Here is a 461373-nt window from a genome sequence, read left to right as displayed (position 1 = left end):
GGAATGCGCAATGAAACAGTTAAGCCTTGGACTGGACATTGGCGGTACCAATACCGTCATCGGCTTATTTAATGAGAGCGATGAGTTAATATCCAAATCAGCGATGAGAACAGAGCATCAGCAGGGTATATCGGATTATGTGAAGCGGCTGAATCAGGAGATTTGGAGCCTGCTGGAGCAGCAGAAGCCGTATACACTTGCCGGCATCGGTGCAGGGGTCCCGGGGCATCTGCACGCGGAGACAGGAACCGTGCTGCGGGCGCCAAATCTGGGATGGTATGATGTCAAGCTGGGATCGCTCCTGGAAGAGCACTGGAGAGTGCCGGTGGCCATCGACAATGATGTGCGGATGTACGCCTGGGGAGAATACGCTGCGGGTGCAGCGCGCGGCTGTCAGAACTTCATCTGCGTAACGCTCGGCACGGGCCTGGCCGCAGGAGTAGTGATGAACGGAGGACTGATTCGGGGCGCACACGGCTATGCCGGAGAGATCGGACATGACCCGGTGGAAGGAAACGATCTGCCGTGCAAATGCGGGAAGACCGGCTGCCTGGAGACGATGGCATCGGCAACCGGGATTGCGCGTCTTGCTGAAGCGGCCATGAAACGTGGGCAGAGAAGCATACTGCAGGATCAGGCAGCTGCCATCTCGGCCAAGGACGTATGTATTGCCGCTGAGCAGGGGGATGCTCTCGCTCTGGAGGTGTTTGAGAACATCGGGTCGGTGCTGGGAAGAAAGCTGGCCACGATGACCTATCTGCTGGACCCGGAGCTCATCGTGGTCGGCGGTGGTGCCGCCAACGCCGGTGAGATGCTGCTGGCTCCGATACGCCGCACGCTGCATAGTCTTTATCCTAAAGCCCATCAGCCGGACGTGGTTCAAGGACAGCTGGGCGATTCGGCCGGGCTGTACGGAGCGGCACTGAGCCTGGCAAGCGTGCGGGGGGAGGGAAACCAGGCATGAAGACGCTATGGAAAAATGCAGATATCATACGGCCTGGCCAAAGACTGTCCGGGGGACAGCTGCTTATTGACAGCAATGGGGTCATTGAGGCCATCGGAGCCCGGATAGAATGTCCATCGGAGCCGCTGCAAGTCCGGGACGGAGAAGGCTTAACGCTTGTGCCCGGCTTTATTGATGTGCATGTTCACGGCGGCGACGGCTGCAATGTGATGGATGCGCAGGAGGTGAGCCTGGAGAGAATGAGCGTCTTTCATGCGGCTCACGGTACGACAGGCTTTCTGGCCACGACGAATACCTCCAGCCAGGAGCACATCGTGTCGGCTCTGTCCTGCGCCGCAGGTGTTATCCAAAAGGGCACGGGCGGTGCTGACATTCTTGGAATTCATCTGGAAGGGCCCTTCATCAGCCTGAAGCGCAAGGGAGCCCAACTGGCTGACGATGTGCGCAATCCTTCACCGGAGCAGATTGAAGAGCTGCTTCAGGCAGCCGAGAATCGGATCAAGCTTGTCACGCTGGCGCCAGAGCTGGAGGGAGGCATGGACGCCGTGGAGCAGTTCCTGGCTGCAGGAGTTACGGTCTCCGCCGGCCATTCCGACGCTACCTTCAAGCAGATGGAGGCAGCCGTCGCGCTGGGCGTCAATCACACGACGCATCACTTTAACGGGATGAGCCCGCTGCATCACCGCGAACCGGGACTCGCCGGAGCAGGACTGCTGCTGCCGCAGCTTACCGTCGAGCTCATTGCGGACGGGTATCATGTTCATCCGGCAGTCGTGAAGATGATGTATGATCTCAAGTCCTCTGACGGCATCTGTGCCATCACAGACGCGGTAACCAGCTGCGGCCTCCCGGACGGGGATTACGGGCATAAGGTGATGAAAGATGGACTAGTCTATTTAAAAGGGACGGATACGTTGGCCGGAAGCTCGCTCACCATGATCCAGGCCGTGCGAAATGTGCTGGCGTTTACCGGTCTTGCACTAGAGGACATCATCTCTTCCTTTACTTCGGTGCCGGCAAGGCAGATCGGCGTCGATGGCTTCAAGGGCTCGCTAGCGCCCGGAAAGGATGCCGATTTCGTGGTGCTGGATGCCGGGCTGAATGTGGTCTCCACCTGGGTCCGGGGAAAAGCGGTGTATGAGGCGGGAATGTAATTTTTTCCATTGTCATTCGTGACGGGGTTGACTATAATCAACTTGATTAGTTTAATTCCTATCCGGAAAGTTGGTTTATAGATGAAAGAGATTCCCGTTCCATATGTAAGAAGCAATCAGGCAGGAATTGTGCTTATGGTTTCCATCTTTCTCGTTACGCAGTCTGCGACGGTGATTGCCGCTTTGCTGGCGATTCAGGCGGCAGGTCTGATCTTTGGTGTCCGGGGTAATCTGTTTGTCCGGCTGACCCGCACGTTTCTGTCCGGGCGGGTTCGCCGCTCCGGAACAGAGGCTGCCGAGCTCCAGCGCTTTAACAATACGATTGCGGTCAGCCTGCTGGGGCTATCCTTACTGAGCCTTCTGCTAGGCTGGACCTGGGCAGGGAACGTGCTGGCCGGCATGACAGGAGCGGCAGCGCTGGCTGCGCTGCTGGGATATTGCATCGGCTGCACCGTCTATTTCCAGTACAAGCAGTTTCGGGCACGCCGGCTTCAGCGGGGATAAGGTTCTGCTGGGCTTATAAGGCAGACGGCTCGCTCACCTGCAGCAAAGCTCAAAAGGCTGTCCCGCCGGATCACAGATCCAGCAGGACAGCCCTTTTTTACATGCTCTCATGCTCCGGGACACCTCGATAATCTCCGGGGGAGGAAATTACTTCGTGGATGCCGCGGCGTTTCTCAGCTGCTCATTCAGCTTCATTGCATCGACAATGCGGCCAAAGCCGCTGCCTTTTGTTACATCTTTCATACCATAAATTGGTGGAACCATTCTGCTCACCTCCCTTCCTGTACGGATATGGTGTCACCTCAGTAAACCCTTAAATCATGCAGCAGCCCCTGTAGATCTGCAGCATATACATTTTCTGTGCGTCCACGGCGCTGTGTCACATCAACCAGCCTGGCAAATTTGCGGTATAGTCGGTTTACATATAAATTGTCCGCAGCTGCGAAGAAATACATAGACTTAACTTCCTTGTTATTCTCTAGGATGTACTTGATCAAATCCTGAAGTCCGTAATAGAACACGCTGGTACTGCGATACTTCTCTTCCAAAATGGCCGCATCCACAAACACGGTCCCTTTCTCTTCCTCCGTACGGTACTGTACAAAGCCGATCAGATGCTCCTGAGCATTGTGATAGGTTATAAACTGAAAATCATTCAGCGTCGTTAAGATGTGGAATAGCCCGTCCTGGAGAGAATAGCTTCTGTCAAAATCCCGGGTATGGTTGATATAAAACCGCGTTAAACCCGCATAATCCCGGTCCGTAGAGCAATGTCTTACTACAGCTCTCATCCTTGCCTTGCGCCTCCTTTTCTCTCTTGAAGCCGAAAATTCACTAGACGGTAAAGCCTTGCTGCCTGTCCCGGAGGATCGCCGTACCCAGTAGATAGTCAAAAAGTTCTTCGACCGTAACCCGGTACCCTTCCATATCACCGCTTGGTGCTCCTTCGACCTTCAATGGGACCGCAAACTTGGAGAACAGTCTCTGGCTTCTGGCATCTCCGGGCGCCCAGAATTGAATGTCTGTTACCTCTTCCTCCTGATCATGCAGATGCTCCGCCAGAAACCGGAGGCCCTCCACAAACCAGCGGCTGACACGATAGGCTTTATCCAAATAGGCGGCTTGAATCTGGATCATATGACGGTCCTGATAATCGTGCTCCCCGGTTCCGTGAATATAACTGAATGCTCCGCATATCTGATCCTCCTCGTCATAGCACAGCATGGCTGTACCTGCCATCAGAAGGGGACTGGCGAGGTAGCCCAGGGCTGCGGAGAAGCTATATTTTAAATTCAGATCCTCATAGCGGCTTAGCAGAAAGTCGATATAATGGTGCTGGGATCTTTCGGTACAGCAGACCGTGAAATAACCATTCATGATGGAACCCCCTACTATTTTCCTAGCTTTTCGTTCTTTATGCCCGGTTGTAGCTTTCCTGTAATCCATAGTACCTATAGATGTTTAAGTTTTGTTTAAGTAATGGCAAAAAATGATGCTTTCTGTCAGCATCGATGAGAGTCCCCTGATATAATATAACTAATTTAGTTTCTGTAACCGGAGGTTACCTGCTATGAGGCTTGTCCAGTTCGAGCGAAAGGACAGACGGCGGCTTGTCATGTACGGCCTCGCTGCTGTAATGTTGGGCGCTATTATCATTCTTGCCGCACAATTAAATCCAAAGTTCAAAGACATGGAAAGCCCGGACACTTCAACGATCATCGTGGCACCAAAGCAGGGCTATGCCGACTTGTCGGCATGGAACCCCGGCAGTCAAGGGACTCTTTTGCTGGATGGGGAATGGGAATTTTATTGGGATCAGCTGCTGGAGCCGGCGGACTTTGCTTCGAATGAGCCTTCCAATCTGGATCCGCTATGGGTTCAGGTGCCAATGCCGTGGACGGAATACATCATGAATGGACAACCTCTGCCTCACGAAGGCTATGCTACATACCGACTGCAAGTGCTGCTGCCTAAAGCCTGGACCGCCCCCCGCCAGACGCTCGGCATTTACCCGAAGAGCATTGCTTCGGCATATGAGATCTGGATTAATGGCTCGCTGAGGGGCGGCAACGGAACGGTGGGAACCGAGCGGGAGGACACCCATCCCAAAAGCTATCCCGATACGATTTATTTCGAACCTGTAACGGGCTGGAATGATATTGTGATTCAGGTTGCGAACTTTCATCAGCGCAACAGCGGAATCTGGCAGGGAATGGAGCTCGGTACCTCGGAGTCGATCTCCAGGCTGCGGACGTCCCGGGTGGCGGCCCAAATTTTTGTGATCGGGATTTTTTTCATGATGTCAATGTATTATTTCTTTGTGTATTTCAACCGGAGAAAAGAGGTTTCTGTGCTCCTGTTTGGCGGTCTCTGTCTATCCGTGGGTATCCGGACCATCGTATTGGGTGAATCCACAGCACTCTACTTTCTGCCGGGACTGTCTTGGGAGTGGGCGGTCAAGGCGGAGTACATCTCGATATCAATGGTTGCGCTCACGCTTATTTTCTTCGTGAACCGGGAGTATCCGCAGGAGTCAGTGTCCTGGGCGCCTCGTACAGCGGGGATTGTGCTTGCCGGCTTTATCCTGTTCTTTCTGCTGACCCCTGCCCGGATCTACACCCACTATTTGTCGCTGTTTATTTGGGGTCTGCTGTTTCCGGTTCTGATGTACACGCTGTTTGTTTATATCCTCTCTGCCGTGAGGCGCAGAAGAGGCTCACTCACGACGGCGCTCGGATTTCTGTTCTTCACGCTATTTGCACTCAATGACATGCTGTTTTACACCGGCCTGCTGGCAACCGATGATCTGCTGTCCATCGGTCTGCTAGGCTTTCTGATCACGCAGGCGTTGAATTTATCCGCGCGCTTCTCCCGGGCGATTGCGGAGAAGGAGCAGCTGGCCGAGCAGCTTTGGCAAAGTAACCGTTCCCTGGAGCGGACGGTGGCAGAGAGGACGTATTCTCTGCAGCAGAGTAATGCCAGTCTTCAAGAGGCCAATCACAAGATGGCAGATTTGGAGAAATTCCGCGTCCGGCTGCTGTCCAACATCTCGCATGAGCTTGGCACACCGATTACGTCGATCAAGGGCTTTGCCAAGGCGCTGCGGGATGGAATCATAACGGCTGATGCGCCTAAATATGCCAACCGGATCTATGAGCGCTCTATTCTAATGGAGCGGATGATCCATGATCTCATCGAGCTGAGCAAGCTGGAGACAAATCAGATCACGTTCCAGATGGAGGAGCTTGCCCCCGTTGTTTTTTTCAAGGAGCTGTTTCAGAAGTATGAGTGGGAGATCGAAGACAAAGGCATTCAATGCGTTATCCTCGTTCCGGCAGAGCCTGCGCTGCCCTGGGTTCTTTCGGGTGATCCGCTCCGCCTGGAGCAGGTGCTGTCTAATCTGATTTCCAATGCACTCAGGTTTACCGAGCCGGGGGGCTGTATTACACTGCGTCTTGTGCTGGGTGGCATCGAAGGAAACAGACCTGCGGCGCTGGTGACTGTAGAGGATACCGGGATCGGAATTGAGCCCGAGCTTCATCAGCACATTTTTGAACGGTTCGCCCAGGCGAGACAGCCTTCATCCAAAGCTCAAGGCTCCGGATTGGGGCTGGCGATCTGCAAAGAGATTGTTCATTACCATCATGGAGAGATCAAGGTCAGGAGCGATCCGGGAAAAGGCAGTGCTTTTTGCTTGGAGCTGCCATTGAAGCTTGCACAACAAGGGGAGGTGCACAGTAAATAATGAGCTATGAGGAGCAGAAGCAGATCCTCATTGTGGAGGATGACGCGGACATATCCGACCTGGTGTCTATTTACTTACGCAATCAGCAATTCAGCACCAGGATCGCATCCACAGTTACCGAAGCATCCATTTGGCTGCAATCTTCAAGCTTTCATCTCATCATTTGCGATATTATGCTGCCAGATGGCAATGGGACGGAATGGGTCAGGGAGTGGAAGAGCAGCCGAGACATTCCAGTAATATTTCTAAGCAGCCGTAACGAGACCGAGGATATTGTTGAAGGGCTGGAGCTGAGTGAGGACTATATTACTAAACCGTTTGATCCGGATGTTATGGTAGCGAGAGTGAGGGCACGATTAAGAAGGCCCGGCATTCCGCAAGGGAATACAGAGCCAACTGAAAAAGTATGGAGTGATGGACGCCTGCAGATTTTCTTCGAACGCTGGGAGGTACGGCTGCAGGGGGAGGTATTGAATCTGCCGAGTAAAGAGCTGCAGCTTCTGCTGCAGCTGGCGGCTCATCCCGGAAGGGTGTTCAGTGTCGAGCAGCTGTTCGATTCCATCTGGGGGCTTGAAAGCGGCAGCGATCACCGAACCGTGATGGTGCATATCCATCATCTTCGCCGCAGAATTGAAGAGAGCGAAGTCCGATACATTGAAACGGTAAGGGGGATCGGCTACCGATTTCTGAAGCGCTGAGCCGCCTGGGCTTACGTTGCGATGATCTCGTCCGCCGTGTGCGATTTTAGCTCCTCGTAGGCAGCAAGCAGCTGCTTGTGCACAGGGTGATCCGGATGGATGCCCATATGCTCATGGATCACCTTCGAGACGCCATGCTCTGCAATCCGCTGCTGCAGCGCTACCGCTTCCTTATCGGCAGGGTCATGGAACATCAGGGCTGCTGCAATCGCAGCTTGAAGTCCCGGCGTTTCAATACCGGCATCATAGGCCTGCAGAAGAGGTCGAACGAGACGATCGTTCGGTGAGAGCTTGCGCAGCGGTGAACGTCCGACGCGAGTCACCTTATCACTGAGATGCGGATTGGCGAAACGCGCCAGAATGGCATCTATATATTGCTGATGCTGCTTCGCGTTGAAGCCGTGCTTGGTCGTAATCAGCTGTCCGGTTTCGTTCATCACCTGGCGGACCTGTGACACAAGCTGGGGATCTTTCATGGCCTGGCGGATCGTGGTGAAGCCCTGAAGAGAGCCCAGATACGCGGCGCAGCAATGCCCGGTGTTCACGGTAAACATTTTTCGCTCGATGTAGGGCTCCAGCGAGTCCACATAATGCACGCCCTTGATCTCCCGGAAGCCCTCCAGCAGGGCCGGACGGTGAATTACCCATTCAAAGAAGGGCTCAACCGTAACCTGCAGCGGGTCCTGATGCTTCTGCAGCGGGACAATCCGGTCAACAGCAGCGTTAGGAAAAGAGATGCATGTATCGGCTTGCTGGCGTTCTGCTTCACTTAATAGCGGATACACATGCTTCTTCAGCCGGGTACTTCCGGCGATCGCATTCTCACAGGCGATAATGTGCAGAGGCTGAGACACTTTCTGCTGCAGCCGCAGCGAGATGCCTTGCGCTATGGAACGGGCGATATCCTTCAGGGCATTGACGCCCACAGCGGTTGTAATGATTGCGGCCGAAGCGATCTCGGCAGCGACATGCTCTTCTTCATGAATGCTAATCGCGGTAACATTGCTGACCAGTGTAGTATCCTGCTCGTCGTTGGCCAGCGTGATCGGGTACTCCTGCCGCTTCTGCAGCAGGGCAATCTGTTTCTGATTTCTGGCGACAAAACAAACCTCATAATCCGAGGCGGACAACATATGGCCGATAAACCCGCGGCCGATATTGCCCGCACCAAAGTGTACGGCTTTCATCTATGAATTCCCCCTTGAATGATCAGATCTGTTGGATGTCAGTTTCATTTATACGGTGTTAGCGAGCGGCTTGGTTAGCAAATCGTTGAATTCCAGCTCAGTCAGGCAAGAGAGGCGCTGGTGCGGCATATCAAACTCCAGTGTACCGGTAATCGTGTTCGGGATGACGACACAATGTATGCCGGCCGCTGCCGCCGCCCGGGCTCCATTAGGTGAATCCTCAATAGCCACAGCTTCATCAGCAGTCACACCCAAGCCTTCAAGAGCTTGCGTATACAGCTCAGGATCCGGCTTTACATTTGCGACATCGTCCGCCGTGCGGATCACCTCGAAATAGTCAAGCAGGCCCAGCTGCTCCAGATGCTGCTCTACCCAAGAGCGGGTCGAGCTTGTCGCGAGTCCGATTTTCAGTCCCTGCTCCTTGGCCTGCTCTAAATAATGAAGAATGCCGGGACGTACCTGCTCCTGATTCATCAGGGCGGCATGCTTCAGCTGAATGGCTTCGCGGAAAGCCTCCTTATCGAGCGGCAGGTTCAGCTCCGTCATTAAATATTCGTAAGGATTAAAGGTCTTAAGGCTGGTGCCGATGCATTGGGAATACATTTCCAATGTCAGCTCCACACCATGCTTCTGGTAGGCATCGCGAAATGCGCTGTACCACGCTGTCTCCGTATCAATAATCGTTCCGTCAAAGTCAAAAATCATCGCTTTAATCATCCGATAACCCTCCTGTTCAAATTTCGTATCTGTTTGTTCCCTCGTACTCATTTGTCTCTGTTAGATTAGGTGACGTATTCGATGTGAAAAATCATGTAAAAGTGATGAAAACGCTCCGTGCAACTACTAAAACCGTAACATAGGACAAAGAAAAGGGTCAACCGTGTGACAAATCATAACACAAGAAAACAAGCTATATAAAGCGCTTACAATATAAATGGATGAAAACCGCAGACTCCCTAGTACTTCTAAGGATGTAAGCGGTTATATTCTTCCAAATGGAAGTCCTTCTCAAAAAAAATGAAAAAAATTACGCTCTCCCTTGCTTGCCGGCATGAATCGTGCCGGGATGAGGGGATTCGACATGGAGAAGACAGGGAGAATCATCCTCATTCAATTGGGCCCATTGAAGCGTTGCTACTTCGGCCGCGATGGTGGTACACTGAGTGCCAAAAGCATGAGCTAAAGACAGGGTGTGGTCATCATCTGGAAGCTTCGCCGTTTTTATTCTAATCATTTAAAGAGGAAGATGTTTAACAAAATCGTCGTGCTGTACTCTACTGTAATGATCGTGCTGTTCGGGGTGGCGGCAGTGCTGGTGTATCAGTATCAGACCCAGCGTATTTTACAGGAGCATACGGAGGCCAACCTGAAATCGGCACAAGTGCTCAGCGTGTATCTGACCCGTCAGTACGAAGGCGTCCTTGGTATGTTTCAGCAGATTTACGGAGATGCGACGCTAAGTGATGAATTGATCTATTTCCTGAACAACGAATACGAGAATTATTTAAATTACCGGCTCGATCTCTATTACAAGAACGGCGAGCAGCGGCTCCGTTCCTTTACAACTTTGCTCAAAAATTACCTGGAGCAGGATCATGGTATCCGCGAGGTGTCCATATCCAGCAGCGTGAACCACTTCGTCATGAACTTCAGCCGCAAAAATCAGGAGCTCATGAATGAAAACGCTTCCGGTGAATCTCGGACCAGTCATCAGCAGCGTAATCCGCAGGGCTGGAGCTTTAACCGGGAAGAGGATGTCTATGTGTACTCACGGGAGCTTCGGGATCCATGGACATTGAAGCAGGCAGGGGGCATCAGCGTGAAGTTTGACCACCGGCATATTGAGGCATGGCTCGATAGCCAGGCCTCGGTAAAAGGCAGGCTGCTGGTAATGACCTCGCAGGGTGGCGTTTTGTATGATTCGAAAGGCGTGTATGGTGGTCAGGTGTATCCGTACGGGCTGAGCCGAAGCCCCGGGGACGAATGGGTGATGCTGGATGAGCCGTCGAAGGCGAGAGTGCTACAGCTTGGCAGCTCGGGGCTGTCCGTGGTGGGGCTCGTTTCGAGATCCTCCATTGAGTCGGGCACGAAGAATCTGAGAGACGGCTTGCTGATCATCACACTGGCTTTTATCATGGCGAGCTTTGCCATTACGTTCACGATCATTTCTAAATATTCGAAAAAGGTCCAGCGGATCATCCGGTCCATGAACCGGATCGGGGAGGGAGATTTATCCACCCGTATTCAGATGCCGGGGGAGGATGAGCTGCAGCAGATTTCAACCCGGTTTAATGACATGGGCGATCGGCTGGAGCAATATATTGACAAGATCTATACCACAGAGCTCAAGCAGAAGCAGGCGGAGCTGGTGGCGCTGCAAGCACAGATTAACCCGCATTTTTTATACAATACGCTGGAGTCGATTCGCATGAAGGCTTACGTTCAGGGAGCGCGGGAGGTGGGGGATATGATTTACAGTCTTTCTGTCATGTTCAAGAGCATGGCTAAGAAAAGCACTGTGGTTACCCTCTCCGAAGAGCTGGAGCTCTGTAAGGTGTATCTGAATTTGTTCGAAAAGCGTTATGAAGGTCAGCTGCGCCACACACTGGAGGCCGACCCGCAGCTGCTTGGCTGCTCCATCATCAAACTGCTGCTCCAGCCGATCGTGGAGAATTACTTCGTCCATGGCTTCCGCCCGGCGGAAGACGAGAACTGGATCGGAATCAGCGTGGAGCAAGACGGGAGCTATATTCTTCTTACGGTAGAGGATAACGGCACCGGCATCCCTATGGAGCGTCTGGAGGAGATTACTCATTCGCTGGAAGGTCCTGTTGCTCCTATGGACAAGGACTATGCCTCTATCGGGCTGAAAAATGTTCATGACCGGATTCAGATCAACTATGGCTCGGCATGCGGGGTCAGCATTCACAGCACAGAAGGTCAGGGCACCAGGGTCATATTAAAAATACCGATGATGGCAAGAGGGGAGACAGCATGAGAAAGGTATATTTTGCAGATGATGAGCCGCTCATTGTTCAAGGCCTGAAGGCAATTCTGGATTGGGGGAAATACGGGCTGGAGGTCGCGGGAACAGCGCGAAATGGCGAAGAAGCTCTGACGGAGCTGCTGGAGCAGCCGGTGGATCTGCTGATCACAGACATTATGATGCCAAGGTTGAACGGCCTGGAACTGATCCGGCGTGTCAAGGAGCGGCACCCCGGCACCAAATGTATTGTGTTAAGCGGCTACGAGGAGTTTGAGTACGTAAAGACCGGTATTACGCTTGGCATTCATAATTATATCCTGAAGCCGATCAATCTGGAGGAGCTGGAATCTACGGTAAGCCATATCGTGCAGGAGTGGGAGCGCGAGGGTGAGCGCCGTTTCCAGCTGGAGGAAGACTGGAAGGTGCTGCAAAGCCATGTGCTGCAGCGCTGGGTGCACGGCAGTATAGATCTGGCCGAGCTGCGTCAGCGAGCCGAGCTGCTCGCCCTGCCGCTCGAAGGCAGCTGCTATCAGGTCCAGGTCATCCGGACGTGGGTCGAAGAGGGGGAGGCCTGTCCGATCTCCCGGCTTGCGGATGAACTTCAGGCCATGCTGCTGGAGCGGGCGGACGAAGGCAGGCAGGCGATTGCTTTTTCCGACCATGAAGACCTCGTCGTGATTCATATCTGGCAGCAATGCCGACACGAGGAGAGCAGGTGCCAGTCGCTGCTGCCGGAGCTTCACGTGCTGCAGCAGCAGCACGGGCTGAGACTGTGGTGCACGCTGGGCAGGAGGGTCTGCAGGGAAGGATTGTCCGAGGTGGCTGCAAGCTATGAAGAGGGTAAGCGTCAGCTGGAGCAGGCACTGCTTGCGGCAGAGGCACCGTCACAGTGCACTGGGCTTCAGGAACTGCCGCCTGCGCCGGAAGGAGGGCTGGAGCTTTTTAAGAAGGTCATTATTGAGGGCGACCTGGAGGTCATTCAAGATCATATTCGGGAGGCGCTGCGGGTGGAGGCAGGTGTGTCCTTGGTATCCCGGGAGAGCTACTGGAATGCCGCAGTCCAGCTGATGCTTGCTGTCAAGGAACTGGAGAAGAACCCGGATTACAGTGAGGTGTTCATTCCGCTGCAGGACATTCACACCTTGAAGCAGCTTCAGGAGCATGTGCGGTGCATTGTGGAGAGCACCCTTTTGAAGCAGCAGGAGCAGGAAGAGGGGTACAGTCCTCACGTTTCCTTCCTGACGGCCCAGGTGCAGCATCACTATGGAGAGGAGCTTTCACTCAAGACCTTGAGCCATAGGATGGGGCTGCATCCCAATTATTTGGGCCATCTGTTTCAGCAGGAGGTGGGCGTCACCTTCTCGGATTATCTTAATCAGTTTCGGATTGAAAAAGCGACACAGCTGCTGCTGTACACGGATCAGAAGACCTCGGACATCGCGCTTCGTGTAGGCTATCTCGACAGCTCCTATTTCTATCGGCAGTTCAAAAAATACACCGGCGTTTCTCCGACGGAAATGCGAACGCGCTTCGCCCGGGTGTAACATCGTGCATGGAGCCGCGGCAGCGAACCGCGGCTTTTTCGTGCCCTGCAAGGCTCTCTTTGGTGAGCCGGCAGGTACATCTTTGCATTTTACGAAAGCGTTTTCGGAATAATCTTTAATTTGTACAGCTGATTCTTGGTTTTTTCAACTTGAGCGAGATAGCGCTTTCTTGACACAATAAGAGTACAAAAAGCACGTGCTGCAAGGCTATGGACCATCGGGACAGCCTCCTGCTTGCCAATAGGTCTTGAGGCAGCCTGATTAACATTCGTGCGCTCAGTAAGGGGGACTGCCTATGTCGGCATTCATCAAGAAGATAATCCGCAACCGGTTTATGCTGCTGATGATTTTGCCAGGAACCATCTGGTTTTTGATTTTTGCGTACCTGCCGATGTTTGGCACCGTGTTGGCTTTTAAGGATTTCAGAATTAGTCCTGACGGATTTTTTGCCAGCGTTTTCAACAGCGAATGGGTCAGCTTCAAGAACTTTGAGTATCTGTTTACGACGAATGATGCGTACATCATTACGCGAAATACCATCCTGTACAATATGGCTTTTATCATTCTCGGTCTGGTGGTTGCGGTAGGGTTCGCGATGCTGCTGAATGAGCTGCTGAACAAGCGGCTGGCCAAGATCTATCAGACCGGCATGTTTCTTCCGCATTTTCTCTCCTGGATTATTATCAGCTACTTCGCATTCACCTTTTTGAGTGTGGATAAGGGGACGCTGAACCAGATCATTACCTTTTTCGGAGGGGATCCGGTCAGCTGGTATTCCGAAGGAAAGTATTGGCCGTACATCCTCGTTTTCGTCGGGATCTGGAAGGGCGTCGGGTATAACAGTGTGATCTATCTGGCGGCGATCACGGGAATTGATAAATCCTATTATGAGGCCGCTGTCATTGACGGGGCGAGCAAATGGAAGCAGGCGCGCTACATTACCCTGCCGCTGCTGAAGCCGTTGATGATTATCCTGACCATCCTGGCTATTGGCGGAATTTTCCGCTCGGACTTTGGTCTGTTCTATCAGCTGCCGAAGGATTCCGGTGCATTGTACCCGGTTACGAACGTTATTGACACCTTTGTATACAGAGGCCTGGTCAATATGGGAGACATCGGGATGAGCACCGCTGCAGGGCTGTATCAGTCGATGGTTGGTCTGGTCCTGATCCTGCTGTCCAATTACATTGTCCGGAAAATTGAAAAAGACCACGCTCTTTTCTAAGCATGGAGGTGAACAAGATGCCGCAGTACCCAACAGCCGGACATGATCCGGCGCCGCAAGCCCGGAGTAAAAGAGACTATAATGCGATCTCGCCATTTTGGAATGTGATCTTCAATATTATTATTGGGGTGTTCGCCTTCTCTTGTATTTTCCCGTTCTTGTTTGTTATTATGATCTCTTTGACAGATGAGCAGACACTGGCCATGGAGGGCTTCAGCCTGTGGCCCAGCCAGTTCAGCACCGCGGCGTACTCGTATATTTTTCAAACCGGGGGAGAATTGCTGTCCTCCTTCAGTCTGACGCTGCTCATTACGGTGCTGGGCACGCTGATTAACCTGACGCTGGTCACAACCTACGCTTATGCGTTGTCGCGCCGCAGCTTTGAATTCCGGGGATTTTTCAGCTTCGTTGCGTTCTTCACCATGCTGTTCTCAGGTGGAATGGTTCCCGGCTACATCGTCATGACCCAGTTCCTGCACCTGCAAAATACGATCTGGTCTCTGATTCTTCCGCTCTCACTCAGCGCTTTCTCAATCATTGTGATGCGGACATTTTTCCAGACGACGGTGCCGGATGAAATTATCGAATCTGCCCGTATTGACGGAGCCGGCGAATTTACGACCTTTGTGCGGATTGTGCTTCCGGTCTCGCTGCCGGGCATTGCAACAATTGGCTTGTTCAGCTCGCTAGGCTACTGGAATGACTGGTTTAATGCGCTGCTGTACTACAACGATCCGCAAAAAACACCGCCGCTGCAATATCTGCTGATGCAGATTGAGAAAAACATGGATTTTCTGACGCAGAATGCCCAGAATCTCGGCTCATTCGATGCGGCAGCCGGAATCCCGACGGAAACGGTTCGTATGGCGATGGTGGTGCTGGCTACACTGCCGATTATTATGGCGTATCCGTTCTTCCAGCGGTATTTTGTCCAGGGCCTAACCGTAGGCTCCGTGAAAGGATAACAGACAAGGTAAGATTGACCCCGTGAACAAAATACGTTCTTAGATGAAGAGGCAGGTGCTCCTGCTTCTTTCGGGAACGGGTTGTAAGCGGTATCAATAGATAGCAAGCTCATTAAATACCTTAAGGGGGCAAACACATGTTTAAGAAAAAGCTTTCACTATTATCGCTATCCCTCATCATGGTGCTGTCGGTGTTCCTGGCCGCATGCGGCAGCAAGGACAGCGGTACCGGAGCGGCTGGCACTTCATCCGAGGGCGCAGCTGTACAGAGCGATGGCACGGTAGATTCATCCAAGCTGGAGCCCGTTAAGCTGAAAATGTTCATGATCGGACCGAACCAAAAGGACTTACCGCTGGTGCAGGAAGAGATCAATAAATATTTGACGGAGAAGATCAATGCGACGCTGGAGCTGAGCATGATTGACTGGGGCGATTACAGCCAAAGAATGCAGGTAATCACCAGCTCCGGTGAAAACTACGATATTGCATTCACCAGCTCCTGGGCATTTGATTACTTGCCGAATGCAGCAAAGGGGGCCTTCAAGCCGCTGAATGAGCTGCTGGAGCAGTACGGTCAAGGTATCATTGACGTGCTGGATCCTCGCTTCCTGGAAGGAACGAAGGTCAACGGCGTGAACTACGGAATCCCTGCGAACAAAGAACTGGCACAGCAATTTGTATGGCGTTTTAACAAGAAATATTTGGACAAATACAATCTGGACATTTCCAACGTGACCACACTTGAAGATCTGGAGCCGCTGCTGAAGACGATTAAAGAGAACGAGCCGGCAGATGTTACGCCATTAGCGGTGGCGAAGGGCTTCAAGCCATACATGCCATTTGATTTCGTGCTGGGTGATGAAATTCCAATCGGGATGTACATCGACACCAAGGATTTCAAATTCGTTAACATCCTGGAGTCCCCGGAGCTGAAGAGCGCTCTGGATACGATGCGCAAATACTACAAGGCAGGATATGTTCGGGAGGATATTGCTACCCTGGACGGCATTGACAATATGAAGACAGGCAAATGGCTCGTAGACCGTGAAATTACACAGCCTTATGCGGAGCTCGGCTGGTCCCGCAGTGCTGGCTACGACATTGTCACGCGTCCAATGCAGGATCCGATCATTTACACAGGCTCTGCAGCAGGCTCTATGATGGCGATCTCCTCGTACTCCAAAAATCCGGAGCGGGCCATGATGTTCCTGAACCTGCTGAACACCGATGAAAAGCTTCGCAACATGATCCAATACGGCATTGAAGACACGCATTACACGAAGCTGGATGCGCCATATATCGAGGATCTGCCAGCGATGAAGGACAACTACTCCATGCCTGGATTTGCCTTGGGTAACATGTACCTGACTTATCTGCATGAAGGTGAGCCGGCAGACAAGTGGGAAGCGTTCGATGAGTTTAACAGCTCGGCTACTACCGCACCCACCTTCGGCTTTAACTTTGATACGTCTCCTGTAAAAACCGAGGTAGCTGCCATTTCCAACGTGTCAAAAGAATTTATTTCGGCTCTGTACACGGGCTCTGTGGACGCAGCGGTATACTTGCCAAAGGCACAGCAGAAATTCAAAGACGCTGGCATGGACAGAGTCATTGCTGAAGCCCAGAAGCAATTCGATGAGTGGAAAGCTAACAATCAGTAAGGCGGATGAAACATGAGGGAGTACAGCGATTCTGCTGTACTCCCTTTGTTTAGTGGCGTGGATGCACGCCGCACGAACGTGAAGAACTGGACTCGATGCGGACGTATGCTGTTTTGGCGCAGAACGAATGCGAAAAACCAAACTCGATGCAGCCGCAAGTCGCCTTGGCGCCAAACGAGTGCGAAAAGCCGAGCTCGTTGCGTCCGCAAGCCGCCCCCACGCCAAACGAGTGCGAAAAACCGAACTCGTTGCGCTCGCAAGCTGTCTTGGCGCCAAACGAACACCATAAATCGAACACGATGCGTCCGCAAGCCGCCCTCGCGCCAAACGAGTGCGAAAAACCGAACTCGATGCGCTCGCAAGCCGCCTTGGCGCCAAACGAGTGCGAAAAACCGAACTCGTTGCGCTCGCAAGTCGCCCCCGCGCCAAACGAGTGCGAAAAACCGAACTCGATGCGCTCGCAAGCCGCCCCCGCGCCAAATGAACACCATAAATCGAACTCGTTGCGCCCGCAAGCCGCCCCCGTGCCAAACGAGTGCGAAAAACCGAACTCGATGCGCTCGAATGCTGCCCCCGCGCCAAACGAGTGCAAAAAACCGAACACGATGCGCTCGCAATTCGCCTTGGCGCCAAATGAACACCAAAAACCGAACACGATGCGCTCGCAAGCCGCCCTCGCGCCTAACGAACACCAAAAACCGAACTCGATGCGCTCGCAAGTCGCCCTCGCGCCAAACGAGTGCGAAAAACCGAACACGATGCGCTCGCAAGTCGCCCTCGCGCCAAACGAGTGCGAAAAACCGAACACGATGCGCTCGCAAGCCGCCCCCGCGCCAAACGAGTGCGAAAAACCGAACTCGTTGCGCTCGCAAGCCGCCCCCGCGCCCAACGAACGCGAAAAACCGAACTCGATGCGCCCGCCAGCCGCCCCCGCGCCAAACGAACATTAAAAACCGAACACGATGCGTCCGCAAGTCGCCCTCGCGCCAAATGAACACCATAAATCGAACTCGTTGCGCTCGCAAGTCGCCCCCGCGCCTAACGAACACCAAAAACCGAACTCGTTGCGCCCGCACGCTGCCCCGCGCCAAACGAGTGCGGAAAACCGATCTCGTTGCGCTCGCAAGTCGCCCTCGCGCCAAACGAGTGCGAAAAACCGAACTCGATGCGCTCGCAAGCCGCCCCCGCGCCAAACGAGTGCGAAAAACCGAACTCGTTGCGCTCGCAAGCCGCCCTCGCGCCTAACGAACACCAAAAACCGAACTCGATGCGCTCGCAAGCCGCCTTTGCGCCAAACGAGTGCGAAAAACCGAACTCGATGCGCTCGCAAGCCGCCCCCGCGCCTAACGAACATCAAAAACCGAACTCGATGCGCTCGCATGCTGCCCCCGCGCCAAATGAACACCAAAAACCGAACTCGTTGCGCCGATTTGGCGATTCATGATCAACATAATAAATCACATAGTAATAACGCTATATGTCATATTTAGTTATCTTAAACTCTCTATAGAGTTACTAAATCCGCTCTAAAATCTACTAAACTCCTACTAATCCTCTCGATATCACCTATATCTGATATTTATATGTTATAAAATATAACATCAATTTAGTAAATTACTTGACGTATGCAAATTATTGGTGATAGAATCACTTCAAAACCGCTAGAAGGAGTTGGAGGACCATGTTTAACATCCAGAATACGTCAGTGTCCGAGAAGAAACAGTCCGCTAAAGATCCGTTAGACCCCAGAAGGAGGAAGAGAAGCAAGAGCAAGAAGTCAGCTTTTGCCGCAACTCTAGCACTCAGTATGGTTTTTGCAGGAGTTGTACCGTTCAACAGCGTCAATGCGTTAACTAAGGTTACATCAACAAGCGGTACAGAGTGGGAGGTTCACGATTCCTACGCACCTAACCTTGACACAGGCAGCATTCGCAGAGCGGTCAATACGCCGATTCAGGGCTTCGGCAATATTTTTGTTCAGGTTTCGACTTCACCGGAGCCTCGGATGAATGGTCAAATGATGAGAGGCTTTGGGCTGGTATATGACGGTGAGGATGAATTTGCAACAACTCAAGCGGTAAATCTGGGGGATGTACATATTACACGTGATATTTACTTCAACAGTGCAAACAACCGTGTGCGTTATTTTGATACTTTTACGAATACAACAAGCTCTCCGGTAACCGTTGATGTCTCGTTCGGGGGCTCGCTGGGTTATGGAACGGGCAACTACCAAGGCGTGGTGAAAATGACTTCCAGTGGAGATGCGTCCATCGAATCCGATGATGCATGGGCTTTAATTGCAAATTCCAGGTCATCTGATCGACCGATTGGCGTAGTCCTGGGATCCGCCGCTCCGTTTGCAGGAGCACTGCAGGGGACGGGGAATCAGCAGCAGGATCCGTTTACGGTTCCTTTGGCCACATACGGCAATGATTCCAACTTCTACGGCTTCATCCACAGCTTGACGATCGAGCCCGGCGAGACTCAGTCGCTTGCACGATTTGTCGTGGCAGGGGAGACGGGAACAGACGGGTTAACTCAAGCTGCGGATTCACTGAATCAACTGGTGATGAATCCGGATCTGACTGAGTTGACCGCTGAAGAGGTATGTACCATCAGTAACTGGGACCTGTCGAGCTTGGACCAGTTTGATGCTTCAGCCTGTGCAGCGCCTACACGACTAAACATTCCTGCCGCGCCGGCCTCAGCACCGCTGGTGACAACCTCCAACTACGATGTGTTCAACAAAAGCATTGTTCAAATGCAGCGAGACATGGAACTTGGCGTCACCACCTCGGAGGCTATAACTCGTGCATATCTAGACCGCATTGCGGCCTATGACATGGGTCAGCTCGGCTTCCATTCCTTCCTCCATGTGTCGGAAACGGCAATTCAGCAGGCCATTGAAGCAGATCAGGCTCGCCGTGGGGGTCAGCGGGGAGGACTGCTAGGCATACCGATTGCGATCAAGGACATTTATGACACGAAGGATATGCCGACTACCGGCGGGTCCAGAGCACTGGAAGGCTGGCAGCCAAGCTCTGATGCCTATCAGGTTCAAAAGCTGAGAGAAGCGGGAGCTGTAATCATTGGTAAGACGAATACATCCGAATTTGCAAATAGTGGCAGCTTTAGTGAAAGCGGCTGGATGCAAACCTGGAATGCACTTTATCCTTCCAAAACCTCATTCGGTTCTAGCGGTGGTTCTGCAGTAGCTGTCGGAGCAGGTTTTGCAGCCGCTGCAATGGGCACACAAACTGGCGTTTCCTTGTACGCGCCTACGGTTGGAGCAAGCTTGACCACATTCCGCGGGACAGATGGAATGGCAAGCGTGAGTGGCGTGATGCCGCTGACTTGGGGACAGGATTATGCAGGTCCGATGGCCCGTACAGTTACAGATCTTGCTTATTTGCTTAATGCCACAACAGGCACGGATCCCTCAGATATACTGACTGTAGAAGCAGATGCCAAAAGACCGGCAGACTGGACTGCAGCCCTGAATACCAATGCCCTTCAAGGGAAACGAATTGGCTATATTCCATCATCGTTTAACTCTTCTTTTGCAGATGATGGCACAGGTCAGGCAATCATAGATCAATTCAAGCATTTGGAAGATGCAGGAGCTATTATGGTTGAGATGGCCACCCCACCTGGAGGAGGGGAAAAAACTGAGGGCAATCCAGGTGCAGAAGGCTGGGCAAGGTACCTAGAGCCTCATGCCAACTTCCCTTATGCTTCAGCGAATGAACTGCTCGCTTCCGAGAAAGTACTGCTGTATAACCAAAGAGCCAACCAAAATAGAACTCGAATGTCAGAGGAAGAAGTACAGAAATATATTGATTACAGAACGAACTACAAAAATATTATCGCAGGCTGGATGGACGAATATGAAGTAGACAGTGTGGTTTACGCCGGTTTTATTAGCGATATGTACAACAATGATGCTCAAGCGGCGCAGTTGAGTTCTGACCGAGGAACCGGAGTGTTGACCTCTAGCGTCGGTTTGCCGACGGTAGTAGTTCCTGTAGGCACAAGTCCTAATGGATACTCCATCTCCATGCAGCTGGTTGGTAAAGCATGGGATGATGCGAATGTGCTCGCTATGGGATATGCGCTGGAGCAGCAAAGCATGGCTCAAAGTGTAACCACGTTTGCCCCTGCTTTGAGCTACGTGCCGCCAACGACAACACCAGGAAATGGCGGAGATGAGACGCCAACCACGCCACCAGGAAACGGTAGTGGCGGTGACGCACCAACTACACCGGCACCGACTACACCACCTGTAAATGGAGGTGGTACGGAGACTCCGACAACTCCGGAATTACCAGGAGGAGAACCAGAAGTGCCGGTTACGCCGACACCGGAGCTGAAAACTTTTGCAGACACACAAGGACACTGGGCAAACAGCAGCATTCAGTTCCTGATCCAAAGAGGGCTGATCTCCGGCTATCCGGATGAAACTTTCCGGCCAAACCTCAGCATTACCCGTGCCGAAGCATTAAAAGTGTTGGTTATGGAGCTGGGACTGAATCAGCAAGGGGGCAGCTTTAAGGACGTGCCGAGCACTCACTGGGCCGCCGGTTATATCGGTGCAGCTCAGCAAGCTGGCCTGATGACGGGGTATACAGACGGCAAATTCCGTCCGAATGATCAATTGAACCGTGCAGAAATGGCGGCGTTGGTAGTTAGAGCCTTCCAGCTTGGCGGTAATAGTTCGACGTCCTTCCCGGACGTACAAGCCGACTCCTGGTCAGCTGGTTACATTCATGCACTTTCTGCCAACAACATTGTAACAGGCTACACAGACGGCACCTTCCGCCCTACAAAAGCAATTACTAGAGCCGAATTTGCCACCATGGTCACTAGAGTCTTACAGCGCTAACCTATGTAACCGGTACTTGGAGCTTTCCAGGTGCCGGTTTTTGGTGTGTTGTAATCGACGCTGTGGGCGGATGCGGAGCAAACGAACGCGAAAAACTGAGCTCGTTGCAGCCACAGGCTGCGCACGCGCCCAACGAACGCGAAAAACCGAACTGGATGCGCCCGCAGGCCGCCCCCGCGCCAAACGAACGCGAAAAACCGAACTGGATGCGCCCGCAGGCCGCCCCTGCGCCGAACGAACGCGAAAAACCGAACTGGATGCGCCCGTAGGCCGCCCCTGCGCCGAACGAACGCGAAAAACCGAACTGGATGCGCCCGCAAGCCGCCCCCGCGCCAAACGAGTACGAAAAACTGAACACGATGCGTCCGCAAGCCGCCCCCGCGCCCAACGAACGCGAAAAACCGAGCTCGTTGCAGCCACAGACACCACGTCGTGGATTCAAAAAAATAATACCCATTTACAAGTTGGCTCAGTTGTATTAAGCTCTAAATACGCTAATGTTAATTCATGTGTGATGGATGCTGCGAGCATAGATACAACGAGGCAAAGCATGCCCCGTCTTTTTTCTCGAGAGAGAGAAAGGGCGGGGCTTTTTACATGTTTATGGGCATAACCAATAAAGCGAGGGATGAAGTGTGGGATATGAGGCGGAGCATGATGAGTGGTTGAACGATCATCTCAAACGTAGAAAGGGGGAGCGGCTAGACGCCCTAAAAAGAGGGCATGGCTACGGGAATCGTCTGTTTGTCGAACGGGTTTGGTGGCCGCTTGCGGGGCATTTTGACGGACTTCATCCCGAGTATGAGGTTCGGGACTGGCGCGGCAGGTCCTATTATGTAGATCTGTTATGGGAAATTGGCGGCTCGCGAATTGCTATAGAGATCATGGACTACGGATCACACGGCACGGATTGTACAAAATATAGAATGGATTTAAATCGTGGACTGTTTCTTCAATCTCAAGACTGCACGGTGCTTTATGTCTCGCTGGATCAGTTAAAGGAAGATGCATCGTTTTTGCAGACAACCCTTCGAGCGATTTTGTTTCCCTACCTGTTTGCTTGGCAGCCCGCCAAAGCATTGCCAGAGCAACGGATGTATTCCAAAATAGAGCGCGATCTCATGCGAGCAGCCATTCGTCACGACCGGGTGCTTCGTCCGTACGTTGCCGCGAGAGAACTGGAGCTGCACACCACCACCGTGATCAAATATTGCAAATTGCTGGTGGATAAAGGTAGATTGAGATCATTAGGCAAAGGGATATCCGGGAGGGTAACCTCCTATGAATATATCGGTGTGATTCAGCATCCGGATCTCGTTTAAGCCTCAACCCACACAGCAAAATCATTAAAAAACCCCCTCAACGGCAATTTCTTGCAGAAGAGAGGGAGGGGGATTAGTTGACGCTTCCCTTATACATGTTGCCGGAAGGGCTGCGGGTATTGTTTGAAGCTGTTGCGGTAGCGCCGGTGTCAGTATTGACCACGTAAGGTGTAGCATTATCCAGATACAAGGTGTTCCCGGTGAAGCTCGCATTTTGTCCCCATCCGCTGACGCGCTCGTGCACCTGGAAGGCGTCTACAATCTTGCTGTTGCCGTTTCGGTAGCCGACGTTATTTTTGATAACATCATTATTGCCCTTTACATCAATAAAGCTGTCTGCATAATTGGCACCGGCGATGCCTGTCCCGTTAAAAGTACAGTTCTCAACCGTAGTTCCAGAAGATCCTTCCTTGATATCAACATGCTCAGCCCGGACATTAGGCCCGAAAGTAACGGATGAAATCCGGTTGTTTTTCGTTTCTTTAATGTAGCTGCCCCACTTGCCAACGTCCGAACCGACATAAACGCCTTCACCATACTCAGGGTTCAGCTTTCCGGTATCGGATACAGTCGAATTCTTAATGGTATTATTAGAGCTGCCGTCCCGGTAATGCACGCCTTCCTCGCCAATGCTGTACACATCCACATATTCCATCCAGGTGTAGTTGGCATGATCGAGCATGATGCCTTTTTTGGCATTGGTCACCTTCACATTGCGGATATCGTAATGATCTCCGGTAATATACAGCGCATAACCGCTGGAGGTCGTGCCGCCGTTAAGGATGGGTTTGTTGGTGGAGCTGGCGCCTTTAATGGTGATTTTGGCAGAGGCTGTGCCGTTCTTCGCGGCGACGAAGTTACCTGTAAACGTGACTCCTGCAGCAAGAGTGATCACATCGCCAGGCTGTGCATTCGCAAGGGCTGAGGTGAGGCATGATGCCGTACTGCATGTGACCGATGCGGCCTGAGAGACCGTTGGAGCGGTAAACAAGGTGAGCGAGAGCATCACTGCATAGAGTACAGACTTTCGTAATGGGGGTAAAGCGCGTTGAAGATTAAACATGACATCACTTCCCTTTCTGAGTAAAATAATGTGGTGCGGTTACCCAATCCGTGAATGCAACCCTCCTAATCCTCTTGAATTAAAGCGCTTACAATTATGAATTATAAGGAATACGTTCGTTACTTCTTGTATAAATTTTATGTCTTCTTGTTCATTTTCTATATGGGGGACCCAATTTCCCATCTCCTTATTGCACGTATAAACAGAGGTCGTTATAATAAAACTAAAGAAGGAGCCGTGCGCGAACACGACTCCTTGGCACGATAGACCGCTTCAAAGGCGGTCGGCTTCGGTGAAACGATCAGTAATAGACCGCTACCTTGCAGGGGGGCGGTCTATTTCTTTTGGTTCAATGCAGTGACAATGGCGACGACCAGCGTAAGCAGCGCTACAATGAGCGCACCAAAACTAATCATCAATGTCAGTGCATCCTTAACCTCCATGAGCATCCCTCCCTTCTATAGAGAGGTAGCCGACCACCCTTGCAAGTCGTTCCACATGCCTAGTTAATTATAGCATAATATGTAAGAGTAGGAACGTGTATTTGTATCTAAATCTTTGACAAATGTAGAAGCTAACATTAGCTCAAGCTATTATGGAAGATCGGTAGCTGGTCATACTGAATGAGTGGAATCACGGGGCTGGCCCCATCATGGTTCCGGTAACAAGCACAAAGAAGTACAACGCCACATGAGCGATGTACTTCGAAATCAATGCTACATTCCAGCTTACGCTTCAAACTATTCCTCTCCCGTAGCCACCGCATTCCCCTCATAGCTAATCCAGTCGCTCCAGCTGTCGATTCTGCCCTGAAATTGTTTAAGGCAGAATGCCTTGCTGCTACAAGAATCATTAAAAAACGGTTAAGCTTTTGCTCAACCGCTTCACGTTTCCGTATTATTTATTCATCATCGTCTTCCACTCCAGCGGCAAGTTCGTTGAGAGTGTCGTTCAACTTGGATAGCTGCTCGAGCAGGAAGTATCGCTCCAGCCCATCCCGGTTTTTTTCCATCTCCCGAATGAAATCTTCAACCTTATCCATTGGCAAATCCAGCCGCTTACTCATATAATTCTCCACAATTTCAAAAGAGGAATTATGTCTGTAGAAGGAATTTAAGATGAACCGGATAACGGCATACGCCCGCTTACATTCTTCCGGTTGGTCCGTCGTGTACTCCTGAATCAACCTCTTGGGGGTGATATACTTTCGGTCTACATATACGTCCGTAATGACGGTTCGGATGAACCTTCGGTATTCAGACACCTCCAGACTACGCAGATAGCTTGCATCCTTGTAGGGCTTCAAAAGGATACCAGTCATTTCTAACAACTTGTTGAGAAACAGTCGTTCCTGAAAACCCTCTTTCTCCAATTCCTCTGCTAACTCCAAGGAATTTTTATGTTTAGAGCGAGACTCCAGATCTGACAAAACCGTCCGGAGTGGCTCCAGAATATCTGGAAACTTACTCTCTACATAGTTCAAAATCGATTCTTTGCCAGAACCGATCTTCGCAATCACTAGCTCTTGAAGCGGCATTTCCAATGATCTGAACCATTGGTTTACCTTTTCCATGCATTCTTGGTTTGACATAATTCCTTCCCTCCCCTCCCCATGTATTCATTAACACGACTGAGTCTTGATAAGTTCCTTGCTCCCTGAAATACGACTTTTCCTCTTCATACAACATCATCTGCTCTGGTCGGATTACCTCGTGCGCATTGTCATCTTCGGCTATTATCTCCACTTTTTTTCGCTGTTGACGCTGCTGTTCTTCATCCAACTTACGGGCTACATTCTCACCGATCGGCGTCAAGGAGTACCATCGTTCTTTGCCGGAGGGTCTGACGAATACAAAATCTAGCTTGCGTAACTTGGCCAATACATTGCTAGTATGATTAGGCTCCATATAGAATAGTTTGGATAATTCGGAATTGGTCATTTCCTTGTGTTGGTGAAGACTGCTGATAAAAGCTTGCTCCTTCGGCGCCAACACGGAAGCATCGCTCATAAGTCGATGATCCGCTGTAATCCCCCAGATTACCTCAGTCAACGCGGAGATTCTCCCCAGACGGAAGTTCAGTAGATCCTTATGATTCAATTCTTGAACAAGCTCTAGCAAGCTCTCCCGAATCTCCACCAACCGATCATAATCGCGGGCGTTCACATAATGGCAAATATAATCTTGTACTGTCGTTAACCTTCTATCCAATAGGGGATTATCCGCTGATAAATCCGTATTCAAATCACGCAGTGCATGCTCCAGTAACTTCACTTTCCAACACCCCCACTTCACTATTATTACATGTTACCCTTTATTCATTACACCGATACTTCACTTCTCCTTTATTCTATGCAATAAATTACGTTTTATCAACCGTTTCTGTACATTTCACCGACATCGATGATAAAATCCCGTCTCTCATCAGTATAGACCTTATTTGGTAACGGGAAGTACACTACAACAGTATGACTTTTGCCGGTAAGCTGAAGCCCCAGTGGGTTATTACATACAACAGTCACCGCTTGGTTGCACTTGCCCAACCGCTTCATTTTCTCCTCAAAGTGGCTTCCTCCAGGGTTACCAGTCATGGCCATTACGAACACCAATGCAACATGGTAATCCTTTAAAATTTGCTCCACCTGATCCACGATGGCATCCACACAGATAAGTACCGCCACAAGCCCCATAGGTGTCTCTATCAATTGAAGGGTCCTGTGCGTATAATCAATTTGTTCCACACCTTTGCTTTTTAAGTATGGCTTCAGGGATTCGCAGCAAGGCTCTTTAGCGGTGAATTCAAACCGATTCATCTTGTAGACGCCTACCAACTTACGCCCATTTTTAGACCATACCTGCGAGTAATTGTAGACCCTTCCAGGTTCATGTCCATCTCCTAGTTCTTCTCCGGAGACATGGAAACTTCCAGGCATCACTAACCCGTCCGCTTTGCCGGAAGAGAATAGTTGTCCTATTTGGTCTTGTAACCCAAAGGGCGTCGTTAGTTCTGGCAGCATTATAAAATGGGGCATCCGCTCCGCAAGAGCTTGAACTGCCTGCAGTACAGATTCCCGGTAGGACTCCCGCTGAACCTCTTTAAAATGAAACAGAGTCTCTCCGTGGCCGCGGTCTTCCGAATGCCAATCATACTCATCGAAGCTCTCCAGTAGCCCAGGAAAAAAACCGAACCGGACATGGTCCCAATCCTTAGTTAAATTGACCATCTGGATGTGCTGGGCGTCACTCACGGAAACCGGCTTGACCTTGTAGCTATCTGACGTTCGGGGAATGAGAAACACCGAGCTAATATCATTCCGCAAGTCCAAGTAGTTGGGATCGGTTAATGATTTATGCGTCTGTTCCTGCACATGAAGACCTAAGGTGTTTCGATATTTTTTTATTAACCGGCCCCGACTGACCTCATAAGGAAAAAGTCCTTGCGTGGCTGTAGAGCGGTAATCCATGTAACCCAAAAATAAATCCAGACGCCTCACCCATACATAAAGCAGCAGTAAAAGCTGCTCCCGCGTTGAAGCATCCTGGAAATCCCCCTGGATCAAGCTTAATGACTCTGGATGGAAATCTTCGACTGAAATATAGGCGTATTCTGTCAGATGCCTTATCCACTTGCGCTCCACGCTTGACTCACACTCAACCCGACGCTTTCGCAAGTCCTCCTGAAAGTTCAATGCAGTTCCAAGAATGTGCAGATTGGCCTCCATTATGCTATAGAAGTGGGCATATAGCTCCAACAACGAATCGAATGTCTCCTGAGTATCCGATTTACAAATTTCTTCATCTTTATGCAATCCTCGGATTCTACAGGAAAGATCTTCGAAGTTCATCACTTCAAGATTTCTATGGAATAAACACTTCTTGAATTGGTCTAACGTTACCTTCATCACTATCGCTCCGCTCCCAAACCATTCCTTACTGCTTCCAGCAGCACTTCTAAATTTTATCTTCGACAATGATCATCAAAATCCTCTAAATCTACCAAATGGAATCAACAAGAAAAATTCTATATTGGGATATTAATTCTAGTCATCTTTTAAAGAAACCTGCTAAATACCTAAGCTTTAACTTATACTACTTTTAAGTATTAAGTTGAACCGTAACTGACAAATAAAATTAGGCTCTTCGCTGGATTGAGTGGCTAACACCGAATTCTGTAGATTCATAGGATCGCTTAGATCTGAGAGTTTCTTTAAAATCTGGTATAAAGGGAAAGAGGGAACTGACGAGTTCAGCTCCTTCGTGCAGCGAGGGCTGGAAGTCGTGTTTTGTTAGCAGTCATGTAAACCATAGCAATCAAATTATTCACGTTTCGGTATCCGCGAGCTTTGCGTTTAGAAGCTTGAACAAGTCCATTAATACCCTCAAGCAATCCGTTTGTCATCTTACTATGAAACCATCGAAGTATGCCTTCTTCATGCGTTTTAATGGTTTTAGCAAGTTTCATCATGGGCTCCAGTTGAGATCGTCTCGCCCAGCCGACCCATTCACGAAGATACACATCAGCAAGTAGATGAGGCGTCGTCCATAAGTCCTGCATCGCGAGCTTTAAGCGATATGCTCTGCCCGTCTTCAAGTTGCTGTCTTTGAGACTTTGCAGTTCTTCCTTCTGCTCCGTCTTTAGATTGGCTTCATTCTTTAACCAGAGATACTTTGTTTTCTTGAGTTGCGGAGCTTCTTTTTGTTCCGATTTACGCACATCGTCAACGGCTTCATTGACCAACTTCATCACATGAAATTTATCGAAAGTCAATGCTGCTGTGGGAAACTGCTCTTCAATCCCGCTTATAAAAGAGACCGACATGTCGCTGCAAAACTCCTGTATCTGCGCGGGTTCTACGCCTTGATCCAGCAAATGGTTGTGAAAGCGTACAAGGGTAACTTTCCCTTTGCCTTCCGTCGCGTACAGCACTAACTTGGTATCGACATCTACAAACAACGTAATATAACGATGGCCACGGCGTGCAGAAGTCTCATCCACGGCAACTCGCTTCACTTTCGACAAATCCAATGCTGTCATCGCTGTATTCACGTAGTAACGAAAGATCCGCCACATGCGGGTATCATGCTCTCGAAGCTCACGGGCGGCAGCATTCACAGGCATTTCTGCCATGAGACGCATGGCCCAGGCTTCAAAATACAGCGTAAAGTGTGACTTCGGACGTGACCATGCAACAGGGAGAAGCAATATTTTACCGCAATTCGCGCACTCTGTTCTTGGTACTCTGGCATGGATATAGGTTTTCCAATTCCAGAAATCAAGATGCCGCCAATGTTTCTGGGCAGTATCATGAACCTTGCTTGATGCCCCGCAGTTGGGACAAGCGAACTCAGCGCCTTTCTCGAAATCGACAAACAAATGCCAGGCTTCATCCTGATCATCATATTCAATGTGCGTGAGTTCCCATGGTTTCTCAAGCGCCATTGCAACTCGAAACATTTCGTATCTCGAAAATCAATGGATCATGCCAGGCGATTTCTTTCTCCCTTTCGGAGGGAAACTGAACGAAGAAAATCGCTGGGTTCAGTTGGCGCGGTTGGTGCCTTGGGTGGAAGCCGAGAAAAAGTACGGACAGTTTTTCAAAGACACGCTCCGCGGTCAACAAACGATCCGTTTGCGGATGGGGCTTGGTGCATTAATCATTCAAGAGCGTATGCAGTTGACGGACAGAGAAACCCTGGAATCGATTCGTGAAAATCCCTATATGCAATACTTCATCGGTCTGCCCGGATTCGCGATGAAGCAGCCGTTCCATCATTCCATGATGACGCATTTCCGAAAGCGCTTGACGGAAGTGCTGGCTGAACTGAACGAGCTCGTCGCCTCCACGGGCGCGAAGGAAACAAAAGACGATGAAGACAGCAATGACGCAAGCGGCGGTGCTCAAGGAAAAGTAAAGCGCTCGAAGAAGGAAGTCCTTGCCGTTCAAGCCGAACAGCAGACGATGTTTGTGGAGGCGGCGGATGAATCGTCAAAAGCAGGACCACCCCAGACGGCCGCAATGCCAGAGAGTCCTGAAGCGACAACGTTTGTTTCTGAAGCGCATCTGGTATCGACAGCATCAGAAGCGACAGCTTTGCAAAATCAAGGGACCATGCTGGTAGATGCCACTTGCGCGCCAGCGGATGTATCATATCCCACAGATCTGAACCTGCTGAATGAAGCGCGGGAGAAGCTCGAAGCGATCATCGATACGTTGCATGAACCGTTCATCGGACAAACGGCGAAACCACGTACGTACCGGGAAAAGGCGCGCAAACCATTTCTTGCCGTCTCCAAGCAACGAAGGCCGGGACCAAAAGTGATTCGCAAAGCCATCAGACTTCAACTCGGTTACGTTGGACGGAACCTTGCCATCATCGCCGAACAAGCCGAGGTGCAGGAGCTCACGCTGCTTAGCCGCAAAGCCTACCGAGACTTGCTGGTCATTCATGAACTTTACCGTCAGCAGTTACACATGTACAATGCACGTTCTCACCAGATGGAAGATCGGATCGTCAGCATTCATCAGCCGCATATCCGGCCGATTGTACGAGGGAAAGCCAAGGCACGCGTCGAGTTCGGAGCCAAGATCGCAGTAAGCATGACCAAAGGCTATGCGTTCCTGGATCGGTTGTCCTGGGATAACTTCAACGAGAGCACGACGCTTATTGACGTGATCGAGAAGTACCGCAAGCGTATGGGATTCTATCCGGCTGTCGTCCAAGCCGATCAAATCTATCGCACGCGCGAAAACCGGAGCTTCTGCAAGCAACATGGAATCCGACTCCGTGGACCAGCATTGGGGCGCAAGCCGAAAAATGGACCGACAAGCGAAGAAAAGCAAGTTCTCAAACAGGACACCGGCGAACGAAACGCGATTGAAGGCAAGTTTGGAGAAGGCAAGCGCAAGTATGGACTTGGCTGTATTCGCGCACGCCTTGCAAAGACAAGTGAATCGGTGATTACGCTACAGCTTCTGGTGATGAACTTGGAACGTAGGCTCCGCGTTCTTTTTTTCCTCATTTTCACGATGCAGTCTCGTGGACGCCTAGCTCTGAAGGCTGGATAAAGAATCGTTCAGCAAGCCCTATTTAGACTTGGACAGTACACCCCTTACATAGATACAATGAAATCAAGTGGAGGGGAACGAGAGATGAAAAAGAAACAATACGACTTAAACTTCAAGAAAATGGTGGTAGCCAAGGGAAAAGAGATTGGTAATATGACGGCGGTAGCTCGTCAACATGAGCTCGATCCTAAGATGGTTCTCAGATGGGCCAGAGAGCTAACCGTAAGGATCTGGGGATCTGGATCAGTTAGACGGGAACAGTGTTAAGCAAGCGAAATTCATTCCTACTGCTGAAGATTATGCACAGTTGGAATAAGAAAATGAAAAACTGAAGAAGCTCTTTGCGGAGCAAGCCTTAGAGAGGGATATTCTCAAAGACCTACTAAAAAAAACGAACCCGCACTTGCGGATAAAATAGAGATTGCCCAGAAATACATTGGACAAGGGCATAACATCAACTTTGTACTGCGTGTATTAGAGGTCGAACGTTCTACGTATTATGCACATGTGAATAGAATCCAGCAAGAAGCCAAATCGATCCACAGGGTCGGTCGCCCCGCACCTGGTTACTCATACACACAAGACGGCAAGCACGTTAGCGATGAACAGATCAGTGAATGGATTACGGAGTTCTTGGCAGGAGAAGGCGCAGCGTATGGTTATCGTAAGCTTACGGTGCTTCTTCGAAGACGCTACAAGCTGAGGATTAACAAAAAGAAAGTATACCGCCTTTGCAAGCTCATGGATGTACTTCGCCCACAGCGCAAAATCATCCTCAAATACCCCAAGCGACTTGCGAACAATCGCGTAATAACCGCCTCAAATCAGTTGTGGGAAGTCGATATTAAATATGGATGGATTCATGGAGAGCAGCGATTTTTCTTTCTACTTATGAGTATCATAGATGTGTTTGATCGTGCCATTGTCACCTATCATATCGGACTGACCTGTGAGGCCAAGCATCTCGTTCAAATCACGCAAGAAGCGCTTATGAAGCGCCAGCTCTTTGATCAAGCAGATAAACCTGTCATACGTTCCGATAAGGGTCCGCAGTTTATCAGCAACCGGTTTGCAGAGGTCTGTACGGAGTTTGGTATGGTCCACGAGCGTATTCCACCTAAAACGCCGAACAAAAATGCTCACATCGAGTCCTATCATGCCATCATCGAACTAGAATGCTATCGTCGCAATGAATTCGATACCTATCCGCAGGCTTATGAAATGGTTATTCAGTTTATTCAAGATTACAACCAAATTCGTCTACATGGCAGCATCTACGACTTCTCTCCATATGAATATATGAAGGCGGTCAAGGATGGGACAGTAAAACCAAAGCAAGTTAAAGTCTAACGCGGCTCAAAGTGCGCATTTATGAGTAAATGGAAGAGTTTTAAAGCAATACTTTGGTCTAGATCGAATAAGAGGTGCAGTGTCCATAATAAGGGTGTTTAACCGCAATCACTGTCTTACAATCATACACACGGGGGAGTAAGGGCATATTATTCAAGAGCCTAATACGAAAGCCATCATCCGGACAATAAAACTGACTTGGATCACAATCAATGCACTTAGCGAGAAAAATCCTCATTGCGCAGGACAAACTCGCTGCTGGTGCCAGGTCAGTTACACCGATCATGTTTTGGTTATATTAGCCAAACTCGGTTGCCCTGTAAGCACCTACTACTTTGAAACACTTTGGCTAGACTTGCTTCGCAAGTCAGAGCTTCCTACAATTCGGTTTCATGATCTCCGCCATACACATGCCAGTTTGCTGCTCCAACAGAAGCGTACATCCAAAGGTTGAATCGGAGTGATTGGGACATTCAAGTGTTGTTATCACTTTGGATCGCTACAGCCATACGTACGGGATAGACTAATAGACTACAAAGTCGGTGAAGAAACAGATCCTTGTAGAAGTACCATGATTATACTAATTCGCTATTTGCGAACTATTGACTTTAATCGTGAACAATAGTATTCTACTAATACAGCGAGTCGTTGACTATTTTTAATAGAGTCAACAGGTCATTTCCCACCAACTGGAGTGTTTACACTCGAGGAATACTTTTAAAGTATTCTACCAAAATAGGGCAGGCGTGTGGTGACACCCGTTCTTCCCCACCGCGCGCTGGGAGCTGCGCGCGGTGCAGAATGAATTAGGTAGGCGTCCTGTGTGCACCATCTTCTTTTTAGGGAGAGAACTAAGCCAAAAATCTTCTTAGTTCTTAAAAGGAGAATGCACATGTGCAAAAAATCGTTGTTCACGCAGGACATCCCGAAGGTACTTAAAGTTTTTAAAAGAGTTCTCTCAAAGATACGTGCTTTTATGCGCCGTAAAACATTCCGCTTTGTTATGAAGGCGTTGGAACTCATTCTTGTTTTACTCAAGATTGCGCACATTATCCTTGAATTCTTTAAGAAATGATAAGTACTGGCGTGCGGGAAGCCTACCTAATTTACTTTAGTTTCACCCGAAAGGATGTAATAAAAATGATTGGAGAAGTGCTCAAACGGACGCGAACAATATATGGATACAACGCAACTGAGATGAGTCTAAAATTGGGTATTTCCAAAAGTTATTTATCTGAAATTGAAAATAATAAAAAACAACCTTCTCTTGAAATACTTCAAAAATATTCAGATATTTATGGAATAAAACTTTCTTCTCTCATACTCTTAAGTGAAGATTATAATGATGCATCAAAAACCAGTAATTCTCAAGAATTTGTCAAAAAACTTATGATGCGTTTTATTAACTTTATGTCTAAAGAGAGGGATGACGATGACACAAATAAGGAAGAAACATGAACTTGACCAATGTGCTTTATACAAATGTAAAAGTAAACGAAAGTTAGCATATTATTTAAAGATTGATTATGAAAAACTGAAAACCATCTCTAACATCACCCTATATCATTCATTCTCTCTACAAAAAAACGATGGTGATCCAAGATTAATAACAGCACCAAAAGCGGAACTTAAAAAGCTTCAAAAAAGAATTCTTAGGCTCCTAGAAAAAGTAAAGCGTCCTGACTATCTCATCTCTGGAGAAAAAGGAAAAAGTTATTTAAATAACGCCTTGACCCACCAACACTCCGATTACTTTCTAACAATCGATATTCGAAAGTTTTATGATAACTGCAAAAGAGAGTATGTATACAATTTTTTCATAAAAATGCTACAGACCTCAAAAGATGTTGCTTGTATACTAACTGATATTATCACTTTCGATAACAAAATCCCCACTGGTTGCCCCACTAGCCAAATGCTTGCCTATTACGCCTATTTTGATATGTTTACGGAACTCAAAGAAATTTCCCAACGATTTAACTCTATATTTACTTTGTATGTAGATGATATGACTTTTTCCAGCAAAACATCCTTTAATCCAAAAGCATTAGCTAATGAAGTCGATATTGTGTTAAGAAAATATGGTCACAGACCAAAATATAAAAAAGTTAAATATTTTTCCAAAGAAGACTTCAAGTTAGTTACAGGTGTAGTCATAACAAAAGAACACGCATTAACTGTTCCTAACAGGCTTCGAGAAAAAATATATACAGGATCTATGGCTGAGAAAGAAAGATTATATACATACAATCCGCGTGAAATAAGTAAGAGGATAAAAAAGCTTCGATCTATAAAAGGACAAGTTCAAGCAGCCAAAAACATTCAGAAAACCATATTCCCTGAAATTGATCGATTGATTGACGATAAATTGCTAGATATATCTTCTCATACACGTTGATGGGCATTTGTTGATTTCATGTTAGATTAATATCTTAACCGTTTGAAATGCTGACTTTTCAAGTTTGACTCTGCGCAAAATTAAGGGCCGGCCACAGCACTCTCAAGAGGAAGGCTGATCGGCCTTCTTTGTGTGCGTACAGCGTCAAGGATCTTGGTGCACGTTGGGGTTGTACGATGTATCGAGCAAAGCCGAGCAGAAGGTTGGTCCGCGCCGGGTCCGAAGACAGCGCGCAAACGTTTACAGAGCGCGAGAGTTGACTCCGTGTTGGCTCAAGAGCCTCTGAGCCCAGCACAAAGAAGTACATCGTCACATGAGCGATGTACTTCGAAATCAATGCTACATTCCAGCTTACGCTTCAAACTATTCCTCTCCCGTAGCCACCGTATTCCCCGCATAGCTAATCCAGTCGCTCCAGCTTCCCGGATACAGCTTCACGTGGGTGAAGCCGGATTCCAGGAGGGCCAGGACGTTGGGGCAGGCGGATACGCCGGAGCCGCAGTAGATGATAAGCTCCTGGTCCTTCGGGAGCTCCTGGAAGTGGTTGGACCACTCCTCCGGGCTCTTCCAGGAGCCCTGCTGCGTGAGCAGGTCTTTCCAGAAGTAGTTGACGGCTCCTGGAATGTGGCCGGCTGCTGCATCAATGGGCTCTTCCAGGCCGAGATAGCGGCTCGGCTCGCGGGAATCGATCAGGGTGGCGCTGCCGGTGAGGGAGGCCTTACGGACCTGCTCCACGTCAGCCACCATCTCACCCTGAAGCTCCACGTCATAGGTCGCCGGTATGACGACCGGCAGATCGGCCGTGACCGGGTACCCAGCCTGACTCCAGGCGGTAAAGCCTTCCTCCAGCACATAGGTCTGTTGATGACCTGTGAATCGCAGCATCCACCAAAGGCGGCTTGCGACCATGCCGTTCTGGTCATCGTAAATGACGACGCGGCTGTCACGACTTATTCCGGCCTGGCCGAATACCTTCGCCATGTGCTCCGCATCTGGCAGAGGGTGTCTGCCGCCGTGGTCTGTCACCGGAGCAGACAAATTCCTTTCCAGATCCAAATAAACGGCCCGTGGAATATGGGACTCCTCGTAAGCATGCCGGCCAGCATCGGCCTTCCCCAATGCAAATCGACAATCCACAATGACAAGATCCGGCTCATACAGCCGGGCAAGGAGCCATTGCTTCTTCACTCTGAAGCTCATTAGGAGCACCACCCTTCACTTTGATATGGAAGCATGTATGTTAACCCGCTTGTCCAAGCTGTCCCATGAATTGCTGCAGCTGAGTCGAGCATTTGGCAAGCGTTGTGGCCGCTACATCATGCTTGGCTGCGAGCTCATTCTGCGTTGCCGGGATATCGAGCGCCTTCGTGCACAGCTGGTCCAGCGCGGCCTTGAAGCCGCCCGCTTTGCGGAACTTCGGAGCTTCCTTGCGGCAAAAGCCGTTCCAGATGATCAGCGCGTTATAAAGATAGAACAGCTTCTCCGGCTCATTATATTCGTAATCGTGGAACAGCTGAGGGAACAATTCTTCAGCCAGCTCCCGATAGGAATTCTGGTCCCACTTCATCTGGCCGATCCGGGCTGTTAGCTCATCCAGGCTGGAAGGAGCGTTGAGCATGGCCAGCTTCTCTTCCTGTGAAGGTTCGACATGACGCCGGGGTCCACCTGAACGGCGATCTTTCTCCATACAGCATTTTTTATATTTTTTGCCGCTGCCGCAGTGACAGGCATCATTTCTACCTATCTTTTCCAAAAACATTCACTCCTCGGATTGGGGTTAAGAGTTAGTTAGTAAATCTATATGTCTATCATAAAAGATTATGCGAGGTTTGACCACATGTTTAAGGGAGCTGGCAGTAAAATATACCTACTTACGGGCTGAATCCTGTCACCCTTTTTCGCATAAATACCTGATTCCTCAAGGATTTTTTTGATAGAGGAGGGGAGAGAGGCGGAGGAATGCCAGGCCTAGGAAACTATGATAAAATGGTAGACATTGGTCGTTTGAGCATTCGCCACTGGTGAATTGAATACAATTGGATTGGAGCGGTGAAGATGGATTTCGAGATGAACAGCATACAAAAGAGCCTGCAGCAGATGCAAGCCCCGGATGCGGAGCAGCTGGAGCAAAGAGCGAAAGAGCTCGAAAGCAACCGGAGTGTGCCGATTGAGCAAATTCTGAATCCGGCCTTCATGGGCCGGCATACACGGTTTGCTTCTATTGAAGCCTTTTTCGAAGATGGAGGGTTTGTCGTCGAGAAGGATGAGGACTTTGAGGCTCTGCCGCAAACAGCGCTGGATCAGCATGCAAGGATGGTGACGCCGTTCGATTCCTTTCAGGAGATGGTGGACAAGGCCGTAGGAGAATACATCATGCGCAGCCTGGGCTTTTGAGCAGCGGGCTTTGCCGCTTGGCATAAAGCTTGTGATTTTTATAGATATTCGTGAAGATATTCATACCTCCCCTTCCTGGACACGCCTTATATTCAAGACATTATCCTCTTCAACGGCATCTCATTTCACCAGTGAAGCTAAGTGTTTAGCGCCTGACTGAAGCACTTGGCTTCTCTGGAAAAAGGTGCTCTTTTCCGTTTCTACTTCAGCCTTTACAATGGACATTATAAAGTGCTTCGCAACGGGCACCATGGGACAGATCGACAGGAAGGGGGCAGGGATGTGCGAGGCTTCATGTCTTCGGTGAGCCGTTATATCGGCAAATCGCTTTATCGCAAAATTTTACTGTCTTACCTGCTTATTGTCCTGTGTATCGTATTCGTACTCGTATTTGATTTCTACTTCCGGACCGCAGAGGACTTGAGGACCCAGGCCGTGGATCATCAGGTTCGCATGACACAGCAGGCCGCTTCGACGCTGAATGCCAATCTGACGAACGTCAAAAGCTTTGCCTGGAACTATTTCGGGGATTTTGACTTTCATCAGTTTGTGATGGGTATGGGGACCGATCCGGAAGGGCAAAGCTCGTATCGCGGCAAAATCTCCAACTTTGTGTACAATCATCCCATTGTGACCAATGTCGTGATCCTGCAGCAGGATGGCTTCTCTCTCCGGGTGGGTGGACTGGTATCGACGACCATTGCCCAGAATGAGATGCAGCGTCTGACTGACGCCGCGATAGAGGCGGAAGGCAAAGGGCTGTGGCTGCCTACCGATATGTACAATCCGAATACAGCAGGGGAGCCGCCGGGCTATACGCTGTCCTATGTGCAAGCGATCCGCAACATTTCCTTAACTTCCCCGGGCCGGGTCATCGGGGTGATGGTGTTCACGCTATCTCCGGAAGCGCTTGCGCAGTGGCTCAGTGAGAGTGAGTCGTCCGTAGGCAGCCGCACATATCTCGTGGATAAGCAGCAGGGGACTATTGTCTATTCGCGGGAGATGGAGGAGCGCGGCGCAGTGATTGTGCCGGCGGAGGAAATCGCGCTGCAGCAAGGCCAGCTGAAGGGACACTATTTCAGAGAGCAGAACTCCGGCGGCCAGCTGATTGTCTTTGAGAATCTGGGCCAGACGGGCTGGGCGGTCGTCTCGGAAATTCCGTCCCGGCAGCTGACGCTGTCCATTGATGATTTTACGACGAGGACGATCTGGATCGGGGCCTTTACGCTGCTCATCTCTATGCTGCTGGCGGGATTCATATCCTCTCGCACGATTAATCCGCTCAAGCTGCTCAGCAAGGGAATGAAATCCATCGAGAAGGGAAATTACTCCGTGGAGCTTCCGGTTCGTACCGAGGACGAGGTTGGATATTTAAGCGCTTCCTTTAACCGGATGACCCGGGAAATTAATCGCTTGATCAGCAAGGTGTACGAGGCTGAAATTGTGAAAAAGAATGCGGAGATCAAATCGCTGCAATCTCAGATCAACCCTCATTTTTTGTACAACACCTTGGGTGTCATTGACAGCATTGCCTCCATGCAGGGAGATGACCGGGTTTCCTTTATTAGCAGGTCGCTCGCCAAGATGTTTCGCTATAACATCAGCGGGGATGATATTTCAAGCCTGGATGCCGAATTCGAGCAGATTCGACTGTACCTGGCCATTCAGAAGATCCGCTTTGACCACCGCCTGGATTATTCCATCTATCTGGAGCCCGGTCTGGAGCAGGTGCCGATCCCGAAGCTGCTGTTTCAGCCGCTGGTGGAAAACAGTGTGAATCATGGCATCAGCCGCAGCCTGGAAGGGGGCATCGTCCGTCTGGAAGCTATTTCCGGCGAAGAGGACGAGGTGCAGGTAAAAATATGGAACAATGGTCTTCCCATTGACGCCGAGCGGCAGGAGTGGCTGAGCGGTCTTTTGCAGGACGCCAGCCAGGAGGATGGCGGGGCACCAAGAGGTGCCTCCTCCTCCATAGGTTTAAGCAATGTGCAGTCCCGCATTCAGATGCTGTACGGTCGTCAATGCGGCATTACGTTTAGCAGTGATGCGGAATACGGGACAACGTTTACCTTGAGGATCAAGACCTGTTTGCCGGATCAGGAGGGATGAGAGCATGAACATCATGGTATTGGATGACGAGCCGATCATACGCCAGGGCATTATTCACAAGATTACCCAGACCGGTCTGCCGGTCACGGTGATTGCGGAAGCGGGAGACGGTGTACAGGGGCTTCAGCTGATGAAAAGTGTCAAGCCGGACCTGATCCTGACAGATATTCACATGCCGGGCATCGACGGACTGGAATTTATTCGGCAGGCCCGGCTGCTCGACAGCGAGGTCCAGGTCGTCATTATTACGGGCTTCGATAACTTTGACTATGCGAAGCAGGCGATCAAGTACGGGGTAGCCAATTACATGGTGAAGCCGCTGGAGGAAGAGGAGCTGTACGCCACGCTGTCGAGTCTGCTGGAGCGCAAGGAAGCGGAACACCAGACGGTGCAGATGATCCAGGAGCTTCGAAGCGTAGCGGAGACCAGCCAGGAGGCGTTCCGGCAACAGGCGCTGACGCAGTTTCTGCAGGAGGAGGATTTCGTGACAGCCACCGCGGAGCTGGAGGAGCTTGCGAGGCATGGAGCCTATTTTACAGCCGTTGTCATTCAGCTGGAGTCGTTCAAGGTGCCGCATCAGTCCTTCGGGTCCCAGGAGGAGAGTCTGCTCTGGTTTGCAATCAAGAATATTGTCACAGAGCGGTTTCTTTCCAACAGCATCCAGGGCATTCTGGTGCATCACTCGCTGCGGCGCTTTGAGCTGGTTTACGTTCTGGGTCTGCGAAAAGGACAGGATAAGGCGGGCGTAACCTCTGCGCTGGAATCCATCTCTTTCGGCATTCGCAAGTATTTGCGCCTTGAAGCGACCATTGGTGTAGGGCCTTATCAGGAGCAGATTACGCGCGTGCAGGAAAGCTACCGGGAGGCGAAGCAGATCGCTCGTAATTCGATTTTGCACGGAAGCAGCCGAATCTATCAGACCCCGACGATCACCTCTACCGGGAAGGAGGCTCAGCGCAAATCCTTTATCAGTCAAGAGGATATCAGGCTGCTGGAGGACTGGCTGGGCAAATGGGAAAGAGACAAAATCCATAAATGGATTGAACGCCGCCTGGGCGCCATTGTGCAGGAGCCGTCCTCCAGCTATGTCATGGTCGAGTGGTTCTGTGTTGATCTGTACCTGTTCCTGAACAAATACTGGCTGGTCCATGCCGACAACTCCAAGTGGGCGATTGGGGAGCTGACGGATCTGCAGCGCGAGCTGGAGCAGACGACGGCGTGGCAGGACATTGTAGATATGATGAACAAGCTCGTTACGAATATGATCGGGCTGCTCTCCCACACCAGCAATTTGGATGGCAAGGAGATTATGGAGGCAGTGCGTGTGTATTTGGAGCAGCATTATGCCGAGCCGATTCAGCTTTCGGTCATTGCAGAGCGTTTTTTCATCCATCCGAATTATTTCTCCAAGCGGTTTAAGGAGAAGTACGGTGAATCCTTTGTCGATTACTTGAATGGATTGCGGATGAAGGAGGCCGCCCGGCTGCTGGTGGAAACAGACCTCAAAATCCGGGAAATCAGCGAGCGGGTGGGATTTGAGGATGCTGCCTACTTCGGCAGTGTGTTCCGCAAGCGGTTCAAGATGACACCGGGACAATACCGGGAGCAGAGCTCCGATCAGACCTAAGGGGGGAACGGCATGAAGAAGGGCTCCGTTTTGAAAAAAATGCTGCTCCTAACGCTCGCTCTTCCTCTGCTTGCCTCCTGTACAGGCAGCAAGCCCTTGAAGCTGGAGGGCGGCGTGACAGAGCAAGTGGTCGAGATTGTCGTCTGGGATAAGCCATTTGCAGGCTCGGCGGACAAGCCGTACTATGATTTGATGTTTCATGAGTTCGAGAGGCTGTATCCCCATATTCGGGTCATTCACATGGAAGCTGCCTACCAAAAGGAACGTGAGCAGTTTATGACGGCAGTGGCCGGCGGTGAGCAGCCGGATTTGTATAATGCTGCCTTTCCGGATATGGAAACGTATATCGACCAGGGCATTCCAGCAGATATCACAGAGCTGTGGGAGGCGTATCCGGACCGTATTCATTACTCGCCGATTGCTATGGATACGGCATCCCAGCGGGGCAGGGTGTACGGCATTCCGAACCTGATGTATGTGACTGCTCTTGCCTATAACAAGCGGATCTTTCAGGAGCAGCAGCTTCAGCCGGAGGAGGTGCTGCAGGACTGGGATACCTTCGCCAAGGCGGCCCGGGACCTGAAGGATGCTTCAAAGGATCGTTACGGCTATGCCATTCTGGGCACAGAGTGGGCCGACTGGTTCTATGAGTATTATGTGTGGCAGGCCGGAGGCGATCTGACCCGGCGGCATGCGGACGGAAGTGTGGAGCTAACGTTTAATTCCGAGGCGGCGGTCAGAGCACTGGAATACTACCAGGATCTGAGATTTCAATATGATGCGATACAGCCCGATGTGCTTCAGAGCTTGGATGACAGCAAAAAGGATTTCTACTTCGGTCGTGCTGCGACAATGATTGTGGCCTCGAACTGGTTTGGAGAGATGCGGGAGTCGGGGGTACATCTGGAGGATATCGGAATTGCTATGTTTCCTGCGGGGCCTGCCGGCGTATCGCTGTCCCAGGTTGGCGGGGGCATCTGGATCTTTAATCCGAAGGCTTCCAGTGAGAAGCAGCAGGCCGCCTTCACGTATGCGACCTTCATGACCTCCAAGTATGCCCACGAGGAAATGCTGCGCTTTCAGCAGGAGCAGGGGAAGCTGCCTAATCTGCTGTCCTACCGGGATGATGTGAACCCGGCGATCTATGCTGAGGGTATGCCGGGGGAGTTGGTCCGAAGCATTCAGCAGGCGGCTGAGCAGAGCAGGCTGGAGTATTTTTTGAAATCAAGATTGAGCCCATATGTCTCAAAGGCCGTGCAGGAAGCATTGCTGCACGAGGAGGCAGACCCTTACGAGCTGCTCACAAGAGCGCAGGAACAGGCGGAGAAGGAAGTGGTTCAGCAGTATAATGAAGACATCCGGTGAGCGTGAGCGCCGCCCGAACAGGAGAAGGAGCCTGTTTCGGGCGGCGCTTTTTGGATTTCACTATTTCAAAGGAAGGAATGATTAAGATTTTCGTAGCCGCTGCTTAATATATTCGTACGTGCCTCCTTAAGGTGTTCTTTACAATTGAAAGAGTAAAGACATCTCATGAATGGGGGATTCAACGATGAAGAGAAAGATCAGATCTAAAGCGCTTCTTACCCTGACGCTGCTGACATCCATGTTCGTATCGGCATGCTCCGGCAATGGCACGGGCACTACTGGAAGCGATTCCAGCAGCGGGGCGGATGGTCAAGAGGCAACGCCGCAGGCATCGGGCGAGGTTGTAGAGATTGTAGCATGGGATATGCCGCAGGACGGTGATCCTGCCAAGCCATACTGGGAGCAGGTATTCAAGGATTTTGCCGAGAAGCATCCGAACATTAAGGTAGAGCATGTTATGCAGACGCTGACCAAGGAAAGAGAGCAGTTCATGACAGCCGTGGTTGGCGGGAAGCAGCCGGATTTGTACGCGAACGCGTTCCCGGATATGGAGTCCTATATTGATCAAGGCATTGCTGCAGATATTACAGAACTGTGGAATAACTACGCAGAGAAGGACCAAATTTTGCCTTCAGCTATGCAGGCCGCAACCCGCGATGGCAAAATTTACGGCATTCCGAACCTCATGTACGTGACCGGTCTTGCCTATAACAAGCAGATGTTTGCGGATGCAGGCCTGGATCCGAAGGAAGCATTAAAGGATTGGGAATCGTTTGGTGAAGCGGCTCAGAAGCTGTCTGATCCTTCCAAGAATCAATATGGATATGCACTGCTTGGAATGGACTGGGCGGACTGGTTCTTTGAATACTATGTCTGGCAGGCCGGCGGAGATTTGACAGAGCGGCAGGAGGATGGAAGTGTCAAGCTGACCTTTACCTCCGAGCCGGCGGTGCAGGCACTGCAGTATTATCAGGATCTAAAATTCAAGTATAATGCAACTCAGAAAAATGTCGTGCAAAGCCTGGACGAAAACTCCGATGATTTCTATCAGAATCGTGCGGCTTCCATGATTGCGGCATCCAACTGGTTCGGCGGTATGGTATCTGCCGGTATGGATATCGAGAACATTGGCTTCTCTGCGCTTCCGCCGGGACCTGGAGGTTCTTCCCCTGCACAGGTTGGCGGTGCAGTCATGATCTTTAACCCGAAAGCGACTCCGGAGAAGCAGCAAGCGGCGTTCACGTACGCGACTTACATCGTATCGAAGGAAGTTCAGGACGGTTTGCTGCAGTATCAGATGGATAACGGTATTTTCCCGAACCTGCTGAATGTACGCAGTGATGTGGACGCTTCCCAGTTCGTTGAAGGGATGCCGGAAGAGCTGATCCAGAATGTCCAGAATGCTGCTCAGGAAGGGCGTCTGGAGTACTTCCTGAAGGCTCGCTTGAGCCCTTATGTGGTCAAGGCTGTACAGCAAGTGCTGATGGATGAGAGTGCTGACCCGATGAAGGTTATGCAGGAGGCTCAGGATTTGGCTCAACGCGAAGTCGTCGACAAGTACAACAAAGAAATCAAAAAATAATAGCGCCAGGGATTCCCCCTTTCGGGGGAATCCTGAACGCCGTTTTGGGGATGAGGGAGACTTATGCTGCGTAAATTAAACATTCGCTGGGTGCCTGTACTGTTCTTGCTGCCTTCCATCATATGCTATGTGCTGTTTAAATATTATCCGCTGGTAAACATGGCGTACTTGAGCTTGTTTGACTATAACATCGTAAACCCGCCGGGCAAATTTGTGGGGCTCGCTAACTATGCCGAGTTCTTGAAATCCACGACCTTCTGGCAGGCGATGTCGAACACCTTCGTGTTCTTCGTGCTGTACCTGGGGCTTACGTTCTGGATTCCGATTGTTCAGGCTTTGTTTCTGATGGATATTCGCAAAGGGAATGCGTTCTTCCGGTTTATGTATCAGCTGCCGGTTATTATGCCGCTTGTCGGCGGAGTGCTGGTCTGGAAATGGATGTACAATCCGGATTTCGGATTGCTGAATTACTGGCTTGAATTCTTCGGACTGGGTCCTTATCTATGGCTGAATGATGCCAGCATGACCAAGCTTGCTATTGTACTGCCTGCGGTGTTTGCGGGCAACGGGATTTCACTGCTGCTGTATTACTCGGCCTTGAAATCGGTTCCTACGGAAATTCTGGAAGCGGCCAAAATGGACGGCGCCGGGCCCTGGAGAAGAATGTGGACGATGCTGCTGCCAAGCATCCGGTTCATTATTATCATCCAGTTCATTGCGTTCATGTCCAGTGTACTGCTTGCTTACGATAATATTTATATTATGACACAGGGCGGGCCGGCCGGAAGCACAACGGTCGTATCCATGCTCGTCGTCAATTCCGCCTTTCAGCAGTCCCGGTTTGGCATCTCCGGTGCCATTTCCGTATTTATGTTCTTCGTGATTGCGCTGCTGACCATTGTACAGAATAAAATTTCTGCAGAAAAGGATTGATCTTATGGAACCGACCACAATCAAGGAAAAAGGAGGGCGGTCGCTGAAAATTACGGCGTATGTCGTCACGATCACCTTCGTCATCTTCGCACTGATTCCGACGCTGTGGATGTTTGCCTCCTCTCTGAAAACGGAGAAGGATATTAACTCCTATCCACCCAAATGGCTGCCGAGTATTCCTCAGTCAATCGACGTCACCATTGACTATACCGGCACGACTGAAAGTGATCCGGAGTTCTATGAGAAGGATGCCATGCGGGCCATGTGGTATCCGTGGATGAAGAACATCCGCGAGAGCATCGGGGATGTTCAGGTCACGGGCATTAAGGACGGCAAGGTTATCTATACTGCTGAGACGGTATCCTCCATGTTTCTTGTCGGTCAGCCGAAGGTTGTGCCGACCACGATTTTTAATGAGACGATGATGGACCGGAAGCTGCCTGTGATTCGCGAGCAGAAGCTGTCAGAGTTTCAATGGAAGGGGGAAGAGGGGGGAGCGGTGAAAGCTACGGCGGCCATCGCGGAAACCGATCTGGCGAGCCGCTTCTCAACCTTTTATCAGTCCAATGAGCTGGTGAAGGGACAAGTGGTGTCGATTCAAGAGGACGACAGCTGGATTTCCGTATTCAGCAGCTATCTGGCCTTGAACAAAGTCGCACAGGATACAGCAGGGCCTCTCGGATTTGCACAGTATTTCCTGAACAGCACGATTATTACGGTGTCCAGCGTGCTTGTCCAGCTTGTGCTCGGTGGATTGGCCGGATATGCACTGGCTCACCTGATCGAGAGCAAGCGGTGGAAGTTCTTCTGGGTGATGTTCTTTCTCGCGACAATTATGATTCCGGATATCTCACTCCTGCTGCCGCTGTACCTGCTTATGAAGGATTTGGGCCTGGTTAACTCCCTGCTTGCCGTCATTTTGCCGCATACAGCCTGGGGGATTGTCATTTTCCTGTTCAAAGGATTTTTCGAGCAGATCTCGAAGGAGCTGCTGCAGGCTGCCAGAGTCGATGGAGCCACAGAGTGGAGAACCTTTATTCAGATTGTAACGCCGCTTTCAATTCCAATCTTCACTACGGTGGCGGTGATGACCTTCATTCCTGTGTGGAACGAATTTCTGTGGCCGCTCGTCGTGAATAGCTCTCCGAAATACTGGACGTTTACCGTTGCGCTGAATGATCTTCAGAACCAGCCTAGCGTGCTGCAGAACATGCTGATGGCGAGCGCTCTGGTGTCCATGATTCCGCTGCTGCTGATCTTTCTGTTCGCGCAGAAATACATTGAGAAGGGAGTTTCCTTCTCGGGGGTGAAAGGCTGATCGCCTAAGCATAAAGGACGTTTCTCAAGGTCGAAGGATCGTTTGGGGAACGTCCTTTTGTTGGTTGAATAGGAGCATCCGGTGAACCGGGATCACATGTCACGGAGCCAGACGCTGTACGAAAGCCTTCGGGGAATGAAAGAACTCCTCCTCCGCTGTAGGCATGGCTATAGCAGGCGGCAGAATTTACGATACTCTCCAGGAGGCATGCCCTCCCATTTATGAAAAATACGTACGAAATAATGAACATCCTTATAGCCCACGGCATAGCCGACGGCTTCAATCGTGTCGCTGGTTTCCCGCAGCAGGCGCTTGGCTTCAGCGTGGCGGATTTGCTGGACGAATTTATTGGGGCTAAGTCCCGTGCACTTCTTAAATAACCGTCCCATATAATCCACATTAATATTCAGCAGGTCGGCCATCTTCTCGTTACACCAGTGTTCGGCGACATTCTGTTCGATGGCTGCGGCCAGACGCGTGATCGCCAGCTGCATGCCGGCGCTGGCTCCTGTCCGATGATGCTGGTGAATAGCTCTCGACATCTGAGCGAACAGCTGCAGCAGCAGGCCCTGGCAGCACATCATATAGCCGGCTGGTCGCTGGGTGAATTCATGGATAATCGTGCTCAGCAGGCTATACATCTCAGGAGTCGCATGCAGGCTGCCGGGGGAGAGCCACTCCTGAAACTCAGGGCTCTGCGGCATGCTGCAGTAGTGAACCGGTTCATCGGGATCTCCGTACACGATAATGTCTTCATCCTTGGCGATCAGCAGCTCATTGTAGAAATCAAAATGGACTCCAAGAAACAGGGCGTCAGGCTGGGAGAGAACCTGTACCCGGTGCTTGAGCTCTGCGGGCAGCAGGAAGAATTGACCGGATTGAACGAGAAAGGGCTCTCTTCCTTGTATTTCAACCTCCACCTCTCCGTGCTCCAGCAGCAATATTTCAAAATCGCGGATTCGCCGCTGTATGACTCGTTCCTTGGCTTGACGATGCTGCTGTGCCCAGTGCACAACAGGATTCAACGGGGGTAACATGGGCGCTTGCAAATGAGATCGCCTCCTAAGATGTATAAGTCGGTAATGTCCAATATCTAGCCTCGATTGTTCAAATACAGTGGTTTAAAACCATGATAACATAAGGATTATCAAGAGTTAAATCATTTATGAAGGAGATGAGAAGGATGTCGGATTTGAGTAATCTTCCAGAGCTGTCCAGCGAATATTCCCTGAGTCAAGAACAAATTAAGCAATTTCAAGAGAAGGGACATCTGAAGCTGACGGGTGTGGCAAGCCAAGAGGAAGTCGCTGTATATAGAGAGTTGATTGGTGAAAAAGTGAAGGAGCTGAACTACCACGACAAGCCCGTGGAAGAGCGGGATACGTACGGCAAAGCCTTCATTCAGATTTCGAATATTTGGGAGAAATCAGCGGAGATTCAGCGCTTTGTGTTTGCCCGCCGGTTTGCGAAGATCGCAGCCGACCTGCTCGGTGTGGATGGCGTACGGATATATCATGACCAGGCCCTGTTCAAGGAGCCGGGCGGGGGCATTACACCTTGGCATCAGGACCAGATATACTGGCCGGTGGATACCGATAATTTTGTGACCATGTGGATGCCGCTTGTACCGGTATCTCAGGATGTAGGCTCCATGAATTTTGCCAGCGGCTCTCATAAGTATGGATATATTAGCAAGCTTGCTATTTCTGATGAGTCCCAGAAGACACTGGGTCAGTACATTGAGGCAAAAGGGCTGGAGGTCGAGAACTACGGCGCACTGGAAGCAGGAGATGCGACCTGGCATTATGGCTGGACACTGCACAGCGCACCGGGTAATCCGACAAGCACGATGAGAGAAGTGATGACGATCATTTACTATGCCGATGATGCCAAGGTACTGGAGCCGGATTCCAATGCCCGTAAGTCTGATCTGAAGCGCTGGCTGCCAGAGCTGTCGCCAGGGGATCTGGCGGCAAGCAAGCTGAACCCGATTGTATATAAGAAAGGCATGTAATGAACAAATGAAACCGCTCTTGATTAGATGGTGGCTTAGTGACTTCCGTTCTAAGGAAGAGCGGTTTTTTATGTGGCTTGTTTCTTGGGGATGGAATAGATCGCGATTGACGGCGAAGGGCTCTCAGAGTATAATTTACTTAACTATAAAAACGAAACTAATTCCAATAAAATTGATTTTAATAAATTTTATTGGTAAAACGTTTCGTTAATAAGCAGAGGAGCCAGAAATCATGAAAAAAGAAAGCGCTGCAACGATTAGAGCCCGGCAATATACCAAAAATGCGGACTGGTTTTGTGATTTTGCGTATGAGCCTATCACCGGTCTGGAATACGAGGAAGGAGTTCACCGGAGAGACCCCAGCAGTGTAATCAAGGTTCAGGATCAGTACTATGTCTGGTATACCAGATCCGTAGGCGAAGCGGTCGGCTTCGGGACCGGAGATCCGGAGGCGAAGGTGTTTCCATGGGATCAGTCTGAGGTCTGGTATGCTGTCTCCCCGGACGGAACCCATTGGAAGGAACAGGGACTGGCCGTTGGACGCGGACCGAAGGGCTCCTTTGATGACCGCAGCGTGTTTACGCCGGAAATTTTGCATCACGGGGACAAATTCTATCTCGTGTATCAAGTAATCGAGGGTCAGTATTTGCTCCGCAAATACGAGAATATCGCAATGGCGGTGGCAGAGTCGCCGGAAGGACCATGGCGGAAGCTGGATGCGCCGATCCTGCGCCCGGCCATGAACGGTGAATGGTTCGGAGATGACGACAATCGTCTGACGGTGAAGCATAAGGGCGATTTCGACAGTTTGAAGGTGCATGACCCGGTGCTGTTCCATTACAACCATCAGTTCTGGCTGTACTACAAGGGGGAGCAGAAGGGGGAAGAAATGACCTTCGGCGGACGCACGACCAAGTGGGGTGTCGCGATTGCAGACCATCCGGAGGGGCCTTATGTGAAATCAGAGTACAACCCGGTAACGAACAGCGGCCATGAAACCCTGCTCTGGCATTACCGGGGAGGTATGGCTGGCCTGCTCTCTACAGATGGACCGGAGAAGAACACGATTCAATATGCGCATGACGGCATTAACTTCGAGATTGAGGCCGTAATCAAGAATCCGCCGGAGGCAGCAGGACCTTACCGCACAGACGAAACGGACCGGGGGCCGCTGGAGGGAATCCGTTGGGGCTTGTGTCATAACGTGCATTCCAAGTGGAATTATATTTTGAAATTCCGTACGGTGGAGGATTATAAGCATCACTATGCCAACAAGGTAAACCCTGAAGTGCTGTGGTTAGGCAAAAAAGCAAAGCATCAGGACTAAGACAAGCAAGGCCGGGCGCTCACGCAAGCTCGGCCTTTGCTTTTGTCCTAAGATCACGATCCGCCCGGCATGAAAAAACCGGCGCCCATAAGGACGCCGGTATGCATGCAGGCTTCAGGAGAGGTATACGGAGCGCATAGCCGGGACGAAGCCGAGCCGTTTGGAAATGAGCGAGGACTTCTCCTTGACGAGCGCCTCGAGCTGCTCCTGCTTGTCAAAAATTCTGGCCGTTGGGCCTGCAACGCTGATTGCCGCGATGACCTTGCCGGTATAGTTGAACACCGGGCCAGCAATGGAGCTAAGGCCATCATCATATTCCTCCCGGTTCACCGAGATGCCGCTCTGACGAATTCGGCTGAGTTCCTCCAGGAATTGCTGACGATCGGTAATCGTCGTTGGTGTGTATTGACGCAGTCCTTTGTCACTGACGATGTTATCGACCGTCTCCAGCGAGAAGTAAGCCATAATGGCTTTCCCCAGACCCGTGCAGTGCACCGGATTTCTGGAGCCGAGAATGGCATTCATAATGACGGATGCGCTGCCATCCACCTTATAAATGTAGATGACTTCACCCTCGTTATATACAGCCAGGAAGGCGGTTTGGCCGGTCTGGGTTGCAAGATCCTGCAAATGGGGAATTGCGGCCTCCACCAGGTCAATATTATGCAGTCCGGCCATTCCAATTTCAATCGACTTCAACCCGACAAAATACTTCTCCGTGGACGGCTCCTGCATAACGAAGCCTGCTTTCATTAACGTCTCCAATATACGATGGGTAGTGCTCTTAGGAAGCTGTGTCGCCTCGGCCAGCTCACCAATTCCAGCGCCGCCCTTGTTCAGGGCAAGCTGCTCCAGAAGAAATAATGCGCGTTCTAATGTGGAGTTCGTTTTATTCCCGTCCATCATCAATAGTGCACCTGCTTTCGAAGTTCTCTTATTCCATTATTTTAAATAACGTTTCGAAAGTAGTCAATCTCATAATTAAATTGATATAGTGTTCCGTTTTAGTATTGACCATCTCAAATATTTGTAATAGTATTTGATTAATTGGAACGAGTGATTTGGAATATGAGCGTTTCGATGAATGATCATAGAGGGTGAAGATATGGCTAATGGAAAACAGATTACTGATATTCAAACACAATATTTTCATGTTCCCTTATCGGAACAGCTCGGCGATGCCAGACACGGCATTCATTCACATTTTGAACTGGTAACGGTCACGATTGTTCAGCAGAACGGTCAGCAGGGGGTTGGCTACACGTACACGGGCGGGATTGGCGGCCGGGCAATCTGTCATATGATTGAGCATGATCTGAAGCCTTGTCTGCTGGGAAAGGAAGCCAGCTGTATCGAGAAGCTGTGGGAGGATATGGTCTGGAAGATTCATTATGTGGGCCGGGGTGGAATCGCTTCCTTTGCAATTTCGGCGATTGACATTGCCCTTTGGGATCTGCGGGGCCGGAGCTTTGATGAGCCGCTGTGGAAGCTGCTCGGCGGAAATGCCTCCTCGACCAAGGCTTACGCTGGGGGAATTGACTTAAATTTCTCGGAAGAGAAGCTGCTCAGAAACGTCCAGGGCTATTTGGACAAAGGATTTCATGCGGTCAAGATCAAGCTTGGTCAAGAGCGGCTTGCCGAGGACATTGAACGCGTAGCGGCAGTCCGGGAGCTGATCGGACCTGAATGCGTATTCATGGTGGATGCGAACATGAAATGGACCGTTGAGACGGCCGTCAAGGCTGCAAGGCTAATGCAACCCTATAACATCTATTGGCTGGAGGAGCCGACCATTCCGGATGACTATGACGGCTTTCGCCGAATTGGCAGCGAAGGCGGGCTCCCGCTTGCGGCGGGGGAAAATTTTCACACGGTCTATGAATTCGTCAATATGATTACCCGCGGACAGATTGATTTCCCGCAGCCGGACGCCTCCAATATCGGCGGAATTACCGGGTGGCTGAAGGTGGCTAACCTCGCCTATGCCTATAACCTGCCAGTGTGTACCCATGGCATGCAGGAGCTTCATGTCAGTCTGATGGCTGCGATGCCAAATGCCTCGTATCTGGAGGTTCACAGCTTTCCGATTGATCAATATACGAAGCGGCCGCTGGTCATTCGTGACGGGCGGGCGATCGCGCCGGATAAGCCTGGTACGGGCGTCGAATTTGACTGGGAATTGCTAAAGCCTTATCAGGAGACATTCTAAGTTCGAAATTTAATATTCATGAGAGGAGTCAATGAAGATGGATATTCAAGCAGCATTTTATAAAGGGAACAAGAGCATCACTGTAGGCACCATTGCACGCCGGGAGCCGGGACCACAGGAGGTTGAGATTCGGGTCGGTTATGCTGGCATCTGCGGTACTGACCTTCATATATACCATGGGCACATGGATCATCGCGTCACCATGCCGCAGGTGATTGGACATGAAATGTCGGGCGTCGTCGAGCGGATCGGGGCTCAGGTTACGGCATTCAAGCCGGGTGACAAGGTGACGGTGATGCCGCTTGACTCCTGCGGAGAATGCCCTGCTTGCCAAGACGGCTGCAGCCATATATGTCACAATTTGAAGTTTATGGGGATTGAGACAGATGGCGCTTTTCAATCGTTCTGGACCGTTCCCGCCAAGACGCTGCATCGCCTCCCGGAGGAGCTGAGCTTGAAGTACGGCGCACTAATTGAGCCGCTCGCGGTAGCATGCCATGATGTCAGGCTGGGCAATGTGACCGCGGGGGATCAGGTTGTCGTAATCGGCGGGGGACCGATCGGGACCTTAATCGCCATGGTTGCGAAAGCCGCCGGCGCTATTGTCACCGTCGCTGAAATTAATCCTTACCGCCTGACGCTGCTGCAGCAGCTGGGCCTTAATACATGCAACTCCAAGGAAGTGGATCTGGCCGAATACGTTCAGAAAGTGACAGGCGGTCGTGGCGCCGATGTGGTGTTTGAAGTGACCTCCTCTCTTGCAGGAGCAGAGGTAATGACCAAGCTGCCCAAGGCTCGCGGTACGATTGTGATCGTTGGCATATTCAGCAAGCCGGTACCGGTAGATCTGCACCGCTTCTTCTGGAGAGAGCTGAAGCTGGTAGGCGCGCGTGTGTACGAGCATGAGGATTTTGAGAAAGCGATCGCACTGGTGGCGGGCGGAGAGCTGGCTCTGGACCAGATTATTAGTGAGGTCTATCCGCTGAATGAAATTCAAGCGGGCTTTGAACAAATGGAATCCGGCAGCGGAGCGATGAAGGTGCTGATCCGCTGCAATGAAGGGATGCAGTAATATGAGTATTCAGCAATGGTTCGGACTGGAAGGGAAGAAGGCACTTGTGACAGGCTGCAAGCGCGGGATTGGCAAATCTATGGCGCTCGCACTGGCACAGGCCGGGGCCGATGTGATCGGAGTCAGTGCGACACTGGAGGAATCGGGAAGCGAGATTGAGCAGGAGGTTCTTCGCACCGGTCGTTCTTTTTCCGGCTATGCCTGTGATTTCAGTGACCGTGCAGCTTTGGTTGCCTTTGCAGCCAGGGTGAAGGAAGAGCATGGGCAGGTGGACATTCTGGTAAACAATGCTGGAACCATCATGCGCAAGCCCGCTGCAGAGCATCCGGATGACTATTGGGATCATGTGATCGAGGTCAATTTGAACTCACAGTTTATACTGGCCAGAGAAATCGGGCAGGGCATGCTGGAGCAAGGCAGCGGCAAAATTATCTTTACGGCCTCATTGCTCACATTCCAGGGGGGCATTAGCGTTCCGGGCTATGCCGCCAGTAAAGGCGGAATCGGGCAGCTGACGAAGGCATTGGCGAATGAATGGTCTTCCCGGGGTGTTCAGGTCAATGCGATTGCACCGGGGTATATCGAAACAGACAATACCGAGCAGCTTCGCAATGACAAGGACCGGTATGAAGCAATTCTGAGCCGAATTCCTGCCGGCCGCTGGGGCAGACCGGAGGACCTCAACGGAGCCGTGATCTATCTGGCCTCGCCAGCCTCAAATTATGTAACCGGCACCATTGTAACGGTAGACGGCGGCTGGATGGGTCGATAATAGAAGCTGAAGATGTGCCGAGGAGAGCACTCGAATTCCACAGGGAACGAGTGCTCTTCTTGTCAAAGAATAAGGAGTGAAGGTGAATGTTGAATCTGGAAAAGTATTGGGAAAAACCTGGGATTGTTGAAGTGAACCGGGAGTTACCGAGGGCCTATTACATCCCCTACTCAAGCAGGGAAGAGGCCGCTTCGTTAAAAAGAGGCCGTTCTCCGTACTATCAGACCCTGAACGGGGAATGGAAATTTCAATATCATCACAGCGTAGAGCAGGTTGAAGAGCGATTCTATGAAGCAGAGTATCCGGCAGAGGGCTGGGATTCGCTGCTGGTGCCTTCCTGCTGGCAAACCCATGGCTACGACCAGATGCATTACTCTAATGTCAATTACACGATTCCCTGTGACCCGCCTTTTGTTCCGGATGACAATCCGGCAGGCTTGTATATCCGGGATTTTCAGGTTTCGAAGGCGTGGCAGGATAAGGAAGGCTATGTTGTTTTTGAAGGCGTGAACGCCTGCTTCTACGTATGGGTGAATGGCCAGCTGGTCGGCTACAGTCAGGGCAGCCGGGTACCGGCTGAATTCTGCCTGACGCCATATCTGGTTCCGGGTAGAAATCGGATGGCTGTGATGGTGCTGAAATATTGCGATGGTACCTATTTAGAGGATCAGGATTTGTGGAGATATTCCGGCATTTTTCGGGATGTCTATTTGCTTGCTCGAGACCGCAATCATGTGAGGGATGTGTTTGTGCAGACTACCCTACAGGCAGATGATCAAGAAGCGCTGCTTGACATCAGGCTGGAAACCACGGGTGCCGTAAAGGTTTCAGCGGTGCTGTCATCCCCTGATGGACTGGAGCTTGCTGTGGTGCAAGACTTCATAGACTCTAGCGGCGTCCTCGCCATGAAGGTAGAGAATCCCATGCTGTGGAGTGCGGAGTCACCGGTGCTGTATGAGCTGCTGCTCTATTGCGGGGATGAGGTTCTACGGTTTACAGTCGGCTTCCGGCGGGTGGAAATCTCTGAGGGCGTCTTCCAGATTAACGGCGTGCCGGTAAAGCTGAAGGGTGTGAACCGCCATGATTCTCATCCCAAGCTCGGGCAGACCATTCCGCTGCAGCATATGATTGAAGACTTGAAGCTGATGAAACAACATAATGTGAATACGATTCGTGCCTCTCACTACCCGAATGACCCCCGGTTTCTGGAGCTGTGCAGCCAATATGGCTTCTATGTGATTGACGAAGCAGATCTGGAGTGCCATGGCCTGGCGATTGCAGATAACTGGAGAAACATGGAGAAGGGCGAAGGAATGCAGTCCTATGACGACTTCCACCAGCTGTCCAATGATACCGCTTGGGAGCATGCTTTTATAGACCGGGCGAAGCGGATGGTGGAACGTGACAAGAATCAGCCTTGCGTCGTCATTTGGTCGATGGGGAATGAGTCCGGCTATGGGGTGAATCATATCGCCATGGCGCAATGGACCCGTCAGCGTGATCCTTCCCGTCCCGTGCATTATGAAGGCGCTGCCCCGCAGTACAGGGGGAATGCCGACACCGAAGCGCTGGATATGGAAAGCCGGATGTACGCATCCGTATCTCAGATTGAAGCCTATGCCAAGGATGCAGGCAGCAAGAAGCCGCTGTTTCTGTGCGAATACAGCCATGCCATGGGCAATGGGCCGGGTGACCTGATGGACTACTGGAACGTCATTTATGCCTATCCGAAGCTGATGGGCGGCTGTGTATGGGAGTGGTGCGATCACGGGATAGAGAGGAGAACAGAGCAGGGCGAGCGCTACTATGCCTATGGCGGCGATTTTGGCGACAAGCCGAATGATGGAAACTTCTGCATTGACGGTCTGGTTTCCCCGGATCGAAAGCCGCACAAGGGATTGCTGGAGCTGAAGCAGATCATTGCGCCGGTACGGATCGAGGCGGTAAAGCTGCAAGAGGGCCGGCTGAGAATTCATAATCTGTATGATTTCAATGACTTGTCTCACCTGATCTTTTATTGGAAGCTGGAGTGCGAAGGAGAGGTCATTCAGCAGGGTGAATTCCAGCATGTGCCTGCACCCCCTCATGCTCATGCAGAGGTGAAGCTTGAAGTGGATTTTAATGCTGCGATCCCGGGGGAGCTGGTGCTAACGATTACCTGCTGCCTGAAGGAACAAAGCGGCTGGGCTGAACGCGGACATGAAATCATGTTTAGCCAGTTCATCGTGAAACCGGAAAGTGCAAGAAGTCTTCAGCCTGCAGCGGACAGCCCTTGGAGGATGCTGACGGCGACAGAGCAGCGGGGCATGCTGAGCCTTGAGGGCCTGGATTTCCGGCATGTGTTTGATCTAAAGAAGGGCATGCCCGTGGAGTTATCGAAACATGGGGTGCCGCTGATTCAAGAGCCGCCTTCATTTAATATGTGGCGCGCACCGATTGATAATGATATGAATTTGACCCGGCGCTGGGCTTACGAAGGGCTGGAGCATGCCGGCATGAAGGTATACGCCTGTGAATGGAGTCAATCTCCGGAGCAGGAGGTTCGGGTGAAGGTGAAATTCTCGCTCGGCGTATATACCAGAAAGCCGATTGTACGAGGTGAAGCCGAGTGGTGCTTCACGCCTGGCGGGGGCGTCTGGGTTAAGGTCACGGCACAGGTGAAGGAAGAGATTGATTTCCTGCCCCGTTTCGGACTGCAGCTTGTGCTGCCGGAAGGATTGGACCAAGTGGAATATTACGGTTACGGTCCGCATGAAAGCTACATTGATAAACGCTATAGTGTCCGCAAGGGCAAATACAGGCATACGGCAGACGAAATGGCCGAGACATACATTATGCCGCAGGAGACAGGCTCCCGGTGGGGTACGGAATGGGCCAGGGTCACTAATGAGCTGGGGATGGGTCTTCGCTGTGAAGCCGGTCAGCCTTTTTCGTTTAACGTCTCGCATTTCCTACCTGGTGACCTGACAAAAGCAAAGCATGCCCATGAGCTTCAGAAACGCAAGGAAACCATTCTTCAGCTGGATTACAAGATGAGTGGTGTAGGCTCTCATGCGTGCGGACCGATGCTGGCGGAAGAGTATCAAATGAATGAGAAGCAGTTTACGTTTGAGTTTCATCTGCTCCCGGTTTTCGCGGAGGATGAATAACTGACTGTACTTCGGCCCCGGTTTACTTTGTAAAATAAGGTTGCCACTCACATTCATCAACTGTATAATCATTTATAAATTGGAACTATATATCGAAAATATAAATCATTATTTTATTAATGGTATTTGTTCTGTTATTTTAAACTTACTGATTGACGCATATTGAACGCCAAAGGAGATGTGTAGGAAATGATGAAAGCAGAACATAATGGTCAAGAATACTACCGCTTGTACATTGACGGTCAGTGGGTAGACTCCTCATCCGCCAAGCTGATCGAGGTGCAGAATCCCGCTAATGAGGAAGTTATCGGGCGGGTCAGCGACGCTGCGGCATCAGATGTACAGAAGGCGCTGGAATCCTCGGAGAAAGCACAGCTGCAGTGGCAGCGGCTTCCAGCTGTCAAACGTGCTGCCTATCTCGTCAAGCTGGTAGAGAAGGTGAAGGAGAAGCGGGATTTTCTCGCCAGGCTGCTGGTGCTGGAGCAGGGCAAGACCTATGGCGAGGCGCTGGGCGAGGTGGACGACACCATGGCCTACATGATGTATGCTGCCGAGTCTGCGAACAAGATCAAAGGCGACATTCTGCCTTCGAACCGGGAAGGAGAGATCCTCCAAATCCGCAAGGTTCCTTACGGCGTGACGATTGGCTTGTGTGCCTGGAACTATCCGCTTGCCTTGCTTGGCAGAAAGCTTGGACCAGCGCTCGTCACTGGCAATACGATGATCATTAAGCCGCACGAATTGACGCCGATTGCCTCAGCTGAATTTTTCAATTTAATTCACGAAGCAGGGTTTCCGCCTGGCGTTGCCAATTTCGTGACCGGCACCGGCGCCGAGGTGGGACAGCTGCTGGTCAGCAGCCCGATCACCAAGCTGGTTACGGTTACCGGCAGCGTCCGTGCAGGGCAGCAGATTTATAAGGCCGCTTCCGACAATATTACCGCATTATCTCTGGAGCTGGGAGGCAAGGCTCCGTTCATCGTGCTGGAGGATGCAGATATTGATAAAGCAGCGGAAGCGGCGGTATCTGCACGATTCGCGAACTGCGGTCAGGTTTGCGTGTGCAGTGAGATGGTGCTGGTCCATGAGAAGGTGGCCGATGAATTTACCGCGAAGCTGCTGGAGCATATGAAATCCATCAAGGTCGGGGATCCGTTTGATCCGTCGGTCACGATGGGACCGAAAGCGAACGGCAATGACCTGATCAAGATTGACGACATTGTGCAGGAAACGGTAGCCCAGGGCGCTTCCATCGCGTGGGGCGGCAAACGCCCGAGCGGCGGTATTTTTGACAAAGGTTACTGGTATGAGCCGACCATTCTGGTGGATGTGAAGCCGGATATGGCTGCAGCGCAAAAAGAAATCTTTGGACCGGTGCTTCCGATCGTTCGGATCTCCAGCTTCGAAGAGGCAATTGACATCGTCAATGCCAGCGAGCTGGGCTTGTCGGCTTACCTGTTCACGAATGATATGAAGAAAATGATGCACGGTACGGATGTGCTTCAGGTCGGAACCGTATTCCTGAATCAGGGCATGTCCGGCTGCATGCAGGGCTACCATAGCGGTCACAAGCTGAGCGGACTCGGTGGAGAAGACGGCGAGTATGGTCTTGAAGGGTACCTGCAGAAGCGGACCATTTACATGAATTATTTATAGTACACCTTCATCGGCCTGTGATTATTTCATCACAGGCCGATGATTTACCTGAAGTAGGGTCTAAACAGTGAGTATTCAGGCTGCAATCAAAGAAAGGAGATCAATGAATGAGAGGCATACCTTGGAATGAGGATTGGCGTTTTACACTGGAGGAGCCCGAGGCTCCGCATCTTTTACATACTGATGATTCTACCTGGCGTACGGTGCAGCTGCCGCATGACTGGAGCGTGGAATTTCCGTTTGATCCGGAACTTGAGGCGTCTACAGGTTATCTTCCGGGCGGTACCGGCTGGTATAGAAAGCGCTTTATAACTTCGCCGGAGATGACGGGACAGAAGGTGTTTCTTAACTTTGATGGCATCTATAACCGGGCAAGCATCTATTGCAATGGCAGCCTTGTTCGCTTTCATCCCTTCGGCTACTCCCCATGCCTGATTGAAATTACCGATCAGTTGAACGGAGCCGGCGAGGAGAATGTTATTGCCGTCAAGGTAGACCGGACCCGGTATGCCGACAGCCGCTGGTACACAGGCTCGGGCATTTACCGGAAAGTGGCGCTTCACCTTCTGCCACAGCTTCATATTCCGGTATGGGGCACCTATCATACGACGCCCCGGCTGGATGACGAAAAAGGCACGCTGCTAAGCCGGATTCAGCTAAACAATGATTCCGATGATCAGAAGATACCGGAGATCAGAATAACCGTTTACCGTCCTGATGGACAGCAAGCAGCTTTTCAAACCAGAGTGATAGCCATCCCTTCAGGGGAAGGGGTGAAGCTTGAATTTGAGCTGGAAATTTCCCAGCCGCAGCGGTGGGAGATTGAAGATGCCAGACTGTATAAAGTTGTAACCGTAATCATAGATAACGGGAAGGTTCTTCAAGAGGTAGAAGAACGTATCGGTTTCCGGGATTTTCGTTTTGATTCAGACAAGGGCTTCTTCTTTAATGGAAGAAGCATGAAGATCAAGGGGGTCAATCTTCATCATGATGGAGGGATGGTCGGCGCTGCGGTACCTCTGGATGTTTGGCGGCGGAGACTTCAGAAGCTGAAGGCGTGCGGCTGCAACGCCATCCGGACTGCACACAATCCGGCCTCCGAAGATTTTTTGGATCTGTGCGATGAGATGGGATTTCTCGTGCAGGAAGAGTTTTTTGACGAGTGGGATTATCCGAAGGATAAACGCTATAACGGAAATGAGCAGAGCGTGGATGACATCACGCAGGGTCATGCAGAGTTTTTCCGAGAGTATGCACAAGCTGATTTGCAGGATACGATGCGCAGAGATCGCAATCACCCGTGTATTTTTCAATGGAGCATCGGCAATGAAATTGAATGGACCTATCCGAAATATAACGCGGCGACCGGATATTTCGGCATGAGTGCCTCGGGCAATTATTTCTGGACATTGCCTCCGAACAGTAAGGAGACGATATCCGAGCTAATCTCTCGTATGCCCCGTGACCGGTATGACATTGATACCACAGCAGGCATGCTGGTGCGCTGGACGAAGGAGCTTGATACCACAAGGCCCGTCACCGCCAATTGTATTCTGCCCAGCGCCAGCTATGAATCCGGCTATATTGATCAGCTTGATCTGGCTGGCTACAGCTACAGAAGGGTCATCTATGACTACGGGAAGCGGTATTACCCGGACAAGCCGATTATGGGCACGGAGAATGTAGCCCAGTGGCATGAATGGAAGGCGGTTTTGGAGCGGGAGCATGTTGCCGGAATCTTTTTGTGGACGGGGATTGATCATATGGGGGAAGCGAGACGAAAGCCGTTTCCACTTAAGGGCTCTGAGGCAGGGCTGCTGGACCTGGCCGGGTTCGACAAGCCCTCTTATCACATGTTCAAAAGTCTGTGGAGTGAGGAGCCTCATCTGTACATTGCTACCCAAACACTGGAGAAATCATTATATCAAATGAGCGCATCTGGAGAGCTGGTAGAGCGCATTGAAGGCGGGTGGCAGGAGCGCGTATGGTTCTGGCATGATGTGTTTGCCCATTGGAATTACTGTGATGAGGAACAGGTTGTCGTCGAAATGTATTCCAACTGTGAAGAAATTTGTCTGTATCACAATGACAGGCTTATTTCCGTACAGCGTCTTAGAGACTTTGAGGACCATATTTACAAGTGGGTGCTGCCGTTTGCTGCCGGAGAACTGAAGGCGGTCGGCCGGTGCGGAGACCAGGAAATTGTTGAAAGGCTTCGCACGGTCGGCCCGGTACACCGTATTCAAATTGAAGTGGATCAGGAGCAGGTGAAGGTGGACGCTGATTCAGTCGTTCATGTGACAGCGAACCTGCTGGATGCGAACGGAACAATCATCCGAAATCAAAATCTCTGTCTTCACTTTCAGGTGGAGGGAGAGGCCCGGATTCTGGGTGTGGATAACGGCAGTGCAGACAATGTCCAGCCCTTTCAGAGCACACGCCTGGTAACCGACCAGGGGCGGGGGCTGATGATTGTTCAGGGCTTGAGGCCGGGCACGCTGATGGTCCGCGCAAGCTGCGCCGATCATCACCTGGTGTCTAATACCTGCATCGTGAAAGTCAACGCTTAACAGGATGGGGGAATCCGAATGAGACCGAATTTTGTCGTATTTGTCGTAGATCAGATGCAAGCCCGCAGCCTGTCTCTGCATGGCCATCCCGATGTAAAGACGCCGAATCTGGATCAACTGGGCCGGGAAGGGATTTCTTTTGCCAGAGCCTACTGCAACAATCCGGTATGTATGCCCTCGCGGGCGACGCTGCTGACAGGGCTCACTCCTCGGCAGCACGGGTGCCTCACCAATGGAAATAAAGTGCCGGAATGGCTTCCTACCCTGCCTGCCATACTCAAACAGCACGGGTATGTGACCCATGCGGTCGGTAAGCTGCATCATCAGCCGGTTGGCTCGGTAAGTAAGGGCGGAGAGATGGAATTCTCTTGGGAGAGCCGGGAACGGTGGGAGCGTGGAGAGATTACGTCTCTTCCTCAAGGATACTATGGCTATGAAGCAACTGAGCTTGTCGGCGGCCATGTGGACTGCTATGGCGATTATTTAAGTTGGCTGGAGCAGGAGCTGCCGGGAGGCGGCCGGGCGCTGCTGAGAGAGGGATCGTACGCCAAGAATGAACAGTATGACCAGAATTGGAAAATAGACCTGCCGGAGCGGCTTCACTACAACCGGTGGATCGCACGCCGCTCCTCGGCATTCCTGGAGAGCCTTCGCTCCGATCAGCCATTCTACCTTTGGTGCTCCTTCCCGGACCCGCATCATCCGTTCGCAGCCTGCCGACCATATAGTGAAATGTACCCTCCGGAAGAGTTGACGCTGCCGGAGCACTGGGACACAGAGGCGGACTCGATCGATTTTCTAAAAGGGCTGAGAGACGTGCATCCCGGACACTCTGATTTTGATGAGCCGGTGCTGAGAGAGATTTTGTCTCAAACCTATGGCATGATTTCGCATGTGGACAGCTGCATTGGGGAGGTGCTGGGGAAGCTGAAGCAGCTTGGGCTGTATGAGAATACGGTGATTACCTTCATGGCAGATCATGGAGAATATTTGGGGTCGCACCGATTGCTGACGAAAGCAGAATGGCCGTGGGAGGAGCTGTTCAATGTTCCTTTCCTGTGGAAATCTCCGGGGAGCACCGCCCAGGGCGTGCAGCCAGAAGCAGTCGTCAGCCTGCTTGACTTTGTGCCGACCGTTCTGGATTTTGCGGGAATAGCTCCCTCTTGTCTCGATACTCGCGGGGTATATAGCGCCAAGCCTTGGGGACTTCCCGGGCGAAGCCTGCGTGCTGCCGTGGAATCCGGCGCAGCACTGGAGCCTCGGCCGGCGCTGATTGAATATGATGAGGATTGGTATGCCCCGGAGACGACCCGTCTGCGTTCCCTCGTGATGGAGCAGTATAAGCTGACGCTGTTTACAAACACAGAGGAGGGGCTGCTGTTTGATTTGGCCGCAGATCCTTATGAGCAACGGAATGTATGGTCAGAGCCGCAGTATCAGCAGCTGCGCTTGGAGATGACCGAGCGGCTATTGCGAGAGCTGATCCGCACCGATCGCCTGGATACCTATCGCATAACGGGGGCGTAGGCAAGGAGACGCTGAACGGAGTAAAGGTGGAATTTGGCGTTTAGCTGCTTGATACCCATGTGTCTAAAAAGCTGTTAAGAGCAGTTAGCACTTCGCTGACTGTTATTAACAGCTTTTCTTATATTCCTTTTAATTGGGGATTGACGTAAAATGATAGCGGTTTTATAATAAAAACGAAACAAGTTTCGATTAATTAAATATTACGTGTAATTATGGTTATTTGTTTCAAAAACTATCAAATAGTTGAAATCGCTTTCAAGAAGAGAGAGGTGAGCTTTCGGATCCAGATTATTTCAGAAGGAGTGCTAGAGATGCAAAAAGTGAATGAAGTCCAGAAGCTTCCTGCTCCGCTGCACAGGCAGACAACCCCGCTAAAGCAGAAAGCCGGACGCCTGCTAAAAAGCTATCAGCTATACCTGTTCGTACTTCCGGCTTTGCTGTATTACGTCGTTTTTCATTATGTCCCGATGTACGGTGTTCAGATCGCGTTCAAGAATTTCATGGCCTTTAAGGGCATTTCGGAAAGTCCCTGGGTCGGTTTTGAGCATTTTGAGCGCTTTTTTAATTCCTTTGAGTTTACCAAGATCATCCTGAATACGATTCAGCTCAGTCTAATGCAGCTGATCCTCGGCTTCCCGGCACCGATCATACTGGCACTGATGCTGAACCAGCTGATGCACAAGCGATTCAAGAAATTCGTTCAGACGATCATCTATGCGCCGCATTTTATTTCCACAGTCGTTATTGCGGGCATGCTCTTCCTGTTCTTGTCCCCCCAAACCGGCTTCATAAACAAGCTGATTGAAGGGCTCGGCGGAGAAGCGGTATTCTTCATGGGCGATCCGGGCTGGTTCCGAAGTGTCTATGTCTTGTCCGAGATCTGGCAGAACACCGGATGGGGCACCATTATCTATCTGGCTGCACTGACGTCCATCAGTCCCGAGCTTCATGAATCGGCCGTGGTGGACGGAGCGAATAAATTTCAGCGTATTGTGCATATCGACATCCCGGGCATTATGCCTACCGCAGTAATTCTGCTTATCCTGAGCACCGGGAACATCATGAGCCTCGGCTTTGAAAAGGTGTACCTGATGCAAACACCGCTCAACCTGCCCACCTCAGAGATCATTTCTACATACGTGTACAAAACTGGCCTGGTAGGAGCGCAATATAGCTTCTCAACAGCAGTAGGGCTGTTCAACTCCATCATCAATTTCGTAATTCTGCTCAGTGTCAATCAAATCGCCAAGAAAACATCGAACACGTCGTTATGGTAAGGACGAAGGAGGGATGACATTGTTCAAGCGCAGTCAGGCGGACATCTGGTTCGACCGAATCAATTTACTTGTCATTTTTACCGGGCTTATCATCATTATTTATCCGCTGTACTTTGTGGTGATAGCTTCCGTTACGGATCCCGGTGCGGTTCAGACAACACTGCTCTGGCCGGAAAAGTTCAGTCTGGATGGCTACAAGAAAATTCTGGAGAGCGAGAATCTCTGGATCGGCTACAAGAACTCATTTATCTACGCCATTCTGGGGACGGTCATTAATCTTGGCCTGACGCTGCCCGCAGCATACGCACTGTCCCGCAAGGATATGCCAGGCCGCAACACGATCATGCTGATCATTACATTCACCATGTTCTTCAGCGGGGGGCTCATTCCAACCTATCTGACCGTGAAGGAGCTTGGCATGCTGGATTCTGTATGGGCGATGGTTATTCCTAACGCTGTAGGCGCATGGAATCTGATTATCGCACGGACGTTCTTTCAATCCACCATTCCGGATGAGCTTCTGGAGGCGGCCAAAATGGATGGCTGCTCGGATGCCATGTTCTTCTGGCGGATGGTGCTTCCACTGTCTCAGGCCTTGATCGCGATCATGATTCTGTTCTATGGCGTAGCCCACTGGAACTCCTACTTTAATGCCTTAATCTACTTGCGAGACCAGGAATTGTATCCGTTGCAGCTCGTGCTTCGCTCGATCCTGATCGAGAACCAGATCCAGAATGACATGATGACAGATTTATCCTCCATGGGCGATCAGCTGAGAGCAGCAGAGCTGATTAAATACGGCATGATCATCATTGCGGCACTGCCGCTGCTGATTCTGTATCCGTTCCTGCAAAATTATTTCGTTAAGGGAGTCATGATCGGCAGCATCAAAGGCTAATGACATGTCGCTTCTAAAGCTGGTTAGGAGGTGAGTGCCCGGCGTCAACGACTCCTCTCTGTAAGCGCATAGAAACACCATTTTAGGAGGTCATGAATTTGAGAAATTGGAAACAATGGTTCATTTTGTTTATGGTCATGGTGATGAGTCTTTCCCTGTTAGCCGGCTGCTCGGGAGACGGCAGCGGATCCGATTCGAAGACATCCGAGAGCACCAGCAACACAGACACTTCCAAAGACCCGGAGGCACCGAATGGAGACAATGAGGGCGTATTTCCACTTAGCGAGAAAGTCACGCTGAAGATGGCAACCTGTAAGCATCCGAATAACGGGCCATTCGAGGAAATGGATTTCTTCAAGCAATATGAAGAGAAAACGAATGTGCAGATTGAATGGACAGATCTGGAGTTTGCGCAATGCGAGGAGCAGCGGAATCTTATTCTGGCCAGCGGAGATTTGCCGGATGCGTTCTATGGCACACTGGCCTTGTCTGGCAATGATGTGATCAATTACGGCGGCCAAGGCATGCTGGTACCGCTGGAGGAGTATATCAACAAGGAAACCATGCCGAATCTGACGGCTCTGATTGAAGCAAATCCGGAATTCAAGAGCATTATGACGGCACCGGATGGCCACATATACTCGCTTCCAAGCATCCGGGAGCTGATGCTGTGGCTCTCTCCGGATATGATGTACTTGAACAAGGAATGGCTGGATCAGCTCGGATTGGAAGTGCCGAAGACTACGGATGAGCTGAAGACGGTGCTGGAAGCATTCAAGACACAGGATCCGAACGGCAATGGCAAGAACGATGAGGTTCCGTTCTCTTTCCTATGGGATTTTGCCAACTATAATGTGAATGGAATCGGTTCCCTGTTCGGCGCCTTTGGACGCGCGGATTCTGCGAACCATATGTTTGTCGAAGATGGTAAAGTTGTTTTCTCGGCGATGGAAGAGGAATATAAAGAAGGCATCGCTTACTTCCATACGTATTTCAAGGACGGTCTGTTTGACAAGGAAAGTCTGGCTCAGGACCGCAATCAGCTCGTGGGCAAGGGCAGTGGTACCGAGCAGCGTCTGGGCGGCTTCTTTTCTTGGAACGCCTTCTCCATCGTAGGTGCGGAAAATGATCCTAAATATGTCGTAGTACCGGCCTTAAAGGGCCCGAACGGCGACCAGGTATGGAGAAAGTCACTGGGCAATAACCAGGGTGTCAATCCATTTGCCTTCTCGATGACAGCGGTGAACGAGCATCCGGAATTGACCATGCAGTGGATGGACCTCGCTTACGCTACAGATACGTCTATTGAAGCAGGCTGGGGGCCGATCGGCGTAACGCTGGAGGATAAAGACGGTCAGCTGACACTGAAAGAAGCGCCGGCCGGAATGACAACAGATCAGTATGTTTTCAAGACGGCACCGGTTGAAGCGCCTTATGCCATTCTTGAAGAAACGTATGGCACCCGCCTGGCTCTGGCAGAGAAGGATAAAATTAAGATTGACGGCATCAAAGAACATTATCTTCCTTACATGACTTCGGAAACGTTCCCGGGTGTGATGTTCACGGCGGAGGAATCCCAGAAGATTAAGACGCTGGATACCGATCTGAACAGCTATATTAGCCAGACCAGTGCAAAATGGCTGCTTGAAGGCGGTGTAGAGAAGGAATGGGACAGCTATATGGCCAACCTGAAAAAAATGAAGGTGGATGAGCTGGTTGCCATTTACCAAACGGCGTACGACCGCTTTATGAGCGCACAATAATCAAGTTACCCCGGGAACAGAGCAAGCTGCGCTGTTTCCGGGAGTTCTTCTAATAGAAGGGAGCCACTGATTTTGAACAGAAAAAAATGGAAGGGAATCCTTTCAGGGCTGCTCTGCTCGGCACTGCTCATTACTTCATTCTTTGCTTCAACTGCCCCGGCGGGCTATGCCGCGCCGAATATGGATGAGCTGCCGGAGAATATTCGTACAGACAAAGCAGACTTTGATACGATTCCGGAAGTCGCGGAGTTCTATAAGGCTAAGTTCGGGGAGGATGCAGTAGCGTATTTTAACAGCATCAATGGCGAAAGCCGGATTCAGCGGATGAATTTCCTGCAATATCCGGAGGGTCAATATTTAGAAATTAATGGAGAAGAGGTCATCGACATTCCAGACCAGGATGCCAGAATATGGCGTCTGTTCAGTGACGTCCGGTTCGAGGGCTCGGCAGCTCAGACGATGGAGCTGTACATTATCGATCCGAATGGTGTGGAAACCGAGTGGACAGTATTCAAGAACGGAGGCTGGAAAGACAAGCTCACGGGACTGTATACCAACTATACCAAAATGGGCTTTCAGGAATCGAACCCTTCCGAAGCGATTACCCATCCTTGGCTGATCAAGGACAACGGTGAGAATGTGTATGAAGGCTATAAGATGAAGATTAAAGGCAATGGTACGCTTCGCAGTGTGTATCACTGGGAAGAAGAAGGGGTACCCCTGGAGTTCGACATTTCCGCGTGGACCGTCCTTGGTGAAGATAAGGACATTCTTGACGTTTCCGTCGAAGTGGATGCGCTTACAAATCTGAGCATGAACGGTGTGAACAAGCTGCCGGAGGACGTGTTCAAGCGTTATCACATCAACAGCGGTCCGATCGGCATCGAGCAGGCGGGCGGAGAATTCACGGTACTGGATGAAGCCTATCACAAGACCACCAAAGATTGGGGCTTTATCCCGGGACGCGGGGCTTTCCATTATAAGCTGCTGACGGACTGGGCCGGGCTGAAGGAAGATCCGGCGCGTCCAGGCTATGCAGATTTCACAGAGGTCAACAAGATCTATACCAAAAGCCAGCCGGCCATTCATAAATTCGAAAGTCTTTATCCTTCGATCGGGAAAGATTACGTGCTTACGATGGATGGGTGGCCGAAATGGATGTGGGAAAATCCGGAATCCGGACAATCCGAGCATTTTGGTACCCCGGGATACGAGCATTTTGATGCTGCTGCTGAGGCTTCGGCCCAGCTGATCAAGAGCATTGATACTCGATTGGATGGCCTGGGGCCGAAATATGTTGAAGTGAAGAATGAATCCACAATTCCGCAGGAGTGGTGGTTCCTTCAATCCGAGCCGGACAAGGCATGGGGCTATTTGTCTGAGTTCCACAACAAGGTAGCAGCAGCGGTTAAAGCAAAGAATCCTGATGTTCTCGTAGGCGGACCGAGCAGTGCCTTTATGTACCTGGAGAAAAATGACTTCGATGAGGCTCGCGCTCAGTTGAAGTTTATGGATGAAACCAAGGATTCACTGGATTGGTACTCCCACCATTTCTACGAGAATGCCAACCTGTTCATTCATGACCGGGAAAACAACTCGGACGGCTTCCTGAGCGGACGGCTGGAAGCGGTACTGGATCTGCTGAACGCGCATATGGTGAACACCGATAACGTGAAGCCGATTTACATTACCGAGGAAGGCACGTACAACACCGCTGGAAGCGATGCAGACTATTTTCAAAAGCTGGTTGCCTTTAATGGTTACATGCTTCGCTTCATGAACTATTCCGATTCGATCGGCATGCTGGTGCCTTACCTGTATCCGATTATTAACTGGAAACCGGACTCTACCGGCACGTTCTACAAATATAACGAGAACAAGAATGGCCTGCTGGAAGAGATGACGCCGATGGAAGCATATCTGGATATGTGGAAGGACTACCGGGGCGCCTATCTGCCTTCGCAGTCCGATCATGAACGCGTCCACACGAATGCGGTGCGGTATAACGACAAGCTGTATGTCGCCGTGCATAATCTGAATGCCCAGCGGGTCCATCTTGACCTGGATGTGCTGGCAGGGAATGCCAACATTGATAGCGTAACAAGAAAGCATTTCTTCCTCGAAAAAGGAGAACTGACCTATGAGGAGGACACGGTTACAGACCTGGAGGACGTGTATATGCGCGTCCAGGAAATGAGTATTTTTGAAATTACGCTGGACTCCAATCCTGACTTTACCGGAACATGGAACCGGGAATTTGCTTATGCCTCCGAGGAACTGATTCCGCTGAGTGATCAAGCGCCTGCTGTGGTGACGATCCAGCAAGATGCAGCACAGCTTGCCAAATCCACACTGCGGATCGGCTTTGGCAAAACAGGCAGCGGCTTCGCCGGGGATATGACGGTTGTGGTCAATCCGGGTGAGCCCGAAGAGCAAACCTTCATTAAGGATCTAAACTACACGAATAAGCCTGGAAACCTGTTGACGTATGCGGAGTTTGAGCTGGAGCCTTCAAAGGTGCTGGCCCAGAACACAATTGAGATTAGGGTGCCGGATCGCGGCGGCTATGTGACGAGTGTCCAGCTCATTCAGTATGATGAGCAAGCTGCTCCTTCGGGTGTGGACACGGAGGCACTTCGCCAGCCGATCGCCGAAGCGAAATCGACGCTGTCTGAAACCGTAATCTCCGCTACCGGTAATGAAGTGCAGCCGGGAGCAGTCTGGATTAAGCAGCATATTCACGATACACTTTCGATCGAAGTAACCAAGGCTGAGATTGTAGCAGAGGATGTCCTGGCAACGGCGGAAGAGGTAGAATCTGCGGTGATGAACCTGAATAAGGCTATGGCGATTTTTGAGCAGTACGCCACCGTTAAATCAGAGCCGACCGGAAGCCGCGGAGCACGGTTTTCTTTTGAAGACGGCGAATCTGCAGCCTACACATACGATGCAGATTCTGTAACGGCCACCGTCGTGTCGCAGAACGCAACGGAGGGTTCCCAAGCGCTGAAGGTTGATTTTGACAAGCTCACTTCTTATGCATGGGATTCTACCGGTAAATATTCCGGCCGTCTGACGTTTACTGCGCCGGAGGAAGGGTGGAGCCTGGGCGGCAAGCCATTCACCTTCGATGTGGCCAATCTGAACAATCAGGCTGCACAGCTGCGCGTCGAGATTACAGACCAATCAGATCACAAGGGAATCTATTATTATGCTCTGGCGGCAGGAGCGTCACGTAAAATTAGTATTTCTGAATTTCAAAAAGCATCAGGAACCTGGTTAGCAGATGGCAATTTCCCGAGAACGGCGGATATTGACACTGAGAATGTGAAGTCCATTCAATGGTATGTTTTCAGTCCAACGCAGGCACCGATTGATCGGTCATCCCTGGTCTTTGATCATGTGGTGATCGGAGTTGCAGCGACAGCACCGGAGCCTGAGCCGGAGCCTGGGGAACCGCCGGTAGATCCGGAGGAACCGCCGGTCACGCCAGGAGTGCCGCCGGTAGATCCAGAGGAACCGCCGGTCACGCCAGGAGTGCCGCCGGTAGATCCGGAGGAACCGCCGGTCACGCCAGGAGTGCCGCCAGTAACGCCTGCACCACCTGCCGCTCCTGCTCCGCCTGTTGTCCCTCCGGGCTCCGGCAGCACCGTCAAGGAATCGGAGATTACGATTCTGATCAACGGCAAGCCATCCCGTAGTCTGGCTAGCCAGGTTGTGGAGAACAGGGACAGCAGATCCGTTACGACAGTAACCTTGAATGCTTCCTCGTTGAAGGAAAGTCTGTCGCAGGCTGCGAACGGCTCAACACTCCGTATTCCGGTCAGCGGAAGCTCTCACGAGGTTGCCGGTGTGTTCAGCGGCGAGGTACTGGAAGAGCTGGGAAATAAAGAGGTGACGATCGAGCTGGTGTCGGAGCAATTCGCTTATATGCTGCCCGTGCAGCTTCTTCAGACCGAGCGGGAAGCGGCCGCAGCGAAAGAGAAGCTTCCTTTAAAAGAGATCGGAATGGACATCCGGATGAGTCAGCTGGAGGAAGCTGACATGGCGCCAGTGAAGCGGTCGGCTTCGGCAAAAGGCTACACCTTGGCAGCTCCGGCCTTCCATTTTGAGATCAGCCTTAGCTATAACGAGAAGACGACAGCCGTGAACGCGTTGAACGGGTTCGTGGAAAGAGCGATTGCTCTGCCAGACGGTATTGCCCGGGATGATGTTTCCACTGGGGTAAGGTACATGGATCATGGAGCGTTCACGCATGTGCCAACAGCCTTCAGCACGATTAACGGCCGGGATTATGCCGTGATGAACAGCATGTCCAACAGCATCTATACGCTGCTCTATCATACTGCCGGCTTCACAGATGTACAGAATCACTGGGCCGAGGCAATCATTCAGAACCTGGGCTCGCGACTGATTGTGGAGGGCGTAGGAGCAGGCGATTTTGAGCCCAATCGAAGTGTAACACGGGCTGAATTTGCAGCCATGGTTGTCAAAGCGCTGGGACTGCATACCCTCGAGGGAGGCACTGTATTCCCTGATGTGGAGGCAGGCAGCTGGTACAGTCCTTATGTAAATGCGGCAGCACAGCTGCAGCTGATTGCCGGCTATGATCATGGCCAGTTCAAGCCGCTGGACAGCATCACGCGGGAACAGGCTATGACGATTCTCCAGCGAGGCATGCATGTAGCGGGTATGGAGGCAGAAGTGGAGGCTTTGGAAGCCGAAGCGCTGCTTCGCAGCTTTACGGACGCAGGCACAGCATCTTCTTATGCCAAGAGCAGCCTGGCTGCAGGCATCAAGTCCGGCCTGCTTCTTGGACGCGATGGCAGCAAGCTGGCACCGAAGGCCTATGTGACCCGCGCCGAAACCGCCGCCATGCTGGAACGGATGCTGAAGAAGGCGGGCTTAATTTAAAAAGACCTGTAATCGTAAAAAGACTTTTCTCTACTGCTGAGAAAAGTCTTTTTGTTGATAAACAATAATTAACATATATGTATTTTAATAGAATAAAGTTAAGATTTTCATATTCTTTTGAAGTGAGGATTAAGTAATCTGATGAAGCAGGAATTATATTCCTGGACACAGTCCATGGAAGGGAGGAGACCGATTATTCGTTGTTATTGAGGCAATAAAACCCATATGAGGAGGCAAGGTTAATGAAAAAAATGCTTGCAGGCGTGATGGCTCTGATTCTGACAGGGTCTTTACTGAGCAGTCCCGGTACTGTAGAAGCAGCGGTCCCGTTCCCCACCTTGAATTTCGATAATGGCGCGGTCCCTGCGTACGTGACCGGCAGTAATGCCACACTCCAGGTGGTCACGAATACGACGGGCTCCAAGGCGCTGCGGATTAATTATGCGGCAGGGGATTTCCCGTCGGTTCAGTTCTCCCCGTCTACGCCGTGGAATGTAGGCTCCGGCAATGCCATTGCGTTTGAGCTGACGAATCCAACAGATAAGGATATTACATTCTATTTACGTGTGGACGACAGTGCACAGGCGGATGGCGTGAAGGACTCGATCGTCACGCAAGCGGTGGCGAAGGCCAAGAGTACTAAAAATTATTTCCTGAGCCTTAGCCCGAACGTGCTGGATCTGGGGATGCGGTTCCTTCCACCGAATCCGGCGGGCGCCCAAATGGGATACGCCTGGGGCGATAAGACGATAAACAGCAGCAATATCGTTTCCATGCAATTCTTTCAATTATACCCTTCTGCCAGCTCGGCGCTCGTGCTGGACAATTTGAAGGTCATTAAGGATCCCAATACCGACCCCAGCTATTTGAACGGCATCGCAGATAAGTACGGACAGTATACAGCCGTGAACTGGGGCGACAAAGTGACCAAGGATCAGGACCTTTTGGATGACAAGGCACAAGAGGCAGCAGCTCTCAACGGAGCTCCGCCTGCCGTTCTCAGTCAGTACGGTGGCTGGAAGAATGGTCCCAAGCTGCAGGCTACCGGCCATTTCAGAGTGACACAGCATGCCGGGAAGTGGACGCTTGTGGATCCGGAAGGCTATTTATTCTTCTCTACCGGCCTTGATGTAGTCCGTCTCGATGATATGCACACCTGGATCTCTGGAAGAGACAGCATGTTCAAGGATCTTCCGGCGAAGAACAGCTCGCTCGGGAAGCATTTCCGCTATACGACCTCCGTGGGCAGTCCGCCTTTGGGACAAACCGAGGGCTGGCTCTTTAACCATTACTCTGCCAACCTGGAGCGCAAGTATGGAAATGATTATGTGAACCAGTGGAAGAATATCTCTGTAGCCCGCTTTAAGAACTGGGGCTTCAATTCTCTGGGCAACTGGTCGGAGCCGTCACTGTATTTTGGCAAAGGCTCACAGCATAAAATGGCGTATGTCGCTAATGGCTGGACCAATGTGGGCACACATGCCACGATTCCGAGCGGCGAATGGGGAACGGTTGCGGACCCGTACGATCCGCAGTTTACGACCAGCGTCAAAAATATGGTTCAGAACCAGATTCTCGCCTATGGCGTGGCCCAGGACCCTTGGGTCATCGGCGTGTATATCGACAATGAAATTCCTTGGGGCAGCCCGGCGACGACGGATAGTAAATATTTGCTGATCAGCAACATTCTCGCCATGAATGCATCTGATGCCAAAAGCCATGCCAAACGCGCTATGATTGCACATCTGCAAACGAAATACAACAATAATATCGGCGCCTTGAATACGAAATGGGGAACCTCCTTTGCCTCCTTCACGGCAATGAATGCACCGTTCAAGCCGGCACAGATTTCAAATGGGATGGTACCGGATTATTCCGCAATGCTGAAGCTGCTTGCCCGCAAATACTTCTCAATTGTCGATGCTGAATTAACCCAGAAGCTGCCGAACAAGCTGTACCTGGGAGCGAGATTTGCCGAGTGGGGCATCAGTAAGGAGGTTCAGGAAGCAGCAGCGGAGTATGTCGATGTCGTGAGCTACAACGTGTATAAAGAATCGGTTAACGGCCATAGCTGGATGGACATCAGCAGCTTGAACAAGCCGGCCATCGTCGGTGAATTTGCATTCGGAGCCAATGACCGCGGCATATTCGGAACCGGCCCGAATTCGGAATCGGCCGCATCCAGCCAGCAGAACCGGGCCGAGAAGTTTACCAACTACGTCAATGCAGCGCTGAAGAATCCATATTTTGTTGGAACACACTGGTTCCAGTATGTGGATGAGCCATTGCTGGGCCGCCATTGGGACGGCGAGAATTACAACCTAGGCTTTGTGGACGTCGCTGACGTGCCGTATGCAGCGATGGTGAACGCTGCCAAGAACGTACACGCTAAGGCGTATGCGACCAGATTTGGCGGGTCTTTATAGATTTAAAGACCTATGGAACATCTTGTCAGCCCTTTTTCCAGCTACTATACTACAATAGATGAATTTAGCAGTGGCTGGGGAAGGGTGAAGGACAGCAGATGCTGTTCCTTACGGTTCAGCCCTTGGAGAGGAAGATGTGGTGTGGATCGTTATGAGATTGTATTTGCTGAGCAGGACGGCTGCTCTGTCGTGGAGCTTCGAGACTCTCAGCTAGGAGACCGGGCCCGGCTTGTTCCGGAGCTCGGCGGTAACCTGATTTCGTTAAACCTTAACGGGCGCGAGATCCTGGCGGCACCGGATTCCGTAGCGCAGCTAAAAGAGGGTCAGACCATGTACGGAACTCCGATTCTTTTTCCACCTAATCGTGTACAGGACGGCAGATTCACATTCAAGGGCCGAACTTATCAGCTGCCGATTAATGAGGAGCCCGACCGACATCTCCATGGTGAGCTGTCGCGCCGGGAGTGGAAGGTCGTGGAGCGGGGGAGCTCTGATGATAAAGGAGCCTATATTGTGCTTTCCTTTCGCTATGCCGATCATGAGGATATGCTGACCTATTTCCCGCATCCGTTAAGCTTCAGGATGACCTTCTCACTGCGGGAGGGGCAGCTGCACATGGGCGGTACGATTCATAATGAGGGAAAGGATGAGGCTGCATTTGCCTTCGGGCTTCACCCTTACTTCTATACTCCAAGGCTGGAGCAAGGAGACGGGGTGCTGCAAGCTCCGGCAGCGAGAGAGTGGCCGATCACCCGCTTTACTTTTGTGACCGGACCTCCAGAGGATACAGCACTTGCAGCGCAGCTGCGTCAGGGGATGCCGCTGCATCAGATAACCCCGCTCGGCTCCGCAATGCTGGAGCTTCAGCAGCTTCCAGAGCGGGTATGCCGCCTTCAGCTTAAGGAGCAGGGGTACACCATCGCTTACCAGTTCGGAGAGACCTTTCCGTATCTGCTGATCTTCCGTCCTAACTGGTCGGAGTCGATCTGCCTGGAGCCTTACTCCTGCCTTACCGATGCGTTTAACCTTCCCTATCCTGCGGACATGACAGGAGCTCGGGGCATTGGACCAGGCGAGCAGCTTGCGTTTGAAACTTCAATGTGGGTAGAGGATATTTAGCGGTCAATGTGGACGTGTTACCGGAAAGATGGAAAGATGGGAGTGCAGAATACAAAGACGCAGGGTGCTTATGCAGCCCTGCGTTTTTGTGTTGGAGCAATAAATTTACCTTTGGAAATTCATATGTGTTATTAGGTTAGGTAGCCTCAATAAGTTTATGTAAGGCGGTAAGGATATCCATCGGGACGATGGAAATGAGTGATGTCTGAATGTTGAGACCGTGTTGTTCGTGGGGGACAAAGCCCAACGTTTGTGCGGTCGTTACTGGTTACTCAAAGGTAGCGGATAGCGTTCATCTAACATCTCAGCAAGCTTCTTTTTGACCTCTGTCATCCCGAATCCAGGTGTGACGCGTTCTGCATACGTATCGTTGTACTCAATGCATTGTAAGTAGACGACTTTCTCGGCCGCATCCATATTCGTTAAACTGTTCATTGGCTTGAGCCGCTTACGAAACTCCTTGTTCATACGCTCGATGGGGTTCGACGTATAGATGGCCTTCTTCAGTACTTCGGGGTACTTGTAGAACGTCAACAGCGTCGACAGTTGGCTCTCCCATGACTGCCAGATCTGAATGTCTTCAAGCACAGTTGCCGTAATATTGCTTACCTTCGTCGGAGAATAGTGGCTGCCGAACATGCTCTCGATGAAGCGAACGACGTCACGGGTGCCCATGCCGCTTTTGTACATTTGGATGACGGCTTCCTCCAACCAACCGTCACGACGTGATACGGTTCGAACACTTGCGTCTGGAACTCGCCGTTACGATCTCGCGGAACCGACAGGTCCTTGATGTTGCCGTATTTCGTGTGAAGGGAGCGCTTGTAGTAGCCATTGCGGCTATTGTGTCTGCAGGACTCGTCCGATTCCATAAAGGCTGTAATTTCAGCGCGCATTATGCGCTCGAGGTTATCCTGTACAAATTGCATGACAAGATTTTCAAATAGATTATTCATCGTGTTTTCGGTTATATTAGTCATCGATAGGGTCCTTTCTCTGGTGGCATCGCAACCCCGAGAATACCCTGCTTTTTTTGTGTTTGGCTAGACCACAAATTCTGGTACACAACTTATTTTACGCCAACTTGGGTTACCTTAAGCACGTATACTTAGATCTCTGTTATAGCCGAATTCTGAAACATTATATATTTAGCATGAAAGCATTCGAATGCATTCTCTGGAATACGGAGTAGATCCTTCGTTTCTGCCATATGTTTGCGAAGAGTCTCTAGCATTTGTTCAAGAATAACTCTATATTGAGGATTAAATGCTAAGTTACACTGCTCTTGTTCATCCTCTGCTGCATACAGCTCTATAAACAGCTCATCTTTGAAGAGATCAACGATCAATTTGAATTCTTTGGTTACTATACATCTTTGATAATTCCCTCGAGAACCGTTTCCGTCATATTGAATAACTACTTCTTCTCTAATGTCTGCCTGATGACCTTCAATAATGGACATTAATGAATGTCCTGACAAGTCGTCAGGGGTATTCAAACCTAGAAACTCACATAGTGTTGGCAGAACGTCAACCGAGCTAACCAGCGCATCCGAGGATTTAATTCCAGGCTGATAGGATGTAGGGAATTTTATGAACAACGGAGTGCGAACGGATTCCTCATACATGCACATTTTTTGCCATAATCCATGGGAGCCCAACATTTCTCCATGATCGCTAGTAAATAAAATTAAAGTGTTATCGTATAAATTTTGTCTTTTTAATTCTGCAATAATCGTCCCCACACAATCATCTAATAGTGAAACCAGACCTGTGTACACGGGCCAGATTTCACTCCAGTCTTCTCTTGTATAGCGAGAACCTAGCACCCCGGTTAAATTGTACATCTGCAGAGGGGATTGGTTCGCAGACCAGCGCCCCACGTTATATGGAAGCTCTACATTTTGAAATTTGGAGTACCATGGGTCCGGGATCTCTAGTGGTGGATGTGGAGCCAAAAACATAGCGTTTAACAAAAAAGGCCTTGTGCGATCTCTATTTTGTAACGCTTCCAAACTGCACTTTGTAATAAAACCATCATAGAAATAATCAAAACCTTCTTCATAACAGCCTACCGTGGGTATAGAGTATCGTCTTAATTTGGTTGTTGTTCCTCCCACCATCTCTGGGATAAGGGCCGTAAACTTTTTTCCACCAGGTTTTCTCTTGCCATGCTCTTTTAGGTATTGATCATAACGTCGCTCTAGAGACTCCCATTTGGTTTGAGATTCAGGTTTGAGGTCAAATTGGTCCTTCGTATGAAGATGCTGCTTACCTGTATGCCAGCTGTCCCAGACCTCTTCCATTAATGTATATAAATTTTCTATGCCTTCCTGAACTTGACCATGTTGCCTTTCAAGCGGCTCCCACCCGTTGATTAAACAGCCTGTTTCGTTTGGATACTTCCCTGTAAAAAACGCACCCCGGGCCGGGACACAAATAGGTGAAGCACAATAGGCTCTGTTAAAAACAACACTTTCCGAAGCTATTTGATTGATGTTTGGTGTGTGTTCTCCGAGTAAATCATAACGAAGCTGGTCAGCCATTATTATAACAACATTGGGTTTAATCAAGTGAATTCCTCCAACTATAAATGAATGTTTTTTCGCGTTTACTCACTCATCCCTTGTGGTCGGTCATACCAATACCCCTTATGCCCATTATCAAGGCGCATTAAGGCTTCGAGGTAATAATAGTCCCCCCAAATCACGAAATCGTCTGGTGAATTCCCTGACCTGACGCTGTAAGAACCGCGTTTTATTAAGCCTTGTGCGTCTGGTTCACTTATTGTGGAATAGCTTTTAACTAAGCCATGCATGGATTTTTCCATACCTTCTTGTAGAAATGCTTTTTCCGGGTGATTCTCAGGCAGGTATTTTAGTAATTCGTGCAGTCCACATACGGTAATTGCAGATGCTGAACTGTCTCGCTTTGTGTCCGGTGTGACTGGCGCATCAAAGTCCCAATACACCACGTGATCCTTTGGCAGTCTTTCAATAAAGTATTTAGCCATTCTAACAGAGGTTTCTAAGTACAATGGGTTCTTGGTATAGTAATAGGATAGAACAAAACCGTAAATTCCCCAAGCCTGACCGCGTGTCCAAGTAGAACCATCCTCGTAGCCTTGATGTGTTCCTCCTCGAATTGCCTCTCCTGTCGTTTGATTAAAATAAAATGTATGATAAGACGAGTCATCGCCTCTTACAATAAAACGTCTAGTTTTATCCGCTTGCGATATTGCTGCTTCCAAATACTGCTGGTTACCTGTTACCTCATAGGCCCAGTAAAGCAAAGGAAGATTCAGTAAACAATCAATAATAATACGTCCTCCATTTTGCTCATTACCTTCGGGACCCCATGCTTGAAGAATTTCCATCTCTGGTCTCCAGCGCTTCATAAACACATCAGCAGCTGCGAGGGTAAGCTCTTTAGCCTTTGGATCCCTCTCAATCATCCATTGTGCTTTTGAGGATAAGGAGTAGAGAAACCCAATGTCATGATGATCAAGATTAATATGGTGATCTAGTCTATTTCTGAAGCTATCCACTGTTTTTCTTGCTGCATTTCTGAATATCTCATCACCGCTATACTCATAACACAGCCATAAAATACCGGACCAGAAGCCATTCGTCCAATCTGTGTTGGGATTTAAAAGATACTTATCCTCTTTACTCACATGAGGAAACTGATCTCCAAATCGTTCTATGTTCCTTCTCGTCTTGGCTATAGCGTTTTCAAGTGCTTTTTGCCACATTATTTTACACTCCCTTGCATCGGTTTCATTTAATACTATCAAAGGAAATGAAAAATCTGTTAAGGCTGATTGTGATAATATATAGATATATTGCGATTCTGAAGGGGACATTATAATGAACGGTCATCATGTCATGAATTTTTTAGACAGACCCTTCCATGGGAACTTTAAAGTCCAGGCTGACCATACTTATACAGGTTTTTTTCACTACCACCCAGGCTTGGAATTTCTTTATGTTCACCAAGGAGATGGTACTGTTGTATTAGAGCAACAGGTATATAAAATCGAACAAGGCGCTTTATTCATATTCCAGCCTTTTCAATTGCATCATGTCAAAGCACAATTGAGTAAGGAAACCCCATATATACGCTCCACTATTCATTTCGATCCGGAAGTATTTAATCGCTACTTTCAATCGTTTTATGAGATAGACCGCTTTTTTCAATATATTTGGAAAGGTTCATTAACTAAACAAGTGTTTCCTTCATTTTCTGAGCAATTGCCGATCGAGCCGCTCATTAGCTACTACAAAGAAAAGATTACCGAATCGGTCGGTAATCTTAAGCTTGAATATCAAGCCTTACTGTTACAGCAGCTAATGGTGTTTCTTTATGATGGGCTGAACCAATCAGAATCACTTAATTCTTATTCCTTGAGAACGACTACACATACTGAGGACATTCTTCAATGGGTCGAACAACATTTCTCAGAACCGTTCAAACTTGAAGCAATTGCTGAAGAATTACATTTATCTAAATATCATATTTCACATTTATTCAAACGAGATACCGGCAGTACGATTACCAATTACATCCTGGCTCGCCGGATTAAAGAAGCCTGCATGTTACTATCCACTACTCAGCTTTCGATATCTGAAATTGGTTTATCAGTAGGTTGGCCTATCCCTTCCCATTTTGTCCATCAATTCAAAATGATTACAGGAATGACTCCGCTGCAATTCCGAAAAGATAGGGCCTCTAACGCCAGAATGTAATGTGCAGGCAGCCGACCTCTACAACTGTCTGCGAAGCTCGTGAAAAATTGTAGTTTTGAGTTTGAGAACTTAAAAGTAAGGGTTGCTATATATTTTTCTGAAATGAATAGGTGAAACCCCTGTTTTTTTCTTAAATAAGAAACCGAAGTAGGCACTGCTACCAAATCCACATCGCATGGCAATATCCAATATACTTGCATCTGTAGTAAGAAGCATTTTTTTTGCTTTCTCCAACCTCAACTCATTGATGTATTGATTAGGGGTTTGCTGCATCACTTTAGTAAAAACGGAATGAAAATAAGAAGTACTCATTCCTGAAATCTGAGCTAGTTTAGCCAAATTCCAAGACTCTTCCAAGTTAGCTTGGATACAAGTTACTGTATTCTTAATCATTTTTGAATGCGCTGAGGAGGGAACATCCTTACTTGATTGGTGGACAATATGATCCTCATGCAATTGATGAATGATTTGAAGAATAATAGACTTTATCAACAAGTGTGAGCCGGCATTTTGTTTGATAAATTCATTAAAAATCCGTTGAAACCAATATTCATACTTTTCCGCAAATGGAGGGCTGAGTATAGTTGGGATCGCATTCAGTATGGGATTCATATAATAGGGCTGAGATACTTCTTGAATTGTTCCAACAGTATACTCACAGTCCTCTTTACCTGTATTGTTCAGCATGTCAAAAACAACCAAGTGGCAAGAATAAGGCATGATAGATTGGTTGAGATCGCCTGGCCTTCTGAATACCACGTCATTTTTTTTGACAGGGTAAAGAGTGCCATTTAAATCAATTGCTCCTTCGCTTTCAGTATAAAACTCTAACTCATAATCGTAGACTAGGCGATTCTTCAGACGAGAAGCTTTTTCACGCTGAGTTCCATTGAAATAAACGGATGTGAGTATTCGAGGATTTACTTGTTCATTCGTAACGTGCAGAGTTTCAAGACTGATAGACATTTTTTTCCTCCCATATTAAAGAGTTCATGCATATGACAACATAATTATAATAATATTTCTATAATTATCACAGAATATCAAATGAAAAGTTCGCATATATAAGCTAAATTTTAAACAGATATCCAAATAAGATTTATATTATGGGAGGATAAACACTTGGAAGCGTATAAAAATCAAGCATTATCTGTTGAGGAGCGGGTTCAGGATTTGTTGTCTAGAATGACCCTGAAAGAAAAAGTGGCACAAACGCTTTCTCTTGGAAAGCTGCCAGATTTATTTGAAGAAAATCTGATGAATTATAATGACGAGGTAGAACTGCAATTTGAAGACGATATTTTCAAACATGGAGCGGGTGCTATTCAAATGGCATTCAAAACAGATTCTATCGAAACAAGAATTAAAAAGTTAACCGCAATGCAAAACTATTTTTTAAATAAAACTCGTTTAGGAATTCCAGTGATGGCTCAAGAAGAATGTCTCCATGGGCATTTGGCCAAGGGTGCTACATGTTTTCCTGTACCGATTGCGTTGGCTAGCACATGGGATCAAGAGCTTGTAGAACGAGTGTTTACGGCGATTGGTAAAGAAACTAGTGCAAGAGGAGGACATGAAGCTCATACACCTGTACTTGATCTTGCGAGAGATCCACGCTGGGGAAGAACAGAAGAGACGTACGGAGAGGATACGTATTTAGTAACTCGCATGGGCGTAGCAGCTGTAAAAGGACTGCAGGAACATGTGATTGCAGCACCTAAACATTTTGCTGGATACGCTCAATCCGATGGGGGGCGGAATTTTGCGCCTAGTAACATCCCCCCTAGGGTGTTGAAGGATCAAATCCTACCTCCATTTAAAGCCGTGGTTGAAGAGGCTGGCGCCTTAGGCATGATGCCATCTCATAATGAAATTGATGGAGTACCCTGCCACAGCAGTAAGTATTTATTAACCGAGCTGTTGAGGGAAGAATGGGGATTTGAGGGCATTGTTGTCTCAGATTATTCTGATAGTTCCAGACTTGATGTATTATTTCATGTTGTAAATAATCAAAAAGAGGCTGCAATAAAGGCCTTGAAGGCGGGATTAGATATGGACCTGCCGAGCGGATACTGTTATATCCACCTCATTGAAGCCGTAACAGAACAACCCGAATTAGAAGCGGTGTTGGATATTGCTGTGGCTAGAATTTTGCGGCTGAAATTTCATTTAGGTTTATTTGAACGTCCTTATGTGGACCCCGAGCATGCCAAACAGATTATTAATTGTCCTGACCATGTAAAAATTGCAAAGGAAGCAGCAGACAAGGCGATTACATTGCTTAAAAATGAAGGCAATTTATTGCCTTTAAACACTCAAAATATTCAGACATTAGCAGTTATAGGGCCGAACGCTGATCCGATCTGTACAGGCACGTATAGCACAATTCCGAATAAGGGAATCAGTATACTGGAAAGTATCAAGCAAAAATATGAAGGTGAAATCGATATAAGATTTGCTCAAGGCTGCAAAATCACTTTTGAAACCGATATCAGCGGAGAATCTGAGCTTGATAAGCGAGTACATAACCCTAAATTATGTACAATGGCGGAAAATAAAGAATTAATCGAGGAAGCGGTTCGAATTGCCAAGGAATCTGATATAGCCGTTTTATGTGTAGGAGGGAATACTTTAACGAGTAGAGAGGCTATTTTTATTGGAGACGATCGCGGAGACCGGACTGATTTGAATCTGGCTGGAGACCAAAACGAACTGGTAAGAAGGATTGTCGAGACAGGTACGCCTATAGTCGTCATTCTGACAAATGGCACACCGTTGTCCATTAATTACATTGCTGAGCATGTACCTGCTATCCTGGAAGGATGGTATCTCGGGGAAGAAACGGGCAACGCAATTGCTGATGTTTTATTTGGCAAGGTGAATCCTAGTGGGAAGTTGCCGATTACGTTTCCGCGTTCGGTTGGACAACTACCTGTTTATTATTCTCAAAAGCCTACAGGTTTATTTAAAAAATATCTGTTTGATCAAAAAGATGGTCCGCTATTTGCATTTGGAACGGGCTTGAGTTACACCACGTTTCAGTATGATAACTTGACAATTTCAGAAAAAAATATTTCTATATCAAGTTCTACCTCTGTGACTGTAGATGTGACAAATATTGGTGAGTTATCGGGAGACGAAATTGTTCAATTATATGTATCGGATGTCGTTAGTTCCGTGACTAGACCCATAAAAGAATTGAAAGGGTTCAAACGAGTTACTCTTCATCCTGGAGAAACTAAATCGGTTTCATTTACGGTTGAGCCTTCCATGCTTAGTTTTACAAACGAAGATTTTGAAACGGTAGTAGAACCAGGAGAATTCAAAATTATGGTGGGTTCAAGCTCGGTAGAATACCAATCTGTGGTTTTGCAGGTGGTAGAGAGCTAAGTATACGCAAAGTGCTTTTGTGGGAAAAAGTCAAGAATGGTCACCAGAAAAAAATAAACATTGGCCGTAGCGATGGTTAAGCACAAATAAAGGAGAGTTAATGATGAAGCAACCCAATGTAATTGTATTTTTCACCGACCAACAACGCTTTGATACGACGGGCGTGCATGGAAACCCTCTAGGGCTAACTCCGAATTTTGATCGGATTGCAAGAGCAGGTACACATTTATATAACATGTTTACTTGTCAGCCGGTGTGTGGTCCTGCGAGGTCTTGTCTCCAAACGGGTCAGTATGCTACCACTACAGGATGCTATCGGAACGGTATACCATTGCCGCTTGAATCCAGAACTATGGCTCATTACTTCAAGGATGCTGGCTACAATACAAGCTACATTGGCAAATGGCATCTGGGGAGCGAGGATCCGGTGCCGGTTCATGAACGCGGAGGCTATGAGGAGTGGCTGGGAGCAAATTTGCTGGAATTTGTGTCTGACGCCTATGATGCTGTTTTGTTTAATAACGACAATAATCGTGTCAAGTTTCCAGGCTACCGGGTAGATGCCCAGACCGATGCGGCCGTTCGTTATATCCAGAAGCAGCAAGAGATGGAGAATCCTTTTTTTCTGTTTCTCTCATACCTAGAGCCTCACCATCAGAATTACTCGGATAATTATCCCGCTCCCGACGGTATGGAGGAGATGTACGCGTCGCGCTGGACGCCGCCAGATCTTGCTGCGCTCGGAGGCACTGCACATCAGCATTTGGGTGGTTACTATGGGATGGTAAAACGTTTGGATGAAGCCCTAGGGCGCTTGCTTGATGCACTTAAAAGCCTGAATATGCTGGAAAACACCATCATTTTATTTACATCAGATCATGGTAACCACTTCAAAACACGGAATGGGGAATACAAGAGATCCTGCCACGAAAGCTCCATACGAGTGCCAACTGCTATTTATGGCCCTGGCTTTATGGGGGGAGGCCAAATACGTGATCTCGTCAGTCTGGTCGACCTGCCGCCAACACTGCTAGATGCGGTGGGTATTAAAGTGCCCTCAGATATGCAAGGGATGTCTATAGTTCCTCTTGTGTATCGAAGAATTGCAGATTGGCCGAAAGAGGTGCTTGTGCAGATCAGCGAGTCTATGATCGGAAGAGCTATACGAACGGATCGATGGAAGTATTGTGTCGTTGATCCTAATACGAATGGAAGTGAAAGAGCTGGTTCGGATTGTTATGAGGAAGCTTTCCTATACGATTTGCAGGCAGATCCTTACGAACTAAACAATCTGATTGGCCTGGAAACCTTCAATTCAGTAACAGCTGAGTTGAGAGCACGTCTTCAAGCTCGTATGGTAGAGATTGGAGAAACGTTACCGAAGATTGTACCTGCGCAATCCAGAGCTCCTGGACAGAGAAGCGTAACCATAACTGAAATGAAGCACCATGACTGGCCTAAGCACGGCGCAGCTACAGATAAAATTTAACGTCTTAATGACCTTAAATGATACTTGTAAGAGAGTAAATAAAAAAATTGAAGATAAGGAGCTATGCGATCTGTTCTCGCTTAGCTCCTTACTGCTTGAATGCACAAAGTTTTCCAGGCTCTCCATTCTTTATGTCGCCGGGCTCTCCCGCTTATGGAAGAACGTCTTTAGCGCCTTATAAACCTCATCTTTTTCTTTAATAATTGAAAAAATAAATTTTTTGTCCTGAATGTGCTTATAGGCGGACATCAACGTACTGCTGCGGTTATATTGATTGACCTCGCCATAGCCAAACATATTGCTCACCTTCAGCAGCTCGCTAATGAGCTTGACGCAGCGCTCGTTGTCAGAGGTGAGATTGTCTCCATCCGAGAAGTGAAAGGGGTATATATTGTACTTAGACGGCGGGTAATTCCTCTGAATTAAATCCAGTGCTTTGATATAAGCAGAAGAGCAGATCGTTCCGCCGCTTTCACCGCGGGTAAAGAACTCCTCCTCCGTCACAATCTTAGCCTCTGTATGATGCGCGATAAATACGAGCTCTACATGCTCATATTGCCGCCGCAGAAAGCGGGTCATCCAGAAGAAGAAGCTTCGTGCGCAATATTTCTCAAACGTTCCCATGGAGCCGGAGGTATCCATCATTGCGATAATGACCGCATTGGATTCCGGGATGACGATATCCTCCCAGGTCTTGTAGCGAAGATCGTCCGGACTGATATGATGAATACCGGGCCGGCCGCTGGAGGCGTTGCGCCGCAGATTTTCCAGAATGGTACGCTTTTTGTCGATGTTGGACATGATCCCTTTTTTGCGGATGTCATTAAAAATGATAGATGGCGCTTCGATCTGCTCCTTGTCTTTCGGCTGCAGATGGGGCAGCTCCAGCTCCTCGAACAGCATGTTCTCCAGCTCCTCGAGATCGACCTCGGTTTCTACGACGTCCTGACCGGGCTTGTCACCAGCCTTCTCTCCCTGTCCCGGCTGCTGCTGTGCGGGATCCCTTCCCAGCACATCGCCGGTTTGGCTGCTGCCATCTCCTTGACCCACATGCTTTTGCTTCTGATGATTATAAATAAAACGATATTCATCCAGGCTTCGAATCGGCACTTTAATGATCTGCTTGCCGTCAGACATAATAATATTTTCCTCAGTAATCAGATCCGGCAGGTTCTGCTTGATGACTTCCTTGATCTTGCGCTGATGGCGAACCTGGTCCTTATAACCTTTACGGTGAAGAGACCAGTCTTCTCTGGATACGATAAAAGAGCCCTCCGTCATATGTCCACCTCCTGCTTGAGCTAGACCCCAAAAAACGTGTCTTGTAGGTAGTGTATGCGTCCCGAAAAAGAGGTATGAATAAGCGGCCGCCTCATATCCCAGCAGCTGAAATAGTCGAGATCTGAACATTAAAGGTCGATCAGAACGCTTTTAGGTGCACGGGGAAAAAGCTATGATAATACAGAAGTAAGCATCAACAACTTATGAATGCGCTACCATTTCAGGAGATGAGACTAAAGGAGAAGGGAGAGCTTGGCTTGTTCAGACAGCAGTTAAGTATGAATAAAGGTTGGAAGTTCTATGATGGTGAGCTGGCAGATTTCAGCTATGATGCTATACACCGGGAGCATTATGCACAGCCGCAATGGATTAAATCGGGAAACCACGGGGTTTCTAAATGGGGATACGACGACTCCGACTGGCAGGAGGTTCAAATTCCGCATGATTTCGTATCGAGCCGGGGACAATTCGCTGAACATTCACCGGCTTCGCTGGGCTCGCTCGTTAAGGGAAGAGGATGGTATCGGAAAGCGTTTCAGCTCACGAAAGAGGATGACGGTTTGTGCCTAAGCCTCGAATTTGATGGGGTGTACCGGAACTGCTCGGTGTGGTTGAACGGACATTTTATCGGCAGACATCTTAGCGGGTATGCCAGCTTTTCCTTCGATATTACGGATGTTGCATGCTATGAAGGGCCCAATGTGGTGGCTGTATATGTAGATGCCTCTGAGAACGAGGGCTGGTGGTATGAAGGCGGAGGGATTTATCGGGACGTGAGGTTAGTGAAAACAGCTTCCCTGCATATCCCGCAATGGGGCACCTTTGTCCAAACGGAGCTCCATACTGATTACAGCAGTGCTCTGATTACCATTCAGACCGAAATCCAATATAGTGATGAAGATGCGGTGTCTTTGGAGCTGTGCTCTGCCATTTATGATCCCAATCAACAGCAAGTGGGAGCAGTGAGCAGCTCTGCGGTTATAGAGGGAGAAGGCCTCATTACACTCACCCAGTCCATCACGTTGGAGAATCCTTTATTATGGTCGATAACTACGCCGCAGCTGTACACTTTACATAGCCGTCTCAGCACAGGTGGACAGGTCGTGGATATTTATAAAACGATATTCGGAATCCGGGAGGTCAGGTTCGATAATGATCAAGGCTTCTTATTAAATGGCGATGCTGTGAAGCTTAAAGGGGTATGCTGTCACGAGGATCATGCCGGTGTAGGGGTAGCCGTGCCGAAAGCGGTGAATGAATATCGAATGCTGCGGCTAAAAGAAATGGGCTGTAACGCTTATCGGAGCTCTCACAATCCGCCGAATCCGGCTATTGTCGAGGCCTGTGATCGCCTGGGCATCGTAATGATTGATGAAATCAGACATACTGACACCTCAGAAGAGGCCCTGAATCAGATGAGTCGTTTAATACGGAGAGATCGGAATCATCCGTCTATCATTCTATGGTCGCTAGGTAACGAGGAGATGAATATTCAGGGCAGGCCTAGAGGTGTCCGCATCCTGAACAGGCTGCAGCGACTGGCCCATAAGCTCGACCCGACGCGAAAATGCACGTACGGGATGAATGCTCAATGGCTGACAATGACTGATTTTCATGAGCTGAATGGCTTCCATATTGATGTGCACGGATTCAATTACATGATGCTTCGCAATAAACATGCGTATAAGGATTTCCGGGCGAAATATCCGGGCCAAGGCTTGCTGGGCACCGAGAACGCCTCTACCTTATCGACCCGGGGCTTGTATACGGAAGAGCAGAGCTCGGTTCCACTACACGTCGCTGAGCATGCCTTGCCTAGGATTATCTGGTCGAATCCGGATCGGGAAGGAATCGTTAGTGCCTACGGAGAAACCTATCCGGTGTGGGGAGCCCGCCCAGAAGAGGCGTGGCAGGCTGCAGCGGAAGAAGACTATGTAGCCGGCCTGTTTGTCTGGACGGGATTTGATTATCGGGGCGAGACCATTCCTTATGAATGGCCGAGCGTCGTGTCCCGCTTTGGCATAATGGATTTATGTGGATTTGCCAAAGACATCTATTACTATTATCAAGCACGGTGGACAGATGAGCCTGTGCTGCATCTATTTCCGCACTGGACATGGCAGGGCAGAGAAGGCGACATCATCGACGTCTGGAGTTACTCTAACCTAGAAGACGTTGAACTGTTTCTGAACGGACGCAGTCTGGGCAAGCAACCAGTACCGGTCTATGGCCCTGTGAAGTGGCAAGTTCCGTATGAAGCCGGACGTCTGACAGCCTGTGGCTGGCAGCAGGGAAAGCTGGTGAAGGAAACCGTTGTGAGGACAGCTTCAGAGCCTCTCCGACTTGACTTGTCCACATCCCGTGCTGAGCTGTCTGCCAATGATGAGGATGTATGTATCGTACAGGTTGCGGTGAAAGACCAGGCTGGGGTGTTCGTTCCTGATGCTGACCAGGAAGTGAGCTTTACTTTGGAGGGGCCGGGAATCATACTGGGCACGGGCAATGGGAATCCGCTGAGCCATGAACAGGATAAAACACCGCAGCGCCGGTTGTATCATGGCCTATGCCAAGTACTGGTACAGGTCAAAGGAGCGGCGGGGATAATCAAGCTGAAAGCCCAGTCTCCGGGGCTGGAGGCTGCGCAGCTAGTCATTCAGATTCATCAAGCTGATCCATTGCTGCCTTTCGTAGCCGTCATCGACAAAGAGCAGGCAACACGGAATAGTTCGATGCAGCGGGATGCTGCAGACGGAGGGCTGTAAGGAATAACCTCTGCTAATCTCAGTGAATAAAGGAGTGTTCTTCAAAAAATGAGAATTGATGCTCATCAGCATTATTGGTGCATTACCCGCGGAGATTACGACTGGATTACGTCAGCGATTCCAGAGCTATACCGAGATTTCGTGCCTTCTGATCTAATCCCCTCTCTAGACCGCCATCATATCGATGGGAGTATTGTGATTCAGGCGGCGCCTACCGTGGAGGAGACCGAGTATCTGTTGTCCTTTGCCGGAGAAGAAGAGAGCATTCTTGGAGTAGTGGGATGGCTGGACATTGGGGCTGAAAATTGGAGCAAGCATTATCATCAGTATAGGCAGCATTATAAATTTAAAGGACTGCGGATTGCACTGCAGGAAATGGAGCATCCGGAGGATGTCTTGGAAGGCCAGTCACTTCGTACATTGCAGATGCTTGCAGAAGATCGATTGCCGCTCGATCTGTTATTACTGCCGCATCAGCTGCACGTCGCGATCAAGCTGATCCAGGCTGTGCCAGGTCTGCACGCTGTTATTGACCACCTGGCCAAGCCAAACATTGCAGCCGGCAGTTGGGAGCCGTGGCGCAGTGAGATCAGCCACATCTCCCAATATCCCAACATCTATTGCAAATTATCCGGGATGGTGACAGAGGCACAGCATCAGGCATGGACTGTGGATGAATTCGAGCCTTACATCACACATGTTCTTCAATGCTTCGGTCCGGATCGTGTCATGTTCGGCAGTGATTGGCCGGTCTGCCTGCGCTCTGCCAGCTATGATGAGGTCGTGAATGTGCTTCAGCACGGAATCCCGCCCCATTGGGGGGATGAAGAGCGGAGCAAGCTGTTTGGCAGGAACGCCGCTTTATTTTATCGGTTAGAGACAACCCATTCTAGAGAAGGAGGCAGGTAGGCTATGAAATATCGCCAGCTGGGAGGGACCGGACTAGACGTTTCGATCCTGAGCTATGGAGCTTCCTCACTCGGCTCTGTATTTCGGGATACGGAGGAGAAGGAGAGTATTCAAACGGTTCATGAAGCTATAAACTGCGGGATCAATTTGATCGATGTCTCTCCTTATTATGGACACACCAAGGCAGAGACGGTGCTCGGGAAAGCACTCCGGACCGTTCCCCGTGACCAATATATTCTATCCACCAAGGCCGGACGGTATGGAGAAGATACCTTTGACTTCAGCCGTGACCGAATCCATTCTAGCCTAGAGGAGAGTCTGAAGCGGCTGCATACAGATTATATGGATATTTTATTGCTTCATGATGTGGAATTTGAATCCTCAAGGGTCATTCTGGAGGAAGCGGTTCCTGCCTTGAAAGAACTGAAGAAGCAGGGAAAAATACGATTTTACGGCATTTGCGGTCTGCCGCTGCCGATGTTTGAGAAGCTGCTTCCGCAGATGGATGCGGATGTTATCATTTCGTATTGCCATTATTCCTTGAATGATACGACGCTGCTTTCCTTGCTTCCGCTGCTGGAGAGCCGTCAGGTTGGACTGATCAACGCCTCTCCTCTGTCGATGGGATTGCTGGGAACCCGGGGTGCTCCGGATTGGCATCCGGCAAGCAACGAGGTAAAAGAGGCTTGCCGGAGGGCGGCAGAATATTGTAAGACGCAGGGAATGGACATTGCGAAGCTGGCCCTCCAGTTCTCCACCTCAAATGAGGACATCCCGACGACGCTTGTCAGTACAGCGAATCCTGGCAATATCCGGCGTAATGCTGTCTGGACGGAAGAGAAGCTGGATTTACAGCTGCTGCAAGAGGTGCTGGAGCGATTAAAGCCGATCACCAATCAAACCTGGCTCAGCGGAAGACCGGAATACAATACGCATTTGGAATGGAAGCAGGGGGATTGAGTATGAAGGGAATTGTCTGTTTAAGTCCGGAGCGATTGGAGCTGCGGGAAATGGAAGAGCCGGAGCTGCAAGAAGGACGGGCGATTGTTTCGATACGTAGAATTGGTGTCTGCGGCACGGATTTACATGCCTATATGGGCCGGCAGCCGTATTTTTCATATCCGCGAATTCTAGGCCATGAGCTGGCAGGTGTCCTAGAGTCTGTACCTGCCGGTGTCACGGAGTGGAAAGCCGGGGACCAGGTGAGCGTTATTCCTTATATGCATTGTGGAGATTGCGGAGCCTGCAGGAGCGGCAAGACGAATTGCTGCTCCCACATGCAGGTGCTCGGCGTTCATGCGGATGGAGGAATGACAGAGCGCATTTCAGTTCCAATGGAGCACTTGATTAGCGCAGATACACTGTCACTGGATGAAGCTGCATTGCTGGAGCCGCTCAGCATTGGTGCCCATGCAGTGAGAAGATCGGGAATCATGCCTGGACAGCGGGCGTTGGTTATTGGTGCAGGTCCGATCGGATTAGGGGTAATGGCCTTTGCCCGGCTTGCAGGTGCCGAGGTCATTGCCATGGACGTGCAGCCGGAACGGCTAAAGTTTTGTAAATCATGGGCCGGTGTGGAGCATACCGTGTTGGCGGGAGAAGATGTTCTAACGAAACTAACTTGTATACTGGATCAGAATTTACCTGATGTGGTGTTCGATGCTACAGGCAATGCTCAATCCATGATGTCCGCTTTTGACTATACAGCTCATGGCGGAACCCTTGTGTATGTCGGGCTGGTGAAAGGAGAGATCACCTTTCAGGATCCGGAGTTTCATAGACGGGAATTAACCTTGATGGGCAGCCGTAATGCGACCCGGGAGGATTTCGAGCGGGTGATACAGGCGATTCAATCGAAAAAGCTGGATGTGAGCCGGCTCATCACACACCGAACCCGGTTTGAGCAGATAACAACTGAATTTGAACAATGGCTGCAGCCCGGGGTTATTAAAGCGATGATTGAACGAAATGAATCGGGAGAGGAAAAGTAAAGTGAAGATTACAAGCTTAGCGCTTTTTCATGTTCGGCCACGTTGGTTGTTCCTGAAAATTGAAACCGATGAGGGCATTAGTGGCTGGGGCGAGCCTATTGTTGAAGGAAGAGCAAGAACCGTTGAAGCAGCCGTAAAGGAAATGGAGTCTTACCTGATTGGGGCAGATCCGTTCAAGATTGAGCATCATTGGCAGGTGCTGCATAAAGGGAATTTCTATCGTGGAGGCGCGGTATTAACCAGCGCATTGAGCGGGATCGAACAAGCACTTTGGGATATCAAGGGGAAATATTACAATATGCCTGTGTATGAGATGCTCGGCGGCTCCGTTCGCGATAAGGTTCGGATGTATAGTCACTGTCACGGCTATGGAAATGATCAGGGTTTAGGCCAGGAATCTGTGGAAAAAGCGGTCTCGACTGCCCTCAGAAAAAAACAATCGGGCTTCAATGCGCTCAAGCTGTCCATCGAATGTCCTTCACGCCATGTGGATACCTTGGCCTTCGTGGAACGGCAAATTGCAAAGCTGGCAGCCATTCGTGAAGCGGTAGGCAGCGAAATGGATATTGCCATTGATTTTCACGGAAGAATCAGTCCTGCCATGTCTATACGCCTGGCGCAAGCCATGGAGCCGTATTATCCGATGTTTATAGAAGAGCCATGTTTACCGGAAAACGTCGATGCACTGGTGCGGGTAGCAAACTCTACCTCCATTCCGATTGCAGCAGGGGAACGCCTGTTCACCAGATGGGGCTTCAGAGAGCCTTTGGAGAAGCAGGCGATCGCTATCGTACAGCCGGATCTTTGTCATGCGGGCGGGATTTTTGAGAGTAAGAAAATAGCCGCGATGGCAGAAACCTATTATGCATCCATTGCCCCTCATAATCCGCTGGGTCCAATCTCGCTGGCATCCTGTTTACAGCTTGCAGCCTGTACGCCGAACTTCCTCATTCAAGAGCATCCCTCCATGGACTCCAAATGGGATTTGGGAGAGGGCTATTTGAGACATCCGTTCCAGATTGAGAACGGCTACATTGCCGTGCCGAAAGGACCGGGACTGGGGATAGATATGAATGAAGAAATTATTAGAGAACGTTCTTTTGACGGCTCTTGCGAACACCTCATGTTTTTCATGAGGACGGAAGCTTTGCAGAATGGTAGATAACGTCCTGCTTTGGTGAATCCCCCTTTCGGACCGGAAAAGCTAGACAGATCAACATATACAGATACAGCTGAAGCCACCCTAATGAGCCCGGGGTGGCTTCAGCTGTTTCGATATTCTGTAGGCGATAGGCCGGTATGCTTCTTAAACACCTGAGTGAAGTAATCCGGAGATTCGAAGCCGGCCTGATCTGCAATAGATTTAATGGAGACCTTGGTAGAGCTCAGCAAAGCCTTAGCCATATTCACTCGCTGCAGGTTTACATATTGGATAGGTGAGAAGCCGAACTGTGCTTTGAACAGACGCACTAGATAATGGGGATGTACATTGACTACGCGGGCCAGTTCCCCCAAGGTAATCCGCTCCCTGAGATGACCGTTGATGTGGTCCAGTAACATGCTCATATCATTGGTCGTTTCAGGCATCTGAATACAGAGCTGAGAAGGCTCAACCGATTGAAAATAGAAGTACAGCAGCTCCAGTAATGATGCCTGAACTGCAAGAGGCGACCAAGGATCATCCGTCGCCTCGTACGCTTCGATTAATCGCTGAAACAGTCCTTCCAGCTGTACGGACTGCGAATCTGATACAGTAAGGATTTGGGGGAAGCTCAGCAGTGACGAAAGCGGCTGGGAAGCCACGTTCGCCGTGAAATGGCACCAGTATTTTGTATAGGGCTCAGCATCCAGCAACGAATAGGAATGCTCACATCCCTCTGGAACGAAAACCAAATCTCCACGCTTGGGATAATACGAAGCGCCATCCACTGTAATGTGGCCTGTGCCGTTTTGAATATAGTACAGCTTGTTAAACGTTAGCCGGGACACAGGCCCCCCCCAGGTCAGCGGGGTGGTAGCATATCTTGCGATAATCAAAGTGATTCGCAACTGAGTTAGATACGAGCTGGGTAAACGTGGTTGGTTCTGCACAAAGCTCCCCGCTTTCTGTGATTTTATTATGGTGTAAAGGAAACTACAGCAGCGGAGGTTAGCTCTTCTTGAAGGCTGCAGTTCAAGTCACGGAGTCAACGTCAAGCAGCTCAAGCAGCTCTGGGTACTGAAGGTCATCATCGTGATAAAACGCCTTCAGCTGACCTAGCTTCTCCTTCAGGCTCTGGATCACATCTGCATACCGGGTATCCTCATACAGATTGCATAGCTCATAAGGGTCTGCCACCATATCATACAGCTCCCAGCCAGTGGGAGTTGGTGTCTGCAGAGCCCCGGAAGCATCAAGCGGCAGCCCGTAATAATAGATCAGCTTATACTCCTTGGTTCGAATCCCGTAATGTGCCGGGTTGTCATGCTTGTGCGCCAGGTGCATCCAATAGCGGAAATATATACTGGATCGCACTTCAGTTTCGGTTTCTCCCCGGATTACATCTCGCTGCGATACTCCCTGCATCACTTCCGGCACCGGGATTCCGGCATAGTCAAGAAGGGTAGGCGCCATATCGAGATTAGCCATCAGGTCGGTACAGACCCGGCCAGCGGGGATCTCTTGCGGATATCGGATCAGCAGCGGTGCGCGCAGAGACTCTTCATAGCTCCAGCGTTTATCCTGGTAATCATGCTCGCCGAGAAACATGCCCTGGTCCGAGGTATACAGGATGATTGTCTGCTCCAGCTCACCGGCGGCTTCAAGCTGGGCGAGAATACGACCTACTGAATCATCAATCCCCGCAACAGTACGCAAATAATCCTTCAAATATTTCTGATAAGCTGCAAATCCTTTTTCCTCAAACGTTAAATGCTCCGTTCCGCGTAAGGGTCCGGTCACATAATCCTCTTCACAGAAATCAGCATATAAGCTCCTTGCAGCGTTTCTCGGAGTCACAGAGCTGCCGTAATTTCGGGAAGCCGAACTGCGATGGCACTTGTCCTCGAACAAGCTTTCCGGAACCGGAACCTGAATACCATCCAGCAGGTGCTCATGCCGGGCTGCGTACTCCCAGAAGTCGTGAGAGGCTTTATGATGGCACATCAAAAAGAACGGCTTTCCTGTTTTTCGCCGGGATCTTTTCTGCAGCCAGTCAACAGTCATGTCCGTGATGATGTCAGTAACATAACCGGTGTGCTGCCTGCTCTGTCCGTCGGTGCTGATAAACTCCGGATTCTGGTAGGTGCCCTGCCCGCCCTGGCCGGTTAAAACACTGTATTCATAAAAGCCGGAGGGCTCACAGTGAAGATGCCATTTTCCGAAAATAGCGGTTTCATATCCATGCTGCATAAACAGCTCCGCCATATTAGGACCCTTCGCCGGGTCCCAGGCGTCAGAGAGGGTACGTACACCGTTGATATGGCCATATTGTCCGGTCATAATGGTAGCTCTAGCCGGGGTACAGATTGCATTCGTGCTGTAGTAGTGGTCCATGCGGACGCCCTCCCGCGCAATGCGGTCCAGATTCGGTGTCTTAAAGACGGAGCTGAGCCTGGAGCCATAACAGCTAATGGCATTACTGGCATGGTCGTCTGACATGATATAAACAATATTTGGCCGTTGCGTCAACGAAAATCCCTCCTACAAAGTTACATGATCTCTTCATTGTAAGGAGAAACCACAGCTTAAAACATATAAAAAATTAACTTCTTCCTGTAAAAAATTCACTCTTGTTACAGATTTAAAAGATTTGGTCTTTAAGTCAGCCTACTATTAGGCCCCTTACAGATGCTTATGCTGGACTGCAGCCCTATATTTGCCCGGGGTCAGCCCGACCTTTTGCCGGAACATTCGGATGAAATAAGTGCTGCGGTGAAACCCGACATCGAGGGCAATCTCTTCCACGCTGGCCATCGTTTCCGCCAGCAGCATCTTTGCGCGTTCAATGCGAATATGCTGCAAATATTGCAGTGGCGTCAGGCTCAGATGCTTCTTCATGCATCGGGTTAAATAATCAAAGTTATAATGAAACCTCGCCTCTAGTTTCTCAGAGTGAAAAGGCTCCTGCATATGCGCCTCCAGGTAACCGGCAAGCTCGGTGCACAGCTTCATCGAGCGGGACAACGGCCGCTTACTTTGCATGCCATTCTGTAATTCCAGCAGAACTTGGGCGGCCAGGCTGTGCAGCTCCAGGGCATTCTGCTTAAAGATCCGGTTCTGAATACTCATCATCTGCTCCAGCAGCGGGATGAGGGCGGAGAGCTTGACTGCCGAGAATTTGGGCAAATACATGTTATGGCTCCGAGGATTGGGATCATAGTCGGAGAGCGCAAGAAATTCCTCCATCCACTGAAATCCATCACTGTCCCGTTCCTTTCCAGGCAGTGAATGGCTGAAGTGCATGAAATATGTCTCCGTTTCCTCCTCGCAGGGCTGATGCCCCCAGTGAATGCGGCCGGGCTCAAGCAGCAGCATGCAGCCGGGCAGGATCTCGTAAGGCTGATCGTCCTCAGTAATATACAATGTCCCCTGGGTCACGATGATCAGATCATAAATATTCCAGTTGCGCTTGAAATGAGCTCGTCCTTTTTTCCACCAGGAGTGCCCGACAGTTACAAATTGCGGCAGCGGCGGAATCTGCAGCTCGATCATTTTCATATTACGTGACACCTCCTGAGGAATGGGCGCCGTTCCGGCGATAGAGTCCAGGAGGTAAGCCTTTGACCTCTTTAAACAAGCGAGTGAAGTGATGAATCGAGCTGAATCCGGTAATCTCAGCGACTTCCTGGACGGTTAGTAAAGAGGTCTTCAGTAAATGAGATGCGATACGAATTCTCTCCTCTCGGATGTATTGGGAGGGGGACCTATTCAGTTCGCTTGTGAACAAACGAATCAAATGCCGCTGTGATATATGCAAGTAAGCAGCGAGCTCCTTCGAGCGGATGCTCAGGGATATATTGTCCCGTATGTATAGCTTCGCCTGATGCAGCAGAAGAGAAGTTTCTTGCACAGCTGCAGAGACCGGAAGCTGCTTCCCCTGGTGATAAGGTGCGGCGCAGTGCTCCAGGAGGGCTGCCAGCAGCGAGTAGGACAGTGACGGAAGAATCTCCTCTGGCAGTGAGGTTTGAGGGGTGGCCATAGATGAGAGCAAGGACCACAATTTCCCCATCGCGATCTCGCGGGCATCTTTAAAGTAAACGTTGTCTGGGCTCATCAAGTATTGATTCAGCTGAGCAACATGCTCGGAGGCAGCAGGAGCTTCAAGCTCAAAGGCAACATAAATGAGCCCGATTCCGTGTTCTGAGTCCCCCTGGATTCTATGCCACATTCCGGGACGGGACAGAAACATAGAGCCTTCAGTCAGTGCAAAGCAGGTACCGTCATCATGATAGGTGCCTGAGCCGCTCGTAACGTAGCACAGTTCAAAATAGGCATGTTTATGTACAGGGTGGTCATCATGCAGCATGCTTCCCCAGTAATGGATGTTAAAGGAAACGGAGTTTCCGGTCAGTTGCTGCGAGTATGAGTTCAAATATCTTGAAAATTCCGGATCAACCATAGAATCAGACCTCCTTCTGCTGAAAAAAAGCAAGAATACGTCATTTGGGTTCAAAGATTTTCGCTAGTACCCATACTATACTGATCTTGTATTTGGAGTTCCACCATAAATTTCAGAAGGAGTGAGAAGCATGAACGTCACCGAATCCATCAAATCCCAGTATGAACAGGAGGGCTACGTCAGACTGCCAAAGGTTCTGGATGATGAATTGATTCAAGAAGCGAAAGGCCATGTGGATTGGCTGATGAAAAAAAACCCCGGACTTCGGCCGGAGCAGCTGCATACGGACTTGATGAGAAATGACCCCTTCTGGATCCGTTTGGTGAGTGATGATCGATTGCTGAATATTGCAGAGCAGTTTATCGGGCCGGATATTGCGCTCTTTGCTTCACATTATATTTGTAAGCCGCCATTCGACGGGAAGGCCGTGCTCTGGCATCAGGATGGGGCATTCTGGCCGCTAGAGCCCATGAATGTCGTTACGCTTTGGTTGGCGATCGACGATTCGACACCTGAGAATGGGTGCTTAAGAGTAATCCCGGGCACGCATAAGCAGGATTTGAAGCAAATGAACAAACGGGATGATATTGCGAATGTGTTGGAATATGAGGTTGATCCGGCGTTTGTGGATGAATCCCAAGCTAAAGATATCGTTCTTCAAGCTGGAGGCGTATCCATCCACCATCCCAACATCATTCACGGATCAGAGCCGAACCATTCGCCTCACCGCCGGTGTGGATTGACGATTCGGTATATTCCTGCCACTACCCGCATTACGGCAGAGCCTTGGCCAAGCGCTTTTCTATTGAGAGGAGAAGCGACTGCAGGCATTAACGAGTATTCATCCAAACCGAAATTCATACCTGGAGAGCACATGCCTTTTCAGGGATCGGAGAAGTGGATGTAATCTCGAGAGCATCAAGGATTACAAGCTAAGACTTACTTAACCGCCATTCTCTTGGCGTCACGCCTTTGTATTTTTTGAAGGCTGTTGCAAAATGCTGGCTGGTTTCGTAGCCGAGCTCCATGGCAATAGAGGTGACCGGTGTATCGGTATTCTCTAATCTTCGGCAAGCATGCTCCATTTTGGTTCGAATCACGAAGCTGGCTGGGGACTGCCCGTGAACAGAGCGAAACAATCGATAAAAATGAGATTCACTAACACCCACAGCGCGCGCTAACTGTGCATTGGTCCACCGCAGCCCCGGCTCTTTGTCAATATGATCAATCAGCGCGTGAATCGCCTGGACCATATCTTCAGATATAGAGGAGCTGACGGGCGGGTTCAACAGCAATAACAAAATATCTATCATATAATGCCGAGTCATTAAGGCGCCCATGGAAGTGGGAGACTCCAGAATTTTTATGTATTCCGGATTTGGGGATCCGATTCAATCGTTCGGGGTAATACAGCGAGCTGCTGAGAGATATGCGATATATCCTCGGGAGCTAATCCCAGCCAAGGGACATGAGGCTCCGGGTTACTGAAGATCATCCACCAAATGGTGCAGGGCTCTATGAAATTCATCATTCCTCGATGAAGCTCATTGGGACGTGTATGGAATAGCTGGCCGGCGTGAGTCGTATAGGCTTCTCCATTCACTTCCCAAGCCGCCTTGCCGCTTTCGACGTAAACGATTTCATAGCAATTGCCATGCTGATGGTCTCCCAAGCCATTTGCTTCCTGAAAGCGGTCGTATCCAAGCAGCAGAAGCTCAGGTACACCTGGATGGGTGTGAGCATTTTCATAAGTCCATCTTACGTTTTTTTTAGACATCCAATGAGCCCTCCTTTGTTCACATTTCCATGCTTGGCAGTCCTGCCTTTTCTTGTTTCTGATCCTATTTGATAAGATTTCAGAAGTCAATGGCTGTCTCTGTATGTTTACATGAACAGGTAGGCGAAATTAGATACAGAGGTGAATCAGATTATGCGGATCGGAACAGAAACCAGAGAATATGAAGTCATATCTTCATGGGCTTGCCTGCCGGAGGGAATGTCTTTCGGCTATACGCATGGCATTGAAGTGGATTCCAATCAGAGGATTTATGTTTTCCATACCGGCAGTCCCTCCGTTGCGGTCTTCCACGAAAACGGAGAGTATATGACCTCTTGGGGAGAAGAATTTCAGGGAGGAGCACATGGCTTTTACTTGCACCACGATGAAGAAGGAGAGCATTTCTACATTACGGATACCGAGCGGAATCTGGTAGCCAAGACAACGCTTGAAGGAGAAGTGCTGCTGCGGATCGGGACCCCCGACTTGCCGGAAATCTATGACGAGCAGCGGACGTTTATTCCGACAGACGTTGCCGTAGGACCAAACGGAGATATCTATATTGCTGATGGTTATGGACAAAGCTATGTTCATCACTATGACAAGGATGGCAAATACATACGATCTTGGGGAGGAACGGGATCTGAGATGGGGCAGCTTACATGCCCTCACGGTATTTCGGTAAATCTTCGCGGCGAAGAGCCAGAGCTATATGTAGCCGATCGCGGCAACAATCGGATTCAGGTGTTTACCATGGCTGGGGAACCTAAGCGCTTGATTACGGCGGAGATGAAGATGCCTTGCAGCTTTTATTTCTTTGAAGATGAGATCATCTTTCCAGACCTGTTGAGCCGCATTACGATATTGGACCGCAACGATGAGCTGATTGCTCACCTTGGTGATGATCCGGAAGCAAGCAAACAGCAGGGATGGCCGAATTTGCCCAAATCCTACTATCGTCCAGACCGATTCAGTTCACCTCATGGGGTATGCGCCGACCGGGAAGGAAATCTATATGTTGCAGAATGGATTGAATTTGGAAGAGTGACAAAGCTGGTAAGAAAGTCATAAGCAGAAGCTACGTAAGCGGCAAGTGAACGGAACGAAAGACTCAGGGCAGAGTCTGCGGTTCCGGCTTGCTGTGGTGGTGCAGCGATTAGGCTCTATATTAAGAAATGTAAGCGTTTTAAATATAGGAAGGAGGAAGAGGGTTTGAAAAAAGATGGATCATGGACGTCAAACCTGCCAACGCCTAACAACAGCTTCTCAGGTGTCAAAAAGAAACTGAAAAAAAATATTGGGCTCTACTGTATTATATTTCCCGCAGTCCTCTACTTTTTAATTTGGGCGTACTGGCCCATGTATGGTGTAATTATCGCCTTCAAGGATTTTTTACCCGGCATTGGGATCCTGGATAGTCCATGGGTGGGCTTTGCTCATTTCGAACGCTTCTTTAACTCGTTTTACTTTGAACGACTCCTGCGCAACACCGTTGCCATCAGTTTGTACACCATTATTATCGGTATTCCGCTGCCGATCATTCTGGCACTAATGTTCAACGAGATCCGAAGTAAAAGGCTCAGAACCTTTACCCAGACCATTTCATATGCGCCTCATTTTATTTCCGTAGTGGTTGTAGTGGGTATGATCCTGTTCTTTCTCTCCCCTTCGAACGGGTTGATAAATAATTTAATTGAAATGTTCGGCGGTGAGAAAAAGAATTTCTTGGCAGACCCTGCGAGCTTCTGGCACATCTTTGTCTGGTCCGGCGTTTGGCAGAGCATCGGGTGGTCGTCTCTGATTTACACGGCAGCTATGGCTGGCATCTCGCCCGAACAATATGAAGCCGCTTACATTGATGGAGCGGGCAAGCTGCAGCGTATTTGGCATGTGACCTTACCGGGAATCATTCCGACGATTATTATCCTTTCCATCCTGAGCGTGGGCGGCATCATGAGCGTTGGGCATGAAAAAATATTGCTCCTTCAAAATGGATTAAATCAAGAGACTTCTGAAGTGATATCCACCTATGTTTATAAATCCGGGATTTTAAATGCACAATACAGCTTCTCGGCTGCCATCGGGCTGTTCAACAACGTGATTAACTTTTCCATCCTGCTGGTCGTCAACTCCATTGCCAGAAAGGTGAGTGAAACAAGCCTTTGGTAAGCGGCACGACTCTACACCTCATGGAAAGGTCTGAATCATACGAAGGACGGGAGGAAGAGGGATGATTACGAACATTAAAAGAACAACGACAGAAAAGATAATAGATGCAGCAAACGTCACGCTCGTGCTCATGTTTACGGCCATCATTTTATATCCGCTAATTTTCGTGCTGTTCGCCTCTATGAGCGATCCGCGGCAATTGTTCCAAGCACAGCTGCTGCTGTATCCCAAGGGCTTCAACATTGAAAGCTATCTGAAAGTGTTTGAGAACAAGGATATATGGAACGCCTATGGGAACACCCTGCTATACACCTTTCTCGGCACTTTTATCAATATTGTAATGACGACGCTAGGTGCCTATCCATTATCCCGAAAATCCTTTTACGGAAAAGGCTTTTTTACCTTTATCTTCACCTTTACGATGTTTTTCAGCGGCGGATTGATCCCTAGTTACCTGGTTAACAAGCAGCTGGGCATTGTCAATACCATTTGGGTGCTTGTTCTGCCGGGAGCCATCAGCGTATTTAATTTGATCATTATGAGAACGTATTTTCAGATGAGAATTCCGCCGGAGCTGGAGGACAGCGCCCATGTCGATGGCTGCAACGATTTCCGTTTGCTGTATAAAATCGTGCTGCCCCTGTCCACACCGATTATTGCGGTCATGGTTTTGTTCTATGGTGTAGGGCACTGGAACTCCTATTTCGAAGCCATGATCTATCTATCCGATCGTGACTTGTTCCCGCTGCAGCTTATCTTAAGAGAAATTCTGATTCAGAACGAGATGAATGAAATGCTTGCCGTTGTTGTGGATGAGCAGTATGCCCAGCGATTGATGGCCAAGGAAGGGTTGAAATACGCGGTAGTCGTGGTCTCTACTTTTCCACTGCTCATCATTTATCCGCTTCTTTCAAAGTTTTTCGAAAAAGGAATCTTGGTAGGAGCGATCAAGGGGTGATCTTGCTAAAAGATGAATGCTGTAATTCTCATCTTTTATGGAGATAAAAATATGTTAGCAAAGGGGAGATTTGTAATGAGAAAGCCAAAAACCTTTATGATGGCAGTAACCTTGGTAGTGTCGGTATTCCTTTCCGGCTGCAGTGAATCGAAACCGAAGGATGAAAGCGGCAGCAAAGATGCTTCTGCAGATGGAATCTCCTTTCAATTTGCGAGAATGGGCTATAACGATGTCAGACCGGCCTCCAAGGATCTGTGGATGTGGAAAAAATACGAGGAGATGACGGGCGTCCATATCGACTGGGAGGAAATTCCGGGAGCCAGTTTAGGAGAACGAAAAAACATCATCATGGCTTCCAATGATCTGCCGGATGCTTTTTACCAAATTGGCTTCTCCCATGGGGAGATTTCAAAGTACGGAAAGCAGGGCCTGTTCTTGCCGCTGGATGAGCTGATCGAGGAGCATGCCCCTAATCTGAGCAATCTATTCAAGACCGATCCTAGTATCAAGCAGGCGTTAACGATGCCGGATGGACGTATTTATTCATTGCCGTATGTGGATGAATCTATTCCGTATTCGTCGCTGCGGCTATACATCAACGAGAAATGGCTGGATCAATTGGGGCTGTCCGTGCCCAAGACTACAGAGGAGCTCTATACCACGCTGAAGGCATTTAAAGAACAGGATGCTAACGGGAATGGAGATCCGAACGATGAGCACGGCTGGTATATGCCTGCCGGAAGCGTCGGATGGACACTGGAAAGACAGCTTTACGGAAGCTTTGGCATGGGGAACGGCGGTTTGAAAGCATCCGAGAATTGGATCTACAAGGACTCAGACGGTCAATTAAAGCTCATATTCAATGATGAGAAATTCCGTGACGTCTGGAAATATCTGAACCGCCTGTACGCTGAAGAGCTGCTTCATCCTGAAACATTTACAGGGGTTGAGTATGCCCAATGGGTGGCAGATGGCGCGAAAGATCTGGTAGGCGGCTTCTCGTGGGTTGTTCCCGACTATATTGGCGACAAGGTGCGAGATCATTACTCCGGTATTAACGCATTGGAAGGTCCAGGCGGCGATAAAGTGATGAACTGGCTTGATCATCCGGTCCGCGGAATGTCCTCCTTTATCATTACAAATGTGAATAAGCATCCGGAAGAGACGATCAAATGGGTCGATTACTTCTATGGGGAAGAGGGCTCCACATTCGGTACGCTCGGCCTGGAGGGAGAAACCTACACGATGGTGGATGGCAAGCCGCAGTATATTGACGAGATTCGTAACTATGAAGGAGGTATGCAGCTGGGAGCATTTCAGTATGTGGACAACGTCTACGGTGGCTTTTATCCATATCTTGAACCGCCGGTAGAATTGCGAACCGCTGTAAAAGGAACGACCGTGGATCAGGAAATCAATGCGGATCTTGCGGAGCTCGAGAAGTTCAAGCCTGAAGAGATCTGGCCGAACTTCGCGCCAACCGATGCCGAAACCTCGGAGATTGATCCGATTATGACCGACATTAATAGTTATATTGAAGAGATGCGCGTCAAGTTCATTACAGGCACCTTGAGTCTGGATGCAGATTGGGACAACTATGTGAAAACACTGGACCAAATGGGTGCGCAGCGTTACCTGGAAATAAAGCGAGCTCAGTATGAGCGATACCAGGCGACGAATTAACCTCAAGTAATACGAAACCCTGATCCTCCTTCTACCTAGGATCAGGGTCTGTATTGTTCAGTCCTACATTAAAAAAGTGCCGATCACAATAGACACACCGATAATAATAGAGCGCAGGAGGGTTGCGAGAGCGGTATTGCCCTTCTCGATTTCTTCACACACTTTGAAACTCGGCGTAATCCAGTCAAAGATCAGATAGACCAGGCAGAGCACAGCAATACCGACAACTGACCAGATGATCATCTGCAGCCAGTCATGTGAGCTGTAGGACACCATCGCGACGATGATGCACAGACCCAGCAGCTTGCCGCCCATATAGATGCCGGCTGCCTGATTCCCTGCTGCAATCTGCTTGCGGTCGTCAAAGCGTGTCAGGGTGCTGAATACGAAATAGCCCGCTGCAAGCACGATCAGGATAATGCACAGCCCGATGAGCACGTTCAAGCCATCTAGTAAAAAATGATCCAAGTGATAACCTCCTCTTCCATAAAATCATTGTATGTGTTAAGTCGGGTGAATCGCAGCAGGACAGTAATAAGCACCGTCTCCAGTAATCTTGTCACCGATGCGGGATAATAATCCTCCGAAGGTGCCGGAGATGATGAACACACCCGTTAACAAATAACCAGTGTAGCTTCCCGACTCTGTTTCTACAGAGGCAGCAGGCATACTCCAGTACTGCTGATAGATCTTGGGCTGATTCTCGTAATAAGCCAGCACTTCAGAAGCTTCTGATTCCTCGGTTTCCTCTTCCTCCAGCGCCGTCTTGACATTTCTGCCGGCGTAAGTGAGAGGCTGCTGTCGGTCCTCGTAAGACATAATCGCGGTGCCTTTGCCTTCCCGTCCCCAATAGCTCTTGGCGACATAATCGGTCCCGGATTGCAAGAAGGGCTGGGGCGTGAAGTAGCAGGGGAGACAATAGGCTTCAATCGCGGCAAGCTCCTGATCGGTGAAAAGCGTAAATCCGCAATATTCCGCGGTCTGTGAATTTCGTTCATACAGGGACCACACCGTAGCCAGAAAGCCCTTGCTCTGCAGGACAAGATGAGGTGCGGCATTCAGCATACAGAGCTTGTTCTGCTGCACCAGGCGGAGCAAAGCTTCTCCAACAGGAACCCCGTTATCTTCATCGCGGTCATGCACAAGATATTCTAATGGATACAGGCGATACCACATTTCAATGCGCTGTCCCTTATGAAACAAGCCGTGATCCGGGATAATTTCCAGCTCCTCAAGAGGGGCATAAAGCACGGGAATGCCGGCCCCTTCCAGCAAGCTCATCAAATACAGCGTATTGTGCCGGTCCTCCTCATGCCAGTCATAGCAGCTAAACGCTACAGGACCTTGAAAGCCAGCATGAATACCATGTGTCGCAAAGGCACACAGCTCTTCCTTCAGCAGCTGCGCAAGGTGCTCAGAGGGACCCTTGAAATCGGTAAAATGGTGCAGTACATGTCTCTCCAGGAAAGCTGATTCCGGAATCCCGGTAGGCGTATCTGCATTCATCTCAATCAGCTTCGGTCCTGCTTCTCCCAGGATCCAGTCCTGCCGAGTAATTCCGTTTGTTGGCGCAGGCTGTCTGGCCAATGGCAGGACAGCAGGCGGGATGCCCAATTGTTCGATGAAATAGTGATCCGGTAAATATTGCTGGGCAAACGAAAGTGCTTTGCGAAAGATCTGGTCCATGATCTGAGAGGCCGCGTTAAGAACCTCTATTTCTTCAGGGCTATATATAGCGACAGAAGGAAGGCAGTAGGCTTTACCGTACATCCGGTGATAAGGGACCGTGTCAGAGGAAGCGTAGCCATAGACCTCTTGCTGGGATGCAGGCAGTGGAAAGATGTGGCGCCCCGTATTCATCAATGGAGCTACCCTCCTGAACGGACGCCGCTGGAGCCTCCGCTGCCAAAGCCTTTGGAGCTGCCAGAGGAGCGAATAGCCTCGCTCTGCGTACGCGTCAGCGGTTTGCCTGAGCCGTAATAGACTCCGGAGCCGCCATTATAATAGTAATAGCCGCCAGAGGAGTCATATTCGCAGTATTCCAGATTGGGATTACAGTCATCGTAGGAAGTGGACTGTCCGCAGCCGCTTAAAGAGGCCGGGACGGTCAGCATCAACGCAAACGCAGCCAGCCGTGCCTTGGATCCGGGAGTCGTCTGACGGATCTGAGATTCAGCCGAAGGCTGTGGCAGATCGGAGCGATGCTTCTTATTGTTCATAGCTTTCTGCCTCCTTCATGAACAGCAGCACCACGTCCTTACGCGGAACATAGATGCTGTACAGTATTTCATACGTCAAGCCGCCGAATACCAGATCATGATTTAACAGACTTGCGGCGGCATCCTTATGAAATGTCGGCGTGGGAAATCGAGCCTGGGGTTCCTGAAAGGCCTCTTTGTCCCAGATGAAGTAGAATAGGCGCCCTGAAGAGAAGTGGGTCCCCCGATGAAGAAAGAGGGTCAGGCTGTCTTCAATGGAAGAGCCGTACTCTTCCGGTGCGGCTTCGCTGTATGGCACTACATAGATAAGCTCACCCTTCCGGTCGTCCTGTTCATGGGATAAATGCACGAAGAGCTTGTCCTCCAGCATGGTGCTGTCCACCAGCTTCCGAATAAACAGCTCATCCTGTGATATAGAGCCTGTATGAAGTGCTTCCCGTGCCTCTGCCGACTTCTCCTCATTCCAATGTATATACTTGATTACATAATAAATAACAGCTACCTTCCTTTCTTCGGCGGACTGAGAAGCTCATAAGTAGGGGGATCACAGATGACAAAGAGCTTCGGATCGGGACCGATAGGTTCATCTAGCTTGCGGTTAATGCTTAAATCCCCGCCGTCTGCAACTAGCGTCGCACCCTGAGCAAGCAGCGCGTTAAACGCATCTCTGTACGTGGTCCATTCCGGTCGGCACGCTACCGGGAACAGGTCATCTCCGAAGCTGCGGCTGAGCAGCTGTGTATAGATTTCGGTGCTGCCTTCATGTAGTGCGGAGCGCACGGCAAGGCGGGATACCGCATCATGCGAAAGGACGAAATCGTTCACGTTGGCATGCCTGAAGCTATGGATATGCTTCTCCAGCATAATCTCCACCGTGGTATGCACTGCAGGAGCGAGCCGTTCTATGCTTGCCGCAATGAGCAGGGATTTGCCGTCAGTCAGGGCCGCATCATCAATTCGGACATCGCCGAACACAATGGCTGAGCGGGCCGAGGTAATGCCTGCCTGGTTGAGCGTTTGCTCCGACGAAGGATCTCCACTTACAAAATGGATCCGGGGATGCTCCAGCGGCGTTCTCGCAATGTCATCAATGAGAACAATATCGCTTCCGTCCGGGTAGCTGAGCAGCTCGTCAACCGCGGCCTGCGCTTTTTTGTTCCAATGAATAATAATGATGTGCTTCTGTCCAGGGTAGTCCACTTTACCGGTCATTCTCCTTTCCTTGGCGACGATAAATAAATCAATAATTTTGCCGATGACAAGCGTGATCAAGCCAATGCCGAATAAGTACAGAAACATGGCAAATATTTTGCCCGGTACGGTGGCAGGGTAATAATCGCCGTAACCGACCGTGGTCAGCGTCGTCATAACATACCAGAGGGCATTGAAATAATGTTCAAACGTTGTCGGCTCCAGCAGCAGCATAATCCAGGAGCAGATTCCGATAAAGAAGCTGGCAAAAATCATAATAAAAGAGGTCGGCAGCCGAAACAGCTGGTGCGAAAGCCGCCTCAGGAGCAGGATCAATGGAGATCACCATCCTTTTGCAGATGCTTATTCTTCATGCTTCAAGGGCGAGGAGCCCATCTCTGTCAGGAATGCAGCTAGGTCGTTCAGAGGCACCGGCTTGCTGAAGAAATATCCCTGCACAAACACGCATGTCTTCTCCCGTACGATTTGGAACTGCTCTGCGGTTTCTACACCTTCCGCGCAGCATTCCAGCTTGAGGCCCCGGGCGAGACTGAGTATAGTTTCAAAAATAGCCAGGTTCGCCGGGCTTAACGTCATATCCTGCACAAACGCCCGGTCAATCTTGATCATGTGCAGAGGCAGGGACTTAACCAGAGACAGAGAAGAATTTCCCGTCCCGAAATCGTCCAGGGCAATCTGCACGCCAAGCCGGATCAGTGCGTTAAGCTGGCGGATGCTCAGCTCCAAATTGCGGATCGCTACACTCTCTGTAATTTCCAAGCAGAGGAGCTGCGGCGGAAGCCCTGTCTCATTCAGAATGCGTTCCACCTGGCTCACAAAATGCATGTTCGTAAACTGGTCAGCGCTAATATTGACCGAGACAATCATCGGCTCGTAGCCTTCATCCAGGAGCAGCTTGTTATCTAGACAAGCCTTTGTAAGCACCCATTCACTGATCGGCAGAATGAGTCCTGTTTCCTCAGCGAGCGGAATGAATTTCATCGGAGAAATCATGCCAAGCTGCGGAGAGAACCAGCGGATCAGCGCCTCCATACCGACGATTTTGTCACTTTCCGTATCGTATTGGGGCTGATAATAAAGCTGGAATTCGCCATTGTCCAGCGCACTCCGCAGATGGTTCTCCAAGGTCAGCCGCTCCAGCGAGACGGTGCTCATCCGGGGATGGTAGGTTTGCAGCTGGTTTTTGCCATTCTCCTTGGCGTGATACATCGCAAGATCCGCATTCTTGATCAGCGTTTCCTGATCTCGGCCGTGCTCCGGGTAGAGGCTGATACCGATGGAGGGCGTAACAAATACGAAATGTCCGTCAATCTGGTATTGGGCATTCATAGAGCGGACAATTCCGTCCGCCAGCTCCACGGCCTGCTCCTCATACTCCAGCTGTCCAGTCAGAATAATAAACTCATCCCCGCCTAGCCGGGCCACCACATCGCCGGGATGAATATTGTCCTGCAGCTGCTTGGCTACCTGCTGCAATAGCTTATCTCCGACGGAGTGGCCCAGGCTGTCATTAATATTCTTGAAGCGGTCGAGGTCCAGCAGCATAACAGCAAAGCGTCCCCCGGCCAGAGCATGCTCTGTAATCTGCTCCGAGATATGCCTGCGATTTGGCAGATCCGTAAGCGCATCATGATAGGCTAGGTAGCGGATTCGCTCCTCGGAGCGTTTGCGCTCCGTAATATCAACAATGGAGCCAATCATTCCAACGGCGGAGCCGAACGGATCACGTACGGCTTCTCCGGCTGCTGAGACCCAGGCGTATTTGCCATCTGCTTTACGAAGCCGCAGGTCAATCTGAAAAGGCACATGCTGCCGCAGATGCAGCCGCACAGCTTTGAACAGTGCCTGCTGATCATCCTGATGAACACGCTCGAAAAACTCCCGGCGATGCATGCGAATACCGGTATCCCCCAAAATCCGGAGGATTTTCTTGTTCCAGCTTAACATATTACTCTTCAGGTCCCACTCAAAAATGCCATCATTCGTGATCGAGGTTACGATCTCGATGCGCTTCTCCCGCTCCTTCGCTTCCTCGTACATCGCTTCACGTTCCAGTGTATAAGCGACCAGATCCAGACTGTGAGTCATTGTATCTGCCTTGTAATTGCTCGTCCGGTTTTTGTCATCAATGCGGCCGATCAGCAGCATATATCCCCATTCCCTGCCCTCTGTGCGGATTGAATGAACCGACAGCGCTTCCCCTTTTTCAATGAATGCATGTATTTCGGCAGGAGGGAAGAGGCCTTCATCAAAGACATCTCCGGTCTTCAAGGTACAGCCGTTCTTCTTCTTGGAGTAAATACTGTCAATCATGAGCGTGCGGGTGCCATTCCACAGAGCGAGACAGGCCCAAGTGTAGTCAGTAAATGTGAGCCAGGACAAGTCCCGGATTTTACTGCCGTCCGTTTTGACCATTTCATGGGCAATGTGGTGGTTGCGCTGGATAACCTTGGACAAATAATCAATGGTCACCTGAGCGTTCTTGGGAGGGCTTTCTACACTTGGCACATCAGCCTGCACAGGAGTGCAGCCGCAGGATTGCCGAATGACGAGCGTTGTGGCCTCGCGGTAGAGCTGGGTTACCTGCGGTTTCCCTTCCTGGATTTCGCGAAGCAGCAGCTCGGCCATATGCAATCCCCGCCCAAACAGCGGCTGCTCTACGGTCGTTAGTGCATGCTGCCGTGCAATATCCATATTGTCGAAGCCGATGACGGCAATTTGCTCCGGGACAGACAGGCCCCATTCCTCAAAAGAGTCCAGCAGACCGATGGCGAGTGTATCTGTAAAAGCTGCTACAGCAGTGAAGGGAAAGCCAAGCTCCATCATACGCTGTGCGGCCGCTGCACCGTCCGCTTCCCATACGTCATTCATATCAAAAACAAGGTCTCTGTCTATAGGGATGTGATGGTCGTGCAGCGCTTTCAAATATCCCTCATATCGCAGCAGGCATTCCGGGTTACGGCTCGTGTACACACAGGCAATCCGTCGATGTCCATGCTGCAGAAGATGAAGCGTGGCATCATAGCCCCCTTGTTCATTATCAATGGAGAAAATGCCGGCTTGTCGAAAGCCGCCTTGATAAGGGCTGCACAGAATAGGCTTGCCGGAATCCTCAAGCCGCTGGATATATTGCGGATCACTTACGGCATTTAACAGCACAAGCCAGCCGTCAATCTCGTCCATGCCTAGAAACCGCTGATAGGTGACTCTCGACATTTGAGCATCCATGGTTTGAAAGAGAATCAGGCGCGCTCCGTGCGCTTCAGCAGCATGATGAATCCCCTGTATAATTCCATTGAAGTAAAAGCCGTCGAGCAGGGGGGTCAATACCCCGAGGGTTTGTTGTTTCATATCATTGCACCAGCCTAGTAGTTATATATGTGATAGCCGTTTTATACTATTCGATTTACCATATCCTGCTTCCTGCCTAGGACTACACAATTTCCATGACCATAACTCAAAAAAAGAACCCGCACCCCCCGCTTGGCGGCACAAGTTCTTCGGATTTAAAAGCGTAAGGTAAACCATTTATCCATTCAGTACGAAAACAAACATACTGAGAATGGTGAACAATACAACGCCATTAATAATGGAGCCGACTACGGCAATAGCTCGTTTGCTGTTCTTGTTCATGCTGCCGATGATGCCAAGAATCAAGCCAGCAAGATTTAGCACCAGAATAACAATAAATACGGCGGCGAGGACAGACATCTTCTCCAAGGCTTCCTGCGGAGGGACAATCGTGCCATCCGGCGTCAAATAAGGCTCAATCATGGATGTGCCCAGCGAGGCAAGAATGATATAGCCCAGCATGGTTATCACAGCAATTGATAATGAGAATATACCTGATTTCGAGGTTTTACGATCCTCAGGTGGAATAAAAATATGCGGTTTGGCCTTGGTAGAGGCTTCCGCTTGCTTCGGCTTGGATGGGTTGGACATGATACCAGCTTCTCTCCTTTATGGACCATTCTCTATCTAAGATTTCATATTTTGTGGTTGAAATCAAGTGCTGGCTTGTCTAGATACATGAAATCGTGGCTCCTTGGCTTTGAAAACATGTTCGTGATCCGTTAAACTAAGAATTTAGAAGGATTACGATGAACAGAGGAGTGGATCGGGTTGCAGTGGGCTGGAAAATGGGTTGCCTGGGGCGCGGTAATCATGGCGCTTTCCGTTGGAATTGGCGCATTCGGAGCGCATATGCTGGAGGATGTGATCAGCAGCGATGCGCTAACGGTGTATGAGACCGGAGTGCAATATCATATGATTCATGGGCTGGCTGTCATTCTCGCCGGCATTTGCGGAGGCTGGCTTGGGGAATCCAAGAAATTACGTTTAGCTGGCTTGTTGTTTATAGCGGGGGTTATTATTTTCTCCGGAAGCTTGTATGTATTGGCGTTAAGCGGCGAGAAATGGCTCGGCGCCATTACTCCGATCGGTGGAGTATCCTTTATCGCTGGCTGGCTCTTGCTTGCCGCAGGAGCGCTGGAAGGAGCTAGAAAAGGCTCGCGTTACTGAAACTATAAAGCGGCTGTCCTCTTAGAGGGACAGCCGCTTTATAGTTTCAGGACGGAATTACCCGGCCTGGAACTCATCAATTTCATTGACGTTGAATGTGTACACCTGTTTCTCATCTACATGATAAACCGTGACCAGCTGCTTGCTCTCATCAAAGTTCAAGATACGGCAGGGCAGGCTGAATTGCTTCCCCTGGCGGTTCGTTGTCATTCTGACCAGGCGGTTGTCCTTTGCATAATCGGTAATCCACTTATAGGGATTGGAATCCACAGCGGCTGATGCTCCCTTGGGATCCCCTTTAGGAGGCTGAACGGGCTTAGACAAGGGCGCGGCTTCCGACTGAACGACAGCCGGAGCGGGTGAGACCGGACGCTCGACAGCCTCGGATGGCTTAAAGACCACTGCTGCTTTAAGCTCCGAGCCGGATACAGCGGCTTCAGCAGCCTTGCCATGGGCTTTAGAGATGAAGGCCTTCTTCTTGCTCTGGAGGAGCTGGTCAATAATTTCACCGAGCTCGATGCCTGATTTGATACGGAAATCGATAATTTGCTCATCCTGGTTCAGGGTCTGCAGCAGCTGCTGCAGAGCAAAAGCGTTGGAGGGGCTTTTGACCAGAATATCGACATTGAATAAGAACCCTGTGTCATCGTGTGGGGGAGGCTTCTTCATAAGTTTATCATTCACCAGCTTTCAAGATGATCCTGCATAACATGTACTTTACGAAAAGATATATACCCGCTGGCTGCAAGATACAAACTGCATTCAAAAGCCGTGCCGAGGCAAATCTAACATTTCGTTTCTATAGAATACTATAACATAACTGACTTAATTTCATAGTCTTATTGTCATAAATCGTCAGGTAAAAATACATAAACGCTCTATCCCACACAATGACGTTTGCACCACTTGATATGAGTCTGAATACACATGTAATAGACGTTTTTGGGAGGTGAGAAGGATGGTGACGTTACTTCCTGTACAGATCGAAGGGCATATTGTAATGGCAGTAGAGGTGAAGCTGCCGAAGACGAATCTGGTCGCTTTATATACGGACCGGGGCTACATTATGTGTGGTGCTCTCGATGTCGGCCTGCTGAACGAGAAGCTTGCCGAGCGTGAAATTTTGGCAGGCAGAGCTGTAGGGGTAAGATCTGTCAGTGACCTGCTGGAAGCGCCGCTGGAGTCCGTGACGATCGAAGCGGAGAAGCAAGGCATTTACGCCGGAATGAAGGGCAGAGATGCGCTCCTGCGTATGATTTAAGGAAGCTGCAGAGACATTTGGCCAAACAAAAACAGGTGCTCTCTTTAGAAGAACCAAGCTTCCAGGAGCACCTGTCTGTATAAGTAGCCTAATCGTTATCGGCAAACAAATCCTTGAGGCTCTCGTCGTAAGGAGCCTGAACGATTCCCTTCTCGGTAATGATTGCCGTTACATATTCATTCGGCGTTACATCAAAAGCCGGGTTGAATACCTTTACACCCTGAGGTGCGGTGCGCTTGCCAAAGCCTTCCGTAATTTCTTCGGCTGCACGTTCCTCGATCGGAATATCCTGGCCTGTTGGCGTGCTGAGGTCAATCGTGGACAACGGTGAGGCTACGTAAAATGGAATGCCGTGAGCCTTGGCCAGAACAGCCACACCATAGGTTCCAATCTTGTTCGCAACGTCTCCGTTGGCCGCAATGCGGTCAGTACCCACGATGACGGCCTGAACCCATCCCTTGGACATGACCATGGCTGCCATGTTGTCCGCAAGAAGGGTTACATCGATCCCGGCTTGCTGCAGCTCGAATGCGGTCAGGCGTGCTCCCTGCAGCACAGGACGGGTTTCATCGGCAAATACCTTGAAAGAAATCCCGTTCTCATGAGCCAGGTACATCGGCGCGAGAGCCGTGCCGTATTTGGCGGTTGCAAGTCCGCCGGCATTACAGTGAGTCAGAATTCCCATACCGTCCTGAATGAGCGGCAATGCATGTTCCCCGATCCGGCGGCATACCTCTTCATCCTCCGCACGAATGGCATCGGCCTCTGCCAGCAGCTGCTCGTTCAGCGCTGCAATGGAGGAGGCGGTGTTGGCCAGCTGCCCGGCCTTCTCCTTCATCCGGTCCAAAGCCCAAAATAAATTGACGGCGGTAGGGCGGGAGGTTGCAAGGTAAGCACATGCCTTGCGGGTGACCTCCAGCCACTCTACCGGCAATGCCCCTGGATAAGCACGGGCGGCAAGCACAACACCATACGCGGCCGCGATGCCAATCGCCGGAGCGCCGCGTACCTTCATGGAGTGAATGCCTTCCCAGACCTCCTCCGCTGTATATAATTTCAGAAATACAATTTCCTCAGGCAAAAGGCGCTGGTCCAGCATCAGCAGGTGATCGCCGCCCCATGACAGGGAGCTTAGCGGTGATGATGCATTGAAGTCTTGATCTGTGCCTGTACTCATATGGACACCTCAATCTCGTTAATGGCTTGGGTAATGACTTCCATAAAATGCTCTATGCTTGATACGCTGCGGTTGTGGCGGACCAAAGCCTTGCCTATAGCCAGGGCCTTACGCTGTGCAGCTTCGCGCAATGCATCATCTGGGATACCGTCAATGTCGGCAACATGAGACAAGCCAACAATGCGGCGAATCATCTTGCAGCCCGCAAAGCCGGCCGTGTCTTTAAGAATTTGTGAAATATAATGATCCTGATAGCCCGGCGTACGTGCCATCTCATCCTGCAGGTCTCTGTTCCACAATGCCCGGAATCGGGATTCGAACTCGTTCCAGACGGCAGGGACCATGTCCAAGAGACGCTGCTCACGCTGGGCCAGCTCCTCCGTCTTGCTCCAGCCCGGCTGGGCAGCATAATTGAGCAGCAGGTTGGCCAGCACAGCACCGATATCAAACCCCATAGGTCCGTAGTAAGCGAATTCCGGATCAATGACCATCGTAGATTCAGGGGTTACGAAAATACTTCCCGTATGCAAATCGCCATGCAGCAGCGCTTGTGAACGGGTCAGGAACTTGTCCCGCAGCAGCGCAACCTCAAAATGAAGCGGAAGGTCGCTGCGAAGCGCAGCGGCTTCATCAGCGATAGCCTCAGCATAATTGTTGTTTGGAGAATCCCGGTACGGGTCCTCGAAGATCAGGTCCTCGGTAATTTTGCACAGATCCGGGTTCACAAATTGGCCGGCAAGCACCTTCTTCTCCTGCTGATTCATTCCAAGATCGGAGGTGTAGAACAGTGTGTTCGCAATAAATTCTCCGATGTGTTCCGCGAAGTTGGGATAGACCCCGCCTTCAATCAGGCCTTTTCTCATAATCGTGTAGCTGCTTAGATCCTCCATGACGGTATAGGCCATTTCGTCACAGTAAGCATATACCTCCGGAACGAGGCTTGGGCAATATTGATGCTGAATCTGCAGTGCCTGACGCTCAATGCGGGCACGGTCGAGAGACAGCGGCCATGATTCCCCGACAACCTTTGCATAAGGAACCGCTTGTTTGATAATGATACTTTTGTCAGATGAAGTATCTGTAACGTGGAACACAAGATTTAAATTTCCGTCTCCGATTTCACGGCAGGACAGGTCGGCACCTTCTGAGAAATGCCCCGGGATGGTTCGGGCCAGCTCGATGGCCTCTTGGACAGAAAGCGGATGATATGTGGACATGATGCCACCTCCATATATATTGAAAGGATTAAACCAACCATCTTAGTAGGTAAAGCAAGTATACCTTTAAATGATCACTTTTTGTACCCTTTTTTGTCACCGGGCAAAAAGGTCTGCAGTCGTGATTCGCACAGCGGCACGTAGGGTAAACTAGGACTAGACCCCGGAAGCGGGGGAGCCGTGAGGTAAAGTTATGTCAGGCCCGAGTGCAGCCAGGCTTGAGCCATAACTGCTGCATTAAGGTATGCAATCATGCGAGATACTATATTTTTGTAAAGGAAGGGATTAACCATGGGTAAAGCACAATCCAGTAAATCAACTCCAAAAACACAAAATAAAGGCGTAGAGCAAATGCTCAACCAGCAGGTAGCAAACCTGAATGTTCTGTATGTGAAGATTCACAACTATCACTGGTATGTGACAGGGGAGCAATTCTTCTCTCTCCACGTAAAATTTGAGGAGCTATATAATGAAGTAACCTTAAAAATGGACGAGATTGCGGAGCGCCTGCTCGCGATCAAGGGCCGTCCGTTGGCGACCATGAGAGAATATCTGGATGCCGCCACCGTGCAGGAAGCATCCGGTAATGAGGATACACGCGGTATGGTACAGCAGCTGGTTGAAGATATGGCTACGCTGTGTGAAGAATTCCAGGAAGGAATTGAAATGGCCGAAGAGGCAGAGGATGCGCCGACCGCAGATATGCTGACCGGATTCAAGGCCGACTTCGAGAAGCATATGTGGATGCTCCGCTCTTTCTTGGGCTAAGTCCACTCAGGCTGAAAGGATCTGATAGGAAATGCCGTTCTGTACCGCTTTCGGTGAAGCCGACGATGCAGGATGCTGCAGCAGAACCAACAGCCAATAAATGCAAATTTATGATCAACAGGCTTGGCCGGAAATCTACGGCCAAGCCTGTTTTGCTAAAGCCTGAGAGGGCGGGATCGGTCTTCTTTCCCAGGAGGCTTGGTTGAAAAGAGTGACGATTTATTATAAAATGGCTTGAGAATCAGTGAGAATCAGTTTAGAATAATTATAAACAAGTAAAGATTCTTAGTTTTCCGATGGTATCAGGAGAATGCTCCTGTGATCATAGGTTTCACTATAACATATAGTCGGAGGGAATATCTTATGTCCACGAAGTTCGTCATCGAAGGCTTGAAAGCTACAATTGAAGGTAAGGAAATTCTGAAAGGAATTAATCTTGAAATGAACGGCGGCGAGGTACACGCCATTATGGGTCCGAACGGAACAGGTAAAAGTACACTGGCATCCGCATTGATGGGTCACCCGAAATATGAAGTAACCGACGGAAGCGTAACTCTCAATGGTGAGGATCTGCTGGATATGGAAGTGGATGAGCGCGCTTTGGCAGGCTTGTTCCTGGCTATGCAGTACCCGAGTGAGATTGCGGGCGTTACGAATTCGGACTTTCTGCGCAGTGCCATTAATGCACGCCGCGGTGAAGGCAACGAGATTTCATTGATCAAGTTCATTCGTCAAATGGAAGGCAAGATGAAGGAGCTTGAAATGAATCCTGAATTCGCCCACCGTTACCTGAACGAAGGCTTCTCCGGCGGTGAGAAGAAGCGGAACGAAATTTTGCAAATGATGCTGCTGGATCCGAAGATTGTTGTTCTGGACGAAATTGACTCCGGTCTTGACATTGACGCTCTGCGGATCGTAGCGAACGGTGTGAACGCGATGAAATCAGAAGAGCGCGGCTTCCTTATTATTACCCACTATCAGCGCCTGTTGAATTACATCACTCCGGATTATGTGCACGTGATGATGCAGGGCCGTATTGTGAAGTCCGGCGGACCTGAGCTTGCACAGCGTCTGGAAGCAGAAGGCTATGACTGGATCAAGGAAGAGCTGGGTATTACCGATGAAACTGTAGGTCAAGAAGCGTAATTGACGAGAGGAGAGAAGATCATATGACTACACAAACAACTCTTCCGGTCAACGCTGAGGCCTTAAAGGCTGTGTCTCAAAGCAAGCAGGAGCCGGCGTGGGTAACAGAAGGCCGCCTGTCCGCGCTGGAGCTGGCCGGCAGCCTGCCGCTGCCAAAGCTGGAGAAGCAGCGCATTGACCGTTGGAATATTCAAGCGTATGGAGAGTATAAAGCTGCTCAGGAGCTGACATCCTTGGATGAGCTTCCGGAGCATGCTGCCAAGCTGGTGGAGGGCTCCCGGGAGGGAGGACTTATTATCCAGCGCAACAGCGGCACCGTGTACACCAAGCTGTCGGATGAGCTGAGGTCGCAAGGCGTAATTTTTACGGATTTGGAAACCGCGTGCTCCCAGCATGAGGAACTGGTGAAGCCTTACCTGCACCAGGCCATCAAGGCTGATGAGCATGCGATGGCTGCACTTCATGCGGCAACCTGGAACGGCGGAGTGTTCCTTTACGTTCCGAAGAATGTAGAGGTTGAGCTTCCATTGCAGGCCGTACTGCTGACCGATGACGCGGGTGCCCTGTTTGCTCCTCACATTCTGATTGTTGCTGAAGCCAACAGCCGGGTGACTTACGTCGATAACTATGTAGACAGCGGACTTGAAGGCCATGTGACGCACAATGGCGCTGTAGAAATCTTCGTTAAGAACGGCGCTAAGGTTCGTTTTGCATCCGTGCATCAGCTGTCGACAGACATCACAGACGTTACTTATCGCCGTGCAGTGGTAGATAATGACGCATCTATGGAGTGGATTGTCGGCGAAATGAATGACGGCGATACCGCCAGCGACACGATGAGCATTCTGAAGGGCTCGGGATCACTGTCTGATGCGAAGGTCATCGCGGTGGGCTCCGGCTCGCAGAAGATCAACTACACCACACAAGCCCGTCACTTTGGCAAAAGCTCGGCGAGCCAGATGATTACCCGTGCTGTGATGCGTGAAGAAGCACAGGCCATTATCAACGGCATTACCAAGATCGAGAAGGGTGCGACGAAGGCGGACGGCCAGCAGACAGAGCGCGTACTGATGCTGAGCCCGAAATCCCGCGGGGATGCGAACCCGATTCTGCTGATCGATGAGGACGATGTAACTGCAGGCCATGCGGCTTCCGTAGGACAGGTGAATGCAGAGCAGATTTACTACCTGATGTCCCGCGGTATTTCCAGAACCATGGCGGAGTCCCTTATCATCTACGGGTTCCTGGCACCGGTAGTCAGCGAGATTCCTCTGGAAGGTCTGCGTGATCAGCTTCAGAGTCTCGTTGAAAGGAAGCTGGGACAATGAACGCGTCCATCCGCGAGCAGTTCCCCATTTTGAATCAGGAGATCAACGGACATCCGCTGGTTTATCTGGACAGTGCGGCGACTTCGCAGAAGCCCCGCGCTGTGATTGATGCGGTCAAGCATTACTATGAATGGGAAAACGCCAACGTGCACCGCGGCGTACACACGCTCGGAAGCCGGGCTACGGACGCCTATGAAGGCGCCCGGGAGAAGCTCGCCCGTTTCATTAATGCGAAGAGCACCGAGGAGATTATTTTTACAAGAGGGACGACGACAGCGATCAATCTGGTTGCTTCATCATATGCCCGCTCGGTGTGCGGTCCGGGGGACGAAATTGTTCTGACGGAAATGGAACATCACAGTAATCTGATTCCGTGGCAGCAGGCAGCGATTGCTGTGGGTGCCACGCTGAAATATATCCCGCTGCAGCCGGATGGCACCATTACACTGGAAGATGTGGAGAAGACGGTGACCCCTAACACAAAGGTAGTCGCTATCGGCTACGTCTCCAATGTGATGGGTGTGGTGCATCCGGTGAAGGAAATTGCAGAAATTGCTCACCGCAACGGAGCTGTGATCTCGGTTGACGGAGCGCAGAGCACCCCTCATATGAAGATTGACGTTCAGGATCTGGACTGTGACTTCTATGCCCTGTCAGGCCACAAGATGTGTGCGCCTACAGGCATTGGTGCCCTGTATGGCAAGAAGGCGCTGCTGGAGCAAATGGAGCCGATTGAGTTCGGCGGGGAAATGATCAACGATGTCGGTCTGTATGAGTCCAACTGGAAGGACCTCCCTTGGAAATTTGAAGGGGGAACCCCGATCATTGCCGGCGCTGTCGGTCTAGGGGCCGCCATTGATTTTCTGCAGGACGTTGGCATGGATGAGATTGAACGCCATGAGAGCAGGCTTGCGGCTTATGCGATGAACCGGCTGGCAGAGCTTGACGGCTTTAAGCTGTACGGCCCTGCCGTCCGCGAGGTGGGACTCATCACCTTCAATCTGGGGGATGTCCATCCGCATGATGTGGCTACGGTGCTGGACGCTCAGGGCGTTGCAATCCGCGCAGGCCATCATTGCTGTCAGCCGCTGATGCGCTGGCTTAAGGTATCTTCTACTGCACGAGCGAGCTTTTATCTGTATAATACAGAAGAGGACGTCGACCGGTTGATCAGCGCCTTAATCCAGACAAAGGAGTATTTTGGCGATGCAACTTGATGATTTGTATAGACGTGTCATAATGGACCACTATAAGAATCCCCGTAACCAAGGAATGTTTGAAGACGGCCATGTTACGATTAATCTGAACAATCCGACCTGCGGCGACCGAATCTCTCTTCAGCTGAAGGTGGAGGACGGTGTAGTCCAGGATGCGAAGTACACGGGAGAGGGCTGCTCCATCAGCATCTCCTCGGCATCCATGATGACTGAAGCTGTCAAGGGAAAGAGTGTTCAGGAGGCTGAGGAGCTGGCTGGCAGATTTTCGTCCCTCATGAAGGGGGAAACGGTGGAATTCGACGAGTATGAGGATATCGAGGCCCTATCCGGTGTCAATAAGTTCCCTGCCCGCATCAAATGTGCAACCCTGGCCTGGAACGCACTTCGTAAAGGTATTGAAGGCAAGGAAGAAAAGTCCTAAACATGATAGGGAGGTAACACAAATGGCAAAAAAAGCTCCTGAAATGGAAGAATATAAATATGGTTTCCGCGACGAGCATAAAGCTATTTTTCAAACCGGTAAAGGCTTGACGCGTGAAATTGTTACTGAAATTTCCAAGATCAAGAATGAACCTCAGTGGATGCTGGATTTCCGCTTGAAATCTCTGGAGCAGTTCGAGAAGATGGACACTCCGAAATGGGGCGGAGATCTAGAGGATCTGGATTTCAATGATATTCAGTACTATGTAAGACCTTCAGAGAAGCAAGGCAAGACCTGGGAAGAGGTTCCTGCTGAAATCAAGGAAACCTTTGATAAGCTTGGAATTCCGGAAGCAGAGCAGAAGTTCCTTGCGGGCGTATCTGCACAGTATGAATCCGAGGTTGTGTATCATAACATGCAGAAGGACCTGGAAGACCAAGGCGTTATCTTCACAGATACCGACACGGCGCTGAGAGAGCATCCTGAAATTTTCAAGGAATACTTCTCTACAGTGGTTCCTCCTTCGGACAACAAGTTTGCGGCACTGAACAGTGCTGTATGGTCCGGCGGAAGCTTCATCTACGTTCCTAAAGGCGTGAAGTGTGAAATTCCGCTGCAGGCATATTTCCGCATTAACTCCGAGAACATGGGGCAGTTCGAACGGACGCTCATCATTGCAGATGAAGACAGCTTCGTGCACTATGTCGAGGGCTGTACGGCTCCAATCTACAGCACGAATTCCCTGCACAGCGCAGTCGTTGAAATTATTTGTAAAAAGAACGCTCGCGTTCGCTACACTACCATCCAGAACTGGGCACCGAACATTTATAATCTGGTGACCAAGCGCGCGGTGGCAGAAGAAAATGCAACGATGGAATGGGTGGATGGCAACATCGGCTCCAAGCTGACGATGAAATACCCTGCCGTTGTTCTGAAGGGCCGCGGCGCTAAAGGGATGGTTCTGTCCATCGCTGTAGCGGGTAAAGGCCAGCACCAGGATGCCGGCGCGAAGATGATCCATCTGGCTCCGGATACGACGTCCACAATTGTATCCAAGTCCATCAGTAAGCATGGCGGTAAAGTAACCTACCGCGGTCTCGCTTCCTTCGGACGTAATGCTGAAGGCGCCAAGGCGAACATCAAATGTGATACTCTGATTCTGGATAACGAATCCACATCGGATACAATTCCTTATAATGAGATCAAGAACGATAACGTGACGCTGGAGCATGAAGCGACCGTTTCCAAGGTATCTGAGGATCAGCTGTTTTATCTGATGAGCCGCGGCTTGAGTGAAGCGGAAGCGACACAGATGATCGTTATGGGCTTCATCGAGCCGTTCACGAAAGAGCTGCCGATGGAGTATGCGGTGGAGATGAACCGACTGATCAAGTTCGAAATGGAAGGTTCCATCGGTTAAAGCTTATTCACATGTTAATACGTGTCTGATGCGACTGATCATGCTTGCGTGTCCCAGTTGCATCAGACACGTTTTTTTATCTCATACCACACAGACATCGCTATATTCATACATCCCATTGATTTTAGCCTCTCCTAATCTGTCTTTAAGGGTTCTTTAAGATTTCGGCGTTATAATAAAGCTACCTCTAACATATAAGGAACCCCCTTTGATCCAGGATCAAAGGGGGTTCGTGCGTATAGGGGAGGCTTCGCCCCTACACGAGTCATAGTTTAATATCTTTAATGGCATCCTCGGAGCTCTTGGACAGATCGATAAATCCAGCCGAGGTTTGGACCAGTGGTCGGAAATAATCAGACGGATTGGTCATGATAATCGTGCCCGATTGGCCTGATGCCAAGGTGACCTTCTTGCCGATGAAATTCGGCAGCATATGCTTGATGAATGCGTGAACCGGCTTGCCGTTCAGCTGTCCAAAGCTCATCCGATACAGCTCCTGCAGCACGTGCAGCAGCTGGCGCTTGGATTGATACACACGGGTACTGGACATGGCGCTGTATACGTCTGCTACAGCCGCAATGTGAGAATACGGATGGATCTGATGAGACTGGAGCGCCTGCGGATAGCCCCGGCCATCATCTCGTTCATGATGCTGCAGGGCAACCAGGGCTGTCAGCTCATCATCCATGGATTCACGGATAATTTCGTAGCCGTATGTAGTATGACGTTTGACCTCATCGAATTCCTCAGCAGTGAGCTTTCCAGGCTTGTTCAGAATCTCTTTAGGAATGCGGCACTTCCCGACATCGTGCAGGTAACCGGCTTTGCCAATCTCGTACGCTTCGTCTTTGGAATAGCCCATCCAGGTTGATAAATAGTAGGAGAGCACGCCCACCTGCATCGAATGCCGGGTCGTATAATCATCCTCTTGATTCAGCATGAGTAGCAGAGATACCACGTCCTTCTGCTTCATCAAGGAATCAACCACCGGCTGAAATGCATCATCGACGACATCTTCATCGAATTTACCGTGCTTCAAGGCATTCATAAAAATAGAAGAAATGGCTTCGATTGCTTGATCGAATTGAGGCTTAATCCGGTATAGGCTATCCGGCATCTCTTCCGGAGTGCTGGCGTGCAAATGAAGCTCCCGAGCTTGAATTTCAATGTAATCAATACTATGCTGCAGCAGTTTGGAAATTTCCTCAAGCTGAAGGACCGTACCCTTTTGCATAACATGAACGCCATGTGGATTGAACGCATCCTTTGTTATTGTATCACCGGGCTGCAGGTCGGTAACATGTATTCTCAAAGCGCCGCACCTTCTTACTGTTAAGATATGGATATGTAAGACCTAAGTTATATCTTAGCAAGAAAATATTGGATTATCAATGCCGAAACGCTAGTTTTTGTCGAATGTTGGAGCCCATGGACCGGTTTGAACGCCTTTCCACTCCGAGCCGTCTTCCCAGATCTCTTTTTTCCAGATGGGAACGGTCCGTTTCAGCTCTTCAATGGCATAGCGGCTGGCATCGTAGCAAGAGTCCCGGTGGGGGGCTGAGACGGCGATGACCACACTGATCTCCCCGACATCAACCGTGCCAATACGGTGGGAGATGGCGCAGCGGGCTCCCGGCCACTGTTCTTGAATCTGGTGGACAATCTTCTGCATTTCGGCAAGTGCCATCGGCACATAGGCTTCATACTCCAGCGTCACGGTCTTCATCTCTCCGGTCATTTCGCGGGTGGTCCCGACAAAAGACAGGGAGGCACCATGATTCCGGTGCTGTACTTTAGCCAAGGTCTCATCAGGCTGAAGAGTCTGGCCGCTGATCATGCAAAGTCCATCTGCAGACACTGCCGGTGTAGCTTGAGCCTCAGAATCGCCGCCCAGCCCGTCACCTCCGGAAACCGGAGGAATAAGTGCAACCTCATCGCCCGGCAGAATCAGGTGCTCATCGCCTGCATACTCCTGGTTTACCGCGGCCAGGGAAACGGAGATCAAGGAAGCCGCTTCGGGATAGCTTTTCATAAGCTGTTCTTTCAGTGCCTTGGTGGCGAGAGGCAGCTGGTCTTGCGGGAAGTGGACCGAGGATTGGCCAATGGATTCGGCCAGCCCGGCAAATAGCAATATTTGAATGGTATCCATAGAATTTCACCTCGAATTGTTATGGGCTTCAATATACCATAATCCCGCCTAAAATGTTATGCTTAAAAGACCGGAAAGTGTAACGAAACAGACAAGGGAGGGCCGCGGATTGGGTGAGATGTCAGCTGAGAAATTGATCATATTGCATACGAATGATATTCACAGCCATTTTGAGAGAATGAGCGGGAACGCGGCCGTTATTTCCCGGGAAAGAAAAGCTGCCGGATCCCAGTCAGCGGTACTGGTGCTTGATATCGGTGATCATATGGACCGGGCTGCCATAGAGACGGAAGGCACGATGGGCCAGGCCAATGTAGATGTTCTGAATCTGACCGGCTATGATGCCATTACGATCGGGAACAACGAAGGCCTGACGGTCCCCCTCGAAGCGCTGGAGGCGGCCTATGCAGGACTGCATTGTCCGGTCGTATGCTGCAACATTAAGGAGGCTGTCACCGGCCGGCCGCCAGCGTGGATGAGGGAGCAGGTTATATTGGAACGTGCCGGAATCTCCATCGGGATTACAGCGGCAACAGCGGCTTATGACAGCTTCTACAAGCTGCTGGGCTGGATTGCGGAGGATCCGGAGGAAGCGTTGAAGCATCAGGTACAGCTGCTGCGCAGCCAGGTGGATGTGGTGATCGTCATGTCGCATTTAGGCATTACAGCCGATTCCTTGCTGGCCGAGAAAATTTCTGGCATTGATCTCATCCTGGGAGGACATACCCATCATTTGCTGGAGCAGCCGCTTGTCATTGCGGATACCGTCGTTTGCGGCGCAGGAAAGTTCGGAGATTATGTCGGCAAGGTTGTATTCAGCCGAGGTCCGGACAGTTGCCTTCAATTTGACCATGGAGAAGTCATTGCCGTTCCGGACCGGGAGCTGCATGCGGAGGTCGAGGGCGCCATCCTGCAGCATCGGGACTCCGCCGCCGTGAAATTGAGCGAGGCTGCGGCAGTTACCGATCAAGCTCTTCCATTGGATTATGGGGCGGAGTCTCCCTTTGCCAATCTCCTGGCTCAGGCTGTAGCTCATTACACCAACACGGAGCTGGCTATTGTAAATGCCGGGCAGCTGCTGGGCCCTCTGCCTGAGGGAGAAATTACGACCGGGATGCTTCATGCCCTTTGTCCTTCGCCGATCAACCCATGCGTGGTCACGTTGAAGGGACAGCATATTCTGGAGGCGCTGGAGCAGAGTCTGCTGCCAGAGTTTCAGGAGCGGGGGATTAAGGGCTACGGCTTCCGAGGCAATGTACTCGGCGTGCTTGCACTGTCAGGCATGGTGGTCACCTGTGATATGAGGCGTCCGGCCGGATCGCGTATTATGGAGGCTTCTGTACAAGGAGAGCCGTTGGAGCGGGAGAAGGAGTACCGGGTAGGCACGCTTGATATGTTTACCTTCAAGGTGGGCTATGAGTCGTTATCTCACGGTGAACAGGTTGAATACCTGTTGCCCGAATTTCTAAGAGACCTGCTGCGCCTGGAGCTATCCCGTCCCGGTGCCCTGGAAGAAAGCTTCTATTCCCGCTGGATCACATGACATTCGACTAACCTGCTTGGGCCAAGCATACATATGTATGGACAACGCCACTAAGCAGGAGGGATAATCATGGATATACTGGCAGCAATCATTCTGGGCATTGTGGAAGGACTCACGGAGTTCATCCCGGTGTCGTCTACAGGACATATGATTTTAACCGCGAAAATGATGGGCTACGATGACCAGACCCCGCTCATGAAAACGTTCGAGGTCGTGATTCAGCTGGGAGCGATCCTGGCCATGGCAATCGTATATTGGCAGCGAATACTGAGCCTGCTCGGATTTATCGACAGCAAGCCGTTGGGCAAGCAGGATACAAAGGCCTCACGGCTGACGCTTATGCATGTGCTGCTCGGAATCGCCCCGGCACTGCTGGTCGCTTATGTGGCCAAGGATCATATCAAGAGCCTGTTCAGCGCAGATATTGTACTGTTCTCCTTGGTAGCCGGGGGCATATTCATGATCCTCGCGGAGCGGTTTAACCGCAGCAAGGCGGTGATCACGGCCCAGGAGCTGGACGAAATTACGCTGAAGCAGGCCTTTCTGATCGGTCTGTATCAGGTGATTTCCGTGCTATGGCCCGGCTTCTCAAGATCCGGAGCCACCATTTCAGGAGGGATGCTTAGCGGAGTCAGCTACAAGGCGTCAGCGGATTTCTCCTTTCTGATCGCCATCCCGATCATGTGCGCGGCAGCCGGCTATGAGCTGCTGGATTCCTACCGCTATTTTACGGCAGATGTGATGGGCGTATTTGCGGCTGGCTTCATCGTATCTTTTGTCGTGGCCTATTTGGTCATCCTGGCATTTATGAAATATATTCAACGAGTCAGACTTACTCATTTCGCCATCTATCGGTTCATTCTGGCCGCACTGTTCTGGATGTTTATCATGCAGTGAGAGGCCGCATTATTGACATTCAACATACATAGCAGAGGAAGTGGCCTGTTGCGTCTGGTACCTGTACATTTGCTGCAGCCGGGCATGGTGCTTGGCAAAAAAATATATAACGCAGACGGCTTGATTCTGCTCTCGGATGGCGTGAAGCTGACCAGCAGCCTGATTAACCGGCTGACGGATCTGAAGCTTGGCTATGTCTATATTGAAGACGCTGCAACAGAGGATATTGTCATTCCCCAGCTGATTAGCGAGGAATCACGCCTTTCGGCGGTCCGCTCGATCCAGGCCAGCTTCAAGAATTTGGAGAACCAAAGCTCTTTGAAAGGAAGCTTCCTGCATCTGGGCAAAACCTTTTCAGGCGTCGTTGATTCTGTCCTGGACGAGGTGTCCTCCATGGAGGTGTCCATGGTGCTGCTGACAGATATCAATGCATCGGATTACAACCTGTATCAGCATTCCCTGAACGTCTGTCTGTACACGATGGTGCTGGGCTTATCCTATGGATATAGCCGGAATCAGCTGTACATGCTGAGCCTGGGCGCGCTGCTCCATGATATCGGGAAAACAAGGGTGCCAGCATCCATTGTTCAGAAGCCGGGCCGACTGACCGATGCTGAATTTGCCGAGATGCGAAAGCATACCGAGATCGGTTACGACATTTTGAAAAATGAGCCTAACATTCCGCTGCTATCCGCACACTGCGCTTTTCAGCATCATGAACGCCTGGATGGATCGGGATATCCGCGAGGTATTCAGGGCCAGGATATTCACGAATTTGCAAAATGGATTGCCATTACCGATTCCTATGATGCCATGACCACCCAGCGGGTGTATCAGCCGGCCAAGCTCCCGCACGAGGCCGTAGAGCTGATGTATACCGGAAGTGGAACGCTGTATGAGCAGAGCTTTCTCGCGATTTTCCGCGACCGGGTCGCAATCTATCCGCCAGGCATCACCGTTATGCTGTCTACCGGAGAGAGCGGCGTTGTATCCAGGATTCATGCGCGGATTCCGCATCGTCCGGTCGTGAGGGTGCTGAACAATCCCAAGGGAGAGCCGCTGCGCACCCCCTATGAGATGGATCTGTCACAGTGTCTGTCTGTAATGATCTGCGGCATTGGAGAGGCAGTGTACGCTTAATATTCCAACAAGATGAGGAGGAACTGTAGTGGAACGGAATGGCCCGCAGTCACGAATGCACAGGTGGGGGCGGGGGATGTACCGCTTTCGCCGGGCCGTTGCCGCTGCCTGGTTCATATTGTTTCTTTTGATGCTTCCCTTTGCGTTTCGGCTGCCTTCCCTGCTGCAGCAGAACGGCTTTACCCCGCATAACAGCCCGGCTCTGCAAAGTGCGGAGATCCTGGAGAAAAAGCTGGGCATCTCTTCAACCACCCTGGACATCGTCATTGCCGGCAAACCGGGAGATAATTTAACGACCGCTGCGGCAAAAAACGCCATGATGTCAGCGCTGGACCCCATGCTCTCCAAGCCATATGTACAAGCTGTCTCTTTTCAGCTGGCTGCGCGCAAGCCGGGACAGGAGCATATCCAGTCTGTCACGGTCCAGCTGAGGGACAAGCCTGAGGATGTGCTGCGGTACTTTGATGAAATCCGCGAGGCTCTGCCGGCGATACCTGGATATGAGCTGTATATTTCGGGCAATACCGCTGTGCTGGCTGATATGAATGAAGCTGTCAAAAAGGACATCGTGACAGCCGAGCTAATCGGTATTCCGCTGGCGCTGCTTATTCTGAGGCTCGCTTTCGGCTCGTTCGCTGCAGCGGCGCTTCCGGTCATTGTCGGAGTCTGTAGTGTCGCTGTGACGATGGGCCTGTTGTACGGTGCAGCATTATGGAATCACAGCCTCAGCAACTTCCTGCCCAATGCCGTCACGATGCTGGGCCTAGCGGTCGGCATGGATTACGCGCTGTTTCTCGTAAGCCGGTTCCGGGAGGAGCTGGATCGGGGTGATCCCGAAGCAGCCGTAGCCGCAGCTTGCCATTCATCAGGGAGAGCGGTGATCTATTCCGGGGCGGCGGTGTGCATCGGCTTTGTGGCTATGGCCTTCATCGACCTGCCAATCTTCACTTCGTTCAGCCTGGGCGGAATTGCAGTCGTCATCATCTCGGTGGCGGCGGCCAATACGCTGCTGCCTTCCCTGCTCGGCATGACGGGCACCCGGCTTCGCCGTCGCCCGGCTATTTCGCCTGCTCCGCAGCAGACGGTATGGCACCGTCTGTCTGACTTTGTCATGTCCAGGCCCGGTACGGTTGCCGTCCTTGCGACATTGCTGCTCCTGCTCGCCATGCTGCCGCTGTCGCGCGTGCAGGCAGGGATACCTTCGGCTGAGGTGCTGCCGCCCAGCTACGAATCCAGGACCGGCGATGACCTGCTGAAGCAGGCTTATGATGAGCGGGAGCTGTATCCGATCGTTGCAGCCGTGAAGCTTCCGGCATCGTATCAGGAGATAGAGAGCATTGAAGCCTTGAAATCCTATAGTGATGAAATTCGGGCCCTGCCTGATGTGCAGCGGGTGGAAAGCTATCTCAGCCTTGCACCCCGGGGCGATGCGGAAGAGATCGCTGTTTTTTTGCAGAGTGAAGAATTCAATCAAGAGCTTCAGGGCTACCGGGTAGCGTCCGGGCAATGGGCTGCCGTAGCGATCGTGCCCCGGTATGGAGATATACAGGAGCAGACGGTGGAGCTGATCGAAAGGCTCCGGAGCTTGACGCCGGAGGCATTAACCGTGTATATTACCGGGATTCCTCCGTATAAGCTGGATATTATGCAGGCCATTCAAGATGGAATTCCCTATGTCCTGCTCTTTGTGTTTGCTGCCACGTATGCCGTGCTGATGATTGCCTTTCGATCCCTGCTGCTGCCGCTGAAGGCGGTCCTGATGAACGTGCTCAGCCTGGGCGCCGGTCTTGGCATCGTGGTCCAGGTTGTTCAGGAAGGCACGGGGGCGAGCCTGCTCGGGATCAGCTCCACGGGCTCGGTGTTTATCCTGCTGCCGATCCTCATTTTCTGTGTCGTGTTCGGCATTTCGATGGATTACGAAGTCATTCTGCTGTCCAGAATCAAGGAAAGATACGAGGCAACAGGAGACAATGAGAGGAGCACGATGGAAGGACTATCCTCAACCGGAGGCCTGATTACGAGTGCGGCGCTCATTCTGGCAGCAGTGGCAGGTGCTTTTGTGTTTACGGATAATGAGATGATGAAGGCGATCGGTCTTGGCTTGACCGTGTGCATTCTGCTAGACGCAAGCATTATCCGGATGCTGCTCGTCCCAGCTTTTATGAAGCTCATGGGCCGGGCGAACTGGTGGGCACCCCGGTGGCTGCTCCCCAAGGCTTCGCGGAAATCCCGCCAGAACCTCTGATTGAGGGAAGCTTGTGTTATAATGGAGCGTCTGATTAGAAATAAAAGATATAAAGGTGGAAAATCATGAATAACCGTTTGATAGAAGGGCCGTCCGTACGGACACCGCTATCCCCGGATTTTGATCCCTGGGACCCGATTGTTTCTTTGCGGAAACACGGACGGCACGTCCTCACCAGTGTGGAAATGACCGTAACCCATTTATGTAATATGCGCTGCGAGCATTGTGCAGTAGGTGATATGCTCGTGATGAAGGAAGCCCCGATGCTTCCCTTGGATATAATGCTGAAGCGCCTGGATGAGGTGGAGTATTTGGAGACGATCAGCCTGACGGGCGGTGAGCCTGCTTTTTCCGGAAAAACGGTGGATGATGTTCTCCTCCCCTTGCTTCGTTATGCGCACGAGCGCGGCATTCGTACTCAGATCAACTCGAACCTGACTCTCGATATTAGCCGATATGAGAAAATGCTCCCATACCTTGATGTTATGCATATCTCCTTCAATTATTTGAATGGTGATGATTTCTATGAGGTGGGATTTGCGAACAGTGCCCGTCCGGTACCGCGGGAAGCGGCCTACCGGATGTATGAAACGATGATTTCCAATGCACAGGAGCTTAGTAAGGCCGGGATGATGATCTCGGCAGAGTCCATGATCAACTACCGGACTCATCAGAAGCTGGATCAGATCCACCGTCAGATTGCGGAGATGGGATGTGTCCGCCATGAGGTGCATCCGATGTACGCCTCCAATTTCGCAGTTTCACTGCCCGTATTGTCGCTCGACGATATGAAATCAGCCATTCACCGGCTGCTGGATGCAAGAGATCACAACATCTGGATGCTCTTTGGTACGCTGCCGTTCTTCTCTTGCAGTCAGGACGAGAGTGACTGGAAGCTGATCCGACGCCTGGCGGCCGAGGACAATGTCACGGTGCGTAACGATCCTGACGGGCGCAACCGGGTCAATGTGAACCTGTTTACCGGCGATGTGTATGTGACGGATTTTTCAGACATCCCGGCCTTCGGAAATATGAAGCAGGATCGACTGGACGATATATTCACAGCCTGGAGCACCGGGCATCCGCTGAACCAGAGTGTTAACTGCCATTGTGATGCAGTCAGCTGCTGCGGTCCAAACCTGCTGGTGGCGGATATGTATTACAAGGGTGTAGACTTTAAATCCCGTAAAGCGGTAACGCTCTAGTCTGGCTTAGCCGGCAATACATCGATCATTTGTACCCAGTGCCTCGCTGCTGCATGGATGTGCCATGCTGCGGCGGGGTTATTTTATTTAGTTTTAGTTTACGGGTCTTCCTCATATGTTAAGTATCAATGATGACTCCCCTTAACATTAGCTCAAGGAGGAATGAGCCGTGCACAAGAATCGAGAAGAGCGGCAATATATCACCTACCGCAGCCCGTTTGATCCTTGCCCTCCGCTGCCGTGCCGCACTTATGTCGTACCGGTTAATCAGTACGTGGTGTTTCAGCCCGCAGATCTGCCTCAGTTTAGTCCGGCCGAAGCGCTGAAGCATGGCACACTATGGCCCGCGTTATACAGTCCCTACGAATCCCGCTAGCGGAAAGGAGAATAGGACATGACGGACGCAAGCTCGCGCGGGGATGTTCCCCTAAAGCAAGCCCAGACACAAGCAGGGCCCCAGACGCAGCCGGGTGACGCCTGTTATTACGAGATGCTGGAGCAGCTTCAGGCAGTCGATTTCGTGCTGCTGGAGCTCAATCTGTATCTGGATACCCACCCTGGAGATCTAAAAAGCATTGAGCAGTACAACAAAATGGCGCAGGAGCGCATGATTTTGGCTCGAAGGTTTGAGGAGCTGTACGGTCCGCTCACCCATTACGGGCACTCTTTTTCCAGATATCCGTTTCAATGGCCACAAGCGCCCTGGCCCTGGCAGGTTTAGGCGGTACCGCTGCGTGTGAACCAGGTCCCTCATGACAAGGAGGTATTCATTCCATGTGGATTTATGAGAAGAAGCTTCAGTATCCGGTCAGAGTCAGCAAGTGTGACCCCATGATGGCCAAATTTCTGATTGAACAGTATGGAGGGGCAGATGGGGAACTGGCGGCAGCCCTGCGCTATTTGAATCAAAGGTATACGATTCCTGATCGCGTCATAGGTGTGCTCAATGATATTGGTACGGAGGAGTTTGCTCATCTTGAGATGATCGCCACTATGGTTTATAAGCTGACCAAGGACGCCACGGTGGAGCAGATGAAGGCTGCCGGACTCGGGGCACATTATGCGGGCCACGACAAGGCGCTTTATTATGAAAATGCAGCAGGTGTACCCTGGACGGCAAGCTATATCAATGCAAAAGGAGATCCCATCGCGGATTTGTATGAGGATATTGCAGCCGAGGAGAAGGCTCGCGCCACTTACCAATGGCTCATTGACATGACCGACGATGTGGATCTTCAGGATGGACTGAAATTTTTGAGAGAACGAGAGGTGATTCACGCCATCCGCTTTCGGGAAGCCGTGGAGATCATCAAGGAGGACCGGGCAACGCGCAAAATTTTTTGAGTCCATATATTCACAGCCCCGCCCAGCTCCGGCATGACTGCACCGGAGCTGGGCTTATGGCTGTATCAAGCACTTTATTCAGAGAAGGAATGGCCCGGCTTGGCCTCCTCCAGGATAGAATTATCCTCGACTTCGGCGTTTTGGAGCACCGAGAGCTTTCCGTTCGGCTCCAGCACGACCGCATACACCTCATTCATGTTGGTTACGCCCTCCGAGCGTACAGACTGATAGATGTCGTGCTCGTCGATACGGTTTTTTTTCATGATTCGGTTGACATACTGTCCCTGGTAATACACCAGCTCCGGGGAGGATTGCAGCACCCTGCGAAACCTCCGGCTTCTTGAAGCGCACCAGGCGAGTAAATACTGCATCCCGATTAACACGAGAAAAGCGGTAAGCCCTTCTGCGAGCGTAATGTCCTTATTCAGGATGACCGTCGAGAAGCTGGAGCCGACAGCGACAGATACAGTAAAATCAAAGGCGTTCATTTTGGAAAGCGTACGCTTGCCGGATATCCGAACCATGAGGATCAGCGAGAGATAAGACAGCACCCCGATGATTACAATTCGCAGCAGATCATTCCACGAGCTAAAAAACATAGAATCCTCCTTCCGTTAGAGTCTGACATTGGCGGTTGAGGATTATTACCCTTCTCGTGCTACTTCATTTCATGAACATAAATTTCTTCAATATTTCTTAAAGTTTCACGGTGATGGATGAGGTTATGCAGAGTGCTTACCAGCAGCATGATCACTAAGAAACCTACGATACCCTTGCGAATCCAGGGCTGGCGGACGGATTGAATGCCCATGGACAGCAGCAGGAAACATGCGAACCAGTAATGACCTGCATACAGGTATAAGTCATATTCAAAGTTGGCTAATCCGTATCCTACAACAAGATGAAGAAATATGGAAAAACCTATAAACAGAACAGGTACGATGGCCCAGGCTCTCTTTTCTCGGAAGCCTCGAATCCACCCGAACAAAGTCAAGATTAGAAAGCTGAATCCGAAGATAGATACGTATATTGGATAGGGCTGTGATAAGTCAGTAGCAATCGCAGCAGATTTGGCATTAATTAATGCGATCTCCGGGGTCAGGAGAGGGTTCACGCCTAGCAGATAGATTGCTTTCCAATGTTCGGTAACAGAGAAAAAGGCAATATAATTGAATCCGCCGTTGACTAAGCCGCCCCAGAACGAGGAGACCCACGTAACACCTCTTGGCATCAGAAGCTGAACCAGTGCGAGAGCCAGGCAAATAATCATAAAAGCACCAAGAATAAGAGACAGAGTTTTGATAGCGGTTCGAGATTTGCGTTCGATTTGCTCCAGGATGACTGCGCCAGCATAAGGAATTACATTAGTAGCTGTGATCCCGAAGTTTAAAGCTCCCAGTGCGGCTAATGGCCATATCGGATAAAGCTTGCGTTCTTGGTAGTATTGCAGGAAAAATACAGAAATTAGAAGTCCAAACTGAGCATACGCATACGAATCCGGAATGAATGAGGAAAACAAGGAATAGGAGCTGATCCCGAACAGACATGCAATGAGAAATGAAATCCGCCGGCTGCCGCCACTGCGACGCAGGATGTAGAATAAAAGAGCTGTGCTTGCTGCATTTAATATAGATTGAAGGATCAGAAAAAAACGATTTCCTAAGCCGCTGTTTGCCAGTTCACTAAGTGGACCCGCAATGATATTGATGTAAGGATGGATGACAGAAATGTTATCATACCCGTAATACATGGCAGGATCAAAGTTAAACAGGTTCAGTCCGAATTTTGCACCATAGAATGGATTGGAAGCAGATACTAACTCCGCATAACGATCCATAAACAGCAAGTAAGGAACATTTATGGTGATGTATGCAGCTGCAAAGAGAAGGAAAAGAGCAAAAGCCGTTTTGTTGTCCGTTTTGTCCTGAAACCAATAAGACATCATGCTATAAATCAACCTCATTCTTTAGAAAATGGTAGTGTTAGATCTTGTGTCACTGTACCAAGAACCAGATCCCGGCACCAATGCAGATAACGCCTGCTACGTTCACAACTGCAATGTGTTCTCCAAACACATATTTAGCAATAATCAGTGTCCATAAAAAAGTCAGGGCGTTGGCGGGCACAACAATCGTATAAGGTAAAATCTGCAGCAAATAAATATTGATCCATGCTCCAAATCCGTAAACCAGGATGCCGAACAGTAAAAACCTACTTTTTTTATGGATGGAGAAGACCTTAAACAAAGCCGCACCAGAGGAACCCAGCAAAGTCATAAGACATAGCATGAGGAGCATAGTTATGTTCAAATTAACGCTCATGTGAGAGTAGAAACACCCCGCTAACGATTAATATTAACGCGATCAGCTTGTTCAACGTTATAGGTTCATGTAAAATCCAGTATCCGTAGCCGATGGCAAATACGTAACTAAGACACATCATTGGATAAGCTACGGAAAGCTTTTCTAACGATAGGCCTCGAATCATAAAAATCGCTCCCCCTCCATAACAAAGGAAGCCTAATCCTAAGTAAAAAATACTCTCTGCTCCCCACGTCCAGAATAACTGGCCTGTGGCTGTCATTAACGCTGAAATCACCATCCATATTTTGCCTATATGAGGATGTAATCGACTTTCCTTCTTCCACTTCACAGGCTCCAATTCAGGGTGCTGTCCCCGCACCAAATATCGGTGATGCACTAGTGTGAACATAGGTATATCGGATATAGAATCGGAATAGGCGCATGAATGCTCATAATCAATGGTTTGTCCGCGGCGTTCAAGAAAGCGATGAATCTGGGCGACCTTCTCCTCACCGTAACAGTTTCTGCCTTCGATGCATGGTATATAGGAGTTCTCCGTAAGCGTTAGCTTTGTAGCAAGGACCTCATCAATTTCAGGGAGCTTCTTAAAGTGTTTCAGATAGACATGCGGTGAAGCAGAGACAAGCACAACGATGTAATCTTCTGATTTCAAACGGCGAATTTCCTGATAGGCGTCCTGACAAATCCGCGGATACAGTTTTGTGTCAAAGAAGTGCTCTAAGTCTTCCTCAGACAACGCGGACATGGCATAGAAAAAGGACGGCTTGGCCTCCTCCGCGGTAATAAACCCTAATTTGAACTGAAGGGCTTTCCAGAATATAGGCAACATGCGATAAAAAGTCCAAGGCCTCTTCCAGAGTCCATACTGTAAAAAAAGCAGCATTGAGTCACCACGTAAAAAAGTATGATCCACATCCCAGAAGGCAAACTTAGTCTTAGTCATTGTATGTACCCTGAATCTTTCAGCAATAGAATGATGACGACACACAGTGAATACATAACGACGGTAATTAAAATCGGCTTGTCCTCTAAAAGGATGTGCTCAGGAGATCCTCCCAGATTCCTTATTTGAATCAGATACAAATATCGAAACATGCCGTAGATGACAAAAGGAATCGTTAGCATCAAGTAAACGGTATGGCTAGAGGTAAACGTAAATAAGGAGTAACTAAGGACAGTTGCAGCCGTAACAATGTTAGAAAATTGATCCAGCAGGGATACCGAATAGCTTTCTAGTACCTTTCGGTGAGCACTGACCCCTTCTTGAAGTAAAATGAGCTCATGTCTTCTTTTGCCAATAGCCAGAAAGAGAGATAGCAAAAGCGTGCAGAGAAGAAACCAAGGGGTTAACGATACTGAGATAATGACACCTCCAGCTATGGCTCTCAGCACAAATCCGGATGCGATAAGCATCAAATCTAAAATGACAATATGCTTCAAATAGAGCGAGTACGAAACATTAATAACAAAGTATGTTATCGCAATGACCATAAATAAGGGGTTCAGCAGAAATGAAATGAGCAAGGACAATAAAAACAGGACCGTCCCTACCGACAAAGCGACCACCGGATTCAGTCTGCCAGAAGCCATAGGACGATGTCGCTTGACTGGATGAGCGCGATCGGCATCGCGATCTACGAAATCATTAATGATATACACTGTACTGGAAATTACACTGAAAATTAAAAATCCTATAATAGAGTAGGCGATCTGCATAAAATCTACTTTATTAATTGAAAAGATTAAGGCCGCGAATAGGAGCAGGTTTTTACTCCATTGCTTTGGCCGAAGCTGGTTCCAGACTAAAGCAACGCTAGAAGGAGAGGACTTATAAATAGAGTCTTCGTCGAAACGAATAGAAGTAAACAACAGAGGAACCTCCTTGTTATGGGTTAATTTTACAATCTTATTATTATAGTGTTAACTGGAAGAAAGAATCAACTAAAATGTTAACGTAAACAAAATTAAATAAATAATGTATATCATTGGTTTCATTCCAATTTAAAGAAGATTAAAGGACTTCAATAGCAAGCCTTTTCTGTTTGCTACCTTTCCATCCTTCCTTTATGATGGGAAGCAGAGGAATTCAGGGAGCAGCTGCTGGTAGAGCGGTGATGACGAAGGGATGGATGAATGTGAGTACTACGGAGAGGCTTGTTAAGCCGGAAGCTATGATTTTTGATATGGACGGCACGTTATTTCAGACGGAGACCTTGCTGCGGCCGGCGTATCACAAGCTGTTTGATACACTGAGAGCAGAAGGGCATCACCAGGGAGAGACGCCAGATGAGCAGCTTATGCTGGGCAGCCTGGGCATGCTGCTGGAGGATATTTGGAAACGGGTGATCCCGAATGGAACACCGGAGGCTCACCGCCGGGCGGACGAGCTGCTGCTTCAGCTGGAGCTGGAAGGCCTGGAGAACGAAGAGGCGGCCCTGTATCCGGGGGTCACGGAGACGTTAGCAGAGCTCAAGCAGCGCGGAGTCCGGCTGTTCGTGGCAAGCAATGGCTTGGAGGACTACGTCAAGGGCATTGTCAAAGCACGCCAGCTGGCTCCGTTATTCGAGGGCCTGTACAGCGCCGGGGAGCATCAAACGTCCAGCAAGGTGGATCTGGTTGCGCTGCTGCTGAGCAATCACGGCATTGAGCGTGCCTGGATGGTGGGAGACCGCTCGTCGGACGTAGAAGCAGGCAAGGAGAATGGACAAACGGTAATCGGCTGTCAATATGCCGGCTTCGGCGGAGAGCAGGAGCTGAAAGGCTCCGATGCGATGATTACAGCTTTCCCGGATCTGATCAGGCTGTATGACCAGGCAGAAGATCCATCCTAAGCTGCAATAAGCAAGGCCGTCCGGCAGGATCAGAGAAGATCCTGCCGGGCGGCCTTGCTGGTTTCTCAGCTAGATCAGGCCTGCTGACTTGGCTTTTCGCCGATCGTGTAGCCAGAGCGCATACTCCAGCGGCCGGGTGAGAGCCGTTCGGTAGGCCTCCTTATCACCGATCTGGGAGAACACCTCTCTGGCCGGTTTCGGATTGACCTCCAGCAGGAGGATTCGGCCTTCGCGGTCGATTGCAAGATCCAGAGCCAGCTCACACAGCGCTCCGTAGCGCTCCTCCAGAAAGCGTGACACATCGATGCCGAGGCGGCTGGCCTCCGCATGAATATGGTTCCGCTTGGAAGGGTCCGCAATCCATTCATCCAGCAGCTCATTCATGGGCATTGCACGTCCGCCGCCATGCAGATTGGAGGTAATGCTGTTTAAGGCGCCGACCCGGCCAACACAGCCGGTGACCTGCCACTCTCCGTAGCCGTTCTTCTGCACAAGCATGCGGTAATCATGGACTCTGCCGTTAGGCAGCTCCAGTGCAATAGCCTCCTGCACCAAATAATGACCGGAAACGCCCCATCCGGAGAGAAACGAGCCCAGTGTGGCAGCAGGCACCTTACGCGGAGAGATAATGGCCCGTTTCGTATTACGTCCCCGGACGTCATAGGCTGTGCTGGCTGTGCTGGAGCGGGCTATGCGCAAAATCCCTCGTCCTCCTGTGCCGTTAATCGGCTTGAGGTAGACGGCAGGGTGGCGCTGCAGCATCCGCTTTACATCCCCGAGCCCCTGAACCAGACGAGTGTCCGGCAGATGCGGCCGGAATCGCTTCAGCGTATAAAGGTCCTGGTGTACCGTCCATTTGTTCCGCAGCGGACGATTGAGGTACAGCAGATGCCCGTATTTGGAGCGGAAGCGGAGCAGCTGCTGAAACCGCGCACTTTTTTGAATCCGGGACCGGTCATAGATCATTGCTGGAAGAGGGCGGCGCTGCCGGGTCCACTGGCCATGTGAAGGGTGATATACCAGCGCGTTTACCACACCTCCCTGCACATCCGCAGGCGTAAAGACGAACACATCCAGCCCCAGCTCCCGGCCTTCGATAATCATCTTCTCATAGACTGCAGCTTCTTCCAGCTTCTTTCGCTCATTTAAATATAAGGTAAGAATACCTAAGACGGGCTTAGACACAGCCAATCACCTACTTGCGTGGATTGTGGTTCTTTCCCCGGAGCCAGAGGTACCTCGGGCCAGCGGAACAAGAGGCAGGAACGCGACGTCTCGGCATCCCGGGTCATCCCGATGGCGGTCATGCCGGCCTGAAAGCACAGCCTCAGGGCGGCAGCATGCAGGAGCGGCACATGGCAAGTGATCCTGCCATGGAGCTTCTGCTGGGCTTGGAGGAGGGCAGTGCCCAGCCTGCGCCTGCGATATAACGGATGGACGGCCAGGAGAACCGCCTGCTCCCCGCAGCGGGCGGTGAACAGCACACCGACCACGGTGAGGCCTTCCTCCCCTCTCACTGTGACCCCCAGCAGAGAGGTCCCGGGCTCTTGCAGTTCCTCATATTTCAATTGCTCCAGAACCCGGATTTCCTTGGTCCAGGTTCTTTGGCCTGCATAGCGGAGCATAAACTGACAGCAGTGACGACGGATAGAAGGCCAATCCGCCTTCCGGTGCGGTACAAGAGAGATTAATTCCACAGATGAAGGCTCCTTCCAGGTGCAAAAAATCAGGAACGATGTCCTATCAGATAATGACAATATTTAAAAATACGTTCCAGCGACCGCTTCCGAATGTTCGGCTCATCGAATTTCATCGGCCTGGCGTTCGCTTCAAAAAACCATAAGCTCCCGGAGGTATCAATCCCGAGATCCATCGACATTTCGCCAAGCTGATACTCCGAGCCCTTCTCGATCTGCTTGGCGATCTGCACAGCGGCATTGCGCACTCGGCCCAGAATGTCCTGGCTTCGCTCCGGTCCGAACACCGCAGTCAGCAGCTTCTCGGGATCCTCAATCGAGCCGCCGCGCGGCACGTGGGTCGTGATGCTATCTGCCCCGGCCATTCTGGCGCCGATGCCGGTGACGCTGAAGGAGCCGTGCTCCGCCTTCTGGACCAAGAGCCGCAGGTCAAAGGGCCGGCCGTGAAGTGCAGCTAGCTCGATGCCCTGCTGGATCAGGTACGGCTCTCCGGTTGTCTCCTTATAAACTCTTTGCCAGAGTCGTTCCAGTGTAGCGGCTTTATACGTGGTGCTGCCCCGGTTGTTCTGGATTTGCAGACGATACGGCAGCGCCTTGCTGCTCTGATGCTTCAATCTCATGATGCCGTGTCCCGCCTTCCCCTCTTCCGGCTTTAAGTACAGGTAGGGGTGGCTCTTGATCATGTCGCAGAGAGAGGAGAACCCCTTCAGCTTCTTGGTGGCAGGTGCCCATTGGCGAGTCTGGCGGGATTGATTGAGCCAGTCAAACAGCTCTCTTTTGTTGAAAAAATAAGGGTTATACAGCTCCAGCCGGGGGTGGCGGAGACAGGCCTTGATCTTGCGGGTCACCTTCGGCTTCGCCTCATCCTCCCGCGCCGGAATCCGGTTGTAGATCACCCGGGGGAAAGGGAACAGCTTCTGTTCCCAGGTCTGGTCCCCGGCAGGGATAAAGCCCCGCAGGACCGGCGAATCAAGATCAAGATCCTTGACAGTAACCACGTAAACCTCGAATCCCATGTCTCTCCCGGTCCTGATAATGTCCTGAAAATTATGACGGTTGCCTCGAAACATCCGGTAAGGATCGGACATGGTCAGTATGGCAACGACAGGCTTGGCGGCTTCCGGACTGCGGCTGATCATGAGTCATTCCCCCGCAGGAAGCCGCTGAGATACAGACTGTGCTCAAAAATATGCTCCACCGATGCCTTACCCTCCGATTTCAGCAGCGGATGCGCAAAGATCGAACGGCCCGGCTTGGAGTTCGCCTCGAACATCCAGATCTTCTCATCCTCGTCGATGCCGATATCAAAGCCGATCTCCCCGAGCACATGGGCATGATGATTCTCGATCGCCTCCGCGAGCGCGATGGCGGCCTGCTTGGCGCGCTCCAGCACGTCCCGGGAACGGGAGCCGAATACACGGGAGAGAGCCTGCTCCGGCGTCATGAGGGAGCCTCCGTTCTTGATGTGGGTAGTTACGCTGCCGCGGCCGGCCTTTTTCGCCCCGATACCGACGACGCTCCAGCGGTTCTTGGCATTCTTGTGCATGTGAAAGCGAAAGTCGATCGGACAGTCGTCAATCTCGATCAGCCGGATGCCCTGCTGAATGACATAGTGCTTGAGCGCCGGACCGTGCTTGCTTTGGAGCATCTTCATCAGGCTGGAGAAGCTCGGGAATTTCAGCAGGGTGTTTCCTCCGGAGCTGCTGTACCGTGCAAAATACCCCTTCTTCGGCTGATGCGTAAGCCGGTAAATGCCGTTGCCCAGACTTCCGGCCGAAGGCTTGTAGTACACAAAGCGATGACGGTCCATCATATCCCGGATCCGTTCGGTGCCCGGGCTGTTGTACGTTTCGGGCACATATCTCCCGGCCTGGGGATCGTTCTCCAGCAGGTTGTAAATATCGGATTTATTGAAGAACGCCCAGTTAAAAAAGACGATATTTCTCTTCAAGAAGCGCTCCCGAAGCTGATTGGTCGCATTGGAAAAGTCCGTTTTCCGGCTGGGCAGCCGGTTGTACACTACGTCTGGCAGCGGCACCGTCTTGCGCACGAATTGACCTCCGGCGCTGAGCACATAGGCATACACGGTTTCCTTCTGCCAGTTAATGTCCTTGGGAGAGAAGGCATACACATACATTTTCTTGCCGCCTTCGCGCAGCAGCTGCTTGATATAACCGGTTCTGGAGCCAAAAGGGCTGCCGGGCGCCGAAGAGCCGTCAGAGAGCACGCCTACCACCGGACCCAGATGAAGCTGGCCTTCCCGCGGTGTGTGAACATAGGCTCCCCCGGAGCGGGGCACGCGGACCTGGCTCCGCAGACCGGAGCTTAAATACAGATGCTTCCCGGATCGTTCAATGGATTTCAGCGGAACGGAGATATAGTCCGTGCCGACATGAAGCTGTATCTGTTTTTTTCCTGTAAGTCCCATGCTTCTCAGGAGCGAGCCGGACATGAATACTGCTTTCTCGGGCTGCTGTGAGAAATGAACGTTACTGAAAGTCAAACTCATGGATTAACCCTCCTAAGTTGTCGAAGCAGTAAATAACGGGCATACCGGAGAGGGTTCATGACAGACTGCTCCGCTGCCCCGGTATCACCTGTCTGGGTAAACACGCGCCGTCCCGGCTTGGAGTTAACCTCCAGCAGCCAGACTGTGCCCTTAGCGTCTACGCCGAAATCGATCCCGAGCTCGCCCAGGCGTCCAAATCCCTCTTCCAGATCGGGAGGGATCAGCTCGCTGAGGTGATGGATGGTGTCCATGATCCCGGCTGAAGCCGCCGAGCCGAATCGAGATATCAGGCCAGGCAGCACCTGTGCTGCTCTGCCTCCTCCGTGGAGATTGGAGGTGAGCCCTTCACAGCTGCCTTCCCGCAGTGCAGAGCCGGTCAGGCACCAGCGGCCCTGGCCGTTCTTTTGTACGAGCACACGAATATCGAACGGTCTTCCATCGGCACTGGTCAGCTGCAGAAACGGCTGCATCACAAAGCTCCGGTGCCCGGTAAATTGCGAGATCCAGCCAGGCAGCGAGGCAGCATGAGTGCGGTGTCTGAACGGCACATTATCTCGGGTGCGCCCCTTTAGTACGGCGTGTGCGCCTTCTTGATGGATATAGAGCGTATGGCTGCCGTGAGACCCGGCGCTGGGCTTCATAAATACGTCTCCCTGAAAGCGGTGCAAGGCATTCCGGAGCGAGGCGGGCCCCGTATATCTCAGCGTCAGCGGGAGAGCCGCGGAGAGGTGAGGGCACTGCTTCAGCCGTTCGTATACCCTCCATTTGCCAGGCAGCCTGCGCGACCACAGTATACGCTGGGTCTGCTCCGCCTCCTGTACGACGGCCGCTGCGTGCTGTGCTTCCCGGGCATTGCCGGACAGACAGCGGTCAAAGATCAGCTCCGGCACTGGAAAAAAGCCCTCTATCCATTCATGGTCCTGCACAGCATACCCCTTGATGGATTTGAAGCGATCGCGCTTTAGAGAGTCTGACAATTCATAGCTGTCTGCGCAGAAGACGTACGCTTGAAGCTCTAAGCGGCGGGCAGACAGGCAAAGCTGCTTCAGAAATTCCCGATCCGAGAAGGGGGGAGAGCCCTTCTTTCGGCTAACCATAATACCGAGCGTTCCGATGCTTGTTGTCAATCCCGCCACCTCCTTATTGAAAGCCGCTTAAATACTGGGAGTACTGCAGAAGTCTCATAGCGGAAGGCCGCACCTTGTCTTCATTGTTCAGCGGCGCATCATCGCTCTTGGACGGCTTGGAGTTCACCTCCAGCAGCCAGATCCGGCCGGACGTATCGACAGCGAGATCAATGCCAAGCTCCCCGAAATGATAGGGAATATACGTCTCGACGCCCTTGGCGATCTCCAGCGCGGCTTGCTCCATCTTGGCAGGCAGCTGATTCTTGAAGGCTGCTGACAGGCTGCTGCCGGCCAAAGCCTCCTTGACCGTGGACAGTGTTCCGCCGCGGGCCAGATTGGACACGAAATGATTTCCGCCTGCAATCCGCCCGACGATGGAGGTTACGCTCCATTTGCCCTTCATATTTTTGTGAACGAGGGCCCGGAAATCGACGTTTTTCTTCTGATTACGAATCAGATTTAATCCCTGCTGGATCTGATACCGCTCTTTCGCGAGCTTCCCTGACAACCCGCTGTACAGCTTCTTCAAAGAGCTGTATTGACGGCGTATGGTGCCTTCAAGGGAGGTGGTCAGCGTGTGGCAGCTGCCGTCTGGCTCCAGCGTGATGCGGATGATGCCCTTGCCCAAGCTGCCGCGAACCGGCTTCAGGAACACGACCGGATAGGAGCTGCACATTTTTTTCAGCGTGGGATAGCTCTTCAGCAAATAGGACTCAGGCAAATACCTTTTCAAGCGTTCATCGGCGGCCAGCGCCTCAAACACCTCGGACTTATCCAGGAATTTTTCATTGAATACCGGCGTGCGATAGCGTGATTTTACTTCTTTCATGAAATGCTGTACGCTAGGACTATTCTCCAGTTTCCGCGTAGCGAGCCGGTTGTTGATGACGTCAGGCAGCGGAACGGGACCCTTTTTCCAGCCCCGGTCATACCAGATGCCTTGAAGCGACTGGGAGCCGGTGCCGATCATGTCCGGTGTGAAAAAGTAAACGAATGCGCCCAGCTTGCGGCTGGCATGTATCATTTCCATGCAAAAGGATGAAATGGACCCGAACGGCTTCTCCCGGTCCTTGAGGTCATAGCGGCCGATCATCACGCCAAGGACAGGTCCAAGCTTTAACACATGATCGGCGGCGCGATACGCTGCGCTCACTACCGTTCCAGGCAGCAGGCCGGCGGCTTGGGACAAGGAGGGGCTGATGCGAATGGCGTATAGTTTTTTGCCGGGTACAATACGGATCTCCTGTCTGAAGGAGCCGAACTCAAGCGTGAGGGACTGATCTGTGGGAATTCGAAGTGACTTGATCAGCCTCTCGCCAAGCCGGATATGGTTCTCCGGCAGGGTGCTGGTGGTAATGAGCTGTACCGGCAGCTTGGTTTTGGACATCATGGATCTCCTTCCGACAACAACTTGATGTCTGATGCGCAGACGACAGGCTCTGTCTGAACATTTGCATGTGATTTATCATATGGAGACATATATACCTTGGTGATTGTACAGGTCTGGAAAAAGGAGGGCTTTTGAAGCCATGCAGAGCGGGCTGTTTATTCTAATCAATATGTGTGTTGCCGCATTTGTCGGCGGAATTACGAATCATTTTGCGATCAAGATGCTGTTTCACCCCCGAAATGAGGTCAAAATATTCGGGCGCCGCCTTCCCTTTACGCCCGGACTGATTCCAAAGCGCAAGCAGGATATTGCGAAATCGCTGGGTGAGGTCGTCTCGCAATATCTTGTTACCAGCGAAGGGCTGCAGGAGATGCTGCAGAAGCCGGCCTTCCGCCAGAAGGCGGTGGATACATTGTCCGCGAAGCTGAACAGCCTGGCAGAAAGTGAAGACTCCGTTAAGGATGTGCTGCTGGGGATCTGGAGTGAGGAGGAGTGGGAGGCTTTGAAGGGCAAGGCCCTGCAGTCGGCCCGCTCTGCGGTAAGTCGGTCTGCTGTATCCATGTGGGCGGCTTATGGCCTGGAGGAGAAGCCGCTGAAGGAGCTTGTTCCGGGCTGGTCGGAGGACAAGCGCCGCCAATGGAGCGAGCAGGCGGCCGAAATGGTGCTGAAGGAGCTTGGCGATACGCTGCTGTCGGCAGAGGGACAGCGGATGCTCCGGGAAATGACCCACTCCATGGTGGACAAGGCAGGGGGATTTTTGGGCACGATGGCGGCTCTGTTCGTAGATGAGGACAAGCTCGTCCAGAAGCTCACGCCGACTCTGATCGGCCAGCTGGAAGGGGGACGTGTCCACCGCACGGTGGCAGACATCATTGCAGCCAAGCTGGAGCAGTATGGAGAGATGCCGCTGGGCGCGCTAGTGCAGTCCCTGGCGGGAGAGCCTGCGCTGGAGCTGCTGCTTCAGAAGCTGGAGCAGGTCCTGCCGTGGGAAGAATGGATGGCGCGGGGCGAGCAGGTCACCATCGCGGAGATCGTTCGGCCCCGTCTCGCTGCCTTGCAGGAGGCTCTGCCGCAGTGGGTGGACAAGGGGCTCGGTATGGCGAGCTCGGCGGTTCCGGCACTGGTAAAGTCGATCCGGCTGCCGGAGCTGGTGCAGGAGCAGGTGGAAAGATTTCCGATAGAGCGTCTGGAGCAGGTTATTTTAAGCGTGTCGGGCAAGGAATTTCGGGCGATTACCTGGCTGGGAGTGGCGCTTGGAGCCCTCATTGGCCTGGTTCAGTCTTCTATTACCATTTTGTGGCTGAAATAATTATGGTTTTCATTTCATACGGCAGCGCCGTTTATTACCAAGGAGGCACCAACGATGAGCAATATTTATGATAAGGCGAATGATCTGGCAAAAGCGATGAGAGAAAGCGAGGAAGTGCAGGAAATTACGTCGGCGATGAAGCTGATTGAAGGCGACGCCGAAAGCAAGCAGATGCTGAACAGCTTCCGCGAGCGGCAGATGGAAATTCAGCAGCGCATCATGACTGGGGATATGCCGTCCCAGGAAGAAATGGAGCAGGTGGAGAAGCTGTTCGAGGTGCTTAGCATGAACCTCAGCATCCGTCGTTTGTTCGATGCCGAGCGCCGTCTGAGCGTCATCATTGAGGATGTAAACAAGATTATTTCAGATAGCCTGCAGGATCTGTACGGACCGGCGCAGCCATAATGGAGCTGTATTTGTGCTCACCTGAGAGGTGAGCCTGCCTATAGAGAAGCATTACTTTGCCAGGGCACTGCCCTTGGGCAGGGTAATGCTCTTTTTTTGCCGGGATTCCCTAACTTGTCTCATAATTTCGCTCCGTCTCTCATAGAGTAGAACTATAGAGATTGAATCATAGAGGAGCTGGATAACATGAATCGGAAAAAAAGCAAAGTCAAGCATCTGATCTACCTGGTCATCGCCCTGGCGATGCTGCTGTACGCCTTGCCAAGCATCTCGTTCGCTGGAGGCTTCTCGTGGGCGGCGCTGTTCGGAGCCGTATGGGCCGGCTTTGCGCTGCTCGTCATTGGCTCGCATCTGCACATTCTCATCGGCGTGGACGAGGCGAAGCAGAAGGCACTGGATGAAATCCGCCGCGAGAAGCTGAAGCAATGGCAGCTGAAATGGCCGGAGGAGCGGGAAGCCCGCAGCATGTCTGCCGGCGAATAATACAACGACACTCATGAGGGTATAGAGGTGAAATGCCAGGGAAGGCGCTGTCAGAGATGTGCTGCTGACGGCGTCTTTGTTATGCTGTGTGCTGGAATTACAGACGACATGAGGTTTCACGAGCTAACATGGATAAGCTGGGCTGGCATGATATAATAGTAACAGAGTAGTACAGATGTAACCCAGGGGGTGTAACAGTTGGACATCAAGGACGAGACGGTAACCAAGCATGAACAGCTGGTGCAATATATTGAAGGCTTGAAGATTGGAGAGAAAATATCGGTCCGAAGGCTGGCGAAGGAGCTGGCGGTCAGCGAGGGGACGGCATACCGGGCAGTAAAAGAGGCAGAATCCTTAGGCATTGTCATGACCAAGGAAAGAATCGGTACCGTGCGCATCGAGCGTAAGCCGAGAAATATATCAGAGCAGCTCACCTTTTCTGATGTCGTTAACATCGTGGAGGGCCATGTGCTTGGCGGGTCAGAGGGCCTCGATAAAAGCCTCTATAAATATGTAATCGGTGCGATGAAGGTCGAGGCGATGATCCGTTATATTGATGCTGGCAGCCTTATGATCGTAGGGAACCGGGAGGATGCTCATATTCTGGCGCTGGAGCAGGGAGCAGGCGTGCTGATTACCGGCGGGTTCGGGACTAGCCGGGAAGTGAAGCAGCTGGCGGATCGGCTGGGGCTGCCGGTGATGTCCTCGCGTCATGACACATTTACCGTGGCGTCGATGATTAACCGGGCGATTTTTGACAGGCTGATCAAGAAGAAAATTATGCTGGTGGAGGATATTGCAGGTGAACGTCCCAAGATCCCGCCGCTCAAAAACTCAGTCACTGCGCTGGAATTCCGGGAGATGGTCCTGCGCAGCGGCGAGGAGCGCTTCCCGGTAACCGATGAGTGGAACCGTGTCATCGGGATCGTAGGAGCGAAGGATACGGCGGTGCTGGCGGATCATCAGGCGATCGACAAGGCGATTACGCGCAATCCTATTACCGCTACGCTGAAGACTTCACTGGCGTCCGCGGCCCAGATTATGATGTGGGAAGGCATTGACTTCCTGCCGATTGTGGACCGGAACCGGAAGCTGGTAGCGACTGTGACCCGCAAAGAGGTGCTGGAGGCGCTCCGCAATGCGCGGAATCAGCCCCAGATGGGAGAAACCTTTGATCAGTTAATCTGGAACGGAATGGCGGAGGATCGGGACGAGCAGGGGAAGCTGTTCTTTCACGGATTAATTACACCGCAGATGGCGACTGACCTCGGGACCATTTCTCAAGGCATTCTGACCACGGTCATGAGTCAGGCTGCATTTCGCGCGGCCAAGGATTGGACGGGCGGGGATTATGTATTGGATCAGCTTTCCACCTTCTTCATCCGTCCGGTGCAGATTGAGGATCCCATTGTAATTCATCCAAGCCTGCTGGAGCTGAGCCGCCGGACCTGCAGGCTGGAAGTCGAGATTGTGCATGATTCCAGCCTGGTTGCAAAGTCGGTCATGACGCTGCAGTCGATTGACCAGGGATAGCGGTGACAGCGGAATAAGCAAGCTTAGCTGTTCGCCTTCTGCTGGCGGCTGTAATAGGAGCGGCTGCGCAGCCCAGCGAATATATTAAACGCGCCAAGCACCATAAATATGGCTTCGACAATGACAGCCACCGTGGAGCCGCTGAACATGAGCATGGCCAGCACAGACAGCACGATGAGCATCACGCCCATCCACACGTTGGTCAGCGCCTGATGTCTGCCCCGTTCCAGGGGATCTCGCTTGCGGCGGGCGCGGACACTGTTCAGGGCAGCCAGCACACAGGCTGCAGCAAGTACAAAAATAAGTGCATATTTCAGCATATCCATCATTAGAGGGGCACTCCTTCTACATCATAAAATATTTATGAACCCTTAGATTACTCCGTCAATAGCCTTTCGTATTGTATCATGAATCCCCTCCCGTTTGAATCTTCATATCAATCTCCACCCAGATTTGCAGCACGCCCTCCATCACGAGCATGGTCCGAATCTTGACCGTAAAGCTCTTATCTCTAATCTTGTATAATTTATCCTCCAGCAGCGAACGGGCCAGCTTGCTGTCTGTATCAATATCAAAGACGCTTCTCCCCCGGAGAGCAGCGAGATCTTTGCCGAGCAGCTGCAAAATTTCCTTGATCACAAGGCTGTCCAGCTCATTGTTCTTCTGCTCCGCCCGCAGCTTGATTTCCCGGATGACGGTGGGCTGCTTGTTGTATTTCTTCAGGTTCTGAATATCCTCCTCATACTGGGAAATCTGAATCTGCATGTCACGATTGTTCATCCATAGCTTGTTGTAGCTGGCATGATACAGCGAGTTATACACAATGCTTCCGATGACCATGCCCAGGACCAGCAGGGAGGCTCCATGATAAAGGTGGCGGTATCGACGAAACTGCGGCACTCTCATAATGTATCCTTCAGCTCCGGTCCTGGCAGACCCATTTCACCAGCTCGCTGCCCATATGGGCGCCAAGAAAGGCAAAGACGAGATACAGCACCTGCTTGATGGCGGGAGAAAGATTGCCTCCCAGCATATTGCTTTCAATGACGCGCATGGGATCAATCGTACCGCCAACCGCTGCAGCGAGAGCCCAGATTTTAATCCGGTCGGCGACGTCCAGCATCGTCTGCGTCGGCGGCTGCATGGAGAACACGGCACCGATCCCGCCCACCATGGCACCCCCAAGCACAATCCCGAACGCAATGAAGAAATCCAGTATGGCCTTGGATAGAAATACATTCATCTCATTTGCAGCCCCTTTCTGCGGGCAGGACCGTGACCGCCTGTCCATAAGTCTCCTGTTCCATTGTATGGGCGTCTGAAGGCACATTATGATAAAATAGAAGAGAAAATTCATACTGACATCCTTGATTTCCGCACCTTGCAGAGGGAGCGGCAAGGCATAGAAGGTTATTCCTAAGGAGGCGTGCCATGAGCTCTTTCGTGCATCTACACGTGCACAGTGAATACAGTCTGCTCGACGGGGCTGCAAAGCTGACAGAGCTCGTTCAGCAGGCAGCTGAGCTGGGCATGAAATCACTCGCCCTTACCGATCATGGCGTGATGTATGGCGCTGTGCCATTTTATAAATTATGCAAGCAGCACGGAATCAAGCCGATTATCGGCTGTGAGGCTTATATTACGGAAGGCTCCCGGAAGGACCGGGGAAGCCGCAAGGATCAGCCGATCTACCATTTAATACTGCTGGCGAAGAACGAGACCGGCTATCGCAATCTGATGAAGCTGTGCTCCATCGGCCATTTAGAGGGCTTTCATTATAAGCCCCGGATTGATATGGAGGCCCTGGCGGAATTTAATGAAGGCATTATATGCCTGAGTGCGTGCCTGGGCGGCGAAGTGCCGCAGCTGCTGCTGCATGGACGTACCGATGCCGCGCGGGAGGCGGCTTTAAGGTATAAGGAGATCTTTGGACCTGACTATTATCTGGAGCTGCAGGACCATGGCCTGCCGGAGCAGAAGCGTGTCAATCCTCAGCTGATTCAGTTATCGCAGGAGCTGGACATTCCGCTCGTGTTAACGAATGATGTTCACTATTTGGCGCCGGAGGATGCCGAGGTCCAGGATGTATTGATCTGCATCGGCACAGGCACGAACGTGGAGGATGACAGCCGGCTGAGAATTCCGACCCGGCAGCTATACTTGAAGAGTGCTGAGGAGATGGGTCGTCTGTTTCCCCATGCCATGGAAGCGGCGGCTAATACCGTCGCCATTGCGGAGCAGTGCTCGCTGGAGTTGACCTTCGGGCAGTCCATTCTGCCGGAGTACCGGCCGCTCCCGGAAGGCATGGACGCTGCCGCTTATCTAGGCCAGCTGTGCCTTGAAGGGCTTGAGCTGCGTTATCGCGGCAGTGAACGGTGGCAGGATGAGGCCATGCGGGAGGAGCTTCATCGTCGGCTTCATTATGAGCTGGGCGTCATTGAGAACATGGGCTTTAGCCATTATTTCTTGATTGTGTGGGATTTCATTGCATATGCCCATCGGCAGGGCATTGCTGTTGGACCGGGCAGGGGCTCTTCTGCAGGAAGCCTGGTAGCGTACACCTTGCAGATTACGAATGTGGACCCGATGAAATATCATTTGCTCTTCGAGCGCTTTCTGAATCCGGAGCGGGTGAGTATGCCGGATATCGACATTGACTTTAGTGACGAGCGGCGCGATGAAGTCATCGACTATGTGGTTGATAAATACGGACGACAGCACGTGGCTCAGATTATTACCTTCGGTACGCTTGCAGCTAAGGCCGCCGTGCGTGATGTCGGCCGCGCATTGAACGTGCCCTTTGGAGATGTAGACCGCACGGCCAAGCTGATTCCGAATCAGCTTGGCATCCGCATTGCCCGGGCTGTCGAGGACAGTCCCGGCCTGAAGGAGCAGTACGACAGCAAGCCGAAGGTGAAGCAGCTGCTGGATATGGCAATGAAGGTGGAGGGCATGCCCCGGCACGCGTCGACGCATGCCGCAGGCGTGGTCATTTCCAAGGAACCGCTGACCGAGACGGTCCCGCTTCAGGAAGGCAGCGAGAAGACGGCTTTGACGCAATATTCGATGGAGAATCTGGAAAGCATCGGCTTGCTGAAAATGGACTTTCTGGGGCTTCGAACCCTGTCCATTATCGAGCGTAGTATGAGATGGATTCAGGAAACGGGGCTGACGCCGCCGGACTGGAGCAGGATTGCTGATGACGATCCCGCTACCTATGCCATGCTGGGCCGAGGCGATACGACGGGGGTATTCCAGCTGGAGTCGGCAGGGATGCGGAGAGTGCTGAAGGATCTGAAGCCAAGTGGATTTGAAGACATTATTTCCGTGCTGGCGCTGTACCGTCCGGGGCCGATGGATTTTATTCCGAAGTACATTCAGGCCAAGCACGGCGTCATCGAGCCGGAGTACCCGCATCCGGACCTGGCCGAAATATTAGGCGACACCTACGGCATTATTGTCTATCAGGAGCAGATCATGCAGATCGCGTCCCGGATGGCAGGGTTCTCGCTGGGAGAAGCAGATCTTCTGAGACGAGCGGTCTCCAAGAAGAAGCGCGAGGTGCTGGATCTGGAACGGGATCATTTCGTGACCGGCAGCTTGAACCAGGGCTATTCCGGGGATGAAGCGAATCGGGTGTACGATATGATCGTTCGCTTTGCGGATTACGGCTTCCCGCGGGCGCATGCCGCGGCATATGGTGTCCTTGCCTTCCAGACGGCGTATCTAAAGGCCCACTATCCCGTTCATTTTATGGCATCCATGCTCACCGCGGTCATGGGCAGCCACCGAAAGGTGGCGGAATATGTGCTGGAATGCCAGCGCATGGGCATCAAGGTGCTTCCCCCTGACGTGAATGAAAGCGGGAGCCTGTTCACCCCGATAGCGGAGGCTGATGATGCAGAGAATGGCGGGTCTCCCGGATTTATTCGCTTCGGGCTTGCCGCAATCAAGAATGTCGGGACCCAGGCTGTGGACAGCATGGTCCGTCTTCGTGAAGACAAGCCCTTTGAAAGCCTGCTGGATTTCTGCCGCCGGATCGACCTGCGGGTCTGCAATAAGCGGGTGATCGAGTCGCTTATTCAGGCCGGTGCCTTTGACTCTCTGCCAGGGCACCGCTCGCAGCAGACCGCCATGGTGGATGAAACCGTGGAGGCCGCGCTGAAATGGCGGAAGGAGCGAGAGGATCTGCAAATTCAGCTCTTCGACTTCGATGTGATTGAAACGGCGAATTGGGATATTGAATATCCGGATATTCCGCCGTATTCCGCCAGCCAGCAGCTGGAGCTGGAGCGGGAGCTGCTCGGCATGTATCTCTCCGGCCATCCTCTGGATGATTATGACGAGCTGCTGCAAGAGGCCGGAACCGAGCGGCTGATGGACTTGGACGAGGCTGCCGATGAGTCCCAGGTTACGGTGGCGGGTATGGTGGTCGCGGTCAAGACGATTACCACCAAGCAGGGCAAGGCGATGGCCTTTGTAGAATTTGAGGACCAGATTGACCGCTGCGAGGTGGTGCTCTTTCCGGAGGTCTGGAGAAAGAGCAGCCCCTTCATTGAGAAAGGTGCACTGCTGGCCCTGCGAGCCAAGGTCCAGCAGCAGGACGAGGGCTTCAAGCTGCTTGCCGAGGAGGCAGCGCCGCTTGAACGGGACCGGCTGCAGCAGCTTGTAAGGCGATCCCGAATCGGGCGCAAGGAGCGGTCCGCTGTGAGACCGGCTGTCAGGCCGCCGGAATCCACTCGGAAGCAGCAGGTGATGCCGCCTGGGGAAGAAATGAAGCAATCACCCGGGAACGGCTTCAAGGAGCAGAGCGCAGGTCAGCGGGTATTTATCAAAATATCTCCGGACTGCGAGGACCCTCAAATTCTGTCGAGGCTCAAGAAGCTGCTGCAGCAGCACCGGGGGCCAGCGGCGACAGTGCTATTCTATGAAAGCAATCAGAAGGCGCTGGCCCTCAGCGAGGCCTACCGGATTGATCCCAGGGACGTATTGGTAGCCTCGATCGAGGAAATGCTGGGTAAAGGCAGCGTAAAAATCAAATAGCGGTTCATTTATAATGAACATTTCATATCCCTCCTGCATACACTTAAGGACACCACGGAATGGATACATTTCGTGGCTGCTGCCCGGCGCGCCGGTGACGTCGCAAGCGAGCACCAGCGTGCTAACGGTATTGTGCGGGAGGGATTTTGTATGTCAATGGAACTGGCAGAAAGCATGCTTCTAGAACGGGGCGTCAGCGTGTCTGCAATTGCAGACATTGTGTTTCAGCTGCAGCAGAAATATCATCCGGATCTGACATTAGCAGCGTGTGAGAACAGCGTGAGGGCTGTGCTGGGCAAACGGGAGGTGCAGTATACTCTCTTTACAGGCATTGCATTAGACAAGCTGGCTGAGTCACGGCTGCTGCCCGAGCCGCTGCAATCGATTATGGATCAAGATGAGCCATTGTACGGAGTAGATGAGACTCTGGCGCTGGGCGTGACGAGCATTTACGGTATGATTGGGCTGACCAGCTTCGGATATTTAGATAAGGAAAAGATCGGGGTCATTCACACTTTAAATGAAGACAGGAAATCCGTTCATGTGTTTCTGGATGATCTAGTTGCCGGCATCGCCGCAGCGGCATCCTCGAGAATTGCGCACAATGATCCTGGAGCGGCTTCCTACACCTCCTCCACCGACTGACCGCGAACGACAAAATCAGTGATTTTTTAGAACCATTGCCGGAATCATGCCTGCTCAGCCCCTCTTCTCTTTTGTTGAGGTAAAAATAGAAGTGTGTTATCATTATCCATTATATCGGCTCAGGATATGCCTATAGCATGAAATTAGGGGGATCTGAAAGGCATGTGGACGGTAATATATATCGCTCCCACCTCCAAGGTGGCAGAAATGATTACAACCAGGCTGACAGAAGAAGGGTTTTTGGTTCAAAGCCGTCCTGTGAATCTTTCAAAGCAACAATACGAGATACGGGTACCTTCGGGGGAGCTGGACGAGGTACAGGAAGTGTTGAATTCGATATTGCACCCCTAGCACAAGGGTTACATAGCGAAGCTTGCCAGATACAAATGATGAATATCGCTTAGTTTGCGGCCATTCAAATATACGGCTGGAGAGGTGTAGTTGTGTTTAAAGATCTGTTTCAGAAGAAGAGAAGATACGCCACCATTCCCTCTGATCAAGCGGTGAAGTCCGGGCAGAGAGAAGAGGGAGAACGCCCGAAGCGCGAAATCCCGGAAGGGCTTATGAACAAATGCGTCAAATGCGGCGTGATTCAGTACAGCAAGGAGCTTGAGAAGAACCTTAAGGTATGTCCGGAGTGCGGGCACCATATGAGGCTGAATGCCTTGGAACGTATTGGGATCACGCTCGATGAGACAAGCTTTGAGGAATTTGATGCGGATATGATTTCGGTAGATCCGCTGCAGTTTCCGGGATACGCCGGCAAGCTGGAGCAGCAGAAGATGAAATCAGGTCTTCATGATGCCGTTGTTACAGGTAAGGGCTTTATTTGCGGACAGCCCGTTGTGGTTGCTGTGATGAGCTTTGACTTCTTCACCGGCAGTATGGGCTCCGTTGTAGGCGAGAAGATTACCCGGGCGATCGAGCATGCCGGAAAGCATGGGCTGCCGCTTATTATTTTCTCGACCTCCGGCGGCGCACGGATGCAGGAGAGCATTCTCAGCTTGATGCAGATGGCGAAGACGAGTGCAGCACTCTCCCGCTTCGGCGAACAGGGCGGCTTGTATATTTCAGTTATTACAGATCCGACGACGGGCGGAGTATCCGCCAGCTTTGCAACACTTGGCGATATTAACATCGCTGAGCCGGGAGCCGTATTCGGCTTCGCCGGAAGAATCGTCATTGAGCAGACCATCCGCCAGAAGCTTCCGGAGGATTTCCAGACCGCGGAATTCAACCTGAATCATGGACAGCTTGACATGGTCGTCCACCGCAAGGATTTGCGCTCCATGCTGGGCAAGTTGCTCGAAATGCATGCTGTGAAAGGGGAATTTTAATGTCAGGCGAATTACCTTTCGAAAAGCCTCTTGCGGAGATGCGCAAGAAGATTGAGGAATTGAGACAGTTTGGACAGGAGAAGGGCATCGATTTCACGGATGAAATTGCCCGTCTGGAAGAACGATATAAACAGCTGGAGGAGGAGATTTACTCCTCCATTTCCCCTTCCCAGAAAATGCATCTGGCCAGGCACCAGCAGCGTCCGACATCGCTGGATTTAATCCAGCTTATTTTTACGGATTTTATCGAGCTGCATGGGGACAGGCTATATGGAGATGATCTTGCTGTCGTCGGAGGTCTGGCGAAGCTGAATGGCGTTCCGGTGACGGTTATTGGCCAGCAGCGCGGTAAGGATACGAAGGATAACATCGCCCGTTTCTTCGGAAGCGCCCACCCGGAAGGCTTCCGCAAGGCGCTGCGTCTTATGCAGCAGGCGGAGAAATTCAAGCGTCCGATCATCACTTTTATTGATACGAAGGGTGCATACCCGGGGAATACCGCGGAAGAAAGAGGCCAGTCTGAGGCGATTGCCCGCAATCTGCGGGAAATGTCCTCATTAGGGGTTCCGGTAGTATGTGTAGTCATCGGCGAGGGAGGAAGCGGCGGTGCTCTTGCGATGGCTGTGGGCAACCGGATCCTGATGCTGGAGAATGCCATCTACTCGGTTATTTCCCCGAACGGAGCTGCTTCCATTCTGTGGAAGGATGCCTCTAAGGCGGACCAGGCGGCAGAAGCGATGAAGATTACCGCACAGGACCTTCTGGAGATGGAGGTTATCGAAGAGATCGTTCCAGAGCCTATGGGCGGAGCCCATAAGGGCTATGAGGAAAGCGCAGATTACATTAAGGCAGCGCTGCTGCGGCATCTGAAGGAGCTTTCCGAAATGGATGCGTGCGAGCTTGTGGAGGACCGTTACCAGAAGTTCAGAAAGATCGGAAGCTTTGATTTTGCACCTTCACCAAGTCCGGAGCCAGAGGCGAATCCGACAGCGTGACAGGATGTGACAAAATTTCTATACAAACGTCATAAACTGTAGTAAATTTAATTGTTGGAAGAGATATAGAGAATATAGAGAACCCTTGAAAAACGGAGGAAACCTAAATGCGCAAAACAAAAATTGTATGTACGATCGGTCCTTCCAGCGAATCGCTCGAAAACACCAAGAAGCTGATTATGGCTGGAATGAATGTAGCCCGCCTGAACTTCTCTCATGGTGATTTCGACGAGCATGGCGGCAGAATCAAGAACATCCGCCAAGCCTGCGAGGAGCTGAACAAGACCGTAGCGATCCTGCTCGACACGAAAGGCCCTGAGATCCGTACCGGCAAGCTGGAAGTAGAGCCGATTGAATTGGTTCAGGACGAGTATGTTACCTTGACTACCGATGAAATTCTCGGCGACAAGAACCGTTTGACAGTAACCTACAAGAACCTTCCGGAGGACGTACAGCCGGGGTCAACCATTTTGATCGATGATGGATTGATCGGCTTGACAGTGGTTGAGGTGCAGGGCACTGAAATCAGATGCCGCATCGTCAACGGCGGAACGATCAAGAGCAAGAAGGGCGTGAATGTACCGGGCGTTTCAATTTCCCTGCCGGGCATTACCGAGAAGGACGCCAGTGACATCGTATTCGGAATCGAGCAGGGCATCGATTTTATTGCTGCATCCTTCGTTCGTAAAGCTAGTGATGTTCTCGAAATCCGTGAACTGCTGAAGCGTCATAACGCTGAGCATATTCAGATTATTTCCAAGATTGAGAACCAGCAGGGTGTGGACAACCTGGATGAAATTCTTGAGGTGTCCGACGGCTTGATGGTTGCGCGTGGTGACCTCGGCGTCGAAATCCCTGCTGAAGAGGTTCCTCTTGTACAGAAGCGTATGATCGAGAAGTGTAATATTGCCGGCAAGCCGGTCATTACAGCGACACAAATGCTCGATTCCATGCAGCGTAACCCGCGTCCGACCCGCGCTGAAGCGAGTGACGTGGCGAATGCTATTTTTGACGGAACAGATGCTATCATGCTCTCCGGCGAAACGGCTGCCGGCAAGTATCCGGTCGAATCTGTGCTGACCATGTCCCGCATTGCGGAAAAGGCAGAGTCTGCACTGAACCACCGGGATCTGTTCCTGAAGCAGCGCATCGCGCAGGAAACAACAGTAACGGAAGCGATCAGCCAATCCGTCGCAATCTCTGCACTGGATCTGAACGCGAAAGCGATTATTTCTTCGACTCAATCGGGAACCACAGCTCGTATGGTATCCAAGTACCGTCCGAAGTCCCCGATCATTGCGGTTACTCCAGAGGAGCGGACACTGAGACGCCTGGCATTGACATGGGGCGTATTCCCGGTGAAGGGCGAAACTGCGACCTCGACAGACGAAATGTTTGATTACGCGCTGCAAGGCGGCGTCAAATCCGGTCTGGTCAAAGAAGATGATCTCGTTGTGATCACAGCGGGTATTCCGCTGGGTAAATCCGGCTCCACGAACCTGGTGAAGGTGAGTCAGATTCCGGCACAGCAATAAGACGATCCAGGCTATAACGATATATCCATGACGAAGAAGCAATGGGCGAGCTAATCGACCATTGCTTCTTCCTTCATAGAGGGAGGCTTTTTGAATGGCAAAGGTGAATGAGGAAGGGCCCATACGCTGGTTCACGGCAGCCCTGCGGGTGCGGTATCAGGAAACGGATCAGATGGGGGTGGTCTACCACGCTAATTATTTGCAATGGATGGAGATTGGCCGTACCGAGATGATCCGGGCGATGGGCTATTCTTATTCCGAAATCGAAGCGGCCGGACTGCTTCTGCCGGTGGTGGATCTGGACATTCAGTACAAGCAGCCGGCGAGGTATGATGATGAAATCGTAGTATTTACTTCTATAACCGCCTTCTCTCCACTTCGTATTCAATACCGCTATGAGGTCCGAAGAATGCGTAAATTGGACCCGGCACCTTCAAAAGAGGTACAATGGAAAGACGGAGAGGAGCTTCCCGGGGAATTGCTCGTAACCGGCTCGACCCGGCACGTCTGGGTGAACCGGGAGTGGAAGCCAGCCCGATTGGATAAATCTCTGCCGGAGCTGTATGCTGCATTAAGGAACTCTCTGGATTGAGGGAAAGGAGCTTGGCTATGTGGAAATGGATACTGGCAGCGATTATCTTTATGCCTGCTATTGAAATATTCGGCTTTTCATACGTTGCGGATCAGGTTGGAGGCATGAATACCTTCCTGCTGACACTGCTGACCTCGGCCATCGGGGTAGCCATGATGCGTTTTGAGGGACGAAAGGCGATGGAAGATGCCAAGCTGAAGGCGAATGCTGGCATGATGCCGGGAGAATCGATGGCGGTGGGACTGTGCATTTTTATCGGCGGCATTCTTTTGATCATCCCGGGCTTTGTGACGGATCTCATTGGCTTTACCATGCTCTTCCCGCTGACAAGGCCATTATATCGATTCTTGCTGATCAAGTGGATGAAACGAAATATCAAGAACGGTAAAATTACAATCTTTAAGCGTTAGGTTTACTTGTGACAGCCGGTCCATCAGGGCCGGCTTTTTTGTGTTTTTCAGGTTTTTGAAAAGAAAAAGAAAGCTGCAGATTGGTATGAAGAAATGTGGATGGTTAACACTATAGTCAGATCATGACTCCACAACAGGAAGGATACATTCACATGAAAAAGAAACTGCCATGGACCCTGATGCTAGGGTCTCTTCTGCTCAGTCTCGCCGCATGCGGAGGCAGCGATGAGGCTGCCAACGATCCGGGAGGAGCGGGAAGTGAAGCGGGAGAGCGTAAGCTGAGCGGCTCTATTCTCGCTGTTGGCTCTACCGCTATGCAGCCGCTGGTGGATCAAGCAGGGCAGACATTTATGACGCAGGCTCCATATCAAGAGCTTACGGTTCAGGTTCAAGGCGGAGGCAGCGGAACAGGGCTTACTCAAGTGTCTGAGGGTCAAGCAGACATCGGAAACTCTGACGTCTTCGGTGAAGAGAAGCTGGAGGCTGCTCAAGCGGCAGAGCTTGTTGACCATCAGGTGGCCGTCGTGGCGATCACGGCCGTCGTGAACCCGGCTGTCACGATAGACGATCTGTCAAAGGAGCAGATGGTTGATATTTTTACGGGTGCGGTGAAGAACTGGAAGGAGCTTGGTGGCGAGGATCAGGAAATTGTCATTGTAAACCGTCCGGCAAGCTCCGGTACCCGTGCTACGTTCGAGACCTTCGCCTTGGGACAATCCAAGCTGCCTGATCTGCAAGGCTCAATTCAAGAAGATTCAAGCGGTACGGTCAAGAAGCTTGTTGCTGAAACACCGGGCGCGATTGGTTACCTTGCCCTGTCTTACCTTGGAGATGACAGCATCAAGCCGGTGAACTATGACGGTGTTCAAGCGACTGTGGAAAATGTGCAGAACGGCAGCTATCCGGTATGGGCGTATCAGCACATGTATACCAAGGGAGAGCCGAGCGAGGCTGTCCAAGCATTTCTGGACTATATGGTGTCTCCTGAGGTTCAGGAAGGGGATGTCGTGGAGCTGGGCTACATTCCGGTTTCCGGTATGCAGGTAACCCGGGATGCCGCAGGCAACGTGTCCAAGAATTAGAGTTGCGATAGAAAAGAGAATGATCATGGAATAGAGGCGAATCCCCCGTCTCTATTTTCCAGCTAGAAAGAAGGTCAGCCATGGGACAGATGGGTAAGGATGCAGCCTTGAATCAAGGCGTCAAGAACAGAAAACGCAGAGAAAAGCACTACTGGGAGGACTGGATCGGACGTATCTATACCTCCATCTGTGTTGTTGTGCTGCTTGTCGTTATCGTTTCGATCGTGTTTTTTGTATCTTCAAAAGGCTTGGCTACATTCTTGGAGAATGGTGTCAGGCTGAGAGAATTTTTTACCGGCACCAGATGGAGCCCGGATGAGTCCTTCGGTGCGCTGCCCTTTATTACAGGTTCCTTTGCTGTGACACTGCTGGCTGCACTCATTGCCGGACCGCTCAGCCTGTGCGCGGCTTTGTTTATGACAGAAATACTGCCTGGGCGCGGCAAAAGAATCTTACAGCCGGCGGTGGAGCTTCTCTCGGGTATTCCTTCCGTCGTGTACGGGTTCATCGGTCTGACAGTGATCGTCCCTTTCATTCGGGACTATATCGGCGGACAAGGCTTTGGCATTCTTGCAGGCTGTCTGGTGCTCTCGGTCATGATTCTGCCGACGATTACGAGCATTATGGCGGATGCGCTGGCATCCCTGCGGGGCGGGCTTCGCGAGTCCTCCTTGGCGCTGGGGGCAACCCGGTGGCAAACGATTTACCGCGTGGTGATTCCTACAGTTCTCCCGGCCCTGCTGACAGGCATTGTGCTGGGGATGGCCCGTGCATTCGGAGAGGCGCTGGCTGTCCAGATGGTCATTGGTAATGCTCCGCATATTCCGAGCTCTCTGACTGAATCAGCGGCCACCCTCACCAGTACCATTACCTTGAGCATGGGGAACACAGCTATGGGGTCGGTGCACAATAACGCCTTATGGAGTATGGCGCTGGTTCTTCTCGCGATGACGTTTGTGTTTGTCATTCTGGTGAGACTGCTGGAAAGGAGAAACCGGATATGATTAAAAGAGCCAAAAGAGCGGATAGGATTGCGACCGTCGTAATCTGCTTCTTCGCGATGCTGATTGTAGCCCTGCTGGTCGGCCTGCTGGGATATATCCTTGTTCGAGGGCTTGGCCATATCAATTGGCATTTCCTGACGAGCACACCACAGATGATACGGGGCGGCGGGGGAATCGGGCCGCAGCTGTTTAATTCGGTCTTTCTCCTGATCCTGACGCTGATCATTACAGTGCCGCTGGGATGGGGTGGGGGTATTTATATGGCTGAATACGCAAGAGGGGGAAGGCTGACTCATCTCATTCGTCTCGTTGTGGAGGTGCTGTCCTCCTTCCCGTCGATCGTCATCGGGTTATTCGGTCTGCTGGTGCTTGTCAATACGTTAGGCCTGGGCTTCTCCCTGCTGGCAGGCTCGATGGCGCTTGCGGTATTCAACCTGCCGTTGATGGTACGGACCACGGAGCAGGCGTTCCGCGCCGTACCCAAGGAACAGAAGGAGGCGGGATATGCCCTCGGTTTATCCAAATGGAAAATCATTACGTCTATTCTGCTTCCCGTGGCGCTGCCAAGCTTGATTACAGGCACCATTCTCGCCTCCGGGCGCATCTTCGGTGAAGCCGCTGCCCTCATGTTCACGGCAGGCATGAGCAGTCCGCCGCTGGACTTCACGGACTGGAATCCGCTGAGTGCCAGATCGCCGATCAATCCGCTGCGGCCAGCCGAGACGCTGGCTGTCCATATCTGGAAGGTCAATAGCGAAGGGCTCGCGCCTGACGCGAAGGAAATTGCTGCAGGTGCATCGGCGGTGCTTGTCATTCTGATCCTGGGCTTTAATCTGGCGGCGCGGTGGCTGGGCAGGGCCGCTTACCGTAAATTCACAGCAGCGAAGCGCATGGACTAGAAAGGGTGAGTGGACATGTCACTAGCATTTGGAACCGAAGGCTTAAGTGTGTTCTATGGGTCGTTTCAAGCGGTGAAAGAAATCAGCCTGCAGTTTCCCGAGAAGAGCGTCACCGCACTGATTGGACCCTCCGGCTGTGGGAAATCGACCTTTCTGCGCTCCCTGAACCGGATGAACGATGCCATAGCCCAGGCACGGACAACGGGGCATATCTGGATGAATGGAAGTGACTTGAATCATCCGGACACAGATGTGATCAAGCTGCGGCAGCAGATCGGAATGGTGTGGCAGAAGCCGAATCCGTTCTATAAGTCGGTTTATAACAATATTGCCTTTGGTCCAAAGTACAGAGGCATCAGGAAAAAAAAGCAGCTGGATGAGATTGTTGAAGCCAGTCTGAGAAAGGCGGCGCTGTGGGACGAGGTAAAGGATCGGCTGCAGGAGTCCGCCCTGTCTCTCTCCGGAGGACAGCAGCAGCGTCTCTGCATTGCAAGAGCACTCTCCGTTCAGCCGCAAATTGTTCTTCTGGATGAGCCGGCCTCTGCGCTGGATCCGGTTTCTACCGGGAAGATTGAGGAGCTTATTGCTTCCCTCAAGCAAGAGCTCCGAATCGTAATTGTGACCCATAATATGCAGCAGGCGGCACGGGTGTCGGATTACACCGCTTATTTCTACCTGGGCAAGCTCATCGAGCAGGGCAAGACCGACAAGATTTTCACAAATCCGCATCACAAGCTGACGCAGGATTACATATCCGGACGCTTTGGGTAAGCCTCCTCAGGACCTTGAGAGATCAAGGTCCTTCTTCTGTATTTAGCGCAAAGAGAGCCAAGACCCCCAAAAAATTGTTATGGTCGTGATAAAACATTTTGATGCTATGATATGGCGCGGTGTGTTCACTTATTGGACGTTATCCGGTATGATAAAAGAGAGTTTGCAATATTTTACGTCACACAACCGTATGGTTGGTGTCTTCATCCAGGATCATGAAAGAGTTTTCACAGCAGTCCAGTATCGGGATAGCCCGATTAAAAAGGAGAGATGACGCATGACAGCTACCAAAGGATTGGAAGGCATTGTAGCTACAACTTCTTCGATCAGCTCCATTGTCGACGGTGTATTAACGTACCGTGGATACAATATTGATGATCTTGCAGAGCATGCGAGTTTTGAGGAAGTAGCTTATTTACTCTGGTTTGGGAAGCTTCCTAACGAGCAGGAGCTGCAGAAGCTGCAGAAGGATCTCAGCGATTATGCGGCGATTCCGGATGCCCTGATTGAGCAGATCAAGCTTTATCCCAAAGATACGAATACGATGGCAGCTCTTCGCTCCGCAGTATCCTCGCTGGCATTATATGATGCAGATGCAGAGGACATGAGCCAGGAAGCGAACGAGAAGAAAGCGGTTAAGCTGCAGGCGCAGCTGCCGACGATTGTCGCAGCGATTGCTAGAATCCGCCAGGGCAAGGAGCCGGTTGCTCCGAAAGCTGGAGTTTCTGTTGCGGAGAATTTCCTGTATATGCTCAGAGGAGAGCAGCCGGAGGAAACCTCCATCAAGGCGCTTGACCAAGCGCTCGTGCTGCACGCAGACCATGAGCTTAACGCTTCGACCTTCGCTTCCCGCGTCACCGTAGCGACGCTTTCGGACATTTATTCCGGCGTAACTTCGGCGATTGGTGCCCTGAAGGGACCATTGCACGGCGGAGCTAATGAAGCTGTAATGAAGATGCTCAATGAGATCGGTACGATCGATCAGGCTGAGGGTTACATTCAGCAGAAGCTTCAGAATAAAGATAAGATTATGGGCTTTGGCCACCGTGTATACAAGAATGGCGATCCGCGCGCGAAGCATCTTCAGAAGATGTCCAAGGAGCTTGGCGATATGAAGGGCGATACATCCTTGTATGATATTTCGGTATTGGTGGAAGACACTGTTACTGGACAAAAGGGCTTGAAGCCAAACGTTGATTTCTACTCGGCATCGGTATACACCCAGCTGGGCATTGAGCATGAGCTGTTTACACCGATCTTCGCCATCAGCCGCGTATCCGGCTGGACAGCACATATTCTGGAGCAGTATGACGGCAACCGGATCATTCGTCCGCGGGCAGAATACACCGGCCTGACGGATCAGAAGTATGTTCCGCTCTCTCTTCGCTAATTTCAGCTGAATGCTGTACAATAAGGGCAGAGGAAACGCTTTGGCCGGGCTGCCGGTGCAATGCGGCATTCTTTGTGCCCTTTGCGGCGTTCTTGGCTCAAGCAATCAATCTGTAATTTAACTCAAGGAGGAAACCAATCTTATGAAACTCGAGAAATTTGCAATGCCAACAGAAGGCGAAAAAATCACGATTGATAACGGCAAGCTTCAGGTGCCAAATCAGCCTGTTATTCCTTTCATCGAAGGCGACGGCACGGGCCGTGACATCTGGAAAGCTTCCAAGCGCGTTCTGGATGCAGCTGTAGAGAAAGCCTATAACGGCTCCAAAAGCATTGCGTGGTATGAAGTATTCGCCGGTGAGAAAGCATTCAATACATACGGCGAATGGCTTCCGAACGATACGCTCGAAGCAATCCGCGAATATATCGTAGCGATCAAGGGACCTTTGACGACGCCAATCGGCGGCGGCATTCGTTCCCTGAACGTTGCACTGCGCCAAGAGCTTGACCTGTACACTTGCCTGCGTCCTGTTCGTTACTTCGATGGCGTGCCTTCTCCGGTCAAGCGTCCTGAACTGGTAGACATGGTAATCTTCCGCGAGAACACGGAAGATATTTATGCAGGGATCGAGTACAAGGAAGGCTCCGAGGAAGTGAAGAAGGTCATTAAATTCTTCCAGGAAGAAATGGGTGTTAACAAGATCCGTTTCCCTGAAACGTCCGGAATCGGAATCAAGCCGGTATCCTCCGAGGGCTCCAAGCGTCTCGTTCGTGCAGCGGTTGAATATGCGATCCAGCATGGCCGTAAGAGCGTAACTCTGGTTCACAAGGGCAACATCATGAAGTTCACCGAAGGCGCGTTCAAGAACTGGGGCTACGAGGTCGCTGAGGCGGAGTTTGGCGACAAGGTGTTCACTTGGGCTCAATACGACGTCATCAAGGAGAAGGACGGCACTGACGCAGCGAACGCTGCCCAGAAAGCGGCTGAAGAAGCTGGCAAGATCATCGTGAAGGATGCCATCGCTGACATCGCGCTGCAGCAGGTTCTGACTCGTCCGACCGACTTTGACGTCATTGCAACCCTGAACCTGAACGGTGACTATCTGTCTGATGCTCTTGCAGCTCAGGTAGGTGGTATTGGTATTGCTCCGGGTGCGAACATTAACTATGTAACAGGACATGCTATTTTCGAAGCAACACACGGTACTGCACCTAAATATGCTGACAAAGACGTTGTAAATCCGGGTTCTGTCATCCTGTCCGGCGTAATGCTTCTGGAGCACCTGGGCTGGAATGAAGCAGCAGACCTGATCTACAAAGGCATGGAAAGTGCCATCAACAATAAAACTGTAACCTATGACTTCGCTCGCCTGATGGATGGCGCTACCGAAGTGAAATGCTCCCAGTTTGCGGACGAAATCATCAATCACATGTAATTGATGTCTACCATCTTATCCTTGCAAGGGGGACCCGCTTGTGGCAATGACGCGTAAGAAAATCACGGTGATTGGCGCCGGCTTTACCGGTGCTACAACAGCTTTAATGCTGGGACAAAAAGAACTTGGTGATGTTGTTCTGCTCGATATTCCACAATTGGAGAACCCTACTAAGGGCAAGGCTCTGGATATTCTGGAAGCCAGCCCTGTACAGGGCTTTGACAGCCGGATGACAGGGACTTCCAGCTATGAGGATGCTGCGGGCTCCGACATTGTCATCATTACAGCGGGCGTAGCCCGCAAGCCGGGGATGAGCCGGGACGATCTGGTGAACATCAATGCCGGCATTGTGAGCGCGGTGTGTGAGAATGTGAAGCAGTACGCTCCGGATTCTACGGTGATTATCCTGAGTAATCCCGTGGATGCCATGACCTATGTGGCTTATAACGCGCTCGGTTTTCCCAAGAATCGCGTCATTGGTCAGTCCGGTGTTCTGGATACAGCGCGTTACTGTACCTTTATTGCCCAGGAGCTAAACGTATCGGTAGAGGATGTGCGGGGCTTCGTGCTCGGCGGACACGGGGACGATATGGTGCCTCTGGTTCGTTACTCCAGCGTCGGCGGCATTCCGATTGATACGCTGATTTCTCCGGAGCGGATTGAAGCGATTGTTCAGCGCACCCGGGTGGGCGGCGGCGAGATCGTGAATCTGCTTGGAAACGGCAGTGCCTATTATGCGCCGGCCGCTTCACTGGTGCAGATGGCGGAAGCTATTCTTAAAGACAAGAAGCGGATTCTGCCGGTTATTGCGCTGCTGGAGGGAGAATACGGCTATGAGAATCTCTTTATGGGTGTTCCTGTCATTCTTGGCGGTAACGGCATTGAGCGGATTTTCGAGCTGGAGCTGACGCCGGAAGAGAAGGCGGCACTGGATCAGTCCGCGGACTCTGTCCGCAGTGTAACCTCGATTCTGAAGCCAAACTGACAGGATTTCAGGAGCTCCGGAACGAACAAAGCAATCCCGCTTTCTATATAGAGAGCGGGATTGCTTTTCTTTCATGGCAATGTTAAGTATAATAGGTTCGGTACATATCTTACCCCAGTACACGTTTCAACACATTCTACATTTGGAGGTCAAAAGTATGTTCGATATTTTCTTTCTGCTGCACATCATTGGAACTGCAGCCCTCGGCTTCTATCTGATCCTTCCGTTCATCGTGGGAAGCACGCAGAAGCTGTCCGCCGGAGCCCAGGAGGGTGCCGTAAACACAATCCGCGTCGCTAACCGGCTGGCTCAGTATGGTCTGGTCATCCAGCTGATTACGGGCGGGTATATGATGTCTCAAGGCGAATATGCCGTCATCTGGATGATTATCGTCACCATCATTCTGCTGGCCATGTTTGCAATCGCAGGCATCATGAGCAAGCCGCTGAAGGGCGCGCTGGCTGGAATCCGTGAGAAGCGGGATGTGACCGCGGACATTGCCAAGCTCCGCACGTTCAGCCTGATTCTTGCTCTTCTGCTACTTGTTATGATTTATTTCATGGTTTACCCGATTTACAAGTAATGTACATGGAGACTGTTCCTGTCACCGCCGATTTGGTGACAGGAACAGTTTTTTTGTGTTGAAGTATCCTTAGAAAATTCCGGCCAGCGGTTTGATTTCACCGGGAGCGTGGTAATGTATGACCGGGAGACGAGGAGAGTAAGATGCTCCGCCCCTAGACATCCTACAAGGGAACACAGCATGGTGACCATAAAATGCAAACCATTACCTGAGAGGAGAATGTACAATGTCACAGGATCAGCAGCAAAAACAAACTTTACCCCCGCAGCATCAGGATCATCGCCCGGGTAAAGAATCCGAAATGAACCCTCTTCCGGAATATGAAGCAAGTGATTATAAAGCCGCGGACAAGCTGAAGGGCAAGGTCGCTTTGATTACGGGCGGTGACAGCGGGATTGGCCGTGCGGTGGCCGTAGCTTATGCCAAAGAAGGCGCAGATGTGGCCATCGTCTATTTGAGTGAGCACAGTGACGCGGAAGAAACAAAGCGTCAGGTTGAGCAGGAAGGCCGCAAATGTCTGCTGATCGCCGGAGATGTAGGCGATGATGCATTTTGCCGTGATGCTGTGGGGCAGACGGTAAGTGAGCTGGGCGGGCTGGATGTTCTGGTCAACAATGCTGCCGAGCAGCACCCGCAGAAGAAGATCGAGGACATTTCCAGAGAGCAGCTGGAAAAAACGTTCCGTACGAACATATTCGGTATGTTCTACATGACTCAGGCGGCGATGCCGCATTTGGGCAAGGGCAGTGCGATTATTAATACCGCATCCATTACGGCTTACCGGGGCAGCCCGCAGCTATTGGATTATTCCTCCACCAAGGGGGCGATCGTAGCCTTTACCCGCTCACTTTCGATGAACCTGGCAGAGCAAGGCATCCGGGTCAACGGGGTAGCGCCGGGTCCGATCTGGACACCGCTCATTCCATCGACCTTCCCGGAGGATCAGGTGGCACAGTTTGGAGCAACTCAGCCGATGAAGCGTCCTGGTCAGCCGGAAGAGCTGGCACCGGCGTATGTATATCTGGCCTGCTCGGACTCTTCTTATGTCAGCGGTCAAATGATCCATATCAACGGCGGCGAAGTCATCAACGGGTAAGAAAGCATGGGATAAATCTTAGCGCTTTGGAAGCAGCCTGCTGCGTCCAAAGCGCTTTTTGCTTGGTAAAAGCACCAGATGACCTCAAAATTAAGTAAACCCTTACAACCCTCTTTTTGCTATAATAGAAGCTATGTGCAGGTGCTCTAATAGAAATGGCGGCTTCAAGGATTGCTGCCACATTGTGATGAAGAGGAGAATGGGAGAATGAAGCAGTTTGAAGAAAGTGTTTACCGTTTAATCGTTGAAACCTCTACGAATTTACCGGCAGATGTGAGGCGGGCAGTTAACCGCGGCCGGGCTGCAGAGGATGCAGCGACGCGTGCAGGGCTGGCGCTGTCCACCATTGCACAGAATATCGAAATGGCGGAGCAGGAGGTATCGCCGATCTGCCAGGATACCGGCATGCCGACCTTCGTTGTACATACGCCAGTAGGCGCCAATCAGATTGAGATGAAGAAGAGCATCTATCAGGCCGTCATCCGCGCAACCCGGGATGGAAAGCTGCGTCCGAACTCTGTGGATTCGCTGACAGGCAGCAACAGCGGGGATAATCTGGGCCCGGGAACCCCGGTCATCCATTTTGAGCAATGGGAGGAGGACGATATTGACCTTCGCCTCATTCTGAAGGGCGGCGGCTGCGAGAACAAGAACATTCAGTACAGCCTGCCCGCAGAGCTGGAGGGACTTGGCAAAGCAGGACGGGATCTGGACGGAATCCGTAAATGCATACTGCATGCGGTATATCAGGCACAGGGACAAGGCTGCAGCGCTGGGTTTATCGGCGTTGGCATCGGCGGCGACCGCACGACGGGCTACGAGCTGGCGAAGCAGCAGCTGTTCCGTCATGCAGAGGATATCAATCCTCATCCGGACCTGCAGAAGCTGGAGGAGTATGTGATGGAAACGGCGAATCAGCTAGGCATCGGCACGATGGGCTTCGGCGGTGAGGTAACACTTCTCGGCTGCAAGATCGGGGCGATGAACCGTTTGCCGGCGAGCTTTTTCGTTTCGGTTGCTTACAACTGCTGGGCGTTCCGCCGGCAGGGCGCGCTGATTGATCCGGTCACCGGTGACATTCGCAGCTGGCTGTATGAGTCCGGCAGCCATGTGGCGATGAACGCAGAGACTGAGGCAGCTCCTGCAGCGCCGGCGGAAGCGCCGGAAAAAGGCCGGGAGGTTGTGCTCCAGACGCCGATCAGCGAGGAGCAGGTTCGCAGCCTGCGTGTGGGTGATGTCGTCATCATCCGCGGTGAAATGCACACCGGACGAGACGCGCTTCATAAGCACTTGATGGATCATGATGCGCCGCTTGACCTGAACGGAGCGGTTATTTATCACTGTGGTCCCGTTATGCTGAAGGACGATGAGGGCTGGCATGTCAAGGCGGCAGGACCGACAACCAGCAGCCGGGAAGAGCCGTACCAGGGGCATATTCTAAAAAAATTCGGCATTCGCGCTGTGATCGGCAAGGGCGGAATGGGCGCGAACACCTTGCAGGCGCTTCAGGAGCATGGCGCGGTCTATCTGAACGCCATCGGCGGTGCAGCGCAGTATTATGCGGAATGCATCCAGCGGGTGAATGGTGTTGATTTCATGGAATTCGGTATTCCGGAGGCTATGTGGCATTTGCAGGTTGACGGCTTTGCGGCAATTGTTACGATGGATTCTCACGGAAACAGTCTGCATGCGGATGTCAGCAGAGACTCTAAAGCCAAGCTGGAAATGTTCAAGGAGCCTGTATTTGCTTAAAGCAGCAGTTCATAACGAATTATGATATGGCCTTCGGCTCTGTGCCGAAGGCTTTTGCTTTCATAGCACGGTTGCGGACTTGGAAACAGAGGTTTATGATGGTACCAACATACAAGCAGCTTGCGACGAGGTTTGGAGGAGAAAAGTGAAACAGTTTGGGTTAGCTTTTGCAGCATGGTTTGAGAAATATACATTTATATTGATTCCCGGGGCATTGGTGGCCGGCTGGTTCCTGAGTGAACAGCTGTCACCCTATGCGTATACTATACCGTATCTATTCGGGTATATCACGCTCGTCATGGCCCTTGGCTGCGGGATCGGGCATTTGAAGGCAGTAATGAGACAGCCATTTCCCATCGTATTGACATTGCTGCTGGCTCATGCTGCTGCACCCCTTGTGGCTTATGCAATAGGGGCTTCCATCTTCGGATCTCAGTCAGACTATACAACAGGACTGATGCTGTTCTCCGTGATTCCGCTTGGCATTTCAGCAGTGCTGTGGGTAGGAACCTCGGGAGGCAACGTACCGTTCATTCTGTCTGTTGTCGTGCTTGATACGATGCTCAGCCCGATTGTGGTTCCGTTTCTAATGGAATTGCTTGCCGGCTCTACCGGCCTGCAGTGGGATACGGGGCAGCTGGTGACGGATTTGTTCAGAATGGTCGTGCTGCCTACAGCGTTAGGCGTACTCATTTATGAGCTGTCCAAGGGCAAGGCGAAAGCATGGTCGGCCCCGGTGGCACAGCCGCTCTCCAAGCTGTTCTTCGTCTGTGTCGTCATGATTAACGCCGCAGTCATTGCGCCGCAGGCCCAAAGCATTCGGCAGGACCTGTTAAGCGTCATTCCAGCCGTATTGCTCTTGATTGTCCTGTGTTACATGCTGGGCTATTTCGGATCCTATCTTGCACCGGGCAGAACGAGAGAGCTCGGGATCTCGCTGACCTATGCTTCCGGTATGCGAAATATATCGCTTGGCATGGTGCTGGCTACCGCTTATTTTCCGCCGGCCGTGTCCGTGCCTGTTGTACTATCCATTCTATTTCAGCAGCCTGTAGCGACCGTAGTTCATGCGGTCATTCAAAGAATCAAGACTTCATCCGTAAAGGAAGGGAATCATGAAACCTTTTCGTAACCGATTGACATTGATTATTATGACGCTGATTGGCATTTCCATGCTGGGTGCCGGCTTTGCTGTGGCATCGGTATTCAAGCAATATCATATTAATTTGCTGGAGGACAATATGATCCGGGAAATTAACCTGATTCAGGGAACCTTGAATTTTCCGGACGATTCTTCAGGTAAAGAAGCCGAATATTATACAGCGAAGTCTATGCAGCTGCAGCAGCTGGCGGATGCGCGGGTAACGTTCATAGCCAGGAATGGCAGTGTCATTGGTGATTCCGAGAAGAGTCCGGAGCTGATGGATAATCATGGGGAACGTGAAGAGATTCGCCAGGCAGAGCAGCGAGGCACCGGTCGCTCCATCCGGTATAGCTCGACACTGGGGCAGGATATGATTTATGTCGCGCGTCCGGTTACGCAGGGCGGCTTTGACGGCTATATTCGACTATCAATGAGTCTGGAGACGGTGGATGAAGGTGTGCGTAAGGGCTGGATGGTGATGGGAGCGGGGCTGCTCATTCTGTTCGTAGTGGCGGCCCTTGTCAGCTACCGGATTGCCGCCGGGCTGACCTCTCCACTGGAGAAGATCACCTCCGTCGCACGCAACATATCCCGGCTGGATTACGATGCACGGGTGCATCTGGAGCGTAAGGACGAGATTGGCCAGCTGGCATCCGCCATTAATGGAATGGCAGACAGCCTGCAGACACAGCTGCAGACTATCCGTGACAATGAAGGGCTGCTGCGAAGCGTCTTGAGCAATATGACCGGCGGTATTCTGATGCTGAGCGGGGACGGAACGGTGGTGCTTATTAATCCTGCGGCAGAGGGGATGCTCGGCATCAAGGCCGGCCAGATTCGCGGCCGAAGCTATACCGACCTGAGGCAGCACTATGAGCTGAACAAGGTGATTGAAGAAGGCCTGGAGCGGCGGGAGCGGTTCCAGGAAGAGCGCAGCCTGTATTTTCCCATCGAATCGGTCATTCGCTTTGACGGCGTTGTCATGACGCATGAGGACGGCACCTATCGCGGCATGCTGTTTCATTTGCAGGATGTGACTGAAATACGGAGGCTGGAGCGGATGCGGAGTGAATTTGTTGCGAATGTATCCCATGAGCTCAAAACCCCGCTTGCCGCCGTAAAGGGCTTTGCTGAAACACTCCTCGGCGGGGTGGAGGACGAGAAAACCTCCCGTTCCTTCATTCGCATTATTTACGACGAATCCGAGCGGTTAAACCGGCTGATCCGGGACATTCTGGAGCTGTCCAAGATTGAATCCAAGCGAAGCGTGATGGAATATTCGCCGATTCATCTATCTACCTTTTTCGAATCACTGTTTGAATTTATGCTGCCGCATGCCCGTGAGAAACAGATTCAGATGAAAATGGATGTGCCGGACGAGCTGTTCATCGAAGGGGATGAGGACAAGCTGCGCCAGATTTTTACGAATCTGCTCTCCAACGCGGTGAACTATACACAGGAAGGCGGCAGGGTCCAGCTTTCGGTGGATGAAGTTCTTTCAGAGGAGCATGGGGAAAGGGTCATTCTGACGGTCAAGGATTCAGGCATCGGCATTCCGAAGAAGGATCTGCCGCGCATTTTCGAACGCTTTTACCGTGTGGATAAAGCCCGCTCCCGGGGGTCAGGCGGTACAGGGCTTGGCCTGTCGATTGTGAAGCATCTGGTCGAGCTGCATTCCGGCACGATTAAAGTCGACAGTGAGCCGGGGCTGGGAAGCTCTTTTGTTATCGAGCTGCCGATGCTTCAGGAAGGATAGTATAAGATTTAACATGGGGATAACATTCCGTTGATACAATAAACAGGATGCTATGAAAATTGATCAATTATTGGCGTATATAAAATGAATTCATTTCAATTAAGGGCGGGATTAAGATGGCTCAAAGACTGCTTGTCATCGAGGATGAACCGACACTGTCACGATTATTATCGTACAACTTGACCCAGGAAGGCTTCCTGGTCACGGTAGAGGAGCATGGGACGGAAGGGTATGAGCGTGCCAGCCGTGAAACCTTCGATCTGATTCTGCTGGACGTGATGCTGCCGGGTATGAATGGCTTCTCGATTCTGGAGAAGCTGAGACAGCAGGGAATCACGACTCCGATCATTATACTTACTGCGAAGAATGCGGAAGAAGAAGTCGTCCAGGGCTTGAAAATGGGGGCCGATGATTATATCACGAAGCCCTTCGGTGTTTCGGAGCTGCTCGCAAGAGTGTCGGCCGTGCTTCGCCGGGTGTCGGGACAGCCGGCAGAAGAGGCGGGAGACACGGACGAGGACGGAAACGTCATCAAGCTGGGGCAGCTGGAAATTTATCCGGAGAAATACGAAGTCCGGCTGGGAGGCCACCAGATTAATCTGCGCCCCAAGGAATTTGAGGTGCTGCTGTATCTGGCCCGCAAGCCCGGAGTCGTATTAACACGGGATGATCTGATGAATGTCGTATGGGGCTTTGATTATATCGGAGGTCAGCGCACGGTTGATGTGCATGTCAGCTCTCTTCGCAAAAAACTGGAGCTGGACCCGGATTCGGTATTTATCGACTCTATTCGAGGCGTTGGATATAAGCTGGTGGTCAGGCCAAAGTAGCGTAATTCAGGCCTTTTTACAATCTGTTGATCCAAAACCGCAACAGCGTTAACATTCGGGACCTAAACTGCGTCTATAGCACCAATACCAAAGGAGTGGATCCCGCATGACGCTTCTTATGACAAAGCCTCAGGCTCAAGCTGCTGTTCCGGTACAAGCCGGAGCGTCTGCAATGACAAGTAACAATTCAGGAATGATGCAGGGGAATCAGCAAGAAGCCCAGGAGACAAGCCTTGGCTCTTGGAGGGCCGTGCCTTCTATCAGCTACAATCAGAGCTGTCTTCAGGTGATCCGTTTATTCAAGCAGAATCCGGAGGCGCCTTGTATGATTGTATGCGATGCGGACCAGATGCCGACAGGAATCGTGATGCGGGACAGCTTCTACAGATTGATGAGTGGACGGTTTGCGAGAGAAATTTATGATCAGCGGCCAGTCATTGCGATTGCGGCCAAGGTTCCTATGATTGTTGAGCAGTCTCAGCCTGTAGCTGAGATTCTCCAGCAAGCACTAATGCGCTCTGAAGCAGATTTCTATGATTGTGTTGTCGTCACTCAGAACAATCAATTGCTGGGCGTCTTGACTGTACGTGACTTGCTGCGGCTCTCCGCAGAGCTTCAGGATGAAACGGAGACCCGCCGGGAAGAAATGATACAAGACAGCCATCGCCATACACAGGATATTGGCAGCTCGCTCTCCGGTGTAAGGGCGGCTGCGGATGTGACGCTTCAGAAATGCCGTCAGATCTCGGAGTGGTCTGTCATCGGCAAGCAGAAGCTCCAGTCTGTTCACAGCTCTTACCATCATCTGCTGACAGATATGGAGAAAAGAGCGGAGCTGATGTCCCGCCTGCAGGACAATACGGCTGGTGTATCGCGGATAACGGATCAGATCGCTGATTTAGCCGGTCAAAGCAGCCTTCTGGCGCTCAACGCGTCCATTGAGGCAGCCCGGGCTGGAGAGCATGGGCGGGGCTTTCAGGTCGTCGCTTCAGAGGTTCAATCTCTGGCCAAGCAGACGCATGAGCTTTCCGGCAGCATCAACCGAATGCTGAATCAGATTTCCCAAATGGTAGCCGATACAGCAGGAGCTGCGGCCGCAGCTTTGAATGAAATTCGTTCTTGTGAAGCATACATATCAGAAGGCAGCCAATCGTTCCATCAGATGGAGCAGGCCGCCGGTGAGGTTTCTGCAGCGGGCAGTCAGGTATTTACGTTAACGGAGGATACGTCGCGGGTGCTGCAGCAGATTCAACGGGAGCTAGCTTCGATCCAGCGATCAACCCAGAGTTAAGCATTAGGGTGCATATAGCTTGGTTTTTTACATTGCGTTTACAAAGCTCTTACTTTGTAATGACAATTGATTTATATAATGGACGTCTGAGGGATTATGCATACATCTTTATTCTTCTGAATACAACATAAGGAGACATGATCATTACATGGAATCCATTATTGAAATCAAGCAATTAGACCTGTATTACGATACATTTCACGCACTAAAGCAAGTCAATCTAGATATTCCGGAAAAGGCGGTCACGGCCTTTATCGGTCCATCCGGCTGCGGTAAGTCAACCCTGCTCCGGACGCTGAACCGGATGAACGATATGGTTCTCGGAACTCGAATTGAAGGCAGCGTCAAGATCAATGGCACGGATATTTATCAAGAGGCCATGTATGTAGAGGAGCTTCGCAAGCAGGTCGGCATGGTGTTTCAGCAGCCGAATCCTTTTCCGAAATCCATATACGATAATGTCGCATACGGTCCACGCCTTCATGGTGTCCGTGATAAATCCGAGCTCGACTCCATCGTAGAGCAGAGCCTGAAGCAGGCCGCCCTGTGGGACGAGGTGAAGGATTTTCTGAAGCGCTCCGCGCTCAGCCTCTCCGGCGGACAACAGCAGCGCCTGTGCATTGCGCGCGCATTGGCGGTCCAGCCGGACATTTTATTGATGGATGAGGCTACTTCGGCCTTGGACCCGATCTCTACACTGAAGATTGAAGAATTGGTTCAGGAGTTAAAGCATAAGTATACGATTGTTATGGTTACGCACAACATGCACCAAGCCGCCCGGATATCCGACCGCACCGTGTTTTTCCTGACCGGTGAGGTTGTAGAGGCGGAGCAGACCGAGGTTCTGTTCTCGACCCCTTCCGATTCCCGCACCGAGGATTACATCTCCGGCCGCTTCGGATAAGCGGCGGTTTCAAAACAGTGAATGGGAGGACAACATTATGATCCGGAGAATTGGTTTTGACCAGCAGCTCGAAGAGCTGAAGAATCTGCTCAAGAAAATGAGCACTCACATGGAACAAGCGCTGCAGGAGGCTGTAATCTCGCTCAAGACGATGGATGTAGAGAAAGCGAAGAAGGTCGTTGAAGAGGATGCTCGCCTCAATGCTATGGAAGAACAAATTCTGGATATCGGTTCCCGCTTGATCGTTACACAGCAGCCAGTGGCGAAGGATCTGCGACGTATTCTGGTGGCATTTCGAATTGCTAGCGATTTGGAGCGCATGGGAGATCTGGCCCGTGACGTTGCGAAGGTAACGATTCGTTTGGAGAATGAGCCGCTGATTAAGCCGCTTGTCGATATTCCAAGAATGGCGGAGATTGTCGGCGTCATGGTTTCCGAATCCATCGAATCCTATTTGGAGGAGAATACCGATCTTGCTTACAAAATGGCTTCCGATGACGATCAAGTGGACCATCTGTACAGCAGCATTTTGCAGGATCTGTTCCAATATATCCGTACCTCGCCGGAAGGCGCGAATCAAGCTATGCTGCTCGTCATGGTCGGTCGTTACATTGAACGCATCGGAGACCATGCAACCAACATTGGTGAAAGCACCGTCTACCTCGTTACAGGCAACCGCCCGGACCTGAATCAATAATAATACCGCTTTAAACCAATAAGCAGTCGATCAGAGCATCATCTGATCCGGCTGCTTTATTTTTCAATTTTGAGGGGAACCTATGGTATCATGTGGGAAGGAATTCTTAGAGGGGCAGGTGCCAGATTTTGGACAAGCTGATTGTCATTGATGGAAACAATATTATTTACCGGGCATTCTTCGCCATGCCGCCGCTCACGAACGCCAGCGGTCAGCAGACGAATGCGGTGTACGGCTTTACGACGATGCTGCTGCGCTTGATTGAGGACTACAAGCCTTCACATATGATGGTTGCTTTTGACGCAGGTAAGGAGACGTTCCGGCATGCGGACTACCAGGAATATAAGGGAAAGCGGGAGAAAACACCGCCGGAGCTCTCCGGCCAGTTTCCGCTGCTCAAGGAGCTTCTTCAGGGACTCGGAGTTCCGCAGTTTGAGATCGCCGGCTACGAGGCCGACGATATTATTGGTACGCTCACCCGAATGGCTGATGAAGAGAAGCGTAACGTCATCGTCGTCTCCGGGGATAAGGATATGCTGCAGCTGGCGTCGGATAATGTCACGATTGCAATGGTGCGCAAGGGTGTTACGGATATTGAGTCATACGGACCGTCCGAGATTCAGGATAAGTATGGCTTGACCCCGCAGCAGATCATTGATCTCAAAGGACTGATGGGCGATGCCTCGGATAACATCCCCGGAATCCCGGGTGTTGGAGAGAAGACCGCTCTGAAGCTGCTGCATGAGTACGGATCGGTGGAGCAGGTGCTGGAGAGATCTGATGAGCTGAAGGGCAAGATGAAGGAGAAGGTTCAGACCCATGCCGACTCCGCCGTCCTCAGCAAAAAGCTGGCGACGATTCACCGTGAGGTTCCGCTGGAGCAAGTGTGGGACGATATGAAATTTGACGGATTGCATCCGGATACGGCGGGCCCGGCTCTGGCCAAGCTGGAATTCAAATCGCTGCTGGAACGCTTGAACCTGAGCGGCCAGGATGCCGGGACTGCCGCGGACCCTGCACGTCCGGAAGCCGAGGTGCAGGTAAGGACTGTAACCATGGATGACATGCATGAGCTGTCTGCAGTGCTAAGTGACGTGAAGGTGCTTCATGTGGAAACCCATGGAGACAACCCGCATCATGCTGAGCTGGTCGGGCTGAGTCTTGCGACTGGAGATACACAGTATTATATCTCGCCAGCGGTTCTGCAGAGCGAAGGAGCAGAGCCGGTCCGGGAGTGGCTGGCAGACAGCAGCATTCCGAAGAACGGCTACGATCTGCACCGGGTAGATCTGGCGCTGCATGCACATGGCATACTCTTTGCGGGAGCTGCCTTTGATGTGCATCTTGCAGCGTACTTGCTGGATCCGACGGAAGGCAATCAGACGTTGAGCGGACTGGCAGCAAAGTATGGCATGTCGCATCTGGTTTCCGATGATGATGTGTTTGGCAAGGGAGCCAAGTGGAAATTACCGGATGAAGAGAAGCTGAGCGGCCATTTGGCCAGAAAGTGCGCAGCCGTCGCCCAGATTGTGCCGATGCAGGAGAAGGAGCTTAATGACAATGGCATGCTTCCTCTCTTTCACGACCTGGAAATGCCGCTGTCCCGTATTCTTGCAGATATGGAGAAGCAGGGCATTGCAGTCAACCGGGAGGAGCTGAAGTCTCTCGGGCAGGAATTTCAGCAGCAGATTGAGAAGCTTGCGGCCGAGATTTATCGTATTGCCGGCGAGGAATTCAATCTGAATTCGCCGAAGCAGCTGGGCGAAATCTTGTTCGTCAAGCTGGAGCTGCCAGTCATCAAGAAGACAAAAACGGGATATTCTACAGATGCAGAAGTGCTGGAAAAGCTGGCGCCTTACCATGATATTGTTCAGCTGATCCTTCAATACCGTACAATCGCCAAGCTGCAGTCTACTTATGTAGAAGGACTGCTCAAGGAAGTCTCAGACGAGTCCGGCAAGGTGCATACATACTATCGCCAGACGATTGCAGCAACAGGCCGCCTTAGCAGCCAGTTCCCGAATCTGCAGAACATTCCGATCCGTCTGGAGGAAGGCCGGAAGCTGCGGAAGGTATTTGTCCCGTCCGAGCCGGGCTGGTCGATTCTGGCGGCAGACTATTCCCAGATCGAGCTGCGGGTGCTGGCCCATATTTCGGACGATGAGCGTCTGAAGGAAGCCTTCGTTCAGGATCTGGATATTCACACCAAAACCGCCATGGATGTGTTTCGGGTGTCTCAGGATGAGGTGGACGGAAATATGAGGCGCTCCGCCAAGGCCGTTAATTTCGGGATTGTGTACGGGATTAGCGACTATGGATTGTCGCAGAATCTGAACATTACCCGGAAGGAGGCGGCTTCCTTTATCGATCAGTATTTTGAGGTGTTCCAGGGTGTACGCCGATACATGGATGAGATTGTGCAGCAGGCCCGCAAGGATGGGTATGTCAAAACCTTGCTGGAGCGCCGGCGCTATCTGCCAGAGATTAACGCACGGAACTTTAATCTGCGCTCGTTTGCGGAGCGGACGGCGATGAACACGCCGATTCAGGGAACCGCAGCCGATATTATCAAGCTGGCGATGGTGCATATGGATGCAGCCTTGGCAGAGCGGAAGCTCAAGAGCCGCATGCTGCTGCAGGTGCATGATGAATTGGTGTTTGAGGTGCCGCAGGAGGAGCTGGAGACGATGAAGACCCTGGTGCCGGAAGTAATGAGCCGGGCGCTGGAGCTCTCTGTGCCGCTGAAGGCGGAGGTCAGCTTTGGAGACAATTGGTACGAGGCTAAATAAGACTGGGGAGAAACGGCAGTCCCGTTTCACGCTCACATCCGTTATAATAAAAGGGTGAGGTGAAGAGAGATGCCGGAATTGCCGGAAGTTGAAACCGTAAAGCGAACTCTGAATCAGCTGGTTCAGGGCAAGCATATTATAGATGTTACCGTCAGGCTGCCGAGAATTATTCAGCGGCCTGATGATGCGGAGGCGTTTGCCTTCATGCTCAAGGGCCACACCATTCAAAAGGTAGAGCGCCGCGGCAAGTTTTTGAGAATTATGCTGGATGGTCTGGTGCTGGTCTCACATCTCCGGATGGAGGGCAGGTACGGGCTGTATCGGAAGGAAGAGCCGATTGAGCTGCATACACATGTCGTTTTTCACTTTGATGATGGCACAGAGCTGCGCTACAAGGATGTACGTCAATTTGGAACGATGCATATTTTCGCGGCTGGCGAGGAATTTAATCATCCTCCACTGCTTAAGCTGGGGTATGAGCCGCTGGACGATACGTTCACGCTGGGCGCCTTCAAGGATATGCTCGTGACCAAAAAAACCAAAATCAAGGTCGTGCTGCTCAACCAGGCTTATGTTGTAGGTCTGGGCAACATTTATGTGGATGAAGCTCTGCACCGGGCGGGAATCCACCCGGAGCGGGCCGCGAATCAGCTGAGCGATCAGGAAACGGAAGCTCTGCACCGCTCCATCATTTCGACGCTGTCCGAGGCGGTTGAAGCTGGCGGCTCCTCCATTAAATCCTACGTAAACGGACAGGGAGAGGCGGGGCGCTTTCAGCATAGCCTGCGGGTGTATGGACGCAAGAATGAGCCCTGCGACCAGTGCGGTCAAGCGATTGTGAAGACGGTAGTAGGCGGCCGGGGTACGCATTTTTGCCCGGACTGCCAGTCCTTGAAGCAGCATATAGATGTATAAATGAGGCAGGCACCCATCTCCTCCCGATCTCATATATTGTGAGATATTCAGTCCCCGCTGCTGCAAGCATGAAGCAGGTGCCGCGAATGTGATGGCGGCGCACGCTCGGGGCTTGAGGAGGTCATATGGGTGCTACAGCTATTGTTGACACCGGTGCTGCTGGCCCTGGCACTGAGCCTGGATGGCTTTGGGGCCGGCATTACATACGGGATTCGGAGAATGCGGCTCCCGCTGCTGTCGGTGATCATTATTTCCTTATGCTCGGGTCTGGTGCTATGTATCTCCATGCAGGCAGGTACACTGCTGCAGAGCATGATATCGAGGCAGGCAGCTGCCGTTTCGGGAGCGGGAATCTTGATTCTGCTGGGGTGCTGGTCACTGCTGCAGCAATGGCGCGGCAGGCATGAATCTGATCTGGATGACGCCTCTCGAAGCGAGTCCGTATCGTTATCGGAAGCGGGACTGCCGGTGACAAAGACCGGGACCTCGGGACGTTCAGAGCCATCCTCGCAGAGCCTGTCGGCCGAGAAGGTGTTTACCCTGGAAATCAGGAAGCTGGGCCTGGTCATTCAGATCCGCAAAAGTCCCTCCCGCGCGGACTTGGATCATTCCGGCAGTATTTCTTCCATGGAAGCGATGTGGCTGGGTATTGCCTTGTCCCTGGATGCTTTCGGCGCGGGGCTGGGCGCTGCCATGATGGGGATCTCACCTTGGCTGACGTCTGTCATATCCGCGTTGTTCTGCGGGGCGTTTCTGATGCTGGGAATGAAGGTCGGCTTCAAAGCAGCTTCTGGCCAAAGAATGCAGCTGCTGTCGTTGTTGCCGGCCATGTTATTGATTGTCATGGGGATTATGAAGCTGTTATGAGGTGAAAAAATGAATATCGGGTTAACCGGAGGAATTGCAACCGGCAAAAGCACCGTGTCCTCTATGTTTGTCCGGAAGGGAGCCCTGCTGGTGGATGCCGACGCCATTGCCCGGGAGGTCATGCTCCCGGGACATCCGGTGCTGGCTGAGGTGGCGGCACATTTCGGCCCGGACATATTAGGATCGGATGGTCAATTAAACCGCGAGCGGTTAGGGGAAATTGTATTCAATCAGCCGCAGGAGCGGCAGGCGCTGAACGACATTACACATCCGGCGATCCGCCGAGAGATCCGGGACCGGATTCAAGTCTACGAGCAGCAGCATCCTGATTCGCTCGTCATTGTGGACATTCCGCTGCTGTTTGAATCGGGCCTGCAAGCCCAGTATGATCAAACGCTGCTCGTGTACGTGCCGGCGAAGCTTCAGCTAGAACGCTTGATGCAGCGTAATGGACTGACACGAGAGCAGGCAGCAGCGCGGATTCAAAGCCAGATGGACATTGAAGAGAAGAAGAGCCTGGCTGATTATGTGATCGACAACAGCGGCACGCTGGACGAGACCCTTCATCAGGTGGAGAAGCTGTGGAACAGGATCGCCCGGCTATGATCTGGCTGCGAAAGAAAAGGGTGCTGCTGCCCGTTCTGATTACGTTTATCGCTGTACTGTTTCTAAGCAGTCACTGGATGACCTGGATTTATCCGATTTATTACAAGAATGAAATTCGCAAGCATGCTGAATATTATGAGGTGGACCCCTTCCTGGTGGCCTCCATTATTCGAGTGGAGACGAACTACAAGCCGGGGAAGGAATCCAAAAGAGGGGCGCTGGGCCTTATGCAGCTGATGCCGGATACCGCTAACTGGGCCATGGAAATGGCCAAGCTGCCTGCGATCACGCTGGATCGGGTGAAGCATGAGGCGGATGCCAATATCCAGCTCGGCACCTGGTACATCCAGAAGCTGCACCAAGAGATGGACGGCAATCCGGTGGCGGCCATTGCAGCGTACAACGCAGGTCCCGGCAATGTGAGAAGCTGGCTTCGAAAAGGTCTGTGGGACGGCAGCTATGACAATGTGAAGGATATACCGATTGGAGAGACGCGGCATTATGTGCAGCGGGTGGTGTACTATTACGATCAGTATCGTGACGTGTACGATTCTTTTTAAGCTTGCATCCATGTCAAAAAAGAGTGCCGGACAAGCTATTCAGCCTGTCTGACACTCTTTCGGGATGAAGAATTGATTATTGACCGGAGTATTGTCCAGCCAATTGCTGCTCGGCCAGGGTTACCAGACGCTTGGTAATGTATCCCCCGATCGAACCGTTCTCGTAGGAAGTCATGTTACCTTGGTATCCGTCTTGTGGAATGCTGATGCCCAGCTCCTGAGCTACCTCGTACTTCATTTGCTCAAGCGCACCGTTAGCACGAGCGACGACCAGGTTGTTGCTGTTTCTGCTGCCTTGTCCCATGTGATTTTCACCTCCTTGAGTTGGTAAAAGTATTATGTCTCCGAATGAGCATCTTCATCACAAATTTTTACGTGCATTTTATGGAAATCTTTAATATAGCTTCAAGAAGCACTTAAACAAAGGAAGTGATAATCAATGAAATGCCCATATTGCAGCTTCGCCGGTACCAAGGTGCTGGATTCCCGTCCCGCGAACGAGAATAAGTCGATTCGCCGCCGCCGGGAGTGTGAGCAATGCAGCCGCCGGTTTACCACCTTTGAAATGGTGGAGGAAACGCCGCTCATGGTTATCAAAAAGGATGGCAGCCGCGAGGAGTTCAGCCGTGAGAAGGTGCTGCGAGGATTGATTCGAGCCTGTGAGAAGCGGCCGGTGTCTGCGGATCAGCTGGATCAGCTGGTGTCCGAGGTGGAGAAATCGCTGCGCAATACCGCCGCGGCCGAAGTCGAAAGCCGGGAGATAGGGGAGCTGCTTATGGAGCAGCTGTATCCTGTGGACGAGGTGGCCTACGTACGCTTCGCTTCTGTTTACCGGCAGTTCAAGGATATCAACATGTTTATGAAGGAACTGAAAACTCTGCTGTCTAAAGATCATATCGCAGATCGTTCTTGAGATATATGTAAAAAGCCCTCCTGCGGAGGGCTTTTTACGATCACCAGGGGCTGGTGTTAAATGGATTGAAGATACTCCACAATGGTCAATAGACCGAGGTCGAAGTTCTCTAAATTAAAGTGCTCATTCGGCGCATGCAGATTTTCATCCGGAAGACCAAAGCCCATCATAACGGCAGGCGCGTTCAGTGTGCTGGAAAGCTTCTCCACAATCGGAATGGAGCCGCCGTCTTTGGTGAACAGCGCGCGGGTGCCATAGACCGCTCCAAACGCATCGGCTGCTTTTTGCAGCATTGGGTGGGAGGGATCGACATTGAAGGCGAACGCTTTCTCCTTCGGCTTGTAGGTCAGCTTTGCGCCGGCAGGCGTATGTGCCTTCAAGTGCTTCTCGATGGCATCCAGTACAGCCTGCGGATCCTGGTCTGCAACCAGGCGGCAGGTGATCTTCGCATGCGCTTCTTTAGGGATAACTGTCTTACTGCCTTCTCCCTGAAATCCACCATACACCCCGTTCAATTCCAGAGTCGGCCGGGCACCTACACGTTCCACGAAGGAGAAGCCTTCTTCACCGTATAGGGAGTCCAGTGCGAGAGACTCCTTTAGCTGCTCTTCATCGAATTCCTGCTTGGCAAATTCCTCCCGCATTTCTGCTGACAGCTCCTGAACTCCATCATAGAAGCCCTCTACGCTGACGCGGCCCTGCTTGTCATGGAGAGAAGAGAGCAGCTCTACCATGGCATGGAGTGCGTTCGGTACGCCGCCGCCGTATGTACCGGAGTGTAGATCCGTGTTGGCGGTCTCTAAAGTAAGCTCCAGCGAGCACAATCCGCGCAGGCCAGTAGAAATCGCCGGCTTGCCGGGGGCTAAGAGGGAGGTATCCGAGATCAGGATGGCGTCGGCTGCGAGCTTGTCCTTGTGCTGCTCGAGGTACAAAGGCAGGTTAGGGCTCGATACTTCCTCCTCGCCTTCGATGCAGAATTTGACATTAACGGGCAGGCTCTGCTCCTGCTTCAGAATCGCCTCCACGGCCTTGACGTGAAGAAACAGCTGTCCCTTGTCGTCCGTAGCGCCGCGCGCATACAGCTTGCCGTTTCGTACATCCGGCTCAAATGGCGGCGTCTCCCACAAATGAAGCGGATCCACCGGCTGTACATCATAGTGACCGTAAATGAGCACAGTCGGCTTGCCTTCTGCATGCAAATAATCTGCCGTAATGATCGGATGCCCGGCGGTGGAATGAATCTCCACATGCTCCAGGCCAGCGGCCTTCAATTTATGAGCGAGCCAGTCAGCCGCCTTCGCGACATCCCCTTTATGCTCTGACAAAGCCGATATGCTTGGAATGGCCAGCCATTCCTTCAATTCATTCAAGTGCTCTTCCCGATGCTGTTCGAAATACGCTTTATAGTCTGCGTTCATGTCGTAGTCCTCCTCAGGTCAATAATGACGGCCATGTGGTCATGGCCGTCTTGTCTATTTTACCTTTTTTTTAAGGGAAATGCGAAATGGGGGAGGAGGATGTAAACACTCAGAAAAATAAGACTTGCATAAAAGAAAGGGGCATGATATATTATTGGAGTGTTCTTTTTGAAGGGGATCTTCATTAAGGACTTGAAAATTTACATATTTTGGGGCCTTAGCTCAGCTGGGAGAGCGCATCGCTGGCAGCGATGAGGTCAGGGGTTCGATCCCCCTAGGCTCCATATTGAAAAAGGCCGCTAAACACAAGGGATTCCGGGTGTTTGGCGGTTTTTTCTATGCCCGAAACGTTAGTGATTTGGAGTCTTGGTCACACGTTTGGTTACACTTGCATCGTATTCAATAAAAAACGATATCGCCTTGTCCTATTAATCAGGGCAAGGCGACTATGTATTTCAACACTTGGATGAAAGGCGGTCAGTAATCGGTGAAGATTATTGAGTCGGCCTCAGCGATTCGATTTCTGCTTCAGAGAGACCGCTGGCTTTTGCGACGATTCCAACATCCAACCCTAAGGAAAGCATGTTCTTGGCAATCTCGATAGCTTTCTTGCGTTCTCCATTTTCCGTAGCCACTTCATCATGGAAGCTTCATCATGCTAATATTTTTGCCTCTCCTCATATAAGCGGCGAGTCTCCCGATCCTGGCTTAGAAATTCCAGCGTATCCATGGCCTTCTTCAATGTGGGTTCGTTCATCTTCAGACCTCCCAACTCGATTTGTCGGCTCCTTTAGGCCCGGACGTCAATACCTCTAATCCTGGGGGTTGACCCCCAACTATATATTGCGAGAAAATGCTGTCACAAGCAGCGTAGTAACGTGATTCCTATATGAGTGTGTTTTCGAACTACACTTTTATGGACAACTCCAGTTATATTTCTATACCTGATAATTGTTTTCGACCCAACTCGATTATAATTTTATTTAGTTTATTCATTTCATCTCCAACTGGCTTGTAATTTTCCCCTTCGATACTAATGGTATTATTAGATACGCTAATAGTATTTTTATCCTCGTAGATTTCTAAATTATATAGATAACCGGGACCGATTTCTGATTGTTGTTTTTCAACATTGATCAGTATAAGTTGTTTTGAAATTTTATCAATGTCTTCTTTACCATCGATTAATAGTTTTCTTCCATCTCCAAAAAGGACTTCAATTTTTTTAATTTTCATTAAATCAAAATTAACTTTATCTGCTAGAGGTGATACTACTTTGTCAGGTTCAATTTTTATTGAATTCTCATTATTACATCCAGATATTACAATAAATAATAGTGATAAAATAAATACAAATAGGTTTTTAATCAAGCTTAACACCTCTTTCAATAAAGTTTCTGAAGCCACTTTGTGAGGGGGGCTTCAGAAATATGTGCTTGTTCCTGAGGTAACACCTTAACAATTTCATAAAAGGAAAGTTGATCTAAATAGAAATAAACATCGGTAGGAGTATTGCTCCACGTATCGTGAACGATTGCATATCTAAACAGTCACGAGTATTACATGTCTGATCATTTATTGTTGTTATAATATCTGGTCTACTTGCATATATAGGAGGCTAGAACATCAATCAACGTATTATCGGAGGTAGTGCTCGCCATTAGTCCAGAGTATCCATTGTTCTTCCAACACCTTACTATGTCTGCAAAAGAGATGGGGTTGCATCCTTTTCTCCAAGTGGAATCAGGGACGTTTAATATCTTTTTGTATCACAATAGTCATGGGTTGAGTTATATAAGCAAACGAATTTCGCTGCCCTCACGCCACCGGTAAAGTCGATTGTCCGCTCGTGATGACTGCTTGGTGCATTTTTATCAGATCTTCAAAGGAAAACAGATTTTCTTAAAGAAGCTACCAAAGTGACTTTCTCCATTCTTTGGGGTTTTTAGTTTGGTCATCAAAAAACTTCGCCAAGTTGGGGTGAAGTCCCTTTTTGTGTTTGAAAATCCTTTTGGTTCAAAGGCTCAGATTAATGCAAAATGCTCACTATAAATAATCTACGCCGCGCAAGCCTTGCGGGTATCCCTCATCAAAATTTCTCCAATCCAAAGAATCGCCTGTGCAGGAATGATTCTCTTATGGACCGTCACTGAATGACTGCTTTATTTATTGATAGCACTGTTCACTTACCGTTCACACACCTATGCTATACTTTGAGGAAATGAACATGATGGAGCCTGAGAATGAGAAAATTAAACCTGTTAATCATTGAGGATGATCCGCTGATTTGCGAGCTGGTGCGTCTGTATGCGGAGAAGGAAGGGCATGGCGTCATGGAAGCGCATGACGGAATTACGGGTCTGGATAAGGTCTATGAGGAGCATCCCGACATGGTGCTGCTGGACGTCATGCTGCCGGGCATGGGGGGATGGGAGATCTGTGAGAGACTCCGCAAGGAGTCGGGAATTCCGGTCATTATGCTGACGGGCAAGGGGGAGGCTTACGATCGAATCCGGGGGCTGAATCTCGGGGCGGATGATTATATCGTCAAGCCGTTTGATCCGAAAGAACTGATGGCGAGAATTCAGGCGGTCCTTCGGCGATATGATCCTTCTTTTATGCAGGAGACCGTGATCACGGCAGGCGGGGTATCGCTGGACATGGGGGAGTACGTGGTTAGGATCGCGAATGAGGTGCTCACCCTGCCGCCAAAGGAGATGGAGCTGCTCTATTATCTAGTCAAGAACCCGAACCGTGTGTTTACCCGCCAGCAGCTGCTGGATCAGATATGGGGCTATTTGTACGAAGGGGACCCCCGTACTGTGGATGTTCATATCAAGCGAGTCCGTGAGAAGCTGAAAGCTTACGCCACTAGCAGCAGCATTACGACGATTCGCGGTGTAGGCTATAAATTTGAGGTGGTCTTGCGATGACGTGGTGGAACAAGTGGCGGAACACATTGTTCGCCAAGCTGATGTTGAGCTTTATGCTCATTATGCTGGTCTCGTTTGCCCTGTCCAGCCTCGTTCTGTTTCATGTCGTCAAAAAACAGCTCTGGGACGGCATCCGCAGCTCTGAAAACATGCAGCAGCAGCGCGTGATTCAGCATATCGTGCAGGCGCGGGAAGCGGGATGGTCCCAGGAAGCGCTTAAGCAGTCGCTGACTTTCAGTATGGGGCCTGGCAGCAGGCTATATCAGGTGTACGATGCACAGGGACAGCTTCTGTATGCGTTCGGGAACTCACATACGGGAACGGCGGTCGATCTGACATGGATACAGCAGGTGCTGACAGGTCAGGAGCTGCGTCAGGAGTATAAGGAAGGAGACCGAACACTTCTGGTGACGGGGGTTTACATTGAAGGAGAGCTGATGGAAAAAGCCCTGCTCATTCAGTCCTATATCTCGGACAGGGAGATTCGCCGCATCGTCAATCCCTATATCCTGAGCACGTCGATTGCCCTGCCGATTGCATTTATTTTCTTCTATCTGCTGTCGCGCCGGATGACCGATCCGCTGAAGCAGATGAGCCAGGCGGCGCTGAAATACGCCAAGGGAGATTTCCGGGAGCGTCTGCACATCACCTCCGGAGATGAGATTGGACAGCTGAGTCAAACGATTAATGTCATGGCTGAGGAGCTGTCTTCTATAGAAGGCATGCGCAGGGAGTTCCTTGCGAACGTCTCCCATGATCTCAAGACACCGATTACGTCAATGCACGGCTTTTTGAGTGCTATGCTGGACGGCACCATTCCACCGGAGCGGCATACGCATTATTTGGAGCTGATTCGGGACTCCTCTGATCGCATGATGAAGCTGGTGGGGGATCTTCTGGATATTGCCAGCATTGAAGCGGGACAGTTCGGGATTACCCGGACCCGCTTTAACTTGTCGGAGCAAATACGGCTGACTATGGCCAGGATCGAGCCGATGTTTTATCAGCACGGGGTGGCCGTACATTTGCATAATGTCCATGGCGACCTGTACGTGGATGCGGATGAGGACCGGATTGGCCAGGTCATGATTAACCTGCTGCAAAATGCGCTGCAGCATTCCAGGCGAGGCAGTGAGATTCAGGTCACAATAGAAGTCATCGGGGACCAGGCAGTCGTTACGGTTCAGGATCATGGCAGCGGCATCTCGCCTGAAGAGCTGAGCCTGATCTGGGAAAGGTTCTACAAAAGCGACAAGGCCCGCAGCAGCAAGACGGGCACCGGAATTGGCTTGTCGATTGTCAAGCACATTATCGAGCTGCACGATACCGACATCTCCGTAACCAGTGTACTAGGAAAGGGCTCTTCCTTTGTGTTTTCATTACCGCTCTTGAATGAATAATTCAAGAGCGGTTTTTTTGTATCCGGAGCGGCTTGTTCATGTTGTGTTCATGATGTCGTGCTATTTTTACTGTTATGGCAATGTGACTTCATGAAGAACACAGGCTTCATATCAGATTGAGGGGGATGGACAAAGATGAAATGGAAGGGATTATTACTAGCGGCGGGAATAGGCCTTACGGGATTAGGGGCATGGTGGGGGTATTCATACCTTAAGCCTACAGAGGCCACACAGGCGGCAGCTTCCCCGGTAGTTACTGTGCAAAAAGGAGTGCTGGAGGTCCACGTCAGCGGTACCGGCAGCATTGAGCCCGCTGCCCGAGAAATCGTGAAGTTCAGCGACAACAGGACCATCGCGCAAGTGCACGTAGCCGAGAAAGAGGAGGTCAAGGCGGGCGATGTGCTAATTACGCTGGAAGCGGAGGATGTTTCAGACAAGCTGCGCGTGCAGGAGCTGAATATGGAAAAGAAGCAGCTGGAGCTGGATGAGCTGCAGAAGAAGTGGGATGAGGCGGCCGACGAGGACGTTCGCGAATCTCTGACTGTCAGCATTCGCAAGCAGGAGCTGGACATGGAACTGAATCAGCTGGAGATTGACGCTCTGGTGGAAGCCCAGGTCGCAGAGGTCATTAAAGCTCCGGCAGACGGAAGAGTACAGGGAATTGAGGTTAAGGCCGGAGATGTAATCAACCAAAGCGTAAATCTTCTGGAGATCGTGGATTACAGCCACCTGCAAATGAAGGTCAACGTGGATGAGCTGGACATTGCCAAGGTGAAGCTGGGGCAGGCTGCAGAGGTTCTGGTTGAAGCGTTGCCGCAACAAAGCTATACCGGAGAAGTGACTCAGATCGCCGAGGAAGGGAACTCAACGGGCGGCGTGGCACATTTTGAGGTCACCATTCTTCTGAAGGATCACACCGGTCTCAAGAGCGGAATGTCAGCGGAAGCAACAATTCAGGTCGAGCAAAAAGCCGATGTGCTGTATCTCCCGATTACAGCCGTGCAGTCTTCGCAGAACCAGTATTACGTACGGGTTCCGCAAAATGAGCCGGCGTCCGGCTCCACGGATGACGAGGAGGACACTGCGAATCCGGCACAAGACACACCCGGTTCCGAAGAAGTTCAAGCAGCCCGGGCGGAGCGAATGAGAGTGGCCGGTGCTGAAGGAGGCGGTTCCGGGATGGGCACTGGTGCAGGCGGAGGCATGCGCAGCTTGACAGGTAAACAGCCGGGCAGTGGCGGAATGACGGCTGCGGCGGGGCAAGGCATGCAGGTCATGGTGGAGGTTGGCGTTCATAATGAGGATTTCATTGAGATTATCTCCGGCTTGAATGAAGGCGATCTGGTGCAGCTTCCGGTGACGGCTTCCTCCTCAGCCGCAACACCGATGAATGCCGGGATGGGAGGGCTGTTCCCGGGTGCTGGCGGCGGAGGTGGCGCCGGTCTTGGAGGACAACGGGCCCGTCCTGACGGCATGGGAGGAGGAAACTAATGCCGGGCGAGAAGGATGCACTCATACAGATCAACAAGGTCAGCAAGCATTACTTGATGGGGGGCGAGTGGGTCAAAGCGCTGGATGATGTCTCTCTACGCATTCAGCGGGGGGATTTCCTGAGCATTGTCGGCCCATCCGGATCCGGTAAGTCTACGCTCATGAATGTGCTGGGATGCTTGGATACTCCGACCTCTGGTCAGTATTTGCTGGATGGAGAAGAGATCAGCGGATTAAATGATCATTTGCTGGCTGAAATACGGAACCGGAAGATCGGGTTTATTTTTCAGAGTTATAATCTTTTGAACCGCTTGAGTGCGCTGGAAAATGTAGAGCTGCCCCTGATCTACCGCGGCCTGCCCGCCCGCAAACGCCGCGAGCTGGCAGCAGATGCGCTGGCGAAGGTGGGATTGCAGGAGAAGCTGTACAACAAGCCGATGGAGCTGTCCGGAGGTCAGCAGCAGCGTCTCGCGATTGCCAGAGCACTTGCCGGGGATCCTCCGATTTTGCTGGCGGATGAACCGACAGGGGCGCTGGACAGCCGGACAGGCAAAGAGGTGATGAGCCTGATTCACAATCTGAATGAAGCGGGGCACACCATCATTCTGATTACGCATGATCAGGAGATTTCCCGGCAGGCGGGCCGGATCGTTAAGATCTCGGACGGAAGACTGACCGAGGAAGGAGCTTAAATGAGATGAACATCCTGCAAGGGTTGAAAATGGCTTTAAAAAGCATCTGGTCCAACAAGCTCCGCTCCACGCTGACCATGCTCGGCATTATTATCGGGGTTACCGCCGTCATTGCGCTTGTCTCTTTGGGACAGGGCACCACCAAAGAAGTGACAGAGCAGGTAGAAAGCCTCGGAACAAATCTGTTAACGGTCAGCATTACCGGACGCGGGGCGTCAACGACGCTGCATTACGAGGAAGCGATGAACTTGAAAGAGCTGGAGGGGGTGCAGTATCTCGCCCCGTACAATTCACAAAATGCAAGCGTCAAGTTCGGCAATCGCTCGGTGGATGTCAGCGTCACGGGTACGAATTCAGATTATGCCCTCATCCGCGATTATGAGGTCGCTCAGGGCCGCTTCTTATCCCAGATTGACCTGGACTTTTATCAAAAGGTGGCGGTGGTGGGATACAGCACGGCTCAGGAGCTGTTCGGGTTCAACTCGCCCGTTGGCGAATTTATCCTCATAAATGGCACGCGCTACAAGGTAGTCGGGGTTCTAGCCGAGAAGGGCAGCACAGCCCAGGGATCAATGGATGATGTGGTCATCCTGCCTTTGACCGCGGCAGAGCGTCTGGCCAGCTCCAAAGGGGTCCCGGCGATTTTTATTCAAGCAAGCTCTCCGGACACCATTGATTCTGTCTCCGAAAGCGTGGAGCAGGAAATCGCAAAGCAGTTCCGGGGGGATCCCAGCAGCTTCCGCATCTTCAATCAGCAGGATACGCTGGACACGATGAGCTCCATTACGGATACCTTGACGGTGACGCTGGCAGGAATTGCGGCGATTTCACTGCTGGTTGGAGGCATTGGGATTATGAATATTATGCTGGTGTCGGTCACTGAGCGGACCCGGGAGATCGGGATTCGCAAAGCGATCGGAGCGAAGCGCCGCGATATTCTGGTACAGTTTCTGATTGAATCAATGGTGCTGAGCGGCCTTGGCGGCGTACTTGGCATCCTGCTGGGCTTCGGAACCGGACAATTGGTCTCAAGTCTCATGAATATACCGATTGTGTACAGCGCAGATACGGTCCTGACTGCGTTCGGCTTCTCCGTGCTGATTGGTGTCATGTTCGGGGTGTTCCCGGCCAATAAGGCGGCCAAGCTGAAGCCGATTGAAGCTCTGCGATTTAATTAACATTAATAGAGCTAGCGGTACTATACGTCAATGACGGGATAATAGAAGAGCAGCGCATCGCGCTGCTTCTTTTTTATACCGAAACTTGTCGAATGCAATCTGGATAGCGTATAATAACAATTGACAAACATTATACATACATCATACAAATCAGAACGGGAGCGATGCAGATGTCATCTACAAAAATTTTGGACCAGAACCACAGAATTATCGAGATTGTGTGGGAACAACAAGCACAGCCCGAGGATTTTGATCATATTACATCTCAGATTGAACGATTTGCGCTGCAGCTGGGTGGGACCTTTGACGTACTAGTCGATATGCGAAAGGTGAAGGCATTCATGCCGGAGTCTCAGGTGAAGCTGGTGGAGCACCAGAAGGAGCTGCTGAAATTCGGCATGCAGCGGGCTGCAGTCATCGTGGACGGGGTCATCACCAAGATGCAGCTGAACCGCTCGGCCAGGCAGTCACAGCACAGCACGGAGTCGCATTGGAACAGCTATGAAGAAGCGCTGTCGTTTCTTAAAGAATCAAGCCCTGCCCTACATTCCTGATTGGCGTGTATATGATTCCAAATCTTGATCCATAGTAAGGCAGGATGTCTTTTTACAAGCCTTTAGAACGAAAAGTACATCCTGACTTTACAAAAATATAATTAATAATTTATATTCCCTTTACAATGTGCTAAATTAAGTATGGTATGTAACCACACAACTAGAGGGGGATCTATTTTGGATTGGCAGGAGATTTTGTTTAAATTTGTTGGAGGGCTGGGTATTTTCCTCTTCGGCATTAAATATATGTCGGATGGACTCCAAAAGTCGGCAGGCGACAAAATGCGCGGCATTCTGGAGCGGTACACCTCTAATCCGATTCTCGGCGTGCTGGTCGGTATTTTCGTCACGATCCTGATCCAGACGTCAACCGGTACGACCGTTATGGCGATCGGCCTCGTGAATGCGGGCTTGATGACGATGAGACAAGCCATCGGGGTCGTCATGGGTGCCAATATCGGTACCACGCTGACTGCCTTCATCGTCGGGGTCAAGATTGAAGAGTACGCTCTCCCGATTATCGCGGTGGGTGCTTTCTTCCTGTTCTTCATCAGCAAAAAAAGCTATCAGTATATCGGACAGGTTATTTTCGGCTTCGGTACACTGTTTCTGGGTCTTTCGACGATGGGCGGCGGACTGAAGCCCCTGCGTGAGCTGGAGGCCTTTACGGGCTTTATGGTCGATCTGGCCGATCAGCCGATCCTGGGCGTTCTGGTAGGCACCGTGTTCACGATGATTGTCCAGAGCTCCAGTGCGACCATCGGGATTTTGCAGACCATTGCAGACGAGGGTATGGTCAGCCTGCGCGGTGCGCTGCCAATTCTGTTCGGGGATAACATTGGAACGACGATTACGGCGGTGCTGGCTTCGATCGGCGCTTCGGTGGCTGCCAAACGGACAGCGCTTGTGCACGTCATTTTTAACGTGATGGGTACGATTATCTTTACGCTGCTGCTGGTTCCGGTGGAGAAGCTCGTCCTGTGGTTGGGCGAGGATGTGAACATCCGGATGCAGATTGCGTACGCGCATGGCTTGTTTAACTTTACGAATACACTGATCTTCCTGCCGTTGATTCCTGTGCTGGCGTGGCTCGTGACGAAGAGCATTCCGGGCAAGATGGAGGAAATTCAATTCAAGGCGATCTATCTGGACGACCGGTTGCTGGCAACCCCGGCAATGGCACTCGGACAAGCTCAGCACGAAATTGTGCGCATGGGACGTTATGCACATGAGTCTTTCAAGGATGCGACCGGGTTCTTCTTTAGCAAGGACAATAAATTGGCGGAGGCTTCCTTCCAGAAGGAGGAACTGGTCAATGAGCTGAACCGCAAGATTACGGACTATATTATGAAAATCCATCAGATTGGCTTGTCGCCAGGTGAATCCGAGAGCGCTACGGGATGGTTCCAGACCGTAAGTGATCTGGAGCGGATTGGCGATCATGCCGAGAATGTAGTAGAGCTTGCGGAGTTCCGGTTCAGCAACAAGCTGGATCTATCTGCGGATGCAGAGAACGAGCTTCGAACCATGATGGAGGTAGCGGATCAGGCAGTATCCCAGGCGTTGACGGCGCTGGAGCATCATGATGTAGATGCGGCGAATGAGGTACTGGTCCTGGAAGGCCGGCTGGATGAGCTGGAGGCTGAATACCGCCAGAATCATATCAAGCGCCTGAATCAGAACCTGTGCTCCGGCGGAACCGGCACGATTTATCTGGATCTCCTGACCAACCTGGAGCGGATTGGCGACCACAGCAAGAACATTGCTCAGTTTGTTATGAGTAAATAATGCAGTTCGATTTTAATCTGCCGGCAGGGCCTGAAGGTCCCTGCCGTTTTTTTTTCGCTGTCTGACATTGCTTCCTGGTGGACAGCATGAACGAGATGAAGCCGATACTGGATCATGTGCTCTACAAGCTGCTGGAGGCTGTATGCGAAGCTGAACCATGTCATTCAGCAGCTGAACGGACCTGCAGGATATGCAGAGATTGCCGGCTAAGGCTGTCCAGTGCATTGGAGAAGCCTTCGGGTTGCAGCAGTTATCGCTGTTTATAGAGGATGATTTGCGGTTGTCGCTCCGCGCCAGCTACGTGAAGGGACACGTCAGGGAGGAAGAGCGCAGCTTGAGTCAGGATGAAGCAGGCCCCGTTTCTCGCTACATAGACCTAAGTATAGTCCTAAGACCTTTGGGGATAGACGCAAGCCATAAATCAGCCTTTTAGCCGATGCATGGACAGCCATTCCTGATTAGAATAAAGTTTAAAGTTGCTTACTAAAAGTTAATACGAATAGAGAAGGCGGAGGGAATTCCATGAGTACTGTATTATTTGTTAAAGCCAATGACCGCGGAGATGCAGCGGTGAGTGTGAAGCTGTACGAAGCATTTCTGGAGAGCTACAAAGCGACCCATAGCGAGGATGAGATCATCGAGCTGGACCTGTTTCAGGAAGAGCTGCCATATTTGAATTCCGACATGATCAACGGAAACTATAAAGCAGTCCATGGCATGGAGCTGACACCGGGTGAGCAGGCAGCCGTCGCTGTATCCGATAAATATATTAATCAATTTTTGGCTGCAGACAAGGTGGTCTTCGGTTTTCCGCTGTGGAACCTGAGTATTCCTGCGGTACTGCACACTTATATGGACTACATTACACAAGCGGGCAAGACCTTCAACTATACCGAGACTGGGCCGGTCGGCCTGATCCCGGACAAGAAGGTGGCATTGATCAATGCCCGTGGTGGTATGTACTCCGAGGGTCCGGCTGCGGCCAGTGAAATGTCTTTGAATTATATGCGGAACATGCTGTCCTTTTTCGGAGTTCATAACTTTGAGTTTATCGTCGTCGAAGGCCACAACCAAATGCGGGATCAGGCAGAAGCCCTGGTTGCTGATGGCGTAGCGCGTGCGAAGAAGGCAGCTGCAAGCTTCTAATCTGAAAAACACGCTGGAGTATAAATAACCGCCTGTCCCCTTTAAGGGGCGGCGGTTATTTAGATTCTGCCTTGGAATTAACGGCGGGCTCCGGTTACAATAGAGACAGCATGAAGGGGGGAACGAAGCTTGGATTTTTTTGGTGAGGCTTGGCAATACATACTTGTGTTTCTTATGGGGGCGGTACCCTGGATCGAGATTGCTGCAGTAATCCCGCTCGGCATTTTAGCCGGCTTGAATCCGGTGTTGACCGGGACGATGGCTTTTCTTGGGAATTTGGCCACGGTGTATGGGTTGGTGGTGTTCTTCGACAAAATCCGGCAGTGGAGAGCGGCAAAGAAAGAGGCTCTGGGTAAGCCAAACAAGAAAAGTGATCGAGCGATTGCACTCTGGAACAAGTACGGCCTGCCGGGCTTGTCCTTGCTGGGTCCGCTGCTGATCGGCTCGCATATTGCGATATTCATCGCGATTGTGTTCGGGGCCAAGAAGCACCTGGCATTAATATGGATGACGATAAGCCTGGCGCTGTGGAGTCTTGTATTTACGCTGGCATCCATGTACGGGGTTGACTGGTTCCAGTCGTTTCGTGGATAAGATCACAGCTGTTTTCGATAAATACATGGCAAGACAGTCCTTTCAAAGAGAGGGCTGTCTTTTTATATGGAAGCCAAACCTATCCTTGACAGAAGCTATACGGGCGGCTAAACTGCAAATAAATGATGACTTAAACGTTTAAGTCGACTTGGACCCCAGTATAATGAGAGTGGAGTGTGTCTTATGCCCATCATCACGTTGAAAGACATGTACTCATCAAGCCTTCATAACAGCCGGGATATTTTTGTATATCTGCCTCCTTCTTATGAGAAGGAGGACGACCGCCATTACCCTGTCTTGTATGTCCATGACGGACAGCATATGTTTGCCGGGGATGAGCGTGGAGATTCCTGGGATCTACACCTCACGGCGGAGGAGTTGATCTCTCAAGGAGTCATGGAGGAGATCATCATCGTTGCGGTATCCTCAGTGACCCATCAGCGTGTGTCGGAGTATTTTCATGATAACCCGGGCGTCAAGGACATCTTCCATGCTGAGTGCAAGGGAGAGGCCTATGAGGAGTTTCTGATCTCTGAAGTCATGCCGCGGATCGACCGGGATTTCCGCACACGCACGGGACCGGAGCATACCGCCCTGCTGGGGTCTTCCGCAGGAGCGCTCGTCTCTTATCACATTGGCTTTCACCGGCCGGATTCATTCGGAAAGATCGGACTGATGTCTCCGTTTCTCGTGCACACCCTCGTAAATGAACAGGGAGAGGCTGGCGGGAAGCCCCCTGTCAGCCAAATGAATATGTATCGCCGATATGAGGAGAAGCCGCCGGTGTCGGTCTGGCTGGATATCGGGGGAGTGGAGGGAACGTTCATGGTGAGTCAGGTTCGTCAGTTCGCTGATGAGCTGATTGAGCTTGGATTTCAGCCCGGGAAGGATCTGATGTTTCTGGTGGATGAGGCGGCGGCACACACCCAGAGTGCATGGCGGCAGCGTGCAGCTTGCCCGCTGCTCTATTTCTTTGGTGACCTGGGACAGCCGGTTTCGCTGGAGCTTCCGGGACGGAAGGAGATTGTCCTTGAGGAGAAAGGCTTTCATCTTCATCCGAAGGCACAGTATACCAGTGGATTTCAGATGACGCTGCTGCATGCGCGATACCAGGCCGAGCCGCCGGAGATGCTGGAGGTAAAGAGCGACGGGGCGGTCATCCCGCTTCAGCAGGGAGCAGCGCAGGTACGGATCCACTATGGCGGCATTGCGGAGTCCTTTTCGGTTGAGATTGCTGCTGGGCACACCGAGCTCGTCGAAGTGGAAGTGACCGTGACCGTGCCGCATTCTACTATAAGGGATGATTCCATTCACTGCGGTTTTGAAATTCCGCGAGCTGGAGAGGGGCTTTATTATGGCCGCTATTTGCTGCCGCGGGACCTTTATTTTCAGGTGAAAATTTCGAAAGGCTTTGGCGTTCATGAAAAGGCGGACAGCTACCGGGAATTCAATACGTGTGAGCCCAGGCGCCTTCATTTTCAAGTAGAGGAGTGGGAGCATGAGCAAAGCAGCATTTTTGGATCATCGGCTGGAGATTATTCCTGACTTTGAATCGTCTGTCCTGGGACATTCGCGGAGCATCCGCGTGTATCTACCCCCAAGCTATTGCGAAGAGGAGGAACTTCGGTATCCGGTGCTATATATGCATGACGGACAGGGCTTGTTCGATCCCAATCCGATGTCCGGCACTTCCTGGCACATGCATGAAACGACAGACCGCCTTATTGCCGAGGGGCGGCTGCAGGAAATTCTGATCGTCGGGATCGATAACCGGGGAGAGGCCCGGAGTCACGAATACAGCTTTCCGCTGCAGGGCGGAAGGATTCCGGGGGCCTCGGATATTCACTGTGAGGGCGAGCGCTACGAGCAGTTCCTGATTCAGGAGCTGAAGCCTTTTATAGACGCCAGGTATCGCACGCTTTCGGACAGAGACAATACCGCGCTCATGGGCTCTTCTATGGGAGGGCTGGTCACCTACCATCTGGGCTTTCGCAATCCGGATGTATTTTCCAAGCTGGGCATTCTATCACCGTATTTTTACCGCCTGGAGCTGAATACGCTGGAGGAGACGCGCTTCTACATTCGCTATGAGCACCGGCCAAACGTGAACATATGGATGGATATCGGAGGCATTGAGGATAACATTCTGGTTCGGCATGTACGTTCCGTCGCTGATGAGCTGGTGGAGCTCGGGTTTCAGCAGGATCACGATCTGGTGTACCGGGAGTGGCCGTATGCCGCCCATACAGAGCAGGATTGGGCTGAGCGGGTGCATTTGCCGTTGCTTTATCTATTTGGTACGCCGGCTTGTGAGAGTGAGGGTGAGCCTCCATGGGCTCGTACGGGCCTGCCAAAGCGGGATAAACGATACAGCCATGACGCCCGGGAGCGGGTGCAGGTTGAACTGTCGATTAAGGTTCCGCCAGGAACGCCGGCGAAGGATATGATATGGATCGGGAAGCTGGCGGTTCCCCGAATCTCGGCCGGCGTATTCGGCGGCACATTCAAGCTGCCCAAGGGTATGGGAGTCCGCTTCCGGATTCACACCGATCTGGGGTATCATGAAGCAGGACCTGCAGGAGAAGAGCTGCCCTTCCGCCGTATTACATGGGACCATGATATGAGGCTGGAATGCAGCGTGAAAGGATGGCGTCCGTAGAGGTGCATGCTTACCAATGAGAAAATTTACAATGAAGGATATTGCCCGGGAAGCCGGGGTGTCGGTTGCTACAGTTAGTTATATCCTCAATAAAGCCCCGGGGCAAAGTATATCAGAAGAAACGAGGCAGCGGGTGCAGGAAATTGCTTCGCGGCTTCATTATGTTCCCAGCCTTACAGCCAGGTCGCTGGTGAAAGGTAAATCAGGCATGCTCGCTCTGCTCTACAGCCGCAGCGACAATGACAGCCAGTGGAAACAGTTATATTATGGAGCGCTATGCGAGCGGATGGAAGCCCTGTGCAAGGCAGAAGGATATCATTTGCTCGTGATGGGTGTAGACGCCGATCAGCCGAAGCTTGATATTATCCAGCAGCGTGAGATTGACGGCGTGCTGCTGGTCGATGTGAAAAAAGAGGTCTTTCCAGACATCTCGGTTCACTTTCATCGCGGTGTCCCCGTCGTTCTGCTTGACAGCATCATCGAGGACCCTTTGTTCCACAAGGTGGTTCTGGATTATCCCGCTGCCTTTCAGCGGTGGAGAGAGCAGGTCGGAGAGGCAGCAGGAGGTGGCTTCCTGATTATGGGTACACGGGTGAATGAAGAGCTGAACCAGGAGATGATTTCTGCTTCTGGCTTTCAGCGAGATCATATTTTTGTGCTGGATACCGAGAATGAGAAGGAGCTGCCACGCTTTCTGGAGCGGTTTCAAGGTCATCAAGGCGTCGTAATCAACGAATTTGCGGCACTGCCTCTGCTGGGCTTGAGCCGGGAGCTGCAATTGGAGCTAACGGTTATGTGCACAAGCGGCTATCCACAGCTGCTTCCGCCTGAAGTGAGGACCCTGCAGATGGAGACGGGTCAGCCTCATCTTGCGGCTGCTCTGGAACTGATCAAGCATTACATCCAGAGCGGGAGTATGGCGGAGGAGACGGTCACGGACGGACACGCGGAAAAGCAGCCCTTCAAGCAATATATAACGATTTCTTTGACTTAAAGGAAGGAGCCGAAGCCGACGCGCTTCGGCTTGCTTTAGCGCTTAAGCTTAAACGATTAAGTCGGAAAGGGGGAACTCATATGCAAGCTGAGTGGAAACAGCCGGGAGCAGAAAGCGCCGTGCGGTCGTCTGCAAGCAGTGCCTCACTATGGCATAACCGGCCCTTTTTGCTGCTTCTGTCCGGCTATTCTCTGAGTGTGTTTGGCAATGGATTTCAGTCGATTGCGCTGAGTCTGTGGATTCTGGAAACGACAGGCAGTGCCAGGATGATGTCATTGGTGATGGGCATCTACATGCTAAGCTCGCTTTTATTCGGGGCGGTAGCAGGAACCGTGTCGGACCGGAGTAACCGGATTCGGCTGATGACAGCAGCAGATCTGCTGCGAGCCTTGTGCACGGCAGGCATTGCCCTGGTGATCGGGCTGGCGCCGCAGCTTACCTTTGCGGTATTGATTCTTGTTGGAATGACAGCGGTATCCGGGCTTTTTCATTCTCCCTCGATGCAGACCTCTCTCGTTCGGTTTGCCGGGCAGGACCAGATCCAGCGCTCTACGAGCCTGGTCAACATTATGGAGAACATTGCGCGTGTCAGCGGCCTGGCACTGGGTGGTGTTGTCATTACGTGGTTCGGAGGCGTGGCTGCGATCTGGGTGGACAGCTTTACCTTCATTTTGTCAGCCATCCTGATCTCACAGGCAGGAGCCTATATCGCAGCAAGGGAGCGTCAGGGCATAAGGGCGGGAGAGGGAGAGGAGCTTGCTGCTCCGCCAGACCCGGTACAGGAGTCCTTGAACTGTAAGAGCCATCCACCGCGCAAAAAGCTGCTCAGCGAGATGTGGAGCGGTCTTCAATTCATGAAAAACGATGCTGCCGCGCGGGCTGTCATGATTTTGTCTCCGTCCCTGATGCTGTTCTTTACCTCCTGTCTCATGCTCATTCAGGTTGTAGCCGTTAAAGTGTGGAAGGTGAATCCAGCGGGCTTTGGCCTGATTGAAGCCGCCTTTCCGGTAGGCTACCTGACGGGATCTTTTCTCATTCTGACGCTGGATCAACGGCTTCGCCGGCGCGGCTGGCTGATCTTTGCGGGCATTTTCTCACTGGGTCCCGTGTTCGTGCTGATGACCTTTAGCCGCAGTCTGGTCATTTCCGTGCTCCTCATCTTTGCGGCGGGGTTCATGTTTGCCTTTGCAACGCTGCTGGTGCAAATCCTGCTTCGCCTGCGGGTTCAGCCGGATATGCTCGGTCGTGCCTTTGGCATTCTGGGCTCCCTGACCAGTGTCCTGCCGCCAGCGGGGCTGGCCCTGTCTGCCTTTGCAGCCGATCTTTACGGCCCGGCTCCAACGCTGCTGATCATCGGACTGCTGCTGTCGGTTCTTGGAATATTAAGCTTCGCCGGGTTGAAGCCGATCAGAGATTTTGATTAAGGACAGGGACGGCTTCTCACTCTGGGAACGTTTGCAGCGCTGCTCATAGATTTGATAGGATAGAAAGCGTTAACAGTATGGCAAACTATCCTCATAAGGAGTGAGAGGCTCAGGATGAAATACAGAAGATTAGGGCGTACAGAGCTTAAAGTATCCGTCGTGGGCGTAGGCACCTGGCAGTTTGGCGGCGATTGGGGAAAAGATTTCAGCCAAAAGGATGTGGATGGCATTCTGGGCTGTGCAAAGGACCTGGGAATCAATCTGATTGACACGGCGGAGTGCTACGGTCCGCATCATATGTCAGAACGGTTCATCGGTGATTTTTTGAAGCGAGACCGCCGGGAGGATTGGGTTATTGCTTCCAAATTCGGTCATCGGTGGCATGACCACTGGGAAAACGCATGGAGTGTGGATGAGATCCGTACCCAGCTTGAGGAATCCTTGCGAGCGTTGAACACGGACTACATTGATTTGTACCAATTCCATTCCGGTTCGGATGAGGTATTTAATCATGATGACCTGTGGACGATGCTGGATAAGCAGGTTCAAGCCGGGAGCATTCGCAATTTGGGCATTTCGATCGGCAGCAACCAAAATGTGTACCAGACGGATAAGGCTACCGATGTGAACGCAAAAGCGATTCAAGTGATTTATAATCGCATTGATCAAGCGCCGGAGCAGGAAGTGTTCCCATCCTGTCAGCGGCAAGACCTGGGTGTACTGGCAAGGGTTCCGCTGGCGAGCGGATATTTAAGCGGCAAATACAAGCCGGGAGCGGTCTTTACAGACAATGTGCGCAAGAATCATGAACGGGAAGAGATGGATAAGAAGCTGCGTCTCGTGGAGCAGATCCAGCGCTCTGAAGTGCCGGATGGCGTGGGGATGGCAGAATGGGCTCTGGCATGGTGTTTGCAGCACTCCGCAGTCAGCTGCGTAATACCGGGATGTAAGAGCATTGAGCAGGTGAAGTCGAACGCGAGAGCCGTGGAGATAGGCATGGTGAAGGAAGACCACCCGGCTGCTTGGAAGTAAAGGCTTGAGATCTAACAACAACAGCCGTTCAAGGGATATCCCCTGAACGGCTGTTTCCAGTACACTAGACCTCGCTCCAAATCCGCTTGACGTTGTGAAGGGCAATTCGGGTGCCTTTGGTGCACTCCTCCATGCCTTCGTATTCAATGGACAAGAAGCCATCGTAGCCGGAAGATTTAATGCTGCGAATGATTTCAACCATATCCAGATCCCCCTGACCGGCGATGGCACCGCGGAGATAGCGGCCGCCTGCGCTCTTGAACCAGCCTTCTCCGGGATTGCGGTGAGCAGGACGGACGTAGAAATCCTTTATATGCACCATAGAAGCATAGGGCAGATTGTTGTTCACGGCAGTCAGTGGATCTTCATCCACACAGACAAAATTGCCGACATCCAGCGTGGTCTTGAAATTGTCCCGATTTACGGCATGGATCACACTTTGCACGCGGTCGCTGGCCTGGACGTAATAGCCGTGGTTCTCCAGGCTGGTCGTAATACCGTATTCTCTGGCATGGTCTGCAATCCGTTGACAGGCTGCAGCGATCCGCTCCAGGTCCTGATTAAAATTCCTTATTGATGTGTCCTGACGGGAAGCCACGTCATGGCGCATCAGCTTTGCTCCCAGGCGGTGAACGCGATCCACCTCGGAGATGACCCGGGCAATTTCTGCTTCATATTGATCTTCCGTATCGGTCAAGAAATTAGCGCCGATCGCATAGTTCGAAATTTCAATACCTGCAGACTTCGCCTTGCTGATCAGCTTCTCCTCGAGCTCCGGCTGCTCCTCAAAGCTGAAGCCGAGTCCCGGTACGATCTCAATATGCTCTCCGCCATTCTCGGCTACCCAGTCTATCGCCTCCAGAATATTCATATGTCCGGCATTCATGGCCTGAAACAGGCTGTACGAGCTAACTCCCAGCTTCATGCGGTATTCTCCTCTCTGCCATTTAAGGGTTAATTCTTGAAGGATTTAATAAAGGCTACGGCCTTTTGGATATCCATCTCCGGATTGTCGCCAACTTCCCGTTCAATGGTCAGATAACCTTTATAGCCAATCTCATCAAGCGCAGCGAAGTAAGCCTTGAAGTCCACCTTGCCTTCCCCTAGCGGGAGCTCCTTAAATGAGGCCCCGGAGACAGCCATATCCGCGATTTTTCCATGGTCCATAGCATTGTAGCCCAGGAAGCCGTAGACATCGCGGGGGTCCATGTGACGCAGCCGCACGCCGTCCTTGACATGCGTATGCACGACATAGTCCTTCAGCAGCTTCACACCTTCCACAGGATCGTCACCGGTAACCATGACCATATTGGCCGGATCGAAATTAACCGAGACGCCGTTCGTAGTGAGATGATCGAGGAAGCTTTTCAGATGCGCTGCGGGCTCCGGCCCAGTCTCAATCGCAAAGTAGGCATTCATGCTCTTGGCGTAGATGCCAAGCTCATCACAGGACCGCTGCATAGCATCATAGATCCGGTCGTTCTGATCCTCCGGCACGATGCCAATATGTGTGGTGACGACGTTTGTGCCCAGCTCCACGGCCAGATCCAGAATCCGCTTCGATTTCTCGATCTTCTCCGGATTGGCTGCAGCATCCTGAAAGCCATGCCCGGCGAGATCGCCGCAGAGTGCAGAAATTTCAAGGCCAAGCCCGTCAATGTATTCGCGCAGCTCGCGGCGTTTCGCAGGACTCAGGTTGGCAGGATCCATCTCGCCCGAAACGGCATAGATCTGTACACCGTCAGCGCCAGCCTGCTGGGCCTTAACAAGTCCCTCGCGCACCCCGACTCCAAAGCTGTCTACAATGACTCCGATTTTATTATTTAGCAGCATCCAAGTCACACTCCTTATCTTATAAAGTGGTTAAACTTCATATTAAAAATGAATTTCACGGCCCTCGGCAGCCGATTGATACACGGCATTCAGGATCTTGATCATTTCCACGCCGTCCTCTACCGGACTGTTGGTTTGAATCAGGCCGAGACAGCTATCGACAAAATGGGAAATTTCCTGGTCAAATGCTCCTTGAAATTCGAAGCCCGGATGTGTAAGCTGCGGCTCTACATTAATAATCGTATTGTGACGCTCCGTTACAATAGAGAGCTTCGGCTCAATCTCGGCGCCGCCCTTGTCTCCATAAATATTGATCTGCGCAGAGTTATCCCGCGCGTGCAGGGTAAAGCTGACATCGACCAGCAAAGAGGCCCCGTTCTCAAAACGGATAAGGGCATTCGCCATATCCTCTACGTTGTTTAAGGCGGCGTCATAATCAGCGGCTTTGTAAAAATCCAGGTTCTGAATATGAGCTCGGTTGCCAAGGCGGTTATACGTGTTGCCGCTGACCGATTTCACCTTTGGCTTGCCCATCAAATACCAGCACAGGTCGATACAGTGAACGCCGATATCAATCAAAGGCCCTCCGCCGGAGCGCTCCTGATCGGCGAACCAGCCGCCGGGGTTGCCGAGGCGGCGAATCAGGCTCGCTTTGGCAAAATAAATTTCTCCAAGCTCGTCTTCATCAATAAACTTCTTCAGGACATGAATGCTGGAGGCATGGCGGCGAACATAGCCGACCTGCAGCGTTTTGCCGGATTCTCGTACCGCCTCCTGTACCTGCAGCGCTTCCTCGACCGTCTTGCACAGCGGCTTCTCACACAGCACATGCTTGCCCGCTTGAAGGGCGGCAATACTAATCTCTGCATGTGAATTGTTCCAGGTACAAATACTGACGGCATCTACCTCGGAATTTGCGAGCAGTTCCTTATAATGACTATACACGTTCGGGATGTCATATTTCTCTGCCTTTTCACGCGCTCTGGGTTCATTCAGGTCGCATACGGCGGCAAGCCTGACCTTCGGGTTGGCACTGTAAGCCTTTAAATGCGATTCAGAGATGGATCCGCTTCCGATCAAACCGATGTTCAAGGTGCTCATAATAACCTAACATCCTTTCCATATTTCATGCTTGCTCTTGGGGCACCCGTATAGAGGGGCGCAATCAAATATGTTATATTTATTCAAGCACCTATAAGTTAGCACGTTTGTATGAGGGGGAGAATGTGCAGGATGACAATAACCATGGATTATATGATCAGTTCACATCCTATTCGGCTGTTTAACCCCAAGCTGGATGCGAGCAAGCAGAAGATCAAGTCTCTGACCCTGGTGAACGCCGGACATCTTCCAAAGAGAAGGCCCCAGCGCCTGAACGCGCAATTCTCGTATTGGGCATTTGTCATGATTACCGGCGGCTCCGGCTTTTATCAGGTCGATGAGGGGGAGCAGCAGGCGATTGAAGCGGGAAGCTGGTTCTGCCTGTACCCGGGCGCAGTATTCAATTACGGGCCTTGGGAGGGCGGAGATTGGGATGAATATTACTTTACGGTAGAAGGCTCCCGCATTACAGAATGGCTGGAGCAGTGGCTGCAGGACCCCGGGAAGGTCAAGGCCACTGTATTTGATGATTCTTTAATGCACCGGATGGAGCTGATCTTCAAGCTGATGGACAGCGGAGCGCCAAGCAATATGGACCGCGCAGTGCTTATGCTGGAAAGCTTTTTGTACGATTTAGCCTGTCATTCCGACGGTGGAGAGGACAGTACCCGGGAAAGCTTTGCGCTCAAGGTTATTCAAGACATCTCGCAATCTCTCCATGTAAGGCAGGAAGCGGCAGAGATGGCGTCAAGGCATCATATTTCAGTATCCACGCTTCGAAGAATCGTACAGGAGTATACGGGCTATCCGCTGAACGAATTTCTGCACCGCCTCCGGATTTCGGAAGCACGCAGCATTTTACTGAATACTGAGCTGACGGTGAAGGAGACTGGGGAAGCGTTAGGATATAAAGATACCTTTTATTTCTCCCGGGTCTTCAAGAAAATGACTGGCGTTTCGCCGCGCAGCTATCGTAACCGGGTAGGGCCGTGAAGGGTCTTTAAAGTTTTTTGAAAAAGTGCTTGCAATCTTGCTGAAGCGAGAGTATACTCTTAATTACGGTGATTGAAACGGAACTGGTTCGGAAAGAACAAGACAACCGAGAATTCACTAGACATCTTCGAGGCTTCGAAGATATATGCTTGCGGTCGTGGCGGAATTGGCAGACGCGCACGGTTCAGGTCCGTGTGGGCTAACCCCCGTGGAGGTTCGAGTCCTCTCGACCGCATCCTATGAATAAGAGCTGATCCCTTGGGGATCAGCTCTTTTCTTAATATTCAGGGTTAGAGTGGGTGCGGTGCGTGCAGTCAGGCCGCGGCTAGCGGCCTGATTGCATAATCCACAGTTTATGTTGTTACTGCACCGTCGAAAATGTGATATTTGATGACCTCTTGACCCCGAATCGTCTTGAAAATGCCGTTATTGAAGTCCGTGTATACGCTCTGATAAAAGGTTCCTTCAATCGCATCCGCTGCACTCGTCTCAAATTGCAGCACATAGCTATCGCCATCCCGAACGAGATATGCCTTTGTGCCCGGCTCATAATCATCCTCATGCTGCTCCACCTGTCGCTTGACCGAGACAACATGAATATCCACCAGCTCAATGCTGCGGAGAATCTCGTTCATGATCGAGTCCTCGGTTAACTCCTCCCATTTCGTACGGACAGACTGACCCAGGACAATCTGGGTAATCTTTCTTTCTCTCGCCGTCTCAATGATCACCTCTGCGGCATCCCGCGAGGGACGCTTCGAAATCAGAAACTCCGCTTGCAGCTGCTGTGCGAGCGATGTCCACAAGGCCATGTTCCGATCTCTTTCTTCGTGATACGTATCTTCATCCTGGACGCCTACCGTCAAGATCGTCAGTGGCGCCTGAAAGGCCTGCGCGAGCTTGGCTCCGCGGCGGATCAGACGCTCTGAGCTCGGCCCGTAGCTGACACAGACCAGAATACTTTCACTGGCAAATGTATCTTCGGCCGGGCTTTGATTCATATTCAATCCTGCTCCACCTCCTGTTTTGTGCATTATGTACACATTGTAACAAAAAAGAAGCCGCAGGGAGAAATTCACCTGCGGCGTTCTGCAGTTCACGGAGAGGTCTTGCTGCCAGCACGCCAGCGTATTGCCGTCACCAGGCCGCTCAGCATGCCAAGCAAGCCTCCCAAAATTACACTCCATATCAGATCATAGGAATGCCAGCCCATTAGAAAGCCGATCCCGCTTCCAAGCGTCGTGCCTCCCAATAGTCCCAGCGCCGTGCCGATATCCTTATCCATCTTATCCCTCCGTTTATCCAAGGCTATGGAGATGGTATTCCCTGCAAGAACAGGGACCATTCTAAAGATCCAGGATCTTAAAGAAGGGTCCCTATTTTTGCCGTTACGGCTGAGCTTTGGTTCGAAGATCTCCTTGAAGTGCGCAGTCGGCAAACAGTACCGAGCGCGGGATGCGAAAAAAGGCTTCTGCTTTCTCTTGAAACGCTGGAGAAGGCAGGGTTCCCTGATGCAGCCATTTACGGAATGTGCCGGGATGTACGCCGATCCAGCGGCTGACATCACTGACCGAGAGGTCATGCACCATGCACAGGCCAGTCAAAATCCGATTGCTGACGGGTGAACGGGTCAACGTCCGTTTCATGAAGCGCGAAGGCTCCGGCTGACAGATCAAGGGTGACTTTTCCAGTAATTCTTCGCGAAACAAAATATGACGGGGATAACCGAGATAGCTGCAAGCCTTCTCCAGATTGGTTTTGCCGGGCACACGCCCCTCATAGACCCAGGCACTGACGCTGCGTGAAGAAACGCCGAGCTCCTCTGCCAGCTGGGAGAGCTTGATATCATTGGCCATCAGGATGGCAAGCAGGACACGGTTACGGATCTGACACCGGGTAGGTCTGCGGAATCGCTTTACGCGCACGCCTTTACCCAGGTATTTACGGTTGATCAGGGACCACGCCTCGATGGAGTGTTTTTCTTGCTGTGGTTGTGTAGGCATAATTCCTCCGACTTTTTTTACCACAATACTACATTATTCGACAACCAACTTTCAATAGGCTGTTTCTATCATTTGTTTCCAGCTTGCTGTGAAGTTATACTGTATGCTCTTTAAAAAGGCGGTGCAGTGTACGGTTTACATCTGTAAAACGTGTCTAAACGGCACAAGCCGTTCATTTCTTTTTTGAGCCGGGCAGGGTATGATAGAACAGAAAGAGTACCTATCATCCTGTGACGGAGGAATGACTTTTGATTAAACACATCGTATTTTTCAAGCTGAAAGAACCGACTGCTGAGAACATTGAGCGCACAGTCCAGGTGCTCAAAAATATGGACGGACAAATTCCCCAGCTCCGCTCGCTGGAGGCAGGGGCAGACGTTGTGCGCTCGGAGCGCTCTTACGACCTGGCCTTGATCGTGGAAGTGGATTCCCTGGAGGAGCTTCAGGCGTATCAGGTGCACCCCGCTCATCAGGAAGTGATTCAATATATTAACGAAGTGAAGGATCATACCCTCGCTGTCGATTTCGAAGTTTAGGCGGTGATGGCTTGTATTACGTAAACCAGGATCAAATTGAACGTCGTCTGAATGCGATACCTCATATTGCAGAAGGTATGAGGGAGGCTGCTGCTGCCTGGAAGCCGACAGTGGCCTGCGGGTTTATTCAGGAGCGTGCGCTCCATTTGGCGATCGAGGTCGTTACCGATGTCGGCAGCTATCTGATTGACGGCTTTATTATGCGCGATGCCAGCAGCTATGAGGACATTATGGATATCATCCACGAAGAGAAGGTCATGTCCAAGCCCGTCTATGATGCCTTCATCGAGCTTGTCCGGCTGCGCCGGCCGCTGGTTCAGGAGTATTACGACTGGGACCGCTTTGCGCTGCACCCATTGACAGAGAGTCTGCCTGGCCTGCTGGAGACCTTTGCGTCTGAAGTCAGGGGATATTTAGAGCGGGAGCTGTAGCGCCCACAGGAAGCGTCATAGAGCCTTTTACACGATGAATCGTGTGGAGGGCTTTTTTTTCGTGCAAACAGTGTCAGGCCAGGCCCTGGCTGCTTATAATGCAGCATGCGACTAGGCATTCGCCCGGTCAGCCGGAAGGAAGGGGAGAGGCAGGTATGCAGGAGTGGGGCATTGTGGCCGCGGCAGCAGGGATCTGGATCATTGCCGCAGCGGCGATTACCATAGGGTTTCTGATCCGGAACATGCTGCTTCGAGCGGAAGCTGTGCTAAGAACCATGGAAGAGCAGTACGCAGCGCTATCAGAGCAGACGTCACAGGTTATGGAACAGGCATCTCGTTCGCTGGGGCACGTAGAGCGGCAGCTGGCTGCAGCAGAATCCATGGTTGTCCAGGTGAAAGGTGCGGTCCATTCCGCTTCAGAAGCGGTAATTGGTGTGTCCAGAGTCAGCCAGAAGGCTGCCCAGTCTGCCGCTCAGCACTTGGAGCAGGCTCGACTGGACAATGAGAAGCAGCTCGGAGAGCTGTTTCGCTGGCTGGACATCGGGGTTTCGTTCTGGCATGCATGGCATCGACGGTCTCCCCGGACCGGCGGCGGGCAGGCTGAGTAAAGATCAAAGGAGAGATGCACAATGAACGAAAAAAGCAAAGGTTTGCTGTGGGGAGCACTTATCGGAAGCATTGCCGGGTCTGTAACGGCCCTGCTGCTGACACCGAAATCTGGCCGGGAGCTTAGAGAGAGCCTTGCCGACGGCGCGCGCCTTGCTGGAGATAAAGTGCAGGAAACCGCTGAAAAGCTGGGCGAACAGGGCATTTCCTGGATTGGCGTGATGACAGACCGGGCTCAGGGGATGATCTCCGAGCTGCAGGACTGGAGCCAGAAGCAGCAATCCTGGCTGGCTGACGGTGCAGAAGCCCGGATTTCCTCTTTTCGGGAACAGGAAGAGGATGAAGAGCTTCAAGGAGAACAGCAGCACCGTTAAACCATGGTCGTAGCGTCTTATAGCATAAACGCCCTGCTTGGGCTTGGCTTGAAGCCAAAACCGAGCAGGGCGTTTGTTGTCTTGTTCTAATAAGGCCTTTCCTGATAACGGAACATCGGAGATTTCAGCTCATTCTTATAAGCAGCGTGGAAGATGTGAGTGGATGCAGGAGACATGGGAGGGATCAGCCAGGTCCAATCTCCGGTCACGGATCTTCCCGCATCCTGCTCCCGTTCCTCGAAGCGCCGGAACTGTGAAGCGGCAGTGTGATGATCTACAATGCTGACACCGCTACGCTTGAACGAGTACAACACGGCTGTATTGAGCTCCAGCAGCGCCCGGTCGATCCACAGGGAGCTGTCTCTGGACGTATCCAGACCCAGATGGGCGGCGACGGCGGGCAACTTATTGTACCGGAATGTGTCGGCCAGGTTTCTTGACCCGATCTCGGTGCCCATGTACCAGCCGTTAAAAGGTGCTGACGGATAGCGAATGCCGCCAATCTCTAAGCTCATATCGGAGATGATAGGCACAGCATACCATTTCAGTCCCAGGCGCTGAAAGTCCGGCACCTCGGGATGGTCAAGCTCCACCTCCAGCACAGCATCAGGAGGGAGAGGAAACCATTCCGGGACGGCATTCCCCTTCTGAATAACCAGAGGAAGGACATCGTAGTCACTTCCCTGTCCTCTCCACCCCAGTGCGCGGCACTGGGACGTGAAGTCCAGGGAGGCCGGGTCACCGGCCATCCTGCCGTCTTGCTCGTAGCCGGCATACCGGATCAGTTGATGGTTCCAGATGCGGAGGCTTTCATCTCCGTCCGTTTCGGGAGCAAAGATCGTAATCGTCGGGATAATTTTGCCGCCATTGGTGGCGGTGTAAATATGATCCACCAAGTGCTCTGCCGCCTGGGCCGGCGTAGAGGCAGCCCGGGCGTCCCTGACCCGGAGGCTGTCCCAGAACAGCCTGCCAATGCAGCGGTTACTGTTACGCCAGGCCAGCTTGGCACCATGTGTTAATTCTTCCTCGGTATGTGTATATGTACCGCTCTGCCGGATTTCCAGCTCGATCGCGCGGATTCGGGTTTCTGCCTCTGCAGGAGCTATGCCGAGCTCGGCATAGCTTGTCCTGATAAAGCGCTCGGCCTCGTACAGCAAGCTCGTTGTGACTGACATCTATGCATCACCTGTCTCTCTTGTTTCAGTGTTCAGGGCTGTAGTTTAAGTATATGCCAAAAGCGAGGCAGAAGATAAGACAAAATTAGCGATTATGTTAACGTTAGTGCTCTCCGGAATGACTGCAGCCACAGCTAGCGGAAAGTTGAAGGCAGGCAGGAAATGGGGTAAGATTTAGGTACGTTTCGGACAGAAACGACATATGGTATCACTGTAAGTATATGAAATTATCAATTGCTAAAGAAGGAAGCGGTGTGTTCGTGCAGCAAGCCATTGCAATACTAGATTCGGGTGTCGGCGGTCTGACCGTTGCCAAGGAAGTGATGAGACAGCTCCCGCGGGAGAAGGTCATCTACTTCGGCGATACCGCCCGCGCACCCTACGGACCCCGTACCCCGGAAGAAGTCCGTCAATTCACGGAGCAGATCGTAGATTACCTGCTTCAATATGATCCTAAAATGATCGTTATCGCCTGTAATACAGCGACAGCAGCAGCCCTGGATTACATTTCCGCAAAAGTGCAGATTCCCGTGATCGGGGTCATTCATCCTGGCGCCCGGGCCGCCATCAGTGCGACCAAGACAGGACATGTCGGTGTCATTGGTACAGCCGGAACGATCGGCAGCGGAGCGTACACGGCTGCACTGAAGCAGCTTTCGCCCTACGTGCAGGTTCAGAGTCAGGCTTGTCCAACCCTGGTCCCGCTTGTGGAGCAGGGGCTGTTTCGAGCGGAGGGATCGCTGCAGGTGGTGCGTGAAGCGTTAAGCACTCTTCACCCTGATGAAATGGACTGCCTCATTCTGGGCTGTACCCATTATCCATTTCTCATAGACACCATTCAGCAGGTGATGGGCGATGGCGTCAAGCTGATCAGCTCAGCGGATGAAACGGCGAGGGAAATCAGCACGATCCTTTATGATAAGGGTCAGCTGGCGAGCAGTGAGGAAACGCCGGTGCATCAGTTCTTTTGTACAGGGGATGCAGAGATGTTTCAGAGCATTGCTGCCGAATGGCTCGGAGAGCATATCCGGCGGACGCCGGTCGTTTGGCAGATTACGAAGCTATAATACGCTGTTATTGATTCCGGAAGGGCCGGCTCCTGAAGCCGGCTTTTTTTGCTGTTCCGGGGACTAGGGCTGTTAGGTGGACACATGTGGTACAACCGTACCGGCATACACTTGGAGCAGAGGATGCATGACTACACTGCGGCTGTGAGGGCCGCTTGGAAGGAGCATTTCAATGCGCCAGTATGTTGTAAAACCCGGAGATACCGTGCTCAGAATCGCTGCCCGGTACGAGCTCGCCAAAGAGCAGCTGATGACCGCGAATCCGTGGATTTCCCGTCAGCCGTACATCAAGCCGGGACAAATTATGTTTTTGCCATCTTCATTTCGAAAGAGATATATGGTGATGGATGGCGATACGCCCGAGAGTGTAGCGGCTGCTTTTCAATGTGAGGTTTGTGATTTGGAGGCTATTAATCCCGGTCTTTCGTTATATCGCTTTACGCCCGGGAAGACGATCGCCCTGCCTCCGGTTTCGGGCGGACCGCTTGTACAGCTGCAGGGAGAGTATGGTCCTCGCGAGTGCGCCGAGGATCTGCTCAGGCTGACTTCTCGTTATTCATGTATGACGGTTGAGCAGATTGGTGCGAGTGTGCTGGGAACGCCTATTCAAGCACTCCGGCTGGGAAGCGGCAATCGTGCGCTGCATGTACATGGGGCACTGCACGGAAATGAATGGATCACATCGCCCTGCCTGCTCCGGTTTGCAGAGCAGTATGCCTCCGCTTGGACCCGCGGCAGCAGCTTGCTGGGCCATGATGTAACAGAGTGGTTCAAGCAATATACGCTCTGGCTCGTGCCGATGGTCAATCCCGATGGCGTAGAGCTCGTGCAGCAGGGTGTCAGCGGCCTGGGGTCTGCAGCCGGTCAGCTGCTGGAGTGGAACGGCGGGCGCGAAAATTTCCGCAAATGGAAAGCGAATATCCGCGGCGTTGATCTGGGTGATCAGTTCCCGGCCCATTGGGAGCAGGAGGTGGAGCGGCGGGGCAAATCAGGCCCTGCACCGCAGGATTATCCGGGGCCTGCACCGCTGAGTGAGCCGGAGGCACGGGGTCTTTATGAGCATACCTTGAGCATTCAGCCGGAAAGAGTCATTTCCTGGCACAGCCAGGGTCAGGAGATTTACTGGAATTATCGAAGCTGTGAGCCGGAATACAGTGAGCAATGGGCCCACAGGCTGGCTCAGGCAGCCGGCTATCGGGCTGTGAAGCTGTCGGGCAGCGATGCCGGCTACAAGGATTGGTTTATTCAGCATTACCGCAAGCCGGGCTTCACCGTCGAGCTGGGAAGAGGAATCAATCCGCTTCCGCTGGAGGATTTCGAGGACCTTGCCTTTGAAACGACGGCCATTATGGCGGCATTTATGTCATTAGCCTGAGCTGAATGTGAAACGGACCGCTGCTGCCATACGTAACGATCAGGGAGATGTGTTCTCAACCGGGCCCTCAGATCTGGCAGCGCGGTCTTGTTCTTCATAAGACGCAATATCGGGTAACATAGAATTAAAGGAGGAGAACGAGATGAAATGGAGAAAGCTTCTGTCGCTGCGCCGCTGGTCGCATGTTTTGAAGCGGATTATGGAATATCTGGTTTCTCCGCAGGTCGCCTTAAAGGACAAGCTGCTCTTTGTGATACCGGCTGCCCTGTATTGGGTGCTTCCCGATCTGCTGCCGTTTATACCGATTGATGATATTGGCGTTACGATGCTGCTCGCAAACTGGTTTGTCGGAAGAGTGGATCGCAAGTATCCACAGCTGAACCACAGTTCAGATCCACAGCAGCGCCGGGTTCGTTAAGAAAGCACAGCTTGTCAAAATGCGCGGCGGGGCATACAATTAAATATTGAAATTGCTGAATGCTGAACTGATTGTAAAGGATATGAACAACATGCCTAACGATATTAGAGTGTGCGAGAAATGCAAAGGCACCTCACTCAAGACGATTATTCCAAAATTGAAAAAGCTTGCCCCTGATGCGGACATCAAGGTCGGCTGTAAATCCTACTGCGGACCGTGCAAGAAGCGCGCTTTTGTGTATGTGAACGGCCGGTATATCAGCGCTCCCACGGAGGATGAGGTGCTGGCGAAAGCGAAGCCGTTTATCAAGCAGTCTTCCTGAGTCCGGTGTCGATCGGGGACAGCATGTTCATTTTATCGCTCCTGCATAGTTCTGCGTCTTGATATCCATGCTAAATAGGCAGCAGGCTATTCCAGATTCTGAAGGGAGACGGTATTATGACTAACAGCCATGACTCCAGCCTTCACGCCAACAACCCGGCAAACAGTGCGCTGGACTCGGTAGAGAAGCTTCACCGCTCCGTTTCCTCCGCCCTGTCGCATCCGACAGAAGCACTGGTGCAGCAGGCTGAGAATTCACTTGCTCATACAGAGCAGGCGGTACGCCAGGCTCATAGCCATGCCAATCCGGGGATGGTGGAGCTGGCAGAGGAGCTGCTGGGCGAAGAGAAAGCCCGGCTGTCCAAGCTGTCCTCAAGGAAGTAAGCTTAGCCAATGCCAATAAGGGGCCGGCCTCATAAAGAGGCGGCCCCTTATCTTGCTTTTCATGCTGCTTTGACTTCGTTAAGATTCCTGACGCGGACGCGGCGGCAGCGGACCCAGGAATTGATAATACTGACACTCGATGCGTCCATTGAACAGCTTGCGCCGTTTGTCGGCCTTGCGGCCCAAATAATGCTCGAACTGCTTGGCCGGGCTCAGTGCAAAAAATGACCATGTCGGCAGCTGCTGCAGCAGGTTGCCAAACTGTCTAAGCAGGCGTTCGACCTCCTCCTTCTCGCTCAGGCGCTCGCCATAAGGAGGGTTCGTAATGATGCAGCCGAAATCACCCTGAGGCAGAGCCTTGGAGGCCGGCAGCACATCCAGCTTGATTTCCTTCGCGAGGCCTGCGCTTTTGGCAGCGGCCTTAGCGACCTCAATGGCTTTCGGATCAATGTCACTGCCGCCTAATTGCAGCGGAATGTCATCTGTCACGGCATCAAAGGCTTCCTCACGCGCTTCTTCCCAGTTCCGGCTGCCAATCTTGTCCCACTGCTCGGATGGGAAGCTGCGGCGCAGGCCGGGTGCGATGTTCCAGGCCATCATGGCTGCTTCGATCAGGATCGTTCCTGAGCCGCAGCAAGGATCATAGAGAGGGCGATGCGGACCCCAGCGGCTAAGCTGGATCAGTGCGGAAGCCATCGTCTCCTTCAGCGGTGCTTCAGTCACGAGCTTGCGGTAGCCGCGTTTATGAAGGGCGGGTCCGGTTGTATCCAAGGTCAGAAGTGCGCGGTCCTTCAAGAGCGATACCTCGATACGGTAAAGCGGGCCGTCCTCCGGGAACCATTCCGTGTGGTGGGACAGCTTCAGCTTCTCTACGATCGCTTTCTTGACGATGCCCTGGCAAGCCGGGACGCTGCTAAGCTGGGATTTATGCGAACGCCCTTCTACAGGGAACTCTCCGTCTGCCGGAATCCATTCTTCCCAAGGCAGCGCCTTGGTGCCTTCAAACAGCTCATCAAAGGTCGTGGCCTGAAACTCTCCCATCTTTACAAGAATCCGGTCCGAGGTCCGGAGCCAGTAATTGCAGCGGCATATATCAATCAGATCACCGGCGAAAACGACTCTGCCGTTCTCTACCTCCATATCGGTATATCCAAGGTCTTTCAGCTCCCGGGCTACAATGGCCTCCAGGCCCATGGGCGCGGTAGCGATTAATTGCAATTGAGGCATGAACACATTCAACTCCATATGCGGTATAGTTCGGCGTCACGCGCCGCCGGCTGAGGTGCTTGGTGCAGCCGGATTTATTTTTTTAGTATGGCAATAGTATAGGCGATTGTACAAGGCAAGACAATTATCATATCATTATGTGCATGAACTGCAGCATCGGCATTGGCCAGCTGCTGCAGAAGGTGGAGGGACTTATTGTGAGATCTCAGGAAGAGTACGTCAATCAGCTGTTTACCGAGGATGAGGAGCTTCGGTCTGTTCGGAACAGCATTGCAGAGGCCGGCATGAAGGATATTTCTGTAGCTCCTGCATACGGAAGGCTGCTAACCCTGCTGGTTCAGGCTTCCGGCGCGCGAGAAGTGCTGGAAATCGGTGCCTTTGGCGGATACAGCGGGATCTGTCTTTGCCGGGGACTAGGGTCAGGCGGTCGCCTGACCTCATTGGAGCTGAATGAGGAATTCGCGGCACAGGCGTCTTCACGGCTGACTCAAGCGGGCTTCGGCGGCATGTTTCAGTTCCGTACAGGTCTTGCGGCAGACAGCCTGTCTCAGCTGAAGGAAGAAGGGCGCAGGTTCGATTTCTTCTTTATTGACGCAGATAAAGGCAACTACCCCTTGTATCTGGAATATGCACTGGAGCTCGCGAATCCGGGTGCCCTGATTGCAGGAGATAACTGCTTTTTGAGGGGACGCACCCTGGACCCGGAGAAGAATGGTCCGTCGGTGCAGGCCGTGCGCCAATTTAACGAAAGGATGGCCAGCGATCCGCGGTTGACCAGCACGATGCTGCCCTCATATGATGGACTCGTGCTGGCCAGGGTGAACGAGACATAGGTTATCCAGGACAAGCGGCCAGCCTTAGAAATTCAGGCTGCCAGTCATGAGTAAAGAGAAGGGCCCCGCACGTTCTCGTGCAGGGCCCTTCTCTTTTATTGAGGCTTCACCTTACCGCTGCCGGAATACAGCCGGAGGCGTACCCAAATCATATTGATCAGCAGCAGGCTGCCCGATACGATGAACAAGCCCTCAATGCCGATCAATCCGGCCATAAAGCCGCCCGCAATCGCACCCAGCATATTGCCTAGCGCCAGCGCGCTGGTGTTAAATCCGAACGCCCGGCTTTCCATGCCGTCGGGGGTATAGGAGCGGATGAGTGCATTCACGCTAGGCAGCAGCCCGCCCAGGAAGATGCCCATCATGAAGCGGACGGCGACCAGCTGCCATACATCCGTCACGAACGCCTGCGGAATTAATGTTAAGCCGGCGCCGATGAGGGCGAAGGTGAGCACGCGATGGGCTCCGATGCGGTCGCTGAGGCGTCCGAGCAGCGGAGAGGCGATCATATTAGAGAGCCCCGTCACCGCGATAACCATGCCGGCCCAGATGGCAATATCTTCGGTTTGGCCGTGCAGCTGCTGGACATACAGCGGAAGCAGCGACATGGGGCTGAGCATAGCGAACTGCAGCAGAAAGGTCACGGTGAATAGTGACGGCAGCTCCCGCGTGTGGCTCAGCTCCTTCAGGCCGGCAAGGACCGAGGCCTGAGGGGCAGCCATGGCTTCCGCACGGTCAAACTTCTCTCTCACCAGGAAGAGGGCGAGCAGGGATGCGCAGAAGATCAGGGCCCCGGTAATAAAGAAAATCGGCCGGAAGCCCACCCAATCCGCCATCAGACCGCCGATCAGGGGACCGAGGATGGTTCCCGCTACCTGCCCTGACTGCATGATCCCCATGGCAAAGCCCATCCGGCTCTTCGGTGTGGTGCCGGAGACGAGTGAGATGGCTGCCGGATTGAAGCCGGAAATGGTACCGTTCAGCAGACGGAGCACGAGCAAATGCCAGGGATGGGTCGCAAAGCCCATGCAGGCAATCACGAGCGCCATGCCGAAGCCCGAGCGGAGCAGCATCAGCTTTCTCCCGTATTTGTCTGCGGCTTTCCCCCAGATCGGCTGGAAAATAAACGACGTCAAAAAGTTCGCAGCAAAAATAAAACCGGCCCAAATCCCGATCTCCCGCTCATTGGTCATGCCAAGATCCTGAGCGAGGTACAGGGTAAGGAACGGGGTAATCATCGTCATTCCCGCATTAACCAGAAACTGTCCGAACCAAAGCACAATGAGGTTAACCTTCCACGATTTCAATGTGCTCTTCACTTCCTTTCTAGGCTGTCCGTTCAGGATTAGCGATGTAGTGAAATATATACGAAAAAAATGCCGTTCTTCCAGTATAACACATTCCGGATTCCACTGCCGTCAGCACGTGTCACAGGATTGTCATCTGATCTTCATGTGAAGGCTGCGGCAGATAGTTGTTACGACCTTCTAAAAAGGGCATAATAGCTTATACAGGAAACTTTTCTTATTGAGAATTTGGAGGCCTAATCATGACTTACAATGATCAGTTTATCCGAGCTTGCCGAAAGCAGGAAATGAACCAGGTTCCGGTGTGGTACATGCGGCAGGCAGGACGTTATGATCCGGAATACCGCAAGATCAAGGAGAAATACTCGCTGCTTGAAATTTGCAGACAGCCCGAGCTGGCGGCTGAGGTCACATTGATGCCGGTACGGAAGCTGGGTGTGGATGCCGCTATACTCTATTCGGACATCATGAATCCGGTTGCCTCCATTGGGATTGATTTTGATATTGTGAAGAACATCGGTCCGGTCATTGAGAATCCGATCTCCACGGCAGCGGACGTAGCCCGCCTGACCCCGATCGATGTAGAAGGGGATCTTGGACATGTTCTGGAGACGATTCGTATCCTGGACCGCGAGCTGCAGGTGCCGCTCATTACGTTTGCTGGTGCGCCCTTTACCATTGCGAGCTATCTGATTGAGGGACGCCCTTCCCGCAACTACATAAAGACGAAGGAAATGATGTATAGCGAGCCGAAGGTCTGGTTCTCGCTGATGGACAAGCTGGGCGATATGGTTATTGCTTATTTGCGTGCCCATACCGAGAATGGCGGCAAGGCATTCCAGCTGTTTGACAGCTGGGTGGGGGCCCTCTCTCCGAAGGATTTTGAAGTGTATGTGCTGCCGACCATTACCCGCATTTTTGCGGAGCTGCAGGATCTGGATGTGCCCAAGATTTATTTCCCGGGTGTCAGCTCAGGGGAGCTGCTCCCTTCGCTGCACGGCCTGCAGGCTGACGTGATCGGTCTGGATTGGAGAGTTTCGATTCAAGAAGGCCGCCGTCGCCTGAACCATGGGTTTGCGGTACAGGGCAACCTGGACCCGACCGTGTTGACTGCTCCGATGGATGTAATCCAGCAGTACGCCAAAGAGATTATCGATCAGGGCATACAGGAGCCGGGCTTTGTGTTCAATCTCGGCCATGGTCTTTTCCCGGAGGCTTCTCTCGATAAGCTGCGGGAGCTGACGGATTATATCCACGAGTATTCCCGCGAAGCATTGAAGAGTATTTAAGCAGGTTAACAAATAAGCAGAGGTGAATAATATGAAAATCGGTGTATTGGTGATGTCTTATGGGACCCCGCAGAGCCTGGAGGATGTGGAGGCGTACTATACTCATATCCGCCGGGGAAACAAGCCGTCGGAGGAGCAGCTGAAGGAGCTGACCGACCGCTATGAAGCCATCGTTGGCGGCGTCTTCCCGCTGCGCGAGAATACAGACCGTCAGGTTTCCAGTCTGCAGGAGACGCTGAACCGCCATGCCCAGGAGGCAGGCGTGGAGTTTGTATGCTATCAGGGCTTGAAGCATGCAGCGCCTTTTATTGAGGACGGCGTCGATCAGATGGTCCAAGACGGCATACAGAAAGCCATCGGCATTGTGCTGGCCCCTCATTTTTCTACAATGAGTGTAGGCACATATATTAAAAGAGCCCGTGCAAAAGCAGAGGAAGCCGGCATTGACATGCAGTTTGTGGAGAGCTACCATCTTCACCCGCTGCTTCTTGAGGCGCTGGCTGAGCGGGTCGGAGCGGTGCTGGATCAATTTCAGGAAGCGGGAGCGCTTCGCGATCATGTGAGGGTTCTCTTCAGTGCGCACAGCCTGCCAGAGCGTATTTTGTCGATGGGAGATCCGTATCAGGAGCAGCTGCTGGAAACCTCCAAGGCTGTGGCTGAGAAAGCAGGCGTCAGTCAGTGGCAGTTTACGTGGCAGAGCGCCGGACGTACACACGAGCCTTGGCTGGGTCCGGATATTTTGGATACACTGCAGGAGCTGAAGCATGAGCAGGTTGAGGATGTGCTGGTTGCGCCGATCGGCTTTGTGTCCGATCATCTGGAAGTGCTGTATGACCTGGACATTGAGGCCAAAGCCATTGCCAAAGAAATGGACATGCGTTTGATGCGCACACCTTCACTGAACAGTGATCCGAAGTATATGGAAACCTTGGCTGATTGTGTGCTTACAAAGTGGAAGCAAGGTTAATAAATAGATAGCGGCACGCATGAATGAGCCCTCCGGCCAGCCGGGGGGTTCTACTTTTACACCATTTGTTGATATAATATGAAAAGTTTGAGCTCGTGCCAAAGAAGAGTATCGAGAAAAAGGGGTGACAAGATGTACCCGTCAAGAACAGAGAGAAAGAAAGCGAAGGATCAGGAGAAGCAAACCCGCTATGTCCGTTTTTGGACGGTTGTTAACATTGGACTTATTGCTGTAGCTGCAGGTCTGCTGGTTTACTATGCCAATCATCAGGAGGTCCTGCCATGAATAATTTCTGCGTGGCTCATAGAGGGTTCTCAGGCAAGGCCCCGGAGAACACCCGGGCAGCCTTCAAGCTTGCCATGTCTGTGCCTTACGTAAAATGGCTGGAGATTGATGTACAGCTGACCCGGGACGGGGTTCCTGTGGTCATTCATGACTTCAGCGTCGATCGCACGACGACGGGCAAAGGCAAGGTCAAGGATTTGACCTGGCGGGAAATCCGGACGATGGATGCTGGGATCTGGAAGGGGAGTCAGTTTGAAGGTGAGCAGGTCCCGTCCCTGGACGAGGTGCTGCAGATGGTCAAGGGCCGTCTCAAGGTGAATATCGAGCTGAAGACCAGTGGTGATATGTACCCTGGACTGGAGGAGAAGGTCCTGGAAAGAGTGCGGGCCCATCAAATGCTGTCCGAGGTCGTCATTACCTCCTTCGAGCCCAAGGCGCTGCTTCGGGCTAAAGAGCTGGAGCCGGAGGTGAAGGTAGGCCTGATCATTGATGCGCATCCAAGGGACCTATTATCCCGTCTCAAGAAGCTGGGCTGCTCGTTTCTATCCATTGGTTACTCCCACCTGGATGCTTCTTTTGCTTCAGAGCTGCTGAAGAATGGAATTACGCCGATGGCCTGGACGGTAGATGACCGGCGCAGCATGGCTGCTTTGGCCAGAATGAATCCAGAGATTATGATATGCACGAACCGGCCGGACATGTGGGGTCAGCTGTTCTCTAACGGCTTTGCGCCACGCATTCCGTTTTGGGATAAATGGAAAGGATGGTTTCGATGACAGCTTTCATCAATAACGTGTATTGTGTAGGAAGAAATTATAAATTGCATGCGGAGGAGCTAGGGAATGCCGTACCGGAGGAGCCGATGATTTTTCTGAAGCCGAACCACGCGGTTGCAGCCTTGAATGGAGAGTCTTTGGCTTTGCCGCAGGGTCAGGGTACGATCCATTTTGAGGGTGAGATTGTCATCCGGGCTGCCCGTGATTATACACCTGGCATGTCTGTGAATGAGCTTGTTGATCATATGGCGCTTGGCATTGATTTTACACTGCGCGACGTTCAGAGTGTGATCAAGGCAAAGGGACACCCGTGGACGGCAGCAAAAGGCTTTAAGAACTCTGCGCCGCTGTCTGCCTGGCTTCCTTTCCCGGGAAATAAAGAGGTGGAGCAAACTCCCTTTACAGTGATGAAGAACGGCACTCAGGTACAGCGGGGTCAGGCTTCAGACATGATATTTTCATTGCAGCAGATTGTTGATTATATTGGGCAGCACTACGGCTTGTCTGAAGGCGATATTGTATTTACGGGCACTCCAGAAGGTGTCGGGCCTGCAGAGCAAGGAGATACATTCGAGCTGATCTGGGGAGAGCAGTCTCTGGGCTCCTGTGAGATCGGTTAAAGGATGAAACGGAGGTATCGTCATTGGATTGGCTGATCGGTGCTATAGGGGCCTTTGCAGGAGCCGGCGCGGCTTATTATAAACGCTCGCTTTCTTTATCAGGCGCGGCAGCAGCGATGGTGATGGGGACGGTATACTATGGAGCAGGGAACCTGTTTTGGTTTGGTACTCTGCTTCTTTTTTTCGTGACCTCTTCGGCCTTATCCAAATACAAGCAGCCGCAGAAGAAGGACATGGAAGAAGCGTATGCCAAGAACGGGCGCAGAGATGCGGGACAGGTGCTCGCAAACGGCGGCGCCGGCATGGTGCTATGCCTGCTGTATGCCTGGACTGCTCATGACGCTTTTATTTTTGTATTTATCGGGGTTATGGCTGCTGTAAATGCAGATACCTGGGCCACAGAGCTGGGAAGCCTGAGCCGGAGACCGCCGCGCAGCATTCTGAATGGCCGTGTGCTGGTTCCGGGCGCCTCCGGAGGGGTATCCTGGCTGGGCTCTTTGGCCGCGGCCGCGGGAGGGCTTACCCTGGGTCTGGGTGCCTGGCTGCTGGGGGTGCCTGCCGGACTTGAGCTTTCCTTCTGGAGCTGTGCTGCGGCGGGGCTTGCCGGGGGACTGGCGGGAGCGTTCAGTGATTCCTTGCTGGGAGCTTCTTTGCAGGGAATGCAGCAATGTACCGTCTGCGGGAGAAGTGTAGAAGCGCGCCAGCATTGCGGCAGACCGACAAAGCAGGGACAAGGACTTCGGTGGATGACTAATGATGCCGTGAACCTGATCAGCTCCTGCATTGGCGGAATCACGGGATGGTTGATAGCAGCGATGTTGTAGCTTAGCTATAGGCGGTGCTCCCCGTGCTAGAATGAAGGGACCCCTTCAGCTTCATGAGGTAATGCTGGGGTGTTACAATGAATGGGATCTAAAATACGGGAACAAGTAGGGAATGAAATCATGAATATTATGACAGTCGAGCAGCTCACCAAGAGCTACGGAGATAAAATATTGTTTCAGGATGCGTCTTTCGGGATGGATGCCCAGGACAAAATCGGCATCATTGGCGTCAACGGAACCGGTAAATCAACATTTCTGCGTGTTATTGCTGGATTAGAGCCGCCGGATTCCGGCAAGATCTCGATCGGCAATCGTGTCCACATCCAGTATCTCGCCCAGAATCCGGCCTTTGATCCTCACCACACCGTGCTGCAGCATATTTTTTCCGGTGAATTGCCAGAAATGAAGGTGGTCCGGGATTACACCTCGCTGCTGGAGCTGATGGAGCTACAGCCAGGCAATACAGAGCTGCAGGAGCAGCTGCTGAAGCTGAATCAGCGAATGGATGAGCTTCAGGCCTGGCAGCTTGAAAGTGATGCCAAGGCGGTTCTCTCCAGACTGGGGATTACGAGCTATGATGCACCCATGGAATCCTTGTCCGGCGGTCAGCGTAAAAGGGTCGCGCTCGCAGCCGTCTTGATTCAGCCCTCAGACCTGCTGATTCTGGATGAGCCTACAAACCATATTGATAATGAATCGGTTGCCTGGCTGGAGCAGTATTTGCAGAAGCGGCGCGGCGCGCTGCTGATGATTACCCATGACCGCTACTTTCTCGATAGAGTCGCAAATGTCATGCTGGAGCTGGATCACGGCCGATTGTTCCGCTATGAGGCCAATTATTCCCGTTTTCTGGAGCTGAAGGCTGATCGCGAGGAGAGAGAGGCCGCGGCAGAGCAGAAGCGGAAGAATCTGTTCCGCAATGAGCTGGCCTGGATTCGCCGTGGTGCTAAAGCAAGAACGACGAAGCAGAAGGCGAGGATTGAGCGCTTTGAAGCCTTGAAGGAGCAGGAACCGGTGTCCAGCACCAATGAAATGGATGTTTCTGTGGCATCGACCCGGCTGGGACGCAAAATTCTCGAGCTTCATCATCTCCACCAAAAAGCCGGCAGCAAGCCGCTGATCACGGATATGAGCTATATTGCCGTGCCGGAGGACCGAATTGGTATTGTCGGTCCGAACGGAAGCGGGAAATCAACCCTGCTGAACCTGATTGCCGGCAAGCTGCAGCCTGATTCCGGGGAGGTCATCATCGGCCAGACGGTGAAGCTGGGTTACTTCACGCAGGAGCATCAGGATATGGACCCTAATCAACGGGTGATCGAGTATATTAAAGACGAGGCAGAGGTTGTGCGCACGGCTGATGGCTCCAGCATTACTGCAGCCCAAATGCTGGAACGCTTTTTGTTTCCGCCGGCTGCGCAGTGGACGCCAATTGCCAAGCTCTCCGGCGGCGAGAAGAGACGGCTGTATTTGCTGAGAGTGCTGATGGGTGCACCTAACGTGCTGCTGCTGGACGAGCCGACCAATGACCTTGATATCCAGACCCTGTCGGTGCTGGAGCAGTATCTGGACGAATTTCCGGGTGTTGTTATCGTAGTATCCCATGACCGCTTCTTCCTTGACCGAACTGTGGACAAGATTATGGCCTTTGAAGGGGAGGGGCAGGTTCGTGTTCATGTCGGCTCTTACAGTGAATACGCGGAATGGCTGGCCAAGCACGGTGCTGGTGATGAAGCAGGATCAGGTCGTTCCTCGGACAAGGCGGGGAGTACACCCGCTGCTCCCGTAAGCGATAACCGGAAAGAAGCGAGAAAAGAGAAGCCAAAGTTTACCTATAGTGAGCAGAAGGAGTACGAGCAGATTGACGAACAGATTGAAGCAGCGGAGAATCGGGCTGTTTCGATCCAGCAGGACATGGAGGCCTCAGCCAGCGATTCCGCTCGCCTGCAGGAGCTGATGAAGGAGCTGCAAGGCAATGAGCAGGAGCTGGAGCGGCTGATGGAGCGTTGGACGTATCTTAATGAGCTGGCGGAGCGGATTGAGCAGAGCAAGACGTAAGCTTGCAGCTTCCCGGAGGAGATAACCTCGATTTCCTGACAAGATATCAGTATAAGACGGAGAATGCCCGGTGTGGCATGTGGACAGCCTAGCAGCAGGGGATCTACAAGCTTACTTGAAGCTGCACCGGGATATGTCTTGTTATGAATTCGGCATTTGAGTTGAATTTTCAAAGAGCCATGTGGAGAGTGAATTGAAGACCTCTGTTTCTTGCTCAACTATTTTGTACATTTTCCTCTCATCTCTTAACAGATAACCATTTTGATTCATGTCCAAAGAATAATTATTCAATTCTCCATTACGATCACGATAAAAAATGATGAATGCAAACGTAGCACCACCATCATTTCTTATGTTTCTGCTAACAAACGATCTGGGCGATCTCGTATACGACATGGAGTCTAGAATGCTCATCCATGGATTGATTTTTTCAGTTTTGTTGTCCTCGAATTTGATCTCATAAGATGTAATATTAGTGTTATCAGACGGTGAGTCGGAAAACGATCTTAGAATCATTTTTCCGACTTTGCTAGGGCATCAATACTGAAAAAAAGTGCTTTTAGGTGTTGTCTAGCTCTTGAGAGTCGTTTGAAAGTTGCTGTTTCCGTTATTTTGATGATTTCACCAATCTCCTTACAACTTTTTTTTTCTAAATAATACAGGTTGAGCATTAAACGATGATGCTGATTTAGTTTCTGAATAGCATATTGAAATTGTTCCTGCTTCCATTTTTCTTCTAGTTCAGCCTCTACAGTATTTGCTCCACATAAATTATAGAGAGGACCAATAGCAACTAGCATTTTTTTATCTTTTCTGCTCTTTCGTATAAAATCAATACCGGTAGTATGAGCTACACGTTTAATCCAAGCTGGGATATTATGCATGGATTGGAGTTGTGGGGCTTTGGATATTACTTTTAAAAAGCTATCGTGAATCAAATCTTCAGTAAGAGAGTGATCCACAAGTAAATCAAACAAATCTTGATATACAAACATACGGTAGCTTGTGTAAATGCGCTCTTGTTGGCCTTTTTCCAATTCCTCATACGGCCTGCATAATAAATCAAACCATTTCTTCTCCATAAGTGGGGGCGCTCCTCCCAATTTTGTGTTGAAAGGTTCATTGCATTTCACCTTTGCCAATCAAGTATATCTCGCATCAAAAAAAATTGGAAGAAAAGGTCAGGAATTTCCACTTTTCATCGTTATATATATAGGGGCATCTTTAGTAGGCTCTATTTTTCTAAATAGGAGGTGCTCTCAGTCTATCATTTGTCGTAAATTCGTCAAACGAAAGGAAGTATGAACTCAAACTGAAGAAGGAGATGAAGTGAATGAGAATATTTAGAGCATCCTCTATAGTCTTTCTATCTGCTACATTGCTTTTTTCCTCATTTGTTAGCGCGGAACCTGCTGAATCGGATATTCAGCGCAACCAATCGAGTCTTGAGATTTCTTTAATTGATCCCTTGGCTACATCTAATGACACAAACAAATTGAAGATTGAACGTCCGATAATGCCTGAAGTTTGGGAAATTTATAGCGGCATTAATGCAGAGGACTTTGTGCCAGAATTAAATCTGACCCAAAATGAGATCATGCAACAAAGCGTAACAGAAACCGAATTGGATGATAGCATTCAGCGATCATTTATAGGGTTCGTTGGCCCTAATTACACGAATTATGTGATTGGGGATGGAATTTCAATACTCGATAATTCATTAACTGTGAGTGAGATCGGTGATTGGGAAGCAATCGGCCTTTTACGGAACGAAAGCCCAACCGTGGTTGGAGAAGTAGATTTATTTGTGGAATTGTTATCTGAAGATGGAGTGATTTTAGAAACGGTGCAAGCTATTACCCCTGTAAAAAATGTCCGCCCTGGAGAGCCAGCGCCATTTACAATCACTTCAAATACAGATAGCTCATTGGTTTCTGAAGTGGTATGGAACGCAACAAAAACGGAAGAAATAAGTGAAATCTCCAGAAACGGGGTGATTTATGTTGATTATGAGATCCCATATGGTGTAGATAACTTTAAAGGTGTAGACCGTGACTCTGTAGACTATCAGATCGGAACTTCCTTTGCCAACATAGGAGAAAGTCTTTCTGAAGCTTATTTGTATGTTGCATGGCTAGATTCGGAAGGAAAAGTTGTTCGGATGGAAGAAACCGAACTTAACAAATATTTTCAAGACGGTATTCCGGTTGAGGGTTCGGGATCGTTTACAGACATTTTTGTTGATGGTGGTATCGCATCCGCACTGAGTGAATATACGTATTCCCTATGGCTAAATGGTGAGAAAGGTTACGTGGAAAAAGTAGAATTCGATGTTGAAGATCAAACCCCGCCTGTTCAGGACATCGCACCTACAAAAGACATGTCACTTAAGCAAACTGCACGCTTTGGTGATGTACCAACTACGGACGTCATTACCGCGGCTGGGAATAACAATACAAACACAGGATTATCAACGAACCATCTAGCAGCTTTAATGTTTTCTGTTACTTGGCCAGAAGTTACAGGGAATGATAGAACACTTACTCCGTCTCCGATGACAGTTGGTAGAGCGGACACAGGCCATACCCGGCTGTATCCATTTCAAAACACAAGCCCAAGTGGTCCGTATGCTCGTGCATTTTGGAATACAGGAGTAGGAGTTTTTCAAATAGATTCTGCTGGACTTGGTTCAAATGCTGCCTTTCATAACCGAGTGTTGACTAATACTGCTTCACAATTAGTTGCAGCGTCCATGGCTAGCCGTTATATGTCTGCCAGTGGAACAGCATCTCAAAAGCGCCGTGCCGCATGGTCTCAGTGGTATGCGTGTGGCTCAAACGCGGTGAATTGCGAAAATAACTACAACGCTATTTACTCCACTTCAAATGACGTCATTAGCTTATCAAGGGATACCACAGTTGCTAGAGGGGGAGGAATGGTCAGCCGGACTTGCTATAACACTTCCAATCCAAGTAATACATGGGCGTGTTATAAATGGAATGCGAATCAAGCTCAAGGGCACACGGATTCATGGAGGTACAATCCTTTAAACGGAAGCAGTAACTTATTGCCAGTCCCCCTACCGTTCTATACGTACAGTTCCGTTGTCGGAAGTAATACGGTTGAATACCGGCATTGGCTAACGGCCGATACGGGCTATACAACAAGTTTATACGGGTCTCGTTTATTCGGAACGAATGCCAGAAACAGCGTCAATTGGTCAAGTCCTTCTGCATTAGGATCAAATTGATTGATGAATAAAAAAGAGGGTTATAATCTAAGTTGATTTTTTTGATGTATTGAAACATAGTTCATTTTTAAAACGTCTAATAAAGTACATGAAGATCAGGAAGGAGAATTAAACATGATGAGAAAAAAACTGACCTCTATTCTGGTTGCGACAGTTTTATGTGCTTCTTTGACGAGTACTTCCTTAGCGAATCCTATGAGTAACGTAAATGTAGTCGTTAACGGAGAATCAATCAATATGCTGGTTCCTCCCATTATCCAACAAGGGCGCACATTAGTTCCAATTCGAGAAGTTTCACAAGCATTAGGCTATACCGTAAGTTGGAATCAAAACACTGGAACCGTTTATTTAAATAACGGAAACGCAGTAAGCAATGCAGGTAATCCAACCAAAGAAAAAATCATAATTAACGGAAATCCAATTACTTCGGAAATTCCACCTCAGATCATAAAGGGAAGAACGATGGTTCCCATTCGCGTCATTTCTGAAGCGACAGGTGCTAAAGTGGAATGGAATCAGCAACACCAGCGGGTAACTGTGAGTAACAAAAGCAATTTAGCTTTTCCGAACAGTCTGACATTGAGTTTTGAATCACTTGGACTGGACCGGGTGGAACAACTCCAAACGATTCCTTCATCATGGAAAAGAAAGGAGAATCTACGATTAGGCCAAATTAATCGAACTGAACTTGTCTTGGAATTATATGAGGTCGAAACGATTGGAGTTTCCGACATTAAAGGTGTCTTTGCCTACAATAACCAAAAATTTGTGTTAAATGACTTGTCTGCGGGAACGATTGATGAAGTGAAAAATCAAAACTTAGATTTGCAGCTTGATTCGGGAGAATTGCGCCTCGTGTCAGCGATTGGAGCAGAGTATGAGTCGCAAATTTTAGTTTTTAGTCCATCAAATCAAGATTGGCACGTTATGAATATCCCAGGACAGGTGGTAAATGGTAGCAATGAAGGGTTGTTAGTTCAATTTCAGGGAAGAGGATTAAGTCCTCAGACTGTTTTCCTCATCCGTTTCCAAAACAGTGAATTTTCAATTAGTAATATCACAAAGGCCTTTACCACATTCTCCAATAGCCAAAATATAGACATACAAAAAGTAACTACTCAGTATCAAGCTGTGAATGGGAAGTCTGTAATTACGGTTTCGCTAATAAAAGATGGGCGTTCTGAAAGCCAAACGTATATAGTTGACGGGAATATGTTAATGTTACATTAAATGATATTAGCGAAAATGTTGTTTATCACTAAAGAAGCTACCTCTGTTTTTAATGGAGAGTGGCTTCTTTCTGCATTCTATCCAAATACGAGAAACAACAAAAGCGTTCAACCTTTGTCTAAACCGGATAATGAACTTTTGGCTATGCTTAAGGTTGACCCATTGAAGCCAAGAGACGAAGAAACGTATACCCGGGATACGTCCCTCATTAAGAATTATTTGCTGGAACGGTTGAACCGCATTGCTGCATTAGAGGGGGAGGATTTAAGGAAAAATTGATTAACTACGTACTGGCCAAAGAACTGACTAAAATTGAGCAGGCAAAAGGGCTTTTTACGCTGCACCAAGTTTGAATAAAGGGAGAGGCGGTAAGGTATAGACATGAAAGAAAGTTGATCAGCTGCTTAACGAAATGGTATAGAGCTTCTTAGGGGACACATATTGAATCGGGTGGTGACGATATAAAAATATTACGTCGTAGATGAGCTCAAAGAGCAACAAAGCATAAAAGGACTGTGCTCATACTTAGGCGTAAGCTGAAGAGGCTACTACGCTCACTTAAAGCGAGATTCCCAAGACCCTGATGCGGATCTCAAGCTGAAGATTCAAGCAATTTATGAGCAACGTAGCAAGACTGTGGGATACCGCAGAATTCAAGATGAGTTGTACCGTCAATACAGCCTGATCGTGAACCACATGAAGGTTCTCCTTCGAAGCATTGAAGAAGCATAAAGGAGTATTGAGGAATACTCACTTTTATCCTGAGTTCCCGGATTGTGTAACGATGCTGAACGAAAAAGTCGCGTAGTGACAAGGAGTTTCCTTAAAAAAATGGTTGATTTTACCTCGTCATACATATAAAATGTGTAACGAGGTTGGTGTTCATTATGGCTATCATTTATCAAACGAATAAAAAGACAGGCATTACCTATGCCTACAATAACGAGCCCTACTGGGACAAAGAAAAACAGCAGTCTCGGGCAAAACGGACGCTCATCGGGAAAGTCGATCCCAAGACAGGAGAGATTGTGTCCACCCGAGCGTATCGGAGAGAGCCGGAGGCAGAGTCAGGCGCCCCTGCCAAGAAGCGCGGCCCCGTACCAATTACCGGTTTTCTGCGCAGTTTTTACGGCGCAACCTACCTGTTCGATCAAATCGGCCAGGAAACTGGCGTTGAAGCGGATCTCAAGGCGTGTTTCCCGGACAGCTACAAGAAGGTTCTGTCTATCGCCTACTATCTCATCTTGGAAGAAAACAACTCGCTCAGCCGCTTTTCTCACTGGCAGCGCATGCATATTCATCCCTGTGGAGCAGACATTCCTTCGCAGCGAAGCAGCGAACTGTTCCAGTCTATTGAAGAGGCGCAGCGCATGGCCTTTTTCGAAAGACAAGGCAGACGACGCATCGAAAAGGAGTACTGGGCATTCGACATTACCACGATTTCCAGTTACTCCGAGATTCTCAAGCAAGTGAAGAAGGGAAAGAACAAGGAGCATGACCGGTTGCCGCAAATCAATCTGGCCCTGCTCTTTGGCGAAGAATCGGGCCTGCCCTTCTACTACCGAAAGCTTCCCGGCCATGTGACGGACGTCAAGACGGTCCGGCAACTCATGCAAGAGTTCCACATCATGGGCTACAAGAAAGTAAACGTTGTACTGGATCGGGGCTTTTACAGCAAGCGAAATGTGGATCATCTGTATCAGAACCATCAAAAATTTATCATCGGCGTCAAACTGAATCTCTCCTACGTGAAAGCACATCTGGAAGAGGAACGGGAGCGGCTCAAGCTCTGGTCGAATTTTTATTCGCAGTATGGCACCTACGGCATTTGCAAAAGAATCGAGTGGGCCTACGAGCAAGAGAGGCCGTACAAAGGCGATATCTTACAAGAGACGCGCCGAGCCTATCTCCTGCTCTATTACAATCCGGAGAAAGCAGCCAGAGACCAAGCGGATATGAATGAGTATCTGACGAGCCTGCACCGAGATCTGCAGGAAGGCAATCTGCGCGAGCATTGCCGCAAGGACTACACCAAGTATTTCGAAGTGACCGAGACCCCGAAGCGCGGCCGCAGGATTGTACCGAGAGAGGACAAGATGCTGGAGGCGGCTCAAAACTATGGCTACTTTGCCTTGCTCTCCAATGAAGTCAAAGCTCCCGATGAAGCATTGTCACTGTACCGCAGCAAGGACATCGTAGAAAAGGCATTTGGCAATTTGAAAGAGCGACTGAATTTCCGCAGAATGCAAGTTTCTTCGGAAACTTCACTAAATGGCAAGCTATTTGTCGAATTTATTGCACTTATTTACCTTTCTTATGTCAAGAAACGCATGCAAGATGCCGGACTCTTTGATTCCTGGACAATGCAAGGGCTGCTGGATGAATTAGACACAATAGAGCGGTTTGAAGCGCCTGGACACGGTCGAATCTTGGGCGAGGTAACGCAAAAACAGGCTGATTTATTTCGAGCACTGGGAGTAGAGCCTCCCTCGTTATAAATTCCGGGAACTTAGGTTTTATAACATTGGAGAGCATAGAGAAAACTAAATAAGCTGACGCCGGTTGAGTACCTGCGCCAGCTTGCAGCCTAGGGCTGTTCAATGTCTACTAAATGGTGTCTTGACCAGCCCACATGGACGGGCTTTTTTGCTCGTAATCTGTCCAGAGTGAAGGAGTGGCAGCGGCGAATCTTTGTCAGGCCTTTCCCTTTGCTCGGTAATGCGTAGAGTTAAACAGCGGTTATGTTAAGGAGGTATGATTTGCTGCTGCCTTGGGCGTTACATAATATAAGCTGCCAGCAGCTTGACGGTATTCAATACAGCCTGCTTGTGCGTACGCTCCATAGCATGGGAGGCGTGGACGCCGGGACCGATGAGGGCGGCGCGAATATTGCTCCCAGCAGACAGCGCTGCTGAGGCATCTGAGCCGTAATATGGATAGACATCGACGGCATAGGGAATGCCCTCGCGCTCCGCAAGCTCTATCAGGCGGCTCGTCATATCGTAGTCATAAGGGCCGCTGGAATCCTTCGCGCAGATGGATACATCGGTTTCCTTGCAGCTCAGATCATCGCCGATACAGCCCATATCCACAGCGATGAGCTCGTTAATCTCATCAGGAATGCTGGCCGCGCCATGCCCGACCTCTTCATAATTAGAGATCAGAATCTGGAGATGATACTGCGGCGTCCATTGCTCACGCTTCATGGACTCCAGCAGTCCGAACAGGGCGGCGACGCTCGCCTTGTCGTCCAGATGACGAGACTTGATGTAGCCGCTTGGAGTGGCTTCAGGCCTTGCATCAAAGGAGATATAGTCACCGACGGCAATGCCCAGCTTTTTCACATCCTCTGCGCTTTGAACACATTCGTCAATCCGTACTTCCATATTCTGCTCTTCACGGTCAAAGGTCCGGGCATCGCTGTACACATGTACTGATGGCTTCGTACTCATAATGGTTCCGGTATATGTCTGTCCGCTGCGGGTATGGATGATGCAGTATTCGTTCTCAATGCTGTTCATCATAAATCCGCCGATCCGCGTCAGCCGCAGGGTTCCTTCCGGCTTGATGGCCCTGACCATAGCGCCCAGTGTATCCACATGCCCGCTCAATCCAACGGTACGGCTGCCATCCTTGCCAGGTATAGAGAGGATAACTCCGCCTTTCTCATTCCGGGTGCAGGCTACGCCAAGGGACGCTGCTTCCTGCTCAATCTCCTTCATAATGCCGCCTGTAAATCCGGTCGGGCTCGGGGTATTCAGCAGCTTCATCAGCAGCTCCAAAATATATTTCTCATTCGGTTGTATCTTCACGTGATCTTAACTCCTTCTAGCTCGAATAATATGCAGGCTAAAATACGGCCTGAGCGTGCTCCTTGACCCTAGCAGCAGCCTGCCTTCATGATGAGGGCAGATTACAGCTTATCCTTGCCAAGCTCATCCGATGGTGCGGACAGGTCATCAGTGTTTGATTCATAGTCCTTCTGAGTCGCTGACTCCTGAGCGACAGAAGATTCACCGGTAAGATTTGTGGTATTCAAATCACCATATAGCTCCTGATATTGTGCCAGCTTGGCAGATAAGGCTTTGACTTCTCGTTGCAGCCGGTATTGGCGATAGATGCCATAGGAGCCAACGATAATCCCTCCCAGCAGAGTGCAGCCGATAATTAATAGAATCAGCGGCATAGATACGGTGCTGAACAGCAGATTGACCGAGACCGGATCGACATTAATGACAGCAAAAACAGCAGTAAGAAGTGCAAATAGCAGGCCAAGAATCAGGGACCACTGCATTTTCATGATGCTTCCTCCTTCATATGAGTATAAATCCCTTGCCGCAAAGACAAGGGATTTACTTAAACGCTATAAACAGGGTGTGATGTTATTTCGTAAGCTGCTCCATTTGCGTAATGACGTCCTCAAAGACGCTCATGGCTTCGCGGATCGGCTCTGGCGAAGACATATCCACGCCTGCTTTTTTCAAAATCTGAATGGAGAAGTCACTGCCGCCGCTCTTCAGGAAGGACAGATACCGGTCTACAGCAGGCTGACCCTCTTCCAGAATCTGCTTCGAGAAGCTCGTAGCCGCGGAGAAGCCCGTTGCATACTTATACACGTAGAAGCTGTTGTAAAAGTGTGGGATCCGGGCCCACTCCATGCTAATGTCCTTATCCACCACCATATCCTTGCCATGGTATTTCACATTCAGCTCGTAGTAAATGTCGCTCAAGTCCTGAGGAGTCAGAGAATCTCCCTGCTCGGCGCGCTCGTGTACAATTTTCTCGAACTCGGCAAACATCGTCTGACGGAATACCGTCGTCCGGAATTGATCGGCATAGTACGTGAGGAGGTACATTTTTTCCTTCGGATCTGTAGATTTCTTGAGCAAATAATCCATCAGCAGAGCCTCGTTCGTCGTGGAGGCCACCTCAGCCAGGAAAATGGTGTACTGTGCATCCCGGTATTTCAATGCATTGTCCGAGTAGAAGGAGTGCAGCGCATGACCCATCTCATGAGCCAGCGTGAACATGCTGTTCAGGTTGTTCTTGTGGTTCAGCAGCACATAAGGATGTGTGCCGTAGGCTCCCCAGCTGTAGGCTCCCGTACGCTTATTCTCATTCTCGTACACGTCGATCCAGCCGTTATCATAGCCCTCCTGCAGAAACCCGAGGTATTCAGCTCCAAGAGGCTGAAGGCCGTCCTTGACCTGCTGCTTCGCTTCCTCATAGGTGATGTCCAGCTTGTATTCATCCACGAGCGGGGCAAACAGATCGTACATATGCAGCTCATCTACCCCGAGAAGCTTCTTGCGAAGCTGCATGTAGCGGTGCAGCAACGGCAGGCTCTCGTGAATGGTATCGACCAGGTTCGTGTACACTTCCTTCGGAATGTTGTCTCCGTACAGCGACATCTCCAATACGGATGGATACTTGCGTACCCGCGAGTAAAAAATATTCTTGTTTACGTTCGCATTCAGCGTGGCAGCAATGGTATTCTTCTGCTTGCTGTACGTTTCATAGACCGCCTTGAAGGCAGCTTCGCGGACCTGACGGTTCGGATTCTCAAGGAACTGGATGTAGCTGCCGTGAGTCAGCTCGACTTCCTTGCCGTTCTCATCCTTGATTTTCGGGAATTTCATATCTGCATTATTCAGCATACCGAAAATGGTCTGCGGAGCAGAAGAGAGGTTGCCGACCTGGGCGAGCAGGGCTTCTTCGGTTTTGGACAGAATATGGGCTTTCTCTCTCTTCATCTCTGTCAGGGTGAAGGTATACTCCGACAGCAGCGGGTTCTTGATCAGCTCATCGAGCTGGCTGTCTGTCATCGCCAAAATCTCCGGAGTTATGAAGGAGAGGGCCTCGCCCACCTCAACACTCAGCTTTTTGGCTTTCTGGGTCAACGCCTGGTATGTAGGGTCTGCGGTATCCTCATCATGATGCATATGGGCGTATACAAAAAGCCGCTCGGTGTGCTGTCCGATCTCATCCTCCAGCTCAAAGCACTGCTTGATGGCTTCAGCCTCGTTCAGCTTTCCTTGGTACTGCTTGCTGCTCTCCGTCAGTCTGCGGACCTCCTCATAGGTCTGATCCCAGGCCTTCTGGTCTGCAAACATATCCTCCAGCTTCCATTTATGCTCGGCAGGTACTTCCGTGCGCTTTGGCAAAGTTTCCATTGAAATCCTCCTAATCGGGTTATCGTTGAATGGCATCCGGGTTGCCTGAACAGAAGCGCCGGGATGGGGGCTTGACAGCGGCAATAAGGACAACACCAGCGTCAGGCACAGTGCTCTGGTGTACTTCATTGGCAGTAACCTCCTCGATAGAAACAGTATCGAGCGATAGTATGCCTTGCCGCGCCTGCTTTCATCCGGGTCTCAGATCAAGAAGCACCCAGTGTAAAAAAGCTGTATACAATAATATAAAAGGCAAACAGAATCATGAAGATGGCGGTAATCGCCATGCCTTTGCGCAGCTGCGCAGGAATCCGGTCTCTGTTCATGATCATAATCAGGCCAAGACTGAAGGCCAGAATAATGAAAATGACGGCATTGGAGTAATCCATCGGCCTAGACCTGCTTGAAGCTCTGGATCAGCTCATTCCACTCATCCTCGCGCCCCTTGAAATCCTCTTCAGGGAATCGGTTATGCGCCCACTGCATCAGCGCCGGACGGCTCATGAACGTATGCGTTTCTTCGCCCCACTGATCCGAGATTTCACGGAGCACGAGATAGCGGCCCTGCACCTCGACCGTCATCATGTTCCACTTGTCTCTTTTGTATATTTCGTGTTTTTTAATCATATGCATTCTCCGTTTTTTGGGCTTTTGGGTAAATGATAACGCACCCGCTGTGCTAAAAGCAAATCATGAGCATCATATTTTTGCGTGAGAGCCATGAACGGATTGCATTGTTTTCGAACATGGGATATAATATGGATATTCGCCATAGATGGCGGTATTTTTAGGAGGTTGTTCATTTGAAAGGTACAGTTAAATGGTTTAACGCAGAAAAGGGTTACGGTTTTATTCAATACGAAGGTGGCGAGGACGTATTCGTACATTTCTCCGCTATTCAAGGCGACGGCTTCAAGACTCTTGACGAAGGTCAAGAAGTTGAATTCGACATCACTGAAGGTAACCGCGGTCCTCAAGCAGCTAACGTAATCAAGCTGTAAGCTAACTCCGTGTAACGGGGATCTTATAAAGCAAGAACCATTACAGTAATGAAGATGAAGGCACAGCTCCTCGGGGCTGTGTTTTTTTCTTGATCTTTTTTTGACGTCCCCCCATCTTTGTCCTCTTTATACAACCTCGTCAAGAACTCATTTGTACAATAGGAATGATCATATTATAATAGGTTTGATTTGGATGAATATAAAAAAAACACAAGCATGTGGAGGCCGGGTTCATTGAATGATCAAGAGCTAAGCCGTAAAGCTCCGCGCAGTCCCATCGGCCTGATGAGCCGGGTGTACCGATTTATTCTGCCCGAGGTTTCTGCCGAACTGGGGAAGTGGCGGCGGGACGCCGAGCAAATACCTGATGACGAGCTAAGAAGCCAGGCGCTGGCAAGTATTGATACGAAGCGGTTTCACTGTCAGGGCGGCGCAGTCTATGCTGCGGCGAATTTGCCGGAGAAGCATATTCTGATTCCGCTGATTGTCGCTTATCAAACGATCAGTGATTATTTGGATAATTTATGCGATCGAAGCACCTCCCTGGATCCCAAGGATTTCCGGCAGCTTCACCAGTCGATGCTGGATGCCGTAACCCCGGACAAGGCCCTGGAGGACTACTATGCTTATCGCTCTGAGAAAGAGGACGGCGGCTACCTGACCCGTCTGGTCATGACCTGCCGGGAGGCGATCAGCCAGCTGCAGGGATACGAAGCAGCCCGACCATACATAATGGATTTAGCTTCGTTATACACGGATCTTCAGGTTCACAAGCACATTCATCCAGAGCAGCGTGAGGCGGCTTTGCTGGAGTGGTGGTCCATTCATGCCCACCGGACACCGCACCTGCGCTGGAACGAATTTGCCGCGGCGACAGGATCAACGCTGGGAGTATTTATGCTGTTCCTGGCGGCGTCAGATCCGTTTTTGGATGATCAGGATGCATCTAGCATTCATGCGGCATACTTTCCTAATGTATGCAGTCTCCACATCATGCTGGATTATCTGATTGATCAGGATGAGGACCGGATCGGCGGCGATCTGAATTTCTGCAATTACTATGATGACGCCGAAGCCATGCTGAGCAGGCTAACCTCCATTGTAGAATGGGCGCGCAAGGATGTGGCAGCCATTCCTTCGGCAGGATTTCACCGGATGATCATTGAGGGGCTTCTGGCATTATATTTATCCGATCCTAAAGTCAGTGAGCAGCAATTGGTTCGCAGTGTGTCCAAACGGCTGATGAAGCGGAGTCCGATGACCCGGATTTTCTTTCTGGTAAACAGCCGATGGATTCGCAGGCATAAAAATGATTGACCCACAAGGAGGAATAAACATGTCAGAAGTTAAAAAAATCGCAGTCTTGACCAGTGGCGGTGACTCTCAGGGGATGAACGCCGCACTGCGCGCCGTCGTCCGGAGCGGCCTGTACCATGGCCTGGAGGTGTACGGCATCCAGCGGGGATATCAGGGACTGCTAAACAATGAGATTAACAAAATGGATCTTCGCAGTGTAGGAGACATCATTCAGCGCGGAGGAACTGTGCTTCAATCCGCCCGCTGCCCGGAGTTTATGAAGCTGGAAGGGCAGCAGCGCGGTGCAGAAATTTTGAACCAGCACGGCATTGACGGCCTGGTCGTTATTGGCGGTGACGGCTCGTATCAGGGAGCGAACAAGCTGAGCAAGCTTGGGATCAAGACGATGGGACTGCCGGGCACAATTGATAATGATATTTCCTTTACCGATTATACGATCGGCTTCGACACTGCGGTAGGCGTCGTGGTGGATGCGGTGAACAAGCTTCGGGACACCATGTCATCGCACGCGCGCTCATCCATCGTTGAAGTGATGGGGCGCCATTGCGGAGATATTGCGCTGCATGCGGGCCTGGCTTCCGGAGCGGAAACCATTCTCGTGCCGGAAGTACCGTATGATATGGGCGAAATTGCGGATCGGATGAAGGAGAACTTTGAGAAGGGCAAACGTCACAGTATTGTGATCGTCGCTGAGGGCGTCGGACGCGGCGAAGATGTAGCTCACGCCTTGAAGGAGCGCCATGCCTCGATCGACGCGCGGGTAACGGTCCTTGGACACATCCAGCGCGGCGGTGCCCCGACGCCGTTTGACCGCAATCTTGCAAGCCGTCTCGGTGATTTCGCCGTGCGCAGCTTGATCCAGGGAGAATCCGACAAGGGCTGTGGCATCATTAACGGGGAGCTGGTGCTGACCGATATTGATAAGGTCGTGAACACGAAGAAGGATTTTGATATGGATATGTACGAGCTGGCACTGCGCTTGTCCCAGTAGGTATGAACCTGATGAAGCTCTGCGGAATCATTCCGCAGAGCTTTTTGACCAAGTATATGAAGCTGCGCATGCAAGCAGGGAAGCAGAGAGAGGAGCATAAAGCATGTATTTGTATCGTATGGAAGTCCTTTGTGACCAAGGAAGCTTTGTTGTAATCACGGCAGCAGAGAATGAGGAGAATGCATTTCTTGCGGTGGACGAGCATCTGGAGCGGCATTTCCTGACGGTGCCTGACATTCAGGAGGTTACGATGGTGGAGAAAAAGCGCATTACGCCGGGGGCGGCGTATGTGATTGAAGCGAAAGGCTAGGCTTAGATCCTGGTGCAGCAAGGGGACTCAAATGGATCATCTATTTGAGGGAGGGCCTCCATATAAATAAAGAAGCTGTCCCTCTAGATCTAATGATCTTTTAGGACAGCTATTTGTTTATTTACAATGCTCTAGCTTCTGGCTGCAGGGCCATATCGGCGCTGCACCTTAATGAGCCGCCGCAGCAGCAATACTGCGCCTACCGCGAGACCGGTGATAAGCCCGATCCAGTAACCGAACGCGCCCAAGGAAGTATAGGAAGCCATCACATAACCGACAGGCAGCCCAATCACCCAATAAGAAAGAAAGGCAAGCATAAACGCCACATTGACATCCTTATAGCCCCGCAGCGCGCCCTGAGTTGGGGTAGCAATCGCATCTGAAATTTGAAAAAACACTGCAAACAGCAAAAATTGCGAGATCAACTGAACGACGGCTGGTTCGTTGGAGTACAGGCCTGCTACCTGCTTGCCCGCCGTGAACAAAATCACAGCAGCGAGAAGAGAGAGGAGCAGGGCGAAGCCGATGCCGAGCTTGGCATACAGCCTTGCGTCCTTCATGCGCCCAGAGCCTGCTTCAAAGCCGACCAGAATCGTAAGACTCAAGCAGATGCTGAGGGGAAGCATGTACAGCGTCGTCGCAAAATTGAGCGCTGCCTGATGGGCAGCAATGGTTGTCGTGTCATAGCTGCTCATCAGCAGCGTGACCGCCGCAAATACGGCAGTTTCAAAGAAGATGGAGAAACCGATCGGAACGCCGATCTTGGTCAGCTCCTTCCATGCCTTCAATGACACGCCGCGCAGCCTCCGGAAGATCATAAAATCGGAGAACGGATGCATCCAGTGAATGATCGCCACGGCAATGATGAATACCACCCAATAGGTAATGGCAGAAGAAACCCCCGCTCCAACTCCTCCTAAACGTGGAAAACCTGCAAGTCCGAAGATAAACAAGGCATTCAGGCCGACGTTCACCGGCAATGAAATCAGTGTAATGGCCATTGAGATCCGAGTCTGGCCCAGCGCATCCAGAAAGCTGCGCAGCACGGTATAAGCAAATAACGGGATGATGCCGGCCGAAATGGCGGTCAAATAACCCCCTGCAACCTCTTTTACCGCAGGCTCCAGAGGCATGTGCTCCAGAATAACCGGAACGCAAGCATAACCAACGCCCAGCACGAGAAGTGCGAGGAGGACCGAGAACCATAGCGCTTGAAGCACTTGATACGCCACCTTGCTTTCCTGGCGGGCTCCCATCAGCTGGGATACGATCGGGGTAATGCCGATCAGAATTCCGCTAAGGCCGGTCTGGACCGGGATCCAGAGGCTCGTTGCAATCGCAACGCCGGCCAGATCGCTGGAGCCAAATTTACCAGACATATTAGAGTCAAAAAAAGCCATTGCCGATAAGGACAGCTGTGTAACAAGAATGGGCAGCAGAATGACGAAAAACTGCTTGAATTTCTGCCCTAAAGAATGGGTTTGCTTCATGGTATTTGGCCTTCTTTTCTATTGTTCTATCCATGGACAATATAAAAACCCGGCCACAGGGCCGGGTGCTCATGGTTCAGTAGGATGCATGATGGCGGCTTACTTGTATTCAACTCCCTTAGTGTACCTGTTGGAGGCGTTCCAAAGCAAGTATTCGTCGACCTTCATCTCTTTCAGGGCGCGAATCTGTTCCTCGACTTCCTTCTTGCCGTACTTGGCATAGTTTCCGCTGCCCAGCCAGCTTGCTGTGAAATCCTGAATCCATGGCCGGATAATCGGCTTGTAGGAGCCAAGTGGATCCAGCTTCTCGTGCGTATCCTCCATCGAGCCCTTGATCGTCTGATAAGGGGCTTTGTCCGGGGTCTTGGAGCCAAACCAGCCGGTCGTGTAATGACTTGGATACACCATAGGGCTGATGACGTCCACATGCTTGGATATTTTGACAAAGTCCTGTCCAATGCCTTCCGCAGCCGGTACAGAAGCAGCATATCCAAAAATATCAACCGAAACGCGAATGCCCAGCGGCTCCAGCTCCTTGCGGGCATACTTCACGAATTCTGCAACGATATCCACGCGCGACTGCTCGCTCTTGGTGTACTTGAGGGAATCGGCACGCTTCTCAAAGCCCTCCGGGAAGCGGACGTAGTCAAACTGAATTTCTTTGAAGCCCAGCTTGGCTGCTTCCTTGGCGATTTCTACATTGTAATCCCAAACCTCCTTGCGGTAAGGATTGACGAACATATCGCCGCTGCCATTCTGCCACACACTGCCGTCACTCTTCACGAAGGAAAGCTCCGGATTCTTCTTCGCCAGAATGGTGTCTTTAAATACAACGACCCGGGCGATTGGATAAATTTCATGCTTGTCCAGGCGTTCCATCAGCTGGCCCATGTCCTTGATAAAAGGCTGGGGCTTTCCCATTTCCTGAAGCTTGGCGTTCTCCGTCTTGTACGTTATGTATCCCTCGTCATCCTTAATGTCGATGACCATCGCATTCAGCTCGGTGTCATCCACCAGCTTGACCAGCTCTTCCATGCGGGAGCCGCCTGCGCTGTATGCTGTGACGTAAATTCCCTTCACAACCGGCGCTTCGTCCTGCTGCGGATCGGATTTCACAGCGTTACCACTGCCTGCTGCCGGCTGCTTTGCGACCGTGCTCATGGAGGTCTGCAGCAGGCTGGTCACCTCACCGTCCGGCTGGCCGTACATCCCCATGCCGCCTGCAGTCCAGATGAGTAAAGCCAAGATGATGTTCATAATTACCTCTCTCCCTTGTGTCCTTGCACAATAATAAATATTATATACAACCTGTGTCTGACAAAAAGAACGGAATTGTTACAACAAAACAACCGATATGTCATTTGACACCCTCAAACACAGATACCTCACTTTTTTAAACGAAATTGAAGGGCTTCAAACGCTAACCTATCAATAGATGGATATGCATCTAAAAAAAGGAATACAAAAAAATGCCGCCATCCATTAAGAAGCAGGAGGGCGGCATTTCTGGTTCTCTCCCGAAGCATGTATGCTGCGGGCCGATATCGTTAATGAAGCAGAGCTTGATTCTGTTGCTCACAAATGCTGTACTGAATAATTTCAAGAGCGTCTTCTTCTTCAAGAATCCTTAAGCCGTCGCGGAGGACAATCCGGAAATTGAGCTCACTCTGGTTAAAAAAGGGCATCATCTCCGGAAACCATTTCAAGACGATTTCTGACAATTTGACCGTTTCCATTTCCACAAAAATCACCCTTTCCTTCCTTTTTGTGAGGCCAGGCAGGATCTTCTTAGTAAACGGAAAAGCAAATGCGGCTGTAATCTTGGAAGAGCAGCCTATCCATATTGTAGGAGCTGCGCACTCGTATTATACCACAAAGTCTAATTCTTTTAACAACTTCATGATTAACCCCGGCGGAATTGTCCCATCACTCCAACGGTTTCTACAATGTTCACAAAGGCCTCCGGATCAGTTTCTTTAATAATAATTTTGAGCTCCGCCAGCTCGTAGCGGGTGGTGACGGTCATGAGCATGTCTTTTTCCTTATGGCTGAAGGCACCCTGAGTCTTGATCCGCGTCACCCCGCGCGGCCTTTGCAGCAGCTTCGAGAGCAGCTCCTCCGTCCGGTCTGTGACGATGAAGACGGTGACTTTGATGTTATTGATGTAAATGAAGTCAATCACGCGTCCAGTGACGTACATCGACAGCATGGAGGCGAGCGCAAGATTCCAGTCATTCTCCAAGTAAGCGACAGCCAGAATTACTAGCGTGTTCATGCCGACGAGTACGCTGCCCACTGGGAAGTCCCGGTATCGGGTTACTATGGAGCCGATGACATCGAAGCCGCCCGTAGAGCCGCCTGCCCGGAAAGACACACCTGCACCGAAGCCGACGAGCAGACCGCCGAACACGGAGGACAGCAGCATATCAGAGGCAACGGATTGCACGGGTATGAATTCCAACAGTACCGTAACAATGGCAACAGACAGCATGCTGAGTCCGACAAAACGTTTGCCGAGCTTGATCCAGCCTGCAATCAGGATAGGAATGTTGATCACAAAATACATCACGCTGATATTCAGCGGAGAGAAGTAGCCGATCAGCATGGCTACCCCGGATACGCCTCCGCTGAGCAGATGGTGGGGGATAAGGAAAAGGTTAAAGCCGCAGGCAATAACGACAGCCCCGGTAATGATGGATATGTATGTCCAAAGGGCTTTGATCATAAGTGTTCACCTCGGTAGTTAGTATGACATTATGGATGCGGCTGGTATTCCTTCATCATTGTGTGATATACTGTATTGGATATTCTTGAGTAGATGATTACTAAGAAAACTTTGCACGCTTATCAGGATGATTATACATTAGCCGACCTTGTATTTCGGCAGTAATAAATTATGGTCAACCCTCATGCAGAAAATCCTGCGGGCCGGGAAAGCCTAAACAAGTCACCGCTACTTAAGAATACAGAGAAGAAAGTGGGATGTCCACTAGATAGAAGGAGTATGAACCTATTGAAAACATTTGCAGATTTTGGTCTGGAGCCCCGCGTGCTTCAGGCAATCACCGAGCTTGGCTTTGAAGAAGCCACTCCGATTCAGTCCCAGTCAATTCCGATTGCTTTGGCCGGACGGGATATGATTGGTCAAGCACAGACGGGTACCGGTAAGACGGCAGCATTCGGGCTGCCCCTCATTTCCAAGATTCAGCGTGAAGAGGAGCGCATTGTCGCTCTCGTTATGACACCAACCCGCGAGCTGGCGATCCAGGTTGCAGAAGAAATTGGAAAGCTGTCCCGCTTCAAGGGAATTCGCAGCCTGCCAATCTACGGAGGCCAGGATATCGGCCGTCAGATCCGTGCACTGAAGAAGAAGCCGCAGATTATTATCGGAACGCCGGGTCGTTTGCTGGATCATATTAATCGTAAGACCATTCGCCTGGATGATGTTCAGACCGTTGTCCTGGACGAAGCGGATGAAATGCTGGACATGGGCTTCATGGATGACATCCAGTCCATCCTGAAGCTGGTGCCGGAGGAGCGTCAGACGCTGCTGTTCTCGGCGACCATGCCTCCGAACATCCACAAGCTGGCTCAGCAATTCCTGAAGGACCCTGAGCATGTATCGGTTATTCCGAAGCATGTCAGCGCACCTCTGATTGATCAAGCCTACATTGAAGTGCCTGAGCGCCAGAAGTTCGAAGCACTGAGCCGCCTGATCGATATGGAGTCCCCGGATCTCGCGATCGTATTCGGACGCACGAAGCGCCGGGTTGATGAGCTGGCTGAAGCGCTGCAGAAGCGCGGTTACTCTGCTGATGGACTGCACGGTGATCTGTCACAGCATCAGCGTGACACGGTTATGCGCAAATTCCGCGACGGAAGCATTGACGTCCTGGTAGCTACCGACGTTGCAGCGCGTGGACTGGATGTTTCCGGCGTATCGCACGTTGTCAACTTTGACCTTCCGCAGGATCCGGAAAGCTATGTACACCGTATTGGACGTACGGGCCGTGCCGGCAAAGAGGGAACAGCGTGGTCTTTTGTAACGCCGCGTGAAATTGATCATCTCCGTTTCATCGAGCGTGTAACCCGTCACCGCATCCCTCGCAAGCCGCTGCCAACGATGGCTGAGGCGATTGAAGGCAAACAGCGTGTAACGGCAGAGCGTGTGCTTGAAATGGTGGAAAATGGTGAATTGAACGAATACAAGGGTCTGGCGATTCAGCTCCTGGAGCAGTATGATTCTGTTCAGCTCCTGGCATCGGCTATGAAGCTGTTGACAGGCGATGACAAGAAGGAAGCTGATGTTCAGCTGACTCCGGAGGATCCGATCCGCGTGAAGCGCCGGAAGCCGGACATTCGCAGTGGCCGCAAGCCTAGCGGCGGTTACAACCGCGATCGCCAAGGCAGCGGAGGCGGATACAACCGTGATCGTCAGGGTCAGGGCGGAAGCGGCGGCCGTGGAGGCTACAACCGCGGTGGCAGCAGCGGCGGATATAGCCGTGATGGCGGCTCTTCCTCTTCCCGTGAGGGTGGATACAACCGGGACCGCAGCAGCGACCGGGATCGCAAGCCGCGCTCGTATAACAATGACCGCAGACCGAGCTCGAGCAGCAACGACTACAATAGCTAAGTCGAATGAATAACATAAAGACGGAGCTGCGCCATTACGGCGTCAGCTCCGTCTTTATATTCTTGCCGTCTTAGATGTAGAATGCGCGAGTGATGATAACGAGCAGGATAAACAGAACCAGAACAATACCAACCGTTGAGCCGTAGCCATAGCCGCAAGCGCCGGCACCAGCGTAACCTCCGGATACACAAGACATGAAGATTCAACTCCTTTGAAGGTGGTGTTAGTTTACATCCATATCATATGGAGCAAAGCGTCACCGGGTATGGACGAAAGCCCGGTCTTTCCAATTTAGGCTCTGGTCACAGAGACATAAAATAAGGTATATTAGTAGGTACATGCATGAGACAGTGAGGAGGAAATGGTTTTGGAAATGAAGGGACCCATGGGGGGCTTATACAGAATAACCGAATGGATCACCCGTATCGCGTTTACGAACATCCTGTGGGTGTTATGCTCTTTACCGTTTTTGTTTTTTCTGGTGACTAAATTTATGATGATGGTGCAGGTGCCGGACGCTGTAAACGAGCAGATCCTGGCCAACTGGATTATGGGCATTCTAGCGCCGTTCGTCTTGTTCCCGGCAACTGCTGCCATGTTTACCGTAGTCAGAAAGTGGGTTATGGGCGATCCCGACGTCCCTGTGTTCAAGACCTTCTTTAGAGGCTATAAGGAAAATTATAAGCAGGCTATGATTGGCGGTTTCGTGTACACTCTGTTATTTGTGATCATGTACATTGACTACACCGTATACATGACTCAGATGGGAGATGGATTTCAGCTTGTAGGCATTGTCATGCTTGTGCTGCTGCTGGTGCTGTTCGTTTCCTTGTTCAATTTCTTCTCCATGGCAGTCCATTATGAAATGAAGTCGACCCAGCTGCTGAAGAATGCGGTGCTGCTGACTCTGATTCGTCCATTCCGCGTCTTCTCGACACTGGTGGGAAGCGCTCTCTTGATCTTTATCGGCATACGGGTTCCTGTGCTGTTCGTATTCTTCTTGTTCTGCATCATGGCAGTGTTTGCGTTCTTTAACTTCTATGGAACCTACATGAAGATGCAGGAGCAGGCTGAGCGGATGAAGCAGCAGGAAGAAGAGGAATCTGCCGAGCGAGCCCTCCTGGAAAGTATGGAGCATGTAAAATCGGACGAGAAATCGAAAGATTCCCGTTAACATAAGGTTTACTTTTTCGCAAAAAACCCCTATAATGATTTTACATCCTGCGATGTACGTTTCGGTACTTACGTTGTTTTGAACCAATGACGATGTCTAGGGAGATCGACATTGAATCGCGGCTGAAATGCCCTGTCTATATGACTAGGGGAATTCATAACCGATTTTGAGATCACCCACCTGCTATAGCAGGTTCGAAGACAATGTTACCGGACGGCATAGGCGGGTGTTCCTATGATTAAATTTTTGGTGCCTCTTCCTTTTATTGACATAAAGGGCAGGGGCGCTTTTTCATGAATGTATATATACAGAAGAAAAGACGCAGCGGCCTAGCAATAAAGGTTTGCTGAGAGGCTAAACAATGGTAAACTAGAGAGTGAAAAGGGAACGGTCATTTATAAAGGAGGAACGGTCTTTGTCATTCAAACGAGTTCTAGTGGGTATCGTGCGCAGTTATGACGGCACAAGCGACCGTGCTAAAGACCCGAAACTAAAGACACGATATTATAATCTTTCTAAAGAAAAATGCTTTGAGGAAGTAGCCTCGAACCTAAAGAAAATTCCCGGCTACAAGGTTCTGCATGAAGTCCCTTCGGTAGGGGAGATTATTCTCGAGAAAAGAACCAAGACCGGTCGTACTCTGGATATTACCGTGTCCGTACTTGGGATCAATCCCGTCCGCTCCGCCGTGGATATGTATTCGGCTTCCCGGGGCTCCCTGGGTGATTTGGGGGCTAATTATCGAGTGATTCTACAATTGTTCTCTGTACTGGACAAAAGATTGTCCAAGCACAGAATTGATGCATAGCACAGCAAAAAGCGGGAGAGTTGCTCTCCCGCTTTTTTACAGGTGTTATGTAACCTGGTAATGACTGCTTCTAGCGCAGCGACTTGACGGCTTCCATGGCAGCGTCATAGTTCGGGTGCTCTGTCATTTCAGCCAAATACTCGACATAGGCAAGCTTGTCATTCTGGTCCACCACGAAGATGGAACGCATGTCCAGCTGGAATTCCTGAATGAGCACACCATACGCTTGTCCGAAGGAACGTGTCTTATAGTCAGACAGGGTGATCACTTGCTCTACACCGGCTGCACCACACCAGCGGGCTTGGGCGAATGGAAGGTCAGCACTGATCGTCAGGATGACAACGTCTTCACCGAGCGAAGCGGCTTCCTCATTGAAACGGCGCGTTTGAGCGTCACAGACACCGGTATCCAGTGATGGCACTACGCTGATCAGTTTGATTTTGCCGGCGTAATCCTTGAGGCTGACCTCCTCCAGCAGATTTTTGCTTACTGTGAAATCAGGTGCCTGATCGCCTACCTTCAGCTCGGGGCCTATTAAAGTAATAGGATTGCCTTTAAATGTCGCAGCATCTTTACGTTCTTGAGCCATGTACAACTCCTCCTTGGGAATTCAAAGTTTGGTGATTGGTTTCATGGTACATTATAATCTTTTTAAAATAAGGATGTCCACCCGGGGTCCTGATGCACATCCAGGAAGGAGGATTCCATGATCTTTATTCGATACGAAAGCTATAAGAGCTATCTCCGGTATTACCCGTTTACCTCACTGTTGCTGCTAGCCAATCTGGTCATGTTTCTGATCGTAACCTTTGATGGCGGCTCGAATAATGTCTACGCGCAGCTGAAGTACGGTGCACTGGCTGTGGTAGAACCTTTCAAGAGTGAGTGGTGGCGCTATTTCGCTTCCATGTTTCTTCATGGAGGCTTGGAGCACCTGTTTTTTAACAGCTTTGCGCTGCTTGTCATTGCGCCGCCGCTGGAGCGGATCCTCGGGAGTATCCGTTATGCCGTGCTTTATCTGCTCAGCGGTGTGATGGGAAACGTGCTTAGCGTGTCTTACTATGTACAGAGCTCATCAGACGTGATCTGGCTGGTCGGTGCCTCCGGTGCCATTTACGGCGTGTACGGGGGTCTTCTGTATATTGCCTTGTTTCAGCAGAACAAGATGGATGAGAGCTCCAAGAAGACGCTATACACGCTGCTTATCATGGGCGCGGTGTTCTCGTTCATGCCGGGCATCGGCTGGATGGCTCATTTTGGCGGTGCCATTACCGGCTTCTTCATCTATGGATTGATGCTCCGGCTCTTTAAAGGGTCACGAATGTAACAGATTAATTACAGGAAAAAGCATGGGCTTTATGGAATGCAGAATGGAGCGAGAAATAGCGTGGAATTAAGACAGTTGCAATACTTTGTCAAGGTTGCGCAGAAAGAGCATGTTACCCAGGCCGCAGAGGAGCTGCATGTGGCCCAGTCCGCCGTGAGCCGCCAAATCCATCAGCTGGAGGAGGAGCTCGGAATCAATCTGTTCATGCAGAAGGGGCGTAATCTTCAGCTGACGCCAGTAGGTCAGCTGTTCTGCAAGCGGGTAGAGGGAATTATGAAGGATCTAGATCGGGCGGTGGCAGAAATCCATGAATTTCTGGACCCGGAGCAGGGGGAGATTCGAATTGGATTTCCTCACAGCCTGGGCATTCACCTGATCCCTTCCATCGTTGCAGAATTCAAGCAGAGATATCCGAATGTCAGATTCAGGTTTAAGCAAGGGATGTATCCAACGCTAATTCGGGATGTGCTGTCAGCCGAGGTTGACCTGGCTTTCGTATCTCCATTTCCGGATCGGGAAGATCATATCCAGGGAGATGTGATGCTGACCGAGGAGCTGTTTGCGATTCTTCCGCCGAATCATCCGCTGGCCGGAGAAGAAGAGATCAAGCTGGAGCAGCTGAAGGAAGAACGCTTTATCCTGTTCAGCAAGGGCTACTCGTTGCGGCCGATTGTATGGCATGCCTGTCTTGAGGCTGGCTTTACGCCGAAGATTGCTTTTGAGGGAGAAGAGACAGATACGATTCGTGGACTTGTAGCAGCAGGGATGGGCGTCAGTCTGCTTCCGGAAATGGCGTTATTTCAGACCAACCCTCTTCAGCCGGCGAGAGTTCGCATCTCAGAGCCGAAGGTTACCCGCTCGATCGGTTTGATTCATCGGGCAGATGAGAAGCTGCCGCCCGTAGCGCAAGTGTTCCGCAGCTTCCTGCTGAATTATTTTGGACTATGCCAAGGACAGGGTGAGGGTAAACTCCCCGGGCAGGCATAGGAGTGATCCTGTGACTTGGCATGAAGTAGATACCTAGGAAGGTGCTGACGGGCAGGAGAGTGGGCTGCATGACCACCATGACTGACAATAAGAGGCGGTGCCGGAGAGCTTGCTCCTGGCGCCGCCTTTTCATATTCTCGGAGGATCTGACGCTGCCCAATAAGAGCGATGTCCTGCACGTAAAAAAGCTGCTCTCCAAGCCCGTAGGTCTAGGAGAGCAGCTTCGGTTAGATCTATTCGCGGTTCGTGAAGATCATAATGTAGCGAATGAGCTCCAGGAGGGACAGCAGGGCTGCAGCGACATAAGTCAGAGCAGCGGCGTTCAGAACCTTAGCTACACCGCGTTCCTCGTCATTCGTAATATAGCCTTCGGAGACCATGATTTCCCGGGCGCGGTTACTTGCGTTAAATTCGACGGGCAGGGTTACAAGCTGGAAAGCAACGGCGGCCGAGAAGAAAATGATACCCAGACCAATTAGGTTGAAGGCACCGAACAGAAAGCCTGCAATCAACAGAAACGGTGCAATGCCGGATGCGAAGTTTACGACCGGAAACATCTTGTGGCGGGCAACCAGCATCGGATAGCTCACTTTATGCTGAATAGCGTGACCGACTTCGTGGCAAGCAACGGAAACCGCAGAGATCGTACGCTCATAGTAGACCGGCTCGGAGAGGCGAACGACACGCTTGATCGGGTCATAGTGGTCACTTAGTGCTCCGGGAACCGGCTCAATCGGTACATCGTACAGGCCGTTGGCATCCAGCATGTGACGCGCTGCATCATAACCGGTCATCCCTCTGAGATTCTCGACCTTGGCCCATTTGTTGAAGGTACCCTTAACTCGAAACTGGGCCCACAACGAGAAAATAAAAGCAATGATGATAAGAATAAACATACCATCTGTATACATTTGTCATTCCTCCAGTAAATTTGATTTACATTGATGTAAAATGGTTCAGAAAAATTTGCAGCGACTCCATACAAGCCGCTCCCTTCGGCAAAATCCTGGATAAAGCCGCCTTGGCCTGGTTCGGCTTCATGCCCTGGAGCATGGGACCGATCTCATTTACTTCCCGTTCAAGCTTCTGAATCTGCAGCTCCAGCTGGGACAGCTTATCGGAAACCTCATGATCCTCCACAATTGAACAGCGCTCCAGCGTTTCCTTGATTTCTTCGAGGGTATATTTCTCTTGTTTCAACTGATTGATACGTTGCAGCGTGGCTAAAGTTTCAGGGTTGTACAGCCGGTAATTTTTCACAGTCCGTTTCTCGGGAGTTATCAGTCCGAGCTTCGTGTAGTAATCGATCGTTCTCTCGCTGATTCCTGCCGCCTTTGCCAGTTCCCCGATTCTGAACAGCTGATTGGAGGCGTTAATCTCTCCCACGTATGATCACCTCGCAGGCTTGTTTAATGATACTTACTATATAATTGAATGATACATGATTGCCAACCGTACAGTCAAACGTCATGCTTTTTAGAACGGAGTCACACTTTACAATCATACTTCTCAAAGCCCTACATATAGATATAAACGGAGGAGTAAGGTTTGCTCACTTCACTTAATGTTATATTATCTTACATAAACTATGGATTTATCGTCTTTTTTTGAAATAAACCATTGCCATTCTGAAAAGTGTATGTTTATAATACATTAACAGCAAATCATGTAAGGAAAGCTTACACTAAAGGGAGTGGTTGAAATGAGAAAAAAATGGGTTGGTTCATTGTTAGCAGCAGGTGCTATGCTGGCATTTCCAGCAAGTGCATTTGCAGACGAGGCGGCAAGTAACACGCAGCTGCAGGCGGGTCTGAACTCCGTATTCGTATTCCTCGCCGCATTACTCGTGTTCTTCATGCAGGCAGGCTTCGCACTTCTGGAAGCTGGCTCGGTAAGAATGAAAAATGCAGGCCATGTGGCCGGCAAGCAAATGCTTACCTTCGGAATTGCCATTATCTCCTTCTGGGCACTGGGCTTTGGCTTAGCATTCGGAAACGGCAACAGCTTCTTCGGTCTTGAAGGGTTCTTCCTGAGTGGAGACAACGTAACCGCATCCTTCGATGCTTTTGCAGCCTTCGATGTACCGACGACCATCATGTTCCTGTTCCATTTATCCTTCGCTGCTGTATCGCTCGCTATTGCTTGCGGCGGCTTGGCAGAACGGGCGAAGCTGAGTGTCTACATCATCTTCGGCATCTTGTTCTCCATCGTGATTTACCCGATTGTTGCTCACTGGGTATGGGGCGGCGGCTGGTTAGGCGCGCTGGGCATGCAGGATTTCGCAGGCTCCACAGTCGTTCACTTGACTGGTGCTACAGCAGCTCTCGTGGCTACAGTAATGCTGAAGCCTCGTCTTGGCAAATACAACAAAGACGGAAAGCCTAACAGCATTCCTGGTCACAACCAAGTGTACTCCGTACTGGGTGTACTGATTATCTGGATCGGCTGGTTCGGCTTTAACCCAGGTAGCACGATTTCCGCACTGATGGATGGTTTCTTCGGATTTGTCGCACTGAACACGAACATTGCCGCTGCAGCGGGTGCACTTGCCGCCCTGCTTATCTCCTGGGCAGTTCTCGGTAAAGCAGACATTCCTAGCATGCTGAACGGTGTCCTTGCAGCATTCGTAGCAATCACAGGCGCTTGTGCCTTCGTTGAGCCTTGGGCTGCGGTAGTGATCGGTGCTGTTGCGGGTACAATTGCCTTCTTCTCTGCACAATGGTTTGAGCGTAAAGGTGTGGATGATCCGATTTACGCATTCTCTGTCCACGGTGTAGCCGGGATGTGGGGCGCGGTATCGACAGGTATTTTTGCAGCACCTCGCCTCGTTGAAATTACAGGCGTAGGCCAGGCTGGACTGGTATACGGCGGTGGCTTTACACAGCTGGGCGTACAGCTGCTTGGATTGGTAGGTACTTTCATCTTCGTACTCATTATCTCTGCTATCATTCTTTATCTGATCAAGATGACAACCGGTCTGCGTGTTACGGAAGAAGAGGAATTGATGGGTCTGGATTTGAGCGAGCACGGAACCTACGGATATCCGGAGCAAATGAAAATGGCTTCAGAATCCGGAGCAAAAGGCTCAGCCTTGTAGAATCCTTCGGCCATTAAGTCCATCTCATGAGGAGGGTTGTCAATGGAACCTCTGCCATCATTACATTCAGAGCTTTCTTTTAAAGAGATTCCAGGCTGCCGCTCGGCGGAGGAACTGAAAGAGGCGCGGATTGCCTGTCAAGAACGACTGCTAGAGCAGAAGCCCTTCATGGATTTGTATACATGGATTCAGCAGGTCAACCGCATGCATGATGAGATTGGCCGGCGGGCAGTGCATATCGGGGAAGAGCATATGAAAGGGGCTGGCTTCGGCCAGCCTCCTGCCCGTTATGCCTTCGTTAGCTTCGGGAGCAGCGGAAGGCAGGAAGCTACGCTGTGGAGTGATCAGGATAACGGAATGATTATCGGGGATGAGGTGGATGAAGAGGGGAATCGCTATTTTCAGACATTTGGCGAAGTACTGTCGGACATCCTCGTCACCGCCGGTTATCCGAAATGCAGCGGCAAAGTGATGTGCTCCGAGCCGATGTGGCGCAAAACGCTGTCGGAGTGGAAGCAGCAGCTGGATCAATGGAGCTCACAGCATGCCTGGGAGCCTACGAGGTATTTTATTATCGCTTCGGATCTGCGGCACATTGCCGGTTCACAGGAGCTTTCGGAGGCCTGGTGTTCTCATTTTCAAGATTGCATTGATCAGAACATTGAGCTCATCCCGGCTCTTCTCCGGAATACCGTACGTCATAAGGCGACCCTGAATGTAATGGGACGTATTGTGACGGAGCGCTTTGGAGAGCATGCGGGTGGATTTGATGTCAAATACGGTGTATACATCCCGCTTGTAAACAGCGTCCGCACGCTGGCACTGCAGCGGGGCATAGTGGAAACCTCAACCCGGCGAAGAATTGAAAAAATTATATTGCTGGAAGGAGGCGGCCTGCTGCTGGAAAATGTGCAGGATGCTTTCCGGGTGGCATTGAAGCTTCGAACAGAGACGCAGACAGAGTGGGAAGAGGGCTTTATCAGCAGCAGTGGCTATATGAGCAGAGAACAGTTAAAGGACAAGCAAATACAGTATGATCTTCGAAATACCTTGGGAGTGGTGCGCCGAATTCACCGCTCTCTGCAAAGAGAGCTTCGGGCTGCGGAGCGTAAAGGGCGTTGAGAGATCCCAGACAGACCGGAGCCGGCTTCTGGAAATCACTGCGCATGGGCGATCTTAATTCGGCGGTAGCCTCCATGCGTGGAAATCCTTCGGCTCAGCAAATCGCCTTTATCCGATCCCAGATGCGGGATCAGCGCAGGCCTGAGGTACTGGGGACACCGCTGAAAGAGCTGGAGACGGTCGTTTTTGATCTGGAGACGACAGGCTTTTCATATCAGCACGGAGACGTCATATTGTCTTTCGGAGCGGTCAAGACGCTCGGCACAACCATTTTGCAGGATCAATGCTTTCATTTGGTTGTCAACAGCGGAGCTGCCGTGCCATCTGATATTACAAGGCTGACCGGCATTACGCAGTCCATGGTGGATGATGCGGTGCCGCTTACGGAAGGGCTTCATGATTTCATGGCGTTCGTAGAGGGCAGGGTGCTGATCGCTCATGCGGCAGGGCATGATAAAGCCTTCCTCAATGCCGCCTTGTGGAAAACGTCCAAGGTTCGCCTCACGCACCGGCTGCTGGATACGATGATGATTGCCAGACAGCTGTATCCGGACCTTCCGGAGCATTCCCTTGACCTTCTCCTGCATCAGGCGGGCATTCCGATAGAAGGGCGCCATGATGCCTTAAAGGATGCTTTAATGACGGCGCGGCTCTGGACCTCCTACATTGAAGAGGTTCAAGAGGAAGAGGGCGTGGGTACGCTGGGAGATTTGTATATGTATCTGAGTCGACTGTAGGCGGCTATGTGATGAGAAGCCCGGCTGCAGTCAGGGACCACAGAGAACGACCGGCCGCGGCTTGATCGTGGCGTGAATGAGTGATCCGATAGACGCTCAGCTCCAGCTCCAGATCGGGCTCCCGCTCCGGAAGCCCCGAATGGTTGCTAGCTGCTGGAGAACCAATAAGATAAGAAGAGAATAAGCCTCCGAAATTCTGCAGCTGCTGCAAATCCTCAATGGAGGGCAGCGGCGGACTTGAAGGATGGCTGTGATAAAGCGCCTGCACAGGCGCTTTTTTCATGAGAAGGGAGGTCCAGGCTGCAGGGTCCAGTGTGAAGTGGTTGCGCGGCTGGGCTGCAGTATTTGTGACGGGAATAAACTGCTGCAGGTGGTTACAATCAGGTCCCGTCAGGATTCCGCAGGCTTCAAAGGGCTGACATCGCAGGGTGTGAGACTTCAGGTCTATAAAGGCTTGTACTGACAGGCTTATCATCTGATCTCGGCAGCCGCCATTCAAAGGGTTCGCCATTTCGTCACCTCCGGGTCGGGATTTTGGCCGGGCTGGTTTGAATCTTGGGTCCTTCAGGGTACAATAGGGACTATACCAAGTCTATCAGTAAAGGAAAAGATCCATGAAGCGTAATATCATCATTTTGTTAGTCATCCTTGCAGCGGCAGCAACTGTGATCTACAAGCAGGCCGGTGACGAGATCCAGTCGGTGTTTAAGACTGAGCAGCCGCTGCCTGTCGAGGTGGGAGCTAAAGCCGGCATGCTGTCGCCTACCTTCACACTGCAGGGCATGAACGGAGGGAGCTACTCTGGCGGAGGCGTCCGCGAGAAGGCGCTCTTGATAAATTTTTGGGCCTCCTGGTGCGAGCCTTGCCGGCAGGAAACGCCGGAGCTGATTGAGCTGGCGCGGCAGTACTCTGAGGAGCTGGACATTTACGGAATTAACGTGACCAAATACGATGTGGAAAAAAGAGCACGCGCCTTTGCCGATGAATTCAATATTCCCTACCCGCTTCTGATGGATGAAGAAGCCGAGGTGTTTGAAGCGCTGTTCAAGGGTCAAGCTTTCCCGACGAGCGTTCTCATCGACCGCAACGGGGTTATCCAAGAGGTGCTTGTTGGCTTGCCCGAGCCGGCTGAGCTGAGGAAAAAGGTAAAGCGGCTCACCTCTCTTTAATGGAATCAAGAATAAACATGGCATTGCCCTGGATTGCGGCAATGCCATGTTTGTATGACAGCACTATTTAGTGATTCACGATGCCCTGGCGGGGAAGGGCTTCGCCTTCCTGCAGCTCTGGGGACATTTGTCCGATCAGCGCGTAACGCATACTGTCTACAAGTGCCTCCCAGCTCGCTTCAATAACGTTGCCGGATACGCCTACGGTGTTCCACGATTGATCAGCGTTCTTGGATTCAATCAGCACGCGTACGCGGGCGGCTGTGGTTTCTTTATCATCGAGGACGCGCACCTTATAGTCTGACAGATGCATATCTGTAAGGGTCGGGAAATATTGCACCAGCGCTTTACGCAGCGCATTGTCCAGCGCGTTGACCGGACCGTTGCCTTCTCCGGCCGTGTATATGCTCTGTCCTGCTACGTTGATTTTGACGAATGCTTCAGATACGACCGGGCGTCCTGCCGTTTTCTCGACCAGCATCTTAAACGATTCGAATGTGAACAGCTCATGGACCTCGCCATTCGCTTCCCGCAGCAGAAGCTCAAGGGAGGCGTCTGCTCCTTCGAATTGATAGCCCTGATGCTCCAGATCCTTGATCTTGGAGATGACATTCTTCGCCTGCTCGCTGCTGGGATCGAAGCTAAGGCCCATATCCTGAGCTTTCGAGACGATGTTGCTCTGTCCTGCAAGCTCGGAAACGAGGATTCGCTGCTTGTTGCCAACGAGCTCCGGAGCGATGTGCTCATACGTTCTGGAGTCCCGCATGATGGCAGAGACATGGATGCCGCCCTTGTGCGCGAAAGCGGCGTTGCCGACATAAGGCTGATTGACCGGCATGTTTACATTGGCAATCTCGCTAATGTATCTGGCCGTGCTTGTCAGGTTGGTGATGCTGTCATCGCCGATGACCTGATAGCCCATCTTTAGCTGCAGGTTCGGAATGATGGAGCAGAGATTGGCATTGCCGCAGCGCTCGCCATATCCGTTCATTGTGCCTTGCACCTGTGTGACACCGGCTTGAACGGCACTGAGCGTATTCGCAACCGCCAGCTCGCAGTCATTATGAGTATGGATGCCGAGCGGTGCTCCCGGCAGCTCTGTATTCAAAGATGTTACAATGCCATGCACCTCGTGCGGCAGTGTACCGCCGTTCGTGTCACACATCACCAGCCAGTCTGCCCCGGCTTCACGGGCTTTCTTCAGGACTGAAACCGCATACTCCGGGTTGTTCTTGTATCCATCAAAAAAATGCTCTGCATCGAAGATGACCTCCAGCCCGCTGGCCTTCAGGTAGGCTATGGAATCATAAATCATGGCAAGATTCTCTTCCAGTGTCGTCTGGAGCGCAGTATGCACATGGAAATCCCACGATTTACCGACGAGTGTAGCGGCCTGCGCGCCAGATTCCAAAATACACTTCAGATTAGCGTCATGCTCGGCTGCCATCCCCTTGCGCCGGGTGCTGCCGAAAGCAGTGATTTTGGAGGAGAGGCCCAGATCCTTTGCTCTTCTGAAAAACTCGATGTCTTTACTGTTGCTTCCCGGAATGCCGCCTTCTATATAGTGAACACCAAGAGCGTCAAGCTTCCGTGCGATTTTGATTTTGTCGTCCGCTGAGAAGCTGATTCCTTCGCCTTGTGTGCCGTCGCGAAGCGTCGTGTCAAAAATGGAGATAGACTTAGACATGATGTCCTCCTTATAAGTCCGCCGATGGACCGCCTAATATATAATGTTGTCATTATAGCACTTCTTGGCCTTAAAGGGACAAAGAAATGTAAATTTAGGCTCAGCCTGTTTCTTGACCGGATAATGGGGGAAGGTTAAGCTAAGGGCAGCGAGCTTCCTGCAGGTATAAGATGAGGACTCGGTTCATAATATGGTATGAAAAAGAAGGGTTTAATGGTGTCCAATATTACCGATTTTTATCCGGTGAGCGGCAGGGTTATTTTGCATGTGGATATGAATGCTTTTTACTGCTCGGTGCACGAGGCAGAGGAGCCGGGAAAATTCCGGGGCAAGGCGACGGCTGTTGCAGGCAGCATGGAGCTGCGCAAGGGTATTGTGGTTACCTGCTCCTATGCCAGCCGGGCGAAGGGCATTGCCACTGGCATGACAGTGCGCCAAGCGCTGAAGCTGGATCCTGACCTCATTTTGATTAAGCCGGATTTTGATTTATATCGTAAATATTCCAAAGCATTTATGAGCATTGCCTATGAGTACACACCGCTGCTGGAGGCCACCTCCATTGATGAGTGCTACCTCGATATCACAGGCTCGAAGCAATTCGGTACGCCGCTCGACATTGCCCGGGAAATTCAGCAGAGAATTCAGGAGGAGCTGTCGCTGCCCTGCTCTATTGGAGTGGCTCCGAATAAGCTGCTGGCCAAGATGGGGTCGGACATCAAGAAGCCGAACGGCATAACCGTGATGAGAATCCGGGATGTTCCGAAAATGCTGTGGGGACGGCCCTGCGCTGATCTGTTTGGCATTGGCGTGAAGACGGCCGAGAAGCTGGCAAAGCTGAATATCCGGACCATCGGTCAGCTGGCGGCAGCGAAGGAAGAGCTCTTAACAGGAGCGTTTGGTGTGAACGGACGCTGGATGAAGCAGGCTGCGAATGGGCTGGATCATTCCCCGGTCCAGGGAGAACGGGAGCAGAGCAAATCCATCGGTCATACGACAACGCTGCCGGCGGATATAACGACCCCTGAACAGGCCCGTAAGGTGTTTCTCAATCTGGCAGATCAGGTCGCAAGGCGGCTTCGCCGGCAGGAGCTGATGGCCTCCGGCATCCAGATTACACTGCGCACACCGGATATGAAGACACTCACCCGCTCCAAGCTGTTTCCAGGTCCCACGGAGAATACAGAAGACATCTACCGGGAAGCCTGTACATTGTACGATAGGCATTGGCAGGATGGCCGTCCACTGAGGCTGCTCGGCATTACGCTGCAGCAGCTTGCACCGCGCATACACTCTGCCATTCAGCTGGATCTGTTTGATTATGAACAGCAGCCGCGCAAGGAATCGTTAACCCGGGTCATGGATGAGCTGCGAGACAAATTCGGGGAGAGCGCGGTGCTTACCGCCGGTATGCTGGGAGATGATCCATCCTCTTTGATCCGAAATCACAAGCTTCGGGGAACCTCCCTGCAAATGGATTTTGCGGACAGGAAGCGGGATCGTGAAAAGTCAGCCCGGAACGAGACTGAAATGAAGGAATGGCACGATCCAGATTAATGCAACTATTTTTGTCGGAAAACTCCGGAAAAGCCGGAAAACCATTTGTGTTATCGAATCATTTGTATTACTATACTATATAGTTGGTGCTCAAGATCTGATGCTTGCAAGCACCGGAGTACGTTTTAGATATACAGGAGGCAGAGAACTATGGCGAAGTTTACATGGGTAGATAAAGATACCTGCATTGCATGCGGCGCTTGTGGAGCCACAGCACCCGACATTTACGATTATGATGATGAGGGCCTGGCTGAAGTGATTTACGAGGGTGACAACAACCGCGGTCTGACAGAAATTCCTGAAGACATGTATGAGGATATGGAAGATGCATGCGACGGCTGCCCGACAGATTCCATCCGAATCGCGGACGAGCCATTCAACGCGGAATAAGCTCTTGACCTGAACCGGCTGCTAGAAGAGCAATCATAACGATCATTGTGGAGACGTCTTTTGCCCCAGGGGCAGAGGACGTTTCTTTATTTTTCTGAAGAGATGGTTTCAAGCTGCCGATATAGAGAGTATATAAGTCGCAATAGCGATAAACGCAACTTCGATTGACGGAGGAATTTCATGAGTGAATCGGTACATCTCAAGCGATATGTCGAAAGTCATCCCGATAATAAGATGGCATGGTACCTGCTGGGCAAGGACTATGAGCGTCATGGTGAGCATGGAAAAGCCAATTTCTGCTTTAACCGGGCTGAAGAGGTTTACGAGGCCTTCGAGCACAGTAAAGTGCCGGCTGACATTTGGAAAAATTATCAGCAAAAGCTGCTGCAAGAGGAGCAGCAGAGAGAAAAGCGGGTGGGCAGCATCAGACGTGCGGCGCTCGCACTAGCCTTGTTTCTGCTGTTTCTGGTCCCGTCAGCGGCGGCCCCGGAATGGAGCATGGACAGCTGGGCGAAGGAGGAGCTGGATTCGGGGGAGAAGCTTTCTGCGTTAGCGGAAGCAGAGTCTCGCGCGGGCGAAGAGAAACCTGAAGCTAAAGGCCCTCTGTTTACTGCTGATGGAAGTGATGCTGAGGGACAAGGAGGACTGTCCTCTCTGTTTCAGAAGCCCTCCGAGCTGCCGGAAAGCAGCGTCGTTCTGGGTATGAAGCAGGCCGGGACGTGGAAGCTGTGGTCGGATCAGATGCCTCTGTTGTACGGTGTGAAGGTGATGGAGGGAGGCGGAATTACAGTGACACCTCTGCAGGGAGATGGTGCAAACTGTGACTGCGGCCCTCTGGAGGGCGGTACATTGAAGGAGCTGGCAGCAAAATGGAGTGAGAACCAGCTGAATCAGGCGGTGCTGGCCAGTGCGCTGGACAGCTTCTACACAGCAAAAGGCAGACTGCCGAAGGAATTGAAGGAGCTGAGTGGTCCTTTTCCCGAGAATTGGCTCGCAGGCTCGTCCGATAAGCTGGAAGAACTATATAAAGTGTATACAGGTGTCAACGGTTCCGTGACTAAAGCAAGAGCGGAAAGACAGGGAGCATCCACTGAGCTGGCCATGCTGGAGAAGATGCCAGGACTGCTGGGCTCATCGCCGGATGGTGCTCCTTTTTTTAGGGAGAAGCTTAGAGTTGTCATTGACCGGAAGCAGCACCGGCTTGCTGTAGTCAGCGGGGATGTCATTCTTCGCAGCTATAAGGTCGGGCTTGGCGAGAGCAATAAGACACCTTTAGGGACGTTCCGTATTGCGGATAAGGTGATAAACCCGAACGGCACGGGCAATGGAGTGTATGGAACCCGGGGGATGCAGCTGTCGGATACGAATTATGCCATTCACGGAACGGCGGACGTCGACAGCATCGGGGCCAACGTGTCCGAGGGCTGTATCCGGATGCTCACAGAGGATGTTGAAGAGCTGTTTGATCTCGTACCGATGGGGACAGAGGTGAAGATTGGAGAGGGACTGCTCCCGGATCTTGATCTCACCTCAGAGGAGCGCTTCGCGCTGAAGCGCTCCTCCGGTCAGGGCAATCCCAGCAAGACTTATGTGTGGCTGGATTGATTCATGAGATGATGAGTGCAAGCATCAGAGCAGGATAATCAGAAATACGATAAGCACAATGAGCAGAGTAAGGCTGACTCCGATCCATAGAACGGCTTTTTTGTTCACTTCTTCTTTCTTCTGCTTCAGGGTGGGCTTGCTGCGTTTAACGGACATGTCTATTCCTCTCTTTCTAATCATGATTCATGAAGGATTGTCTTTACATTGTAAAGGATTCGCATTGGAAATGCCATGCTGGTCAGGCGCTGGAAGGAGCAGAGCAGGGCGTAAAGAACTTTCTTTTTTATGCAGAAAGCGATAAACTGGTGGGTAGAGAACAGAAAGCCTGGAGAGGAAGAATGGATGTGCTGTACCGCAACGTAGGCAAACCGATTTTTTTCAAGATGGACCCTGAAAAGGCTCATCATCTCGTCGTGGACGGGCTCGCCAAGAGTATGGCGCTGCCGGGAGCGGAAGCTGCGATGAGGACCATGTACGGAGTGCGTGAAACATCTGATCTGGCGGTTGATTTATGGGGAATTCACTTTCCGACACCGGTGGGGCTCGCTGCTGGCCTGGATAAGAACGCTAAGGCCGTGAGAGGCTTCTCTTCTATCGGTTTCGGCTTTATGGAGGTCGGCACGGTGACCCCGAAGGGACAAAGCGGCAATGAGCTGCCTCGATTGTTCCGGCTTCCGGAGGATGAAGCACTCATTAACCGGATGGGGTTCAACAATGAGGGAGCGGCGGCTATGGCCGGCAGGCTGAAGCAGCTTCAGGAGCGACGAATTCCGATTGCCGTCAATATCGGAAAGAACAAGACAACGCCGAATGAAGAGGCCAACCGGGATTATGAGACTTGTATCCGTGAGCTGTATCCTTACGGAGATTTTTTTGTGGTTAATATCAGCTCGCCGAATACGCCGGACCTTCGCAGTCTGCAGCATGGCAGTGAGCTTTCCTCGCTTCTGGAGGCAGTCAAGCAGGAGATGGGGCGTCAGGCTGAGGTTTATGGCACAAGCAAGCCCGTGCTCGTGAAGATCGCTCCGGACGTCAGTCAGGATGAACTGGAATTTATGGTAGACACAATCTCCCGCAGCGGGGTATCCGGAATTATTGCGAGTAATACGACGCTGTCAAGGGAAGGTCTGTCACATCCCAATGCGAAGGAGACCGGAGGCTTGAGCGGCAAGCCGCTGAAGGAGCGGTCTACGGAAATCATTTCTTTGATTTATCAGCAAACAGAAGGCAAACTGCCTATTATTGGCTCCGGCGGTATATTTACGGCGGAGGATGCGTATGACAAGATCAAAGCGGGCGCGAGCCTGGTGGAAATTTACACTGCGCTCATCTACGAAGGGCCCGAGGTGAACCGGAGGCTTCATGCCGGACTGCAGCAGCTCTTAAAGCGTGATGGATACACGCATATTTCCGAAGCAGTCGGAGCGAAGCACCGCTAAGCTAAGGGCAAAGACAGGAGGCTAGGCGATGGACGGCAGAGACTGGGGAACATTTTTACAGCCTTATGAGCAGGCAGTTGAAGAATTGAAGGTCAAATTCAAGACCATGCGCTCAGAGCTGAAAAAACGAGAAGAATATGCGCCGATTGAGTTTGTAACAGGGCGTATCAAGAAAATTTCAAGCATTCTGGAAAAGGCCAAGCGCCTGCAGGTACCTATGGATCAGCTGGAGACCGGCATTGAGGATATCGCCGGAATCCGGATTATGTGTCAGTTCGTAGAGGATATCCGCCGGGTTGCTGTTTATATACGTGCAAGAAAGGATCTCAAGGTGCTGTTTGAGAAGGATTACATTACGAACTATAAGGAAAGCGGGTATCGCAGCTTCCATATGATCGTGGAATATCCTGTACAGACGGCGCTGGGACAGAAAAATGTGCTGGCTGAAATCCAGATCCGGACGCTCGCAATGAATTTCTGGGCAACCATTGAGCACTCCTTGAGCTATAAATACCGGGAGAGTCTGCCTGAGGAGATTCGGCTGCGCCTGAAGAAGGCGGCAGAAGCAGCGAATACCCTGGATAATGAAATGTCCAGCATCCGGGAAGAGATTCTGGAGGCCCAGAAGCAGTTTGAGGACAATTCCAATATTACTTCTCAGCTTCTCAAGGCAATTCATCAGCTGTATTTCTATCATCTGGTGAATGAGGCGATTGACTATCAGGAGCGGTTCAATGAGATCTGGCAAAATCCGGATCAGGATGTAGAAGCGATCAAGGAGCTGCTTGGAGAAGTGAAAGCACTGCTCTCCCTGGCGAAGCGGGGTGTGGAGGAGCAGGATGTATGATTCGCTGTATGCTGCGTATCTAATTTATTTCAACCGGGACCGGGATTATTTTGAATGCCACGAGGTTCTTGAGGAGCTTTGGCTGGCCAAAGATAAGGATCCCAGATACAAGGGGCTGCTGCAGGTTGCCGTCAGCCTGTATCATTTCCGAAATGGGAACATCCCGGGGGCGTCCAAGATGATGCGCTACGCGGTCAGCCGCCTCACGGGGCTGGCTGATCGGGAGCTCGGCATCCGGATGGATATGCTCTATAAGGAGATTGAGCACTATGCCGCTCAGCTGGAGCGATACAGAGAGCAGCCGTTTCCATATCGAGATTTGACCATTCTGATCGCCGATCCGCTCCTGCAGGAGCAGGTTGAGAGGACTGCGCCGGAGATCCAGCCCAATGTACCGCAGCGAAGAGGACCTCAACGTTCTGCGAAGCATGAGCTGAAGCACAAGCAGCATGGAGCTGAATAGATGAGCGCGAGGGCAGCAGCGACCGGGGAAGGAGCGGACGCTGCTGTTTTTGTTGCCAACACAAAAACTGCCCCGGTCTTATTCGATCCGGGACAGTCTGATTCAGACTCTATAGTGAATGCTTAGGTACTGCCGTGGTATTTCTTATCGATGAAGGAACGGATCTCCTCCACGGTCTTCCCTTCTCCGTGCAGGCGCTTGACATCTTGAAGCTCACTGAGGCAGATTCCGCATAGTGCACCATGATCACTCCATTGAATGCCTTCTTCACGCTCGTCCGCGACGAAGCAGCGGAGCAGCGAATCATGGTCATTATCCTCCATACAGCCGCAATAGCACTTCATTTCCTTCAGGATCTCTTTCAAAGCACCAACGTCTCCGTAGGCAGCCTGAGTGTTATCCGTATATACTGAAATGAGCTGCGGCATGATGTCATAGGAAGCCGTGATTTCATAGTTCTCCGAATGGGCACCATGGCTGTCGGAATCGTGATTATCCTTCCCGGCCCCGGCGCATCCGGACAGCAGCAGCGAAGCTAGAACACTGGCGGCGAGCCAGGATCGAGCGGCCATTATTCCTTTACGCTCCCTTTGTGCTTCTCCAGAAAATCTTTGAAGTTCTCCGCGCTGTTGCCTTCGGCCAGATTCTCTGTGGTGATGCCCCCGACCAGGCGATCCTTCTCTTTGCCATTCTCGAAAAAGACAAGGGTTGGCGTATATTCGATATTATACTGTCTGAAGCCCTCCTGAAATTCCTGGAGATTATATTGATGCAGCGTTACGCCAAGATCCTGCGCGAGCGGCATCAGCTCCGGTGTTGTGGCTTTGCAGGCAGGGCAGGTCGAGGAGAAGAAGTATACATAATAGCTCTCTGCTGCGGCTTCCTTCTTGCTAAGCTGATCTGGAAGAATGATCTGCTGGTAGTTGGGATCCTCCAGCTGGGCTTTCGTTGCCGGATTGAGCTCCGCTACCTTCTTGCCGCCATACAGCGCGCTTGCTTCGCCTTGAGTGTTCAGGAAAGCCAATAAACCGATTAATACAATCAATATGCCTGCAAATACGTACAGGCCGATATAGTTCTTCTTGCGCTTCAAACACTCACCCCCTATATGATCGACATGCAATCAGGGCATGTCCCCTAGAAACGTAATTTATTATACAATAATCAAGAGGACTGCGGTACAATTTAAAGCTGTTTGGCTTCGACAATTTCATGAACGAGGTAAAGCTGCAGCCGATGAATACAAAACTAACGAACAGGCAGGTAATGCTATGGCTCCACAACGACCGAGCGCTTTCGATGCAAAAATGAAAAGTCTGCTGGGAGATGACTTCGAACAATTTCAGAGCTCGTATAACGATACGCCTCTTGGGGGTCTCCGTGTCAATACATTGAAGATTAGCCGGGAGGCATTTCAGAAGCAGTCTCCATTCGCTCTGACCCCGATTCCGTGGTGTGAGACCGGCTTTTATACAGGGGAAGGCGTGCGTCCCGGCCTGCATCCCTATTACCATGCCGGGATGTATTACATTCAGGAGCCGAGCGCCATGGCGCCGGTAGAGCTGTTGAATGTAGAGCCTGGTGACCGCGTGCTGGATTTATGCGCCGCGCCTGGTGGAAAGTCTACGCAGATTGCAGCCAAGCTGGCAGGAAGGGGACATCTGGTCACCAATGATCTGCACCCCGAACGAACGAAAGCGCTGGCCAAAAATATAGAGCTCTATGGCGTGCGCAATGCGGTTGTACTGAATGAAGCGCCAGAGGCCATTGCGGCTTCATTTCCTGAATATTTTAACAAAATACTGATCGACGCTCCCTGCTCCGGCGAAGGCATGTTCCGCAAGGATGAGGATATGCTGAGGCATTGGACGGAGGATTCTCCACGGAAGTATGCCGCCATGCAGAAGGAGATTCTGGAATCGGCAGCCCGTATGCTGGCTCCGGGCGGAACGATGGTATACTCTACCTGCACCTTTTCTCCCGAAGAGAATGAAGGAATGATTGCCGTCTTTCTGAAGCACCACCCTGAATTTTCCCTTCTCTCCAAAGCAGGGACAGAAGCCCCCTGGTTCTCCGCGGGAGAAAGTCAGTGGCTTTCAGAGCATGGCCTGGAAGAAGCCGGTCCCGATGCGGCGGGCGATGCTGCATGGATGGCAGAAATCTCGAAGACCTTGCGGCTGTGGCCGCACCGTGTCAAGGGCGAGGGACATTTTATGGCTGTGCTATGCAAGGAGGTACCGGAGATGGCGGGAGCTTCGCACCGTGAGGAAGGATACCGTCTTTCCTTGCCAGTGACGGGGGTCTCCAGGGGGCAGCTATCCATGACGCTTCAGGCTGGAGGAGAGCGCCGCCAGAAACGGCTGGAGTCTATCCACGCTAGTACCAGGCCGGAGGCTAAGCATCAGCGCGGAGCAAGCGCAGGCATGGACCCAGGAGGAAGACGAGGCTTCAAGGGTGGACGCGGGTCAGAGCGAGTGCTGAAGCAGGACACGGGAACGGAGATCGGGCGGGAAGAGGCCGAGGGTCTGCTCCAGAGGTTTATTTCTGACAACCTCAGCTGGGAGGAATATCACGGTTATTTAAGGCTTCACGGACAGCATCTGTATCTCTCCCCGCTTCCTGAGGAGCGGCTGCAGGGACTGAAGGTGGTGCGCGCCGGCTGGTATGTGGGCAGTGTCAAGCATGGACGGTTTCAGCCATCCCACCCGTTGGCTGCGGCTTTGCAGCCGGAGGAAGCACGCCGAGTTATTAACCTGTCCTCAGACAGCGGAGAAGCGGTAAGGTATTTGAAGGGGGAAACGCTGGAAATAGCAGCCGGTCGGGTGCACAGCCCTGACTTCTCGTCAGATGAGCCAAAGGGATATGTCCTGATCACGATTGACGGCTGCTCGGCTGGCTGGGGAAAATGGCAGTCCGGCATCCTGAAGAACGAATATCCGGCAGCATGGAGGTGGACATCTGCATGAGCTCCAAGCAGAACAGCAAAGGCAAAGGCACGGGCAAGGGCAAATCAACGCAGCGCCTGGACAAGGTGTTGTCCAATATGGGCTGGGGCTCCCGAGCCGACATCAAAAAAATGGTCAAGCAAGGCATGATTGTCGTCAACAACGCTGCGGTCAAGGACCCTGGCATGCAGGTCGATCCGCATAGGGATATCCTTGAAGTACAGGGCGAACGGGTTCTATACCGCGAGTACATGTATCTGATGATGAACAAGCCGCAGGGTGTAATCTCTGCAACGGAGGACAAGCGTGACAAGACCGTCATCGACCTCTTGAGCCAGGATGACCGCTGGCTGCAGCCGTTCCCGGTAGGAAGGCTGGATAAGGATACAGAGGGACTGCTGCTGATTACGAATGATGGGCAGCTCGCCCATGAGCTGCTCTCACCCAAGAAGCATGTGCCCAAGACCTACGAGGCCTATGTACAGGGGAATGTGGATGAAGAGGATGTGATCCGGTTCAGAGAAGGTGTTACGCTGGATGACGGGTATACCACGCTGCCGGCAGAGCTGAAGATTCTGTCCCGGGAAGATGAGGCTGATGGGGTGAAAAGCCATATTTCCCTGACTATTCATGAAGGGAAGTTCCACCAGGTCAAGCGCATGTTTGAGGCCGTCGGCAAGAAGGTCGTGTACTTGAAGCGAATTTCTATGGGCAGCCTCCGTCTGGACGAAGCGCTTGCCCTTGGCACCTACCGGGAGCTGACCTCTGCAGAGCTGGAGCTGCTGGGACGAGCTCAGGACTAAGCCCGCGTTTTGCAGTACAGTCTGCAAAGCTCTTGGCAAACCGGCGGCTTCCCTATAACATGGAACGTAAAGAGAGATATTATGACGTGAAAAAGGATGGGATGAGAGTATGGCATATAAGCTAGTGGCACTGGACGTGGACGGTACGCTGTTAAACGATAACCATGTGATGACCGAGCAGACCATGCAGACGGTCATGGAGGCGTCCCGGCAGGGGATAGAAATTGTACTCTGCACCGGCCGCGGACCGCAGAACACGATCCCTTTTTTGGAAGAGATGGGCTTGAAGGGATATGTAATCAGTCACAACGGTGCGGCAACGGTGGAGGTAGAGAGTCGGAAGGTTGTCCATCAGTTCGCCCTGGATCATCACGCCCTGAAGCCATACATGGAGCACTGCCGTCAGCAGGGAATACACTTTGATATTAATACGCCATTTGGCATGTACGTGGACCAGGTGGAGGCTTTGGCAGGTCCTGTCCGCTATATGTATGAGAAATATCTGATGATGCCTTCCAATCTGCCCGCCTGGGAAGAGCTGGATGGACCTGTTGTAAAGTTCACTGCGTTCGGAGAAAGCAAGGATATGGATGCCCTGTTCCAGGCGTGGAGCCAGTGGACACCGGTGTACAATATGCTGCGCAGCGGTGAGTATTTCATTGATTTGATGCAGGAGGAAGCCTCTAAAGGAAACGCGCTCAAGCTGCTCGCGGAGCAAAGAGGCTACAAACGGGAGGAAATTCTCGCGATCGGAAATTATTATAACGATGTGACGATGCTGAGCTATGCCGGCTTGGGCATTGCCATGGATAATTCGCCGGTGGATGTCAAGGCTGCGGCAGATGAGATCACTCTGTCCAACAATGAGGATGGGGTTCATGCCGCGCTTCTTAAGCATTGTCTCGTATAGTATGGACAAAGTATAAATAGAAACACAAAGAGACCGCCTGTCGGCAGCATAAGGGAGAATGCCAGACCCCTCATCGCCCCAAAGAACGGTCTCTTTGTGTTTCATGTGAACGTATGATTAAGCCATCTCGCTGCCTCTACTCCGGGAGCCAGGCTTACCCTTCTAACTCCAGGGGAGCACCGCCCGCCGTCCGCGAACGGCTGTGGAGCGTGCGGAAATCCGTGACCTGATTCTTGCCGGAGGCTTTAGAGTGATACATGGCCTGGTCCGCCTGCTTCATCAGCGCTTCACCGGTTACTCCCTTGCGAAGAGAGCTATATCCGACGCTGACGGTGACGATCGTCTCTTCTTCGATGCGCCGGCGGATCTTTTCCGCAACGAGAGAGGCTTTACTGCCCCGGCTCACCACCAGAGCTACGAGCTCCTCGCCTCCATACCTGCCGGCCAAGCCGCGTCCTTCAAGCTCTTCCTCCAAAATACAGGCCGCCTGCTTCAATACTTCATCCGCGCGGGCATGGCCCTGCGTATCATTCAGCTTCTTGAAGTTGTCAATATCGCAGAAGATCGCCGCCACCTTCACTCCCTGAGATACATAGCGCTCGAGGTGCTTCATGAAGTATCGCCGATTGTACAAACCCGTCAAGCCATCTGTAATAGAGGAGCGGTAGATTGACTGCATCTGTTCAATCATTCGCTGAAACAGCATCAAGAAGATGACGCTATAAAATAGCAACGGAAGACCGGACAGCAGATCCAGCAGAGGCAGCATGTCCGGGTTAGCGTCGATGTAAGAGTGAAATCCGTGCACTCCAGCCCAGACGGCGTACCCGCTGAGCCCGAGCATGTATCTGCGCCGCTGGCGAATGTAAGGGGCGACAAATAGGAAGGAGCCAGCAATGACAGCCCATTCCAATACATCATAGAACAGGACTGAAGCGAATGAATCAGGCGGGGCCTGCAGCAGCACCGGAATTAGCAGCAGTGTACCGCATATAAAGATAAATCCGTAGTACAGCCGGCGCATCCGATGGTAAAGAAGCAGCACGGCGAGGTTCAGCAGAACCAGGGAAAACAGCTGCAGCGGGCGATAGACATCCTGTGTATGTAACAGCGGCTCGCCGGATAATAACAGATGGATGTTCAGTCCTTCATATGTCATAATAAAAAAGAAAGCCGCCGCCATCAGCAAATAAGCCTGCTTTCGCTGTCTTAGGTACATCAGTGTACACATGATCAGCACCATGAGCGAAGCGTAGGCAATGCAGAATGTGGTGAGGCCGGAGAACGGAAGGTTACTCCAGAAAGCCGAAGGATCCATCAATACGAAACACTCCTGAAGGGATATTTTTCCTGAAATCATTCGTATTCATCGTATCACAACCTGCGGCTGCCTAAAAGAGAGAGATTTGCAGAAAGGGGAGCATGCTCCATGAAATTGCTACAAGCGTTATTCTTCCCTCCTGAACAGCCAGGAGGCGTCTCCTCCATGATCCCATATCTTCAGGAGCGCTTTCATTCCGCCAGATGGGAGATGGAATTGTTCTGGCTTCCCAAGAGAATCCGCAATAAAGGGCAGGAGGAGCCCGTGTTTCGTACCTTTGACTGGCGTGAGTTTGGTGAGAGCCTCATTGTCCAGAAATATATTCAGACCTACATGGATTACATATGGTGGGCCCGCCTGCGGATTCACAAGCCGTACGACCTGATTCATGCACATCATCCCATTGCCGGAATGGCCATGAAGACCGTTTTTCCCGACGTACCCCTGGTGCAGACGGTGCATTCCAGCTATGAACGGGAGCTTATTCTAAACGGACGGATTCAGGAAAATGGACTGGAGCACCGGTTTCTAACGTCACTGTATCGGGAGCTGGAGGTTGTCAGCGAACAGGTGCTGACGGTTTCCCGTTCCTTTGCTCACTACATGGCGCCATATGTGCAGGAGCCGGAGCGCATTGGCGTCATCTATAACGGATTTGATGAGAAGCGCTTCAAGCCTGTCCCGCATGAAAATATTGTTCCACAGCTGATCACGGTATGCCGGCTCGTTCCGGCGAAGGGACTGGATACTTTGCTGTACGCCTGTGCAGAGCTCAAGCGCAAGGGCTATGATTATGTGCTTCATATTATAGGGGATGGCCCCTGCCGGGAAGAGCTTGAGCACCTGGCTAAGGAGCTGGACATCTATCAGGAGACGATTTTTTACGGATATACGCTGCATCCGGAGGAGTTTATGCCCTTCTTCGATATTTTCGTGCTTCCATCGCGGGCAGAGGCCTTTGGATCTGTATTTGCTGAAGCAGCGCTCAGCTGCCTGGCTTTGATCGGAAGCGATGTGGGGGGGATTGCAGAGCAGATTGAAGACGGTGTAAACGGTCTGCTCGTGCCTCCGGGGGATGCTGCCGCACTCAGCATTGCGCTGGAAAAGGTAATTTCTGACCCGCTCTTTCGATATGAGCTCGCCCGTTCAGCCTGGGATAAGGCCAAGAATCATTATTCTCTGTCCAAATCCGTCAATGAGCTGAAGAAGCTCTATTTGAAGCACGGAGCTACGCTGTAAGCTAGAGCTTCCGGCTGGCCGACAGGCCAAAGAGGGATAGACGCGCTGCCCAGAACAGACAGAGGATGCCAAAGAGCGGGTACAGGATAGAGAGCAGCGAGCTAAAGCCAAACTGACTCATCAGATAACAAATAATCATAATGGTGAGTGTGATCAGCCTTGGGTGCAGCGTCGTGCGCTGCTGAAGCTGTAGCGTAATGCCATATATATTAGCGACAAATGTGCTGAATATTTCAAGGAAGATCAGGATCACATACACGATTTGTACGTACCAGCCCAGCTGCTGGGCAATGCTTCCCATCGGAATTTCGAATTGGCTGATGCCCGGCATTCGGGCAGATAACGCAAAATGTGCCGAGATCAGCATCAGGCCGATGCCAGTTCCGCCGAGTATGCCTCCAAAGCGTACTACCTTCGTGCTGCCGGTCTGGCTGCCCAAAGGAACGAGCACGGGCATAGCCATAACCAGGTTAAACGCGGTATACAGCAGTGGCGCCAGCCAGACGCTGGGCAGGCTGTGGTCACCTGTCATCGTTATAAAGCGGTCCGCACCCGGCAGTGTGGCTGTCTTCGTAACGATCAGAAGCGACATCATAAGCATCATCGGTACGACCAGGCTGTTCATGTACAGGATGGATGACATGCCCCGGCGCAGAATAAGGAAGGACCCGGCAATGGTGATGAGCAGTCCGGTCTGGTAATGGAAGTGAAGGTTCTCCATAAACACAGAGCCTGCACCCGCAAGCATGATGCTGTTCACGCCAATGAGGATGATGAGCATGATCAGACTGATTATGCTTCCGAAGCGCTCTCCGAACAAATGCCGGTTAAGGTCCTCATAAGAGGCGGCTCCGATGGCTCTGGAGAGGGTCATCATTTTGGAGCCGAGAAAGATAAACAGCACGGTCGACAGAAGGATCGTAAAGACGGCGAGATAGCCGTACTGCGTAAAGAACTGAAGAATCTCCCGTCCTGTGGCAAAGCCTGCTCCGACGATGGTTCCGATATATGTAAAAGCGATTTGAAGCACACGCACCTGTTTGTTCACGTTGCCAGCCCTCCGTTTCCTGTCAATACAGCCTTAGTACAGGGTATGCCCGTCCCCGGCAGGACATGACTATGGAGGGCTCAGCAGGCTATCGGGATTTACAGACTTGCCGGATGCTCTTGAAATGTGGTAATTTTACGACAAAGGTTATTGGCGTGGGAGGTCAGGATATGGAGTGGTTGAAGCAGCGGGTTCTACAGGAAGCTGTCGTATTATCAGATCAGGTGATTAAGCTGGACGCATTATTGACGCATCAGGTGGATCCTTCCCTGATTATGGAGATGGGTAAGGCTTTTGCTGCCCGGTTTCGGGATCAGGGTGTGACCCGGGTTGTGACCTTGGAGTCCTCCGGAATCTCCGTTGCCTTTGCAGCAGCGCTTGCGTTGGAAGTTCCCATGGTGTTTGCCCGGCGGAAGAAGACGCTGCTGGCGGACCCCGATGCGCTGTGCGAACGAGTGCCTTCCTTCACGAAAGGCATTGTGACAGACATTATGATGTCCCGCCAGTTTATTAGTAAGGAAGACCGGGTATTATTTATTGATGATATTATCGCGAATGGGGATGCCGCCCGCGGCCTGATCAAGATTATTGAGCGGGCAGGAGCAGAGCTGGTCGGATTGGGCGTTGTCATCGAGAAGAGCTTTCAGGCAGGGGCGAGAACCCTGAGAGAGCAGGGCATTCAAGTGGAGCCGCTGCTTCAGATCAAGTCGCTGGAAGGCGGCAGAATCACCTTCGTGGATGAATAAACTTTATGGAAATTTTGTGAAACCTGTGCCTAAAATAGCAACTATGCCTTTCCTGTGCGGGGTTTTTATTTTATAATGTAGGAGCAGGAAAGAGAGAGGAGGCAACAACATGGGGAAAGAGCCGGTAACTGAAACTTACTTGATCGAGAAGCTGAGCGGAGCGAAGGTTCACTTTGAACGGGCGCTGGATTGCAAGCACACCGAATTCGATGACCTTTATCCCTATATGATCGAACATCCTCAGTTCTTTTGGTATAAGCGTTATGTAGCCTGGTCTGAGCTTCTGACAATTGCTGGCATGTGTGAAGAGCTTTCTTATAACTGGAGAGAGCAGTTTACAGAGCAGCAGGTGGAATATGTAGAGAAGCGGGTTATGTCATCCACAGTTCTTGATTTCTGGTTTGAGAAGAATGACAGCATCGAGCCTGCTCAGCGTTAAGGCGTATGTGCGTGCGGGAGTGAATGCTCCGCAGAAGGCTGATGTTTCTCCATATGATGCTTTATTGTTGAAGGCTGCCTGCGGGATGACATTCATCCTGCGGGGGCCTTTTTAATCATGAGAAAGGAGGGCCTGTATGATTAACGACGAGCAGTTAAATGAGCTGCGTTTGTCCGGGGAACGAGTGCGTGTCGTTCGAGATGGTCTGGAAAGCAATGATGTGAGCGGGATTGTAGTCGCCTGGGATGAAGAGCATGTTATTATCCGCCGCAGGAACCGCCGGGTGGTCAAGCTTAGCCGCGGCTACAGCTATCAGCTTCATAGCGAACCGCGCATTAGTCCACTGGATGCCTAGCATAGATTTCTGCCATCGGGACAACCTAGACGGGAGAAGTTAAGCTACAGTGAGGTGGAATAAATCGATGGAATTTCACAGTGATAAGGTCAATGCCTACAAACATGAAATCCACAATCTGAAAACAGCCATGCCGGCCATTGCAGAGTCTTATCATCACTTCACCGGGGTCTGCTTTCAGGATGGGGAGCTGGATGAAAAAACAAAGCAGCTGATCGCGCTGGGGATCGCCATGTTCGCGAACAACGAGCTTTGTACGTATTACCATATGGAAGAGGCAAGGTCGAAAGGGGCTAGTGATGCCCAGATCATGGAGGCTGCTGCCGTGGCCTCGGCTGCCAGTGCAGGACATGCTATGTCACAGGGCTTGATGAGAGTTCAGGCCAATCTGAAATAGCGCAGAGTGACCAATCTTCTCAAAGTGCAAGCACGCTAAGGAACCGTCTGTATTGCAGCCCTGCTGCCTGTCAGGCGGTTCTTTACGTATATCTATATGCTAATGCACTTCAAGGCAAGGGACAGGCAGGCGCAGCAGAAATTTCGGCTTCCGCCTGCGGCGCTTCAGGAAGATGCAGGCCCAGGTAAGCCCGCATGCGGAACATGACCTCCTGCTGGAAACAGGGCCACAGTATTTGAAGAGTACCGATATATCCCCGGCAAGCATAACGGGCCTGAACGCCGTCAGCATCTCGGGTGATTTCGATGATCTTGATTGTACGGGTGGCAAATTGGAGCTTGATTTCCTTTAGCATTAGAGCGGTCTTCTTGGCGCCATTGCCGACGAGCTCCACATAAAGCTCGGGGGTCTTAAAGACGCCGCTCTCCTGAATAATCCGGCAGTCCCGTTCAAACACGCGGTGCGTGAATCGAAGCAGCATATAGCTCCTGATCAGTGAACGGTCTTCAGTACTCATTCCCGATACAGCCATGACGATCACCTCAAATGTAGGATTAAAGTACGAACTTATGTTCTTATTTTAACCGAAAGTCTGAGATTTAATCAAGCTTTTAAAAAAGTGTTGACACGATATAGCTAGCATGATAAGATATATCTTGTCGCCGCGATATGATTCATGATGGAGCGACAAACACAATTTGCGGTCGTGGCGGAATTGGCAGACGCGCACGGTTCAGGTCCGTGTGGGCTAACCCCCGTGGAGGTTCGAGTCCTCTCGACCGCATCACCTTAACAATTAACGAGCTCTTGGATTTGTCCTTGCGACGATTCAGGAGCTTTTTGCATAATTGGGATTTGCAAGGTGTTGCTCATGACCTGTACAGATGAAACATTTGAACTGTGATCTAGAAGTGCAAAGATGTTTGCTGTCGTGGATAATGGCTTGAGCACAAGAGGAAAGTTCTGAGTGATTTTCCAGGGTTGATTCGATCACCTAGCGAGAAATTGTGAAATGCACTTTGAGCTACACACCAAGTAGGAACAAAAAATGTCGGAAGCAGGTCCCTAAATAGCTGGAACATGCTCCGACACTATGTCTCGGTCGTCAGCCTTTTAGTTTGTTATTAACATTTTTTTAAGAATTGTTGAATTAGCTCATTGATCTCTTTAGCATGTGTTTCGAGAGCAAAATGCCCAGTATCAAGTAAATGGACTTCCGCAGATGGAATATCACGCTTATAAGCCTCAGCTCCAGCAGCGAGGAAGGCAGGATCATTTTTACCCCATACAGCTAAAAGTTTAGGTTGATACTTACGGAAATAAGCCTGAAAGTAAGGATAAATATCCACATTGGTTCTATAATCAAGAATCAAGTCCAGTTGGATTTCTTCAGCTTCTGGGCGCGACATGAAAGCAATATCCAAGGAATACCCATCTGGTGAAACAAGGCTGGCATCAGCTCCATGTAGATACTGAAAGTTACGTATGGTCTCAGGGGTCAAGGAATTGCGACATGCTTCACGATTTTCAGGTGTCGGAGAGTGCCAATACGTCTCCCAGGATCCCCACGCGTCACTAAATCCCTCAGTATAAGCGTTACCATTCTGACTAATAATTGCTTGAACTCTTTCCGGGTGAGCCACTGCCAAACGATAACCAACAGGTGCACCGTAATCAAATACATAAAGTACATACTGTTTGAGACCTAAAGCTTCAGTAAAACCTTCAATAACTTGGAACAGACTGTTAAATGTGAAGTTAAATTGACTGCGGGGCGGAGTTATTGTATGACCGAATCCAGGGAGATCAGGGGCAATGACACGGTATTGTTCTGCCAGTTTGGGAATTAGGTCGCGAAACATATGACTTGAAGATGGAAACCCGTGTAATAATAAAATAACTTGACCGTCTTTAGGGCCGGCTTCGCGATAAAAAACTTCGACATCTCCAACGATTTGCTGATGATAACTAATCTTCATTTATTAAAGTAATCGTATAATAAAAGCATATATTTTACTAACGAATAAATTGAATATCTGCTATTTCGAATTGAAATATAGAAAGGTGATCGATGTGATAGATTTACTAGAAGGTCGTTTTTTTCTGGCGTTTATTGCTTTGCTTGAAGAAAAAAGTTTCAGTCGAGCTTGCGGATCGCTTGGGTTATGTTCAGTCCACTGTAACCACTCATATCCAACAGTTAGAAAAAATTAGCGGACAAAAATTGTTTCATCGATATCCACGAGGGATAGAACCTACGGATCCTTTTTTCTTACACGAATGCTTCCCTTTGTTCAGGAATACACGAGAAACTCTCCGAACGTAAATTTGCGTATTGAACAAGGGTCGCATCGAGACATCCTAAAAGGTATATTGGATTATGAGCTAGATTTTGGAATTGTTCCTCAAAATCCGAATCGGCATTATATTTTTTTTATCCAATTATGGATGAGACCATCGTTTTTGCTGCGTCTGAGGATATAGCTCGGAGGGTGGAAAACGCGGGAGTCCACATTCTAAATGACGAGCTTTTTATAAGTAGCGGTACCTCTTGTTTGTATCATACGACTGCTGTAGATGTTTTGAAAAATGCCGGGATTATCGTTAAAGATGCGTTAGAGCTACCAAGTCTTGAGATGATAAAACAATATGTAAGCTGTGGAAAAGGGTTTGCCTTAGTCCCTGAAATAGCTATCAGCAACGAACTAAAGACTGGTTTCAATCTGACCTCCTGTGTTTTTTTAATGGAAAAAGGGGATAAGAACAGCCTTAAAAAGCTGTATCATCTTAATGCAGATGAAGTTCAGAATGAATCGAACGTGGAAGCGAATGAAATGGCCGTGATCTATGTGAAACCAGAGAATCAAACGGAAAGCGTTAAAGGGATTTTCTAAAGGAGTCTATATCTCTGTAAATGGTATTCGCCGAGTAACCTTTTGGGTGTTCACGGGTATGATAATTGAAAATGGTAACCAACCTCAGGGCCCTCCTGCAAAGGATAACCCTGAAGTTTGCCGTTTCAGACAGTACGGAGAACCGTATCATCGGTAGTGGTAAAGAAGAAGATGAGCTACCCGCGACTGTCGAAAAAGCCGAATCAAATAGGCTGCTGCGTGTTTCTGGGGGGCACAGATAAAGGGGAGGGCCGGTTCAGTTTCTTGTAGTATTCGACTATACAGCACAGCATGGACAGCTCCCAGAAAAGTGATTAACTAGGCTTACCGGAGGCTAGGGTCGTTTTTCGTTCTTTCTGCCAGCTTCGTAATTGATTCAATGTCTTGCTCGGTTAATTGATCCAAAAAATACTTGCGTATTGCCATTGAGACGATGGGCAGAGCTTCATCTAAAGCAGCTTTTCCGGCAGAAGTAATGATGACCTGGACACCTCGTTCGGTATCTAATGGACTTCTTATAACAAGGCCCCGTTTTTCCATTCGCGACAAATGATGGGATAATCTGCTCTTATCCCAGTTCATCGAGTCGGCTAGTTCCTGTTGGCGAAGCTTGCCATCTCCAAATTGGACTAGCCGGTCTAATATTCCAAAGTCTCCTTCTGATAGTCCTGTATGTTCAGAAAGCTCCTTAACGACGCGACCGAAAATTCGCTTAAAGGAGCCTTTCCACATATTCCATATTTTCATTTCATCTTCGATTATTTTGTTAGTATCCATGAAAGTATAATATCATTGTTGACATGTCAACCACAAGGTAGTAATCTACACTTAGGTTGACACGTCAACTTGAGAGGAAACTGGCGACTTTAAAGTTGAAGTATCAACCTTAATTTGCAATCCAAAATTGAGCATTAAATCCACTAGAAAGGGGAGACGGCCGCGAAGAGCGTCGGAGCAGATTCCCGCATCCTCCAACTCGACGTTACAAATCAGGATTCGATCTCCGCCGCGGCAGAGTACATCCGCAGCGAACTCAGTCGGCTCAATGTGCTCGTGAACAATGCGGGTATATCGCACACGGGTCAGCCGGGCAGGGCTCTCGAGGAGGTCGGGAAGTCAGGGCGCCCATTAAGGTCAATGCGGTATGCCCGGGCTTCACCGCGACGGATCTCAACAACTTTGAGGGCACAGGCACCGTCGAGCAAGCCGCGCGACATCCCATGCGCCTTGCGCTCCTCGACGGGGACGGTCCGACGGGTACATTCTCAAACGAAAGACGCCAACTCCCGTGGTGATGTAGTCTCGAGCCACTGGCACACCGAGATAGGTGTAGACAATGTGAAGGCTTGGATAAAATATACTTAAGGAGTGTATTAACAAATGGAATATGTAAAACTTGGACGCAGCGGCTTGGATGTTTCGCGGTTAAGCCTTGGAACCATGAGCTTTGGGGTCCCTGAACGCGGCAATACCCCATGGTCTCTGGATGAGGAGCAAAGCAGACCGATTATTAAGAAGGCGCTCGAATCAGGCATCAACTTTTTCAGTACGGCCAACATGTATTCCGACGGAACAAGTGAAGAAATTCTCGGGCGTGCCTTAAAGGAATTTGCACATCGGGACGAAGTCGTCATAGCAACAAAGGTATTTGTTCCGATGCGCAAAGGTCCCAATGCAATGGGACTTTCCCGTAAAGCTATCATGATCGAAATTGATAACAGCCTAAGACGACTCGGAACAGACTATGTCGATTTATACCAGATTCATCGATGGGATCCTAATACGCCAATTGAGGAGACCATGGAGGCTCTTCACGCTTTAGTTAAGGCGGGCAAGGTCAGATACATTGGTGCATCCTCCATGCTGGCATGGCAGTTTGCGAAAGCTCAGCATGTCGCAGAGCGCAACGGTTGGACACGGTTCGTTTCCATGGAAAATCGATTAAACCTGCTCTATCGGGAAGAAGAACGAGAAATGCTCCCCCTTTGCAGTGACGAGGGAGTTGGCGTTACTCCTTACCTGCCTTTGGCAGCAGGCCGGTTAACACGGGATTGGAATGAGCAGACCGCGCGATCAGAGAAGGACCAGGTAGCAAAGGCATTGTTTAGTAAAACGGAAGAGGCAGATCGCAAAGTCGCTGAAAGAGTTAGAGAAATTGCTGCTAACCGGGGAATTTCGCGTGCGCAAATTGCACTCGCGTGGTTGCTACAAAAAGAAGAGGTTACCGCGCCGATTGTGGGTTCGACGAAAATCAGCCATCTGGAAGATGCGGTTTCAGCGTTGTCGGTTAAATTGACTTCTGAAGAAATTACCCGTTTAGAAGAACTTTATATACCACATCCACTAGTATAAACTGTTGGCACAACAACTTTACTCCAGGAACGGCTTCACCTGGCGCCGGTTTTAGTACACAGAATTCTAGGCGCTGATGGCGAAGGTGATGCAGCCTTGATTCCCTTACTCATCCTTGGCTTACTCATCCAAAATCCCGACGCTCACGGCTATGAATTGCTGGCCTTAATGGAAAAACGCCATTACAAATACGTACGGCACCCAATCGGAATATGTGAACCTGCAATTGTATGGGGCGCTGCTCTTTGCTGATAAATTCGACAAAAACAAATTGCTGGAACTGATTCAATCGCAAATAGGCCAGACTAAACCCCGAATAGTCCTCCTTGATGAATACCCGTGCAATACACAAGAACTTCCCGGCACAATCGATTACTACCGCCGAATGAACGAAAATTCCCGTTCCTATCACTTGGTCTTGGTTAACTCCTTTTTAGCAATAAGAAAAACAACCGCCTTTGTAAAAAAGGGCGGTCTATTACGCTATCTTACTTCAAATGAAAATGTAATTGTGTTGGCGATCGAATATTACTGGAACTTGCATAACAGAAAATCAGCGTCTGAGATTATCGCAGAATGACGGAAAAGATGGTGGAATGTGTAGATACGGTATCATTTGGTTTTACTTGGCGATATCCTTCTGTTTTGCGCGAATAGCGGTCGCGCCTATCCGAAGCCCGACCGCCCCTGCTGCGCCGACCGCGGTAGTCGAGTTAGTCACCGTGTACTACGGCGCTAATTTCAATCAATTGCTCAGGGAACGCAAGATATGTCACGCCGATGAGACTGCCGGCAGGCCGGTGTTGTCCTACGTATTCCTTGAACAGCCGGATGACCGGCTCGGAATGTTCTTGAGCGTTTGTCAAATAGATCTCCACATAAGCGAGGTTCGACCTCGTGACATCAAATCGCGCCAGCAAGCGATCCATATTTTCCAGAGTTTGCCTGGTCTGTGCCTCGATATCGCCTTCGCCAACGAACGTGCCAGCTGTGTCGTGGGAAAATTGTCCTGAAATATAGATCGTTCCGTATACGGAGTATCCCTGGGATATTCCGTGATCCCAAAGATCGTGATTGTAGGTTTTGACATTAGTCATTTTTTTCTCTCCTTTACTTAAATTAAGGTTAGTCTAGAATGAAAGTACATAAAAAAAATAGTACGCACTTTATTGATAGGTACTATCAGAAAGGATAGTGTACATATGAGTATGGAGGAATACAAAGGTAAAGTTAAAAATATTAAAGATACACCTTTTGGTTATACATTATCAGTTATTGGTGGTAAATGGAAAATGGTTATTATTTACCTCCTGGCAGAAAACCAATCGGTTCGCTTTAATGATCTGAAAAGACAGATAGGAGCTATTACTTATAAAACATTAAGTTCACAACTTAAAGAATTGGAAGCAGATGGTATGGTGAAACGAAAAGAGTATCCTCAAATTCCCCCTAAAGTCGAGTACAGTCTCACAGATAAAGCGGAAACACTATTACCCGTTTTGGAAGAGTTATGTGAATGGGGAGCAAAAAATCAAAAGGCATGACGGCCAGATTCATGAGGCCAGCCGTTTCGTGGTTTTGGTCGATCTTCATCATCATTTTTTCGCCGTCTGATGCCGCCTTTTCTGCTCGCTGCCGTGTGAGCGGGTTTTATATTCCGCATCCTTAAAGAATCATCTACTCTCTGAGTAGATGATTCTTTTTTTTGCCGTAAAGCTATTCAAAATGTAGCCTGCGTTTCTTCACCGCCAGGTACATAAAGGGTCTTTCCGCTGGACATGTTAATTCAAATCCGGATGGGTGCACGTGGAAGGAGATGCAGGTGATGAACAAGCTTATATTGTGGTTATGGATTCTTGGAGTGTTAAGCTGGACAGGTACTGTGGGGGTGAGTGCGGAGGGCTTCTTGCAGGGTGAGGAAGAAATGCTTCGGCCTGGAAAGGTGTCCATTATTATCGACGATTTTGGCAGCGGCCAGAAGGGGACCGAGGAGATGCTGCAGCTTCCGGTCAAGATCACGGCAGCGGTGATGCCGTTTCTGAGCACAAGCCGTGAAGATGCGGAACGCGCCCATGCAGCGGGTCATGATGTCATCATTCATATGCCGATGGAGCCCAGGCAAGGCAAGGCAAGCTGGCTAGGTCCGGGAGCCATCACGACCAGCATGAGTCATCAGGAGATTCGTCAGACGCTGGAGGCGGCCATTCAGGAGGTTCCGCATGCTGTCGGCATGAACAATCATATGGGCTCCAGGATTACCGGAGATGAACGGATCATGTCGGTGGTGCTGGAGGTTTGCCGGGAGCATGGGTTGTTTTTTGTGGACAGTAAAACGAATTACCGCTCGGTCGCCGGACGGCTGGCTGTTGAAAAGGGGCTGCCGGATATAAGCAACCATCTTTTTCTGGATGATATCCATACCAAAGCGCATGTTGTCAAGCAGCTCAAGCTGGCTTCTGAGTATGGTGCTAAGCATCAATACTGTGTCACCATCGGACATGTCGGGATTGACGGGCTCATTACGGCCCAGGGGCTGAGTGACAGCGTTGCAGAACTTCAGCGGCAAGGAGTCGAATTTATCGGCATCTCACAGCTCGTGCTGGAGAGCACCGGCTGGAGCAGAGATGTATTGCCGTTAAGGTAGGAAAGAGAACAAAAGAAAGCAGCAGCACAGAATGAAGTTCTGCGCTGCTGCATGGATTAGCGGATGCGTGACTCTGTCAGCTTGAACTGGCTCACGAGCTGCTGCATGGAATGGGCGATGGCCTCCACGCTGCCCGAGGTGTGCCGGACACTCTGAATGTCGGAGGTTAAAGCCTGCATTTTGTGCTCGACATCCTTGGAGATCTTGCGGTTCTCTTTGCTGACTAGAGCGATTTTCTCCATCAGGCTGACCACCTCGTCCACCGCCTGGTGCTTCCGTTGATCCTCGGCCGCCGCTGAAGAGAGCAGCTCAGAGGCTGCGGCAACCAGGCGTGTTCCTTCACGGATGACACGGCTTCCGTCTTCCATTGAGCGGAAGGCTTTCTCGGTGTCCTGGTAAATATGCCGGATAATCTCATTCACCTCGTCCGTGGATTTGCTCGTGAGCTCGGCCAGCTTGCGTATTTCCGAGGCGACGACAGCAAAGCCCTGTCCATGCTCGCCTACCCGTGCAGCTTCAATGGATGCATTTAGCGCAAGGAGCTGCGTCTGTGAAGAGATTTGCTCAATGGCATGCAGTACGTTTCGAATTTCCTGAACCGTTTCCACGAAAGCACGAATGCTCTGATTGCTCTCTTCCACTCGGGTGGAGATATGAGACATCTTGTCGCCGATGCCCCGAACCTCGCTGCGTGCCACTTCGATCTGCTCGTGAGCCTGACGTTCCAGCTCCAGCAAAACTTCCTTCATATTCTCGGTGCTCTCTCGGGCAATATCAATGTCCTGCAGCTGCATCCGCATGCTGCGAATCATCTCATGTACATTCCCGCTTACCCTTTCTGCGGAGGTAACGGTCAGTGAGGTAGTATCCTGCATCGTCTGCTGGCTGGCGGAAACGTCGCTGGCTGTCCATTTGACCTGCATCATAATTCCTTCCAGCGAGTCGATCATATTATTGATCCATTTGGCCAGCTCCCGTGTTTCATCTTGAAAATGCCCGGGGTCCAGCCGCTGAGTCAGATCACCCCGTCCTTCGGCGTTCATACGAATGAAGCGGGTCAAATCAGACATTTGGTCACTTACGCGGCTAATTTCACGGGATCGGAGCCATAAGAAGCTTACCAATCCGAAGATCAGGCAAAGGGCTCCGCCGCTGAAGGCCGTGATGAGAGGAGAAGTAAAGGAGGCAGCCGCAAACAATATGCCGAATATTAGTGTCGCAAGGACAAGAGATGACATAAGCTGGGACTTGAACATCCGAAAGCCAAGGCTGCGAATCCGGTATACCTCTTCGAAGTCTCCTTCACACATCATGCCCCATACATCCGGACAATGCGGGAGCTGAAAGGTGACTCCCTTACCGATCACGGGAATATGCCGATAGTCGGGATATCCGGGATAAGCCACAAATAAATTACTCCCGTTCTGTATCGTTCCGGCCACACCAGGATGCAGACTGCCTGTGGCGGGATCACTGAATATAAGCTCCAGCTCTGTGTGGTGCTTAACTGTGACCGTCCCGTATTCCGTGTGAACGCCGTCCTTCAGGTTCTCTCCGTGTGTAAAGGTCCGATCCTCGAAACGGCTGCGTGATAATGCGGTACCAGGAAGAATCTGCTTATGATAGCTGGGCTTCGCCATAAATATGTAATTATCTCCGGAGTCAGGATAGACATGACCCGATTCACGCTGGATCAGGTCTCCGATGACGTCATTCGGTACTCTGCCGCATATCATTCCGGTACATGTCCCTTCATGCAGCATGACCTGAATGAACAGCAGCGTCATGGCGTCGTGAAAAGAAGAGCTTCTCGCTCCCAGCTCCTGCGTCCTGGAATCTGCGTAAGGACCTAGCAGCATCCGGCCTTCAGCCGTATTCTGCGCATACTGAACAGCGTCCCCGATAGAGCTTCCTGCAGCATAACAAGTGCCAATATGATCCCCATGCGTGGAGTATTGCACTTGTCCCTGAGGGTCCAGTATAAACAGCTCTGTAAAATCGGCCGCCCGGGTATAGACCTGTCCCAACAAAGAGCTCCAGTGCTCGGGCTTGCTATGGCCGCTCCTGGCATTCGCGGTTGCATCGGAAGCCGTAAAGGATTCTTGCATTACATGCTGCAGACGCTCCAGATGCCCCCAGTACTCTGTCGTCCAGGACATCAGCAAATCCTTGCGGTTCTCCGCAATGCCCTCAAAAATGTGCTCGACATCCTTCTGCATGTGGCGGTTTAAGCGCCAGGATCTCCATAACGGAAAGCCTTCCTTTACTCTCAGTCCCTCAAACATGGTGATCTCCCCCTGATCCCGATGGTACTTTTTATGATCCTATATGTTAGTTATACTACCATAAATTTTGGGAAATAAAAGAGAGAATTTAGGGGAAAATCACGAATTTCATTATAAAATGTCATAATAAATCACATAAAATCATTTTTAGGTACACATAATGGATTTGTATAACAAAACCATGTATGAATAACCAATTATTCATACATGGTTAGATAGCTGATAATGCCTTTAACTATCGCCTCCGAAATTTCAACCTGCCCTTTCCGGCTGGTCAGTTTTTGGCGGTCTGATGGATGGCTGATAAATCCGGTTTCGACAATGACAGCGGGAACCTCGGACAGCTTCAGCAGGTAAAAGGGCTTGCCGACTGTAAAGGTGTGCTGAAGCTGGTAGAGCTCATTAAATTGCCGCTGAATACAGCCGGCTAGCAGCGTGCTGCGGCCCTCAGGCTGATGGAGAACGATCCCGCCGCTTCTGGAGCTGTTCTTGGCCCAATTCACATGGATGCTGACAATCATCGCGGTCGGAATTTCATGGCTCAGCTGCTTTCGCTGGGACAGATCCCGCTGATGCCTGGAGCGGCTGGCATGCCAGCGATTATCGTCGCTAAGCGCATAATCCTGATCCCGGTTCAGTACCGCAGGAATCCCTTCACTGCGAAGCAGCATATACAATCTTCGGGAAATGGCGAGATTGATATCTTTTTCCAATAAGCCTTGGAATGAGGTGCCGCCGTCGATCCCTCCGTGTCCGACATCAATAAGCACCGCACGGTGCATGAACGGATGCTGCTGTATTTGACTGCTGCTGTCTTCGGAAGAATGAAGCTGCTTTGAAGTTTGAGGCGATGAAGCCCAGCAGTTTGACGGCAGCAGTCCCAGCAGTACAACAAGAGCCGCCCACAGGCTCAGAAGAGCTTTTAGATTGAATTTACGCATTCAAGGAGCACCTGCCTTCCTTCATAATCATCTGCTCCTAGGATGCGCATTATCCGGTATATCATGCCTTAAAGGTCTAGAATGGAGGCGTTCCGTGCATCCTGTAGAAGAAAGAACACGCTTTATACTCAAGGAGGAGGTGTCATAATGGCCAGTAGTGATGATTTAATAAAATATATTACACAGCGCGTCGTCAGCTATATGGGAACGCCCAAAGAAGAACGGCGCAGAAGGATGGCGAAGGAGCCCTGGAGCACCCGCTGGTTCGGGATGCTGCCATTTTCAATGTCTCTTTGGAAAGAGGATGTGGTGGAAAAAACCCGCAAGCGACGGCGTCGCTAACGTCCAGGCTAAAGTGATCTGCTGCCGGAGTTGGCGCTTTGAGATGGCTAGTCAGGGACTGCCCAAGCTTAGTGAAGGTACGGTCTCTGGAGCCTGAACATAGAATTGTCCATGTCCGATCAGAATTTCAGAAGGCAAATAGCGTTGAAGTCGGATGCCATGATGAGAAGCAGCTACGTACATCATCACTTGATTGTCACGGGACCATAGCTGTGAGCCCGTCAATGACAGCGGCCCAGCGAGAAGAGGATTCAGCTTCCCGGCGTCAAAGATAACGGCGCTGCGGCTTTGTGCAATTAGCAGCGGCTGGAGCGACTCTGCGGTCACTATGCGCCTTGGTGTACCTAGCTTCCATAGCAAATTACTATAGGGATCAGGTGAGCCCTTGCCCAGTGCAGCTGCTGCCGGAGCCCATGACGAGGCGGAAGAGACTAAGCCTGAAGCGATGGAGGTATGAACGTCTTCGTTTGTGACTCCAGTAAGAGCCTTACTGGTGAATGCCGTATTAGGCAGCAGATCGCCTGTAATGCCGTGGATATACAGGGAAGGGCTGTTGGCTGAAGAGATTCTCCAGAAAGGGCTGGAGGGATCATAAAAGGTTTCCACAGTAAGGGATGTTCCTTGATTCATCCTAGGATCCATGGGCAGGCTGAGTCCGAGAGCAGCCAATGCATCTTCCAGTCGGTTCAGGCTGTAGGGCAGATCACTTCCGATGCCGTATTCACTCAGCATGTAGCCGCCTTCTTCGTCTGCGGTAATGATAAGATATCCAATCGGCACCTGCGCTTCCTGAAGCATGACCAGCCAGCTATGGGTGCCAGGCCCCAGCGGAACGTAATCAGCGCTGGCTTCTGTCCAGCCTGTGAACGGCGGATGCTGCGAGAGCTGCTCAATGCTTTCGCGAGCGAAGCTCTCCACGGCAGAAGGCACGCCGAGGGAAAGGGCGGCCTGATTGATGAAGGTGCTGAGTCTCTTAGGTGAAGGGACTTGTGTGCCAGCACACGGTTGAAGCCCGGGCTTAATGACAGCCGGGGCTTCCTTGGCATGTCCTGCAGGTGCCGCGCACAAGCTGAGGGAGAGCAGGGCGCATATGGCTCTGATGACAGAGCTTTGTAATAGAAACGAAAGGATGGGCACGGGCTACACCGCCTTTTTCAATATACGCTTCATTGTAGGGGACAAGCCCTGAAAAGACTGCTGCATCGTGTCGGTGGACATGCGGCAAAAGCAGGTGTGATTTTGGCTAAATGTAGCGAGAAGGCTCAGGAGGGCGCATGAACCGGCGAATGCAGATGAAACAAACCGCAGGTGATGGCGGACAGCGAGATTTTGGGCTCATACTGCCACTGCATCTCACTGCGCCGAGCCTCATGCTGCTCCTGAATGAGTCTTTGCTTCTCCTCGTCCGGCTCCTTCAGGAGCTCCTCGTAATAGCTGTCCACGATCCGCAGCTCCTCTGCAAGCCTGACCTTCGCCTGGGAGGCCCAGCTGTAATCCCGCTCGCTCAGCTGCTCCAGCAGATGCTGCTCCAGCAGCTCCGCTCCTTGAGCAAGGGACAGCACCGCTGGACGTATGTGCACATACTCCGGCAGCCGTGGAGATAAGCTTCGCTCCTGCAGCTGCGTGTCAAACTGGGAGACAATCTGTTTTCGGGATAAAGAAATGGCCACATAGTGCAGCTCTTCCCGCTTGAGGTCACAGCTGAACTCTACCTTGAAGCAGACGCCCAGCCATTGCTCCAATGCCGCGGATCTGGTCTTGGGCCTGGCCTCCGGCTCCGGCTCCTCAAACAGATACAGATACTGCCCTTCCTCGCGCGCAGCCTGCCAGATTTGCTGCAGACGGCGGCTGCCGAAGGTCACATCCTCCCGCTGGATTCGCCCCGGCCCCAGCACGGGAAGCATAGGAACAGGAGCACTGCCGTAATAGCGGGACAGCAAAGGGTCTTGAGCAAGAGCAGCAGAGGCTCCAGAGCCAGAAGTCTGATCAGCGCGGGCTTTGGCTTCAAGCTGTGCTTCGTAAGCTTCGGGATCAAACACAAACGTGAAGGATAATGTCTCGGCCGGCGCACCGGTTCGCTCGATAAAGCCCCAATAATAGGGGCGGTTCGTCAGCATTTTATCCGCCTGAGGGGACAGCTTTACGGTTACATGCTGGGGAGACCGCTCCAGCACCTGACACTGTGTAGCATCTAAATATACGGAAACATGCTGCTGAATCTGCTGCGGGGACAGGCTCATATTCAGGCCTCCTCTTCTCGTAGGATGTTCGTGGGTGTCTGTAATTCCAGCTCTTCCTTGAGCTGATGCAGTGTATCTCCCAAAGAGCCCAGCTTATGGCGGATTTCGTCATCGCTGCTTGATTCCAGCATGATTTTGTACAGGCTTTTCTCGATAGATTCCTTCTTCTCCAGCCGCTCCAGGATCACATCCAGTCCGCCGATGACCAGCTCGAACATGTTGATCTTCTCATGCAGCAGGCTCAGGATATGCTCTTCAATCGTGCCCTTGGTGGACAGGTTATGGATGTGGACATCGTTCTGCTGACCGAGGCGGTGGACGCGTCCGATCCGCTGCTCCACCCGCATGGGATTCCATGGCAGATCAAAATTAATCATATGGTGGCAAAATTGCAGGTTGATGCCTTCACCGCCGGCTTCTGTGGCGATCATAACCTGGGCCTTGCCCCGGAACAGGTCCATCATCCAGTCTTTTTTACCGCGGTTCATGCCTCCCCGATAAGGAACGGAGGTCAGCCCGTGATCGCGGAAATAGTTCAGTAAATACTCCTGTGTTGCCCGGTATTCGGTAAAGACGATTACTTTTTCATTCATGCCCTGGATGAGCTCGATCGCTTTCTCTGCTTTGGTGTTGGCTTTAACGGCTTTAATCAAATGAACCAGATCCCAGATCCGGTCGCGGACAGGAGAATCCTCGGGCAGCTTCTTGGCCAGGTTCACGAGGGTGACAAAGACGGCATCGCGGCTGCTGCACACCTCCCGCTGCAGGGTGACGAGTGACAGCATGCTGCTCATATTCCCCCCGGCAGCCTGATACTGATCCTTCACAAATGACGTAACTCCGTCATAGAGTGTCTGCTCGTCATCAGAGAGCTGGAGCAGTGCATTACGCACCGATCGTTTGGTGAATTGTACCGGCCCCTCTCCCCGGCGATTGCGGATCATGACCTTGGCCAGCTCGTCCTTCAGCTGCTCCTGATTTTTCGGTCGGCGCTTATCCACGACAAAGTTGGCCGAGAATTCGCCCTGGCGGCCGAGCTGACCCGGCTTGAGCAGGGTAATCAGGTTAAACAGCTCGCTGAGATCATTTTGCACGGGTGTAGCGGTGAGGAGCAGGCAATATTTTTTACGCAGCTTCTGAATAAATTGATAGTTGGTCGTCTTCTTGTTCTTCAGCTTGTGGGCCTCATCAATGATCAGCATGTCATATTCCTCATTGAGTAACAGGTTCTGATGGGGCTCCCGCTTGGCAGTGTCCATAGAGGCGACGACGATGTCATTACCCCAGGAGTAGGCTTTTTTTTGGGCGATGGCCGGAATGCCGAACTTGGAGTTGAGCTCCCGCACCCATTGCAGCACGAGGGAGGCCGGGACGAGAATGAGCACCTTGGAGACGAGGCCGCGGATCATATATTCTTTTAGAATCAGGCCGGCTTCGATCGTCTTGCCCAGTCCTACCTCATCGGCAAGAATGGCCCGTCCGGACATTTGGAACAATACCTTTTGAGCTGTATCGATCTGGTGGGGAAGAGGAGACAGGCTCCCGATCTGCTTCAGGCACTGCAATTCCTCAAAGCTCGTGACCAGGGAGGCCTCTTCACCCTGCAGCGCTAAGCGGGACAGTGCGTAATCTCCCCAGGGACCGCCTTTGTCCAAGCGGCTGTTCAGGTCATGAAGCCAGGTTCGGTCTAGGTGAAGGGGAACAGGGATGCGCTGATCCGTAATAATATGGCTGGAGTCCGATGACGATGAGTTCAGGTGAATCTCCTCCTTTTGATTTAAGTGTCCGGGCATGCGGTGTAAAAGTAGTATGGACGAAAAAAAGAAGCTTCATAACCAGAGACTGTCATTATAAGGTGCTGATCCATTCATTGATGAAGGAGGTCGTTGAGAATGACGGGTAAAAGGGTGCACAGGCTCGAGGGGCTTAGCGAGAAGATTTTTCTGGACCGATACGCCTGGAAAAATAGCGATGTCCAGCAGGCCAAGGTGGGGGATGTGGTTCTCGTGCTGACGAAGGACGACCCTAAATTTCCCGCCAAGGAGGTCGGTGAGATTGTTGAGCGGGAAGGAGATCACGTTACGGTGAAGACTCGCTCGGGAGAGCTTGTCACTACAGAGGTAGAAAAGCTGACCTTGACGGTGGAGAGTACACCGGAAGAAATGTGGGATCGCCTGGCGGGCGCGATGGCGTCAGCAGAGCCTACAGCGGCACTGCAGCAGGAATGGAAGCGTAGATTCCGGCATATTCTGGATGGCTGGAAGCTGGTTCCAGGGGGGCGTATTGCAGCCGGGGCGGGTGCAAGCGATGAGCTGACGCTCTTTAACTGCTATGTGATCCCTTCCCCGCAGGACAGCCGGGGCGGCATTATGAAAACGCTGGGCGAAATGACGGAGATCATGTCCCGTGGCGGCGGGGTTGGCATCAATCTGTCTTCCCTTCGCCCTCGCCGCGCTCTTGTTCGCGGCGTAAACGGCGCCTCCAGTGGTGCCGTGTCGTGGGGTGGGCTGTTCAGCTACACCACGGGCCTGATTGAGCAGGGCGGGAGCCGCCGGGGGGCCCTGATGCTGATGATGAATGACTGGCATCCCGATGTGCTGGATTTTATTACGGTTAAGCAGAAGATGGGCGAAGTGACCAATGCGAATCTTTCGGTCTGTGTCAGCAATGCCTTTATGAAGGCGGTCAAGGAGGATGCATCGTGGGAGCTGGTATTTCCGGACACCCGCGACGCGGCGTACGACGAGAGCTGGAACGGAGATCTGGATGCCTGGAAATCAGCCGGCCATAAGGTCATTCCTTACAAAACCGTCAAGGCTCGCGAAATCTGGCATACGATTGTGGAATCAGCATGGAAATCGGCAGAGCCGGGTGTCGTGTTTATGGAATATTACAACCAGATGTCGAACAGCTGGTATTTTAACCCTATTATCTGTACTAATCCGTGCGGAGAGCAGGGGCTGCCAGGCTGGGGTGTATGCAATTTATCGGCCATAAACTTATCCAGGTTTTACGATGACTGCCAGCAGGACGTTGCCTGGGAGGAGCTGGCGGAGACGACCCGCTGGTCGGTACGTTTTCTTGATAATGTAATCGATACGACGCCGTATCATTTCCCGGAAAATGAAAAGAATCAAAAAAAGGAACGCCGGATCGGCCTGGGCACGATGGGCTTGGCGGAGCTGATGATCAAGCTGAAAATTCGTTATGGCAGCCCGGAATCGCTGGAATTCCTGGACAAGCTATATGGCTTTATCGCCCGTGAGGCTTATCTGGCATCCGCAGATATTGCGATGGAGAAAGGCTCGTTTAAGGCTTTTGATGCAGAGCTGTATCTGCAGAGCGGCTTTATGAAAAATATCGTTGAGGTCTATCCGGAGGTAGGCGAAGCCGTTCGCAGCAAAGGCATCCGAAACGTAACGGTCATTACACAGGCGCCGACGGGCAGCACCGGCACGATGGTGGGTACCTCGACAGGCATTGAGCCCTACTTTGCATTCAAATATTTTCGCCAAAGCCGCCTAGGCTATGATGAGCAGCTCGTGCCCATAGCTCAGGAATATCTGGACAGCCATCCGGGGGGAGAGCTGCCGAGCTATTACGTGACGGCGATGGAGCTGTCGGCGGAGGATCATATTGTGGCACAGGCCGCCATTCAGCGCTGGGTGGACAGCTCAATCTCCAAAACGGCGAACTGTCCGGCAGATTTTACGATCGAGGATACGAAGCGGCTGTATGAGCTTGCCTTTGACCTGGGCTGCAAGGGTGTGACCATTTATCGTGACGGAAGCCGGGATGTGCAGGTGCTGCAAACAGAGAAGAAGGAGCAGGACCTGTCTGTGAAGGAAACATCGGCACAGTCCGCAGGGGACGGACCGGATGCGGAATTGAGGGAGCAGGTGGTTTCTCCGGAGCCGGGGGCCTCAAGGGGGACGGAGGAGGACCGTGGTGGATCAGCAGGGGCAGGAACAGCCGGTGATTTCGGCATTCAGCATCCTCATGAGCAGAGGGCAGCGGAAGAAATGACTGGGGCAGGAACAGCCGGTGGAAAAAGCAGTCTGGATCAGCAGTATAAGAGACGTCCTGCCGTGCTGCGCGGTGCTACTTACAAGATGAACACGCCTTTCGGCATGGCGTATATTACCATCAATGATTTGAATGGTATCCCGGGAGAAATTTTCCTGAATGTCGGCAAAGCAGGCTCTGATGTATTTGCCATGGCGGAAGCTCTGGGGCGCGTCTGCTCGCTGTTCCTGCGCTATGGGGATCATGGCAACAAGGTGGAGCTGCTCATCAAGCATCTTAAAGGCATCGGCGGTTCCGGGGCTATTGGCTTTGGTGTTAACCGCGTAGAATCTATTGCCGATGCCGTGGCCAAGGCGCTGGAGCTGCATGCAGTCAGTGCCAGCGGTCAAGGAGAGACTTGCGCAGCAGGGACGGGGCTGGCTGGAGGCGGTGAAGGCGGTGCTAAGATGAGCATAGAGCTTGGAGATGGTGCAGTCGAGACTCATGCAGAGATGAGCGCTGCTGCTAGGGCTGAGACGGACGGGGCTGATGAGCAGATCGCCGGCTCGCGGGATTTGTGCCCCTCTTGCGGCAGTGCAACATTGATCAACATCGAGGGCTGCAAAACGTGCAGCAGCTGCGGCTACAGCCGCTGCTCGTGAGGCACGTGGCGGAACTAAAAGCGGCTTGTTTGTTAAGCGGGAGAAGCTTTATCCTATGTATGTAGGCAGCGAAGCACGAAGCCTGTGGGTCATCATGATGGCCTGCAGGCTTTTTTTGTGCTTTTGAGCAGGCATGTAGTATAGGAGGTGGTTTTTCATTGTTAGAAATCTGTAAGTCACCACAAGATCCTTCCGCCGTGCTGGAAATAAAAATGCGGCTAAAAAAGTGAGCGTTCATGTACTAAGGCATTCATTTGCAGCTCATTTGCTTGAAGCGGGCACAGATTTTCGTTATATTCAGGAGCTGCCCGGCCATGCCAGCAACCGTACAACCGAGCGTTACACCCATGTGACCCTGAGTTCCCGGATTGTGTAACGATGCTGAACGAAAAAGTCGCGTAGTGACAAGGAGTTTCCTTAAAAAAAATGGTTGATTTTACCTCGTCATACATATAAAATGTGTAACGAGGTTGGTGTTCATTATGGCTATCATTTATCAAACGAATAAAAAGACAGGCATTACCTATGCCTACAATAACGAGCCCTACTGGGACAAAGAAAAACAGCAGTCTCGGGCAAAACGGACGCTCATCGGGAAAGTCGATCCCAAGACAGGAGAGATTGTGTCCACCCGAGCGTATCGGAGAGAGCCGGAGGCAGAGTCAGGCGCCCCTGCCAAGAAGCGCGGCCCCGTACCAATTACCGGTTTTCTGCGCAGTTTTTACGGCGCAACCTACCTGTTCGATCAAATCGGCCAGGAAACTGGCGTTGAAGCGGATCTCAAGGCGTGTTTCCCGGACAGCTACAAGAAGCTTCTGTCTATCGCCTACTATCTCATCTTGGAAGAAAACAACTCGCTCAGCCGCTTTTCTCACTGGCAGCGCATGCATATTCATCCCTGTGGAGCAGACATTCCTTCGCAGCGAAGCAGCGAACTGTTCCAGTCTATTGAAGAGGCGCAGCGCATGGCCTTTTTCGAAAGACAAGGCAGACGACGCATCGAAAAGGAGTACTGGGCATTCGACATTACCACGATTTCCAGTTACTCCGAGATTCTCAAGCAAGTGAAGAAGGGAAAGAACAAGGAGCATGACCGGTTGCCGCAAATCAATCTGGCCCTGCTCTTTGGCGAAGAATCGGGCCTGCCCTTCTACTACCGAAAGCTTCCCGGCCATGTGACGGACGTCAAGACGGTCCGGCAACTCATGCAAGAGTTCCACATCATGGGCTACAAGAAAGTAAACGTTGTACTGGATCGGGGCTTTTACAGCAAGCGAAATGTGGATCATCTGTATCAGAACCATCAAAAATTTATCATCGGCGTCAAACTGAATCTCTCCTACGTGAAAGCACATCTGGAAGAGGAACGGGAGCGGCTCAAGCTCTGGTCGAATTTTTATTCGCAGTATGGCACCTACGGCATTTGCAAAAGAATCGAGTGGGCCTACGAGCAAGAGAGGCCGTACAAAGGCGATATCTTACAAGAGACGCGCCGAGCCTATCTCCTGCTCTATTACAATCCGGAGAAAGCAGCCAGAGACCAAGCGGATATGAATGAGTATCTGACGAGCCTGCACCGAGATCTGCAGGAAGGCAATCTGCGCGAGCATTGCCGCAAGGACTACACCAAGTATTTCGAAGTGACCGAGACCCCGAAGCGCGGCCGCAGGATTGTACCGAGAGAGGACAAGATGCTGGAGGCGGCTCAAAACTATGGCTACTTTGCCTTGCTCTCCAATGAAGTCAAAGCTCCCGATGAAGCATTGTCACTGTACCGCAGCAAGGACATCGTAGAAAAGGCATTTGGCAATTTGAAAGAGCGACTGAATTTCCGCAGAATGCAAGTTTCTTCGGAAACTTCACTAAATGGCAAGCTATTTGTCGAATTTATTGCACTTATTTACCTTTCTTATGTCAAGAAACGCATGCAAGATGCCGGACTCTTTGATTCCTGGACAATGCAAGGGCTGCTGGATGAATTAGACACAATAGAGCGGTTTGAAGCGCCTGGACACGGTCGAATCTTGGGCGAGGTAACGCAAAAACAGGCTGATTTATTTCGAGCACTGGGAGTAGAGCCTCCCTCGTTATAAATTCCGGGAACTTAGGATGTGACGGTAAAAAATGCGAGACGGATCAAGAGTCCATTGGACTTCTAATTTTGTTTCATTAGCGATATAGAAAAATCTGTAGAAGGAATAAAGGTCGATGCTTAGTCACATCGCATAACATCCTCCCAAACGGGTATTTACGAAGTTCATTAAGCCACGTATTATTAACGTATTCGTGAAGTTCGTGAATAAGAGGTTATATGAAAGATATGGAAACAAATAAATAAAAATTAAAGAAGATAAATACATTCTCAGAAAGGATAATTATGAAACTTGTAATCATATTCGGACCTCAAGCCGTCGGAAAGATGACGGTAGGCCAAGAGTTAGAAAGAAAAACGGAACTGAAGTTGTTTCATAATCATATGACAATCGAACTTGTCTCTCATTTTTTTAGTTATGGAAGTGAATCCGGAAAGCGATTAGTCGGACTTTTCAGAAAGAAAATCTTTGAGGAAGTAGCTGCTAGTGATTTAGAGGGATTGATATTCACATATGTTTGGGGTCTGGATATTTCAGCAGACTGGGATTACATCAATAACGTATCAAATATATTTGAATCTAAGGGCGGATCTGTTTATTTGGTTGAACTGGAAGCAGACCTAGATGTGCGATTAGTACGAAATAAAAGTGATAATCGTTTGTTACATAAACCGTCTAAAAGAAATTTTGAACAATCTGAAAGAGATTTATTAAAAACATTGGAAAACCATAGACTAAATTCATTTCCAGGAGAATTTGAAGGTAAGAATTATATGAAGATCAATAACACAAATTTAACAGCAGATATAGTAGCACAAATGATAATAGAACAATTTGAACTCTAAGAGGAATTTGAGGGAAATTTCAATGAAGTCAGATGCTTCGTATAATACCATATTCACGTTGCGGCGCTAACGCGCCTTGGTCTGACCGAAGAAATAGCAGAGAAGATAAGTCACCTGGCCAGACACATCTGCGAGGCTAAGTCCTTCGGACCGAGCGTGTCGATCGCTTCGCTTGATCGACAGTGGCAGCTTAAGCCTCTCGACGTCGTGAATATGAGAAACGTTATCTGAAATCATTTTCCATTTATCGTCGAATGGGTTAACAATCATGATCAAGATTTTATTTATCAATGGGCAGGAAGTACATACATTACCCATTAACTTTAGAACAAATGAAAGGACACTACGTTAATGGTTTTAATACAACCAATTCAGATACTCTTATATACAAGGTAATAGGTAGGCAGAACCAGGATATTATTGGAACAGTACAATTGGGGCAGCTAGATAGAAATAAGAATGAAGCTATTAATGGGAAGGTTTCTATTGAAATCAGATGAAATTAGAAGTCAAGGTATAGGGACAAAAGTGCTAAGGGAAATAGTTCGGTTAGGATTCGAAGAATTTTCGTTCGAATTAGATTGTATGTGTTTCATCTAAATATCCAAGCTATATTACAAAAAGGTCGGTTTTGTAATTGATTCAATAGTAGAGAGTGTTTATCAGCCAAAACACGGAGAGAACTGGAATAGGATTGAGATGATTTTAGACAAAGAGAACTGGTGCAACCTCGAAGATGGCATTGACATCAGCTAACACGATATTCACGCATCGGGCATTCGCCCTCGGTCCCAGAAGTAAATTTCAAAGAAGTGGTTGCCTTTACACTCCCGGCTGTCGCCGAGCGCCGTGAATATGAGAAACGTTATCTGAAACCCCGAAGAATATAAGCAGAAACAACTCATAAAGAAAGAATGAAAGAAATGAAAAACACCTTAATTGTTAGACAGGCAACAATCGAAGATCTGGAGGAATTATCCTACCTCTTTAATGATTATAGAGTGTTTTATAGACAAGAGTCTGATTTTGAAGGAGCAAGGAGGTAAAGGATTAGGATTGTCAACTGCATTCGACAATGAAAGAGCTCAAAGAATATATGAACGAAATGGATATAAGAGGGTTAAAGAGTTCTACCATTACTATTTAAGTCTATAGAAACATATGAATGCATATTCTAATTCAAAGAAGGTCTGGGCATCAGATAATAACGTTATTCACGCTGCGGACCTGACGGCACTGGTTTTGCCAGAGGCATTTCGGGGAAGCGGATCCAGACAGACAACCCTGAAAGGCTAAGTCATCGACCCGGCGGTCCAGATCGCTGCGCTAGATCGATAGGTTACCTTAGCCAGTGAGGGTTCGTCAATGCACGAACGTTATAAGAAATCAGGGGAAAGGCATAAATAATGAGTTACATCAAGAAGTTATATTTTCTTTTGCCATGTAGAATCCTGCGGATCTCTACAATATCACCTAAAACTACATAGAAGACAAGATAAGATTCAACGAGTAACATTCTATAGTTTAATATTTGAAGCCTTGTATCTTTTGGAATTGCACCACAATACGGGAAAGTTTCGAGAATAGATATTGATTGATCAATTTTGTCAGCCATTAATAATGCTGCCTCTGGATTATCAAGCATGATATAATGGATGATATTTAATAAATCCTCCTCAGCTATGGGCAAGTATTCAATATTATACGTTTTGTCCACTGATTAGACTCCTTAGATTTTTCATCACTTCAGCATGACTTTTCCTTTCAATACCATCATTACTTTGCTTTTCGGCTATAGCAAGTTTCTGATACAACTCAATTAGTGCTTGCTGTTGTTCGTAAGCAGCGTGACTCATGACGACGAGGTCGCTTTGACCATTTTTAGTTATGAAAACTGGTTCACCATCATGATGAGCTATTTCAGAAATTAAGTTAAAGTTGTTTCTCAGATCTGATATTGGACGAATCGTAGGCAATCTGACCACCTCATTCATTATGATGCCATTAATATTATCATAATAATGATAAAGAATACATGGACTAAAGTGCTTTTTGAAAGAGAATACAAAGAGGCCCCCTGACATTTTATAACATCATATTCACGCATTGGGCATTCGTCCTCGGTCCCAGAAGTAAATTCGAAGAAGTGGTTGCCTTTACACACCCGACTGTCGCGGATCGCCGTGAACATGAGAAACGTTAAGCGAAATTCTCGCAAATCCTAAATGCATAGGAGAAGTTTAAATGAAGCGAATAATGATCATTGGGTCTGGTGGAGCAGGTAAATCCACTCTTTCAAGGCAACTTGGAGATATTTTAAATATACCCGTATATCATTTAGATGCATACTATTGGAAACCAGGATGGATATCAACATCTAATGATGAATGGGATAATTTTCAAGAAAGACTTGTGCTTGAAGAATCGTGGATTATTGATGGGAATTATGGAAGAACACTTGATATACGAATGACACAAGCGGATGTAATAATACTTTTAGATTTTTCAAGATGGATAACTACTTATAGAGTAATTAAGAGAAGGCTCATTTATCACGGAAAGACAAGACCAGACCTTAATGAAGATTGTCCTGAAATTCTGGACTTTGAATTTATTAAATGGGTCTGGAATTTTAAAAAGACAAAAATTCCAGGAATTATGGAAAAGCTAATGAAATATCAAGATAAGAAGATTATAGTATTGAAATCACCCAAAAATGTAGAAAAGCTTATTAAACAGATAAAGACAATTGGTGTAGGTTATTTCAGAGAAGGCGAGAACTGATAACAAGGAATAGTATTCAGACTTTTGATTATTTAATCCCTGAAGCATTTGTAGCATTATCGAGGATGTCAGGTGATTTTGATAACAACATATTCACGCATTGGACGTTAACTGAAACCAATAGGATTGTATTGAAAGTGTATTATGATAGTCTTTGGTTAGATAGCCTTATCGGTAAAGAGTTTTGAAGTGCGAAAGTGCGGAGGAGTATCAAATGCCGAATTTTCTAAGGAGGAGATGAAAATTAAAAAATCTACTGAAAAGAAAATCGTTGTGTATGTAATAATTGCTGCAGGATTACTTGTTGCAGTAGGGGCGCTTTTTTTATATGGTATGAAGAATTTTATCGAACTGAACTGACACGGAGCTATATTAATAGAAAGTGTGAATCAGAGTGGATTTGATTGTAGAGCAGCCCTACTGGTGTAGAAGCAAATCGAAGAGGTCATTGACGTCAGTTAACAATATATTTTCGCTTCGGACATGCGTCCCTCGGTTCGCCAACAGAAGCGTAATCAGAAATTCGTGAAAAGCCTAAAACACAAAAAAGGCGGTGGTTCATTGATTACTCTAAGAACCGAAATCATTATCAATGCGCCGATTCAGATTTGTTTTGACTATGCCAGAGATATTGAATTACATACTAAAACTGTTTGGCCCCATACAAGAGAATTAGCTGTTGACGGTGTCAGGTTTGGTCGAATTGGACTTGGGGAAACGGTCACATTTGAAGCAAATCATCTTTTAGTAAGACAAAGACTAACTTCAAGAATAATAGAATATGAAGAACCTAAGCGATTTACTGATGAAATGCAAAAAGGAATATTTAAGAGCTTAATCCATCGACATGAATTTATCGAACAAGGTGGGAAGACATTGATGATTGATATTCTAAGATTTGAAGCTCCATTTGGAATCGTTGGCAGGATGGCAGAGCAATTATTATTAAGGAGATATATGAAGAGATTTTTAGAATATAGAAATGCCAACTTAAAGAAATTAATCGAAGAGAATGTGTGAGTAATTCAAGATGTCACGAACATCCAACAAAACAAATTCACGCTACGGGGCTGCCGCCGCTTGGTCAGCGCGAGATTTCAAGGAAGCGAATCAGGTGGACAACGCTGCGCAGTCTAATTGCATCACGGCCGTTTCTTTTGGCCACTGAAGCCAGTGAGGGTTCATGAACGCAAGAACGTTATATGCAATCAGGAAAAAACTATCAAAAGGAGAACTTGTGAAAAAATTTATTGAAGAACCAAAAGGGACTACATATAAAGAGTTATTAAATGTAGCTTTTAGCATATGTGACGAGTTTCTATTAGTTAAAAGGGATCAGCATGATCTAAATGAAAACGGTGAAAAATTTATTGAAGAGATAAAGCCATATGTAAAAGAAATAAAGAGACAAGAAGAGTGGCCGGGAACAACCTTACTTGGACATTACGCAGATGTTTATTATTTTAATTGCCATCAAGAATTAAAAGAAATTTTAACAAATAAAACAGAGCGTTTATACCAATGGTTAACACCTGAATTACTTGAAGATATATGCTTCTTAAAGAATGGGGAAGTATGGTTAGCTACTGTAGCACATGAAAAAATAGGGGTTATCATGTCAAAGAATCAAAGTGAACTCGAAAGAGTCATAGGAATAGAAGGAATTACAATGTCATAAAAGATAATGAAGTGATTACAAAAAAATAACATTTTATCTGCGCTGCGGGCTTTGCCCATACGCGTAAGAAGATGTACAAAGAGAGGTGTATTCAGGGGTCTGTCAATAAGTTTGTGTAAACTCTAAATCAAGAGTTCCCCTGTTTAGAGAAGAAGATGCTCTTTAAGGCAGATGCTGGCCAATCCGTTCAGGATAAAAGACGGATAATTGAAGCAGGATCTGACCCCAGTTTTGGACTCGGCCTGTCCACTTGCGGGTGACATCGACCGTCACCAGATAGAGCATTTTGAGCAGCGATTCGTCCGTAGGAAAGATGCTTTTCCCTTTCGTTACTTTACGGAGTTGGCGGTGGTAGCTCTCAATCATATTGGTCGTATAAATAAGCTTGCGAAGCTCAGGCGGGTACTTAAAGAACGTGGCAAGTTCTTCCCAGTTGTTGCGCCAGGAACGGACAATGAGTGGATATTTGGCGCCCCAGATCTCCTCAAACCGATCCAATTCCAGCAGAGCCATCTCCTCTGTTGTGGCCTTGTAGATGGGCTTTAAATCCGAGGTCACCTTCTTGAGATCTTTGTAGGATACATAACGGGTGGAGTTGCGGATCTGGTGGATGATACATTTTTGGATTTCCGTGCTGGGATAGCATGCTGAAATCGCTTGTGAGAAGCCCGTAAGGTTATCTACACAAGTAATGAGAATGTCCTGAACACCGCGATTTTTCAATTCATTGAGCACACTGAGCCAGAACTTTGCAGACTCATTCTCACCAATCCACATGCCCAGGACGTCTTTGTTTCCATCCAAATCAATGCCAATGACCATGTAAGCAGCCTTGTTGACAATAGCCCCATCCTGTTTCACCTTGAAATGAATGGCGTCCAGAAACACCACAGCATACACGCTCTGTAGGGGGCGATTCTGCCACTCTTTCACGAGAGGGATAATCTTATTGGTCACGTTGGAGATGAAGGTCGGAGAGACATCGAGGCCGTACAGCTGCTGCAGATGGTCCTGAATCTCACGAGTGCTGATGCCTTTAGCATAGAGGGCGATAATTTGGTCCTCAATGCCTGTCACATTGGACTGATGTTTCTTGACCACTAACGGCTCAAACTCACCTTCACGGTCTCGAGGTACCAAAATTTGCTGCTCACCATATTCACTGGTGATCTTCTTTTTGCTCTTGCCGTTTCGGCTGTTTGTTGTCTGCTTGCTCTTCACGACATGCTTCTCGTAACCCAAATGCTGGTCCATTTCGGCCTCCAGCATTTCCTGAAGTGTTTCTGCAAACAGATCTTTCAAGGCGTTTTGTGCATCCTGCGCGGTCACCAGATTATTCTCCTTAATGAAGGCCCGCAGCTGTTGTTTATCCCAAAGTCTCATGTGTTCTCCCAACCTTTCTACTATGTTTCATTTTAATAGTTTTGGGAGTTTACACAATCTATTTTACAGACTCGTATTCAGCTCACGATCCTGCGAAGCTAAGTCCGTTTGATCTGGTTACGTTGCTCCCTTGGGCCTCTCGGGTTCTTAAATACATGAACGTTGGATAAAACTTATTAACCTGCGTATCAGCGGTTATCTTTGTTCACTTAATGCATGAAGGTTTGTGAATGCGAAAGAACGTTACGAGAACTCTTGCAAAGACTCTTGCAATACTCATAAAACCGATTACAGGAGGAATAAATGATCGAAGGCCTTTTTGTGTACAACATTGATAAAGTAACATTTCAACTTAAGGAAGAGATTGATATCATTTGGTTACAAGATTTGGGATATGTTTTTAAAGTATTTGATCAACAGGATTCAGGTAATATTTGCTTTGGTGTAGAGAAAGATGGGCAGAAGAAGTTTGTTAAATACGCTGGCGCCAGGCCTGTTGAATATCAAGGAGATCCTGCTGAAGCCGTTTCGAGATTGAAAGCTGCAATTCCAATTTATGATGAACTCAAGCATACAGTTTGATCGAACTCCTGGATCATTTTAGTGTTGATGGTGGTTATGTTGCTATTTTCAAGTGGTTTGATGGCGAATGCCTTCATCCTCACTGGTCGTATCCACCCCCAGCCAAATATACAGATCCCGGTTCCCCGTTTTATAGATATAAGCATCTAACAGTTGAACAGAGAATACAGTCATTTAGAAGCAATATTTAATTTTCATATGTATGTAGAAGAAAAAGGGTATGTAGCCATTGATTTTTATGACGGAAGTATTCTTTATGATTTTATAAATAATGAAACTAAAATTTGTGATATCGATTTTTATCAAAAAAAACCATTTTTCAATAATATGGGCAGACTTTGGGGATCTTCAAGGTTCATGTCTCCTGAAGAGTTTGAATTAGGAGCTGAAATCGATAGCCGAACCAATGTATACAATATGGGAGCTATTGCATTTGGGCTATTAGGTGGAGAACTTGATAGAACCTATGAGAAATGGGAAGCTGGCAAGGAACTTTATTTTGTCGCCTGCAATGCGATTAACGCTGACAAGAATAAGAGGTATCCATCTGTTAAAGATTTTTATAAAGCTTGGTACATTCGCTAATTGTTCCGCCGCAACCGATTTGAGCAAGAAACAAATCCTGATGAGGTGCCAAAAAATAATCCACAGCGTGAACGTGAAAGAAAAGCTCGGCTACATGGGTTTTTGGGGTCCGCAAATGTGAGAATTTACGCTGTGTACCGTTCGGCCCTTGGTCTGTGATGTACATTAGCCAACACTACATGTTTAAAGGAGTAACTCGCATGAATGATCAGATTCGAAATTATAATTTTCAAGACGCTGAAGCTATTAGCAAATTCAATTTTGTGTTTAATCTGGCATATCAGTATAATGCGGATTTCAAGTCAGAAAATATTTTTTGTGCAGAGATAAACGATCAAGTCGTTGCTTCTGGTCACCTAGAGCCGACGGATTCCTGCGAATACCTTGATAGAAATGGAAAAGATCCTGATTACAAGCATCGTTTTATCATTGATACCGATTCTGATGGATACGATGATCTTGAAATAGAAATATATCATAAACTTGTTGACCGAGCCCATGAAATCAGTAAATCATACCCGAATAAACAATTACAAATTAGCCGTACTTGTTCTCATGAAGATCTACATTCCATTGATTTTTTATTGGCTCAAGGATTCTACCATTCTTTAAATTACATGATTATGCGACGTGATTTAACAAAACCACTCCCAGAGTACAAGGTTAGTAATGAAATTGAAATTAAGAGATGGGCTATGGAGACCGTTGAGGAGAGAAAACTATATTTACAAGCAGAGAAGGATGGCTTCAATGGAGAGTCTTGGAGTTTAGGCAGACTGAATTGGTTTAGGAGTGGGCCAGAATGGAATACAATTACAGCATTTCATGATAGTAAACCCATTAGTAGTTGTATGACTTGGGGCATATCTTCTGAAAGAAGTGCAACAGAACAAATCTTCACTCACCCTGATTGGAGAAGACAAGGAATTGCAAGAGGGACAATAATTGAAACTCTTAAATTTTTGAGAGATGAGAAACAAAAGACAGAGGCGACATTGGGGGTCGTTGGAAGCAATCACGGTGCGATACATCTTTATAAATCATTGGGTTATGAGTTAATAGATATTCACTTACTTATGGTTAAAGACATTTGTTAAGAGGATATTTCTGACTGCAGAAACGTCACTTGAAACCTTTAAAACAGACTATCCCAGTAATAACTAATAAACGAGGGGTCATAATGATTAACAGCACAGTTCGGCTCATCCATCAAGATGAATTATCTGAACTTTTAGAACTTTATAAGCATTTGAATCCAGATGATCCGGATCTTAATGTAGCAGATATTCAAGCTCATTGGAATAAAATACTGAATGATGAGATGATGAAGATATTTGTCATAAAGCATGAGAGAGAGATTGTTTCTTCATGTACATTAGTATTGATTAGAAATCTAACCAGAGGAGCAAGACCGTATGCAGTAATTGAGAATGTTGTTACTCATCCAGATTATCGGCAAAATGGTCTCGGAAAGCGAATCATGAGAAGAGCAATTGAATATGCAAAGGAACTTAGCTGTTATAAAATTATGCTTTTGACAGGATCGAAGAGAAAAGAAGTACATAATTTCTACGAAGAATGTGGTTTTCAGAAAGATGTAAAGACCGGATTTGTCCTAAAATTGATGTGAACCTAATTGAAAGAATGGCCTTTTTTCAATACCTTGCCATCCCGATCAGCACGGTAATCATGAAAGATCCCTCCTGCACTCTTTCATTGAGTGACTTCAGGCAGCGGATTAATAAACTCATGATTCCGAACCCAAACGACAAACAACAAAGCAAATATATTCTCGTAAAAGCGGATTCTGTATAAGTTATTGTGTGCGGCATAGGAGTAGCGTATCATGTTTAGAGCGAAGACTATCTAGAATACCCATACAGGAGGCTGCAGCATGGCTAAATCAAAGGTACCCAAAAGACCTACCAGAGATGAGTTTGTACTCGAAGAACTCGGAAATCAGCTTACAGAGGCGTATAACGAGAAGTCAGAGATTGTGCTTACAGTTTGGGGCTGGGAAGAAACCGTTACAGGGACGATCGTAACGATGGACCCAAGAACAGGCAGGGTACATATTCAAACTAATGAAGGATTGGTTAAAGTTCCGTTTATGGATATCATGGAAATGAACTATCCAAGATATTAAACAAGCAAAACCCGCTCGCTGAGCGGGTTCCAGGTATAAAGGCGAGTCATGATAGGATTGTTTTCCCCTGCATATTCGCTATTACTAACGTGTGGTTTTTGTTTGATTAGGACTTGTATTCGCTATAATAGGCAGCATTTTCTCGCTTTTCTCCATCAAGGCATTGCACTGGCCGCATACCGGTTGAACTAGAAACACAAAGTTATCTCTCATCCATCCGTTGCACTCTTCATTAGTGCATGACCATATCGTTGTCATTTCCTCCGGAAGATCCACCATCGGTCTTTTCCGCGAATAGTACAAGCAGCATCCCTCTTTCTCTTTTGGAGTCATGAAGTGAGTAAAAAAAAGCCCCAAAACTAGGTTTGGGACTTTCTAACCGTGATTTACAGTTTAACAACGTTCTCGGCTTGTGGGCCGCGGTTGCCTTGTACTACATTAAATTCTACACGCTGACCTTCGTCAAGCGATTTGAAGCCGTCGCCAGTAATGGCACTGAAGTGCACAAATACGTCGTCTCCGCCTTCTACCTCGATGAAACCAAAACCTTTGTCTGCATTAAACCACTTTACTGTTCCTTGCTGCATGATTCATTACCTCCATATATTTGATTTTTACAATTCCAAAAAAAAATCACATATTGTACAAGGTTATCATCAAAATCATAACCCTCTACAATATGTGAGTTCAGGTTGAAATTCTAACTATTTAAGATTATCACAGCTGCCATTATAATGTCAAGCTTTAGTGCGTCTCTTTATTTAGAAACGGAGAGCATGGATTTAAGTCAGACAAGGAAGGACATAATGGTAACAAAAAAGAGGTGAACAAATGCAGTATCCTATTGAACAGCAAATATTATGGGGCTACGCAGCGGTGATGGCAGCAGGTGCCGTTATTTTCGCGGTATGGTCTTTTAACCGCAAGCAGGTTCCACGCTACGAATACCTGATAGCCTTTATCATTCCAGTGTGGTCCGGGGCCGCCTATCTGTCGATGGCTATGGGACAAGGTCACATCGTCAAAGACGGCCATCTGATTTACTTTGCACGGTATCTGGATTGGATCGTCACCACTCCTCTATTGCTGGTTGCCCTTGCCACCACCGCTATGAGCACCGTTCCCAAGGACCGGGTCATCCTGTGGGGCCTTGTCGCTGCAGATGTATTTATGATCCTGACGGGGTTAATTGCAGACCTGTCCCCGCGACCGGAGCAATACGTGTGGTACAGCCTGGGCTGCGCCGCGTTTCTGATCATTATGTATGTCATATGGGTGCATTTGCGCATCATTGCCCGAAGCCAAAACCCGAGTCTATACAAGCATTTTCTCATGACTGCTTCTTATCTGACTGTTCTGTGGTTTGGATACCCTACCCTGTGGATCATTGGGCCTTCAGGCTTCGGATGGACCTCCCAGGTTACAGATACTCTGATGTTCTGCCTGCTGCCCATCTTCTCGAAGGTGGGATTCAGCTTATTAGATCTCAGCGGTTTGAGAAGATTACACGGCAGGCCAGTCGGGAAAAAAGGGAACAGCCGCAAGCAGTCAGCAGCCGTCCGTTAAGCCTTCCTTTTCTTCCGCGCCTTGTCTTTTCAGCGATCTGTACGAGCGAATCAAGGCCGCCCGGGGCGGCCTTATTCGTGGTACGCCCAGCATGGGCGTCATCTCTAGGGTGAAAGTCCCGAACGGGGGCTGGCGAACGCCTACCGTTAGCCAAGAGCAAGGGTGTCTGCTGTGAGGCAGAATCTGAAGGAAGCTGGAGGCAAATGCACGAGCCAAGGTACACGAACTGGATTAGAGGCAAGAGTAGTCGGATGAGTCACCCACACATGACGAAATCCGAAGTCGCCAAGGGCTACGCTTGTAAACTCCAGTGGTTGCGGGCAGAAAGATGACGTTCTTATCTGGGGAGACCTGCGGAATACGCGAAGTTATTTCGTAACCGCGGCTGAGAAGCCGCGCTGAATCCGCAGGAGTCAGCAGAGGCCATAGTACGGGGTACGGGACGCCGGAAACCGGAAGGGCCGAACCGAAAGGAGAGAGGAAACCGATGCGTTCGCATGAAGAGCAAAGACAGCAGAAAATCTCGCAAGAGAGCTCGCGGCAAAGAGAAGCGGTGAAGCCGTCAGGGTATGTCGGAGCGCCGAGTTCTTCGTCGGCACAAGTCGCCCCTTCCTCTCGCGAAGCGAATAACGACTTGTTAGAACGAATGCTCAGAGGAGATAACCTCAGGCTCGCTTACAAGCGAGTGGTACAGAATGGAGGAGCGCCTGGCGTGGACAGCGTAACGGTAGCGAATCTACAAGCTTACCTGAAAACACATTGGGAGACGGTGAAGACCGAGCTCCTTGCGGGAACCTACAGACCCATGCCCGTCAAACGGGTGGAAATCCCCAAACCCGGAGGCGGCGTGAGGCTGCTCGGCATCCCGACCGTGATGGACCGCTTTCTTCAACAAGCCCTGTTGCAAGTGATGAACCCGATCTTCGACGCGGACTTCTCAAGGCATAGCTACGGCTTTCGCCCTGGGAAGCGAGCGCATGACGCGGTAAAGCAAGCCCAACATTACATCCAAGAAGGCTTCCGCTGGGTCGTAGACCTGGACTTAGCGAAGTTTTTTGACCGAGTCAACCACGACATGCTCATGGCAAGGGTGGCAAGGAAAGTGACGGACAAATATGTGTTGAAGCTCATTCGTGCCTACCTAAATGCAGGAGTTATGGCAAATGGCGTGCTCGAGAAAACGGGAGAGGGTACGCCGCAGGGCGGACCATTGAGCCCGCTCTTAGCGAACATTCTGCTGGACGACTTGGACAAAGAGCTATCCGAACGAGGATTGCGATTCGTCCGCTATGCGGACGACTGCAATATATTCGTTGCGAGTAAACGTGCGGGAGAACGCGTCATGGATTCGGTAACACGCTTCGTAGAAGGGAAGCTGAAACTGAAAGTGAATCGAGAGAAAAGCGCGGTAGATCGCCCTTGGAACCGTAAGTTCCTCGGATTCAGTTTCCTGAGGGACAAGAAAGCGACGATTCGATTAGCCCCACAAACCATCTCGCGATTCAAAGAGAAGGTGCGAGAGCTGACGAACCGAACGCGATCGATGTCTATGGAAAACCGGATTATGCAACTAAACCGCTATCTCATCGGCTGGATTGGCTACTTCCGACTAGCCTCAGCAAAAGGTCACTGCGAGAAATTCGACCAGTGGATTCGGCGCAGGTTACGTATGTGTCTCTGGAAGCCATGGAAACGGGTACGTACTCGTATCCGAGAACTCCGGGCACTCGGTGTCCCAGAATGGGCATGTTTTGTCATGGCTAACTCCAGACGCGGAGCGTGGGAAATGTCTCGAAACACAAACAATGCCCTTCCAATTTCCTATTGGGAAGCGAAAGGGCTGAAAAGTTTGCTTTCTCGTTATTTGGAGCTTTGTTAACCTTTTGGAACCGCCGTATGCGGACCCGCATGTACGGTGGTGTGAGAGGACGGAGGCTAGGCGCCTCCTCCTACTCGATTTACCCTCTGTAGCTTGAATACTTTATTTGCGGAACTTGTGCACGTTAAGTGCACCGAGCAGCCCTGTTACGCTAACGGTTGCTAGAGTGCTTATTGCGGCTAATTTGCTGATTACGTAACTCTAACGGTTGTGACAGAGCTTATGTGCCTGATTACGTGCGGTTTGGTCCCCAATAGACTCAATTAGCGTGTCTCACAACCATTAGAATGGAGGCGCTCCCGAAAAGGACTAAATAGCACCTGTGACAACCGTTAGCTTACGGCGCACTTCGAGCGCCCCCCCCACCAGGCCTGATCGGATCCGTTTGCCCCGATATATACTCCGTCCATAAGCCCTTCAATGATGCCCAGGAAGCATTAAGTTACCGACTTGTGCAAGGCGGTAATCGAACCATCAGTATTGAAGAACTGCCTGCGCTGGAACAAGAGTCCCCGTACCCCCTGGAAGAAGAACAGGCGATTGTGCTGAGTCTGAGAAACGGTAATCAGGAGGAGTCTATACTCGAGTCTGTTCTGCCCAGCATGTAATCGATGTTTGTGTCGTAATAATTGGCCAATTGAATTAATAACGCCGTGGGGAAGTCCAGGATTCCGCGTTCATAATCACTGTAGGTTCGTTGATTAATGCCCAAGTGATTGTGGAGAGTTTGTTGGAAATACTGTGTGAGGGTAAGTTGGCACCTAACGAGAAGATTACTGTGAAGGATGCATTATACGAGGAGTTCAGTCAAACCATTTCCGACCGAATGCAGCGTTTACGGGAGAGTCTTGTGCCGGCGGAATTTGCGCAGCTCGAAGAAGTACTGGCGTTGCGGGCAGAGATCGGGGAAATGGAGCTGACGGCCACGTTTATTTTATGCCTTCAGGCTGGGAGCAGGGATCATGAAGGAATTGATCGAAGGCCGTGTTGAACTGCTGCAAGAGAAAGAAACGCATCCGAATGAAGTCCTCATGGCCAGACACAACAAAAAGCCGCAGATCCTGGACACAGGATTCCGCAGCTTTTTTGTCGGGGAATCGAAATTAAGGAGCAATGAGATAAAGTGCAGTAAGGCCTAAGTCAGAATAAGTTGTCCATAACGGCTCGTAAACTTTATAGGTTCCTGCTTTAATACCGCTCTGCAAATCTTGGTGTACTGTTAGCGTTCCTGTATGGGTTCCTGCTAGTTGGAAGGTCCATCCAGAAAGATTATTGTTATAAGCATAATTAGTTAAAACTGTCCCGCCGCTATCTCCTCCTATCGAGGTGTAACCAGAGGCCAGGACTTCGTTATTTTTATAACCGTACCCTTCTGAACCCCACCAAACATCAACATTCGAATATTTGATCGTGCCTGAAGTCGTTGTTCCACTGTTTGCTCCCCTCATGTAGACGGTGTCCCCTACAGTATCGCTTACGTATACACCTGTTACCATAGCCATATTGGTTGAAGTAGGGTACGGTACCCGCGCTCTTGGGGAAATTCCAGAATTTAAAGTAATATATCCGGAATCGGAAGCCGCAGATGAACCGTCACCGGGAGATGTAGTCCTGAATGTGAAATTACCTATCGAACTCGTTGCCCATGTCGGCTGGTACCATGCACTAACCGTGCCTGCTGTTTGGCAATGACCAGAAGTCACCATTACGTCTTGATCAGCAGCATTTACGCCAAAATATCCGTTCGTACATACGCCATAGAACATTTGTGTTGGGTCCGCTGGGTCTTGACGGTAATTGCCACCGATTTTTGTGCCTATTGGAATAGTAGAGCCCCAATGTGTATTATCGGTTTCCGTTTTTAATGCGGAGGCGGGCAAGGTTGTGTAGACAAGCATATCTGACTTTTCAAGGAACAGTGATGAAACGGTTTGCTTCAATTGTGTTTGTGTGCTAGATTTCTCGTCTAAGGCGACAATTAGCTTATTGTTTATCGTATCCGGAATGAGCGCAAGTACCGTTCCAGGTTCGACCGTTCTTTTGATTTTTTCTTTCGCTTCAGTAATATCCGCCCACGAGTATTTGGTTACTTCAAATTTTATTTTATCTCCGTTTTTTGATGATTTTCTTACTAATGCCTTCAAAGATTCCGAATCTTCCGTAATCAGAACGGTTACTGTGCCGATATCGGCATCGTAATAGTGGCCTGAGAAACGGGTGGGGTCACTTTCAATTAGTTCCTTGATGGTCGGTAAGTCTGCTCTCACTCGCTGTTTCTCGGCATACTCGGCAAGCACAATGCTGTTCTTTAATAGTTCTGGAGGAGTAGTCAAATCAATCGGATACGGAATCTCGTTCAATTCATTTTGCTGAGTTACAGCCTGGATTTCGGAGAGTGTCCCGTAAAAAGCCTTTGCTTCAGGATTGGAGCTTCTTTCTGCATGTACAGAAGTGATTGAACTGCAAAGGAGTAAAGCTGCCAGGAAAACAGGGAGTATATACTTTCTTACAAACATTCCTTTCAACATCCTTTCGTATTGAAATGGGGTGATTGGGAAATTTGGCAAAGCGGACGGTAGATAATAACTCCATTCTCCCTTCCTATTAATTTTGCGCTCTGCAACAACTCCCGGATTGTAGCCGGATGCAGATCAAGTTGCAGTTCACTCTCCTATAAAGGGCTACTGAATATATAACGATGATTTAAGGCGAAACCTGACACCTCTTTTTTAAATTCATACCAATTTTTAGTGAAACAAAACCATCTGTCGTGACGTCAATTAGGTTGGAGGTGTTTATGTTGAACAAGCTGATTGTTCTCCTTTTGATGGCCGTAATTTCGTGCCATTCTTCAGGACCGAATGAACCCCTAGCTGCCAAGTCGAGACCCACCCCATCTGCCTCAGAAAATGTTAACAGCGAACCTTTTGCAGCTCAGATCTCTATCCCGAAGCAGGTGAAAGCAAATGAGGAATTTGTAATTTCTGCTGAGTTGAAAAATAAAACTGGACGGGATCTGGAGATTACAACGGGAAGCACGGCATATTACTATGTTATATGGGACAGTGACGGCAAGGTGATCAATTCTTCGATTGCAAGAGAGGATATTGGAGTTGTGCGTCCGATGTCGAAGGGGGATATCATTTCAGAAAAGTCTCAATACCGGATTAAAAAACCGGGCACCTACGAAATTTCGGGGATTGCAGAATTTTCGGTTCAAAACGGAGGAAAGAGTGAGGTCTACAAAATAGAGACGGCTCGAAAGTCGATTCAGGTAAAATAGCGTAAGTGATAGGCGGCCGCGCTGAACTGCTGAAGGAGAATTATTTCATCGGATACATACGTGGCCAGTCACACCTAAAAGCGCCGACACTGCTTTCAAGCATCGGCGCTTCTTTATATGCAAAACATCCGTTTTAGTACGGAAATGAGCTAAAAATATTATTGGGTCAAACGCCGTGGAAATGACGACAGGTCAGTGGATTCAAGGGTCAAGCGGTGCTACTGCAAATGTCAAAACGATGTGGGATGGGCAGTTTTTATATGTTTTCGCCAAAGTAAGCGATACGTTGTTAAGCGATGCCAGCAGCAATCCGTGGGAGGAGGACTCGCTTGAAATATTCATCGATCAGAACCTGGAAAAAACACCTTATTACCAAGCGGATGTCGCACAGTATCGTGTGAATTTCGACAATGTGCAGAGCTATGGGGGCTCAGCTTCTTCAGCGAAGATGACATCCTCTGTCCTTACGGTTGCCGGGTGTTATCACATTGAGGCTGCCAACGATCTGGATGCGATTACAGAGCAGTCAGAGACGTTAATCGGCTTCGATCCAGGAGGCATGATTCTGGAGGATGACGGTGAAGTGAAGATTTACTATGGCGCTTCTGATACTGTGGAGTGTGTGGCTACCGCTGATGTCGATGACTTGGTCAAGCTGTGCCTGGAGCAGTCCGTATTGAAATAGGCAGCTAGTTTTATAGCGAAGCCTGCAGGTCACTATTGTGGCGTGCAGGCTTTGTGCTTGTTGTCGTTGTCGTTGTGAGCATCGTTTACTGCAAGCGTATTGAGTCGTAGTCGTTCGGCACTTGCGCACGTCAGGTGCGCCAAGCAGCGCTGTTACGCTAACGGTTGCTAGAGTGCTTATTGCGGCTAATTTGCTGATTACGTAACTCTAACGGTTGTGACAGAGCTTATGTGCCTGATTACGTGCGGTTGGTCCCCAATAGACTCAATTAGCGTGTCTCACAACCATTAGAATGGGGGCGCTCCCGAAAAGGACTAAATAGCACCTGTGACAACCGTTAGCTTGCGGCGCACCACAAGTGCACCCCGGGCGCACCTCGGGCGCAAGCCCTAGATGGTTTATTCTGTAGTTGCCGCCTATTTTTACAGCTAAACGCTTTCAGATAGGGTATGATAGACAGGAATACTACACCTAGTCAAACCCAAAGGAGCGATAGTCGATGCTGGCATTGAAATGCACTCAAAAGCTGCTTAAAGATATGAAAACAGCCCCGGTGGAGCTAGAGCATACCTATCCATTCTTTAGCTGGCATGCGAATCTATTGCAGCTACAAAAAAAACATATCATTTTTGTCAATGACGCAACCCGGTTGGGCTTCCTCGTTGACGGAATTCGAAGCGGGCAAGTGGCAAAGCTGAAGGAGACATTCGTCACTGGAGTCAAAGAGTATTTACAGCTGGAGGGTGTGAGAAGAGGGCTGGTAGAGCAGTATTTTCTGGAGGCTGGAGAGATCAGCATGGGGAAAACGAATGACCGAAGCGTCCTCGGAACCTTGAATGAAATGAGCTTTTATAGCCAAACTATGAGATTTGATCACACCCATGACCTCAGTGCAATGTTAAACAGCATGATCTATAAACCGATTGATTATGAAGAGCCGATTCAAGTATTTAAAAAAGAAATAATGAACAGGTACTCATAAGCTGTCAAATATGAACTTCATCTAACATAGAACTGCGGCAATTGAAATCAGGTTCATACATAATGAAAGGAGTGTTGCCTAATGGGTAAAAGCAATCCTCAATCAGATTTTCAATCAGAAGCAGAGTCCCAAAAGACATTAATACACTTGCCGGGATCCGGGCGTAATTATGTGATGGGGCCGATGCGTAGTGTGTTTTTTGCCGAAGGTCCTGAAACAAATGACCGCTACTGTGTGTCTGAATGGTGGCTGGATGCTCAAAGTGATGGCCCCGGTCCGCACTGTCATGAAGAGCACGAGGAGCACAACCAGCAGAGCAGGGATAGCCAATGAACCTGGCAGTTGATTAGACCGCTCTATATGATGCTTGATGTTACCATCCAAGGATAGGAGAAATGATACATGGCAAATCATAAAAGTATATACGATAATGAGTCGAACATGTATGAAGACATGATTGCTCGGCAGCCGGATATGTTGGAAATCATCAGGGACATTCGGCCTGTAGAAGGGCTGGACGTGCTGGATCTTGGTGCAGGTACAGGCAGACTGGCCGCGACCATCGCGCCCCGGGCACAATCGGTGGTCTGTACCGATGTATCTTCAGCAATGCTGGAGCGGCTGGACCAGAAACTAAACAATCTGTCTATCCCCAAAAACTGGAGCACGTGCGTAGCCGATCATCGCGAGCTTCCGTTAGCTGATGCCTCTGTAGACCTGGTCGTTTCCGGGTGGAGCATCTGCTATTTGACTCACTCCGGCATTGAGGACGGTCCGAAACAGTTAGAGCGGATTCTGCAAGAGATTGAGCGAGTGTTAAAACCGCAGGGCACCGTGATAATTATTGAAACGCTGGGCACAGGCACCACCACACCTGCTCCACCCGATTTCCTGGAGTCCTATTTTTCCTTACTAGAGAAGCACTACGAATTCTCACACCGCTGGATCCGTATGGATTACAGCTATGATCACCCGCAGCAGGCTGTGGAGATGATGACTTTCTTTTTCGGAGATGAGCTCGCAGCCCGGATCAAAGAGCATCAATGGTCGACCGTTCCAGAATGTGCAGGCATTTGGTACAAGCATTATAAATAGTCTGAGATACATCTCGTAAGAGAGGATGAGAGAAATGAATTTTATTGTCATTGTTCTAATCATTGCCTTCGCCGGAGTAATTAGCAATCAGTACTCGGGACTCCAGCAGATGAGAAAGCTGCAGAGTTCGTTAGATTCGATCAACCGGAAGCTGGACAGGATCACGAAGGAGAAGCTTCATGATAACGATTAGAAGTGCAGAGATCGAAGACATTTCACAGATTCAGCGAATTGCCCGAGAGGCTTGGCTGCATACGTATAAAGAGCTTTACTCTCCAAGCTTTATCGATCATTTCCTGCGCCATGCTTACGCTGAAGACAGTCTGAGGAGATCTCTGGAGAAGGACAAGCAGCAGGAGCTTCCTGGATTTCTGGTGGCGGAATTGGATCACCAGCTTGCCGGCTTTGCACAGCGAAGGCAGCTTCAGGAGGGAGAGCATGAAATCCTGAGAATGTATGTGCTGCCCCGGTATCATCAGCGTGGGATTGGCCGGGCATTCCTGAGACAGTATACTCATGATCTGAAGTCAGGCGTGCTGATTGCCTGGGTGGCGAAAGAGAATCGTATAGCTATCCCTTTTTATGAAAAATCCGGCTTCTATGCTGCGGAGGAGAAACATGAAGTGCTGGAAGGTCAAAGCAAAACACAAGTTAAATATGTGCTTAAGCTTTGAGAAGGCTCAGCCGCACGTTCAGATTAGTATTCTGGAGTGGGTGAATCACACAAGCAAGGAGGGTGGAAGCGATGGAGCGATCCACGGTCATGCAGGAGCTGTCGTCTCTTGGCAAAGAACGTACCCGAAATATCTATTTGTCCCAAGGCGCTCGCGAGCCGCTGTTCGGGGTGGCAACAGGTGCCATGAAGCCGCTGGCCAAACAAATCAAAATCAATCAGTCCCTGGCTGACGAGCTGTACGCTACAGGTAATTACGATGCGATGTATTTCGCTGGCATCATTGCTGATCCTGCTGTCATGACAGAAGCGGATTTTGAGACCTGGATAGAAGGAGCGTATTTTTATATGCTGTCGGATTATGTTGTTGCCGTCACGCTCGCCGAATCTGAGCGGGCTCAAACGGTCGCTGACCGCTGGATCCAGAGCGGAGAAGAATTGAAAATGTCTGCAGGCTGGAGCTGTTACTGCTGGCTGATGGGCAACCGTCCTGATGATGCCTTTGACCGGCTCAAGCTGGCAGGTCTGCTTCAGCAGGCTCAGGATTTCATCCACAGCTCGCCGGAGAGAACCAAAGCGGCAATGAACAATTTCATTTATACAGCAGGAATTTCGTATGTGCCGCTGCATGCGGAGGCTGTAGAAACAGCCCGGCAGGTGGGCGTCGTAGAGGTCAAACGTGGCAATTCCAAGACAAGCCGTCTTGATGCATATCACAGTATTCAGAAGGAGGTTGAAAAAGGCAGGCTGGGCTTTAAACGCAAATACGTCCGTTGTTAGCTGATGAGCTATGGAGATTTTTCAGACAGTGCCGGAGGGGATCATAGTCGGTGCTGTTTTTATTTGCTAAAAAGATGGTATAATATATAGCTGGTTAACAACCCCGACTGTGTCTTATTTTTTCAAAAAGGGTGAATAAGAGCATGAGCCCTGTACATACTGTGAACACGGACAGCGGGAAGAACGGAGGACAGCTATGGTACTTACCATCACGATTATTATTGCAGTGCTGTTTGCATTGTGGGGAGCCATTGCTCCCGACCAGCTAGCTAGCGTAGCCGATCGGGCATACGGGTTCTCGATTCAGAACTTCGGCTGGTTTTATTTGATTGCCACCTTGTTTTTTCTCGTATTTGCATTGTATCTGGCGTTCAGCCGCTTCGGCAATATCAGGCTGGGCGACGATGACGACGAACCGGAATATTCCACGTTGTCCTGGCTATCCATGCTATTTAGCGCCGGGATGGGAATCGGGCTCGTATTCTGGGGCGTGGCTGAGCCCCTGTCTCATTATCTGGCTCCGCCGGAGGGCGCGGTTGGAGGGACGGTAGAGGCCGCCCGTTTAGCGATGAGATATTCCTTTTTCCACTGGGGTCTGCATCCGTGGGCCATTTATGCAGTCATTGCGCTCGCGCTGGCTTACTTTCAGTTCCGCAAGAATTATAAGGGTCTGGTCAGCTCCACGTTTATTCCTCTTCTGGGGGAGCGTGTCGTCAACGGCTGGGTCGGCAAAGCGATCGATATTCTCGCCGTTCTGGCTACCGTGTTTGGAGTTGCGACCTCGCTGGGTCTGGGCGCACTGCAAATTAACGGCGGCCTGAATCATCTATTCGGAGTGGCCGATTCCACGCGGAATCAGGTGATCATCATTCTGATCGTAACGGTGCTGTTCCTGATCTCTGCGAGTACAGGCCTGAACAAGGGGATCAAGATTTTGAGTAACACCAATCTGGTCATTGCTGTGCTGCTCATGCTGTTTGTATGGATCGCGGGACCGACTGCGTTTATCTTCGACACCTTCACGACGACGCTCGGAAATTATGTCCAGAATATCATTGTCATGAGCCTGAGGCTGACCCCCTTCTCGCAGGGAGCCTGGGTCGGGATGTGGACGCTCTTCTACTGGGCATGGTGGATCGCCTGGGCACCCTTTGTGGGCACCTTTATTGCCAGAGTATCCAAAGGCCGCACGATTAAGGAGTTTGTTATTTATGTGATGCTGGTGCCAAGTGCCTTCGGCTTCATCTGGTTCTCGGTGTTTGGCGGAACCGGACTGCATCAGGAATTGTTCGATCTTGGGAACGTTGCCCAAGCCGTGAAAGAAAACACGACCACTGCTTTGTTCATTACACTGGAGCATCTGCCCCTCGGTGCAGTCATTGCCTTTATCGCAACGCTGCTCATCATGACCTTCTTCATTACCTCGGCAGATTCCGCGACCTTTGTGCTTGGAATGCTGACCTCGGACGGAACCTTGAATCCGACGCTGAAGGTAAAAATGACCTGGGGCATCCTGCAGTCCTTCATTGCGATCGTGCTGCTGCTAAGCGGCGGGCTAAGCGGTCTGCAGACCGCCTCTATTGTGGCCGCGCTTCCGTTTGCGCTCGTCTTGATCGGGATGTGCTTCTCCCTCCTGCGAGCCCTGCAAATGGAGGACAAGGAGCGGAGGCGTAAAGAGAAGCGTATACAGCAGAAGCTGCGCCGGATGATGGAAGCAGAAGAGAACGGACAAGCCTAATAGAGCATCAAGAGATCATTCGATGGGAAGAAGCCTGAGCTTGCTTGGCTTATCTTCCCTGGAATGGTCTTTTTTTGTATATCATGACAAAGTGGGTTAGAATTTAGGATGATTCCTATCATAGCTTCAGGGGGAGTGAACATGCATGTTCAACACACGACCCAAAAAGATAGTCTGGGCACTTCTGGCAGTGTTCCTGGTGATTGTTAGTTTAAGCTTTTATGAATACGTAACTATGAAGGTGTTTCAGCCTAATGCCAAACAATTCGACCAAGCGCTATTGACCGCTGTAGATCAAGGAGATACGTTCAACATGTCCGAGCTTGTTGCATTGGAGTGGGATACACTGTATGTCTTTCCTCCATATACGTCCAAGCAGCAGATGGAGGAGCTTGTGGGCACTTCATGGACAACCTCTTCCTATCTGGGCTATTATGTTGTGGATAAGAGCTCCTTGGGACAACATCCGCTTGATGATGAATCCTTCAATAACTTGGTGCTTGTACAGAAGGGGAACGTAGTGCTGGATCGGACGTTTACCCGAAGAGAGGTGGATTTGACGCATTTACCTTCCAGAATTTCTCGAGAATATGCGCGCTTCGAGGTGCAGGACCGGGTATTGAAGCAGGCAGACATTGAATCATGATAGGACTGGCTAGATACACATCTAACATAAGGGAGTGAGATGCTTGCAAAAAATCGCGATCATTACAGGCGCCAATTCAGGTATGGGCTTGGCGTCGTCGGTAGAGCTGGCAAGGAAGGGCGTTAAAGTAATTATGGCATGCCGCAGTCTGGAGAGGGGACAATCCGCGCTGAAAGAAGCGAAGGAGCGAAGCGGATCGAATGATCTGGAGCTGATGCTGTGTGATCTGGCGGATCTGAACAGCATCCGCGCTTTTGCTGCGCAGTTCCAGGAGAAATATCACGTGCTGGATGTGCTGCTCAATAATGCTGGCGTAGTAATGACCCGCCGGAAGGAAACGGCTCAAGGATTCGAGATGGATCTTGGGGTGAACCACCTAGGGCATTTTCTGTTGACGCATTTGCTCCTGAAATCGCTGCTGGCAGCAGAGCAGGGGCGGGTGGTTACAGTAGCCTCGGGTGCATATAAGGCGGGGAACATCCGTTTTGACGATCCATTTATGACCCGAAGATATCATCCAATCAAGGCGTATGCCCAATCCAAGCTGGCGAATGTTTTATTCACCAAAGAGCTGGCCGACCGACTGCAGGGCAGCCGGGTGACCGCGAATTGCGTTCACCCCGGCGCCGTAGCGACACAGATGGGGGTCAATCGTGAAACGGGATTCGGAAAGACTGTGATGAAGCTGTTGAAGCCTTTTTTTCTCACGGCAGAGCAGGGAGCAGAAACGGCAATGTATCTCTCGCTCGCTCCCGAGCTTAGAGAGGTGTCAGGACAATATTTCTACCAGAAGAAACCTCAGCAGCTGATATCCAAAGCCAGAAACAAGCAGGATGCGGTGCGTTTGTGGGAATGGAGCTGTGAACAGGTTGGCGTGGAATACGAGCTGCCGAGAGTGTGAGGCATTCCTGCAGCAGGGGGATGAGCAGGCTATGTCCGCTTCAGGCGCTGTCTGGCAGAATCCTTATTCGGAGTCATCGGCTCATGGCTGCCCGCTCTTGCCAGCCCGTATACAGGCATGTTACTATACATCGTTTCGTAGGAGCCATTGTCCACAAGATACGTTTCATGGTAGATGCCGACCGTATCACTGGCTCCTACCTTAAGGTTGAAATTTCTCCATGCCTTGAGATGAGATGCACCGTTCCGGGCATAATGCTCCAGCTGTTCGAACGACCGCCAATACTGAACAAGCATCACTTCCCGCCAAGACATGTAATAAGACGCGTGCAGGAAGCCGAGGCTTTTATTGCGGTACAGCTCCTGTAGCATGGGGCTCATTGCAAGTGTAACGGGCAGCCACTTATGAATAGCCCATGCTTTGTTAATCCGCACTCCAATAATAAAAACCACAAAAGGGCCTTCAATCTGTGCTGTAAACCGTCCGGGATAAATGGTTCCCATATTCTCACTCCTCTGATGAATGTTCGAGAAGCCGGAGATGAATTTCGTAGAAGCCGATAACATCTGCGGAAGCATACTGCTGAGCGGTCAAATAAGACCCATAAAATATAGTGAAAAGAATCTTGACCGCATCTTCTGCCGATACATCCTGCCTTAGAGTACCTTCTTCTTGAGCCTCGTTCATGCTGCGCAGAAAGAACCGGTACAGATCCGGTGTTGCACTTCCAATTTCTTCATTGCCGGGAAACAACAGCTTGATCTCAGCCTGACTTAATTCCTGCAAGTGAGGATGCATCTTCATTTCTGCCAGAAAAGAAATCAAGCTCGGCAAAATACCCGGCATGTGATGGGACTGCTCGGCGACCTTCTGCAGAAGATAGCGGATGGAAGCGAAGCCGCGTCTATGATCCCGCTGGATCTCAATGATACGTCCGGTCAGCCAAACACGCATGAAATAGACAAGCACGTCTTCTTTTTTAGGGTAAAATTTAAAAAACGTAACTCGTGACACTTCTGCCTTTCTGCAAATATCCTCCACCATCACCTCGTGAAACATTTTGTCTTCCATCAACGACAGACTAGCCTCATACAATGCAATCTTCGTACGGGCCTTCTTGATTTCTCTTAACGACGTATCTGTAAGCATCTGGGATGACCACCTCTTTTAGTTAACTCATGTTAATAACTTAACTCAAATTAACTAAAGTGTCAAGATGACCAATTGTGATTGATTATGCAGTTGATTATGTAGAGTTTGATTTGCTCCATTTTACATAAAAACCAAACTTTTTTAATAAAATTTACAAAGATAAATATATTTACTCAAGTACACTTTGTTGCATATAATGGAAGTGACTATTTATACAAAAAAATGCCAGAAAGGGGAAGTGTATGTCGAAGAGTCATGAGCTTCATGTCGTTGTCGGTACGGGACCGCTAGGTTTAGCTGTGATGGAGGAATTACTGCATCGGGGACATGTCGTTCGCATGGTTAACCGGAGCGGGCAGGCGACGGTGCTTGATGGCGTGCAGGTCGTCAAGGGTGATGCCACTAACGCGGTAAGTATTTCTCAAGCCTGCAGAGGGGCATCCGTTATCTACCATTGTGCCAAAGCTCCTTATACAGAATGGCCGGAAAAGTTTCCGCCTATTATGGAAGGCATAATCGGAGCAGCGGCGGCAGAACAAGCCAAATTGGTATATGGCGATAATTTGTACATGTACGGAGTGAAGCGCGAGCCATTGACGGAAAATTTACCGAATGCTGCGACAGGGCGCAAAGGCAGAACAAGAGCTCAGATGTCAGACCGATTAATGGCCGCGCACCGCGAGGGTGTGGTTCGAGCCGTCATTGGCCGCGGCTCCGACTTTTACGGTCCAGGTGTGCTGGATTCTGCATTGGGAGAGCGTGTTTTTAGGGCCGCACTTGAAGGCAAGCCGGCAGAGGTGCTCGGAGACATCGACACCCCCCATACCTATATTTATATCCGTGACTTCGCAAGAGGACTCGTGACGTTGGGCGAACGTGAGGAGGCACTCGGCCAAATCTGGCATGTGCCCTCCGCAGAAGTGATCACAACCCGGGAGTTAATAACGATGGCCTACAAGTCAGCAGATCAGCAGCCAAAATTTCGAGTGGCACCTAAGGCCTTTGTGTCGATGATGTCACTGTTTAATGCCAACATGAGGGAGCTAAAGGAGATGCTTTATTTGTATGAGCACCCCTTCGTCGTGGACAGCAGCAAGTATGAACGTGCTTTCGGCAAATTAACGACCCCTCACCATCAGGCTGTCCTCGAGACCATGAATTGGTTTAAGCTCACAAACGTTGTTGCAGGAGCAAGATAATATATCTAGGGGTGAAAAATGATGGTAGAAGTCGGTCAGAGGATGAGCAGCGGTGACAGCAGTGAAGTCAGAGAGCCGATCGCAGTGATTGGCATGGGCTGCCGTTTTCCCGGTGGTGCGCGTAATCTTGAGGACTTTTGGAGCATGCTGTGCCAAGGGGTGGATGGCATTGGCGAGATCCCTGAAGATCGCTGGAATATTTCCAGCTATTATGATCCTGATCGGTCAAAGGCTGGAAAGACGAACACGCAATGGGGTGGGTTTTTAGAGCAGATTGATCAATTTGATGCGGCTTTTTTCGGGATTTCACCTCGTGAGGCATCGTTGATGGATCCACAGCAGCGGCTGCTGCTGGAGGTTTGCTGGGAGGCGCTGGAAAACGGCGGACAAGTGGCTGAACGATTGAAGGGGACGAAGACCGGAGTCTTTATGGGAGGCTTTACGCTGGACTATAAGCTGCTTCAATTTGCAGAGAGCAATCGGCATCTGGTTGACTCCCACACAGCTACAGGAGCGATGATGACACTGCTCGCGAACCGGATTTCTTACTTCTTCGACTTTCGGGGGCCGAGCATTTCTTTAGATACGGCCTGTTCCTCATCGCTAGTTGCTGTTCACCTGGCCTGCCAAAGCATCTGGAGCGGTGAGAGCTTGCAGGCTCTTGCAGGCGGCGTGAACGTAATGCTAAAGCCAGATTATTTTATTGCCGAATCCAAGGCGGGGATGCTTTCACCGGACGGTCGCTCCAAAGCGTTCGACTCCAGAGCTAATGGTTATGTGCGAGGCGAAGGAGCCGGAGTCATCCTGCTGAAGCCCTTGACGCAGGCTTTGAAGGACGGAGATCCCATTCATGCACTTATTCAAGGAACCGGTGTAAACCAGGACGGTCACAGTTCTGGCATTACCGTTCCACGCGGGGAGTCTCAGCGACAGCTCATGCAAGATGTATACAGGGAGGCGAACATTGCTCCATGTAATGTACAGTATGTAGAGGCTCATGGCACAGGCACCCCTGTTGGCGACCCGATTGAGGCAAATGCACTGGGTTCTGTTTTATCCGAGGGCCGAAGTGAAGGAAATGTCTGCTACATAGGCTCTGTCAAAACAAACATTGGCCACACGGAGGCAGCTGCCGGTATTGCGGGGTTCATCAAAACTGTGCTGTGCCTGAAGCACCGACAAATTCCGCAGCATCTTCATTTGCGGGAGGGAAACCCGGATATTGAATTTGACAGGCTCAGGCTTCGTATTCCACAAGAGCTTACTCCGTGGCCAGAGTCAGAAGGACCGCGAATTGCTGGTGTCAATTCCTTTGGATTTGGCGGAACGAACGCCCATGTCATATTACAGGAGGCGCCGGAGGCATCCTCACTGTGCTCAAGCCTTGTACAGAATCAGGGAGAGGTTACTGAGGATTATCTGATCCCGTTATCGGCGCGGAGTGATACAGCGCTTCAAGCGTATGCCAGTCATCTCCTTGACAGCGTCCGAGACCAAGAGTCCCCGGCCTCTGTGAAACAGCTGGGCTACGGACTGGCGCTGCGTCGTGAACACCATAGCTGCAGAACAGCTATCGTTTCAAGCTCTACGGAAGAATGTATTGCAAAGCTGAACGATTTGCAGTCCGAAGAGTTCCCGCTTGCGGCCTCAGCCTCCAGCTTAAATCGAGACGGATCCGCAGCATCCCTTCCGCGTATTGTATTTGTATATACGGGGATGGGGCCGCAGTGGTGGGCTATGGGACGCCAGCTTTTTGAACAGGAATCCATATTCCGGGAAGCAGTCATCCATATTGATGACATCTTTAGGTCCTATTCCGGCTGGTCACTGCAGGATGCCATGCTGGCGGAGGAACAGGATTCACGGATGCAGGATACCGAGGTAGCCCAGCCTGCCAACTTTGCCGTGCAGATCGGCCTTACAGCGCTGTGGCGCTCATGGGGCATTGAGCCAGCAGCTATTGTGGGACACAGTGCCGGTGAAGTTGCGGCAGCTTATGCTGCAGGTGCAATGAGTCTTGAAGAAGCAGTCCGGGTTATCTATCACCGCAGCTCTTTACAGCAAACGACTACAGGACAAGGTCGGCTTGTGGCGGTCGGCCTTCCGCTTCAGCAGGCCAGATCCCGAATTCAAGGCATTTCTCAATCGGTATCCATTGCTGCGATCAATAGCCCGGGTTCAGTAACGCTCGTAGGCGACCCCACGATGCTGCAGCCGTTGACTGAGGAGCTTGAAGCTGAAGGTGTTTTTTGCAAATATCTGCAAGTCAATGTTCCTTACCATAGTCACTATATGGACCCGCTGCAGACAGAGCTTATGGATGTGCTGCATGATCTGGAGCTGCGGCCTGAAAGCGTTCCTTTATACAGTACCGCAACGGGGCATAAAGTAGCAGGTAGCGATCTGGATGCCGAGTACTGGTGGCGAAATGTACGTGAGCCCGTTTATTTTGCTTCTGCTGTTCAGGATATTCTGGAAGACGGATATCGATTGTTTCTTGAGGTCGGTCCTCACCCTGTGCTGGGAAGCTCTATTAAAGAATGCTTACAGAAGCAAGGAGTGGAAGGATACGTATTGCCGTCTCTTAGACGCAGCGCGCCGGAACGCAGAACCATGCTGGAATCACTGGGCCTCTTGTACGCACACGGCTGTCATGTCCGCTGGGATGTGCTTTATCCGGATCAGGTTCCATTTATTCCGTTTCCGTCCTATCCGTGGCAGCGGGAACGCCACTGGCAGGAGTCTGCTGCCTCAATTCAAGATCGGATTGAGAAGGAGGTTCATCCCTTATTAGGACGGCGTATTCCATCGCCTGATCCTACCTGGGAAGTGGAGCTGGATCTTTGGAGACTGTCTTACCTCAACGATCACCGGATCCAGAACGCAATAGTATTCCCTGGCGCAGGCTATGTAGAAATGGGTATGGCTGCCATGCGGGAATGGTACGGAAAAGCTGCACATGCCCTGTATACCGAGCATATTAGCTTTGTGAAAGCGTTATTTATCGACAACAAAAGCACCGTTAAACTCCGGATCATTGTGGATCCACAAGCGTCCTCCTTCAGCATATACAGTAATCCGCAAAACTCGGAATGGACTTTGCATGCAGAAGGGAAGGTAAGACCTTTCCAGGGCAAGAGAGATGCAGAACGCCTTCATATTACAGATTTGCAGCAACGCTGCCGTAAAGAAGTGGACAGTGACGTATGCTACGAGCATTTCAAGACGATGGGCTTGGAATACGGGAAATCATTTCAGGGTATACGCCAGCTGTGGCAGGGAGAAGGAGAGGCACTGGCCAGTGTAAATGTCCCTCTCGACATAAGTAGTGACCTGACCTCTTATCGGATTCATCCGGCTGTGCTGGACGTGTGCTTCCAGGTGATGGCGGCCGCTTTGCCCATATCCACCCAATCCTCTTCAGTTTACATGCCGGTTCGTGTCGGTGAAGGCTTTGTTTTCGGTGATCTTACCCCTACGATGTGGATTTACGCTAAGATCACACAACAGAATGAGCAGGGTCTCGAAGGTGATATTCAGCTATTAGACGAAGCAGGGCATGTGATTCTGGAGATTCGTGGCTGTCACGCGGTATCACTTCGGGATGAGCAGGAGCCGGCTTCAAAAAAGCAAAGTCATTACGAGCTTCGATGGGAATTACAGCAGCGGGACAACGACATAACGCCTTTATCAGCTAACACAGGACGATGGATCGTACTGCAGGATCGTCAGGGTGCTGCGGATAAACTGGTAGCGGAGCTGGAGCAGAGAGGGCACTCGTGTATACGAGTATATTCAGATCCTGATATGCGTTATCGATCTGACCTTGCGCTCGGACGATATTGGGTCAACCCGCTTAACCCCAATGACTTCTCATCATTGTTACAAGATATTATGGATGCAGATGATGCCGATCTAGCCGGTATTGTCCACTTGTGGAGCCTGGACGCAGCATCGGCGGGTTCCCTTGATCTGGAAGGTCTCCAAAAGGCACAGGACGAAGGTGTTCTAGCAACGATGCATCTGGTGCAGGCAATGTCAAATCGTATCTGGCGGAAGAAGCCCAAGCTGTGGCTTGTGACGCGAAACTGCCAGGCCGTTCAAAATCACGGTCAGCCCTTAGAGATTGCCCAGTCCATGATATGGGGATTAGCACGTACTATTGGACATCAGGAGCACATGGATATGTGGGGAGGCATTGTTGATCTGGAGGATGTAGACGACGCAGGTCGGCTTGCTGACGAATTGTTATCCTCTGACGGAGAAGATCAAATCGCTTTTCGTGGCGGAGAGCGCTATATACTTCGGTTAAAGGACCAGGCAGAATCCCCTTACCAAGTACCGGCAGCATTGCGTGCGGACAGCAGCTATCTCATTACCGGTGGTTTGGGAGGACTCGGTCTTCTTATCGCCCGCTGGATGGTTGAACGTGGTGCGCGCCGGCTTATTCTGCTGGGCCGCGAGTCGCTGCCGCCACGTTCCAGGTGGTCTGATCCAATAGACAACCACACACTGGCTCACAGAATTAAAGCTGTACAGGAGCTTGAGCGGATGGGAGCTTCGGTTCATGTGGCAGGATTTGATATTGCAGATGAAAAAGAGCTTGCCCGATTCGTCGCGGACTACGAACGGGAACACTGGCCTGCTATTCGAGGCATCGTTCATACAGCCGGAGTAGCCCAGCCTCAGCTTCTGATCCAGATGGACCAGCAGCAATTTCGTAATGTTTTGAGGCCGAAGGTGATGGGGGCCTGGAATTTACATTCTCAGTTTGCGGACAAGCCCCTGGACTTCTTTGTCCTGTTTTCATCCATCGCCTCCGTCGTCGTATCGCCGGGACAGTCGAATTATTCGGCGGGCAACGCTTTCTTGGACGCCGTAGCACATTATCGCCAAAGGCTTGGCTTACCCGCACTCAGCATTAACTGGGGACCGTGGGGCGAGGTCGGAATGGCGACACAGCTTGACCTGATTACATTTTTTAGTCATCGCGGCCTGTATCCGATGAGTAATGAACAGGGTCTAAAGGCGATGGAGATTCTGCTCGGTCAGCAGTCGGTACAAGCAACAGTCGTTGCTGCAGATTGGCCGGTCGTTGCCGAGAAGAATTTCCCGATGGGGATTGCGCCAATCATGCTGGAGCAGCTGGTGGTTCAGCAGGGAGATACTCAAGCTCAGCAGGGACCTTCCAATCACTCCGTCGACATCCTTAGCCAATTACAGCGTCTTCCGGACATGGAGGCACGAAAGCATCTACTGGAGCAATATATAACAGAGGTAGCTTCTTCCATCCTGCGGATTCAGAGTTCGCAGCTGCTGCCGGATCATCCCATTCATGCTTGGGGGTTGGATTCTATGATGGCGATTGAAATGAAGAATGTGATTGAATCCAGATTAGGCACGACTGTGGCTGTCGTTGAACTGCTAAAAGGCTCCAGCGTGGCGCAATTGGTGGCACTTTTGCTGCCGCAGCTGCCGGTGCCAGGTGAGAAGAATGACAGCGATGAGGTACAGGCGTTGCTGTCAGAGGCGGAGTCACTGAGTCTTGAAGAAGTCGAAGCGCTGCTGCAGGAAGCGGCTGCCGGCAGGGGGAACGAGCATGCATGAGACATTAAAGGACAAGCTGGCCGCACTGACTGCTGACCAACGAATGGAATTCTTAAAAGGAATCAAAAAAAAGCTGCAGGAGTCCCCCGCTGACGAAAAGCTTGTCACCGCCGGGAAATCCAAGGAGAGATACCCTCTCTCCTTTACCCAGCAGCGGCTCTGGTTCTTGCAGGAGCTTGATCCACAGAGCCCGTTTTACAACATTCCATCGGGGTTTCAACTGCGTGGCGATTGGGATGAGAAGCTGCTCAAGCGCAGCATGGAGGAGCTGGCACGCCGGCATGATGTGCTGCGTACGACATTTGCTTCGGACCAGGAAGGTGCGGCTGTTCAGATCGTGGCAGACCTTCCCCGCCTGTCATGGCAATCTGTAGATCTTCAAGCTCTGCCGGACCAGCTGCAATCACTAGAAATGATGCGGGTTCAGAATGAAGATGTCCAGAGACCGTGTGATTTACGAAACGGACCCGTGTGGTGGGCTACGCTCGTCAGGCTGAAGAGTGACGAATATCGTCTCATTGTAACGATGCATCATATCATATTCGATGGGTGGTCGCTGAGCGTTTTCATTAAAGAGCTGGCAGCCATCTACCAGACTTTAGCTTCCGGTGCTGAGGTATCTTCACTCCCGGTTCCAACACTCCAATATTCAGACTATGTGGCCATGCAGCGAGAAAAAGTGAATGAAATGGTGTTGGACAAGCAGCTTCGTTATTGGACCGGGCATCTCCAGGGTCAACTGCCGGTGCTTGAGCTGCCAACAGATCGGCCGCGTCCACCGGTTCAGACGTTTAAAGGGGCTGCGTATACTGTGCTGCTGCCTCAGGCGCTGTATGACGACTTGAAATCATTTAGTCGAAAACAGGAAGCTACGTTGTTTATGACTCTGCTCACTCTCTTCAAGGTACTCCTCTACCGTTATTCAGGACAGACTGACATTACGGTAGGCTTTCCGATCTCCGGCCGTCATCTGCCTAACACTGAGCAGGCCATCGGCGTGTTCGTGAACACACTGCCCATGCGAACAGACCTATCCGGCGAACCCTCTTTTGCGGATCTGCTTGGTAAGGTTCGCCAGACGGCACTGGAGGCCTATGAGCATCAGGATATTCCATTTGATCGACTGGTAGATGCAGTGAATCCTGAACGGAGCTTGAGTCATAACCCATTGTTTCAGGTGCTGTTTACCTATCAGAATGCGCTGCCTGAAATGATGCTCGGCGAACGCTCCATTGTATATGAAGCCGTGGACGGCGGGACGGCGAAATTTGATGTTTCACTGGACATTTACGAAGGTCCTGAAGGTCCTACATGCATATTTGAATACAATACAGATCTGTTTGACCGTCAGCGTATTGTCCGAATGGCTGATCATTTCTGCACTCTTGCGGAATCCGTTGTACGTATGGAGGATTGCCCCATTTCTGCATTGCCGATGCTATCTGAGACAGAGCGGCATACCATTCTTTACGAATGGAGCGGAGAATCCTTGGCATATGAACGTGAACTGCAGATCCATCAATGGTTCGAGCGGCAGGCTGACGCAACGCCTGAACGGCCTGCTTTAGTGCATAACAAACAAGTGTGGACCTACGATGAGCTGAATGCGAGAGCAAATCAGATCGCACGTTCACTGCAGCAAGCAGGTGTTGAGCACGGCAGCCGTGTAGGCATTTGTCTGGAACGTTCCATGGATATGGTCGCCGCCGTGCTGGCCGTTCTGAAAGCAGGGGGGGCATACGTGCCCATTGATCCCAGCTACCCGGCTGACAGGATAGAATTTATGCTTGAGGACGCGCAGATTTCTATTCTCCTGACACATATGCAGACCACAGATCATTTTAAAGACTACTCCATCAATCAGATCTCTCTTGATGGTGAGACATTGTTAAATTTTGCAGGGGAGAAAGGCAATCTTCCCGTTTCCGGTACGGAGAACAGCTTGGCTTATCTCATTTATACCTCGGGTACAACGGGGAAGCCCAAAGGCACATTGGTACGCCATGCCAGCTTGGTGAACGCCCTTGTTGGCTGGGAGAAAGCATACCGGCTTTCATCGGAGACCCGCTCGCATTTGCAGCTGGCCAGCTTTTCGTTTGATGTGTTCACGGGCGATTGGATTAGAGCGCTCTGTTCCGGAGCCAAGCTTGTGCTGGTGGATAAGGATGTAGTCCTCAGTGCGGAGCAATTGTACGAGACCATGGTGCATGAGCAGGTGGATTGCGCGGAATTTGTGCCGGCTGTTTTCCGAAATCTTGTTCAGTTTCTGAAGGAAACAGGTCGAACTCTTGATTTTATGCGTGTGCTGTGCATTGGATCTGATCGGTGGTATGTGCATGAATACGAGATGTATAAAATGTTGTGCGGTCCTCAAACCACATTGATTAACTCTTATGGTTTGACCGAGGCCACGATCGACACTACGTACTGTGACTCAGGCGTTGAAGACCTATCACCTCATCAGCTCATGCCGATCGGTCGTCCGTTTCCCAACCAATATGTCTATGTGTTAGACGCTTCACAACAGCCGGTTCCTGCCGGCATCGAGGGTGAATTGTATATTGGCGGGAGAGGGCTGGCTGCAGGCTATTGGAACCGGCCGGACCTAACTGCAGAGCGATTTGTACAGCATCCATTCAGTGACGAGGAAGGCGCGCTGCTCTACCGAACAGGTGACAGGGCTCGTTTTCTGTGGGATGGCAGGCTGGAACTGATAGGGCGGATGGACAATCAGATCAAGCTGAGAGGATATCGGATTGAGCTCGGGGAGATTGAGACCTCCATTACTTCTTATCCAGGGGTACAGGCATGTGCTGTAAAGGTTTGGGAGGATTCTATCCTGGCGGCTTGGATTATCCCTGAAGACAGCAGTGAGGTGAACATTGAAAGGCTGCGCCAAGCCCTCAAGAATATTTTGCCGGATTACATGGTGCCTGCTGCCTATATCATCGTGGATACACTGCCTCTTACGGTTAACGGAAAAATAGATCTGAACGCGCTGCCAGCGCCGGAAATATTCATGGACCTGAACAATGCTTATGTATCACCACGAACGCTGACCGAGGAGATGCTGTGCGAAATCTGGACTGAAGCTTTTAGAGTGCCCAGAATGGGGATTCATACTGACTTCTTTGTCAGTGGAGGCCACTCTTTGTTAGCGATTCAGATTCTCGCCCAGATCCGCAAGATTTTTAAGGTAGATCTGTCCATACAGGTACTGTTTAAAGCTCCGACCATTGCAGAGCTCGCTGCTGTAATTGCGCAAGAGAAGGGTGAGCTTGAACACTATAAAGAAGCCATTCATGAAATACCGGAATGTATACCCGACGCCGAAAATCGCTACGAGAAGTTTCCGCTAACCGATGTACAGCAAGCCTACTGGATCGGAAGAAACGATGCATTTGAAATGGGCAATGTTTCGACCCATAGCTACGATGAACTGGATGTGGAGGATTTCGATGCCGATCGTTTCGAGTCGGCCTGGAACAGACTCATTGTTCGCCATGACATGCTACGGGCTATTGTTACGGATGATGGGATGCAGCAGGTGCTGAAGGAGGTTCCTTTCTATCAGATTCCATTTATACAGCTTCAAGAGCTGGAACCGGAAGAAGTCGAGCTGAAGCTCGCATCACTGAGGCAGGAGATGTCGCATCAGATGCTTGCAACGAACAAGTGGCCCGTGTTCGATCTTCGAGTCAGCCTGCTTCATAACGGCAGAGCCCGGATTCATCTGAGCTCGGATGCGCTGATGTTTGACGCCTGGAGCTACGTCGTTCTTCTGCGGGAGCTGGCCGAACTGCACCACAATCCGGATGCCGAGCTGCCGGAGCTGAAGATTACGTTTCGGGACTATGTCCAGGCCGAGGAACGGATGAAAGCGTCAAGTGCATACCAACGCTCCTTGGAGTATTGGAAATCGCGTGTGCCTGAATTGCCTCCGGCTCCGGAGCTTCCAATGGCCAAATCCCCGGATTCTTTGAAAAACCCATACTTCACACGCCTGCATAACCGCTTAGAAGGAGATCATTGGAGCCGTTTAAAAACTAAAGCAACGTCCATGGGTCTGACGGCATCGGGTGTGCTGCTTGCTGCCTTTGCCGAAGTGCTTGCTGTCTGGAGCAAGCATCCGCGGTTTTGTCTGAATCTGACCTTTCTGAATCGGATGCAGCTGCATCCGCAGGTCAATGAAATGGTTGGGGAATTTACGTCACTCACTTTGCTGGAAATCGATGGATCGGGCTCCGATCGTTTTGTAGAACGCGCAGCAATGACACAGACAAATCTATGGAATGATCTTGAACATCATCACGTCAGTGGTGTGCAGGTGTTGCGCGAGCTGAGCCGAATGCACGGTCAATACCAAAGTGCGCTTATGCCGGTCGTATTTACGAGTGCATTGACGCTGCCTATCCCCGATCGCAAGCTAACAGGATTCGACTTGAAGCCGGTGTATAGTATTACGCAAACCTCGCAGGTATGGCTGGATTGCGGGGTGTGGGAAGACGAAAAAGTACTTTACTGTAATTGGGACGTCGTTCGGGAGCTGTTTCCGGAGGGCATGCTGGAGGAGATGTTTACCGCTTTTTTCGACCTGCTGTACCGGCTTGCTAATGAAGACGCCATCTGGCATGAACAAAACGTCATTCGTCATCCTCACAGCTCTCTGCTTGATTCAGCCGGCGAAAGGAAAGAACAGGAAGAATCTGCGGGTTTAATGCTACATGAGCTGTTTAGCCAAAAAGCCAGACAATTTCCTATGCACACTGCCGTTTCCATGCTGCAGCGTTCTATGACTTATGAAGAGCTGGAGCGGCTGACGAATCGGCTGGGCCGCATGCTGCGTCAATCCGGTGCAGGGGCGAATCAGCTTGTTGCTGTGATGATGGAGAAAGGCTGGGAGCAGATCGCAGCCGTTGTCAGCATCTTGAAGTCCGGCGCAGCGTATCTGCCGATTGATCCGGAGCTGCCTCAGGAACGCATTAATTATTTGTTAGTGCAGGGCGAGGTAAGTATTGTGCTTACCCAGCCATGGATTGAGGAGGTGATGAACCGGCAAGACAAGTCCATCACCTGGCTCATTGTCGACGATGGAGTTGCTGAAGGCGTTGAGGATGAACCGCTGGAATCAGCCCAGCAGTTGAAGGATTTGGCGTATGTTATTTTTACGTCGGGATCGACAGGTAAGCCTAAAGGCGTCATGATTAACCACATGGGCGCAGTCAACACGATTTTAGATGTGAATGATTCTTTTAATATTACTGAAAAGGATCGGGTGCTGGCTTTATCCTCGCTTAGCTTTGACCTGTCTGTTTATGATATTTTCGGTGTCCTGGCTGCAGGTGGGACGATCGTTTTGCCGGAGGCTGCGAGCAGAAAAGATCCTGCACACTGGATGTCATTAATGCAAAAAGAGCGTGTAACCTTGTGGAACTCGGTTCCAGCTTTAATGGGGATGCTGGTTGAATACGCTGCAAGCAGGCTTGTAGATGTGCCGGAATCGCTGCGTCTCATTCTCCTTAGCGGGGACTGGATTCCGCTCAAACTTCCAGAGGATATTCGTTCCTTGTCAAAAGGTGCAGAAATTGTGAGCTTGGGAGGAGCGACGGAAGCTTCCATCTGGTCCATTTTATATGTAATCAAAGAGGTGAACCCTGGCTGGTCCAGTATTCCTTATGGGCGTGCGATGCGAAATCAAGGCTTCCACGTGTTGAATAGTGCTTCATTAGAGCCATGCCCTGTGTGGGTGACGGGACATCTGTATATTAGCGGAGTTGGATTAGCCAAAGGATATTATCGTGATGATGAAAAAACGGCGTCGAGCTTCATCATTCATCCCCGCACGGGAGAACGTTTGTACCGGACAGGCGATCTGGGACGATATTTGCCTGATGGAAACATTGAATTTTTAGGCCGTGAAGACTTTCAAGTCAAGGTCCAGGGGTATCGTATTGAATTGGGCGAAATCGAGGTCGCACTTACTCAACATCCAGAGGTTCGGGAAGCGGCTGCTGCTGTCGTGGTTGCGGAAGATCAGAAGCCAAGGCTCGCTGCGTATTGGACAGGACGCGAAGCTTCTGCCGAGATTACGCAGGAAGAACTGCGGAGCTACCTTTCCAGCAAGCTGCCTCACTATATGCTTCCGGCGGTTTTCTTGAGATTGGAGTCGATGCCGCTCACAAGTAATGGAAAAGTAGATCGGAAGGCACTGCCAGTCATTAAGCTAAATGTATCCTCACCGCCAATGGATACCGTTTTCCCTCGAACAGATCTGGAGGAAAGACTGGCGGCATTATGGCGGGATGTTCTGAAGCTAAACATTGTTGGTGTACATGACAATTTCTTTGAATTAGGCGGAGATTCACTGCTTGCCGTTCGATTCATGATTAGGCTGCAGCATGAGACGGGAGAGAGTCATCCGCTGCGAGTCTTATTCGAGAAACCGACGATCGCAGAGCTTGCAGTATATCTGGAAAGCCTTGTATTTGCTAGTTATGCTCTGGAATAGATGTTGGTGCGAGAAAGGAGTACAGCTCAATGAACAATACATTAGCGGCCGGACATCCGTGGATTCACATTCCTGAACCCCGTCCCCATGCTCAATTACGCCTTGTTTGCTTGCCATATGCGGGAGGAAATCATTTGATCTACCAGCATTGGCCCCAGAAGCTTAGCACACAGATTGAAGTGCTTGCTGTGAAGCTGCCGGGGAGAGGCGAGCGTTTTATGGAACAGCCGCTGGTTCACCTTGATGAAATGATTGATCGTTTACTCCATGAAATCATGCCATATACGGACAAGCCATTGGCGCTGTTCGGTCACAGCATGGGTGCCATGATCGCATTTGAGCTGGCGCGTAAACTCAGTGCTTCCCGCACTGGACAGTTGTCGCATTTATTCGTCTCCGCCTTTAGTGCCGTTCACCTTCCCCGCCCCAAGAAGGGCCGTCATTTATTATCGGATGAGGAACTAAAGCTTGAGCTGCGCCAGTTAAACGGCACGAATGAGGAGCTGCTGAATCATGCGGAGCTGATGGAGCTGTACATGCCTGTGATCCGTGCAGATCTTGAACTGTGTGATACGTATCAATTTCGGCCGGGCGAGCCTTTAGACTGTGGTATTACCGCTATCGGTGGAAGGAAGGATGTGGGTATCCATGAAGATGATCTGGACGCCTGGCGCATCCACACTAGTCGTGGCTTTGAGCTGCATATGCTGCAGGGTGACCACTTCTTCCTCCATCCTGAAGCGGATCTACTGCTTCGCATCCTTGAACATTCACTAGGAAAGCAATAGAAGTCAGCAGCCATCTATAATGAATTGTTATTAGTAAAGGAGAGCCTCTGGGGCTTTCCTTTTTCTTTACGCCCGGCGCACGATATGCAGCAATTTTGAAGATTTATGATACATTAAAAGCGGCATAGAGAAGAAATCTCAATCCAACAAGAACAGTGAGGACACAGCGATGACACAAAAGCTATATTACAGCTCTGCTTATATCCGGGAGTGGAGTACAGAAATAACAAATACTGTTGAACGGGAGGATGGCATTTATATTGCGCTGGAGGAAAGTGCCTTCTACCCGGAGGGAGGCGGGCAGCCGAGTGATTACGGCTGGATCGGCAACGCTAAGGTGCTGGGTGTACAGTCAGAGAAGGGTCAATTGCTCCATCAGGTGGATCAGCTGCCGGCGGGCGGCGACGTGAACTGCCGTCTGGATTGGCACCGAAGGTTTGATCATATGCAGCATCACAGCGCTCAGCATTTATTGTCGGCAGTTTGTCTGCAGGAGCTTTCAGCATCCACGTTAAGCTTTCATCTCGGTCAGGATTATTGCACGATTGATATTGAAAGATCACAGCTTTCCCAGCAAGAGCTGCGGGATTTGGAGCTGGCCGTTCAGCAAGAGATTTATGAAAATCACTCTATCAAGAGCTACTGGGTCAGCTTGGAGCAAGCGGAGGCGCTGCCAGTCGTCAAGCCTCCGGCTGTAACTGGAGACATCCGCATCGTAGAGATTGAAGGGATTGAATATAATCCATGCGGCGGGACTCATGTCTCGGCTACGGGAGAGATCGGGATGATCAAGCTGCTGAAGTGTGAGAAGCAGAAGGGACATACCCGGATTTATTTTAAAAGCGGGTATCGAGCGCTGCAGGAATTCAATCAGAGTGCAGACATTCTCGCCAAGCTGTCAGTCCGGTTCCATGCGCCGAAGGAAGAGATGATGAACCGCGTGGCCAAATGGGAACAGGAGCAGAGGCAGCTGCTGGTACAGGTTCAAGCATTAAAAGCCGAGAATGACGCCTATCTCGGAGAGCGCCTGCTGGCGCAGCGTGACGGAGGCGTAGTTCATTCATCCTTTGCAGACAGGTCGCTCAAGGATTTGCAAAGCCTGGCCCTTAGGATGATCCAACAGGAGGATGTGGTCATCGTGCTGAAGTCCGACCCCGATCTTAAAGTGCTTATCGCACATCGGGGTGACCAACACCCCGGCTGTGGTGCCTATGTGAAACAGCAGCTTCATAGCGGAGCCAAAGGCGGGGGCAGCGACAGCATGGCTCAGGCGAGCTTTACCACGGCAGAGGATGCTAACGTGTTTTATAAAGCGGCTGTGAAGGCTTTCGCGTCCTTAACGCGGCAAGATGCAGCGGAGCAAGCCTGAGCCATCTGGATGGGAAAAAGAACCATCCCTGCACAAGCCATCTATTCCGTGATAAACTAACGCTACACCTCGCTACAGCGTTATGGTATTCCATCGGCGTAGCCAAGTGACTTACCTATGAACCGGAGGAATACGATGAAATCAGTATTTGGGGCATGGAGCCGAATCAGTCTTGTCAAACGAATCGGTTGGGGAATCCTGGCCGGCGTAATTCTTGCCTTGGTGCTTCCGGATGCGGCAGTCATTAGTATCCTGGGCTCTCTATTTGTATCTGCATTAAAGGCCGTTGCTCCGCTGCTGGTGCTGCTGCTGGTTATGTCGGCTATTGCCAATCATAAGCCAGGAGGCAGGACGAACATGAAGCGGATCTTGATGCTCTACGGCATCAGTACGTTTATGGCAGGCTTGATCGCGGTAGGGGCGAGCTTCCTGTTTCCCGTTTCCCTATCGCTGGTAACAGGCACGGAGGACCTCGCTCCTCCTGAAGGAATTGCTGAAGTGCTGCAGACACTGTTGTTTAATATTGTGGATAACCCGGTCCATGCTCTGATGAATGCGAATTTTATCGGGATTTTGGCTTGGGCGATTCTGCTTGGGGCAGCTCTTCGGAATGCCGGTGAAACGATGAAAAATGTGCTGGCTCAAGGCGCCGATGCCGTTTCGCTCATCGTCCGGTGGATCATTCAGTTTGCACCCCTCGGCATTTTGGGACTGATTTTTGAATCCATTACTTCTAATGGACTGGAGTCCTTGCTGGATTATGGTCAGCTGATTCTGGTGCTCGTAGGCTGCATGCTGTTTGTGGCTCTGGTGATGAATCCCTTGATTGTGTTTCTTCATCTTCGCAGAAATCCATATCCGCTTGTGGTTCAGTGTCTGAAGGAAAGCGGACTTACAGCGTTCTTCACCCGCAGCTCGGCAGCCAACATTCCGGTTAATATGAGACTGTGCGAGAAGCTCGGGCTGGACAAGGATACGTACGCGGTTTCCATCCCTTTGGGTGCGACCATCAATATGGCGGGAGCGGCGGTCACGATTTCTGTTCTGACGCTCGCAGCGGTTCACACCTTGGGCATTGAGGTGGACTTCGGCACGGCGCTGATTCTCAGCCTGTTATCGGCTGTATCCGCGACCGGGGCCTCGGGGGTAGCAGGGGGCTCACTGCTGCTGATTCCGCTGGCTTCCAGTCTGTTCGGCATTCCCGGCGACATTGCCATGCAGGTGGTAGGTGTGGGCTTTATCATCGGCGTACTGCAGGATTCCTGTGAGACCGCATTGAACTCTTCATCGGATGTGCTGTTTACAGCTACAGCTGAATATGCCGGTCAGCGCAAGGAGTTTGGCGCAAACTAGCCGCCGTTGAAGGACTTTAGGCGGGCTGGTGCTCATAAACTGTGGTAGACCTGATTGACAAATACCTGAAAAGGCATAGATCCTTATCAGGTATTTGTTATGTACAAGGAGGGATTTAACGATGCTGGTACAGATTTGTGGAGCTGTGTTTTCTTTTATTGTCGCCATCGTGATATCGTTTCAGATCGCTCTTGCGCTCGGCATGCCTTGGGGGAGTTACACTATGGGAGGCAAGTTTCCCGGTAAGCTTCCGGTGTTCATGAGGTTCATCTGTTTGCTTCAAATTGGCATTCTCGGTGGCTTCGCGGCCCTGGTTATGAGTCAATCTGGCCTTATCCCAGGTGCAGAAGCGCCTTCTGTCTTCAGTAAGTGGATCTGGGCTGCGGTTGCTTTTTCAACGGTAGCCGTGATTCTCAATCTGATTACTCCGAGCGTTCAGGAACGCAGGATCTGGGCCCCGGTGTCAGGCGTTTTACTCATAACGAGCCTAGTGGTAGCCGTTTTATAAATTCACGGATGGCGAATCATACTCAGCTTGAGCTGAGCTATTTCTGCTTGACCATGGCAATCCCGACGCCGATGACACCGAGTCCGATCCACGTCTTCCATGTGGGAACCTCCTTCATAAACCAATATCCCATCCCCAACGAGATCAGCACCTCTATACACTTAGCAATGATGAGCACATAACCCAGCTGATGTACTGCTTTCAGTCCAAATTTGATCCCGTATCCGATCGCAAGATTGGAACCAAGAAAGAGAGGCAACATCAGCAGCTGAAATTTCAGGGTAGACCCGAAGTGAGGGTCAATATACTTGCTCTGATATGAAAAAATAACGTTGATACATGTTAATCCAGCCAGTAACAGTCCGAAGCTTACGAAATATAGCATCCTGCTCTCCTTTCCGGATCTGATGGTGACGTTAGTTTTCCTAATCGCCAACAATTTTATCCCGGGGCAATTGTCAGTGCTTGTTCTGAAGATTAAGCTCCTGAAATCTCTCTGAAAAAACAGGATTGACAACCTCTTTGATAATGGTTATCATTTATCTATGTTGACGATAATGATAATCGTTATCAATCGGTATCATCAACCATACATAACGAGAGATAAAGGAGAGAAATACATTGCGTAATATGAAAGGCTTGTTCTTATTGTTCGTCATGTTCAGTGTACTGTTAGCAGGCTGCGGGGGCTCGGGCACAGCTTCAAACCAAAGTGGGGGCAGTGAATCCGCACCTGCAGGCGAAAGCGCCAGTCAGGGCACAAGTGGTGCACAAAGTGAGGCACAGACCCGGACCATTGAGCACGTGCTGGGAACTACAACAATTACAGGTGTACCAGAGAGAGTGGTAGCATTGGAATGGCTGTATGCCGAGGATGTGCTGGCTCTGGGCATTCAGCCTGTTGGCATCGCGGATATTGAGAATATGAATAAATGGGTGAACATTCCCGTGGAAATTGGAGCAGACGTTATGGATGTCGGTTCCCGTCAGGAACCAAACCTTGAGCTGATTGCTTCCTTGAAGCCGGACCTGATTATCGGTCTGAAGGGAAATCTTGAAGCAAACTATGCGGCGTTTGAGAGCATTGCCCCGACGCTTGTATTCGATCCTTATCCTGCAGAAGGCAATGGTGATCAATATGAGGAGATGATCAGTACGTTTAATACGATTGCGGACGTTCTGGGTAAGCAAGAAGAAGCAGCCAAGGTGCTGGACGGCCTGGATCAGACCTACGCTGATGCTAAAGCCAAGCTGGATGCTGCCGGAATGACAGAGCGCCCGTTCACGCTTGCTATGGGCTACAGCAATCAGAATGCCGTTACGTTCCGAATCTCGACGAATAATTCCTTGGCCATTAAGATTCTGGAGCACATCGGTCTTCAAAATGCTTATGAGCCGAAGCAATTTGAAGTGTACGGCTTTACAACGGCAGACGTTGAAGCGCTGCCTCCTTTGCAGGATTCGAACTTCCTGCACATCATTCAGGAAAGCGATAACGTCATCGACAATCAGCTGAAGGACAATCCTGTCTGGAACGGATTGAACTTTGTTAAAGAGAACCGGGTGTATGCCCTGGGCGGTGATATGTGGCCATACGGCGGGCCGCTGTCTGCTCAGGTTATGGCTGAGAAGACAGCGAATCTGCTCACTCAATGAGCCTGATGTCCTCTCATTCCCATTCCAGCCCGGCCAGTGCTCCTCCAGCTCCTACCGCATCCCGCGGCAGGAGCTGGAAGCCGTTATGGATGCTGGCTGGCGGAATTACCGCGCTGCTGGTGCTAACCTTCCTCAGCCTGACTCAAGGTCTGGCTGACATCTCCGTTCAGACTGTAGTTCAGGCACTGCTAAATCCTCAGGATCTTGCAGACCATCATATGATTCGCAGTGTCCGGCTGCCGCGCACCGTGATGGGACTGCTGGCTGGAGGAGCGCTGGCTGTATCTGGCGTCCTCATGCAGACGGTCACCCGCAATCCGCTAGCCTCGGAGACGACACTTGGCGTGAATGCCGGCGCTTACCTGGCTGTCGTAGCCGGGATGATTTTCTGGCCAGGTCTTCTGCACCAATATGCCATGCCTTTGGCGGTGCTGGGCGGAACGCTCGCAGCGCTGGCCGTCTTTGCCCTCGCTGGCCGATCGGAAGGGGCGCCGCTCCGCATTGCACTGTCAGGTATGATTGTGACCCTGGTCCTGTCCTCCGTAACCAGTGCGCTGGTGCTGCTCAATCAGCAGACGACCCAGGGTATCTTTCTATGGGGCTCCGGGTCGCTGATTCAGAACGACTGGGACGGTGTCGCCTTTTCGTGGCCATGGATCATTGCCGGTCTGATCGCGCTGTGTCTGTCTGCCCGCCACTGGGACGTGCTTACCTTAAATGAGGAAAGCGCACGTTCACTCGGTCAACGAGTGGGCACAGCCCGCTTTGTGGCTATGGGCGCAGCGATCGTACTGGCTGGTGTCACGGTGAGTGTGGTTGGACCCATTGGTTTTATCGGTCTGATGGCACCGCATCTGGTCCGTCTGTCCGGTGTCATCCGCCATGCGGGTCTCATCCCGCTTGCTGCGTTATGGGGGGCGGCGCTTCTTGTTGGCGCAGACACGATTGCCCGCATGTTCGTGGATGCCTATGGCGAGCTACCGGTAGGCGCAATTACTGCCATGCTGGGAGCCCCCTGCCTGATCTGGCTGTCGCTGCGCGTCTCACGCTCTATGATGGGCAGAAGTGGCAGCGGCGGCGGCTCGATGGTCACCGGCGGCCGTCTTCGAAGGGTGCCATATCCGGTCATGATATTACTGTGCAGTATGCTGCTCCTTCTGGTGTGGGTATTTAGCCTGATGGGCGGAAGCCTGAAGATCCCACTGGCAGAGGTCATAGCCGTTCTTACTGGTGGAGGAGACCCCCTGTATCGCCAGATTTTGCTGGATTTCCGGCTTCCCCGGCTGCTTACTGCGGGCTTGTCCGGCATGGCTATTGCGATCAGCGGCAGCCTGCTGCAGCATGCGGTTCGGAACCCGCTGGGTGATCCTCAGGTGATCGGCGTTACGAGTGGTGCTGGCGCTGGTGCGCTGCTGCTCATGGTCGCTTTTCCTCAGCTGTCTGCAGCCTGGGTGCCTGCCGGAGCTGTACTGGGAGGGATGCTGGCCGCAGCACTCGTCTACGCCGTTTCATGGAGAAGGGGCCTCCATCCAACAATTCTTACCCTGGTAGGGATTGCCGTGGCCGCTTTGGGCTCGGCCATCATTAACCTCATGATTATTTATGCAGAGGTGGATGTCGCCCCGGCCTTGTCCTGGATGGCTGGCAGCACGTACAATCGAAGCTGGACCGAGGTACAGCGAATCGTTCCGGCGATTCTAATACTGGTGCCGATTGCTGTCTGGCTGGGACGCCGGGTAGACCTGTTGAATTTTAATGAAGAAAGCTCCATTGGGCTTGGACTTCATGTGCGGAATACCCGCATGGGTGTCGCCGTTATCGCGGTACTGCTGGCGTCGATCGCGGCGGCCAATGTGGGCTCGGTCGGCTTCATCGGCCTGCTGGCACCGCATGCAGCCCGGATGCTGACCGGCGCCAGCCACCGGAGATCCATGATTCTTGCAGCTCTGCTTGGAGGCATATTGCTAGCCGGGGCAGACTGGATCGGTCGTGTGGTCATCATTCCGAAGGAGCTGCCCTCCGGCATTGTTACCGCTCTGCTCGGAGCACCCTATCTGCTGTATTTGATGTGGAGAAGCAATAAAGTAAAGGTGAAATGACCGCTGACTGTCTCAGTCAGCTTGCCGGCTCGTGCGTAATGACACGGGTCGGTTTTTTTGCGTTATAGGGAAGCTGATGCCCGCAAGCTCGAACCCTATACAAAAGAGGCTGAAGGTGAGACAATATTCTAGTTTGCATATTTTTTAACGTTAAAGCATCGGAGAGGAAATTTCAGCTTGGACATTTTATGGATAACAGGAATGCTCGTCATTGTGCTGGCTGGCTTTATTCAAGGCCTGACGAGCTTCGGCTTTGCATTGATTACACTGCCTTTTTTGGCCCAGCTGGTGCCGCTTACGGAGGCTGTACCGCTTGTGGTTATTTTAAGCCTGTGTACAAACCTGGTCATATTTACACAAACACGCGATTTTATCGATTTGAGATCCATCTGGCTTCTGATTCTTTGCAGCGTACTGGCTGCCCCTTTAGGAACCAAGCTGCTGCTGGTTGTGGAGGCTGGCCTGCTGAAGGCGGTAAGCGGTGCAGTCATCGTCGTGGCCGCCGGTTTATTGCTGGCCGGACGTTCATATCCCATCCAGAGAGAGCGGCTAGGGATGGTGCCGGTAGGGATTCTGACCGGACTCTTGAACGGCAGCATCTCCATGAGCGGACCGCCGGTCGTATTGTTTTTGTCCAATCAAGGGGTAGACAAGCAGGTTTTCGAGCCAATCTCAATGTATACGGAATTCTATTAAATCTGGTCACCATCAGCACCTTTATATATAGCGGATTAATTACAGAAGCGGTGCTGCTCCAAACGGCATGGTATATCCCTTGCCTGCTGATTGGCGTACTGATCGGGCTAAAGGCAGTCCGAAGATTAAACGAGCAGCGGTTTAAACGATTTGCTCTCGGATTCATTCTGATTTCGGGAGGCTGGCTGCTGATCCAGTCCTTATTCTGATGGCGACAGGAATCGCCTTTTTGGTACTTTTTGAGGCCTCTTTTTTTCATGCTTGCGCATATAGGTTTGTCTGAGCTGTTTCAGTTTCGCTATAGGAGCTTATAGATATAATGTAGAAGGTCTATTCTATGGTGTACATATTAAGAATGATTGGCAGCACGATGTCCTCAGACGATCGAAAAACCCCCTATAAACAGGCAGATCTCGGCACCCCATGTATCCCTCCAATTAGCGAAGGATCATTCTTTATACAAGCATAATGGCAGTAGTCGGAAGGAGTCTGGGTTCAATGAACATACAGCAGGAATATGAGTGGTCTGGGATTTGGCTGTCCCATGTGAAGGAGCTGGTCATTTTTTACCGGCAGGATGGGACCATTGCTTATGTTTCACCATCTTGTCTGAGAATCCTCGGGTATGCTCAGGAGGACATGATTGACAGACATCGAAGTGAGTTTGAGCTAAAAAGGGATGTGCCTTATTGCTCCTACGCTCATCATTTTGGAGAAATCGAGTCTGAGGAGCTGTATTTGCGCACCATGTCTCATCAAGACGGCCGGATCCTCTGGTTCGAGGCGGAAGAGCGAGAGATCGACAGGCTGCCGAACGGCGAACCTGGAACGATGTCAACCGCCAAGGTCATGACAGAGCAGAGAAGAAAGATGCTGATGTGGTCGTATGCCCGCTCGATGGTACAGGTCGGCTATTGGGATTGGGACTTTGAGAGCGGCAAAATATATTTCTCCCCGGAGATTCGCGACATGGTCGCTGGAAAGGTACAGGCTTTGGAGCAATCCCCGCAGCCCTTCTATGACCTTATTCACCCTTCAGACGTGGATACTGTAATCAAGACGCTGAATACTGGTACGAAGACCGGGCAAGGCGGCGATATTCGGTTTCGCATCCTGCTTCCCGGGGAGATCTGGCGCATGCTCCGCTGTGTTTGGGGCGTCTTTAAGACGGAGGATGGACAATTAAATCGGGTATTCGGCGTTATTCAGGACATCACGGAATCGATTGAAATGGAAGAGAAAATGCTGGAGAGCGAGCGCATGTACCGTCTGATTGCGGAGACCTCCGGCGACTGGATTACGCTTCACAAACCGGATGAAGCGGCTACAGTCCTGTATTCCTCTCCGGTCTGTAAATCCATGCTGAATTATGAACCGGAGGAGCTCATCGGGATCCCTGCATTTGATATTATTCATCCGGATGACCGGGAGCCGGTTGCCGAGTTTTTGGGCCGGGAAGGGATCCATGAGGACGACCGAATTACTCTTAGAGCGTTACATAAAGATGGACATTATATCTGGATTGAAACCTCCAGCCGCAGACAATATAACGAGAAGGGTGAAATTACCTCCTTTATCTCCGTGTCGAGAGATATTACAGAACGGAGAAAGGCGGAGCAAATGCTGAAGGAGAATCAGCAGCGCTATAAATCCTTATTCGATCATAATCCGTTCGCCGTCTATTCCATGAACCTGAATGGCGACTATTTAACAGCCAATTCTAATCTCCAAAAAATTACAGGCTACACCCTCGAGGACTTGATCGGCATGTACTGGGGACCGCTCGTGCATCCGAAGGATCTGGACAAAACCAATTATCATTTCAATCTGGCCAAGCAGGGAGAGCCGCAAAGCTATGATCTGACAATCATTCATAAAGACGGTCATCTCGTTGAAATTAACTCGACGAATATACCGATTGTGGTCGATGGAGAGATCGTTGGAGTGTACGGCATCACCTATGATATTACAGACCGCAAGCGGCATCTGGAGCAGATCGAGAAGCTGAGTAATCAATATAACCTGATCTTGAACAGTGTCAATGAAGGCATTATCGGCTTCGATGAGGAGGCCCGGCCGATCTTCATTAATCCTGCTGGAGCCGGCATGCTTCAAATGGATCCAGGCGAGATTAGCGGCTACAGCTATGATGAGTTTATGAAGCAGTTCCAGACCAATGTGGCTCTCCAGTCTGAGAATGCGGGGATTTACCGCGCCATTCAGGATGGCAGAAGATATGCCGTCAGTGAAGCTGTACTGCTTCGAAAGGATGGCTCAAGCTTCCTGGCAGACTATCAGGTGACTCCGATCTGGGATAAAGGCGTGCAGAAGGGTGCCGTTGTCGTCTTCCGGGATATTACGTCCGAGAAGGAAATTCTGAAAGCCAAGGAGATGGCAGAGAAAGCAGACCGGGCCAAATCAGAATATCTGGCGATTATGAGTCATGAGATAAGGACCCCGATGAATGGCATCATGGGGATGGCCGATCTGCTGGATGAGACACTGTTATCCGAGGAACAGCGAAGCTATCTGAATACGATACAAACGAGCTGCAACGCTTTGCTGCGCATTCTGAATGAAATTTTGGATTTCAGCAAGCTGGAAGCCGGAAAGATGGAGCTGAGCCACGAGCAGTTCTCTCTACACTCTGTAGTTGGCAGTGTGGTAGATTTGTTCCTTCCGCGCGCAAATGAGAAAGGAATCTCTCTTGAGGCAGACATTGAGGACAAGGTCCCGGTCCTTGTGGAAGGAGACGAGGGCCGCTTCCGGCAGGTGCTGGTGAACCTTGTCGGCAATGCGGTGAAATTTACGGAGGAGGGAAGCATCCGAATTCACGTTAAATATGAATATGCCTCCTCCATACACTCAGGCGGATGGTTTACAGTCTCCGTGACGGACACCGGAATCGGTATCCCGGAAGAGCGGCGCGACCAGCTCTTTCAATCCTTCTCCCAGCTGCATCCGTCGATTAATTTGAAATATGGCGGCACAGGGCTGGGGCTGGCTATTTGCAAAAAACTGGTTGAGCTGATGGGTGGTACGATCGGAATGCAGAGCAGGGAGGGGACAGGGTCAAGCTTTTATTTTAGCCTGCCGTTTATGGGTCGTAACAAAGACAGTGAGCTGGCGGCAACGCCCTCCAGTCAGCCTCGGCTTCCAGAGCCCGAATCCGACTCCTCTGCACGGAGCTCTTACGCCTTGCGGGCCTTGATTGCGGATGACAATCTGATTAACCGGACCTTGCTGTCCAAAATGCTTGGGAAATTCGGGCTGCACACGGATCAGGCAGAGAATGGAAGGGAAGCCGTTAAGGCTTATGAAGAACAGCGGTATGATATCATCTTTATGGACATTCAGATGCCGGAAATGAACGGCTTCGAGGCCGCGCAGGCGATTCTCCAGCAGAGCAAGGACGGCCGCTCGCCGATTATCGTTGCGGTTACCGCCTTTGCGCAGCAGAACGACCGGGAAGCTTGCCTGGATTGCGGGATGCATGATTTTATTAGCAAGCCTGTCTACGTATCAGAGATCAAGCGCGTATTAAACCGATGGTTTCATTAAAAGCTCTTACCATCATCATTCGCAAGGGAGGCTACAGCCTCTACGTATAATAAACATGATAAACCGCGTAGCTCGGGTAAACCAGGCTATGCGGTTTTTTTAGGTGCGCCTGGAGAGGGAAGCACCAATCACATCGAAGGCTGGGGAAATGACTAAACCCGTAAAAAGCTCGCACAGGCAGGGACCAAAGCTTCCCTGCGCAGTGCGAGCGTCTGCGGAGCATGTACCTATGGAATTAAAGCGCTGTAACCCGAACAAGCTCCTGATGAATCCCTTATCGCTTACGGATGAACATGTGTGAGCGAGAAGAAGGTGGCCTTTACATGGTCGGACTTGTCGCTTGTAGTATCCGTATTGTTTTGGTTATAGACGCCAGCCTTGTAATACAAATATTTGTTGTTATAGCCTGACGGCAGATTATAGTTGACGGTTGTTGTTGATCCACCCTCCGGAGTTACCTTGACCGTCATTTTCAAGCCGACAACCTTGATTTCATAGCTCCATTTCTGGCCCAGTGCAATGCCATTGGAAGGATTGAGGCTGGATGGTCCTCCGAGAACATTGACCCATGTGTTGTTATTGTTCAGATCGTCCGTGCCAAAGTAAATGGCACCCTTGCTGTCGCTGGGACGCTTGTGGAAATACAAGCGAATCGGCTCTGTATCCGGTCCATGAATCTGGCCTACAACGACACGGCCGAGCTTGGAGGTATCTCCACTGGTTGAGACGCGGTCTACTCGCAGCGTGGCTTTCATGGTGCCGTCTACTCCGCCGGCCTGAGCCTTAATTGAAGAAGAGGAGGTAGAGGTCACCCAGTTGTTACCATACGAGGTGGTGCCCGCCGAAGCGTTCAGCATTTCCCGAAGCTCGGAACGGGTGTAGCTGCTGTTGGTCGTCGTACTGCCCAGGTTCGGAGCCACAAATACCATACCGCCTGTCGCGGAATCGGTATAGAACCATTTGGCGTTGCTGTAATTACTGAGGTTAGTAATCTCCGAAGCGTCAGGCAGCGTAAGCTTCCATTTCGTAAGATTAAAATTCTGAGAAGGCGGCTGGCTTGGAGAAAGCGCATTCATAGAATGAGATGATGGAGCAGCCTGGGCAGATGGGATTTCTCCTTCGGCAGCTAAAGCTCCAGTGCTTAAGCCGGCGGAGCCGAGCAGCAAGGCCGATCCCAATACAGCGATTCCTGTCTTCCGAGCGATACGGTAGTTCATCATTACAATTCCTCCTTTTTAATGGTAAAGAATGATTTCACAAGAGTAGCAAAATCTGCGAGCCGCACTCCTTTCTCTACAACAGTGCGCCATTGCTCCTGCGCCTACCTATAAAATATCAGATACTGGAAGAACATACTGTTGTTTTCCATAGATGACATATGGAATATTTTAGAATAAATTCGTAACCAGTTCCACATTGCGATACCCTAAAAAAAACACCAATTCACAAAAAGGGAGACCCTAGATAGAGGAAACGAAAGTGCTTACAATAAATTGCAGGACAGATTATTTATCCAAGAAAGGAGTTTACCAGCATGCCACAAATCACCATAAAAATGTACGAGGGTCGAAGCCAGAGTCAGAAGGAAGAAATTGTTGAAACGTTTACCCGGGAGCTGTCTCGCATTATCGACAGAGAACCGGAATTCATCTCGATCACCTTCGACGAAATTCCAGTAGACGAAAATGCACCGGAGCATCTTAGGAAGCAGAAGGAGCTTGAAGGAGGCAGCCGTGGCTAAGTCCTTGACAGCACAAGATACGAGAACCCTTCGGCCGGAGGAGAGATCGATTTTCTCCTACATGTGGAAGTATAAAACCTTATACATTCTGGCTCTGCCAGGCGTCCTATATTTCATCCTGTTCAAATATGTACCGTTATTCGGATCGGTAATCGCGTTCCAGGACTACAACATTTTCAAAGGCATGTGGGACAGTGAGTGGGTAGGACTGGAGCATTTTCGCACCATGTTTGAGCATTATGACTTCATGCGTATTCTGGGCAACACCTTGTTAATCGGCTTGTATGATACGCTGCTTGCATTCCCGGCGCCTATTATTTTGGCACTGCTGCTGAATGAGCTGCGGCTGATTTTTTACAAAAGAGTACTGCAAACCGTTGTGTATATGCCCCATTTTCTTTCCTGGGTCGTTGTCAGCGGGGTTGCGGTCGGTATCCTGTCTCCCTCCACCGGGGTGGTCAACACCTTCCTGGGCTGGTTCGGAATCGACCCGATCTACTTCCTGGGTGAAGAATCCTACATTCGCTCCATTCTGATTACGTCCGGGATTTGGCGGGACAGCGGCTATGGCACCATTATTTATCTCGCAGCGCTTGCCGGTATCAATCCGGATCTGTATGAAGCAGCGGAGGTCGATGGAGCAGGACGCTGGAAACAGACCTTATCGATTACATTGCCGGCTTTGCTGCCGACGATTATGATTTTGTTCCTGCTGCATATCGGTAAATTTATGGACTTCGGCTTTGAACGCGTTATTGTATTCCTGAATCCGCTGAACACGGAGAACGGTGAAATTCTTGATACTTATATTTATAAAGCCGGTTTGCTGCAGCAGCAGTACAGCTATACGACAGCCATGGGATTGTTCAAATCCGTAGTCGGCTTGATGCTGGTCTATATTGGGAATCTTATCAGTAAAAAAACAACCGGCGAGAGCTTGTACTAGGAGGTGAAGGACAATGAATCATGCAACTCAAGGACAGAAGATATTTAACGTTTTCAATATTATTCTGCTTACTGCCATCGCGCTCTGTATGTTTCTGCCATTTGTAAACGTATTGGCCCAATCCTTCAGCTCTTCGCTGGCGGTTACGACGGGCAGGGTTACCTTTTTTCCGGTAGAGTTCACCTTTACGAACTATCTGTACGTATTCAGTGATGCTTCCATCTGGCGTTCCTTCGCGGTCACCATTTATATTACCGTGCTTGGTACACTGATTAATCTGGCGGCTACTGCTTCGCTGGCCTATCCCGTTTCCCGACAGGAATTCGTCGGCAGAAAATACGTGGTTATGCTGGTGTTGATCACAATGGTATTCAGTGCACCGCTCATTCCTAACTTTATCCTGATCAAGGAACTGGGAATGATGAACTCCTTGTGGTCCTTGATGATTCCGGGAGCGATATCTGCTTTTAACTTCTTCGTCATGAGATCTTTCTTCATGCAGATTCCAAGCGAGCTCATTGATGCTTCCCGGATTGACGGCTGTGGAGAACTCCGGATCCTGTGGAACATCGTGCTGCCGCTCTCGAAGCCAGTTATGGCGTCTCTTGGTATCTTTTATGCAGTAGGACACTGGAATACCTTCCAGTCGGCCCTGTACTATATTAACAAGCCAAGCCTGTGGCCGCTGCAGGTCAAGCTGCGTCAGATGATTACCACGGACGATATTTCGATCGATCCGTCGGCATCGCAGTTTAGTGATCTGGCCCATTCATCTCCGGAAGGAATCAAGATGGCGGTTATTATCGTCGCAACGATTCCAATCATCATGATCTATCCTTTCCTGCAGCGTCATTTCGTAAAAGGCCTGATGCTGGGTTCCGTTAAATCCTGATCCTGATTTCTAAAATGGCACCTAAAGAAAACACGAGACCATCTCAAACTCTCCATGGCGCCATGATTTGGAAAAAAGCTAGAATGAAATCAACTCGTTGAAAGCGCTATCTTAATAGTCGCTTATGACGTATAATCAATTTAAGGAAAAGAGGGGTAACGGACATGAAAAAATGGGGATCATTCACACTCGCAGCATTGTTAGCGCTCGGTACGCTGACAGGCTGCGCACAAGAAGCGGCAACGCCAGAGAAGCCCGCCACCAACAGTGAAGGCAAGGCAGCAGAGGGCACCGATCAAGGTAAAGCAGAATTCTCAATCTCGATGCGTACACTGGCATTCAACCACGTAGAGAAGTCACCTAATATCAATGAAGATAAATGGGTGAAGAAGCTGGAGGAGATTACAAATACGGACCTGGATATCGTGCTGGTTCCCCATAAGGATTATGAGCAGAAGATGCTCCAAATGTTTGCGACTAATGACATTCCTGATGTCGTTCAGGGCAGCGGCGGCGTAAACGGCAAGGAAATGGGCGGATCTGTACAAGCCGGCGTGTTCCAGCCTCTAGATGATCTCCTGCAGGAGCACGGTCAGAACCTGCTGAAGGTTATTCCGAAGGACGTGTGGGCTAACGTTTCCTACGAAGGCAAGATTTATGCCATTCCGGAGTGGCTGTCCAATCCATCCCGGAGAGCAACCTGGATCCGTATGGATCTGCTGGAGAAGTCAGGGCTTCCAGTTCCTGTAACGGTAGACGATTACATGAACGTCATGAGAAAGTTTAAAGAAATGGGCGTTGAGAATCCGTACATGGGAAGAGAAAACTTCCGTTATTCCGATACGTTCTTCGGAGCCTACGATGTATTCCCGTATCAATCCATGTTCGAGAAGCAAGGCGATCAGATCGTGCCGAAATTCATGGACAACGAAAACATGATGCAAGCACTGACCACATATAAGACAATGTATGACGAAGGCTTGATCAATAAGGAATTCGCAACGATTAACCCGACGAAGTTTAAAGAGACGATTTTGTCCGGTAAAGCAGGGATCTGGACGATGAATGCTAATGAGCTTCTCCAATGGGAGCAGCAGCTGAAGGCAGCGGTTCCTGATGCAAAGGTAGCCATCATCCCATCTCCGGTAGGACCTGACGGCTCCGGCGGACATTATCTGTACGGTTCGGTATCTAGAGCCTACTTCATTAATCAGAAAGTTGAGAATCCAGAAAAGATCATTCAGTTCTTTGACTGGATGGTGAGTGAGGAAGCAGAGAAGTTTTTCAGCTTCGGGATCGAGGGAGAGAATTACACGGTTGAGAATGGAAAAATCAATTACAAGGCACCAGTAACACCGCAGGAAGTAGACGAAGAGCGCTACCGTCAAGCCTTCTTGTGGATGGTACAGGACACCACGTACAACAAAGGTACGCTGGAGCTGTCTGAACAAGGACAGAAGCTAATAAAGGTATATGACGATGTCCTGGCGAAAGAAGGACGTGATGGAATCTCCTTCGAGCCGCGTTTGGACGCATTCCAGAAAAATCCGGATATTTCCCCGATCTCTGATCAGGCTCCACCGGTCATTCTGAACCACATGGTCAAGATTGTATACGGCAAAGAGCCGGTAAGTGATTGGCCGAAGGCGGTAGAAGAGTGGAAATCCAAAGGCGGCGACGAGGTCATCAAGGAAGCAACCGAGAAATACAACAATCAACAAGGGGTGCTTGAGCCGCGCCGCTAAACCCCTGACTGAATGAACTGAAGGAGGCCCAATAACATGTACCGAGTGCTGATAGTTGATGATGAGCCGATGATCAGGCAAAGTCTGTCCGTATTAATCTCTGAGAGGAAGGATCTCATTGTGGACGTCAAGACTGCCGAGAACGGAGCCGCAGCGCTTGGAATATTGGAGGAGGGCCTTCCTGATTTTATATTTACGGATATTCGGATGCCCAAGATGAATGGAATTGAGCTGTGCCGACATTTGTTCCAACAGGATTCAAGTGTTCAGATTGCTGTTGTATCCGGTTATGGTGATTTTGAATATGCTCAGCAGTGCATGTCTCTAGGCGTGAAGGAATACCTGCTTAAACCCGTTTCCCGAGACAAGGTCCATCATGTTCTGGAGAAAATGGCTGCAGCGGCACGTAAAAAAAAGAAATCCACCTATATTTCTCCGGTTCGCCTGGAGGAGGTTGCCCACGCGATGGAGCAGGCAATCTGGTCCCTCAGCAAGGAGCAGCTGAACAAGCTGCTTAAGGATTGTGAACAAGAATTTATGGGATATGGATTAGGAGAGAAGCAACAACAGGAGCTGCTTCAGGCCTTGTACGGATTGGTTCTGAAAAAGCTAAACGCAAGAGATATTTATGCATTCCAGGTCAATACAGAGCTCATGTTTCATGAAGGACGAGAGCTGTACCCTAGACTTCAAGACGCGCTGAATCTGTTTATAGATCAGCTGCAAAGTAAGCGTCGCGGTCATGTCAAGGACCCGGTGGAAGAATCCAAGCGGTATATTGAAGCTCATCTCGCCAGGGAATCCTCGCTGGAGGAAGTGGCGGACATTCTGGGACTCAACCCGTCTTATTTCTCGCAGATGTTTAAGCAGTCGACAGGAGAAACCTTTGTGCAGTACCGGATCCGGCGGCGGATGGAGAGAGCCAAAAAGCTGCTTCAGCAGCCGCACTACCGGATCACGGATATTGCCTATGACATTGGCTACGCTGATCATTCACATTTTACTAAGACGTTTAAGAAATATACCGGTGTTTCACCTTCCGAATTCCGGCAGAGCCTGGGGATGAATGGATGAAAGCTTCACTTGCCCGCCAGGTGTTTCTTTACTTCCTTATTGTGATCATACTTTCCTTGACAAGCCTGGGATTGTTCTCTTATTTTAAAGCCTCACGAGCGCTTGACCGCCAAATGGAGAAGTATATTTCCCAAATGACTACGAATATGGCTTATCAGACGGATATCTTTTTGGATCGCTATAAGGATGTTAGCAGCTCTATGCTGTCCAGCTGGGATATCAAGTATTTCCTGGATATGGACTATACAGACAGCTACTCCTACTTTTATTATTCCTCCCAGATTCGGCGCCACGCCCTGGAGCCTTTATTTGTTCAATATCCACAGATTCATCAGATTTATCTGATTGGAAAAAATGGGCGGGCTGTCGTTAATGACAGCTCCATCCATGTGGAAAAACGGCTGGAATGGCTATGGGAGCGCACGCCTGCTGAGGGAGGCATTGTCGTTCTGAATGACCGAATTGCTTCAAGCAAGACCAATATCGTTACACTTGCGAGAAGAGTTCGAGGCTTCTCCAGTTATGAGCCCACAGGGGTCCTGGCGGTGGAGCTGAATGTGCAGGAGCTGACACAAATGTGGCAGCAGAAGGATTTGGGGAAGGACAGTTATTTCTTTGTCCTGGATGAGCTTGGACGATATGTATATCATCCGGAATCTTCCTTGATTGGACAGAAGGCGGACGAAGAATTAAAGTCCAAGGTGCTGCATGGGGAAGAGGAAAGCTTTATTTCAGGTTATGGTGATGATCATCGTTTATTTGTTACCCGATCATCCTTGGAATCAGGATGGAAGCTGACCGTTTCTATTCCGGTAAAGGAGCTGCGGGAGCCTGTAAACTCTATCCGTTCCACAACCATCACTGTAGGACTGATTACATTGGCACTGGCCGCATGGCTGGCTTTCCGGTTCGGACATTCTATCGTTTCTCCAATCCGCCGGTTAAACAGCAGTATGCGCCAGACTGAGAAAGGAAATTGGCAGCAAATCCAAGGGGTTCATCGGACTGATGAGATCGGCGGTTTGATGCACAGCTACAATATCATGGTTTCCAGATTGTCAGAAATGATCGAGAAGGTTTATGAAACGGAGCTGGCCAATCAGAAGGCTGAACTTGAGCTGCAGGAATCCTCGCTGGAACGTCAAAAAGCGGAATTCCAAGCCCTTCAGCTGCAGATTAATCCACACTTTTTATACAATACGCTGGCTACTGTAAACGGTTATGCTATCGTGCAGCACTCCGGTGAGATTTCTGAAATTGTGGAAGCGATGTCCTATATGCTGCGATATTCCATCCAGACGAATCTGGAAGAGATAACAATCGCAAATGAGCTGAACCATGTCCGTAATTATTTAATTATTTTAAAGCACCGCAGCGGGAGAGAGATCGAGATCGATGTAGATATAGATCCCGAGCTGCTGCTGGAGAAATGCGTCCGGCTTACCTTACAGCCATTGGTGGAAAATATTTTCCAACACGCATTTCCTGACGGGATGGAGGATTACCATCGGATTCGGATCGACGCCAAAATTGAGAATCAATGCTTCTACGTCATGGTAGAAGACAATGGTGTCGGTATGACTTCGGAGCAGCTGCAAAAGCTGCAGGAGCGCCTGCGTCAAAACCGTTTGGCTGAGGCGCCGAAGGATACTGTGTATCATCACGGCGGGATCGGGCTGATGAATGTGCATCGGCGGATTCAGCTGGTGTTTGGGGATGAGTATGGACTGTTTGTAGAAAGTGAAGAAGGCAAGGGGACCCGGTTTGTGATGAAAATGCCGGAACAATAAAAAAAGAGGAGGATTTCTACATGATTAACTTGGATTTGACAGGAAAAATTGCATTGGTAACAGGGGCGAGCGGCGGGATCGGCAGAGCCTGTGCGTTAATGCTGAGCCAAGCGGGTGCGAAGGTAGCCATCAATTACAGAAGCAGTGCAGAGGATGCCGAGCAGGTTGCAGCCCAGATTCGGGAGGCTGGCGGTGAGGCTGCGCTATTTCAGGCAGATGTGACTCAAATTGACCAGGTTGAAGCAATGATTCAGGGCATTCAGGAGCAGCTGGGTGGAACTGTAGACATTCTGATTAACAATGCCGGTCATCTGGTAAAGCGGGTTGCCAACGATGTCATGACAGAGGAGCATTACAATCAGGTCATGGACGTCAATATGAAGAGCACGGTCTTTGTAACCCGTGCTGTGCTTGCCGGCATGAAGGAGAAAAAATCCGGAAGAATTGTTAATATGACCTCTGTAGCCGCCCACAACGGCGGCGGTGCTGGAGCCAGTATCTATGCGGCAAGTAAAGCAGCCGTGATCTCCTACTCCAAGGGCTTGGCCAAGGAACTGGGTCCGGATGGTATTACTGTTAACTGTATTTCTCCGGGCTTTATCGGAAACACCGCCTTCCATGCAACGTTTACACCGGATAGTGCGAGACAGGCGACAATTAACAGCATCCCGCTTGGACGTGAAGGACATCCGGATGATGTGGCTTCTGCGGTCATCTATTTCGTCTCTGATCTCGGTTCATACATTACCGGCGAGACGCTTGAGGTTAACGGCGGAATGTTCATGCGTTAAAAAGAAACCATCAATGAGCACGCAATTCTAAGGAGGTAATCTGTAATGATTTCAGGTAACAGTGCATTGTACCAACCCAAATCCGGTAAGCTGACCGTTCAATATAAGCCGGATCAGGAGACCAAGCTGGTCGAGAATCCGCCGAGATTCACCTGGATGGCGGCCCGCCTTGAGGATGATCAATACATCCTGCAAATTTCTTCATCGCGTGAATTTAAGGATCAGGATACACTGACCTACAGTCCGATTCCTTACAATTTCTTCACACCGGATGAAGTGCTTGCCCCGGGCACCTATTACTGGAGATATGCCCTGCTGGGAGATTCCCATGCGTCCTCCAGCACACTGGCTACGGACTGGAGTGAAACTCGGGAATTCCAGGTTCTGCCCGACCTGCCGGAAACGCCATTGCCGGCGAGAGCAGATCGCTATGCTCATGTGAAGACAGAGCATCCTCGCTTGTGGCTGAACCGGGAGCGGTTGAACACATATCAGCAGCAGGTTCAGGAGGATCCACAGTCTGCGGGCTGGGATGAATTCTACGAGAAATCCGTGAAGCCATGGATTGACAGACCGCTTATTGCCGAGCCTGCACCTTATCCGGACAATAAGAGAGTCGCAGTCCTGTGGAGAAAAATGTACATGGATTCGCAGGAAGTGCTGTATGCAATTCGGCACCTGAGTGTGGCCGGTGTTGTGCTGAAGCAAGAAGACCTGATTCAACGGGCTGTAGAGTGGCTGGTGCATGCTGCTTCCTGGGATACTGAGGGCACAACCTCCCGGGATTACAACGATGAGGTGGCATTCCGTATTGCCGGTGCACTGGCCTGGGGCTATGACTGGCTATACGAATACTTGTCAGACGATCAGAAGGATCTTGTCCGGAAAAGTCTGTTCCGTCGCACCGAGCAGGTAGCCTTCCACGTGATTGAACGCTCCAAGATTCATCATGTGCCTTACGACAGCCATGCCGTCCGCTCGCTGTCTTCAGTCTTGGTCCCATGCTGTATCGCTTTGCTGGGCGAGGAGCCGAAAGCGCAGGAATGGCTGGATTACACGGTTGAGTACTACTCCACCCTGTACAGTCCTTGGGGCGGGGAAGACGGCGGCTGGGCTGAGGGTCCAATGTACTGGACGACCGGTATGGCCTACCTGATTGACGCTTTGAACCTGCTCAAAAATTATACGGGCATCAATATTTATTCCCGTCCATTCTTCGACAAGACCGGGGATTTCCCGCTCTATGTATTTCCGCCGCATACGGCTCGGGCTAGCTTCGGAGATATGTCGAATCTGGGTGAGCCGCCAAGCTTGAAGACGGGAGTGAACATCCGTCAATTTGCAGGCATTACTGGCAACCCATACTACCAATGGTATTATGAGCAGCTGAAAGAGAAAGACACCGATGCAGACAGCAAATTCTATAATTACGGCTGGTGGGATTTCCGCTTTGACGAGCTGATCTACCGTTCAGATTATCCTCAGGTTCAGGCGGAGGCTCCAAAGGACGCTGCTCCGCTGAAGTGGTTCCGTGATGTAGGCTGGGTAGCTATGCATTCCCGCATGGATGATCCTGAAGAGCATGTATTCCTCTTGACCAAGAGCTCTTCCTATGGCTCCCTGTCTCATAGCCATGGAGATCAAAATGCGTTTATCCTGCATGCTTACGGCGAGCCGCTGGCGATCCAAAGTGGATACTACGGAGCCTTCGGCAGTACGCTTCACCGCAACTGGCGCAGACATACCCTCTCCAAGAACGCGCTGCTCATTGATGGTAAGGGACAATATGCCGACAATGACAAGGTGAAGAACATGGAAGCTTACGGTAAAGTGGTTACCGCAGAAGACCGGGGTGCATACCTCTACACGAGACTGGATGCTACCGAAGCTTATCGCAGTGAGGTTCCTTACCTGAAGCGTTATGAGCGCGAAATTTATTTCATCGGCGGATCCTATGCCGTGATTGTGGATCAGGTTGATCTGGAGCAGTCCGGCCGGGTAGATTGGCTGTTCCACACGCTGCATGAAATGAAGCTGAAGAATCAGGCGTTCCGAGTTGAGGGCACTAAAGCAGATATGGATGTTCAATTTGTGTACTGCTCATCCGGGGAATTGGAGCTATCTCAAAGTAATGCCTTTGCCAATGTAGATCCGGCAGAGCTGGAAGGTCTCGACATTCACTGGAATTTGAAGGCGACTACGCGTTCAGCGTCAGCGCACCGCATCGTATCCGTACTGGTGCCGATGAAGAAGTCGGAGCCGAAATACGTTTCACATTTTATGGATGATCAAGACCACGGTATTCATTTGTACTTCACGCTGGACGGTCAGACACAGCAGGTTCAGGTTCCTAAAGTCTATTAATTTTTCGTTAGTCAGGGTTCTCTAAGGTTTCTTCCATATTGAAGACCTTTGCGGAAAATTTCCGCAAAGGTCCTTTTTTTTTTTTTGAATAGCGTATTTGAAATGGCAAAGACAGGGTATAAATGTTTATACGTTGACAACCTGTATATACAGGTATATGATGTGAATCTGAAAACTTGTATATACATGATTGAAGGAGGCAGGCCTATATGAACGGAGATGACAAGCGGGGGAAGGACTGGTGGAGAACCTCCACCGTATATCAGGTTTACCCCAAGAGCTTTAATGATACAACAGGCAGCGGTACCGGAGATATTAAAGGACTAACGGAGAAGCTGGATTATATCAGAGGGCTGGGCATTGACATTGTGTGGCTGCAGCCGGTATATATTTCTCCTCAGAATGATAACGGTTACGATGTTGCCGATTATACCTCCATTGATCCCGTATACGGTACGATGGAGGATTTTGACGAGCTGGTCTTTCAGCTAAAGCGCCGGGATATGCACCTGATGATTGATATTGTCGTCAACCATTCCTCCACAGAGCATCGCTGGTTTAAGGAAGCGAGATCCTCTAAAGATAACCCGTATCGTGATTATTATATCTGGAAGGATCCTGCCGAGGATGGAGGACCACCCAATAACTGGCAGTCAAAATTCGGTGGTCCTGCGTGGCAATACGATGAAGGAACAGGACAGTATTTTCTCACGCTGTTTGATAAAACCCAGGCGGATCTGAATTGGGAGAATCAGAAGGTTCGGCAGGAGGTTATGGATATTCTTACCTTCTGGGCGGAAAAGGGAGTGGACGGCTTCCGGATGGATGTCATTAATCTGATTTCGAAGGATCACCGTTTTCCTGATGATGACGGCTCGACCTCCCCGGGAGATGGGCGCAAATTTTACACAGATGGGCCAAAGGTTCATGAATATATCAAGGAAATGAATCAAAAGGTATTTCGTCCCTACAATCTCGTGACGGTCGGCGAGATGTCCTCGACCACGCTGGAGCATTGCATCCGCTATTCCAGGCCGGAGGAGAATGAATTCTCGATGACGTTCAGCTTTCATCATCTGAAAGTAGATTACCCGAACGGACAGAAATGGGAGCTGAAGCCTTATGATTTTGAAGAGCTGAAGAGAATATTGTCTTATTGGCAGATTGGTATGCAGGAAGGCGGGGGCTGGAACGCACTGTTCTGGAATAACCATGATCAGCCGAGGGCACTGAGCCGGTTCACGGATGACACCAGATATCGGCAAGAAAGCGCGAAGCTGCTTGCGACGACGCTTCACGGGCTGCAGGGTACTCCGTACGTCTATCAGGGTGAGGAAATCGGACTGCCAGACCCGAAATGGAACTCCATGGACGAATTTCGAGACATCGAGTCCAGGAATATGTACGATATTTTGCTGCAAAAGGGGAAATCTCCGGAAGAAGCAGAGCATATTATTCAGGTTCGATCCCGGGACAATTCCCGGCTGCCAATGCCCTGGGAGAATCAGGAGCAGGCTGGATTTACAAAAGGCACCCCATGGATCAAGGTCGATGAGCGGTATCGTGACATCAATGCACGCCTCGCGGTGGAGGACCCGGAGTCCATTTACCATCATTATCGCAAGCTGATTGAGCTTCGCAAGAGCCTGCCAGTGTTAACAGATGGTGCTTATATCCGGCTCGATGAAGGGCATCCGCAAATTTATGCTTATGCAAGGCGAAATGCTGGAGAAATGCTCGTCGTGATTTCCAATTTCAGTGATCAGGAGATTTCCTTCCGCCTGCCGGAGTCTTTAAAGGCCTCAGGCTATGCGTTCGAGAATGCCAAGCTGCTGATTGGCAATGTGAAGGAAGCTCCGCGCTTGGATGTCATTGTGCGGCTTGCGCCATATGGCTCTTTTATGTGGCTGCTGACATAGGCCATCTATATATTCTGACAGGACAGGAGAGAGGACAATGGTCAAAATCGACCGTGCTAAAGTAGAGCAGATCGTTCAAGCGGTCGGCGGCAGGGACAATATTGAAGCCGCTTCGCACTGTGTCACCCGTCTGCGGTTTGCATTGGCAGATGAAAGCAAAGTGGACGCAAAGGCTTTGGATCAGAACGACTTAGTGAAAGGGCAGTTCTCATCGCAAGGCCAGTTCCAGGTCGTCATTGGACCGGGCCTTGTGGATCAGGTGTATGAAGAGATGATTCAAATCACCGGAGGCACCCGTGCCTCGAAGGATGATGTCAAGGATTTAGCGGGCAAAAAGCAAAATCCGATTCAGCGTGCAATCAAGACGCTTGCTGATATATTCATCCCGATTCTTCCGGCCATCGTTATGGCAGGCTTGCTGCTCGGCGTGAACAATATCCTGACGGGCGCAGATATTTTCTATGAAGGGCAATCTCTGATTGAAGTACATCCGCAGTGGACGGACGTCGCTTCCATGATCAATCTGATTGCCAGCACGGCGTTCACCTTTCTGCCGGTCCTGATCGGCTGGTCGGCTGCCCGGCAGTTTGGCGGCAGTCCATTGCTCGGTATCGTGCTCGGTCTTATCCTGGTCAATCCCGGCCTGATGAGTGCCTACGATTATGCCAAAGCGAAGCTGGAAGGAACCGTCCCGGTTTGGAATTTGTTCGGATTGGAGGTGCAGAGCATTGGCTATCAGGGACAGGTGCTGCCGGTACTCGTGTCGGCATACATTCTAGCCAAATTAGAGCGATTCCTGAACAAGCGGGTTCACGATTCGATCAAGCTGCTGGTGGTAGCTCCGGTTGCGCTGCTTGTCACCGGGTTTCTGGCCTTCATTCTGGTGGGGCCAGTTACATTTGCGATCGGCAACATGCTGACCTCGGGTCTTGTAAGTATTTTTAATTCCTTTGCCGCGCTTGGCGGTCTCATCTATGGCGGCTTGTACGCCGTATTGGTCATCACCGGCATGCACCATACGTTCCTCGCTGTGGACGTGCAGCTGATCGGCAGTGAAGGGGGCACCTTCCTGTGGCCGATGCTGGCGCTGTCTAACATTGCGCAAGGTGCGGCGGCACTGGCCATGCTGTTCGTGTATCAGGAACAGAAATCGAAGGGCCTGGCCGTGACCTCATCGGTATCGGCGTTCCTCGGCGTGACCGAGCCCGCCATTTTCGGGGTTAATCTGCGCCTGCGCTATCCTTTCATTTTTGGCCTGATTGGCTCCGGAATCGCGGGCATTCTCCTTGCCGTCAATAATGTACTCGCCTCTTCTATCGGGGTGGGCGGTATTCCCGGATTCTTATCCATATTCCCGAACCAATGGGGGGTCTTCTTCCTGGGGATGGCTATTGTGCTCATCGTGCCGTTCACGGGTACCCTGCTCTATGGCCGGGTGCAGATGGCAAGATTGCGGAAAAAGGCCGCCGCCGAGGACTGCGAGCCTCAGGAGGCGGTATTGATGAACACAGACGGGAAGCAGGACGAGGAGAGGGCCTCTGCTTCAGGGACTTCAGCTCCGCCGGTCACTCATCCAGATGATGCAGAGACGGCAGGGGACAATTCGTTCATGCTGGAAATGACATCCCCGCTGAGCGGAAGGGCAGTCAATTTGTCTCAGGTGCCGGACCCGGCCTTTGCAGAGAAGCAGATGGGACAAGGCATTGCGATCATTCCTGCAGAGGGTAAGGTGTATGCACCATTTGATGGTACAGTAGCTCATCTGATCAAGAGCAAGCATGCGTTAATTTTGCAAAATGAAGAAGGGCTTCAGGTGCTGATTCACGTCGGGATAAATACCGTCTCCCTGAAAGGAAGACCCTTTACTGCCCATGTGGAAACCGGGGCTAGCATATCGAAGGGCCAGCTGCTGCTGGAGTTTGATATGGATGTCATTCAATCGGCAGGCTTGCCAATCATCACGCCGATTATTATACCGGACGGCCAGGAGCAGATTAACAATGTGGAGGAGCTTCCTGGCGAAGCCATACAGGGCGAGAGCACCATTCTCCGTATTGCCTACACTCAAGGTACGTAAGCCATTGACGGAGATTCAGGCTGAAAGCTGATCGTTAAACATGTTACAATAACCGATGGTGATTAACATGAGAAACAATAATATTTTTCTAAGTCTATATAAGGACTACGCGCAGTACATTGAATCCGGTTTGCTGCCTCCGGGCAGCAAGCTGCCTTCAGAGCACGAGCTGTCCGCCGTGTATGAAACAACCCGTGAAACCGTCCGGAAGGGACTAAATCTGTTGGCCCAGAACGGCTACATCCATAAGGTGAAGGGTAAAGGCTCTTTTGTTCTGGAGAAAAGCCGGCTGAAATTCCCGATCTCAGGCCTTGTTAGCTACAAAGAGCTTTCCAAGGCGCTGGGCAAGCCAAGCCGGACTCTTGTCTACGCTGTTGAACAGATCCCGGCTGGAGAAGTGATCGGAAAAGAGCTGAAGTGCCGTCCGGATCAGCGGGTATGGAAGGTCATCCGGGCTCGTGAAATCGACGGAGAACGCGTCATTCTGGATATTGACTATCTAAACGCTAAGGTCGTCGATCATCTGAATCCAGAGATTGCCGCAGATTCGATTTATGCCTATCTGGAGCAGGAGCTGCAGCTGAAAATCAGCTATGCCGAGAAGGTCATTACGGTAGAGAGCGTGAATGAACGGGATGCTGCCTATATGGATTTGGGAGATGATCGTCATGTGGTGGCCGTTCGAGGATATGTCCATTTGGAGGATACAACGCTCTTCCAGTACAGTGAGTCACGGCACCGGCTGGATAAATTCCAGTTTGTTGATTTTGCGAGAAGGACCTCGTTAACAGATTGATGAATTCGTGAGCTTTATTATGATATTTGTTAACACAATGTAAGCCAGGCTTAGAGTGGTGTGCAAAAGAAAAGCGGTGGACGAGAGGGGTAACCCTGGCGGCCTGCCGCTTTTTTGGCGTTTTCATCGTTTTCATAAAAATGATCAGTTTCGACATCAGTTTACAATCTTCGCATCCAAGTTTAACCAAGCTCTCATCCTGCCCTTACACTAACCCTGTATATTTAGCTTAAATATGTTAAGAAACCATGGGAGTGTGAACAGCTTGAAGAAATGCAAGAGGAACAACGTCACGACCAGGTGGAGCTCCGCTCTGCTCGCAGGCACCCTGTTCATGGGACTGGCTGTGCCGCCAGGATACGGCAGTCCTGCAGAGGAAAATCTTACCCAAGGCGCATCAGTGGAATCGGCTCAAAGCGAAGCCGTGACGGTACAGGATGCGACGTACTCACCGGATCCGCAGGACGACACCGACACCCGGCCACAGAGCCCGTTTCCGGAGCTGTTAATAACAGAAGTTGTTCCGGATACGGCTAATCTGTCCGGCTCGGATGCGTACGAGTTTATTGAAATTTACAATAACAGTGATCAGGAGCTCAACTGGAGAAATTACAAGCTTTTGTATCAAAGCGATGAATGGGACACGCTTCATGGGAATGATATTCTAATTCCAGCCGGTGAAGCGATCGTGCTGTGGGTGATGAACGCTGTAAATGGTGCCCTAACTCAAGATGATTTCAATCAGAACTTCGGCACCCAGCTGACAGAGGATATCAATTTGTTCCGCGTTTCTGGCGGAGGCGGGATGTCAAACTCGGCTGCAAGAACCTTGAAGATTGTCCATATCAGCGGCGAGGAGGTTATTGAGGCTTCCTATCAGAATGATGATCAGACCAAGCCGGACATGGGGATTTTCTATGCCCATCCGAGCTGGGACAGCAAGGATATGATCATGATCGATGGTACCGGAACCGTCCGTGCTACCCCGGGACAGGTTGACAGCAGCCAGACCGTGAAGCCGGAGCCGCCCGTTGGTCCTGAGCCGCCGGCTGAGACCTTCGTGCTGAATCATGAAGCTATTCCTTCGGTCTCAAGAAACGAGGACCTTGTCTTCTCGGCTTCTATCTCCTCTCATCAGCAGGGAGGAGCTGTGCCGGAGCGAGTCAATGTCAGTCTGCTGTACAGAACGGCGTCCCAGAGCCGATTCACGGTAGCTCCAATGAATTTGCAGGACGGGAAGTATACAACGACGCTGTCTGCGGACATTTTGACGGAATCTGAGCTGGAGTACCGGATTGTAGCCAAAAGCGACAATCATACCGAGCAGAGTGATCATCATACGATTGTGGTTACAGGCATCCCGCCCTTGGATCTTCAGCAGATTCCGCCACTGCTCGTGACGGAGCTTGTCGTCAATTCCAAGAATGTTGGCAGCTCGGACGGATATGAATTTATTGAAATTTACAACAACACGGACCGCGAGCAAAGCTTCGAAAATTACAAGCTGTACTATCGCTATACCGACACAGGTCCGGAGGGAGATGTCGTTTGGGCACCGGATGTGCAGGATTTGGTCATCCCGCCGCAGGAAACGGTTGTGTTCTGGATCATCAATGCAGCGAATCAAGACTCTACCGCAGCTGATTTCAATGCTCACTACGGAACCAGTCTGCAGCACAATGTGAATCTCTTCCGTGTGAACAGTGCAGGTATGGCCAACGGATCACGCCGGGCCATTGTGCTGAAGATGAATACGGGACGTGAGGTTTCCAGCGCGTATTATGATCCGACCCTAAAGTATGAGCAGGATGAGAGCTCCACGGAAACGAAGGAAGATACCGCGCTTCTTTACAAATATCCGCTGGATGGTACATCCCGGATGATCAAGATCAGTGCGGGCACTGTATTCCCGACTCCGGGAGCCCATGATCCCGCGCAGGTTCCAGCGCAGCCGGTTCATATTGAAGACGATCTCAATCCGCCAACCATTGAGGATCGTACGAACGTAACGGAGATCGATCAAGGTCAAGGCTTTTCTATCCGAGCCTGGGCAGAGGATGACAAGCAGGTTACCTCGGTGACGCTGCATATCAGATCCGACAAGCAAGCCGCATACACCTCGTTCAGATTACTGGAGGACTACGGAGACAAGCATTATTATTATGAAGTTTCTCCGGCGGACCTGATTGGGAAGAGCTATTTAGAATATTATTTTACTGTTTCAGACGGGTACAACAAACCGATCTCTTCTTCACCCTATCAGGTTCAAATCACAGGGGGAGAAGACCGCTCGGAACTGAGACTGAACGTTCACAATGAACAGGTAATCAGCGGCAGCTTCATACTGAAGGGAACCGCCGAGCAGGGTTCGCCGGATACCGTCAAGCTGTCTGTCAATAATAACGAGATTACAGCAGGCCTGTTTAATGCTTTGGAACGTGACGCCTACTTTGCTTTTGATGCCAAGAATGTGAACTATTATTTTAAGAATGCCATTACCATGGGGCCGGAGCATTTAAAGGATGAAACCATCCTGTATACGTTTATGGATCCGATTCCTTCCTATAAAACGCTGACGTTTCCGATTGAGGCAGGGCGTTTAACCGAAGGAAATGACAATGTGATCTACATCCGTCCCGGCTCCAAGTCCGGTCCTTTCGACGATCGGATCGAGGAGAACAAGGACGATTTCGAAATCCGCAATATTCGTCTGATTCTTGCGAATGGTACTGTGCTGCGTGACCCGGCCTTTGCCGATGTCGAGCAAGAGATCAAGATGGGCGATGCTGCGGGGAAATATGAGGTTCTGGGAGCTTCCTTTCATATTCCTGCAGATCAGTTTATTTCCAGAGCATATCTTTGGGATACGACTAAGGTGCCGGATGGCGTCTACCAAGTTGCCGCCGAAACCGGAACATATAGCAAGAGTGCGTATGTCACCGTAGATAATACAGCTCCCGTGATTCAAACCGGCCTGCAGGAAGGAATGCTCTACCGGGGAGCATTCAGCATTGAGGCACAGGTCACCGATCAGTATGCCGGTGTGAAGCAGGTCACTGCGCTGCTGGACGGCGAGGAAATTCAGCTTCCTTATGCCACCTCCTCATCCAAGCTGGGCGGCGGTGAGCATGAGCTGGTCATTACAGCTCTGGATCATGCTGACAATAAAGCCGAGTACAGCGTAACCTTTCAGGTTCCGAATGAAAATCCACTCCAGCCGGAGTTAATTAGTCCATCCAACGGACAATCTCTGACTGGAACCTCCGCTGAGCTGAAGGTGAATGTTCAGGATGAGAGCGGCGATCCCATGAAGGTATCCTTCTACCGCGGCTTTCTGCACGACGGAACGCGGATGCAGAGCTTTAACGGCTACCAGAGCGCTTCTGTTACCGAGCCGCCGAAGCAGCTGGCTCCAGCCGGAGAGCAATCCTTGTCTGCAGCAGATTACGCAGCGATCCAGTACAAGGATGGACAGTATTTGACAACGGATTCTGAGGAGCAGTTCCCATATCAGCGTTATGAAGTGAAGCTGGATGCTTCCGTTCAGCCTGATGATGTCGTCGATATTGTTTGGGAGGGCAAATCACTTCCAGATCGGAAGGTCAGCCTGTACGCCTGGAATACAGCAGCAGCAAGGTGGGACATGCTGGATACCGTCATAGCCGGTTTGGAGGATTTTGAATTGAACTCCTCAGTACGTGCCGGGGATTATAATGCTGGCGGCAGCATCACGGTGCTCATTCAGGATGAAATTGCCGAAAGCTGGAGCGCGCCAGATTCCAGTAGCCCGGTAACGCAGGATCCTTATGACTTCTCGTTCATCTGGATGTCTGATACCCAGTATTACTCGGAATCTTATCCCTACATTTACCGAAGCATTGTACAGTGGATGGCAGAGAAAAAGGACGACCTCAAGCTGAAATATGTAATTCATACCGGTGATTTGGTGGACAAGGCCGAGCAGGAATACCAGTGGGAAGAAGCAGACCGTAACATGAAGGTGCTGGAGGCAGCACAAATTCCTTACGGTGTTCTCGCTGGCAATCATGATGTAGGACATCAGACGGGAGATTATGCCCAGTATAAAAAGTACTTTGGGGCATCGAGATTTAAGGACAGCCCGGTTTATGGCGGATCGTATGACGATAATATGGGGCATTATGATCTGGTTTCCTCTAACGGAAATGATTTTATTATTGTATATATGGGCTGGGGCTTGAAGGAAAAGGAAATTGAGTGGATGAATAAGGTGGTTGCGCAATATCCGGAGCGTAAAGCGATCCTCGCCCTGCATGAGTATTTGCTCGTTTCCGGTAACCGTGCACCGATCGCTGATGAAATTTTTGAAAAGGTCGTGAAGCCGAACCCGAATGTTATCGCTACCTTATCCGGACATTATCACGATGCCGAGCTGAATACGGAAGAGCTGGACGATAACGGAGACAGCATCCCTGACCGTAAGGTATATCAGATGCTGGCCGACTATCAGGGGGCTCCAGAGGGTGGGTTAGGTTACATTCGCTTAATGCAGTTTGATATGACCAACAACAAGCTGCACATGAAGACCTACTCGCCTTACCTGGATGATTACAATATGTATGACGGGATCCCAGGCAAGGATGAGTTCTCGCTGGATCTTGATCTGCAGCCAAGGCTGAAGCGCGTGGCTACCGACTATATTGGCGTCAAGGTGTATACCAATCAGCTGATTGGCCAAACCATGAACGTTGCCAGTGGTGACACTACAGCAATGCAGTGGAATGGGCTGAAGGCTAATGAGTATTACCAATGGTATGTCAAAGTGGAGGATGATTTCAGCGGAGCTGCCTGGTCTGATGTGTGGGGCTTTGCTCTCGGCAATCCTGTTGTTAGCCCGCCTACTGGCGGAGGCAGTGTAGAGCCGGGCACACCTGCAGCTCCACCTGCAATTCCTCAGCCTCCAGTCGTGGCGGTTCCTGCCGATGGGGTTGTGGAGATACAAGGAAATGCATCAGGTCAATATCAGGTGAATGAAAATGCCGTGAAGCAGGCAGCCGCTGCAGCTGCTGCAGCCGGGTTGAAGCAGCTCAGGCTGAAGCTGCAGCCAGCCATTGACCCTACGAGCTCTGTGCTTCCACAGGTTCAGCTGGATGTCGCTGCAATGTCAGGGGCGGCACAAAGCAAGCTGTCCCTGATGGTGGAGTCCAGTGACAGCAAGATCACGCTGCCTGCGGCAGCTTTGGATCAGCTGAGCTCTGGCGGTTCGACCTCGATCATTTTGAAATTCGGGGCACAGGCTGTCCAAGCAGGCCCTAGTCTACAGCGTGATATGACATCCTTAGGAATGCGTTTTGACATCGCAGTCACTGAGAATGATGGCAGTGCATCAACAGCCGTGGAGGGATTTGCAGCACCGATCCAAGTAGAGTGGAAGCTCACTAAAGATCAATTAAACAGGCTGGATGCTGATTATGCAGGCATATATGAGAACGTAAATGGACAGCTTCGTTATGTGGGCGGCACCTTTGCAGGAGATATGGTTTCCTTCCAGAGTGAACGTCCAGGACAATATGAGCTGCTTGAGCATCGGAAGCAATTCAGCGATATGAGCGGCAGCTGGGCGGAGGAGTACGTGCAGAAGCTGGCTGCAAAGCATATCATCAAGGGGATCGATCATGAGCGGTACGCTCCTTCTGTATCCGTGACCCGTGCTGATTTTGCTGTGCTGGCCATGAGATCGCTTGGGGAAGAAGGTACTGATTCACCTGCTGTTCTCTTCAATGATGTAGCGGAGGGCGCGTATTACGCGTCCGAGGTCAGCAAGGCAGCAGCTCTTGGATTGATTCAAGGCTATGAAGGCAGCTTCAGGCCGAAGGATTCCATAACGCGTGAGGAAGCAGCCGTGCTGCTGCAGCGGATGCTCCGGCAGCTTGGCATTCCAGCAGCAGGCTCCAGCAGCGCTGCAGCCTTTGCGGATGCGGATCAGATTTCTCCATGGGCACTCCGTGCTGTGACGGAGCTGCAGGAGCTTGGTATTTTGAACGGAAAAGGACAGGGCGTGTTCGCGCCTGATGCTCCGGTTACCCGTGCCGAGCTGGCGAAGATGATTTACGAGGTGCGAAACCAACATAATTAATAGATTCGGGGGCTGTCCCCCAAGTAGATTCTTGTTTAACGAGTCAGTTCACTTGAATGAGATCTGAAGCAAAACATAAAGACGTGGTGGAGTCAGGGAGGTGATCCCAGCACCGCCACGTCTTTATTATTGAATGTACAGATGAAACCGCTCCTTTTTAGATGGTTGCTATACACATCCATTCTACCAAAGAGCGGTTTCTTTGTATTACCTGTGTTTTGGGGGATGGATATGCACGAAGCAGCGGAAAGGACGAAACGATTCCGGACCAGCGACAGCGAGGGGAGGAACGTTTTGTACGCGGAGCAGCTCGCAGCAACAAACGAGGCCATCCCGCAAGGCCCTAGATCTTGTGGGACAGCCTCTTCTTTTTGCTCTGTTCTGATTCTATAATATGTAATATAATGGTTGCTAGATTCTGGAGTTTGTAAGAGTATTGCTTGAATATAAAGGAGAGCCGTTGATGTATATCCCCAAACCCTTTCGAATGGAAGAACAAGAGACGCTGTACGCCTTTATTGAGCAAAACAGCTTTGGCATTCTGATCTCTGCACCATCTTCATCTGCATCTCCCTCAGCACTGCAGGCCAGTCATCTTCCGTTTCTGCTTCAGCCAGAGAAGCACTGCCTGACCAGTCACCTTGCCAGGGGCAATGATCAATGGCGGGAGCTGGAGGGGCAGGAGGTGCTCGTGATTTTCCAGGGCCCGCATCATTACATCTCTCCTTCCTGGTACGGAACCAATGCAGCAGTTCCGACCTGGAATTATACCGCAGTGCATGTGTATGGCCGGGTAGAGCTGCTGGATGACCGCGCAATGTTTCCCATGCTTCAGGAGCTGGTGAATACATATGAGGAGCCTTCCAGTGTTTACCGGCTGGATGAGAGTAATGAAGAGCTGGTAACGGGTCTCCTTCAAGGCATTGTCGGGTTTAATATCAGGATCAGCCGTATAGAGGGTCAGTGGAAGCTCAGCCAGAATCATTCCCGGGACAGACAGGAGCGCGTCATTCAAGGGCTGAGAGGTGCCCAGAATGAGCAGGCAGCGTCACTGGCAGCGCTCATGCAGGGGAACCTGAAGTAGCATCAACAGGCTTCAAGTTCAGTGTGCACCGCAATCAATTATAGCTAAGGGTGGTTTGTGACATGAAAAAGGCAGTGTTGGCCGGAGGAACAGGCTTTATCGGCACCTATCTTGCACAGCAGCTGAAGACACTTGGCTATGAATTGCACCTAATTTCAAGGCAAAAGGAGCATATTTCCTGGGAGGATGCTTCCGGGATCCAAGCTGCTCTGGATGGAGCAGAGCTGCTCATCAATCTGGCAGGCAAATCCGTAAATTGCCGGTACAATGAACGAAACAAGCAAGAAATATTTGACTCCCGTACGGAAACGACGAGAATCCTGGGGGAGGCCGTACTCTCGTGTGAACAGCCGCCAGAGCTGTGGATCAATTCCAGCACGGCAACCATTTACCGTCATGCTGAGGATCGGCCGATGACAGAGGAGCACGGGGAGATCGGGTCCGGCTTTAGTGTCGAGGTGGCCCAGCGATGGGAGGAGACCTTTTTTGGCTTTCAATTGCCCTCCACCCGGCAGGCTGCCCTGCGGATTGCCATCGTGCTGGGACCAGGCGGCGGGGTAATGACTCCCTTTCAGAACCTTGTCCGTTATCGGCTGGGCGGCCGGCAGGGACCGGGAAGTCAGATGTTCAGCTGGATCCATCTTGAGGACCTTCTGGGCATCGTGCTGTTTCTGCGGGATCGCAGTGATTTGAGCGGAGTCTTTAATTGCTCTTCCCCTCAGCCGGTTACGAATCGAGAGCTCATGTCGTCGCTGCGCAAGGTCATGGGGACCTCCTGGGGCCTGCCCTCGCCGCGCTGGATGCTGGAGATGGGAGCCGTCTTTATCAAGACAGAGACTGAGCTTGTACTCAAGAGCCGCTGGGTTCTTCCGGACCGGCTCTTGAAGGAAGGGTATACGTTCAAGTATGAAGGGCTGGAGCAGGCATTGCAGCACATTATTAACACAGATCAGGCCATGAAGCGTTAATGACTTAAGGAATGGCGAATCGTAACAATGACAACCTGGAGGCATACCATCGTGGAATCATCGTTTCATTCTTCTTCATCTACCAACAAAGATATCGTTATTTATGGAAAGCCGGGGAAGCTGTTTGTTCTATCCCTAATGTTCGTGCTGTTGGGTGTCCTGTTGATGGTGATCGGGCAATCTGAAGAAGCAGACGCCTTCATACTCGTTGCCGTAGGCATTGTGTCGACTCTCGTCTTCGGCTTATGCATGCTGTATTTCTTAATGCGTCTGATAAAGCCTAGACCTGCGCTGGTCATTGACCGCGAGGGCCTGACCGATCATTCATCCTATGTCAATGGTGGACGGATCCGCTGGGAAGAAATTGAGGATATTGTTCTGTACAGCTATATGAACCAGCATATGATTGGCATTCAGCTTAAAGATGCGGAAGGCTATGTATCGAGTCAAAAGGGTCTGAAGCGGCTGCTGATCCGCATGAATAAAAACATGGCATCTGCAGATGTAAGTATAATGAAGCAGAGCGTTTCAGAGAATCTGGAAAAGGTCTATTTAATCCTGTTGAAGCATTGGAAGCAGTCGCAAGGTAACGCTGTGAAGGAAGGCTCGTGAAACCTTCTCAGTCAGGTGCAAGAAGGGGCTGTCCCAAAAGTAGTTTTTTTATGAAAAATTAAACCAGAAATGAAGAAATGGCGATGCTGGGGAGGTTATCCCTGCATCGCCATTTCTGACTTTTGGTCTATTGCCGCCTTCTTGAGCAAATGATGATTGAGAGAAAGCCATCGACCTCAAGGGTTACTTTTGGCAGGCCTCGAAGCAGACAGCGCCGGAATCCGCAGCGGAGAGGACGAAACGATTCCGGACCCGCGGTAGTGGTCGCCTTTGCCCCCGAATTTCTCCCTTGCTAGAATCACTCAAAGAAATTTGAGGGCAGCAGCGAGGGGAGGAACGTTTCGTACGGTGAGCAGCTCGCAACAACAAACGAGGCCATCCCGCAAGACCCTAGATCTTGTGGGACAGCCCCTTTAATTTTTACGGATGCTGTTAAGCCGTTTACGAATCAAACGAGATTTCTTTGCCCAGCTCAGAGGAATCGTAGATCGCCTGAATCATTTTGGCCGAAATAATAACGGTGTCGATGTGAGAGGGCAGCTTCGTACCGGTCCGGATGCTGCCTAAGAAAGAATCAATCTCTGCCTGAAATTGATCCTTCTTGTTAAACTTCGGAGTAGATTCAATCAATGCACCGCTCTTGGCACTATACAGCTTGAAATCACCGCCATAGGTGAGGCGAATGCCGGCTTGATCTCCCAGGAAATCAATATACATTTCTTCTTCGCCGATATTTTGAGCCCAGGCTCCGTTCATGGAGATGGTAGGGCCCTCTGTCCGAATTAACGCGGTCACAAAATCATCCACGTCATATGTACCGTCATATTTTGGCGGTCCGGCCCACATGTTTAGGTAGGCATAATCCTTCAAATTACGGCCGAGCTTCGAATAAGCTTGCGCACTGACGGTCTTGGGCTTGGGATCGCCTGAGCAATACATCACGATATCGAGGTAATGAATTCCCCAGTCAATCATAACACCCCCGCCTGCAACCGCGCGCGTCGTAAAGGCGCCGCCAAGTCCGGGAATGGAGCGATGTGCACGGAAGCTGGCATAAATATGATACAAATCTCCCAGCTCGCCGTCCTCAATCATATCCTTGATGATATTTACTGCGGTGTTGAAGCGGTTGACGACGCCAATGAGCAGGATTTTGCCGGTTTCCTGAGCCGCCTTCTGCATCTCAAGTGCTTCCTCGTACGTTCGGGCAGCTGGCTTCTCGCACAATACATGCTTGCCCGCTCTTAAGAATTCAATAGACACGGATGCATGGACGTGATTCGGAGTACAGACAGAGACGGCATCCAGATCCGGATCATCCAGAATGTCCTTGTAATTTTGAACCGCGGTGCCGCAGCCATGCTCGCGAACGAGCTCTTCGGCGAGAGACAGGTTAAAATCACAGAAATATTTGATTTCAGCACCGGGACTTTTCAAATACGCTGGAATATGAGCCGCTCTCGCGATGCCGCCGCAGCCGACAATGGCAATCTTTAACGTTTCCTTCATGAGATCCCTCCTGCAGACTGGTTAGTTTTTCTACCCTATATTAAACACGCCCGGCACGGAATTACAAATGATTCGCTGAAAAAGTCAAAATTGTTTCCGGGGCAGACGACAAAACCGACCCGGAATTGAACGGTTGATCCGGGCTATTCGTAATATAAGTATCCGAAATGGAAAGACTCCAAGAACGAAGTCAGAGAAAAAAAGAGGGGATTGCATTGATTCAGCTCAATCAAATTCAAAAAAAGTTCGGGGAGCGGGTCATCCTGGAGGATGTATCCTACTACGTGCAGCAGGGAGACATCGTCGGGCTCCTGGGACCGAACGGCGCGGGGAAGACCACGTTAATCCGTTTGATGAATGGCGTAATTTCTCCGGATGGGGGAACGCTGTCTGTGTTCGGCCTCAATCCCGCGCAGCAGGGAAATGAAATCCGCAGCCGGTGCGGGGTTGTTACGGAAAGCGCAGGCCTGTATCAGGATATGAGCGCCAGAGAAAATCTGGACTTTTTCTCGCGTCTCTACAGCTGCCGGAGTGCAGCACGGATAGAGAGCCTGCTGGAGCGCTTTCAGCTGGCCAAGCATGGCGAGAAGAAGGTGGGTGCCTACAGCACCGGTATGAAAAAAAGGCTCGCGATCGCCAAGGCGATGCTTCATGAGCCGGAGCTTCTGTTTCTGGATGAGCCGACCAACGGCCTGGATCCAGACGGAATTCGGGATATGATAGGATTCTTGCGACAGCTCAACCAGGAGGAAGGCACAACTATTATGATCTGCTCGCATGTGTTGTATCAGCTGGAAGACATCTGCGATACGTATCTGTTTCTTGATCAAGGCAGGTTAATCGAGTCCGGGACATTGCCAGAGCTGGAGGCAAGGTATGCAGGTGCTGTGAAGCTGGTTGTGGAATCTACGCTGACCCTGAAGGACGCCCTGTCTACCGGGTTTGCTTGCGAGGAGCTGGGGCAAGGGAAATTTATGTTCACCGTGCCCGCGAGAGATGAAGTTCCAGACCTCCTCCGCAAGGTCCTGTCCTGTGGGGAGCTTTACAGCGCGGAAATCGTAAATCGGGATCTGGAATCCCTGTATTTTGAAGTCAGGAGGAGGCAGCATGAACACTAGCATGATTTGGGCAGTAGCCCGAAAGGATATGTCCTCAATCTGGAGGACGAGCAAGGTATGGATTGGCCTGATATTGCTGCCGCTGCTGTTCGGTGTGCTCTTTCCGGCGGGCTTGATCCTCCTCGTGAGAACGGTAGATATGAGTCAAAATGCTGAAATGGCGCAGCTGCTGAAGGTTTTGCCTCCCGAGCTGCTGCAGTCTTTGCCCACAGAACGTCACCGGTTGATCTATGTGGGCGTGAATTTTTTGTTAGCACCGCTGTTTATGCTGATTCCTGTCATTAATGCATTAATGATTGCCGTCAACAGCTTTGTAGGCGAGAAGGAGCAGAACACGCTGGAAAGCCTGCTGTTCTCCCCGCTGGAGATCAAGGATTTATTTCTGGGCAAGCTGCTGGCTTCGTTTATTCCTTCGTATACCGCGGCACTGGCCAGCTTTGTACTTTCCGGCCTGCTCATCAATGTACTTGCTTATCCGCTGTTTCAGGAGATTATTTTTCCGAACGCGAATTGGCTGATCATGCTGCTATGGGTGGCCCCGGCGTTTACATTCTGCACCATACTGTTCAGCGTGTGGGTGTCGGCCAGATCCAAGACCTTTCAGGAGGCTCAGCAAATCGGAGGGGTCATTGTGCTGCCCATTGTCGGGCTGATCGTGGGTCAATCCACAGGTCTGCTCGTGCTGGGACCGACGCTGCTGCTCATACTGGGATTCATATTATGGGGCGTAAGTCTCGGACTGCTGAGTATCATTTCAAAAATGAATCAGCGTGACGCCTTGTTTGAGCGGCAGGTACAATAGCAGCTTACCTTCATGTACAAGAAGTGATAGAATAGGAGAATGCTGTAAAATTTGAATACAGTTGATTCACTTTCATGGGATGTGAAGAGGAGGTCTATCGTTGTGAAAAAAATGCTCCTGGAGGCTGTCATTTACGGAACAGCCGCTGCAGGTCTGCTGTTGCTATGGAATGTCGCGGAAGGGTATCTGCTGACTCAAGAGGTGATGGGCGTAATGAGTATTCCTCAAAGTATGGAAGACATGCCAGAATCCATGATGACTAGCCGTACTGATTCCGAAATCGGAATGGGTTTACCGAATGAGAGTTCTTTTGGAATCATGCACATGGATCCCTGGGTAGGTTTACTGGGCAGAGGGATCGCTCTTGCCCTGCTTTATCTACTGATTCGTATGAGCTTTAGAAGATTTAACCCCTCAAGATAGCATGGATTGACACCTTATAATTAGAAGCCATGATCTGCGGCAATCGAAGTATGGATGGAGGGTTTGATGATGAACATTTATGTGGCTGATGCCTTTACGAGTCAGCCTTACACCGGAAACCCGGCTGGCGTCATGGTTTTGGACCAGCCCATGCCAGAGACCTGGATGCAATCGATCGCGTCAGAAATGAACTTGTCCGAAACGGCTTTTCTTGTGCCGATAGAGAAGGATTACGAGCTGCGGTGGTTCACTCCGGCAAGCGAGGTGGATTTGTGCGGTCATGCGACGCTCGCAAGTGCTCATATTTTGTGGGAGCAGGGCTATAGTCAGGCTGAAGTACTCCGCTTTCATACGAAAAGCGGTATCCTTACGGCAGCCAGGCAGAAGGATGGCTGGATTGCAATGGATTTCCCGCAAGAAGTCGAGAGCTCTTGTCCGGCGCCCCAGGCGCTTGCAGAAGGGCTGGGGGCTGAGTATGTCTACGTCGGACGGAATCGGATGGACTATCTTGTTGAGGTGGCAAGTGAGGACATCCTGCAGCAGCTGGCACCGGATTTCGGGAAGTGGAAGAGTCTGGATGCCAGGGGAATCATCGTGACGAGTTCATGTCAACGGGAAGGGATGGACTTCGTGTCCCGCTGCTTTTACCCGGCAGTGGGTGTGAATGAGGACCCCGTCACGGGCTCCGCGCATTGCGCTCTGGCGCCGTATTGGTCCCAGCGATTGGGGAAAAACGAGCTGGCTGCCGAGCAAATATCGAAGCGGACGGGAGTGCTGAGGCTGCGCATTCATCCTGGGCGGGTAGAGATTATCGGACAGGCTGTAACGACCTTAAAGGCAGTGCTGGAGGCGGAGAAGCACTTCCGTAAAGTTTAAGCCCACGCCTATTGAATCATACCTGAACATATAAAAGCTCTGTCTCCATAGCTGCGGAGGCAGAGCTTTTATCAATGCAGACCCTAGAATTTGAAAATGTTAATGGTCTTCTGAAGCTGGAATACAGCATCACTCATCGCTTGAGCTTCCTCGGCCATCGTCTGCATAGATGCAATACCTTCATTCATGGAAGCCGACACCTGCTGAGTGCCTGCGGCAGACTGCTGGGTGATGGCTGAAATATTCTGGATGGCAGAGGAGATGCTCTGAGCGCTTTCCAGCATACTTTCGCTTTCCTTGGAAAATTCTGCAATTTGATCGGTTATGTATTGAACGCTGTCTACCATGCGGGCGAAGATCAATTCGGCTTCCTGAATCATTTCGGTTTGATGCCGAACGACCTCTTCGTTGATTTTGATATTCTGTCCTGCCAGGTGTACATCCTGCTCAATGCTGCGAACAAGATTGAATACCTCCCGTGTCGACAGGGTGGACTCTTCAGCCAGCTTGCGAACCTCCTGAGCGACGACGGCAAAGCCGCTGCCATGCTCTCCCGCTCGTGCCGCCTCGATCGAGGCGTTCAGTGAAAGCAGATTCGTCTGGTTTGCGATTTCCGAGATCGTCTCTGTAATTTTAGTAATGCCTTTGGCATTTAATGACAAGGCCTTGATGGACTCAGCCACCTTCTCAGTCGCTTCAATGTTGCGCTGCATGCCCTCGGACTGTCTCGCAACAGAAAGGCGGCCCTGATCCACCAAACCGAGCGTGTGCTGGGAGCGCTGATTCATCTCGCGGGTGGAGTCCGTATAATTGCTAACCTTCTCCTCAATCTCCCGGATGGATTCCGTCATATCCGATACATCCTCCGAAATTTCATTCGCCCCGATGGCAAGCTCGTTGGAGGATTGAGATACCTGGCTCATCATCGTGGTAAGCTGTTCATTCTTGGCCGAAATGGCCTGACTGGAGCGGGTCACCTTTTTCGTAATTTCCGAGGTTTCTTGTAGAATCTTCCGCAGGCGGTCCACCATGCTGTTAAAGGTACGGCTAAGGTCCATCATTCCGCCGACTTCCTCTACCTTGTACGTAAAATCTCCTTTGGCAATCTTGGAGGAAACGCTCGTAATGTCAGAAAAAGAGTCTGTAAGCGCTCTCTCAAAAAGCAATGACAAAGGGTATGCAGCCGCGAACAGCACCGCTACCAAAATGATTCCGATCACCGTCTTGTCCATCAATAGGAATGAAATGAGCATCGGGATCCCGAATAATGCAGCAATTGCATAGCATGCCGTCTTCACCTTACCGGAGATGGAAAGCTTGTTTAACCATGACATAAATCATGTCCTCCTTAAAGCATAGGATGTTTTTACCATGATTGTAGCATTAATCGACAATATTGGATACGAAAAATTAGGATATCTTGTAAAAATAGGTCTAACCGTCTAGTTTCAAATGAAATAAAGAGAAAGCCGCCCGGATCGACGGCTTAAGATGATAACGAATGGTTATTTGACCGCTTTGAATAAAGCGGAGGCCAGATACTCTGTATTGTCCAGTATCATGCGGTCGTGCTGGAATACCGTTTCCCACAGACTGAGGTCGAGCAGGATGCCCTCATCTCTGATTTCCATGCTGTCTGCATGCTGGGTCTGCTCCTGCTTCATTTGGTCGGTGAAATAGTTATATTCCAGGGCCGTTTCGGAAGTGAAGCCGCTGGATAGAAGCTGGCGATGCCACTCCTCCCGCAGCATGAGGCGTGGTATGCCGAAAAATTGCTGCAGCTCCTGCAGTGCCTCCTCCGGCATGGCCTGATCGAGCAGCAGCTCGCGGTCATACAGGATTCCGCCTTTTTTTAGCACCCGGCAGTACTCAGACAGGGAAGCGGCAGCATCCGTAAATACAGTTACCGATTCACCAAGGACAATATCGAACTCTTCATCTTCAAAGGGAAGTCGGCACACATCGGCCTGCAGAAAGCGTACCTGGACCCCCATGGCATCAGCACGGGCTTGAGCCTTCGCCAGCATCTGTTCATGGAGGTCAATGGCCGTCACCTGATAACCCTGCTCCGCAAGATAGCAGGCTGTACGTCCGGTTCCGCAGCCTACCTCCAGAATACGGCTGCCAGGCTGAAGCGGCTCTTTGCGGAACAGCCGGAGCGTGGCCTCGAAGCCGCCCGGATGGGCGCTGCCCATACCCAGCCTGGAAAGCATATGAATATAGTTCAACGATACTCCTCCTTCATTGGGGTTTAGGGCTACCCAAACCCCTGTTTTATTTACCATATGAAGATGGTACCTCCGGGGTTTTCGCTGAATGTAATAAATTAAGCTTTTTTTAGTGCAAAATTCAGTCAGGGGAGGAACATCCAATGAAGCGACAAGAGCCTCTGGAGGCAGCGAGGCAGGTCGTGCAGGAGCACTATCGTAATTGCCTGCTGGCTGTGCTTGGAGGTAGTGCTGCGCGGGGAGAGGCTAATGAGCACTCGGATCTGGACATTGTCATTGTGGATGACGGGGCGACAGACGATTTTGACAGAAGGACTGTGCAGTCTGGAGGCTGGGTGGTGGAGATCTTTTTGCTGCATAGCTCCGGCTTCGAGGAGATGTTCGATGCAGGGGTAGTGGCGGCCAACCCGACATTGCAAATCATGCTAACGGAAGGAAAGGTGATTGTCACAACACCTGAAGGGGAAGAGGTGCGAAAGGCGGCCCAGCGTGATCTGGATTATGGTCCCATGCCGCTCACCTCCTATGATATTGCCGAGAGCCGGTATACCATAACGGAGTATATGATGGATTTAGTGGGTGCAGCTAGACCAGGGGAGCTGTATTTTACAGCACAAAAGCTAAGCACACTGCTCAGTGAGTTTTATTTGCGGGTTCATCTGCAATGGGTTGGCGAGGGTAAAACGCTGTTTCGGCGCCTGGAATCCTTCAACCCGGCCATCGCGGGGGGATTGGAGCAGGCGTTGATGACGCTGTATAAATCGGGGGAGACCAGGCCTTTGCTTGCAGCTGCCGACGAGATGCTGGCACCATACGGGGGAAGAATGCTTGCGGGACAGGAAGGATAGGATCTTAGGATATTCCTCACCTCTGGGCGTTTGCCGTTGCACCTGACGTCCCGGAGAATATATTGTCATTGTGACTAGATCACACACAACTTTTTCTCAGGAGGGATCTTCATGAGCGCATGCCACGGTGGAGGCGTTTGGGGAACAACAACAGGTGTAATTCTGGTACTGTTCATTCTTCTGGTTATCATCACTTCGACTTTCTTCATCTAACGTAACCTGAAGCATTGTAAAGCCGGCTGCAAGCAGCCGGCTTTATTTTGTACCTTATGGCCATTCCAATTATTTAAACACCTTCACACGCTCGTCCAGCGGCTGGAATTCCTTCTCACCCGGTTCTGAGGTTGGCTTGCCAAATGGCATTTGGGCAATCAGCTTCCAGCTTTCCGGCAAATTCCACTCGTTTCTTACATTCTCGTCAATCAGCGGATTGTAGTGCTGCAGGGATGCGCCCAGGCCTTCAGTTTCCAGCATCGTCCACACTACAAATTGCAGCATGCCGTTGGATTGCTGAGCCCAGATCGGGAAGTTATCGGCATACAGTGCAAATTGGGCTTGCAGATTGGCAATCACCGTGCTGTCTTCAAAGAACAGAACGGTACCGTAGCCGGCGCGGAAGGAAGCCATTTTGTCAGCGGTGGATTTGAATTGCTCGTCACTGCCTCCAACAACCTCACGCAGGATGCTTTCCGTATGGTTCCACAGCTTGTCATGCTGCTCGCCGAGCAGTACCACAGCACGTGCACTTTGTGAATTGAAAGAGGTTGGTGTATATTTCACCGCTTCGTTCACGATTTCGTGAATGCGATCATCGGAGATTGGAGATTCCTTGCTAATTCCATAGTACGAACGGCGATGCTCCAGTGCAGCTTGAAAATCCATAGACATGATTGAAATACCCTCCTAGAATATAGTGAGATCAAGTAATTACAATTAGTTAGAAACACTAATTACGTAAGTATCTTAATATTAAGATGATTATCTTGTCAAGCATATTTAATCGTATTCCAAACCTTTTAAACATTTCAGAGCAAATAAATGGGCTTTTACCTCCACACTTGGCTTGTTGGATCCAAAAAGGGGTGCTATACTTTGAGTGTATGCGAATGATAATCAATATCATTTAAGTGTGACAGATCCCTTATTTCTTATAGATAACAACAACGACATGGTGAAGGAGGATGCCTCTTGATACAGCTTCTGAATGTGAGCAAATCGTACAATGGTGTGCAGGCACTGGATCAGATTTCAGCAACCATTCCGCAAGGACAGATTACTTCGATCACGGGACCTCAAGGCTCGGGCAAAAGCAGCCTGCTGTCCATGATCAGCAGAGTCATTTCCAAAGACAGCGGTGAAATCTGGCTGGATGGCAAAGAAATTAATCATTGGAAAAGCACTGACCTGTCACGGAAGACATCCATATTGAAGCAGACGCGCTCGATTGGTCTTCGGCTCACAGTTCGGGAGCTGGTCGCGTTCGGACGTTTTCCGCACAGCCGGGGGCAGCTCAATGAGGAAGACCATCAATACATGGATGAAGCTTTAGATAGTATGGACCTTAGAAAGCTGCAGCATACCTATATGCATCAGCTGAACGAGGATGACACCCAGCGGGCATATATCGCGATGATCATAGCCCAGAATTCAGACTACGTGCTGCTGGATGAGCCCTTTCAACAGCTGAATGTCCAGCAATGCGAAGACATGATGACCATCCTGCGCAGGCTGGCAGCCGAGGGGCAGAAGACCATTGTGCTGGCTCATCCTGAGCATCATTGTGCATTTTGCAATGCAGACTGCGTATTTGCACTTCGAAACGGCCGGATCGAGGCCTCCTGATATTGCTTCGCTTGTCCTGCCTGTGGATAATACATAGTGAGAAGGAGGCTGACATCATGTTAAAACAGGCCATGTTCATTCATGGAGAGTGGATTACTGCTTCTGACACCATGGAGGTGATCAACCCGGCTGACGGCTCTGTTCTGGGGCATGTTCCTCGGGGAGGTCAAGATGAAGCCGTTCGGGCTGTGGATGCTGCTGCGGCAGCGTTCAAGAGCTGGTCGTCACTGACGGCAGGAGAGCGCGGAAGTCTCATGCGCCGCTGGCATGATCTGATCAAGCAGCATACGGAGGAGCTGGCTGAGATCATGACCCTGGAGCAGGGAAAGCCATTGAAGGAAGCAGCGGGAGAGATTGCATATGCTAACAGCTTCATTGACTGGTATGCGGAGGAAGGAAAGCGTATCTATGGTGAAACCATCCCGGCCTCAGCTGCAGGCAAAAGAATCTTTGTCACGAAGCAGCCGGTTGGCGTTGCGGCAGCGATCACGCCTTGGAATTTCCCGGCTTCGATGATTACGCGGAAGGCCGCACCCGCCTTGGCGGCGGGCTGTACGGTCGTGATCAAGCCTTCCGAAGAAACCCCATACACGGCGCTAAAGCTGGCGGAGCTGGCCCATGAAGCCGGCATTCCGGCGGGCGTGATCAATGTCGTGACGGGAAGCGCAGCGGAGATTGGAGAAGCCTGGCAGAAGGACAGCCGGGTACGAAAGCTCTCTTTTACCGGCTCTACAGCCGTGGGCAAGCAGCTGATGCAGGGGGCAGCCGAAACCTTGAAGAAAATTTCTTTGGAGCTTGGCGGTCACGCTCCCTTCATAGTGACGAATCAGGCGGATCTGGATAAGGCTGCGCAGGGTGTCCTATTGTCCAAATTCCGCAATGGTGGTCAAACCTGTATCTGTGCCAACAGAATCTATGTTCAAGCCGAAGTTGCAGAGGAGTTCTCCCGCAAAGTGACAGCTCTGGCTTCCAGGCTGAAGGTTGGCAACGGAATGGAGGATGGGATTGACATCGGGCCGTTAATTCACGATGAGGCAGCGCGCAAGGTGCGAGATCACATTCAGGACGCTTTAAGAAAGGGAGGCAGGCTTCTCACGGGTGAGCAGCCTGGCAGCAATACTAGTACGTATATTTCTCCCACCATCATTATGGATGCCACAGATGATATGCTGTGCATGCAGGAGGAAACGTTCGGACCGCTCGCGCCCATTACGGTGTATCACACGGAGGAAGAGGTTATTGATCGGGCCAATAACAGTCCCTACGGACTCGCGGCATATGTGTTCACAGAACATCTGGGAGAGGCGGTACGAATCTCCGAAGCGCTGGAGTATGGTATTGTTGGAATTAATGATCCGCTACCATCCACAGCCCAGGCACCCTTTGGCGGATTCAAGCAAAGCGGTCTTGGCCGTGAAGGCGGTCATTACGGGATTGAAGAATATGTGGAAGTGAAATATATTTCGCTGGGGCTGTAAGGGTCCCGGCTTTGTTTGTGAAGAGGGAGGGGAAGGGCATTTGAGCTTTCATGAGCAAAAAATACTGCCGGCAGCGAAGCAGATCAAAGAGCTGGAGCGTATACTGGAGAGTCCCTATGCCTGCGGTGTGCTGCTGGATACGCAAATGTCACGGCTGGGCCAGCTGTATCGGCTCATCCGGCAGACACAAAAATCCATGCTTCTGCATGCCGATTTGATTCAGGGGCTGAAAAATGATGAGTACGCTGCTGATTATTTATGTCAGGAAATTCGGCCGGACGGTTTAATTTCGACTCGGTCCAGTGTTATTATGAAGGCAAAGCAGAAGGGCATCACCGCCATTCAGCGGGTGTTCATGCTCGATACATTGGCGCTGGAGAAGAGCTACGCATTGCTTGAAAAGACACAGCCGGATTACATCGAGGTGCTGCCAGGGGCCATGCCGCACATGATAGAAGAGGTGCGCTTGCGTACAGGCATTCCCGTCATCGCCGGGGGCTTGATTCGTTCGCCCCAGCAGGTGGAGGAGGCAATCCGGGCTGGAGCACGGGCCGTCACCACCTCAAGCAGAGAGCTGTTTCAGCATTATCTTCCGTCTTGATAACGTTTACATTGTTGTGAATGCAATAAGCTAGGTGAAAGGAGATTGAGGATGGAGAAATACATACTTGCCTTGGATCAAGGCACCACCAGCTCCCGTGCCATCTTGTTCAATCAGGAGGGCGCAAGTGTATATTCCGCTCAAAAGGAATTTCCGCAGTATTTTCCTCAGCCGGGCTGGGTGGAGCAGAATGCGAATGAAATCTGGGGCTCCATTCTGGCGGTCATTGCGACCTGCTTGTCAGAGCATGGCATTCAGACAGAGCAGATCGAAGGGATTGGCATTACGAATCAACGGGAAACGACCGTGGTGTGGGATAAGGAAACCGGAATTCCCATTTATAATGCGATCGTCTGGCAGTCCAGACAGACCCAGGATATTTGTGACCGGCTCGCCCGGGAAGGCCATCAGGAGACCATCAATCGTAAAACAGGTCTACTGATTGACCCTTATTTCTCGGCGACCAAGATCCGGTGGATTCTGGATCACGTAGAAGGAGCACAGGAACGGGCAGAACGGGGGGAATTGCTGTTCGGAACGATCGACAGCTGGCTGATCTGGAAGCTGTCCGGCGGTAAAGCTCATGTGACAGACTACTCTAATGCTTCACGTACGATGCTGTTTAATATCCACGAGCTTGTCTGGGACGATGAGCTGCTAAAGCTTTTAAACATTCCGAAAGAAATGCTGCCAAAGGCTTCCCCATCTTCCGAGGTGTATGCCAATACGGTTAGTCATCACTTTTTTGGGCGGGAGGTGCCGATTGCCGGGGCGGCTGGCGATCAGCAGGCAGCCTTGTTCGGGCAGGCCTGCTTTTACAAGGGGATGGCGAAGACGACATATGGTACCGGCAGCTTCATGCTCATGAACACTGGAGAGCAGCCCGTGCAGTCCAAGCACGGTCTGATTACGACGATTGCATGGGGAATAGATGGCTCCGTCCAATATGCGCTGGAAGGGAGTGTCTTTGTTTCCGGCTCTGCTATTCAATGGCTCCGTGACGGGCTGCGCATGTTCCGCGAGGCTAAGGACAGCGAGGCTTACGCGAGAAGAGTAGACTCTAGCGACGGTGTATATGTTGTGCCGGCCTTTGTCGGGCTGGGAAGTCCATACTGGAACAGTGAGGTGCGGGGCGCGGTGTTTGGATTGACCCGGGGCACTACGAAGGAGCATTTTATCCGGGCAACCCTGGAAGCCCTCGCATATCAGACCTGTGATGTGCTGTCTGTCATGGAGCAGGATAGCGGCTGCCCTATAGAAACGCTCCGGGTAGACGGAGGCGCGGCTTTGAATTCATTTCTGATGGAGTTTCAAAGCAATATACTGAACGTGCCGGTTGAACGGCCTGTGATTAGTGAAACAACAGCTCTGGGAGCCGCTTATCTTGCCGGCCTGGCGATCGGGTTTTGGAAGGATCAGGAAGAGATCAGCCGCAAATGGAGCAGGGACCGACTCTTTCAGCCTGCCATGGAGCCGGCACGACGGGAGCAGTTATATTCAGGCTGGAAGAAAGCTGTAGCTGCTGCCATGGCTTTTCATTAAGCAATGCTGTAGTCAATACGGGAGTCGGCGTGATATAATGAGTCACAAGTTAATATTCGTCAGGAGACCTGGAGAGACCACATGACGCGGACCGTACTTGATTACAAGAGGTACCGCAGTGCTTGTGGTCTCTTTTTTTGCGTTATGTTGACTCATGCTTCAGATCAGGAGGAGATCCCATGAATTTTTCAAGCTTGAAGAGGAAACACATTTTTTCTACTATGGCTGACTCTGCGTATGATTTGATTATTATTGGCGGAGGGATTACCGGCGCAGGCATTGCTCTGGACGCAGTAACCCGCGGGATGAAGGTGCTGCTGCTGGAGATGCAGGATTTTGCTGCCGGCACGAGCAGCCGATCTACCAAGCTGGTGCACGGAGGCCTCCGGTATTTGAAACAGCTGGAGGTGGGTATGGTGGCAGAGGTCGGGAAGGAACGAGCGATTGTGTATGAGAACGGCCCTCATGTTACCACACCGGAGTGGATGCTGCTGCCTATTCACAAGGGAGGGACCTTCGGCAAGCTCAGCACTTCGATCGGCTTAAAGGTATATGATTTTCTTGCAGGCGTAAAAAAAGAGGAGCGTCGTTCCATGCTGACAGCAGCACAGACGCTGCAGCGGGAGCCGCTTCTGAAGCAGGAAGGGCTGAAGGGTGCCGGCTACTACGTGGAATACCGGACGGATGACGCCCGTCTTACACTCGAGGTGCTGAAGGAAGCAGAAGAGCGGGGTGCCGTCGTGCTTAATTACGTCAAAGCGGAATCACTAAGGTATGATGCGCACGGACATCTGACCGGGGTGACCGTGAAGGATATGACGGATGGGGAGCTTCAGAACGTGCATGGCCGCAAAATTGTCAATGCGACGGGGCCTTGGGTGGATCAGATTCGCGAGCTGGATCAGTCCAGAAAGGGAAAAATGCTGCAGCTGACCAAAGGCGTTCATCTCGTGATTGATCAGAGTCGGTTTCCGCTGCAGCAGGCGGTGTATTTTGATACGCCGGATGGCAGAATGATGTTTGCAATCCCGCGAGATGGCAAGACCTATGTGGGTACGACCGATACTCTCTATCAGGAGGATCCGGTTCAGCCTCATATGACGGAGGAGGACCAGAGTTATATTTTGAATGCCATTCAGTTTATGTTCCCGCAAATTCAACTGACGGCGCCAGATGTAGAGTCTAGCTGGGCAGGGGTACGGCCCTTAATTGGAGAGGAAGGGAAGAGCCCTTCTGAAATCTCCCGAAAGGATGAAGTGTGGGAATCCCATTCCGGTCTGATTACGATCGCTGGCGGAAAGCTTACAGGCTACCGGAAGATGGCGGATATGGTGCTGCAGCTCGTCACCCGAAGAATTGCAGAAGAGGGCGGGCCTGCCTTTGAGCCTTGTCGCACGAAGCACCTTCCCATTTCCGGAGGCCACGTTGGAGGGTCTTCAGGATTTCAAGCTTTCATCCAGGAGCAGACTCAAGCCGGGATACAGCTTGGCGTAGAGGCTGAACTTGCTCGGAGCTGGGCGCAGATGTACGGCTCCAATGCGGGAGTGCTGTATCAGCTGTCCCACCAGCATGGCTCTGAAGGCGCGCAATACGGGCTCCCTGTCGCTGTGTATATTCCACTGCTCTATGCGATGATCCACGAAATGGCGGTAAAGCCTGTCGATTTCCTGATTCGGCGCACCGGCTCGCTGTTATTCAATATCCGCTGGACACTTGCGTGGAAGCAGCCGGTCATTCAGTGCATGGCTTCATTCCTCGGCTGGAGTGAGCGACAGCAGGAAAGCTACGCGCAAGAGCTGGAGCGCGAGATCGAAAGAGCGGTCCATGTCGTCGATAGTAAGTAAGCCCTTCCTTATGGTAATCTATACTAGTCAAATGATGAGAAGAGGAGGGAAAGTCGATCATGAATCTGAAGGCTTATGAAGGTCAATATCAGGGCGAGCCTGCGGTATGGCTCAAGTGTGAATCCTATGAAGCGGCGATCCTTCCAGGAGTGGGAGGCAATCTGATTGCCTTCCGGGACGTGGATCAGGGATACCGCTTCTTGAGAGAACCGCAAGAGGGGAACATGGAGGAGTTCAAGCAAAATCCCGGTGTACACGGGATTCCAGTGTTGTTTCCGCCCAATCGGTATGAGGATGGGAAATTCCCTTGGAATGGGCAGATGTATCAGTTCCCTATAAATGAGGAAGCGACGAACAACCATTTGCACGGTTTTTTGCATACTATTCCTTGGGAAGTTGAGGATTACGGTGTCACTGGGCGGGAGAGCTACGTGACCGTCCGTGTGACGGTGAATTCGCAGCATCCGGTGTATTCCATGCTTCCACACGAGTTTACCTTCAAGCTGACGTATACCCTAAGCATGGACGGACTTTCTCAACGCGTGTTTATCCGGAATGAAGGAGATCAGCCGATGCCGTGTCTGCTTGCCTTCCATACGGCGGTGAATGCACCGTTTCATGTTGACAGCAGCCCTGAGGATTGTGTGGTCAGGCTAAGTATCGGAGAACGGTGGGAAATGAGTGAGCGGATGCTGCCTACCGGGCAGCTCCAGAGCTTGACGCCCGAAGAAGAACAGCTGAAGGGGGATGGGGTAAATCCGTATTTTGCCGGATTGGACAACCACTATTCCGCCGCGCCGCAGCAGGGGCGAAACACGATGGAGCTGACAGACCGGCGAATCGGCAAGACGCTCGTCTACGATGCCGGTACGTCCTACAAGCAATGGATGATCTGGAACAATGGCGCCTGCAAGGAGTTCTTCTGTCCGGAGCCGCAGATCAATCTTGTGAATGCGCCTAACGTGGAGCTGCCGCCTGAACAAATCGGGCTGTATGCGCTGAACCCGGGTGACATCTGGGAGGAAACGTCCCGCTTTTATCTAAAATAGACAGGTCAAAGGGCCGCTGCTGCAGAATGTATGAAGATTCTGCAGCAGCGGCCCTTTGCGGTTTAGCTTAGCTGACAGGCTGCTTGCTCGAAGCCAGGAACCGTTTCAGCGGCTCTTGTCTCCAGCGTGGAATTCGAAGCACCTTGGCGGTCGGGGATTTCTCCCCGAAATAAATAATACCCTGCTCTACCTCTGTGATCTTATCGACATTCACGTAGCAGCTTCCTCCGACATTGTAAAATTGCTTGCCAGAGAGAAGGGCGGTCATTCGGTCGGCAGACATTCTTTTCTTTATATTGTAGTTCTTGCCGTGGAAGCTGACCAAGCTATGAGATCCGGTCTTAAAGAACAGAATGTCCGTCTCCACCACGAAGTCCTCATAAATATTTCTGGAACCCGGCGCGTACATTATCATTCTGATTCCCCCTTTAGGACAGTATCCTTATTTGGTAACGCTTACATGGTAACATGTTTTGCAGGAAGGGGAAAGAGTTTTTTCCAAAATGGATATCTTAAGTTCTCCTTTTCTCAGCATTAAAGAAGGTCCCGTTACGAACACGGGACCTTCTTCGCCAATGCCTCTGAATCCTTATTTACTTGGTGGAGTCGGATGGCTGTTCTGCCGCTGGGCTTTCTTCGGCTGCTGGCTCCTCCGCCTTCTCCAGGGTGTTCGTAATCTTCGCCTTGCCTTTCAGCTCCTGAATATAGGTTTCGGACTGCTGCATGGCCTGGGAGGTTTCGAGCTGAGTGCGTAAAGCCTCCTGCTTGTCCTCCAGCGTCGGATTCACAGCTTCGGTGCGGTCGGTCACGAGTATGATATGAAATCCGAAAGAGGATTCCACCGGCTCTTTGCTGTACGTGCCCTTTTCCAGCTTGAAGGCTGCTTCAGAGAAGGCCGGATCCATCTGTCCGACTTCCTGGAAGAAGCCGAGATCCCCGCCTTTATCTTTCGTCGCGTCCTCATTCTTCTCGGCAGCGATGGCCGCGAAATCGGCTCCCTCATCCAGCTGCTTGATCACCGCCTTGGCTTCTTCCTCGGTTTCCACCAGAATGTGGGAGGCACGAACCTGCTCCGGCGAGGAGAAGTTGTCTTTCACCTGATCAAACATTTGCTTGACTTCATCTTCTGTGACGTTGATTTTGTCTCCGAGGAGCTTCTTCATCTTCAACTGCTCCATGCTCTGTTCTTTCAAAATGTCCAGAGTCAGGCCATTCTGCATCAGCACATTATTAAACTCTTCCTCGGACTTGAACATGCTCTTCAAGGATTCAATCTCTGCAGTTACCTCGGCATCGGTAACCTCAATGGACTGCTTGGCGACCTCTTGGTTGATAATCTCTTCTGTAATGAGGCTATCCAGGGTCATCTCTCCGCCGGCTTCAACGAGAGAATCGTACAGATCCTGCTTCGTGATGGCGACGTTATTCACAGATGCCACCGGCTCGCTGCTGGTATCCTTCTCAAACGGGCGGACAATTAATACTACGATGAGCGCTGCAGCAAGCACAATGGAGGCCACCATCCAGCCTTTCCCACCTCCGCCGTTCCCCCCGGCGCGTGCTTCTTCCTGAACAGGCTGACTCGAAATGGCTTCCTGGCTCCCGTCTGCTTCTGCTCTGCGGACCTCATGAAGCTCCTGCTCCTCTACAGAGGAAACAGGCTTCTGCTCCTGCTCCAGGTTTTCCTCATTCTGTCCGCCTAGGCTGGACTGTGATTCGTTCTCTTTCATGTACCATGGACTCCCTTCGAGACTTAAAATGATAGGTTTTATTGATCTTTTGTATCACTTTACCAGATTTAAAGAGAACTTACCTTAAGAATTCATAAAAAATTACAGCACCAGCATTCCGGCGATCCCGCACAAAATCCCGAGGGCCACTACGGAGAGAATGACAAACCCTAAGACCTTAGCCGGAAAAGATTTCCGCAGCATCAGAAGAGAGGGAAGGCTGATCGCCGGGAGTGTAAGAAGCAGGGCAGCAGCAGGCCCGGTTCCTAATCCGAACGCCATAAAGGATTGAATGATCGGGATCTCAGCGGCTGTTGGAATTACAAACAGCATTCCCATAACAGCAAAGAAGAAGATCATGATAAGGTCATTGCCTGCCGTCTCTCCAAGATGAGGGAACATCCAGACCTGCAGGGCACCCAGGATCAATACAGCCAGCACGTAAGCGGGAATCACTTTGAGAAGCATGCTCGCCATGTTGGACACCCAGCGCTTCCACCAAGGCTCCGCTGCCTGATCTCTTTCACTAGCTTCAACGCTGTGAAGGTCCGCGACCGCCTTGGGGTCCGCGAAACGGTTAGCCAGATAGCTCACACCGAAGGTAAGCAGAATTCCGAAGAACAGCCGCAGCAGCGTAAACTTCCACGATAGCACAAATGTCATAAAAACAAGCACGGCCGGATTCAGCGTGGGGTTGCCGATCCAAAAGGCGAGCGCAGCGCCCGTGGACACCTTCTGTTTGCGCATTCCGATCGCAACGGGTGCCGCGCAGCAGGAGCACATCATGCCGGGCAAAGCGGCGAGGCCGCCCGCCGCGGTGCTTCCAAAGGTGGTCTTCCCGAGCACCTTGAGCAGCCATTGGGAAGGCAGCATGCTCTGGAGCAGTGTCCCGAGCAGAATTCCGAGCACCGCCGCTTTCCAGACCGCCTTGAAATACAGAAGGGCATACTCCCAGGCCGCCTGCAAGGAAGGCGTGCCCGCGCTCCGCCCGGCATCCAGGATCGATGTGCCGATGCTGCGTTCTGCTGCGGCAGACAAGGCTTTTCCATAGTAGGGCCACCATTTGACATAGGTCAGCCCGGCAATGGTAATCAAAACAAACAAAACGGCCAGCCAGACCGTCTTACGGCGGTGCTGTTGACCGATTGGGATCAAGGCTTTTGGACCTGACACTTCCTATCAATCCTCCAAGTATAAGATGTTTCAAAAATAAGAACGACTCATTATATCACATCACACACGCCTAGTGGTTCCAATGCGCATGGTACAGCTGTTTCATGGATCATCCCGGGAGTAACATGGACTTCACATAAGGATTTACATATAATAATAGAAGTCTGATTTTCGTTGATGAAAGGAAGTATCCCATATGAATCCATCCAACAACATTAAGCTAACCTCGCTTTCGTCCAAAGGCGGCTGCGGCTGCAAGATTGGCCCTGCCGATCTGGCAGAGGTCATTCGCACATTGCCGCCCGCCGAGCCGAATCCGGACCTGCTGGTCGGACTTGATACGAGCGACGATGCCGGCGTATACCGCCTGAGTGACGAGCTGGCCATCGTGCAGACCGTTGATTTCTTCACCCCGATTGTCGATGATCCATATTCCTTCGGCCAGATTGCAGCCGCCAACGCAATCAGTGACATTTATGCTATGGGAGGCACACCGTTAACGGCTCTGAATATTGTGGCGTTTCCGATTTCAACACTGGACAAGAGCATCCTGTCTGACATCCTAAGAGGAGCCGGGGACAAGCTGAAGGAGGCAGGAATTACGCTCGTCGGAGGGCATTCCATTGATGATAAAGAGCCGAAATTCGGTCTGGCCGTTACCGGAACCATTCATCCCGGCAAGGTCCGCACCAATGCCGGAGCCAAGCCTGGAGACAAGCTGGTACTCACGAAGCCGATCGGTGTCGGTATTTTATCCAGCTCCATCAAGAAGGATCTGCTGAGCAAGGAAGAGGTGGAACGCCTGACCGCAGTCATGTCACAGCTGAACAAAATAGCTGCCGAGGTGATGGCTCATTACACCGTACATGCCTGCACTGACGTGACAGGCTTCGGCTTGATGGGTCATGCGCTGGAGATGGCGAAGGGCAGCGGCACCGGCATTACGATAACCAAGTCAGACGTGCCCCTCCTGCCAAGAGTAAGGGAGCTGGCTGAGGCCGGCGTCATTCCGGGAGGAACGAAGAATAACCATGAGCATGTGAAGGGCGATGTCGATTTCCCGGACGAGATGGATCAGATTGACCGCTGGATTCTGTGTGATGCCGTAACCTCTGGCGGATTGCTAATCTCTGTACAGGGCGATGAAGCGGACCAATTGCTGCAGCAGCTGAAAGAGAGAGGCCTGGAGGCCGCTGTCATTGGCCGTGTCGGGGAGGAGCACCAAGGAAGAATCACCGTTGAATAAGACTACTTATTTTCTTGGATCAGGCAAAGGAGCATAGACATGTTTCAAGACATAACCGTTGAAGAGTGGCTCCAGCAGAAGCATCATAAGAGCATGACCTTGATCGATGTGCGGTCGCCGTCCGAATTCCGGGAATACACCATTCCCGGCAGTGTGAATATCCCGGTGTTTAACGATGAAGAGCGGGCAGAGATCGGCACCCTGTACAAGCAGGTCAGTGTGGAAGCAGCCAAAGACCGGGGACTTGAGATTATGTCCGCCAAGCTGCCTTCCTTTATCCGTCAATTTAGAGAGCTGGAGGGCGATAAGGCCGTATTTTGCTGGAGAGGCGGCATGCGCAGCCGTACGGCAGCTACGGTGCTGTCGTTAATGGATGTTCACGTCAAACGAATCCAGGGCGGGATCAAGGCCTATCGGAAGCTGGTTGTAGACACACTGGGAAGCATCTCGTTAGATACAGAGGCCATCGTACTGCACGGCTTTACTGGCACTGGCAAGACAGAGGTGCTGCAGCAGCTGCAAGCCGAAGGCTATCCCGTATTGGATCTTGAAGGGCTCTCGGGGCACCGGGGCTCGATCTTTGGCCATATCGGGCTCCCGTCATACAATCAGAAGATGTTTGACGCCCAGCTGTTTGAGCGTTTACAGGAGCTGTCTGCAAGCCCATATATAATTATGGAAGCAGAGAGCAAGCGAATCGGCAAAGTCATCCTGCCGGATTTCCTTATGAATAAGAAGGCCGCAGGATCAGCGATTGTGCTGCAGCTGCCGCTGGAGCAGCGCGTGGCACAGATCATAAAGGATTACCGGCCGGAGGAGTATAAGGAGCAGTGCATTCAGGCTTTTTTGCGGATTAAGGACCGGATTCACACCCCGATTGCAGCGGAAATTCATAAGTCTCTGGAAGAAGACCGGTTTGCAGACGCTGTCCGTCTGCTGCTGCTTCATTACTATGACCCCCGCTATGATCATACCTCCCAGATGTATGGGGAAGGGAGTAAGCTGGAGCTTCAAGCAGACAGTGCAGAAGACGCGGCTGCCCGGCTTAAAGAAATTCTGGCTGCACGATTCCAGCAGCATACCTCATAAAGGCCCGGGGGCGCCTCATGGTTCAAATGAACCTCAAGGCGCCCCGGGCTTTTATTATCTAATATTAAGGTAAGGTTTTCTCCGTGAAGCCTGACGGTGAAGCAGTCATTGTCGTCCCATCCGAAAAGGTTACATTCACTGGAGAAGAGGACATATTATATACAACGTAGGTGCTGCCATGCTCCGGATGCTTGTATACGGCGTATAAAGGGGTGTCGGCTGTGATGTCCTTATTCTGCGTGCCCCGCTCGTTCAGCATGGAGATCCAGGCATAGGCATGAGCTTTGGAGCTGCCGGCCTGGGCTGCAAATAACGGAGCCGTATTTTCAAAAGCCTTCAGGGCTTCCTCGGGCTGAGAAATCGCCTGATACATATATACAAGGTCTCGCAAGCCTTCTTCGTCCCTTGTGTCCTGCTCATCTTGACGCAGCTTTGTGAAATGGCGCTCCGCGAGCGAAGGGGAAGCGGTCAAATACAAGGAAGAGCCGCTAAAGGGCAGCCAGTTCGCAGCCTGAACCTCTGCCGGACGGGTGGACCATAACGTGGAGTCACCCTCGGTTTTGCCGCCCCAGATCGCCGCAGCTCCCGCCGGCGTAAAGTCATCGTGAAAATGCGTCTGATCGGCATCAAGCCAGTATTGAAGAATAGCTTGCATTTCAGTCGTGTACAAATAAATACCGAGATTCCGAATCGCTGGATCCCGGGTAGCCTCACCCCAAAGGATCAGCGAAGACCAGGCATTCATGACTTCACCGGAGGCTGCATTGTAGTTCCCGCTGCCGTAACGAGCAGCTCCGGATGACCAGGAATGGCCGGCATAGGGATCAAATACCCGGAGAAAAGGAAACAGGGCATCCTGCCGGTCAGGGCTTGCCATATCGCGGATGAGCAGGTCTACCATGCCGCCGTAGCTGCTGTCTGACGCCCATTCCGGATTATGGCGGGCCAGCTCTGCGGCTGCTTTGATGAAATATCCATTCACAATGTGATGATCATTCAGCTCACTGTCACTGCCCAGACTCGCCGGATAGCCAATGAGTGTGCTCCATGCGAAATCGTAATAGAAATAGCTGGAGGGATAGAACAGCTGATCCCGGTCTTCATCGGTATATGTGAGCCAGTCCTCCAGCATACCCTGAAGCTTCTGCTCAAAAAAAACGGCGGCTTCACTCTCCCCGGAGTCCTTGGCCAGCGGGAGAAGGGCTGTCAGTCGGCCAAGCTCCTTGGCTGCCGAATATGAGTCGGCGGCGCCGGTCTCCGGCTCATTCCGGGCTTCCTCCAGCAAAGCTTTCATTGAGGAAAGCTGATCCTCACCGACCGCCGGAAGGGCGGGCAAAATACCATGATACTTCATAACTGTCGTGAAGCGGTCTCCCTCCCCGGTGGCCAGATCCCCGCGCACAGAAGCATAACGGTAGGGAAGGGGATCTGTATCTGTGTACTTCCACTGATGAGGATACATCGTGAACAAGGTGCCGGACCGAAGGCCTTCTTTCGGCTCGGTTGTGAAGCGGTAGGTTGAGGTAACCTCACTCTGCTCTTCATCGTATGTCCAGGACACCTTGGTATCTGTGATATGGGAGTAGGCATATTGCTGGAACTTCTCCAATGTAGCGGGCCGGTTGTCCGGCAGCACGGCAATCGAGAAGTAATCCTTGCCGTTCAATTGGTTGACCCATTCCTGGCGGTCTAGACCGATCCAGGTGCTGCCTGTCGGCCCGAACAGGCCATAGTGGGACCCGTTGACCGTGATGCCGAGCACGGAGCTGCTGCGGCCGCCGTACCAAAGCTCGGGTGTCTCTTGAAAGATCAGCTTGGGATTTCCTCCGGCATATGTGAAATACGTGAACGGAGATCCGTGCCCGTAGCTGACCTTCATCTCATGCTGGCCTGACTCATATTGGGCGTCCACGAACCAGTCACTGTAGCCGGCCACCCGGGCCTCGGGAAACTGGCTCTCGCCGGTATGTCCGGCAATAAAATCTCCGTCAACCGCCATTGTACCGTCAATGACCGTGGGCTCTTGAAGAAGATGGGGTCCGGGATGATAGATCCGCAGCCCTTGCGGTTCATGCCGGACAGCCAGCGGATGCGGATACTGTGCTTCGGAGAAGGAATCCCAGAGAAGGCTGCTCCACCATTGATTCGTAGGGACCGGCTTGTTCAGCAGATCCTCGGTTATGTATTGCTCGGCTTGCAGCGGCATGGCTTCGGCAGGCGTGCCTGCAGAATAAGAGCCGGACCCGGACATGATGCCGGCGGCATGGACACTGGAAGGAGCAGCCGAAAAGGCAGCGGCGGCCATAGCCAGCACACTTGAAAGGGCGGTCTTGTACCAGAACTTGTTTCTCATTCATAAACCTCCTGAATCAATCAAATCATATTCGTTTAAGAAATACTGAACGTCAGACCGGCACGGCTTCATGAAACGGCTGCAGAGGAGGGAGACTTACATCATGCAACCAAGCCCATATATATCTACCCGAATTGCAGCTCTTTGGACCATCTCTTTGTGCAGCGCACTTCTTTTTGTTCTGCTGTCGTCCTGGGTCATTGCCGGGGGGGAGCTGCAGATTAACCCGTGGTTACAGGAATTTCAGGCCCCGATGTGGACATTAGGGGCCCGGCTGCTTACCTTCATCGGCTCCAAGGGTCCCATCATTGTGATTGCATTGTGGGTGGTCTGGTATCTTTATGCCGCCGCAGGCAGAAACGGCGAGATCAAGCTGTTTCTTCTGGTGCTGCTGGGATCAGAGGCTTGGAATGTGGTGCTGAAGCTTTTGTTTCACCGGGTCCGGCCCGATGTGAACCGCCTCATCGAAATTACCGGCTACAGCTATCCCAGCGGGCATTCCATGGCGGCTTTTTCCTTATATGGAGTACTGTGTTATTTGCTGTGGAGCCGCTGGAGCGGGTGGAAGGGGCGGCTGGTTCTGCTTGCTGCCAGCAGCCTGATGATCTTGGGAATCGGAATGAGCCGCGTCTACCTTGGCGTACACTATCCTAGTGATGTCGCAGGAGCTTATGCTGCAAGCTTGTCCTGGCTGCTCTTCTGTATCGGGTTCTATGAATATAAATGGCTGGAGCGATCGCCGGCAAAAGCATCCTGATCCTCCTGCTGAAGAGAAACCCTCATTCTGTCCAGCCGGATCAGAGGTGCATCGCAATTTGCATGTAACCTGGTATACAATGAAGCATGCATATCGTAAAAAGGGGGGCTAATGATGGCCTTTGGCGCAAGAATGGCAAAAACAGGCCTGGCGGTCACGCTGGCCCTGTACATAACGATGCTCCTGGGGCTTCAATCGCCGGTTGTTGCCGCAATTGCTGCAATTTTCGCCATGCAGCCGTCGATTTACCGGTCTTGGAGATATTTTCTCGATCAGCTTCAAACCAGCACGCTGGGTGCGGTCATCGCGGTGCTCTGGGGAACGTTCTTATCAAATCAGCCGATCTCCGTCGGGCTGGTATGTACACTGGTTATTATGATTTGTATCCGGCTGAATATGGGCGAAACGATCGGCCTGACGCTGGTCACCGTCATTTCCGTGATGGAGGCCTCCGGGCAGTGGGATTTTGCGCTCAACCGGTTCATCATGACGCTGGTTGGTATTTTTTCTGCCTTTTTCGTAAATGTCTTTGTCTTTCCACCCAAGCCGAAGGAGCAGTATTTCAAGCAAATCCAGAATGTATTTGTCAAAATGTCGCTGCTGCTTCGTTCCGCCATTTCGCATGAAATGAAGGACTCTGTATACCGGGAAGAGCTGAAGCAGCTGGGCGGAGCCATTAAATCTTTGAGCGACAAGTATGCTCTGTTCGAAGAGGAACAGAAGAAGCTGAAGCGCCCCAAGTACAGTCAGTCGCGTCAGCTGGTCGTATACAAGCATTTGCTGGAATCCCTCCAGAAGGGCTATGATATTCTGACTGCTGTGCATAATCATTATTTTCAGGCCCAGCGATCGCCGGAGCTGGATCAGCGGCTGGACGAGAATCTGGAGCGGCTGATTAAATTCCACGAGCATATTTTATGGAAATTCGAAGATAAGCTGAAGCCGAACGCGGAGGAGGCAGAGCATATGGCCTTTGAGAATCAGCGGTTTATGGATGATATGTCCACAATTGTACCGGCGTCCTCCTCCAGCTTCCGAATCGCGGTGGTTGCGGCGGCGATGTATGATTACGGTCATATGCTGGAAAGGCTGAATCAGGTAGCGGATCATATCTCCCGCTTTGTTGACCGGAAGAAGGATGGCCGCAGTATTTTGGCGTGGCTGAAAAAATAAAGAGCTAAACAACGAGGGGGGAGTCACTTGACCATCCAGGATCAGGATTGGCAGGAAGAACAGCAGCGGGTTACCGAGATTACCGATATCATTGATCACTATATTCAACGGTTAATGAAGCAGGTCGGCGGCGTTCGCGGTGACGTCATCGAGATGAGAAAGGACTTCTGGGACGAGGTCACCATCAATTTCAGCGAAGCCGATGATGTTGGAGAAACATCCACCAATCTCCGCCAGCAATCCCAGGTGCTCTCAGAGCGGGAACGGACCCATTTACAGGCGAGCAAGGCTCTGAAAAAATATCGGAAGCTTGTGGACTCACCGTATTTTGGCCGCATCGACTTCAGAGAATCGGGAGAGAGCGCAGCGGAGCCCATTTATTTGGGGATCGGGTCGGTCATGGATGAAGAGCTGGAGAACTTCCTGGTCTACGACTGGCGGGCGCCCATTTCAAGTCTTTATTATGACGGAGCGCCGGGTGAAGCTCAATATGAGACGCCTTCCGGCATGGTGAAGGGCGAGATGAGCCTCAAGCGGCAATTCGTCATCCGGGACCGTCAAATCCAGGTGCTGTTCGATACCGGCGTAACGATCGGTGATGAGCTGCTGCAGCAGGTGCTCAGCCACAGTGCTGACGACAAGATGAAAAATATCGTCGCCACCATCCAGAAGGAGCAGAATGCGGTTATCCGTAACGACAAAACGCGAATGCTCATCGTCCAGGGCGCCGCGGGCAGCGGCAAGACCTCGGCAGCGCTGCAGCGGGTGGCGTATCTGCTCTATAAGTACCGGGATACGCTGCAGGCCGACCAGATGATTCTGTTCTCGCCGAACCCGCTGTTTAACAGCTATATTTCGACGGTGCTCCCGGAGCTTGGCGAGGACAATATGCAGCAGACCACATTCCAAGCCTATCTGGAGCATCGTTTGGGCCGGGAATTTGAGCTGGAGGATGTATTTACCCAGACAGAACAGCTGCTGGCTGAGCATGATGATCCAGGGCTTGAGGCGAGAAGAGAAGGCATTGCCTTCAAATCCGGGATGGGTTATCTGCGTTTGATTCAGACTTACAAGGAGCACCTCGAAGCCCGGGACATGCTCTTTCGTCCCATTGTATTCCAGGGTCGGATTATTGTGTCCAGAGAAGAGATGGTGCGGCAATTTTACAGCTTTGATCCCGCCATCAAGCTTGCGAACCGGCTGGATCTCATGCGTGACAGGCTGCTAAAGGCGTTATCATCCTTTGCGGCCGAGGAGCGGAAGGCGGATTGGGTGGAGGATCAGATCCAGCTGCTGGACCAGGATGATTATCAGCGTGCGTTTCAGATCATGCGCAGGAAGCAGCGCAAGGGAGAGCTGAGCTTCGATGATTTTGATGCCGAGAAGGAAGCACTGGCCCGGATGGTGGTCAGTACCCGGCTGAAGCCGCTTCGGCAGTGGATCAAGAACTACCGTTTTGTTGATGTGGTGGGGCTGTACCGGCGATTGTTCCAGAATGCTTCTATGACTGCAGAGCTGCTGGATTCAGAAACCTCGCTGCCCCGGGAGTGGGACGAGATCAGCCGCCAGACCCTGGCCAAAATGAACAGCAAGGAGCTTTATTACGAGGATGTCACGCCCTACTTGTATTTAAGAGAGCTGCTTCAGGGATTTCGGACGAACACCTCGATCCGTCACGTGATTGTGGACGAGGTTCAGGACTACTCCGTGTTTCAGCTTGAATTTCTAAAGCGGCTGTTCCCCCGGGCCAAGATGACCGTGCTGGGCGACTTGAACCAGGCCATTTATGCCCATGGAGAAGCACTGGGAGAGCTTCAGAGCCTGGTTAGCCTGTACGGCGAGGCGGAAACCGAGGTCATATCGTTAACGAAGAGCTATCGCTCTACTCGTGAAATTGTGGAATTTACTCGCCAAATGATTCCAGGAGGAGAGCATATTACTCCCTTTCATCGCCCAGGTGTCCCGCCAAAGGTCATCCCGGCGGAGTCGGAGAAGCAGCTGGAGGAGCTGGTGGCACAGGATTTGCAGGAGCTGCAAGCCCAGGGCTATCACTATGTGGCGATGATCTGCAAGACCGAGGAGGAGAGCCGCGGGGTGCACCGCCGCCTATCACCACGAATGCCGATTCGATTGATTACCAAATCAACACCGGCATTTGAGCAGGGCATTCTCGTTGTGCCTGCTTATTTAGCGAAGGGCGTTGAATTTGATGCTGTGCTGATCTATAACGGCTCGGATGAGCTCTACTCCCGAGAGAGAGAGCGCAAGCTTTTTTATACCGCTTGTACCCGCGCCATGCATGAGCTGCACATTTATCATCTCGGAGCGAGGAGTCGCTTCCTTCCTTCATAGAGACGGCTTGGCCTGTTTTCAAGGACCTGGAATCCTTGGAGGCAGGCTTTTTTTGTCTTCCAGAAAATACATGTCACTAGCCCTTCATTTTTTGTAGAAAAAAGTCGAAATATGTCTCATTACAGGGAATCTGTGAAAAACGAATGAAAAGGAAGTCGGTCTATGAAAATCAAGACGAAATTGCTGCTGTCGTCCTCCATTGTGGGTGCTGTAACAGTGGCCATGATCCTGTTTGCATTCTGGAATGCAAAATCCACAGAGGAACGATATAAGGCTCTTATCCACGAGGGTCATACGGTGATGTACAATTTATCGCAAATGCAGTGGCTGCTGGCCGGGATCGCGAATGATGAACGCGGATTTTTGTTAACCGGAGATGAGAGCTTTGTTCAAGCAATGAAGCTGAAGCAGCAACACTTTTTGGAATTATCTGCAGATACGAGGCTGCGCACAAGGTTGCCAGAGGATATGAACGTGATCGACGAGATTGATCAGGGCTTTCAACGCTATCAGGCTGCAATTCTGGAGGTGCTGGAAAAGGGCGGACTATCGAGCCCCGGCGCAGCTCCGCCGGCATTTGCCCAGTATGAATCGGCATTCGAGGCCGAACGTGACATTCGTAAAGCGTTCACTCCGCTGGTGGATCAGTTCAAGGAAAGAAAAGAGGCAGAAATGGAGCAGCACATGGCGGATATTTCCTCAGCCAATCTGCTGCGGAATGAAGCGATGCTTGTAGCTGGGTTGATTGCTATCATCTATTATATGATTCAAAGCCGTGTGCTTATAGCTTCGATCAAGCCCTTAATCCGCATGAAGAGCGAGCTGGAGGACATAAGCCGCGGGGGCGGAGACCTGGTATCCCGCCTTGAAGTGCGCAGCCGCGATGAGATTGGTGAGGTAGCTCGTGCGTACAATGCGCTGCTGGATTCTTTTCGCTCAATGGTGCTGAACATCAAGGACTCTGCCACCCAAATCGCTGCTACCAGCGATCAGCTGTTCGCCGGCTCCTCAGAGATCAGAGATGCATCGCGCCATACCTCCTCGATCATGGAACGGCTTGCAGACGGCACGAGCCATCAGCTTGAAGTCAGTGAAGCGTCGATGGGCTCGCTGACCGACATGGCTGCCGGAATCGGCGTTATTCATCATGCAGCAGCACACACCTCTGAGGTGTCGAGTGATGCGCAGGTGCTGTCCTCAGAAGGTGAAGAAGCGGTAAAACGGACCCTGCAGCAAATGGAGGAAATTCGGGGACGAACGAACCTTTCGGCGGAAGCGGTCAAGGAACTGGGAAGCAAAGCGGAGCTCATCGGCTTGATGGGGGAGACGATCAATTCGCTTTCGTCACAGACCGGACTGCTGGCTCTGAACGCCTCTATTGAAGCAGCCCGGGCAGGCGAGCAGGGAGCAGGATTTGCCGTTGTGGCTTCCCAGGTTAGGAAGCTGGCGGAGCAGTCCAATGCCAGCTCCGCAGAGATCAACCGTTTCGTTGAAGAAATCACCAAGGACATACATACGCTGGAGCATGCCATGGAGGAGGAGGTTCTCACTGTAACCAGGGGCATCCAGGCAGCACAGGGAGCTGCAGAGGCCTTTCAGAGCATTGACCAGTCCATTGTCCGGCTAAACAATCAGATCCAGGATATTCAGCAGTCCTGTGCCCAGCTTTCACGGCAGGCGGACGCAATGATGCATGGCATCGAGAGCATGCTGGAGAGCAATCGACATGCGGCTGCAGGGACGCAGAGCGTGAGTGCCGCTGCCGCTCAGCAGCTGGCTTCCATTGAGGAAATGGCACAATCAGTGGAATCTTTAAATGAGATGTCCGTGTCACTGGAGCGGGAGATGTCAGGGTTCAAAGTGTAGGACCTGCCAATGCGGCAACCATTTTTAACATGTATATTGCGGGCGGTAAACCCGCATTATAGAAGAGTCAACTGATGTTAAAGGTGGTCTTCTCATGGACAATAAGAAATGGGATCTCGCCGCACTGGCCTCGGTTCCCCTCATCATGACCTTGGGAAACTCGATGCTTATTCCCATACTGCCGCAAATTGCTAAAGCGCTCGGCATCAGCTCCTTGATGGGCAGTATGCTGATTACGGTGTATGCCGTAACAGCTATTCTGATGATTCCAATCGCCGGGTATTTATCTGACCGGTTCGGCCGCAAGAAGGTCATTATCCCGAGCCTGATCATTACGGTGCTCGGCAGCGGCATCTCGGCCGGTGCAGCGTGGCTGCTGGGAGGCAGCGCCGCGTACATCGTCATTCTTGCCGGAAGGCTGCTGCAGGGAATTGGCGCAGCCGGTGCATTTCCGATCGTTATTCCACTCGTTGGAGATATGTTTAGCGAGGATGAGAAGGTTAGTAAAAGTCTGGGCGTCATTGAAACGTCGAACACCTTTGGCAAGGTGCTCAGCCCGATTCTGGGAGCGTTTCTGGGCAGCTTCATCTGGTTTCTGCCATTCCTGGCCATCCCGGTTCTCTGCGCGGTATCCCTGCTGCTCGTCATATTCCTGGTGAAATCTCCAGAGCATGAGAAGACCCAGCAGTCGATCCGGGAGTTCCTCGGTACGACCAAGGATGTGCTTCAAGAAAAAGGTCGCTGGCTGTATGCGATTTTTGCGATTGGCGGTATTGCCATGTTCGGCATTTTTGGCGTGCAATTTTATCTATCGGAAACTCTGGAGAGTGCTTATGGCTTAACCGGCATTGTCAAGGGACTGGTGCTGGCGATTCCACTGGCAGCCCTGTGTCTGGCTTCATATCTGACCGGGAAATTCACAGGGCATAAGAAGGGGCTTATGAAGTGGACGGGCTTCGCCGGCATGGCGCTGCTCACAGGCTCTCTGGTCATCATCGGCTTTAGCGAGCAAATTTATTTTGTCATTGGATTTATGACGGCGGGCAGCATCGGAATCGGTCTGGTGCTGCCCAGCATGGATACGCTACTCACCGAGGGTGTAGAGGAGGAACAGCGAGGAACGATCACCTCCTTGTATAGCAGCATGCGCTTTATCGGAGTATCGCTGGGTCCGCCCGTTGTGTCCTTGCTGCTTGGCGCCAATCACTGGGTGCTGTTCCTGACCTTGGCTGCCGTTGCTGCCGCCGGGGCCCTGTTGACGCTGCTCGCGGTGAAGCCGGAGGAAAGCGAGGGCGAAGACGGAACCGGAGAAGTCAAGCGAGTCCAGTTCAAGCCGCCTGCCGGTGCTGCGAAAAACCTTGTCCGCAAATAGGGCAAGGTTTTTTTGGCTGCCGATATATTTAACACCGCTCTGATCATATTCCTTTATAATAAGCGTATCAATCGGTTCTTAAAGGAGGTATGATTCATGAAAGCATTTATTAATTTTGCTCACCGGGGAGCTTCAGGAGCAGCGCCGGAGAATACAATGGCAGCCTTTCACAAAGCGTTGGAGCAAGGCGCGAACGGTATTGAAACCGACGTACAGATGACCTCGGACCACAAGCTCGTTCTAATGCATGATGAAGCGGTGAACCGGACGACCAATGGACAAGGATACATAAAGGATTATACGCTCTCTGAGCTGCAGCAGCTGGACGCCGGATCATGGTTCAGCGAAGCGTTCAAGGGAGAGCAGGTGCCTGAGCTGAAGCAATTGCTCGCTCTGGGCAAAGACCGCGGGACGTTCATTAACATTGAGCTGAAAAATGGAATCATCCCTTATCCCGGGCTGGAGGAGGAAGTGATTGCTGCCGTCCGGGAGTATGGTATGGAGGAGCGAGTCATCATCTCCAGCTTCAATCATTATTCTCTTGTGCATTGTAAGAAACTTGCGCCGGACATTGCGACGGCCATTCTGTATATGGAGGGTCTGTACCAGGTATGTGACTATGCGCAGACTGTCGGGGCTGACGCCCTGCATGCCTTCAAGTATGCTGTCCTTCCGGAGCTTGTGGCAGAGGCTCGGGACAGAGGACTTGCGTATCATCCCTTCACCGTGAATGCTCCCGACGAAATGAAGCGGCTGTTAAAGGCTGGGGTGAGCGGCATCATTACCGATTATCCGGATGTTCTCCACGCGTTGCTGCAGCAGGAAGAGGTGTAGCTGCTTGAAAAAATCATGGCTGCTCGGCTTTGGATTTTTCAGTATCAGCATGACCTGGGCGCTGTATAACGCCTTTGTTCCCTATTTTTTGGAGGACTATCTTTCCTCTGTTGCACTTATTGCTTTTTTTATGACTCTGGATAATTACTTCGCGCTGTTCCTCCAGCCCTGGGTCGGTAACCTGAGCGATGCAACCCGTACCCGGTTCGGGCGGAGAATGCCCTTTCTGCTTCTCGGCATGCCGCTTGCGGCAGTATTCACGGCTCTGATCCCGTTTCATACCGGGCTCCTGACTCTAATTCTGTTCATGATGCTGATGAATCTGGCCATGAGCCTGTACCGTTCACCGACGGTGGCGCTAATGCCAGATGTAATGCCGGAGCGGGAGCGGACCAAGGCCAATGGCGTCATTAACTTCATGGGCGGTGTGGGGGCGATTCTGGCGTTCGGTGCCGGCTCCGTGCTGTATGAGGCGAACGAGATCTATCCCTTTATCGCGGCTGCCGCCATCACGCTAATTTCCTTGCTGATTCTGTCTACCCGAATTCAAGAGAACCGAGACGTGCCAAGTATTTCAACACCGGACAAGTCCCTAAGACGGGTATCGTTCAAAGGGCAGTTTGACCGGACCACGGTGCTGCTGTTATGCGCGATCTTTTTCTGGTTCGTGGCGTATCAGGGGGTTGAAACGCTCTTTACCCTATATGGCAAAAATCATGTAGGCCTGACCGAGGGGGAGGCTTCCTTCTCCCTTCTGTTCTTCTCGCTGTTCTTCGTATTGTTTGCGATTCCCAGCGGCTGGCTGGGCAAGCGCTTCGGGAAGAAGAGGATGATCCTGACTGGCGTCCTTGGCTTGATGGCTGTGTTTGCGGTCATGCCCTTCATCCATTCATTGCTTCTGCTGCGCCTGCTTCTCGCTGCAGGAGGTATATTCTGGGCCTGCATTAACATCAATTCCTATCCCTTTATCATTTCTACCGGAAGCGAAGAGAGCATTGGAACCCGAACCGGATTATATTACCTTGTCTCTTCGATGGCTGCCATTGCATCGCCTCCGCTGCTCGGTCAGATGATCGATTGGCTGGGATACCCGGTTCTGTTTATTACGGCATCGATCAGCATGCTGGCTGCATTGCTGTGCATGGCGGCGATACAGGAGCGGGGAGAAAAGCCTTCTGCCGGCTTAGGCAACCCGGCTGCTCCCTCTGTGAAATAGAATTACAAAAACCATTGCATAAATCTAACACAAAATGTAATATTAAAACCAGGCATTTTGGACAAGGCCTGGTTTTTTTGTTGTTTTTGTTCGATTCATTCTAAAGATAACGCAGGAGGGATACGATGACACAAGCCATTAAAATTGGTATCGTCGGCTACGGTAACCTGGGCCGCGGTGTAGAGAAAGCGATCAAGCAGAATCCGGACATGGAGCTAACCGCCGTGTTCTCCAGAAGAGATCCGAACGGAGTAGCTTCCGAAGCGAAGGCAGTACATATTTCCGAGGTGGATCAGTATAAAGATGAGATTGATGTCTTGATCCTTTGCGGCGGCTCAGCGACAGATCTGCCGGAGCAGGGACCTGAGCTGGCCGGAAGATTTCATACCGTAGACAGCTTTGACACGCACGCTAAGATTCCTGAATATTTCGACAGTGTGGATGCGGCTGCGCGCGAGGGCGGCAAGGTCAGCGTCATTTCCACGGGCTGGGATCCAGGGCTGTTCTCCTTAAGCCGTCTGATCGCTGAATCGATTCTGCCAGAAGGCAATGAATACACGTTCTGGGGCAAGGGCGTCAGCCAGGGCCACTCCGATGCCATTCGCCGTGTAGAGGGCGTCAAGAATGGTGTTCAGTACACCATTCCGAAGGAAGAGGCGCTGAACCGTGTCCGCAGTGGGGAAAATCCAGAGCTCAGTACCCGGGAGAAGCATCTGCGTGAATGCTACATTGTTGCGCAGGAGGGTGCAGATCAAGCGGCCATCGAGAAGGAAATCAAGGAAATGCCGAACTATTTTGCCGACTACGATACGGTTGTGAATTTTATTTCCGAGGAAGAGCTGAAGGCGAACCACTCCGCTATGCCTCATGGCGGCACCGTGCTTCGCAGCGGCCTGACCGGAGAGAACAGCAAGCAGATCATTGAATTTGGTCTGACGCTGGACAGCAATCCTGAATTTACAGCGAGCGTGCTGGTCGCTTATGCACGTGCTGCATATCGTCTGGCTCAAGCCGGTGACCAGGGTGCAAAGACAGTGTTTGATATTCCATACGGCCTGCTGTCGCCTAAATCTGCCGCGCAGCTTCGGAAAGAGCTGCTGTAATTTCAGCAGCCTGCCTCAAGAATCGGGCTTGAATTGTACGGCGTATTGAAGCACAGGGCTGCACAAGACCTTCTGTGACTGAGGCTATCCAGGCATCCGTTCTTCCGGGAACGGGTGCTTTTTTTGGCGTTTAAAGGGCTTGGTCAGCAACCCGCTCTTGACCTGTCTTGCGGCAGGATGGTTTCCCCTTCATAATGTAGAGATCAGGAATAATGCCTGGAAGCTGCGCGGGACGGAGGGAATGATGATGCAATGGCTAGCCATGCTGACGATGCTGGTGGACCATGTCGGGCTTGTTTTTTATCCCGGTGAGGAAATATGGAGGATGATCGGCAGAATTGCGTTTCCGCTGTACGTGTACGCCCTGGTGCTGGGCTATGGCCGGACCTCATCAAAACGGCGTTATTTTATAAGATTAGGCGTGATTGCGTTGGTGTCCCAAATTCCTTATCAGCTCTCTCTCAATCCCGAAGGGCTGAATGTGGTTGTGACACTGCTTGCAGGAGGGCTTGTGCTGTATGTGATGGAGAAGGTGGATCCGGCGGCATCCATCCTCATTGCCGTGATCGCTGCGGTGCTGATGGAGGCGCTGAATTTCGATTATGGGTCCTATGGTCTGCTGCTGATCTTGATCTTCCGCTATGCTGAGGGTCAGATGCTTGCAGCGTGGCATCTACTGCTGAACGTGGTGTTCTGGTATTTGTACGGCTGGGAAATTCAGATGTGGAGTGTTCTGCCGACGTTCCTCATTGTCTATGGTCCTGCCGTCTGGAAAGAAATCGAGAAGGTTCGGGTTCCTTCCTGGGTATGGCGGTCCTTTTATCCCGTACATATGATCATTCTTGCCATTGTGCAGAGGTTATAACGGCAGGGCAGGATGGCCTGCTGCAGGTATGAGGGAATCACAGCTGGACATGAATAAGGGGAGGAACCTGGAATGATGAACATTGCCATCGCCGTAGGCGTACTGTTGTTTGCTGCCGCCGGCTATTTGGCTTATCGAAACTCTAGGCTAATATCCATGCAGCAGGAGTCGGGACAAAAATATGCTCTCCCTGCATGGTATACGGTATGCATGGGGAGTGAGCTGCCGGAAGCAGAAGAGGATGCTATTCCCCTATGGGCGATGGAATATGAGACTGCAGATGGTGTCTATAAGGCCGGTCTGTGCCGGGTAGCCGGAGATACTGCGGGAGATTTAAAGCTGGAGCAGGCAGAGCAAATGCTGTCAGCGCATGTGAAGACTGCAAGGACAGGGGGCACATACATAAGTCACCGCACATTCGAGGACCGGCTGCAAGATGAACAAGAGCGGAACATGGCGAAGCGCTTAAGCCAGGCGGCAGCCAGGGTCTGAATATTCATCCTGTGGGTTCGGGTCAAACTCCCTATCAGCAGGGTAATGTAAAGAAAAAAGGCTGAAAAGGAGTTTTTCGCATGAAGACGATACAGATCGGCAGGACGGCAGTTTCTGTGCGGACAGGTGATATTACAGCCTGGTCGGGTGATATTATAGTGAATGCGGCAAATTCCGGACTGCTGGGAGGCAAGGGTGTGGATGGAGTCATTCACGCGGTTGGAGGCCCCGAGATTATGGAGGAATGCAAGAAGATCCGTCAGCTTCAGGGCGGATGTCCTCCCGGGCATGCTGTGCTGACCTGTGCCGGTCTCTTGAAGGCGAAGCATGTGATTCATACCGTCGGCCCGATCTGGGAGGGAGGCGGCAGAGGAGAGGATCATACGCTCGCAGAATGCTATAGAAGCTCCCTTCAGCTGGCTAATGAAGTCGGAGCCCGAACGATTGCTTTTCCAAATATTAGCACGGGCATTTACGAATATCCGAAGCCATTTGCATGCGATGTGGCTTTAAAGAGCATTACGAACTATTTAAAGGAAGAGCGTCCGGAGAACCGGCTGGAGGAGATCGATCTGATCTGTTTTGATCCGGAAAACGAGAAGCTCTATGTACAGCGTCTGGAGCAATTTGCATAAACTCAGGCGTGGAACGCGGAGGTTGGTTGTCAATGGCGGATTTATCGGAACATGAAGAGCTGTCTCTGCACCTGCTGGTGGTGCTCGCAAGGGCGTACAATTCAGTCTTCGCCCATTCGACTCGAAGCATTCAAGCCCACGGCCTTAATTCAACAGAATTTGGCGTTCTGGATGTGCTATACCATAAGGGCCCCCAGCCGCTGCAAAAAATCGGAGAAAAGGTGCTGATCTCCAGCGGCAATATTACATACGTCGTGGACAAGCTTCAGAAGAAGAAGCTTCTGATTCGCCGCGCATCCCTGGAAGATAGGCGTGTCATTTATGCTGAGCTTACGGAGGAAGGGCAGGCTCTGTTCGAGGATATTTTTCCGGGACATAAGCAAAAAATCGAGCACGCCGTCTCTGGTCTGACGGAAGAAGAGAAGCTGCAGGCTGTGGTGCTGCTGCGCAAGCTGGGTACGACCGCCGAGGAGAGCTTCCGCCGGTAATTCCAGCGGGAAGGAAATAAAGTTACGTCGGTTCTATGCAAGTGCAGGTCGCAGCCGTTGAAGAAAGGACGAGGATGAATTGATACATGATATAATTTCACGCTTGGAGGACCTGGAGGTTAAAGAGCTGCTGGCCTACTCTGTGTTTCCGGACCCGGAGCTTCTGGATGAGGTCGTGGATTCATACCGGAAGGGACATGGAATGGAGCTTTACGGGTATGAGGAGGAAGGGGTGCTTCTGGGAATTCTGGGTGTAGAGATGAACGGAAGTGAAATGGTGATCAAGCATATCGCTGTTCTTCCAGAAAATCGGGGCAAGGATTACGGACGGGGAATGCTGATGGAGCTCATGCTTCAAAAATCTCCCGAGCGCGTGATTGCGGAAGCGGACGAGGATACGGTGGGCTTTTACCGCTCCATCGGCTTTCAAATTTACAGCCTGGGCGAAGGCTACCCCGGAGCGGAACGCTTTCGCTGTATTTATGAGGTAGAGGAAGACGAAGAATAGCAGCAGGTATGAATATAAGCAAGGACTGCTTAACCATTCAAGACGTGGTTGAGCAGTCTTTTTTTGTGGAATGTAAAAGGTACCAGGGAGGCATTGACATCCAATCTCGTCCTGAGATATAGTTTGACAGTAAAACGGTTTGAATATAAAACTAGTTTACGAAGTAAAGGAGGAGCCGTCATTAACGACACCAAGAATTGCATCGAACGGTATATTGAAGCGGATCTCGCAGTCAGTCGCAGGATTATTGCCGATACCAGAGACAAGATGGGCATTGATCTGACCCGGGAGCAGTTTCAGACGCTGCGGATGATCCGCAGTCACGAGCAATGCACCTCCAAGCTCTTGTCAGAGCTTCTGTGCGTCGGGAAGAGCTCAATTAGCTCCAATGTGAACCGCATGGAAGAGCGCGGCTGGATTGAGCGGCATCGTGACGATGAGGACCGACGAGTCGTTTATTTGTCGTTGACAGCAGAGGGGGAGAACGTTCTGCAAAGCTCGGAGCAGCTGCTGCAGTCTGTTGTCGCATCGTATATGACTCATTTTGAGCCGCAGGAAGTCGAGCAGTTTATTACGCTGTTTGAGAAGCTCGCGAAGCTAATGCAAGAGTAAGAAGGGGAGTAGGAGCATGAGATTGATATTGAAGTCCAAGTGGGCGTTGCTGGTCATCTGGCTCGTTATGGCTGTTGCCTTAATGATGGCTGCACCGCCAATGAGCGAGCTCGTCCGCGAGAAGGGTCAGCTGTCTGTACCGGATGGTTATGCCTCGTCCAAGGCGGCGGAGCTGCTGCGTGAAATGAATGCCGGAGGGGAGCAGGAGCAGCAGATTCAGTCGGCGATGATTTTTTATAAAGAGCAAGGACTGGGTCAGGATGACAAAGAGCGTGTCCAAGCAGCGGTAGAGAGCCTAAAGACTCAAGGGGAAGCTCTGGGCGTCACGTCAGTGATGAATCCCTTTGATGAGCCGCAGCTGGAGGACAAGATGGTGTCCGAGGACGGCAAGGCGGTAATGATTGCGATTTCCTCAGATGCTAAAGTGATGGAGCCCGGAGAAACACGCAGCCTGATTCATGAAGCGCTGGGAGACATCGGAGTCGATTACTACATGACCGGCAGCGAGCTCGTCAATGAAGATACCATTCAGGGGTCACAGGACGGGCTGAAGAAAACGGAATACATAACGATCATTTTCATTCTGGTCATTTTATTTGCCGTGTTCCGTTCATTGGTTGCCCCCTTTGTGCCGCTGCTGACTGTGGGTCTGAGCTATCTGGTGTCGCAGTCGATTGTAGCCTTTCTGGTGGACAGTGTTAACTTTCCACTGTCAACCTTTACACAGATTTTCATGGTGGCCGTTATGTTCGGGATCGGAACAGATTACTGCATCCTGCTGATCAGCCGCTTTAAGGAGGAAATGAGCCGGCAGGAGGACATTTCTTCTGCGATTGTGGAAACCTACAGGACGGCAGGCCGAACCGTTTTTTTCTCCGGGCTTGCGGTCTTGATCGGATTTGTATCCATCGGAATGTCGCAGTTTATTCTGTACCGCTCGGCAGTAGCGGTAGCTGTTGGTATCGCGGTCATGCTTGCAGCCTTGTTCACGATCGTGCCGTTCTTCATGGCCGTGCTGGGGAGCAAGCTGTTCTGGCCGTCCAAAGGCTCGCTGGAGCATAAGGAGAGCCGGCTATGGGGGATGGCAGGCGCATTTTCGCTAAAGCGCCCGCTGGCGGCGCTGATCGTGGTTGCTGTCATCTGCGTTCCGTTTCTGGTAACGTACAGCGGCCAGCTGTCCTTCAATAATATGGAGGAAATTAGCGAGGATTATGAGTCTGTGAAAGGATTTAACCTGATTGAGTCGGCCTTTGGCGCTGGACAGTCCATGCCGGCTACCGTCGTGATCAAGAACGACGACCGTCTGGATACGGGAGAGTATCTTGCTTTGACTGAAGCCATAACCCGCAGCATCCTGAAGGTCGAGGGGGTAGAAGAGGTTCGCAGCGCCTCCCGTCCGGCGGGTGACGAAATTGAGGATTTCCGGATTACAGCCCAGGCGGCTGCGCTGGGAGAAGGGATCGGCCAATCGACAGACGGGCTGTCCCAGATTGGCTCCGGCCTGTCGGAGGCGAGCCGCCAGCTGAGTCAAAATGAGCCTCAGCTTGCTGAAGCCGCTGTCAGCAGCAGCAAGCTGACGGAAGGCACAGCGGAGCTGAAACAGGGCATCGGTGAGCTGAGCGCAGCATTGACGCAAATTCAAGGCGGCATGACAAGCGGCGCTGCCGGCGCCGGGGAGCTGGGTACAGGATTGCAGCAGGCAAAGGCTAGCGCACAGCAGCTGGCCAATGCGCACCAGGAGCTGCTTGCGGGTTACCAGGCGGCCGGGGATGGGATTTCCGTTCTAGGCAAATCTATGGGAGAGGTGCTCGGCAGCCTGCAGGGCGTTGAGCAAATGCTGGCAGGGCTGCAGCCCTCCTTTACTGCACTGGAGGCCGCGGAGCCGCAGCTGCAGCAGAATTCGGATTATATGAATATCCGGGAAACGGTAACCCAGACCTCAGCAGGTCTGTCTCAGCTGTCTTCAGGCGTTCGTGACATGGAAAAGAACACCCTGCAGGCGGCGGAGGGCTTAAAGCAGGCGAATCAAGGCTATGCCGCGGCTGTATCCGGACAAGAGGCGCTGACTTCAGGGCTCAGCCAGATTCTTCAAGGCATTCAAGCGTTGGAAGACGGTCTGGAGCAGGCGGCAGAGGGACAGGGTGCAGTGATTCAGCAGCTGCCGGATATTCAGTCAGGTCTGACCCAGATTGAGGAAGGCCAGCAGCAAATTGAGAATGGTTTTAAGGAGCTGTCTGGGCAGCTGGGCGAGCTCACCGGAGGATTAGATGAGAGTGTCAAAGGGATTTCTCAGATTCAGGATGGATTGACAACAGCCCAGACCTATCTGGCGCAAATCGAGAATGCAGGTGATCCGGAAACCAGCGGGTTCCTCGTTCCAGAGGAGGCCTTGTCTGATCCCGAGATGACGCGGGTCTATGATACTTACATGTCTCCCGACCGTAAGCTCATGACGCTGGACGTTGTTTTTGCAGGCAATCCTTATGCAGCTGAGACATTAACCCGTATCGGCGACATTGAGAATGCAGTGGCGACGGCGGTCAAAGGGACCAAGCTGGAGCAGGCGGAAACCGCGGTGAGCGGCGTGACGAGCACCTATGCGGATTTGAAGCAAATTTCTGATGAGGATTACAATCGTACAGTTACTCTGATGCTGGGCGGGATTTTCCTCGTGCTGGTGCTGCTCTTGAGATCGGTGGTCATGCCTATTTACTTGATGGTGGCCCTGGTCGTCACCTATTACGTCTCCATGGGCGTAACCGAGTTTGTGTTCGTGGACCTGCTAGGTTATACCGGCATCAGCTGGGCAACGCCATTCTTTGGATTTGTGATGCTTACTGCGCTAGGGGTGGACTACAGCATCTTCCTCATGGATCGCTTCAACGAGAACAAGGAGCTGGACGTTCAGAGCGGCATCTTGTACGCGATGAAAAATATGGGCACGGTCATTTTGTCTGCGGTTCTCATTCTTGGCGGCACCTTTGCTGCGATGTACCCGTCCGGCGTGCTGTCTATGATGCAGATTGCCACCGTGGTACTAACCGGCCTGGTGCTATACGCTCTAGTATTTCTTCCATTTTTCGTTCCCGTGATGGTGAAGCTGTTCGGCCGGGGCAATTGGTGGCCTTTTAAAGCCGGAAGCGATAAGGAACGTGACTCCAGCCAGATGGCTGCCTGATTTCAAAGCTTGAAGGCAAATTACCGTTTCCACCCCCTCCGGCTGCGGCATATCATATCGCAGTGAGTCTGGTGGGGGTGGAGTTCATGGTATATTGTTACACCGCCGTCGGCGATTCCCTGACGTATGGCTTGGGGGCGCTGCCGGGAAGCGGATTTGTTCCGCTATACCGGCGGATGGCGGAGGAATATGTTAAGGAATTTGTAGCTTATGATCAGCTGGGCATACCGGGACTGACCTCTTGTGAGCTGTACGAACGGATTCGCCGCGATCCGCAGTTTCGCAGCAGCCTGAAGGGTGCCGCGATTATTACGATTTCGGCTGGCGGAAATGATCTGATCCGGGCGGCGCAAGACTATGAGACTGACTTCAGACCGGAGCTGCTGGAGCAGGCGCTGTCCCGCTGCAAGGCCTGCTGGCAGGGTATGGTGAACGAAATCTGCAAATTGAAAAAGGGAGGACCCGCCTCACCCTACCTGATCCGGGCGGTGGGTCTATATAACCCCTACCCTTCGCGGATTGAAGCGGCAGCGTATGTGCACCGGCTGAATGGATTTCTATCCGGATTGCTTCCGACGGCGCAGGTTTACTCCTTGTTTGCGGGCAGAGAGCAGGAGCTGCTGTCTTCCGATGGCCTTCATCCCAATGCCAAGGGGTACCGCCTGATTGCAGAGCAGCTAAACCGTCTGGGGTACAGGCCATTATAAAAAAAAGCCGCTTCATACCGATATAGTAGGTAGAGGTGATATTGATGGCGAAAAAAGGCCAAACATTCCAATCCTACAGTCTAGATATGAAGAAAAGAGCAATCGCCATGCGCTTGGACGGCATGACCAAGAAAGAGGTCGCTCAAGAGCTGCAAATATCCGATATTGGACGGCTGAAAATCTGGATGCGTAAATACAGGGAGCTGGGGGAAGAGGGATTGATTGACCGCAGGACCCTGAGAAGCACTCCATCCGAGGAGGACGATTCCCTTCAAGCACAGTAGACTGCCCGGTACCGTCAGTCCAGAACGGAAATGAGTCATGAGGCAAATGCACCTATTTTGCAGCAGCCGGGCGAATGCCCTGTCGTTTGCAGTCCTCCCTCATATACTGTGGTATGTTTCACAAAAGGGAGGGATTCTTGTGAGCGGAACAGCTGGAGCATATGGAGCATATGGAGCAGGTAACTCTGTCGGCGCAATTCTGGTGCTTTTCATTTTGCTGGTAATCATCACTAGCGCGTTCATCTAATTGGAGCATTCTTAGCCGCATACTCCTTACTTTCCTGCAGCAATCCCGGCAGCATGCAGAGAGAAAGGTGGTCACCTCGGTGATCCGCTGAAGTGTCCTCGTTTTACTTGAGCCGCCCGTCAAGATCCTGGATCTTGGCGGGCGGCCTGTTTTATGGTCTCGGATTCTCGATTCCGTAAATAACGACAAAAAAAATCGGGCGCCCTTTGCAGAGCGCCCTCATGGGAGATGAGGGAACCCCGTTATTAGGATTTATCAAACTGTGCAGTTCATTGATAAACTTTGCTTGCCCCTTGGTGTTCTCTGTTAGCCTTTTACAGCCTTTTTCAACCTTTGGTATACGTTTGGTCTACAAATGGTCTACAAGAGGTCTACAGCTCACTGAGACTGTTTGAAAACATCATTCAATTTATCAGCTGCTAATTTATCTGCACTTTGAAGCGCGTGACCATATACGTTCATTGTGGTGGTAATGTCTGCGTGTCCCAAACGTTCAGATATTATTTTTGCATGAACACCCTGATTAATTAAAAGCGTGGCTGATGTATGGCGCAAGTCATGAAACCGAATTTTTTTCAGACCATTGTAATCCAAGAAGACTGACCACCATTTTGTAGGCCGGCTAAAATGCAAAGCGCCTCCGTTGGCATTTGTAAAAACAAACTCACGTTCTTTTTCTTCCCAGCGGTCTAAAATCTTCATTTTTTCTTGGAGATAATGCATCCTGTATTTCTTTAAGAGTTCTACGGTCGATGAAGGAAGTGATATGGTCCGGTTTGAATTGCGTGTTTTAGGTTCTTTGATCACAGGTTTGCCCTTATCGTCTCTAATAGATATCGACTGCACAACCTTGATCGTGCCGCTGCTTAGGTCGATGTGTTTCCACTCCAGGGCAACTAATTCACCGCGCCGCATACCCGTAGATATCGCTAGAGTAACCAGGACACGGAACATAAAGCGTTCATCTTCTAAAGCAGCAAACAACTTTTTCACATCTTGTTCATCATAAACTTGGATTTCTTTCACAGGCTTTTCCTTGGGCTTCTTAACACCGTTCATCGGATTCTCTTTTATCACTTTCCATTCAACAGCTCGTTGGAAAACACTACGTAGGACACGGTATACATAAACAATGGTTGAAGAGGATACGTTACCTTCTTTACCGTCCAAACGAGTATTAATAGAATCTAAAAAATTGATTATATGCAGTGTTTTGATCTGATCTATCCTAACACTTTTAAAGTGAGGTATGATCCGACTATTAAGATGCATGGTGTAGTTCTCAACACTTTTTAGTTCAAGATGTTTATCAGCATACTTTGTCTTCCATTCGCTTACAAAAGCTTCGAAAGACATTTTTTCCGGCGCGATAAATTCGCCAGATTCCACTTCCACCACAAATTTAGCGAGTTGTAATTCTGCCTCTTTTTTATTTTTAGCCTTTACGGTTCTGGTTCGCTTGATCCTTTTACCTAAAGAGTCGTAACCCAATTCCACAGTAAGCAGATAAGAGTCTTTTCCTCTTTTATAAACCGAAGCCATTACAGATACCTCCTCAGATATCCATTTGATACTCAGGCTTGAAGTGGCCGGCATATACTCCACAAACGCGAATTTCATTTGGATATACTTCGATTGTTTTGTATTTAGGATTCTCTGGAACCAGTCTCACAAGGTTTGAACCTGGTTCCCAATGTACTCGTTTCAAAGTGCCCTCTTCGCCATTGACGATCACAGCAGCTATTTGGCCGCTTCTCTCAACCCAGTTAGCTGCTCTGAGGTATACAATGTCGCCATCCTCAATACCAACCCTGTTCATACTGTCGCCTTTAACGCAAAGTGCATAATCCGGTTTAGAGTTGTTTAAAAAAGGAAACCCAACATAACCATCTATATTTGACTCCGCGATAATACCATCACCTGCACAAATGGTGCCGATCAGAGGAATGTGTCCAAGATTGTATTCAGCAGCACTTTCTTTGATTAAGACATCTAACTTAGAATTTGTTTCTTCCAAAGTATTATTTGTCTCTTCATCAAGGATCCCAGCTTTCTCTAATAGATCATAGTAATTAATACTGTAAGCTTCAGCTATTTTCTTGAGAGCTGCCGGCGAAGGTTTTACCTCTTTTTTGGTTTTGCGATTCACACCTAGTTCAATGTCTCGAATGTATGAGTAAGAAATGCCACTCTTTTGTGCTGCATCTCGAAGTGAAATTTTCTTTTCCTTTCTAACCTGTTCCAAGAATTTTCCTAATTCGTTCATTAACCGTACCCTCGCTTCCCATTAATACAACAATATCGACAAGGTTTATTGTATAGTATATGCAACAAAAAGTAAAGTAAACAACACAAATTTAACAAAAAAATAGATTGAATTTGTTGTTGACAACACAGTGTTGGAGGTATAACATGAGGGTGTGACATTTCAAGACCGGAAAGAAAGGAGGTTTTTCGGATGCGAAACAACGTTAAGTTTCTCAGACGAAGTAAAGAGTTTGACATGACCCAAGATCAGCTGGCTGAAGCGCTTGACGTTTCTCGGAGTACTATTTTCCATCTGGAAAATGGTAGAGATGTGAGTGGTGCGCTGATGTTGCGTGTCGCAAAATTCTTTAATAAAGACCCGAGAGAAATTTTTTTTGATGATAATGTTGGGTAAACAACACAACTTGATACGTCGGGGTGATTGAGTGAGTCGAGAAGATAAATTGAAAACCGTCGGTAAAAAGCTGATCTTACTTTCCAAGATGCGTTATGGGAGTAGAACAGATCCTTTAAAGGTTGCTGGGCTACTATCCCGTGAGGTGGGTTTGGATGAAAACATTGCCGTGTCCGCCATCTGTGCGGCGCAAGATGGGTGAGAAAGGGGGTGATAGCTTGAAAACATTAACAGTGGCCGAGACAGCTGAAAAGCTAAAGGTTTCCACCAGCACGGTTTACGCGATGACTCGCAAAAAACAGATACCTCACTTTAGGATTGGTCAGAAAATTTTCTTTCGAGACGATGCTTTGGAAAAGTGGATCACCCATCTTGAGGTAGGAACAGAATCATGAACAGACAAAATGTTGCCGATCTACTGGGCGAGCTGCAGCAGGCAGCTTTCTGGACTAATGAGAACACAGACTTTGCAGTGTTCATCCGTTATTCGGGGCATGCCCATTTGATTGCAGTTCAGATTTGTGAGTCGAAAGAATCTACCAAGGCCATTTTCAACAACGATATCTGGATTAGTCACCGCAACTCCGAAAGCGGAGCTGACAAAATCAGAGGTGCGATCAAACTTTTGAAGTGGCTGGAGCTTGGAGTTTAACGATCTGCAGGGAAAGGGAAATCAGCATGATTAACGGTGAGAAAGTTCAACAGATCCAATTCAGTTCGAACGAGCTGTGTGTGGTCGAAAATGAAATGAATGTGCTGCTGGTCTACCCGGAGAACGGTTTACTTTCGCTGCTAAAGCTTGAGAATCAGGCTGATATACTCGCGCTGAGAAACATGCTGAATCGGGCTTACCCAGAGGACAAGCCTGTTTATGAAAGGCGGTGAGGAAATTGAGCAAAGTACAGGACCTGGAGGCTGACGAAGTCATCGACTACTGCGCTAATGAGAAGTGTGGGAAAGAGATTCATATCGGGCAGCCGGTAACGAAGTTTGGTCATGAGCTGCTTTGTTCCGGGAAATGCCTGATCGAAAGGATCGGCGGCGTGACGATTATCGCTGGGAAGGAGGTGAAACCCGGCTATGAACGTAACCGGTAAGGTTTGGCTGGAGCTCACGAAGGACGAGCGTCTGATTGTACTGCAATTCGCTGTCAATGAGAATGCAAAGCGCTGGAAAAACGAAAACGCGGTCTGAACGGGGTAGGAGCCGTCAGACCGCAAGAACAAACACTTATGATACGGTCAGTTTAACACTGGCCAGAAGGAGATGCAATATGAAAGCGACTGGAATGGTACGCAAGATTGATGCGCTTGGCCGTGTGGTCATCCCTAAGGAGCTCCGCCGGACTCTGGGAATCGGGGAAAAAGACCCCTTGGAGATTTATGTTGAGGGTGAGCGAATTGTGCTCAGTAAATATCAGCCCGGCTGCTTCATCTGCGATGAAGCCGATTCAAAGAAGTTAAAAGAATTTCATTCCAAACTGATCTGTACGGACTGCATCAAATCGGTCGTTGAGCATTACGGTCAACAGCTCGCCAGAAATTAATCATAATCATAGGAGGACTCATACATGAATCTTGTACCTATCCAAATTACATTGCAGGCAGCCAACGCCGCAGATGTGCAGCAGCTCGTACACGACCTGGCCGGTACTCTCTCGGGTATGGCTGCATACCGGATCCCTGAAGAAACTGTGGTCTCGACCGTTGAGAAGCCAAAGTCGCGCCAGCAGAAGTCCGACAAGAAAGAACCTGAAGGCAAGCCTATTGATGTTGAAGCCATTGAAAAAGAGCTCGAGCAGGAAGCTACAGCTGACCAGAATAGCGATGAAATCCCTACGGTGGTTGAGCTCCGGGCCAAAGCTCAGGAAATCGGCAAGGATGCAAAGAAGAAGCCGGCCATCAAGGCACTATTGGACAAGTACGATAGCCCAAATATCTCAGAAGTGCCGGAGGGTAAACGCATTGCCTTCATGGCTGAGCTGGAGAAACTATGAGCCAGCCAGCTCATGCTCAGCGCGCTCATGCTCTGCTGGGAGCATCCAAGGCGGATCAGTGGATCAACTGTCCGCCAAGCGCTCGGCTCCAGGAGAACATACCGGACAAGCGCAGTGAATTTGCGGATGAGGGGACGGCAGCCCATGAGCTGTCTGAGCTGATCCTTCAACGAAGACTGACGCCTTGCAATGCGGCTGAGCGCCGGCGACTTGATAAAGCCATTGAAAAATTTAAGCAGACAAGCTCCTATTATAGTCCCGAAATGGATGACGCAGTGGCTGCCTATGTAGAGGTTGTAGAAGAACGCTTCATGGCAGCCAAGACTCGTTCATCGGATGCAGTCATTCTACTGGAGGAGCGTCTGGACTTCACGGAATGGGTTCCGGACGGGTATGGCACCGGTGACGTCGTGCTGATTTCTGACGGTGTCCTGGAGGTCATAGATCTCAAATACGGGAAGGGTGTACCGGTGAGTGCGATCGGTAACCCTCAGCTCCGGCTGTATGGCCTTGGAGCCTGGTCCAATTGGAACTATCTCTATTCAATTCATGAGGTCAGCATGACGATCGTACAGCCCCGGCTGGACAGTGTCAGCACGGATACGCTGCTGCTCGGTGAGCTCATCGAGTGGGCAGAGACGACCGTCAAGCCTGCTGCCACATTGGCCGATGCCGGCGATGGGGAATACAAATCCGGGAGTCATTGTCGTTGGTGCAAGGTGAAGGGCAGCTGCCGGGCTCGTGCCGAGGAGAATATGAAGGCCCTAGCGTATGAGTTCCAGGATCCGGCGTTACTCTCCCTGGATGAGGTCGGTTCGGTTCTGGTGGTGGCTGAGCAGCTGAAGGCCTGGGCGAAGGACGTAGAAGAGTACGCGTTCGAGCAGGCAAAAGCCGGTGCCCGTATTTCGTCCTGGAAGCTCGTGGAGGGCCGGAGTAACCGAGCCATTACGGATAAGGCTGCCGCCCGTAAGGCTCTAGAATCAGCTGAGCTTGAAGAGGATAAGTATCTTAAACCGCAGGAGTTGCTTGGTATTACGGATCTGGAGAAGAAAATCGGCAAAAAGGAGCTTGCTTCCTTGTTGGAAGGTTTGATCATAAAGCCTCCAGGCAAGCCGGTACTGGTGCCGGAGACGGACAAGCGGCCGGAGCTGAATAGCGTGGATCAGGACTTTGCTGGAGAGGAGTTTGAGGTATGAACCGCTTGTATGTAATTGTTGAAACCAACAAGAGCAGCTATAACGAGCAACGAATGGTAACACGTAACGGAGAACGAGAAGTTATTCATTATGCTGGCATATTGGCTTCTCGCGGTGGCTTGGAGGACGACATTGAGATCAACCGAATCTTCTCAGTGAACGAAAATGGAGACGTGGATCATCACGAGATTGAATTCAAACAGGGCCGACTGGTCTTAAGCAAATTACCTGCTCAGAAATAAATCATTCATATAAAAGGAGAAATGAACAAATGGCAATCGATAATCAATCAACGAAGGTAATCACAGGAACGGTACGTCTTTCTTATACTCATGTTTTTGAACCGCAATCCATTGACGGAGGGGACGAGAAGTATAGCACGGCGATTTTGATCCCGAAGTCCGACAAGGAGACGCTTCGCAAAATCAAAGCGGCTGTCGATGCTGCGAAGGAGCTCGGAAAGAGTAAATGGGGCGGCAAGATTCCGGCAAACTGCAAGACGCCGCTGCGTGACGGTGATGAGGAGCGACCAGATGACGAGGCTTATGCAGGGCATTACTTCTTGAATGCCTCGAGTAAAAACAAGCCTGGGATCGCCAAGCCGATCGGCAAGGACGGTAGCGGTAAAACCAAATTCCAAGAGATCACGGATACAACAGAAGTGTACTCCGGCTGCTACGCCAAAGTAAGCTTGAACTTCTATCCGTTCGATGCCAAAGGAAATCGCGGCGTTGCGGCAGGGCTGAACAACCTCGTGAAAGTACAGGATGGGGACTTCCTGGGCGGCCGCAGCAGCCTGAATGACGACTTTGATGGAGAAGACTTCGATGACATCGTAGATATCAGCGACGATGACGATTTTATGAACTAATTTTATTTCTAATGAGGGGCTTGGTATCAGGCCCCTTTTATTTACCGCAAAAACTCAAATCGGAGGGACTACATTATGCAAATTAATGAATTGGTGCAAGCAGCACATCAGAATGCAGTAGCTAAAGGTTGGTGGGAAGAGGATCGGAGCTTCGGGGAGATTATCGCCCTGATTCACTCGGAAGCTTCGGAAGCGCTGGAGGATCACCGGAATGGGCATGAACCATCTGAAATTTGGTATGAGCGTAAAATTGCTGAACCGCCGTCTTTTTACACAGTGAAAAAAGCACGGTACGCCACAGACAAACCCTGCGGCATTCATTCCGAACTTGCCGACATCTGCATCCGGGTGTTCGATGCCTGCGGTCGGTACGGCATTGATCTTGAAGCAGCCATTGAAGAAAAGATGACCTATAACGCGACCCGGCCGCAGCGGCACGGTGGAAAGAAGTTATGACTCTTCTACAAATTGACCTTGAAACATACAGCAGCGTTGACATTAAAAAATCGGGCGTCTATCCATACGTCGAGGCCCCTGATTTTGAGATTCTATTGTTTGCCTACGCCTGGAACGATGAGCCGGTCCAGGTCATCGATTTAGCGGATTTCGAACAGCTGCCAGAGGATATTCTCTCAGCTCTCACTGATCCGGAAATTATCAAGACGGCCTTTAATGCGAATTTTGAACGGACCGCGTTGGCCAAGCACTTGGGTGTGCCTATGCCGCCAGAGCAGTGGCGCTGCTCAAGCGTCCACGCCTTGACAATGGGGCTTCCGGGGGATCTGGACAGTGTGGCCAAGGTGCTGAAGGTTGAACAGCAGAAGGACAGTGCTGGCAAGGGCTTGATTAAATACTTCTCCACACCATGCAGGCCGACCAAGGCAAACGGCGGGCGGACCCGTAACCTCCCTTACCACGATCCAGTGAAATGGCAGCAGTACAAAGACTATAACAGGCAGGACGTAGAAGCCGAACGAGCGGTCCGGAAGATGATCGAGAAATACGAGATTTCTGAATTTGAACACAAGCTCTGGGCTTTGGATCAGAAGATCAATGATAGGGGCATTCTGCTTCATCCGGATCTGCCGGCACGGGCGATTGAATGTGATAACGCTTTTAAGGGACGAACGATGGAGGAAGCCAAAGATCTTACGGGCCTGGACAATCCGAACAGCCCAGCTCAGCTTAAGGCCTGGCTGGAAGAAGAGGAAGGGATCACAATTGACGGCCTCACCAAAGACACGATTCCGGTCTTGATCAAAGAAGTGAAGAGCGACCGAGCTCGTGACATGCTCAAGCTGCGGCAGCAGCTGGCGAAGACGTCAGTCAAGAAATACGAAGCTATGCAGCGCGCACGTTGCCAGGACGGCCGGGTTCGGGGGCTGCTGCAGTTTTATGGCGCAAACCGTACGGGGCGCTGGGCGGGGAGATTGGTGCAGGTGCAGAACCTCCCGCAGAACAAGATTCCCGATCTGGAGCTTGCACGGGATCTGCTTCTGGCCGGAGATTATGAGCTGCTGGAGATGCTGTTCGGCGCTCCACCATTTGTTCTGTCACAGCTGATCCGGACCGCGTTCATTTCCTCTCCAGGCGGGCGGTTCATCGTTTCGGACTTCTCGGCCATTGAGGCCCGGGTGATTGCCTGGCTCGCCGGCGAGACCTGGCGGCTGGAAGTATTCAAGACTCACGGCAAGATTTATGAGGCTTCGGCTGCACAGATGTTTCAGCTATCCCTCGAGGAGATCACGAAGGACCTACGGCAAAAAGGGAAGATCGCAGAGCTGGCGCTTGGATACGGCGGGGCTGTAGGAGCTTTGGAGCAGATGGGAGCCCTCAAGATGGGGCTGTCTCCGGACGAGCTGCCGCCGCTAGTGAAGACATGGCGTGCAGCTAATCCGAAGATTACACAGCTTTGGTGGGACGTGGACAAGGCTGCCATGACGGCTGTCCAGGAACGAAGAACGATCAAGATGCAGTACGGCCTGACCTTTTACTGCGAGAGTGGCTATTTGTTTATACGGCTACCATCCGGACGCTACCTGTCCTACGTAAATCCACGGATTGTTGACGGCAAATTTGATAAGCCGGCTCTCATCTATGATGGGGTGGACCAGACCAAGAAGACCTGGGGCAAGATCGACACCTACGGACCTAAGCTGGTCGAGAACATCGTGCAGGCGATCAGTCGGGACTGCTTGGCCGAGAGCATGCTGCGTCTAGACGCTGCCGGCTATGAAATACTGATGCACGTTCATGACGAGGTGATCTTGGACGAGCCCATGGAACGAGACTCCCTGGATGAAGTCACTCAGATCATGGGCGAGCCGATCGACTGGGCCCCTGGGTTGCCTCTGCGTGCAGAAGCATTTGAGACGGACTTTTATAAGAAAGATTGATCCAAAAGGGAGGTATCTGATTTGCGAGACAATGGATACAGTACGCCTGTTCCCAGGCGGGAGAATGAACTTAGAGCATCCGGCCCTGGGGAAGTCATTCAATATCAGTTGTCAGATGAAGAGTTAGCGAAGTATAGAGCCTTACCGGTTCCTCAAAAGCAAGGAAAAAGACCGATTGATCTTCGGATTGCCAATACGAAGGCGGAGCAACAACGCCGGAGAGCAGAAATGAAGGAGGAGAACGATATGCCAGATAAAAAGGAAGGACCAGCCTGCGGGCTAACAAGAGAAAACTTGATCGAACAGGTGGCGAAAGGTGAGACGCTGTCCAGCATTGAGAGAGCCTGGGGGATGAAGTACAACACAATCCACAACTGGGTGAAGAGATGGGACTTGAAAGGGATTAATCAGGCAAAGGCCCAGGAGCTGCTTGATCAGGCGAAACATCCTTTTGCTGCCCGAGGCGTCGAGGAAACTGGCTGCACTGAGCCCAAGGAAGTACTTAATTCCGAAACTGAAAGACTTGCACAGGAGAATGCAGCTATGAAGGCGGAGAATGAGAGATTGCTCCAGGAGCGAGACGATTACAAGCGAGCTGCGGAGGATTTAGAGTCCAAAACTCTTGAATATGATCAGTTTCTAGATCAATTCCATGAAGCCAAGGAGAAGCTGAATGATGAGCTTGAGCTGGTAGTTAAAGCCCGTGATGAGTATATGCGTATGTACCAAGAGCAATATGCATTTGCTCAGAGCTACTATGCGGAATGCTCGATTCTGAAAGCAGAACGGGACGAATTGCTGATCGATCGGTCCGCATTGCAGGATGAATTAACACCCATCGATAGCGATCCGGTTAATCATCCCCTTCACTACACTCGCGGCGGCATCGAGTGCATTGACGCCATTGAGGCGGCAACGGCTGGGCTATCTGGCTCTGAGGCTTACATCACCGGGGCAGTAATTAAATACCTTTGGCGCTGGAAGTGGAAGAACGGCAGAGAAGACCTGCAGAAGGCAGCCTGGTACATCGACCGATTGATCGGTGGTGATCAACTTGAACAAGCCAAGTAAGCAGGAGCTAGAACAACTGAAATCCCTGGGCCGCCAGCTCAATCGATTAGCTGGCACGACTGATAGTTTATATCGACGTCTGGGCATTAATGGTCGAGAACGTAATTATGTTGAACTGGCCAGGAATGCATCGGTTCAGCTCAAGCAGCTAGCAGGCGGGATAGACCAGGCGATATGCGATGCATAATGATCCGATTTTTCAAGATGTTCCTTGGGATTTAATATACGACGAAAACGGTGAGTTGATCGGCGAGGTCTATCTGATCTTGCCGGATCCGGCACCTTCATGGAGGAAAGCTTAATGAAGTGGGAAGCTTTTGAATGCGATGACTGCAAGCAACGGTTTGCGCTTGAACAGAAACCGGATGATGAGATTGAAGAACCATTATGCCCGGGGTGCGGCGGATATTATTGCGGTCCGGTAGAAGCAGAACTGTGGGAGAAAAGGGGTTAGGACACAATGGAAAACCCATTGGACGAAATTTTGAAAATCTCACACCTGTTACCTGCTTCAGTTCTCCAGGATATTAATCAGCGGATCGGTGACTGGCTGGCCGCCATGGGCGGCAAGGATACGGATCCATATATTGAACAGCAGTTAAGATTTGCAAAAAGGTTTGTGAAATAGAAACGTAATTGAGGTGGCAACATGCAGGAACTGGACATTAGCTTCGGCAAGCACCGGGCTGATACGAACTGGAAAACGGAATATCTGACTTGGGAAGAGTTCGTGGACCGGCTGCGGAAGGTCCGGCGGACAGCAGAGACAATGGCCCAATACGACAAGATGAACAACGCCACCCGCGGCAAAGTCAAGGACGGTCTTGCTTTTGTAGGCGGGCTCGTCCGGACCGGGCGGCGGAAGAAAGAGAATGTCGATAGCCGCAGCCTGATCACGCTGGACATCGATCGGGCAGACGAGGACTTTCTTTTCTGCGTAGAGCTGGTGCTCGGTGGGACAGCCTATGTCATTTATTCGACCCATAGCCACAGGCCAGAGAAGCCAAAATACCGCCTCATTGTTCCTGTGGACCGTAACATGAGCCCGGACGAGTACGCAGCCGTTAGCCGGAAGCTTGCGGAGCAGGTGGGTATGACATATTTCGACAAGACCACGTTCGATGTGCACCGGCTCATGTACCTTCCCAGCTGCAGCAAGGACGCCGAGCCAGTGCTTGAAGTATATGACGGAGATCCGCTCAGCGTGGATCGGCTGCTCAGTGAATATGAAGACTGGCATGATGTCATGGCCTGGCCGCGGCATCCGGAGGATAAATCTCCGGCTCAGCTGGCTGCAAAGAGGGCACAGGATCCCCGGGAGAAGTTCGGCACGATCGGTTTGTTCTGCCGGGCATTCACCATAGAGGAGGGCATTGATACCTTCCTATCCGATGTTTATGAAAAGGGCACCATGCCGGACCGGTACACCTACACCAAGGGCTCCAGTGGTAACGGCCTGGAAGTGTATCCGGAACAGGATCTCGCGTTCTCGCACCAGGACAGCGACCCGGTGGCAGACGGCCGGACTTATAACCTGTTTGATCTGGTCCGGGTCCACAAATTCGGGCATCTGGATGAGCATGTCAAAGAGCATACGCCGGATGTGAAGAAGCCGAGTCATCTGGCTATGGAGCAGTGGGCGATTCAGCGGCCAGAAGTTAAGCGCCTGGCTGCCACAGAACGGCAAGCCGATTTCTCCGAAATGGCTGCCGCGTTCGATGATGAGGACAGTAGTTCCGAAGATCCGGAGGATGATAGCTGGACAGAAAATCTGGAGAGACATCATAAGACCGGCGAGCTGCTACCGACTGCCGGAAACGTGGAGCTGATCCTAACATATGGCTCATGGCGGGAAACCCTGGCCTATGATGCTTTCGGCAATTCCGAGGTCATCCGGCGTCCCTTGCCCTGGCGTGAGCAGGAACGGCTAGGCCGGACCTATGAGCCGTGGCTGGGTGCCGATGATAAACGGCTGCAGCACTGGTTTGCCAAGGTGCACGGTATTAATTCCGCCAAGACGATCCAAAACGCTTTTACTGAGGTGGTTCATCGGAACACGTTTCATCCGATTAAGGCCTATATAGAGAGTGCAGCCTGGGACGGCCTGCCGCGGGCAGAGAGGCTGTTCATTGATTACCTGGGTGCAGCTGATACACATTACACCCAGCAGGCAACTAGGAAGATGCTGCTGGCGGCCGTTGCGCGACTGTATCATCCTGGCTGTAAGTTTGATCAGATGCTGGTTCTGGTAGGGCCTCAGGGCGCCGGGAAGAGCTCCCTGCTTGCGAAGCTCGGCCGGGAGTGGTTCAGCGATTCACTGCGGACATTTGAGAACAAGGAAGCCGGTGAACACCTGCAGAGCGGCTGGATCTTCGAGATCGGCGAGCTGTCGGCCATGAAGAAGACCGAGGTCGAAGAGGTCAAGGCATTTTTGTCCAAGACCGAAGACCGGTACCGAGTAGCTTATGACCGGCAGGTGTCTGAGTTCCCGCGGAAGTGTATCTTTTTCGGTACGACGAATACCCGGGACTTTCTCCGCGATGCGACAGGGAACCGGCGCTTTTGGCCAATTGAGATTTTTCCGGATCGTGCGGTCAAAAGCCATTGGAACGAATTGACCGAGGCAGAAGTGAGCCAAATCTGGGCTGAGGTTTTGAGCTGGTTTAAGGCGGGGGAAACCTTGGAGCTTGATCACGAGGCACGTATAGAAGCCGAGCGGCAGCAAGCTTCACACATGGAGACGGATCCGCGTGAGGGGCTAATACAGGAATGGCTTGATATGCCTCTTGAGGATGAAATGGGACGTCCTACGGATGATCTGCGGGACCGAGTGTGTGCAGCCCAGATCTGGACGGAATGCCTTGGAAAAAAGCGCGGCGATCTCCGGACCTGGGAGTCGAAAGAGATCATGGACATATTGCGCCGCATTCCTGGTTGGGCTGAGCGAAAGGGCAAAGCAAAGGTTCTGGGATATGGAGTTCAGAGGGTATTTGAGCGGTTGCCGTAGACGGTTGCCGAAGGGTTGCCGTGGTTGCCGTAAACGGTTGCCGCAGTTGCCGAAGATTGCCGCAAAACCAGATTAACGGCAACCGCCACAACCCTAAACATATCAAGGGTTTAAGGCTTCAGGTTGCCAAGGTTGCCGTAAAATCTACTATTTTAATAAAAATATAAATTAACCCATATACGTAGGGGGCACATATGGGTTAAACGCGTAAAACATGTGTACGCGTGTATATAAGGCAATTCGGCAACCGGAAGAAAGGGGATGCATATGCGAGAATCTACACTGGAACGCAGACTGGTCCGGGAGGTCGAACGGATCGGCGGGATAGCCCCGAAGTGGACCAGTCCAGGGAATCGAGGAGTACCGGATAGAATTGTGATTCTTCCGGGAGGAAAGACGGTCTACGTTGAAATGAAAGCACCTGGTAAGCCGCTGGCTCCCCTGCAGGAGCGCTGGAAGAGAAAGTTGCTTAAGCTGGATCAACGCCATTATAAAATCGATTCGGCTGAGGACATTGAGCGTTTTATTGACGAGGTGAGAGACATTTGAAATTTATACCGCACCAGTACCAGGATTACGCCACCAAGCGGATCCTGGATACCCCATACATTGCCCTGCTGCTTGAGATGGGATTAGGCAAGACAGTCAGCACTTTAACGGCCATGGACTTATTGCTGAATGATTACTTCGATGCCGGACGGGTGCTAGTAATCGCGCCGCTGAGAGTGGCCGAGGATACCTGGGCCCGCGAGATTGAGAAGTGGGACCATCTGCAGCACCTTCGGATCAGCAAGGTATTGGGAAGTGCCACGGCACGGCGTAAGGCCTTGAAGGCAGAAGCAGATATTTACGTGATCAATCGTGAAAATGTGGAATGGCTGGTCAGCGAGTACGGCAGCCAGTGGCCATTTGATACCGTGGTGATCGACGAGCTCTCCAGCTTCAAAAACCCGCAGGCCAAACGCTTCAAGGCTCTTCGCCGAGTCCGGCCGATGATGAAGCGTGTGATCGGCCTGACCGGCACACCGGCACCGAATAGCCTCATGGATCTCTGGGCACCCATGTACTTGATCGACCAGGGAGAACGCCTGGGCAAGACGATTACCGGTTATCGTGATCGGTACTTTACACCTGGCAGCCGTAGTGGCCATGTCGTTTATGAGTGGAAGGCTAAACAGGAAGCCGAGGGAAGGGTATATGAGGCCATATCTGATATTGCGGTCAGCATGAAAGCCGAAGACTGGCTGGAGCTGCCTGAGCGTATTGATCGGACGGTTCAGATGCCTTTAAGCCCGAAAGCCCAGGAGCAGTACAAGAAACTGGAGAAGGAGCTGCTGCTTCCGTTCCTGGATGCTGATGTTGTGGCCAGCACGGCAGCCGTCCTGTCCAATAAGCTTCTGCAGATGGCCAGCGGTGCTGTGTACGATGAAGACAAAGGCGTAAAGCAGATTCATAATGCCAAATTGGATGCTTTGGAGGATGTGATCGAGGCGGCAAACGGAAATCCGGTGATGGTGTTTTATAACTTTAAGCATAGCTTAAGCCGGATCCAGGAGCGTTTCCCGCAGGCCCGGATCCTTCGAAAAGGCAAAGACGGGAACGAAGATATCAGGGCCTGGAACAATGACGAGATTCCGTTGTTGCTTCTGCATCCGAAGTCAGCTGGCCATGGTTTAAACCTTCAGGAGTCAAGCTGCCGAACAGTCGTGTGGTTTGATCAGATCTGGAGCTTGGAAGAAGACCAGCAGGCCAATGCCAGGGTTCACCGTCAAGGCGTACGGCATAACATCGTGGTAATCCGCCTGGTAGCTGAGGGGACCATGGACGAGGAAGCCGTAGAGGCACTGGAACGAAAGGCGAGCGGACAAGATGCCTTGATGGAAGCCGTCAAAGCAAGGATCGAAAGGATGAAGGGTCATGAATGAACAACAAATGATAGAGCAGCTGTCCCAATACCGGCAGAAGAAAGCGCGGATACAGGTGCTGTCTAGTTACAGTGTGGGTGCCGGTATTACGGTTTCAAGACTCAATGGGGATGACCAGCTGCAGGAGCTGCACCGGAGGCTGAGAGGCCTTCCGTCGTACATGTACCTATCGGGATATGAGCAAAAACTGGAGAATGCAGCCCACGCCTATATGACCCGGTATCCTGCCGGCGTTAAGTCACAAAAACAAGCTGTTCCTGTCCAGGCTATGGATCCGGAAGATGAGCAGTTGCTTCGAGAACTGAGGAATAAGATCCAGAAGGTGATCGAGGCTAGAGGCTATGATGTTCGGGATGATGTTGACGAGGTGTTGGAGAGGCTGGCCGAGCTGCAGGACCTGCAGGCGGAGGTTGAACAGGTGGAGACTGTACTGGAAGCTATGGATACTTACGAACCGGACTTTGCCAATATCTTGAGGCTTCAGTATTTGGAGGGGAAGAGTGCTGGTGAAGTGCAGACAGAAATGAATCTTTCCAGAAGGACATACTGGCGTAAAATTTCAGCTGCTGAAATGGAGTATAAAAGATTGGCACGATAATGGCACTAAATTGGCGCACATATGTTCTTGTTTTGCGAGTCAACCCCTGCTAAAATGATATTGTACCCTTCGTGTAAGGAGACGGTCGGCAAAGGACCAACGTGCTGTTAGGCGGCCGTCTCTTTTCATTTCCGGATGTGGTGTAGCTGGGTAGCACGCTTGCCTTGGGAGTAAGTAGTGTAGGTTCAAATCCTGCCGTTCGGATTATTCATAACCATCTCCTTTTTGCCGTCTCGGATCGAGACGGTGTTTTTTAACGCTTAAATGATTTTACTAACCGGTCGAAATAATTCATAAAGCTGATTATTTGTGATAAAATAGATCCAAAGGAGGTACTGTAGTGAATGCACTTGATGTTCTGTTAAGAATATTAAAGTATGTCATCATGTATGTACCGGCTTTGTTCGGGTTACATACTTGGCTCTATAGTAAATCTCCTAAATATTATTTCTTTATTATTAGATTGTTCTCGAAGTGGCGTGACACTACTTGGAATGTCAATATTGAAATAAAGCTGGACGAGTTAGGTGATTCGTATCAAAAGCTAGAAGATGTTTTGAAATTTAAATATAAAAACAGTAAATACAGCAGACCTGTTAATATGACCAATAAAAAAATGTATGATGTGGATATTTTCAAAGTGCTAGTTCAGGATGATTTCCAGGATGGGCAATTTTCGCGTAATATTATGTTTGTGAGTATATCTCAATTAAACGTCACTCTTAATAATGCTGAAGAAAAACTCCGAGAGTTACGAGAGCTGTTTAACGATATAGAGAGAGCTCTAAGACCAAGAGCAGTAAGTTATAACTTGGATGTCCATTTCTCAAAAGGGAAAAATCCATTCTATGGGTTGATGGTGCAACGTTTAGGTAAAAACAATATTACTCATTTTGAGTGTTTTTTTCCTATTAGTGCGATTGTTCCGCGAACAAAAGATGGAGGTCCAGGCAGCAATAACCAAGTCCGTGTTTTTAAAGAAAAGCTAACAATTAATGAAACATCATTCGATATTGTAGAGGAGACCGCAAGAAGGGCTCTATTATTTAAGTGAGGTGGTCACTTGTTTAGTGTTAGCTGCTTTGACGTTACCCCGAATAATAATCAAGAACATATTGATGAAATCGTGAGAGAAGCCCATCATTTTCAGGAAATACAACGGGTTAACAATTTTGATGAGAGTCTGGATACTTACATTTTTGCCAATGAAACTTCACCGACAGGATATCAAAATTACAGGATTGTTACGGATGAAGTAATTGATTATCGAGCGAGGGTAAAGGGTGAATTTATTGATCAGGTAGTAAAACAAGGGTTATATGAAATTTACTACCATCCTGATCGTAACCGACTGGTTGCACTTTGTCGGAAAGATGATGCTTTCAAGGCAACTGGAATATTTGAGAACAGGTTCCCTATGCAACTAGAAAAACACAGGTTCAATATATTGGGCATTATTGAAGACTCAACTGATGTCCGGGGTGCACGATTTGACGTGAGAATTGAAACAGTTACTGGAGTTTCATTAAAAGGTTCAGGAATTAATAACACTCAATATTATGCTAATATGCTTAACTCCGGACAATTAACAGGTGTAATTGTAACTTATGACCATGGTGATAAGACTGTAACGTTTAGAGTCTCTGTCGATGGGACTTTGTTATTCTACACAAACCTTGACGAATATGAGTGTCTTGATTTTATTGATATGCTATATGCAATCTAAGCACCCTGGAGGGTGCTTTTTTATATTCTTTCTGAAAAGGTGTAATGTTAAGGGGTTGATCAATGCAGAATGATGGCTTTGCAGGAATTTTCATTGTGATGTCGAAAATTCTTACTTAAAGGAGAGTGACAGCATTGGATTGGTCCGTAAATTTATTTAACTGGGGGCAAATATGGGAAGCAGCAGGTCCTTTTATCATAAGCATAGTTGTTCTTTTGGCTTCTGTTATTATTGTCTTTCCACTTCTCAGCGTGATATTCAAGAGGTCAGCTAGACATCTGGTTGTACCTGCAGGATTTATTTGTATAGCAGCATCAGTAATAGCATTTATTGAATCAAGTGAGATATGGGCATCCAAATAAGCAGGCAGTCTCGCTTTGTTGTCGAGTGCCTTATTGATCTCTGCCCGTATCCAAAAGACAACCCGCCAAATTGACGGGTTGTCTGCTTATTTCCGATTATAAATAGCAGCTTCTTCTTTGCGGGCGAGAACGTCAGATCGCCAGAATAACCGTTCACGGTTTGTCTCTTTAACCGGCGTAAGTTTACCGCGTTTTACAAACGAGTGAAGATTCTGACGAGTGCACTCCAAGATCTCCATCGCTTCAGCAGTGCTGACCAGTTCATGAGAGATCCAGACAGCCAATTCTTCCTTGCTGTCAAATGAATACATTACCACTTCACAACCAGGATAATAGTATTCATTACGCTGATCAAAAAGGCGGCATAAGTTAGAAACGTCGTGGCTTTTTCTTTACGTGTCACAGCTTATCACTCCTTGTGTTATAATCGAAGAGTAAGGCGCACCCATTATATTTCATCCCCTAATCCCTGGCCCCTTTCGGGGCCGAGGTTTCGGGTTTTCCTACTTGGTGAGCAGGATGATGGTGGTGAGGATGGAGTTTATCAGGGTGACGACTGCAATCGTCAGCTTGATGTTTAACTCTCTTTCCTCTTTGCGCCTTACTCTTCTTGGCTTCATGTTTATCTCACCTCCTTATGTATTAATTATACCAAATTTATTTACGTACGTCAATATATATTAGAAATTATTTTTTGTTTAAGTCGCCTTTTTTTGGCGGCTTTTTATTTACTCATAGAAAGGGTGAGTACATTGGCACTAAAAAAATTCTGCCGTAAACTAGGATGCAATAAGCTCACCACTACTGGGTATTGTGAGGACCACCCTAAGCAGTCATTCGATAGGCAGAGGGGCACATCAGCAGAGCGAGGATATGATCATCATTGGCGTAAAGCTAGGATAGCCTTCTTAAGAGATAACCCACTATGTATAGACTGTCGAGAAGAAGGAAAGCTCATAGAAGCTACTGACGTAGATCATGAGATACCACACCGTGGAGATAAGAAACTGTTTTGGGATAGGAGTAATTGGAGAGCCAGGTGTCATAGTCACCATAGTCAGAAGACTGCTAGAGAGGATGGAGGTTTTGGTAATGGTAGATAAGCCGACAGTGAGTGAGCCACCCAAGGGACGCGGAATATACATCAAACCCTGTGACCACAACTACGAATTCTTAAGATCGGATTTTGAATCGAGCGAGGGCTCTTACCGAGACCACTATGAGCAGAAGGATATATTCTTTTGTCGGAAGTGTCTGCATTATGAGGTTAAGTTGGTCCGTTCTGAAACGTTGAGGGGAAGACCGAGCTGGTTCAAGGGGTAGGGGGGTCAAATCTCTGTCAACCTTTTGCTTATAGACCGCGGCCCCCTTATTTCGCGTAAAAATTCGTTTTATGAAATTTTCGGTAAAAGGCAGGTGAGCCCTATGGGCAGAAACGCCAAACCGGTTGGACTGCACATTGCACAGGGCAATCCGAACCGTTTAACCAGAGAGCAAATCAAGCAACGTCAGGAGGCGGAAATCAAACTTGGGAAAAGTGATTTGGACAAGCTGAAGCCGCCGGTATTCGTGAAGAATGACACGATTGCCTATTCTCACTGGAAACAGTGCATGAAGGAATACAAGGCGGCTGCCGAACAAAACGTGGATCTTTTAAGCAGCTCGGATGTCGGGCTGCTGGCGATGTATTGCAAAACTTATGCAGAGTATGAAAGGCTGCAAAAATCCTATCAAACCATTGATAAAGTGGCCTATGATAGCGAGTTTTTGGATGAATATATCGAAGATAGTGCTGAATTTGATACTAGGGTCAAGAAGCAGCTGCGGGCGATGGTTGCAGTGGACGGGCTGCTGCGGATCGAGACGGCCATCAACAAGAAGATGGACATGCTGCTGAAAATGCAGGACCGTTTATTCCTTAGTCCGCTGGCGAAGATCAAGAACGTACCGAAGCCGAAGGGGAAAGAGGCACCGGCCAGCAAGTTCAGCCGTTTTGGAGGCGGCCGTGGTGGATAGCCTTATGATTTACCCTTATAACACCGTTTCTGAGCTGGACAGGGCCACAGCCTACGCATATGAGGTGGTTGAGGGGCGGATCCCGGCAGGTGAATCCCAGCGCCAGGCCTGTCAGCGGCACTTAAACGACCTAGAAAAACAGGGAACAGAGGAATTTCCCTACGTTTGGGACCCTGATAAAGCCCATGAAATCATTGAATTTGCCGAGTCTCTGACACTGGCTGAGGGTGAGGATCCGGCTCCGCTCAGGTTATGGGGCTTTCAAGACTTCATTCTCGGCAGCTGGAACGGCTGGCTAAACAGTAAAGGGTACAGAAGATTCCGCACTTCTTACGTCCAGGTGGCCAGGCAGAACGGTAAATCTCTGAAAAATGCGGTACCGGCCCTGTATTACGGAAACTTTGACGGTTACAATTACCCGCAGGTCTACTGTGCAGCCACAAAAGAGCTGCAGGCGAGAATTGTATTGGGCGAATGTATCAAGTTTATCAACGCTGACCGAGAGCTCGGCGGGGATGAATACGAAGACGGTCTTTTCCAGGTCAAGGAGTACGCCGGAAAGATTGAATGCTCCGTTTCTAACGGCGTGATCCGGGCACTGGGGCGGGATACGAAGTCTATCGACGGTTTCAGGCCCTACTTTGCGAGCGTGGACGAGTATCACCTGCATAAAGACAATCAGATGTACAAGCTGCTGGCGGACGGGACCAAGAAGCTCAAGCAGTGCTTAATATCCGTCATTACCACAGCTGGCTTTGATCTGAATTCGCCGTGCTTCCGGCTGTATGAGTATTGCAAATTGATTTTAGCCGGGGTTCACAAGGATGAAACGCAGTTCGTGTTCATTTGTGAGCTAGACAAGGATGATGATGTTTGGGATGAAGCCAACTGGCCGAAAGCTAATCCATTATGGACAGAGGAAACGTTGGATAGTCTTCGATCCGAGGGGATCAAGGCAAAGGAAATGCAAGGGGAAGACCTGCGGAATTTCCTCACCAAGTCGCTGAATCAATGGGTGCAGTTCGCGGATAATCAGTATATGAACGTAAGTCACTGGAAAGCCTGCCAGTCTGATACCACGCTGGAGGATATGGAGGGCCGGGATTGTTATCTCGGGCTTGACCTTTCATCAGGCGGTGACTTAACGTCCGGCTGCTTGGAATTCCCGATTGACGAGGGCCAGCATCGAAAGTATTACATTCATTCACACAGCTTTATGCCGGCGGCTCGGGTAGCGGATCACGTCAAGACAGACAATGCACCCTATGATATGTGGATCCGGCAGGGGTTAATCACCGTGACAGAGACGCTGGGCGGTGTGAAAACAGATTACAAGTACATCATCAGCTATTACCGAGACATCATCAAAAAGTATAACCTGAAGCTCAGGGGCATCGCGTATGATCCACACAACGCCGATGCCTTTTTGTCTGACCTGGAAGAGTTCGGCGTGGACTGTGTAGAGATTACACAGAGCGCCCGCAGCCTGAATGATGCGACCGTAGATTTCCGGCTGGAAGTCGAGGCAGGCAATGTGTTTTATGACCGCAGGAATGAGCTGCTGACCTGGTCGATGGTGAACGCGAAGACCGTGAGCAATAGCTTCGGAGAAATCAAGATTGATAAGGATCCGCAGGCAAAGTTTAAGCGGATCGACCCGGTGGATGCGGTAATAGATGCACACAAGCTGACACTGGCCAATAAGGTGAAGCGCTCAGTGTACGAAGAAAGAGGCGTTCGCAGCATTTAATCCGGGAAGGGGGTGACAGAACTGAAGATACCGATCATATCAAAGTTTCTCGAAAAACGAAGTGAAATGAGCGATCTGAAAAACCCCAAGCGCTGGTTTTACAATACGTTTGGCATTACTGCCGGGAATGGCATTCAGGTAACAGAAGCAACGGCCATGAAATCAACAGCCGTGTTAGCATGTGTACGTGTACTATCCGAGACAGTAGCCTCTTTGCCGGTCCCAGTGTACAGGAGATTAAAACCAAGAGGCAAAGAACGGATATCCCATGCTGTTGCGGACATTCTGCAGCGGGCTCCCAATTCTAAGATGACCGCATTCACTTTTCGTGAAACCATGATGGCCCATATTTTGCTCTGGGGTAACTGTTATGCGGAAATTGAATATGACGGAAACGGAGTGATCAAAGCTCTATGGCCGATCCCTCCGAGTCGTGTGGATATGTATGATACCGAATCGGGTGATTCATTTTACCGGGTTACATTGCCCAACGGAGAGCAGAAGAACATTCCGGATTATGCGATGTTCCATATCCCGGGCTTAGGTTTTGACGGAAGAAAAGGGATATCGGTCATCAGCTGGGCGAGAAGATCCATTGAGCTTGCCCTGGCGACCGAACAATTCGGGGCTGACTTTTTTGAGAATGGCACAAACGTGGGGGCAGTCGCAACCCATCCAGGAACTTTGACGGAAGAAGCCTTTGAGCGATTAAAACAATCGCTTCGGGAAAAGTATGAGGGGCTCGGCAATGCTCACCGTTTGATGCTGCTTGAAGAAGGCATGACATTTTCAAAAAATACGATCCCACCGAATGATGCACAGTTTTTGGAAACGAGAAAGTTTCAAATCTCCGAGATTGCGCGTCTTTTTCGTGTGCCTCCGCACATGCTGGCCGACTTGGAACGAGCAACTTTTTCAAACATTGAACAGCAGAGCATCGACTTTGTAACTCACACCATACGGCCCTGGCTGGTTCGCTGGGAGCAAACAATCAACTGGAAGCTCTTTGATAGCAATGAACAAAAACAGATATTTGCCGAGTTCCTGATTGAAGGCTTACTGCGCGGTGAAACCAAGGCTAGATATGAAAGCTATGCTATCGCAAGGACAAACGGCTGGCTATCAGTAAATGATATCCGGGAGCTTGAGAACATGAACCCGGTTGAGGGCGGGGATATTTACCTGCAGCCACTCAACATGAAGGATGTTAATCAGAAAGAGCCAGGGAAGGGAGGTGATAACGATGAAGGAAGCCAAGGAACAACGGGAATTGGTGCTGCCGGAAACGCGGCCGGAAGTGAGAAAGGCTGATGGAGAGCCAGCCAAAATAATTGGTTATGCAGTCCGCTGGGAGCAGTTATCACGCCCGATTTTTGGAATGTTCCAAGAACGGTTTAAACGAGGGTCTTTCACAGCAAGTCTGGTTAATCCTGATGTTTATGCATCCTGGCAGCATGATTCCAGGGAGGTTCTTGGAAGAACGCCTAACACTTTGGTACTCACCGAGGATGACATTGGGCTGAGATATGAAATCACCCCGCCGAGCTGGGCAGAAAAACATTTGGAGACGATCGAACGCGGTGATGTGCGGGGATCGTCTTTTATTTTTCGCCCGGTTGTTGAGGAATGGGATGAATCCAATCCAGATATGCCGATTCGCTCCATTATTGAGGCAGAATTGTTTGAAGTCAGCCCGGTGACTACGCCGGCATATCCACAGTCATCTGTAGGCATTCGGTCTGCTGAAGAAATTTTTAAATCTCGGCCCCATTCTGAAGCGGATGCGGATGATCAAGAAGAAGAACAACGGGCAGCAGCTTTGTTGGATTTGAATATGAGGTTAAGAAAATTAAACACTTGAGAGGATGAATTATTTTGAAAAATCTGATCGAACTGAGAAAGAAACTGGCTGCGAAGAAAGAAGAAATGCGGTCCATGATTGAATCGGCGCAAGGTGAGAAGCGCGGCTTTACGGATGAAGAGGAAACAAAATTCACCGCGATGGAGGAAGAGGCTAGAAGCCTGGAATCCGAGATCAAGCTGGAAGAGCGGTCGCAGCAGCTGGCCATGAGTTCTGGCGGTACGAAAAGAACGCCAGAAGATCCGCAGCATGAAACTGAATTCCGTTCCCTTGGTGAACTGGTGAAGACCTATCGTGAGAATCCGAACGATGAAAGACTGAAAGAATACCGCGAACTGGCTATGAAGAGTAATAACAGTGGCGGTATTTTTGTACCTCCACAGTTTTCTGCGCAGCTATTCGAAGTATCACCGGAGTCTGCTATTGTCCGGCCGCGAGCTCTGGTTATCCCAGCTGAAGACAGCGCACCGGATGCTAATATCACATTCCCGGCGCTGGATCAGGGAGCGGGCAGTAATATGTATGGCGGGGTTGAAGTGAACTGGATCGGTGAAGGTGATGAAAAACCAGAAACCAATGCCAAATTCAAAGACCTGAATCTCGCCCCTCACGAAGTTGCAGGTCATATTGTCGTGACGGACAAGCTGCTTCGGAACGCTCCAGCGATTAACCAGATCGTTACACGATTGTTCCGCGGGGCTATCGCGGCTGCGGAAGATGATGCTTTCCTGTATGGTAATGGCGTAGCGAAGCCTATGGGTGCAATCAATTCTCCGGCAGCTGTTACCGTGCCAAGACAAGTGGCTGGTACCATCACTTATACGGACATCGTAGGCATGCTGGCCAAAGCGAAGCTTGGTGGCAATTTGGTTTGGGCGGCTTCGCAATCTATCCTGCCGCAGCTGCTGACCATGAAAGACGATGCTGGCAACCTGATCTTCCATCCGAATATTGCCAATGCCATGACAGGGACATTGCTGGGCTATCCAATTCGGTTCTCTGAAAACTCTCCTGTCCTTGGGGCAGCTGGGGATCTGGTTCTGACTGATTTTGGTTACTACGTGATCAAGGATGGCGCGGGTATCTTTATCCAGGCATCCGAACATCCGTTGTTCAAGCAGAACAAAACGATCATCAAAGCTTTCTGGAACGTGGATGGTAAGCCGTGGCTGAATGGTCCACTCACACTGAAAAACGGCTACGAGGTTTCCCCATTCGTGAAACTTGGTACTCCGCAGGGTTAGTTTTATTAATTCCTAATTGAAAGCGAGGAATCCGATATGCCGGATAAAACAAAGCATTACCACGTAACAAACGCTTTTGTTGACGCGGTAACAGGTGAGACTGTTCAGGTCGGTACCATATTTGAAGCAGACGAGGAACGAGCCGAGCGTCTGAAGGCTGCTGATGTCATCGGCAAGGAAGCAACCAAAGCGGAAATGGATGCAGCGAAGAAAGAAGCTGACCAGGCTCCGGACGGTGGCAAAGATGCTGGCGACTCTCAATAAAGCCAAAGCGTTCATGGGCGTATCTGAAGAGGATGATTCGCAGGATCTGACTATCCTCTCGGCGCTTGCAGCTGCTTCTGCAGCCATTGAAAGGGAGTGCAATCGGAGCTTCGAACACAAGCTATACCGGCAGACGCTGGACGGCTCTGGAACACAGTTCCTCCGGCTCCGTAACTACCCTGTCGAATCCGTTTCGCTGCTCAAGGTGGATGGAAAAGAAGAGGATGCAGACAGCTTTACCATTGAGCCGGAAAACGGCATGCTGTTTCGGCGCTCTGGCTGGCCGCAGGGGGCGCGTTTGGTTGAGGTCGAGTATTTGGCTGGCTATACCTTGCCGAGCGATGAGACAGGCGCAGAGCCGGCCACACTGCCGGAAAATATCCAACTGGCATGTATCATGTTGGCCCAAATCCTTCTGCGTTCTCCTGGGGTGAAGTCGGAGCGTGTGGGTGATATTTCTGTGACCTACGATGAAGCCGGATTGCCGGCTGTCGTGAAGTCGCTCCTTCGATTGTGAGGTGATCCTGGATGCCTAAGAAAACGCGACGAAGTTACCGGCGGGCAAACATTGAAGTGACCGAAACCACCTACCTCCCGGGGATTATCGACACGTTGCAGGATTTGGTCACCAAAGAGGTCCACATAGGTGTGCAGGGAGACGAGGAAACGGCCATGATTGCCGGCATACATGAATACGGTTCGCTGAAAGCAGGGATCCCGGCCCGTTCTTTTGTCGGTACCGGCAAGAAAAAGGCTCAGGCTCCTATTTCCAAAACGGTGAAGGCAGGCGTGATCGAGCTGGTAACAGGCAATCTGAATACGAAGGATTTGCTTCAGCAGATTGGTGATGTAGGGCTTGGCCGTGTGGTGAAAAACTTTGACAAGCTGCGGACACCGCCGTTGTCTCCGATCTATGCGAAGCGCAAAGGGAATAAGAAAATCCTGCATGATGAAGAAACCCTGCGGGATTCCCTAACGTCTGTGGTTGTTTCCAAAGGGGGGCGGCGCCGATGATGCAGATCAGATTTTCTTCCATCCTCCGCAAATATGAGGTCCCCTATGCGCTGGTACGGCCAGGATCCGGCGGACTTTATGACGATTACGGCGATTATATCCCTGCCGTGCCTGATATGGTGCCGTTGAGAGGTGTAATTCAGCCCGTTTCCGCTGAGCTCCAGCAGGCGGAAGGGGGTCAATATACCGCAGAGGACCGGACGTTGTACACGGTGCACAGGCACGAAAGTGGCGATCTAATTCTGTATCAGGACCAGGAATACACCGTGGATGTCCCGGAAAACCGGGAATACAGCGATACGAACAAATACATCATCAAAAAGAGGGTAGCGAATGATCCCGTACAACGAAATCCGTAAAGCGCTGGTGTCCGGATTATCCGACCATACCGGCCTGCAGGTGATCAACATGAACGGCGGTGGCGGCATCCCTAAAGGCGCATTTATCACGTATCATTTTGAGCCTGGGTTTAATAGTACCGGTGGACGACCCATTGAACAGCAGAACGGCGAATATTTGGAGCAGATGGAGACGGTGGAATTTACCGTCTCTTTTTTGTCCTATGCGGATGATAACCCGGTCAGCATGACCAACGCGTTGCAGGCTCAAGAGTGGTTTAAGGCAGACGGTCGGATCAGGCTGAAAGATGATCTTGGCATTGTCGTCCATAATGTCGGGCAGGTCGAAAACCGGGATGTTGCCATAGGTACCGAATGGGAGCGCCGGCACGGCTTTGAAGTTGAATTCAGGATGCAGAACATATCCCAGCGTAAGCTGGACGTGATTGAAAAAGTAAACATAGAAGGAGCTGGTACCATTGTCATCAATTAAAGACGTAACAGTCATTATTGATATTAAGAAGCCCACGCCAATTGTGGGATTCGGCAAACCGTTGATCATCGGCACATCAGCTGCCGCTAAGCCGTACAAGTCCTACACTGATTTGGCGGAAGTCGCCGCAGATCACACGATCAATTCTGAAATCTACAAAGCGGCTGCTGCAATCTTTAATCAGGAGCATCGACCTCCTGAGCTGGCCGTCATGTCGAGGGAAACCGCAGGCACCTGGGAGGATTTTTTGCCGCAAATCTTTGAAAAGGATTGGTATTTTCTAATCTGCACACGCAGCGCTGTGGAAGACATTACAGCTATTGCCGATGCGGTCGAAGCGAACGACTCCCGGCAGTTCATGGTCAGCACCACCAGCAAGGAGGATATGGTGACGATCAAGGCCAAGGAGTATAAAAACACCACGGTCTTTTATCACACCAACATAGACAACTATCCGGAGGCAGCTCTGGTTGGTGAAGCTGGATCGAAAACGGTCGGCAGCATTACCTGGAAGGGTCAGCGCCTCAGAGGCATTTTGCCGCTGGACATTTCGGCTGCGGAGCTCCGGGAGATTCATAATTTGGGCGGGATCACTTATGTTACGAAAGCCGGTGACCCGGTGACCAGCGAAGGCAAAACAGTGAGTGGAGAGTACATTGATGTAATCCATGCGAAGCACTTTGTGATTTACACTATCGAGTACGAGGTGCAAAAGCTGTTCAACAACGCCCGGAACCAGAAAATCGGTTACGACAACACCGGCATTGCTCAAATTGAGGGCGTGGTCCGAAACGTGCTGCAGCGATGCACCTTGCAGGGGATCATTGCCAGAGACGATGCCGGAACCGGGCTGTTCGAGACAACCTTTAAGACCCGGGAACAGACCACGGCACTGGAACGGTCTACAAGGGAATACAACGGCGGTACATTTGGATTTGAACTCGCCGGGGCCATTCACGAAACCACAATTCGCGGTCTTGTGACCTATTAAGGGAGGGAAACGAAGTGTCAGTAAAAACATACGATCCGAATGATTTGACTGTGATGGTCAACGGTGTCTATTTGACCGGCTTTGCTGAAGATATGGTGGAATTCGAGAAAGATGAAGACGGTTATGAGACGAAGGTCGGAGCACAGGGCGATGTAGTGCGTTCAAAAATTAACAACCCATTGCATACGCTATCCATTACGTTGTTATCCAGCAGCCCGCAAGTTTCTATGCTGGACAAGTTGGCTAAATCGGGTGAAATGGTGCCGGTATCCTTGATTTATAACGGAGATCCAAAAGAGACCGTCACAGTCACCGAAGCTTATGTCAAAAAGCCAGCAGCCCGTTCCTATGGTTCTGAGGCTGAAGACCGCGAATACGAATTGCAGTGTCTTGATGCAGATATTGCCTAAAATACAAATGAAAAGAGGAATTGTCCATGAGTAACTTCAAACAGAAAAAGTATACTTCCAAATCCGGTAAAGATTATGTATATCAGTTCCCGGGTGTTCGAGCCGTGTCTAAGATCAATGACGCCAGCAAGAATAAGTTCGGTGTCGTTCTGGAAGAAAAGCTTGCTGATGAAATGCTGAAGCATGTCATTGTTGAACCGAAAATGAAGATTGATGACTTTGCATCCTACCAGGAATACTCTGAAGTCATTAACGCGGCTTATGCCTTTATTTCCGGGCAGGACGGTGACGGGGATGATCAGCAGGCAGGAAGCGGCCAAGAGGGCTAAAGAAAACTGGCCGATGTGGCGGTTGCTGCTATCGGATATGAACATCTCTTATAGCGACCTGGACAAGATGGACCATGATGACATCATGGAAGCCAATGCTGCCCTGGATATCTATCTTGAACAACAGAAGAAGGAGCCTAAGAAGTGAGCGCCTGCGGGCGCTCTTTTTGTCTTGGGAGGAGGAGTGAAGGATGGCAGTAATCAGTAACCTCATGTTCGCTGTGGGCTTTAAAGTGGCTGATGGCGCACTGCGAAAGGCTGACAAGCAGGTCGGCATGATGAAAGACAACTGGGCAGCGGTAGGGTTAGCAGCTGGGGCCATTACAGCCGCGGTAGCAGGGGTTGGATTTGCTGCAGTGAATGCAGCCAATGAATTTAATGACTCCATGCGATCCATACAGATGGCCACAGGTCAAACAGCGGATCAGATGGAAGAGACAAAGTCCATCGCAACGGATCTGTATAATCAAAACTTTGGCCAGAATTGGCAGGACCTCAGCGGCGCCATTACTGCTACAGCACAAATTACGCAGCAAACAGGGGACGATCTGAAAGAGACCACACAAAACGCTCTCTTGCTGCGGGATGCTTTTGGCTTTGAAGTAGCGGAATCGGTCCGGACAGTGGATACCATGATGAAAAACTTTGGTATTACCTCCGAGGAAGCGATGAACCTGCTGGCACAGGGGACACAAAACGGTTTGGATAAATCGGGAGACCTACTGGACACGGCAAATGAGTATGCGAACCAATTCCAGGCGCTGGGCTTCACGGCTGAAGAAATGTTTGATACCCTGGCTGCCGGCTCTGAGAATGGCGCTTTTAACTTGGATAAGGTCGGAGATGCCGTTAAAGAGTTTAATATTCGAGCGAAAGACGGCTCCAAGGACACGGTAACAGGATTACAGATGCTTGGTCTCAATGCTGAGAAAATGATGGGTACCTTTGCCGCTGGCGGTCCTGAAGCCAAGGCAGCCTTTCAGCAGGTCATGCAGATGGTGGGAGATATAGCAGATCCGGTCGAAAGGAACACGGTTGGCGTAATGCTGATGGGTACTCAATTTGAGGACTTGGAGGCAACGACAGTCGCATCAATGGGTCGAGCGCGAAGCGAATTTGACATGACAGCCGATAAGATGCAGGAGATTAATGACATCAAGATGAACAGCCCGGGAGAAGCCATGGCCCGAATGGGGCGGCAGATCGAGACGGGGATCTTAAAACCGCTCGGCGATAAGCTCATGCCGTATCTGATTGACTTTTCTGGTTGGCTGGAGGTGGCAGGGCCCCAAATTGCGAATGTCGGCGGCATGGTCATCGACTCTCTTGCCAGAGGTTTCGACATGGCCGCGAGCGCGGCGTCTTTTTTGACCGATAACTTCGATGTGATTGGACCTGCAGCAGGAGCATTTGCGCTGGTGCTGGCGACAAAACTAATCCCTACAATCAAGTTAATGACCACATCCGGAATCCGGATGACGGTTGCCTATCTCCCGTTCATCGCCATCGCGGCAGGTATTGGCTTGGCAGTAGCTGGTGTCATCCTAATTTTTAAAAATTGGGGGACTATTAGCGCCTGGCTGGTCGGCATATGGAATGCGTTTAAAACATGGGTCATAGGTCTGTTTAACAGCATCGCAGCATTTTTCGTGACGTGGGGTACGGTGATCTGGTCGGCCATTACCTCGGCCGTATCGGGGATTGTCTCCGCCGTATCAGGTTACTGGAATACATTCACGGCAGTCACCATGTCTGTTTTTAATGCGATTGTCGGTTTCTTCTCTAGTGTATGGAACAGCATCTGGTCAACGATTTCGAATGTGGCTAACAGCATTGTGTCCTTTGTGACCAATGCCTGGAACACGATCAAGGATGTGGCCACATCCACCTGGGAAGGGATCGGGACGGGACTCAGCAACATGTGGACCAACGTGAAGAACAGTTTTTCTACGGGCGTTAACTTTATCACAGGCCTGGTCAACAATCTGATCCGGAAAATCAACAGTGCACTGTCCATTAAGCTGCCAGATTGGTTGGGCGGGAAAGAATTTGCGATCAATATTCCGGAAATCCCTGAAATGCCCGTGGACGGCAGTCACGCTGCCGGTCTTCCGAATGTCCCGTTTGATGGATACATCGCAGAGCTGCATAAGGGGGAACGAGTCCTTACAGCAGATGAAAACAAAGCTTATTCTTCCGGGTACACGCCGGAGACGGCTCCAGCCCGGGCAAGCAGCGGCAGCTCATCGACAAGTCACATGGAAGTCAGTGTGAAAGTCGATGTCAACGGGAGCTCCATGGGCGGCCCGGAGAAGGCGGCGGTTATGTCTGAGTTGCAGGCGCTGTTTGAGAGTATCATTCGGCGTAACGGTCTGGAGGTGGCAGCAGATTAATGGCAACGATTAACGGTCATTACCTCTCAGTGGCTGAAGAAACACCTGAGTTTGCTGTGGATGTCACAGACCAGCCGGTCGAGAAAGAGGTGGATGTGTCCGACCATGTCCAGCGGAAGCTCCGAAACATGAGCATCACAGGCACGGTCGTTGAGGACGCGGCGAAGATAGAGCGATTTCTAAAGACGGCCGTGGATCAGGGAGAGGTGGTCCGGTATGTTGGCCGAACTACCTTCAGCGGGCTGATCACAAGTTTCACACCGACCCGGACCTATCGAAACGCAACCGGATTTGATTTTAGTATCACGATCAAAGAGGTTCGTTTCGCTTCATCTTCGTATGTGAAGGACCTTCCGCTGCCGCTGAAGGCTCAGGTGGCCAAAATCGTAAATTCGGGCACTAAGCAGAAAAAATCCAACAAAAAGAGCGAGAAGAAGACCACCACTAAAAAGACAGCAAAAGCAACGACAACAAAGAAGACCAGCAAGAAAGCAAAGGAGCAGGTGCAAAAGGTGAAATTTAAACCCGGCAGCCCCTGGGCGGATTGAGGTGATTAAGTGGAGTACATCGACATTGAGAAAGACCAGATACCACACCGTTTTGACGTTGATCTGGCTGGTGAGATGTTCACATTTGAGGTCCACTATAATGCCGATTACGACTTCTTCACGGTGGATCTAGAAAAGGACGGCGAAGTCTTGGCCGTGGGTGAAAAATTGGTTTACGGCTTGCCTCTTTTCCTGGATGTTATGGACAACCGTTTCCCCAAGGTTCCCGTCATTCCATATGATGAGTCAGAAAAAAGTACAACTGTAACCTGGGAGACGCTTGGAGTGAGCGTCTTTTTATTTGTGATTGAGGAAGAGGATGAGGAAGATGAATAATTTTGGCCGTGTCTGTGAGGTCATGACCGAGAATATGAAATTTTCCATGGATGATTTCAATATTGTGGCCTCCGTACCCTTTGATAATGACGCACTGCCGAATGAAGCAGAGATTCAAATCTGGAACCTGTCCGACACGACGATTAATAACATCAAACGCGGCAAGGTCCTGATGATGAATGCCGGTTACCGGGAGGACTCCGGGGTCATCCTGCACGGTTATATCTCCAGTGTGAAAACCAATCGGTCGGGGGTGGACAAAATCACCACGATTACGGTTCTGGATTCAGAGGATTTATCCAAACGGCAGGTGAAAGAAATTGCTTACGCCAAGAACACACTGGCCAGCCACATCATTAAGGAGATGGCCCGTTACATCGGCTTGCCGGTAGCTCAGATGGATCTGAACCAGGATTACCGTTATCAGGATGGATATACCGCAAAGGGTCCAGTCACCGAGATCATAACCAAGGTGGCTAAGGACTGTGGAACATCCGTTTATATTAACAAAGGGAAGTTGTATGTCCGTAGCCTGCGCCGCGGCGGAGACAGTGTATTCAGGCTGAACAAAGGTACCGGATTAATCGGCTCACCAGAGTATTTCGAGGATGCAACCGCTAAGGGATACAATGTCCGGTCCCAGCTGCAGTACCGTATTACCACAGCTGCTGTGATTGATCTGGAAAGCGAATTGTTTAAAGGCCGGCTGCACGTTCGCAACGGTACGCACCGAATCAGCCGGACGGGGGATTTTATGACGGAAATGGAGGCTCTGCTATGAGAAACGATCCTGCAGCCACACTGTCCAAGCTGATTGAGGGATTTGTAGACCGGGCCATGGGCGGAGTCCATGTGGGGCTGCCTTGCCGAGTCATTAGCTTTAACGAATCCACCTGCAGGGCAGATGTGCAACCTCTAATCCGGACCGGGGATGATGAACCGGCGGTGATTCAAAACGTGCCGGCACTCGGCCGGAAAAGAAAGGTGGGGGTCGAAATTGAGACGGAAAAGCCGTTTTATGAAAAAGGCGATATCGTCCTTGTGGTTTGCGCTGACCGGGAGATTAAGAATGCGCTTGGGGGCAAAGTCGCGGCCCCGGACAGTACCCGGTCGCATGACATTAATGACGCTGTAATCGTGGGGGTGTTTATGTGATTTCACTGAAGCTTGATGAGACGGGGGACCTTGTCTTTTCCGGCGGTGAACTGGCCGTGATCGAGGGGCCCGAAGAACTGGCGCAGTGCGGCCGGGCGGCTATAGGCACCAATAAAGGGGAATGGTTCCTCTATCCGGATGCCGGTATTACCTTCAGCAAATTCCTTGGAAAAGAGATCAACGAGGAAGAAATGCGGGACGAGTTATCAGCAGGGCTACTGCAGGAGGATCGGTTCCAGACCGTAGAGGATATTGAATTCACGATTAACCGGAAATCTCGAACGATGCTGGTCACTTTTACGGCAGTGGGTACCGATGGGACAAGGGTACAAGCAGAGGGGGTGGAGGTTGGTGCTGGATAGAACAGGCTTTAAACGCCGGAGGTTTCAGGATTTGTTCGAAGAAATGGAGGACAAGGCCCGGGAAACGTTTGGCGACCAAATAAATACCTCGGAGCGTTCGCCGCTGGGGATCATTCTGCGGCTATTTGCGTGGTTTTTAGCAAAGCTTTGGGGTACAGCCGAAGACGTATACAATTCCGGATATAAAAACTCTGCTGCCGGAAATAACCTGGATCGGCTTGGCCCATATTCAGGTGTCACGCGGATCCTGGAGCAGTGGGCGACCGGTGAGGTCGTATTGACAGGAACAGCTGGAAAAACCATTGAGACAGGGTTTCAGGCTGCCACAGAAACGGGGGTCTACTTTGAAACCCTTGAAGATGTAGTCATCGGGCCGGCCGGAACGGTAACGGCGGCCATAGAAGCGCTGGATTCCGGTTCACAAGGCAACGTGGCAGCAGGTGCCATCACGATCATTGTAAATCCTAATCCGGATATTACAGCTGTTTCAAACCCGGAACGCACCCAAGGCGGCCGTGAAAAGGAGACAGACGCTGAATTCCGGGACCGAATGGATCAAGCCGTAGCCGGCGGCGGTGCGGCGTCCTTGGATGCCCTTCGCGGTGCGCTCTTAAGGCTGGACAATGTCCGCGCAGCTGCCGTTATCGAGAATAACACTATGCAGGCTGATCCTGTTGGCCGGCCGGCGAAGTCATATCAAGCTTATGTGCTTGGCGGTGATGATCAGGCCATAGCGGAGATGATTTTCCAGAAGGGTGCCGCCGGCATTGAGTCACACGGTGATATTACTGTGCAGGTACCGGACCTGGGCGGATATGTCCATGATGTGAAATTTAGCCGGGCGGAGGAAGTACAACTGCAGATCAGTGTGGATGTTACTAAAAACGACAGTTACCCAGCAGACGGAGACGAACAAATCAGGTCCGCGCTGGTCCGATATGTGGGCGGGGAGGATGGTGGCAGCTACTACAACGGGCTGAACATGGGCGCTTCTGTCATCTATACCAGACTGATTAGCGCTGTGTACAGCGTTCCAGGCGTTGAGGATGTGTCCGTCTTGGTTGGCTCGGGGAATAATCTGCAGCCGGCAAATGTACAGATTCAGCCGTTCCAGGTCGCACAGGTCCGGGCAACGGATATTGAGGTGATCAGTCATGTTTAGCTTGAAAGACATGCTTGGCCGCCTTACCGATGTCTACAATAAGAGCCCGGCGAGCAATCTTGGCAAGCTGATCGGTATCCTACACGGCCAGCTGCAGCAGGTGAGTGACAGCCTGGAAACCATTCGAGAATGGCGGGATATCGACAAGGCCAAGGGGACGACACTGGACCGGATCGGGGAGAACATCGTTCAAGCCCGAGGAGCTGCCACCGATGAAATTTACCGGGTACTGCTGAAGTCGAAGATTGCTCGAAATTTGTCGAAAACGGATGTAAACACCATCATTCAGGTGCTTGCCCTTGCGTTAGACTGTCCATACGCTGATATTCGAATTGAGCCGAAGTACACTGACTCAAGCGAACCTGAGCCAGCAGCTATAAAACTTATTCGCGTGCCGACGAAGCGCTTAAATGAGGTTGGCATGTCCCCCTTGCAGTTTGGTCAGATTATCCAAAAGACGGTGGCTGCTGGGGTGAGGGTGGCTCAAATCGAGCTTACCGGTACGTTCAGACTGTCCTCAAGTTACGATCAACTGCAGACTGGTCCGAATGGTTTGGCAGACGTGGATATGATTATAGGCGGCACGTTGGGTGAGGTGTACTTGCCAGGGAATGATTATGCATTACCGATATAGGAGGGATAACATTGCCATTTGAGAAAATCGTACCTGAATGGGCGGCGGCGGGGGTGGAGCCTCCGGAGTCCAAAAAACAAGAAGGATGGCAGGTCAGTGATCATCCGCCAGCAGCTTGGCTGAACTGGTTTTTCAATGGGGTGTCTGAGGCGTTAATGGAACTGCAGGAGAAAGCTGGTGAGGTCCCTCCTGCATCCTTAACGGAAGCTGGTATTGTGCAACTCTCCAATGCCACTAACGGAACACGTGAGACTGTAGCAGCCACTGAGAAGGCAGTCAAAGTTGCATACGACGAAGCCCTCGCGGGAAAGCAGCTTGGAGTTGAGCGTAAAGCGGAAGTGGTTGCCGCGCTTAACTCCATCGGGGTGACGGCATCCACGAGCGAAACCTGGTCTCAACTCATCCCGAAAATAGCTGCCGTAATCCGCGCGGTCGGTAACGTAACGGCTGCCGATATTCTGGCCGGTAAAACGGCGAGTAACGCAAGCGGACCAATAACGGGCAGCATGCCAAACCGTGGGGCGGTTACGTTGACGCCAGGCAAGACGGCGAAACCAATTCCTGATGGTTATCATAACGGATCTGGTGTGGTTCCGGCAGTATCTGTCCCGGCTGACAAAGTGCTAATCGGTACTACGATCGCGGAGACTGCAGGAGCTATGCCTAATCGTAGTGCTGAGAATTTTCATCAGCCAGGCCTGGAATTATCTATCTTTTCGGGGGATCGGACTTTTATAAAACCGCCGAGAGGTTACTTTGACGGTAACAGTTGGGTAGCCGCTGCCACGCCGGGATTAACATCAGCCAACCTGCGGGCGGGAGTAGTTGTGGGCAACATAACGGGAGCCTTGCAGGAGGGGAAGCAGTACTATGAAGTCAATTTGGGTAATATGGCAAGATACGCCACGGCAACTGTGTCTATGCCATTTATACCGAGAATAGTATCAATCACATTCAGAGGCGGTCAGACTGATTGGCTTGTAGGTACAATGTTAACGACTACAACACCGTATTATCCAGATATCGACTTTAAATACCTTGTAATTGCTGGCTACGGCGGAAGCAGTATGGCCTTACAAACAGCAAGTGGCGCGGGTATAACAAATACCACACCAATGCCGCAGGTGATTGTATTGAAATTTAACGGGGGGGATTATCTCCCGACCGCCTATGACGTTAATGTCAGAGCGTGGGCATAACAAAAAAAAGGTGGTGGAAAAATGGATTTATACACGTTTGGAAGGTGGATTTACTACGATAAGACAACCGGAGAGATATTGCATAATACGGGGGTAAGCCATTCAACAGACCCAAAATATGGGGTTAAGCGTAACCCGCTCGATACTATATCAAAGTTGCAGGAACGACAGCCCGAAACCGTAGGCGTTGTAAAGTTGGAACCAGAAGATTATGAACAAGATTTCCGGGAGGGCGTCCTGGGCAGAATAAACCCGGAAACGGGTGGGCTGGAGTTTTACTACCCTGATCCAAACGCTCCTACGCCGCAAGAACCTGTTTATCAACCTCCGTTATCCGATCAGGTGAAAGTACTTCAGGAAAAAATACAGCAAACCGACATCGAGAATAAACTGGCCCTTATGGAACTGTACCAGCTAATAACTGGTGAGTAATCATGAGGGCCTTTTTAATCACTATTTTTATCCGGCTGATCCTATATCTCATGAAGGGAGGTGAGTACGATATGACAGCAGTTTTTGCAGGTTTGGTAATGTATGGAGAGATCAGTTTTGCTCAGGTACCAGCATCTCAAAAAGATAAGGTTCGGGAGCATTTGGCGGCACTTGGACTGGATGAAAACGGGAAGCCAATTACAGCAGAGTAATTCAAGCAGCGCCGCAAGGCGTATTTTTTATGCCCTCGGGATCTCCGGGGGCTCTTTTATTTAGAGAGACAGGGGGAAGAAGGGTGGACTGGACCGTGCTCACTGCAATCATATCGGTAACTGCTGCCATTAGCGGCATTGTGCTTGGTTGGGTAGGTAAAACAAAGGCCTATAAAGCAGAAGTTGTACAAGAGGCCACAGCAGACGCATCGTTACACACCGATGTGTCTTATATCAAGACGGGGATCCTGGATATTCGTGTGGACCTGCGTGACATAGGCAGGCGAATGGATGATTTTTCGGAGCGTCTTACGCGGGTCGAAGAGTCGGCAAAACAAGCGCACAAGCGGCTTGACCGAATTGAAGAATAGGAAACGAGAGGATGATTGAAATGGAATGGAATATGATTTTTGAATTGGTTGATCCGCGGCTGTTGATCGTTGTGGCCGCATGCTGGGTGATTGGGTATGTGTTGAAACAAACCCCGAACGTGCCCAACTGGAGCATTATTTACATCGTCGTTATGGTTGCCATCATCTTAACTATCGGTTTGATTGGCTGGTCTGTGGAATCAGTCATCCAGGGTATCCTGGCCGGCGCATTTGCAGTCTTTGGTCACCAGGCCGTGAAACAAGCCAAGATCGGAGCTGATCAAGAATGAAGAAAGTGTGGATCGATGCAGGTCATGGCGGTAAGGACCCCGGCGCTACAGCGAATGGGCTGCAGGAGAAGGATATTGTGCTGAAGGTGTCCCAAGGGATCCAGCAGCAGCTGGAAGCTGAGTACGAGGGTGTGGAGGTGCTTATGTCCCGGAACACGGACGTATCTCTTGAGCTGTCCGACCGCACAAACAAGGCAAACAGAGCGGGAGCTGACATCCTGGTATCCATTCACTGTAATGCTGCAGGCGGATCGGGTGGCTTTGAGACATTTCGCTTCACTAATGCAATGGCAGCCTCCGTAGCTCTACAGAATGTACTGCACCGTGAGATCATGTCGGCGCTTAAGCCTTACGGGGTTACGGATCGGGGGCAAAAGAGTGCGAACCTGCACATGGTTCGGGAGAGCAAGATGCCGGCTGTGCTGACAGAAAATCTGTTTGTTGACGTTGCAAAGGATGCCGGCCTGCTTAAACGTCAGGAAGTGCTGCATGCCATTATTCAGGGACATGTAACTGGGATTGCAAATCACTTGGGACTCAAGAAAAAGGAGGAAACGACCGTGGCCAAGTCTGAACGTGATATCAATGTTGTAAGCCCCTGGGCCGCTCCAGCCTGGAAAGCAATGACCGATCAGGGTTATGTGGATGGCAGCCGTCCAGGTGCGCCGATCACCCGAGAGGAAATGGCTGTCATGATGAGCCGCTTTATTAATAATCAACATAAGTAAGCAAAGACCCTACCGGCTATGTGCTGGAAGGGTCTTTTTTGCGTTCTAATGGTATTAACCGGCTTACATGCTCTATATCCGCCACAGGTACATGTACAATTCCATGATCGTTACGCAGCTTCACACGGTCCGTGCATGCTTCTGGTATGCCTCGCAGCGTCTCTCCATCATTGGTGCGGATCGTCAGCTGCTGGCGGTTTCGCATAGCCAGTTTTATTTGCTCATTCACTTAACTTTCCAGATCGCTTGTCCGGTAGAGAAGGTATCTTTAAAGATGAACTCTAAAGATTCGGCATCTTTTGGAACTTCAAAAGCGAGCTGGCCGCGAAGTTTACGTCCTGCCGGTACGGCTCCGTCTAATTGATTTTTGATAAACGTAACAAGTCCGATATCGTAACTATAACCATCACCGTCAGCCATGGCTGTGTTTAATATAGAAGAAACACTGGCTTCTTCTGTTCCTTTGTTTTCAACGGTAATGTCAAGCACTTGGTACACATACCCATCTTGAGGCGTATCAAAGTCGCCGCCTTTATTTTCTTCTGCTGAATTCAAGGTGATGACAAGATCGTCGAATTTAACCGAGTCACCAATTTTGAAAATCTCAGTTTGTTTCGCTTCTTCTTTCGGCTCTTCTTCTTTAGCCAGCGTTTCTTTTTCAGTAGTATTCTTAGCGCTAGCTTCTACAGTTTCTGCTTCAGCACTGCTAACCTTCTCTATTTGCGCCTCTGAGCATCCCGACAACATCATTACAGCAATTAATGCCATAATCCCCGATTTTAAAACCTTATTCAACGTAATCCCCCTTAAATATACAAATATAGGGATAGTCTATCAGACGCAGGAATATTTTACTAGTCAAAATATTCCACATGCAAATGTTTTGACCAAAGTCTCTTTTCTTTTTTTCTTTATATATTGATTGATGCTATTATCCTTTGTTAATAATTTGGTCTACAAATGGTCTACATGTACTTAAAACCGCAGCATAATATTGTCGATATTGTTGCGTGGAAAGCCTTGTCCAGTAAGGGTTTATATACATAAAAAAATCGGGCGCCCTTTGCAGAGCGCCCTCATGGGAGAGGAGAAACCGGACGAAGAGCTTATGGGGAAACGTAAGTCTTCTTTCGCGGTTGTCTACGACACTTTTGATGTCGATAATGTTAGAATGCCCGGATCTTGCCAGGAATATACCCCATTGGCAAATTTCATTTTCAGGGGGATCTCTTTTTCATCGACCATAGATTATGTTACGATATTCTCATTCAATGCCATCATTTTCATACAAGAAACGACATTAGGACAGGAAACGGGTGAAATACTAGTGAGAGTAATATCGGGTCGTGCCAAAGGCCGGCCGCTGAAAAGCGTTCCGGGTACGGGCACCCGTCCCACGACGGATAAAGTAAAGGAAGCATTATTTAGTATGATCGGGCCTTATTTTGACGGAGGTGCCGCGCTGGACCTGTTTGCGGGCACTGGCGGACTGGGCATTGAAAGCATTAGCCGCGGAATGGACAAGGCTGTATTTATTGACGCAGACAGCAAGAGCCTGGACACGATCAAAGCCAATCTTGCCGCAACCGGCTTTACGTCCCAGGCGGAGGTGTTCCGCAATGATGCCGCGCGTGCATTGAAGGTACTGGAGCGCAGAGGCTACAAATTTGACCTCGTGTTTCTGGATCCGCCCTACCGGATGAAGAACGGCGATGCGCTGATGACCGAGCTGAGCGATAAGGGACTGCTCTATGATGACGCTCTGATCGTGCTTGAGTATGAATCGTCCTACACGTATCCAGAGACGCTGGAGGGCTTCCGGCATCTCCGCAGTGCACGATACGGTGAGACCGCGGTTTCCATCTACAGATTTACGGGATCCAGCAGCATGCCGGAGTCATCCGGCGAGGAGGAAGCTTGACTATGACCACAGAACCGCAGAAATCATACCGCATTGCCGTTTACCCCGGCACGTTTGATCCCGTTACGATGGGACATATGGATATTATTACGAGAGCGTCCCGGCAATTTGACCTGCTCATCGTGGCTGTCCTGAACAACATGAGCAAGAATCCGCTGTTTACGGTGGATGAACGCAAGGATCTGCTCGCCCAGGTCACGGCTCATCTGCCCAATGTGCAGATTGACAGCTTTAGAGATCTGTTAGCCAACTATGTCCGGCAAAAGAACGCCAATGTTATTGTGCGCGGAATCCGGTCGGTGACGGATTTTGAATACGAGCTGCAGCTGGCTTCCACGAACCACAAGCTTAACCCGGATGCAGAAACGATCTTTATGATGACAAATCCGAAGTATTCTTATCTCAGCTCCAGTCTGGTGAAGGAAATTGCCCACTTTCATGGAGATACTACAGATCTGGTGTCACCTGAGGTGGATGCTGCCCTCCGCCGTAAGCTTAATCCTTCCGCTGAATAAAGAAACGGGACGTGAGGCTGAAGGCAAGCACCAGGACAAGCCCAAGTACGACCTGCCAAAGAAAAAGGTCCACAAAAGAATCCCAGCCGCTGAAGCTGAGCCCGTTCGGGGCATACTCCGCAGGAATGCTGCCGAACGCCGGTGCTGCCGGGGGCAGCAGTCCTTGAAGCGGCTTCCATATCAACAGCGTGATTCCGGCGGCGTAGAGCGCATGCAGCAGTCGATGCCCCGCGTAGGCCCGCCAGGAAATCGCGCGCTCCTTAACGATAGACAAGCTCTGGAGCTGGCCGCTGAGACCTCCCCAGGCTAACAGGGCAGAGAGCAGTGCTAACTGAGTGGGGGTCGTCCCGGTGAACGCATGGCTTAATGCCTGCGCGCCGGTGTACAGCTCCAGAGTCCCGGAGGTCAAGCTTCCGGGTACAATAGGGAAGTAATGCTGCAGCAGAGAGATCAGCACAGCAAAAATAATAATGTACCCGCCGGTTATCATCAGCGTCTGAACGGAGCGGCTGACCGAATCGCCGAGCAGCCTGCCCAGGCTGCGTCCGTCTCGGGCCCTGGCCTGCCCGGCTGCCTGCGCAGCCCTTAGCAGCAGAGGACTTGTATGCTGGTGGTGTGGCACGGACGGGATGTCATCGCTGCTCTGATGCTTGCGTGAGCGTGTCCACGCCGCCAGCAGTCCTCCTGACCAATGCGCTATTAGCAGCACGTAGCCAGCGGCAGGGTCCTGCAGCATGCCGGCTCCGACGACGATCAGAATGGCCATCGGGCTGCAAAAATGTGATAACGACGCAAGTCTGCCGGTCAGCTGTGGACTCAATCGGTCCTGCTGGGCCAGCGTCTGCGCCGCCTGCGCTCCGGCCGGAAAGCCGGCAGTCATGCCGGTAACGAGCACCCAGCCTGCTTGTCCCGGCAGCTTCAGCACGCGGCGCATCAACGGCTCCAGCAGTACGCCTGCGCCGTGGGAAGCGCCGCTTGCCAGCATGATTTCGGTCAGCACGAGGAAGGGCAGCAGCGCCGGGAAGACGATATGCCACCACAGCTGTAACGCATGAAGCGAAGCCTCAAAAGCAGTTTCCGGTCCGCTGACAATGGCTGCAACGAGCAAGAATGCCGCCGTTCCCAGCAAGACCGTGATCCAAAGGCCGGCCTTCAGACCGCCGGCAGGGTCTTTATTCATAAGGGGTCTCCTTCCTGCGTAAACATGGCTAGTACCATTTTATGCAGGGATGACAGCCCTTTAGACCTTGTGTACAAGGACTTCAGCTGGACTACAGCTGCATCCGGGGGAAGGAGACATCAAATGAACAGAACAAGAAATTCAAGTGGAATGAGAGTCGCCGCTTATCTGCTGCTGGTCGCTGTCATGGTGTACGTTATCGTCTACATGCCGACTCCCTACATGATCTATCAGCCGGGCAGCGCGGAGGAAATCAAGCCGATGATTTCGGTGAATGGCGGAGATTCCGAGGAGCAGGGGGCATTTATGCTGACAACGGTGTCGGCGAGCTATGCCAACATTGCGCTTCTCGCCTGGTCGGCGGTCAATCCTAACAGCGAGGTCGTACAGAAGGAGCAGAAGCTGGGTGACCAGAGTAAAGAGGAATACAGCGCGACCCAGATCTATTACATGAATACCTCACAGTCACTCGCCGTGGAGGCGGCATATACCGCTGCAGGGATTCCTTACAACATTGTGCCAGATTATATGTTTATCCGTTCCGTCCCGGACACGTATGGCAGCGAGGCTTATTTCCGTCCAGGTGACAAGCTGATGAAGGTGAACGGAACGGCTGTGTACGATCATGAGGCTTTGACCGAAATTATTCGTACACTGCAGGCCGGTGACCGCATTCAGGTACAGCTGGAGCGCAGTGGCAAGCCGCTTGATGTGACTCTCCCGCTGGTCGAAATTACAGACAGCGCAACCGGGGAAAAAAGGCCGGGCCTCGGCGTACTCATTGCAACCATGCAGACGATCCAGCCGGATCATCCGGACCATAAGGTAGCCTTCTCGGCTACGAATATTGGAGGGCCTTCCGCGGGATTAATGTTTACGATGGAAATTTACAATCAGCTGACTCCCGGAGATTTGACCAAAGGATATGTTGCAGCCGGTACGGGGACGATAACGAAGGAGGGGACGGTGGGCCCCATTGGCGGGATTGTGCACAAGATTGTGGCTGCCGATCGTGAAGGGGCAGAGATTTTCTTCGTGCCGCGCCAAAATTTCGAGGACGCCAGGGCCCGTGCAGACCAGATCGGCACGGACATGAAGCTGGTGCCGGTAGAGAAATTGCAGGATGCGCTGGATTATATGGAAAGCCTCCCGCTTAAAGCCGCAGCGGGGGCATAAGGTAGTCCTCGTACATCCAGGACGTGTGCGGATCAGGGTAGGCTCCGGCATAAGCTGCGGAAGCTTGTACATCGAGCTCCAGCTGAGGATGCTCCAGGTCCGAGGCCTGCATAATGACCGGAAGGGCAGCACTTTTCTTCATGGCCTTCAGCAGCTCCTGACCGCGAGAGCTGAAGCCGAGCACCCTGATATAGCCGGGTCCATGGGCAAGACGCTCCGGGCTCAGCTCCTCCTTGCTGTGCTGAAGCAAAATATGCAGCAGCATCCGCTGAAGCTTGGTTCGCGTATAGCGTTTCGTTTTCAGGGCGCTAATCAGCTCTTCAACGGACGGCTGGGGGAGGAGCGGCAGCAGTCTCTTGATCCGGTGCTCCAGGCCCTCGCTGACCTCCAGCATACGGCTAAGTCCACGAGTGCTTAAGGTTTGGAGCAGCAGAAAGAGCGGCTGTTTGAAAGCCTCCCAGTCCACAGGACCCCGCCCTAGCGCGGTCTCTCTTCTCAAAATATCCAGGGTATAGCGGGGCATATACGGTGCTGCCGCTTCCAGGCCCTGCTCCCGAATGATGCGCCGGATCGAGGTGGCGCTGGCGATCGTCGGCCCGGCTGGCAGCAGATCATGGTACTGTGCCGCTTCCCGGGGAATTGTATATGCCTGAATGGGACTGTTCAGTCTCCGCAATGCCATCAAATAGTGCAGTCCTAATGTGTTGTTCGGCTTGCCCAGCAGCGAGGTGATCTCGGCGGCTTCAGCCGGAGATGAGCCTTGGGCCGCTCCGGCAGCGGCCGCATAGGCTGCAGGATAGCTGTGCCCGAGGCTCATCTGGCGGTGCAGCTCTTCTCTGAACGGGCTGTCCTCGGCAGACAGCAGCGCCGCAAGAGGGGTCAGCTCCCTCAGTGTGCCGCTCTCTGAGCCGAAGCAGAGGCTGTCTACAACACCGGTAGCGTGCAGCAGCGAAACAGCGCCGTAAGCGAACCATTCGGCAGGCTGTATTGCATAGGCAGCAGGAAGCTCGATGACAAGGTCAGCTCCCATGGACAGCGCCATTTCGGTCCGCGCCCGTTTGCCGGCCAGAGCAGGCTCTCCGCGCTGAAGGAAATTCCCGCTCATGACAGCGACCGTACGCTCTGCCTGGGCGATGGCCTTGGATTTCTTATAGTGCAGGACATGTCCATTATGAAGCGGGTTGTATTCCACGATGATTCCAACGGTTTTCACGAGATCAGCTCCTTGAACAAAATATATCATAAACACATTCCGCTTTTCTCGATAATCATAGAAATGACCTGAAGCGCCGTGCTATACTCATTTTCAAACGGAAATTGCCCTGATCTTCATGCATACCCTGTTGACAAAAGGCGCAAAGAATCGGTATAATAAATTTTGTTTGTTTGGAGTGATGGATATGCTTATTCAATTTCGTAAATTGACAACCAGCGATCAACCGTTACAATTCCATCAAACCGTGGATGTCAGTCAGACGGTGAAGGGCCGGAAGGATATTATTGAGGTGAAGCCGCTTCAAGCGGATTTGGCTGCAAGATCCTCCGTTGACGGCTCGATAGTTGTAACCGGGCGCCTGCAAGGCGATTTGGTTATGCACTGCTCCAGATGCCTGGATCCGGTGAACGAACATGTAGACATCCCTTTTCATGAAGTATTCCAGCCGGTAGACAGCCTGGACAACCTCCAGGATGAAAATGATGATATCACGTATGTAGAAGGTGAGAGTGTGGATCTTGCCGACTATGTGAAGGAAGCATTGCTGCTCTATTTACCGCTGGCCCCGGTGTGCAGGAAGGACTGCAGCGGTCTTTGTCCGAAATGCGGCAGAGATTTGAATGAAGGCTCCTGCGGCTGCGACACGGAAGTGATCGACCCGAGGCTGGCCGGGCTGAAGGACTTTTTTAAATGATGATGGATTTAACATCCCGTCTTGGCGGGCTGAACGGATAAGGAGGTGGGAACATGGCAGTACCTCAACGTAGAACGTCCAAAACACGTCGTGACAAGCGTCGTACTCACTTTAAGCTGGCTGTGCCAGGCATGGTGAAATGCGAGCAGTGCGGAGAATTGAAATTGGCTCACCGCGTATGCAAAGTGTGTGGAACGTACAAAGCTAGAGAGATTATCAAACAATAGTTTTATTACAAGTAGTACTTCATCTATGGTGAGGTGCTATTTTTTTTGTCCGGTGTTCTCTTTCTTTTTAGGGGGACATCCTTTATACTTAATCTTAGTACCAGGTTCTAAATATAGCGGAATGCATGCAGCATCCGCTGAAATATACTATATGGACGGCGCTATTGCGGCAGAAGGAGGCCGAAGCACCATGGAACGTCTTCCGAAGAAGGAACGCCACCAGTCGCTGATGAGAATGATCGAGGAGAACCCTTTTGTCACCGATCGGGAGCTGACACGGCAGCTGAAGGTGAGCATTCAGACGATACGGCTTGATCGGATGGAGCTGGGGATTCCGGAGCTGCGTGAACGGATGAAGCAGATGGCCGAGCACTCCTACGACCAGGTCAAGTCCCTGTCGCTGGAGGAGGTCATCGGAGACATTGTCGATTTGCAGCTGGACAAGAGCGGGATTTCGATTTTTGAGATTCGGGAGGAGCACGTATTCAGCAGAACGAAGATTGCCCGGGGACACAATGTATTCGCTCAGGCGAACTCGCTGGCGGTGGCTGTGATTAATGATGAGATTGCCCTGACGTCCTCTGCGGATATCCGGTTTCTGAGACAGGTGCGTCTGGGGGAGAAATGTATTGCCAAGGCATACGTACGAACCCATGCTGCTCAAAAGGCGAAGGTTGAGGTGTTCACCTACGTCGGTGACGAAATGGTTTTTCAAGGGAATTTTGTCGTCTACCGTTCGGCAGCCGAGTGACACTTTTCGAAGGAGGAAACCGCAAGTGAGAATTGCAATTGATGCCATGGGAGGAGACCACGCCCCGCACAGTAATGTAGAAGGAGCGCTGGCTGCTGCCCGGGAATGGAAGGATACTGAAATTGTTCTGGTCGGTAATGAGGCGGCCTTGACGCCGCTGCTGAAAGACCGCCCTTCAAATTTGCTTGTCCAGCCTGCCAGCGAGGTGATCGAGGCGGAGGATGAGCCGGTTCGCGCCGTCCGCCGCAAGAAGGATGCCTCGATGGTCGTTGCAGGGCGGATGGTCCATGAGGGACAAGCAGATGCAATGATTTCTGCCGGCAATACAGGAGCCTTGATGACAACCGGTCTGCTGGTTGTCGGCCGGATGGAGGGCATCGAGCGCCCTGCGCTCGCACCGATGATCCCGACCGTGGACGGCAAGGGAGTGCTTGCTCTGGATCTGGGAGCCAATATGGATGCCAAGCCGGAGCATTTGCAGCAATATGCCTTGATGGGAAGCCTGTATCGGGAAAAGGTACACGGATTGTCCCGGCCGCGGGTCGGACTGCTGAACATCGGCACCGAGGCGGGAAAAGGCAATGAGCTGACCAAGCATGCGTATCCGCTGCTGGAGTCGCTTTCGATTCATTTTGTAGGCAATGTGGAATCACGGGATATTATGAATGGCGTCTGTGATGTCATTGTGTGCGATGGCTTCGCCGGTAACATTATGCTGAAATCCATCGAAGGCACAGCAGGCACGCTGTTCTCGCTGCTGAAGGAGCAGTTTGGGCAGTCGCTGAAGACTAAGCTGGCCGCTGCTCTGATGATGCCGCAATTGCGGAATCTGAAATCTATGATGGATTACAAGGAGCATGGAGGCGCACCGCTGCTCGGTTTGAAGGGGCTTGTCGTGAAGGCCCATGGATCTTCTGATGCCAATGCTATCAAGAATGCTGTCCGGCAGGCCAGGTTTGCCGTTCAGAATCATCTCGTTCAGAGTATCTCAAGTGAAATCAGCAGGAAGTGAGTGAGAGTATGAATAACCAATTACGTCCGGTTGGCATTATCGGGGCCGGTAAATACGTACCGGAGAAAGTCCTGACCAATCAGGATCTGGAGAAGATGGTCGATACGTCGGATGAGTGGATTGTGTCCCGTACCGGAATCCGCGAACGCCATATCGCTGCTCCGGAGGAGGCAACGTCAGATCTGTCTTACCATGCTGCGGTCAAAGCGCTGGAGGCTGCGGGCATGTCCGGTGAGGAGTTGGACCTGATCATTGTGGCGACCATAACGCCGGATATGTTCTTCCCTTCTACAGCTTGTCTGCTGCAGGAGCGTCTTGGCGCGAAGAAAGCTGCGGCTTTTGATCTGTCGGCAGCCTGTTCGGGCTTTGTCTATGGCCTGGCGACAGCAGTAAACTTTTTGCAGACCGGCATGTACAAGAACGCCCTCGTTATTGGCGCAGACTGCCTGTCGCGGATCACAGATTATACCGACCGGAACACCTGCGTCCTGTTCGGCGACGGCGCGGGTGCCGTTGTCCTTGGCGAGGTACCGGAGGGACGAGGCTTCAAGGCCTTTGATCTTGGAGCGGAAGGTGCCGGGGGATCTCACCTGTACCTTGAAGGCGGCGGCTCACGCGTGCCGGCTTCATTGGAAAGCATTGAGGCCAAGAAGCATTCCATCTTCATGAATGGCCGGGAAGTGTTCAAGTTTGCTGTCCGTGTGATGGGCACAGCAACGGAGAAGGTGCTGGAGAAAGCCGGCGCGTCCAAAGAGGACGTGGATCTCTTTATCCCGCATCAGGCAAACATCCGGATTATTCAGTCAGCGATGGAGCGTTTGTCATTACCACCGGAAAAAGTAGTGATCAACGTGGACAAATATGCGAATACCTCTGCCGCTTCTGTTCCGCTCGCGCTTGTTGAAGCGCTGGAGGAGGGACGAATCCAGGAAGGCGATACTGTGCTTATGGTCGGCTTCGGTGGCGGCCTGACCTGGGGAGCAGCTGTCCTGAAATGGTGATCCCCTGTCGGGGGCAGTTACACCACATATCAAGGAGAGGAGCTTATCACTTGAATAAGATTGCATTTGTATTTCCCGGGCAGGGAGCCCAATCCGTCGGAATGGCGAAGGATGTCTATGATGCCATTCCGGCTTCAAAAGCGATTGTGGACAGTGCGGACCAGGAGCTCGGATGGAGCCTCAGCTCACTCATGTTTAACGGTCCGGAGGAACAGCTGAAGCAAACCGCGAACACACAGCCGGCACTTCTTACAGCAAGCATTGCTTATCTGGAGGGACTGCGCGAGCATGGCATTGTGCCTCATTATGTGGCTGGGCACAGCCTGGGCGAATACAGTGCCCTCGTTGCGGCCGGGGTTATGACCCTGCAGGATGCCGTCAAGGTGGTAAGAGCCCGGGGAGAATATATGGAAGCGGCTGTACCTGGGGGACAGGGAGCTATGGCTGCCGTGCTGGGTGCAGAGCGAGAAGGTCTCTCCTCTCTGTGCAGCAGCATTACGGCGGAAGGCTTTTCTGTAGAGCTGGCCAACGTGAACTGCCCGGGACAGATCGTCATCTCCGGTACCGCCGAGGGCGTAGCCGCTGCATCTGCCCGAATCAAGGAAGCTGGAGCCAAGCGCGCCATCCCGCTGGAGGTCAGCGGACCGTTTCACTCCTCTATGATGAAGGAGGCGTCAGAGCGTCTGGCTGGCAAGCTGGCAGACATCACGCTAGCGAAGCCGGAAATCCCTGTCGTGGCCAATGTTACAGCGCGGCCGGCGGACAGCGCCTCTCAAATCCGCAGTCTGCTGGTTGAGCAGGTATACTCTCCTGTGCTCTGGCATGACAGCGTGGAGTGGATGATCTCGCAGGGTGTGGATACATTTATCGAGATCGGTCCGGGCAATGTGCTGAGCGGTCTGATTAAGAAGATTGACAAGAATGTCAAGCTGATAAATATTAACAGCTTGGCTAGCCTGCAGGAGCTTGAAGCGAAGGTTTAGGGATGTCGGTTGGCTTGTAGCTTTAGACAGGCTCTAGTGGCTCTGTATTTGAGAAAAGGAGGTGTTAGGATGAAACGAATGTTAGAAGGGCAAACGTCACTGGTCACCGGCGGTTCCCGTGGAATCGGCCGCAGTATTGCACTTGCGCTCGCCGAACAGGGCGTGAATGTAGCGGTAAACTATTCCGGTAACCAGGCTGCAGCGGAGCAGGTCGCCGAGGAGATTCGCGCCAAAGGCGTGGAGGCGCTCGTGCTGAAGGGCAATGTCGGCGTCAGCGGCGAAGCGGAAGAGCTTGTGAAGCAGGTGCTGTCTGCCTGGGGGAGGATAGATATCCTCGTCAACAATGCA

At 50.7% G+C, this 461373-nt stretch carries 435 protein-coding genes, 4 tRNA genes, 1 other RNA gene and 10 pseudogenes (1 of these 450 only partly in view); 326 read left to right on the top strand and 124 right to left on the bottom strand.

Annotation, left to right across the window (positions count from 1 at the left end):
* The first annotated feature begins 10 nt into the window (after positions 1 to 10).
* The 3 genes from E6C60_RS14780 to E6C60_RS14770 all read left to right on the top strand — a co-directional run bounded on the left by E6C60_RS14780 (position 11) and on the right by E6C60_RS14770 (position 2622).
* The gene (locus E6C60_RS14780) at positions 11 to 964 is read left to right on the top strand and encodes an ROK family protein (RefSeq protein WP_138226541.1); all 954 of its coding nucleotides are present in this window, start codon (positions 11 to 13) and stop codon (positions 962 to 964) included.
* Positions 961 to 2118, top strand: a complete 1158-nt coding sequence (gene nagA, locus E6C60_RS14775) for an N-acetylglucosamine-6-phosphate deacetylase (protein WP_138226540.1) — start codon at positions 961 to 963, stop codon at positions 2116 to 2118. The genes E6C60_RS14780 and nagA overlap by 4 nt, the downstream gene beginning before the upstream one ends.
* Before the next feature lie 81 nt (positions 2119 to 2199).
* Positions 2200 to 2622: a DUF4395 domain-containing protein gene (locus tag E6C60_RS14770; RefSeq protein WP_138226539.1), complete on the top strand. Its 423-nt coding sequence runs from the start codon at positions 2200 to 2202 to the stop codon at positions 2620 to 2622.
* Positions 2623 to 2924: 302 nt separating this feature from the next.
* On the opposite strand, the gene E6C60_RS14765 is transcribed toward E6C60_RS14770, so the two are convergent.
* Together E6C60_RS14765 and E6C60_RS14760 are read right to left on the bottom strand one after the other, a co-directional pair.
* A complete protein-coding gene (locus tag E6C60_RS14765; protein ID WP_138226538.1) occupies positions 2925 to 3413 on the bottom strand; it encodes a hypothetical protein in 489 nt (162 codons plus the stop codon).
* A 43-nt stretch (positions 3414 to 3456) separates the two neighbouring features.
* Positions 3457 to 3999, bottom strand: a complete 543-nt coding sequence (locus E6C60_RS14760) for a hypothetical protein (RefSeq protein WP_138226537.1) — start codon at positions 3997 to 3999, stop codon at positions 3457 to 3459.
* A gap of 259 nt (positions 4000 to 4258) precedes the next feature.
* Here E6C60_RS14760 and E6C60_RS14755 point away from each other — a divergent pair, with 259 nt between their 5' ends.
* Positions 4259 to 6367 carry a sensor histidine kinase gene (locus E6C60_RS14755; RefSeq protein WP_233281022.1) on the top strand — a complete coding sequence of 703 codons (2109 nt, stop codon included), beginning with the start codon at positions 4259 to 4261 and terminating at the stop codon, positions 6365 to 6367.
* On the top strand, positions 6367 to 7065 hold the full coding sequence (locus tag E6C60_RS14750) for a response regulator transcription factor (protein WP_138226536.1): 699 nt from the start codon (positions 6367 to 6369) through the stop codon (positions 7063 to 7065). Before E6C60_RS14755 ends, E6C60_RS14750 begins: the two co-directional genes overlap by 1 nt.
* An 11-nt stretch (positions 7066 to 7076) precedes the next feature.
* Here the strand turns inward: E6C60_RS14750 and E6C60_RS14745 are convergent, their stop codons facing one another.
* From E6C60_RS14745 to E6C60_RS21175, 3 genes are all read right to left on the bottom strand, one after another.
* Entirely contained in the window at positions 7077 to 8252 is a 1176-nt protein-coding gene (locus tag E6C60_RS14745) for a mannitol-1-phosphate 5-dehydrogenase (RefSeq protein WP_138226535.1), read from the bottom strand.
* Positions 8253 to 8300: 48 nt separating this feature from the next.
* Positions 8301 to 8969 (bottom strand): HAD family hydrolase, encoded by a 669-nt coding sequence (locus E6C60_RS14740; RefSeq protein ID WP_138226534.1) that lies wholly within the window; start codon positions 8967 to 8969, stop codon positions 8301 to 8303.
* Positions 8970 to 9279: 310 nt separating this feature from the next.
* A complete protein-coding gene (locus E6C60_RS21175) occupies positions 9280 to 9486 on the bottom strand; it encodes a hypothetical protein (RefSeq protein WP_138226533.1) in 207 nt (68 codons plus the stop codon).
* Positions 9487 to 9498: 12 nt separating this feature from the next.
* Between E6C60_RS21175 and E6C60_RS14730 the strand changes: the two genes are divergently transcribed.
* From E6C60_RS14730 to E6C60_RS14710, 5 genes are all read left to right on the top strand, one after another.
* Positions 9499 to 11250: a sensor histidine kinase gene (locus E6C60_RS14730; protein WP_138226532.1), complete on the top strand. Its 1752-nt coding sequence runs from the start codon at positions 9499 to 9501 to the stop codon at positions 11248 to 11250.
* Positions 11247 to 12782 carry a response regulator transcription factor gene (locus E6C60_RS14725; RefSeq protein ID WP_138226531.1) on the top strand — a complete coding sequence of 512 codons (1536 nt, stop codon included), beginning with the start codon at positions 11247 to 11249 and terminating at the stop codon, positions 12780 to 12782. Before E6C60_RS14730 ends, E6C60_RS14725 begins: the two co-directional genes overlap by 4 nt.
* A 295-nt stretch (positions 12783 to 13077) precedes the next feature.
* A complete protein-coding gene (locus E6C60_RS14720; protein WP_138226530.1) occupies positions 13078 to 14007 on the top strand; it encodes an ABC transporter permease in 930 nt (309 codons plus the stop codon).
* Between the two features lie 17 nt (positions 14008 to 14024).
* The gene (locus tag E6C60_RS14715; protein ID WP_138226529.1) at positions 14025 to 14972 is read left to right on the top strand and encodes a carbohydrate ABC transporter permease; all 948 of its coding nucleotides are present in this window, start codon (positions 14025 to 14027) and stop codon (positions 14970 to 14972) included.
* A gap of 137 nt (positions 14973 to 15109) precedes the next feature.
* Positions 15110 to 16633 carry an ABC transporter substrate-binding protein gene (locus E6C60_RS14710; RefSeq protein ID WP_138226528.1) on the top strand — a complete coding sequence of 508 codons (1524 nt, stop codon included), beginning with the start codon at positions 15110 to 15112 and terminating at the stop codon, positions 16631 to 16633.
* A 49-nt stretch (positions 16634 to 16682) separates the two neighbouring features.
* Here E6C60_RS14710 and E6C60_RS14705 read toward each other — a convergent pair whose 3' ends face one another.
* Positions 16683 to 17522 carry a hypothetical protein gene (locus E6C60_RS14705; RefSeq protein WP_138226527.1) on the bottom strand — a complete coding sequence of 280 codons (840 nt, stop codon included), beginning with the start codon at positions 17520 to 17522 and terminating at the stop codon, positions 16683 to 16685.
* Between the two features lie 792 nt (positions 17523 to 18314).
* On the opposite strand from E6C60_RS14705, the gene E6C60_RS14700 reads away from it, so the two are divergent.
* Positions 18315 to 21518 carry an amidase family protein gene (locus tag E6C60_RS14700; protein ID WP_233281021.1) on the top strand — a complete coding sequence of 1068 codons (3204 nt, stop codon included), beginning with the start codon at positions 18315 to 18317 and terminating at the stop codon, positions 21516 to 21518.
* 1 nt (position 21519) lies between these two features.
* Here E6C60_RS14700 and E6C60_RS21170 read toward each other — a convergent pair whose 3' ends face one another.
* Positions 21520 to 21960: a hypothetical protein gene (locus E6C60_RS21170; RefSeq protein ID WP_138226526.1), complete on the bottom strand. Its 441-nt coding sequence runs from the start codon at positions 21958 to 21960 to the stop codon at positions 21520 to 21522.
* A 223-nt stretch (positions 21961 to 22183) separates the two neighbouring features.
* On the opposite strand from E6C60_RS21170, the gene E6C60_RS14690 reads away from it, so the two are divergent.
* Positions 22184 to 22840 (top strand): hypothetical protein, encoded by a 657-nt coding sequence (locus tag E6C60_RS14690; protein WP_233281020.1) that lies wholly within the window; start codon positions 22184 to 22186, stop codon positions 22838 to 22840.
* 73 nt (positions 22841 to 22913) lie between these two features.
* Here the strand turns inward: E6C60_RS14690 and E6C60_RS14685 are convergent, their stop codons facing one another.
* The 6 genes from E6C60_RS14685 to E6C60_RS14660 all read right to left on the bottom strand — a co-directional run bounded on the left by E6C60_RS14685 (position 22914) and on the right by E6C60_RS14660 (position 29342).
* Positions 22914 to 23903 carry a right-handed parallel beta-helix repeat-containing protein gene (locus E6C60_RS14685; RefSeq protein ID WP_138226524.1) on the bottom strand — a complete coding sequence of 330 codons (990 nt, stop codon included), beginning with the start codon at positions 23901 to 23903 and terminating at the stop codon, positions 22914 to 22916.
* Between the two features lie 335 nt (positions 23904 to 24238).
* Positions 24239 to 24346 carry a putative holin-like toxin gene (locus tag E6C60_RS14680; protein ID WP_138226523.1) on the bottom strand — a complete coding sequence of 36 codons (108 nt, stop codon included), beginning with the start codon at positions 24344 to 24346 and terminating at the stop codon, positions 24239 to 24241.
* Between the two features lie 458 nt (positions 24347 to 24804).
* Positions 24805 to 25422 (bottom strand): hypothetical protein, encoded by a 618-nt coding sequence (locus tag E6C60_RS14675; RefSeq protein WP_217496338.1) that lies wholly within the window; start codon positions 25420 to 25422, stop codon positions 24805 to 24807.
* The gene (locus E6C60_RS14670) at positions 25367 to 26176 is read right to left on the bottom strand and encodes a helix-turn-helix domain-containing protein (RefSeq protein WP_138226521.1); all 810 of its coding nucleotides are present in this window, start codon (positions 26174 to 26176) and stop codon (positions 25367 to 25369) included. Before E6C60_RS14670 ends, E6C60_RS14675 begins: the two co-directional genes overlap by 56 nt.
* A gap of 98 nt (positions 26177 to 26274) precedes the next feature.
* Positions 26275 to 27807 (bottom strand): hypothetical protein, encoded by a 1533-nt coding sequence (locus E6C60_RS14665; protein ID WP_138226520.1) that lies wholly within the window; start codon positions 27805 to 27807, stop codon positions 26275 to 26277.
* A gap of 341 nt (positions 27808 to 28148) precedes the next feature.
* Positions 28149 to 29342 (bottom strand): ISL3 family transposase, encoded by a 1194-nt coding sequence (locus E6C60_RS14660; RefSeq protein WP_233281019.1) that lies wholly within the window; start codon positions 29340 to 29342, stop codon positions 28149 to 28151.
* A 40-nt stretch (positions 29343 to 29382) separates the two neighbouring features.
* Here E6C60_RS14660 and E6C60_RS14655 point away from each other — a divergent pair, with 40 nt between their 5' ends.
* The 5 genes from E6C60_RS14655 to E6C60_RS14635 all read left to right on the top strand — a co-directional run bounded on the left by E6C60_RS14655 (position 29383) and on the right by E6C60_RS14635 (position 34717).
* Positions 29383 to 30969, top strand: coding sequence for a transposase (locus tag E6C60_RS14655; RefSeq protein WP_233281250.1), 1587 nt, complete (start codon positions 29383 to 29385; stop codon positions 30967 to 30969).
* Positions 30970 to 31053: 84 nt separating this feature from the next.
* Positions 31054 to 31236: a hypothetical protein gene (locus E6C60_RS14650; protein ID WP_138226517.1), complete on the top strand. Its 183-nt coding sequence runs from the start codon at positions 31054 to 31056 to the stop codon at positions 31234 to 31236.
* Positions 31237 to 31383: 147 nt separating this feature from the next.
* Positions 31384 to 32319: an IS3 family transposase gene (locus E6C60_RS14645; protein WP_138226516.1), complete on the top strand. Its 936-nt coding sequence runs from the start codon at positions 31384 to 31386 to the stop codon at positions 32317 to 32319.
* Positions 32320 to 33459: 1140 nt separating this feature from the next.
* Positions 33460 to 33777 carry a helix-turn-helix domain-containing protein gene (locus E6C60_RS14640; RefSeq protein ID WP_138226515.1) on the top strand — a complete coding sequence of 106 codons (318 nt, stop codon included), beginning with the start codon at positions 33460 to 33462 and terminating at the stop codon, positions 33775 to 33777.
* Positions 33752 to 34717 carry a reverse transcriptase family protein gene (locus tag E6C60_RS14635; protein ID WP_138226514.1) on the top strand — a complete coding sequence of 322 codons (966 nt, stop codon included), beginning with the start codon at positions 33752 to 33754 and terminating at the stop codon, positions 34715 to 34717. Before E6C60_RS14640 ends, E6C60_RS14635 begins: the two co-directional genes overlap by 26 nt.
* 363 nt (positions 34718 to 35080) lie before the next feature.
* On the opposite strand, the gene E6C60_RS14630 is transcribed toward E6C60_RS14635, so the two are convergent.
* Both E6C60_RS14630 and E6C60_RS21385 read right to left on the bottom strand, forming a co-directional pair.
* Positions 35081 to 35917, bottom strand: a complete 837-nt coding sequence (locus E6C60_RS14630; protein WP_138226513.1) for a sulfurtransferase — start codon at positions 35915 to 35917, stop codon at positions 35081 to 35083.
* 40 nt (positions 35918 to 35957) lie between these two features.
* Positions 35958 to 36470 (bottom strand): SEC-C metal-binding domain-containing protein, encoded by a 513-nt coding sequence (locus E6C60_RS21385; RefSeq protein WP_175415312.1) that lies wholly within the window; start codon positions 36468 to 36470, stop codon positions 35958 to 35960.
* Positions 36471 to 36784: 314 nt separating this feature from the next.
* On the opposite strand from E6C60_RS21385, the gene E6C60_RS14620 reads away from it, so the two are divergent.
* From E6C60_RS14620 to E6C60_RS14590, 7 genes are all read left to right on the top strand, one after another.
* A complete protein-coding gene (locus tag E6C60_RS14620; RefSeq protein WP_138226511.1) occupies positions 36785 to 37111 on the top strand; it encodes a hypothetical protein in 327 nt (108 codons plus the stop codon).
* Positions 37112 to 37405: 294 nt separating this feature from the next.
* The gene (locus E6C60_RS14615; RefSeq protein WP_138226510.1) at positions 37406 to 39220 is read left to right on the top strand and encodes a cache domain-containing sensor histidine kinase; all 1815 of its coding nucleotides are present in this window, start codon (positions 37406 to 37408) and stop codon (positions 39218 to 39220) included.
* 4 nt (positions 39221 to 39224) lie between these two features.
* Positions 39225 to 40847 carry a response regulator gene (locus tag E6C60_RS14610; protein ID WP_138226509.1) on the top strand — a complete coding sequence of 541 codons (1623 nt, stop codon included), beginning with the start codon at positions 39225 to 39227 and terminating at the stop codon, positions 40845 to 40847.
* 12 nt (positions 40848 to 40859) lie between these two features.
* Positions 40860 to 42212, top strand: coding sequence for an extracellular solute-binding protein (locus E6C60_RS14605; RefSeq protein WP_138226508.1), 1353 nt, complete (start codon positions 40860 to 40862; stop codon positions 42210 to 42212).
* A 184-nt stretch (positions 42213 to 42396) separates the two neighbouring features.
* Positions 42397 to 43794: an extracellular solute-binding protein gene (locus E6C60_RS14600; RefSeq protein ID WP_233281018.1), complete on the top strand. Its 1398-nt coding sequence runs from the start codon at positions 42397 to 42399 to the stop codon at positions 43792 to 43794.
* A 63-nt stretch (positions 43795 to 43857) separates the two neighbouring features.
* Positions 43858 to 44727 carry a carbohydrate ABC transporter permease gene (locus E6C60_RS14595; RefSeq protein ID WP_138226506.1) on the top strand — a complete coding sequence of 290 codons (870 nt, stop codon included), beginning with the start codon at positions 43858 to 43860 and terminating at the stop codon, positions 44725 to 44727.
* Positions 44728 to 44731: 4 nt separating this feature from the next.
* Positions 44732 to 46045: a carbohydrate ABC transporter permease gene (locus E6C60_RS14590; protein ID WP_138226505.1), complete on the top strand. Its 1314-nt coding sequence runs from the start codon at positions 44732 to 44734 to the stop codon at positions 46043 to 46045.
* A gap of 167 nt (positions 46046 to 46212) precedes the next feature.
* Here E6C60_RS14590 and E6C60_RS14585 read toward each other — a convergent pair whose 3' ends face one another.
* The gene (locus E6C60_RS14585; RefSeq protein ID WP_138226504.1) at positions 46213 to 47094 is read right to left on the bottom strand and encodes a helix-turn-helix transcriptional regulator; all 882 of its coding nucleotides are present in this window, start codon (positions 47092 to 47094) and stop codon (positions 46213 to 46215) included.
* Positions 47095 to 47228: 134 nt separating this feature from the next.
* Here E6C60_RS14585 and E6C60_RS14580 point away from each other — a divergent pair, with 134 nt between their 5' ends.
* Positions 47229 to 48059, top strand: a complete 831-nt coding sequence (locus tag E6C60_RS14580) for a phytanoyl-CoA dioxygenase family protein (protein WP_138226503.1) — start codon at positions 47229 to 47231, stop codon at positions 48057 to 48059.
* A gap of 232 nt (positions 48060 to 48291) precedes the next feature.
* Positions 48292 to 49386: a glycoside hydrolase family 117 protein gene (locus E6C60_RS14575; RefSeq protein ID WP_138226502.1), complete on the top strand. Its 1095-nt coding sequence runs from the start codon at positions 48292 to 48294 to the stop codon at positions 49384 to 49386.
* 114 nt (positions 49387 to 49500) lie between these two features.
* On the opposite strand, the gene E6C60_RS14570 is transcribed toward E6C60_RS14575, so the two are convergent.
* A complete protein-coding gene (locus E6C60_RS14570) occupies positions 49501 to 50292 on the bottom strand; it encodes an IclR family transcriptional regulator (RefSeq protein ID WP_233281017.1) in 792 nt (263 codons plus the stop codon).
* 199 nt (positions 50293 to 50491) lie between these two features.
* Here E6C60_RS14570 and E6C60_RS14565 point away from each other — a divergent pair, with 199 nt between their 5' ends.
* The 13 genes from E6C60_RS14565 (at position 50492) to E6C60_RS14505 (ending at position 74738) form a co-directional block, all read left to right on the top strand.
* The gene (locus tag E6C60_RS14565) at positions 50492 to 51595 is read left to right on the top strand and encodes a mandelate racemase/muconate lactonizing enzyme family protein (protein WP_175415311.1); all 1104 of its coding nucleotides are present in this window, start codon (positions 50492 to 50494) and stop codon (positions 51593 to 51595) included.
* Positions 51596 to 51632: 37 nt separating this feature from the next.
* Complete coding sequence (locus tag E6C60_RS14560) at positions 51633 to 52667, top strand: zinc-dependent alcohol dehydrogenase (RefSeq protein WP_217496337.1); 1035 nt, start codon at positions 51633 to 51635, stop codon at positions 52665 to 52667.
* A gap of 1 nt (position 52668) precedes the next feature.
* Positions 52669 to 53439, top strand: coding sequence for an SDR family oxidoreductase (locus tag E6C60_RS14555; RefSeq protein WP_325053162.1), 771 nt, complete (start codon positions 52669 to 52671; stop codon positions 53437 to 53439).
* 86 nt (positions 53440 to 53525) lie between these two features.
* On the top strand, positions 53526 to 56588 hold the full coding sequence (locus E6C60_RS14550) for a glycoside hydrolase family 2 TIM barrel-domain containing protein (protein WP_138226499.1): 3063 nt from the start codon (positions 53526 to 53528) through the stop codon (positions 56586 to 56588).
* A gap of 189 nt (positions 56589 to 56777) precedes the next feature.
* Positions 56778 to 58244, top strand: a complete 1467-nt coding sequence (aldA, locus tag E6C60_RS14545) for an aldehyde dehydrogenase (RefSeq protein WP_138226498.1) — start codon at positions 56778 to 56780, stop codon at positions 58242 to 58244.
* A gap of 107 nt (positions 58245 to 58351) precedes the next feature.
* Positions 58352 to 60814, top strand: a complete 2463-nt coding sequence (locus E6C60_RS14540) for a glycoside hydrolase family 2 TIM barrel-domain containing protein (protein ID WP_138226497.1) — start codon at positions 58352 to 58354, stop codon at positions 60812 to 60814.
* 18 nt (positions 60815 to 60832) lie between these two features.
* On the top strand, positions 60833 to 62341 hold the full coding sequence (locus tag E6C60_RS14535) for a sulfatase family protein (protein WP_138226496.1): 1509 nt from the start codon (positions 60833 to 60835) through the stop codon (positions 62339 to 62341).
* Between the two features lie 311 nt (positions 62342 to 62652).
* Positions 62653 to 63618, top strand: coding sequence for an ABC transporter permease (locus E6C60_RS14530; protein ID WP_138226495.1), 966 nt, complete (start codon positions 62653 to 62655; stop codon positions 63616 to 63618).
* A gap of 13 nt (positions 63619 to 63631) precedes the next feature.
* Entirely contained in the window at positions 63632 to 64516 is an 885-nt protein-coding gene (locus tag E6C60_RS14525) for a carbohydrate ABC transporter permease (RefSeq protein WP_138226494.1), read from the top strand.
* A gap of 98 nt (positions 64517 to 64614) precedes the next feature.
* Positions 64615 to 66279 carry an extracellular solute-binding protein gene (locus E6C60_RS14520; RefSeq protein ID WP_233281016.1) on the top strand — a complete coding sequence of 555 codons (1665 nt, stop codon included), beginning with the start codon at positions 64615 to 64617 and terminating at the stop codon, positions 66277 to 66279.
* 72 nt (positions 66280 to 66351) lie between these two features.
* Positions 66352 to 71193 (top strand): S-layer homology domain-containing protein, encoded by a 4842-nt coding sequence (locus tag E6C60_RS14515; RefSeq protein ID WP_138226492.1) that lies wholly within the window; start codon positions 66352 to 66354, stop codon positions 71191 to 71193.
* A gap of 242 nt (positions 71194 to 71435) precedes the next feature.
* On the top strand, positions 71436 to 73619 hold the full coding sequence (locus E6C60_RS14510; RefSeq protein ID WP_138226491.1) for a hypothetical protein: 2184 nt from the start codon (positions 71436 to 71438) through the stop codon (positions 73617 to 73619).
* A gap of 141 nt (positions 73620 to 73760) precedes the next feature.
* Positions 73761 to 74738, top strand: coding sequence for an aldose 1-epimerase (locus E6C60_RS14505; protein ID WP_175415310.1), 978 nt, complete (start codon positions 73761 to 73763; stop codon positions 74736 to 74738).
* A 261-nt stretch (positions 74739 to 74999) separates the two neighbouring features.
* Here the strand turns inward: E6C60_RS14505 and E6C60_RS14500 are convergent.
* The 3 genes and pseudogenes from E6C60_RS14500 to E6C60_RS14490 form a co-directional block, all read right to left on the bottom strand.
* Positions 75000 to 75718, bottom strand: a pseudogene (locus E6C60_RS14500) (transposase).
* Between the two features lie 128 nt (positions 75719 to 75846).
* On the bottom strand, positions 75847 to 77310 hold the full coding sequence (locus E6C60_RS14495; protein ID WP_233281015.1) for a sulfatase family protein: 1464 nt from the start codon (positions 77308 to 77310) through the stop codon (positions 75847 to 75849).
* 38 nt (positions 77311 to 77348) lie between these two features.
* Entirely contained in the window at positions 77349 to 78491 is a 1143-nt protein-coding gene (locus E6C60_RS14490) for a glycoside hydrolase family 88 protein (RefSeq protein WP_138226489.1), read from the bottom strand.
* Between the two features lie 115 nt (positions 78492 to 78606).
* On the opposite strand from E6C60_RS14490, the gene E6C60_RS14485 reads away from it, so the two are divergent.
* A complete protein-coding gene (locus tag E6C60_RS14485) occupies positions 78607 to 79485 on the top strand; it encodes an AraC family transcriptional regulator (protein WP_138226488.1) in 879 nt (292 codons plus the stop codon).
* 69 nt (positions 79486 to 79554) lie between these two features.
* Here the strand turns inward: E6C60_RS14485 and E6C60_RS14480 are convergent, their stop codons facing one another.
* Entirely contained in the window at positions 79555 to 80451 is an 897-nt protein-coding gene (locus tag E6C60_RS14480) for a helix-turn-helix domain-containing protein (protein WP_138226487.1), read from the bottom strand.
* Positions 80452 to 80607: 156 nt separating this feature from the next.
* On the opposite strand from E6C60_RS14480, the gene E6C60_RS14475 reads away from it, so the two are divergent.
* A complete protein-coding gene (locus tag E6C60_RS14475; protein ID WP_138226486.1) occupies positions 80608 to 82875 on the top strand; it encodes a glycoside hydrolase family 3 N-terminal domain-containing protein in 2268 nt (755 codons plus the stop codon).
* 100 nt (positions 82876 to 82975) lie between these two features.
* Positions 82976 to 84364 (top strand): sulfatase family protein, encoded by a 1389-nt coding sequence (locus E6C60_RS14470; RefSeq protein ID WP_138226485.1) that lies wholly within the window; start codon positions 82976 to 82978, stop codon positions 84362 to 84364.
* Positions 84365 to 84493: 129 nt separating this feature from the next.
* On the opposite strand, the gene yhbH is transcribed toward E6C60_RS14470, so the two are convergent.
* Entirely contained in the window at positions 84494 to 85645 is a 1152-nt protein-coding gene (gene yhbH / locus E6C60_RS14465) for a sporulation protein YhbH (RefSeq protein ID WP_138226484.1), read from the bottom strand.
* A 203-nt stretch (positions 85646 to 85848) separates the two neighbouring features.
* Here yhbH and galA point away from each other — a divergent pair, with 203 nt between their 5' ends.
* From galA to dgoD, 5 genes are read left to right on the top strand one after another with little or no spacing between them, the layout of a single operon-like run.
* On the top strand, positions 85849 to 88407 hold the full coding sequence (gene galA, locus E6C60_RS14460) for a beta-galactosidase GalA (RefSeq protein WP_138226483.1): 2559 nt from the start codon (positions 85849 to 85851) through the stop codon (positions 88405 to 88407).
* A 48-nt stretch (positions 88408 to 88455) separates the two neighbouring features.
* On the top strand, positions 88456 to 89316 hold the full coding sequence (locus tag E6C60_RS14455; protein ID WP_138226482.1) for an amidohydrolase family protein: 861 nt from the start codon (positions 88456 to 88458) through the stop codon (positions 89314 to 89316).
* A 3-nt stretch (positions 89317 to 89319) separates the two neighbouring features.
* Positions 89320 to 90276: an aldo/keto reductase gene (locus E6C60_RS14450; RefSeq protein ID WP_138226481.1), complete on the top strand. Its 957-nt coding sequence runs from the start codon at positions 89320 to 89322 to the stop codon at positions 90274 to 90276.
* Between the two features lie 2 nt (positions 90277 to 90278).
* Positions 90279 to 91307, top strand: a complete 1029-nt coding sequence (locus E6C60_RS14445; RefSeq protein WP_138226480.1) for a zinc-binding alcohol dehydrogenase family protein — start codon at positions 90279 to 90281, stop codon at positions 91305 to 91307.
* 46 nt (positions 91308 to 91353) lie between these two features.
* Positions 91354 to 92472 carry a galactonate dehydratase gene (gene dgoD, locus E6C60_RS14440; protein ID WP_325053161.1) on the top strand — a complete coding sequence of 373 codons (1119 nt, stop codon included), beginning with the start codon at positions 91354 to 91356 and terminating at the stop codon, positions 92470 to 92472.
* Between the two features lie 98 nt (positions 92473 to 92570).
* On the opposite strand, the gene E6C60_RS14435 is transcribed toward dgoD, so the two are convergent.
* The 4 genes from E6C60_RS14435 to E6C60_RS14420 all read right to left on the bottom strand — a co-directional run bounded on the left by E6C60_RS14435 (position 92571) and on the right by E6C60_RS14420 (position 96907).
* Positions 92571 to 93356, bottom strand: a complete 786-nt coding sequence (locus E6C60_RS14435) for an AraC family transcriptional regulator (protein WP_217496336.1) — start codon at positions 93354 to 93356, stop codon at positions 92571 to 92573.
* A gap of 124 nt (positions 93357 to 93480) precedes the next feature.
* Positions 93481 to 94977 (bottom strand): sulfatase family protein, encoded by a 1497-nt coding sequence (locus E6C60_RS14430; RefSeq protein WP_138226478.1) that lies wholly within the window; start codon positions 94975 to 94977, stop codon positions 93481 to 93483.
* Between the two features lie 153 nt (positions 94978 to 95130).
* Complete coding sequence (locus E6C60_RS14425) at positions 95131 to 96006, bottom strand: helix-turn-helix transcriptional regulator (protein WP_138226477.1); 876 nt, start codon at positions 96004 to 96006, stop codon at positions 95131 to 95133.
* Between the two features lies 1 nt (position 96007).
* Positions 96008 to 96907, bottom strand: a complete 900-nt coding sequence (locus tag E6C60_RS14420) for an AraC family transcriptional regulator (protein WP_138226476.1) — start codon at positions 96905 to 96907, stop codon at positions 96008 to 96010.
* Positions 96908 to 97037: 130 nt separating this feature from the next.
* On the opposite strand from E6C60_RS14420, the gene E6C60_RS14415 reads away from it, so the two are divergent.
* Positions 97038 to 97814: a phytanoyl-CoA dioxygenase family protein gene (locus E6C60_RS14415; RefSeq protein ID WP_138226475.1), complete on the top strand. Its 777-nt coding sequence runs from the start codon at positions 97038 to 97040 to the stop codon at positions 97812 to 97814.
* 25 nt (positions 97815 to 97839) lie between these two features.
* Here E6C60_RS14415 and E6C60_RS14410 read toward each other — a convergent pair whose 3' ends face one another.
* Both E6C60_RS14410 and E6C60_RS14405 read right to left on the bottom strand, forming a co-directional pair.
* Positions 97840 to 98247 carry a helix-turn-helix transcriptional regulator gene (locus E6C60_RS14410; RefSeq protein ID WP_138226474.1) on the bottom strand — a complete coding sequence of 136 codons (408 nt, stop codon included), beginning with the start codon at positions 98245 to 98247 and terminating at the stop codon, positions 97840 to 97842.
* A 23-nt stretch (positions 98248 to 98270) separates the two neighbouring features.
* A complete protein-coding gene (locus E6C60_RS14405; RefSeq protein WP_138226473.1) occupies positions 98271 to 98684 on the bottom strand; it encodes a cupin domain-containing protein in 414 nt (137 codons plus the stop codon).
* A gap of 153 nt (positions 98685 to 98837) precedes the next feature.
* Between E6C60_RS14405 and E6C60_RS14400 the strand changes: the two genes are divergently transcribed.
* The 4 genes from E6C60_RS14400 (at position 98838) to E6C60_RS14385 (ending at position 103494) form a co-directional block, all read left to right on the top strand.
* On the top strand, positions 98838 to 99755 hold the full coding sequence (locus tag E6C60_RS14400) for an NHL repeat-containing protein (RefSeq protein WP_138226472.1): 918 nt from the start codon (positions 98838 to 98840) through the stop codon (positions 99753 to 99755).
* Between the two features lie 141 nt (positions 99756 to 99896).
* The gene (locus E6C60_RS14395; protein WP_138226471.1) at positions 99897 to 100853 is read left to right on the top strand and encodes an ABC transporter permease; all 957 of its coding nucleotides are present in this window, start codon (positions 99897 to 99899) and stop codon (positions 100851 to 100853) included.
* Positions 100854 to 100914: 61 nt separating this feature from the next.
* On the top strand, positions 100915 to 101811 hold the full coding sequence (locus tag E6C60_RS14390) for a carbohydrate ABC transporter permease (protein WP_138226470.1): 897 nt from the start codon (positions 100915 to 100917) through the stop codon (positions 101809 to 101811).
* A 75-nt stretch (positions 101812 to 101886) separates the two neighbouring features.
* Positions 101887 to 103494: an extracellular solute-binding protein gene (locus tag E6C60_RS14385; protein WP_138226469.1), complete on the top strand. Its 1608-nt coding sequence runs from the start codon at positions 101887 to 101889 to the stop codon at positions 103492 to 103494.
* Between the two features lie 63 nt (positions 103495 to 103557).
* Here the strand turns inward: E6C60_RS14385 and E6C60_RS14380 are convergent, their stop codons facing one another.
* From E6C60_RS14380 to E6C60_RS14350, 7 genes are all read right to left on the bottom strand, one after another.
* Positions 103558 to 103962, bottom strand: coding sequence for a DUF350 domain-containing protein (locus tag E6C60_RS14380; RefSeq protein WP_138226468.1), 405 nt, complete (start codon positions 103960 to 103962; stop codon positions 103558 to 103560).
* A gap of 36 nt (positions 103963 to 103998) precedes the next feature.
* Complete coding sequence (locus tag E6C60_RS14375; RefSeq protein ID WP_138227824.1) at positions 103999 to 105354, bottom strand: glutathionylspermidine synthase family protein; 1356 nt, start codon at positions 105352 to 105354, stop codon at positions 103999 to 104001.
* A gap of 8 nt (positions 105355 to 105362) precedes the next feature.
* Positions 105363 to 105713 (bottom strand): hypothetical protein, encoded by a 351-nt coding sequence (locus E6C60_RS14370; RefSeq protein WP_138226467.1) that lies wholly within the window; start codon positions 105711 to 105713, stop codon positions 105363 to 105365.
* Complete coding sequence (locus E6C60_RS14365) at positions 105703 to 106095, bottom strand: hypothetical protein (RefSeq protein WP_138226466.1); 393 nt, start codon at positions 106093 to 106095, stop codon at positions 105703 to 105705. The genes E6C60_RS14370 and E6C60_RS14365 overlap by 11 nt, the downstream gene beginning before the upstream one ends.
* Positions 106096 to 106211: 116 nt before the next feature.
* Positions 106212 to 107240: a potassium channel family protein gene (locus tag E6C60_RS14360; protein ID WP_233281014.1), complete on the bottom strand. Its 1029-nt coding sequence runs from the start codon at positions 107238 to 107240 to the stop codon at positions 106212 to 106214.
* Positions 107241 to 107267: 27 nt separating this feature from the next.
* Positions 107268 to 110276: an EAL domain-containing protein gene (locus E6C60_RS14355; protein ID WP_138226465.1), complete on the bottom strand. Its 3009-nt coding sequence runs from the start codon at positions 110274 to 110276 to the stop codon at positions 107268 to 107270.
* Positions 110277 to 110453: 177 nt separating this feature from the next.
* Complete coding sequence (locus E6C60_RS14350; protein ID WP_138226464.1) at positions 110454 to 110867, bottom strand: hypothetical protein; 414 nt, start codon at positions 110865 to 110867, stop codon at positions 110454 to 110456.
* A gap of 222 nt (positions 110868 to 111089) precedes the next feature.
* Here E6C60_RS14350 and E6C60_RS14345 point away from each other — a divergent pair, with 222 nt between their 5' ends.
* Positions 111090 to 111446: a DUF423 domain-containing protein gene (locus tag E6C60_RS14345; RefSeq protein WP_138227822.1), complete on the top strand. Its 357-nt coding sequence runs from the start codon at positions 111090 to 111092 to the stop codon at positions 111444 to 111446.
* Positions 111447 to 111503: 57 nt separating this feature from the next.
* Here the strand turns inward: E6C60_RS14345 and E6C60_RS14340 are convergent, their stop codons facing one another.
* Positions 111504 to 112115 (bottom strand): hypothetical protein, encoded by a 612-nt coding sequence (locus E6C60_RS14340; RefSeq protein WP_138226463.1) that lies wholly within the window; start codon positions 112113 to 112115, stop codon positions 111504 to 111506.
* 289 nt (positions 112116 to 112404) lie between these two features.
* Here E6C60_RS14340 and E6C60_RS14335 point away from each other — a divergent pair, with 289 nt between their 5' ends.
* Complete coding sequence (locus E6C60_RS14335; RefSeq protein WP_138226462.1) at positions 112405 to 112707, top strand: YunC family protein; 303 nt, start codon at positions 112405 to 112407, stop codon at positions 112705 to 112707.
* 88 nt (positions 112708 to 112795) lie between these two features.
* On the opposite strand, the gene mtnA is transcribed toward E6C60_RS14335, so the two are convergent.
* Together mtnA and mtnK are read right to left on the bottom strand one after the other, a co-directional pair.
* Positions 112796 to 113884: an S-methyl-5-thioribose-1-phosphate isomerase gene (gene mtnA / locus E6C60_RS14330; RefSeq protein WP_138226461.1), complete on the bottom strand. Its 1089-nt coding sequence runs from the start codon at positions 113882 to 113884 to the stop codon at positions 112796 to 112798.
* Positions 113881 to 115101: an S-methyl-5-thioribose kinase gene (gene mtnK / locus E6C60_RS14325; RefSeq protein WP_138226460.1), complete on the bottom strand. Its 1221-nt coding sequence runs from the start codon at positions 115099 to 115101 to the stop codon at positions 113881 to 113883. Before mtnK ends, mtnA begins: the two co-directional genes overlap by 4 nt.
* A gap of 291 nt (positions 115102 to 115392) precedes the next feature.
* On the opposite strand from mtnK, the gene E6C60_RS14320 reads away from it, so the two are divergent.
* The 6 genes from E6C60_RS14320 to sufB all read left to right on the top strand — a co-directional run bounded on the left by E6C60_RS14320 (position 115393) and on the right by sufB (position 121401).
* Positions 115393 to 115869, top strand: a complete 477-nt coding sequence (locus E6C60_RS14320; protein WP_138226459.1) for a Dps family protein — start codon at positions 115393 to 115395, stop codon at positions 115867 to 115869.
* A 363-nt stretch (positions 115870 to 116232) separates the two neighbouring features.
* Entirely contained in the window at positions 116233 to 117015 is a 783-nt protein-coding gene (gene sufC, locus E6C60_RS14315) for a Fe-S cluster assembly ATPase SufC (RefSeq protein WP_138226458.1), read from the top strand.
* Positions 117016 to 117038: 23 nt separating this feature from the next.
* Positions 117039 to 118343 (top strand): Fe-S cluster assembly protein SufD, encoded by a 1305-nt coding sequence (gene sufD, locus E6C60_RS14310; RefSeq protein ID WP_138226457.1) that lies wholly within the window; start codon positions 117039 to 117041, stop codon positions 118341 to 118343.
* Entirely contained in the window at positions 118340 to 119560 is a 1221-nt protein-coding gene (locus tag E6C60_RS14305; protein ID WP_138226456.1) for a cysteine desulfurase, read from the top strand. Before sufD ends, E6C60_RS14305 begins: the two co-directional genes overlap by 4 nt.
* Positions 119550 to 119981 (top strand): Fe-S cluster assembly sulfur transfer protein SufU, encoded by a 432-nt coding sequence (sufU, locus tag E6C60_RS14300; RefSeq protein ID WP_138226455.1) that lies wholly within the window; start codon positions 119550 to 119552, stop codon positions 119979 to 119981. Before E6C60_RS14305 ends, sufU begins: the two co-directional genes overlap by 11 nt.
* A 22-nt stretch (positions 119982 to 120003) precedes the next feature.
* Entirely contained in the window at positions 120004 to 121401 is a 1398-nt protein-coding gene (gene sufB / locus E6C60_RS14295; RefSeq protein WP_138226454.1) for a Fe-S cluster assembly protein SufB, read from the top strand.
* 265 nt (positions 121402 to 121666) lie between these two features.
* On the opposite strand, the gene E6C60_RS14290 is transcribed toward sufB, so the two are convergent.
* Together E6C60_RS14290 and E6C60_RS14285 are read right to left on the bottom strand one after the other, a co-directional pair.
* Positions 121667 to 122713 (bottom strand): HD-GYP domain-containing protein, encoded by a 1047-nt coding sequence (locus tag E6C60_RS14290; protein ID WP_138226453.1) that lies wholly within the window; start codon positions 122711 to 122713, stop codon positions 121667 to 121669.
* 90 nt (positions 122714 to 122803) lie between these two features.
* Positions 122804 to 123550, bottom strand: coding sequence for a molybdenum cofactor biosynthesis protein MoaE (locus tag E6C60_RS14285; protein ID WP_138226452.1), 747 nt, complete (start codon positions 123548 to 123550; stop codon positions 122804 to 122806).
* 109 nt (positions 123551 to 123659) lie between these two features.
* On the opposite strand from E6C60_RS14285, the gene E6C60_RS14280 reads away from it, so the two are divergent.
* The 8 genes from E6C60_RS14280 to E6C60_RS14245 all read left to right on the top strand — a co-directional run bounded on the left by E6C60_RS14280 (position 123660) and on the right by E6C60_RS14245 (position 131924).
* A complete protein-coding gene (locus E6C60_RS14280; protein WP_175415307.1) occupies positions 123660 to 125093 on the top strand; it encodes a bifunctional metallophosphatase/5'-nucleotidase in 1434 nt (477 codons plus the stop codon).
* A gap of 69 nt (positions 125094 to 125162) precedes the next feature.
* Positions 125163 to 125990, top strand: a complete 828-nt coding sequence (locus tag E6C60_RS14275) for an undecaprenyl-diphosphate phosphatase (RefSeq protein WP_138226450.1) — start codon at positions 125163 to 125165, stop codon at positions 125988 to 125990.
* Positions 125991 to 126038: 48 nt separating this feature from the next.
* Positions 126039 to 127130 (top strand): HD-GYP domain-containing protein, encoded by a 1092-nt coding sequence (locus E6C60_RS14270; protein ID WP_138226449.1) that lies wholly within the window; start codon positions 126039 to 126041, stop codon positions 127128 to 127130.
* A gap of 28 nt (positions 127131 to 127158) precedes the next feature.
* Entirely contained in the window at positions 127159 to 129375 is a 2217-nt protein-coding gene (locus E6C60_RS14265) for an MMPL family transporter (RefSeq protein WP_138226448.1), read from the top strand.
* 65 nt (positions 129376 to 129440) lie between these two features.
* Entirely contained in the window at positions 129441 to 130580 is a 1140-nt protein-coding gene (yfkAB, locus tag E6C60_RS14260; RefSeq protein ID WP_138226447.1) for a radical SAM/CxCxxxxC motif protein YfkAB, read from the top strand.
* Between the two features lie 169 nt (positions 130581 to 130749).
* On the top strand, positions 130750 to 130956 hold the full coding sequence (locus E6C60_RS14255) for a spore coat associated protein CotJA (RefSeq protein ID WP_138226446.1): 207 nt from the start codon (positions 130750 to 130752) through the stop codon (positions 130954 to 130956).
* Between the two features lie 18 nt (positions 130957 to 130974).
* Complete coding sequence (locus tag E6C60_RS14250; RefSeq protein ID WP_138226445.1) at positions 130975 to 131301, top strand: spore coat protein CotJB; 327 nt, start codon at positions 130975 to 130977, stop codon at positions 131299 to 131301.
* 53 nt (positions 131302 to 131354) lie between these two features.
* Complete coding sequence (locus E6C60_RS14245) at positions 131355 to 131924, top strand: manganese catalase family protein (protein WP_138226444.1); 570 nt, start codon at positions 131355 to 131357, stop codon at positions 131922 to 131924.
* Positions 131925 to 131998: 74 nt separating this feature from the next.
* Here the strand turns inward: E6C60_RS14245 and E6C60_RS14240 are convergent, their stop codons facing one another.
* The 5 genes from E6C60_RS14240 to E6C60_RS14220 are packed head-to-tail and all read right to left on the bottom strand — an operon-like array spanning position 131999 to position 136120.
* A complete protein-coding gene (locus E6C60_RS14240; protein WP_138226443.1) occupies positions 131999 to 132523 on the bottom strand; it encodes a DUF421 domain-containing protein in 525 nt (174 codons plus the stop codon).
* A gap of 59 nt (positions 132524 to 132582) precedes the next feature.
* Positions 132583 to 133869, bottom strand: a complete 1287-nt coding sequence (locus E6C60_RS14235; protein WP_138226442.1) for a hypothetical protein — start codon at positions 133867 to 133869, stop codon at positions 132583 to 132585.
* Between the two features lie 49 nt (positions 133870 to 133918).
* Positions 133919 to 134200, bottom strand: coding sequence for an EamA family transporter (locus tag E6C60_RS14230; RefSeq protein WP_233281013.1), 282 nt, complete (start codon positions 134198 to 134200; stop codon positions 133919 to 133921).
* Between the two features lie 34 nt (positions 134201 to 134234).
* Positions 134235 to 135191: an HAD-IB family hydrolase gene (locus E6C60_RS14225; RefSeq protein ID WP_138226441.1), complete on the bottom strand. Its 957-nt coding sequence runs from the start codon at positions 135189 to 135191 to the stop codon at positions 134235 to 134237.
* Positions 135188 to 136120, bottom strand: a complete 933-nt coding sequence (locus E6C60_RS14220) for a decaprenyl-phosphate phosphoribosyltransferase (protein WP_407669165.1) — start codon at positions 136118 to 136120, stop codon at positions 135188 to 135190. Before E6C60_RS14220 ends, E6C60_RS14225 begins: the two co-directional genes overlap by 4 nt.
* A gap of 242 nt (positions 136121 to 136362) precedes the next feature.
* Between E6C60_RS14220 and E6C60_RS14215 the strand changes: the two genes are divergently transcribed.
* The gene (locus E6C60_RS14215) at positions 136363 to 137079 is read left to right on the top strand and encodes an HAD family hydrolase (RefSeq protein ID WP_407669164.1); all 717 of its coding nucleotides are present in this window, start codon (positions 136363 to 136365) and stop codon (positions 137077 to 137079) included.
* 69 nt (positions 137080 to 137148) lie between these two features.
* On the opposite strand, the gene E6C60_RS14210 is transcribed toward E6C60_RS14215, so the two are convergent.
* Genes E6C60_RS14210 through E6C60_RS14185 form a run of 6 tightly spaced genes read right to left on the bottom strand, consistent with a single transcriptional unit; the run spans position 137149 to position 143799 of the window.
* A complete protein-coding gene (locus E6C60_RS14210) occupies positions 137149 to 138264 on the bottom strand; it encodes a YheC/YheD family endospore coat-associated protein (protein WP_138226440.1) in 1116 nt (371 codons plus the stop codon).
* Positions 138246 to 138776, bottom strand: coding sequence for a GNAT family N-acetyltransferase (locus E6C60_RS14205; RefSeq protein ID WP_138226439.1), 531 nt, complete (start codon positions 138774 to 138776; stop codon positions 138246 to 138248). Before E6C60_RS14205 ends, E6C60_RS14210 begins: the two co-directional genes overlap by 19 nt.
* A gap of 29 nt (positions 138777 to 138805) precedes the next feature.
* Entirely contained in the window at positions 138806 to 139915 is a 1110-nt protein-coding gene (locus tag E6C60_RS14200) for a YheC/YheD family endospore coat-associated protein (RefSeq protein WP_138226438.1), read from the bottom strand.
* Positions 139912 to 141285 carry a YheC/YheD family endospore coat-associated protein gene (locus E6C60_RS14195; RefSeq protein ID WP_138226437.1) on the bottom strand — a complete coding sequence of 458 codons (1374 nt, stop codon included), beginning with the start codon at positions 141283 to 141285 and terminating at the stop codon, positions 139912 to 139914. The genes E6C60_RS14200 and E6C60_RS14195 overlap by 4 nt, the downstream gene beginning before the upstream one ends.
* On the bottom strand, positions 141282 to 142421 hold the full coding sequence (locus E6C60_RS14190) for a YheC/YheD family endospore coat-associated protein (protein ID WP_407669121.1): 1140 nt from the start codon (positions 142419 to 142421) through the stop codon (positions 141282 to 141284). Before E6C60_RS14190 ends, E6C60_RS14195 begins: the two co-directional genes overlap by 4 nt.
* Before the next feature lie 4 nt (positions 142422 to 142425).
* Positions 142426 to 143799 carry a YheC/YheD family endospore coat-associated protein gene (locus E6C60_RS14185; protein WP_138227817.1) on the bottom strand — a complete coding sequence of 458 codons (1374 nt, stop codon included), beginning with the start codon at positions 143797 to 143799 and terminating at the stop codon, positions 142426 to 142428.
* Positions 143800 to 143941: 142 nt separating this feature from the next.
* On the opposite strand from E6C60_RS14185, the gene E6C60_RS14180 reads away from it, so the two are divergent.
* The 4 genes from E6C60_RS14180 (at position 143942) to E6C60_RS14165 (ending at position 147532) form a co-directional block, all read left to right on the top strand.
* Positions 143942 to 145111, top strand: coding sequence for a DUF445 domain-containing protein (locus E6C60_RS14180; RefSeq protein ID WP_138226436.1), 1170 nt, complete (start codon positions 143942 to 143944; stop codon positions 145109 to 145111).
* A 54-nt stretch (positions 145112 to 145165) separates the two neighbouring features.
* Entirely contained in the window at positions 145166 to 145516 is a 351-nt protein-coding gene (locus E6C60_RS14175) for a YlbF/YmcA family competence regulator (RefSeq protein WP_138226435.1), read from the top strand.
* Between the two features lie 186 nt (positions 145517 to 145702).
* Complete coding sequence (locus E6C60_RS14170; protein ID WP_138226434.1) at positions 145703 to 145999, top strand: hypothetical protein; 297 nt, start codon at positions 145703 to 145705, stop codon at positions 145997 to 145999.
* 198 nt (positions 146000 to 146197) lie between these two features.
* Entirely contained in the window at positions 146198 to 147532 is a 1335-nt protein-coding gene (locus tag E6C60_RS14165; RefSeq protein WP_138226433.1) for a DRTGG domain-containing protein, read from the top strand.
* A gap of 23 nt (positions 147533 to 147555) precedes the next feature.
* On the opposite strand, the gene E6C60_RS14160 is transcribed toward E6C60_RS14165, so the two are convergent.
* The 3 genes from E6C60_RS14160 to E6C60_RS14150 form a co-directional block, all read right to left on the bottom strand.
* A complete protein-coding gene (locus tag E6C60_RS14160) occupies positions 147556 to 147861 on the bottom strand; it encodes a YtpI family protein (RefSeq protein WP_138226432.1) in 306 nt (101 codons plus the stop codon).
* A 76-nt stretch (positions 147862 to 147937) separates the two neighbouring features.
* A complete protein-coding gene (locus E6C60_RS14155) occupies positions 147938 to 148438 on the bottom strand; it encodes a sporulation membrane protein YtrI (RefSeq protein WP_138226431.1) in 501 nt (166 codons plus the stop codon).
* Positions 148439 to 148448: 10 nt separating this feature from the next.
* Positions 148449 to 148775 carry a YtrH family sporulation protein gene (locus tag E6C60_RS14150; protein ID WP_138226430.1) on the bottom strand — a complete coding sequence of 109 codons (327 nt, stop codon included), beginning with the start codon at positions 148773 to 148775 and terminating at the stop codon, positions 148449 to 148451.
* Between the two features lie 188 nt (positions 148776 to 148963).
* On the opposite strand from E6C60_RS14150, the gene E6C60_RS14145 reads away from it, so the two are divergent.
* The 29 genes from E6C60_RS14145 to E6C60_RS14005 all read left to right on the top strand — a co-directional run bounded on the left by E6C60_RS14145 (position 148964) and on the right by E6C60_RS14005 (position 181445).
* Positions 148964 to 152575 carry a DNA polymerase III subunit alpha gene (locus E6C60_RS14145; protein WP_138226429.1) on the top strand — a complete coding sequence of 1204 codons (3612 nt, stop codon included), beginning with the start codon at positions 148964 to 148966 and terminating at the stop codon, positions 152573 to 152575.
* A 150-nt stretch (positions 152576 to 152725) separates the two neighbouring features.
* On the top strand, positions 152726 to 153220 hold the full coding sequence (locus tag E6C60_RS14140; protein WP_138226428.1) for a phosphatidylglycerophosphatase A family protein: 495 nt from the start codon (positions 152726 to 152728) through the stop codon (positions 153218 to 153220).
* A gap of 162 nt (positions 153221 to 153382) precedes the next feature.
* A complete protein-coding gene (locus tag E6C60_RS21380) occupies positions 153383 to 153571 on the top strand; it encodes a glutamate decarboxylase (RefSeq protein WP_138226427.1) in 189 nt (62 codons plus the stop codon).
* 92 nt (positions 153572 to 153663) lie between these two features.
* A complete protein-coding gene (gene accD / locus E6C60_RS14130) occupies positions 153664 to 154557 on the top strand; it encodes an acetyl-CoA carboxylase, carboxyltransferase subunit beta (RefSeq protein ID WP_138226426.1) in 894 nt (297 codons plus the stop codon).
* Positions 154557 to 155552 carry an acetyl-CoA carboxylase carboxyltransferase subunit alpha gene (locus E6C60_RS14125; protein ID WP_138226425.1) on the top strand — a complete coding sequence of 332 codons (996 nt, stop codon included), beginning with the start codon at positions 154557 to 154559 and terminating at the stop codon, positions 155550 to 155552. The genes accD and E6C60_RS14125 overlap by 1 nt, the downstream gene beginning before the upstream one ends.
* Positions 155553 to 155659: 107 nt before the next feature.
* Positions 155660 to 157087, top strand: a complete 1428-nt coding sequence (gene pyk / locus E6C60_RS14120; protein WP_138226424.1) for a pyruvate kinase — start codon at positions 155660 to 155662, stop codon at positions 157085 to 157087.
* 94 nt (positions 157088 to 157181) lie between these two features.
* Positions 157182 to 157679: an acyl-CoA thioesterase gene (locus tag E6C60_RS14115; RefSeq protein ID WP_138226423.1), complete on the top strand. Its 498-nt coding sequence runs from the start codon at positions 157182 to 157184 to the stop codon at positions 157677 to 157679.
* Between the two features lie 17 nt (positions 157680 to 157696).
* The gene (locus tag E6C60_RS14110) at positions 157697 to 158089 is read left to right on the top strand and encodes an FxsA family protein (protein ID WP_138226422.1); all 393 of its coding nucleotides are present in this window, start codon (positions 157697 to 157699) and stop codon (positions 158087 to 158089) included.
* A 152-nt stretch (positions 158090 to 158241) separates the two neighbouring features.
* Positions 158242 to 159171 (top strand): phosphate ABC transporter substrate-binding protein, encoded by a 930-nt coding sequence (locus tag E6C60_RS14105; RefSeq protein ID WP_138226421.1) that lies wholly within the window; start codon positions 158242 to 158244, stop codon positions 159169 to 159171.
* Between the two features lie 80 nt (positions 159172 to 159251).
* Positions 159252 to 160175 carry a phosphate ABC transporter permease subunit PstC gene (gene pstC, locus E6C60_RS14100; RefSeq protein ID WP_138226420.1) on the top strand — a complete coding sequence of 308 codons (924 nt, stop codon included), beginning with the start codon at positions 159252 to 159254 and terminating at the stop codon, positions 160173 to 160175.
* Entirely contained in the window at positions 160172 to 161074 is a 903-nt protein-coding gene (gene pstA, locus E6C60_RS14095) for a phosphate ABC transporter permease PstA (RefSeq protein ID WP_138226419.1), read from the top strand. Before pstC ends, pstA begins: the two co-directional genes overlap by 4 nt.
* 15 nt (positions 161075 to 161089) lie before the next feature.
* A complete protein-coding gene (gene pstB / locus E6C60_RS14090) occupies positions 161090 to 161845 on the top strand; it encodes a phosphate ABC transporter ATP-binding protein PstB (protein WP_138226418.1) in 756 nt (251 codons plus the stop codon).
* Between the two features lie 277 nt (positions 161846 to 162122).
* Positions 162123 to 163235 carry a citrate synthase gene (citZ, locus tag E6C60_RS14085; RefSeq protein WP_138226417.1) on the top strand — a complete coding sequence of 371 codons (1113 nt, stop codon included), beginning with the start codon at positions 162123 to 162125 and terminating at the stop codon, positions 163233 to 163235.
* Between the two features lie 142 nt (positions 163236 to 163377).
* Positions 163378 to 164670 (top strand): NADP-dependent isocitrate dehydrogenase, encoded by a 1293-nt coding sequence (gene icd, locus E6C60_RS14080; RefSeq protein ID WP_138226416.1) that lies wholly within the window; start codon positions 163378 to 163380, stop codon positions 164668 to 164670.
* Positions 164671 to 164710: 40 nt separating this feature from the next.
* Positions 164711 to 165655 (top strand): malate dehydrogenase, encoded by a 945-nt coding sequence (gene mdh / locus E6C60_RS14075; RefSeq protein WP_138226415.1) that lies wholly within the window; start codon positions 164711 to 164713, stop codon positions 165653 to 165655.
* Positions 165656 to 165812: 157 nt separating this feature from the next.
* The gene (locus E6C60_RS14070; RefSeq protein WP_138226414.1) at positions 165813 to 166238 is read left to right on the top strand and encodes a hypothetical protein; all 426 of its coding nucleotides are present in this window, start codon (positions 165813 to 165815) and stop codon (positions 166236 to 166238) included.
* A 226-nt stretch (positions 166239 to 166464) separates the two neighbouring features.
* Positions 166465 to 167334: an SDR family oxidoreductase gene (locus E6C60_RS14065; protein ID WP_138226413.1), complete on the top strand. Its 870-nt coding sequence runs from the start codon at positions 166465 to 166467 to the stop codon at positions 167332 to 167334.
* 207 nt (positions 167335 to 167541) lie between these two features.
* Positions 167542 to 169086, top strand: coding sequence for a fumarate hydratase (locus tag E6C60_RS14060; RefSeq protein ID WP_138226412.1), 1545 nt, complete (start codon positions 167542 to 167544; stop codon positions 169084 to 169086).
* A gap of 145 nt (positions 169087 to 169231) precedes the next feature.
* Positions 169232 to 170218, top strand: coding sequence for a bile acid:sodium symporter family protein (locus E6C60_RS14055; RefSeq protein WP_138226411.1), 987 nt, complete (start codon positions 169232 to 169234; stop codon positions 170216 to 170218).
* Positions 170202 to 171986, top strand: coding sequence for a two-component system histidine kinase PnpS (gene pnpS, locus E6C60_RS14050; protein ID WP_138226410.1), 1785 nt, complete (start codon positions 170202 to 170204; stop codon positions 171984 to 171986). The genes E6C60_RS14055 and pnpS overlap by 17 nt, the downstream gene beginning before the upstream one ends.
* Before the next feature lie 116 nt (positions 171987 to 172102).
* On the top strand, positions 172103 to 172816 hold the full coding sequence (locus tag E6C60_RS14045; protein WP_138226409.1) for a response regulator transcription factor: 714 nt from the start codon (positions 172103 to 172105) through the stop codon (positions 172814 to 172816).
* 106 nt (positions 172817 to 172922) lie between these two features.
* Positions 172923 to 174107, top strand: coding sequence for a methyl-accepting chemotaxis protein (locus E6C60_RS14040; protein ID WP_138226408.1), 1185 nt, complete (start codon positions 172923 to 172925; stop codon positions 174105 to 174107).
* A gap of 148 nt (positions 174108 to 174255) precedes the next feature.
* On the top strand, positions 174256 to 175011 hold the full coding sequence (pstB, locus tag E6C60_RS14035; protein ID WP_138226407.1) for a phosphate ABC transporter ATP-binding protein PstB: 756 nt from the start codon (positions 174256 to 174258) through the stop codon (positions 175009 to 175011).
* 37 nt (positions 175012 to 175048) lie between these two features.
* The gene (phoU, locus tag E6C60_RS14030) at positions 175049 to 175708 is read left to right on the top strand and encodes a phosphate signaling complex protein PhoU (RefSeq protein ID WP_138226406.1); all 660 of its coding nucleotides are present in this window, start codon (positions 175049 to 175051) and stop codon (positions 175706 to 175708) included.
* 128 nt (positions 175709 to 175836) lie between these two features.
* On the top strand, positions 175837 to 178497 hold the full coding sequence (polA, locus tag E6C60_RS14025; RefSeq protein WP_138226405.1) for a DNA polymerase I: 2661 nt from the start codon (positions 175837 to 175839) through the stop codon (positions 178495 to 178497).
* Positions 178498 to 178566: 69 nt separating this feature from the next.
* The gene (gene mutM, locus E6C60_RS14020; RefSeq protein WP_138226404.1) at positions 178567 to 179412 is read left to right on the top strand and encodes a DNA-formamidopyrimidine glycosylase; all 846 of its coding nucleotides are present in this window, start codon (positions 178567 to 178569) and stop codon (positions 179410 to 179412) included.
* Positions 179413 to 179541: 129 nt separating this feature from the next.
* Complete coding sequence (locus tag E6C60_RS14015) at positions 179542 to 180279, top strand: manganese efflux pump (protein ID WP_138226403.1); 738 nt, start codon at positions 179542 to 179544, stop codon at positions 180277 to 180279.
* 9 nt (positions 180280 to 180288) lie between these two features.
* Positions 180289 to 180885, top strand: a complete 597-nt coding sequence (gene coaE, locus E6C60_RS14010; RefSeq protein ID WP_138226402.1) for a dephospho-CoA kinase — start codon at positions 180289 to 180291, stop codon at positions 180883 to 180885.
* Positions 180882 to 181445 carry a lytic transglycosylase domain-containing protein gene (locus E6C60_RS14005; protein WP_138227816.1) on the top strand — a complete coding sequence of 188 codons (564 nt, stop codon included), beginning with the start codon at positions 180882 to 180884 and terminating at the stop codon, positions 181443 to 181445. The genes coaE and E6C60_RS14005 overlap by 4 nt, the downstream gene beginning before the upstream one ends.
* A gap of 76 nt (positions 181446 to 181521) precedes the next feature.
* Here the strand turns inward: E6C60_RS14005 and E6C60_RS14000 are convergent, their stop codons facing one another.
* Entirely contained in the window at positions 181522 to 181749 is a 228-nt protein-coding gene (locus E6C60_RS14000; protein ID WP_138226401.1) for an alpha/beta-type small acid-soluble spore protein, read from the bottom strand.
* A gap of 135 nt (positions 181750 to 181884) precedes the next feature.
* On the opposite strand from E6C60_RS14000, the gene nrdR reads away from it, so the two are divergent.
* Positions 181885 to 182358 (top strand): transcriptional regulator NrdR, encoded by a 474-nt coding sequence (nrdR, locus tag E6C60_RS13995; RefSeq protein ID WP_138226400.1) that lies wholly within the window; start codon positions 181885 to 181887, stop codon positions 182356 to 182358.
* A gap of 56 nt (positions 182359 to 182414) precedes the next feature.
* Here the strand turns inward: nrdR and E6C60_RS13990 are convergent, their stop codons facing one another.
* On the bottom strand, positions 182415 to 183776 hold the full coding sequence (locus E6C60_RS13990) for a dipeptidase (protein ID WP_138226399.1): 1362 nt from the start codon (positions 183774 to 183776) through the stop codon (positions 182415 to 182417).
* Between the two features lie 211 nt (positions 183777 to 183987).
* Between E6C60_RS13990 and E6C60_RS13985 the strand changes: the two genes are divergently transcribed.
* A tRNA-Ala gene (locus tag E6C60_RS13985) sits at positions 183988 to 184060 on the top strand.
* A 210-nt stretch (positions 184061 to 184270) separates the two neighbouring features.
* Here E6C60_RS13985 and E6C60_RS13980 read toward each other — a convergent pair.
* Together E6C60_RS13980 and E6C60_RS13975 are read right to left on the bottom strand one after the other, a co-directional pair.
* Positions 184271 to 184568, bottom strand: a pseudogene (locus E6C60_RS13980) (Rpn family recombination-promoting nuclease/putative transposase); the annotation flags it as partial.
* 138 nt (positions 184569 to 184706) lie between these two features.
* Complete coding sequence (locus tag E6C60_RS13975; protein WP_138226398.1) at positions 184707 to 185147, bottom strand: hypothetical protein; 441 nt, start codon at positions 185145 to 185147, stop codon at positions 184707 to 184709.
* Between the two features lie 872 nt (positions 185148 to 186019).
* Between E6C60_RS13975 and E6C60_RS13970 the strand changes: the two genes are divergently transcribed.
* From E6C60_RS13970 to E6C60_RS13905, 14 genes are all read left to right on the top strand, one after another.
* A complete protein-coding gene (locus E6C60_RS13970) occupies positions 186020 to 186709 on the top strand; it encodes a response regulator transcription factor (RefSeq protein WP_138226397.1) in 690 nt (229 codons plus the stop codon).
* A complete protein-coding gene (locus E6C60_RS13965; protein ID WP_138226396.1) occupies positions 186706 to 188109 on the top strand; it encodes a sensor histidine kinase in 1404 nt (467 codons plus the stop codon). Before E6C60_RS13970 ends, E6C60_RS13965 begins: the two co-directional genes overlap by 4 nt.
* Positions 188110 to 188244: 135 nt before the next feature.
* Positions 188245 to 189600: an efflux RND transporter periplasmic adaptor subunit gene (locus E6C60_RS13960; protein ID WP_138226395.1), complete on the top strand. Its 1356-nt coding sequence runs from the start codon at positions 188245 to 188247 to the stop codon at positions 189598 to 189600.
* Complete coding sequence (locus E6C60_RS13955) at positions 189600 to 190292, top strand: ABC transporter ATP-binding protein (RefSeq protein ID WP_138226394.1); 693 nt, start codon at positions 189600 to 189602, stop codon at positions 190290 to 190292. The genes E6C60_RS13960 and E6C60_RS13955 overlap by 1 nt, the downstream gene beginning before the upstream one ends.
* A 5-nt stretch (positions 190293 to 190297) precedes the next feature.
* Positions 190298 to 191470 (top strand): ABC transporter permease, encoded by a 1173-nt coding sequence (locus E6C60_RS13950; protein ID WP_138226393.1) that lies wholly within the window; start codon positions 190298 to 190300, stop codon positions 191468 to 191470.
* A 170-nt stretch (positions 191471 to 191640) separates the two neighbouring features.
* A complete protein-coding gene (locus E6C60_RS13945) occupies positions 191641 to 192024 on the top strand; it encodes a hypothetical protein (RefSeq protein ID WP_138226392.1) in 384 nt (127 codons plus the stop codon).
* Between the two features lie 177 nt (positions 192025 to 192201).
* A complete protein-coding gene (locus E6C60_RS13940; RefSeq protein ID WP_175415306.1) occupies positions 192202 to 193812 on the top strand; it encodes a Na/Pi cotransporter family protein in 1611 nt (536 codons plus the stop codon).
* Between the two features lie 522 nt (positions 193813 to 194334).
* Positions 194335 to 194958 carry an FMN-dependent NADH-azoreductase gene (locus E6C60_RS13935; RefSeq protein WP_138226390.1) on the top strand — a complete coding sequence of 208 codons (624 nt, stop codon included), beginning with the start codon at positions 194335 to 194337 and terminating at the stop codon, positions 194956 to 194958.
* Positions 194959 to 195087: 129 nt separating this feature from the next.
* On the top strand, positions 195088 to 195552 hold the full coding sequence (locus tag E6C60_RS13930; protein WP_233281011.1) for a small multi-drug export protein: 465 nt from the start codon (positions 195088 to 195090) through the stop codon (positions 195550 to 195552).
* A gap of 183 nt (positions 195553 to 195735) precedes the next feature.
* A complete protein-coding gene (locus E6C60_RS13925; protein ID WP_138226389.1) occupies positions 195736 to 197097 on the top strand; it encodes an alpha/beta hydrolase in 1362 nt (453 codons plus the stop codon).
* On the top strand, positions 197051 to 198211 hold the full coding sequence (locus tag E6C60_RS13920) for an alpha/beta hydrolase (protein ID WP_138226388.1): 1161 nt from the start codon (positions 197051 to 197053) through the stop codon (positions 198209 to 198211). The genes E6C60_RS13925 and E6C60_RS13920 overlap by 47 nt, the downstream gene beginning before the upstream one ends.
* Before the next feature lie 16 nt (positions 198212 to 198227).
* Complete coding sequence (locus tag E6C60_RS13915; protein WP_138226387.1) at positions 198228 to 199205, top strand: LacI family DNA-binding transcriptional regulator; 978 nt, start codon at positions 198228 to 198230, stop codon at positions 199203 to 199205.
* An 80-nt stretch (positions 199206 to 199285) separates the two neighbouring features.
* Positions 199286 to 200629, top strand: coding sequence for an MFS transporter (locus E6C60_RS13910; protein WP_138226386.1), 1344 nt, complete (start codon positions 199286 to 199288; stop codon positions 200627 to 200629).
* A gap of 114 nt (positions 200630 to 200743) precedes the next feature.
* Positions 200744 to 201661 carry an aldo/keto reductase gene (locus E6C60_RS13905; RefSeq protein WP_138226385.1) on the top strand — a complete coding sequence of 306 codons (918 nt, stop codon included), beginning with the start codon at positions 200744 to 200746 and terminating at the stop codon, positions 201659 to 201661.
* Positions 201662 to 201725: 64 nt separating this feature from the next.
* On the opposite strand, the gene E6C60_RS13900 is transcribed toward E6C60_RS13905, so the two are convergent.
* The 3 genes from E6C60_RS13900 to E6C60_RS13890 are packed head-to-tail and all read right to left on the bottom strand — an operon-like array spanning position 201726 to position 204595.
* Positions 201726 to 202586: a sugar phosphate isomerase/epimerase family protein gene (locus E6C60_RS13900; protein ID WP_138226384.1), complete on the bottom strand. Its 861-nt coding sequence runs from the start codon at positions 202584 to 202586 to the stop codon at positions 201726 to 201728.
* A gap of 29 nt (positions 202587 to 202615) precedes the next feature.
* The gene (locus E6C60_RS13895) at positions 202616 to 203494 is read right to left on the bottom strand and encodes a sugar phosphate isomerase/epimerase family protein (RefSeq protein ID WP_138226383.1); all 879 of its coding nucleotides are present in this window, start codon (positions 203492 to 203494) and stop codon (positions 202616 to 202618) included.
* Between the two features lie 42 nt (positions 203495 to 203536).
* Positions 203537 to 204595 (bottom strand): Gfo/Idh/MocA family protein, encoded by a 1059-nt coding sequence (locus E6C60_RS13890; protein WP_138226382.1) that lies wholly within the window; start codon positions 204593 to 204595, stop codon positions 203537 to 203539.
* Between the two features lie 132 nt (positions 204596 to 204727).
* On the opposite strand from E6C60_RS13890, the gene E6C60_RS13885 reads away from it, so the two are divergent.
* Both E6C60_RS13885 and E6C60_RS13880 read left to right on the top strand, forming a co-directional pair.
* Complete coding sequence (locus tag E6C60_RS13885) at positions 204728 to 205588, top strand: AraC family transcriptional regulator (protein ID WP_138226381.1); 861 nt, start codon at positions 204728 to 204730, stop codon at positions 205586 to 205588.
* A gap of 151 nt (positions 205589 to 205739) precedes the next feature.
* A tRNA-Leu gene (locus E6C60_RS13880) sits at positions 205740 to 205823 on the top strand.
* Positions 205824 to 205941: 118 nt separating this feature from the next.
* Here E6C60_RS13880 and E6C60_RS13875 read toward each other — a convergent pair.
* The 3 genes from E6C60_RS13875 to E6C60_RS13865 form a co-directional block, all read right to left on the bottom strand.
* Positions 205942 to 206589: a universal stress protein gene (locus E6C60_RS13875; protein ID WP_233281246.1), complete on the bottom strand. Its 648-nt coding sequence runs from the start codon at positions 206587 to 206589 to the stop codon at positions 205942 to 205944.
* A gap of 95 nt (positions 206590 to 206684) precedes the next feature.
* Positions 206685 to 206873 (bottom strand): hypothetical protein, encoded by a 189-nt coding sequence (locus tag E6C60_RS13870; RefSeq protein WP_138226379.1) that lies wholly within the window; start codon positions 206871 to 206873, stop codon positions 206685 to 206687.
* Between the two features lie 103 nt (positions 206874 to 206976).
* On the bottom strand, positions 206977 to 207591 hold the full coding sequence (locus tag E6C60_RS13865; RefSeq protein WP_138226378.1) for a helix-turn-helix domain-containing protein: 615 nt from the start codon (positions 207589 to 207591) through the stop codon (positions 206977 to 206979).
* 248 nt (positions 207592 to 207839) lie between these two features.
* Between E6C60_RS13865 and E6C60_RS13860 the strand changes: the two genes are divergently transcribed.
* The 4 genes from E6C60_RS13860 to E6C60_RS13845 all read left to right on the top strand — a co-directional run bounded on the left by E6C60_RS13860 (position 207840) and on the right by E6C60_RS13845 (position 209538).
* Positions 207840 to 208127, top strand: a complete 288-nt coding sequence (locus E6C60_RS13860; protein WP_138226377.1) for a Dabb family protein — start codon at positions 207840 to 207842, stop codon at positions 208125 to 208127.
* Positions 208128 to 208138: 11 nt separating this feature from the next.
* Positions 208139 to 208558, top strand: a complete 420-nt coding sequence (locus E6C60_RS13855; RefSeq protein ID WP_138226376.1) for a DUF86 domain-containing protein — start codon at positions 208139 to 208141, stop codon at positions 208556 to 208558.
* 155 nt (positions 208559 to 208713) lie between these two features.
* Entirely contained in the window at positions 208714 to 209166 is a 453-nt protein-coding gene (locus E6C60_RS13850) for a DUF948 domain-containing protein (RefSeq protein WP_138226375.1), read from the top strand.
* Between the two features lie 21 nt (positions 209167 to 209187).
* Positions 209188 to 209538 (top strand): YtxH domain-containing protein, encoded by a 351-nt coding sequence (locus E6C60_RS13845; RefSeq protein ID WP_138226374.1) that lies wholly within the window; start codon positions 209188 to 209190, stop codon positions 209536 to 209538.
* 86 nt (positions 209539 to 209624) lie between these two features.
* On the opposite strand, the gene E6C60_RS13840 is transcribed toward E6C60_RS13845, so the two are convergent.
* On the bottom strand, positions 209625 to 210713 hold the full coding sequence (locus tag E6C60_RS13840) for a nitric oxide synthase oxygenase (protein WP_138226373.1): 1089 nt from the start codon (positions 210711 to 210713) through the stop codon (positions 209625 to 209627).
* A 260-nt stretch (positions 210714 to 210973) separates the two neighbouring features.
* On the opposite strand from E6C60_RS13840, the gene racE reads away from it, so the two are divergent.
* The 5 genes from racE to E6C60_RS13815 all read left to right on the top strand — a co-directional run bounded on the left by racE (position 210974) and on the right by E6C60_RS13815 (position 214278).
* Positions 210974 to 211780: a glutamate racemase gene (gene racE, locus E6C60_RS13835; RefSeq protein ID WP_138227814.1), complete on the top strand. Its 807-nt coding sequence runs from the start codon at positions 210974 to 210976 to the stop codon at positions 211778 to 211780.
* Between the two features lie 172 nt (positions 211781 to 211952).
* Positions 211953 to 213155, top strand: a complete 1203-nt coding sequence (locus E6C60_RS13830; RefSeq protein ID WP_138226372.1) for a M14 family metallopeptidase — start codon at positions 211953 to 211955, stop codon at positions 213153 to 213155.
* Between the two features lie 142 nt (positions 213156 to 213297).
* Complete coding sequence (locus tag E6C60_RS13825) at positions 213298 to 213573, top strand: hypothetical protein (protein ID WP_138226371.1); 276 nt, start codon at positions 213298 to 213300, stop codon at positions 213571 to 213573.
* 91 nt (positions 213574 to 213664) lie between these two features.
* Positions 213665 to 213895, top strand: coding sequence for a YuzB family protein (locus tag E6C60_RS13820; RefSeq protein ID WP_138226370.1), 231 nt, complete (start codon positions 213665 to 213667; stop codon positions 213893 to 213895).
* Between the two features lie 116 nt (positions 213896 to 214011).
* The gene (locus tag E6C60_RS13815; protein ID WP_138226369.1) at positions 214012 to 214278 is read left to right on the top strand and encodes a hypothetical protein; all 267 of its coding nucleotides are present in this window, start codon (positions 214012 to 214014) and stop codon (positions 214276 to 214278) included.
* A gap of 78 nt (positions 214279 to 214356) precedes the next feature.
* Here the strand turns inward: E6C60_RS13815 and E6C60_RS13810 are convergent, their stop codons facing one another.
* Positions 214357 to 215505, bottom strand: a complete 1149-nt coding sequence (locus E6C60_RS13810) for a THUMP domain-containing class I SAM-dependent RNA methyltransferase (protein WP_138226368.1) — start codon at positions 215503 to 215505, stop codon at positions 214357 to 214359.
* 194 nt (positions 215506 to 215699) lie between these two features.
* Here E6C60_RS13810 and E6C60_RS13805 point away from each other — a divergent pair, with 194 nt between their 5' ends.
* Positions 215700 to 216338, top strand: a complete 639-nt coding sequence (locus E6C60_RS13805) for an O-methyltransferase (protein ID WP_138227813.1) — start codon at positions 215700 to 215702, stop codon at positions 216336 to 216338.
* Between the two features lie 95 nt (positions 216339 to 216433).
* Here E6C60_RS13805 and E6C60_RS13800 read toward each other — a convergent pair whose 3' ends face one another.
* Entirely contained in the window at positions 216434 to 217645 is a 1212-nt protein-coding gene (locus E6C60_RS13800) for an MFS transporter (RefSeq protein WP_138226367.1), read from the bottom strand.
* Positions 217646 to 217887: 242 nt separating this feature from the next.
* Here E6C60_RS13800 and hemE point away from each other — a divergent pair, with 242 nt between their 5' ends.
* The 7 genes from hemE (at position 217888) to E6C60_RS13770 (ending at position 224464) form a co-directional block, all read left to right on the top strand.
* Entirely contained in the window at positions 217888 to 218934 is a 1047-nt protein-coding gene (gene hemE, locus E6C60_RS13795) for a uroporphyrinogen decarboxylase (protein WP_138226366.1), read from the top strand.
* A gap of 31 nt (positions 218935 to 218965) precedes the next feature.
* On the top strand, positions 218966 to 219901 hold the full coding sequence (gene hemH, locus E6C60_RS13790; RefSeq protein WP_138226365.1) for a ferrochelatase: 936 nt from the start codon (positions 218966 to 218968) through the stop codon (positions 219899 to 219901).
* Positions 219902 to 220033: 132 nt separating this feature from the next.
* A complete protein-coding gene (locus tag E6C60_RS20985) occupies positions 220034 to 220186 on the top strand; it encodes a hypothetical protein (RefSeq protein WP_175415303.1) in 153 nt (50 codons plus the stop codon).
* Positions 220183 to 220962: a glycerophosphodiester phosphodiesterase gene (locus tag E6C60_RS13785; protein ID WP_138226364.1), complete on the top strand. Its 780-nt coding sequence runs from the start codon at positions 220183 to 220185 to the stop codon at positions 220960 to 220962. Before E6C60_RS20985 ends, E6C60_RS13785 begins: the two co-directional genes overlap by 4 nt.
* Entirely contained in the window at positions 220959 to 221582 is a 624-nt protein-coding gene (locus E6C60_RS13780) for a fumarylacetoacetate hydrolase family protein (RefSeq protein ID WP_138226363.1), read from the top strand. The genes E6C60_RS13785 and E6C60_RS13780 overlap by 4 nt, the downstream gene beginning before the upstream one ends.
* Before the next feature lie 23 nt (positions 221583 to 221605).
* Positions 221606 to 222406, top strand: coding sequence for a DUF92 domain-containing protein (locus E6C60_RS13775; protein WP_138226362.1), 801 nt, complete (start codon positions 221606 to 221608; stop codon positions 222404 to 222406).
* Positions 222407 to 222526: 120 nt separating this feature from the next.
* Positions 222527 to 224464: an ABC-F family ATP-binding cassette domain-containing protein gene (locus E6C60_RS13770; protein ID WP_138226361.1), complete on the top strand. Its 1938-nt coding sequence runs from the start codon at positions 222527 to 222529 to the stop codon at positions 224462 to 224464.
* Positions 224465 to 224976: 512 nt separating this feature from the next.
* Here the strand turns inward: E6C60_RS13770 and E6C60_RS13765 are convergent.
* A complete protein-coding gene (locus tag E6C60_RS13765) occupies positions 224977 to 225546 on the bottom strand; it encodes an RNA polymerase sigma factor (RefSeq protein WP_138226360.1) in 570 nt (189 codons plus the stop codon).
* A 251-nt stretch (positions 225547 to 225797) separates the two neighbouring features.
* On the opposite strand from E6C60_RS13765, the gene E6C60_RS13760 reads away from it, so the two are divergent.
* The 5 genes and pseudogenes from E6C60_RS13760 to E6C60_RS13740 all read left to right on the top strand — a co-directional run bounded on the left by E6C60_RS13760 (position 225798) and on the right by E6C60_RS13740 (position 231442).
* On the top strand, positions 225798 to 227714 hold the full coding sequence (locus E6C60_RS13760; protein WP_138226359.1) for a hypothetical protein: 1917 nt from the start codon (positions 225798 to 225800) through the stop codon (positions 227712 to 227714).
* Positions 227715 to 227828: 114 nt separating this feature from the next.
* Positions 227829 to 228944, top strand: a complete 1116-nt coding sequence (locus tag E6C60_RS13755) for a copper amine oxidase N-terminal domain-containing protein (RefSeq protein ID WP_138226358.1) — start codon at positions 227829 to 227831, stop codon at positions 228942 to 228944.
* 15 nt (positions 228945 to 228959) lie between these two features.
* Positions 228960 to 229223, top strand: coding sequence for a hypothetical protein (locus E6C60_RS21160; protein ID WP_217496335.1), 264 nt, complete (start codon positions 228960 to 228962; stop codon positions 229221 to 229223).
* 315 nt (positions 229224 to 229538) lie between these two features.
* Positions 229539 to 229676, top strand: a pseudogene (locus tag E6C60_RS21610) (IS3 family transposase); the annotation flags it as partial.
* Between the two features lie 155 nt (positions 229677 to 229831).
* Positions 229832 to 231442 carry an IS1634 family transposase gene (locus tag E6C60_RS13740; protein ID WP_138224544.1) on the top strand — a complete coding sequence of 537 codons (1611 nt, stop codon included), beginning with the start codon at positions 229832 to 229834 and terminating at the stop codon, positions 231440 to 231442.
* Between the two features lie 279 nt (positions 231443 to 231721).
* Here the strand turns inward: E6C60_RS13740 and E6C60_RS13735 are convergent, their stop codons facing one another.
* The 5 genes from E6C60_RS13735 to E6C60_RS13715 all read right to left on the bottom strand — a co-directional run bounded on the left by E6C60_RS13735 (position 231722) and on the right by E6C60_RS13715 (position 235744).
* The gene (locus E6C60_RS13735) at positions 231722 to 232756 is read right to left on the bottom strand and encodes a M42 family metallopeptidase (RefSeq protein WP_138226356.1); all 1035 of its coding nucleotides are present in this window, start codon (positions 232754 to 232756) and stop codon (positions 231722 to 231724) included.
* Positions 232757 to 232857: 101 nt separating this feature from the next.
* Positions 232858 to 233244, bottom strand: coding sequence for a LapA family protein (locus tag E6C60_RS13730; RefSeq protein WP_138226355.1), 387 nt, complete (start codon positions 233242 to 233244; stop codon positions 232858 to 232860).
* An 82-nt stretch (positions 233245 to 233326) separates the two neighbouring features.
* Positions 233327 to 235117, bottom strand: coding sequence for an oligoendopeptidase F (pepF, locus tag E6C60_RS13725; RefSeq protein WP_138227811.1), 1791 nt, complete (start codon positions 235115 to 235117; stop codon positions 233327 to 233329).
* Positions 235118 to 235323: 206 nt separating this feature from the next.
* The gene (locus E6C60_RS13720; protein ID WP_138226354.1) at positions 235324 to 235506 is read right to left on the bottom strand and encodes a hypothetical protein; all 183 of its coding nucleotides are present in this window, start codon (positions 235504 to 235506) and stop codon (positions 235324 to 235326) included.
* A 4-nt stretch (positions 235507 to 235510) separates the two neighbouring features.
* A complete protein-coding gene (locus tag E6C60_RS13715; protein WP_138226353.1) occupies positions 235511 to 235744 on the bottom strand; it encodes a hypothetical protein in 234 nt (77 codons plus the stop codon).
* Between the two features lie 176 nt (positions 235745 to 235920).
* Here E6C60_RS13715 and E6C60_RS13710 point away from each other — a divergent pair, with 176 nt between their 5' ends.
* The 4 genes from E6C60_RS13710 (at position 235921) to E6C60_RS13695 (ending at position 238736) form a co-directional block, all read left to right on the top strand.
* The gene (locus E6C60_RS13710) at positions 235921 to 236118 is read left to right on the top strand and encodes a cold shock domain-containing protein (protein WP_138226352.1); all 198 of its coding nucleotides are present in this window, start codon (positions 235921 to 235923) and stop codon (positions 236116 to 236118) included.
* Between the two features lie 234 nt (positions 236119 to 236352).
* Positions 236353 to 237435: a tetraprenyl-beta-curcumene synthase family protein gene (locus tag E6C60_RS13705; RefSeq protein WP_138226351.1), complete on the top strand. Its 1083-nt coding sequence runs from the start codon at positions 236353 to 236355 to the stop codon at positions 237433 to 237435.
* Positions 237436 to 237454: 19 nt separating this feature from the next.
* Positions 237455 to 238426, top strand: coding sequence for a 6-phosphofructokinase (gene pfkA / locus E6C60_RS13700; RefSeq protein WP_138226350.1), 972 nt, complete (start codon positions 237455 to 237457; stop codon positions 238424 to 238426).
* 103 nt (positions 238427 to 238529) lie between these two features.
* Entirely contained in the window at positions 238530 to 238736 is a 207-nt protein-coding gene (locus E6C60_RS13695) for a DUF3906 family protein (RefSeq protein WP_138226349.1), read from the top strand.
* A 131-nt stretch (positions 238737 to 238867) separates the two neighbouring features.
* Here the strand turns inward: E6C60_RS13695 and E6C60_RS13690 are convergent, their stop codons facing one another.
* The 4 genes from E6C60_RS13690 to E6C60_RS13675 form a co-directional block, all read right to left on the bottom strand.
* Entirely contained in the window at positions 238868 to 240226 is a 1359-nt protein-coding gene (locus tag E6C60_RS13690; RefSeq protein WP_138226348.1) for an MATE family efflux transporter, read from the bottom strand.
* A gap of 99 nt (positions 240227 to 240325) precedes the next feature.
* The gene (locus E6C60_RS13685; RefSeq protein WP_138226347.1) at positions 240326 to 241483 is read right to left on the bottom strand and encodes a putative glycoside hydrolase; all 1158 of its coding nucleotides are present in this window, start codon (positions 241481 to 241483) and stop codon (positions 240326 to 240328) included.
* A 290-nt stretch (positions 241484 to 241773) separates the two neighbouring features.
* Positions 241774 to 241977: a hypothetical protein gene (locus E6C60_RS13680; RefSeq protein ID WP_175415301.1), complete on the bottom strand. Its 204-nt coding sequence runs from the start codon at positions 241975 to 241977 to the stop codon at positions 241774 to 241776.
* Positions 241978 to 242129: 152 nt separating this feature from the next.
* Positions 242130 to 242951: a YitT family protein gene (locus E6C60_RS13675; RefSeq protein ID WP_138226346.1), complete on the bottom strand. Its 822-nt coding sequence runs from the start codon at positions 242949 to 242951 to the stop codon at positions 242130 to 242132.
* Between the two features lie 288 nt (positions 242952 to 243239).
* On the opposite strand from E6C60_RS13675, the gene E6C60_RS13670 reads away from it, so the two are divergent.
* Entirely contained in the window at positions 243240 to 244859 is a 1620-nt protein-coding gene (locus E6C60_RS13670; protein ID WP_138226345.1) for a degradosome RNA helicase CshA, read from the top strand.
* A 70-nt stretch (positions 244860 to 244929) separates the two neighbouring features.
* Here E6C60_RS13670 and E6C60_RS13665 read toward each other — a convergent pair whose 3' ends face one another.
* Entirely contained in the window at positions 244930 to 245055 is a 126-nt protein-coding gene (locus E6C60_RS13665; protein WP_138226344.1) for a YjcZ family sporulation protein, read from the bottom strand.
* 171 nt (positions 245056 to 245226) lie between these two features.
* On the opposite strand from E6C60_RS13665, the gene E6C60_RS13660 reads away from it, so the two are divergent.
* From E6C60_RS13660 to E6C60_RS13650, 3 genes are all read left to right on the top strand, one after another.
* A complete protein-coding gene (locus tag E6C60_RS13660; RefSeq protein WP_138226343.1) occupies positions 245227 to 246033 on the top strand; it encodes a YesL family protein in 807 nt (268 codons plus the stop codon).
* A gap of 41 nt (positions 246034 to 246074) precedes the next feature.
* Positions 246075 to 246266, top strand: a non-coding RNA gene (gene ssrS, locus E6C60_RS13655) — 6S RNA.
* A 182-nt stretch (positions 246267 to 246448) separates the two neighbouring features.
* A complete protein-coding gene (locus tag E6C60_RS13650; RefSeq protein ID WP_138226342.1) occupies positions 246449 to 246841 on the top strand; it encodes a DUF1499 domain-containing protein in 393 nt (130 codons plus the stop codon).
* A 70-nt stretch (positions 246842 to 246911) separates the two neighbouring features.
* Here E6C60_RS13650 and tpx read toward each other — a convergent pair whose 3' ends face one another.
* Positions 246912 to 247430 (bottom strand): thiol peroxidase, encoded by a 519-nt coding sequence (gene tpx / locus E6C60_RS13645; protein ID WP_138226341.1) that lies wholly within the window; start codon positions 247428 to 247430, stop codon positions 246912 to 246914.
* A 117-nt stretch (positions 247431 to 247547) separates the two neighbouring features.
* Between tpx and E6C60_RS13640 the strand changes: the two genes are divergently transcribed.
* Together E6C60_RS13640 and E6C60_RS13635 are read left to right on the top strand one after the other, a co-directional pair.
* Complete coding sequence (locus E6C60_RS13640; RefSeq protein WP_138226340.1) at positions 247548 to 248168, top strand: rhomboid family intramembrane serine protease; 621 nt, start codon at positions 247548 to 247550, stop codon at positions 248166 to 248168.
* 60 nt (positions 248169 to 248228) lie between these two features.
* Positions 248229 to 249155, top strand: coding sequence for a glutamate biosynthesis transcriptional regulator GltC (locus E6C60_RS13635; RefSeq protein ID WP_138226339.1), 927 nt, complete (start codon positions 248229 to 248231; stop codon positions 249153 to 249155).
* A gap of 233 nt (positions 249156 to 249388) precedes the next feature.
* On the opposite strand, the gene E6C60_RS13630 is transcribed toward E6C60_RS13635, so the two are convergent.
* On the bottom strand, positions 249389 to 250066 hold the full coding sequence (locus E6C60_RS13630) for a zinc metallopeptidase (protein WP_138226338.1): 678 nt from the start codon (positions 250064 to 250066) through the stop codon (positions 249389 to 249391).
* Between the two features lie 25 nt (positions 250067 to 250091).
* Complete coding sequence (locus E6C60_RS13625; protein ID WP_233281010.1) at positions 250092 to 250541, bottom strand: MerR family transcriptional regulator; 450 nt, start codon at positions 250539 to 250541, stop codon at positions 250092 to 250094.
* 316 nt (positions 250542 to 250857) lie between these two features.
* Between E6C60_RS13625 and E6C60_RS13620 the strand changes: the two genes are divergently transcribed.
* The 3 genes from E6C60_RS13620 to E6C60_RS13610 are packed head-to-tail and all read left to right on the top strand — an operon-like array spanning position 250858 to position 254111.
* Positions 250858 to 252252 carry an ammonium transporter gene (locus E6C60_RS13620; RefSeq protein WP_138226337.1) on the top strand — a complete coding sequence of 465 codons (1395 nt, stop codon included), beginning with the start codon at positions 250858 to 250860 and terminating at the stop codon, positions 252250 to 252252.
* Between the two features lie 42 nt (positions 252253 to 252294).
* Positions 252295 to 253374, top strand: a complete 1080-nt coding sequence (locus tag E6C60_RS13615; RefSeq protein ID WP_138226336.1) for a DUF294 nucleotidyltransferase-like domain-containing protein — start codon at positions 252295 to 252297, stop codon at positions 253372 to 253374.
* The gene (locus E6C60_RS13610) at positions 253371 to 254111 is read left to right on the top strand and encodes an exonuclease domain-containing protein (RefSeq protein WP_138226335.1); all 741 of its coding nucleotides are present in this window, start codon (positions 253371 to 253373) and stop codon (positions 254109 to 254111) included. Before E6C60_RS13615 ends, E6C60_RS13610 begins: the two co-directional genes overlap by 4 nt.
* A 4-nt stretch (positions 254112 to 254115) precedes the next feature.
* On the opposite strand, the gene E6C60_RS13605 is transcribed toward E6C60_RS13610, so the two are convergent.
* Positions 254116 to 254622, bottom strand: coding sequence for a Mov34/MPN/PAD-1 family protein (locus E6C60_RS13605; protein WP_138226334.1), 507 nt, complete (start codon positions 254620 to 254622; stop codon positions 254116 to 254118).
* Positions 254623 to 254725: 103 nt separating this feature from the next.
* Here E6C60_RS13605 and E6C60_RS13600 point away from each other — a divergent pair, with 103 nt between their 5' ends.
* Positions 254726 to 255280 carry a TlpA disulfide reductase family protein gene (locus E6C60_RS13600; protein WP_138226333.1) on the top strand — a complete coding sequence of 185 codons (555 nt, stop codon included), beginning with the start codon at positions 254726 to 254728 and terminating at the stop codon, positions 255278 to 255280.
* 67 nt (positions 255281 to 255347) lie between these two features.
* On the opposite strand, the gene cimA is transcribed toward E6C60_RS13600, so the two are convergent.
* Positions 255348 to 256967, bottom strand: a complete 1620-nt coding sequence (cimA, locus tag E6C60_RS13595; protein ID WP_138226332.1) for a citramalate synthase — start codon at positions 256965 to 256967, stop codon at positions 255348 to 255350.
* A 195-nt stretch (positions 256968 to 257162) separates the two neighbouring features.
* Between cimA and E6C60_RS13590 the strand changes: the two genes are divergently transcribed.
* From E6C60_RS13590 to E6C60_RS13580, 3 genes are all read left to right on the top strand, one after another.
* Positions 257163 to 258521, top strand: coding sequence for a DNA polymerase IV (locus tag E6C60_RS13590; protein ID WP_407669120.1), 1359 nt, complete (start codon positions 257163 to 257165; stop codon positions 258519 to 258521).
* Between the two features lie 150 nt (positions 258522 to 258671).
* The gene (locus E6C60_RS13585; protein WP_138226331.1) at positions 258672 to 258911 is read left to right on the top strand and encodes a ferredoxin; all 240 of its coding nucleotides are present in this window, start codon (positions 258672 to 258674) and stop codon (positions 258909 to 258911) included.
* A gap of 180 nt (positions 258912 to 259091) precedes the next feature.
* A complete protein-coding gene (locus E6C60_RS13580; protein WP_138226330.1) occupies positions 259092 to 260516 on the top strand; it encodes a L,D-transpeptidase in 1425 nt (474 codons plus the stop codon).
* Between the two features lie 24 nt (positions 260517 to 260540).
* Here E6C60_RS13580 and E6C60_RS21470 read toward each other — a convergent pair whose 3' ends face one another.
* Entirely contained in the window at positions 260541 to 260672 is a 132-nt protein-coding gene (locus E6C60_RS21470) for a hypothetical protein (protein WP_267900153.1), read from the bottom strand.
* 188 nt (positions 260673 to 260860) lie between these two features.
* On the opposite strand from E6C60_RS21470, the gene E6C60_RS13575 reads away from it, so the two are divergent.
* From E6C60_RS13575 to E6C60_RS13565, 3 genes are read left to right on the top strand one after another with little or no spacing between them, the layout of a single operon-like run.
* On the top strand, positions 260861 to 261955 hold the full coding sequence (locus E6C60_RS13575; RefSeq protein WP_175415425.1) for a quinone-dependent dihydroorotate dehydrogenase: 1095 nt from the start codon (positions 260861 to 260863) through the stop codon (positions 261953 to 261955).
* A 28-nt stretch (positions 261956 to 261983) separates the two neighbouring features.
* On the top strand, positions 261984 to 262802 hold the full coding sequence (locus tag E6C60_RS13570; RefSeq protein ID WP_138226329.1) for a GTP diphosphokinase: 819 nt from the start codon (positions 261984 to 261986) through the stop codon (positions 262800 to 262802).
* Complete coding sequence (locus tag E6C60_RS13565; protein WP_138226328.1) at positions 262795 to 263265, top strand: DUF309 domain-containing protein; 471 nt, start codon at positions 262795 to 262797, stop codon at positions 263263 to 263265. Before E6C60_RS13570 ends, E6C60_RS13565 begins: the two co-directional genes overlap by 8 nt.
* Before the next feature lie 122 nt (positions 263266 to 263387).
* On the opposite strand, the gene E6C60_RS13560 is transcribed toward E6C60_RS13565, so the two are convergent.
* Together E6C60_RS13560 and E6C60_RS13555 are read right to left on the bottom strand one after the other, a co-directional pair.
* Positions 263388 to 263837 carry a PCYCGC motif-containing (lipo)protein gene (locus tag E6C60_RS13560; RefSeq protein WP_138226327.1) on the bottom strand — a complete coding sequence of 150 codons (450 nt, stop codon included), beginning with the start codon at positions 263835 to 263837 and terminating at the stop codon, positions 263388 to 263390.
* The gene (locus tag E6C60_RS13555; RefSeq protein WP_138226326.1) at positions 263837 to 264358 is read right to left on the bottom strand and encodes a thioredoxin family protein; all 522 of its coding nucleotides are present in this window, start codon (positions 264356 to 264358) and stop codon (positions 263837 to 263839) included. Before E6C60_RS13555 ends, E6C60_RS13560 begins: the two co-directional genes overlap by 1 nt.
* Before the next feature lie 178 nt (positions 264359 to 264536).
* On the opposite strand from E6C60_RS13555, the gene E6C60_RS13550 reads away from it, so the two are divergent.
* From E6C60_RS13550 to E6C60_RS13540, 3 genes are all read left to right on the top strand, one after another.
* A complete protein-coding gene (locus E6C60_RS13550) occupies positions 264537 to 266231 on the top strand; it encodes an RsmB/NOP family class I SAM-dependent RNA methyltransferase (RefSeq protein ID WP_138226325.1) in 1695 nt (564 codons plus the stop codon).
* Positions 266228 to 267013: a pseudouridine synthase gene (locus E6C60_RS13545; protein WP_138226324.1), complete on the top strand. Its 786-nt coding sequence runs from the start codon at positions 266228 to 266230 to the stop codon at positions 267011 to 267013. Before E6C60_RS13550 ends, E6C60_RS13545 begins: the two co-directional genes overlap by 4 nt.
* Positions 267014 to 267122: 109 nt before the next feature.
* A complete protein-coding gene (locus E6C60_RS13540) occupies positions 267123 to 267923 on the top strand; it encodes a Cof-type HAD-IIB family hydrolase (RefSeq protein WP_138226323.1) in 801 nt (266 codons plus the stop codon).
* Positions 267924 to 268077: 154 nt separating this feature from the next.
* Here the strand turns inward: E6C60_RS13540 and E6C60_RS13535 are convergent, their stop codons facing one another.
* Complete coding sequence (locus E6C60_RS13535; protein WP_233281245.1) at positions 268078 to 269241, bottom strand: GGDEF domain-containing protein; 1164 nt, start codon at positions 269239 to 269241, stop codon at positions 268078 to 268080.
* A gap of 111 nt (positions 269242 to 269352) precedes the next feature.
* Here E6C60_RS13535 and E6C60_RS13530 point away from each other — a divergent pair, with 111 nt between their 5' ends.
* Positions 269353 to 270483 (top strand): glycosyltransferase family 4 protein, encoded by a 1131-nt coding sequence (locus E6C60_RS13530; protein ID WP_138226322.1) that lies wholly within the window; start codon positions 269353 to 269355, stop codon positions 270481 to 270483.
* A gap of 1 nt (position 270484) precedes the next feature.
* On the opposite strand, the gene E6C60_RS13525 is transcribed toward E6C60_RS13530, so the two are convergent.
* Positions 270485 to 271531: a YkvI family membrane protein gene (locus E6C60_RS13525; RefSeq protein ID WP_138226321.1), complete on the bottom strand. Its 1047-nt coding sequence runs from the start codon at positions 271529 to 271531 to the stop codon at positions 270485 to 270487.
* Between the two features lie 170 nt (positions 271532 to 271701).
* On the opposite strand from E6C60_RS13525, the gene E6C60_RS13520 reads away from it, so the two are divergent.
* The 4 genes from E6C60_RS13520 to E6C60_RS13505 all read left to right on the top strand — a co-directional run bounded on the left by E6C60_RS13520 (position 271702) and on the right by E6C60_RS13505 (position 273468).
* Positions 271702 to 272277, top strand: coding sequence for a xanthine phosphoribosyltransferase (locus E6C60_RS13520; RefSeq protein WP_138226320.1), 576 nt, complete (start codon positions 271702 to 271704; stop codon positions 272275 to 272277).
* A gap of 109 nt (positions 272278 to 272386) precedes the next feature.
* Entirely contained in the window at positions 272387 to 272716 is a 330-nt protein-coding gene (locus E6C60_RS13515) for a hypothetical protein (RefSeq protein WP_138226319.1), read from the top strand.
* A 136-nt stretch (positions 272717 to 272852) separates the two neighbouring features.
* Positions 272853 to 273071, top strand: coding sequence for a hypothetical protein (locus E6C60_RS13510; protein WP_138226318.1), 219 nt, complete (start codon positions 272853 to 272855; stop codon positions 273069 to 273071).
* A gap of 67 nt (positions 273072 to 273138) precedes the next feature.
* Positions 273139 to 273468, top strand: coding sequence for a carboxymuconolactone decarboxylase family protein (locus E6C60_RS13505; RefSeq protein WP_138226317.1), 330 nt, complete (start codon positions 273139 to 273141; stop codon positions 273466 to 273468).
* A gap of 109 nt (positions 273469 to 273577) precedes the next feature.
* Here E6C60_RS13505 and E6C60_RS13500 read toward each other — a convergent pair whose 3' ends face one another.
* The gene (locus E6C60_RS13500; protein ID WP_138226316.1) at positions 273578 to 274000 is read right to left on the bottom strand and encodes a YhjD family protein; all 423 of its coding nucleotides are present in this window, start codon (positions 273998 to 274000) and stop codon (positions 273578 to 273580) included.
* Positions 274001 to 274168: 168 nt separating this feature from the next.
* Here E6C60_RS13500 and E6C60_RS13495 point away from each other — a divergent pair.
* A tRNA-Leu gene (locus E6C60_RS13495) sits at positions 274169 to 274252 on the top strand.
* A 340-nt stretch (positions 274253 to 274592) separates the two neighbouring features.
* Here E6C60_RS13495 and E6C60_RS13490 read toward each other — a convergent pair.
* On the bottom strand, positions 274593 to 275447 hold the full coding sequence (locus E6C60_RS13490; RefSeq protein WP_138226315.1) for an alpha/beta fold hydrolase: 855 nt from the start codon (positions 275445 to 275447) through the stop codon (positions 274593 to 274595).
* 134 nt (positions 275448 to 275581) lie between these two features.
* On the opposite strand from E6C60_RS13490, the gene E6C60_RS21375 reads away from it, so the two are divergent.
* Positions 275582 to 275794: a LysR family transcriptional regulator gene (locus tag E6C60_RS21375; RefSeq protein WP_325053159.1), complete on the top strand. Its 213-nt coding sequence runs from the start codon at positions 275582 to 275584 to the stop codon at positions 275792 to 275794.
* Positions 275749 to 276362 (top strand): annotated as a pseudogene (locus E6C60_RS21365) (LysR substrate-binding domain-containing protein). The gene E6C60_RS21375 and the pseudogene E6C60_RS21365 overlap by 46 nt, the downstream one beginning before the upstream one ends.
* Positions 276363 to 276686: 324 nt before the next feature.
* Here the strand turns inward: E6C60_RS21365 and E6C60_RS13470 are convergent.
* On the bottom strand, positions 276687 to 277139 hold the full coding sequence (locus tag E6C60_RS13470; RefSeq protein WP_138226312.1) for a MarR family winged helix-turn-helix transcriptional regulator: 453 nt from the start codon (positions 277137 to 277139) through the stop codon (positions 276687 to 276689).
* A 189-nt stretch (positions 277140 to 277328) separates the two neighbouring features.
* Between E6C60_RS13470 and E6C60_RS13465 the strand changes: the two genes are divergently transcribed.
* From E6C60_RS13465 to E6C60_RS13455, 3 genes and pseudogenes are all read left to right on the top strand, one after another.
* Positions 277329 to 277727: an SDR family NAD(P)-dependent oxidoreductase gene (locus tag E6C60_RS13465; RefSeq protein WP_233281243.1), complete on the top strand. Its 399-nt coding sequence runs from the start codon at positions 277329 to 277331 to the stop codon at positions 277725 to 277727.
* A 15-nt stretch (positions 277728 to 277742) separates the two neighbouring features.
* Positions 277743 to 278714, top strand: coding sequence for an aldo/keto reductase (locus tag E6C60_RS13460; RefSeq protein ID WP_138226311.1), 972 nt, complete (start codon positions 277743 to 277745; stop codon positions 278712 to 278714).
* A gap of 96 nt (positions 278715 to 278810) precedes the next feature.
* Positions 278811 to 279171: pseudogene (locus E6C60_RS13455) on the top strand (PadR family transcriptional regulator); the annotation flags it as partial.
* Between the two features lie 256 nt (positions 279172 to 279427).
* Here the strand turns inward: E6C60_RS13455 and E6C60_RS13450 are convergent.
* Complete coding sequence (locus E6C60_RS13450) at positions 279428 to 279811, bottom strand: RidA family protein (RefSeq protein ID WP_138226310.1); 384 nt, start codon at positions 279809 to 279811, stop codon at positions 279428 to 279430.
* 105 nt (positions 279812 to 279916) lie between these two features.
* Between E6C60_RS13450 and E6C60_RS13445 the strand changes: the two genes are divergently transcribed.
* Both E6C60_RS13445 and E6C60_RS13440 read left to right on the top strand, forming a co-directional pair.
* On the top strand, positions 279917 to 280258 hold the full coding sequence (locus E6C60_RS13445; protein WP_138226309.1) for a winged helix-turn-helix transcriptional regulator: 342 nt from the start codon (positions 279917 to 279919) through the stop codon (positions 280256 to 280258).
* A 281-nt stretch (positions 280259 to 280539) separates the two neighbouring features.
* Positions 280540 to 281358, top strand: coding sequence for a divergent polysaccharide deacetylase family protein (locus tag E6C60_RS13440; protein ID WP_233281009.1), 819 nt, complete (start codon positions 280540 to 280542; stop codon positions 281356 to 281358).
* 56 nt (positions 281359 to 281414) lie between these two features.
* Here E6C60_RS13440 and E6C60_RS13435 read toward each other — a convergent pair whose 3' ends face one another.
* Positions 281415 to 283643, bottom strand: coding sequence for a methyl-accepting chemotaxis protein (locus tag E6C60_RS13435; protein ID WP_138226307.1), 2229 nt, complete (start codon positions 283641 to 283643; stop codon positions 281415 to 281417).
* A gap of 197 nt (positions 283644 to 283840) precedes the next feature.
* Positions 283841 to 284584, bottom strand: coding sequence for an N-acetylmuramoyl-L-alanine amidase (locus E6C60_RS13430; protein WP_138226306.1), 744 nt, complete (start codon positions 284582 to 284584; stop codon positions 283841 to 283843).
* Positions 284585 to 284731: 147 nt separating this feature from the next.
* Between E6C60_RS13430 and E6C60_RS13425 the strand changes: the two genes are divergently transcribed.
* Positions 284732 to 284926, top strand: coding sequence for a YqzE family protein (locus E6C60_RS13425; protein ID WP_138226305.1), 195 nt, complete (start codon positions 284732 to 284734; stop codon positions 284924 to 284926).
* A gap of 51 nt (positions 284927 to 284977) precedes the next feature.
* Here the strand turns inward: E6C60_RS13425 and E6C60_RS13420 are convergent, their stop codons facing one another.
* The 3 genes from E6C60_RS13420 to E6C60_RS13410 form a co-directional block, all read right to left on the bottom strand.
* On the bottom strand, positions 284978 to 286063 hold the full coding sequence (locus E6C60_RS13420) for a hypothetical protein (protein WP_138226304.1): 1086 nt from the start codon (positions 286061 to 286063) through the stop codon (positions 284978 to 284980).
* Positions 286064 to 286188: 125 nt separating this feature from the next.
* Positions 286189 to 287166 carry a YqhG family protein gene (locus E6C60_RS13415; RefSeq protein WP_138226303.1) on the bottom strand — a complete coding sequence of 326 codons (978 nt, stop codon included), beginning with the start codon at positions 287164 to 287166 and terminating at the stop codon, positions 286189 to 286191.
* Positions 287167 to 287168: 2 nt separating this feature from the next.
* Positions 287169 to 288959 carry a DEAD/DEAH box helicase gene (locus E6C60_RS13410; RefSeq protein ID WP_138226302.1) on the bottom strand — a complete coding sequence of 597 codons (1791 nt, stop codon included), beginning with the start codon at positions 288957 to 288959 and terminating at the stop codon, positions 287169 to 287171.
* Between the two features lie 99 nt (positions 288960 to 289058).
* Between E6C60_RS13410 and E6C60_RS13405 the strand changes: the two genes are divergently transcribed.
* From E6C60_RS13405 to E6C60_RS13390, 4 genes and pseudogenes are all read left to right on the top strand, one after another.
* On the top strand, positions 289059 to 291833 hold the full coding sequence (locus E6C60_RS13405) for an adenosylcobalamin-dependent ribonucleoside-diphosphate reductase (RefSeq protein WP_138226301.1): 2775 nt from the start codon (positions 289059 to 289061) through the stop codon (positions 291831 to 291833).
* Between the two features lie 196 nt (positions 291834 to 292029).
* Positions 292030 to 292209, top strand: a pseudogene (locus E6C60_RS13400) (tyrosine-type recombinase/integrase); the annotation flags it as partial.
* A gap of 106 nt (positions 292210 to 292315) precedes the next feature.
* Positions 292316 to 293926, top strand: a complete 1611-nt coding sequence (locus E6C60_RS13395; RefSeq protein WP_138224736.1) for an IS1634 family transposase — start codon at positions 292316 to 292318, stop codon at positions 293924 to 293926.
* Between the two features lie 284 nt (positions 293927 to 294210).
* A complete protein-coding gene (locus E6C60_RS13390) occupies positions 294211 to 294771 on the top strand; it encodes a DEAD/DEAH box helicase family protein (RefSeq protein ID WP_138226300.1) in 561 nt (186 codons plus the stop codon).
* A gap of 1411 nt (positions 294772 to 296182) precedes the next feature.
* Here E6C60_RS13390 and E6C60_RS13380 read toward each other — a convergent pair.
* Positions 296183 to 296488: a type II toxin-antitoxin system RelE/ParE family toxin gene (locus E6C60_RS13380; protein ID WP_138226299.1), complete on the bottom strand. Its 306-nt coding sequence runs from the start codon at positions 296486 to 296488 to the stop codon at positions 296183 to 296185.
* Complete coding sequence (locus E6C60_RS13375; RefSeq protein WP_138226298.1) at positions 296472 to 296747, bottom strand: type II toxin-antitoxin system prevent-host-death family antitoxin; 276 nt, start codon at positions 296745 to 296747, stop codon at positions 296472 to 296474. The genes E6C60_RS13380 and E6C60_RS13375 overlap by 17 nt, the downstream gene beginning before the upstream one ends.
* Before the next feature lie 268 nt (positions 296748 to 297015).
* Here E6C60_RS13375 and E6C60_RS13370 point away from each other — a divergent pair, with 268 nt between their 5' ends.
* The 4 genes from E6C60_RS13370 (at position 297016) to E6C60_RS13360 (ending at position 299233) form a co-directional block, all read left to right on the top strand.
* A complete protein-coding gene (locus E6C60_RS13370; protein WP_138226297.1) occupies positions 297016 to 297555 on the top strand; it encodes a DNA topology modulation protein in 540 nt (179 codons plus the stop codon).
* A gap of 237 nt (positions 297556 to 297792) precedes the next feature.
* Positions 297793 to 297915 carry a hypothetical protein gene (locus tag E6C60_RS21465; RefSeq protein ID WP_267900152.1) on the top strand — a complete coding sequence of 41 codons (123 nt, stop codon included), beginning with the start codon at positions 297793 to 297795 and terminating at the stop codon, positions 297913 to 297915.
* 165 nt (positions 297916 to 298080) lie between these two features.
* Positions 298081 to 298575 (top strand): SRPBCC family protein, encoded by a 495-nt coding sequence (locus E6C60_RS13365; protein WP_325053158.1) that lies wholly within the window; start codon positions 298081 to 298083, stop codon positions 298573 to 298575.
* A gap of 163 nt (positions 298576 to 298738) precedes the next feature.
* Positions 298739 to 299233, top strand: coding sequence for a hypothetical protein (locus E6C60_RS13360; protein ID WP_233281008.1), 495 nt, complete (start codon positions 298739 to 298741; stop codon positions 299231 to 299233).
* A gap of 162 nt (positions 299234 to 299395) precedes the next feature.
* Here E6C60_RS13360 and E6C60_RS13355 read toward each other — a convergent pair whose 3' ends face one another.
* Positions 299396 to 300616, bottom strand: a complete 1221-nt coding sequence (locus E6C60_RS13355; RefSeq protein ID WP_138224659.1) for an IS256 family transposase — start codon at positions 300614 to 300616, stop codon at positions 299396 to 299398.
* Between the two features lie 303 nt (positions 300617 to 300919).
* Here E6C60_RS13355 and E6C60_RS13350 point away from each other — a divergent pair.
* The 4 genes and pseudogenes from E6C60_RS13350 (at position 300920) to E6C60_RS13335 (ending at position 303929) form a co-directional block, all read left to right on the top strand.
* A pseudogene (locus E6C60_RS13350) lies at positions 300920 to 301783 on the top strand (serine/threonine protein kinase).
* Between the two features lie 200 nt (positions 301784 to 301983).
* Positions 301984 to 302880, top strand: coding sequence for a GNAT family N-acetyltransferase (locus E6C60_RS13345; RefSeq protein ID WP_175415299.1), 897 nt, complete (start codon positions 301984 to 301986; stop codon positions 302878 to 302880).
* Between the two features lie 83 nt (positions 302881 to 302963).
* A complete protein-coding gene (locus E6C60_RS13340; protein WP_138226295.1) occupies positions 302964 to 303413 on the top strand; it encodes a GNAT family N-acetyltransferase in 450 nt (149 codons plus the stop codon).
* Positions 303414 to 303677: 264 nt separating this feature from the next.
* Complete coding sequence (locus E6C60_RS13335) at positions 303678 to 303929, top strand: YolD-like family protein (RefSeq protein WP_138226294.1); 252 nt, start codon at positions 303678 to 303680, stop codon at positions 303927 to 303929.
* Positions 303930 to 304013: 84 nt separating this feature from the next.
* Here the strand turns inward: E6C60_RS13335 and E6C60_RS13330 are convergent, their stop codons facing one another.
* Positions 304014 to 304262 carry a cold-shock protein gene (locus E6C60_RS13330; RefSeq protein ID WP_397333320.1) on the bottom strand — a complete coding sequence of 83 codons (249 nt, stop codon included), beginning with the start codon at positions 304260 to 304262 and terminating at the stop codon, positions 304014 to 304016.
* A 53-nt stretch (positions 304263 to 304315) separates the two neighbouring features.
* Positions 304316 to 304516, bottom strand: a complete 201-nt coding sequence (locus tag E6C60_RS13325) for a cold-shock protein (protein WP_138226292.1) — start codon at positions 304514 to 304516, stop codon at positions 304316 to 304318.
* Positions 304517 to 304760: 244 nt separating this feature from the next.
* Between E6C60_RS13325 and E6C60_RS13320 the strand changes: the two genes are divergently transcribed.
* Complete coding sequence (locus tag E6C60_RS13320) at positions 304761 to 305495, top strand: bacteriorhodopsin (protein WP_138226291.1); 735 nt, start codon at positions 304761 to 304763, stop codon at positions 305493 to 305495.
* Between the two features lie 487 nt (positions 305496 to 305982).
* Complete coding sequence (gene ltrA / locus E6C60_RS13315; protein WP_138226290.1) at positions 305983 to 307374, top strand: group II intron reverse transcriptase/maturase; 1392 nt, start codon at positions 305983 to 305985, stop codon at positions 307372 to 307374.
* 565 nt (positions 307375 to 307939) lie between these two features.
* Here ltrA and E6C60_RS13310 read toward each other — a convergent pair.
* Positions 307940 to 308086 carry a helix-turn-helix domain-containing protein gene (locus E6C60_RS13310; RefSeq protein ID WP_233281007.1) on the bottom strand — a complete coding sequence of 49 codons (147 nt, stop codon included), beginning with the start codon at positions 308084 to 308086 and terminating at the stop codon, positions 307940 to 307942.
* On the opposite strand from E6C60_RS13310, the gene E6C60_RS13305 reads away from it, so the two are divergent.
* Positions 308087 to 308365 carry a DUF6809 family protein gene (locus E6C60_RS13305; protein ID WP_456093916.1) on the top strand — a complete coding sequence of 93 codons (279 nt, stop codon included), beginning with the start codon at positions 308087 to 308089 and terminating at the stop codon, positions 308363 to 308365.
* 112 nt (positions 308366 to 308477) lie between these two features.
* On the opposite strand, the gene E6C60_RS13300 is transcribed toward E6C60_RS13305, so the two are convergent.
* Positions 308478 to 309890 (bottom strand): chymotrypsin family serine protease, encoded by a 1413-nt coding sequence (locus E6C60_RS13300; RefSeq protein ID WP_138226288.1) that lies wholly within the window; start codon positions 309888 to 309890, stop codon positions 308478 to 308480.
* 281 nt (positions 309891 to 310171) lie between these two features.
* Between E6C60_RS13300 and E6C60_RS13295 the strand changes: the two genes are divergently transcribed.
* From E6C60_RS13295 to E6C60_RS13250, 12 genes and pseudogenes are all read left to right on the top strand, one after another.
* Complete coding sequence (locus E6C60_RS13295) at positions 310172 to 310657, top strand: hypothetical protein (protein WP_138226287.1); 486 nt, start codon at positions 310172 to 310174, stop codon at positions 310655 to 310657.
* A gap of 181 nt (positions 310658 to 310838) precedes the next feature.
* Positions 310839 to 311198 (top strand): annotated as a pseudogene (locus E6C60_RS21355) (sugar-binding protein); the annotation flags it as partial.
* Positions 311199 to 311207: 9 nt separating this feature from the next.
* Positions 311208 to 311342, top strand: a pseudogene (locus E6C60_RS21350) (glycoside hydrolase family 130 protein); the annotation flags it as partial.
* 499 nt (positions 311343 to 311841) lie between these two features.
* Complete coding sequence (locus tag E6C60_RS13285) at positions 311842 to 312324, top strand: DUF6933 domain-containing protein (RefSeq protein ID WP_138226285.1); 483 nt, start codon at positions 311842 to 311844, stop codon at positions 312322 to 312324.
* Between the two features lie 81 nt (positions 312325 to 312405).
* The gene (locus E6C60_RS13280) at positions 312406 to 312657 is read left to right on the top strand and encodes a hypothetical protein (protein ID WP_138226284.1); all 252 of its coding nucleotides are present in this window, start codon (positions 312406 to 312408) and stop codon (positions 312655 to 312657) included.
* A 69-nt stretch (positions 312658 to 312726) separates the two neighbouring features.
* Positions 312727 to 313419 (top strand): class I SAM-dependent methyltransferase, encoded by a 693-nt coding sequence (locus E6C60_RS13275; protein ID WP_138226283.1) that lies wholly within the window; start codon positions 312727 to 312729, stop codon positions 313417 to 313419.
* 34 nt (positions 313420 to 313453) lie between these two features.
* Positions 313454 to 313612 carry a hypothetical protein gene (locus E6C60_RS20975; RefSeq protein WP_175415296.1) on the top strand — a complete coding sequence of 53 codons (159 nt, stop codon included), beginning with the start codon at positions 313454 to 313456 and terminating at the stop codon, positions 313610 to 313612.
* Positions 313599 to 314093: a GNAT family N-acetyltransferase gene (locus E6C60_RS13270; RefSeq protein ID WP_138226282.1), complete on the top strand. Its 495-nt coding sequence runs from the start codon at positions 313599 to 313601 to the stop codon at positions 314091 to 314093. Before E6C60_RS20975 ends, E6C60_RS13270 begins: the two co-directional genes overlap by 14 nt.
* Before the next feature lie 71 nt (positions 314094 to 314164).
* The gene (locus E6C60_RS13265) at positions 314165 to 314872 is read left to right on the top strand and encodes a DNA alkylation repair protein (protein WP_138226281.1); all 708 of its coding nucleotides are present in this window, start codon (positions 314165 to 314167) and stop codon (positions 314870 to 314872) included.
* A 196-nt stretch (positions 314873 to 315068) separates the two neighbouring features.
* Positions 315069 to 316610: a glycine betaine uptake BCCT transporter gene (locus tag E6C60_RS13260; RefSeq protein ID WP_138226280.1), complete on the top strand. Its 1542-nt coding sequence runs from the start codon at positions 315069 to 315071 to the stop codon at positions 316608 to 316610.
* Between the two features lie 145 nt (positions 316611 to 316755).
* Positions 316756 to 317256, top strand: coding sequence for a hypothetical protein (locus E6C60_RS13255; protein WP_138226279.1), 501 nt, complete (start codon positions 316756 to 316758; stop codon positions 317254 to 317256).
* A 43-nt stretch (positions 317257 to 317299) separates the two neighbouring features.
* The gene (locus E6C60_RS13250) at positions 317300 to 318157 is read left to right on the top strand and encodes an SDR family oxidoreductase (protein ID WP_279591674.1); all 858 of its coding nucleotides are present in this window, start codon (positions 317300 to 317302) and stop codon (positions 318155 to 318157) included.
* Positions 318158 to 318186: 29 nt separating this feature from the next.
* Here E6C60_RS13250 and E6C60_RS13245 read toward each other — a convergent pair whose 3' ends face one another.
* Both E6C60_RS13245 and E6C60_RS13240 read right to left on the bottom strand, forming a co-directional pair.
* Positions 318187 to 318660, bottom strand: coding sequence for a DUF4188 domain-containing protein (locus E6C60_RS13245; protein ID WP_138226278.1), 474 nt, complete (start codon positions 318658 to 318660; stop codon positions 318187 to 318189).
* Between the two features lie 4 nt (positions 318661 to 318664).
* Positions 318665 to 319306, bottom strand: coding sequence for a TetR/AcrR family transcriptional regulator (locus E6C60_RS13240; protein ID WP_138226277.1), 642 nt, complete (start codon positions 319304 to 319306; stop codon positions 318665 to 318667).
* Positions 319307 to 319551: 245 nt separating this feature from the next.
* Between E6C60_RS13240 and E6C60_RS13235 the strand changes: the two genes are divergently transcribed.
* The 7 genes from E6C60_RS13235 to E6C60_RS13205 all read left to right on the top strand — a co-directional run bounded on the left by E6C60_RS13235 (position 319552) and on the right by E6C60_RS13205 (position 336641).
* Entirely contained in the window at positions 319552 to 320508 is a 957-nt protein-coding gene (locus tag E6C60_RS13235) for an SDR family oxidoreductase (RefSeq protein WP_138226276.1), read from the top strand.
* 18 nt (positions 320509 to 320526) lie between these two features.
* A complete protein-coding gene (locus E6C60_RS13230; protein WP_233281006.1) occupies positions 320527 to 326115 on the top strand; it encodes a type I polyketide synthase in 5589 nt (1862 codons plus the stop codon).
* Positions 326108 to 332623, top strand: a complete 6516-nt coding sequence (locus tag E6C60_RS13225; RefSeq protein ID WP_138226275.1) for a non-ribosomal peptide synthetase — start codon at positions 326108 to 326110, stop codon at positions 332621 to 332623. The genes E6C60_RS13230 and E6C60_RS13225 overlap by 8 nt, the downstream gene beginning before the upstream one ends.
* 29 nt (positions 332624 to 332652) lie before the next feature.
* Positions 332653 to 333411 carry a thioesterase II family protein gene (locus E6C60_RS13220; protein ID WP_138226274.1) on the top strand — a complete coding sequence of 253 codons (759 nt, stop codon included), beginning with the start codon at positions 332653 to 332655 and terminating at the stop codon, positions 333409 to 333411.
* 169 nt (positions 333412 to 333580) lie between these two features.
* The gene (locus E6C60_RS13215; protein WP_138226273.1) at positions 333581 to 334780 is read left to right on the top strand and encodes an alanyl-tRNA editing protein; all 1200 of its coding nucleotides are present in this window, start codon (positions 333581 to 333583) and stop codon (positions 334778 to 334780) included.
* Between the two features lie 135 nt (positions 334781 to 334915).
* Complete coding sequence (gene sstT / locus E6C60_RS13210) at positions 334916 to 336133, top strand: serine/threonine transporter SstT (protein WP_138226272.1); 1218 nt, start codon at positions 334916 to 334918, stop codon at positions 336131 to 336133.
* A 121-nt stretch (positions 336134 to 336254) separates the two neighbouring features.
* Entirely contained in the window at positions 336255 to 336641 is a 387-nt protein-coding gene (locus tag E6C60_RS13205; protein WP_138226271.1) for a hypothetical protein, read from the top strand.
* Between the two features lie 37 nt (positions 336642 to 336678).
* Here E6C60_RS13205 and E6C60_RS13200 read toward each other — a convergent pair whose 3' ends face one another.
* Positions 336679 to 337026, bottom strand: a complete 348-nt coding sequence (locus tag E6C60_RS13200; RefSeq protein WP_138226270.1) for a hypothetical protein — start codon at positions 337024 to 337026, stop codon at positions 336679 to 336681.
* A gap of 236 nt (positions 337027 to 337262) precedes the next feature.
* Here E6C60_RS13200 and E6C60_RS13195 point away from each other — a divergent pair, with 236 nt between their 5' ends.
* The 5 genes from E6C60_RS13195 (at position 337263) to E6C60_RS13180 (ending at position 344653) form a co-directional block, all read left to right on the top strand.
* Positions 337263 to 338297 (top strand): ABC transporter substrate-binding protein, encoded by a 1035-nt coding sequence (locus E6C60_RS13195; protein ID WP_175415295.1) that lies wholly within the window; start codon positions 337263 to 337265, stop codon positions 338295 to 338297.
* The gene (fhuB, locus tag E6C60_RS13190) at positions 338294 to 340396 is read left to right on the top strand and encodes a Fe(3+)-hydroxamate ABC transporter permease FhuB (RefSeq protein ID WP_325053157.1); all 2103 of its coding nucleotides are present in this window, start codon (positions 338294 to 338296) and stop codon (positions 340394 to 340396) included. Before E6C60_RS13195 ends, fhuB begins: the two co-directional genes overlap by 4 nt.
* 177 nt (positions 340397 to 340573) lie before the next feature.
* On the top strand, positions 340574 to 341092 hold the full coding sequence (locus tag E6C60_RS13185) for a sulfite exporter TauE/SafE family protein (RefSeq protein ID WP_233281005.1): 519 nt from the start codon (positions 340574 to 340576) through the stop codon (positions 341090 to 341092).
* A gap of 50 nt (positions 341093 to 341142) precedes the next feature.
* Positions 341143 to 341301 (top strand): hypothetical protein, encoded by a 159-nt coding sequence (locus E6C60_RS21345; protein ID WP_233281004.1) that lies wholly within the window; start codon positions 341143 to 341145, stop codon positions 341299 to 341301.
* A 289-nt stretch (positions 341302 to 341590) separates the two neighbouring features.
* Positions 341591 to 344653 carry a PAS domain S-box protein gene (locus E6C60_RS13180; RefSeq protein WP_175415294.1) on the top strand — a complete coding sequence of 1021 codons (3063 nt, stop codon included), beginning with the start codon at positions 341591 to 341593 and terminating at the stop codon, positions 344651 to 344653.
* Positions 344654 to 344934: 281 nt separating this feature from the next.
* Here the strand turns inward: E6C60_RS13180 and E6C60_RS13175 are convergent, their stop codons facing one another.
* A complete protein-coding gene (locus tag E6C60_RS13175) occupies positions 344935 to 345873 on the bottom strand; it encodes a polysaccharide lyase family 7 protein (protein WP_138226268.1) in 939 nt (312 codons plus the stop codon).
* 314 nt (positions 345874 to 346187) lie between these two features.
* Between E6C60_RS13175 and E6C60_RS13170 the strand changes: the two genes are divergently transcribed.
* The 15 genes from E6C60_RS13170 to E6C60_RS13100 all read left to right on the top strand — a co-directional run bounded on the left by E6C60_RS13170 (position 346188) and on the right by E6C60_RS13100 (position 369567).
* Complete coding sequence (locus E6C60_RS13170; RefSeq protein ID WP_138226267.1) at positions 346188 to 346394, top strand: tautomerase family protein; 207 nt, start codon at positions 346188 to 346190, stop codon at positions 346392 to 346394.
* Complete coding sequence (locus E6C60_RS13165; RefSeq protein ID WP_233281003.1) at positions 346387 to 347340, top strand: ABC transporter permease; 954 nt, start codon at positions 346387 to 346389, stop codon at positions 347338 to 347340. Before E6C60_RS13170 ends, E6C60_RS13165 begins: the two co-directional genes overlap by 8 nt.
* A 13-nt stretch (positions 347341 to 347353) precedes the next feature.
* Entirely contained in the window at positions 347354 to 348232 is an 879-nt protein-coding gene (locus E6C60_RS13160) for a carbohydrate ABC transporter permease (RefSeq protein WP_138226266.1), read from the top strand.
* Between the two features lie 164 nt (positions 348233 to 348396).
* Entirely contained in the window at positions 348397 to 349977 is a 1581-nt protein-coding gene (locus E6C60_RS13155; RefSeq protein ID WP_138226265.1) for an extracellular solute-binding protein, read from the top strand.
* 36 nt (positions 349978 to 350013) lie between these two features.
* Positions 350014 to 351051: a response regulator transcription factor gene (locus tag E6C60_RS13150; protein ID WP_138226264.1), complete on the top strand. Its 1038-nt coding sequence runs from the start codon at positions 350014 to 350016 to the stop codon at positions 351049 to 351051.
* The gene (locus E6C60_RS13145; protein ID WP_138226263.1) at positions 351048 to 352841 is read left to right on the top strand and encodes a cache domain-containing sensor histidine kinase; all 1794 of its coding nucleotides are present in this window, start codon (positions 351048 to 351050) and stop codon (positions 352839 to 352841) included. Before E6C60_RS13150 ends, E6C60_RS13145 begins: the two co-directional genes overlap by 4 nt.
* A 23-nt stretch (positions 352842 to 352864) precedes the next feature.
* Entirely contained in the window at positions 352865 to 353632 is a 768-nt protein-coding gene (locus E6C60_RS13140) for an SDR family NAD(P)-dependent oxidoreductase (RefSeq protein WP_138227797.1), read from the top strand.
* 45 nt (positions 353633 to 353677) lie between these two features.
* On the top strand, positions 353678 to 355996 hold the full coding sequence (locus tag E6C60_RS13135; RefSeq protein WP_138226262.1) for a DUF4962 domain-containing protein: 2319 nt from the start codon (positions 353678 to 353680) through the stop codon (positions 355994 to 355996).
* Positions 355997 to 356205: 209 nt separating this feature from the next.
* Positions 356206 to 357915 (top strand): alpha,alpha-phosphotrehalase, encoded by a 1710-nt coding sequence (gene treC, locus E6C60_RS13130; RefSeq protein WP_138226261.1) that lies wholly within the window; start codon positions 356206 to 356208, stop codon positions 357913 to 357915.
* Positions 357916 to 357952: 37 nt separating this feature from the next.
* Positions 357953 to 359992 carry a PTS system trehalose-specific EIIBC component gene (treP, locus tag E6C60_RS13125; RefSeq protein ID WP_138226260.1) on the top strand — a complete coding sequence of 680 codons (2040 nt, stop codon included), beginning with the start codon at positions 357953 to 357955 and terminating at the stop codon, positions 359990 to 359992.
* A 67-nt stretch (positions 359993 to 360059) separates the two neighbouring features.
* Positions 360060 to 360788, top strand: coding sequence for a trehalose operon repressor (gene treR / locus E6C60_RS13120; protein WP_138226259.1), 729 nt, complete (start codon positions 360060 to 360062; stop codon positions 360786 to 360788).
* A 265-nt stretch (positions 360789 to 361053) separates the two neighbouring features.
* Positions 361054 to 366903 carry an S-layer homology domain-containing protein gene (locus tag E6C60_RS13115; protein WP_175415292.1) on the top strand — a complete coding sequence of 1950 codons (5850 nt, stop codon included), beginning with the start codon at positions 361054 to 361056 and terminating at the stop codon, positions 366901 to 366903.
* A gap of 463 nt (positions 366904 to 367366) precedes the next feature.
* A complete protein-coding gene (locus E6C60_RS13110; RefSeq protein WP_138226257.1) occupies positions 367367 to 367987 on the top strand; it encodes an FMN-binding negative transcriptional regulator in 621 nt (206 codons plus the stop codon).
* 62 nt (positions 367988 to 368049) lie between these two features.
* Complete coding sequence (locus E6C60_RS13105; RefSeq protein ID WP_138226256.1) at positions 368050 to 368955, top strand: TIGR01777 family oxidoreductase; 906 nt, start codon at positions 368050 to 368052, stop codon at positions 368953 to 368955.
* A gap of 51 nt (positions 368956 to 369006) precedes the next feature.
* The gene (locus tag E6C60_RS13100) at positions 369007 to 369567 is read left to right on the top strand and encodes an STM3941 family protein (protein ID WP_138226255.1); all 561 of its coding nucleotides are present in this window, start codon (positions 369007 to 369009) and stop codon (positions 369565 to 369567) included.
* A 95-nt stretch (positions 369568 to 369662) separates the two neighbouring features.
* Here E6C60_RS13100 and E6C60_RS21655 read toward each other — a convergent pair.
* Positions 369663 to 369790 (bottom strand): annotated as a pseudogene (locus E6C60_RS21655) (transposase); the annotation flags it as partial.
* A 218-nt stretch (positions 369791 to 370008) separates the two neighbouring features.
* The gene (locus tag E6C60_RS13095; protein ID WP_138226254.1) at positions 370009 to 371076 is read right to left on the bottom strand and encodes a Gfo/Idh/MocA family protein; all 1068 of its coding nucleotides are present in this window, start codon (positions 371074 to 371076) and stop codon (positions 370009 to 370011) included.
* Positions 371077 to 371291: 215 nt separating this feature from the next.
* Between E6C60_RS13095 and E6C60_RS13090 the strand changes: the two genes are divergently transcribed.
* The 4 genes from E6C60_RS13090 (at position 371292) to E6C60_RS13075 (ending at position 374295) form a co-directional block, all read left to right on the top strand.
* Complete coding sequence (locus tag E6C60_RS13090; RefSeq protein WP_233281002.1) at positions 371292 to 372194, top strand: ABC transporter ATP-binding protein; 903 nt, start codon at positions 371292 to 371294, stop codon at positions 372192 to 372194.
* The gene (locus E6C60_RS13085) at positions 372184 to 372996 is read left to right on the top strand and encodes an ABC transporter permease subunit (protein WP_138226252.1); all 813 of its coding nucleotides are present in this window, start codon (positions 372184 to 372186) and stop codon (positions 372994 to 372996) included. The genes E6C60_RS13090 and E6C60_RS13085 overlap by 11 nt, the downstream gene beginning before the upstream one ends.
* A 102-nt stretch (positions 372997 to 373098) precedes the next feature.
* A complete protein-coding gene (locus tag E6C60_RS13080) occupies positions 373099 to 373419 on the top strand; it encodes a hypothetical protein (protein WP_138226251.1) in 321 nt (106 codons plus the stop codon).
* A gap of 69 nt (positions 373420 to 373488) precedes the next feature.
* Positions 373489 to 374295, top strand: coding sequence for a PhzF family phenazine biosynthesis protein (locus E6C60_RS13075; RefSeq protein ID WP_138227796.1), 807 nt, complete (start codon positions 373489 to 373491; stop codon positions 374293 to 374295).
* A gap of 83 nt (positions 374296 to 374378) precedes the next feature.
* Here E6C60_RS13075 and E6C60_RS13070 read toward each other — a convergent pair whose 3' ends face one another.
* Both E6C60_RS13070 and E6C60_RS13065 read right to left on the bottom strand, forming a co-directional pair.
* Positions 374379 to 375629 (bottom strand): methyl-accepting chemotaxis protein, encoded by a 1251-nt coding sequence (locus E6C60_RS13070; protein ID WP_138226250.1) that lies wholly within the window; start codon positions 375627 to 375629, stop codon positions 374379 to 374381.
* A gap of 171 nt (positions 375630 to 375800) precedes the next feature.
* Complete coding sequence (locus E6C60_RS13065) at positions 375801 to 376523, bottom strand: class I SAM-dependent methyltransferase (RefSeq protein WP_138226249.1); 723 nt, start codon at positions 376521 to 376523, stop codon at positions 375801 to 375803.
* A 143-nt stretch (positions 376524 to 376666) separates the two neighbouring features.
* On the opposite strand from E6C60_RS13065, the gene E6C60_RS13060 reads away from it, so the two are divergent.
* Positions 376667 to 377371 (top strand): nucleotidyltransferase domain-containing protein, encoded by a 705-nt coding sequence (locus E6C60_RS13060; protein ID WP_138226248.1) that lies wholly within the window; start codon positions 376667 to 376669, stop codon positions 377369 to 377371.
* Between the two features lie 111 nt (positions 377372 to 377482).
* Positions 377483 to 377584, top strand: coding sequence for a sporulation protein YjcZ (locus tag E6C60_RS21155; protein WP_138226247.1), 102 nt, complete (start codon positions 377483 to 377485; stop codon positions 377582 to 377584).
* 69 nt (positions 377585 to 377653) lie between these two features.
* Here E6C60_RS21155 and E6C60_RS13050 read toward each other — a convergent pair whose 3' ends face one another.
* Complete coding sequence (locus tag E6C60_RS13050) at positions 377654 to 378259, bottom strand: nitroreductase family protein (RefSeq protein ID WP_138226246.1); 606 nt, start codon at positions 378257 to 378259, stop codon at positions 377654 to 377656.
* Positions 378260 to 378559: 300 nt separating this feature from the next.
* On the opposite strand from E6C60_RS13050, the gene E6C60_RS13045 reads away from it, so the two are divergent.
* From E6C60_RS13045 to E6C60_RS13020, 6 genes are all read left to right on the top strand, one after another.
* Positions 378560 to 379213 (top strand): ATP-binding cassette domain-containing protein, encoded by a 654-nt coding sequence (locus E6C60_RS13045; protein ID WP_138226245.1) that lies wholly within the window; start codon positions 378560 to 378562, stop codon positions 379211 to 379213.
* Positions 379214 to 379269: 56 nt separating this feature from the next.
* Positions 379270 to 380691: an NAD-dependent succinate-semialdehyde dehydrogenase gene (locus E6C60_RS13040; RefSeq protein ID WP_138226244.1), complete on the top strand. Its 1422-nt coding sequence runs from the start codon at positions 379270 to 379272 to the stop codon at positions 380689 to 380691.
* Between the two features lie 40 nt (positions 380692 to 380731).
* Complete coding sequence (locus E6C60_RS13035) at positions 380732 to 381292, top strand: glycerol-3-phosphate responsive antiterminator (protein ID WP_138226243.1); 561 nt, start codon at positions 380732 to 380734, stop codon at positions 381290 to 381292.
* 51 nt (positions 381293 to 381343) lie between these two features.
* Complete coding sequence (gene glpK / locus E6C60_RS13030) at positions 381344 to 382834, top strand: glycerol kinase GlpK (protein WP_138226242.1); 1491 nt, start codon at positions 381344 to 381346, stop codon at positions 382832 to 382834.
* 221 nt (positions 382835 to 383055) lie between these two features.
* Positions 383056 to 384678: a glycerol-3-phosphate dehydrogenase/oxidase gene (locus E6C60_RS13025; RefSeq protein WP_325053156.1), complete on the top strand. Its 1623-nt coding sequence runs from the start codon at positions 383056 to 383058 to the stop codon at positions 384676 to 384678.
* A gap of 59 nt (positions 384679 to 384737) precedes the next feature.
* Complete coding sequence (locus tag E6C60_RS13020; RefSeq protein ID WP_138226240.1) at positions 384738 to 385727, top strand: aldose 1-epimerase; 990 nt, start codon at positions 384738 to 384740, stop codon at positions 385725 to 385727.
* A 67-nt stretch (positions 385728 to 385794) separates the two neighbouring features.
* On the opposite strand, the gene E6C60_RS13015 is transcribed toward E6C60_RS13020, so the two are convergent.
* The 3 genes from E6C60_RS13015 to E6C60_RS13005 form a co-directional block, all read right to left on the bottom strand.
* Positions 385795 to 386142, bottom strand: a complete 348-nt coding sequence (locus E6C60_RS13015) for a LytTR family transcriptional regulator DNA-binding domain-containing protein (protein WP_138226239.1) — start codon at positions 386140 to 386142, stop codon at positions 385795 to 385797.
* A 178-nt stretch (positions 386143 to 386320) separates the two neighbouring features.
* On the bottom strand, positions 386321 to 387457 hold the full coding sequence (locus tag E6C60_RS13010) for a peptidylprolyl isomerase (RefSeq protein ID WP_138226238.1): 1137 nt from the start codon (positions 387455 to 387457) through the stop codon (positions 386321 to 386323).
* A 102-nt stretch (positions 387458 to 387559) separates the two neighbouring features.
* Positions 387560 to 388630: a permease gene (locus E6C60_RS13005; RefSeq protein WP_138226237.1), complete on the bottom strand. Its 1071-nt coding sequence runs from the start codon at positions 388628 to 388630 to the stop codon at positions 387560 to 387562.
* A gap of 196 nt (positions 388631 to 388826) precedes the next feature.
* On the opposite strand from E6C60_RS13005, the gene selD reads away from it, so the two are divergent.
* Positions 388827 to 389876: a selenide, water dikinase SelD gene (selD, locus tag E6C60_RS13000; RefSeq protein WP_138226236.1), complete on the top strand. Its 1050-nt coding sequence runs from the start codon at positions 388827 to 388829 to the stop codon at positions 389874 to 389876.
* Between the two features lie 39 nt (positions 389877 to 389915).
* A complete protein-coding gene (gene mnmH, locus E6C60_RS12995) occupies positions 389916 to 390965 on the top strand; it encodes a tRNA 2-selenouridine(34) synthase MnmH (protein ID WP_138226235.1) in 1050 nt (349 codons plus the stop codon).
* Between the two features lie 64 nt (positions 390966 to 391029).
* Here the strand turns inward: mnmH and E6C60_RS12990 are convergent, their stop codons facing one another.
* Complete coding sequence (locus E6C60_RS12990) at positions 391030 to 393318, bottom strand: glycosyl hydrolase (RefSeq protein WP_138226234.1); 2289 nt, start codon at positions 393316 to 393318, stop codon at positions 391030 to 391032.
* A gap of 103 nt (positions 393319 to 393421) precedes the next feature.
* On the opposite strand from E6C60_RS12990, the gene E6C60_RS12985 reads away from it, so the two are divergent.
* From E6C60_RS12985 to E6C60_RS21340, 18 genes are all read left to right on the top strand, one after another.
* Positions 393422 to 394075 carry a phosphatase PAP2 family protein gene (locus tag E6C60_RS12985; RefSeq protein ID WP_138226233.1) on the top strand — a complete coding sequence of 218 codons (654 nt, stop codon included), beginning with the start codon at positions 393422 to 393424 and terminating at the stop codon, positions 394073 to 394075.
* Positions 394076 to 394189: 114 nt separating this feature from the next.
* The gene (locus E6C60_RS12980) at positions 394190 to 395248 is read left to right on the top strand and encodes an FUSC family protein (RefSeq protein WP_138227795.1); all 1059 of its coding nucleotides are present in this window, start codon (positions 394190 to 394192) and stop codon (positions 395246 to 395248) included.
* A 27-nt stretch (positions 395249 to 395275) separates the two neighbouring features.
* Positions 395276 to 397600, top strand: a complete 2325-nt coding sequence (gene helD / locus E6C60_RS12975; RefSeq protein ID WP_138226232.1) for an RNA polymerase recycling motor HelD — start codon at positions 395276 to 395278, stop codon at positions 397598 to 397600.
* 162 nt (positions 397601 to 397762) lie between these two features.
* Positions 397763 to 399466: a methyl-accepting chemotaxis protein gene (locus tag E6C60_RS12970; protein WP_138226231.1), complete on the top strand. Its 1704-nt coding sequence runs from the start codon at positions 397763 to 397765 to the stop codon at positions 399464 to 399466.
* Positions 399467 to 399560: 94 nt separating this feature from the next.
* Entirely contained in the window at positions 399561 to 400838 is a 1278-nt protein-coding gene (locus tag E6C60_RS12965) for a bacillibactin exporter BcbE (protein WP_138226230.1), read from the top strand.
* Positions 400839 to 400934: 96 nt separating this feature from the next.
* Entirely contained in the window at positions 400935 to 401672 is a 738-nt protein-coding gene (locus E6C60_RS12960; protein WP_138226229.1) for a glycerophosphodiester phosphodiesterase, read from the top strand.
* Positions 401673 to 401676: 4 nt separating this feature from the next.
* A complete protein-coding gene (locus E6C60_RS12955; RefSeq protein ID WP_138226228.1) occupies positions 401677 to 402888 on the top strand; it encodes an SLC45 family MFS transporter in 1212 nt (403 codons plus the stop codon).
* 125 nt (positions 402889 to 403013) lie between these two features.
* A complete protein-coding gene (locus tag E6C60_RS12950; protein ID WP_138226227.1) occupies positions 403014 to 403991 on the top strand; it encodes a diaminopimelate dehydrogenase in 978 nt (325 codons plus the stop codon).
* 139 nt (positions 403992 to 404130) lie between these two features.
* Complete coding sequence (locus E6C60_RS12945) at positions 404131 to 404856, top strand: TraX family protein (protein ID WP_325053155.1); 726 nt, start codon at positions 404131 to 404133, stop codon at positions 404854 to 404856.
* Between the two features lie 72 nt (positions 404857 to 404928).
* The gene (locus E6C60_RS12940) at positions 404929 to 405348 is read left to right on the top strand and encodes a hypothetical protein (protein WP_138226226.1); all 420 of its coding nucleotides are present in this window, start codon (positions 404929 to 404931) and stop codon (positions 405346 to 405348) included.
* A gap of 80 nt (positions 405349 to 405428) precedes the next feature.
* Positions 405429 to 405983, top strand: a complete 555-nt coding sequence (locus E6C60_RS12935) for a macro domain-containing protein (protein ID WP_138226225.1) — start codon at positions 405429 to 405431, stop codon at positions 405981 to 405983.
* A gap of 32 nt (positions 405984 to 406015) precedes the next feature.
* Entirely contained in the window at positions 406016 to 406471 is a 456-nt protein-coding gene (locus E6C60_RS12930) for a MarR family winged helix-turn-helix transcriptional regulator (protein ID WP_138226224.1), read from the top strand.
* 103 nt (positions 406472 to 406574) lie between these two features.
* Positions 406575 to 406979, top strand: coding sequence for a GNAT family N-acetyltransferase (locus tag E6C60_RS12925; RefSeq protein WP_233281001.1), 405 nt, complete (start codon positions 406575 to 406577; stop codon positions 406977 to 406979).
* Positions 406980 to 407102: 123 nt separating this feature from the next.
* Positions 407103 to 407591 (top strand): MarR family winged helix-turn-helix transcriptional regulator, encoded by a 489-nt coding sequence (locus E6C60_RS12920; protein WP_217496333.1) that lies wholly within the window; start codon positions 407103 to 407105, stop codon positions 407589 to 407591.
* 16 nt (positions 407592 to 407607) lie between these two features.
* Complete coding sequence (locus E6C60_RS12915; protein WP_138226221.1) at positions 407608 to 410769, top strand: MMPL family transporter; 3162 nt, start codon at positions 407608 to 407610, stop codon at positions 410767 to 410769.
* 62 nt (positions 410770 to 410831) lie between these two features.
* Positions 410832 to 411476, top strand: a complete 645-nt coding sequence (locus tag E6C60_RS12910) for a GDSL-type esterase/lipase family protein (protein ID WP_233281000.1) — start codon at positions 410832 to 410834, stop codon at positions 411474 to 411476.
* 86 nt (positions 411477 to 411562) lie between these two features.
* Positions 411563 to 411760, top strand: coding sequence for a helix-turn-helix domain-containing protein (locus E6C60_RS12905; RefSeq protein ID WP_233280999.1), 198 nt, complete (start codon positions 411563 to 411565; stop codon positions 411758 to 411760).
* Positions 411761 to 411899: 139 nt separating this feature from the next.
* On the top strand, positions 411900 to 412007 hold the full coding sequence (locus tag E6C60_RS21340) for a sporulation protein YjcZ (protein ID WP_138226218.1): 108 nt from the start codon (positions 411900 to 411902) through the stop codon (positions 412005 to 412007).
* A 378-nt stretch (positions 412008 to 412385) separates the two neighbouring features.
* Here the strand turns inward: E6C60_RS21340 and E6C60_RS12895 are convergent, their stop codons facing one another.
* Together E6C60_RS12895 and E6C60_RS12890 are read right to left on the bottom strand one after the other, a co-directional pair.
* Complete coding sequence (locus E6C60_RS12895; RefSeq protein ID WP_138226217.1) at positions 412386 to 413549, bottom strand: tyrosine-type recombinase/integrase; 1164 nt, start codon at positions 413547 to 413549, stop codon at positions 412386 to 412388.
* Positions 413550 to 413562: 13 nt separating this feature from the next.
* On the bottom strand, positions 413563 to 414273 hold the full coding sequence (locus tag E6C60_RS12890; RefSeq protein ID WP_138226216.1) for a helix-turn-helix domain-containing protein: 711 nt from the start codon (positions 414271 to 414273) through the stop codon (positions 413563 to 413565).
* 192 nt (positions 414274 to 414465) lie between these two features.
* Between E6C60_RS12890 and E6C60_RS12885 the strand changes: the two genes are divergently transcribed.
* The 24 genes from E6C60_RS12885 to E6C60_RS21150 all read left to right on the top strand — a co-directional run bounded on the left by E6C60_RS12885 (position 414466) and on the right by E6C60_RS21150 (position 429817).
* Positions 414466 to 414669 (top strand): helix-turn-helix transcriptional regulator, encoded by a 204-nt coding sequence (locus E6C60_RS12885; protein WP_138226215.1) that lies wholly within the window; start codon positions 414466 to 414468, stop codon positions 414667 to 414669.
* Positions 414670 to 414824: 155 nt separating this feature from the next.
* A complete protein-coding gene (locus E6C60_RS12880) occupies positions 414825 to 415064 on the top strand; it encodes a helix-turn-helix domain-containing protein (protein WP_325053153.1) in 240 nt (79 codons plus the stop codon).
* Positions 415061 to 415321: a hypothetical protein gene (locus E6C60_RS12875; protein WP_138226214.1), complete on the top strand. Its 261-nt coding sequence runs from the start codon at positions 415061 to 415063 to the stop codon at positions 415319 to 415321. The genes E6C60_RS12880 and E6C60_RS12875 overlap by 4 nt, the downstream gene beginning before the upstream one ends.
* A 26-nt stretch (positions 415322 to 415347) precedes the next feature.
* Positions 415348 to 415554, top strand: a complete 207-nt coding sequence (locus E6C60_RS12870; protein ID WP_138226213.1) for a hypothetical protein — start codon at positions 415348 to 415350, stop codon at positions 415552 to 415554.
* Between the two features lie 5 nt (positions 415555 to 415559).
* On the top strand, positions 415560 to 415766 hold the full coding sequence (locus tag E6C60_RS12865) for a hypothetical protein (RefSeq protein WP_138226212.1): 207 nt from the start codon (positions 415560 to 415562) through the stop codon (positions 415764 to 415766).
* Positions 415767 to 415942: 176 nt separating this feature from the next.
* Positions 415943 to 416215 (top strand): AbrB/MazE/SpoVT family DNA-binding domain-containing protein, encoded by a 273-nt coding sequence (locus tag E6C60_RS12860; protein ID WP_138226211.1) that lies wholly within the window; start codon positions 415943 to 415945, stop codon positions 416213 to 416215.
* 24 nt (positions 416216 to 416239) lie between these two features.
* Positions 416240 to 416665, top strand: coding sequence for a hypothetical protein (locus E6C60_RS12855; protein ID WP_138226210.1), 426 nt, complete (start codon positions 416240 to 416242; stop codon positions 416663 to 416665).
* Positions 416662 to 417861, top strand: coding sequence for a DUF2800 domain-containing protein (locus E6C60_RS12850; RefSeq protein WP_138226209.1), 1200 nt, complete (start codon positions 416662 to 416664; stop codon positions 417859 to 417861). The genes E6C60_RS12855 and E6C60_RS12850 overlap by 4 nt, the downstream gene beginning before the upstream one ends.
* The gene (locus E6C60_RS12845) at positions 417858 to 418103 is read left to right on the top strand and encodes a hypothetical protein (RefSeq protein WP_138226208.1); all 246 of its coding nucleotides are present in this window, start codon (positions 417858 to 417860) and stop codon (positions 418101 to 418103) included. The genes E6C60_RS12850 and E6C60_RS12845 overlap by 4 nt, the downstream gene beginning before the upstream one ends.
* 29 nt (positions 418104 to 418132) lie before the next feature.
* A complete protein-coding gene (locus tag E6C60_RS12840) occupies positions 418133 to 418732 on the top strand; it encodes a DUF2815 family protein (RefSeq protein WP_138226207.1) in 600 nt (199 codons plus the stop codon).
* Positions 418733 to 418807: 75 nt separating this feature from the next.
* Complete coding sequence (locus tag E6C60_RS12835) at positions 418808 to 419188, top strand: nucleoside triphosphate pyrophosphohydrolase family protein (protein WP_138226206.1); 381 nt, start codon at positions 418808 to 418810, stop codon at positions 419186 to 419188.
* Positions 419185 to 421128 (top strand): DNA polymerase, encoded by a 1944-nt coding sequence (locus E6C60_RS12830; protein ID WP_138226205.1) that lies wholly within the window; start codon positions 419185 to 419187, stop codon positions 421126 to 421128. The genes E6C60_RS12835 and E6C60_RS12830 overlap by 4 nt, the downstream gene beginning before the upstream one ends.
* A gap of 21 nt (positions 421129 to 421149) precedes the next feature.
* Positions 421150 to 422199: a DUF3310 domain-containing protein gene (locus E6C60_RS21335; protein WP_233280998.1), complete on the top strand. Its 1050-nt coding sequence runs from the start codon at positions 421150 to 421152 to the stop codon at positions 422197 to 422199.
* The gene (locus E6C60_RS12820) at positions 422183 to 422386 is read left to right on the top strand and encodes a hypothetical protein (RefSeq protein ID WP_138226204.1); all 204 of its coding nucleotides are present in this window, start codon (positions 422183 to 422185) and stop codon (positions 422384 to 422386) included. The genes E6C60_RS21335 and E6C60_RS12820 overlap by 17 nt, the downstream gene beginning before the upstream one ends.
* A 114-nt stretch (positions 422387 to 422500) precedes the next feature.
* Positions 422501 to 422653, top strand: coding sequence for a hypothetical protein (locus E6C60_RS20970; protein WP_175415290.1), 153 nt, complete (start codon positions 422501 to 422503; stop codon positions 422651 to 422653).
* 6 nt (positions 422654 to 422659) lie between these two features.
* Positions 422660 to 422827, top strand: coding sequence for a DUF6877 family protein (locus E6C60_RS20965; RefSeq protein ID WP_175415289.1), 168 nt, complete (start codon positions 422660 to 422662; stop codon positions 422825 to 422827).
* Positions 422828 to 422848: 21 nt separating this feature from the next.
* Positions 422849 to 425206, top strand: coding sequence for a virulence-associated E family protein (locus E6C60_RS12815; RefSeq protein ID WP_138226203.1), 2358 nt, complete (start codon positions 422849 to 422851; stop codon positions 425204 to 425206).
* 267 nt (positions 425207 to 425473) lie between these two features.
* On the top strand, positions 425474 to 425755 hold the full coding sequence (locus E6C60_RS12810; protein ID WP_138226202.1) for a VRR-NUC domain-containing protein: 282 nt from the start codon (positions 425474 to 425476) through the stop codon (positions 425753 to 425755).
* Positions 425752 to 427131, top strand: coding sequence for a DEAD/DEAH box helicase (locus E6C60_RS12805; protein WP_138226201.1), 1380 nt, complete (start codon positions 425752 to 425754; stop codon positions 427129 to 427131). The genes E6C60_RS12810 and E6C60_RS12805 overlap by 4 nt, the downstream gene beginning before the upstream one ends.
* Positions 427124 to 427729, top strand: a complete 606-nt coding sequence (locus E6C60_RS12800; RefSeq protein WP_138226200.1) for an RNA polymerase subunit sigma-24 — start codon at positions 427124 to 427126, stop codon at positions 427727 to 427729. Before E6C60_RS12805 ends, E6C60_RS12800 begins: the two co-directional genes overlap by 8 nt.
* A gap of 131 nt (positions 427730 to 427860) precedes the next feature.
* A tRNA-Pro gene (locus E6C60_RS12795) sits at positions 427861 to 427933 on the top strand.
* A gap of 136 nt (positions 427934 to 428069) precedes the next feature.
* On the top strand, positions 428070 to 428783 hold the full coding sequence (locus E6C60_RS12790) for a hypothetical protein (RefSeq protein ID WP_138226199.1): 714 nt from the start codon (positions 428070 to 428072) through the stop codon (positions 428781 to 428783).
* Positions 428784 to 428792: 9 nt separating this feature from the next.
* Entirely contained in the window at positions 428793 to 429455 is a 663-nt protein-coding gene (locus tag E6C60_RS12785) for a hypothetical protein (protein WP_138226198.1), read from the top strand.
* A gap of 134 nt (positions 429456 to 429589) precedes the next feature.
* Positions 429590 to 429817 carry a hypothetical protein gene (locus E6C60_RS21150; protein ID WP_217496332.1) on the top strand — a complete coding sequence of 76 codons (228 nt, stop codon included), beginning with the start codon at positions 429590 to 429592 and terminating at the stop codon, positions 429815 to 429817.
* A gap of 86 nt (positions 429818 to 429903) precedes the next feature.
* Here E6C60_RS21150 and E6C60_RS12780 read toward each other — a convergent pair whose 3' ends face one another.
* On the bottom strand, positions 429904 to 430128 hold the full coding sequence (locus tag E6C60_RS12780; protein WP_138226197.1) for a helix-turn-helix domain-containing protein: 225 nt from the start codon (positions 430126 to 430128) through the stop codon (positions 429904 to 429906).
* A gap of 1114 nt (positions 430129 to 431242) precedes the next feature.
* Here E6C60_RS12780 and E6C60_RS12770 point away from each other — a divergent pair.
* From E6C60_RS12770 to E6C60_RS12640, 27 genes are all read left to right on the top strand, one after another.
* The gene (locus E6C60_RS12770) at positions 431243 to 431833 is read left to right on the top strand and encodes a P27 family phage terminase small subunit (protein WP_138226195.1); all 591 of its coding nucleotides are present in this window, start codon (positions 431243 to 431245) and stop codon (positions 431831 to 431833) included.
* Positions 431834 to 431867: 34 nt separating this feature from the next.
* Positions 431868 to 433583, top strand: a complete 1716-nt coding sequence (locus E6C60_RS12765; protein WP_175415421.1) for a terminase large subunit — start codon at positions 431868 to 431870, stop codon at positions 433581 to 433583.
* Positions 433584 to 433595: 12 nt separating this feature from the next.
* Positions 433596 to 434894, top strand: coding sequence for a phage portal protein (locus tag E6C60_RS12760; protein ID WP_138226193.1), 1299 nt, complete (start codon positions 433596 to 433598; stop codon positions 434892 to 434894).
* The gene (locus E6C60_RS12755) at positions 434827 to 435444 is read left to right on the top strand and encodes an HK97 family phage prohead protease (protein WP_175415288.1); all 618 of its coding nucleotides are present in this window, start codon (positions 434827 to 434829) and stop codon (positions 435442 to 435444) included. Before E6C60_RS12760 ends, E6C60_RS12755 begins: the two co-directional genes overlap by 68 nt.
* A 14-nt stretch (positions 435445 to 435458) precedes the next feature.
* Positions 435459 to 436688 (top strand): phage major capsid protein, encoded by a 1230-nt coding sequence (locus tag E6C60_RS12750; protein WP_217496331.1) that lies wholly within the window; start codon positions 435459 to 435461, stop codon positions 436686 to 436688.
* A 36-nt stretch (positions 436689 to 436724) separates the two neighbouring features.
* Positions 436725 to 436952 (top strand): hypothetical protein, encoded by a 228-nt coding sequence (locus tag E6C60_RS12745; protein WP_138226190.1) that lies wholly within the window; start codon positions 436725 to 436727, stop codon positions 436950 to 436952.
* Positions 436933 to 437469, top strand: coding sequence for a hypothetical protein (locus tag E6C60_RS12740; RefSeq protein ID WP_138227791.1), 537 nt, complete (start codon positions 436933 to 436935; stop codon positions 437467 to 437469). Before E6C60_RS12745 ends, E6C60_RS12740 begins: the two co-directional genes overlap by 20 nt.
* Before the next feature lie 11 nt (positions 437470 to 437480).
* Positions 437481 to 437966 (top strand): phage virion morphogenesis protein, encoded by a 486-nt coding sequence (locus tag E6C60_RS12735; RefSeq protein WP_138226189.1) that lies wholly within the window; start codon positions 437481 to 437483, stop codon positions 437964 to 437966.
* Positions 437963 to 438325, top strand: a complete 363-nt coding sequence (locus tag E6C60_RS12730; RefSeq protein WP_138226188.1) for a hypothetical protein — start codon at positions 437963 to 437965, stop codon at positions 438323 to 438325. The genes E6C60_RS12735 and E6C60_RS12730 overlap by 4 nt, the downstream gene beginning before the upstream one ends.
* Positions 438300 to 438797 (top strand): phage neck terminator protein, encoded by a 498-nt coding sequence (locus tag E6C60_RS12725; RefSeq protein ID WP_138226187.1) that lies wholly within the window; start codon positions 438300 to 438302, stop codon positions 438795 to 438797. The genes E6C60_RS12730 and E6C60_RS12725 overlap by 26 nt, the downstream gene beginning before the upstream one ends.
* Entirely contained in the window at positions 438784 to 439788 is a 1005-nt protein-coding gene (locus tag E6C60_RS12720) for a DUF3383 family protein (RefSeq protein WP_138226186.1), read from the top strand. The genes E6C60_RS12725 and E6C60_RS12720 overlap by 14 nt, the downstream gene beginning before the upstream one ends.
* Positions 439789 to 439802: 14 nt before the next feature.
* Positions 439803 to 440198, top strand: coding sequence for a phage structural protein (locus E6C60_RS12715; protein WP_233280997.1), 396 nt, complete (start codon positions 439803 to 439805; stop codon positions 440196 to 440198).
* Positions 440199 to 440224: 26 nt separating this feature from the next.
* On the top strand, positions 440225 to 440527 hold the full coding sequence (locus E6C60_RS12710) for a hypothetical protein (RefSeq protein ID WP_138225712.1): 303 nt from the start codon (positions 440225 to 440227) through the stop codon (positions 440525 to 440527).
* Between the two features lie 191 nt (positions 440528 to 440718).
* Entirely contained in the window at positions 440719 to 442920 is a 2202-nt protein-coding gene (locus E6C60_RS12700) for a phage tail tape measure protein (RefSeq protein WP_138226184.1), read from the top strand.
* Positions 442920 to 443468, top strand: a complete 549-nt coding sequence (locus E6C60_RS12695) for a phage baseplate protein (RefSeq protein WP_138226183.1) — start codon at positions 442920 to 442922, stop codon at positions 443466 to 443468. Before E6C60_RS12700 ends, E6C60_RS12695 begins: the two co-directional genes overlap by 1 nt.
* Before the next feature lie 9 nt (positions 443469 to 443477).
* Positions 443478 to 443804, top strand: coding sequence for a phage baseplate plug family protein (locus E6C60_RS12690; protein WP_138226182.1), 327 nt, complete (start codon positions 443478 to 443480; stop codon positions 443802 to 443804).
* Positions 443797 to 444585: a phage protein gene (locus E6C60_RS12685; protein WP_138226181.1), complete on the top strand. Its 789-nt coding sequence runs from the start codon at positions 443797 to 443799 to the stop codon at positions 444583 to 444585. Before E6C60_RS12690 ends, E6C60_RS12685 begins: the two co-directional genes overlap by 8 nt.
* A complete protein-coding gene (locus E6C60_RS12680) occupies positions 444582 to 444959 on the top strand; it encodes a Gp138 family membrane-puncturing spike protein (protein ID WP_138226180.1) in 378 nt (125 codons plus the stop codon). The genes E6C60_RS12685 and E6C60_RS12680 overlap by 4 nt, the downstream gene beginning before the upstream one ends.
* Complete coding sequence (locus E6C60_RS12675; RefSeq protein ID WP_138226179.1) at positions 444956 to 445321, top strand: DUF2634 domain-containing protein; 366 nt, start codon at positions 444956 to 444958, stop codon at positions 445319 to 445321. The genes E6C60_RS12680 and E6C60_RS12675 overlap by 4 nt, the downstream gene beginning before the upstream one ends.
* Positions 445311 to 446483 carry a baseplate J/gp47 family protein gene (locus tag E6C60_RS12670; protein ID WP_138226178.1) on the top strand — a complete coding sequence of 391 codons (1173 nt, stop codon included), beginning with the start codon at positions 445311 to 445313 and terminating at the stop codon, positions 446481 to 446483. The genes E6C60_RS12675 and E6C60_RS12670 overlap by 11 nt, the downstream gene beginning before the upstream one ends.
* Positions 446476 to 447117, top strand: coding sequence for a hypothetical protein (locus E6C60_RS12665; RefSeq protein ID WP_138226177.1), 642 nt, complete (start codon positions 446476 to 446478; stop codon positions 447115 to 447117). The genes E6C60_RS12670 and E6C60_RS12665 overlap by 8 nt, the downstream gene beginning before the upstream one ends.
* 11 nt (positions 447118 to 447128) lie before the next feature.
* The gene (locus tag E6C60_RS12660) at positions 447129 to 448316 is read left to right on the top strand and encodes a tail fiber protein (protein ID WP_138226176.1); all 1188 of its coding nucleotides are present in this window, start codon (positions 447129 to 447131) and stop codon (positions 448314 to 448316) included.
* 21 nt (positions 448317 to 448337) lie between these two features.
* Complete coding sequence (locus tag E6C60_RS12655) at positions 448338 to 448748, top strand: hypothetical protein (RefSeq protein ID WP_138226175.1); 411 nt, start codon at positions 448338 to 448340, stop codon at positions 448746 to 448748.
* A 71-nt stretch (positions 448749 to 448819) separates the two neighbouring features.
* Positions 448820 to 448960 (top strand): hypothetical protein, encoded by a 141-nt coding sequence (locus E6C60_RS20960; RefSeq protein ID WP_175415287.1) that lies wholly within the window; start codon positions 448820 to 448822, stop codon positions 448958 to 448960.
* An 83-nt stretch (positions 448961 to 449043) separates the two neighbouring features.
* Positions 449044 to 449331, top strand: a complete 288-nt coding sequence (locus tag E6C60_RS12650; protein ID WP_138226174.1) for a hypothetical protein — start codon at positions 449044 to 449046, stop codon at positions 449329 to 449331.
* A 20-nt stretch (positions 449332 to 449351) separates the two neighbouring features.
* The gene (locus E6C60_RS12645; RefSeq protein ID WP_138227790.1) at positions 449352 to 449621 is read left to right on the top strand and encodes a phage holin family protein; all 270 of its coding nucleotides are present in this window, start codon (positions 449352 to 449354) and stop codon (positions 449619 to 449621) included.
* Positions 449618 to 450349, top strand: coding sequence for an N-acetylmuramoyl-L-alanine amidase (locus E6C60_RS12640; protein WP_138226173.1), 732 nt, complete (start codon positions 449618 to 449620; stop codon positions 450347 to 450349). Before E6C60_RS12645 ends, E6C60_RS12640 begins: the two co-directional genes overlap by 4 nt.
* Before the next feature lie 16 nt (positions 450350 to 450365).
* On the opposite strand, the gene E6C60_RS12635 is transcribed toward E6C60_RS12640, so the two are convergent.
* The gene (locus tag E6C60_RS12635; protein WP_138226172.1) at positions 450366 to 450578 is read right to left on the bottom strand and encodes a hypothetical protein; all 213 of its coding nucleotides are present in this window, start codon (positions 450576 to 450578) and stop codon (positions 450366 to 450368) included.
* Positions 450575 to 451144: a DUF4352 domain-containing protein gene (locus tag E6C60_RS12630; protein ID WP_138226171.1), complete on the bottom strand. Its 570-nt coding sequence runs from the start codon at positions 451142 to 451144 to the stop codon at positions 450575 to 450577. Before E6C60_RS12630 ends, E6C60_RS12635 begins: the two co-directional genes overlap by 4 nt.
* 532 nt (positions 451145 to 451676) lie before the next feature.
* Here E6C60_RS12630 and rsmD point away from each other — a divergent pair.
* Together rsmD and coaD are read left to right on the top strand one after the other, a co-directional pair.
* Positions 451677 to 452270, top strand: a complete 594-nt coding sequence (rsmD, locus tag E6C60_RS12625; RefSeq protein ID WP_138226170.1) for a 16S rRNA (guanine(966)-N(2))-methyltransferase RsmD — start codon at positions 451677 to 451679, stop codon at positions 452268 to 452270.
* A 2-nt stretch (positions 452271 to 452272) separates the two neighbouring features.
* Positions 452273 to 452785, top strand: coding sequence for a pantetheine-phosphate adenylyltransferase (coaD, locus tag E6C60_RS12620; protein WP_138226169.1), 513 nt, complete (start codon positions 452273 to 452275; stop codon positions 452783 to 452785).
* Here coaD and E6C60_RS12615 read toward each other — a convergent pair.
* Positions 452766 to 453965 carry a nucleoside recognition domain-containing protein gene (locus E6C60_RS12615; protein WP_138226168.1) on the bottom strand — a complete coding sequence of 400 codons (1200 nt, stop codon included), beginning with the start codon at positions 453963 to 453965 and terminating at the stop codon, positions 452766 to 452768. The genes coaD and E6C60_RS12615 overlap by 20 nt on opposite strands.
* A gap of 123 nt (positions 453966 to 454088) precedes the next feature.
* On the opposite strand from E6C60_RS12615, the gene E6C60_RS12610 reads away from it, so the two are divergent.
* Positions 454089 to 455141, top strand: a complete 1053-nt coding sequence (locus E6C60_RS12610; RefSeq protein WP_138226167.1) for a SepM family pheromone-processing serine protease — start codon at positions 454089 to 454091, stop codon at positions 455139 to 455141.
* Here the strand turns inward: E6C60_RS12610 and E6C60_RS12605 are convergent.
* Positions 455119 to 456354 carry a nucleotidyltransferase gene (locus E6C60_RS12605; protein ID WP_138226166.1) on the bottom strand — a complete coding sequence of 412 codons (1236 nt, stop codon included), beginning with the start codon at positions 456352 to 456354 and terminating at the stop codon, positions 455119 to 455121. The two genes, E6C60_RS12610 and E6C60_RS12605, sit on opposite strands and share 23 nt — an antisense overlap.
* A gap of 187 nt (positions 456355 to 456541) precedes the next feature.
* On the opposite strand from E6C60_RS12605, the gene E6C60_RS12600 reads away from it, so the two are divergent.
* The 7 genes from E6C60_RS12600 to fabG form a co-directional block, all read left to right on the top strand.
* A complete protein-coding gene (locus E6C60_RS12600; protein WP_138226165.1) occupies positions 456542 to 457051 on the top strand; it encodes a YceD family protein in 510 nt (169 codons plus the stop codon).
* Positions 457052 to 457104: 53 nt separating this feature from the next.
* The gene (rpmF, locus tag E6C60_RS12595) at positions 457105 to 457278 is read left to right on the top strand and encodes a 50S ribosomal protein L32 (RefSeq protein ID WP_006211382.1); all 174 of its coding nucleotides are present in this window, start codon (positions 457105 to 457107) and stop codon (positions 457276 to 457278) included.
* A gap of 190 nt (positions 457279 to 457468) precedes the next feature.
* A complete protein-coding gene (fapR, locus tag E6C60_RS12590) occupies positions 457469 to 458029 on the top strand; it encodes a transcription factor FapR (RefSeq protein ID WP_138226164.1) in 561 nt (186 codons plus the stop codon).
* Positions 458030 to 458054: 25 nt separating this feature from the next.
* Complete coding sequence (gene plsX, locus E6C60_RS12585) at positions 458055 to 459041, top strand: phosphate acyltransferase PlsX (RefSeq protein WP_138226163.1); 987 nt, start codon at positions 458055 to 458057, stop codon at positions 459039 to 459041.
* 8 nt (positions 459042 to 459049) lie between these two features.
* Positions 459050 to 460042, top strand: coding sequence for a beta-ketoacyl-ACP synthase III (locus E6C60_RS12580; protein ID WP_138226162.1), 993 nt, complete (start codon positions 459050 to 459052; stop codon positions 460040 to 460042).
* A 50-nt stretch (positions 460043 to 460092) separates the two neighbouring features.
* Positions 460093 to 461025 carry an ACP S-malonyltransferase gene (gene fabD, locus E6C60_RS12575; protein WP_138226161.1) on the top strand — a complete coding sequence of 311 codons (933 nt, stop codon included), beginning with the start codon at positions 460093 to 460095 and terminating at the stop codon, positions 461023 to 461025.
* Between the two features lie 69 nt (positions 461026 to 461094).
* Positions 461095 to 461373 carry the 5' end (the start) of a 3-oxoacyl-[acyl-carrier-protein] reductase gene (gene fabG, locus E6C60_RS12570; protein ID WP_138226160.1) on the top strand. 471 nt of this gene lie beyond the right edge of the window, so only the first 279 of its 750 coding nucleotides appear in the window; the start codon lies at positions 461095 to 461097; its stop codon lies beyond the right edge, outside the window.

This window comes from Paenibacillus algicola (assembly GCF_005577435.1).
GTDB classification, from domain to species: Bacteria; Bacillota; Bacilli; order Paenibacillales; family Paenibacillaceae; genus Paenibacillus_AQ; species Paenibacillus_AQ algicola.
The sequence above is the reverse complement of the archived record's forward strand: the minus strand, read 5'-3'. Positions and strand labels throughout refer to the sequence as shown.

Bases quoted from the DNA above. Each gene is read 5' to 3' on its own strand.
- E6C60_RS13490 (WP_138226315.1), bottom strand. From the start codon at position 275,447: ATGAAGATTAGTTATCATCAGCAAATCGTTGGAGATGTCGAAGTTTTT.
- E6C60_RS13270 (WP_138226282.1), top strand. From the start codon at position 313,599: ATGATAACGATTAGAAGTGCAGAGATCGAAGACATTTCACAGATTCAG.
- E6C60_RS14635 (WP_138226514.1), top strand. From the start codon at position 33,752: ATGACACAAATAAGGAAGAAACATGAACTTGACCAATGTGCTTTATAC.
- E6C60_RS12780 (WP_138226197.1), bottom strand. From the start codon at position 430,128: ATGTATTCATTTGACAGCAAGGAAGAATTGGCTGTCTGGATCTCTCAT.
- E6C60_RS21160 (WP_217496335.1), top strand. From the start codon at position 228,960: ATGTTGTTTATCACTAAAGAAGCTACCTCTGTTTTTAATGGAGAGTGG.
- E6C60_RS13505 (WP_138226317.1), top strand. From the start codon at position 273,139: ATGGAATTTCACAGTGATAAGGTCAATGCCTACAAACATGAAATCCAC.
- E6C60_RS12895 (WP_138226217.1), bottom strand. From the start codon at position 413,549: ATGGCTTCGGTTTATAAAAGAGGAAAAGACTCTTATCTGCTTACTGTG.
- E6C60_RS14375 (WP_138227824.1), bottom strand. From the start codon at position 105,354: ATGAATACGGGGCGCCACATCTTTCCACTGCCTGCATCCCAGCAAGAG.
- E6C60_RS14620 (WP_138226511.1), top strand. From the start codon at position 36,785: ATGAACAGCATACAAAAGAGCCTGCAGCAGATGCAAGCCCCGGATGCG.
- E6C60_RS13730 (WP_138226355.1), bottom strand. From the start codon at position 233,244: ATGAAAATGCAGTGGTCCCTGATTCTTGGCCTGCTATTTGCACTTCTT.
- ltrA (WP_138226290.1), top strand. From the start codon at position 305,983: ATGCGTTCGCATGAAGAGCAAAGACAGCAGAAAATCTCGCAAGAGAGC.
- E6C60_RS13915 (WP_138226387.1), top strand. From the start codon at position 198,228: ATGAGAAAATTTACAATGAAGGATATTGCCCGGGAAGCCGGGGTGTCG.
- E6C60_RS13500 (WP_138226316.1), bottom strand. From the start codon at position 274,000: ATGGCTGTATCGGGAATGAGTACTGAAGACCGTTCACTGATCAGGAGC.
- E6C60_RS14240 (WP_138226443.1), bottom strand. From the start codon at position 132,523: ATGTTTTTTAGCTCGTGGAATGATCTGCTGCGAATTGTAATCATCGGG.
- E6C60_RS14040 (WP_138226408.1), top strand. From the start codon at position 172,923: ATGACGCTTCTTATGACAAAGCCTCAGGCTCAAGCTGCTGTTCCGGTA.
- E6C60_RS21175 (WP_138226533.1), bottom strand. From the start codon at position 9,486: ATGATTAGAATAAAAACGGCGAAGCTTCCAGATGATGACCACACCCTG.
- E6C60_RS13015 (WP_138226239.1), bottom strand. From the start codon at position 386,142: ATGATAATGTACGCGCCGGGTTCCAGAAATATTTATGAGGACTTCGTG.
- fhuB (WP_325053157.1), top strand. From the start codon at position 338,294: ATGAGCCTGATGTCCTCTCATTCCCATTCCAGCCCGGCCAGTGCTCCT.
- E6C60_RS13820 (WP_138226370.1), top strand. From the start codon at position 213,665: ATGCCTAACGATATTAGAGTGTGCGAGAAATGCAAAGGCACCTCACTC.
- E6C60_RS14580 (WP_138226503.1), top strand. From the start codon at position 47,229: ATGTCGGATTTGAGTAATCTTCCAGAGCTGTCCAGCGAATATTCCCTG.
- pstC (WP_138226420.1), top strand. From the start codon at position 159,252: ATGGGACAGATGGGTAAGGATGCAGCCTTGAATCAAGGCGTCAAGAAC.
- E6C60_RS13300 (WP_138226288.1), bottom strand. From the start codon at position 309,890: ATGTTTGTAAGAAAGTATATACTCCCTGTTTTCCTGGCAGCTTTACTC.
- E6C60_RS13320 (WP_138226291.1), top strand. From the start codon at position 304,761: ATGCAGTATCCTATTGAACAGCAAATATTATGGGGCTACGCAGCGGTG.
- E6C60_RS14710 (WP_138226528.1), top strand. From the start codon at position 15,110: ATGTTTAAGAAAAAGCTTTCACTATTATCGCTATCCCTCATCATGGTG.
- E6C60_RS13170 (WP_138226267.1), top strand. From the start codon at position 346,188: ATGCCACAAATCACCATAAAAATGTACGAGGGTCGAAGCCAGAGTCAG.
- E6C60_RS13740 (WP_138224544.1), top strand. From the start codon at position 229,832: ATGGCTATCATTTATCAAACGAATAAAAAGACAGGCATTACCTATGCC.
- E6C60_RS14480 (WP_138226487.1), bottom strand. From the start codon at position 80,451: ATGTCTATCAGTCTTGAAACTCTGCACGTTACGAATGAACAAGTAAAT.
- E6C60_RS12655 (WP_138226175.1), top strand. From the start codon at position 448,338: ATGGATTTATACACGTTTGGAAGGTGGATTTACTACGATAAGACAACC.
- E6C60_RS13280 (WP_138226284.1), top strand. From the start codon at position 312,406: ATGGGTAAAAGCAATCCTCAATCAGATTTTCAATCAGAAGCAGAGTCC.
- E6C60_RS14680 (WP_138226523.1), bottom strand. From the start codon at position 24,346: ATGGAGGTTAAGGATGCACTGACATTGATGATTAGTTTTGGTGCGCTC.
- E6C60_RS13155 (WP_138226265.1), top strand. From the start codon at position 348,397: ATGAAAAAATGGGGATCATTCACACTCGCAGCATTGTTAGCGCTCGGT.
- E6C60_RS12985 (WP_138226233.1), top strand. From the start codon at position 393,422: ATGCAACCAAGCCCATATATATCTACCCGAATTGCAGCTCTTTGGACC.
- E6C60_RS13425 (WP_138226305.1), top strand. From the start codon at position 284,732: ATGGCCAGTAGTGATGATTTAATAAAATATATTACACAGCGCGTCGTC.
- E6C60_RS14730 (WP_138226532.1), top strand. From the start codon at position 9,499: ATGTTTAACAAAATCGTCGTGCTGTACTCTACTGTAATGATCGTGCTG.
- E6C60_RS13085 (WP_138226252.1), top strand. From the start codon at position 372,184: ATGAACACTAGCATGATTTGGGCAGTAGCCCGAAAGGATATGTCCTCA.
- E6C60_RS13335 (WP_138226294.1), top strand. From the start codon at position 303,678: ATGGCTAAATCAAAGGTACCCAAAAGACCTACCAGAGATGAGTTTGTA.
- phoU (WP_138226406.1), top strand. From the start codon at position 175,049: ATGATCCGGAGAATTGGTTTTGACCAGCAGCTCGAAGAGCTGAAGAAT.
- E6C60_RS14550 (WP_138226499.1), top strand. From the start codon at position 53,526: ATGTTGAATCTGGAAAAGTATTGGGAAAAACCTGGGATTGTTGAAGTG.
- E6C60_RS14180 (WP_138226436.1), top strand. From the start codon at position 143,942: ATGCAGAGCGGGCTGTTTATTCTAATCAATATGTGTGTTGCCGCATTT.
- E6C60_RS12990 (WP_138226234.1), bottom strand. From the start codon at position 393,318: ATGAGAAACAAGTTCTGGTACAAGACCGCCCTTTCAAGTGTGCTGGCT.
- E6C60_RS12950 (WP_138226227.1), top strand. From the start codon at position 403,014: ATGACACAAGCCATTAAAATTGGTATCGTCGGCTACGGTAACCTGGGC.
- E6C60_RS14110 (WP_138226422.1), top strand. From the start codon at position 157,697: ATGTGGAAATGGATACTGGCAGCGATTATCTTTATGCCTGCTATTGAA.
- E6C60_RS12640 (WP_138226173.1), top strand. From the start codon at position 449,618: ATGAAGAAAGTGTGGATCGATGCAGGTCATGGCGGTAAGGACCCCGGC.
- E6C60_RS14350 (WP_138226464.1), bottom strand. From the start codon at position 110,867: ATGTCCAACCCATCCAAGCCGAAGCAAGCGGAAGCCTCTACCAAGGCC.
- pfkA (WP_138226350.1), top strand. From the start codon at position 237,455: ATGTCAGAAGTTAAAAAAATCGCAGTCTTGACCAGTGGCGGTGACTCT.
- E6C60_RS14470 (WP_138226485.1), top strand. From the start codon at position 82,976: ATGATGAAGCAACCCAATGTAATTGTATTTTTCACCGACCAACAACGC.
- E6C60_RS14070 (WP_138226414.1), top strand. From the start codon at position 165,813: ATGTTCGATATTTTCTTTCTGCTGCACATCATTGGAACTGCAGCCCTC.
- E6C60_RS14565 (WP_175415311.1), top strand. From the start codon at position 50,492: ATGGCTAATGGAAAACAGATTACTGATATTCAAACACAATATTTTCAT.
- E6C60_RS13550 (WP_138226325.1), top strand. From the start codon at position 264,537: ATGGCTCCACAACGACCGAGCGCTTTCGATGCAAAAATGAAAAGTCTG.
- pstB (WP_138226418.1), top strand. From the start codon at position 161,090: ATGTCACTAGCATTTGGAACCGAAGGCTTAAGTGTGTTCTATGGGTCG.
- E6C60_RS13260 (WP_138226280.1), top strand. From the start codon at position 315,069: ATGGTACTTACCATCACGATTATTATTGCAGTGCTGTTTGCATTGTGG.
- E6C60_RS14105 (WP_138226421.1), top strand. From the start codon at position 158,242: ATGAAAAAGAAACTGCCATGGACCCTGATGCTAGGGTCTCTTCTGCTC.
- E6C60_RS14155 (WP_138226431.1), bottom strand. From the start codon at position 148,438: ATGAGAGTGCCGCAGTTTCGTCGATACCGCCACCTTTATCATGGAGCC.
- E6C60_RS12680 (WP_138226180.1), top strand. From the start codon at position 444,582: ATGAGAAACGATCCTGCAGCCACACTGTCCAAGCTGATTGAGGGATTT.
- E6C60_RS13630 (WP_138226338.1), bottom strand. From the start codon at position 250,066: ATGTATACAGATGGTATGTTTATTCTTATCATCATTGCTTTTATTTTC.
- E6C60_RS13545 (WP_138226324.1), top strand. From the start codon at position 266,228: ATGAGCTCCAAGCAGAACAGCAAAGGCAAAGGCACGGGCAAGGGCAAA.
- E6C60_RS13530 (WP_138226322.1), top strand. From the start codon at position 269,353: ATGAAATTGCTACAAGCGTTATTCTTCCCTCCTGAACAGCCAGGAGGC.
- E6C60_RS13990 (WP_138226399.1), bottom strand. From the start codon at position 183,776: ATGAACGCAGACTATAAAGCGTATTTCGAACAGCATCGGGAAGAGCAC.
- fapR (WP_138226164.1), top strand. From the start codon at position 457,469: ATGGAACGTCTTCCGAAGAAGGAACGCCACCAGTCGCTGATGAGAATG.
- E6C60_RS12875 (WP_138226214.1), top strand. From the start codon at position 415,061: ATGAACAGACAAAATGTTGCCGATCTACTGGGCGAGCTGCAGCAGGCA.
- E6C60_RS13965 (WP_138226396.1), top strand. From the start codon at position 186,706: ATGACGTGGTGGAACAAGTGGCGGAACACATTGTTCGCCAAGCTGATG.
- E6C60_RS13690 (WP_138226348.1), bottom strand. From the start codon at position 240,226: ATGAAGCAAACCCATTCTTTAGGGCAGAAATTCAAGCAGTTTTTCGTC.
- E6C60_RS13095 (WP_138226254.1), bottom strand. From the start codon at position 371,076: ATGAAGGAAACGTTAAAGATTGCCATTGTCGGCTGCGGCGGCATCGCG.
- E6C60_RS13235 (WP_138226276.1), top strand. From the start codon at position 319,552: ATGTCGAAGAGTCATGAGCTTCATGTCGTTGTCGGTACGGGACCGCTA.
- glpK (WP_138226242.1), top strand. From the start codon at position 381,344: ATGGAGAAATACATACTTGCCTTGGATCAAGGCACCACCAGCTCCCGT.
- galA (WP_138226483.1), top strand. From the start codon at position 85,849: ATGAATGCGCTACCATTTCAGGAGATGAGACTAAAGGAGAAGGGAGAG.
- E6C60_RS12755 (WP_175415288.1), top strand. From the start codon at position 434,827: ATGAAGGAAGCCAAGGAACAACGGGAATTGGTGCTGCCGGAAACGCGG.
- E6C60_RS13825 (WP_138226371.1), top strand. From the start codon at position 213,298: ATGAAATGGAGAAAGCTTCTGTCGCTGCGCCGCTGGTCGCATGTTTTG.
- E6C60_RS13395 (WP_138224736.1), top strand. From the start codon at position 292,316: ATGGCTATCATTTATCAAACGAATAAAAAGACAGGCATTACCTATGCC.
- E6C60_RS14640 (WP_138226515.1), top strand. From the start codon at position 33,460: ATGATTGGAGAAGTGCTCAAACGGACGCGAACAATATATGGATACAAC.
- E6C60_RS14455 (WP_138226482.1), top strand. From the start codon at position 88,456: ATGAGAATTGATGCTCATCAGCATTATTGGTGCATTACCCGCGGAGAT.
- E6C60_RS13175 (WP_138226268.1), bottom strand. From the start codon at position 345,873: ATGATGAACTACCGTATCGCTCGGAAGACAGGAATCGCTGTATTGGGA.
- E6C60_RS12745 (WP_138226190.1), top strand. From the start codon at position 436,725: ATGCCGGATAAAACAAAGCATTACCACGTAACAAACGCTTTTGTTGAC.
- E6C60_RS13105 (WP_138226256.1), top strand. From the start codon at position 368,050: ATGAAAAAGGCAGTGTTGGCCGGAGGAACAGGCTTTATCGGCACCTAT.
- E6C60_RS13460 (WP_138226311.1), top strand. From the start codon at position 277,743: ATGGAATATGTAAAACTTGGACGCAGCGGCTTGGATGTTTCGCGGTTA.
- E6C60_RS14390 (WP_138226470.1), top strand. From the start codon at position 100,915: ATGATTACGAACATTAAAAGAACAACGACAGAAAAGATAATAGATGCA.
- E6C60_RS14115 (WP_138226423.1), top strand. From the start codon at position 157,182: ATGGCAAAGGTGAATGAGGAAGGGCCCATACGCTGGTTCACGGCAGCC.
- E6C60_RS13920 (WP_138226388.1), top strand. From the start codon at position 197,051: ATGAGCAAAGCAGCATTTTTGGATCATCGGCTGGAGATTATTCCTGAC.
- E6C60_RS13580 (WP_138226330.1), top strand. From the start codon at position 259,092: ATGAGTGAATCGGTACATCTCAAGCGATATGTCGAAAGTCATCCCGAT.
- pnpS (WP_138226410.1), top strand. From the start codon at position 170,202: ATGAAACCTTTTCGTAACCGATTGACATTGATTATTATGACGCTGATT.
- E6C60_RS12860 (WP_138226211.1), top strand. From the start codon at position 415,943: ATGAAAGCGACTGGAATGGTACGCAAGATTGATGCGCTTGGCCGTGTG.
- E6C60_RS13160 (WP_138226266.1), top strand. From the start codon at position 347,354: ATGAATCATGCAACTCAAGGACAGAAGATATTTAACGTTTTCAATATT.
- coaE (WP_138226402.1), top strand. From the start codon at position 180,289: ATGAATATCGGGTTAACCGGAGGAATTGCAACCGGCAAAAGCACCGTG.
- E6C60_RS13840 (WP_138226373.1), bottom strand. From the start codon at position 210,713: ATGTCAGTCACAACGAGCTTGCTGTACGAGGCCGAGCGCTTTATCAGG.
- E6C60_RS12930 (WP_138226224.1), top strand. From the start codon at position 406,016: ATGGCGGATTTATCGGAACATGAAGAGCTGTCTCTGCACCTGCTGGTG.
- E6C60_RS13685 (WP_138226347.1), bottom strand. From the start codon at position 241,483: ATGAACATCATCTTGGCTTTACTCATCTGGACTGCAGGCGGCATGGGG.
- E6C60_RS14605 (WP_138226508.1), top strand. From the start codon at position 40,860: ATGAAGAAGGGCTCCGTTTTGAAAAAAATGCTGCTCCTAACGCTCGCT.
- E6C60_RS13865 (WP_138226378.1), bottom strand. From the start codon at position 207,591: ATGCCTACACAACCACAGCAAGAAAAACACTCCATCGAGGCGTGGTCC.
- E6C60_RS13780 (WP_138226363.1), top strand. From the start codon at position 220,959: ATGACAGCTTTCATCAATAACGTGTATTGTGTAGGAAGAAATTATAAA.
- E6C60_RS12960 (WP_138226229.1), top strand. From the start codon at position 400,935: ATGAAAGCATTTATTAATTTTGCTCACCGGGGAGCTTCAGGAGCAGCG.
- E6C60_RS14630 (WP_138226513.1), bottom strand. From the start codon at position 35,917: ATGAGCTTCAGAGTGAAGAAGCAATGGCTCCTTGCCCGGCTGTATGAG.
- E6C60_RS13565 (WP_138226328.1), top strand. From the start codon at position 262,795: ATGTATGATTCGCTGTATGCTGCGTATCTAATTTATTTCAACCGGGAC.
- nagA (WP_138226540.1), top strand. From the start codon at position 961: ATGAAGACGCTATGGAAAAATGCAGATATCATACGGCCTGGCCAAAGA.
- E6C60_RS13285 (WP_138226285.1), top strand. From the start codon at position 311,842: ATGCTGGCATTGAAATGCACTCAAAAGCTGCTTAAAGATATGAAAACA.
- E6C60_RS14535 (WP_138226496.1), top strand. From the start codon at position 60,833: ATGAGACCGAATTTTGTCGTATTTGTCGTAGATCAGATGCAAGCCCGC.
- sufD (WP_138226457.1), top strand. From the start codon at position 117,039: ATGACTACACAAACAACTCTTCCGGTCAACGCTGAGGCCTTAAAGGCT.
- mutM (WP_138226404.1), top strand. From the start codon at position 178,567: ATGCCGGAATTGCCGGAAGTTGAAACCGTAAAGCGAACTCTGAATCAG.
- E6C60_RS12725 (WP_138226187.1), top strand. From the start codon at position 438,300: ATGATCCCGTACAACGAAATCCGTAAAGCGCTGGTGTCCGGATTATCC.
- E6C60_RS14320 (WP_138226459.1), top strand. From the start codon at position 115,393: ATGGGTAAAGCACAATCCAGTAAATCAACTCCAAAAACACAAAATAAA.
- E6C60_RS12835 (WP_138226206.1), top strand. From the start codon at position 418,808: ATGCAAATTAATGAATTGGTGCAAGCAGCACATCAGAATGCAGTAGCT.
- E6C60_RS13345 (WP_175415299.1), top strand. From the start codon at position 301,984: ATGAATGATCAGATTCGAAATTATAATTTTCAAGACGCTGAAGCTATT.
- E6C60_RS13910 (WP_138226386.1), top strand. From the start codon at position 199,286: ATGCAAGCTGAGTGGAAACAGCCGGGAGCAGAAAGCGCCGTGCGGTCG.
- E6C60_RS14575 (WP_138226502.1), top strand. From the start codon at position 48,292: ATGAAAAAAGAAAGCGCTGCAACGATTAGAGCCCGGCAATATACCAAA.
- citZ (WP_138226417.1), top strand. From the start codon at position 162,123: ATGACAGCTACCAAAGGATTGGAAGGCATTGTAGCTACAACTTCTTCG.
- E6C60_RS14780 (WP_138226541.1), top strand. From the start codon at position 11: ATGAAACAGTTAAGCCTTGGACTGGACATTGGCGGTACCAATACCGTC.
- E6C60_RS12915 (WP_138226221.1), top strand. From the start codon at position 407,608: ATGAGATTGATATTGAAGTCCAAGTGGGCGTTGCTGGTCATCTGGCTC.
- E6C60_RS14250 (WP_138226445.1), top strand. From the start codon at position 130,975: ATGACGGACGCAAGCTCGCGCGGGGATGTTCCCCTAAAGCAAGCCCAG.
- E6C60_RS20960 (WP_175415287.1), top strand. From the start codon at position 448,820: ATGACAGCAGTTTTTGCAGGTTTGGTAATGTATGGAGAGATCAGTTTT.
- E6C60_RS12740 (WP_138227791.1), top strand. From the start codon at position 436,933: ATGCTGGCGACTCTCAATAAAGCCAAAGCGTTCATGGGCGTATCTGAA.
- E6C60_RS13945 (WP_138226392.1), top strand. From the start codon at position 191,641: ATGTCATCTACAAAAATTTTGGACCAGAACCACAGAATTATCGAGATT.
- E6C60_RS13885 (WP_138226381.1), top strand. From the start codon at position 204,728: ATGACAATAACCATGGATTATATGATCAGTTCACATCCTATTCGGCTG.
- E6C60_RS14200 (WP_138226438.1), bottom strand. From the start codon at position 139,915: ATGATCAGCCGCAGTCCGGAAGCCGCCAAGCCTGTCGTTGCCATACTG.
- E6C60_RS14650 (WP_138226517.1), top strand. From the start codon at position 31,054: ATGAAAAAGAAACAATACGACTTAAACTTCAAGAAAATGGTGGTAGCC.
- E6C60_RS13925 (WP_138226389.1), top strand. From the start codon at position 195,736: ATGCCCATCATCACGTTGAAAGACATGTACTCATCAAGCCTTCATAAC.
- treP (WP_138226260.1), top strand. From the start codon at position 357,953: ATGGTCAAAATCGACCGTGCTAAAGTAGAGCAGATCGTTCAAGCGGTC.
- E6C60_RS13450 (WP_138226310.1), bottom strand. From the start codon at position 279,811: ATGACTAATGTCAAAACCTACAATCACGATCTTTGGGATCACGGAATA.
- E6C60_RS13715 (WP_138226353.1), bottom strand. From the start codon at position 235,744: ATGATTAAAAAACACGAAATATACAAAAGAGACAAGTGGAACATGATG.
- E6C60_RS12615 (WP_138226168.1), bottom strand. From the start codon at position 453,965: ATGAATAAAGACCCTGCCGGCGGTCTGAAGGCCGGCCTTTGGATCACG.
- E6C60_RS13435 (WP_138226307.1), bottom strand. From the start codon at position 283,643: ATGTTTGAGGGACTGAGAGTAAAGGAAGGCTTTCCGTTATGGAGATCC.
- E6C60_RS14745 (WP_138226535.1), bottom strand. From the start codon at position 8,252: ATGAAAGCCGTACACTTTGGTGCGGGCAATATCGGCCGCGGGTTTATC.
- E6C60_RS13215 (WP_138226273.1), top strand. From the start codon at position 333,581: ATGACACAAAAGCTATATTACAGCTCTGCTTATATCCGGGAGTGGAGT.
- E6C60_RS12735 (WP_138226189.1), top strand. From the start codon at position 437,481: ATGCCTAAGAAAACGCGACGAAGTTACCGGCGGGCAAACATTGAAGTG.
- E6C60_RS13010 (WP_138226238.1), bottom strand. From the start codon at position 387,457: ATGAAAGAGAACGAATCACAGTCCAGCCTAGGCGGACAGAATGAGGAA.
- E6C60_RS14410 (WP_138226474.1), bottom strand. From the start codon at position 98,247: ATGGGCGCCTTAATGACTCGGCATTATATGATAGATATTTTGTTATTG.
- E6C60_RS14185 (WP_138227817.1), bottom strand. From the start codon at position 143,799: ATGTCCAAAACCAAGCTGCCGGTACAGCTCATTACCACCAGCACCCTG.
- mtnA (WP_138226461.1), bottom strand. From the start codon at position 113,884: ATGAGTACAGGCACAGATCAAGACTTCAATGCATCATCACCGCTAAGC.
- E6C60_RS13225 (WP_138226275.1), top strand. From the start codon at position 326,108: ATGCATGAGACATTAAAGGACAAGCTGGCCGCACTGACTGCTGACCAA.
- E6C60_RS13850 (WP_138226375.1), top strand. From the start codon at position 208,714: ATGCAGGAGTGGGGCATTGTGGCCGCGGCAGCAGGGATCTGGATCATT.
- E6C60_RS12980 (WP_138227795.1), top strand. From the start codon at position 394,190: ATGGCCTTTGGCGCAAGAATGGCAAAAACAGGCCTGGCGGTCACGCTG.
- E6C60_RS14655 (WP_233281250.1), top strand. From the start codon at position 29,383: ATGCCAGGCGATTTCTTTCTCCCTTTCGGAGGGAAACTGAACGAAGAA.
- sufC (WP_138226458.1), top strand. From the start codon at position 116,233: ATGTCCACGAAGTTCGTCATCGAAGGCTTGAAAGCTACAATTGAAGGT.
- E6C60_RS13950 (WP_138226393.1), top strand. From the start codon at position 190,298: ATGAACATCCTGCAAGGGTTGAAAATGGCTTTAAAAAGCATCTGGTCC.
- E6C60_RS14590 (WP_138226505.1), top strand. From the start codon at position 44,732: ATGGAACCGACCACAATCAAGGAAAAAGGAGGGCGGTCGCTGAAAATT.
- E6C60_RS13845 (WP_138226374.1), top strand. From the start codon at position 209,188: ATGAACGAAAAAAGCAAAGGTTTGCTGTGGGGAGCACTTATCGGAAGC.
- treR (WP_138226259.1), top strand. From the start codon at position 360,060: ATGAGAAACAATAATATTTTTCTAAGTCTATATAAGGACTACGCGCAG.
- E6C60_RS13890 (WP_138226382.1), bottom strand. From the start codon at position 204,595: ATGAGCACCTTGAACATCGGTTTGATCGGAAGCGGATCCATCTCTGAA.
- E6C60_RS14170 (WP_138226434.1), top strand. From the start codon at position 145,703: ATGAATCGGAAAAAAAGCAAAGTCAAGCATCTGATCTACCTGGTCATC.
- E6C60_RS14345 (WP_138227822.1), top strand. From the start codon at position 111,090: ATGGCGCTTTCCGTTGGAATTGGCGCATTCGGAGCGCATATGCTGGAG.
- E6C60_RS12940 (WP_138226226.1), top strand. From the start codon at position 404,929: ATGATGAACATTGCCATCGCCGTAGGCGTACTGTTGTTTGCTGCCGCC.
- E6C60_RS13600 (WP_138226333.1), top strand. From the start codon at position 254,726: ATGAAGCGTAATATCATCATTTTGTTAGTCATCCTTGCAGCGGCAGCA.
- E6C60_RS14525 (WP_138226494.1), top strand. From the start codon at position 63,632: ATGACATTGTTCAAGCGCAGTCAGGCGGACATCTGGTTCGACCGAATC.
- E6C60_RS14615 (WP_138226510.1), top strand. From the start codon at position 37,406: ATGTCTTCGGTGAGCCGTTATATCGGCAAATCGCTTTATCGCAAAATT.
- E6C60_RS12855 (WP_138226210.1), top strand. From the start codon at position 416,240: ATGAATCTTGTACCTATCCAAATTACATTGCAGGCAGCCAACGCCGCA.
- E6C60_RS12685 (WP_138226181.1), top strand. From the start codon at position 443,797: ATGAATAATTTTGGCCGTGTCTGTGAGGTCATGACCGAGAATATGAAA.
- E6C60_RS14755 (WP_233281022.1), top strand. From the start codon at position 4,259: ATGTTGGGCGCTATTATCATTCTTGCCGCACAATTAAATCCAAAGTTC.
- E6C60_RS21380 (WP_138226427.1), top strand. From the start codon at position 153,383: ATGTGGACGGTAATATATATCGCTCCCACCTCCAAGGTGGCAGAAATG.
- E6C60_RS13470 (WP_138226312.1), bottom strand. From the start codon at position 277,139: ATGGATACTAACAAAATAATCGAAGATGAAATGAAAATATGGAATATG.
- E6C60_RS13760 (WP_138226359.1), top strand. From the start codon at position 225,798: ATGAGAATATTTAGAGCATCCTCTATAGTCTTTCTATCTGCTACATTG.
- E6C60_RS14060 (WP_138226412.1), top strand. From the start codon at position 167,542: ATGAAGCAGTTTGAAGAAAGTGTTTACCGTTTAATCGTTGAAACCTCT.
- E6C60_RS14750 (WP_138226536.1), top strand. From the start codon at position 6,367: ATGAGCTATGAGGAGCAGAAGCAGATCCTCATTGTGGAGGATGACGCG.
- E6C60_RS13510 (WP_138226318.1), top strand. From the start codon at position 272,853: ATGATTAACGACGAGCAGTTAAATGAGCTGCGTTTGTCCGGGGAACGA.
- E6C60_RS14400 (WP_138226472.1), top strand. From the start codon at position 98,838: ATGCGGATCGGAACAGAAACCAGAGAATATGAAGTCATATCTTCATGG.
- E6C60_RS14725 (WP_138226531.1), top strand. From the start codon at position 11,247: ATGAGAAAGGTATATTTTGCAGATGATGAGCCGCTCATTGTTCAAGGC.
- E6C60_RS13360 (WP_233281008.1), top strand. From the start codon at position 298,739: ATGAACGCAAGAACGTTATATGCAATCAGGAAAAAACTATCAAAAGGA.
- E6C60_RS14420 (WP_138226476.1), bottom strand. From the start codon at position 96,907: ATGGTTGATCCGGAATTTTCAAGATATTTGAACTCATACTCGCAGCAA.
- E6C60_RS14235 (WP_138226442.1), bottom strand. From the start codon at position 133,869: ATGATGTCTTATTGGTTTCAGGACAAAACGGACAACAAAACGGCTTTT.
- E6C60_RS13765 (WP_138226360.1), bottom strand. From the start codon at position 225,546: ATGGAGAAGAAATGGTTTGATTTATTATGCAGGCCGTATGAGGAATTG.
- E6C60_RS13240 (WP_138226277.1), bottom strand. From the start codon at position 319,306: ATGCTTACAGATACGTCGTTAAGAGAAATCAAGAAGGCCCGTACGAAG.
- E6C60_RS14600 (WP_233281018.1), top strand. From the start codon at position 42,397: ATGAAGAGAAAGATCAGATCTAAAGCGCTTCTTACCCTGACGCTGCTG.
- E6C60_RS14305 (WP_138226456.1), top strand. From the start codon at position 118,340: ATGAACGCGTCCATCCGCGAGCAGTTCCCCATTTTGAATCAGGAGATC.
- E6C60_RS13110 (WP_138226257.1), top strand. From the start codon at position 367,367: ATGTATATCCCCAAACCCTTTCGAATGGAAGAACAAGAGACGCTGTAC.
- E6C60_RS13145 (WP_138226263.1), top strand. From the start codon at position 351,048: ATGAAAGCTTCACTTGCCCGCCAGGTGTTTCTTTACTTCCTTATTGTG.
- E6C60_RS14145 (WP_138226429.1), top strand. From the start codon at position 148,964: ATGAGCTCTTTCGTGCATCTACACGTGCACAGTGAATACAGTCTGCTC.
- E6C60_RS14275 (WP_138226450.1), top strand. From the start codon at position 125,163: ATGGATATACTGGCAGCAATCATTCTGGGCATTGTGGAAGGACTCACG.
- E6C60_RS12700 (WP_138226184.1), top strand. From the start codon at position 440,719: ATGGCAGTAATCAGTAACCTCATGTTCGCTGTGGGCTTTAAAGTGGCT.
- E6C60_RS14700 (WP_233281021.1), top strand. From the start codon at position 18,315: ATGTTTAACATCCAGAATACGTCAGTGTCCGAGAAGAAACAGTCCGCT.
- yhbH (WP_138226484.1), bottom strand. From the start codon at position 85,645: ATGACGGAGGGCTCTTTTATCGTATCCAGAGAAGACTGGTCTCTTCAC.
- rpmF (WP_006211382.1), top strand. From the start codon at position 457,105: ATGGCAGTACCTCAACGTAGAACGTCCAAAACACGTCGTGACAAGCGT.
- E6C60_RS13230 (WP_233281006.1), top strand. From the start codon at position 320,527: ATGATGGTAGAAGTCGGTCAGAGGATGAGCAGCGGTGACAGCAGTGAA.
- E6C60_RS12645 (WP_138227790.1), top strand. From the start codon at position 449,352: ATGGAATGGAATATGATTTTTGAATTGGTTGATCCGCGGCTGTTGATC.
- hemE (WP_138226366.1), top strand. From the start codon at position 217,888: ATGACTTACAATGATCAGTTTATCCGAGCTTGCCGAAAGCAGGAAATG.
- E6C60_RS13695 (WP_138226349.1), top strand. From the start codon at position 238,530: ATGTATTTGTATCGTATGGAAGTCCTTTGTGACCAAGGAAGCTTTGTT.
- E6C60_RS14510 (WP_138226491.1), top strand. From the start codon at position 71,436: ATGAAAAAAATGCTTGCAGGCGTGATGGCTCTGATTCTGACAGGGTCT.
- E6C60_RS12850 (WP_138226209.1), top strand. From the start codon at position 416,662: ATGAGCCAGCCAGCTCATGCTCAGCGCGCTCATGCTCTGCTGGGAGCA.
- E6C60_RS13675 (WP_138226346.1), bottom strand. From the start codon at position 242,951: ATGATCAAAGCCCTTTGGACATACATATCCATCATTACCGGGGCTGTC.
- E6C60_RS14385 (WP_138226469.1), top strand. From the start codon at position 101,887: ATGAGAAAGCCAAAAACCTTTATGATGGCAGTAACCTTGGTAGTGTCG.
- hemH (WP_138226365.1), top strand. From the start codon at position 218,966: ATGAAAATCGGTGTATTGGTGATGTCTTATGGGACCCCGCAGAGCCTG.
- E6C60_RS13785 (WP_138226364.1), top strand. From the start codon at position 220,183: ATGAATAATTTCTGCGTGGCTCATAGAGGGTTCTCAGGCAAGGCCCCG.
- E6C60_RS14595 (WP_138226506.1), top strand. From the start codon at position 43,858: ATGCTGCGTAAATTAAACATTCGCTGGGTGCCTGTACTGTTCTTGCTG.
- E6C60_RS12935 (WP_138226225.1), top strand. From the start codon at position 405,429: ATGAAGACGATACAGATCGGCAGGACGGCAGTTTCTGTGCGGACAGGT.
- E6C60_RS20975 (WP_175415296.1), top strand. From the start codon at position 313,454: ATGAATTTTATTGTCATTGTTCTAATCATTGCCTTCGCCGGAGTAATT.
- E6C60_RS14445 (WP_138226480.1), top strand. From the start codon at position 90,279: ATGAAGGGAATTGTCTGTTTAAGTCCGGAGCGATTGGAGCTGCGGGAA.
- E6C60_RS13895 (WP_138226383.1), bottom strand. From the start codon at position 203,494: ATGCTGCTAAATAATAAAATCGGAGTCATTGTAGACAGCTTTGGAGTC.
- E6C60_RS12845 (WP_138226208.1), top strand. From the start codon at position 417,858: ATGAACCGCTTGTATGTAATTGTTGAAACCAACAAGAGCAGCTATAAC.
- E6C60_RS12665 (WP_138226177.1), top strand. From the start codon at position 446,476: ATGTTTAGCTTGAAAGACATGCTTGGCCGCCTTACCGATGTCTACAAT.
- E6C60_RS14530 (WP_138226495.1), top strand. From the start codon at position 62,653: ATGCAAAAAGTGAATGAAGTCCAGAAGCTTCCTGCTCCGCTGCACAGG.
- E6C60_RS13205 (WP_138226271.1), top strand. From the start codon at position 336,255: ATGCTGGTACAGATTTGTGGAGCTGTGTTTTCTTTTATTGTCGCCATC.
- E6C60_RS14660 (WP_233281019.1), bottom strand. From the start codon at position 29,342: ATGGCGCTTGAGAAACCATGGGAACTCACGCACATTGAATATGATGAT.
- E6C60_RS14555 (WP_325053162.1), top strand. From the start codon at position 52,669: ATGAGTATTCAGCAATGGTTCGGACTGGAAGGGAAGAAGGCACTTGTG.
- E6C60_RS12600 (WP_138226165.1), top strand. From the start codon at position 456,542: ATGCTTATTCAATTTCGTAAATTGACAACCAGCGATCAACCGTTACAA.
- E6C60_RS13570 (WP_138226329.1), top strand. From the start codon at position 261,984: ATGGACGGCAGAGACTGGGGAACATTTTTACAGCCTTATGAGCAGGCA.
- E6C60_RS14340 (WP_138226463.1), bottom strand. From the start codon at position 112,115: ATGAAGAAGCCTCCCCCACACGATGACACAGGGTTCTTATTCAATGTC.
- E6C60_RS13540 (WP_138226323.1), top strand. From the start codon at position 267,123: ATGGCATATAAGCTAGTGGCACTGGACGTGGACGGTACGCTGTTAAAC.
- E6C60_RS12710 (WP_138225712.1), top strand. From the start codon at position 440,225: ATGAGTAACTTCAAACAGAAAAAGTATACTTCCAAATCCGGTAAAGAT.
- E6C60_RS13150 (WP_138226264.1), top strand. From the start codon at position 350,014: ATGTACCGAGTGCTGATAGTTGATGATGAGCCGATGATCAGGCAAAGT.
- icd (WP_138226416.1), top strand. From the start codon at position 163,378: ATGAAACTCGAGAAATTTGCAATGCCAACAGAAGGCGAAAAAATCACG.
- E6C60_RS14215 (WP_407669164.1), top strand. From the start codon at position 136,363: ATGACGAAGGGATGGATGAATGTGAGTACTACGGAGAGGCTTGTTAAG.
- E6C60_RS13295 (WP_138226287.1), top strand. From the start codon at position 310,172: ATGTTGAACAAGCTGATTGTTCTCCTTTTGATGGCCGTAATTTCGTGC.
- E6C60_RS14160 (WP_138226432.1), bottom strand. From the start codon at position 147,861: ATGATGGATATGCTGAAATATGCACTTATTTTTGTACTTGCTGCAGCC.
- pepF (WP_138227811.1), bottom strand. From the start codon at position 235,117: ATGGAAACTTTGCCAAAGCGCACGGAAGTACCTGCCGAGCATAAATGG.
- E6C60_RS13815 (WP_138226369.1), top strand. From the start codon at position 214,012: ATGACTAACAGCCATGACTCCAGCCTTCACGCCAACAACCCGGCAAAC.
- E6C60_RS13605 (WP_138226334.1), bottom strand. From the start codon at position 254,622: ATGGCGAACCCTTTGAATGGCGGCTGCCGAGATCAGATGATAAGCCTG.
- E6C60_RS12890 (WP_138226216.1), bottom strand. From the start codon at position 414,273: ATGAACGAATTAGGAAAATTCTTGGAACAGGTTAGAAAGGAAAAGAAA.
- E6C60_RS13720 (WP_138226354.1), bottom strand. From the start codon at position 235,506: ATGGATTACTCCAATGCCGTCATTTTCATTATTCTGGCCTTCAGTCTT.
- E6C60_RS14765 (WP_138226538.1), bottom strand. From the start codon at position 3,413: ATGAGAGCTGTAGTAAGACATTGCTCTACGGACCGGGATTATGCGGGT.
- E6C60_RS14005 (WP_138227816.1), top strand. From the start codon at position 180,882: ATGATCTGGCTGCGAAAGAAAAGGGTGCTGCTGCCCGTTCTGATTACG.
- E6C60_RS14450 (WP_138226481.1), top strand. From the start codon at position 89,320: ATGAAATATCGCCAGCTGGGAGGGACCGGACTAGACGTTTCGATCCTG.
- E6C60_RS13615 (WP_138226336.1), top strand. From the start codon at position 252,295: ATGGAACCTCTGCCATCATTACATTCAGAGCTTTCTTTTAAAGAGATT.
- E6C60_RS13515 (WP_138226319.1), top strand. From the start codon at position 272,387: ATGGGGAAAGAGCCGGTAACTGAAACTTACTTGATCGAGAAGCTGAGC.
- E6C60_RS14150 (WP_138226430.1), bottom strand. From the start codon at position 148,775: ATGAATGTATTTCTATCCAAGGCCATACTGGATTTCTTCATTGCGTTC.
- E6C60_RS14225 (WP_138226441.1), bottom strand. From the start codon at position 135,191: ATGACTAAGACTAAGTTTGCCTTCTGGGATGTGGATCATACTTTTTTA.
- E6C60_RS14230 (WP_233281013.1), bottom strand. From the start codon at position 134,200: ATGACTTTGCTGGGTTCCTCTGGTGCGGCTTTGTTTAAGGTCTTCTCC.
- E6C60_RS13265 (WP_138226281.1), top strand. From the start codon at position 314,165: ATGGAGCGATCCACGGTCATGCAGGAGCTGTCGTCTCTTGGCAAAGAA.
- E6C60_RS14770 (WP_138226539.1), top strand. From the start codon at position 2,200: ATGAAAGAGATTCCCGTTCCATATGTAAGAAGCAATCAGGCAGGAATT.
- tpx (WP_138226341.1), bottom strand. From the start codon at position 247,430: ATGGCTCAAGAACGTAAAGATGCTGCGACATTTAAAGGCAATCCTATT.
- E6C60_RS13330 (WP_397333320.1), bottom strand. From the start codon at position 304,262: ATGACTCCAAAAGAGAAAGAGGGATGCTGCTTGTACTATTCGCGGAAA.
- E6C60_RS13220 (WP_138226274.1), top strand. From the start codon at position 332,653: ATGAACAATACATTAGCGGCCGGACATCCGTGGATTCACATTCCTGAA.
- E6C60_RS13180 (WP_175415294.1), top strand. From the start codon at position 341,591: ATGAACATACAGCAGGAATATGAGTGGTCTGGGATTTGGCTGTCCCAT.
- E6C60_RS12880 (WP_325053153.1), top strand. From the start codon at position 414,825: ATGAAAACATTGCCGTGTCCGCCATCTGTGCGGCGCAAGATGGGTGAG.
- E6C60_RS13970 (WP_138226397.1), top strand. From the start codon at position 186,020: ATGAGAAAATTAAACCTGTTAATCATTGAGGATGATCCGCTGATTTGC.
- E6C60_RS12695 (WP_138226183.1), top strand. From the start codon at position 442,920: ATGGCAACGATTAACGGTCATTACCTCTCAGTGGCTGAAGAAACACCT.
- E6C60_RS14065 (WP_138226413.1), top strand. From the start codon at position 166,465: ATGTCACAGGATCAGCAGCAAAAACAAACTTTACCCCCGCAGCATCAG.
- E6C60_RS14000 (WP_138226401.1), bottom strand. From the start codon at position 181,749: ATGGGACAAGGCAGCAGAAACAGCAACAACCTGGTCGTCGCTCGTGCT.
- E6C60_RS13415 (WP_138226303.1), bottom strand. From the start codon at position 287,166: ATGAGCCTGTCCCCGCAGCAGATTCAGCAGCATGTTTCCGTATATTTA.
- E6C60_RS13640 (WP_138226340.1), top strand. From the start codon at position 247,548: ATGATCTTTATTCGATACGAAAGCTATAAGAGCTATCTCCGGTATTAC.
- E6C60_RS13355 (WP_138224659.1), bottom strand. From the start codon at position 300,616: ATGAGACTTTGGGATAAACAACAGCTGCGGGCCTTCATTAAGGAGAAT.
- E6C60_RS13875 (WP_233281246.1), bottom strand. From the start codon at position 206,589: ATGAATCAAAGCCCGGCCGAAGATACATTTGCCAGTGAAAGTATTCTG.
- E6C60_RS20985 (WP_175415303.1), top strand. From the start codon at position 220,034: ATGTACCCGTCAAGAACAGAGAGAAAGAAAGCGAAGGATCAGGAGAAG.
- E6C60_RS13390 (WP_138226300.1), top strand. From the start codon at position 294,211: ATGAAACTTGTAATCATATTCGGACCTCAAGCCGTCGGAAAGATGACG.
- E6C60_RS14285 (WP_138226452.1), bottom strand. From the start codon at position 123,550: ATGGATACCATTCAAATATTGCTATTTGCCGGGCTGGCCGAATCCATT.
- E6C60_RS14415 (WP_138226475.1), top strand. From the start codon at position 97,038: ATGAACGTCACCGAATCCATCAAATCCCAGTATGAACAGGAGGGCTAC.
- E6C60_RS13810 (WP_138226368.1), bottom strand. From the start codon at position 215,505: ATGCCTCAATTGCAATTAATCGCTACCGCGCCCATGGGCCTGGAGGCC.
- E6C60_RS12730 (WP_138226188.1), top strand. From the start codon at position 437,963: ATGATGCAGATCAGATTTTCTTCCATCCTCCGCAAATATGAGGTCCCC.
- E6C60_RS14560 (WP_217496337.1), top strand. From the start codon at position 51,633: ATGGATATTCAAGCAGCATTTTATAAAGGGAACAAGAGCATCACTGTA.
- E6C60_RS14045 (WP_138226409.1), top strand. From the start codon at position 172,103: ATGGCTCAAAGACTGCTTGTCATCGAGGATGAACCGACACTGTCACGA.
- E6C60_RS20965 (WP_175415289.1), top strand. From the start codon at position 422,660: ATGGAAAACCCATTGGACGAAATTTTGAAAATCTCACACCTGTTACCT.
- E6C60_RS13520 (WP_138226320.1), top strand. From the start codon at position 271,702: ATGGAGTGGTTGAAGCAGCGGGTTCTACAGGAAGCTGTCGTATTATCA.
- E6C60_RS12965 (WP_138226230.1), top strand. From the start codon at position 399,561: ATGGACAATAAGAAATGGGATCTCGCCGCACTGGCCTCGGTTCCCCTC.
- E6C60_RS13340 (WP_138226295.1), top strand. From the start codon at position 302,964: ATGATTAACAGCACAGTTCGGCTCATCCATCAAGATGAATTATCTGAA.
- E6C60_RS12815 (WP_138226203.1), top strand. From the start codon at position 422,849: ATGCAGGAACTGGACATTAGCTTCGGCAAGCACCGGGCTGATACGAAC.
- E6C60_RS13255 (WP_138226279.1), top strand. From the start codon at position 316,756: ATGTTCAACACACGACCCAAAAAGATAGTCTGGGCACTTCTGGCAGTG.
- E6C60_RS13830 (WP_138226372.1), top strand. From the start codon at position 211,953: ATGCGCCAGTATGTTGTAAAACCCGGAGATACCGTGCTCAGAATCGCT.
- pstA (WP_138226419.1), top strand. From the start codon at position 160,172: ATGATTAAAAGAGCCAAAAGAGCGGATAGGATTGCGACCGTCGTAATC.
- E6C60_RS13445 (WP_138226309.1), top strand. From the start codon at position 279,917: ATGAGTATGGAGGAATACAAAGGTAAAGTTAAAAATATTAAAGATACA.
- cimA (WP_138226332.1), bottom strand. From the start codon at position 256,967: ATGTCTAAGTCTATCTCCATTTTTGACACGACGCTTCGCGACGGCACA.
- E6C60_RS13370 (WP_138226297.1), top strand. From the start codon at position 297,016: ATGAAGCGAATAATGATCATTGGGTCTGGTGGAGCAGGTAAATCCACT.
- E6C60_RS14140 (WP_138226428.1), top strand. From the start codon at position 152,726: ATGTCAATGGAACTGGCAGAAAGCATGCTTCTAGAACGGGGCGTCAGC.
- E6C60_RS13770 (WP_138226361.1), top strand. From the start codon at position 222,527: ATGAATATTATGACAGTCGAGCAGCTCACCAAGAGCTACGGAGATAAA.
- E6C60_RS13050 (WP_138226246.1), bottom strand. From the start codon at position 378,259: ATGTCTATGGATTTTCAAGCTGCACTGGAGCATCGCCGTTCGTACTAT.
- E6C60_RS13935 (WP_138226390.1), top strand. From the start codon at position 194,335: ATGAGTACTGTATTATTTGTTAAAGCCAATGACCGCGGAGATGCAGCG.
- E6C60_RS14610 (WP_138226509.1), top strand. From the start codon at position 39,225: ATGAACATCATGGTATTGGATGACGAGCCGATCATACGCCAGGGCATT.
- E6C60_RS12580 (WP_138226162.1), top strand. From the start codon at position 459,050: ATGAATAACCAATTACGTCCGGTTGGCATTATCGGGGCCGGTAAATAC.
- E6C60_RS14490 (WP_138226489.1), bottom strand. From the start codon at position 78,491: ATGTGGCAAAAAGCACTTGAAAACGCTATAGCCAAGACGAGAAGGAAC.
- E6C60_RS13440 (WP_233281009.1), top strand. From the start codon at position 280,540: ATGAACAAGCTTATATTGTGGTTATGGATTCTTGGAGTGTTAAGCTGG.
- E6C60_RS14335 (WP_138226462.1), top strand. From the start codon at position 112,405: ATGGTGACGTTACTTCCTGTACAGATCGAAGGGCATATTGTAATGGCA.
- E6C60_RS13590 (WP_407669120.1), top strand. From the start codon at position 257,163: ATGAAAAAGAAGGGTTTAATGGTGTCCAATATTACCGATTTTTATCCG.
- E6C60_RS12810 (WP_138226202.1), top strand. From the start codon at position 425,474: ATGCGAGAATCTACACTGGAACGCAGACTGGTCCGGGAGGTCGAACGG.
- E6C60_RS14540 (WP_138226497.1), top strand. From the start codon at position 58,352: ATGAGAGGCATACCTTGGAATGAGGATTGGCGTTTTACACTGGAGGAG.
- E6C60_RS14720 (WP_138226530.1), top strand. From the start codon at position 13,078: ATGTCGGCATTCATCAAGAAGATAATCCGCAACCGGTTTATGCTGCTG.
- pyk (WP_138226424.1), top strand. From the start codon at position 155,660: ATGCGCAAAACAAAAATTGTATGTACGATCGGTCCTTCCAGCGAATCG.
- E6C60_RS12610 (WP_138226167.1), top strand. From the start codon at position 454,089: ATGAACAGAACAAGAAATTCAAGTGGAATGAGAGTCGCCGCTTATCTG.
- E6C60_RS20970 (WP_175415290.1), top strand. From the start codon at position 422,501: ATGAAGTGGGAAGCTTTTGAATGCGATGACTGCAAGCAACGGTTTGCG.
- E6C60_RS13430 (WP_138226306.1), bottom strand. From the start codon at position 284,584: ATGCGTAAATTCAATCTAAAAGCTCTTCTGAGCCTGTGGGCGGCTCTT.
- E6C60_RS13665 (WP_138226344.1), bottom strand. From the start codon at position 245,055: ATGTCTTGTGTATCCGGAGGTTACGCTGGTGCCGGCGCTTGCGGCTAT.
- E6C60_RS13135 (WP_138226262.1), top strand. From the start codon at position 353,678: ATGATTTCAGGTAACAGTGCATTGTACCAACCCAAATCCGGTAAGCTG.
- E6C60_RS13585 (WP_138226331.1), top strand. From the start codon at position 258,672: ATGGCGAAGTTTACATGGGTAGATAAAGATACCTGCATTGCATGCGGC.
- E6C60_RS13900 (WP_138226384.1), bottom strand. From the start codon at position 202,586: ATGAAGCTGGGAGTTAGCTCGTACAGCCTGTTTCAGGCCATGAATGCC.
- E6C60_RS12830 (WP_138226205.1), top strand. From the start codon at position 419,185: ATGACTCTTCTACAAATTGACCTTGAAACATACAGCAGCGTTGACATT.
- E6C60_RS12870 (WP_138226213.1), top strand. From the start codon at position 415,348: ATGATTAACGGTGAGAAAGTTCAACAGATCCAATTCAGTTCGAACGAG.
- E6C60_RS14485 (WP_138226488.1), top strand. From the start codon at position 78,607: ATGAACGGTCATCATGTCATGAATTTTTTAGACAGACCCTTCCATGGG.
- E6C60_RS13870 (WP_138226379.1), bottom strand. From the start codon at position 206,873: ATGGATAAGGATATCGGCACGGCGCTGGGACTATTGGGAGGCACGACG.
- sufB (WP_138226454.1), top strand. From the start codon at position 120,004: ATGGCAAAAAAAGCTCCTGAAATGGAAGAATATAAATATGGTTTCCGC.
- yfkAB (WP_138226447.1), top strand. From the start codon at position 129,441: ATGAATAACCGTTTGATAGAAGGGCCGTCCGTACGGACACCGCTATCC.
- E6C60_RS14370 (WP_138226467.1), bottom strand. From the start codon at position 105,713: ATGAACAATAAGAAGCATCGCTCCGATCTGCCACAGCCTTCGGCTGAA.
- E6C60_RS13020 (WP_138226240.1), top strand. From the start codon at position 384,738: ATGAATCTGAAGGCTTATGAAGGTCAATATCAGGGCGAGCCTGCGGTA.
- E6C60_RS13060 (WP_138226248.1), top strand. From the start codon at position 376,667: ATGAAGCGACAAGAGCCTCTGGAGGCAGCGAGGCAGGTCGTGCAGGAG.
- E6C60_RS13410 (WP_138226302.1), bottom strand. From the start codon at position 288,959: ATGCCCGGACACTTAAATCAAAAGGAGGAGATTCACCTGAACTCATCG.
- E6C60_RS12770 (WP_138226195.1), top strand. From the start codon at position 431,243: ATGGGCAGAAACGCCAAACCGGTTGGACTGCACATTGCACAGGGCAAT.
- E6C60_RS14355 (WP_138226465.1), bottom strand. From the start codon at position 110,276: ATGAAACAACAAACCCTCGGGGTATTGACCCCCCTGCTCGACGGCTTT.
- E6C60_RS14175 (WP_138226435.1), top strand. From the start codon at position 145,166: ATGAGCAATATTTATGATAAGGCGAATGATCTGGCAAAAGCGATGAGA.
- E6C60_RS21465 (WP_267900152.1), top strand. From the start codon at position 297,793: ATGAAAATTAAAAAATCTACTGAAAAGAAAATCGTTGTGTATGTAATA.
- E6C60_RS14245 (WP_138226444.1), top strand. From the start codon at position 131,355: ATGTGGATTTATGAGAAGAAGCTTCAGTATCCGGTCAGAGTCAGCAAG.
- E6C60_RS12905 (WP_233280999.1), top strand. From the start codon at position 411,563: ATGAAGAAAAGAGCAATCGCCATGCGCTTGGACGGCATGACCAAGAAA.
- treC (WP_138226261.1), top strand. From the start codon at position 356,206: ATGAACGGAGATGACAAGCGGGGGAAGGACTGGTGGAGAACCTCCACC.
- E6C60_RS12885 (WP_138226215.1), top strand. From the start codon at position 414,466: ATGCGAAACAACGTTAAGTTTCTCAGACGAAGTAAAGAGTTTGACATG.
- E6C60_RS14570 (WP_233281017.1), bottom strand. From the start codon at position 50,292: ATGATGGACGGGAATAAAACGAACTCCACATTAGAACGCGCATTATTT.
- E6C60_RS14125 (WP_138226425.1), top strand. From the start codon at position 154,557: ATGTCAGGCGAATTACCTTTCGAAAAGCCTCTTGCGGAGATGCGCAAG.
- coaD (WP_138226169.1), top strand. From the start codon at position 452,273: ATGACCACAGAACCGCAGAAATCATACCGCATTGCCGTTTACCCCGGC.
- sstT (WP_138226272.1), top strand. From the start codon at position 334,916: ATGAAATCAGTATTTGGGGCATGGAGCCGAATCAGTCTTGTCAAACGA.
- E6C60_RS13755 (WP_138226358.1), top strand. From the start codon at position 227,829: ATGATGAGAAAAAAACTGACCTCTATTCTGGTTGCGACAGTTTTATGT.
- sufU (WP_138226455.1), top strand. From the start codon at position 119,550: ATGCAACTTGATGATTTGTATAGACGTGTCATAATGGACCACTATAAG.
- E6C60_RS12970 (WP_138226231.1), top strand. From the start codon at position 397,763: ATGAAAATCAAGACGAAATTGCTGCTGTCGTCCTCCATTGTGGGTGCT.
- E6C60_RS13200 (WP_138226270.1), bottom strand. From the start codon at position 337,026: ATGCTATATTTCGTAAGCTTCGGACTGTTACTGGCTGGATTAACATGT.
- E6C60_RS13070 (WP_138226250.1), bottom strand. From the start codon at position 375,629: ATGTCATGGTTAAACAAGCTTTCCATCTCCGGTAAGGTGAAGACGGCA.
- E6C60_RS14715 (WP_138226529.1), top strand. From the start codon at position 14,025: ATGCCGCAGTACCCAACAGCCGGACATGATCCGGCGCCGCAAGCCCGG.
- E6C60_RS13905 (WP_138226385.1), top strand. From the start codon at position 200,744: ATGAAATACAGAAGATTAGGGCGTACAGAGCTTAAAGTATCCGTCGTG.
- E6C60_RS13535 (WP_233281245.1), bottom strand. From the start codon at position 269,241: ATGGATCCTTCGGCTTTCTGGAGTAACCTTCCGTTCTCCGGCCTCACC.
- E6C60_RS14195 (WP_138226437.1), bottom strand. From the start codon at position 141,285: ATGAGTTTGACTTTCAGTAACGTTCATTTCTCACAGCAGCCCGAGAAA.
- mtnK (WP_138226460.1), bottom strand. From the start codon at position 115,101: ATGTCCACATATCATCCGCTTTCTGTCCAAGAGGCCATCGAGCTGGCC.
- E6C60_RS13245 (WP_138226278.1), bottom strand. From the start codon at position 318,660: ATGGGAACCATTTATCCCGGACGGTTTACAGCACAGATTGAAGGCCCT.
- pstB (WP_138226407.1), top strand. From the start codon at position 174,256: ATGGAATCCATTATTGAAATCAAGCAATTAGACCTGTATTACGATACA.
- E6C60_RS13325 (WP_138226292.1), bottom strand. From the start codon at position 304,516: ATGCAGCAAGGAACAGTAAAGTGGTTTAATGCAGACAAAGGTTTTGGT.
- E6C60_RS14685 (WP_138226524.1), bottom strand. From the start codon at position 23,903: ATGTTTAATCTTCAACGCGCTTTACCCCCATTACGAAAGTCTGTACTC.
- mnmH (WP_138226235.1), top strand. From the start codon at position 389,916: ATGTTTCAAGACATAACCGTTGAAGAGTGGCTCCAGCAGAAGCATCAT.
- E6C60_RS13075 (WP_138227796.1), top strand. From the start codon at position 373,489: ATGAACATTTATGTGGCTGATGCCTTTACGAGTCAGCCTTACACCGGA.
- E6C60_RS21470 (WP_267900153.1), bottom strand. From the start codon at position 260,672: ATGTCCGTTAAACGCAGCAAGCCCACCCTGAAGCAGAAGAAAGAAGAA.
- E6C60_RS13560 (WP_138226327.1), bottom strand. From the start codon at position 263,837: ATGGCCGCTCGATCCTGGCTCGCCGCCAGTGTTCTAGCTTCGCTGCTG.
- E6C60_RS21155 (WP_138226247.1), top strand. From the start codon at position 377,483: ATGAGCGCATGCCACGGTGGAGGCGTTTGGGGAACAACAACAGGTGTA.
- E6C60_RS13275 (WP_138226283.1), top strand. From the start codon at position 312,727: ATGGCAAATCATAAAAGTATATACGATAATGAGTCGAACATGTATGAA.
- E6C60_RS12840 (WP_138226207.1), top strand. From the start codon at position 418,133: ATGGCAATCGATAATCAATCAACGAAGGTAATCACAGGAACGGTACGT.
- E6C60_RS13620 (WP_138226337.1), top strand. From the start codon at position 250,858: ATGAGAAAAAAATGGGTTGGTTCATTGTTAGCAGCAGGTGCTATGCTG.
- E6C60_RS13955 (WP_138226394.1), top strand. From the start codon at position 189,600: ATGCCGGGCGAGAAGGATGCACTCATACAGATCAACAAGGTCAGCAAG.
- nrdR (WP_138226400.1), top strand. From the start codon at position 181,885: ATGAAATGCCCATATTGCAGCTTCGCCGGTACCAAGGTGCTGGATTCC.
- E6C60_RS13960 (WP_138226395.1), top strand. From the start codon at position 188,245: ATGAAATGGAAGGGATTATTACTAGCGGCGGGAATAGGCCTTACGGGA.
- E6C60_RS14405 (WP_138226473.1), bottom strand. From the start codon at position 98,684: ATGTCTAAAAAAAACGTAAGATGGACTTATGAAAATGCTCACACCCAT.
- E6C60_RS13025 (WP_325053156.1), top strand. From the start codon at position 383,056: ATGGCTGACTCTGCGTATGATTTGATTATTATTGGCGGAGGGATTACC.
- E6C60_RS13405 (WP_138226301.1), top strand. From the start codon at position 289,059: ATGACGGGTAAAAGGGTGCACAGGCTCGAGGGGCTTAGCGAGAAGATT.
- E6C60_RS14425 (WP_138226477.1), bottom strand. From the start codon at position 96,006: ATGAAAATGATCGAGCTGCAGATTCCGCCGCTGCCGCAATTTGTAACT.
- selD (WP_138226236.1), top strand. From the start codon at position 388,827: ATGAATCCATCCAACAACATTAAGCTAACCTCGCTTTCGTCCAAAGGC.
- E6C60_RS14760 (WP_138226537.1), bottom strand. From the start codon at position 3,999: ATGAATGGTTATTTCACGGTCTGCTGTACCGAAAGATCCCAGCACCAT.
- E6C60_RS12800 (WP_138226200.1), top strand. From the start codon at position 427,124: ATGAATGAACAACAAATGATAGAGCAGCTGTCCCAATACCGGCAGAAG.
- aldA (WP_138226498.1), top strand. From the start codon at position 56,778: ATGATGAAAGCAGAACATAATGGTCAAGAATACTACCGCTTGTACATT.
- E6C60_RS13040 (WP_138226244.1), top strand. From the start codon at position 379,270: ATGTTAAAACAGGCCATGTTCATTCATGGAGAGTGGATTACTGCTTCT.
- E6C60_RS14740 (WP_138226534.1), bottom strand. From the start codon at position 8,969: ATGATTAAAGCGATGATTTTTGACTTTGACGGAACGATTATTGATACG.